Annotated in this window: 457 protein-coding genes, 13 pseudogenes, 10 riboswitches and 4 other annotated features (2 of these 484 cut by a window edge); of the genes and pseudogenes, 315 read left to right on the top strand and 155 right to left on the bottom strand. The window is 37.9% G+C overall.

Annotated elements, in window-relative coordinates; genetic code table 11:
- The 8 genes from NST76_RS09440 to topB all read left to right on the top strand — a co-directional run.
- Positions 1-133, top strand: the 3' end of a protein-coding gene (locus NST76_RS09440; protein WP_036127430.1) for a NupC/NupG family nucleoside CNT transporter. 1,049 nt of this gene lie to the left of the window's left edge; 133 of the gene's 1,182 nt are visible here — the last part of the coding sequence; the start codon falls outside the window, past its left edge; it ends in the stop codon at positions 131-133.
- A gap of 549 nt (positions 134-682) precedes the next feature.
- Positions 683-2,506, top strand: coding sequence for an IucA/IucC family protein (locus NST76_RS09445; RefSeq protein WP_342545076.1), 1,824 nt, complete (start codon positions 683-685; stop codon positions 2,504-2,506).
- Positions 2,478-4,229: an IucA/IucC family protein gene (locus NST76_RS09450; protein ID WP_342535585.1), complete on the top strand. Its 1,752-nt coding sequence runs from the start codon at positions 2,478-2,480 to the stop codon at positions 4,227-4,229. Before NST76_RS09445 ends, NST76_RS09450 begins: the two co-directional genes overlap by 29 nt.
- Positions 4,226-5,464: an AMP-binding protein gene (locus NST76_RS09455; RefSeq protein WP_249663923.1), complete on the top strand. Its 1,239-nt coding sequence runs from the start codon at positions 4,226-4,228 to the stop codon at positions 5,462-5,464. Before NST76_RS09450 ends, NST76_RS09455 begins: the two co-directional genes overlap by 4 nt.
- The gene (asbD, locus tag NST76_RS09460) at positions 5,461-5,718 is read left to right on the top strand and encodes a petrobactin biosynthesis protein AsbD (RefSeq protein WP_036127419.1); all 258 of its coding nucleotides are present in this window, start codon (positions 5,461-5,463) and stop codon (positions 5,716-5,718) included. Before NST76_RS09455 ends, asbD begins: the two co-directional genes overlap by 4 nt.
- A 13-nt stretch (positions 5,719-5,731) precedes the next feature.
- A complete protein-coding gene (locus tag NST76_RS09465; RefSeq protein WP_089932327.1) occupies positions 5,732-6,700 on the top strand; it encodes a DUF6005 family protein in 969 nt (322 codons plus the stop codon).
- Positions 6,697-7,521, top strand: coding sequence for a sugar phosphate isomerase/epimerase (locus NST76_RS09470; protein ID WP_058844991.1), 825 nt, complete (start codon positions 6,697-6,699; stop codon positions 7,519-7,521). Before NST76_RS09465 ends, NST76_RS09470 begins: the two co-directional genes overlap by 4 nt.
- Positions 7,522-7,767: 246 nt before the next feature.
- Positions 7,768-9,897, top strand: coding sequence for a DNA topoisomerase III (gene topB / locus NST76_RS09475; protein WP_342545078.1), 2,130 nt, complete (start codon positions 7,768-7,770; stop codon positions 9,895-9,897).
- A gap of 146 nt (positions 9,898-10,043) precedes the next feature.
- On the opposite strand, the gene NST76_RS09480 is transcribed toward topB, so the two are convergent.
- The gene (locus NST76_RS09480; RefSeq protein WP_089932321.1) at positions 10,044-10,991 is read right to left on the bottom strand and encodes a WYL domain-containing protein; all 948 of its coding nucleotides are present in this window, start codon (positions 10,989-10,991) and stop codon (positions 10,044-10,046) included.
- 111 nt (positions 10,992-11,102) lie between these two features.
- Between NST76_RS09480 and NST76_RS09485 the strand changes: the two genes are divergently transcribed.
- Positions 11,103-11,561 carry a VOC family protein gene (locus tag NST76_RS09485; RefSeq protein WP_089932319.1) on the top strand — a complete coding sequence of 153 codons (459 nt, stop codon included), beginning with the start codon at positions 11,103-11,105 and terminating at the stop codon, positions 11,559-11,561.
- Positions 11,562-11,604: 43 nt separating this feature from the next.
- Here the strand turns inward: NST76_RS09485 and NST76_RS09490 are convergent, their stop codons facing one another.
- Positions 11,605-12,216, bottom strand: coding sequence for a TetR/AcrR family transcriptional regulator (locus NST76_RS09490; protein WP_036117321.1), 612 nt, complete (start codon positions 12,214-12,216; stop codon positions 11,605-11,607).
- 203 nt (positions 12,217-12,419) lie between these two features.
- Here NST76_RS09490 and NST76_RS09495 point away from each other — a divergent pair, with 203 nt between their 5' ends.
- The 14 genes from NST76_RS09495 (at position 12,420) to NST76_RS09560 (ending at position 22,599) form a co-directional block, all read left to right on the top strand.
- On the top strand, positions 12,420-13,172 hold the full coding sequence (locus NST76_RS09495) for a glucose 1-dehydrogenase (RefSeq protein ID WP_036117323.1): 753 nt from the start codon (positions 12,420-12,422) through the stop codon (positions 13,170-13,172).
- Between the two features lie 115 nt (positions 13,173-13,287).
- The gene (locus NST76_RS09500; RefSeq protein ID WP_342545081.1) at positions 13,288-13,539 is read left to right on the top strand and encodes a hypothetical protein; all 252 of its coding nucleotides are present in this window, start codon (positions 13,288-13,290) and stop codon (positions 13,537-13,539) included.
- A 377-nt stretch (positions 13,540-13,916) separates the two neighbouring features.
- A complete protein-coding gene (locus tag NST76_RS09505; RefSeq protein ID WP_036117325.1) occupies positions 13,917-15,278 on the top strand; it encodes an aspartate kinase in 1,362 nt (453 codons plus the stop codon).
- Between the two features lie 102 nt (positions 15,279-15,380).
- Complete coding sequence (locus NST76_RS09510; RefSeq protein WP_036117327.1) at positions 15,381-15,566, top strand: hypothetical protein; 186 nt, start codon at positions 15,381-15,383, stop codon at positions 15,564-15,566.
- 203 nt (positions 15,567-15,769) lie between these two features.
- Entirely contained in the window at positions 15,770-16,450 is a 681-nt protein-coding gene (locus tag NST76_RS09515; RefSeq protein ID WP_058845014.1) for an adenosylcobinamide amidohydrolase, read from the top strand.
- Positions 16,450-17,406, top strand: coding sequence for an adenosylcobinamide-phosphate synthase CbiB (gene cbiB / locus NST76_RS09520; RefSeq protein ID WP_249645787.1), 957 nt, complete (start codon positions 16,450-16,452; stop codon positions 17,404-17,406). Before NST76_RS09515 ends, cbiB begins: the two co-directional genes overlap by 1 nt.
- Positions 17,393-18,487, top strand: a complete 1,095-nt coding sequence (locus tag NST76_RS09525) for a threonine-phosphate decarboxylase (RefSeq protein ID WP_342545085.1) — start codon at positions 17,393-17,395, stop codon at positions 18,485-18,487. Before cbiB ends, NST76_RS09525 begins: the two co-directional genes overlap by 14 nt.
- On the top strand, positions 18,484-19,092 hold the full coding sequence (locus NST76_RS09530; protein WP_249645785.1) for a histidine phosphatase family protein: 609 nt from the start codon (positions 18,484-18,486) through the stop codon (positions 19,090-19,092). Before NST76_RS09525 ends, NST76_RS09530 begins: the two co-directional genes overlap by 4 nt.
- A 13-nt stretch (positions 19,093-19,105) precedes the next feature.
- Positions 19,106-19,681 (top strand): bifunctional adenosylcobinamide kinase/adenosylcobinamide-phosphate guanylyltransferase, encoded by a 576-nt coding sequence (locus NST76_RS09535; protein ID WP_342545087.1) that lies wholly within the window; start codon positions 19,106-19,108, stop codon positions 19,679-19,681.
- Between the two features lie 21 nt (positions 19,682-19,702).
- Positions 19,703-20,479 (top strand): adenosylcobinamide-GDP ribazoletransferase, encoded by a 777-nt coding sequence (gene cobS, locus NST76_RS09540; protein ID WP_342545088.1) that lies wholly within the window; start codon positions 19,703-19,705, stop codon positions 20,477-20,479.
- Positions 20,452-21,048, top strand: a complete 597-nt coding sequence (locus NST76_RS09545; RefSeq protein WP_249645782.1) for a histidine phosphatase family protein — start codon at positions 20,452-20,454, stop codon at positions 21,046-21,048. Before cobS ends, NST76_RS09545 begins: the two co-directional genes overlap by 28 nt.
- The gene (locus tag NST76_RS09550; protein WP_342545089.1) at positions 21,000-21,392 is read left to right on the top strand and encodes a bifunctional adenosylcobinamide kinase/adenosylcobinamide-phosphate guanylyltransferase; all 393 of its coding nucleotides are present in this window, start codon (positions 21,000-21,002) and stop codon (positions 21,390-21,392) included. Before NST76_RS09545 ends, NST76_RS09550 begins: the two co-directional genes overlap by 49 nt.
- Before the next feature lie 32 nt (positions 21,393-21,424).
- On the top strand, positions 21,425-21,919 hold the full coding sequence (locus NST76_RS09555; RefSeq protein WP_271913125.1) for an ECF transporter S component: 495 nt from the start codon (positions 21,425-21,427) through the stop codon (positions 21,917-21,919).
- On the top strand, positions 21,916-22,599 hold the full coding sequence (locus NST76_RS09560; RefSeq protein ID WP_342545091.1) for a hypothetical protein: 684 nt from the start codon (positions 21,916-21,918) through the stop codon (positions 22,597-22,599). Before NST76_RS09555 ends, NST76_RS09560 begins: the two co-directional genes overlap by 4 nt.
- 198 nt (positions 22,600-22,797) lie before the next feature.
- Here NST76_RS09560 and NST76_RS09565 read toward each other — a convergent pair.
- Positions 22,798-22,926, bottom strand: a pseudogene (locus tag NST76_RS09565) (daunorubicin/doxorubicin resistance ABC transporter ATP-binding protein DrrA); the annotation flags it as partial.
- 206 nt (positions 22,927-23,132) lie between these two features.
- Between NST76_RS09565 and NST76_RS09570 the strand changes: the two are divergent.
- The 6 genes from NST76_RS09570 (at position 23,133) to NST76_RS09595 (ending at position 30,270) form a co-directional block, all read left to right on the top strand.
- The gene (locus NST76_RS09570) at positions 23,133-24,866 is read left to right on the top strand and encodes an ABC transporter ATP-binding protein (RefSeq protein WP_342545093.1); all 1,734 of its coding nucleotides are present in this window, start codon (positions 23,133-23,135) and stop codon (positions 24,864-24,866) included.
- Positions 24,863-26,674 (top strand): ABC transporter ATP-binding protein, encoded by a 1,812-nt coding sequence (locus tag NST76_RS09575; protein WP_342545094.1) that lies wholly within the window; start codon positions 24,863-24,865, stop codon positions 26,672-26,674. Before NST76_RS09570 ends, NST76_RS09575 begins: the two co-directional genes overlap by 4 nt.
- 41 nt (positions 26,675-26,715) lie before the next feature.
- Positions 26,716-27,135 (top strand): DUF1801 domain-containing protein, encoded by a 420-nt coding sequence (locus NST76_RS09580; RefSeq protein ID WP_036129019.1) that lies wholly within the window; start codon positions 26,716-26,718, stop codon positions 27,133-27,135.
- Positions 27,136-27,621: 486 nt separating this feature from the next.
- Positions 27,622-28,602 carry an alpha/beta hydrolase gene (locus NST76_RS09585; RefSeq protein ID WP_089932299.1) on the top strand — a complete coding sequence of 327 codons (981 nt, stop codon included), beginning with the start codon at positions 27,622-27,624 and terminating at the stop codon, positions 28,600-28,602.
- A 1-nt stretch (position 28,603) separates the two neighbouring features.
- Entirely contained in the window at positions 28,604-29,275 is a 672-nt protein-coding gene (locus NST76_RS09590) for a response regulator transcription factor (RefSeq protein ID WP_342535597.1), read from the top strand.
- Entirely contained in the window at positions 29,272-30,270 is a 999-nt protein-coding gene (locus tag NST76_RS09595; protein WP_342535598.1) for a HAMP domain-containing sensor histidine kinase, read from the top strand. The genes NST76_RS09590 and NST76_RS09595 overlap by 4 nt, the downstream gene beginning before the upstream one ends.
- Positions 30,271-30,303: 33 nt before the next feature.
- On the opposite strand, the gene NST76_RS09600 is transcribed toward NST76_RS09595, so the two are convergent.
- Positions 30,304-31,173, bottom strand: coding sequence for a DMT family transporter (locus NST76_RS09600; RefSeq protein ID WP_342545096.1), 870 nt, complete (start codon positions 31,171-31,173; stop codon positions 30,304-30,306).
- A gap of 151 nt (positions 31,174-31,324) precedes the next feature.
- On the opposite strand from NST76_RS09600, the gene NST76_RS09605 reads away from it, so the two are divergent.
- Positions 31,325-31,885 (top strand): XRE family transcriptional regulator, encoded by a 561-nt coding sequence (locus NST76_RS09605; RefSeq protein WP_036128998.1) that lies wholly within the window; start codon positions 31,325-31,327, stop codon positions 31,883-31,885.
- Positions 31,886-31,923: 38 nt separating this feature from the next.
- Here the strand turns inward: NST76_RS09605 and NST76_RS09610 are convergent, their stop codons facing one another.
- A complete protein-coding gene (locus tag NST76_RS09610; RefSeq protein ID WP_101966775.1) occupies positions 31,924-32,781 on the bottom strand; it encodes a LysR family transcriptional regulator in 858 nt (285 codons plus the stop codon).
- Between the two features lie 144 nt (positions 32,782-32,925).
- Between NST76_RS09610 and NST76_RS09615 the strand changes: the two genes are divergently transcribed.
- From NST76_RS09615 to NST76_RS09650, 8 genes are all read left to right on the top strand, one after another.
- Positions 32,926-34,134 carry an MFS transporter gene (locus NST76_RS09615; protein WP_271913135.1) on the top strand — a complete coding sequence of 403 codons (1,209 nt, stop codon included), beginning with the start codon at positions 32,926-32,928 and terminating at the stop codon, positions 34,132-34,134.
- A gap of 29 nt (positions 34,135-34,163) precedes the next feature.
- Complete coding sequence (locus tag NST76_RS09620) at positions 34,164-34,544, top strand: SRPBCC domain-containing protein (RefSeq protein ID WP_089932294.1); 381 nt, start codon at positions 34,164-34,166, stop codon at positions 34,542-34,544.
- Positions 34,545-34,653: 109 nt separating this feature from the next.
- Positions 34,654-35,376: a toast rack family protein gene (locus NST76_RS09625; RefSeq protein WP_230594005.1), complete on the top strand. Its 723-nt coding sequence runs from the start codon at positions 34,654-34,656 to the stop codon at positions 35,374-35,376.
- A 123-nt stretch (positions 35,377-35,499) separates the two neighbouring features.
- Complete coding sequence (locus NST76_RS09630) at positions 35,500-36,051, top strand: sigma-70 family RNA polymerase sigma factor (RefSeq protein ID WP_141903213.1); 552 nt, start codon at positions 35,500-35,502, stop codon at positions 36,049-36,051.
- The gene (locus tag NST76_RS09635) at positions 36,026-37,090 is read left to right on the top strand and encodes a DUF4179 domain-containing protein (RefSeq protein WP_342545098.1); all 1,065 of its coding nucleotides are present in this window, start codon (positions 36,026-36,028) and stop codon (positions 37,088-37,090) included. The genes NST76_RS09630 and NST76_RS09635 overlap by 26 nt, the downstream gene beginning before the upstream one ends.
- 84 nt (positions 37,091-37,174) lie before the next feature.
- On the top strand, positions 37,175-37,699 hold the full coding sequence (locus tag NST76_RS09640; RefSeq protein WP_036128993.1) for a hypothetical protein: 525 nt from the start codon (positions 37,175-37,177) through the stop codon (positions 37,697-37,699).
- A 26-nt stretch (positions 37,700-37,725) separates the two neighbouring features.
- The gene (locus NST76_RS09645) at positions 37,726-38,454 is read left to right on the top strand and encodes an alpha/beta fold hydrolase (RefSeq protein ID WP_244504814.1); all 729 of its coding nucleotides are present in this window, start codon (positions 37,726-37,728) and stop codon (positions 38,452-38,454) included.
- 420 nt (positions 38,455-38,874) lie between these two features.
- Complete coding sequence (locus NST76_RS09650) at positions 38,875-39,441, top strand: hypothetical protein (RefSeq protein WP_036128987.1); 567 nt, start codon at positions 38,875-38,877, stop codon at positions 39,439-39,441.
- A 588-nt stretch (positions 39,442-40,029) separates the two neighbouring features.
- Here NST76_RS09650 and NST76_RS09655 read toward each other — a convergent pair.
- From NST76_RS09655 to NST76_RS09665, 3 genes are read right to left on the bottom strand one after another with little or no spacing between them, the layout of a single operon-like run.
- Complete coding sequence (locus tag NST76_RS09655) at positions 40,030-42,501, bottom strand: ABC transporter permease (protein ID WP_342545099.1); 2,472 nt, start codon at positions 42,499-42,501, stop codon at positions 40,030-40,032.
- On the bottom strand, positions 42,501-43,316 hold the full coding sequence (locus NST76_RS09660) for an ABC transporter ATP-binding protein (protein WP_340834063.1): 816 nt from the start codon (positions 43,314-43,316) through the stop codon (positions 42,501-42,503). Before NST76_RS09660 ends, NST76_RS09655 begins: the two co-directional genes overlap by 1 nt.
- On the bottom strand, positions 43,282-43,896 hold the full coding sequence (locus NST76_RS09665; protein ID WP_283778132.1) for a sigma-70 family RNA polymerase sigma factor: 615 nt from the start codon (positions 43,894-43,896) through the stop codon (positions 43,282-43,284). The genes NST76_RS09660 and NST76_RS09665 overlap by 35 nt, the downstream gene beginning before the upstream one ends.
- Positions 43,897-44,002: 106 nt before the next feature.
- Between NST76_RS09665 and NST76_RS09670 the strand changes: the two genes are divergently transcribed.
- The 6 genes from NST76_RS09670 (at position 44,003) to NST76_RS09695 (ending at position 50,489) form a co-directional block, all read left to right on the top strand.
- Positions 44,003-44,299: a hypothetical protein gene (locus NST76_RS09670; RefSeq protein WP_340834065.1), complete on the top strand. Its 297-nt coding sequence runs from the start codon at positions 44,003-44,005 to the stop codon at positions 44,297-44,299.
- Positions 44,300-44,391: 92 nt separating this feature from the next.
- Entirely contained in the window at positions 44,392-44,829 is a 438-nt protein-coding gene (locus tag NST76_RS09675; RefSeq protein WP_340834066.1) for a hypothetical protein, read from the top strand.
- Positions 44,830-44,991: 162 nt separating this feature from the next.
- On the top strand, positions 44,992-46,674 hold the full coding sequence (locus tag NST76_RS09680; RefSeq protein ID WP_342545101.1) for a methyl-accepting chemotaxis protein: 1,683 nt from the start codon (positions 44,992-44,994) through the stop codon (positions 46,672-46,674).
- 71 nt (positions 46,675-46,745) lie between these two features.
- On the top strand, positions 46,746-47,702 hold the full coding sequence (locus NST76_RS09685) for a hypothetical protein (RefSeq protein ID WP_340810970.1): 957 nt from the start codon (positions 46,746-46,748) through the stop codon (positions 47,700-47,702).
- A 608-nt stretch (positions 47,703-48,310) separates the two neighbouring features.
- The gene (locus NST76_RS09690) at positions 48,311-49,840 is read left to right on the top strand and encodes a right-handed parallel beta-helix repeat-containing protein (RefSeq protein ID WP_342545102.1); all 1,530 of its coding nucleotides are present in this window, start codon (positions 48,311-48,313) and stop codon (positions 49,838-49,840) included.
- 457 nt (positions 49,841-50,297) lie between these two features.
- Positions 50,298-50,489, top strand: a complete 192-nt coding sequence (locus tag NST76_RS09695; RefSeq protein ID WP_036128950.1) for a hypothetical protein — start codon at positions 50,298-50,300, stop codon at positions 50,487-50,489.
- A 62-nt stretch (positions 50,490-50,551) separates the two neighbouring features.
- Here the strand turns inward: NST76_RS09695 and aac(6') are convergent, their stop codons facing one another.
- Positions 50,552-50,986, bottom strand: coding sequence for an aminoglycoside 6'-N-acetyltransferase (aac(6'), locus tag NST76_RS09700; protein ID WP_342545103.1), 435 nt, complete (start codon positions 50,984-50,986; stop codon positions 50,552-50,554).
- Positions 50,987-51,107: 121 nt separating this feature from the next.
- On the opposite strand from aac(6'), the gene NST76_RS09705 reads away from it, so the two are divergent.
- From NST76_RS09705 to NST76_RS09715, 3 genes are read left to right on the top strand one after another with little or no spacing between them, the layout of a single operon-like run.
- Positions 51,108-51,704 carry a class I SAM-dependent methyltransferase gene (locus NST76_RS09705; protein ID WP_340810973.1) on the top strand — a complete coding sequence of 199 codons (597 nt, stop codon included), beginning with the start codon at positions 51,108-51,110 and terminating at the stop codon, positions 51,702-51,704.
- Between the two features lie 26 nt (positions 51,705-51,730).
- Positions 51,731-52,306 carry a DNA-3-methyladenine glycosylase I gene (locus NST76_RS09710; RefSeq protein WP_036128944.1) on the top strand — a complete coding sequence of 192 codons (576 nt, stop codon included), beginning with the start codon at positions 51,731-51,733 and terminating at the stop codon, positions 52,304-52,306.
- The gene (locus tag NST76_RS09715; protein ID WP_036128942.1) at positions 52,296-52,982 is read left to right on the top strand and encodes a DUF1963 domain-containing protein; all 687 of its coding nucleotides are present in this window, start codon (positions 52,296-52,298) and stop codon (positions 52,980-52,982) included. The genes NST76_RS09710 and NST76_RS09715 overlap by 11 nt, the downstream gene beginning before the upstream one ends.
- Here NST76_RS09715 and NST76_RS09720 read toward each other — a convergent pair.
- Positions 52,976-53,284, bottom strand: a complete 309-nt coding sequence (locus tag NST76_RS09720; protein ID WP_036128940.1) for a hypothetical protein — start codon at positions 53,282-53,284, stop codon at positions 52,976-52,978. The genes NST76_RS09715 and NST76_RS09720 overlap by 7 nt on opposite strands.
- Before the next feature lie 72 nt (positions 53,285-53,356).
- Here NST76_RS09720 and NST76_RS09725 point away from each other — a divergent pair, with 72 nt between their 5' ends.
- Both NST76_RS09725 and NST76_RS09730 read left to right on the top strand, forming a co-directional pair.
- A complete protein-coding gene (locus NST76_RS09725) occupies positions 53,357-53,560 on the top strand; it encodes a hypothetical protein (protein ID WP_170829805.1) in 204 nt (67 codons plus the stop codon).
- Positions 53,561-53,721: 161 nt separating this feature from the next.
- Positions 53,722-54,021, top strand: a complete 300-nt coding sequence (locus NST76_RS09730) for a hypothetical protein (protein ID WP_036128937.1) — start codon at positions 53,722-53,724, stop codon at positions 54,019-54,021.
- Between the two features lie 116 nt (positions 54,022-54,137).
- Here the strand turns inward: NST76_RS09730 and NST76_RS09735 are convergent, their stop codons facing one another.
- Positions 54,138-54,662, bottom strand: coding sequence for a hypothetical protein (locus tag NST76_RS09735; protein ID WP_036128935.1), 525 nt, complete (start codon positions 54,660-54,662; stop codon positions 54,138-54,140).
- A 237-nt stretch (positions 54,663-54,899) separates the two neighbouring features.
- On the opposite strand from NST76_RS09735, the gene NST76_RS09740 reads away from it, so the two are divergent.
- The 4 genes from NST76_RS09740 to NST76_RS09755 all read left to right on the top strand — a co-directional run bounded on the left by NST76_RS09740 (position 54,900) and on the right by NST76_RS09755 (position 56,488).
- The gene (locus NST76_RS09740; protein WP_342545105.1) at positions 54,900-55,286 is read left to right on the top strand and encodes a hypothetical protein; all 387 of its coding nucleotides are present in this window, start codon (positions 54,900-54,902) and stop codon (positions 55,284-55,286) included.
- 66 nt (positions 55,287-55,352) lie between these two features.
- Positions 55,353-55,994 (top strand): SDR family oxidoreductase, encoded by a 642-nt coding sequence (locus tag NST76_RS09745; protein ID WP_342545258.1) that lies wholly within the window; start codon positions 55,353-55,355, stop codon positions 55,992-55,994.
- Positions 55,995-56,009: 15 nt separating this feature from the next.
- A complete protein-coding gene (locus NST76_RS09750; protein ID WP_271913163.1) occupies positions 56,010-56,192 on the top strand; it encodes a hypothetical protein in 183 nt (60 codons plus the stop codon).
- A gap of 140 nt (positions 56,193-56,332) precedes the next feature.
- Entirely contained in the window at positions 56,333-56,488 is a 156-nt protein-coding gene (locus NST76_RS09755) for a hypothetical protein (RefSeq protein ID WP_170829804.1), read from the top strand.
- 193 nt (positions 56,489-56,681) lie between these two features.
- On the opposite strand, the gene NST76_RS09760 is transcribed toward NST76_RS09755, so the two are convergent.
- Positions 56,682-56,882, bottom strand: a complete 201-nt coding sequence (locus tag NST76_RS09760) for a hypothetical protein (RefSeq protein ID WP_036128927.1) — start codon at positions 56,880-56,882, stop codon at positions 56,682-56,684.
- 144 nt (positions 56,883-57,026) lie between these two features.
- Between NST76_RS09760 and NST76_RS09765 the strand changes: the two genes are divergently transcribed.
- The 4 genes from NST76_RS09765 to NST76_RS09780 all read left to right on the top strand — a co-directional run bounded on the left by NST76_RS09765 (position 57,027) and on the right by NST76_RS09780 (position 59,993).
- On the top strand, positions 57,027-57,362 hold the full coding sequence (locus NST76_RS09765; RefSeq protein ID WP_271913164.1) for a hypothetical protein: 336 nt from the start codon (positions 57,027-57,029) through the stop codon (positions 57,360-57,362).
- A complete protein-coding gene (locus NST76_RS09770; protein WP_036128923.1) occupies positions 57,346-57,984 on the top strand; it encodes an O-methyltransferase in 639 nt (212 codons plus the stop codon). The genes NST76_RS09765 and NST76_RS09770 overlap by 17 nt, the downstream gene beginning before the upstream one ends.
- A gap of 60 nt (positions 57,985-58,044) precedes the next feature.
- A complete protein-coding gene (locus tag NST76_RS09775) occupies positions 58,045-58,602 on the top strand; it encodes an isochorismatase family protein (protein ID WP_342545106.1) in 558 nt (185 codons plus the stop codon).
- A 506-nt stretch (positions 58,603-59,108) separates the two neighbouring features.
- Positions 59,109-59,993 (top strand): AraC family transcriptional regulator, encoded by an 885-nt coding sequence (locus NST76_RS09780; RefSeq protein WP_342545108.1) that lies wholly within the window; start codon positions 59,109-59,111, stop codon positions 59,991-59,993.
- Between the two features lie 12 nt (positions 59,994-60,005).
- On the opposite strand, the gene csaA is transcribed toward NST76_RS09780, so the two are convergent.
- Positions 60,006-60,338: a chaperone CsaA gene (csaA, locus tag NST76_RS09785; protein WP_340808876.1), complete on the bottom strand. Its 333-nt coding sequence runs from the start codon at positions 60,336-60,338 to the stop codon at positions 60,006-60,008.
- Positions 60,339-60,427: 89 nt separating this feature from the next.
- On the bottom strand, positions 60,428-60,604 hold the full coding sequence (locus NST76_RS09790; protein ID WP_036128914.1) for a hypothetical protein: 177 nt from the start codon (positions 60,602-60,604) through the stop codon (positions 60,428-60,430).
- Between the two features lie 241 nt (positions 60,605-60,845).
- Between NST76_RS09790 and NST76_RS09795 the strand changes: the two genes are divergently transcribed.
- The 5 genes from NST76_RS09795 (at position 60,846) to NST76_RS09815 (ending at position 64,168) form a co-directional block, all read left to right on the top strand.
- On the top strand, positions 60,846-61,130 hold the full coding sequence (locus tag NST76_RS09795) for a DUF5316 domain-containing protein (protein ID WP_342503866.1): 285 nt from the start codon (positions 60,846-60,848) through the stop codon (positions 61,128-61,130).
- Positions 61,131-62,096: 966 nt separating this feature from the next.
- Positions 62,097-62,306, top strand: a complete 210-nt coding sequence (locus NST76_RS09800; protein WP_230593831.1) for a hypothetical protein — start codon at positions 62,097-62,099, stop codon at positions 62,304-62,306.
- Between the two features lie 105 nt (positions 62,307-62,411).
- Positions 62,412-62,720 carry a hypothetical protein gene (locus NST76_RS09805; protein ID WP_036122729.1) on the top strand — a complete coding sequence of 103 codons (309 nt, stop codon included), beginning with the start codon at positions 62,412-62,414 and terminating at the stop codon, positions 62,718-62,720.
- 103 nt (positions 62,721-62,823) lie between these two features.
- The gene (locus NST76_RS09810; RefSeq protein ID WP_051891658.1) at positions 62,824-63,243 is read left to right on the top strand and encodes a hypothetical protein; all 420 of its coding nucleotides are present in this window, start codon (positions 62,824-62,826) and stop codon (positions 63,241-63,243) included.
- A 103-nt stretch (positions 63,244-63,346) separates the two neighbouring features.
- Positions 63,347-64,168, top strand: a complete 822-nt coding sequence (locus tag NST76_RS09815; protein ID WP_342545109.1) for a DnaD domain protein — start codon at positions 63,347-63,349, stop codon at positions 64,166-64,168.
- Positions 64,169-64,490: 322 nt separating this feature from the next.
- Here NST76_RS09815 and NST76_RS09820 read toward each other — a convergent pair whose 3' ends face one another.
- Positions 64,491-64,979 carry an aminoglycoside phosphotransferase family protein gene (locus NST76_RS09820; RefSeq protein ID WP_257982890.1) on the bottom strand — a complete coding sequence of 163 codons (489 nt, stop codon included), beginning with the start codon at positions 64,977-64,979 and terminating at the stop codon, positions 64,491-64,493.
- A 362-nt stretch (positions 64,980-65,341) separates the two neighbouring features.
- Here NST76_RS09820 and NST76_RS09825 point away from each other — a divergent pair, with 362 nt between their 5' ends.
- Together NST76_RS09825 and NST76_RS09830 are read left to right on the top strand one after the other, a co-directional pair.
- On the top strand, positions 65,342-66,118 hold the full coding sequence (locus NST76_RS09825) for an N-acetylmuramoyl-L-alanine amidase (protein ID WP_036122718.1): 777 nt from the start codon (positions 65,342-65,344) through the stop codon (positions 66,116-66,118).
- A gap of 106 nt (positions 66,119-66,224) precedes the next feature.
- Entirely contained in the window at positions 66,225-66,509 is a 285-nt protein-coding gene (locus NST76_RS09830; RefSeq protein ID WP_036122715.1) for a hypothetical protein, read from the top strand.
- A 40-nt stretch (positions 66,510-66,549) separates the two neighbouring features.
- Here the strand turns inward: NST76_RS09830 and NST76_RS09835 are convergent, their stop codons facing one another.
- From NST76_RS09835 to NST76_RS09855, 5 genes are all read right to left on the bottom strand, one after another.
- On the bottom strand, positions 66,550-67,140 hold the full coding sequence (locus tag NST76_RS09835; protein ID WP_058843076.1) for a copper amine oxidase N-terminal domain-containing protein: 591 nt from the start codon (positions 67,138-67,140) through the stop codon (positions 66,550-66,552).
- Between the two features lie 224 nt (positions 67,141-67,364).
- Positions 67,365-67,706, bottom strand: a complete 342-nt coding sequence (locus NST76_RS09840; RefSeq protein ID WP_342545113.1) for a DUF2975 domain-containing protein — start codon at positions 67,704-67,706, stop codon at positions 67,365-67,367.
- Between the two features lie 5 nt (positions 67,707-67,711).
- Complete coding sequence (locus NST76_RS09845; RefSeq protein ID WP_342545115.1) at positions 67,712-67,870, bottom strand: hypothetical protein; 159 nt, start codon at positions 67,868-67,870, stop codon at positions 67,712-67,714.
- A gap of 96 nt (positions 67,871-67,966) precedes the next feature.
- Positions 67,967-68,674 carry a DNA alkylation repair protein gene (locus tag NST76_RS09850; protein ID WP_101966605.1) on the bottom strand — a complete coding sequence of 236 codons (708 nt, stop codon included), beginning with the start codon at positions 68,672-68,674 and terminating at the stop codon, positions 67,967-67,969.
- Positions 68,675-68,825: 151 nt separating this feature from the next.
- Positions 68,826-69,446 (bottom strand): hypothetical protein, encoded by a 621-nt coding sequence (locus NST76_RS09855; protein WP_342545259.1) that lies wholly within the window; start codon positions 69,444-69,446, stop codon positions 68,826-68,828.
- 430 nt (positions 69,447-69,876) lie between these two features.
- Here NST76_RS09855 and NST76_RS09860 point away from each other — a divergent pair, with 430 nt between their 5' ends.
- The 5 genes from NST76_RS09860 (at position 69,877) to NST76_RS09880 (ending at position 72,911) form a co-directional block, all read left to right on the top strand.
- On the top strand, positions 69,877-70,059 hold the full coding sequence (locus NST76_RS09860) for a hypothetical protein (protein ID WP_230593830.1): 183 nt from the start codon (positions 69,877-69,879) through the stop codon (positions 70,057-70,059).
- 185 nt (positions 70,060-70,244) lie between these two features.
- On the top strand, positions 70,245-70,463 hold the full coding sequence (locus NST76_RS09865; RefSeq protein ID WP_080717073.1) for a hypothetical protein: 219 nt from the start codon (positions 70,245-70,247) through the stop codon (positions 70,461-70,463).
- Positions 70,464-70,995: 532 nt separating this feature from the next.
- Positions 70,996-72,033: an aminotransferase class V-fold PLP-dependent enzyme gene (locus tag NST76_RS09870; RefSeq protein WP_342545116.1), complete on the top strand. Its 1,038-nt coding sequence runs from the start codon at positions 70,996-70,998 to the stop codon at positions 72,031-72,033.
- A 94-nt stretch (positions 72,034-72,127) separates the two neighbouring features.
- Positions 72,128-72,679: a DUF1697 domain-containing protein gene (locus tag NST76_RS09875; RefSeq protein ID WP_036122698.1), complete on the top strand. Its 552-nt coding sequence runs from the start codon at positions 72,128-72,130 to the stop codon at positions 72,677-72,679.
- Between the two features lie 22 nt (positions 72,680-72,701).
- Entirely contained in the window at positions 72,702-72,911 is a 210-nt protein-coding gene (locus NST76_RS09880) for a hypothetical protein (RefSeq protein WP_089932275.1), read from the top strand.
- Between the two features lie 312 nt (positions 72,912-73,223).
- On the opposite strand, the pseudogene NST76_RS09885 reads toward NST76_RS09880, so the two are convergent.
- The 3 genes and pseudogenes from NST76_RS09885 to NST76_RS09895 all read right to left on the bottom strand — a co-directional run.
- Positions 73,224-73,295, bottom strand: a pseudogene (locus tag NST76_RS09885) (hypothetical protein); the annotation flags it as partial.
- Positions 73,296-73,333: 38 nt separating this feature from the next.
- Entirely contained in the window at positions 73,334-73,558 is a 225-nt protein-coding gene (locus NST76_RS09890; RefSeq protein WP_058843081.1) for a hypothetical protein, read from the bottom strand.
- 97 nt (positions 73,559-73,655) lie between these two features.
- Positions 73,656-74,528: a DMT family transporter gene (locus NST76_RS09895; protein ID WP_342545117.1), complete on the bottom strand. Its 873-nt coding sequence runs from the start codon at positions 74,526-74,528 to the stop codon at positions 73,656-73,658.
- Between the two features lie 192 nt (positions 74,529-74,720).
- On the opposite strand from NST76_RS09895, the gene NST76_RS09900 reads away from it, so the two are divergent.
- Positions 74,721-74,933, top strand: coding sequence for a hypothetical protein (locus NST76_RS09900; protein ID WP_271913191.1), 213 nt, complete (start codon positions 74,721-74,723; stop codon positions 74,931-74,933).
- A 266-nt stretch (positions 74,934-75,199) separates the two neighbouring features.
- On the opposite strand, the gene NST76_RS09905 is transcribed toward NST76_RS09900, so the two are convergent.
- The 4 genes from NST76_RS09905 to NST76_RS09920 all read right to left on the bottom strand — a co-directional run bounded on the left by NST76_RS09905 (position 75,200) and on the right by NST76_RS09920 (position 77,315).
- Positions 75,200-75,655: a DinB family protein gene (locus tag NST76_RS09905; protein ID WP_342545118.1), complete on the bottom strand. Its 456-nt coding sequence runs from the start codon at positions 75,653-75,655 to the stop codon at positions 75,200-75,202.
- 141 nt (positions 75,656-75,796) lie between these two features.
- A complete protein-coding gene (locus NST76_RS09910; protein WP_342545119.1) occupies positions 75,797-76,342 on the bottom strand; it encodes a hypothetical protein in 546 nt (181 codons plus the stop codon).
- Positions 76,343-76,780: 438 nt separating this feature from the next.
- Positions 76,781-76,978, bottom strand: coding sequence for a hypothetical protein (locus NST76_RS09915; RefSeq protein ID WP_271913198.1), 198 nt, complete (start codon positions 76,976-76,978; stop codon positions 76,781-76,783).
- A 133-nt stretch (positions 76,979-77,111) separates the two neighbouring features.
- Positions 77,112-77,315: a hypothetical protein gene (locus NST76_RS09920; RefSeq protein WP_271913199.1), complete on the bottom strand. Its 204-nt coding sequence runs from the start codon at positions 77,313-77,315 to the stop codon at positions 77,112-77,114.
- A gap of 170 nt (positions 77,316-77,485) precedes the next feature.
- Here NST76_RS09920 and NST76_RS09925 point away from each other — a divergent pair, with 170 nt between their 5' ends.
- Positions 77,486-77,713: an NUDIX domain-containing protein gene (locus NST76_RS09925; protein ID WP_342545120.1), complete on the top strand. Its 228-nt coding sequence runs from the start codon at positions 77,486-77,488 to the stop codon at positions 77,711-77,713.
- A gap of 34 nt (positions 77,714-77,747) precedes the next feature.
- On the opposite strand, the gene NST76_RS09930 is transcribed toward NST76_RS09925, so the two are convergent.
- Positions 77,748-77,921, bottom strand: coding sequence for a hypothetical protein (locus tag NST76_RS09930; RefSeq protein ID WP_342545121.1), 174 nt, complete (start codon positions 77,919-77,921; stop codon positions 77,748-77,750).
- 108 nt (positions 77,922-78,029) lie between these two features.
- Between NST76_RS09930 and NST76_RS09935 the strand changes: the two genes are divergently transcribed.
- A complete protein-coding gene (locus tag NST76_RS09935; RefSeq protein ID WP_271913205.1) occupies positions 78,030-78,407 on the top strand; it encodes a cytidine deaminase in 378 nt (125 codons plus the stop codon).
- A 112-nt stretch (positions 78,408-78,519) separates the two neighbouring features.
- Here NST76_RS09935 and NST76_RS09940 read toward each other — a convergent pair.
- Positions 78,520-79,703: pseudogene (locus tag NST76_RS09940) on the bottom strand (MFS transporter).
- A gap of 21 nt (positions 79,704-79,724) precedes the next feature.
- Positions 79,725-80,543, bottom strand: a complete 819-nt coding sequence (locus NST76_RS09945; RefSeq protein WP_340834097.1) for a MerR family transcriptional regulator — start codon at positions 80,541-80,543, stop codon at positions 79,725-79,727.
- A gap of 446 nt (positions 80,544-80,989) precedes the next feature.
- On the opposite strand from NST76_RS09945, the gene NST76_RS09950 reads away from it, so the two are divergent.
- The 5 genes from NST76_RS09950 (at position 80,990) to NST76_RS09970 (ending at position 83,838) form a co-directional block, all read left to right on the top strand.
- Positions 80,990-81,445, top strand: coding sequence for a hypothetical protein (locus tag NST76_RS09950; RefSeq protein ID WP_271913207.1), 456 nt, complete (start codon positions 80,990-80,992; stop codon positions 81,443-81,445).
- A 118-nt stretch (positions 81,446-81,563) separates the two neighbouring features.
- Positions 81,564-81,827: a hypothetical protein gene (locus tag NST76_RS09955; RefSeq protein WP_271913208.1), complete on the top strand. Its 264-nt coding sequence runs from the start codon at positions 81,564-81,566 to the stop codon at positions 81,825-81,827.
- Positions 81,828-81,959: 132 nt separating this feature from the next.
- Positions 81,960-82,469: a MepB family protein gene (locus NST76_RS09960; RefSeq protein WP_340834098.1), complete on the top strand. Its 510-nt coding sequence runs from the start codon at positions 81,960-81,962 to the stop codon at positions 82,467-82,469.
- Between the two features lie 156 nt (positions 82,470-82,625).
- Positions 82,626-83,390 (top strand): class I SAM-dependent methyltransferase, encoded by a 765-nt coding sequence (locus NST76_RS09965; RefSeq protein ID WP_271913211.1) that lies wholly within the window; start codon positions 82,626-82,628, stop codon positions 83,388-83,390.
- A 325-nt stretch (positions 83,391-83,715) separates the two neighbouring features.
- A complete protein-coding gene (locus NST76_RS09970) occupies positions 83,716-83,838 on the top strand; it encodes a hypothetical protein (RefSeq protein ID WP_342545126.1) in 123 nt (40 codons plus the stop codon).
- A gap of 77 nt (positions 83,839-83,915) precedes the next feature.
- On the opposite strand, the gene NST76_RS09975 is transcribed toward NST76_RS09970, so the two are convergent.
- The gene (locus tag NST76_RS09975; protein ID WP_342545127.1) at positions 83,916-84,563 is read right to left on the bottom strand and encodes a pentapeptide repeat-containing protein; all 648 of its coding nucleotides are present in this window, start codon (positions 84,561-84,563) and stop codon (positions 83,916-83,918) included.
- 77 nt (positions 84,564-84,640) lie between these two features.
- On the bottom strand, positions 84,641-85,576 hold the full coding sequence (locus NST76_RS09980; protein WP_036122672.1) for a bile acid:sodium symporter family protein: 936 nt from the start codon (positions 85,574-85,576) through the stop codon (positions 84,641-84,643).
- A 1,117-nt stretch (positions 85,577-86,693) separates the two neighbouring features.
- Between NST76_RS09980 and NST76_RS09985 the strand changes: the two genes are divergently transcribed.
- The 8 genes and pseudogenes from NST76_RS09985 (at position 86,694) to NST76_RS10020 (ending at position 92,216) form a co-directional block, all read left to right on the top strand.
- Positions 86,694-86,846 (top strand): hypothetical protein, encoded by a 153-nt coding sequence (locus NST76_RS09985; RefSeq protein ID WP_244504817.1) that lies wholly within the window; start codon positions 86,694-86,696, stop codon positions 86,844-86,846.
- A gap of 12 nt (positions 86,847-86,858) precedes the next feature.
- Positions 86,859-87,575: pseudogene (locus tag NST76_RS09990) on the top strand (hypothetical protein); the annotation flags it as partial.
- A 37-nt stretch (positions 87,576-87,612) separates the two neighbouring features.
- Positions 87,613-88,062 (top strand): hypothetical protein, encoded by a 450-nt coding sequence (locus NST76_RS09995; RefSeq protein ID WP_342545128.1) that lies wholly within the window; start codon positions 87,613-87,615, stop codon positions 88,060-88,062.
- A gap of 19 nt (positions 88,063-88,081) precedes the next feature.
- Positions 88,082-88,993, top strand: a complete 912-nt coding sequence (locus NST76_RS10000) for a tetratricopeptide repeat protein (protein ID WP_342545129.1) — start codon at positions 88,082-88,084, stop codon at positions 88,991-88,993.
- Positions 88,986-90,260, top strand: coding sequence for an ATP-binding protein (locus NST76_RS10005; RefSeq protein WP_342545130.1), 1,275 nt, complete (start codon positions 88,986-88,988; stop codon positions 90,258-90,260). The genes NST76_RS10000 and NST76_RS10005 overlap by 8 nt, the downstream gene beginning before the upstream one ends.
- A gap of 476 nt (positions 90,261-90,736) precedes the next feature.
- Entirely contained in the window at positions 90,737-90,991 is a 255-nt protein-coding gene (locus tag NST76_RS10010) for a hypothetical protein (protein ID WP_340812693.1), read from the top strand.
- 190 nt (positions 90,992-91,181) lie between these two features.
- The gene (locus NST76_RS10015) at positions 91,182-91,577 is read left to right on the top strand and encodes a pyrimidine dimer DNA glycosylase/endonuclease V (RefSeq protein ID WP_036122666.1); all 396 of its coding nucleotides are present in this window, start codon (positions 91,182-91,184) and stop codon (positions 91,575-91,577) included.
- Positions 91,578-91,592: 15 nt separating this feature from the next.
- On the top strand, positions 91,593-92,216 hold the full coding sequence (locus NST76_RS10020; RefSeq protein ID WP_342545131.1) for an HAD family hydrolase: 624 nt from the start codon (positions 91,593-91,595) through the stop codon (positions 92,214-92,216).
- Between the two features lie 567 nt (positions 92,217-92,783).
- On the opposite strand, the gene NST76_RS10025 is transcribed toward NST76_RS10020, so the two are convergent.
- Positions 92,784-93,422: a hypothetical protein gene (locus tag NST76_RS10025; protein ID WP_058843088.1), complete on the bottom strand. Its 639-nt coding sequence runs from the start codon at positions 93,420-93,422 to the stop codon at positions 92,784-92,786.
- A gap of 231 nt (positions 93,423-93,653) precedes the next feature.
- On the opposite strand from NST76_RS10025, the gene NST76_RS10030 reads away from it, so the two are divergent.
- Positions 93,654-94,421, top strand: coding sequence for a hypothetical protein (locus NST76_RS10030; RefSeq protein WP_342545133.1), 768 nt, complete (start codon positions 93,654-93,656; stop codon positions 94,419-94,421).
- Between the two features lie 35 nt (positions 94,422-94,456).
- Here the strand turns inward: NST76_RS10030 and NST76_RS10035 are convergent, their stop codons facing one another.
- Positions 94,457-94,663, bottom strand: a complete 207-nt coding sequence (locus tag NST76_RS10035) for a hypothetical protein (protein WP_342545134.1) — start codon at positions 94,661-94,663, stop codon at positions 94,457-94,459.
- 195 nt (positions 94,664-94,858) lie between these two features.
- Complete coding sequence (locus NST76_RS10040; protein ID WP_139149510.1) at positions 94,859-94,981, bottom strand: YjcZ family sporulation protein; 123 nt, start codon at positions 94,979-94,981, stop codon at positions 94,859-94,861.
- 290 nt (positions 94,982-95,271) lie between these two features.
- Between NST76_RS10040 and NST76_RS10045 the strand changes: the two genes are divergently transcribed.
- The 9 genes from NST76_RS10045 to NST76_RS10085 all read left to right on the top strand — a co-directional run bounded on the left by NST76_RS10045 (position 95,272) and on the right by NST76_RS10085 (position 100,312).
- Positions 95,272-95,694, top strand: coding sequence for a hypothetical protein (locus NST76_RS10045; RefSeq protein WP_340808892.1), 423 nt, complete (start codon positions 95,272-95,274; stop codon positions 95,692-95,694).
- A 171-nt stretch (positions 95,695-95,865) separates the two neighbouring features.
- Complete coding sequence (locus NST76_RS10050; protein WP_330494037.1) at positions 95,866-96,003, top strand: hypothetical protein; 138 nt, start codon at positions 95,866-95,868, stop codon at positions 96,001-96,003.
- A 105-nt stretch (positions 96,004-96,108) separates the two neighbouring features.
- Positions 96,109-96,489: a hypothetical protein gene (locus NST76_RS10055; protein WP_342545135.1), complete on the top strand. Its 381-nt coding sequence runs from the start codon at positions 96,109-96,111 to the stop codon at positions 96,487-96,489.
- Between the two features lie 936 nt (positions 96,490-97,425).
- Positions 97,426-97,584 (top strand): hypothetical protein, encoded by a 159-nt coding sequence (locus NST76_RS10060; RefSeq protein ID WP_170829801.1) that lies wholly within the window; start codon positions 97,426-97,428, stop codon positions 97,582-97,584.
- 225 nt (positions 97,585-97,809) lie between these two features.
- Entirely contained in the window at positions 97,810-98,097 is a 288-nt protein-coding gene (locus tag NST76_RS10065; RefSeq protein ID WP_058843090.1) for an RNA polymerase alpha subunit C-terminal domain-containing protein, read from the top strand.
- 18 nt (positions 98,098-98,115) lie between these two features.
- A complete protein-coding gene (locus NST76_RS10070; RefSeq protein ID WP_058843091.1) occupies positions 98,116-98,676 on the top strand; it encodes a DUF4256 domain-containing protein in 561 nt (186 codons plus the stop codon).
- Between the two features lie 174 nt (positions 98,677-98,850).
- Positions 98,851-99,084, top strand: a complete 234-nt coding sequence (locus tag NST76_RS10075; RefSeq protein WP_036122630.1) for a DUF3953 domain-containing protein — start codon at positions 98,851-98,853, stop codon at positions 99,082-99,084.
- Positions 99,085-99,557: 473 nt separating this feature from the next.
- Positions 99,558-99,755 carry a hypothetical protein gene (locus NST76_RS10080; protein ID WP_036122627.1) on the top strand — a complete coding sequence of 66 codons (198 nt, stop codon included), beginning with the start codon at positions 99,558-99,560 and terminating at the stop codon, positions 99,753-99,755.
- Between the two features lie 125 nt (positions 99,756-99,880).
- The gene (locus NST76_RS10085) at positions 99,881-100,312 is read left to right on the top strand and encodes a hypothetical protein (RefSeq protein WP_271913226.1); all 432 of its coding nucleotides are present in this window, start codon (positions 99,881-99,883) and stop codon (positions 100,310-100,312) included.
- Between the two features lie 200 nt (positions 100,313-100,512).
- Here NST76_RS10085 and NST76_RS10090 read toward each other — a convergent pair whose 3' ends face one another.
- Positions 100,513-100,845, bottom strand: a complete 333-nt coding sequence (locus NST76_RS10090; RefSeq protein WP_342545136.1) for a hypothetical protein — start codon at positions 100,843-100,845, stop codon at positions 100,513-100,515.
- A 579-nt stretch (positions 100,846-101,424) separates the two neighbouring features.
- Between NST76_RS10090 and NST76_RS10095 the strand changes: the two genes are divergently transcribed.
- The 6 genes from NST76_RS10095 (at position 101,425) to NST76_RS10120 (ending at position 106,350) form a co-directional block, all read left to right on the top strand.
- Complete coding sequence (locus NST76_RS10095) at positions 101,425-101,556, top strand: hypothetical protein (protein WP_330494035.1); 132 nt, start codon at positions 101,425-101,427, stop codon at positions 101,554-101,556.
- 396 nt (positions 101,557-101,952) lie between these two features.
- Positions 101,953-102,996 carry an Ig-like domain-containing protein gene (locus NST76_RS10100; RefSeq protein WP_058843093.1) on the top strand — a complete coding sequence of 348 codons (1,044 nt, stop codon included), beginning with the start codon at positions 101,953-101,955 and terminating at the stop codon, positions 102,994-102,996.
- 359 nt (positions 102,997-103,355) lie between these two features.
- The gene (locus NST76_RS10105) at positions 103,356-103,832 is read left to right on the top strand and encodes a hypothetical protein (protein WP_330494034.1); all 477 of its coding nucleotides are present in this window, start codon (positions 103,356-103,358) and stop codon (positions 103,830-103,832) included.
- A gap of 237 nt (positions 103,833-104,069) precedes the next feature.
- Positions 104,070-104,501 carry a BrxA/BrxB family bacilliredoxin gene (locus NST76_RS10110; RefSeq protein WP_036122610.1) on the top strand — a complete coding sequence of 144 codons (432 nt, stop codon included), beginning with the start codon at positions 104,070-104,072 and terminating at the stop codon, positions 104,499-104,501.
- Positions 104,489-105,277 carry a class I SAM-dependent methyltransferase gene (locus NST76_RS10115; protein WP_036122608.1) on the top strand — a complete coding sequence of 263 codons (789 nt, stop codon included), beginning with the start codon at positions 104,489-104,491 and terminating at the stop codon, positions 105,275-105,277. The genes NST76_RS10110 and NST76_RS10115 overlap by 13 nt, the downstream gene beginning before the upstream one ends.
- Positions 105,278-106,023: 746 nt before the next feature.
- Positions 106,024-106,350, top strand: a complete 327-nt coding sequence (locus NST76_RS10120) for a hypothetical protein (protein ID WP_342545137.1) — start codon at positions 106,024-106,026, stop codon at positions 106,348-106,350.
- Between the two features lie 169 nt (positions 106,351-106,519).
- Here NST76_RS10120 and NST76_RS10125 read toward each other — a convergent pair whose 3' ends face one another.
- On the bottom strand, positions 106,520-108,316 hold the full coding sequence (locus NST76_RS10125) for a UvrD-helicase domain-containing protein (RefSeq protein ID WP_342535656.1): 1,797 nt from the start codon (positions 108,314-108,316) through the stop codon (positions 106,520-106,522).
- 714 nt (positions 108,317-109,030) lie between these two features.
- Between NST76_RS10125 and NST76_RS10130 the strand changes: the two genes are divergently transcribed.
- The 23 genes and pseudogenes from NST76_RS10130 to NST76_RS10240 all read left to right on the top strand — a co-directional run bounded on the left by NST76_RS10130 (position 109,031) and on the right by NST76_RS10240 (position 135,570).
- Entirely contained in the window at positions 109,031-109,834 is an 804-nt protein-coding gene (locus tag NST76_RS10130; protein ID WP_342545139.1) for a nucleotidyl transferase AbiEii/AbiGii toxin family protein, read from the top strand.
- Positions 109,835-110,303: 469 nt separating this feature from the next.
- A complete protein-coding gene (locus NST76_RS10135; RefSeq protein WP_342545141.1) occupies positions 110,304-110,903 on the top strand; it encodes a hypothetical protein in 600 nt (199 codons plus the stop codon).
- On the top strand, positions 110,831-112,258 hold the full coding sequence (locus NST76_RS10140; RefSeq protein WP_342545143.1) for an AraC family transcriptional regulator: 1,428 nt from the start codon (positions 110,831-110,833) through the stop codon (positions 112,256-112,258). Before NST76_RS10135 ends, NST76_RS10140 begins: the two co-directional genes overlap by 73 nt.
- Positions 112,259-112,834: 576 nt before the next feature.
- Complete coding sequence (locus NST76_RS10145; protein ID WP_342545144.1) at positions 112,835-113,422, top strand: hypothetical protein; 588 nt, start codon at positions 112,835-112,837, stop codon at positions 113,420-113,422.
- Between the two features lie 300 nt (positions 113,423-113,722).
- Entirely contained in the window at positions 113,723-114,283 is a 561-nt protein-coding gene (locus tag NST76_RS10150; RefSeq protein ID WP_342545146.1) for a hypothetical protein, read from the top strand.
- Positions 114,284-115,130: 847 nt separating this feature from the next.
- Positions 115,131-116,090 carry an ETX/MTX2 family pore-forming toxin gene (locus NST76_RS10155; RefSeq protein ID WP_082673669.1) on the top strand — a complete coding sequence of 320 codons (960 nt, stop codon included), beginning with the start codon at positions 115,131-115,133 and terminating at the stop codon, positions 116,088-116,090.
- A gap of 505 nt (positions 116,091-116,595) precedes the next feature.
- Positions 116,596-117,642 (top strand): Fic family protein, encoded by a 1,047-nt coding sequence (locus tag NST76_RS10160; protein ID WP_058843103.1) that lies wholly within the window; start codon positions 116,596-116,598, stop codon positions 117,640-117,642.
- 708 nt (positions 117,643-118,350) lie between these two features.
- Positions 118,351-119,013 (top strand): response regulator transcription factor, encoded by a 663-nt coding sequence (locus tag NST76_RS10165; RefSeq protein WP_342545147.1) that lies wholly within the window; start codon positions 118,351-118,353, stop codon positions 119,011-119,013.
- Entirely contained in the window at positions 119,006-120,451 is a 1,446-nt protein-coding gene (locus NST76_RS10170; protein ID WP_089932231.1) for a HAMP domain-containing sensor histidine kinase, read from the top strand. The genes NST76_RS10165 and NST76_RS10170 overlap by 8 nt, the downstream gene beginning before the upstream one ends.
- 85 nt (positions 120,452-120,536) lie before the next feature.
- Complete coding sequence (locus tag NST76_RS10175) at positions 120,537-122,273, top strand: methyl-accepting chemotaxis protein (protein ID WP_089932230.1); 1,737 nt, start codon at positions 120,537-120,539, stop codon at positions 122,271-122,273.
- 231 nt (positions 122,274-122,504) lie between these two features.
- Positions 122,505-123,581, top strand: a complete 1,077-nt coding sequence (locus NST76_RS10180) for an EAL domain-containing protein (protein WP_342545150.1) — start codon at positions 122,505-122,507, stop codon at positions 123,579-123,581.
- Positions 123,582-124,213: 632 nt separating this feature from the next.
- A pseudogene (gene rpmG, locus NST76_RS10185) lies at positions 124,214-124,336 on the top strand (50S ribosomal protein L33); the annotation flags it as partial.
- A 177-nt stretch (positions 124,337-124,513) separates the two neighbouring features.
- Positions 124,514-124,657 (top strand): annotated as a pseudogene (locus tag NST76_RS10190) (GTP-binding protein); the annotation flags it as partial.
- A 634-nt stretch (positions 124,658-125,291) separates the two neighbouring features.
- A complete protein-coding gene (nikA, locus tag NST76_RS10195; RefSeq protein WP_036122534.1) occupies positions 125,292-126,893 on the top strand; it encodes a nickel ABC transporter substrate-binding protein in 1,602 nt (533 codons plus the stop codon).
- Between the two features lie 5 nt (positions 126,894-126,898).
- Positions 126,899-127,837 carry a nickel ABC transporter permease gene (nikB, locus tag NST76_RS10200; RefSeq protein WP_089932227.1) on the top strand — a complete coding sequence of 313 codons (939 nt, stop codon included), beginning with the start codon at positions 126,899-126,901 and terminating at the stop codon, positions 127,835-127,837.
- Complete coding sequence (locus NST76_RS10205) at positions 127,837-128,643, top strand: ABC transporter permease subunit (protein WP_036122528.1); 807 nt, start codon at positions 127,837-127,839, stop codon at positions 128,641-128,643. The genes nikB (NST76_RS10200) and NST76_RS10205 overlap by 1 nt, the downstream gene beginning before the upstream one ends.
- Before the next feature lie 16 nt (positions 128,644-128,659).
- The gene (locus NST76_RS10210; RefSeq protein WP_089932225.1) at positions 128,660-129,520 is read left to right on the top strand and encodes an ABC transporter ATP-binding protein; all 861 of its coding nucleotides are present in this window, start codon (positions 128,660-128,662) and stop codon (positions 129,518-129,520) included.
- Positions 129,517-130,332 carry an ATP-binding cassette domain-containing protein gene (locus tag NST76_RS10215; protein ID WP_051891653.1) on the top strand — a complete coding sequence of 272 codons (816 nt, stop codon included), beginning with the start codon at positions 129,517-129,519 and terminating at the stop codon, positions 130,330-130,332. Before NST76_RS10210 ends, NST76_RS10215 begins: the two co-directional genes overlap by 4 nt.
- Complete coding sequence (locus NST76_RS10220) at positions 130,329-131,534, top strand: MFS transporter (protein WP_051891652.1); 1,206 nt, start codon at positions 130,329-130,331, stop codon at positions 131,532-131,534. Before NST76_RS10215 ends, NST76_RS10220 begins: the two co-directional genes overlap by 4 nt.
- 452 nt (positions 131,535-131,986) lie before the next feature.
- A complete protein-coding gene (locus NST76_RS10225; protein WP_036122522.1) occupies positions 131,987-132,595 on the top strand; it encodes a YpjP family protein in 609 nt (202 codons plus the stop codon).
- Positions 132,596-132,755: 160 nt separating this feature from the next.
- On the top strand, positions 132,756-133,715 hold the full coding sequence (locus tag NST76_RS10230; RefSeq protein ID WP_058843111.1) for a nuclease-related domain-containing protein: 960 nt from the start codon (positions 132,756-132,758) through the stop codon (positions 133,713-133,715).
- A gap of 755 nt (positions 133,716-134,470) precedes the next feature.
- Positions 134,471-134,878 (top strand): hypothetical protein, encoded by a 408-nt coding sequence (locus NST76_RS10235; protein WP_058843112.1) that lies wholly within the window; start codon positions 134,471-134,473, stop codon positions 134,876-134,878.
- A 20-nt stretch (positions 134,879-134,898) separates the two neighbouring features.
- Positions 134,899-135,570 (top strand): hypothetical protein, encoded by a 672-nt coding sequence (locus NST76_RS10240; RefSeq protein WP_058843113.1) that lies wholly within the window; start codon positions 134,899-134,901, stop codon positions 135,568-135,570.
- 900 nt (positions 135,571-136,470) lie between these two features.
- Here the strand turns inward: NST76_RS10240 and NST76_RS10245 are convergent.
- Together NST76_RS10245 and NST76_RS10250 are read right to left on the bottom strand one after the other, a co-directional pair.
- A pseudogene (locus NST76_RS10245) lies at positions 136,471-137,271 on the bottom strand (alpha/beta fold hydrolase); the annotation flags it as partial.
- Positions 137,272-137,815: 544 nt separating this feature from the next.
- Positions 137,816-138,214, bottom strand: coding sequence for a hypothetical protein (locus NST76_RS10250; RefSeq protein ID WP_036122512.1), 399 nt, complete (start codon positions 138,212-138,214; stop codon positions 137,816-137,818).
- A gap of 664 nt (positions 138,215-138,878) precedes the next feature.
- Here NST76_RS10250 and NST76_RS10255 point away from each other — a divergent pair.
- From NST76_RS10255 to NST76_RS10275, 5 genes are all read left to right on the top strand, one after another.
- Positions 138,879-139,772, top strand: a complete 894-nt coding sequence (locus NST76_RS10255) for a TetR/AcrR family transcriptional regulator (RefSeq protein ID WP_058843115.1) — start codon at positions 138,879-138,881, stop codon at positions 139,770-139,772.
- Positions 139,773-140,313: 541 nt separating this feature from the next.
- Complete coding sequence (locus tag NST76_RS10260) at positions 140,314-140,760, top strand: HTH domain-containing protein (protein ID WP_089932217.1); 447 nt, start codon at positions 140,314-140,316, stop codon at positions 140,758-140,760.
- A gap of 318 nt (positions 140,761-141,078) precedes the next feature.
- Complete coding sequence (locus NST76_RS10265; RefSeq protein WP_080717066.1) at positions 141,079-142,395, top strand: spore germination protein; 1,317 nt, start codon at positions 141,079-141,081, stop codon at positions 142,393-142,395.
- Complete coding sequence (locus NST76_RS10270; RefSeq protein ID WP_058843117.1) at positions 142,392-143,483, top strand: GerAB/ArcD/ProY family transporter; 1,092 nt, start codon at positions 142,392-142,394, stop codon at positions 143,481-143,483. Before NST76_RS10265 ends, NST76_RS10270 begins: the two co-directional genes overlap by 4 nt.
- The gene (locus NST76_RS10275; RefSeq protein ID WP_340811043.1) at positions 143,461-144,519 is read left to right on the top strand and encodes a Ger(x)C family spore germination protein; all 1,059 of its coding nucleotides are present in this window, start codon (positions 143,461-143,463) and stop codon (positions 144,517-144,519) included. The genes NST76_RS10270 and NST76_RS10275 overlap by 23 nt, the downstream gene beginning before the upstream one ends.
- A 65-nt stretch (positions 144,520-144,584) precedes the next feature.
- On the opposite strand, the gene NST76_RS10280 is transcribed toward NST76_RS10275, so the two are convergent.
- Complete coding sequence (locus tag NST76_RS10280; RefSeq protein ID WP_342545158.1) at positions 144,585-145,238, bottom strand: FusB/FusC family EF-G-binding protein; 654 nt, start codon at positions 145,236-145,238, stop codon at positions 144,585-144,587.
- A 359-nt stretch (positions 145,239-145,597) separates the two neighbouring features.
- On the opposite strand from NST76_RS10280, the gene NST76_RS10285 reads away from it, so the two are divergent.
- Positions 145,598-146,236: a class I SAM-dependent methyltransferase gene (locus NST76_RS10285; protein WP_342545159.1), complete on the top strand. Its 639-nt coding sequence runs from the start codon at positions 145,598-145,600 to the stop codon at positions 146,234-146,236.
- On the opposite strand, the gene NST76_RS10290 is transcribed toward NST76_RS10285, so the two are convergent.
- A complete protein-coding gene (locus NST76_RS10290) occupies positions 146,226-146,588 on the bottom strand; it encodes a hypothetical protein (protein WP_342545161.1) in 363 nt (120 codons plus the stop codon). The two genes, NST76_RS10285 and NST76_RS10290, sit on opposite strands and share 11 nt — an antisense overlap.
- A gap of 263 nt (positions 146,589-146,851) precedes the next feature.
- Between NST76_RS10290 and NST76_RS10295 the strand changes: the two genes are divergently transcribed.
- From NST76_RS10295 to thrS, 9 genes are all read left to right on the top strand, one after another.
- Positions 146,852-147,250, top strand: coding sequence for a MarR family transcriptional regulator (locus NST76_RS10295; RefSeq protein ID WP_089932212.1), 399 nt, complete (start codon positions 146,852-146,854; stop codon positions 147,248-147,250).
- On the top strand, positions 147,250-147,597 hold the full coding sequence (locus NST76_RS10300) for a DUF3147 family protein (protein WP_036122492.1): 348 nt from the start codon (positions 147,250-147,252) through the stop codon (positions 147,595-147,597). Before NST76_RS10295 ends, NST76_RS10300 begins: the two co-directional genes overlap by 1 nt.
- 15 nt (positions 147,598-147,612) lie before the next feature.
- Positions 147,613-148,098, top strand: coding sequence for a GNAT family N-acetyltransferase (locus tag NST76_RS10305; protein ID WP_342545163.1), 486 nt, complete (start codon positions 147,613-147,615; stop codon positions 148,096-148,098).
- Positions 148,099-148,146: 48 nt separating this feature from the next.
- Positions 148,147-148,611, top strand: a complete 465-nt coding sequence (locus NST76_RS10310) for a hypothetical protein (RefSeq protein ID WP_058843179.1) — start codon at positions 148,147-148,149, stop codon at positions 148,609-148,611.
- A gap of 134 nt (positions 148,612-148,745) precedes the next feature.
- Positions 148,746-149,252 carry a hypothetical protein gene (locus NST76_RS10315; RefSeq protein WP_342545164.1) on the top strand — a complete coding sequence of 169 codons (507 nt, stop codon included), beginning with the start codon at positions 148,746-148,748 and terminating at the stop codon, positions 149,250-149,252.
- Between the two features lie 121 nt (positions 149,253-149,373).
- The gene (locus NST76_RS10320; RefSeq protein ID WP_244504820.1) at positions 149,374-149,523 is read left to right on the top strand and encodes a hypothetical protein; all 150 of its coding nucleotides are present in this window, start codon (positions 149,374-149,376) and stop codon (positions 149,521-149,523) included.
- A gap of 39 nt (positions 149,524-149,562) precedes the next feature.
- Positions 149,563-149,940 (top strand): hypothetical protein, encoded by a 378-nt coding sequence (locus tag NST76_RS10325; RefSeq protein ID WP_342545165.1) that lies wholly within the window; start codon positions 149,563-149,565, stop codon positions 149,938-149,940.
- 12 nt (positions 149,941-149,952) lie between these two features.
- Positions 149,953-150,312 (top strand): hypothetical protein, encoded by a 360-nt coding sequence (locus NST76_RS10330; protein ID WP_058843181.1) that lies wholly within the window; start codon positions 149,953-149,955, stop codon positions 150,310-150,312.
- Between the two features lie 769 nt (positions 150,313-151,081).
- Complete coding sequence (gene thrS, locus NST76_RS10335; RefSeq protein ID WP_342545166.1) at positions 151,082-152,998, top strand: threonine--tRNA ligase; 1,917 nt, start codon at positions 151,082-151,084, stop codon at positions 152,996-152,998.
- A gap of 129 nt (positions 152,999-153,127) precedes the next feature.
- Here the strand turns inward: thrS and NST76_RS10340 are convergent, their stop codons facing one another.
- Positions 153,128-153,598, bottom strand: a complete 471-nt coding sequence (locus NST76_RS10340; protein WP_330493405.1) for a hypothetical protein — start codon at positions 153,596-153,598, stop codon at positions 153,128-153,130.
- Positions 153,599-153,772: 174 nt separating this feature from the next.
- Entirely contained in the window at positions 153,773-153,943 is a 171-nt protein-coding gene (locus NST76_RS10345; RefSeq protein ID WP_036122469.1) for an aspartyl-phosphate phosphatase Spo0E family protein, read from the bottom strand.
- Between the two features lie 902 nt (positions 153,944-154,845).
- On the opposite strand from NST76_RS10345, the gene NST76_RS10350 reads away from it, so the two are divergent.
- The 3 genes from NST76_RS10350 to NST76_RS10360 are packed head-to-tail and all read left to right on the top strand — an operon-like array spanning position 154,846 to position 156,346.
- A complete protein-coding gene (locus NST76_RS10350) occupies positions 154,846-155,433 on the top strand; it encodes an SMI1/KNR4 family protein (RefSeq protein WP_342545167.1) in 588 nt (195 codons plus the stop codon).
- Complete coding sequence (locus tag NST76_RS10355; RefSeq protein WP_342545168.1) at positions 155,430-155,918, top strand: GNAT family protein; 489 nt, start codon at positions 155,430-155,432, stop codon at positions 155,916-155,918. Before NST76_RS10350 ends, NST76_RS10355 begins: the two co-directional genes overlap by 4 nt.
- Positions 155,915-156,346, top strand: coding sequence for a GNAT family N-acetyltransferase (locus tag NST76_RS10360; RefSeq protein WP_271913291.1), 432 nt, complete (start codon positions 155,915-155,917; stop codon positions 156,344-156,346). The genes NST76_RS10355 and NST76_RS10360 overlap by 4 nt, the downstream gene beginning before the upstream one ends.
- A gap of 14 nt (positions 156,347-156,360) precedes the next feature.
- Here the strand turns inward: NST76_RS10360 and NST76_RS10365 are convergent, their stop codons facing one another.
- Positions 156,361-157,098, bottom strand: a complete 738-nt coding sequence (locus NST76_RS10365; RefSeq protein WP_342545169.1) for a class I SAM-dependent methyltransferase — start codon at positions 157,096-157,098, stop codon at positions 156,361-156,363.
- Positions 157,099-157,630: 532 nt separating this feature from the next.
- Between NST76_RS10365 and ccsB the strand changes: the two genes are divergently transcribed.
- Positions 157,631-158,800 (top strand): c-type cytochrome biogenesis protein CcsB, encoded by a 1,170-nt coding sequence (gene ccsB, locus NST76_RS10370; protein ID WP_058843189.1) that lies wholly within the window; start codon positions 157,631-157,633, stop codon positions 158,798-158,800.
- A gap of 382 nt (positions 158,801-159,182) precedes the next feature.
- Here ccsB and NST76_RS10375 read toward each other — a convergent pair whose 3' ends face one another.
- The 3 genes from NST76_RS10375 to NST76_RS10385 all read right to left on the bottom strand — a co-directional run bounded on the left by NST76_RS10375 (position 159,183) and on the right by NST76_RS10385 (position 162,411).
- Entirely contained in the window at positions 159,183-159,383 is a 201-nt protein-coding gene (locus NST76_RS10375; RefSeq protein WP_036122451.1) for a cold-shock protein, read from the bottom strand.
- 228 nt (positions 159,384-159,611) lie between these two features.
- Positions 159,612-160,238, bottom strand: a complete 627-nt coding sequence (locus tag NST76_RS10380) for a response regulator transcription factor (protein ID WP_036122449.1) — start codon at positions 160,236-160,238, stop codon at positions 159,612-159,614.
- The gene (locus NST76_RS10385; protein ID WP_342545171.1) at positions 160,213-162,411 is read right to left on the bottom strand and encodes an ATP-binding protein; all 2,199 of its coding nucleotides are present in this window, start codon (positions 162,409-162,411) and stop codon (positions 160,213-160,215) included. The genes NST76_RS10380 and NST76_RS10385 overlap by 26 nt, the downstream gene beginning before the upstream one ends.
- 189 nt (positions 162,412-162,600) lie before the next feature.
- On the opposite strand from NST76_RS10385, the gene NST76_RS10390 reads away from it, so the two are divergent.
- From NST76_RS10390 to NST76_RS10450, 13 genes are all read left to right on the top strand, one after another.
- Positions 162,601-163,518, top strand: coding sequence for a hypothetical protein (locus NST76_RS10390; RefSeq protein WP_036122444.1), 918 nt, complete (start codon positions 162,601-162,603; stop codon positions 163,516-163,518).
- An 89-nt stretch (positions 163,519-163,607) separates the two neighbouring features.
- Entirely contained in the window at positions 163,608-164,585 is a 978-nt protein-coding gene (locus NST76_RS10395; protein WP_036122437.1) for a thymidylate synthase, read from the top strand.
- A gap of 87 nt (positions 164,586-164,672) precedes the next feature.
- Positions 164,673-164,951 carry a hypothetical protein gene (locus NST76_RS10400; RefSeq protein WP_342545172.1) on the top strand — a complete coding sequence of 93 codons (279 nt, stop codon included), beginning with the start codon at positions 164,673-164,675 and terminating at the stop codon, positions 164,949-164,951.
- 45 nt (positions 164,952-164,996) lie between these two features.
- On the top strand, positions 164,997-165,203 hold the full coding sequence (locus tag NST76_RS10405; protein ID WP_036122432.1) for a hypothetical protein: 207 nt from the start codon (positions 164,997-164,999) through the stop codon (positions 165,201-165,203).
- Between the two features lie 107 nt (positions 165,204-165,310).
- Positions 165,311-165,724: an Rrf2 family transcriptional regulator gene (locus tag NST76_RS10410; protein ID WP_342503828.1), complete on the top strand. Its 414-nt coding sequence runs from the start codon at positions 165,311-165,313 to the stop codon at positions 165,722-165,724.
- A gap of 70 nt (positions 165,725-165,794) precedes the next feature.
- On the top strand, positions 165,795-166,424 hold the full coding sequence (locus NST76_RS10415) for an NAD(P)-dependent oxidoreductase (protein ID WP_036122408.1): 630 nt from the start codon (positions 165,795-165,797) through the stop codon (positions 166,422-166,424).
- A 154-nt stretch (positions 166,425-166,578) separates the two neighbouring features.
- Complete coding sequence (gene aspA / locus NST76_RS10420) at positions 166,579-167,997, top strand: aspartate ammonia-lyase (protein ID WP_036122404.1); 1,419 nt, start codon at positions 166,579-166,581, stop codon at positions 167,995-167,997.
- 174 nt (positions 167,998-168,171) lie between these two features.
- Positions 168,172-169,416 (top strand): methyl-accepting chemotaxis protein, encoded by a 1,245-nt coding sequence (locus NST76_RS10425; RefSeq protein WP_342545173.1) that lies wholly within the window; start codon positions 168,172-168,174, stop codon positions 169,414-169,416.
- A gap of 602 nt (positions 169,417-170,018) precedes the next feature.
- Positions 170,019-170,399 (top strand): PH domain-containing protein, encoded by a 381-nt coding sequence (locus NST76_RS10430; RefSeq protein WP_036122398.1) that lies wholly within the window; start codon positions 170,019-170,021, stop codon positions 170,397-170,399.
- 171 nt (positions 170,400-170,570) lie between these two features.
- Positions 170,571-171,044 carry an IS200/IS605 family transposase gene (tnpA, locus tag NST76_RS10435; protein WP_342545175.1) on the top strand — a complete coding sequence of 158 codons (474 nt, stop codon included), beginning with the start codon at positions 170,571-170,573 and terminating at the stop codon, positions 171,042-171,044.
- A gap of 307 nt (positions 171,045-171,351) precedes the next feature.
- Entirely contained in the window at positions 171,352-171,825 is a 474-nt protein-coding gene (locus NST76_RS10440; protein ID WP_051891649.1) for an 8-oxo-dGTP diphosphatase, read from the top strand.
- Between the two features lie 326 nt (positions 171,826-172,151).
- Positions 172,152-172,505: a GNAT family N-acetyltransferase gene (locus NST76_RS10445; RefSeq protein ID WP_230593807.1), complete on the top strand. Its 354-nt coding sequence runs from the start codon at positions 172,152-172,154 to the stop codon at positions 172,503-172,505.
- Between the two features lie 321 nt (positions 172,506-172,826).
- Positions 172,827-173,011: riboswitch (cobalamin riboswitch) on the top strand.
- A 227-nt stretch (positions 173,012-173,238) separates the two neighbouring features.
- A complete protein-coding gene (locus tag NST76_RS10450) occupies positions 173,239-173,961 on the top strand; it encodes a hypothetical protein (RefSeq protein ID WP_036122392.1) in 723 nt (240 codons plus the stop codon).
- 37 nt (positions 173,962-173,998) lie between these two features.
- Here NST76_RS10450 and NST76_RS10455 read toward each other — a convergent pair whose 3' ends face one another.
- Entirely contained in the window at positions 173,999-174,304 is a 306-nt protein-coding gene (locus NST76_RS10455) for a hypothetical protein (protein ID WP_342545178.1), read from the bottom strand.
- Positions 174,305-174,380: 76 nt separating this feature from the next.
- Positions 174,381-176,318 carry a translation factor GTPase family protein gene (locus tag NST76_RS10460; RefSeq protein ID WP_330493396.1) on the bottom strand — a complete coding sequence of 646 codons (1,938 nt, stop codon included), beginning with the start codon at positions 176,316-176,318 and terminating at the stop codon, positions 174,381-174,383.
- A 182-nt stretch (positions 176,319-176,500) separates the two neighbouring features.
- Positions 176,501-176,688: riboswitch (cobalamin riboswitch) on the top strand.
- 162 nt (positions 176,689-176,850) lie between these two features.
- Here NST76_RS10460 and NST76_RS10465 point away from each other — a divergent pair.
- The 3 genes from NST76_RS10465 to NST76_RS10475 all read left to right on the top strand — a co-directional run bounded on the left by NST76_RS10465 (position 176,851) and on the right by NST76_RS10475 (position 180,631).
- Positions 176,851-177,843, top strand: a complete 993-nt coding sequence (locus NST76_RS10465) for an ABC transporter substrate-binding protein (protein WP_342545180.1) — start codon at positions 176,851-176,853, stop codon at positions 177,841-177,843.
- A gap of 50 nt (positions 177,844-177,893) precedes the next feature.
- Positions 177,894-178,571 (top strand): precorrin-3B methylase, encoded by a 678-nt coding sequence (locus tag NST76_RS10470; RefSeq protein WP_271913317.1) that lies wholly within the window; start codon positions 177,894-177,896, stop codon positions 178,569-178,571.
- Positions 178,572-178,642: 71 nt separating this feature from the next.
- Positions 178,643-180,631, top strand: a complete 1,989-nt coding sequence (locus NST76_RS10475; protein WP_036122379.1) for a S9 family peptidase — start codon at positions 178,643-178,645, stop codon at positions 180,629-180,631.
- Between the two features lie 97 nt (positions 180,632-180,728).
- Here the strand turns inward: NST76_RS10475 and NST76_RS10480 are convergent, their stop codons facing one another.
- Positions 180,729-181,925 carry a class I SAM-dependent rRNA methyltransferase gene (locus NST76_RS10480; RefSeq protein WP_089932180.1) on the bottom strand — a complete coding sequence of 399 codons (1,197 nt, stop codon included), beginning with the start codon at positions 181,923-181,925 and terminating at the stop codon, positions 180,729-180,731.
- A gap of 62 nt (positions 181,926-181,987) precedes the next feature.
- The gene (locus tag NST76_RS10485) at positions 181,988-182,905 is read right to left on the bottom strand and encodes an alpha/beta hydrolase (RefSeq protein ID WP_089932178.1); all 918 of its coding nucleotides are present in this window, start codon (positions 182,903-182,905) and stop codon (positions 181,988-181,990) included.
- A gap of 161 nt (positions 182,906-183,066) precedes the next feature.
- Between NST76_RS10485 and NST76_RS10490 the strand changes: the two genes are divergently transcribed.
- Positions 183,067-183,543, top strand: coding sequence for a dihydrofolate reductase (locus NST76_RS10490; protein ID WP_089932176.1), 477 nt, complete (start codon positions 183,067-183,069; stop codon positions 183,541-183,543).
- Between the two features lie 58 nt (positions 183,544-183,601).
- Complete coding sequence (locus tag NST76_RS10495; protein WP_058843199.1) at positions 183,602-184,096, top strand: hypothetical protein; 495 nt, start codon at positions 183,602-183,604, stop codon at positions 184,094-184,096.
- Between the two features lie 13 nt (positions 184,097-184,109).
- On the opposite strand, the gene NST76_RS10500 is transcribed toward NST76_RS10495, so the two are convergent.
- Positions 184,110-184,745 (bottom strand): hemolysin III family protein, encoded by a 636-nt coding sequence (locus NST76_RS10500; protein ID WP_036126159.1) that lies wholly within the window; start codon positions 184,743-184,745, stop codon positions 184,110-184,112.
- A 275-nt stretch (positions 184,746-185,020) separates the two neighbouring features.
- Here NST76_RS10500 and NST76_RS10505 point away from each other — a divergent pair, with 275 nt between their 5' ends.
- From NST76_RS10505 to msrB, 5 genes are all read left to right on the top strand, one after another.
- Positions 185,021-185,863, top strand: coding sequence for a DegV family protein (locus tag NST76_RS10505; RefSeq protein WP_036126157.1), 843 nt, complete (start codon positions 185,021-185,023; stop codon positions 185,861-185,863).
- A gap of 434 nt (positions 185,864-186,297) precedes the next feature.
- Positions 186,298-187,227 carry a GDSL-type esterase/lipase family protein gene (locus tag NST76_RS10510; RefSeq protein ID WP_230593921.1) on the top strand — a complete coding sequence of 310 codons (930 nt, stop codon included), beginning with the start codon at positions 186,298-186,300 and terminating at the stop codon, positions 187,225-187,227.
- A gap of 4 nt (positions 187,228-187,231) precedes the next feature.
- Positions 187,232-187,813: a YpmS family protein gene (locus tag NST76_RS10515; protein ID WP_036126152.1), complete on the top strand. Its 582-nt coding sequence runs from the start codon at positions 187,232-187,234 to the stop codon at positions 187,811-187,813.
- A gap of 12 nt (positions 187,814-187,825) precedes the next feature.
- Entirely contained in the window at positions 187,826-188,359 is a 534-nt protein-coding gene (msrA, locus tag NST76_RS10520) for a peptide-methionine (S)-S-oxide reductase MsrA (RefSeq protein ID WP_036126149.1), read from the top strand.
- Positions 188,352-188,780 carry a peptide-methionine (R)-S-oxide reductase MsrB gene (msrB, locus tag NST76_RS10525; RefSeq protein WP_330493382.1) on the top strand — a complete coding sequence of 143 codons (429 nt, stop codon included), beginning with the start codon at positions 188,352-188,354 and terminating at the stop codon, positions 188,778-188,780. Before msrA (NST76_RS10520) ends, msrB begins: the two co-directional genes overlap by 8 nt.
- Positions 188,781-189,428: 648 nt before the next feature.
- On the opposite strand, the gene NST76_RS10530 is transcribed toward msrB, so the two are convergent.
- On the bottom strand, positions 189,429-191,270 hold the full coding sequence (locus tag NST76_RS10530; protein WP_342545182.1) for a methyl-accepting chemotaxis protein: 1,842 nt from the start codon (positions 191,268-191,270) through the stop codon (positions 189,429-189,431).
- 251 nt (positions 191,271-191,521) lie between these two features.
- On the opposite strand from NST76_RS10530, the gene NST76_RS10535 reads away from it, so the two are divergent.
- Positions 191,522-191,734, top strand: a complete 213-nt coding sequence (locus tag NST76_RS10535; protein WP_036126142.1) for a YozE family protein — start codon at positions 191,522-191,524, stop codon at positions 191,732-191,734.
- Between the two features lie 213 nt (positions 191,735-191,947).
- The gene (gene deoD, locus NST76_RS10540; protein WP_036126140.1) at positions 191,948-192,655 is read left to right on the top strand and encodes a purine-nucleoside phosphorylase; all 708 of its coding nucleotides are present in this window, start codon (positions 191,948-191,950) and stop codon (positions 192,653-192,655) included.
- Between the two features lie 421 nt (positions 192,656-193,076).
- Here deoD and NST76_RS10545 read toward each other — a convergent pair whose 3' ends face one another.
- The 3 genes and pseudogenes from NST76_RS10545 to NST76_RS10555 all read right to left on the bottom strand — a co-directional run.
- Entirely contained in the window at positions 193,077-193,316 is a 240-nt protein-coding gene (locus NST76_RS10545; protein ID WP_036126137.1) for a hypothetical protein, read from the bottom strand.
- Positions 193,317-193,627: 311 nt separating this feature from the next.
- Complete coding sequence (locus NST76_RS10550; protein WP_342545318.1) at positions 193,628-193,978, bottom strand: hypothetical protein; 351 nt, start codon at positions 193,976-193,978, stop codon at positions 193,628-193,630.
- A 306-nt stretch (positions 193,979-194,284) separates the two neighbouring features.
- Positions 194,285-195,199, bottom strand: a pseudogene (locus NST76_RS10555) (beta-propeller fold lactonase family protein); the annotation flags it as partial.
- 519 nt (positions 195,200-195,718) lie between these two features.
- Here NST76_RS10555 and NST76_RS10560 point away from each other — a divergent pair.
- The 5 genes from NST76_RS10560 to NST76_RS10580 all read left to right on the top strand — a co-directional run bounded on the left by NST76_RS10560 (position 195,719) and on the right by NST76_RS10580 (position 201,361).
- Positions 195,719-197,317: an AraC family transcriptional regulator gene (locus NST76_RS10560; RefSeq protein ID WP_342545183.1), complete on the top strand. Its 1,599-nt coding sequence runs from the start codon at positions 195,719-195,721 to the stop codon at positions 197,315-197,317.
- A 118-nt stretch (positions 197,318-197,435) separates the two neighbouring features.
- Positions 197,436-198,404, top strand: coding sequence for an ABC transporter substrate-binding protein (locus NST76_RS10565; protein WP_342545185.1), 969 nt, complete (start codon positions 197,436-197,438; stop codon positions 198,402-198,404).
- Positions 198,405-198,949: 545 nt separating this feature from the next.
- Positions 198,950-199,372 (top strand): GNAT family N-acetyltransferase, encoded by a 423-nt coding sequence (locus NST76_RS10570; RefSeq protein ID WP_342535678.1) that lies wholly within the window; start codon positions 198,950-198,952, stop codon positions 199,370-199,372.
- A 65-nt stretch (positions 199,373-199,437) separates the two neighbouring features.
- On the top strand, positions 199,438-200,091 hold the full coding sequence (locus NST76_RS10575) for a DUF2306 domain-containing protein (RefSeq protein ID WP_058844460.1): 654 nt from the start codon (positions 199,438-199,440) through the stop codon (positions 200,089-200,091).
- Positions 200,092-200,323: 232 nt separating this feature from the next.
- Entirely contained in the window at positions 200,324-201,361 is a 1,038-nt protein-coding gene (locus NST76_RS10580) for a serine hydrolase (RefSeq protein WP_342535679.1), read from the top strand.
- A gap of 436 nt (positions 201,362-201,797) precedes the next feature.
- Here NST76_RS10580 and NST76_RS10585 read toward each other — a convergent pair whose 3' ends face one another.
- Entirely contained in the window at positions 201,798-202,103 is a 306-nt protein-coding gene (locus tag NST76_RS10585) for a hypothetical protein (protein ID WP_342535680.1), read from the bottom strand.
- Positions 202,104-202,315: 212 nt separating this feature from the next.
- Between NST76_RS10585 and NST76_RS10590 the strand changes: the two genes are divergently transcribed.
- Positions 202,316-202,840, top strand: a complete 525-nt coding sequence (locus NST76_RS10590) for a GNAT family N-acetyltransferase (RefSeq protein ID WP_036126121.1) — start codon at positions 202,316-202,318, stop codon at positions 202,838-202,840.
- Positions 202,841-202,868: 28 nt separating this feature from the next.
- Here NST76_RS10590 and NST76_RS10595 read toward each other — a convergent pair whose 3' ends face one another.
- Complete coding sequence (locus NST76_RS10595) at positions 202,869-204,038, bottom strand: Ger(x)C family spore germination protein (RefSeq protein WP_342545187.1); 1,170 nt, start codon at positions 204,036-204,038, stop codon at positions 202,869-202,871.
- 145 nt (positions 204,039-204,183) lie between these two features.
- Between NST76_RS10595 and NST76_RS10600 the strand changes: the two genes are divergently transcribed.
- Complete coding sequence (locus tag NST76_RS10600; protein WP_342545188.1) at positions 204,184-204,978, top strand: PhzF family phenazine biosynthesis protein; 795 nt, start codon at positions 204,184-204,186, stop codon at positions 204,976-204,978.
- Positions 204,979-205,304: 326 nt separating this feature from the next.
- Here NST76_RS10600 and NST76_RS10605 read toward each other — a convergent pair whose 3' ends face one another.
- Both NST76_RS10605 and NST76_RS10610 read right to left on the bottom strand, forming a co-directional pair.
- A complete protein-coding gene (locus tag NST76_RS10605) occupies positions 205,305-206,681 on the bottom strand; it encodes an MATE family efflux transporter (protein ID WP_058844454.1) in 1,377 nt (458 codons plus the stop codon).
- 20 nt (positions 206,682-206,701) lie between these two features.
- Positions 206,702-207,181 (bottom strand): DUF6530 family protein, encoded by a 480-nt coding sequence (locus tag NST76_RS10610; RefSeq protein ID WP_036126112.1) that lies wholly within the window; start codon positions 207,179-207,181, stop codon positions 206,702-206,704.
- Between the two features lie 289 nt (positions 207,182-207,470).
- Between NST76_RS10610 and NST76_RS10615 the strand changes: the two genes are divergently transcribed.
- The 5 genes from NST76_RS10615 (at position 207,471) to NST76_RS10635 (ending at position 211,345) form a co-directional block, all read left to right on the top strand.
- Entirely contained in the window at positions 207,471-207,773 is a 303-nt protein-coding gene (locus NST76_RS10615; protein ID WP_139149525.1) for a hypothetical protein, read from the top strand.
- 454 nt (positions 207,774-208,227) lie between these two features.
- A complete protein-coding gene (locus tag NST76_RS10620) occupies positions 208,228-208,566 on the top strand; it encodes a hypothetical protein (protein WP_036126110.1) in 339 nt (112 codons plus the stop codon).
- 1,102 nt (positions 208,567-209,668) lie between these two features.
- The gene (locus NST76_RS10625; protein ID WP_036126107.1) at positions 209,669-210,106 is read left to right on the top strand and encodes a hypothetical protein; all 438 of its coding nucleotides are present in this window, start codon (positions 209,669-209,671) and stop codon (positions 210,104-210,106) included.
- 90 nt (positions 210,107-210,196) lie between these two features.
- On the top strand, positions 210,197-210,712 hold the full coding sequence (locus NST76_RS10630; RefSeq protein ID WP_271913334.1) for a matrixin family metalloprotease: 516 nt from the start codon (positions 210,197-210,199) through the stop codon (positions 210,710-210,712).
- A gap of 51 nt (positions 210,713-210,763) precedes the next feature.
- Entirely contained in the window at positions 210,764-211,345 is a 582-nt protein-coding gene (locus tag NST76_RS10635; protein WP_051891713.1) for a hypothetical protein, read from the top strand.
- A 100-nt stretch (positions 211,346-211,445) separates the two neighbouring features.
- On the opposite strand, the pseudogene NST76_RS10640 reads toward NST76_RS10635, so the two are convergent.
- Positions 211,446-212,793: pseudogene (locus NST76_RS10640) on the bottom strand (IS3 family transposase).
- Positions 212,794-213,138: 345 nt separating this feature from the next.
- Between NST76_RS10640 and NST76_RS10645 the strand changes: the two are divergent.
- Positions 213,139-216,222: an ATP-binding protein gene (locus NST76_RS10645; protein ID WP_342545189.1), complete on the top strand. Its 3,084-nt coding sequence runs from the start codon at positions 213,139-213,141 to the stop codon at positions 216,220-216,222.
- Between the two features lie 27 nt (positions 216,223-216,249).
- Here NST76_RS10645 and NST76_RS10650 read toward each other — a convergent pair whose 3' ends face one another.
- Positions 216,250-217,188, bottom strand: a complete 939-nt coding sequence (locus tag NST76_RS10650) for a DMT family transporter (RefSeq protein ID WP_342545191.1) — start codon at positions 217,186-217,188, stop codon at positions 216,250-216,252.
- 147 nt (positions 217,189-217,335) lie between these two features.
- Between NST76_RS10650 and NST76_RS10655 the strand changes: the two genes are divergently transcribed.
- A complete protein-coding gene (locus tag NST76_RS10655) occupies positions 217,336-217,830 on the top strand; it encodes an Lrp/AsnC family transcriptional regulator (RefSeq protein WP_036126093.1) in 495 nt (164 codons plus the stop codon).
- 134 nt (positions 217,831-217,964) lie between these two features.
- On the opposite strand, the gene NST76_RS10660 is transcribed toward NST76_RS10655, so the two are convergent.
- Together NST76_RS10660 and NST76_RS10665 are read right to left on the bottom strand one after the other, a co-directional pair.
- The gene (locus NST76_RS10660; RefSeq protein WP_342545192.1) at positions 217,965-218,138 is read right to left on the bottom strand and encodes a hypothetical protein; all 174 of its coding nucleotides are present in this window, start codon (positions 218,136-218,138) and stop codon (positions 217,965-217,967) included.
- Between the two features lie 84 nt (positions 218,139-218,222).
- Positions 218,223-219,065, bottom strand: a complete 843-nt coding sequence (locus tag NST76_RS10665) for a copper amine oxidase N-terminal domain-containing protein (protein ID WP_058844448.1) — start codon at positions 219,063-219,065, stop codon at positions 218,223-218,225.
- Positions 219,066-219,199: 134 nt separating this feature from the next.
- Between NST76_RS10665 and NST76_RS10670 the strand changes: the two genes are divergently transcribed.
- The 3 genes from NST76_RS10670 to NST76_RS10680 all read left to right on the top strand — a co-directional run bounded on the left by NST76_RS10670 (position 219,200) and on the right by NST76_RS10680 (position 220,722).
- Entirely contained in the window at positions 219,200-219,364 is a 165-nt protein-coding gene (locus NST76_RS10670) for a hypothetical protein (RefSeq protein WP_180957800.1), read from the top strand.
- Between the two features lie 207 nt (positions 219,365-219,571).
- Positions 219,572-219,778 (top strand): hypothetical protein, encoded by a 207-nt coding sequence (locus tag NST76_RS10675; RefSeq protein ID WP_342545262.1) that lies wholly within the window; start codon positions 219,572-219,574, stop codon positions 219,776-219,778.
- A 5-nt stretch (positions 219,779-219,783) separates the two neighbouring features.
- On the top strand, positions 219,784-220,722 hold the full coding sequence (locus tag NST76_RS10680) for a DUF2268 domain-containing putative Zn-dependent protease (protein ID WP_342535685.1): 939 nt from the start codon (positions 219,784-219,786) through the stop codon (positions 220,720-220,722).
- A 23-nt stretch (positions 220,723-220,745) separates the two neighbouring features.
- On the opposite strand, the gene NST76_RS10685 is transcribed toward NST76_RS10680, so the two are convergent.
- A complete protein-coding gene (locus NST76_RS10685; RefSeq protein WP_340811088.1) occupies positions 220,746-221,225 on the bottom strand; it encodes a DinB family protein in 480 nt (159 codons plus the stop codon).
- Positions 221,226-221,314: 89 nt separating this feature from the next.
- Positions 221,315-221,932, bottom strand: coding sequence for a LysE family translocator (locus tag NST76_RS10690; RefSeq protein ID WP_036126079.1), 618 nt, complete (start codon positions 221,930-221,932; stop codon positions 221,315-221,317).
- Positions 221,933-222,080: 148 nt separating this feature from the next.
- On the opposite strand from NST76_RS10690, the gene NST76_RS10695 reads away from it, so the two are divergent.
- From NST76_RS10695 to NST76_RS10705, 3 genes are all read left to right on the top strand, one after another.
- Complete coding sequence (locus tag NST76_RS10695) at positions 222,081-222,320, top strand: DUF3953 domain-containing protein (protein WP_036126077.1); 240 nt, start codon at positions 222,081-222,083, stop codon at positions 222,318-222,320.
- 72 nt (positions 222,321-222,392) lie between these two features.
- Positions 222,393-222,818, top strand: coding sequence for a 3-hydroxyacyl-ACP dehydratase FabZ (gene fabZ / locus NST76_RS10700; protein ID WP_036126075.1), 426 nt, complete (start codon positions 222,393-222,395; stop codon positions 222,816-222,818).
- Between the two features lie 388 nt (positions 222,819-223,206).
- Positions 223,207-223,950, top strand: coding sequence for a polysaccharide deacetylase family protein (locus tag NST76_RS10705; protein ID WP_036126074.1), 744 nt, complete (start codon positions 223,207-223,209; stop codon positions 223,948-223,950).
- Positions 223,951-223,992: 42 nt separating this feature from the next.
- On the opposite strand, the gene NST76_RS10710 is transcribed toward NST76_RS10705, so the two are convergent.
- Positions 223,993-224,259: a hypothetical protein gene (locus NST76_RS10710; RefSeq protein WP_036126072.1), complete on the bottom strand. Its 267-nt coding sequence runs from the start codon at positions 224,257-224,259 to the stop codon at positions 223,993-223,995.
- A 727-nt stretch (positions 224,260-224,986) separates the two neighbouring features.
- Between NST76_RS10710 and NST76_RS10715 the strand changes: the two genes are divergently transcribed.
- The 7 genes from NST76_RS10715 to NST76_RS10745 all read left to right on the top strand — a co-directional run bounded on the left by NST76_RS10715 (position 224,987) and on the right by NST76_RS10745 (position 235,452).
- Complete coding sequence (locus NST76_RS10715; RefSeq protein ID WP_249645691.1) at positions 224,987-226,501, top strand: S41 family peptidase; 1,515 nt, start codon at positions 224,987-224,989, stop codon at positions 226,499-226,501.
- 67 nt (positions 226,502-226,568) lie between these two features.
- Positions 226,569-227,471, top strand: a complete 903-nt coding sequence (locus NST76_RS10720) for a CobW family GTP-binding protein (RefSeq protein ID WP_058844442.1) — start codon at positions 226,569-226,571, stop codon at positions 227,469-227,471.
- Positions 227,472-227,915: 444 nt separating this feature from the next.
- Positions 227,916-228,602, top strand: coding sequence for a CAP domain-containing protein (locus NST76_RS10725; protein ID WP_036126066.1), 687 nt, complete (start codon positions 227,916-227,918; stop codon positions 228,600-228,602).
- Between the two features lie 251 nt (positions 228,603-228,853).
- Complete coding sequence (locus NST76_RS10730) at positions 228,854-231,808, top strand: EAL domain-containing protein (RefSeq protein ID WP_342545193.1); 2,955 nt, start codon at positions 228,854-228,856, stop codon at positions 231,806-231,808.
- A 119-nt stretch (positions 231,809-231,927) separates the two neighbouring features.
- Positions 231,928-233,361: a spore germination protein gene (locus NST76_RS10735; protein WP_249645688.1), complete on the top strand. Its 1,434-nt coding sequence runs from the start codon at positions 231,928-231,930 to the stop codon at positions 233,359-233,361.
- The gene (locus NST76_RS10740) at positions 233,358-234,386 is read left to right on the top strand and encodes a GerAB/ArcD/ProY family transporter (RefSeq protein WP_340834217.1); all 1,029 of its coding nucleotides are present in this window, start codon (positions 233,358-233,360) and stop codon (positions 234,384-234,386) included. The genes NST76_RS10735 and NST76_RS10740 overlap by 4 nt, the downstream gene beginning before the upstream one ends.
- Positions 234,376-235,452 carry a Ger(x)C family spore germination protein gene (locus NST76_RS10745; protein WP_036126053.1) on the top strand — a complete coding sequence of 359 codons (1,077 nt, stop codon included), beginning with the start codon at positions 234,376-234,378 and terminating at the stop codon, positions 235,450-235,452. The genes NST76_RS10740 and NST76_RS10745 overlap by 11 nt, the downstream gene beginning before the upstream one ends.
- Before the next feature lie 42 nt (positions 235,453-235,494).
- Here the strand turns inward: NST76_RS10745 and NST76_RS10750 are convergent, their stop codons facing one another.
- The gene (locus NST76_RS10750) at positions 235,495-236,841 is read right to left on the bottom strand and encodes an MATE family efflux transporter (RefSeq protein ID WP_036126051.1); all 1,347 of its coding nucleotides are present in this window, start codon (positions 236,839-236,841) and stop codon (positions 235,495-235,497) included.
- A 172-nt stretch (positions 236,842-237,013) separates the two neighbouring features.
- On the opposite strand from NST76_RS10750, the gene NST76_RS10755 reads away from it, so the two are divergent.
- Positions 237,014-238,090: an undecaprenyldiphospho-muramoylpentapeptide beta-N-acetylglucosaminyltransferase gene (locus NST76_RS10755; protein ID WP_036126049.1), complete on the top strand. Its 1,077-nt coding sequence runs from the start codon at positions 237,014-237,016 to the stop codon at positions 238,088-238,090.
- Positions 238,091-238,171: 81 nt separating this feature from the next.
- Here NST76_RS10755 and NST76_RS10760 read toward each other — a convergent pair whose 3' ends face one another.
- On the bottom strand, positions 238,172-238,720 hold the full coding sequence (locus tag NST76_RS10760) for a GNAT family protein (protein WP_089933612.1): 549 nt from the start codon (positions 238,718-238,720) through the stop codon (positions 238,172-238,174).
- A gap of 541 nt (positions 238,721-239,261) precedes the next feature.
- Here NST76_RS10760 and NST76_RS10765 point away from each other — a divergent pair.
- The 9 genes from NST76_RS10765 to NST76_RS10805 all read left to right on the top strand — a co-directional run bounded on the left by NST76_RS10765 (position 239,262) and on the right by NST76_RS10805 (position 251,478).
- Positions 239,262-241,289, top strand: a complete 2,028-nt coding sequence (locus NST76_RS10765) for a diguanylate cyclase (RefSeq protein WP_036126045.1) — start codon at positions 239,262-239,264, stop codon at positions 241,287-241,289.
- Positions 241,290-241,402: 113 nt separating this feature from the next.
- Complete coding sequence (locus tag NST76_RS10770) at positions 241,403-242,077, top strand: response regulator transcription factor (RefSeq protein WP_058844437.1); 675 nt, start codon at positions 241,403-241,405, stop codon at positions 242,075-242,077.
- Positions 242,074-243,459, top strand: a complete 1,386-nt coding sequence (locus NST76_RS10775) for a HAMP domain-containing histidine kinase (RefSeq protein ID WP_342535751.1) — start codon at positions 242,074-242,076, stop codon at positions 243,457-243,459. Before NST76_RS10770 ends, NST76_RS10775 begins: the two co-directional genes overlap by 4 nt.
- A 232-nt stretch (positions 243,460-243,691) precedes the next feature.
- Positions 243,692-246,517, top strand: coding sequence for a 2-oxoglutarate dehydrogenase E1 component (locus NST76_RS10780; protein WP_249645686.1), 2,826 nt, complete (start codon positions 243,692-243,694; stop codon positions 246,515-246,517).
- Between the two features lie 94 nt (positions 246,518-246,611).
- Positions 246,612-247,871, top strand: a complete 1,260-nt coding sequence (gene odhB / locus NST76_RS10785; protein ID WP_249645685.1) for a 2-oxoglutarate dehydrogenase complex dihydrolipoyllysine-residue succinyltransferase — start codon at positions 246,612-246,614, stop codon at positions 247,869-247,871.
- A 342-nt stretch (positions 247,872-248,213) separates the two neighbouring features.
- Positions 248,214-248,400, top strand: a riboswitch (Lysine riboswitch).
- Between the two features lie 118 nt (positions 248,401-248,518).
- The gene (locus tag NST76_RS10790; RefSeq protein WP_036126033.1) at positions 248,519-249,376 is read left to right on the top strand and encodes a transporter substrate-binding domain-containing protein; all 858 of its coding nucleotides are present in this window, start codon (positions 248,519-248,521) and stop codon (positions 249,374-249,376) included.
- 170 nt (positions 249,377-249,546) lie between these two features.
- Positions 249,547-250,272, top strand: coding sequence for an amino acid ABC transporter permease (locus NST76_RS10795; protein WP_036126030.1), 726 nt, complete (start codon positions 249,547-249,549; stop codon positions 250,270-250,272).
- A 12-nt stretch (positions 250,273-250,284) separates the two neighbouring features.
- Positions 250,285-251,016: an amino acid ABC transporter ATP-binding protein gene (locus tag NST76_RS10800; RefSeq protein ID WP_036126028.1), complete on the top strand. Its 732-nt coding sequence runs from the start codon at positions 250,285-250,287 to the stop codon at positions 251,014-251,016.
- Positions 251,017-251,280: 264 nt separating this feature from the next.
- Positions 251,281-251,478, top strand: a complete 198-nt coding sequence (locus tag NST76_RS10805; RefSeq protein ID WP_036126026.1) for a DUF6501 family protein — start codon at positions 251,281-251,283, stop codon at positions 251,476-251,478.
- A 47-nt stretch (positions 251,479-251,525) separates the two neighbouring features.
- On the opposite strand, the gene NST76_RS10810 is transcribed toward NST76_RS10805, so the two are convergent.
- Both NST76_RS10810 and NST76_RS10815 read right to left on the bottom strand, forming a co-directional pair.
- Positions 251,526-252,593, bottom strand: coding sequence for a toxic anion resistance protein (locus NST76_RS10810; RefSeq protein WP_058844434.1), 1,068 nt, complete (start codon positions 252,591-252,593; stop codon positions 251,526-251,528).
- Positions 252,590-253,240, bottom strand: a complete 651-nt coding sequence (locus NST76_RS10815; RefSeq protein WP_036126015.1) for a 5-bromo-4-chloroindolyl phosphate hydrolysis family protein — start codon at positions 253,238-253,240, stop codon at positions 252,590-252,592. The genes NST76_RS10810 and NST76_RS10815 overlap by 4 nt, the downstream gene beginning before the upstream one ends.
- Before the next feature lie 406 nt (positions 253,241-253,646).
- On the opposite strand from NST76_RS10815, the gene NST76_RS10820 reads away from it, so the two are divergent.
- Together NST76_RS10820 and NST76_RS10825 are read left to right on the top strand one after the other, a co-directional pair.
- Complete coding sequence (locus tag NST76_RS10820) at positions 253,647-253,856, top strand: hypothetical protein (protein WP_271913365.1); 210 nt, start codon at positions 253,647-253,649, stop codon at positions 253,854-253,856.
- Between the two features lie 107 nt (positions 253,857-253,963).
- On the top strand, positions 253,964-254,485 hold the full coding sequence (locus tag NST76_RS10825; RefSeq protein WP_342545198.1) for a hypothetical protein: 522 nt from the start codon (positions 253,964-253,966) through the stop codon (positions 254,483-254,485).
- A 153-nt stretch (positions 254,486-254,638) separates the two neighbouring features.
- Here the strand turns inward: NST76_RS10825 and NST76_RS10830 are convergent, their stop codons facing one another.
- Both NST76_RS10830 and NST76_RS10835 read right to left on the bottom strand, forming a co-directional pair.
- On the bottom strand, positions 254,639-254,920 hold the full coding sequence (locus tag NST76_RS10830; RefSeq protein ID WP_036126007.1) for an acylphosphatase: 282 nt from the start codon (positions 254,918-254,920) through the stop codon (positions 254,639-254,641).
- Between the two features lie 45 nt (positions 254,921-254,965).
- The gene (locus NST76_RS10835; protein ID WP_036126005.1) at positions 254,966-256,693 is read right to left on the bottom strand and encodes a methyl-accepting chemotaxis protein; all 1,728 of its coding nucleotides are present in this window, start codon (positions 256,691-256,693) and stop codon (positions 254,966-254,968) included.
- Between the two features lie 88 nt (positions 256,694-256,781).
- Between NST76_RS10835 and NST76_RS10840 the strand changes: the two genes are divergently transcribed.
- The 4 genes from NST76_RS10840 (at position 256,782) to NST76_RS10855 (ending at position 258,769) form a co-directional block, all read left to right on the top strand.
- Positions 256,782-257,102 (top strand): DUF1033 family protein, encoded by a 321-nt coding sequence (locus tag NST76_RS10840; protein WP_230593917.1) that lies wholly within the window; start codon positions 256,782-256,784, stop codon positions 257,100-257,102.
- Positions 257,103-257,323: 221 nt separating this feature from the next.
- Positions 257,324-257,524, top strand: coding sequence for a cold-shock protein (locus tag NST76_RS10845; protein WP_004230088.1), 201 nt, complete (start codon positions 257,324-257,326; stop codon positions 257,522-257,524).
- 183 nt (positions 257,525-257,707) lie between these two features.
- On the top strand, positions 257,708-257,962 hold the full coding sequence (locus tag NST76_RS10850) for a hypothetical protein (RefSeq protein ID WP_271913387.1): 255 nt from the start codon (positions 257,708-257,710) through the stop codon (positions 257,960-257,962).
- 315 nt (positions 257,963-258,277) lie between these two features.
- Positions 258,278-258,769, top strand: a complete 492-nt coding sequence (locus NST76_RS10855) for a DUF1232 domain-containing protein (RefSeq protein WP_271913390.1) — start codon at positions 258,278-258,280, stop codon at positions 258,767-258,769.
- Between the two features lie 52 nt (positions 258,770-258,821).
- Here the strand turns inward: NST76_RS10855 and NST76_RS10860 are convergent, their stop codons facing one another.
- The gene (locus NST76_RS10860) at positions 258,822-259,646 is read right to left on the bottom strand and encodes a serine protease (protein ID WP_089933597.1); all 825 of its coding nucleotides are present in this window, start codon (positions 259,644-259,646) and stop codon (positions 258,822-258,824) included.
- 58 nt (positions 259,647-259,704) lie between these two features.
- Positions 259,705-260,331, bottom strand: coding sequence for a hypothetical protein (locus tag NST76_RS10865; RefSeq protein WP_089933593.1), 627 nt, complete (start codon positions 260,329-260,331; stop codon positions 259,705-259,707).
- 169 nt (positions 260,332-260,500) lie between these two features.
- Between NST76_RS10865 and NST76_RS10870 the strand changes: the two genes are divergently transcribed.
- The 3 genes from NST76_RS10870 to fabF all read left to right on the top strand — a co-directional run bounded on the left by NST76_RS10870 (position 260,501) and on the right by fabF (position 262,873).
- Positions 260,501-260,971: a DinB family protein gene (locus NST76_RS10870; RefSeq protein ID WP_036125994.1), complete on the top strand. Its 471-nt coding sequence runs from the start codon at positions 260,501-260,503 to the stop codon at positions 260,969-260,971.
- Positions 260,972-261,052: 81 nt separating this feature from the next.
- Positions 261,053-261,610 carry a TetR/AcrR family transcriptional regulator gene (locus NST76_RS10875; RefSeq protein ID WP_036125992.1) on the top strand — a complete coding sequence of 186 codons (558 nt, stop codon included), beginning with the start codon at positions 261,053-261,055 and terminating at the stop codon, positions 261,608-261,610.
- A 27-nt stretch (positions 261,611-261,637) separates the two neighbouring features.
- Positions 261,638-262,873 carry a beta-ketoacyl-ACP synthase II gene (gene fabF, locus NST76_RS10880; RefSeq protein ID WP_342545202.1) on the top strand — a complete coding sequence of 412 codons (1,236 nt, stop codon included), beginning with the start codon at positions 261,638-261,640 and terminating at the stop codon, positions 262,871-262,873.
- Between the two features lie 454 nt (positions 262,874-263,327).
- On the opposite strand, the gene NST76_RS10885 is transcribed toward fabF, so the two are convergent.
- Positions 263,328-264,932: an ATP-binding cassette domain-containing protein gene (locus NST76_RS10885; protein ID WP_036125988.1), complete on the bottom strand. Its 1,605-nt coding sequence runs from the start codon at positions 264,930-264,932 to the stop codon at positions 263,328-263,330.
- A 630-nt stretch (positions 264,933-265,562) separates the two neighbouring features.
- Between NST76_RS10885 and NST76_RS10890 the strand changes: the two genes are divergently transcribed.
- Positions 265,563-267,449, top strand: coding sequence for an FAD-dependent oxidoreductase (locus NST76_RS10890; RefSeq protein WP_342545203.1), 1,887 nt, complete (start codon positions 265,563-265,565; stop codon positions 267,447-267,449).
- Positions 267,450-267,615: 166 nt separating this feature from the next.
- Here NST76_RS10890 and NST76_RS10895 read toward each other — a convergent pair whose 3' ends face one another.
- Positions 267,616-268,806 carry an MFS transporter gene (locus tag NST76_RS10895; protein ID WP_342545264.1) on the bottom strand — a complete coding sequence of 397 codons (1,191 nt, stop codon included), beginning with the start codon at positions 268,804-268,806 and terminating at the stop codon, positions 267,616-267,618.
- Positions 268,807-268,928: 122 nt separating this feature from the next.
- Complete coding sequence (locus NST76_RS10900; protein WP_036125983.1) at positions 268,929-269,228, bottom strand: metalloregulator ArsR/SmtB family transcription factor; 300 nt, start codon at positions 269,226-269,228, stop codon at positions 268,929-268,931.
- Positions 269,229-269,341: 113 nt separating this feature from the next.
- Positions 269,342-269,560, top strand: a binding site (T-box leader).
- A 38-nt stretch (positions 269,561-269,598) separates the two neighbouring features.
- On the opposite strand from NST76_RS10900, the gene argS reads away from it, so the two are divergent.
- From argS to recQ, 4 genes are all read left to right on the top strand, one after another.
- Positions 269,599-271,278 (top strand): arginine--tRNA ligase, encoded by a 1,680-nt coding sequence (argS, locus tag NST76_RS10905; RefSeq protein WP_342545265.1) that lies wholly within the window; start codon positions 269,599-269,601, stop codon positions 271,276-271,278.
- Positions 271,279-271,429: 151 nt separating this feature from the next.
- Positions 271,430-272,605, top strand: coding sequence for an MFS transporter (locus NST76_RS10910; RefSeq protein ID WP_342545204.1), 1,176 nt, complete (start codon positions 271,430-271,432; stop codon positions 272,603-272,605).
- Positions 272,606-272,859: 254 nt separating this feature from the next.
- A complete protein-coding gene (locus NST76_RS10915; protein WP_036125975.1) occupies positions 272,860-273,963 on the top strand; it encodes a hypothetical protein in 1,104 nt (367 codons plus the stop codon).
- 7 nt (positions 273,964-273,970) lie between these two features.
- Positions 273,971-275,743 (top strand): DNA helicase RecQ, encoded by a 1,773-nt coding sequence (recQ, locus tag NST76_RS10920; RefSeq protein ID WP_342545205.1) that lies wholly within the window; start codon positions 273,971-273,973, stop codon positions 275,741-275,743.
- 54 nt (positions 275,744-275,797) lie between these two features.
- Here the strand turns inward: recQ and msrA (NST76_RS10925) are convergent, their stop codons facing one another.
- Positions 275,798-276,319 (bottom strand): peptide-methionine (S)-S-oxide reductase MsrA, encoded by a 522-nt coding sequence (gene msrA, locus NST76_RS10925; RefSeq protein WP_082673741.1) that lies wholly within the window; start codon positions 276,317-276,319, stop codon positions 275,798-275,800.
- 174 nt (positions 276,320-276,493) lie between these two features.
- Between msrA (NST76_RS10925) and NST76_RS10930 the strand changes: the two genes are divergently transcribed.
- The 3 genes from NST76_RS10930 to NST76_RS10940 all read left to right on the top strand — a co-directional run bounded on the left by NST76_RS10930 (position 276,494) and on the right by NST76_RS10940 (position 279,165).
- A complete protein-coding gene (locus NST76_RS10930; protein WP_036126458.1) occupies positions 276,494-277,444 on the top strand; it encodes an LCP family protein in 951 nt (316 codons plus the stop codon).
- 64 nt (positions 277,445-277,508) lie between these two features.
- Positions 277,509-278,708, top strand: a complete 1,200-nt coding sequence (locus NST76_RS10935) for an AI-2E family transporter (RefSeq protein ID WP_058844423.1) — start codon at positions 277,509-277,511, stop codon at positions 278,706-278,708.
- 91 nt (positions 278,709-278,799) lie between these two features.
- Entirely contained in the window at positions 278,800-279,165 is a 366-nt protein-coding gene (locus tag NST76_RS10940) for a cupin domain-containing protein (protein WP_342545206.1), read from the top strand.
- 71 nt (positions 279,166-279,236) lie between these two features.
- Here the strand turns inward: NST76_RS10940 and NST76_RS10945 are convergent, their stop codons facing one another.
- Complete coding sequence (locus tag NST76_RS10945) at positions 279,237-280,412, bottom strand: aminotransferase class I/II-fold pyridoxal phosphate-dependent enzyme (protein ID WP_058844421.1); 1,176 nt, start codon at positions 280,410-280,412, stop codon at positions 279,237-279,239.
- A gap of 777 nt (positions 280,413-281,189) precedes the next feature.
- Between NST76_RS10945 and NST76_RS10950 the strand changes: the two genes are divergently transcribed.
- Positions 281,190-282,005, top strand: coding sequence for a hypothetical protein (locus NST76_RS10950; protein WP_342545208.1), 816 nt, complete (start codon positions 281,190-281,192; stop codon positions 282,003-282,005).
- 44 nt (positions 282,006-282,049) lie between these two features.
- Here the strand turns inward: NST76_RS10950 and NST76_RS10955 are convergent, their stop codons facing one another.
- Positions 282,050-282,844, bottom strand: a complete 795-nt coding sequence (locus NST76_RS10955) for an enoyl-CoA hydratase/isomerase family protein (protein ID WP_036126440.1) — start codon at positions 282,842-282,844, stop codon at positions 282,050-282,052.
- Positions 282,845-283,210: 366 nt separating this feature from the next.
- Between NST76_RS10955 and NST76_RS10960 the strand changes: the two genes are divergently transcribed.
- Positions 283,211-284,086 carry a site-specific integrase gene (locus NST76_RS10960; protein WP_342545209.1) on the top strand — a complete coding sequence of 292 codons (876 nt, stop codon included), beginning with the start codon at positions 283,211-283,213 and terminating at the stop codon, positions 284,084-284,086.
- Between the two features lie 43 nt (positions 284,087-284,129).
- Here NST76_RS10960 and NST76_RS10965 read toward each other — a convergent pair whose 3' ends face one another.
- The 3 genes from NST76_RS10965 to NST76_RS10975 form a co-directional block, all read right to left on the bottom strand.
- Entirely contained in the window at positions 284,130-284,984 is an 855-nt protein-coding gene (locus tag NST76_RS10965) for a transglutaminase family protein (RefSeq protein ID WP_036126429.1), read from the bottom strand.
- A 61-nt stretch (positions 284,985-285,045) separates the two neighbouring features.
- A complete protein-coding gene (locus NST76_RS10970) occupies positions 285,046-286,011 on the bottom strand; it encodes an alpha-E domain-containing protein (RefSeq protein WP_342545210.1) in 966 nt (321 codons plus the stop codon).
- Complete coding sequence (locus NST76_RS10975) at positions 285,965-287,455, bottom strand: circularly permuted type 2 ATP-grasp protein (protein ID WP_342545211.1); 1,491 nt, start codon at positions 287,453-287,455, stop codon at positions 285,965-285,967. The genes NST76_RS10970 and NST76_RS10975 overlap by 47 nt, the downstream gene beginning before the upstream one ends.
- A gap of 76 nt (positions 287,456-287,531) precedes the next feature.
- Between NST76_RS10975 and NST76_RS10980 the strand changes: the two genes are divergently transcribed.
- The 7 genes from NST76_RS10980 (at position 287,532) to proS (ending at position 294,606) form a co-directional block, all read left to right on the top strand.
- Positions 287,532-287,945, top strand: a complete 414-nt coding sequence (locus NST76_RS10980; RefSeq protein ID WP_036126425.1) for a hypothetical protein — start codon at positions 287,532-287,534, stop codon at positions 287,943-287,945.
- A 475-nt stretch (positions 287,946-288,420) separates the two neighbouring features.
- Complete coding sequence (locus NST76_RS10985; protein WP_036126422.1) at positions 288,421-289,383, top strand: tyrosine recombinase XerC; 963 nt, start codon at positions 288,421-288,423, stop codon at positions 289,381-289,383.
- A gap of 57 nt (positions 289,384-289,440) precedes the next feature.
- A complete protein-coding gene (locus NST76_RS10990; RefSeq protein ID WP_058844467.1) occupies positions 289,441-289,935 on the top strand; it encodes a DinB family protein in 495 nt (164 codons plus the stop codon).
- A gap of 175 nt (positions 289,936-290,110) precedes the next feature.
- On the top strand, positions 290,111-290,260 hold the full coding sequence (locus NST76_RS10995) for a hypothetical protein (protein ID WP_036126419.1): 150 nt from the start codon (positions 290,111-290,113) through the stop codon (positions 290,258-290,260).
- A 217-nt stretch (positions 290,261-290,477) separates the two neighbouring features.
- The gene (locus NST76_RS11000) at positions 290,478-290,648 is read left to right on the top strand and encodes a hypothetical protein (RefSeq protein WP_058844418.1); all 171 of its coding nucleotides are present in this window, start codon (positions 290,478-290,480) and stop codon (positions 290,646-290,648) included.
- Positions 290,649-291,039: 391 nt separating this feature from the next.
- Positions 291,040-292,746, top strand: a complete 1,707-nt coding sequence (locus NST76_RS11005) for a GGDEF domain-containing phosphodiesterase (protein WP_271913421.1) — start codon at positions 291,040-291,042, stop codon at positions 292,744-292,746.
- Positions 292,747-292,815: 69 nt separating this feature from the next.
- Positions 292,816-293,035 (top strand) — a binding site (T-box leader).
- A gap of 134 nt (positions 293,036-293,169) precedes the next feature.
- Positions 293,170-294,606: a proline--tRNA ligase gene (gene proS, locus NST76_RS11010; RefSeq protein ID WP_058844416.1), complete on the top strand. Its 1,437-nt coding sequence runs from the start codon at positions 293,170-293,172 to the stop codon at positions 294,604-294,606.
- Positions 294,607-294,633: 27 nt separating this feature from the next.
- Here the strand turns inward: proS and NST76_RS11015 are convergent.
- Positions 294,634-295,012 (bottom strand): annotated as a pseudogene (locus NST76_RS11015) (NUDIX domain-containing protein).
- A 180-nt stretch (positions 295,013-295,192) separates the two neighbouring features.
- Between NST76_RS11015 and NST76_RS11020 the strand changes: the two are divergent.
- The 5 genes from NST76_RS11020 to NST76_RS11040 all read left to right on the top strand — a co-directional run bounded on the left by NST76_RS11020 (position 295,193) and on the right by NST76_RS11040 (position 301,593).
- Positions 295,193-295,879: a diphthine--ammonia ligase gene (locus NST76_RS11020; RefSeq protein ID WP_036126409.1), complete on the top strand. Its 687-nt coding sequence runs from the start codon at positions 295,193-295,195 to the stop codon at positions 295,877-295,879.
- A gap of 591 nt (positions 295,880-296,470) precedes the next feature.
- A complete protein-coding gene (locus NST76_RS11025) occupies positions 296,471-296,797 on the top strand; it encodes a metalloregulator ArsR/SmtB family transcription factor (protein WP_080717129.1) in 327 nt (108 codons plus the stop codon).
- Entirely contained in the window at positions 296,794-297,204 is a 411-nt protein-coding gene (locus NST76_RS11030; protein WP_036126406.1) for an SRPBCC domain-containing protein, read from the top strand. Before NST76_RS11025 ends, NST76_RS11030 begins: the two co-directional genes overlap by 4 nt.
- A gap of 104 nt (positions 297,205-297,308) precedes the next feature.
- Positions 297,309-300,476 (top strand): ATP-binding cassette domain-containing protein, encoded by a 3,168-nt coding sequence (locus NST76_RS11035; RefSeq protein ID WP_342545212.1) that lies wholly within the window; start codon positions 297,309-297,311, stop codon positions 300,474-300,476.
- Positions 300,477-300,639: 163 nt separating this feature from the next.
- Entirely contained in the window at positions 300,640-301,593 is a 954-nt protein-coding gene (locus NST76_RS11040; protein ID WP_058844414.1) for a nucleoside hydrolase, read from the top strand.
- 1 nt (position 301,594) lies between these two features.
- Here NST76_RS11040 and NST76_RS11045 read toward each other — a convergent pair whose 3' ends face one another.
- Genes NST76_RS11045 through NST76_RS11055 form a run of 3 tightly spaced genes read right to left on the bottom strand, consistent with a single transcriptional unit; the run spans position 301,595 to position 305,364 of the window.
- Complete coding sequence (locus NST76_RS11045) at positions 301,595-302,719, bottom strand: Ger(x)C family spore germination protein (protein ID WP_271913426.1); 1,125 nt, start codon at positions 302,717-302,719, stop codon at positions 301,595-301,597.
- Positions 302,706-303,827 carry a GerAB/ArcD/ProY family transporter gene (locus NST76_RS11050; protein WP_036126393.1) on the bottom strand — a complete coding sequence of 374 codons (1,122 nt, stop codon included), beginning with the start codon at positions 303,825-303,827 and terminating at the stop codon, positions 302,706-302,708. Before NST76_RS11050 ends, NST76_RS11045 begins: the two co-directional genes overlap by 14 nt.
- A 16-nt stretch (positions 303,828-303,843) precedes the next feature.
- Entirely contained in the window at positions 303,844-305,364 is a 1,521-nt protein-coding gene (locus tag NST76_RS11055) for a spore germination protein (protein ID WP_036126391.1), read from the bottom strand.
- Between the two features lie 463 nt (positions 305,365-305,827).
- Here NST76_RS11055 and NST76_RS11060 point away from each other — a divergent pair, with 463 nt between their 5' ends.
- From NST76_RS11060 to NST76_RS11075, 4 genes are all read left to right on the top strand, one after another.
- The gene (locus tag NST76_RS11060; protein WP_342545215.1) at positions 305,828-306,712 is read left to right on the top strand and encodes a GNAT family N-acetyltransferase; all 885 of its coding nucleotides are present in this window, start codon (positions 305,828-305,830) and stop codon (positions 306,710-306,712) included.
- Between the two features lie 174 nt (positions 306,713-306,886).
- Positions 306,887-307,429: a glycoside hydrolase family 73 protein gene (locus NST76_RS11065; protein ID WP_101966653.1), complete on the top strand. Its 543-nt coding sequence runs from the start codon at positions 306,887-306,889 to the stop codon at positions 307,427-307,429.
- A 12-nt stretch (positions 307,430-307,441) separates the two neighbouring features.
- Positions 307,442-308,080, top strand: coding sequence for a response regulator transcription factor (locus NST76_RS11070; RefSeq protein WP_036126385.1), 639 nt, complete (start codon positions 307,442-307,444; stop codon positions 308,078-308,080).
- On the top strand, positions 308,077-309,417 hold the full coding sequence (locus tag NST76_RS11075; RefSeq protein WP_342545217.1) for a HAMP domain-containing sensor histidine kinase: 1,341 nt from the start codon (positions 308,077-308,079) through the stop codon (positions 309,415-309,417). Before NST76_RS11070 ends, NST76_RS11075 begins: the two co-directional genes overlap by 4 nt.
- A 418-nt stretch (positions 309,418-309,835) precedes the next feature.
- Here the strand turns inward: NST76_RS11075 and NST76_RS11080 are convergent, their stop codons facing one another.
- Complete coding sequence (locus NST76_RS11080; RefSeq protein ID WP_271913432.1) at positions 309,836-311,038, bottom strand: MFS transporter; 1,203 nt, start codon at positions 311,036-311,038, stop codon at positions 309,836-309,838.
- 142 nt (positions 311,039-311,180) lie between these two features.
- On the opposite strand from NST76_RS11080, the gene NST76_RS11085 reads away from it, so the two are divergent.
- Positions 311,181-311,735: an XRE family transcriptional regulator gene (locus tag NST76_RS11085; protein WP_036126370.1), complete on the top strand. Its 555-nt coding sequence runs from the start codon at positions 311,181-311,183 to the stop codon at positions 311,733-311,735.
- 558 nt (positions 311,736-312,293) lie between these two features.
- Positions 312,294-313,823: a DHA2 family efflux MFS transporter permease subunit gene (locus tag NST76_RS11090; protein ID WP_036126369.1), complete on the top strand. Its 1,530-nt coding sequence runs from the start codon at positions 312,294-312,296 to the stop codon at positions 313,821-313,823.
- Between the two features lie 518 nt (positions 313,824-314,341).
- Here NST76_RS11090 and NST76_RS11095 read toward each other — a convergent pair.
- Entirely contained in the window at positions 314,342-315,256 is a 915-nt protein-coding gene (locus tag NST76_RS11095) for a C40 family peptidase (protein WP_340834337.1), read from the bottom strand.
- A gap of 413 nt (positions 315,257-315,669) precedes the next feature.
- On the opposite strand from NST76_RS11095, the gene NST76_RS11100 reads away from it, so the two are divergent.
- On the top strand, positions 315,670-315,990 hold the full coding sequence (locus NST76_RS11100; RefSeq protein ID WP_342545220.1) for a DUF4304 domain-containing protein: 321 nt from the start codon (positions 315,670-315,672) through the stop codon (positions 315,988-315,990).
- A gap of 5 nt (positions 315,991-315,995) precedes the next feature.
- Positions 315,996-316,214 carry a hypothetical protein gene (locus tag NST76_RS11105; protein ID WP_342545222.1) on the top strand — a complete coding sequence of 73 codons (219 nt, stop codon included), beginning with the start codon at positions 315,996-315,998 and terminating at the stop codon, positions 316,212-316,214.
- A gap of 61 nt (positions 316,215-316,275) precedes the next feature.
- On the opposite strand, the gene NST76_RS11110 is transcribed toward NST76_RS11105, so the two are convergent.
- Positions 316,276-316,899, bottom strand: coding sequence for a YitT family protein (locus NST76_RS11110; RefSeq protein ID WP_342545223.1), 624 nt, complete (start codon positions 316,897-316,899; stop codon positions 316,276-316,278).
- A gap of 124 nt (positions 316,900-317,023) precedes the next feature.
- Between NST76_RS11110 and NST76_RS11115 the strand changes: the two genes are divergently transcribed.
- A complete protein-coding gene (locus NST76_RS11115; RefSeq protein ID WP_342545226.1) occupies positions 317,024-317,542 on the top strand; it encodes a GNAT family N-acetyltransferase in 519 nt (172 codons plus the stop codon).
- A gap of 48 nt (positions 317,543-317,590) precedes the next feature.
- Here the strand turns inward: NST76_RS11115 and NST76_RS11120 are convergent, their stop codons facing one another.
- Positions 317,591-318,208, bottom strand: a complete 618-nt coding sequence (locus NST76_RS11120; RefSeq protein WP_342545229.1) for an FMN-binding negative transcriptional regulator — start codon at positions 318,206-318,208, stop codon at positions 317,591-317,593.
- 168 nt (positions 318,209-318,376) lie between these two features.
- On the opposite strand from NST76_RS11120, the gene NST76_RS11125 reads away from it, so the two are divergent.
- A complete protein-coding gene (locus tag NST76_RS11125; protein WP_342545231.1) occupies positions 318,377-319,792 on the top strand; it encodes a PLP-dependent aminotransferase family protein in 1,416 nt (471 codons plus the stop codon).
- A 233-nt stretch (positions 319,793-320,025) separates the two neighbouring features.
- On the opposite strand, the gene NST76_RS11130 is transcribed toward NST76_RS11125, so the two are convergent.
- From NST76_RS11130 to NST76_RS11140, 3 genes are all read right to left on the bottom strand, one after another.
- A complete protein-coding gene (locus tag NST76_RS11130; RefSeq protein WP_036126354.1) occupies positions 320,026-320,391 on the bottom strand; it encodes a hypothetical protein in 366 nt (121 codons plus the stop codon).
- Between the two features lie 229 nt (positions 320,392-320,620).
- Positions 320,621-321,358 (bottom strand): DUF3888 domain-containing protein, encoded by a 738-nt coding sequence (locus NST76_RS11135; protein WP_036126352.1) that lies wholly within the window; start codon positions 321,356-321,358, stop codon positions 320,621-320,623.
- 168 nt (positions 321,359-321,526) lie between these two features.
- A complete protein-coding gene (locus NST76_RS11140; RefSeq protein ID WP_342543847.1) occupies positions 321,527-323,008 on the bottom strand; it encodes an Lsa family ABC-F type ribosomal protection protein in 1,482 nt (493 codons plus the stop codon).
- 555 nt (positions 323,009-323,563) lie between these two features.
- A riboswitch (cobalamin riboswitch) is annotated at positions 323,564-323,743 on the top strand.
- Between the two features lie 178 nt (positions 323,744-323,921).
- Here NST76_RS11140 and metE point away from each other — a divergent pair.
- The 9 genes from metE to NST76_RS11185 all read left to right on the top strand — a co-directional run bounded on the left by metE (position 323,922) and on the right by NST76_RS11185 (position 333,348).
- Complete coding sequence (gene metE, locus NST76_RS11145; protein ID WP_101966660.1) at positions 323,922-326,219, top strand: 5-methyltetrahydropteroyltriglutamate--homocysteine S-methyltransferase; 2,298 nt, start codon at positions 323,922-323,924, stop codon at positions 326,217-326,219.
- 171 nt (positions 326,220-326,390) lie between these two features.
- Positions 326,391-326,584, top strand: a riboswitch (cobalamin riboswitch).
- A gap of 387 nt (positions 326,585-326,971) precedes the next feature.
- Positions 326,972-328,585, top strand: coding sequence for a nickel ABC transporter substrate-binding protein (gene nikA / locus NST76_RS11150; RefSeq protein WP_342543849.1), 1,614 nt, complete (start codon positions 326,972-326,974; stop codon positions 328,583-328,585).
- A gap of 70 nt (positions 328,586-328,655) precedes the next feature.
- On the top strand, positions 328,656-329,609 hold the full coding sequence (nikB, locus tag NST76_RS11155; RefSeq protein ID WP_342534834.1) for a nickel ABC transporter permease: 954 nt from the start codon (positions 328,656-328,658) through the stop codon (positions 329,607-329,609).
- Position 329,610: 1 nt separating this feature from the next.
- Positions 329,611-330,423, top strand: coding sequence for an ABC transporter permease subunit (locus tag NST76_RS11160; protein WP_271913449.1), 813 nt, complete (start codon positions 329,611-329,613; stop codon positions 330,421-330,423).
- Positions 330,420-331,208 (top strand): ABC transporter ATP-binding protein, encoded by a 789-nt coding sequence (locus NST76_RS11165; protein ID WP_342543853.1) that lies wholly within the window; start codon positions 330,420-330,422, stop codon positions 331,206-331,208. Before NST76_RS11160 ends, NST76_RS11165 begins: the two co-directional genes overlap by 4 nt.
- Before the next feature lie 10 nt (positions 331,209-331,218).
- Positions 331,219-332,019 (top strand): dipeptide/oligopeptide/nickel ABC transporter ATP-binding protein, encoded by an 801-nt coding sequence (locus NST76_RS11170; protein ID WP_036126334.1) that lies wholly within the window; start codon positions 331,219-331,221, stop codon positions 332,017-332,019.
- Positions 332,020-332,291: 272 nt separating this feature from the next.
- On the top strand, positions 332,292-332,657 hold the full coding sequence (locus tag NST76_RS11175; RefSeq protein ID WP_141904351.1) for a DUF2089 domain-containing protein: 366 nt from the start codon (positions 332,292-332,294) through the stop codon (positions 332,655-332,657).
- Between the two features lie 13 nt (positions 332,658-332,670).
- Positions 332,671-333,057, top strand: a complete 387-nt coding sequence (locus NST76_RS11180) for a hypothetical protein (protein ID WP_036126329.1) — start codon at positions 332,671-332,673, stop codon at positions 333,055-333,057.
- Between the two features lie 9 nt (positions 333,058-333,066).
- Positions 333,067-333,348, top strand: coding sequence for a hypothetical protein (locus NST76_RS11185; RefSeq protein WP_036126328.1), 282 nt, complete (start codon positions 333,067-333,069; stop codon positions 333,346-333,348).
- Positions 333,349-333,403: 55 nt separating this feature from the next.
- Here NST76_RS11185 and NST76_RS11190 read toward each other — a convergent pair whose 3' ends face one another.
- Entirely contained in the window at positions 333,404-333,877 is a 474-nt protein-coding gene (locus NST76_RS11190; protein WP_340809009.1) for an NUDIX hydrolase, read from the bottom strand.
- Between the two features lie 248 nt (positions 333,878-334,125).
- Positions 334,126-334,321: riboswitch (cobalamin riboswitch) on the top strand.
- Positions 334,322-334,513: 192 nt separating this feature from the next.
- On the opposite strand from NST76_RS11190, the gene mmgD reads away from it, so the two are divergent.
- From mmgD to NST76_RS11320, 26 genes and pseudogenes are all read left to right on the top strand, one after another.
- Entirely contained in the window at positions 334,514-335,635 is a 1,122-nt protein-coding gene (gene mmgD / locus NST76_RS11195; RefSeq protein WP_340809010.1) for a citrate synthase, read from the top strand.
- A gap of 98 nt (positions 335,636-335,733) precedes the next feature.
- The gene (prpD, locus tag NST76_RS11200; RefSeq protein ID WP_338651170.1) at positions 335,734-337,167 is read left to right on the top strand and encodes a 2-methylcitrate dehydratase; all 1,434 of its coding nucleotides are present in this window, start codon (positions 335,734-335,736) and stop codon (positions 337,165-337,167) included.
- A gap of 174 nt (positions 337,168-337,341) precedes the next feature.
- Entirely contained in the window at positions 337,342-338,256 is a 915-nt protein-coding gene (gene prpB, locus NST76_RS11205; protein ID WP_036126321.1) for a methylisocitrate lyase, read from the top strand.
- Between the two features lie 44 nt (positions 338,257-338,300).
- Positions 338,301-339,968, top strand: coding sequence for an acyl-CoA dehydrogenase family protein (locus NST76_RS11210; protein ID WP_036126319.1), 1,668 nt, complete (start codon positions 338,301-338,303; stop codon positions 339,966-339,968).
- A gap of 15 nt (positions 339,969-339,983) precedes the next feature.
- Positions 339,984-340,769 carry an enoyl-CoA hydratase-related protein gene (locus tag NST76_RS11215; RefSeq protein WP_342543855.1) on the top strand — a complete coding sequence of 262 codons (786 nt, stop codon included), beginning with the start codon at positions 339,984-339,986 and terminating at the stop codon, positions 340,767-340,769.
- A gap of 14 nt (positions 340,770-340,783) precedes the next feature.
- The gene (locus NST76_RS11220) at positions 340,784-341,848 is read left to right on the top strand and encodes an enoyl-CoA hydratase/isomerase family protein (RefSeq protein WP_342543857.1); all 1,065 of its coding nucleotides are present in this window, start codon (positions 340,784-340,786) and stop codon (positions 341,846-341,848) included.
- A 135-nt stretch (positions 341,849-341,983) separates the two neighbouring features.
- Positions 341,984-342,172: riboswitch (cobalamin riboswitch) on the top strand.
- A gap of 198 nt (positions 342,173-342,370) precedes the next feature.
- Positions 342,371-342,571: a hypothetical protein gene (locus NST76_RS11225; RefSeq protein ID WP_342543859.1), complete on the top strand. Its 201-nt coding sequence runs from the start codon at positions 342,371-342,373 to the stop codon at positions 342,569-342,571.
- On the top strand, positions 342,558-343,223 hold the full coding sequence (locus NST76_RS11230) for a hypothetical protein (RefSeq protein ID WP_342503776.1): 666 nt from the start codon (positions 342,558-342,560) through the stop codon (positions 343,221-343,223). The genes NST76_RS11225 and NST76_RS11230 overlap by 14 nt, the downstream gene beginning before the upstream one ends.
- A gap of 283 nt (positions 343,224-343,506) precedes the next feature.
- Positions 343,507-343,685, top strand: a riboswitch (cobalamin riboswitch).
- A 113-nt stretch (positions 343,686-343,798) separates the two neighbouring features.
- Positions 343,799-344,023, top strand: coding sequence for a glutaredoxin (locus NST76_RS11235; RefSeq protein ID WP_036126306.1), 225 nt, complete (start codon positions 343,799-343,801; stop codon positions 344,021-344,023).
- Positions 344,020-344,379 carry a class Ib ribonucleoside-diphosphate reductase assembly flavoprotein NrdI gene (gene nrdI, locus NST76_RS11240; protein ID WP_141904342.1) on the top strand — a complete coding sequence of 120 codons (360 nt, stop codon included), beginning with the start codon at positions 344,020-344,022 and terminating at the stop codon, positions 344,377-344,379. Before NST76_RS11235 ends, nrdI begins: the two co-directional genes overlap by 4 nt.
- Positions 344,376-346,469 (top strand): class 1b ribonucleoside-diphosphate reductase subunit alpha, encoded by a 2,094-nt coding sequence (gene nrdE / locus NST76_RS11245; RefSeq protein ID WP_101966661.1) that lies wholly within the window; start codon positions 344,376-344,378, stop codon positions 346,467-346,469. Before nrdI ends, nrdE begins: the two co-directional genes overlap by 4 nt.
- Positions 346,457-347,425, top strand: coding sequence for a class 1b ribonucleoside-diphosphate reductase subunit beta (gene nrdF / locus NST76_RS11250; RefSeq protein ID WP_036126298.1), 969 nt, complete (start codon positions 346,457-346,459; stop codon positions 347,423-347,425). Before nrdE ends, nrdF begins: the two co-directional genes overlap by 13 nt.
- 11 nt (positions 347,426-347,436) lie before the next feature.
- On the top strand, positions 347,437-347,874 hold the full coding sequence (dut, locus tag NST76_RS11255; RefSeq protein WP_330493306.1) for a dUTP diphosphatase: 438 nt from the start codon (positions 347,437-347,439) through the stop codon (positions 347,872-347,874).
- Positions 347,875-348,254: 380 nt separating this feature from the next.
- Positions 348,255-349,712 carry a M1 family metallopeptidase gene (locus NST76_RS11260; RefSeq protein ID WP_051891722.1) on the top strand — a complete coding sequence of 486 codons (1,458 nt, stop codon included), beginning with the start codon at positions 348,255-348,257 and terminating at the stop codon, positions 349,710-349,712.
- A gap of 202 nt (positions 349,713-349,914) precedes the next feature.
- Positions 349,915-350,589 carry a copper amine oxidase N-terminal domain-containing protein gene (locus NST76_RS11265; protein WP_330493305.1) on the top strand — a complete coding sequence of 225 codons (675 nt, stop codon included), beginning with the start codon at positions 349,915-349,917 and terminating at the stop codon, positions 350,587-350,589.
- A 519-nt stretch (positions 350,590-351,108) separates the two neighbouring features.
- Positions 351,109-352,233, top strand: a complete 1,125-nt coding sequence (locus NST76_RS11270; protein WP_180957803.1) for an ABC transporter — start codon at positions 351,109-351,111, stop codon at positions 352,231-352,233.
- A gap of 16 nt (positions 352,234-352,249) precedes the next feature.
- Positions 352,250-353,461, top strand: coding sequence for an ABC transporter permease (locus NST76_RS11275; protein ID WP_342543863.1), 1,212 nt, complete (start codon positions 352,250-352,252; stop codon positions 353,459-353,461).
- A gap of 11 nt (positions 353,462-353,472) precedes the next feature.
- Positions 353,473-354,399, top strand: coding sequence for an ABC transporter ATP-binding protein (locus NST76_RS11280; RefSeq protein WP_271913476.1), 927 nt, complete (start codon positions 353,473-353,475; stop codon positions 354,397-354,399).
- Between the two features lie 258 nt (positions 354,400-354,657).
- A complete protein-coding gene (locus tag NST76_RS11285; protein WP_036126282.1) occupies positions 354,658-355,164 on the top strand; it encodes a MepB family protein in 507 nt (168 codons plus the stop codon).
- Between the two features lie 262 nt (positions 355,165-355,426).
- Positions 355,427-356,023 (top strand): hypothetical protein, encoded by a 597-nt coding sequence (locus NST76_RS11290; RefSeq protein WP_058844399.1) that lies wholly within the window; start codon positions 355,427-355,429, stop codon positions 356,021-356,023.
- A gap of 193 nt (positions 356,024-356,216) precedes the next feature.
- The gene (locus tag NST76_RS11295; protein ID WP_330493303.1) at positions 356,217-356,828 is read left to right on the top strand and encodes a hypothetical protein; all 612 of its coding nucleotides are present in this window, start codon (positions 356,217-356,219) and stop codon (positions 356,826-356,828) included.
- A 492-nt stretch (positions 356,829-357,320) separates the two neighbouring features.
- Positions 357,321-358,781, top strand: coding sequence for a serine hydrolase domain-containing protein (locus NST76_RS11300; RefSeq protein ID WP_058844397.1), 1,461 nt, complete (start codon positions 357,321-357,323; stop codon positions 358,779-358,781).
- Positions 358,782-359,106: 325 nt separating this feature from the next.
- Positions 359,107-360,456, top strand: coding sequence for an IS1182 family transposase (locus NST76_RS11305; RefSeq protein WP_342543866.1), 1,350 nt, complete (start codon positions 359,107-359,109; stop codon positions 360,454-360,456).
- 464 nt (positions 360,457-360,920) lie between these two features.
- Positions 360,921-361,459 (top strand): annotated as a pseudogene (locus NST76_RS11310) (GntR family transcriptional regulator).
- Positions 361,460-361,480: 21 nt separating this feature from the next.
- Positions 361,481-362,329, top strand: a complete 849-nt coding sequence (gene accD / locus NST76_RS11315; RefSeq protein WP_058843559.1) for an acetyl-CoA carboxylase, carboxyltransferase subunit beta — start codon at positions 361,481-361,483, stop codon at positions 362,327-362,329.
- On the top strand, positions 362,322-363,278 hold the full coding sequence (locus NST76_RS11320; protein ID WP_036126268.1) for an acetyl-CoA carboxylase carboxyltransferase subunit alpha: 957 nt from the start codon (positions 362,322-362,324) through the stop codon (positions 363,276-363,278). Before accD ends, NST76_RS11320 begins: the two co-directional genes overlap by 8 nt.
- A gap of 521 nt (positions 363,279-363,799) precedes the next feature.
- Here the strand turns inward: NST76_RS11320 and NST76_RS11325 are convergent.
- A pseudogene (locus NST76_RS11325) lies at positions 363,800-364,291 on the bottom strand (flavoprotein); the annotation flags it as partial.
- 317 nt (positions 364,292-364,608) lie between these two features.
- Here NST76_RS11325 and NST76_RS11330 point away from each other — a divergent pair.
- On the top strand, positions 364,609-364,755 hold the full coding sequence (locus NST76_RS11330) for a YrzI family small protein (protein WP_080717122.1): 147 nt from the start codon (positions 364,609-364,611) through the stop codon (positions 364,753-364,755).
- 603 nt (positions 364,756-365,358) lie between these two features.
- Entirely contained in the window at positions 365,359-365,787 is a 429-nt protein-coding gene (locus NST76_RS11335) for a HEAT repeat domain-containing protein (protein ID WP_036126241.1), read from the top strand.
- Between the two features lie 714 nt (positions 365,788-366,501).
- On the opposite strand, the gene NST76_RS11340 is transcribed toward NST76_RS11335, so the two are convergent.
- Positions 366,502-367,863 carry an amino acid permease gene (locus NST76_RS11340; protein ID WP_340811148.1) on the bottom strand — a complete coding sequence of 454 codons (1,362 nt, stop codon included), beginning with the start codon at positions 367,861-367,863 and terminating at the stop codon, positions 366,502-366,504.
- A gap of 78 nt (positions 367,864-367,941) precedes the next feature.
- Positions 367,942-368,193, bottom strand: a binding site (T-box leader).
- Between the two features lie 211 nt (positions 368,194-368,404).
- Here NST76_RS11340 and NST76_RS11345 point away from each other — a divergent pair.
- Positions 368,405-368,680 carry a YqhV family protein gene (locus NST76_RS11345; protein ID WP_058843557.1) on the top strand — a complete coding sequence of 92 codons (276 nt, stop codon included), beginning with the start codon at positions 368,405-368,407 and terminating at the stop codon, positions 368,678-368,680.
- A 1,246-nt stretch (positions 368,681-369,926) separates the two neighbouring features.
- Entirely contained in the window at positions 369,927-370,805 is an 879-nt protein-coding gene (locus tag NST76_RS11350) for an epsilon-toxin family protein (protein ID WP_036126233.1), read from the top strand.
- A gap of 100 nt (positions 370,806-370,905) precedes the next feature.
- Here NST76_RS11350 and NST76_RS11355 read toward each other — a convergent pair whose 3' ends face one another.
- The 3 genes from NST76_RS11355 to NST76_RS11365 form a co-directional block, all read right to left on the bottom strand.
- Entirely contained in the window at positions 370,906-371,904 is a 999-nt protein-coding gene (locus NST76_RS11355) for a hypothetical protein (protein ID WP_036126232.1), read from the bottom strand.
- Positions 371,891-372,241: a PadR family transcriptional regulator gene (locus NST76_RS11360; RefSeq protein ID WP_036126229.1), complete on the bottom strand. Its 351-nt coding sequence runs from the start codon at positions 372,239-372,241 to the stop codon at positions 371,891-371,893. Before NST76_RS11360 ends, NST76_RS11355 begins: the two co-directional genes overlap by 14 nt.
- 385 nt (positions 372,242-372,626) lie before the next feature.
- Positions 372,627-374,708, bottom strand: coding sequence for a serine hydrolase domain-containing protein (locus NST76_RS11365; RefSeq protein ID WP_036126227.1), 2,082 nt, complete (start codon positions 374,706-374,708; stop codon positions 372,627-372,629).
- A 574-nt stretch (positions 374,709-375,282) separates the two neighbouring features.
- Between NST76_RS11365 and NST76_RS11370 the strand changes: the two genes are divergently transcribed.
- The gene (locus NST76_RS11370; protein ID WP_330493301.1) at positions 375,283-375,804 is read left to right on the top strand and encodes a YwhD family protein; all 522 of its coding nucleotides are present in this window, start codon (positions 375,283-375,285) and stop codon (positions 375,802-375,804) included.
- Positions 375,804-376,040 carry a ferredoxin family protein gene (locus NST76_RS11375; RefSeq protein WP_036126223.1) on the top strand — a complete coding sequence of 79 codons (237 nt, stop codon included), beginning with the start codon at positions 375,804-375,806 and terminating at the stop codon, positions 376,038-376,040. The genes NST76_RS11370 and NST76_RS11375 overlap by 1 nt, the downstream gene beginning before the upstream one ends.
- 252 nt (positions 376,041-376,292) lie before the next feature.
- Here the strand turns inward: NST76_RS11375 and NST76_RS11380 are convergent, their stop codons facing one another.
- The 4 genes from NST76_RS11380 to NST76_RS11395 all read right to left on the bottom strand — a co-directional run bounded on the left by NST76_RS11380 (position 376,293) and on the right by NST76_RS11395 (position 379,098).
- Positions 376,293-377,111, bottom strand: coding sequence for a radical SAM protein (locus NST76_RS11380; RefSeq protein WP_342543868.1), 819 nt, complete (start codon positions 377,109-377,111; stop codon positions 376,293-376,295).
- 29 nt (positions 377,112-377,140) lie between these two features.
- Complete coding sequence (gene adaB / locus NST76_RS11385; RefSeq protein ID WP_342503746.1) at positions 377,141-377,674, bottom strand: methylated-DNA--[protein]-cysteine S-methyltransferase; 534 nt, start codon at positions 377,672-377,674, stop codon at positions 377,141-377,143.
- The gene (locus tag NST76_RS11390; RefSeq protein WP_271913498.1) at positions 377,658-378,296 is read right to left on the bottom strand and encodes a bifunctional transcriptional activator/DNA repair enzyme AdaA; all 639 of its coding nucleotides are present in this window, start codon (positions 378,294-378,296) and stop codon (positions 377,658-377,660) included. The genes adaB and NST76_RS11390 overlap by 17 nt, the downstream gene beginning before the upstream one ends.
- An 88-nt stretch (positions 378,297-378,384) precedes the next feature.
- Positions 378,385-379,098: a 2OG-Fe(II) oxygenase gene (locus NST76_RS11395; RefSeq protein ID WP_058843555.1), complete on the bottom strand. Its 714-nt coding sequence runs from the start codon at positions 379,096-379,098 to the stop codon at positions 378,385-378,387.
- Positions 379,099-379,526: 428 nt separating this feature from the next.
- Between NST76_RS11395 and NST76_RS11400 the strand changes: the two genes are divergently transcribed.
- The 3 genes from NST76_RS11400 (at position 379,527) to NST76_RS11410 (ending at position 382,212) form a co-directional block, all read left to right on the top strand.
- Positions 379,527-380,192 carry a hypothetical protein gene (locus NST76_RS11400; RefSeq protein ID WP_342543869.1) on the top strand — a complete coding sequence of 222 codons (666 nt, stop codon included), beginning with the start codon at positions 379,527-379,529 and terminating at the stop codon, positions 380,190-380,192.
- Positions 380,193-380,223: 31 nt separating this feature from the next.
- Positions 380,224-380,757 (top strand): hypothetical protein, encoded by a 534-nt coding sequence (locus tag NST76_RS11405; RefSeq protein WP_342543871.1) that lies wholly within the window; start codon positions 380,224-380,226, stop codon positions 380,755-380,757.
- A gap of 543 nt (positions 380,758-381,300) precedes the next feature.
- On the top strand, positions 381,301-382,212 hold the full coding sequence (locus NST76_RS11410) for a DNA-3-methyladenine glycosylase (RefSeq protein ID WP_342543873.1): 912 nt from the start codon (positions 381,301-381,303) through the stop codon (positions 382,210-382,212).
- 157 nt (positions 382,213-382,369) lie between these two features.
- On the opposite strand, the gene NST76_RS11415 is transcribed toward NST76_RS11410, so the two are convergent.
- From NST76_RS11415 to NST76_RS11430, 4 genes are read right to left on the bottom strand one after another with little or no spacing between them, the layout of a single operon-like run.
- A complete protein-coding gene (locus tag NST76_RS11415) occupies positions 382,370-383,857 on the bottom strand; it encodes a sodium:solute symporter (RefSeq protein WP_342543875.1) in 1,488 nt (495 codons plus the stop codon).
- Position 383,858: 1 nt separating this feature from the next.
- Complete coding sequence (locus NST76_RS11420) at positions 383,859-384,065, bottom strand: DUF3311 domain-containing protein (RefSeq protein ID WP_036126201.1); 207 nt, start codon at positions 384,063-384,065, stop codon at positions 383,859-383,861.
- Between the two features lie 30 nt (positions 384,066-384,095).
- Complete coding sequence (locus NST76_RS11425; RefSeq protein ID WP_051891715.1) at positions 384,096-385,385, bottom strand: amidohydrolase; 1,290 nt, start codon at positions 385,383-385,385, stop codon at positions 384,096-384,098.
- 29 nt (positions 385,386-385,414) lie between these two features.
- Positions 385,415-386,605 carry a MalY/PatB family protein gene (locus NST76_RS11430; RefSeq protein ID WP_036126200.1) on the bottom strand — a complete coding sequence of 397 codons (1,191 nt, stop codon included), beginning with the start codon at positions 386,603-386,605 and terminating at the stop codon, positions 385,415-385,417.
- A gap of 256 nt (positions 386,606-386,861) precedes the next feature.
- Between NST76_RS11430 and NST76_RS11435 the strand changes: the two genes are divergently transcribed.
- A complete protein-coding gene (locus NST76_RS11435; RefSeq protein ID WP_089932828.1) occupies positions 386,862-387,329 on the top strand; it encodes a MarR family transcriptional regulator in 468 nt (155 codons plus the stop codon).
- 103 nt (positions 387,330-387,432) lie between these two features.
- On the opposite strand, the pseudogene NST76_RS11440 reads toward NST76_RS11435, so the two are convergent.
- The 6 genes and pseudogenes from NST76_RS11440 to NST76_RS11465 all read right to left on the bottom strand — a co-directional run.
- Positions 387,433-387,897 (bottom strand): annotated as a pseudogene (locus NST76_RS11440) (Type 1 glutamine amidotransferase-like domain-containing protein); the annotation flags it as partial.
- A gap of 750 nt (positions 387,898-388,647) precedes the next feature.
- The gene (locus NST76_RS11445; protein WP_230593923.1) at positions 388,648-388,857 is read right to left on the bottom strand and encodes a hypothetical protein; all 210 of its coding nucleotides are present in this window, start codon (positions 388,855-388,857) and stop codon (positions 388,648-388,650) included.
- A 187-nt stretch (positions 388,858-389,044) separates the two neighbouring features.
- Complete coding sequence (locus NST76_RS11450; RefSeq protein WP_036126195.1) at positions 389,045-390,484, bottom strand: PLP-dependent aminotransferase family protein; 1,440 nt, start codon at positions 390,482-390,484, stop codon at positions 389,045-389,047.
- 129 nt (positions 390,485-390,613) lie between these two features.
- Positions 390,614-391,906 carry a glutamate-1-semialdehyde 2,1-aminomutase gene (hemL, locus tag NST76_RS11455; protein ID WP_342545267.1) on the bottom strand — a complete coding sequence of 431 codons (1,293 nt, stop codon included), beginning with the start codon at positions 391,904-391,906 and terminating at the stop codon, positions 390,614-390,616.
- Positions 391,907-392,088: 182 nt separating this feature from the next.
- Complete coding sequence (locus tag NST76_RS11460) at positions 392,089-392,631, bottom strand: pyridoxamine 5'-phosphate oxidase family protein (RefSeq protein WP_058843546.1); 543 nt, start codon at positions 392,629-392,631, stop codon at positions 392,089-392,091.
- Between the two features lie 420 nt (positions 392,632-393,051).
- Entirely contained in the window at positions 393,052-396,165 is a 3,114-nt protein-coding gene (locus NST76_RS11465; protein ID WP_342545269.1) for an MMPL family transporter, read from the bottom strand.
- A gap of 227 nt (positions 396,166-396,392) precedes the next feature.
- On the opposite strand from NST76_RS11465, the gene NST76_RS11470 reads away from it, so the two are divergent.
- The gene (locus NST76_RS11470) at positions 396,393-396,974 is read left to right on the top strand and encodes a TetR/AcrR family transcriptional regulator (RefSeq protein ID WP_036126188.1); all 582 of its coding nucleotides are present in this window, start codon (positions 396,393-396,395) and stop codon (positions 396,972-396,974) included.
- Positions 396,975-397,353: 379 nt separating this feature from the next.
- On the opposite strand, the gene NST76_RS11475 is transcribed toward NST76_RS11470, so the two are convergent.
- From NST76_RS11475 to NST76_RS11485, 3 genes are all read right to left on the bottom strand, one after another.
- A complete protein-coding gene (locus NST76_RS11475; protein ID WP_342543878.1) occupies positions 397,354-398,352 on the bottom strand; it encodes an NADP-dependent oxidoreductase in 999 nt (332 codons plus the stop codon).
- A 31-nt stretch (positions 398,353-398,383) separates the two neighbouring features.
- Entirely contained in the window at positions 398,384-398,728 is a 345-nt protein-coding gene (locus tag NST76_RS11480; protein ID WP_036126183.1) for a metalloregulator ArsR/SmtB family transcription factor, read from the bottom strand.
- A gap of 173 nt (positions 398,729-398,901) precedes the next feature.
- On the bottom strand, positions 398,902-399,498 hold the full coding sequence (locus tag NST76_RS11485; protein WP_036126181.1) for an SCO family protein: 597 nt from the start codon (positions 399,496-399,498) through the stop codon (positions 398,902-398,904).
- A 583-nt stretch (positions 399,499-400,081) separates the two neighbouring features.
- Here NST76_RS11485 and NST76_RS11490 point away from each other — a divergent pair.
- The 5 genes from NST76_RS11490 (at position 400,082) to NST76_RS11510 (ending at position 404,616) form a co-directional block, all read left to right on the top strand.
- Complete coding sequence (locus NST76_RS11490; RefSeq protein WP_058843543.1) at positions 400,082-400,417, top strand: DUF485 domain-containing protein; 336 nt, start codon at positions 400,082-400,084, stop codon at positions 400,415-400,417.
- The gene (locus tag NST76_RS11495; RefSeq protein WP_101966697.1) at positions 400,418-401,971 is read left to right on the top strand and encodes a cation acetate symporter; all 1,554 of its coding nucleotides are present in this window, start codon (positions 400,418-400,420) and stop codon (positions 401,969-401,971) included.
- Positions 401,972-402,451: 480 nt separating this feature from the next.
- Positions 402,452-402,790, top strand: coding sequence for a DUF485 domain-containing protein (locus tag NST76_RS11500; protein ID WP_342543880.1), 339 nt, complete (start codon positions 402,452-402,454; stop codon positions 402,788-402,790).
- Positions 402,791-402,798: 8 nt separating this feature from the next.
- Positions 402,799-404,343 carry a sodium/solute symporter gene (locus NST76_RS11505; protein WP_342504484.1) on the top strand — a complete coding sequence of 515 codons (1,545 nt, stop codon included), beginning with the start codon at positions 402,799-402,801 and terminating at the stop codon, positions 404,341-404,343.
- A 96-nt stretch (positions 404,344-404,439) separates the two neighbouring features.
- Positions 404,440-404,616 (top strand): hypothetical protein, encoded by a 177-nt coding sequence (locus tag NST76_RS11510; RefSeq protein WP_170829828.1) that lies wholly within the window; start codon positions 404,440-404,442, stop codon positions 404,614-404,616.
- A gap of 23 nt (positions 404,617-404,639) precedes the next feature.
- On the opposite strand, the gene NST76_RS11515 is transcribed toward NST76_RS11510, so the two are convergent.
- The 7 genes from NST76_RS11515 to parE all read right to left on the bottom strand — a co-directional run bounded on the left by NST76_RS11515 (position 404,640) and on the right by parE (position 412,958).
- Complete coding sequence (locus NST76_RS11515; RefSeq protein WP_141905741.1) at positions 404,640-405,389, bottom strand: TatD family hydrolase; 750 nt, start codon at positions 405,387-405,389, stop codon at positions 404,640-404,642.
- Positions 405,379-406,128, bottom strand: a complete 750-nt coding sequence (locus NST76_RS11520) for an ABC transporter ATP-binding protein (RefSeq protein WP_342503739.1) — start codon at positions 406,126-406,128, stop codon at positions 405,379-405,381. Before NST76_RS11520 ends, NST76_RS11515 begins: the two co-directional genes overlap by 11 nt.
- Complete coding sequence (locus tag NST76_RS11525) at positions 406,103-406,876, bottom strand: ABC transporter permease (RefSeq protein ID WP_271909947.1); 774 nt, start codon at positions 406,874-406,876, stop codon at positions 406,103-406,105. The genes NST76_RS11520 and NST76_RS11525 overlap by 26 nt, the downstream gene beginning before the upstream one ends.
- The gene (locus NST76_RS11530; RefSeq protein WP_036125941.1) at positions 406,876-407,166 is read right to left on the bottom strand and encodes a thiamine-binding protein; all 291 of its coding nucleotides are present in this window, start codon (positions 407,164-407,166) and stop codon (positions 406,876-406,878) included. The genes NST76_RS11525 and NST76_RS11530 overlap by 1 nt, the downstream gene beginning before the upstream one ends.
- A 1-nt stretch (position 407,167) precedes the next feature.
- Positions 407,168-408,163 (bottom strand): ABC transporter substrate-binding protein, encoded by a 996-nt coding sequence (locus tag NST76_RS11535; RefSeq protein WP_058843539.1) that lies wholly within the window; start codon positions 408,161-408,163, stop codon positions 407,168-407,170.
- Between the two features lie 153 nt (positions 408,164-408,316).
- A riboswitch (TPP riboswitch) is annotated at positions 408,317-408,427 on the bottom strand.
- 119 nt (positions 408,428-408,546) lie between these two features.
- Positions 408,547-410,985 carry a DNA topoisomerase IV subunit A gene (gene parC / locus NST76_RS11540; RefSeq protein ID WP_058843538.1) on the bottom strand — a complete coding sequence of 813 codons (2,439 nt, stop codon included), beginning with the start codon at positions 410,983-410,985 and terminating at the stop codon, positions 408,547-408,549.
- Complete coding sequence (gene parE, locus NST76_RS11545; protein WP_036117619.1) at positions 410,982-412,958, bottom strand: DNA topoisomerase IV subunit B; 1,977 nt, start codon at positions 412,956-412,958, stop codon at positions 410,982-410,984. The genes parC and parE overlap by 4 nt, the downstream gene beginning before the upstream one ends.
- A 559-nt stretch (positions 412,959-413,517) precedes the next feature.
- Here parE and plsY point away from each other — a divergent pair.
- From plsY to NST76_RS11575, 6 genes are all read left to right on the top strand, one after another.
- Positions 413,518-414,120 carry a glycerol-3-phosphate 1-O-acyltransferase PlsY gene (gene plsY / locus NST76_RS11550; protein ID WP_036117616.1) on the top strand — a complete coding sequence of 201 codons (603 nt, stop codon included), beginning with the start codon at positions 413,518-413,520 and terminating at the stop codon, positions 414,118-414,120.
- A gap of 19 nt (positions 414,121-414,139) precedes the next feature.
- Positions 414,140-414,430 carry a HesB/YadR/YfhF family protein gene (locus NST76_RS11555; RefSeq protein WP_036117611.1) on the top strand — a complete coding sequence of 97 codons (291 nt, stop codon included), beginning with the start codon at positions 414,140-414,142 and terminating at the stop codon, positions 414,428-414,430.
- A gap of 152 nt (positions 414,431-414,582) precedes the next feature.
- The gene (locus NST76_RS11560; protein WP_036117608.1) at positions 414,583-416,124 is read left to right on the top strand and encodes a spore germination protein; all 1,542 of its coding nucleotides are present in this window, start codon (positions 414,583-414,585) and stop codon (positions 416,122-416,124) included.
- Positions 416,125-416,149: 25 nt separating this feature from the next.
- Positions 416,150-417,349: a Ger(x)C family spore germination protein gene (locus NST76_RS11565; protein ID WP_036117605.1), complete on the top strand. Its 1,200-nt coding sequence runs from the start codon at positions 416,150-416,152 to the stop codon at positions 417,347-417,349.
- Positions 417,350-417,353: 4 nt separating this feature from the next.
- The gene (locus NST76_RS11570; protein WP_036117602.1) at positions 417,354-417,587 is read left to right on the top strand and encodes a hypothetical protein; all 234 of its coding nucleotides are present in this window, start codon (positions 417,354-417,356) and stop codon (positions 417,585-417,587) included.
- 30 nt (positions 417,588-417,617) lie between these two features.
- Positions 417,618-418,766, top strand: a complete 1,149-nt coding sequence (locus tag NST76_RS11575) for an endospore germination permease (RefSeq protein ID WP_089932808.1) — start codon at positions 417,618-417,620, stop codon at positions 418,764-418,766.
- A 40-nt stretch (positions 418,767-418,806) separates the two neighbouring features.
- Here NST76_RS11575 and metA read toward each other — a convergent pair whose 3' ends face one another.
- Positions 418,807-419,742, bottom strand: a complete 936-nt coding sequence (metA, locus tag NST76_RS11580; protein WP_036117598.1) for a homoserine O-succinyltransferase — start codon at positions 419,740-419,742, stop codon at positions 418,807-418,809.
- Positions 419,743-419,851: 109 nt separating this feature from the next.
- Positions 419,852-419,962: riboswitch (SAM riboswitch) on the bottom strand.
- Positions 419,963-420,111: 149 nt separating this feature from the next.
- On the opposite strand from metA, the gene NST76_RS11585 reads away from it, so the two are divergent.
- Positions 420,112-420,537: a nucleotide excision repair endonuclease gene (locus tag NST76_RS11585; protein WP_170829836.1), complete on the top strand. Its 426-nt coding sequence runs from the start codon at positions 420,112-420,114 to the stop codon at positions 420,535-420,537.
- A 52-nt stretch (positions 420,538-420,589) separates the two neighbouring features.
- Here NST76_RS11585 and NST76_RS11590 read toward each other — a convergent pair whose 3' ends face one another.
- Together NST76_RS11590 and NST76_RS11595 are read right to left on the bottom strand one after the other, a co-directional pair.
- Positions 420,590-420,976, bottom strand: a complete 387-nt coding sequence (locus tag NST76_RS11590; RefSeq protein WP_036117593.1) for a hypothetical protein — start codon at positions 420,974-420,976, stop codon at positions 420,590-420,592.
- 21 nt (positions 420,977-420,997) lie between these two features.
- Entirely contained in the window at positions 420,998-421,780 is a 783-nt protein-coding gene (locus NST76_RS11595; protein WP_089932801.1) for a TrmB family transcriptional regulator, read from the bottom strand.
- 126 nt (positions 421,781-421,906) lie between these two features.
- Between NST76_RS11595 and NST76_RS11600 the strand changes: the two genes are divergently transcribed.
- Positions 421,907-422,677, top strand: a complete 771-nt coding sequence (locus NST76_RS11600; protein ID WP_036117587.1) for a TSUP family transporter — start codon at positions 421,907-421,909, stop codon at positions 422,675-422,677.
- Between the two features lie 42 nt (positions 422,678-422,719).
- Here NST76_RS11600 and panF read toward each other — a convergent pair whose 3' ends face one another.
- From panF to NST76_RS11675, 15 genes are all read right to left on the bottom strand, one after another.
- A complete protein-coding gene (gene panF, locus NST76_RS11605) occupies positions 422,720-424,165 on the bottom strand; it encodes a sodium/pantothenate symporter (RefSeq protein WP_141905757.1) in 1,446 nt (481 codons plus the stop codon).
- Positions 424,165-424,428 (bottom strand): YhdT family protein, encoded by a 264-nt coding sequence (locus NST76_RS11610; RefSeq protein WP_036117582.1) that lies wholly within the window; start codon positions 424,426-424,428, stop codon positions 424,165-424,167. Before NST76_RS11610 ends, panF begins: the two co-directional genes overlap by 1 nt.
- Before the next feature lie 311 nt (positions 424,429-424,739).
- On the bottom strand, positions 424,740-425,282 hold the full coding sequence (locus NST76_RS11615) for a short-chain dehydrogenase (RefSeq protein WP_342543883.1): 543 nt from the start codon (positions 425,280-425,282) through the stop codon (positions 424,740-424,742).
- Positions 425,283-425,330: 48 nt separating this feature from the next.
- Positions 425,331-426,803: an AMP-binding protein gene (locus NST76_RS11620; RefSeq protein ID WP_036117579.1), complete on the bottom strand. Its 1,473-nt coding sequence runs from the start codon at positions 426,801-426,803 to the stop codon at positions 425,331-425,333.
- A gap of 13 nt (positions 426,804-426,816) precedes the next feature.
- Entirely contained in the window at positions 426,817-427,548 is a 732-nt protein-coding gene (gene fabG / locus NST76_RS11625) for a 3-oxoacyl-ACP reductase FabG (protein ID WP_101966704.1), read from the bottom strand.
- Positions 427,532-428,443 (bottom strand): alpha/beta hydrolase, encoded by a 912-nt coding sequence (locus NST76_RS11630; RefSeq protein ID WP_058843536.1) that lies wholly within the window; start codon positions 428,441-428,443, stop codon positions 427,532-427,534. Before NST76_RS11630 ends, fabG begins: the two co-directional genes overlap by 17 nt.
- A gap of 12 nt (positions 428,444-428,455) precedes the next feature.
- Positions 428,456-429,460, bottom strand: coding sequence for a 3-oxoacyl-ACP synthase (locus NST76_RS11635; protein WP_342543884.1), 1,005 nt, complete (start codon positions 429,458-429,460; stop codon positions 428,456-428,458).
- On the bottom strand, positions 429,457-430,473 hold the full coding sequence (locus NST76_RS11640; protein WP_340834371.1) for a branched-chain amino acid ABC transporter permease: 1,017 nt from the start codon (positions 430,471-430,473) through the stop codon (positions 429,457-429,459). The genes NST76_RS11635 and NST76_RS11640 overlap by 4 nt, the downstream gene beginning before the upstream one ends.
- Entirely contained in the window at positions 430,470-431,342 is an 873-nt protein-coding gene (locus NST76_RS11645) for a branched-chain amino acid ABC transporter permease (RefSeq protein WP_058843533.1), read from the bottom strand. The genes NST76_RS11640 and NST76_RS11645 overlap by 4 nt, the downstream gene beginning before the upstream one ends.
- A 15-nt stretch (positions 431,343-431,357) precedes the next feature.
- The gene (locus NST76_RS11650; RefSeq protein WP_058843532.1) at positions 431,358-432,065 is read right to left on the bottom strand and encodes an ABC transporter ATP-binding protein; all 708 of its coding nucleotides are present in this window, start codon (positions 432,063-432,065) and stop codon (positions 431,358-431,360) included.
- On the bottom strand, positions 432,040-432,816 hold the full coding sequence (locus NST76_RS11655; protein ID WP_058843531.1) for an ABC transporter ATP-binding protein: 777 nt from the start codon (positions 432,814-432,816) through the stop codon (positions 432,040-432,042). The genes NST76_RS11650 and NST76_RS11655 overlap by 26 nt, the downstream gene beginning before the upstream one ends.
- Positions 432,817-432,877: 61 nt before the next feature.
- Complete coding sequence (locus NST76_RS11660) at positions 432,878-434,116, bottom strand: substrate-binding domain-containing protein (RefSeq protein WP_036117673.1); 1,239 nt, start codon at positions 434,114-434,116, stop codon at positions 432,878-432,880.
- Positions 434,117-434,412: 296 nt separating this feature from the next.
- Positions 434,413-434,946 carry a GNAT family N-acetyltransferase gene (locus NST76_RS11665; protein ID WP_342543885.1) on the bottom strand — a complete coding sequence of 178 codons (534 nt, stop codon included), beginning with the start codon at positions 434,944-434,946 and terminating at the stop codon, positions 434,413-434,415.
- Positions 434,947-435,163: 217 nt separating this feature from the next.
- Entirely contained in the window at positions 435,164-438,349 is a 3,186-nt protein-coding gene (locus NST76_RS11670) for a BTAD domain-containing putative transcriptional regulator (protein WP_342543886.1), read from the bottom strand.
- A 162-nt stretch (positions 438,350-438,511) separates the two neighbouring features.
- Positions 438,512-439,492: a diaminopimelate dehydrogenase gene (locus tag NST76_RS11675; protein ID WP_342543888.1), complete on the bottom strand. Its 981-nt coding sequence runs from the start codon at positions 439,490-439,492 to the stop codon at positions 438,512-438,514.
- 283 nt (positions 439,493-439,775) lie between these two features.
- Between NST76_RS11675 and NST76_RS11680 the strand changes: the two genes are divergently transcribed.
- The gene (locus NST76_RS11680; RefSeq protein ID WP_058843528.1) at positions 439,776-440,093 is read left to right on the top strand and encodes a hypothetical protein; all 318 of its coding nucleotides are present in this window, start codon (positions 439,776-439,778) and stop codon (positions 440,091-440,093) included.
- 80 nt (positions 440,094-440,173) lie between these two features.
- Here the strand turns inward: NST76_RS11680 and yeiL are convergent, their stop codons facing one another.
- Positions 440,174-440,836 carry a transcriptional regulator YeiL gene (gene yeiL / locus NST76_RS11685; RefSeq protein WP_036117659.1) on the bottom strand — a complete coding sequence of 221 codons (663 nt, stop codon included), beginning with the start codon at positions 440,834-440,836 and terminating at the stop codon, positions 440,174-440,176.
- Between the two features lie 97 nt (positions 440,837-440,933).
- Here yeiL and NST76_RS11690 point away from each other — a divergent pair, with 97 nt between their 5' ends.
- The 4 genes from NST76_RS11690 to NST76_RS11705 all read left to right on the top strand — a co-directional run bounded on the left by NST76_RS11690 (position 440,934) and on the right by NST76_RS11705 (position 444,001).
- Entirely contained in the window at positions 440,934-442,085 is a 1,152-nt protein-coding gene (locus tag NST76_RS11690; protein WP_058843527.1) for an MFS transporter, read from the top strand.
- Positions 442,086-442,410: 325 nt separating this feature from the next.
- Positions 442,411-442,791, top strand: a complete 381-nt coding sequence (locus NST76_RS11695; RefSeq protein WP_036117654.1) for a hypothetical protein — start codon at positions 442,411-442,413, stop codon at positions 442,789-442,791.
- A gap of 24 nt (positions 442,792-442,815) precedes the next feature.
- A complete protein-coding gene (locus tag NST76_RS11700) occupies positions 442,816-443,124 on the top strand; it encodes a hypothetical protein (RefSeq protein WP_036117651.1) in 309 nt (102 codons plus the stop codon).
- A 367-nt stretch (positions 443,125-443,491) separates the two neighbouring features.
- Positions 443,492-444,001 (top strand): DinB family protein, encoded by a 510-nt coding sequence (locus NST76_RS11705; RefSeq protein ID WP_058843526.1) that lies wholly within the window; start codon positions 443,492-443,494, stop codon positions 443,999-444,001.
- Positions 444,002-444,209: 208 nt separating this feature from the next.
- On the opposite strand, the gene NST76_RS11710 is transcribed toward NST76_RS11705, so the two are convergent.
- Positions 444,210-444,497 (bottom strand): hypothetical protein, encoded by a 288-nt coding sequence (locus NST76_RS11710; RefSeq protein WP_058843525.1) that lies wholly within the window; start codon positions 444,495-444,497, stop codon positions 444,210-444,212.
- A 156-nt stretch (positions 444,498-444,653) separates the two neighbouring features.
- Positions 444,654-445,181, bottom strand: coding sequence for a GrpB family protein (locus NST76_RS11715; protein WP_058843524.1), 528 nt, complete (start codon positions 445,179-445,181; stop codon positions 444,654-444,656).
- Positions 445,182-445,556: 375 nt separating this feature from the next.
- On the opposite strand from NST76_RS11715, the gene NST76_RS11720 reads away from it, so the two are divergent.
- Positions 445,557-446,027, top strand: a complete 471-nt coding sequence (locus NST76_RS11720) for a DUF2975 domain-containing protein (protein WP_058843523.1) — start codon at positions 445,557-445,559, stop codon at positions 446,025-446,027.
- 202 nt (positions 446,028-446,229) lie between these two features.
- Here the strand turns inward: NST76_RS11720 and NST76_RS11725 are convergent, their stop codons facing one another.
- Entirely contained in the window at positions 446,230-447,414 is a 1,185-nt protein-coding gene (locus NST76_RS11725; protein WP_058843522.1) for an oxalate decarboxylase family bicupin, read from the bottom strand.
- Positions 447,415-447,639: 225 nt separating this feature from the next.
- Entirely contained in the window at positions 447,640-449,073 is a 1,434-nt protein-coding gene (locus NST76_RS11730) for a PLP-dependent aminotransferase family protein (protein ID WP_340811178.1), read from the bottom strand.
- A 111-nt stretch (positions 449,074-449,184) separates the two neighbouring features.
- On the opposite strand from NST76_RS11730, the gene NST76_RS11735 reads away from it, so the two are divergent.
- The 3 genes from NST76_RS11735 to NST76_RS11745 all read left to right on the top strand — a co-directional run bounded on the left by NST76_RS11735 (position 449,185) and on the right by NST76_RS11745 (position 451,377).
- Positions 449,185-449,787, top strand: coding sequence for a LysE/ArgO family amino acid transporter (locus tag NST76_RS11735; RefSeq protein WP_058843520.1), 603 nt, complete (start codon positions 449,185-449,187; stop codon positions 449,785-449,787).
- A 244-nt stretch (positions 449,788-450,031) separates the two neighbouring features.
- Complete coding sequence (locus NST76_RS11740) at positions 450,032-450,538, top strand: helix-turn-helix domain-containing protein (protein ID WP_180957841.1); 507 nt, start codon at positions 450,032-450,034, stop codon at positions 450,536-450,538.
- Entirely contained in the window at positions 450,523-451,377 is an 855-nt protein-coding gene (locus tag NST76_RS11745; protein WP_342545271.1) for an IS3 family transposase, read from the top strand. Before NST76_RS11740 ends, NST76_RS11745 begins: the two co-directional genes overlap by 16 nt.
- Positions 451,378-451,837: 460 nt before the next feature.
- Here the strand turns inward: NST76_RS11745 and ileS are convergent, their stop codons facing one another.
- From ileS to NST76_RS11770, 5 genes are all read right to left on the bottom strand, one after another.
- Entirely contained in the window at positions 451,838-454,933 is a 3,096-nt protein-coding gene (gene ileS / locus NST76_RS11750; protein WP_342543892.1) for an isoleucine--tRNA ligase, read from the bottom strand.
- Between the two features lie 60 nt (positions 454,934-454,993).
- Positions 454,994-455,232: a binding site (T-box leader), on the bottom strand.
- A gap of 371 nt (positions 455,233-455,603) precedes the next feature.
- Positions 455,604-455,666 (bottom strand): hypothetical protein, encoded by a 63-nt coding sequence (locus NST76_RS11755; RefSeq protein ID WP_342545272.1) that lies wholly within the window; start codon positions 455,664-455,666, stop codon positions 455,604-455,606.
- Between the two features lie 232 nt (positions 455,667-455,898).
- Positions 455,899-456,030, bottom strand: a complete 132-nt coding sequence (locus NST76_RS11760; RefSeq protein ID WP_256375531.1) for a hypothetical protein — start codon at positions 456,028-456,030, stop codon at positions 455,899-455,901.
- A 54-nt stretch (positions 456,031-456,084) separates the two neighbouring features.
- Complete coding sequence (locus NST76_RS11765) at positions 456,085-456,732, bottom strand: hypothetical protein (protein WP_342543893.1); 648 nt, start codon at positions 456,730-456,732, stop codon at positions 456,085-456,087.
- A gap of 699 nt (positions 456,733-457,431) precedes the next feature.
- Entirely contained in the window at positions 457,432-457,875 is a 444-nt protein-coding gene (locus tag NST76_RS11770; protein ID WP_036120896.1) for an Lrp/AsnC family transcriptional regulator, read from the bottom strand.
- Between the two features lie 141 nt (positions 457,876-458,016).
- On the opposite strand from NST76_RS11770, the gene NST76_RS11775 reads away from it, so the two are divergent.
- Complete coding sequence (locus NST76_RS11775) at positions 458,017-458,601, top strand: DJ-1/PfpI family protein (RefSeq protein ID WP_036120893.1); 585 nt, start codon at positions 458,017-458,019, stop codon at positions 458,599-458,601.
- Positions 458,602-458,881: 280 nt separating this feature from the next.
- Here the strand turns inward: NST76_RS11775 and NST76_RS11780 are convergent, their stop codons facing one another.
- On the bottom strand, positions 458,882-460,372 hold the full coding sequence (locus tag NST76_RS11780; protein ID WP_271909969.1) for an S-layer homology domain-containing protein: 1,491 nt from the start codon (positions 460,370-460,372) through the stop codon (positions 458,882-458,884).
- 191 nt (positions 460,373-460,563) lie between these two features.
- Positions 460,564-461,373 carry the 3' portion of an aconitate hydratase AcnA gene (acnA, locus tag NST76_RS11785; RefSeq protein WP_036120887.1) on the bottom strand. It continues 1,896 nt past the right edge of the window, so 810 of the gene's 2,706 nt are visible here — the last part of the coding sequence; its start codon lies off the right edge, out of view — the gene reads right to left on this strand; its stop codon occupies positions 460,564-460,566.

The following is a 461,373-nucleotide window of genomic DNA, read 5'->3' on the forward strand; positions in this document are numbered from 1 at the left end:
TACCATCGTGGGTGCGGTGAAAGGGTTAAATGAAAAGCAAGGGAATGTGGTTGCGCGCTTTGGATTAAAATTGCTATATGGTGCTTCACTTGTAAGTGTTCTATCAGCAATCATTATCGGCATTGTATTTTAAATAGGCTCATAAGATTTGAATGACTTAAGAGTATCTACACCATTTCCTATCACCTAAAATTGCTCAGTTACTTGGAAAAAGGGAGGGTAGATCTCTATAAATAGCTATAATTTTTAACCCTTTCGTTGATAAGAAAGGGTTTTTGCATATTATGTAAAAGGCTAGGAACATTCATAACATATAGACCTTTCACATATGGCAAAATTCTTTTTATCTCCTTGTAATATTTCTCCCTCTCAAAGTACCATATATTAATAACCTCTTAATATCCTCCAAGAAAAGGCAACAGCTTCTACACTTTTACCTATTTCGATGGTTTAAATTGCCATATAGGTCTTTAGACAGTTGAGTCATTTCTGTCTTTCTTATAATATGTAATTATTGTTGAAAATGATAATCATTATCAACGTTTGTCAACAATTCAATTGTTTCCATTTACTTCTTATCATCTCATCAGTCTTTTTAATTTGGAAGACTCATTTTTTTAACAGTGAATGATAATAATTATCATTTGATAGGGAGAAGGCTCTGTGAAAGGATGGTTAATGAATGCAACAGATGGCTAAACAGATTGCAGAAAATGCAACGTTTCAAGCGTTTATGAATTGTTATATACGAGAGGTGAGTAGCGGACACTGGGTCAGAAAGGAGGAATGGATAAAAGAACAGCGACTATCTATCCTGATGACAGAGGAATATATATTAGAAATCGAGTTGCCATTACAAAACACACGTTTTGCATTTGGCATGGAATACAAATCTCTTGTTGGAAGACATAAATTTGGTGACTCGTTGAAGTATTGTACGAAACAAAAACAATGGCTTGTCGAAGATAAATTAACAATACTCATCACATTTATTCAGGAACTCCATTTTATGGCAAAGAAGGATGGATGTCATGAACTTTCCTCCCATTTTGATGAACTCATTCTTCGCATAATTGAGAGCTATCAAACGATGACAAATTATATTGAAAAGCGTCTGGAAAATAAGAAACAAAATGGAGCTAACGGTACGTTTATTGAAGCTGAGCAATCACTCTTACTTGGACATTGGCTCCATCCGACACCTAAAAGCAGACAAGGGATGTCAGATTGGCAGCAAACGAGTTTTGCTCCAGAGTTACAAGGTTCTTTTCAGCTTCACTATTTTCGTGTTGACCGTAAAAATGTAAAAGAGTCCTCTGTATTAGAAAAAAGTGCAAGTGAACTCATTTCTCAGTCTTTAACAACATCACAACCTGATTTTGTGATGTCAGAGAAGGATTGTCTCATTCCGATGCATCCGCTTCAAGCACAATGGCTTTTGCAGCAACCGCATGTAAAAAAAGCGCTTGCTGAAGGATGGATAAAATACGAAGGTGCACTTGGGGCACTTTATACAGCAACCTCCTCGATAAGAACGGTATATAGCACAAATGAAGAAATGATGTATAAGTTTTCAATTCCAGTCAAAATAACGAATTCATTGCGGGTGACTAGAACGCATGAATTAAAAGCTGGGATTGTTATGGCTCGGTTAATGAATAAGATTGATTTCTTACAGAACCATCCATCTTTTCGGATGATTGATGATCCAGCCTATATGACTGTAGAGTTCCCAAATCAGGCGGAATCAGGGTTTGAGGTTATTTTTCGCTCAAATGTATTTCCTGAAGGACAGGATGAAGGAATCTGCATGATCGCTACGCTTTTGCAAGAGCCCCTACCAAAAGAAAAATCAAAATTATGTCAGCTCATCATGAAAATTGCTCAATCAGAATTCCGATCATTAGAGAGTGTAAGCTTAGATTGGTTTAAGGCTTATTGGAAATGTTCGATTGAATCGTTATTAAGATTATACGATGAGAATGGAATAGCTCTCGAAGCACACCAGCAAAATAGTTTGTTAAACATTTCTTCCAGTTATCCAACTACTTATTATTATCGTGATAACCAAGGTTATTACTTATCAAAAACATATAAAGAAGTACTTCTTTCAATAGAGCCTTCTTTACATGAAACAGAAGAGCTATTTTACGAAGATGCCCTTATTCATGATAGATTTACATATTATTTATTTATGAATCAATTGTTTCCCGTTATTTCTCGATTTGGAGCCGATCAGCTAATCGATGAAAAAATTCTTTTGAAGTGGTCTATCGATCAACTGCACTTATTAGAAAAAGAATTTACAGGTTTCGGGAAGGCATTTATTCGTAACATTCTAAAGCAAGAGGAGCTTGCGTTCAAAGCAAATTTATTAACAAGATTTCATGATGTAGATGAACTAGAAGCCGAGCTTGAACAAGCGGTATATACGAAAGTGCCAAATCCGTTCGTTGTTCAGTATGAGGAGGCAGAATATGAAGCAGCTACAGCCTTTAGTTACTAAACAAGAAGAGCTACGTGTAAGGCGGCAGCTTGTAGAAGCAATGATGTTTGAAGGACTAATCAAATATGAAGAAACGCCTCTAGATAAATGGTCTTCCATTTTTACTCTTGTTGGACAGAAATGTACCTATCGTTGTGAAGGGCGAAGAATGGCCTTTGATCGTATCCGAATAAAGGGCGATAGTATTTTTCTAGTAGGAAAAGATGAGACGTTACTAGAAGCTACGCTTGAGGATCTAGTAGATGAATTACTATCTACTCGTAAAGACAAAGTTCGTTTACTGGAAGAACTTCATTTAACGAGTAAGCTTTGTCAATGGAATGAGCGTCATCTCCAAATGCCCATGTCGAGAAGAAATTCGAGCTATGAAGAATTAGAATCAGAAATCATGGAAGGGCATCCCTATCATCCTTGTTTCAAATCTAGAACCGGTTTTACAATTGACGACCATAAAAACTATGGCCCTGAGGCAAAGCAATCATTTACCCTTCAATGGGTTGCGGTGAGAAGAAGCTACGTACGAATCACCGTTCTTGAGGAAGAGAGCTTTTGGAAAAGAGAGCTAGGACATTTTCTGTGGGAAGACCTTCTAGCAAAGCTTGCGATTTTCGGTGGAACATTTGACGACTATACGTTCCTCCCTGTTCATCCTTGGCAATGGCATAACCTGAAAATGGAACTAGCTGGATTAATTGAGCAAAAAGATTTAATCCCTCTAAATGTGAAAGGAGATTACTATAGGGCAACCCAATCAGTACGAACATTATGGAATGTTTCACATCCTGAAAAGGCGCAATTAAAATGTGCAATGAATATGGTGAATACTTCTTCCTTGCGAAAGTTACATTCTCATGCTGTTTGTGCCGCTCCTCCTATTTCATCATGGCTTAAACAGGTGATTCAATTAGATGCCTATTTACAAAAGGAAGCATCGCTTATTGTACTGGAGGAATATGCAGGTATTATTTTTGAACCGAATGCCAAAAAGCATAGTAGCAAACTAGAAGGTCAGCTTGGTACCATATGGCGAGAAAGTGTGCGCTTGTATATGAAGGATGAAGAGGAAGCGGTTCCTTTTACAGTACTAATGATGATGGAGAGAGATGGGCGTCCATTTATTGATGATTGGCTTTCCCGATATGGAGCAGAGGAGTGGGTAAAACGCTTGATCGAAGTGAGTGTTATTCCTGTGTGGCACTTGCTGGTCGCCCATGGTATTGCGCTGGAGGCACATGCACAAAACATGATTTTATTGCATCAAAATGGGTGGCCCACTCGGGTTGTACTGAGGGATTTCCATGACAGTATCGAATATATGGAAGAATTCATTGCAGACAGAAGCCTCGTTCCAGACTTTGCAACGATACACGAACGTTTTAAAGATGCACCTGTCGATCAGTATTATTGGATGTCTTCTCTAGAGGCTTTACGAGAATTAATTATGGATACACTATTCGTATTTCATTTAAGTGAACTATCGTATTTGCTAGAGGAGCAGTATGACTTTGCAGAAACACATTTTTGGTGTCAAGTTAAGGACAGCTTACAGAAGCACTTGGAACGCTTTCCATCGTTATGTGCAAGACATGAACAGCTTCAGCATACTAGCACACAAATTTATGTTGAATCTTTGCTAACTAAGAAAGTTCAAAATCAAGAGGAAGGTAATTTTCGACATATCGTCAACAATACGTTGGCGCAAGCGGATAAAAAGGAGAAATGATGATGTTTTATGTCAATGATCAATTTTATGCAGTAGAAGATATTGAGAAGCAATTTGAAATATATGAAAGCTTACCTCATTTAAGGGAGTGTAACAATCGCAGACTAGCTATTTGTACGGATGATACTTTCCAATATATAGCTCTTTGTTTATACATTCGCGAAAAAGGGGGATCAGTTGTCCCCATCCATTCAGCAACGCCGAAAGAGGGAGCTGTGCGGCTTGCTTCTTCAGCAGGTAGTCATCTGCTGTTGTTCCAATCGATTGATACTTTCATTGAACTATCAAATCATTGCAATAACCAAGAGGGCGTATTAGTTCAAATGAGCTCAGGCACAACAGGCGCTCCGAAATGTATTGAACGAACGTGGGGCTCTGTGGAAAAAGAGATTGAAAGTTATGTGACGATGTTACCTGTCGATTCCTTGACAAATTCGGTTGTTGCTTGTCCAGTAACTCATTCCTATGGCTTCATTTGTGGTGTTTTGGCTTGCCTAAGAAGGGGAGCAAAGCCAGTTATTATTACAAATAATAACCCTAAATATATTTTGAAAAAGCTAAAAGAATATCCTCAACACATACTCTATGGGGCCCCAGCGTTACTTTATACATTAAGTCGATTATTACCGATGGGTGAACAATTTGATCGTGTTATGACGTCAGGAACTTTGATGCCGCATAGCTGGCTGACAACATTAAGAGAGAAATCTCGCCAAGTACTCCAGCAGTATGGCTGCTCTGAAGCAGGCTGTGTTGCGATTCACCCTAATGTGGAAGATCCGAAAGAAATGGGCTACCCACTTCCTCATGTAAAGGTAACAGCCGGTGATAAACAAACACCGAGCGAAATTATTATTGAATTGTCGACACAAACGATTTATACGAAAGATCTTGGCTATATAGAAGATAATGTTCTGTCTTTTCTAGCAAGAATAGATGACACGATTAATGTAGCAGGCTTGAATGTGTATCCGCAAGAAGTGGAAACCGTGTTAATGGATGACCCAAGAATAGTCGAAGCAGTTGTATATAAGAAACAAGATAACCTGTCAGGAGAGCGGGTATGTGCACTATATGTGTCTACTGAACCAATCGATAATATGGAGCTTCGAGAATGGTGCCGAAAATTTCTAGCTCCACATCAAGTTCCAATAGAGTTTTTGCCTGTTCAAGAAATTGAAAAGCTGCCTAATGGAAAAATAAGTAGAAAAAAACTTGGAGGCATACCAGTATGACGCGACAACAATTGATTCAGAGCATCTATGATATTATGGAAAATTCATTAGAGTTGCCGACACTGTCTTCTTTCAATGAAGATGCCCGATTAAATGAGGATTTGTATATGGATTCCATTATGGTCCTTCAACTGATTCTTCATATAGAGCTGGATCTTGGCATTGCCATCCCCGATGAGGTTCTCGTTCCTAAAGATTTCAAAACAGTAGGAACATTAGCAAGCTTTTTAGAAAAACAGCAAAAGGTAGAATAATCGGAGGCCAAAAATGATAAAAGTTCATTGTTTTGTAAGCTGTGTTTGTGAGGTTATTAAGAAAACGAAAGGTGTCGATCATAGGCCCTACTATTTTGGGGTATGGGACGCTGATTTTGATGTGCTTGATAATGGTGTGCTAACATACCATTCTGATCAAATCGATCATGATTTCTTTCAAACATGGTATGAAATGCTCTATGGCATCAAGCTTTACAAATGGTATGACGAAAAGCAGTCTAAACAAGAAAATATAAACAAATTGCTAGGGCTAGTAGAGAATAAATCGCCACATCAGCATGTGATGGTGATGCTGGATTTATCGATGCTGCCAGAGCGAGAGAATAAATTTCATCAACGTCCATTCCCTCATTATGTGATGCTAGAATCGACCGAAAATGAAGAAGAGTGGTTTATGTATGACCCTGATTTTCGCTGGGAAGGAATTTTACCGAAGGAGCGAATTTTAGCTGCAATCCAAGAGCCAACTGTCAAAGGTGGCTATTACTTTGATTCTGAGACGATTATTGCTCCTACTACAGAGACGGTTGAAGCCTATTTTAATACATGCATCAAGCTTGATTGTAATCCGTTGACAGATGCCGTTACCGAAATTATGAAAAAGTCTATCGCAGGAAAAGAACGTCTGTCAAAACTACCGACGGCCTTAAAGCAATTGCCAGTTATCGCGATTAGAAAGTATGCATATGAGCATGCATTTGCATTTTTTTGGGAAGCACTTGGGCGAGAAGAGGAAGGCTTTGACACATGGTGTGATGAAATTGAGCGTCTAGTGACTGGCTATACAACGATTCAGTATCGAGCGATGAAGCTGGCGATGACGCAAGATTTGTTATTGGTGGAAAATATTTTTGTGAAGTTAGAAGAACAAAATCAGCTTGAGTTCAAAATCAAGCAAGGATTACAAGAATGTTTTCAAGCATGGTTAACATTACAGCACAAGAAAGAGGTCATGTTATGAAACTATCAATTTGTACAATCTCATTTCGGCACCATCTCCACTCGATGGAGCAATTAGCTCAATTTGCTAAAACACAAGGCTTTCAAGGAATCGAGCTCTGGGGCATTCATGCAAAGAACTTGGCAGATGAACCTCATTATGGAGCAGATTGGCTAAGCTCCTACGGTTTGGAAACGAGCATGCTTAGTGATTATTTGCCATTAGATGCACCCGTTTCGGAGATGATGGCTGAAACAGAAAGATTATCTGCACTTGCCAAGCGCTGGGGAACAAATAAAATTCGTACATTTGTAGGAAAGCAAGGCAGCTCAGACACGAGTAAGAAAGAAAGGGTAGAACTTATTGTCAGACTTACAATGCTCTGTGATTATCTTGAGTCACAAGGACAAAACTTGCTGGTAGAAACTCATCCAAATACATTAACAGATAATCTACCTTCAACCATGCAGTTACTTGAAGAAACGAATCACTCAAGCCTACGAGTGAACTTTGACGTTTTACATATATGGGAATCAGGAATGAACCCGATTGTCGCCATGAAGCAACTACGTCCTTATATCTCACATTTTCATTTTAAAAATATTGCCTCACGTGCTCAACTAGATGTTTTTTCACCAAACAATGTGTATGCGGCAGCAGGGTCTAGGGAAGGAATGGTTCCTTTGTTTGAAGGTGCTATTGATTATGGTGAATTCCTAGCAGAAGCAGTTTCAACGATGGAGGTAGATGCATCATTGGAATGGTTTGGATCGAATGTGATGAGCGTATTAGCAAAAGATAGTCAAGAGGTTAAGAAGGCGTTGCAGTTGGTGCAAATATAGTGTAAGGCTGTTTATACCCAGCAATGATGATGGGGTATATGGCTGCTGAGTTGGTTAAATCACAGCAGCCTGATTCCTCGATTTGAAGGGTCATTTTAGTTCATAGATTTTAATAAGTGATATTTTTAATTGTTTAAAGTAAAATAGTAGTAAGGTATTCACCATCAACTCAACTAATCTGATTAGTTGAGTTTTATGTTTTTATAGAAAAGCTACGAAACTATTTTAAAGAAGATGTGATGATCAATGGGGAAAATCGCCATTTTGGCAGAGAAGCCATCTCAAGCAAGGGCTTATGCAGATGCATTTAAAATAAAGAAAAAAGAGAAAACATTTATTGAACTGGAACCTTGTTCAACTTTTCCTAATGGTGCAGTCATTACCTGGGCAGTGGGTCATCTTGTTGAATTAAAGGAACCAAAAGAATATCAGAAGGAATGGGAGAAATGGTCACTGGGATCATTACCGATCATTCCACAAAAATTTGAAGATAAAGTTGTCTCTAAAATGTATACACAATTTCATGCAGTCAAAAAAATCTTTAATGATCCGCAAGTAACCATGATTTATAATGGCTGCGATAGTGAACGTGAGGGTTCAAATATCTTCTACTCCCTTTTAAAAATGACGAAAGTCAACAAGCCTGTTAAACGATTATGGATCAATTCATTAGAGGTTGAGGAAATTCGAAAAGGTTTTAATCATATGCAAAGTAATGAGCGTGATTTGCTCATGTACCAAGAAGCAAAAACACGTCAAATTAGCGATTGGTTAGTAGGGATGAACTGTAGTCGCCTCTATACGCTACTTTTACAAAAAAAGGGCTTTAGGGGCAGTATCTCCATCGGACGTGTGCAATCACCAACCGTCTATTTAATTTATAAAAGACAGCAGGAAATCGAACATTTCAAGCCTGAAAAATTTTATGAAATTGAAGGGGTTTTCAAAGCACAAAATGGTATATATAAAGGGAAGGCAAATTTAAAAACGAAAGAGCGTGCAGAGGCTGTGCAATTATTGCAACAGCATGGGATTGAACCGCTGGATACGGGTCTAATTACAAGTGTAACGAATAAAACGAAGCGGATCGCACCACCTAAACTACATGCGTTATCAACATTACAAGCTGCTGCCAATAAGCGTTGGAAATACAGTCCATCGCATGTGTTGAAACTTACGCAATCACTTTATGAGAAAAAGCTCGTTTCTTATCCACGTACTGATTCTCAGCTCATTACACATCATGAGTTTGCCTATTTAAATGACTCATTGGCCAACTATCAGCAGCTCGTGGGAAAGTCATTTCATGCAATCAACCGAGGGAATAACAAACGCTACGTCGATAGTGCCAACGTTGGGGAGCACTATGCTATTATCCCAACGAAAAAAGTGCCGACAGAAAAAGCGTTACAATCCATGAATGCGGATGAACGAAATATTTATTTTGAAATCGTCAATACGACACTCGCTATGTTTCACCAAGATTATCAATACGACGAAAAAACGATCATAACGAATGTCAAAAACGTTGCGTTTAAAACGGTAGGGAAAACAGAGCTTGTAAAAGGTTGGAAAGAATTGTTTTCAAATGAGAAAGAGTTGCAGGAGCGTGAAGAGTCGTTACCTGTTGTTTTCCAAGATGAGATGGTACAAAGTAAGGTTTCTATTTTAGAAGGCACGACAACGGCTCCTAAGCCTTATACAGAAGGTCAACTCATTACGATGATGAAAACATGTGGTAAATCGGTTGAGGATGAAGAGGAAATCGAGGTGCTGAAGTCGATTGAAGGTATTGGGACGGAAGCAACTCGTAGTGGCATTATCGAGACGATTAAAAAGCATGGATTTATTGAAGTACGAAAAAATATCGTGAGTATTACGCCTAAGGGTGCGCTTTTATGTCGAGCAATTGAAGGAACATTACTGTCAAGTCCATCGATGACGGCAAAATGGGAAATTTATTTACATAAAATTGGTCATGGAGAAGGGTCAGCCAAACATTTTATTGAAAGCATAGGCAAGTTTATTAATCAATTAATAGCGGAAGTGCCTAAACAGTTAGAGTCACTTACAATTGAAGCGGAGCAGTTTAAACCAGCTGTTGTGAAAGATATTGTGATGTGTCCGACATGTAAAGTAGGAAAAATAGGTTTGCGTAAAAGTTTTTACGGTTGTTCGAATTATAAAAATGGTTGTAAGCAAACGTTTCCAGGAAGGCTATTAGGAAAAAAACTAACGGAGAAGAATATTCATGATTTATGTAAGATTGGTAAAACAGCTGTGATGAAAGGGTTTAAATCAAAGAGTGGCAAACAATTTAATGCGTCACTCCGTTTGGTAGAAGGGAAAATTGAATTTGAGTTTAATGAAAAGTAAAGCGGGGGAGCTTTATGATCTATGGTGCAAAAAAACTGATCAATTGAATTCATTTTATAGCTTTTGCTAACAGTCTTATGTGGATCGAGCAATATAGACAGAAAACCCGAGCTAGTCAAATCATATAGTTCGGGATTTTTTATGGGCTAATGTGAGGTTAATTTTTGATAGTGATGAAGGAGATTCTCTACTTGGTCTTGGATTATTTGTTGTAATGCTTTGGGCTTCACGGAGATAATATGCTGACCATACCTCATAAAATAATTGCCGATAAATGTTTCTTCTCCTGGGTTGTAAAAGCCCTTAATTACAGTTTTATCATCCATTTCTAGTGTCATAGAAGGGTAATGTTCTTTATAAAAAATATCCTTTGCCTGTGCTGAAATTTCTACCTCAAATGCAATACGTTTCTTTGGTTGATCCATTTCTAATGACCGATTGATTAGTGCGTCTAGAGAAAAGTGCATGCTACTATCTATTACTTCAATGGACGTTATTTTATCACATCTGAAAACCTTCACTTTCTTCGTATCCACTTCTATGCCAGTTACATACCATTGCCCAAATTTAGCAGATATTTTGAAAAATTGAACATGGTAATCTTTTGGCTCATTATTTTTTTGATATTGAAATTGACAGCTATATTCATGAAGAATACTCATTAAAATCTTATCTAAAAAAAGACTAATATGATGATGCTGGTTAGCTTCAAATTGCAGGACTTTTTTCATTTGATGCATCTGTTCTACTTGATGTTTAGACAGACAGCTTTCAAATTTTTCATTTAATTGATTAACACTTAGATGAAAAGGTGTTGATTGGTAAGATTCTAATGTGAGCATAGCAAAGTACAAAGCATATACCTCATCCAATGTAAAAACAATAGGGGATAATAGCCTGTTTTTTAAGATGCCATACCGTCCATGTCTTCCATGTTCAGCAAAAATCGGCATGCCTAATTGCTCTAAAGAATGAACATCACGTAGCGCTGTACTTTTAGAAATGCTGTAGGTAGTCATTAAATCCGTTAAATTAAAAAATTCCCGACCATTTAAGTATCTAATCATATCATTAAGTCGTTCTGATTTTTTCATGGCTATCTCCTTAAAAGGTGTCATGTTTTGATACCTTTATATTCTAAAATAAGGGTTAGGTAATATCAATGGAGTTATTATCTAACTATTTTACTAAGGGAGATTGATACGATGAGTGCCACACTTGAAGTCGCTATTTTTTTATCCATGAACGGAAAGGCAAAAGAAGCTGTCCAATTTTACAAAGAACATTTGAATGCGGAGGAACTGTTGCTTGTGACATATGAGGATATGGCAAAACGTGACAAGACAATGCGTCTTACAGAAGAAAATAAACAGTATATAGCACATGCTGTTTTATTAATTGGCAAAACAAAGCTAATGCTAGCAGAAGCTACAATGGATGTTACGGAACACTATGTAGTAGGAAATCATTCCTCATTATGTATACAGAGCGCAGACCTAGAAGAAATGGAGCATTTTTATAAGAGCTTAACGTCAGATGAAAGAGTAAGAATCATTGTTCCGTTATCCAGTAATGTTTTTAGTAAAGCTTATGGCATTATCGAAGACCCGTTCGGCATTCAAATACAATTAATGTTTGATGAAAGATTACTAAATGGCGCATAGGTAAGTCCTTTGGGTATGGGCTTAACCTATACCCAAATCTTCTTTACTTTTCAAAGGGGTTGTCAATATAAGGCCCTTTAATGGTAATACGCATGAGCTGGGTCGCCATAAATTTTGGTGTATACGGCATATCATGTTCCAACCACCAAACAATCACTTCAAGAAAGGCAGCGGCATAAAACCGTACAGCCATCTCACGGGGCACTGTTAGCTTTTGATCGTTAGGCTCCATAATTTGAATGCCACTTGAGACGAAATTGATAATAATGTTTTTCAAACCATCAGAGAAATAAGGGATATTCTTTTCCGTGAGATAAACCTTATAAAGCTTACTATTCAGCGCTATTTGTTCAAATAAATGCATAAATGTCTCGTGAGGCTGGTCATAATTTGGTAATAAATCAAAATCCTTTTTCTCCTCAAAGTTTGGACGAATACTACTGACAAGCTCATGCAAAGTTTCTTCTGAGCTTTGATAGAGAAGGTCCAGCTTATCACGGTAGTGTAAATAAAAAGTGGCACGATTTAATGTGGCTCGTTGTGTAATATCTTGAACTGTAATCTTCTCATAGCCTTGTTCATCAATTAATTCCACCAGTGCATCTCTTAATAATTGGCGTGTTCGGATGACGCGGGGGTCCATTTTTTTCGACATTTTTATGCTCCTTGTATCAAATTTTCTATTTAAACAACAGATTTATTGTGAATGTTGTGTAAGCATCATAACAGGTTTTTGTGTTGTTTGCCCTTTTTAAATAGCGAGTTATAATTATATTAACGACACAGTGTCGATAATACAACTAGTTGTTAACGTGTTCACGAATTGTTCATTTATATAGAAGGAAGGAAGTTTTTATTATGGGTCGTTTAAATGGGAAAGTAGCAATTATTACAGGAGCAGCAATGGGGATGGGTGCATCCGAAGCAAAATTATTCGCACAAGAAGGCGCAAAGGTAATTGCAACAGATGTGCAAATCGAGCCATTGCATAACTTAGTTAAAGAAATTAAAGAAAATGGTGGAGAAATTATGGGGCTTTCACATAATGTCACTTCAGAAGACGAGTGGAAAGCAGTAATTGCGGAGGCTGTAAAGGCTTACGGCAAAGTCGATATTCTTGTCAACAATGCAGGCGTTTCATCACCAAAAACGATGGCTGACATGGAAATGGCTGAATGGAATAAAATTATGGATATCAACCTGAATGGCTGTGTTATTGGTATGAAATACGTGATTCCTGAAATGCAAAAAGCGGGCGGCGGTTCAATCATTAATATTTCTTCCATTGGTGGAATCGTTGGGATGGCTGGTACAAGCCCCTATACAGCAGCAAAAGGTGCGCTGCGTGTACTTTCTAAATCAGCTGCTATCGAATACGGCAAAGATAAAATTCGCGTGAATTCTGTGCACCCAGGCATTATCGTCACACCGATGACAGCACCGACAATGGTAGAGGGGGGCGCACTGCCATTCTATCAAACTTACACACAACTACCATACTTCGGTGAACCGGAAGATGTAGCCTATGGTGTAGTCTTCCTAGCATCTGACGAATCTCGTTTCATGACAGGCGCAGAGCTAGTGATCGATGGTGGCTGGACAGCCATGTAATCCAATAGCACAAGTAAAACTAGGCATCACATAACGTGAGCCTAGTTTTTTTATGTAGAGGAAGGCAGCTGCTCATGAAAGATTGTTGCATCCAAGCAATTGAGCGAGAACTTCAATGATTAATAGAATACTCGCGGAAGGAGGAGGAATACTCGCGGAAGGAGGAGGAATACTCGCGGAGGGAAGAGGAATACTCGCGGAGGGAAGAGGAATACTCGCGGAGGGAAGAGGAATACTCGCGGAGGGAAGAGGAATACTCGCGGAGGGAAGAGGAATACTCGCGGAGGGAAGAGGAATACTCGCGGAAGGAAGAGAAATACTCGCGGAGGGAAGAGGAATCCTCGTGGAAGGGCAAGAAACTCTGTGAATGAGATAACGCCCTTGAAATCAAGCGTTAGAACTCTGCTCAAGTCGTCTTTTTTACATATAAAATAGCACAAACATAGTGGCTGTTTGTGCATATCATAGTTGGAGTAAGCGTTTTCTTCATTATATAGAAGAAAGTCAAAATGGAAAATTTCACGAATATGTGAATGTCACGAAAAAAAATTCATAAAAACCTTAACTATTTCATGCGAAATCCGTATAATAAATCAAACAGTACGAAAATTGTCCATATTTCTCGATAAATTGCGTGAATTTTTTAAATTGTATTGACGTAGGAAACGATAATTTGTACACTGTGTACATTCAATTGTTTTTTGGAGGAATACAATTAATTTGAAAAGTTAGGATTTGATAGATATGATCGTGTGTAAATTTGGTGGAACATCTGTAGCAAGTGCAGAACAAATTCAAAAAGTGGCAAACATTGTGAAATCTAATCCGGCACGTAAGATTGTTGCCGTTTCAGCACCAGGGAAACGTTCTGATGACGATATAAAAGTAACAGACCTATTAATACAATTAGCAAATGCAGCGTTACAACATGAGAATACGGAAGAAAAATTGCAAACTGTTGTGAATCGTTTTCGAGCGATTGCAGATGGTTTGGGATTAGACCATGCCATTTGTGACGTAATTGCGGAAGATTTACGTGAACGTGTACAAGGTGACAAAACGAACGTGGAATTATTCATCGATAGTATTAAAGCAGCAGGTGAAGATAATAATGCCAAGCTGATAGCAGCTTACTTTAATGCCATTGGTATGCCCGCACGCTACATTAGTCCAAAAGAAGGTTTAGTGGTCAATGATTTGCCTGAACGCACATTTGCTTTACCCGAAGCGTATGCTAATTTAGCCCCTTTAAAAGATACAAAAGAAATTATTGTGTTCCCAGGGTTCTTCGGTTACACTAAAGCGGGCGTATTGCGAACATTTGACCGCGGTGGCTCTGATATTACAGGTTCCATTTTAGCAGCAGCCGTTGAAGCGGAGCTGTACGAAAACTTTACGGATGTGGATTGTGTGTTCTCTGCGAATCCGAAAGTTGTCAATGATCCAGTGGAAATTAAAGAAATTACGTATCGCGAAATGCGCGAATTATCATATGCAGGCTTTTCAGTGTTCCATGATGAAGCGTTAATGCCTGTCTACAAGATTGGGGTGCCCGTTAACATAAAAAATACAAATAATCCATTAGCCCCAGGTACTCGTATCGTACCAAGCCGTCCTGCAACAGGTCGTCCCGTTACAGGAATCTCGGCAGACAGTGGCTTTTCAACTTTATATGTTTCTAAATATTTGATGAATCGTGAAGTAGGCTTTGGACGAAAGCTGCTCCAAATTTTAGAAGATGAGAATATTTCTTATGAACACACACCGTCAGGCTTAGACGATATTTCTGTCATCATGCGTTCAAATCAACTAACTCCAGAAAATGAAGCACGTATTATTAGTCGTGTGAAAGAAGAGCTACATGCTGAGTATGTAGAAATGCGTCACGGTTTTTCGATGATCGTGATTGTTGGCGAAGGGATGCGTCATAATACAGGTTTAGCTGCCCGTGCTGCCACAGCGATTTCAGAAACTGGCGCAAATATTGAAATGATCAATCAAGGTTCTTCTGAAGTCAGCCTCGTATTTGGGGTCCTTCAGGAATATGAAAACCGTATTTTACAAGCGTTATATGAAGAGTTTTTTGCTCATGCGAAAGCAAAATGACACAATCATCACTAATCCAAGTGTTTCTTGCTTGGATTAGTGTTTTCTTTTTGCTTAGAATACGGTAAAATCGAGGGCGTACATAAGTTGGGAGGGTTTTTCGTGAAGAATTTAACAATTGGGATGCTTTTCTCCATCCTTGGGATACTTTTTGTCTGTTTAACGATTATGGATATTTTACCGTCATCGACCAAAACAATGAAAATTGTTTACATTGGCATTGGCTGGGTCTTTATTATTATAGGCTCTGTGATCCGCTTTAAAAATCTCAAACAAAAGCAACAATAACGCCTTGAAATTGGAATTGTGACAATAGCCAAAGTTATGATACAATTTCAAAGAAAATAAATAATTTGAGTATTATGAAGTTGTTATTCTGTACATACGTTCAGAAGGTTCAAATTTGAATAAAGAATCGACAGTACAAATTCTTCTTTGTAAGAATTTGTTTTTTTATGTTCCGTAACTATCTCGTGCGAGGAGGCGATGAAATGCCTATACTGACGAAAGACCATATTCAACTATTTGATCATTATGTTGCTCTTCAAACAGCTTCACCTATGAAGGTCGTATCCTCCGCCATGCATAATCCAGGCTTTGGACATTATACGCATCTCATGAATCGAACAGTACCCATTACTTATGATGAACGGCAACCCCATCAGGAATTACAGCAATTTTTGCAGGCACAGGGCTTTCCGCCCCACAACACTGTAGCCATGATGACGGCCGTTCAGGCCCAATTTGCGACCATTCGCGACTTTACATTTGAAGGCATCCAACTTGTCGTTATGATTACTGCGGGGCTAGGTAATGCGGTCGATATTACACGTGCTTTTCATCGGGAGGAGCAGTACCATGCAGGGACGATTAATACATGGGTGCTCATCAACGGAAAGCTATCGGATGAAGCACTATTTCAGGCAATGATTTCAACAACAGAAGCCAAGGTGAAGGCGTTAGTGGATGAAGCTATTACAGACCCAACAACAGGTACGCAAGCTACAGGTACTTCTACCGATAGCTTGCTAATTGCCTCCACAGAAGAGGGGGACTACCATCAGTATGCAGGCCCCATTACGATGCTCGGCAAGGTCATTGGCTATGGCGTCTATGAAACGATGCGTGAGGCTGTAAGGAAATACAAAAAAGATAAAGAGGAGAGAGCTTGATGATTGCTATCGTAATTGCCTGTATCATAGGGCTTGTTTTCGATTTATTAGTAGGAGACCCTCCAAAGCTTCCCCATCCTGTACGCTGGATTGGACATTTGATTCAATCGCAAACAGCTCTATGGAATAAGGGCAAATGGCGAAAGCTGCGTGGGATGGTGATGGCACTTGCTGTTGTTGGGACGACCATGTTTATAGTGACATTGATTCTGCTCCTTAGTTATCAGGTAAGTATCATTTTTGGCATTCTAGTAGAAGGGCTTCTCATTGGGATTGGACTGGCACAGCGTAGCTTGAAGGAGGCGGCAATGGCTGTCTATGAGCCGCTTGTCAAAGGTGATTTTGCGGAAGCGCGTGTCAAGCTGTCGTGGATTGTTGGACGTGATACCGAGAAGCTGGATGAAGATGAAATTGTGCGTGGTGTGGTAGAAACGGTTTCTGAGAATACAAGCGATGGCGTGACAGCACCGCTCTTTTATGCCTTTTTATTTGGGGCAATTGGGTTATGGGGCTATAAGGCTGTCAATACATTAGATTCGATGGTCGGCTATAAAAATGAAAAATACAAAGACTTTGGCATGTTCTCTGCCAAGCTTGATGATGTGCTAAATTTTATTCCAAGTCGTATTACAGGCTTGCTAATTGTGCTTGGCACAAAAAATGAAACAAATTATTCGCTTGGCAAGCGTTTAAAGCGATGGGCACAGGATGCGAAAAAGCATCCAAGCCCAAACAGTGGCTATTTAGAGGCAGCGACGGCTGTGCAGCTCGGTGTACAGCTCGGTGGAAAAAATACATATAAGGGAGTTGTCTCTCATCGAGCAATTATGGGAGAAAAATTAGTTCCTTTAACAAAGGAGCATATTGCTACATCTATTCTTCATATGCGTATTGCCACAGTTCTCTTTACGCTTGTCATGCTAGCAGTGGAGGTGTTCATTTATGCCATTACCTAATCACGGAGCAAATCCGCATAATGTGTATCAGCAATTAGGCTTAACTATGCCTGAAGTAGTGTATGATTTTAGTGAAAATGTGAATGCCGCGGGACCGCCATCCTTTGTGGAGGCACGGTGGCGTACATTTTATCCGCTAATTCAACGTTATCCAGATCCTGATGGAGAGCCCTTTTTAACGAAGGTTGCAGCTTTTCATCAAGTGGCAAAGGATACGATTCTATTAGGTAACGGGGCTTCAGAGCTTTTTAGTGTGCTAGCAAGACGCTATGCGAAAAAGCGTGTCATCATTGTGCATCCGACTTTTTCTGAATATGAGCGAACATTGCGTGCAGTGGGTGCTGATATTATGCCCGTTTTGGTGACAGACTTCATCGAGTACACATTACCTATGGAGCAGCTACAGCATGAAATGATGGAGGCAGACGCAGTTTATATTTGTACACCTAATAATCCGACGGGCGTCCTGCCGAAAAAAGAAGATTTACTTGCCTTAATAGAGCATGGAGCTGCCGTTAACTGTGAGCTTGTCATTGATGAAGCCTTTATGGATTGGGTAGATGAGGCGTATTCGCTAATTCATAATAGTACACAACAACCGCATGTCATTGTCGTACGTTCGATGACTAAAATGTATGCGATTCCAGGTTTACGTCTAGGTTATTTAGTTGCACATGCTTCCATTGTGAGCACTTTAAAGGACATGCTGCCTCATTGGAATTTAAATGCCTTTGCGCTTGTTATTGGTGCGAGCTGTTTAGATGAACAGCATTATTGTCAGCAAGCCATTAGCTATGCGACAGCGCAAAGAGAATGGCTGCATCGTTATTTACAAGAAAATGGCTGTCAAGTAACCAATAGCGTTACCAATTATGTGTGCTTCTCACTACCAAAAACACAGCAGGCAGATACCTTTTTCACCTATTGTCTAGCACAAGGTATTGTTCTGCGTCATACGAAAAATTTTCAAGGTTTACAGGGTGAATGGTTCCGTATTGGAATAAAAGATATTGCGGCCATGACTTCTTTACATAATTGTCTGCAAGCTTGGTTTAGCGCAAATAAGGGGAGAGAAAAGTGACAACTTTTTATCTAGTAAGACATGGGGAAACACAATGGAATCAAGAGCAACGACTACAGGGGTGGCTGGATTCATCATTAACAGAAAACGGTAGAGCAGCGGCTGAACGGCTACACAAGCAACTGCAACAAATCCCTTTTGCTGCTGCTTATTGTAGCTCAAGTGGTCGTGCGAGGGAGACGATGGCTATTCTCACAGCCAATCGCCAGCTGCCTATTGCCTATGAAGATGATTTACGAGAAATCTATTTAGGGGAATGGCAAGGTCATACCATTGAGGAAATAATGGCGACGAATAAGCTGGATTATGAGCTATATACAAACTATCCAGCACAGTTTATTGCTACTCATACCGAAAGCTTTGGCGCTGTGACAGAAAGAGCGATGTTTACACTCAAAAAAATAGCAGCCCAATATCGGGATGAATCAATCCTCATTGTCTCTCATGCCGTCACCATTAAATGTATTATCAACGCTATTTTACAGCGTAGCATTAGTGAGCTGTGGGCAGCGCCATATATTCATGGGACGAGTGTGACAGTGATTGAACGACAAGCTCAACAATGGCTTGTCCAAGATATCGGTAATTTGCATCATTTACAATAGGAGGTGCCTGAAAATGCCACTCATTTTTATTACAGGTGGTGTGCGTAGTGGTAAATCTCATTTTGCTGAGCAAGCAGCGATGCAGCAATATCAAACGCAGTTTAGTACTGCAAAACGTTTGATATATTTGGCTTCTGGTCTTGCTGTAGATCGTGAAATGGAGAAGCGGATTCATCGTCATCAGGCAGATCGACAGGCACAGCCTATCCAATGGCTGACGGTGGAGGCCCCATATGCGATAGCAGAGGTGTTTGAGACACTTCAAGATGGGGATGTGGTGCTGTGGGATTGCGTCACAACTTGGCTGACCAATGCTTTTTATGAAGGCTATGACAGTGGGACACCGTGTGTACAACGGCCTGGGTGTTTAGAAAATAAGCTACAGATTGTTAAACAGGCTATTCAGTCACTACTAAAGAAGAACATGACTTTTTTTGTTGTCTCCAATGAACTGTTTGATGAGCCACCTTATAATAGTGATGAAGTAGAATTATACCGACGAACACTCGGACAATTCCATCAATGGTTCGTTGCAATGGCACAGGAGGCCTATGAGATGAATGACGGTATTGTGAAGAGGTGGAAATAAATCGAGAAAGAGGGCAAGACGATGAAAAATTTTTGGCATAGCCTGCTATTGGCATTTCAATTTTTTACGGTTTTGCCAGTACATAAAGAGTTACCATTAACGAGGTTCACCATCACAGGCGTGTTCGCTTGCTTACCGTGGATAGGGGCTTTGATGGGGACGACGGTGGCAGCCGTGCTGTATAGTCTCACGCAGTGGACCGCAAGCAGTGAAGTGATGCTAGCTTTTATTGTCATAGGGCTATTTGCTTTATGGACAGGTGGTTTACATTTAGATGGCTTTATCGATATGGGCGATGCCTATTTTTCTTATCGAGATCGAGAGAAACGATTGGAGATTTTAGATGATCCTCGTGTAGGGGCATTCGGGGTATTGTCTGTCGTGTTTTTATTAATGGGTAAATTTGTCATTCTACATGAGCTATTTGTACAGCAGCAATTCGCTTTATGGATGGTGTTATTTGTGCCATTTCTAACGAGGGTGGGTATGAGCTTTTATTTTATGTCACTCCACTGCTCCAAGGAAAAAGGCCTTGCCTATTTTTTTAAGTCTCATATTAATGCCAAGCTATTGCAAATATGGTTGCTGTTATCGCTCCTCTTAGCTATAACGGCTGTATTTGTCTTTACTGAGTTCTCTCTGCTACCCATTATATTAGTGATCGTTTTAGCCATTGCACTTTTTATTTTTCGCCAATTTACGTTGCGTAATTTTGGTGGCGTATCAGGTGATTTACTAGGTGCATCGATTGAAGGGATGGAGGTTGTGCTATGGGTGACATTGTTACTGTGTGCTTAATGAGGCATGCACCAACGAAAGAAAATTTAGAAAAGCGCTATCTTGGTTGGACGGACGCACCATTAGCAGCGACAACCGAGCTTGCTGTTGTAGATGCGAATGTCGATAAGGTTTATGGCAGTGATTTACTACGCTGCCGAGAAACAGCGGCTCATTATTTTCCGAATGCAAGCTACCAGACAGAGCCACGCTTTCGTGAGACAAACTTTGGTGCGTTTGAAGGGCAAACTTATGAGGAATTAAAAATGAATGCCCATTATTGTGCATGGCTTGACGATCCGATTCACACGCCCCCACCACAAGGCGAAGCGTTTGATGATTTTGTAACGCGTGTTATAGACGGCTTCAACCATTTACCAAAGGATGAGGATCATTATTATTTAGTTGTTCATGGCGGGGTCATTCGTGCGTTACTCGTTGCTTTTGCCCCAACAGAGCAGCCTTTTTGGTCCTATCAAGTGCCACATGACAAACAATTTGTTTTAACGTTTTCAAGAAAGGCTTGGGAGGAGGGAGCAAGATGCATGTCTTTATCGGAGGCGCCTATAACGGCAAAACCGACTATGTGAAGGGTTTGTATGAACAGCATCAGATGGTAATGCTTGATGGCGAATTACCAGAGGTGGCACCAGCCTGTGATGTCCTCGTCATAAAAAATTTAGAAAAATGGCTCGTGACACAAAATTTGGAGGAAGATGAACAAGTGGTTCAAACGGTGCTAGCAACAGTACAGACATTAGAACAACAATGTAGATTAGTGCTCATTGTCACGGATATGGGGCGTGGTGTTGTGCCGATGGAAAAGCAAGCACGTCTACTAAGAGATACATGTGGTCGTTTATACCAAGCTTTGTTCAAGGAAGCAGAGCAAGTTGTACGAATTTGGTATGGATTGGCTGAACAGCTGAAATAAGGTAAACACTCAGATAGAAAAGAGGAGAAGGCATGGAACGACAAAGATTAAGGAAATGGATATTGACGGCAATGGTAGCGGCCATTTGTGCTGTAGGGGCAATGATTAAAGTGCCAACATTTATTTCAACGGCGGCTCTAGACTCGGCTCCAGCCTTTTTAGGGGTTGTCTTTTTATCACCGCTACTAGCAGGTGTCGCTGGGCTGATCGGTCATTTTATTACAGCGCTCACGGCTGGATTTCCACTAGGTCCTCTACATCTACTAATTGCCGTAGAAATGTTGATGGTTGTCTGGGTCTTTGGTGTGATGCATAAAAAAGGCATGCATTTTTGGAAATGGCCCGTTGCCCTAGTATTAAACGGCATTGTGGCGCCACTTCCGTTTTATTTTATTATTAGCCCAGCATTTTTCTGGGGAGCGTTAGGGAGTATTCTGATGGCAACGGTAATCAATTTAGTGATTGTCGCTGTAGTTATGCCCGTTTTGTCAAAGGTTTTTGTGCGTAAGGAAGGTCGTGTACAGTGAGAAATGCGATGAAAGTAGGCTCGTTGGTTGCGACAATGGATAATGCGGCAGCCATTGGGGAAAAACCTCAGGATATTGTGTCTGCATCCGATCAATTGACAGCCTATATGACGGCACGTGTATCGTTTTTAGAGCAGCTTGCCGCGCAGGCATTGCCCATCCAAATACTACTTGCTAATTTTTCTGGTGATGCCGCATGGTCACGCTATGAGAAAGGCATTCAGCAAGTGTTTGAAGAGGCGGATCTTACATGTCCAGCCATTGCAGGTAGTACAGAATCCAATATGCCCACATTGCAATCAGGTTTAGCTATTACGATGCTAGGGGAGAGCCAACAGCGCTGTGCATTTGACCATGAACAGCTTAGCTGGTACACCTATGGCTTGCCACTTGTGGGCGAGGAAGTGTTGGCTCAGCCTGAAGATGTTGCACAGTTGCAGCCAATTTTTCAGGCATGGCGAGCGGAAATGGTTCAGCAAGTATGGCCTGTTGGATCAAAGGGGCTGCAAGGAGAATTCGCCCGTCTATTTAGGGGGCAGCGTGTTGAAAGTTCTATTGATTGTACAAAATCCGCAGGGCCCTGCACGGTCATTTTGCTAGGCATTGATCCTAATAAAGAGCAACAGGCACAAAAGCTTTTCCTGCAAAACTTCGAAAAACTACACATCACTACACTGTAACAGGGCTTGCTTCGAGCAATGGTCATCCTAAGTAAATGCAAGGAGCATGGCCAGGAAAACGCAGCTTTATTGGCATAACAATGGGAACGTCCACATCCGGGCGTTCCCTTGTTTATTACAAAGCTTTTATTTTCAAGGTTTATGTCCTGCGCATATAAGCACGTATTGTGAGAGGGGCCAAGATTGCCACCATCACTACACACCGTAAATGCTTCCAGCACGAACGTTCAGATCGACACCATCAACAGCACGATTATTTCCAAAAAGCTTAACCAAACCAGTGGCTTCAATTGCCCACTCGACATTCGTTGCTAGTGATGCTCCCATGGAATTTCCCCTTATATCTACAAACAGATCATACATGACATCAATGAACTGAATATTAACTGGCTAAAAATATGCTAGATAGCACCTAACTTAAATGATTGATAGGGTTGTAAATATTACGAGACCCGAAAAATTATTGCCAAATGGGAATGATTTTCAGTTATAATGAGGAACGAATGGGATTTAAATAGAACGGAGACGAATGTATGCAGGTAGTTAAACAGTTAGGGCAGTATTTGGGGCCTTATAAATTTTTCACTTTGATTGCGCCGTTATTGATGGTGCTAGAGGTGACGATGGATTTAATTCAGCCAACCATCATGCAGCATATGATTGATACAGGGATTGCCAACGGGGATAATCGTTATGTATTGACTATGTTTGTCTGGATGCTTGGCAGCGCAGTGCTGGGGCTTATTGGTGGAGTCGGTTGCTCGTACTACAGCTCGAAGGCAGCGATTCATTTTGCATCGGATGTTCGACAGGCTCTTTATGAGAAGATGATGACGTATTCAGCCAAGGAGCGGGATGCGTTTACGACAGGGAAGCTGATTACGATTTTAACAAGTGATGTGGAAAGTATTCAGCGCGCGTTTATGATGACGCTACGTATTTTTGTGCGTGGGCCTTTGCTTTTTATCGGAGCAGTGATTATCGTGTTTGTGACAGCGCGTGAGCTTTTTTCCATCCTTCTCATTATCGTGCCGTTGTTGATGATCGCCATGTATTTTTTTACAAAGTATTCAGGTGTGCTGTATCGTCGTGTTCAGGAGGCGATTGATGGGGTCAATACGAAGTTACAGGAAAATTTGGCGGGTATTCGTGTGGTCAAAGCGTTTCGTCGTGAGACACAGCAGGTGGCACAATTTGGAGAATTAAATGAGGCGCTGACAAAGCGTTTCATCACTGCAGAGCAAATCGTAGGGGTACTTGTGCCCTTTACGATGTTTATTGTCAATCTGGGCATTGTAGCAGCACTTTGGCTTGGGGCTATTAAGGTAGAGGCGGGTACTTTGAAAGTTGGGGTCATTCTGGCGTTTATCAACTATTTAACGATTATTTTAAATGGCTTAATGTCTTCTAGTATGGTGCTAATGCAAATTGCACGAGCATTGCCTTCAGGCGAACGGATTGTGGATATTTTAAATAAAGACATTGCGGTGAAGGAATCGGAACAGGCGATTTCTGCATCCATACAAGGTGCGATTGACTTCGATCAGGTGAGCTATCGATACTATGATACAGCAGAGGATGTCCTCAAAAAAATTTCGTTTTCTGTAAAGCCTGGGCAAACGGTAGGCATCATTGGAAAAACAGGTAGTGGCAAATCAACGCTAGTAAAGCTGCTTCCTCGCTTATTTGATCCAACAGATGGTGAAATTCGCCTAGATGGCAGACCACTCAAATCGTATGCCCTCGCAACATTACGTACGCATATCGGCTTTACCTCCCAAAAAGCGTTATTGTTTTCTGGAACGATTGAAGAAAATATTCGACTCGGCAAGGATGAGGCGACAGCCGAGGAAATACAACAGGCAATAGAGGCAGCCTGTGCGAGTGAATTTGTGGAGCGACTTGATAAAGGCTTAGCCCATGAATTGTCACAGGGAGCTACAAATTTATCGGGCGGGCAAAAGCAGCGCCTTGCTTTAGGCCGTGCATTTATTCGTAAGCCTGCCATTCTAGTGCTAGATGATACTACCTCCGCGCTCGATAGTGCGTCGGAGCAGCATGTGCAGCAGGCTATTGCCACACAGTATCAAGACACAACGACATTGATCGTAGCGTCGAAAATTGCCTCGATACAGCAGGCTGATATGATTTTGGTCTTAGAGGATGGCGATATTGTTGGGCAAGGAACCCATCAGCAGTTACTACAAGCCAATACGCATTATCAAGCCATTTATGCGTCGCAGCAAAAGGCTGGTGAACAAAAATGAGTCAAAATCAACCAAAGCAAATGAATTTTGGACGTGGCCCACGTATCGGAGGGCCATCTAAGAAGGCGAAAAATCAAAGAGCAACACTGTTCCGAATATGGCATTATGTCAAACAGCAAAAAGTAGGGATGTTTTTAGCCATCTTTTTTGTCGTTGCTTCTACCTTTTTAAGTCTAGCAGGGCCCTATTTGATTGGGCATATTATTGATGATTATATTATGAAAAAGGATATCGACGGCACGATCCGTTTAGGTATCGTCTTAGCTGTTATTTTTACGGTAGCATCTATTCTGACATGGCTGCAAACCTATGTCATGATTCATGTGGCGATGAAAACAATTCGGACATTGCGGCTGGAACTGTTTCATAAGCTTCAAACGCTCACATTACGATTTTTTGATCAGCGTGCACTTGGTGATTTAATGAGCCGTGTCACAAATGATATTGATAATTTAAATACTGCTCTTGCACAAAGTGTGACGCAAATCGTGTCATCTATTTTAACTGTCATTGGTGTCAGTATTGCGATGTTCACATTGAGCTGGCAGTTAGCCATTGTGACATTGATTATTATTCCGCTTATTGTGTTCACGACCAAGCAAATTATTAAGCGCAGTAGTAAAAATTATGCAGCAAGGCAACGGGATCTTGGCAGGCTGAACGGCTATATTGAGGAAATGATTACGGGTGCGGAGGTCCTCACGCTTTTTGGGAAGGAGCAGCAAACGATTGATACGTTTCATCAGCAAAACGAAAATCTGCGAAACTCCGCCCAACGTGCAGAAATTACCTCTGGCTTATTAGGACCGATTAATAACTTTATGAATAACTTGGGCTTAGCCGTCGTTATCGGAACGGGTGCCTTTTTAGCCGTGAAGAGCATCATTACAGTTGGGATCATTGCCGCCTTCGTGACGTATACACGGCAATTTTTCCGTCCGCTTAATCAGTTATCGAATCTGTTAAATACCTTTCAGTCGGCCATTGCTGGTGCAGAGCGTGTGTTTGAGATTCTAGATGAACCATCCGAGGTAGTAGATCAGCCTCATGCCATCGAGGCAGCATCGCTCAAAGGGGATGTTATTTTCCAGCAAGTATCTTTTAGCTATGAGCCAAATAAGCCTGTGTTAAAAAATATTCACTTCCATGCCAAGGCAGGAGAGACCATCGCTCTTGTTGGTCCAACAGGCTCAGGGAAAACGACGATTATTAATTTACTGACGCGTTTCTATGACGTGGATCAAGGGGAAATTTTAATTGATGGGCACAATATCGAACACTATCAAATGGCGACCATTCGCCAAAGAGTAGGCGTAGTTTTACAGGACACGTATTTGTTCTCTGGCACCATTCGTGAAAACATTCGCTTTGGGAAGCTAGATGCCACAGATGAAGAGGTCGTGGAAGCGGCGAAAATTGCGAATGCCCATCACTTTATTAAATATTTACCAGCCCAATACGATACACCTGTGCAGGCAGGTGGCGCTAATTTAAGTCAGGGACAACGCCAGCTCATCGCCATTGCTCGTGCTATTTTAGAGAATGCTGATATTTTAATTTTGGACGAAGCGACATCGAGTGTGGATACGCAAACAGAGGTCGATATTCAAAAAGGCTTACAGCATTTAATGCAGGGACGCACAAGCTTTGTCATAGCCCATCGTTTAAAAACAATCGAGAATGCCGATCAAATTCTCGTCATTCAACAGGGGGAAATTGTCGAGCAAGGTAATCACCAAACGTTAATGCAGCAGCAGGGCATTTATCGTCATCTCCAGCAAAAATTATTGTTAGAGCAGGTAGAATAGGGAATAATAAAGGTACATCTTCCAGAAAGCGAGGGATAGACATGTATGAATTAAAAATGAAAGAAACAGATGCAAGTGTCATTGAATTTATTGAAAATGTGGACCATCCACAAAAACGAGAAGACGCCTTTCGGTTATTGGACATTTTTACAGAGGTCACAGGCTATGAAGCCAAAATGTGGGGACCGAGTATTATCGGCTTTGGTAGCTATCATTACAAATACAAAACAGGCCATGAAGGGGATGCACCCCGTGTTGGCTATTCCCCACGCAAAGCAAAAATTAGCCTGTATTTCGCCCCAGGTGATGAGCGAGAGCAGCTATTACAGCACTTTGGCAAGCACACAACGGGGAAAGCCTGCGTGTATATTAATAAGCTTGCGGATGTGGATGAAGACATCCTAAAAGCCCTTATACAACAAACCATCGACTTTGTACAAAAAAACTATCCAGATGCTTAGTACTAAGAAAGCTGCCTATCTCAATGTAGGCAGTTTTTTTGATGGAATCACGAAACGTATATTGCAAATGGTCTCAATTTAATGCCTTGGCTAAATCATTTGTAACGTATATATACAGGATACGTCTAAAAATACTAACAAAAAAGAGGGTGTAACATTATTGCGGCCTTCATTGTATTTAAATAAAAGGAAGTGGTAAGAGCAGTAATACTAGATATTACAGAGAAGTTAAAAAAAGTAAACAGATGATATTTAGAGATAGCTAGTCCAAATGCTTTAACAGTGTCCTATTATACTACTAATGATTTTACTATTGGAATAAAATGAATCGTTCAAAGCTATGCAGCCATCTGGTGCCGATATTCAATCGGGGTCAGATGGCTGAGTCATTTTAGGAAGTGTGCAACTATAATTTTTCTCCAAAAATTAATTAGAAATTTATTTTTAATGTGTATCCTTGCAAGTATGAACGGAGAGGAGCTACGTATGAAGAAATTAAAGAAATTATTGGTATACATAGGAGCATTAATCATGCTTGGAATGGTGGTTGTTTGGATCTACCATTATTATTTAGTACAGAAGGAATCTGCTATTTTACAAAATAATGGCACACTAGTAGACGTCGACGGTCATCAAATTAATGTCTATCAGGAGGGAGTTGGCGAGGACACGTATGTATTTATGGCAGGCTCAGGTATTGCAGCCCCAGTGTATGAGTTAAAGGGGCTGTACCGTAAGTTTTCACAGCACCATCAAATAGCCGTAGTGGATCGAGCTGGCTATGGTTATAGTGATGTAGCCCATGATGCAAGAGACATTGAGACAATCCTAGCGCAAACACGAGAGGCTCTGCTACAAAGTGGTCTTCAGCCTCCTTATATACTCGTACCACATTCCATTTCAGGGCTAGAAGCCATTTACTGGGCACAAAAATACCCCGAAGAAGTAAAGGGAATCATCGCGCTGGACATTGGTTTACCTAGTCAATATGTAAAGCATCCAATGGGAACCGTCGATAGATGGATGGTGAAGGGGATGAGTCTAGCAACTAGAATGGGTTTACACCGACTTCTGCCATCACAGGTCTATAATCCGCAAGTATTGAAAATGTCCTTTTTAACAGCAGAGGAAAAGAAAATGTATCAGGCATTGTCCTTTAGACAGTTTTTTAATGAGGATATGAAAAATGAGCTGTTACAGGTCTATGAAAATAGTTTACAATCAGAACAGCTTCCAAAGCCGCAAAACACGCCAATCTTGCTGATTGATGCCATTGCAGAGGACAATAAAGATTCGCAATATACGAAGCAGAAAAGGCAGGATTATGCAGACTTTGCACAGCAATTCACCTATGCACAGGTGGAAGAGGTCAGTGGCACACATAGTATTTATCTTTATCAACCCGATGAAATCTATCAACTAGCCATGATATTTATGAAAACGAATGCTGATAAGAAAGGTCGATAATATGAAAGGATTTACCATTTTAATTGTAGAAGACGATCAAATGATTGGGGATTTGCTACAAAAAATACTACAGCGAGAAGGCTATGAAGCGATTTGGAAAACAGATGGTCGAGACATTATGTCACTCATTCAGCAAGTGGATTTAGTCATTATGGATATTATGCTGCCAGGAGAGGATGGCTATCAATTAAGCAAAAATATTAAACGATTAGGCTTAAATATCCCCATTATTTTTCTATCGGCACGAAATGATATTGATAGTAAGCTAGAGGGCTTAACGGTCGGGGAGGATTATTTGACAAAGCCATTTGACCCGCGTGAGCTTTTGCTTAGGATGCAAAAAATGTTGAGCCAGCAATATGGTATATTGACGCAAATCCAGCATTTATTTATTGATGGGGAGCGGCGTAAAGTGTTTAATCAAAATCTTCATGATGAAATTGCATTGACAGCGATAGAGCGGAAAATGTTCTTTTATTTATTTGACAATCGAGACAGAGTGTTAACAAAGGATCATTTTTTCGACTATCTTTGGCCACTGGATGAACGCAATCATAATATTCTCAATGTCCATATTAAAAAGATTCGAGCAAAGCTACATGATCCAGCAGGCAGCATTGTGCAAAATATTTATGGAGAAGGGTATCGTTTGAATACCTACATCAAAAAATGACCTTAAAAACGAAATACCGTACTTTATTATTTTTGGCGATTGCTAGTGTACCAATTGTGTTATTAAGCATTAGTGTGGCTATAGCTGTTGTTTATGACAAGGTCTTTAAATTGAAAAATGAAGGCATTCCGTTTCATGAATCCTTTGCCTATCCTATTATGCTCGTAGCGTTTGTGCTGTCATTAGGACTGTTAGCATTATTATTCTCAACAACTATCCATTCTTTATTGTCAAAAATCACGATGCTCAATAAAACGATACGGGAATTAGCTAGTAATGAGCGGATACCAAATACGTTAACAGTTAGTAGTGAGGATGAAATAGGACAGCTTATGCAGTCTGTCAATCTCTTAATTGAGCGGACGACTTACCGAGAATTAGAGTTAGCGCAGCAGCAGGAGCTCCAAAAAGAGCTGCTGCAAAAGTTACGACATGACATCCATACGCCCTTGACGGCCATACGTTTACAGTTATTTTTTCTAGAAGATCAATTACAAGGGCAGCCGAAATTGGTGGAATCCTTAAATGCACAAATCCACTATATAACGAATTTAACAAATGCATTTCAGTTACAAGCCTTTGATACAAGTGAAAATTCCTTTGTTGTCCAGGAGGAAATCCAGCTTGTACAGCTACTAGAAACGATGATGAAGAAGTGGCGTTATTTATATCGCATGCAAAACATAGCCCTGCATTTTCACCATGATGACCCACATGCTATTTGGATTAGCAATGAATTATGGCTACAACGTTTATTTGATAATGTCTTCCAAAATACATTAAAGCATGCCCAAGCAACGCAGCTAGAGGTTTCAATAAACAATGGTCAAGTGTTCATGTGTGATGATGGAGTTGGCTTCAAGCCTGATGCCGATTATGCAGGACTTGGGCTCAAAATTATACAGGACATTGCCAAAACATTGAACATCGACGTTTCATTACAATCAAACGACACGGGGACTTCCTTTGGCTTTGCCCAAAAGTCCCTGCAATAACAAAACAACGGCAGCCTTTGCCGTTGTTTTGTCTTAATGAGATTTTCGTTGTTGCAGTAAAAAGAGCGCAAGTCCTAGTAAAATGACGATAATGCCGATCCCTTGTTGAATAGAAATCATCTCATCTAAAATAAAATAAGCTAATATACATGTACCGATCGTTTCGCCTAAAATGCTCATCGAGATAACGGTTGTACTTAACCATTTCAATAGCCAATTAAAAATGGTTTGCCCAAAAATCGTTGCAATAACGGCTAATCCTACAAGAGACCACCAAGTGGATGCTGAATAGTCGAAGAACGATTCCTGCATAAAGAGGGCGTATACAGCTAAGAAGATGGAGCTGCTTCCATAGCCAATGATCGAATAAGGAACAAGTGATAAATCCTTGCGAACAGATTGTCCGATAAAAAAGTAGGCCGTAATAATACCTGCCGCTATAAAGGCAAGGATATCGCCATAAAGAGCTTGTCCACTAATCTGGAAATCCTGCCAGCCGATGATGAAACAACCGATAATGGCTACGCAACAGCCAACAATTGCTCCTTTAGAAAAACGTTCTTTAAATAAAAAATAGCTTCCCACTAAAGAGAATAAAGGTTGTAGTGTTACAATGACTGTTGAACTAGCCACCGATGTGTAGTTTAATGATTCAAACCATAAGACATAGTGACAGGCTAAAAATAATCCTGATAAAATGCCCAGTCCCCACTGTTTTTTGGAGAGGCTCGTCATTTCCTGTCGCAATCCCTTTTGCGCTAATAAAAAGGGGAGTAGCACTAGTAGCGCAAAAAATAATCGATAAAAGGCCGTAATGGCTGGTGGCGCTTCGGCAAGCTTGACAAAAATAGCTGAAGTCGATAATGCAAAGACAGCAAAAAATAAAGAGATGTAATAAAACATGATGAACTCCTATGTATTTGTTTATAATAATAAACAAGATTAATAATATTGCCTAACCTATTATAGTGTAGTCTTCCTCAATAAAATAGGGTTTTTAGAATATCAGCACAAAACTAGAAAAATACACATTATGATAAAAAGGAGTCGTGCCATGCAGTATCATCAATTAGGACAAACCGTACTAAGTTATCGGAAGAAAAATGGTATGACCATTAGAGAGTTTGCAGATTACGCAGGAATTAGTACTTCTTTAATTAGTCAAATCGAACGTGGACAAGCGAATCCATCGTTAAGTGTGCTGGAGTTAATTGCAAAGGCTTTACATGTACCATTGTTTACACTTTTTATTCATGATATCGATACAAGTACACTTATTTCACGCAAGCACAACCGCAAAAAAATATATCGAGAAAACAAGGATCATATTGTCTATGATGTATTAACACCTGACTTTATGAAAGCTCGAATTGACATGCTCATGATGGAATTAAATCCACACGCAGTGACCACGGAAAGTCATTATTGTCACAATGATAAAGAAGAGATAGCAGTGATGATGAGGGGGCAAGGCTATGTAGAGCTAGAAGGAGAAGAGTATGAGCTATTGGAAGGGGATGTTGTGCGGATTCCGCCGAATGTTCGACATCGTTTCCTCAATAAAAGCAATGACAGCATCCACGTATTATTCGTTCTAACACCTTCATTAATATAGAATAAGCAAGGACTAGCGAAGCCTTGCTGTATTCGATACTATTCCGTTTCAAGCAAGGACTCTATTACCTGCTTTAATTGCATAATAGAGGAATGCTTGCTGTCGTTTTCATGATAAATAAAGACCGTTTCAATTACTTTATTGAGATCATCCATGTCATAAAAGTGCAGGTCAGGGCAATGATAAAGTGCCAATAATTTCGTATTTAAGACTGCAATCGTATGCTCAATTTCTAAAAAATCAAGAATACTACTAACGGATTTAATTTCTTTCATTGTGAAAGGAACTTGCTTCATTGTTAGCCATTGTGCCAATGCATGTGTATACATACAGCCTTTACTTAAGACGAGTAGTGTTACTGGCGTTCGTTGCTCAAAATCGATGACATGAGAAGGGCTTGAAATGACCTCAAATGTTTCTGACGCAATTAAATCATAGTTTAAATCGGCATACTGTTTAGTTGGATTACTAGTCAGTGCACAATCCAGCTCAGCATTATGTACTTTGTGATTTAAAGATGTACTTGATTCGACAGTGAAATCGACATCAATTGGACTATGACTCGTTTGGAGTTCGTTCATAATGGATGCACCATAAATTTTAATGGTTGTATGAGAAGTTCCAAAATGGAGGCTCGTTTGAGCAGGTCCGATCATTTGTAAAAATTCTTCATAGTTTTGGGCAACCTGTTTTAAAAATTGTAAATAATGGCTACCTACCTCCGTCAGCTTTAAACCTTGTGGTGTTCGTTTAAAGATCTCCTGTCCAATTTCACTTTCTATTTTTTTTACCTTCGAAGTTAAGGCAGATTGTGTATAATTAGTGATTTCAGCGGATTTACTTAAGTTTTGCCTTTCTAAAAGCTCTATTTTTAAGGCAATGTCTTCAATGTTCATATTGTTCGTCACACACCTATTAAATTTTTTGATAGCTGCTATCATTTTCCTCCATTTTACGTATGCTATCAGTCAACGTAAACTCTAGTTAGCGACAAGGTATACTGCATAAATAAAGCGGTATCAACCTGATGGAGGGTTAACATGCATACATATTATCAATGGGTTATTTTACTAGTGGCTACACTGTCACAGACAGCTTCAACCTTTGTCACCTATGGGATGGGGCCAGTTGCCTCTTTTTATCAAATGGAATGGCACTTAACGTCCTTTCAAACTGGACTGATTGTTTCAGCCGTCAATATAGGGCCGATTTTCTCCATGCTGTTATTTGGCTACCTTATGGATAAAAAAGGAGAAAAGCAGATTATTGGATGGGGCTCCATTATACTGGGCCTGTCAGCCTTCTTGTTAATACCTGTGAACCATTATACGACATTGCTACTCGTATTAATAGTTGTTGGTATCTGGTATGGCAGTGCACAAACTGGCGGCAGTACCGCTATTGTGAAGTGGTTTCCAGATAAGCATCGTGGGCTTGCTATTGGTATTCGCCAGACAGGTATCCCCATTGGTGGGGCACTTTCTTCTATTGTACTAACGTATTTATATCAACAGCACCATCTGTCCACTGTGCATTTGGTACAGGGTTTAGTGGCGATAGGTGGGGGACTTTTATTTTTACTGCTGTATCATGAACCAAAACAGCACGTAACCGTTGCCGCAAATCCTATTTCCTTTAAAGAAAAGATGATGGCTATTCAACATAATCGAGCGCTCTATCCTCTATTTTTTGTCGGCATTGTCATGATGTCCTTACAAATGGTCATCATTGCTCATTTTATGAGCTATTTACATCAAGAGGGCGGCTATACATTAACAGAGGCAGGGAGCTATTTAAGTTTGATTTTGCTGGGAGGCATGCTAGGGAGAATTGTGCTTGCTTGGCTGGGTGACCGATATTTCGCTCATAAACGTGCGTCATTGTTAGTGCTTGTCATGGTTGCCACATTTATGATGATTGGCTGTTTGCCCTTTGTCATACATGGGAAGAGCTTGATGATTATTTTTTGTGGTGTGTTTGGCTTTTTAGCACTCGGCTGGTATTCCTTATATATTACCTGTGTCACCGAGCATTCTGATCCTCAAGCTGTGGGACTTACCGTGAGTGCAGCTTTAACGATTAATCAATTTTTTATTGTCTTAGCACCAACGTTGTATGGTTTTTTAGTTGCTGTTTTCTCAAGTCATCAAATAGCCTTGGATTTCATGGCCATGTTCATCATCATTGGGGCATTTCATTTATACCGAACATCCCAAAGTAGTCTATCGTTTGAAAATTCGGTAAAATAATGGAAAACAGAAAAAGGTGGTAATGGTGAATGACCAGTTCGATTTGGATTGATGCGAAAATAGATAGCGTGTGGCAAGCGATTACAGAGGAACAACTCCTCTCGCAATGGTATGCACCAGGCTCCACCTGGGATATCCCTAAACTCGCAGATGGTGAAAAGATAACGTTTACGTTAATGCCTAATGCGCATAATCAGCTATCTGAAAAGCTACCTATGCAGCTCACGATTCAGCACGTAAAAAAACATGAGGAGTTTTCCTTTTACTTAGAGGTGCCGGAAACGTTGATTGCCATTACGCTAGTACAACAGCACGAGGGGACAACTGTAAGCTTTAACTCACCAGGCTATGAGGCTTCGCTGGCTAATTTAAAGGCATTGCTGGAAGGGGGAGATATCCCTTATCAGTAGCGAACCCTACGTCTTAGGTCTTAGATAAATTTCGAGCGCAGGGTCGTATTTTAAAAGGTTGACTCCTATATAATGAAATTATTGGTAGATTATATGGTGGGAGGAAATCATGTTGAAAAAATTAGTTGGTTTAGGTGTCATAATGGGTACATCTGTATTGGTCTTATCGGGGTGTTTCTCCTTTATTCCAAACAACAAGATGCGAGAGGAAGCCATCTTGGTAGAAAAGGATAAAGTGAAAGCATTAGAGGTAGACATTGATCTAGGTGTTGGTGAACTGACAGTATCGAGCGGTGCGAAGGAATGGGTAGAGGGCAAGGCCGACTATAATATTAAAAAGCTAGCCCCACAGGTAGACTATGATGTCCACGGCGATACGGGAGAAGTGGATATTCAGCATAAAGGCTCTACAAAGCTAGGAATCTCAAATATTAAAAACACTTGGGCAATCCAACTGAATGACAGTATCCCGATGGATTTGACAGTTGAAACAGGCGCATCCCTTGCAAACCTAGATTTACAGGGGCTCCAGCTGGAAAAGCTTGATATTGATGCAGGTGTCGGTGATGTAACGGTTAATTTAGGTGGCGATTGGAAAAAGAGCTTTAAGACATCGATTGAAACGGGCGTCGGTCAAACAACCGTTATTTTACCATCAAAGGTTGGTGTCAAATTAACGACAGAGAAGGGCATCGGATCTTCAAATATAGAGGGTCTTGTATCCAAAGGCCAGGGTGTCTATGTCAACGAAGCCTATGACAAGGCAGATGTTGTGCTAGAGGTTCATTCGGAATTGGGTGTCGGAGATATTACCTTTAAATTAGATCAATAAAGGAAAATGTAGTAGGCTACTTAAAATACAGTAGTCTACTTTTTGTATGGCCAAAAAAATAAATAAAAGTGAAACCTTTTGCTTGGATAAAAGACTCTAAGTATGGAAGGAGGGGAAACAAGTATGGAACATGATTTATCTATCGTTAAACAAGCGATTGCGGGGCAGAAGGAAGCCTTTGAACAGCTACTTGTGCTAGAGGAAGAAAAACTATATTACACGGCGCTATCGTATGTTGGTCAAAAAGAGGATGCGCTAGATGCTATTCAAGAAGCGGCATGTAAAGCCTATTTAACCGTTCATCAACTAAAAAATCCAGCATTTTTCTCGACATGGCTGTTCCGCATTTTAATTCATGAATGCTATCGTTTGCTGAAAAAGGGCAAGAAAATGATTCCCTATGAGGAGAGGGAATTATTAGATCGGTTACATGAACAGGAGCAAGTCATCGGGAATCCTATTGATTTAGCAGAAGCTATCCAACAATTAAACCATCCTCAGCAAATGGCGCTCATTTTATTTTATTATCGCGATTTGCCGATTAAAGAAATTTCAGACATGATGGAAAAGCCTGAGAACACCATCAAAACCTATTTGCATCGTGGTAAAAAACAGCTAAAGCGACAATTAGAAAGGAGTGCAATGTTCAATGAAAAAGTCAGTGACCCTACCTGAATTTCCACGTGATGAGGTACGAGCAGCGATTGCACAAGGTATTCAACAAGCACAAGGTAAACCAATTCAAATGAAAAGAAGAAGCAAGCGTAAACCATTCGTATTTATTGCCAGTACTGTTGCCATTTTTAGTTTAACCATTGGCACAGCCTATGTATCACCAACATTTGCGAGCACATTGTCCAAGCTACCAATTATCGGTTCCGTATTCAATGACTCAGGCTTGCCTGGGCTAAAACAAGCCAGTGAACAGGGGCTAACCAAAGCTGTTGGCGAAACACAAACCATCAATGGGATTTCGGTCACAGTAGATGAGGTGCTTTATGATGATTCTCGTATAACGGTTGGGGTAACGATGCAATCTGAGCAGGCATTGAGTGAACTATATTTTGGAGCAGGCTTGGAATTTACCATTAATGGCGCCCAACCAACTGTCAGCTCAGGTAGCTATTCTGAACATAGGTTAAGTCCTACGGTTCGGACAGGTATTGCGACGTTTGATGTCAAACAGGTTGAGGAAATGCCAGATTTCTTTCAATTGGGCTTAATATTAGCAGGGGAAAAGGGAGAAAAATGGATGTTTTCGACCCCGATTGAAAAGATTACAGAGATTGTCCATGTTCCTGTGAATCATCGACAGCAGGTTGAAGGCATTGAGCTTGATATATCCAACATCTCCTTCAGTCCATCAGGGATCTCCCTTGACTATGAAGCAACGATGAACGGAATCCTCGATAACTCACCAGCATCTATAGAATTTTTCATAACAGATGGGCAAGGCAGAGAGATTGCCTCTCATTCGGGCGGAGGAAAAGCACAATTTGATGATGGGTTGTGGAAATTAAGCAGCACGAAAGCCTTTGATCCAATAGCACAACATGTTGAAAAATTAATCATTACGCCTTATGTTTCCATTCCATCAGGAGGTGGGAGCGTTCAAATAGACGCTGATGGCAAAGAAACACATATCCCATTTAATCCATCAGCCTATAAAGAAGTGAAGTTCCAACCATTTACAGTAGAAGTACCCATACAATAATAGGAGCGTCAAATACATCCTTTGTATTTGGCGCTTATTTTATGGTAGCTTTAAGAAAGTTATTGTTTTGAAGGAGCGAAAGTCGTGAAAATTTATACATACAAGCAACCAGCAGCCATCGAGTCAACAGAGGCCATCCAAATTATCAATGAAGCGGGGGAGGTATCGTCCACTGTTCAACGTGTTTATTCCAATGCTCTAAAAAAAGCATTTGACCGCACAATGGACTATCGTTATTTTGTTCGCTTTGATGTCAATGATCGCAACGGTCGACCACTTTTTACGTGTAAAAAAGTATCCCGTCGTGGGCGCGTACATTTCAGAGGCAAGGATTTGGTGTCAGGCAAAGACTATATGATTGCCTATGATGGCTGGCAAATCATGATTCCTGATTTACTGATTACAAATGGTGAACAGCAAATCAAGCTCAACAAAGAAATGGAGGGCTGGTCTGTATTTACAGTGAATGAGCAGCCTATCGCACGTTGGCAAGCTACTTTCTGTGAGACGCATTTTGATATTACGCTAGAAATTGAAGACAGTAGTCCCATACAGGAGGAAGCCTTTTTTATTGCGATAGGACAGGCAGTATTGTTTGTGGGGGCATAAACTAATTCGAGAAAGGGCTTGATTATGTGCTAAAGATACTACCAGCGAAAGAAATTTATTTACAGGGAAACGAGCATGCCGTATTACTTTTACATTCTTTTACGAGTCATACAAGAGATATGAAGAAAGTAGCCACTTCATTACATGCACAAGGCTACACTTGCTATGCACCGTTATACCGAGGACACGGTCATACCCCAGAACAGCTATTACACTATCAGGTAGACGACTGGTGGCAGGATGTAGTCGATGCCCACCAATTTTTATTGAATGAAGGCTATCAGAAGATTTCGGTCATTGGCTTATCCATCGGTGGCATTTTTACTTTAAAGCTTGCCCAATTCGAAAAGCTATTACAAATCATTGTCTTATCAGTACCAATTGATAAGGAGCCAGCGCAATTAAAACAAAGAATAATTGATTATGCCTACAATTATAAAACGATAGAGGGCAAATCAGCGTCTCAAATTTCACAGGAAATGGAGCCATTTCAACACATGGCGTTAGATGCTATGAGCGCATTTCAACAGTTTATCCAAGCAACGATGCAGCAGCTTGATAGAATTACCGTTCCTATCGCTATCTACTACGGTGAACGCGACGATGCATCATATGCACAAAGCGCTGAAACGATTTATCAACATGTTCACTCTTCCACTAAGCAGAAGAGGGGCTTTGAAAACGCTAAACATTTGATGACATTAGGCCGGGATCAAGATGAAATCATACAGGAGATAATAGATTTTTTGGAATAAATGCTAATGGAGGAATGTTGCAGGACAAGCATTCTGGAGACCAAGAGGTGTTAGGATAAAACCAATAGATGCACCCAATCGTTAGGGAAAATCTAATGACTGAGGTGCATGTTTCTTTCTAAATTAAAGGATCTTTTGTTTTTGTTTCTCCAGTTGGATTCTTTCGTATTCCACCTCTAATTCTCTGTGTTTAATCAAATACTCTTTTTTTATTTGATACACCTTAATCACACTGAAAATCGCAATAATAAAGGCAAATACAAGCATTAATAATTGTATATTTGAGAAATACAAAAAAACACCTCACTTTCTTTATATATTATACATTTATCTGGATATTATGTATAATGAAGTTAATATTACATTATCCATTAATGTAATATTTTAACATAAATAAATAAAACAAGGAGGTTTGCTGTGATGAAGAAGCTTCAATTTTTTATTTGTGGTTTGATTGTTACGTTGATTGTTGCTACAATTTTTCCGAATTTTGCGAATGCTAATGAATTTGGACGTAAAGAAAGTGCTTTAGCCGAATCCATCTACTATAATTTGGCTACACAAACATTAGAGTTTGATGAAGAAGCTGCCCAGGAATTATATCATTTCTCAGATGAAGAATTAAATTATTACGAATCTCTCGAATCACTATCTCCTAATGAGGTTCACCATAAACTTTTAACCTTTGGGCTAGACATGGAAAATTACGATGGTACAATCCTTTATAAAGAGAATGAAGATGGAGAAGTAACACCATATGCTGTTATAGCATGGCTTGCCGGAATTGGTTTGGTTTCTTTCATAGGCTATTTCTTCTGGGACCGATACTTGACACATAAAGAAAAAATGAATTACATGAATAAATGCTTTGCACAGGGTGGCAACCCCATCATTGACTCAAGAGATGATGCTGGTTTAAATGGACAAACCAATGCGACGGAGGCTAGAAAAATAGGTGGTTATAATTTTGCTTGCCAAAAACCATAACCTTCGATGGAATGGGCAACTCGTCGAAAAAATGACGAAACGAATGTGAGAGCCCTTCAAAATCTGAATTTTGAACAGTAAAGACAACAGCCTTTCTGAATAGAAGGGCTGTTGTCATAGTGTTGAAAAACAAAACCATCAATAGCATTTTTGTGAAAGGTGAGAGGTGAAAAAGGATTTCCGTTGCAGGCTACTTGCTTTCTTGTGGGCGAGCGCCGAGCCGCTTCGTGCAGGGGATCGCCTGTCTCGCTATCCCACGGGAGTCAAGTAGCCTTCCACTTCAACCCACAAAAATGGTACCTTTTTAGCAAAGGTTTTCAACTAAAGTGAAAGTATTCATTACTCTTTATGGAAGGGTGTTGTCACTCATCACTTCTCCACATGAAAAATAAGAGCCTATCCTTTCTCTCATCATACAAATAATGGGCTATTTTGTTCACTACGGCTCATCGGACGCCCCCTGGAAAGGACGCTGGCGGAGCGGAAATCACCCGCTCGCCTTGCCAAAGGTTCTTTTTCTGCTATTGACATCACCTTTTTTCAACAACAATAACAACAGCCCTTCTGATATAGAAGGGCTGTTGTTATTTAGATTTCCACGATTTCATTCGCTAATTTTTGTCGGCTAATCCAATAGCCTTGGAGCGTAAAGACAATAAGTGTTGCTATTAAGAAGGCGCTGCTTGTGATGCCTAATGTTAAGTAGTCATAGGACATCGGAGAGCTTTCATCAATGAATCCCAGCATTCTTGTTAAAATAAGTCCAATAAACGTGCCGACAGTGAGGCCATATAGCACAAACGATAGGACTTGCGTCAAAATAAGTTTTATTAAACCATTTGGTGATAAGCCTATCAATCGCTGAATGACATAGTCACTACGTTTAGTATAAATGGTATGCAGTAATGTTTGCAGTACACCAAGGACAGTAGCGACAATTAATAGTACAAAGACGCCGACAAATAGGCTCCAACGTTGGAAGAACATTTCACGGGATTGCTCCATCATGGTCACTTTATCCGTAAATTTCAAGGCTGGCCAGCGCTCTTCTAAGAATGACAGGTCAGACAATGCTTGCTCAGGGTTAGTTGTTTCGACCATAATGTCTTCAATGATTGTGTGGTCCTGAGAAGTGAGGAAGGATGACCAATCCACGATTAATTCTGCGTAGTGAAGAGGTGCATCAATAATTCCTATAATTTGTAATTCACCTGTTGGCCGATCCTGCTGTGCAGCAACATCATAGGAGCCTATTGTAATACGATCACCAACCGATAAATGATGACGATTCGCCAAGCTTTTTGTCACTAACAGTCCATCCTGTAAAGGGCCCTCGATTTTTGGCAACTTCCCTAATTGTCCAAATTTCTCGATATCAATGGTTGTATAGTTCTCTGGTAGCCATTCATCGCCGAGTTGCAGGGCAATGTACGCATTATTACTTTGTGCATAAGCATACTGCACGCTTGGCAAGGCCTCCATTTCCTTAATAACTGCGGGTGTAAGGGTTGGATCATTTAATTCATTATTGATTTTTACAGCGGTTTCGTATTGTGATTCGGTGAAGGCTAGGTCATTATGCTGTAACGTTTTCATTAACGAGCTACCAAAGGTTAAAATGACCATTAACCCAATAATGCTGAGCACAATCGGCCTATTTTTGCGTACTTGTGGCATGACTTGCTGGCACGCTAAATAGGCTTCCTTGCCAAACACTGCACGAATCGGCTTTAATGCAACCTGAAGGAGGGCTGTAAACAGATAGGGGATGAATAACAGTAAAATCCCACAAATCAATAGTGTTCCGATTAAAATCAAGAGTGCTCCTTGATTGCTTCCTGTTCCTGTCAGTTGTGCTTGCAACAAGAATAAAACAGCGATAATTCCTCCAATGCTGACCATGATCGTTTTCCATTTGGTCCAACGAAGACGTAAATTTTCATTGTCTGTTGCGATTTGTAATGGCAATAATCTGGCACTTTTTGCTACTTGCCATTGTGTCATTACCTGAAGAATCAAGAAGCTCGAAAGCGCGATGACAATCACAAAAGGAAGAGGAAGCTCTGTTCTAGCATTTGGTAAATGTAAGAGGCTAATCAATTGTGGTAGCCAAATTTTTATTACCAGTAAGCTCATCGTTGTCCCGAGCATAACCCCAAAGCAAATAATAAGTGATAATTGTAGTTTGACAATGCGCCTAACTTGCTGCACTGATGCACCGAGAGCACGTAAAATCATCAGCTGTTCTTTAATTTTATAAAATAATAGCTGGAAAGTGGACAGTAATAAAACACTTGCAATGAGTAAAATAAAGACAGCTAGGACAATCATAAAAATCATTAAGCTTTGTAAATTTATTTTAAACAAATCATAATCACTCATGACATCTACACGAAAAGTTTCATCAAGCTGCTTGATCTCTGTGCCAACTGCCTTAGCAAGGCCATCCTCTGTTTTAATAAGTGCAAACATACCAGCAGTTTGTGGCTGACTATTATTCATCCATGTTTTCACAATGGTATTTGGCAACAATATGATATTAGGGCTATCCGTACCTTTCATCGTTGGTAAAATTTCTCGGACAATAAAATTCTTCGTTTGAATATGAATGGTGTCTCCGACGTTCTTCTTGAAAATACGTGCCACATTTTCTGAAATAATGGCATCGTTCGGACCAAGATTCATCTCGAAATGATAGCGGCTTTTCACAAGGTCATCATTTTCTACGCCAACGGTATAAAAGGTTGTGCTTTTTTCTTGCTCAACCTTTGTGTGAGCTAAAGATACATTAGACACTTGGGTGACACCTGCTAGGCTGGAAAGTAACTCTATTTGTTGTGTCGTTAACAGCTGATGTTGATCTGGATTATAGCCGACCATTATATCCATTTCTCCGTACAAGGCTTGGATGTCAGCCTTCATTTGATTATGGGCGTTTAAAGCGTAGACACTCATCGTCATCACAAGGCAAATGGAGATGGTTATAATGCTAATACTCGTTAGGACATTTGCCCAAGCGGCACGAAAAAGTTTTAGGGCAACGGCACGCATTGTAAACATTATCGCTCCCCCCTCGTAGCCTGCTTAAATTTCATTAAAATACAATCCAAATCCTCTTCATTTCGCTGATTCTGATAAGAGTCTACAATCGCACCATCATGGAAGAACAACACCCGATTGGCATAGGTAGCAACATAAGGGTCATGGGTGACAAGTAAAATCGTTTGTTGACTCTTTTTTTGAAGCTCAACAAGCAACTCCAATATCTCATCCGTCGTATTGACGTCCAGCGCTCCTGTTGGCTCATCAGCTAGCAAAATAGGCGGATTTGCGATAATGGCACGAGCAATAGCAACCCGTTGCTTTTGTCCTCCTGATAGCTCATGTGGTCGATGCTTTGCCCAAGCGCCGATTTTCAGTTTTTCCATCATGTGCTGCACGCGCACTTTAATGTCCTTACTAGAAACATCATTTAAAATAAGGGGGAGTGCAATATTATCTTCCACGGATAAATCTTTTAACAGATGAAAGGATTGGAAGATAAAGCCGATATTTTCTTTACGAAATTGCGATGCTTTGGGCTCTTGATATATATCCTGAGCCTCCTGACCAAATAAAAATAATGCCCCGTCTGTTGGTTCATCAATCGCACTAATCATATTCAGTAGGGTACTTTTACCAGAGCCGCTTGTCCCCATAATGGCCACCATCTCTCCTTGATAAATGGTGCAATGGATATTTTTTAAGGCGTTCACGGTGTGATGCTTTTGCTGATAAATTTTGGACATCCCTTCAACACGTAACACTTCCGTTAAACGTCCTTCAGGGATGGGTATTGCATTAATGACTTCTTTCAACGGATTGAACCCACTCATCAAGATATGCCCCCTTTAATTGTTGTCGTAATGCTTGCAAGCCACGGCGAATATGTGTTTTGACGGTGCCTTCAGGGCATTGTAAAATCGCTGCAATATCCTTGACGGAGTAGTCCTGATAAAATCGTAGCAATAACACCGTTTTATACTTTTCCTCAAGCTGGCAAAGAGCCTGCCATAAATCCAGTTCTTCCTCGATATATGTAGGAGATGTACTTTTTAAATCCTCTAAGGTTTGTGGTTCGACAAGCTGAACCTTCTTTTTCTTGGCTATATAGGTTTTACAGCAATTGATCATAATACGGGTTAGCCAAGTGGTAAAATAGTGCGGCTCCTTTAATTGTGCTAAGCCCTCAAAGGCTCGAATAATCGTTTGCTGAAAAACTTCTACGGCGTCGTTTTCATTTTGTACATAGACATAAGCCATACGATAAAGCTTATGCTGCTCCAGCTCAATTAGCTGATAAAACGCTTGCTCATCGCCATGTTGGGCTAAGGCTACAAGAGATTGTTGCGTGGTTGTAATGAAAATCGCCTCCTTTTCGACTATTAGACTCGGCAAGTCGTCATTTCGATTCAAGTTTTTTATTTTTAGGAAGAAACTTAATAAGCATACCCATTTAATAGAAGGTTATCAATTTACTGCTATAATGATAGTGGTTTAATCGAAAAAAAGGAGTGAGTTTATGAGCAAAAAACCTATTTATGTTGAGATAGACATCCAGGCTCCTATAGAAAAAGCATGGGATTATACACAAAAACCACAGCTGCATGAGCAATGGGATTTACGTTTTACATCCATTACATATATACCGAAAAGAGCACCTGAGGAGTCACAGCGTTTTACCTATGAAACGAAGGTCATACCTGGCTTACAGGTTAGTGGCTGGGGAGAAAGCAAGGGGGAGCATCATAAAGAAAATGGCATCATTGACCGCTTTGCATCGGATGACGATATGGGGGATTCCTTTTTTACAAATTGATTATCATATTGAAAGAAATAAGGGAGATTGGCAGGAAATGACTAGTTCAAACGAGAAGGTCCTTATAGAGTCAACTAAAAAGGAGTGATGGTTTGCGTTTAACAAGAGGAATTACTGGTTTTGATGCCGAGCATTTAATCGAGCAGGATATGCGTACGTTTCAGTCAATGGTGTACCATTTAGTGACAAGTGAACAGCGAGCAAAAGTAAGACAATTTATCGATGAACCTCCCTTTGTCTACATGCAGGCAATGGTGGACTTAGATGGGGAGAAGCTGACAATTCTTCATCATCGATATATGCCCTATATTGCGTTTGCGAAGCAGAATGAGGAGCTTCCCTTTACATTTTTATCAAAGCCTCGGCTACACAAATATTTCCCTATGCGTAAATGCTTAGAAGCGACTACTCTTATGACATTACTATCAAAGGATCAGGCTTTACATAGCTTATCAGTGACGGAATGGCAGTACATCGCTTATTTTAATAGCCAAACGATTGGCGACGTTATGTTTAATGCTTGGGATTGATTGTAGTCCAATATACTCAAGACGAAAGATGCTATAAAAAACACTATATTGACCAAGTTATTTCTGGAAATCTAGTAAAAATTCCTAAAGCCACCAATCCTTCTTGTTAAATGGTAGATTACTATTTATGGAATAGATATGGAAAATAAGGAGTTTTTGCAGATGAAGTTCAAAACAATCAGTCGACGCATTGTTTTTTCTTTTAGTATTGTCATCGCCATCATGATAGGCTACATTGCGTACAATTATTATGCCATCACACAAAGTAACAATGCGACAGAACAAATTGTTCAGCAAGAATTACAATTATTAATTGCAGATTTTGAGCAAGCACAAACAATCGATTTAAGAATAGCGGCAGTTAGAGGCTATGTACTGTCTGGTAATGAAAGATATAAAGAGATTTTCCAAGATAATGTGGCGAAGGCAGCCGACAACGAGGAAAAACGATCAGCACTCACAACCTCAGGTGAATTCGGGAAATATGCGCAAATGGCAAAGGAATGGAATCGTTATATTGAACAACAAGTATTTGCAGTATATGACAAGGGTCAAACCGAGCTTGCTATCCAAAATTTAACGAAAATGGATGACACGGCAACCGCGATTCGTGAGGGCTATGAAGGGTTAGCGGCGCAACGAAAGCAAGCCATTAATGAGGTAGGCACGGACATGATTGCTGCTGGTGAAAATAAACAGCTAATTGCGATTGTCGTAGGTATTTTCATTGTCCTGCTAGCCGTGATGATTGAACTACTAAGTGCCCGTGGTATTTCAAGACCCATTATTACATTAACAGAGCGTATGCAACGAATGACGAAGGGGGATTTAAGCGAGCCCCCTTTACCTATTCAATCAAAGGATGAAGTGGGCCAGTTGATGGAAGCGACCAACACAATGGCAGATATTTTAAATCAACTCTTGAAACATATTCAAACAGTGTCGGATGAGGTAGCGGCTCACAGTGAGGAGCTTTTGCAGTCAACCACGGAGGTAAAAGCAGGTACAGAACAAGTTGCCCATACTGTTACAGAAATCGCCAGCGGTACAGAACGACAGGCAAACCATGCAGCAGATGTCGCTTCCTCCATAAACGACTTTGCTGTCAAAGTAACGACTGTTCATGACGGCAGTAAAGACGTTCAACAATATTCGCAGGAAGTCAAAGCTTTAACAGAAGAAGGTAGAGATGCCATGACCTCTTCCACAAAGCAAATGGAAGCGATTCAGCAGATGGTAAAGAACGCGGTGGATCAGGTAACTGGTTTCAGTAAACAAACACAAGAAATTTCTAAGCTTGTAGCGGTCATTCAAAATATTGCGGCACAGACAAACTTATTAGCACTGAACGCAGCGATTGAAGCAGCCCGAGCTGGGGAACAAGGAAAGGGCTTTGCGGTGGTAGCCGACGAGGTTCGCGCATTAGCCGAGCAGGTGGCCTTCTCCGTTGATGATATTACAGCTATCGTAAGAGCTATTCAGGATGATTCAAGTACAGTGACCTCCTCATTAGAGCAGGGCTATGGAGAAGTAGAAAAAGGCACAGCGCAAATTGCCACGACCAATACAACATTCTATCGTATTGCAGATGCGATCGATGCCATTGCAGCAAGCATTAATGGGATGTCCTCCGATTTACACGGGGTTGTTCACAATACTGTCACGATTCACCAATCTGTCGATGATATTGCGGCTGTCTCAGAGCAGTCAGCGGCAGGTATTCAGGAAACATCGGCGACCATTGAGCAGGCTGCAAGCTCTATGGAGGAAATGAAACATAGTGCCGAGCATTTAGCAGAAATGGCCGAACAATTAAATGGCCTCATTCGTCGCTTCAAACTATAGAAAATTGCGCTTGATTTCAAACTTCCAACACATTTACGCTGTATACTATTGCATTGGAAGGTGGAATCATTTTGAGAAAATATTTACTTTTATTATTAATGAGTACTTTATTCATGGCACCAGTTGCCTATGCCCATACGATGGATAAAAGTACACTATTCACAGATGTCCCTGAAACAGCCTCCAATATTCAGGACATTATGGTATTACACAGTATTGGGCTTCTTGGGTACAATGGCAAAGATATGGCCTTAAACCCAACAGACAACTTATCACGCAAGGATTTTGCAGGCTGGGTAGGTGGCTTCTTTGGCCTAGCAGGATCGACTGTAGATGAGCTAGCACAAGCAGCACAAAAAGAGGATTACGTTTCTTCCTTAGAGGGGGACCTTACGTACAAAGAAATTAATACTGCCCTTTTTCATCATAAACTAGAACTAGCGAATCCAGATGCAACCATGACAAAAGAGGAGTACATTGCGTTCTTAACAGAGAACCTAACATTTGATATGGGTGGTCATACGCTTATTCAAATGGGCGGCTTTGCAGAAGGACCAACAGGCACTATTGAAGATGTCGTAACAGGTGACGAAACAGGGCTCATCATTGGTGGTAAAACATACATGCTGTCAGGACACCCGCGCATCTTTGCTGATTCAACAGATGCCAAAAGCTGGGTAGGTCAACAACTGGAACGCTCTATTTTCACAACAGCAGGAGATCATCATCATGGTCATGACGGTGGTCAAGAAGAAAGTCACGGGGATCATGCCGAAGGGCACGGCGACAGCCATGAACACGAAGCAGCAGCCTCGAATGAAGCTACTCTACAATATGTGCAAATTAGCTCCGCACAAGTAGCAAAAGAGGACGCCAAAGAAGTGCAGTCATCGAATGCCACGCCAAAAGAACAACAAACAACTGCAGCAGATGACACAACATCCAACTCAAATACAGTATGGATGATTGCCATCCTAGTAGTCCTAGCAGCCATTTTCGCCTTTGTTTTTGTGAAACGAAAAAAATAAAACAAATTTTAAGAACCAGCAATGATCGAGGAAATTCGGTTATTGTTGGTTTTTTTAACAGGAAATGATTGCTATAATAAAGTAAAGTGCGGATAGTAAGCTAACATGATTTCATAGCATGATTCGCACCAAAAATATTGATGGAAATGCCGCTTGGACAGAACTATATTGGTTATTAATACCTATTTTTTATTTATAAACATTAATATTAAGGATATTTTGTTGAGAATTTATTTATTTTCGCAGTCACTCTCTGTATAGAGAGTGTCGATTGAAATCTCCTGCCCCTCGTAACTGCCTAAGTGAGTCCGTCACTTACTGCATAAAAAGTGTGCTATTCTTTAAAACTAAATAACCATCACAGATAAATAAAAAAGGTGAACAGCAACAGGTGGGGTCAGTTGACCTACAATCGCTGTTCATTTTTTATTCCCCAAAACCGTACACATTCATTAAAATGTCAAACCTTTCATGTGAATGCATGCATATTGCAGCAATTTTGCACAAAATTGAATAACCCTAAGCATGTTCGGTATATAAATAGGGTACGATCATTTTTTAGGCTAAGGAGTGTGCAAATGGCTGTACTTGTGGTGAAGAGGAGTATTATGCATCGGTATCAAAGTATCGGGCAGGCAATTGAAGAGGCAATGCCTGGCGATATGATTGAGATTCGGGATGGGATTTATGAGGAGAGCTTGGATATTTCCAAGCGGCTGACGTTGTATGGGGTTGGGAATGTGACCATCAAGGGTGGCGTTTTTATTCGCTATCAAACCCATGTGGATATGCGGAATTTACGGTTTCGGCAAGGTCAAGGGCTATATATCAAAGGGGATTTACAGTTAGAAAACTGTATTATTGAGGAGCAATTGATTCGGACACAGATGATGGTGAGCTATGGTAGTTTGCTGATGAAAAATTGTGCTGTGCTGGCGACATCGCTAAATCATTTTGGGCTGCGGGTGGCAAATGGTTCAAGTGTGATCCTCGTTGACACGACATTTGAGCATCATGTGAAGGCCCAAATCATTGCCCAAAATTGTGAGCTGACGTTGACGAATTGTATGCTGTTGGAGGGGAAAAAGCATGGCATTTTTGCTATTCGTCATGTGAAGATGGTGCTGGAGGACTGTGAGATTCATGGGCATGCCAAGGCACAAATTATTGCAGCAGCGAGTGAAATGGCTATGACGAATTGTCTGGTTCATCAGGGGCAAGGGGTAGGAATTCAGCTATTTGATGGCACAACTTTGCGGATGGATGGCTGTGAAATAAAAGAGCATCTCGATACGAATATGGTTGTCCACCGCAGTGAGCTAATGATCGCTGATTCAATCTTTTCAGATGGGCAAGGTCACGGTCTTTACCTTGGTGAAAAAACGGAAGCGAAGTTATATGATTGCCAATTTTATCGACATGTGAAGGCACAGATTCTGATTGAAAATAGCCAGGTAGAATTTCGTAAATGCCACATTCGAAATGGCATGGCTGTGGGTGTAGCGATTGTCGACGAAGCAGATGTTTCGTTGACGGAATGTCAAATTCAAAATCATCAGCAATTCCATATCATTGTGGATGCCAGTGGACTTCAGCTTCGTCAATCTACCATTCAATTTGGACAATCGGGTGGTATTTATGGCAATGATCATGCCAAGATTATGATGCAACATACAATGATTCGAGAGCTGCAAAGCCATCACATCTATATAAACAATGCCCGTTTGTTTACACAGTATTGTACCTTTGAACAAATGCAAGGAAATGGCATTACTTGTATTGATGCCATTTTTGAAGTAGCCCATAGCTATTTTAAAGACGGTCAAGAAAGTCCTTATGCCATGATTTGGTCAGATCAATCAATGGGACGTATTGAACATTGTACGGTGGATGAGGCAGCTCGACCATTTTTAGCATTGTCCAATAAATCATTAATGGAGATGCGTCATACGGATATTCATGCAGTAAAGGCTCCGGCTGTGGTCCAGGAAAATAGTCAATTATTTGTGCAAGGGCAAGTTCATACAGGGACATGGCAAAAGGATGCAGCGTCCAAGGTTTCCTCAATTGAGGGTATGCAGGTGATGAAAGACCATAAGATAGAAATCACGAAACATGATATTAAAAAAATAATATAAAAGCCGATTATACAAATAAGATAAGTAGTTTCAATTTTGAAATTACTTTTTTTATGGAATGGAGAAAATAGGTTTTATTCATGTGAAAAGTGGGTAAAGGAATATGTTTGCACAGTTACAAAACCTTGAGTTTGTGCAAAAGAACACGATAATTCGACAAAATGCATGATTATTTTTATAATAGAATAGATGTCATCCTGCGATTTCTGTAATATTTTGAATATTTTAATGGAAAAGCTATACAATTCCTTGTAAAAGTTATGATAAAAATAATAAAGTATAAATAAAATGTAAAAAAATTATTAAGTAATAATCGATAAGAGATTGATTATTTACGATGTTTTATCCTATAATTAGTAAAAATGGTTCATGTGATAAGGTAATTATACGTTATTTGAGAAATGTGTGTAATGATTTTACAATAATAAAATGACAGAGATATTGGGGTGATATGTGTATGTTTGGGCTGACAAAAGAAGAAATTATGTTGCTGCTAGAGGGGATTGAGTTAGCAGAAAAGCAAAAGAATGTGATTGCTGATATCTTACATTTAAACAATATGCGAATCGAACAACAACTCGCATTAATGATCCATTTAATCATAGATGAGCGCGAACGAAATATTTCCAACAATACATATCTAAACTAAAAAGTATCGAAAAATCACAGGTGAGCTACACAAAGCACCTGTGATTTTTTTGTCAGCCATTTTTATAATTTTTTTGTGAAGCAGATAATGCGATTGGCTTCTGTAAAACCGAGTTGTAGATGGACGCGTAAACTTTCTTCATTGTGCCATTCACAGTCACTAGCAAACTCTTGACAGCCTTTGTTCTTTGCCCATTGCTCACAGTGCGCTACAAGCTGTCTTGCATAGCCTTGCTGTCGATAATCTGCCATGACGAAAAGACCTTCTAAATAGCCTACGGGGCTAGAGTTAGTACCTTCTACATAATCCGTTCGCAATTGGCATTGAGCAAATCCAATGGCTTTAGCCTGGTCATAGGCTAGAAAAATAGCGGCGTTGTCTTCCTTTAAGAGCTGAGCCATCTGTTCGGCAAATGCCTCTAGTGAATGATTGGGCCAAAGCAGTAAGGCTAATGTGGCTGTTGCTAGAGCATCCTGTTGTGTTGCTTGCTTGATCATACAATCCCCCCTGGAAAAAAATGAAACGAAACGATTTTTAGCACGTACAAACTAGTAAGAGCTTCCACTAATGTTACATTTTCTATTTTAACACCAGTACTGAAAAGGGGGAATCTACTGAATGTCACTCTTACAAACGTTAATTGAACAAGCGAAAAAACCTAATGGCTGGATTGGCTCATGGATGCTACGGATAATGAATATTGCCCATCGAGGTATGTATGCATGGCTCATTCGGCAAGGCGCTATCAATGATGGGGATCGTGTGTTAGACATTGGGTGTGGGGGCGGAAAAACGCTTCAAATTCTATCCAATTTGAATCCAAATGGTATAATCTATGGTATAGATATTTCTGAGCAGGCAGTGAAGGAATCCATCAAACTGAATGACGCACGTGTCGCCAGTGGCAAAGTGATGGTCAAAGAGGCGAGTGTGACAAGTATTCCATTCGAGGATCAATTTTTTGATGCTATTACAGCCTTTCAAACACATTATTTTTGGCCATCATTGGAACAGGATGTCAAGGAAGTATGGCGGGTGCTGGAAAACGGAGGGAAATTTATTATTATAGCAGAGCTATATAAAATGAATTACCATATGGAAGCTTATCAAACACCAACTGCTATGAAGCAATTATTAGAACGTACAGGTTTTCAAACAGTCTATGTTACGGAAAAGTCGAGTAAAGGGTGGCTCTGTATGACAGCCATTAAGTAAGAGATACATAAAATGGAGGGAATAAAATGAAAAGATGTGATTGGGTCAAGTTAGATGAGCCTTTGTATGTGGCATACCATGACAAGGAGTGGGGAGTGCCAGTCTATGATGATCAGCATTTATTTGAAATGCTTTGTCTAGAGGGAGCACAGGCAGGGCTAAGCTGGTGGACGATTTTACAAAAGCGTGAAGGCTACCGTGAGGCATTTGATCAATTCGATGTGGAAAAAATTATACATTATACAGAGGACAAGCTACAGGCATTACAGCAAGACACACGAATCGTGCGCAATAAATTAAAAATTGCTAGTGTGGTGACAAATGCTAAAGCCTATCTACAAATCAAGGAAAAATACGGTTCATTCTCTGACTATATTTGGGGATTTGTTGATCACCAGCCATTGATGAATGAATGGGCATCTATAAAAGATGTACCTGTGACGACAGAAATTAGTGATCGTATGAGCAAGCAATTAAAGAAGGACGGCTTTAAATTTATCGGTAGCACGATTTGCTATTCCTTTATGCAGGCAGTTGGCATGGTGAATGATCATACAACGGACTGCTGCTGTCGCCAGAAGGAGCTAGCGCATGACAATTGAATATATTCGTGCGCAACTAGCAAAGCAGGCCACGATTTTTCAAACAGGTGGTATTCGACCGACACATGATTTATTGGAAAGCTGGATTGGCTATGTCGGCTGGTCTTTACCAGAGGAGGAACAACCACCATCTGGCTATCAGCCGCTTGCTACCTTCTTTTTAAAAGATCTACCCTATGTACCAGCAGCGCTAAAGCCTTTTCAATTAGTCACATTGTTTGTCGATGAACGTCTTTTGGATCATCTAATGGAGGATGATCTTAGTCCTTATTTTCATATTAGAACATACACGACATTGGAAGGTTTAGTAAAGCGTGAATGGCAGCATGATGGCATTCGTGCATTTCCTCTCCAACCAAAGCTTATTACGAATGACTATCCAGTATGGGATGGGGGAGGTATACCGCTTCAAATAGAAGAAGATATTTTGACCTTGGAGCGTGAAGAGGAGCTAGAATATTTTGAGGATATCGTAGAAGACCTTTATCCGCTTCATAAAATCGGTGGCTACCCAAGCTTCTGTCAGAGTGGCTATGATTTTGGAGAGGATACACCATTTGTCCTCCAAATTGCCTCGGATGCGAAGGCACGATTGAACATTGTGGATCATGGCAATTTTTATTTTTTCTACAATCCAACAACGCAGACTTGGCGCGTCTATTGCGATTTCTACTGAAGGGAAGAGGGCTTGCCTTTTTCACGAACGGTCCAATCGATGATTCGGTTAATCAAGTATAAGCCGAGATACGCTCCTGTCAATAGAAAAAGAGGGTTTAAGAAAACCGCATGAATCGTTGTCATAAAAACCGCATCCTCAAGAATAATGTGCGTTATAGAAGTAGCAGCAATCGTGCTGAAAAGTATGGCAGCGATGATTCCTACTATGTTGAACAGCAGGCGAAAGATCGCCCATTTGAGCTGTAGATAAACCATAAGGCTCGGGATCACAATGGTGGTAGCCAGCATGAAAATGGTCATAACATCACATCCTTTCTTTCAGGATGCCCTTGTTCGCTTATGCATAAACATCATTGACGATAGGAGGAAAACATGTTGCGCTGGCAAGATGGAGAGGTGAAAAGAACAAAGAAGGTGAAAAGAGTGGAGCATAAAACGGTCGTAAAAAATGGCATTGGCTTTGGTTCAGTTTTAGCGATAACGATTTCATGGAGTGTCCATCATTCGATTATTTGGGCAATCATCCATGGCTGTTTTAGCTGGTTGTATGTTGTATACTATGCCATTACGCGCTAAGCTTGTCTGTCAAACTATCAACGAAGAGGTTGTTTGAATAAAAATAACTGAGGGTACATAAAAACAAATGTTCATAATTTTTGATTTGCCCGCATAAATAACAAAGTGCTCTTTTTCCAAGGCCAATTAAACTGTATGAACGTAGAAGAAAGGTTGATAGTATGACACATCAAGTAACGGCTTTAAGTAATGTTAATGGCAATGCTACGGGAGTGGAAGGTATTTTACAAAATGTAGCATTTATTTTATCAACGTTTACGATCCCCTGTCCGCTTCGAGAATATGCGATCAAGTGTGAAACTCGTAAACCCTTCCAACGTATAAAGAAGCTGAACACAACTCGCCTCATAGAATGTATTCAACGTTTTGAGCCACGAGCTGTTGTAGTAGATGTTGATTATCTTGGCGATGTCAATAGAGGAAAACTAGAGCCCATTGTCAAAGTGATTGTGAATGCATAATAGAAAAAAATGTATTCTGCCAGGTTTGAGTCAAATAACCTGGCAGAAGATCAAATTTGCTAGTAGTGGTAGGATTTATAGTATATGAATTGGTATCCAACAGGGCGTTCAAACATTTACGCTAGATTGGCACTTCTAATGGCGATAATTTGTTGGCAATCGATGATGAGTGGTGACGCGGCTGCACCGGCTACCTCAAAGAATGTTGCACAGCAAGTTTTAGGATCTAAGCTGATAAAATAAATACCCGCGAAGCTACCGCCACCTGCTAAAATAACATCTACGAAAGCCCCAGTAGACAGGCATTTTAATTGATGACAAATACAGCCTTTACAGTGGTGATCTTTAGCATGCTCCGCCTCGTAGTAATAATCTTCTTCATCACAGTATTTTTCCTCTTTTTTGCAATGGCAGTGCTTATGCTTTTGTTCCCGCTGACATGGCTCATTTTTTTGCCAACACTTGCATCCATCCTGTTTATGTTCCCATTTATATTGGTCATATTTATGCTTGCACTTGCATTCTTCTACTTTGTGCTCACATTTCTTCTGTAAATGACAATTACATTTTACATACTGTTCACAGCACTTTTCTTTTTTCTTATTCCAATTCATATAATGGCTAAATCTACTATCTTGCATCTTTTAATCTCCCTTTTTGTTAGTTTTTTAGTAATGGTAGCGCTAACCTTTACACTTATAATCTATGAAAGGATGAACGATACTTCTTGGTAATTGCCCCCTGCGACAGCTTAAAATTATTTTTTGAAAAATTAAGAGAGAGATAGCCATAGATAATTGTGATAACCCTAACAGTTTTCAGGAGAAAAGATTGCTAGACTTCCGCCTGTTAATTTCATGAAGAAATGGAGTGAATGTATGAAGAGAATACTGCAAATCTTCTTTCTTTTCATGTGCTTAATAGTAGTGATCTCATTGCTAATTGTACAAAGGCAGCCTTTAACCACAGCGACCAGTGCCAATAGCCCAACTCTTTATGCAGAGGAGCTTGGCCAAAAATTACAGACTACAGATTTTACGAAAAAGGTGTTGCAGGCGATACGAGAGGTAGGCTACGCCCCTGATAGTACTGTTGGCTATTTAATAGACTCGCCAGAACATCAGGTCATCACGATTCAATTACACAATGGCGAAGAAATTGATGTAAGTACAGAAAGTGAGATTCAATCCATCATCGACGAGCTAGCCAGAAAAAACAATATCCCTCTATTTATGGTTAATGTCCAGCTAATAGAGGCTAAATGAGCTGAGAGGGAGGCACATGGGATAGTGTCTCCTTTTACATATAAAGGGAAATTAAAGCATGCTATAATAAGAAAAGAGGTGAGATCAATGAAAATCTTAGTATTAGGGGCGAGTGGACGTGTAGGTAGCCATATGGTTGAGCTGGCATTAAAGGATCAGCACGAGGTCACTATATTGGTCCGTGATCCTGATAAAATACAGCAACATCATCAACAGCTGCGTGTTATTCAAGGAAATGTTTTAAATAGGCAGGATGTTGAGCAGGCAATGGTTAATGTGGACGTGGTGGTCAGTGCATTAAATACAGATGGTCGCGATACATTATCGGCAAGTTTACCGTTGATACTTGGGGAGATGACACAACAACAGGTGAAAAGAATCATTACAATCGGAACAGCAGGGATTTTACAAAGTCGTGTTACACCGACGATTCTCCGCTATCAATCGACTGAATCTAAACAAAAATCCACGTTTGCCGCACAGGAGCACCAACGTGTATTCGAACAATTACAGCAGTCTGATAGGGACTGGACGATTGTCTGTCCTACTTATCTACCTGATGGGGCTTTGACAGGGAGCTACCGAATCGAACGTGATTTCTTACCAGAGGGTGGCACTCAAATTTCAGTAGCAGATACTGCAGACTTTGCCTATCAACAAATCTTTAGCGAGGAATTTTTGAAGACACGGGTAGGTATTGCGTATTAAAAAGGGGAATGAGAGATGAAAATTATTCATGCCATCATTGGTATGGTTATCATTGTCGTGGGACTTACATTCCTCAGTACAACGATTGAAGAGGCGCCTGTTAGAAATGTGATGCTGAAAATCTATGGCAGTATTCTAGTTTTTATGGGTACATTCTATCTCAAAAAAATTGCTAAATTTGGTAAGCAAATAGTCTAAATGAACTTATTGCTTTAACTTATTTTCATACCAGCAGTCAATCCAATATTCAAAATGAGTGAAAAAATATACTGATATTTTCCTTTTTATAGAAGGTTTGCTATACTTTATGTCGAATATATCATTGAAGAGGTGATTGTATGGACAAAGAAATATCAAATAACTGTCAATATCCTCAACACCTAACAGGCCATGATGGAATCGAAACGACAGAATTATATGTCATCAAGATCACAAAGGAACAAGTGGATAGGTTGATTGAGGATATCGATCAAACATTAAAGGCGTCTACATGACGTCTTTTTTTAATGGCAAAAAGGCCACCTTCAGGGGAAAGTGACCTCAAAACAGGAGAGCTTTGGAAAGGCTAGATTTGCTTTACACTACTATACATATGAAAAAGTAATTTTGTTTGCTAGCCATTTGCCCGAGAAATAGATTAAAATTTCTTGAATTTCTAGCATACCACTGCCCGCATTATGTACAACCTCAGTCCTTTCGACATGAAAAGGAATAATTCAATGCCAAATAATCTCGTACGATTTTTGGCTGGCCTCCATTTTCAAGACATAGCTTACTAGCAATTTTAATTTCCTGCTGATTATAGTGAGATTGTGCCCCAATCAAAAATATGCCTGACAGTATCAATAAAGTACCGATTCCCAAAACATATTTTATAATCCTTTTCAATCAACTGACCTCCATTTCCACCTGCCTATTTTCTAGCATATGTTTGACTAGCAAAGCAATATGTTAATTGACATTTTGTATGCAAATGTATACAATCAGTTTAAATAAATGTATACATTTGTATACGAGAGGAGGATTTTTATAATGAGAGGTTCTGGATTTAGAGAACATATGCGAGAAGGACATCACCGTGGAGGACGTCATAGAGGCATGGATGGTGCAGCACAGCGAGGAGCGAAAACATTCCGACGAGGCAAGGCCATTTCATTTTTAGAAATGCTACATGTTAAGCGAGCAACGATTAAACAGCAATTAGAGCAGCCTGAGTTTCAATCGATTCAGCAAATTTTGATAGGGGAATTAAAAGCGATTGACATGGTCATCCAAGAATTTAGCCAGTTATTTGACATTCAGGAAGGTGAAACAACGGAAGCAGCTGACAGTCCACAGGAGGAAAATGTGCATGAAACAAATGAATAACTATATTGATACGGTATTTTATCAGCAGGATACGCTGTTAGAGAATGTTATTTCCTCGATTGCAGAAAAAGGCATGCCTGCCATTTCCGTGTCACCATCTTCAGGGAAACTGCTGACGATGCTTGTATCGATTACAGGGGCTAAGGCTTTATTAGAAATCGGTGCGCTCGGTGGGTATAGTGGCATCTGTTTGGCAAGAGGATTGGATGCAGAGGGTTCATTGACTTCATTAGAGTTAGATGAAAGCTATGCACAGCTTGCTGCTAAAAATCTTGCCAAGGCAGGCTTTGAGAAGCAGGTTACCTATTTGACGGGCCCTGCATTAAACAGTCTGGAAAAGCTAGTAGCAGATGGACGACGTTTTGATTTGTTCTTTATTGATGCCGATAAGGATAATTATGAAAATTATGTAACGGCGTGCATCAAGCTAGCAAACCCTGGCGCATTAATTGTGACAGACAATGTCCTGGCAGGGGGCAGTGTAGTAGACCCTGAGGCTACACCAAAGCGCTATACAGCCATCATGAAAAAATTCAATGTGACGATCGCTAATCATCCACAGCTTGAGTCCATCCTTCTCCCAATTGGGGATGGCATAACCGTTTCCAAGGTTAAAAAATAGTATAACTAATTGACTATTAATGGTAAAATATTGTTAACAAACAATAAGGGAGAGATGCTTTTGAAGCAAGCACTAGTGGTGATTGATGCACAGCAAGAACTAATCGAGGGTAATCAGGATGAACAAGCCGTCTATCAGAAAAACGAATTACTGGAGACAATCAATGCCGTCATCCAGAAGGCCGCGGAAGCCCAGGCACATATTATCTTTGTTCGTGACCAAGATGTGGCAGGTGGCGAAGGGGATGGCTTTCAAGTACATCCAGCGATCCAAGTTCCAACAACAGCTGTCTTCTTTGATAAACTGGCAACGAATGCTTTTTACAAAACAGGCTTACTGGACTATTTACAGACCCATGACATTAAACATTTAGTGATGATGGGCTGTAAAACCGAGCATTGTGTGGATACAGCAGTAAAAACAGCAACCGTTCATGGCTTTGATGTCACATTAGTGGCAGAAGGTCATTCCACTAACGGCTCCGACTGTTTATCACCAGAAGCTATTATTGCACATCATAACGACATTTTACATGGCCATTACAATGTGGATCATTTCTCACTTGTGCGCAACGCCGATGAAGCACTATTTAAACCAACACATAATAATTATCGCTAACAAAAAATGACCAAGAATCTAGGTTCTTGGTCATTTCATATTAGGATTGAAAATCGTCCTACCACAGTACATACGATGCTAAAACGTATCAAACATAGCCCCTGAATATTCAAAGACCCCCTTAAATAAAGCGCATAGTATGCTTGAAAAAGGATCGCTTGGCTATATTTAATAATAGTAGTAAATGGAATATACAGAAAATTTAAAAATTACATTGCATCATGAGTTCTTCTATTTATAAGGGTGTTTTACAAACATTGACATGTAAGCTATTGCTGGTCATAATGGATAGGGCCACCGTGCGAGCAGTGACCCTAAGTATCAAGTCAGGAGGTGTAAGGCTAAAAAATTAGCTTTACACTATTATATATATGAGAAAATAGCTTCGAAAGTTAGTTATTTGCCTGTTCGATAGATTATTTTTTGAAAGGCGACTAAATGGTGCATCAATTGTCGGATGTCGTATTGTTATGCCTGTTAAGGTAGTGATAAGGAAGGTGATGGATATGGATTCTTTAACAAGATTAAATGAGGCAGTAGCTTATATTGAAGCTCATCTAACAGAAGAAATAGACTTAAAAGAGGCTGCAAGAATAGCTTATTGCTCGGACTATCATTTTAAACGAATGTTTTCCTTTCTAGCAGGGGTATCGTTGTCCGAGTATATTCGTCGTAGGCGGTTGACACTTGCCGCTCTAGAACTGTCTCATTCCTCTAGGAGAATCCTTGATATTGCCATTTGTTATGGCTATCGCTCCGCAGATGCTTTTACAAGAGCCTTTCAGCAAATGCACGGCATCACACCATCCGAGGCGAGGCAAAGTGGTCAAATCTTAAAAGCCTTCCCCCGGATGACCTTCCAACTTACTATTAAAGGAGGTAGTGAAATGAATTACCGACTCGAGCAAAAAGAAGCATTTCACATTATCGGACTCATGAAAAGAGTACCAATTGTTTTTCAAGGAGAAAATCAAGCAATAACAGAGCTGGCTCGCTCTTTGACAATGGCGGACATTGAGCAACTGAAAAAGCTGTCCAATATCGAACCAAAGGGGATAATCCAAGCCTCCACCAACTTTTCAGAAGGGAGAATGGAAGAAAAGGGAGAACTCGACCATTATATTGGAGTAGCCACAACAGAAAAAGGTACCCACCACTTTACTGAGTTGGATGTACCTGCGTGTACGTGGGCCGTATTTGAAGCGGTCGGACCATTCCCGCAAACACTACAGGAAATGTGGGGCCGCATCTATGCCGAATGGTTCCCATCATCTGGCTATGAGCAAGTAGCTGGCCCTGAAATCGTACGCCATGCAAGCATCGATTTCTCCTCCCCAACATTTACAAGTGAAATATGGATCCCCATTTATAAAAAGGAGCCTTTTGCGTAATGCAAAGGCTCTTTACTGTATTTTTGTGCCATTTGGTACCTGCTGATCAGGTGTTAACAGGATCACATCGCCCTCTACAGGCACTCCACCAATAACTAATACCTCAGACTTAAAACCAGCCACACGGCGGGGAGGAAAATTAACAATTGCCACTACTTGCTTCCCAATCATTTGCGCCGGTGTATAACGCTTGGTAATTTGTGCAGAAGACTGTTTAATGCCAAGCTCTTCACCAAAATCAATGGTCATTTTAATCGCAGGAACACGCGCTTTTGGCAATTCCTCTGCCTCTAAAACCGTGCCAATTCGTATATCAAGTGCTATAAAATCTTCAATGGTAGCCATAATCATACTCCTTCTTCTTTTATGACAATGCTATCATTTAATAGAAAAATATTCAAAAAAAGAAGAGCACGTGCAGCGCTCTTCTCTCATTAACGACGATGCTCTACCAGGTCAATAGCTCCTAACACAATGTGTGCTAGCCCAAACCCAAAGAGGGTATTGGCCACCATTTTGTTAGAGCCATGCTTTTGCTTCATGGCATATCCAGCAGCAGTAACAGCCGACCCTAGGATAGTAGGGATTAAACCTTCACGAATTCCATTCATAAATTGATCCCTCCGTCGTATGATTCGGTGTGAATTTCACACCATACTTACTATGAACGTTTGGCGAGCATACTATACTAAGCATCAATCAAATAGCGTATCTTTGTACTAAAGGAAGAAAGCCTCCTGCAAAAAAACGTAATAGAATGGCCACTCTCATTTACATAATGTATGTAATTTTTGAAATTATTGAAACAAATAGAAGACGTTAGCCGTATAATAAAATAAAGGGGGGCTGAAAATGAAGTATATAGGCATTGGCACGATATTATCGATTCTAGGTGTTGTATGTTCCATCTTCATATGGGGTACCGAGCAAGCGCATTTACTCTCAGGGATACTAGGCGGAGTGTTCATCTTTGTCTCGATAGTAATGTCAGGAGCAATAGCGAGCGGAGATAGAATACGAGCCAATCTTGCTACAGAAACAAAAGAAGCTAGAAACGAACGCAATCGCATGATGACTAACGCGTCACTATTAGCCTTACCCAACATTATTGTAGCCATCTTCGCCTATTATCTCTGAAGCATCCATCAATCTGAACAAACACTCCATTCAAAGTAGTTCTATCGCTCAAAATAGTGGTTCGATTCACTTAGAGTAGTTCTATCAATCAAAAAAAGCGTTTTATCGATCAGTTTATGCATTTTATCCACTACATTTTAAGTTCTATCCACCACATTTTGAATTCTATCCATCAGTTTAGATGAACGCTCCACTGAGAGTAGTTCTATCAATCAAAAAAAGGTTTCTATCGCTCAATATATGCGTTTTATCCACTACATTTAGAGTTCTATCCATCAATTTTAGATGAACAATCCAACCAGAGCAGTTCTATCAATCGAAAAAAGAGTTTTATCAATCAAAATAAGTATTCTATCGCTCAATATATGCGTTTTATCCACCACATTTAGAGTTCTATCCATCAGTTTGGATGAACGCTCCACTTTAGAGTAGTTCTATCGTTCAAAAAAAGGTTTCTATCGATCAGTTTATGCGTTTTATCCACTACATTTAGAGTTCTATCCATCAATTTTAGATGAACAATCCAACCAGAGCAGTTCTATCAATCGAAAAAAGAGTTTTATCAATCAAAATAAGTATTCTATCGATTAATATATGCGTTTTATCCACCACATTTAGAATTCTATCCATCAATCTAGATGAACGCTCCAATCATAGAAGTTTTATCAATCAAAAAAAGGTTTCTATCGCTCGATATATGCGTTTTATCCACCACATGTTGAGTTCTATCCATCAATTTTAGATGAACAATCCAACCAGAGCAGTTCTATCGCTCGAAAAAAGCGTTTTATCAATCAAAACAAGTATTCTATCGCTCAATATATGCGTTTTATCCACCACATGTTAAATTCTATCCATCAATTTTAGATGAACGCTCCAACCAGAGTAGTTCTATCGCTCGAAAAAAGTGTTCTATCCATCAAAATAAGAATCTATTCACCTCTAATAGAAAGGATGTCGCGTGCTATGGATGAAGAAAAAGATTATTACCCAGAAGCTTCTAGATACACACTTGCTGTTGTTCTTTTGACACTAATTATTTGGGGTATTTATGATTGGCGTAATGCACATGCAAATGGTTTTCAATTCCTATTAATTAATGAAATTGTAATCACACTTGGGATCACGCGCTATATGTTGAAGAAGCGAGATCAAAGAAGGAAGCGCTCTCAATAATCGGTACATATAAAATTCATAAAACGTGTCACATCTACCCTAGGTGTGGCTTTTTTTATTGCATTTAATAGTGGATGAGTACATTTGTAATAGAGAGGTGGTACTATGCAATTAACAGATGGTACACGGACATTTGACACGGACATCATTGATGAGGCTGCCAGAAAGAAAGAGCGTGATGAGCAGGAGCGGGAGATGCTCAATGCCTTTGCACGTTATGCTTATCTTCGCTACAAGCAAATACGAGATAAAGTAAATCCACGTAAATGTAAATATATGTATATCCATCAAGTTCGCCAGCAAATAACATCACCTGCTAGGCTTCAACGTGTTTGTAAGCTGCTGACGATGACAGAGGAGGAAGTTCTGTACATTGTGGAATTTGTGCGAAAGTATTTGAAATATGTGAAGTAAACCTCATCGACTGATGGGGTTTTTTTACATAATTTCTAGGGAGAATTATTTTTCAACGACCTGCTCCATATAGTATGATGAACGTGAGTAAAGGAGTGAGAATTTGAGATTCATTAAATTTCTAGTAGTGATGATTATTTTCCTTGGCGTAGCTGGGTATGGTGTGTTACATTTCGGCACAAAATTTGCCTCTGAAAAAATCGTAGATACGTTGTCAACGGAATTAGAAAGCAGCGGACAAAAGGAAGAAATCAAAAATACCATTGAAAATGACCCTCAGTTGAAAGCCTATATGGAGGAGGCAAAAACGGTTGACAGCAGTACATTGCCGTTTACGACAAAAGAAGAGGCGACTAAAGTATTAATTCAAAAAGTGGGGATCACGGAGCTGAACGACATTCGTGTGAAATTGCAAGATGGCTCGATGACACAAGAGGAAGCACTGCAAATGGTTGAAGGAAAATTGTCGGATGAAGAGCTTGCTGCTTTAAAAGTAATCGTTTATCAAGAGCTTTATCAATAAAATTCGGACATGCTGTTGTGGCATGTTCTTTTTTTATGTCCCTTTTTCGAAAAATTCCCTTTATATAATAAGAAAGGGAATTTGACAGAAAGAGGGGATCATAATGATTTATAGAGTAGCCAAAAAGGAGAATTTCGTTGTCTTGGACAAGGGATTTTTAAATGATGATCAATTAAGCTGGAAGGCGAAGGGGCTGCTTGCTTATATGCTGTCCTTACCAGATGATTGGTCTTTTAGTCTTGCCGATTTAGCAACCCGCAGTAAATGTGGACGAGAAGCGACTGCACGAATTGTAGACGAACTGATACAGACGGGTTATCTTCAAAAAATTCAAGAGAGAACAAAAGATGGTAAGTTTCGTAAGGTGGAGTTTCTCGTATATGAAGCTCCAGCACTTGCTGCCATGCCGTCAACGGGAAATGCGTCAACGGTAGCACCACAAACGGAAAAGCCCACACTACTAAATAATGAATTACTAAATAATAAATTACTAAAAAATATAGATGATGATAAACAATCTGCACCCTCTGTCTATCACTTTTACGAGCAACAAGGCTTTGGTGCACAAACTGCCCATATTGGTGAGAGAATTCATCATTGGCTCACTATTTTTACGGAGGAAATGGTTATATATGCGATGAAGCTAGCAGTGGAACACAATGTATTACGTTGGCGGTATGTAGAAAAGATTTTGCAAAATTGGTATAGCAAAAAAATAAAAAGCATGGAAGATATAGCCATCGAGCAGCAGCGATTTCAAGCACGTAAGCAACAGATGACACAGCAGCAAGTTAATAGACGTCAAGAAATCATTCCGAAGTGGTTTCATCAGCGTCATGAAGAGGAAGTACTATGTGATCAACAGCCAACAATGGATTTTGCAGCGGAACGTCAAAAAATATTAGCATTAATAGAGAGCATATAATCGTCCGAATACCATAAAGGTTTGGTTGATGAAAAGTCATCATGATCCTGTAATATCAAATGAATCCTTGCCAACGCATCGTCAAAAGAACGTGGGTCGTATTGGCGTGTCCAAACAATGGTTGAAAAGACCGTCATTGCCGCATATAAGGCATAAAGCTGCCAAAATGTATCGTCTGGAGTAGCCGAAAAAAAGCCATTGATTTGCCCGATGCAGTAGGGGATGCTGTGACGTCTACTGAATAAGGCAAGATTATAAAAGTCATGAGAAGGGTCACAGGTCGATGTTTTAGCAGTGGCAGATGCGCCTCAATAAAGCTTCATCATTTTGCTTCCTGTGGTATGTGATAGGAACCTTGCTGGTATGCCTTCCAATAAGCAGAGAATTTCTTGCGCTGTGTCGCCTCCCAATTGAGCATTGGCGGAGCACTCACTTGATGGATTTTTCTCAATTGTTGCCCAGCAGCAAGACCGAGATGGAATTGCTCAAAGTCAGTGAATTGCTGGATGACATCATCCGCGGGTATTCCTTCTAAAAAACGAACGACCGTTGCGGTTAAATGGGCTTCTTGCAGCACCTTATAGTCAATCGCTTTATGTGTTTTTACACCCTGTTTTTCTAATTCCTGTAGCAACATAAATTCATTTTTGCGTTTTTCACGATGCGCTACATCTGCTAATCGTACAAAAAAGCGCGTTTCTCCCACAGTTACGAGATACTTAGTATCAGGAGAATAGCCTTTGAGGACTTTGGTTATTTGCGTAAAACCATCTAAGCTTGGCAATTGCTGAAATATATCTACTATACGCACATGTCATCCCCTCACTTTCAATATTTTAGAAGATACAAAATACTATAGGAAGCAATCTTTGTCAATGTCTTGGATAGTAGGAAGGGGTAAAAAAATCATATATAAAAAATAGTAAAAGAGCACAATTAACTAGAAATCACTGGTATGGGAGCATTTATTAACTATAAGTGAATGTCTTTGTATCATTCACACTCAGAAAGAGAGGTGAAATGATAGCAATAGTCGTATGCAAGAAAAGAACCTGTTAAGCCCCGTAAGGAATACCTCTGATTAATTATCGTTTTTCCCTGAACATCACAAATAGTAGAAATGGATAACATAGCTGTCATTCACGAAAAAATGATAGGAAAGGGTGGTGTAGTATGAGTTATGTTATTGAAAAACAGATCATGTCAGGGTTACCGAATCAAGCGCTCACGGCTATAAAATATGTGGTGGCGCATGAATCAGGTAATAGCAGCAATACTGGTCCAAACGCATTGGAAAACGAGATTGCCTATATGAATAGAAATAAAGCGAATGCTTTTGTATCCCACTGGGTAGGCGGTGGTGGACGAATCGTACAAGTAGCCCCCGTGAATCGTGTGCAATATGGCTGTGGTCCAAAAGGAAATCCATATAGCTATGCCCAGGTGGAGCTGGCACGGACAGCTAATAAGGAACAGTTTAAAAAGGATTATGCAGCGTATATTTGGCTGTTACGTAAGCTTGCCATAGAGGCAGGAGTCCCAACTGTTTTAGATGGCAATGGTAACGGCATTAAGTCACATCGATGGATTACGGAAAATCTAGGAGGTACCACACACAAAGATCCTTTTGCCTATTTAAAAAGTATGGGGATTTCAGAAGCACAGTTCCAGCTAGATATTAAAAATGGACTTGAGGAGGGATTAACAGTGTCACAATATAATGAGCTGAAACAAGAAATTGCGATGTTAAAAAGCTTATTAGCTGAAAAAGCTAGCCTACAAGCAAGCAGGGAAGTAGGAGCATCTCATAAAGAGGCATGGGAATGGGCCGTTAACGAAGGAATTATCCGAGGCGATGGCAGTCAGAACATGAATCCGGCAGGCGCTCTCACGCGGGAACAAATGGCGACAATGCTTAAACGTTATTACGATAAATTTATAGCGAATTAACTGGGGAGGATAGAGCTTGCATGCAAAAGCGAGCTTTATCCTTTTTCATTAAATAAAGGTTTTTTCAAAGTTTTGTCGAATGTAGTAGAAGAGAGGAGGGGTTTTGATGTTAACGAAAATAAAAAAAGTGAAATTCGAGCAAGAAAGAAAAAAACCATTGTACAAGGTGATAATGGAATGTCCAGAGGGGAAACAATTATATGTGAAGTTTGATTATACTTATAAAACGGAAAATTTCTGGCCTTTAGAAGTGAATTATAATAAAAAGAACTATGGTGCGAAACTAGCATGGTATACAAATGAAGTCGAGAATATGACAGTGGCATCATTTTTAGAAACCATTGCTGGGAAAATCAATAAGAAGTACGACTTTGACTTTAAGCAACAATAAAAAACAGCATCCTGAGGAATGCTGCTGTAAAGCCTATCCATTAATTGGTCGAGATATAAACAATCAATGCTGCCTCATCAAATGTTACATTTGCACCAAGTGCTTGACTGACAAATCTTAGAGGGACCATCGTTGTTCCTTGATAAATTTCAGCTGGATGGCTGAGGGCGATAGTGGATGTAGTACCATTTGCATCAACATAAGCCATTTTATTCCCCACACCAAGCACAATTTTTTTACTGCCCTTTGTTGCCGTTACTTTTTTCGTTGCACTTTCATAAGCAACAGTTGCTCCAAGTGATTCAAAAATGGCCTTCATCGGCACTAATGTTGTGCCATTTTTCATATAAGCGCCAGGCGTGTAATGTTGCTTTACATTATTTAAATAGACAGCAACTTTTGTCAACACTGGGGCTGTAGTTGCTTTTGGTGTCGGTGTAGATTGGCTTTGACCACCTGAGGAGGACCCTCCATTATGATAATGGTAGCCTGAACAAAGCCCTTTCGCTTTGGACTTGTCCGAGCAATTATGCCCACCATTGCCATCTAAACGCCCAGGATGCGCTTCCGCAATAGAGGCTGTAGCGAGAAATAATGTAAACATCGCCATTAATAAAACCAATTTCTTCATAAATATCCTCCTATTATTGAAATATGTAATTATTATACTGTTAAAAAGTAAATTTTGATATGTTTTTATAGTAAAATAGTTGTAAAAATTGGAGGAAACTAGAGCAATAGGCATGTGGCGTATAAAAAGAAGCCCTTTTACGAAGAACTTTCGAAACAGCGGAAGTAGTAGGACATGTATAGGCGATAAATTGGCACTAACAATTAAAAGTTGTTAGTGCCAATTTATTTTGCTTCAGCGGGTGTTGAAACCCAATAAAACCATTTCTTATGGCAAATCAATATCCTGTGCCTCTGACGGATGGCAATGGTTTTCGAGCAACTCGAAAAAATGTAGATGCAGCGTAAGCGATTATGCCGAATCGTAATGCCAGTTATGTCTTCCTTGTCAGTAAACATGATGATAGATGCTGCAATGCCCAGTGCAAGAAAGAGAACAATCGTGAATGTACAATATTTGATAGTTCTCAAAGCCTTTACAGACGATGCCGAGAACGCTTTATGCTGGTTGATGTTGATTAAGAGACGATATAACGTAATGTAGTAGGGAACACATAGAGCAGACACATAGATTAAAAAAGATAGGACAAATAAGCAGATTCGAGATGTGCTACTGCGTCTCGATTAGCCATGTCAAGTAACGAAAATAGCCCTAAAGCTAAAGCAGGAATACCTAGCAAAATAATGACAATTTTTAAGAAATGGTTGCCCTTTGTTTCTGTTTCATTCAAAGCACCTCATTGGTTACCTTGATTTTAAAATTCATTGTTTTCTATCTAAAAAAGACATCCATCCTTGTGGGAGGGATGTCTTATTAGACACGGTGTTTAACATCTTACATATTTTCGTTTAAAACCAAGTCTGCCTCGCTCTACTTCCTTTTGAATCGTTTCATAAGCATTTAGCGTAGTGTTTTTTTTGTTGTCTCTTTTCATTTCCACTGGACCAATTGCCTGTGCCGTTTCAATGGCTTGCTCATGAAGTGGTACATAGGAAATGGCCACTGTGTATAGAAAATTATTCATCGCAGATTTCGTGCGTGCTGGTGCATCATGAATTGTATTTTTTACCACTTCCAGCATGTTGGCTAATTTGCTTATAGAAAATTCGCTATCCTTGCGATTTCCTAAAAGCCAGCAATAGCAGCTCCAGCCCGCTGACATTCTTAGCTCCTCACCGCTGGCAATCCATGCATCCGCAACCTCCTGTGCAATAGGTGCTTCCGCTAACGTGACCGCTACAACATAATCAGACAGCATATAAAAATAAGCCGCATCCATCCAACGATCAAAATCTTCCACAGTCATTGCTTTGGGATCAGCAATAACGCCTGCAAAATACATCGCATCATAGTTACCTGTAGCATAAAGTTCTTCTGCTAGAGCCTGATTGATTTTGATTTTCTTCGCAATAGGCTTCATGGCTCCCGTTGCCACACCAAACAGTGGCTCCTGAGCACCATTTGACAGATACATTTTTTTTGTCCGTTCCTTGCCTAGAGCCTCTAGCTCCTGCATCACCATTTCTGCATTCATCCAGTAGCACTTCCTTTACCTTTAATAGACACAAGCCCATTATCCTATAACAAACACTCATTTGTCATGGAGGATACAGATAAAATCGCCTAATAATAATGATTTTATGTTAGATGAATGCCTTTTGGGAGATTTAGCTTGGTTGAAGAGGTTAGAGCCTATTCCATATAAACATAAATTGAGCTGCATCAGATTCCAGCGCAATTCGATGATCGTCCGTCGACTGATCTTCAGTCAGCAGGCGACCTTTTTGCACGTTTAAAATGGCATGTTTAATAGTGTCAGGGTGTTCTATTTCGTAGTGAGAGTTTTTCAGGAGGGTTAAGGCAGATTGGCATTTATATTTATCAATGCGCTCATTTTTACCTTTGAAATACAGCTTAATCAAGTAGGGGATATCGTCGATGATTAAACCAAGTTCAGGATTGGAACGCACCGTTAATGCATCACTATACCAATTAGCCTTACCTGGTTCAAACCATTGAACATTTTTATTTTTTAAAAATTTTAAATAGGCTTTTACGACATCCTGATAATTTTTTTGCCGTGCAGGGAGGGCATTATCAATCATATCGAGTAAATAATCGTCAGGCAAACCCTGTTCATGGTATTTTTTAAAACCATCGCGTAATGCCTTCCAATAATCTTTAATTGGATGATAATCTCCCTGATATTTAATATCTTTCACAAACTTCGTCTTGGCTGTACTTCCCTTCATCGTGAAGTCTGTAAATTGGGTTAAGCCAATGGATGGCTTTGTGATAATCGTCATCATTCCATCGCCCTTCTTTCCTTATCAATGACATGTTATAGATTATATTGGAAAGGGGGACTGTATATGATTTTCTGGCGTGTTAAAAGTTATCAATGAAAAGAATTCTACTAGGCATCGCTTTCTCGTACAATTGACATCTTTACAATGAAAAAACAACATTCTATAAAAGAAATGTACCGCCAAGAACACCTTCTATCGATGCTCATTGAAGAACATGAAAGGAATAGTCAATTTAAGCAAACCGCATGGATTCTTAATTGTGCTATACCAAGCAGCATAGCCTTGCGACCTACCATAAATTATATGAGCAACTGTATGACCATCTTTTGAACCAGCAGACAGTGAAATTAGTTTAGCTAGAAATAATCATTTCATACTGTACTGGGAATAGATCAAACCAAATAGGGCAATGTAAGACTACTTGGAGGTGATCATTTTGTCGAAGGGCAAGCAATATAAACGTCAGTCAGAGTTGGCAGAATTAGCGACAGATTTAAGTCCAGATGATTTAGATGTGCGTGAAGAAAATGCTTTAACACAAGAGCAAAAGAAAAATTCGAACGAAGGTACTCGGTCGAAAAAATCTGCAACACGTAAATCGCAATCATAATACTGACACCACAATCATCGTGATTGTGGTGTTATTTTATCTTTCATTTCACGTCCACTAGACCAATGCCACCTTTCTACAAAACACATTAGCAATAAAAGAAATCCAGAAACAATCCATAGTATACTGTAAACAATAACAATAAATGGTATAATATATAAAATGGTTGAGAGGAGTTGATATAAATGACTTTATTTATCTTGTTTATTGGGATCATCGTTGTCGTCGGTATAGTCAGTATGCTCAATCAACCGTACAATAAATCGAGCGAGCAATCACACCATAGTCACCCAACAAACGATTTTCTAACAAATGATGCACAGATTTCCTCACAGGAAAGCCATCATTGTGCTGATTATAGCGCATCCACTAGCGATTCCTCATGTGGCTCATCAGGAGAATGAACGAATGGTTTAGATAATTTGCTATATTTCCTTGTAATTCCGCTCAAAGGCAAAATCACAAGAAAACGCAGCCAAAAGCGTGTTATAAAATAACCGAATTGTCAGGAAGCATCTCAAAATCGGAGCATAAGCATCCACCACGAAAAAGCTGGAAACCGGTAGTAGACTGGTCTCCAGTTTTATTCATATGTAAGGTTATCTTAAATGTCTTGTTTCTGCATCAATCATCTAGTTAGCCAAATTGACACTCGGAGCGATAGTACTAAAGGAGTACTTGATGTTTACACAGGACGCGGTATGAATGATAGAGGAGCCAGTAAATAGTCAATATTCGGAGCATTTGTTTCTACAATCTCTATTAATTGTGCAGAATCATCGGTGAATGCTGATAAAATGACGATTCATTTGGGACGAACAAAGGGACATCACAATGAGAAGCATCACCCTATCATAAGAACAAACAAATGGCGAAGATGGGGCAATATGGCGTAAGATAGAGTAATAGATAGAGAGAATTTTGGAGGGACTCAATATGATACGATTCGAAAATGATTATGCAGAAGGCGCACATCCACAGATTTTGCAACGATTAGTGACGACAAATGAGGAGCAAACACCTGGCTATGGTATGGATAAGCATTCGGAAACAGCTAGAGCTTATATTAAAAAAGCGATTGCAGCAGAACAAGCAGATATTCACTTTTTAGTCGGCGGTACGCAAACGAATACAATTGTTATCTCGTCTATTTTGCGTCCTCATCAGGGAGTCATTGCCGCGCATACGGGACATATTGCGGTGCATGAAACAGGTGCAATTGAAGCCACTGGTCATAAAGTGCTGACATTGCCGAGCGAGGATGGCAAAATAACGGCGGCACAGGTGAAAGCATGCTATGATGCTCATTGGCAGGATAGCACGCATGAGCATATGGTGCAGCCGGGCTTAGTGTACATATCTCATCCTACAGAAAATGGCACGACGTATAGCAAGGCGGAATTAACGGCTTTAAGTGAGGTTTGTCGAGAATGTGGCTTACCGCTATTTTTAGATGGGGCGCGACTAGGATACGGGCTTGTAGCGCAAGAGAGCGATTTATCCTTAGCAGAGATTGCGAAGCTTTGTGATGTTTTTTATATTGGTGGCACGAAAATGGGCGCATTATTTGGCGAAGCGGTCGTAATAGTGAATCCTGCGTATCAAAGGGATTTTCGCTACATGATGAAGCAAAGAGGAGGGCTGCTTGCTAAGGGGCGTTTATTAGGCATTCAGTTTGAAACCCTATTTGAAGAAGACCTTTATATGGCTATTTCTCATCATGCTGTAGACATGGCGATGCTAATTCGACAGGCGTTTATCGACAAAGGCTTTGCATTGCGCTATGATTCGAAAACCAATCAGCAGTTTCCGATTTTACCAAACGACATGCTGACGGCTTTGGCTGAGAAATATTCCTTCTCTACTTGGGAAACCTTTGATGACAACCATACCGTTGTGCGCTTTTGCACAAGCTGGGCCACAAAAAAGGAACAAGTAGATCGCTTGATAGAGGACATTCACCAATTAGCCTAATCAGTGAACTGCACCTGGAATAAAAGGGTGCAGTTTTTTCCTATTATTCCTTAGAGGTTGCTATACTAGAGGATGAAAGGAAAGGTGGAATGGCATGACGAAATATATAGCATTTTTAAGAGGCATTAATGTAGGTGGACACAATAAATTGAAAATGGCTGAATTAAGAGAAGCGCTTATACCGCTGGGATTACAAAACATTCGGACATATATTCAAAGCGGCAATATCCTGTTTGAATCAAGTGAGTCTGAGGTATACCTACAACAGCAAATACAAGCAACCATTCAAACAGTTTTCCATATCACGAGTATCGTGATAATCAGAACAGCCGAAGAACTGCAATCAATCGTCCATAATTGTCCGTTTTCAGAGCAAGATATGGCTGAGGCAAGTACCACAGCTACAGGGGAAAGTCTCCATGTCGCCATGCTACCAGTTGCACCCACTGAAGTGAATGGTGCGAAGTTATTAGCCTACGAAAGTGAAAAAGAGCGTTGTCTCATCAAGGGCAGAGACGTTTATCTGTTATTTTACGAGAGCATCCGCAATGCCAAGCTGGGTCAACAGCTACACAAGCTGGAGATACCTGCAACGGTGCGCAATTGGAAAACGATGAACAAGCTTGTGACGATGATTGACCAGTAAGACGGATAATAGAGGTGTAAGATTGAGACGAGACCAAATAAGTTATTTTATCTATCCTTGTGCTTATTTCATTGTGAGAACGATCAATCAATGGAGAAAACAAGAATCGATTACATGGGGAGAAAATGTCATGATGATGATCGGCCTAATGTTCTTCATCTATCTGTTGATTCTCATGTGGAATTGGTCAAATAAGCCCTATCAATGGGGGAAAAAAGATAAAGAAACATAAAACAAGAGAGCCCTTTCATTTTCTTTTAAATGATTGCTCTCTTTTTTTCAACTCGTCAACATATAAAAAAACCTGCAGCGAAGTTAATCGCTACAGTTCAGAATTGGTTGATACCCTTTGAGTATTCTCATGTATTATAGCATAACTCTTTATTTCCTGTATAGAAATGTTTAAGTCTAAATCAATTTATGCAATTACTGCTTCATCATCACTTGAACGTTTTATAAAAATAGGACTCGATGTGCAGTAATCTCCTCCAAGCAATGCGACCAAAGATGTTATGGTTTGCTGAAGCGATTCAACCGTCAGCTAATCAAGCAATTTTTGTGTAGCAGCAGCTTCACATGTCCAAGAATGTAAAAAATGGTCCATTGTCTGAAACATAAAATCCTCCCCAAAATAGCATAGGATGTTTTATTTTGCTATGTGCCCAAAATAAAAGCAATATAAAGTACCGCATAAAGAGGCAAGGCAATCGAAAGCATGATATACATGGTCCATTCACCAATTGTTAGTGTTCTTTGCCATTTCGTTAATTTTAGCTGTCGACGATATACCATACTGGCAATTAATATGACTAACAAAGCGAGTTCCTTTAAGTTATCGAAAAAGGTAATCACAGTATCAGCTCCTTTAGGCTTTTGCAATATATGAGCCTACAATTGTCAACATGACTAGCTAAGGTAGCGTCCAGATGTCAACATAAAAAGTGCGTCTCTATATAAAATAGAAACGCACGTCCATTTATTCATCTCGAATGACGATAAAAACACCACTCAATATGAACAGGGAGCCTAGCCAAAAGGACAGTCCTATCGTCTCTCTTAATAAGAGCCAGCCTAAAAATGTGCCGACAATGGGCTGGAAGAAGAAAAATAAGCCGCCACTTGACGCATTCATTAATTGAAGCCCTTTATTCCACAATAAAAAGCCACCCGCTGTAGAAACAATGCCTAAGTAAAGCAAGCCGCCTGAAATCGTTGGCTGCAAAATAGTTGTTAGCGCCAAATCCTTTAATCTTGGCAGGATAAAAGGTGTCAACAAAATCACAGCTACTATAGATGAATAGGTTGTCACGACAATTTGTGAGTAGTGGCTAGGCACTTTTTTTACTAATGCCGACATGAAGGCCCATGTTAAAGCAGCGACTAGTAAGTAGAATCCACCTAATTGCTGTGTAATATCGATTTGGCCGTTGCCCACAATGATCCCAACGCCAATGTTCGCGAGGACGATGGACAAGCATTTTTTAATCGTAATGTTTTCCTGCAAAATAAAACGAGCGAAGACAACCATAAAAGCAGGGGTTGTAGCAGTAATCATCGCTCCCATTTGAGCAGTGGAGAGCATTGTCCCCATTTCTTGCGTGACAATCGAAATCGTATTTCCGATGAGACCAACAAGAAAAATAATCAACCAATCTTTTTTAGCGATTGTCCAAGATTGCTTCATCACGATGCCGATAATACCGAGTGCAATCACCGCAATCAAATAACGAATCCAAACAAGCTCCAATGGTGGCACAACCTCCACCACTACTTTAACTACTACATACATGGCGCCCCAAATACTTGCAGCAAGCGATAAAAAGATGGCGCCGATACTTTTATTTCTCATGTTTTTTCCTCCGTTTTCATAGATACCTATGCCCTTAACGGAGAAAAAGCACTTCTACCGTTAAGGAAGAAGGATTGCTGGTACGTCCTGTTCAAATAATGGAGCAAACATCATAATAATCCCACCATCCCCAAGTCATTTTTATTAAGTATAATAGACTATCCATCGTTTTCCTAGGGGAGGTGGATGATAATGGTATTACTTCAATACGCGATGGGAGAGAAGGATTTACCAATAATAAAGGAGGTTTACCAATCTGTTGGATGGAAGAAACATGATGAACAGATTATCAAACAAGTTTTCAATGTAAGTACATATCAAGTATTCACTATGGTGGATGGAAAAACAGTGGGCTTGGCCAGATGGAGTATTTTATGCCGCCATTTACAGTGTGGTTGTACATAAAGCTTATCAAGGCTCATTTACTCCTAGAGGATATGATCGTCCAATGAGGAGAGGTATCCTGTAATCAGTTAATCATTACAACAGAAAATGAACCGTATTTATGTAAAAATGGGCTTTGAAAAATATGAAGCTGGGTATGACCATCTATCTAAATCAGCAACTTGCTCAAGAATATCTGGAGTAAAAGGACGCTTTTTCCCACGAAATTTTTTCAAATTACTGTTCCTCCATTTAAAGAAGTTGTTCTTTTCCTTGCTTTCCCTTTATTAAAATAATGGCTTTGGCAATCCATTAAGGTGCGCGATAACGGAGATTTGCCCAATATGGTAAGCTTCATGCGAGTATACATGATGAAACAACCAGTTAAGTGTAGGTACGGAGGGTGGTGTCCAACCATCGGAAAATTTAGGAACTTTAACTAATTGATTGAGTTGCGAATTGTCCAATGTATGTAGAATATTATCCGTATAATTTCTAATTTCAATATAGCTATCTAGTATTTCCTTCGGCGAACAATCATCGTGAAGGTTTAACATACAAGGTTTTTTAAGTCCAATTTCATTCACCCAATAGTCTTCACTACTTGATAAATGCAAAATAACCCATGCTATATTATTTGGATAAAAATCTGACTTTTTAAACCAAAATGCCTCATCAAGTGTGTTTAGGTAAGGTATTAATGTTTTTCTAAGATCATTCCGATATGGAAACAGCAAATCCATCCATCCTTTCATTTATGAATACGTTTATTGTAAAGGGACAAACAAGGAGTAGAAAATGAATACTTTATTTCTCAGGTTGAAGGAGGTCTGGAATAATTAAACGATAGATAGTGTCCAAAAAAATCACCTAGAGAAAGGTGATTAAATCGGATTGACTTTAAGTTCTCTTAGAATCAAAAGAACGCCCATTCCATACACGATAGAGATTGCTAAAGGTACAAGTGTGTAAGCTTGATCGACAAAGAAGCCACCTAAAATCAGAGCAGAAAAACAAACGCCTAAAGTCACAAATAAATAAGCTTTACTTTTATAAATCCATATGTAAGGTAGAAAATGAGCGCCTGCAAGTAAACCAATTGTGAAGGGAAGGAATTCAGGTATGTTCATATACACAATGATAAATACAGGTATGTAAAAAGCTTGAGGAGCGGCAACGATTCCTCCTAACGTCCCTAAAGGGTTACCAGTAGCGTTTAAATTAACACCAAGAATTTTACTAATGAAGAAGCCGATGGGAAAAATAGCTCCTAAGCCAAATATCCAAATTAAACGTACAACTTCTATTGGCAAAACTAAGGGCATTAGGGTGAAAAGTAAAAAAACAACGGCACCAGAAAGTAAAATAGGGAATCCTTTTTTAACTTCAACGATCATTTCTCTTTGTAAATCTCCCAGCGTTTTATCCATCAACGCACCACCTTTCATGAAATAAATACAACCTATAATATACCAGTAATTATCTATTTTTACCATATATGATTTGACATGGAGTTTTTGAAAGGAGCTATGCTGAAAAAGATTGAACATAAAAAAGCCGATTAGCTCGCCTAATCAGCTTCTATTTTTTAGCTTTTTCTCCGTTTCCATACCGACACTGAAAGCCGCGAATACCATACCAAAGAAAAATATAATTTGAACGAATCTGTCTGCGGTCCAATGCCCTAAAAAATTCATGAAGACAAAGATCATAATGAAAATGGTTGAAACCACTTGTATATAGAAACGTAAATTAACAACCATTTGTACACCTCCAATTTATGTAAATCACATCACACTTTAAGGTTAACATGACTAAGGGTGTAAAACCATTATTATTGAATATTGGAAAGATAATGTTATGTAAAGTTATTTATCTTTTTGAGGTTTTACAAAGAATGAAATGAACATAACAGAAACCCCCATGGCAATGAATAGTACTGCAATAGATTTATTTGAAATAAATCTATTGTATTCTAGGGCACCAGTTAATCTCGCTGATCCGATTGAAAGCGATAAGATGCCTAAAACAAATATGATATGTCCAATTTTAGAATGTGTTTTCATTGCATAACAACTCCGGATATTTAGGTTAATAACTTACAAAATGATAACATTATTAGGGAATATTTAAAAATATGGTTCTGTTTGATTGCTGCACAATATAAGGAACATGCTTGAAAGATATTGATTGGTAAAACTATGAAACTTTTTCTTTTTTGGGTTTCACAAAGAAAGAAATGAACATGACAAAAAAGCCCATAGAAATGTATATTAGTGCAACAAATTTATTTGGAATAACTGAATCATATTCAAAGAAACCAGATAATCTTCCCACTCCGCTTATAAGCAAAGTAATGCCAAAAATAAATATGATCCATCCAAGTGTAGACATTGTTTTCATTGCATAACAACTCCTGATATATAGGTAATTACCTATATAAGGACAATATAATTGGGCAATATATGAAAATATGGAATGATGCATTTACTGCACAATCTGAGGATTACAGTAAATAAAAAGGAATTAATAGGACAATTAATTGTTAGGAAATTTGAAAGAAGGTTATAAGCATGAGAGATAGAAGTTCGGTTGTAATAATTGAAAGTAAAATGGTTGCACTTATTAGAAGGGAAAGAGATGGTACCGTTTATTATGTTTTTCCAGGCGGTGGAATGGAGAATAATGAAAAACCTGAAGATACTGCAAGGAGAGAAGCATTAGAAGAATTAGGCGTAATCGTTAGGGTCAAGAATTCTTTACTGAACACTTTAAGGAGATTATGCAAAAAAGAGATTTAAAATCAAAAAAAGAGCTGTCCAAAAGAACAGCTAATTATTTGGCAGCTTTAAAAAGAGTTTTTCCCTTATTGTAGAGAAATCTTTCCCACTTAGCTAACAACCCATTGCCATTCTCGCCATTTTCTATTGCTAACGAATGATTTTTATGGAAATCTTTTACTCGTTTATGATGTTCTTTTTGCCATGGGTGCAAAGGTTGATGTTTCATTTTTTAGCCTCCTTTTCGTTACTTAAGTATATGATGGAGTCAGATAAATTAACAGTAAGCTAGATCATCTAGTTAAACAGAAAAAATTAGTTTAATAAGGGGATGGAAATGATGGAATTTGAAGAATTATATACTATAGCAAAAGGTGCTTTAAATCCAAAACAAATTTCAAAAAATCTTATGCAGGTTCTGTTGCTGCTGCCATTTTATGCGAAAATGGTAAGGTATAAAGGGGTGTGTTTCGATATGCCTTGCTCTATGGGATTTTGTGCAGAACACGAAGCGATAGCAGCGATGATTACGGATGGTGAATGTAAAATAAAAGGAATCATTGCAGTTTACAAGGATGGAACAATCATACCATCGTGCGGAAGATGTAGAGAGTTTATTTGTCAAATTCATGATGATGACTATCAATGCGAAGTAATGATAGGAGAGAATAAGATCTTGACGATAGGTGATTTACTTCCTATTCGTTGGGCATGAGGATGTTGATACAAAGGAAGGCATTGCAAAGAGCTGAAAGTGTGAATGGATTAGAAAAACTACCTTTATATTGAATATGCCGATTTTCAATATAAAGGTAGGATAAAAACATTTAATATTTTACTTTAGTCATAAAAGGAGTTTCAGTCCTACTATTCATTTTTTTGAATAGCAAGATAGCAAGGAATAAAGCCATGCTTACAATGCCAAAACCTACCCAATTCAAGTTTAGGACAGAGGTATGGCCGATGACAAATCCACCTAATGCAGACCCTAGCGCAAAACCGAATTGGATAAAGGAGGTATTTATACTTAGGGCTATGTCTGGATTTCGAGGTACTAGCGTGACAAGAAGGAGCTGCTGGGCTGGGGAAATACTCCATGTTGCTACCATAAAAATCATTAAAACTAAGATCAATACAAAGAGATTGATACCAGCTAATGCAAATAAGAGGAGCGTTGTTGCTTGTAGCAGCAAGCCAAAATAAATGGTGAAATGCGAACCCTTTGCATCAGCCAATTGCCCACCCATTCTTGATCCAAGGAAGCTACAGATTCCAGCCAGAAATAGAATGCCGCTAATTTCGGTTATAGAAAGAGTGGATGTGGCTTGCAAGAAAGGCGTTATATAAGTAAATAGGGTAGCGTAGCCACCTACATAAAATAAAGTAATAGCCAGTGCAGTTAGAATTTTTGAATCTTTTAAAATGGAAAGCTGCGACCGGAGGGTAACGGCTTCTTCTTCCTTGATTACTGGAACTTTTTTATAGAGGATAAGCAATGGAAGAATGGTTAATAAACCGATCAACATAAATAAAACTCTCCATCCAAACATTTCGCTAAAAAATGTGCCAATTGGAACACCCAGCACAAGCGAACTGCTTAGGCCCATCAAAATTATGCCGATAGCACGGCCTCTTCGTTCTTTTTCAACTAGTCGAGTAGCTACTGCCATGGCTACCACTGTAGCGATTCCTCCGCTAACCCCTTGAATAATTCGTATCCATAGTGCGAATTCAAACGTAGAGATTATAAACATTAGCCCGTTGCTAACAATAACACACTAACGGTAGCCATAAGCAACTTTTTGCGATCCATATTTATGGTGAGCGCAATGAGAATTGGAGCGAAAATGGCTGCGGCTAGGGCAAATAATGTCACTAATAACCCAGCTTCTGAAATTGTTACTCCAAAGTCTACTGCAATCATTTCAATAACGCCTGTAATAATGTACTCAACGGTTCCGATTAGAAAAACAACAAGCGATAGAACATAGATAATTAGATTATTTTTCAACTCAATTCACTCTTCTTTCAGCTATCTATTTGTAATAGGTATTTGTATTTCCATTAATTGGACGTTTTGTGTTGTAGATAATGGTAAATATATTTCTCTACCTGGTTCGTTTTCCTTGATCTGATAGTTATTTTTCACAATCCAGTTAGCTAAATCAACACAGGCCGTACAGGCAAAGTTAGAATCCGAACGAAAGGTCATTGTGGCCATCATCGGCTCTGGAGGAAGCGTCCGTAGTTGAAATGTATCAGGGAATGATGGAAGCTCCTTGGTTAAAAAATAACCGACTTCAAATTCAAACTCATCTTCTTTTTCCTCTATTTCTTTCCATAAAACGACCTGGGGACTTTGAGCCAAATGGCGCATTTCCTTTTTTAATAATTGATTAAATGTACGAAACAGGTCTGGAATATCTTCTTCTCTCCCACGTGCTTTCAATGAAAGGAACTGCTGAACACCTTCTGCCTTGATTCGGATTTCTTGATCTGATTCCACTTGTCCCTCTCGTTCTAAAAGCTGCATACGCTCTTCAATCCGTGCGAGCTTGGCTTGTTCCGTATCGATAATCAGTTGGATTTCACTTTTTTTCAGCTTAAACATCCCTTGAATATCCTTCAACGAAATATCATCGTGGAGCAAACGTATAATCTGTGGCAAGGTGAACCCCAATTCCTTATAGAGAAAGATTCGATTGAGCTCAAGTAATTGGTCTGCTGAATAGTATCGGTAGCCAGTGTCATCGTCCACCTTTCTCGGCTTTAAAAGGCCAATCTGATCATAATAGCGCAATGTTTTTAAGGATACTTTGCTTAGTCTAGAAAATTCACTGATTTTAAACACAATATCATCTCCAATCTAATAACTTAATGTAAGTATACAGTTTCCTGTGCAGGGGAAAGTCAAGTGTGCAAAAGGAACTTTTTAAACAACTTTAAGGAGCCTTACTTCAATAAAATGTAGTAAGGCTCTGTCCCTGTAAGCCGATTTTGCGAAAAGTCCAGTTTTCCTAAAGAACCTTCAACCCTTAGTAGCACATTCGCATCATTTTGAATCAATGTAAATCAATCAAACTACATTTTAAAAATCTTAAGTAATAGTGATTTCACAAGGAGACCATAATTTTTAACATAGGCTATCAAACGATGGTTTGGGGGGCTATATTTCATTCAAATAACGAAGCAAACTACTTTAGCGAAGAAAAATATTTAATACAAATTGACTGAACATGATATGATAAAATGGTTATTAATTCCATTGAGTGATTTTAATTTATATGGAGGGTATTTATGCATGATTTTTATTTAATAAAAAAGACTGAAACACAAGATGAAGAGTTTTTTGAATATTTTTGGAGAGACATAGAGCAATACAAAGATTTAATTGTTGCATACATTGGACTTGAAGACAACATCGTTGATTATATTTTTGATTCGCTTACATGGATTCCATGCAGGAACCCAAGCTTGCCTGGAATGCCTCAACACATAGGCTTTAATAACATTGGTGTCACCCTATTTGATGAACATTCGGCAACTTCCCTTATTTCGATTTTCACTGCTTGGTGTGATTTATTAAAAAATGGTCCAGAAGAAATCCTCAAAATGATTTATTACCATGATTACTCTGAGGATGAATTACTGCGTTTCGATAGAGACTATGCGATAGCCAAATTTGAAAAAATGAGTTCTATATCTAAACAACTGTCTGAGGGCAATTATTATATCTATCACATGGGGATATGAAAATCAAAAACTAATTTTTCTTTGAGCAGAAAGCGATGAGCGTTTATCCTGATTAACAATCATAAAGCAATAATCGTACCACACACGGCTTTGGGGATTTCGGAAGGTGATGCTGTTAATGGAAAACAAAGAAATAATACTTAAAATCTTAAATGAACTCAAAAATGGCAATATACCTGTTCATACAGATTACAATTTTAATATAGACATGTGGGCAGATCTTATTGAGTATATGCATGATAGAGCATATATTGCTGATGTTACAATTTATTGGTTTGACGATGATGATACATATAACGATGAAAGAGTTTACTCTGTCGATCTATCTAAAGTCATAATGACAACTTTTGGAGAAAGATTTTTAACAGAAGAAATGAATTAATTATGTCATATCCTTTTATATACAGCTTTGGTTAGTAAATCAAAATGAAGAGACTAATGGTTTAAAGCCATTACAGTAACAAGTCCGCAGATGATATACTGGTATTCGTCGTATAAGATAGGGAGTAAAACTATGAATGAATTTAATAAAGCGTTAACATATGTAAATGAATTACTTTATGAACCTCATCATTTGACTATAAAAAACATCCAAGAGGAAACTCAAAATGCTGATTACGGGGCTGGGATTTTTCAGTTGGATTCGAAATCTGTTAGATTTAGAGTCGCAAAAATAACGCCTACCAAGGTAGGACAGTTTGTTTCCTTTTGGGAAAAGGATGCTGCTAATAAAAACCAAGCATTTTCATATGAGAACGCCACTGATTTACTGGTAATAAACACTTTTCATACTAATGGTGATTTTGGCCAATTTGTATTTCCAAAAGAAGTTCTTTTACAACAAAACATCCTTAAAACGGCTAATACAAAGGGGAAAATGGCTATTAGAGTTTACCCAAGTTGGGATACGCCCACCAGCAAACAGGCAATCGCAACTAAAAAGTGGCAATCACCGTATTTTGTTAAAGTGGACGCTACTACTCGTTTATCAATCCATGAGCTATTAAAATTATACGCCCTCTAAAATTAGATATTTTTAACTGTGTCATTCATTTCGAGGGGAAATGTTGTCGCTTCTTCTATAATCAGACGTCATCCTGTAGCATGGATAAATGTAGGTGTAGGATCATCGAATATTAAAAACTTATCAGCGCTCTACTTAGGAGGAATCTTACTGAAGATGAATGAACAAAGCATAAAAAATAAAAAGGCGTGGGAATATCGAGCATATGAATTTTGGCATAAAAGTAACGGCACTCCAAAGGATTTGGCTATTCATATATTAGAAAACCCTAGCGCATGTCTGAAAAAGCACAAACAATACTTTGAACATATTGAAGGAAAGAAGATTGCCAATATTTGCGGTTCAAATGGCAGAAAAGCAGTACCATTAGCATTATTAGGTGCTGAAGTAACCGTATTTGATATTTCAACAGAAAACCAAAAATATGCCTTGGAATTAGCAGAGCATGCAAATACCTCTATTCATTATATTGTCACTGATATTGATGAAATTGACTTAACAAAGTATCGATGTCATTTTGATATGATCTATTTGGAAGGTGGCATATTGCACTATTTTAATGATATTGATAAATTTATGTTGATTCTGTTTTCTTTACTAAAAGATGGTGGGGAAATGATTCTCAGTGATTTTCATCCTTTAAGAAGATGTATAGTTAAAGGGCCTAACGCTGAATGCCAATATCAAATCCAACAAGGTTATTTTGACCAAGAATTACAAAATGGAGACGTAGCGTATAAGCATTTCTTTGATGAGCATGAACAACAGGACTTTCCTGATGTATCTATACGATTTTATACACTTAGTGAGATAATAAATGCTGTCATCACATCGGGTTTCAAATTAAAGAAATTTGATGAGCATCGTGGTTGGAAAAATGAAAATATCCCATGGGAATTTACGATTTTAGCTTTTAAATAAAGACAATCGAAGGAGAAGTAACCACGACAGCAGAAGGCTTAGCAGTCGGTTTCTTTCCGATTGGTCGCCTAATTAATAAGGATAGCAGGTGAATTGAATGAATGAACACTTTAGAGGATGGCCCTCAAATAGCAGGAAAGAATTCTAAAAGTGCAGGATAGAACTAAAAAAATAGCGGATAAAACGTTCAAAGTGGAGGATAGCCCTAAATAGAAGGATAGAATTCCGAAAGTGCAGGATAGAATTAAAAAAGTAGCGGATAAAACTAAAAAAGTAACGGATAGAATACTCAAAGTGGAGGATAGCCCTCAAATAGAAGGAAAGAATGCTAAAAGTGCAGGATAAAACTAAAAAAGTAGCGGATAAAACTAAAAAAGTAACGGATAGAACGCTCAAAGTGGGGGATAGCCCTCAAATAGAAGGAAAGAATTCTAAAAGTGCAGGATAGAACTGAAAAAGTAGTGAGCGCTATCCATAAAAAAGGATAAGCGCTTTATTTTTTTCTTAAACTTTTAAGCCCTTAAACTAGTATTTAACCTTCAATCCTAGTAATGAAGCAAAGCCTATCGCTTGTTCAGAAGATACTTCACAGCCATTTAAACTTTCAGGAGTTACTTGCAGTCTTTTAAATTTACATGTACTGATGTCTATGCTTTTTAAGGAAGTTTGAGAAAAATCAACATCATTTAAATCACTTTCATGAAACGCTACTTTATTTAGTAAACAATCATAATAATTTGCACCCTGTAGGGAGGTGTTATCAAATAATACTTGTTTGAAACGCACTTCAGGGAAATTGCATAAGTTTGCAATACAATTTTCAAATGAAACATTCCCAAGATTAGCTTCAGTAAAATTCAGCCCTAATAATTTACAGTTTTTAAAAGCCACTCTATGAATGATGCCTTCACTTAAGTTTGAGTTAGACAAATCACAGTTTTCAAAAATGACATCCGTTAGATCAATTTTTTTAAAAGTACAATTGATGAATGTGACATTTTTAAACATAAATTTAGATACAATGAATCGTTCAACTTCTTCGTGATCAATGACCGTATCAGCAATCATGCCATTTGTTAAATACGGTTCTTCATCATAAAAAATATCCTGAAAATTTGCCTTTTTGAGATTAGTAGGTATTTTTGGTGATGTAATTTGGAAATGGAATGACATATCAGCACACCCTTCAAATGTAAAATAAAAAGATTTTCCTATTTAGTATAAATGTAAATCTAAAATAAAAACACCGTCTATACAACGGAGCTTTTTGTCACCAATTTACTAAAAACAGAAGCTAGCACCTGTTGAAAGAGCATACCGAACACAACAGGCATAGCGACTTTACCTGGAAAGTATGTTGTGGCAACAATGACCCCGACAGCTATATTTCTCATACCGCCTGTAAAGACAAAGGTCGCCATTTGAGGAGCGTCTTTTAAAAGCGTCCGACCAATTAGATAAGCAAAAGCATAGCCTGACACAGCAAGCAAGAACACTAAAAGTATGACGAAAAATAGTTGTAAGTTTATATTTTTTAAATAGGGTGAGATTGCACTACTGTTAATCATGATGACCGCAAATAAACATAGCTTTGAAAAAGGAGCCAGCTTCTTGCCATACTTTTTAGGTATTTCGCCCTTGGAAAGCTCATTCACCAATATGCCTAAAATCGTAGGTAACACAATCATCAGCAATAAATTCACAATCAGTGAGGCTACATCCAATTCAATTTTTTCACCCGACACGATATAGAGTATGAAGGGAAGAATGAATGGAGCGAGTAACGTATCAATTAAAATAATCGATAAGCCTAACGGTAAATTGCCTCTACAAATATTAATCCAAATCACACTGGTTACACCTGTTGGGAGGGCGACAGCTAAGACAAAGCCAACCGTCAACAAATGGTCATCGAAAATAACGGTGGATAAAAAATAAGCCCATAAAGGCATCAAGAGATGAAGAAAAATGATGGAGAATAAAATGAGTGCAGGATGTTTGGTAAAAATCTTTACATCTTTAAATTTCATGGATAAGCTTCCTGAGAATGTCATGAATGCAAATAGCCATGACACAAGGAATAATAAATGATGTCCAACACTTTCTAAGAACACACCTACAATTAAACTTAATGGTGTCAGGAGCGCTATGTATTTTTGGAGAAATCTATTTAATTTTTCTAACATACAAAGACCTTCTTTTTTTATCTGATTTTATCACATTATTATAATAGTAATCATGGAATAGTAGGAGTATTTGTAGCAAAAAAAGCAGAAGGAATACTGCCGATGACTAACGTTTATGGGGTAGGGGCGGCCCTGTCCATCAATTGGGGATTCACTGACAATAGAAAAGCCATTTCTTAAATAACAAATCTTTGCCTTTTTGACATCAAAATGTGGATGTGTTGATGAATTGGTTTGCCATGAAAAGTTGAAAAGCGAAGAGAAGAAGTATTGTGAACCGCATTTGGATAGCAAGGTAGGGGAAATATGAAGGGATTTCTTTTGCTATCTTTAGTAAATCTTCTAATTTGATAAAATCATTTGTTGCTTTTCTCTTTTGTTTTTTATCACACGCGTTCCCTAGCCCGATTTTATGATCCTCACGATGAAGCTCCAAGATATATAAACCACCATATGTTTTCCTTATTTCAATTCAATAAAGCAGGGATATCATTTTGCTCCATCTGATCTTATTGCCATTTAAGTATAGTAAAAAACACTGCAATCTTTTACACCTAAGTAGGAAATTATACATTTAAAGAAATAGTTTCCAATATTAATAAATAAATGTATAATACAAAATGTCGAAGGGATATGTAATAAACTAGAAGGAGGCTGATGTATGCTTGCATTCACTTTAAACATCAAGCTTAAATGGTAAGAAAGTTGGCAAGACAAAAAGCTTTATCATACATAATTTAGTCATCGTTGCCTTTATTGGAGGTCTACTTGCTGTTACGATCATTGGGTTTATAAATGCACACGCACTCAAACTAGATAAGCATTACATCAGACTACTGATAGTAATCAGTATAATCCTCAATACAGCTACTATCATCTGCTATGCTTGCCTTCCTTTGTCCGCAGAAATGGATGTACTTATCAATCGATTACTGGCTGGAGTAAGTTATTTTATCTTTTTCATTATTCTAAAGAGACCTTATAAAGAACATTTAGTATTTGTAGGGGACACACAATCCTTGTACTGGCGAGGGATTATCTATTGTTTACTTTCCATCTTTATAGATGGTTTTCTTAGAGAAGGTGTCCTAGCTTATTAAGGAAGGAATTCATGTGCATGAACAGTGAAAAGGAAAATACACCTATGGCTCTTATTGAACATTATTTTACGCTTGGAAAGTACACAAATGTTATTGCCTTAGTGGAACAGGGAATAGCTGATGATATGGAAAATAAGGAATTGTGGTATAAACTAGCTGTCAGTCATTAGGCCAAAGGTCAATATGAAGAAGCGTTAGAGCCATTTCATAAAGCATTTCAGTTAGGTTATGATAAGAGCGCAATTTACTATTTTTTAGGCGGCATCTATGTGGTAACAGAGCAGTGGCAAAAAGCAGAAGAAGCTTTTTGGGAAGCATTACATAATAATCCAAATGATGCGGATGTTTATTCAGCGTATGCTATTTTGATGAACATGACGGATCATAGAAAAAAAGGCAGTTTATTATTAGAAAAAGCTCTAGCATTAGATCCTAACAGTACAGTCGTTTTACACCACTATTTACTTACCGAAATGGCTGCAAAAAAGGAAAAGCACAATACTGCTTTAGCACTTTATATGAATTCAGCGGATAGTGAGTTCGCAAAGTTCATCCATCTAGGCTGGAGTGTTGCCTTTTATAATCGATTTAAGGAAGCTAAAGAATATTATCACCAAGCCTTTATAATGAAACCTGAGGATAAAGGAATTTTAGCAACTTTAGAGGAATTGGAAATTAAAACGCACCCACTTTTACTTCCCAATCGTATAGTAGAGCGATTAGGCGGGATTGGCTTTGTTTTAATGATGTGGATTATACTATGTATCCTTCTTGACACGTTTATTTTAAACGATAACTTTGTCAATCACCTTCTGGGCTTTTCTATTTTTTTAACACTTTATTATTTTATATCTATTCCCATTGTAAAAGGCTTAAGAAAATGGAAGAGTCCCAGATAGGGGAGACAAAAATTGTAAAGGATGAAGATGAGAGATAATGGAAAATATTTATCAACCTAGCTTAATAAGCGAAAATGAGGATCGAACACGAAGTTATAATGTAAACAATTTATTTTTCGTCGCTTTTTTAGGAGGAATTATTGCTATAACAGCATTAGGTGTCCAAAATGCTAAGTGGCTAAAACTTGAGAAAAAATATATACGTATACTAACAATTCTTAGCGGTTTACTAATTACAGGAAAACTAATAATGGTATATGCCATCGGACAGGGAATCCTAGCGATTGATGAAAACTACATAAAGGTTTTTGGACGAATTATTGCAGTGGCAGGATTTTTTATTTTTTTCGCCTTTTTAAATAGGCCCTATAAAGATCATCTAGCTGTTGGTGGACAAACTGAGTCCTTATGGAAGCCTGGCTTTCTAGCATGTATGATTTCTGGGTTTATCGAATACCTCGCTATGGCATTCCTATTAGCGCTTTAAAAAGGAGTTTTACTACAGAATGATTGAACATGAAGATATAGAAATGAATGAAAACTATGAAGAAGCAGTATTTGAATTAATAGAACACTATTTTGAAATAGGAAAATATGCACAAACGATTGAACTTATTCATGGAGTATTAGATGAACATCTTGAAAACAGCCGACTATGGTATATATTAGGCTATAGTCATTATGCGATGGGAGATTATAATCGAGCTGAATTGCAATTAAAGGAAGCTCTGAATTTAGGTTTTTGTGAAGAATCGATTTTCCATCATCTCGGCTATATTTATATGAAAAAGGAGCATTGGAAGGAGGCCGAGGAAGCTTTTCTAGAAGCATTACGAGCCAATCCAGATAGTGCTGTAAACCATGCTTCTTATGCAGTTCTAATGAAAAAAATGGGGCATCGAAAAAAAGCGAAACAATTAATTACTAAAGCACGTGAGATGGATCCTGAAAATAGTATTGTATTACGTAACTATTTTATATTAGAGGAGATTAATAGCCCTAAAAAACAACGAGTGCTTGCATTGGAGCAATATATGAATTCAAGTGATAGTGAATTATCTAAACTATTACACTTAGGAATCCATGCTGCCTTTCATAACAAAGAAAAAGAAGCACAAGAATATTTTAGACAGGCATTTCTGCTTAACCCTGAGGATAAAGAATTGTATGAATTATTAGAGGAGTCTGAACTGTCGGTACACCCGCTATTAGCACCTAGTCGCCTCATTGAACATGTAGGAGGCACTGCTGTCATTTGGCTGATGGGAGTGGTCATTTACTTTTCATTACTAGGTTTAGGTTTTAATACGGCAGCGGTTCTATTTATAAAATGTTATATTGCATTAGCATTATATACATGGATTTCATTTCCTCTTGTAAAGGGATTAAGAAAAATAAGGGGCTACAAGTATGGATAAAATAAAATGGTTACAACAAATGGTAGAGCAAAATCCTAATGATCCACAAGGGTATTTGTGGCTTGGCAAAGAACTTGCTGATCATCAGCGTTGGCTTGAAGCGGTTCAATCTTATTCTACTGGTCTCTCACATTGTACTGATGTGGCATTGCAGAAAGACATCATTCATGAGTTAACAAAGGCTAGTTCACAAATTCAACAGGGTGCTAGCCTTCCTAATGGCAATGAAGACCTAGCCGCATCACCTATTGAAGATGATTATGTGGCCACAATAGCTGAGGAGGAGCAAGATCATTTAGAGGGCTGTTCTGACATTCAGGTGGAAAATGGGAAATTAAAAAATCTTGAGCCGAAGTTTAAGGTGATTGATGGCGACGCCACAAAAAAAGCCATGAAAAAAGTCAACGAAACAGTGACCTTTGCGGATGTTGCTGGTCTTGAGGATTTAAAAAAAACGATTAACTTACGTATTATTAGTCCATTTTATAACAAGGGATTGTTTGCAAAGTTCCGTAAAAAAGTCGGGGGTGGCGTTCTTCTTTATGGACCACCTGGCTGTGGGAAAACCTATATCGCTAAAGCGACAGCGGGAGAATGTAAGGCTAATTTTTATCCCGTTCATATTACAGATATTTTAGATCCTTATATAGGTGTAAGTGAACAAAATTTAAAAGCTATATTTGATAAAGCTCGTTTCCAAAAGCCCAGCATTCTGTTTTTTGATGAAGTTGATACAATCGGGATGAGCCGATCTCAAACAACCTCACACGTTCGAGGTATCATTGATACATTTCTTACGGAGATGGAGGGTGTGGATACTAACAATGATGAGGTTTTAGTGATGGCTGCTACCAATACACCTTGGGATGTTGATAGTGCTTTAAAAAGACCTGGTAGATTTGATCGACTCATCTTTGTTGCGCCACCAGATGAAAAAGCCAGAGAGCAAATTTTTAATTTGAAATTAAAGGGAAGGTTCGTTGAAAATGTTGATACAACCGTATTAGCAGCCAAAACGCGATTTTTCTCAGGTGCAGATATAGCAAATGTAGTGGAATTAGCTACTGAAAACGTGCTAGAAGAAATATTACTATCAGGTAATGAAAGGCCGATTACTACCGATGATTTAGTAATGGCACTACAAGAACTTCAGCCTTCTACATTAGATTGGCTGCGTACAGCAAAAAATTATGTCAAATACGCAAATCAATCAGGGTTGTACAATGACGTGGAAAAATATCTCCGAGCCCATGCACGTTATATATAAATGGGCACTTGCTCATTTTTGAGAACATTTCAGTAAACATAAATCCTCTTAATATAAACCTTCTAAACATTCATTGTTTGACAAAATATATGTTTAGAGGGTTTATTTACATATGAAAATATAATTTTCGGTCATGGATCAACCATTAAAGCCTACGTTCCTCATAATAATTAATTTAATTATTATGAGGAACGTAGGCTTTATTAATATGTCTAAAGTGACGAAAGGCAACAAATATTCATAACTAGCTTTTAGTTTCCTTTAAATCTCGTAATTGTGTAATATATGTAAATAATAACATATTGGTAATGGGCATGGTGAAGAGTTTACTGGCAAAAACAAGCAGAGAGGAACTAATCTATCAATAAAGATTGCTCAGTTGCTGCTATTTGATAGTAAACCAAAAGGAGTTGTTTTAAAGGTTTAATTTAAATCAACGTAGAGTTTCGTTGAATGAAAGAAATCGGGGTGGAGTTGTGAGCGGGATAGATAAACGAAATAGGCTAAACGAAGAACCATTTACTTATCAAATCACAAAAAAAGGGACAATTGTTATTTATTATGAAGGTAAACAAATTAAAATCGTGAAGGAGAACGAGGCTGAGCATCTTCTAGCAAAAATTCATAAAGTGGAGGGTCAAACAAAGGAAATCCAGTTATTGTTAGCTAAAATTACGGGTAATTTTAAGCGTGGTAACGAAAAATCGGGGAAAAATAAAAGAACATTTTGAATGGGGGAATAACTTTTTAATATAAGAATTATGCAAATCTAGTATGAACATTTTTAAGGAAGAAGGTATGGGAGTTAATGAATGCATATAGTTCGACTCGCCATTTGAATCCAATTCCTTGACCTTGCTAATGTAATATTCATAATAAAAACATATTGATAGGATTGATTAATAGGAAGAGGAGAGGCAAATGAGGTTATGGCATGTAGATTTAATCGAGTATTTACCGAAAGGGCAGCTACTTTCACAGTGGAGAGAGCTAAATAGCATATTTGCTAAAGAAGACCAGCATATTTTGATTAATTATGTCTACGAATACCCTAAAGAGGACCTGTATGTGTATAGCGAAAAAGTCATGGAAGAAATGAAGAAGCGCGGTTATCAAATTAGAACATATGAAAAAATGAATCGTTACTTTGATGGCTTGGGACCAGTAAAGGATAGGAAACCGTTTCAACAGCATCATGATAAGGAATATCTTGAAATTTGTTTTTATAATTTAAAAGAGAAATATATTCGTGGTCAGAAGGATTATGCAGAGGAACTATATCAGCAATTATGCATGTATGTAAATAACGTGCTTTAACTAGGAGGAACACTCATGTTGAGAGCGATTATTTTTGATGTAGACGGGACGATTTTGGATACTGAGCAAGCGATTTTACAGTCATTGCAAAGAACGTTACGGGAAGAAACGCAAAAAGAGTATTCATTTGAGGCACTACGATTTGCTTTAGGCATCCCAGGGAAAGATGCCCTACAGAGGCTCAAGGTCGATAACATAGAGGCTGTTCATCAGAAATGGTCTGCGGCGGTTCTTGATTTTTCACACGAGGTGGCCGTCTTTGAAAATCTAGAGGAGGTCATCCAACAGTTAGCAAGAACATCGCTTCAGATGGGTATTGTGACTTCTAAAACAGCTCAAGAGATAGTGGATGAGTTTAATCCGTTTGGGCTAAGTGATTATTTCCAACATATTGTTAGTGCTAGTGATACGGAAAAGCACAAACCACATCCAGAGCCCCTTTTAAAATGTCTGGACACATTGCAGGTAGCTCCAGAAGAGGCTATCTATATTGGCGACTCTATCTATGATTTCCAATGTGCTAAGCAAGCAGGAGCCAAATTTGCCCTTGCCCTCTGGGGAGCCAAAACCACTACTGGATTTAAGAATGCAGATTACGTGCTACAGGAGCCAAAGGATATTTTGACACTCATTAGCTAAGAAAAAACACCCGAACTATGACAAAACACTTAAGGTATGGAGTGTTTTGTCATAATTCGGGATTTTCATTGCTTACAATTCTTTTGTTCCCGTCCCTTCGATTGCTTATGTAAAAATTGGAGAAACCTTTCTTGCGCTTGCTTATTCTTTATCATTCGCTTGACCCGAACATTACTTTGAAGGTATTTTCTGACATGGCGATTCGCAAAAAATAGGCTGCGGTATTGATCATGATGGTAAATGTCGTGAAACCAATCGCAGTGCTGTAGCCTTGCTATATTTTGATCAATTTTTCTTGTATGTAAAGTTGGTTGACCGACATAGGTATTTGATAAGAAATTAATAATAAATTCTAACATAAATCCACATCCCATAATGACGAATAAATTCTATCGTAATGGATGTCGTTGAAGTGTGCAATAGCAAAAAAGATAGAAGGGACACTCGATAGAAGTGCCCCTTAGTAACAAATCGGGAGGTGCCATGTTAAACGAATTCGCTTAACACTACTATTTATATGATAAGATTACTTGGTTTTATAGACCATCATCCTGAGTAAGCTAAAATTTACACTTCGTATCGAAGAATGGCTGTTATCCAGTCTTTTACTAAACGTTCCCGCTGTAGCAGTGAGCTATCTAAAGGAAGAGAAAGACTTTGCAACTCTTTGGGGAGCAAGTGTATTTTGTGACGAATCATTTCATTGTCAGGTGATTCTGTATCGATAAATAAAAGATAGCGTCCGATTAAATCTTCCTTGTACATAGATGGAAAATCAAGAGCTTTTAATACACGTGTAGAAAATTCTACACCATTTAGGTTCACTTCAAAATGTCCCCGCACATTAAATTCACAGCGAATATGTGTACCAGGCAATCGATGTAGCGCTTGGACAAAAGCAGCTAATGTGTTTTCACTGATGAAATAGGTTTCAAAATAGTATTGATTCTCTGTATGAAGATTTGAATTAGCATCATATGTATCATATCTTATTTCTAGTGTGTCTTCTGCTGCGTCAGGTTTTTCCGTAGTGAGGTAATGCCGAACAATTTTTTTAATGGTGTGATGATCTAAGTCACATCCATAGCTGAGAATAGTTACTTGTCTACGTTGTGCTTTGGCGAATAACCACATTTCCAAATGTGCATCATCATTTAAATCCCAGCCATAGCGTGGGTTGTAATGGATACATTTACTTTTGCTCATGGAGTCCTCCTTTTTGCCTTGTCTAATAATATCATAAATAATTTTGTCTAATTTTCCTTATTTTTCTTTTTAAAATGAAACTTTTGGATTTTAAGTCTCGTATAAACTGGAAAATACTTTTTAGGAGGTAAACATGGCACAATCCTTCTATGTACTTTGCTATTAACAGCCTGTACAGCGGAAACCGTTCAACCTAAAGAGCAAATACAAGAAAAAAACGATGAAAATATTGTGGTGACAAAGGATGGTAAAATAACTTTTGAGATTAAGAATGATATCAACGTTCCAAAAGAAAAAGTAGCTATCTTAAAAGATGAAATCCTTACGGCGTATGATAACATTCAGCAATCCATACATACTTCCTATGTGCCATCTGACAAGATAACTATTTATCTTAAAGAAGACGATCAATCATGGGGCTTAGCATCAAAAATCAAGTTAACTGGCGTTAAAGAAGATATATATCCACTTGTCCATGAAATGACACATTCTTTACTTGGTTATGGCAATAATTTTGGATCTGACCATGGCTATTTTACGCAAGAGGGTTTTGCGAGTTATATGGAGGATCAATATGGAAAAAATAAATTATATTTTGAAAAATACATGAAGCATTATATGGATTCAGACAAGTTAATTCCTATTAGTAAGTTAATTGATCCAAATCAAGATGATGCCTATTTTCGCCCAAAACTTTCAAATATAAAAGAGAATCAAATCCTTATGGAGCTGAGCTACACACATACGGCTTCATTTACAAAATATTTAATTGATACCTACGGACTAGAAAAGTTTGAACAGATCTACAATGAGAAAGATTTAGCAAAAAAAGTAGAGGAAGTTTACGGAAAGAATAGCGGTGAGTTAGAAAAGGAGTGGTTAGCATTTATTCAAAATCAAAAAGAATTTACTCATGAGGAAAAATTTAAGTCGGGAAATTTTTATGATATGAATACAACTCTTATTCAATTAGATCTAAAATATTTTGAGAAGGAATAATTTTTTCTAAATCATCAAGCATACCCAAGTGCTCTTTATTTTGAGTTCCTGGGTTTTCTTTTGTATGAATGTGGATGAAATTGTCTATGTACTAAATGAACGCCCTGTAAAATGGACAGGACACCAATGATTCTTAATAATATATTTTTGAGCCATACCGTATCGTCAACCGTAATGGCAATCAACATAGGACCAACCATAATCAATGCGATTCCTAGTAATGCTTTTATTACTCTCAACATGTAGGGTTCACCTCAATTTGCCATTTCAGTTAGGTGGGATATTGTTACAAAGCTAATTCTTCTTCATTATCGCACGTCTGTCTGAAATATAAAAGGGTCACTAGGCTGGTAAAGCGACCCTTATAAAATGGTTAAAATGACTTCACACGGCTTTAGCAGCGTGTAAAAGGGTGTTCTAGGTGCTAGTTGGGATGATTAATACATGAAAGAAGCGCCAACGATAACTAATAAAATGAATAACACGACGATTAATACGAATGTTGATCCGTAATAGCCGCCACCGCCAGAGTCGCCGCCATAATAGCAGCTGTTGTTGATATTACCTACGTTTCCACTGTATCCCACTGAAAATCCCCCCTTTCTACAACATATAATATGTATCGATGCAGAAAGGGGAAATGGTATTTACCCTATGATTGCTTTTTTTCTTTTGATTCGCCAGAGATTCATATGCCAATATAAAACATAAATGGAGGAAAAAACCTTTTTTGTCGAATGACTAATCATTGAAAGAGGGAGAATATGCAACGAAAAAAGTTAAAACAACGAATAATAAACGAATCCTCTGACTGTAAGGCTATCAGAATAGAAGGGAAGGTATAACAATAATGAAATGGTTCATGACAATAGCCGAATGGTTATTCTTTTTTTGTGTGCTGATTTGTCTATTGATTTTCAACATGATTCACTTTGGTAACCTTCTCTATGTGGATATGCCGTGGGAAGAGCCGATGACTGTGACACCCTCCTTTGCTCAGACAGCACTGTTGATCATAGGGATCGGTGTTGTTTGTTTCTTGTATATGAGATATTTAAGAGGCGACAACGTTCATAAAAGGACGAAAGCGGCAATCTGGGGAGGTTTATTTGCTTGTAATGCGTTGGGAGGTGGTTTTTTTATGTTTATACGACATGGACTGCCATTTAATCAGCTCGAAACTATGGAACTTTTATTATCGACTTTGATTAGTTTCATTCTAACCTTTCAGGCTGTTATGAAATATTACGCGTGTAATATGACCGAAAACTGATTGTGTAAAAAGTGAAAGAAAGTGATTAATGGTATTGAAATCGGCTACTGTTTAATTAACACCTCTGTTCTTCTTAAACTTATGGAGCAGAATACTTGAACTAGCAAGTAGCTTTGAAACGTATGTGGTAGTAAGAAACGATAAACCAAGATATAAATGGAGGGAATAGGAATGGATTTAATCATTGGAATAGCTATTGTACTAATTGTGTTTTTCTCTTCAAGCATAATTAAAAAAAGGTTAAAATCGATTGAAAAACAAAACAATCGTGTAATAGAAATACTAGAAGAAATAAGAGATAGAAAATAAATTGATATTCCACTAATGGGGTGTGTTAGTTAAAGTATCATGAGATTGCCATAGGTAATGCTAATTTCTTTTTCAAACAACGCAACCGTTTTAAGGAGGAAGTGAATGACAAAATCTATTCACGATGGTGTGATAGTTGGATACTCAGTAAATTTTCTAGAAAATGAATTGCTAGTACATATCGAAACAATGGCAGATGAAATTGTAACTGTTACATTCGAGAATTACTTAGCGCATGATTTCGACCATGTAATGGCAGGAAGTATTTTATTCGATATTGATGAAATGGATTTGAATACATTTTTCGTAGAGAACAGAGAGCAGTTTGAATCACATAAATTATACGCTTGGCCGATTGGTTACGAAGATACGAATGAACTTGAACAATACTTACAAAAAAATAATTATAAATGCTATGTTATTAGTGCGTCACTAGGATTATCAGGTTATGTATTCGCTAAAACGCAGAAAACCAAAAGAAATTAAGTTGCGTGAGAAAAGCTAGAGCTTGTGAACAATTCTACTTAAACGAACGGATGCTATTGTTAAAGAAAAAATTTTGATACAGTTTTACTATTAACCCCGTTCCTACTTTGAACGGGGGTATGCTTCTTTGAGGTTTTTACATATATACTTTTAGTAAGTCACATTCTACTGAGGATGTGGCCTTTTTTGAAGTCGACAAACTATGAAGTAATAAAATGCTAGATGTGTTTTCTTCCCTTTTTACTGTTGCAGTAAGGAGTTGAATCTTGTTGATAATAATAAGTGTGCTTATTATCATTGATAAGTGCACTTGCTAATTTGATGTATGGATTATGACTAAGGCAACACCAGAGTCAAATTGAGCGTTATATAGTAATGAAAAGGCGGGTTTGTACAGTTTTATAAGAAGGTATTTTTCCATTAAAAGGATATTAGTTAATAAATTATTGGCCAAAGACTAAGTTAAATGACCCAAAGGACAGTACGGATTTTTTATTATGGCAAGTGACACATTACAAAAGAACTCAACAAGGGCGGTTTGACATATGCACAGTTTATACTATTAGCTACATGTGATTACCTCCACACGCACGGAGAGCTCATAAATTAAAAAACTTGCTGAATTCACAAAGTTAAACATCATGATGATTTCAGATAGTGCTAGGACGCTTGAAACTAAAGGCTTTAAACGTAGAAATAAGAATCCTTTAGATAAAGCGTGAAATCTTACTTTCACCCACTGAGGAAGGAGCGAGTCTCATTAAACACCAAAGTTGATGACTAAAATTATTGGATGAAGCGTTGCTCACGGTGATGGCAAATGGTTGAGGCATTACATACAATTTTGACACCTTTCAGGAAGCATGTTATTTGGATATGTTATGATTAAATTTGTGAAGAGATGTAGCATAGTTAAGTGAAACAGGAGGACAGAAGATGGATAACCAATATTTCGCAGGTTGGGGCACATTGGCGTTGATAAATGCGGGGCTTGCACAAGGGAAGAATAGATCGGGGTTAAATTGGTTTTTACTTTCTCTTGTATTAGGTCCATTGGCAACACTCATTTTGTTGTTTGTTGAAAAGAGGCAGTGATACAGTAAAAGCACTATTCTTATGCGAAATAGTGCCTTTTTTGAATCCCTCTATTCTGTTTTCAGAGCCAATGCTATTCAATTTTACTAAAGATATTACATTTTTATTTAAAATGGTGTCGAAACTGAGTATGCAATTAGAAAATGTTAAACATAGTATTGACAATCGAGTTAGAGTTGTAAAGTATGTTAGAATTAGATGCGGGATTTGATGGGAGGACTTAATTTGGCTGCAGAAAAAAAGTTAAAAGTTTGTGAAAAAGGACATACCTTTTACAAAAGCACGGATTGTCCAAGTTGCCCTACATGTGATCAAGAAAATAAACCAACTAGTGGCTTCCTTTCAAAACTTAGTGCACCTGCAAGAAACGCTTTAGTACATGAAGGCATTGATACGTTGGAAAAGCTATCTACGTATACGGAAAAGGACATATTAAAAATACATGGTATTGGACCAGCCTCCTTACCCATTATGAAATCTTCATTGGAAGAAGAAGGCTTGTCATTTAAATAAGCGAGGGGGAAGACAAAGATGACAACGAAGGAATTATCACAAGAGCAACGCGAGGAACTAATCCATACTTTGCAAGTTCGTTTTGAGAAAAATACGTCTCGTCATGAAGGGCTTGACTGGGCTAATGTACAGGCTAAGCTAGAGACTAATATGGAAAAACTAGGGTCGCTCCATGAAATGGAAGCAACGGGCGGTGAACCAGATGTAGTTGGCTATGATGCAAATACAGACGAGTTCATTTTTTATGATTGTTCTGCGGAAAGTCCTAAAGGTCGCAGAAGTTTATGTTACGACCGTGAAGCATGGGAAGCCAGAAAAAATCACAAGCCAGAAAATACGGCGATGGATGTAGCCAAGGATATGGGCATTGAGCTTTTAACAGAAGAGCAATATCGACATCTACAAGAGCTTGGCAAATTCGATTTAAAAACATCGAGCTGGGTACAAACACCCGACAACATTCGAAAACTCGGCGGTGCTATCTTCTGCGACCGTCGCTATGACACGATCTTTATGTATCACAATGGAGCAGAATCCTACTACGCAGCAAGGGGCTTCCGTGGCTCATTACGAGTTTAAGAAATAAAGGCATGTGTTCGATATACGGTCGAGCACATGCCTTTTTCTATGGGAAAGAGGGTTCACCCTAGCCTCTAATGCTGAAAACATAAGGAAACAATATTACATAAGAAGCCTCTCGAACGTCTAGTTATCTTACATTGTATGATAAACTAAAAAAGGGGGTGGAAAGTAATGTTAAATTGTTTGAAAATTATTTTCTCAATCATTGGTATTTCTCTCGCTGCTTATGGACTAATCACCCGTGATTTCCAACTGAATTACCTCATGATATTGTTCTTAGGTTTATTCTTGTTCACTTTAGGCATTCAAGAATGTCAAAAACAGAGAACCGTTTATGGGTGGTTGCTAATCGGGCTATTTTTATTTTCAATTTATGTGTCCATTCAAAGCTTTGTCTTGATTTAACGGAAGAAGTAAGGTTGTTCCAAGAATCAATTAGTTCGATTAAAGTAGGAATCACTTCTTCATTCAAATAATACATATCGTATAAATAAAACCTTCCTTAATCAAATCCTTCCAGTTTATATAATGGTTCTTCATCTGTTTGAAGTTCTATTAAAATGTTGGCGTTTTGCAAGGCATTTTTAATTCGATGTTCACAGCATGTCGTATTTCTTGTCTATTCCCTTCACTATTTGCTCCTTTGTCCCGTCACCATTCATCAGGAAATGCAAACATTGTTACTCTGTTTTCATATTACACCCTACAAGTAATAACAAACTGAATAATAAGAACGTTTTGGTCCTTTTCCATTTGATTATATACATAATGTTGAAATTTTGAATGGACTGACACGATCCTCAGCGTTAGCTAGAGCGTGTAACGAGATGGAGTGATTTATGTTATAATTTACATTAATTACATAAAGAGGTGAGATAATGGGAAATGAAAAGTTAGTTTGCAAGGTTTGCGGTCGAGATACCTTTACAACTGGACAGGTTGGGGGTACGACGAGTCAAGGTAATATAAGACCTATAGGAGCAATAATGGCAGTAGGGTCACCACTTTTGATGACTTTCTGTAAAAACTGTGGGGAAGTAGCTTCCTTTAAAGTGGTAAAACCAGAAAAATTTTAAATAATTGGTGAAAGGACCACTGAATAGAAAGTGACTCTTTTAATATAGTGAAAGTTTCAGATTACCAGATATAATCAGAGAGTCTCAATAAATTTTACTTTCACTAATGGGAGGGAGCAGGCTTAATGATTGAAATAATTTATGATACGAATTTACTCGAAGGTTCATGTTATATCGAGATTTTGCCAGATCAATACAGGGGCGAATGCTGGAATAGTTCTTCTATTTACTTTACCGAAGACAACTTCGGATACATTTTGCCTGCAATCGACAAGCATTACAAGAAATTCGATTATTTTGCTTTCAATGAAATCGAGATGGGTATATGGGATTTAATCAATCAGGAATTGGAAAGAATGAAACAATTTTTAAATAGTAAGCCCAATCCTAATTCATTAAAAGAGGGTATAGGATTTCTATACGGCTATTCAGAGCAGGAGTTCATAGAAAACTATGATACTAATGTCCAACAGCTAATTACCATGATAACGGAATTTCAATCTTGGATCATGCAAAAAAGATCAACAACCCAGTTCATTTCTGTTTTGGGGATCTAATCTATAAGACAGGTGTGAAACGACACCAATTCAAGCATCTCGCCGTTCATTTCTCCTGAAACCCGCACACTTGAGATTGAGTAATTAATTAATCGAGTCATATGTAGGCTATTCAAAGAGGGTTTGAAAATTAGAAATTTCACTTTGTAAATTTAAAAACACCCTCTAATTATTTGGAGGGTGTTTGAACGCTAATAAAATTAGATTGAATGTCGATAAGCGTTTAATGTTGAATTGTGCTTAGTGTTTGATAAAATTTTTTGGAGATTGTATTTCCCCCATGGTCCTAATGTTTTAGCACTAGAGCCTAACAAACCATCCTTAGCAGCACTTTTAAGTGTTTCAATCTGTTTCGCAGAGAGTCTGGAGGTTTTGCCTTCTTCAATAATTTTACTCACACTGTTAATTCTCTCTTGACCCTTTGTAGAGGTGTTATTAGCTTCATTGCCAGTCTGTTTTGTTAACCCATAGTACTTAGATGAAGACCGACGTGCCATTAAATATTGCATGTTTGAAAATTGAGAAGAGATCATAATTGAATTTACTCCTTTCTATTAAATAATTTATGAATCCATTTTGTTATCGAACAAAATCTGGAATAATTTAGTGTCAGTACATATTTTATAGACAAATATGTACATTTATTGAATTGATTTGAGCCTGGGCGTTTTTGTTTTAATGAAAAAGCAATATCGATTGTATAAATTCCATTTTTAGGTGTATGACGACCTTAGATAAAATAACCATCTGTTACACAAAAAAATTTGCATTTCTCTCTAAAGCTCATGAAATTGAATAATAAGTATGTCTTGTGCATTCGTAAAACCTTGCTAAAATATGCTTTGCGAATACATATGAAAGAGGGTAAAAGCATGAATGCTTATGATGAATATAAGCGTTCATGCTTTTTTGTTCATTGGTATATCAACGTTTGTATGGGATAAATGCAGTTTGATTTTGAAAAAATTCACGTAAATACATAGAGACTACTATAAAGAATATACATAAGAAAAACAGTCGTAAATTAGGTTGAAAGATATGCTCCAGAATCTTTCGAGCAACGTGCTATTAAGCTTTATGTATTACATGAACATGTAGTAAGAGTGGAAAAAATGCTGAATGAACTGTGCTTTCGTATAGGTAAACGCAAAGGTACTGATGTGTCGAATATCTTTCGAGGAAAGCAAACAGATGAATTACATGTCATAGCAGTTGAATTGTTTAAAAACTTAAAAAAGGGTTAAGAAGCGAGTGTAAATGGAAATCATGAAGAACTATGCAGATCTAGTAAGTAATAGCAAAATGCAGATTTAATTAATTGAGGAAGACAAAAAGAGGGAAATAAATTGGCAAATACAAATTGGAATCCAGGTTCACCAGCTATGAAAACTGAAACCGAAAACTATATCTGACAGGCTATGAAGGAAGGTATGTTTTACAAAGTGGAATAATGACAATTGATTGTTTTATAGGGTTGGATTTAGCGAAAATAAAGTAAATAGACTAATTAAAATTAAGATGCATTAATAAATTAGATGAAAAAAATGTTGAATTTTGTAATAAAATACATGATAATTATACCTGTTATATTATTTTTTACCAGGATTATTAACCTATTAACATTGATTGGGAGGATTACTATGAAAAAGATTTTAATGATAATATCAGCAGCTATAGCTATATTATTCAGTTTCTCATTTCTAGATATCGAGGGAAACAAAGCTAAAGCTTCTACTGTTGGAGAACAATTAAAAGAACCTGAGTCAGGCTGGCAGAGATTTGATGACACACATTCCGCAATTAAATATACCAATTTTCCATATCTGGGTTTCAAAGTAACCCATGCGTACAAAGGGACTACAAGCTTTAACGCCAGCTACTCAACTCAAGGAGAGGTACGATTTAAATTTAAAGGTAAGAACCTTAGAATTATTACACCTACAGGGGCTCCAGATTATAGAGCAAGTAGTGTAGACATTACTATAGATGGGATTACAGAATCTTTCTCGATGGTATTAAATAATCAATATATGAACCTATCATACGAGAAATTAGGGTTAGATGACACAGTTCATGAAGTAGTTATTGATAATTTCAAAGGAGGAAGAAGTGGATGGTCCTTATTCGGCTTGGATGCTATAGACATTGATGCTGATGGTACACTTATTCATCCAGATACGGAATTAGCTGAATCTCTAAAACTAAACAAAGAAACACTTGAACTAACAATAGGTTCTAGTGAAACTTTAGTAGCAACAATTGAACCAGAAAACACAATAAATAAAAATGTTAAATGGACAAGCGGCGATTCAGAGATTGCTTCAGTTGATGATAACGGCAATGTAATAGGGAAAAAAGCTGGTAAAGTAACGATAACTGCCACGACTACAGATGGAAGTAACTTAACAGCAACAGCTGAGGTTACAGTAAAAGAAACGGAAACAGGGGAAATTGGAACGAGAGCAATTTTAAGACTTACTATGACTAATAAAGATATTCATGAGTATGATTTATCTTTAGCAGAAATTGATCAGTTTATGAATTGGTTAGATGGTCGTGAAGAAGGACAAGGGAAACCGTATTATAAATTTAAATTAAATGTAACGACTGGAAATATTGTTGCAAGAACTGAGTATATTATGTATGACAAAATTGTTAGTTTCACAGTTGATAATTATAAATAATATAGTATTTTACAGTTAGTCTTTCACAGAATTTAATTTGGATATAGTTTATTCAAGCAAATAACAGGTGCTCATTATTAATGGAGTACCTGGTTTTTTATTTACATAAATTAATACTTGTCAAAAGGGAGCGGATGAAGCTGTATGATGAATTATGAACAACAACGATTGCTTCAAATCAGTCCCTACAAAGAAACACCAGTTTAAGAAGTACTATTAGATCAGAAAAAACTATGCGCTCATTTAAAAGGGAGCACTTAGTTTTTATTTGAACTAATATTGGAATATTAAGTAATTAAAAGTATACTATTATAAAATGCTAGTGATGATCTGTTAATAATAAATTGGGAGCGATGAGCATGGTGAACGCTTTAAATTGTCCAAATTGTGCGGCCGTATTCAATCCAAAGGACAGCATTTGTGAATACTGTGGAAGTTACATCATCACATCTGAAGCAAAGCAAGTGACATACGATTTGAAGGAATTTAAAGCTACTTACAAAAAGATTTTCTTCCACGAAATTGAGATGGGTTTAAATGAATTACCAATGCGTTCTGGTCTGGCGAATATCTATTATAGTGCAACTAAATCTGATGGAGGCCGTTTGTTATTAACAAATCAACGTCTTATTTTTTGTGCTCATGTTTTAAACATTAATCCTAATTTATATTGGGAAATTAGTTTAAAGGATGTAGATCGAGTGGAGCTTGTTTTAAATCTTCTTATCTCTCAAAGAATTAAGGTTTTTGATGTGAAAGGTACTGAAACAACCTTTGTCGTTTATGGTGGGAAAAACTGGATAGCTGAAATTGAATGTGCTTTAAACCAAAATTAAATAGAAGTGACCAGGAACTTAATTAATTTTGAACTAGGTCATTTTTTTATTGCAATCACAAACTACACATGATTTAGTTTCATTTTTTAGGTGTGTAACGGCCATTAACCAATACATCATTCGTTACACAAAAAAGTCACACTTCCCCAAAAATCAAACAAAAAGCATGTCTTTGTACATTCACACAAAACCTTGCTATAATAAGCTTTGCGAATACATAGGAAAGAGGGGAAAAGCATGAACGCTTATGATGAATATATGAAGCAGGTTGTGAAGCCGATGCGTGAGGAGCTAGTGGAGGCTGGATTTACGGAGCTGACAACGGCTGATGCAGTGAATGAGTTTATGGCAGAGACGAAGGGGACTTCGTTAGTGGTTATTAACTCGGTATGTGGATGTGCGGCAGGACTTGCTCGTCCAGCAGCGCGCGAGGCAATTGCTGCGGTGAAGCCTGACCATCTTGTGACGGTGTTTGCAGGGCAGGATCCAGAGGCGACTGCAGCAATGCGCGGTTATTTTGAAGAGGTGCCACCGAGCTCACCGTCTATGGCGATTTTAAAGGACGGGGAACTGGCTTACTTTATTCCGCGTGAACAAATTGAGGGATTCCCTGTGGAGCAAATTGTCTCTCATTTAACTGGCGTGTTAGAGCAAACATGCGAGAACTAAAAACGATTGTGACGACAGCGGGCAGACCAGACGAAGTATCGATGGCGCTCGCTGCTTTTGCGTGTCAAACATTAGGTGCTACATTTGAGCCACGGAAAAAGCGCTCTGTTCGTAAGATTTCACAGGAGTTGCAGGCACATGTGATGGTGGCGGGGAAGAATCGCTATGAATATTATGCCTATGGGGCACAGGAGCCCTTTTTCTTTCATCCGAATTCTGCAGCGTTTCGACTAAAGCGTGTTGCTCGTGGTGAGGCAGAGCCCTTTTTGGAAGCGGCACAGCTTCAACAGGGTGATTCGGTGTTGGATTGTACATTAGGTCTTGCGGCAGATGCTATGCTAGCGGCTTATATCGTGGGGGAGATAGGCCATGTAGTAGGGCTGGAAGCAAATCCAAATGTAGCGTTTATTGTCAGTCGGGGGACGCAAACCTATGATACGTCCGAGTTACCATTAACCGCCTGTATGCGACGAATCGAGGTAGTTCAGGCTGAAGCGATTGCTTATTTAAAAACCTTGCCAGACAAGGCTTTTGATGTGGTCTATATGGACCCGATGTTTGAAGAGGTCATCGAAGAGGCGAATAATTTTCAGGCGTTACGGCTCGCGGGTGAGCATGTTACATTAACGGATGAATGGGTCTATGAGGCCAAGCGTGTAGCGAAAAAGCGGGTGGTATTAAAGGCACATTTTCGTTCAGAGTGGTTTGCACAGTACGGTTTCCAGCAATTGACGAGAGTAACCGCGAAGTTTCATTATGGTGTGCTAGAAGTCTGACCGAGCTCCAATAGATATAGAATATATGACAAAAGATGTCCAACCGTTCGAAATGTCTGACTTGGGCATCTTTTGTCATTTTAATTTTTGCGGAAGTGAAGTAGTAGAGGACATTATAATGCATCAGAATATCTGAAATGTGTGAGTGCTACTGAATATTGCTCTCCATGATCCTCGGATAGAGCAAGCCTTTCAACAATTTTAGCTTGCGCAAATTTTCCATTAAGTTTTTTTGTTGAGATGGTTATTTATGAAGGCTTAAAAAAGTTTATAATAGAATATATAAAAGCTTATGGAGGGATTGTGATGGAATTGAAGACATGTCCAAATTGTAATAGTCAGAACATTCTTAAGGGTATTATTCGAGCTGTTCATGCTCCGCTCCACATGTTTCCAGAAGAATCATTTAAAAAAAATGCACCGCTTAATTCTCATCTAGGAAATTCCTCTAAAATAACCTCATACTATTGTCAAGATTGCGGTTATATTTTAGGCGCATTTGTAGATGAACCGAACAAACTTGTTAAATAAGTTAAGGTTAAGAATGAAACTTTTTATGAAAATCTTAGCTATAAAGAAAACTTCACTATTCGGGGCTTTTTGTTCATTTCACAAAAAATCTCATTATACTAAAATATACGAAATGAAGAACGGGAGAAATTAGCATTTCGTAATACTAGTTCACTAACTGACATTAGGCTTGATAATATGGGCAGTTCATTTGGGGGTATTTTTGGAAACAAACAGTGATGGTATCGCCATTCGTGGATTTACAAAATCATTGGCTGTTGGCAATTCTCGTCTTTGCCCTCAATATTTTTGGCTATTATTTAGTCGGCTGGCTGATTGGTGCAGGGTTTTATCGCTATGGCGGCTTGTTTGGTCTAGCTTTTATAATCATGGCTTTAGTTATTGTTTTGGTACAGGCTGTTTTAGTAAGGGCTGTACTTGGTTTGCCATTAAACTCAGCGATTGTATCGTTTGATGTGCCTGCTGTGATTGCAGCCATAGGGATTTTAACAGTCATCAGCCTCGATCCGTCAACTAACAAAAGGGTTGTCATTAAAATGTAGAGTGGAAATGGAGTATGCAATAATAAAATCAGTATGCTAGGTGACATGTCCTACCATACTGATTTTTTGTCATATATCATGATGTGTATGTTGTATATAAATTTCCAATGTTTATCTACTTATAAACTGGCTTTTTTACAGAAATCACAGGTATTTGAGATTGTTCGATTTACTGAACAGGCACTGTTTGTTGAAGTAGAACTTTCATTTCCTGTGCATAGGATTCTTGATGGAAGTTTTCAGCGTGAATGTACAATTGTTCAGAGGCTCTTGTGATACCTACATACATAGTTTTTCGATATTTTAATGCTTCTTCTTTTACAGAAGTAGAGATAAATCGATCTGTATCCAATAAAAATACGATCGGAGCTTCTAATCCTTTTGCTGATTGATAAGTTGTCACAATAATTTTATGCTCAGTGGATGCTTTTTTATTTAATGATTCCGCTTTTGCTTGTAACACCTTTGGAAGTGTTTGGATGAAAGTGTTAGCTCTCTGCCAGTCTTTACAGAGTACCATTATTTCATTTGGATTATAGCCAGCTTTATAAATCAATTCCTCAATTTTTATGGCTACCTCTTCAAGTTCTCCTTCAATCATCTCGATGCCATTTTCAACCGAATTTTCATACTCAATTTCCTTCATAGGGCAATAAAATTTTTCTACCTCGGCTTTTAATTTTTCATCTACACTTAAAAATTGTAGAGCTAAATCAATATGCTCATTGGCTGAACGATAGGCTTTTTTTAGTAATTTACTTCTGCCGCGCATGTCTAAAATAGGGTCAATTTCTGTCCAAGGTGTATCTGTTGAACGGTAGAGACCTTGTAAGCGATCGCCAGCTAAAAATAAATTAATGCTGTTTTTTTCTTCTTTTTTACTATCAATAGTTTTAAAAGTCTTACAGCTTTGAATGGCTAAACGAATCCAATCGTCTAAAAAATCTTGGTATTCATCAATTAAAATTGCATCATACATCGGTTTAGCTTTTTGTAGAGACAAACTTGGCAAATCATAGTCCCACCATTTTTGCTGTTCATCACCAGATAGTTTTGGGATAGAGACATGTGCTATATCTAATGCAAACTTGTGGAAGGTACTGATTTCAATATTTTCAATATGTATATCTAAAAATGATAAATTTTCTGCTAAGCTTTTTACTTTTTGTTCTAGTTTTGTAGCTAAACTTCTATTGTATGTTAAAACGCGTATTTTCCAATCTGGGTTTTCTCTGATCAAATGAATTGCTCTTGCTAAAAGCATAACTGTTTTTCCACTGCCAGGTACTCCCGTCACCATATAATGACCGTATGAAATATTTTTAGCAAATCGTTCTTGCTCAGCATCTAATGCAGCAATTAGTTCCTGCGTGTGGTTTTCACTTGTAGAGAGAATTTGAATCTCTGGGAAGATAATTGCTCTGAGCATCTTTAAATACATAGGGCTCAAAGGCTTAATTTCTGAAAATAAGTCTGATATTTCTAAACCGTTAAAATCCTCCGATAATAGATAGTGTGCAGGTTTCTGATTAAAAACATCTGCTAAGCGATTTTCTTCAAAGGCAGCTCTTTTTAAATGAGGCAAAATAGCAAAGGAAGAGAGCTTCACATCTAGTTCACCTTGCGTGTTGTATAATCTATCATCCATTGAAAATAAGCCTTCCAGAGATTTATAATATTGACCAGCTTTAAATACTGGATTATCTAGTTTTTCGCCATTGATATTTTTAATTTCTAGACGAGTCCAAGAGGCAAGGTAGTCAATACTCCAGTCCTTCACTTCTAAAATACTTACTCCTCTTAAACAATCAATTAGAATAAAATCTGGAATAAGATTTTTAATCTTGGGTTGAATATAGAGGTAGGCATCACTTTGTTGTGCTTTATATAAATTTTTAATCTTATTGAGCACACTGCGCTCGCCCTTAGTTAATGTAGGAAGATCATTTGGTATGATATGTAGCAAAATATATTAACCTCCAAATATTAGTGTGTTATACAATATTTATAATACACTATATATTGTAAAAAACAACAACTTTAGTCTTGTGGTAAAAAAGTATTATTATAAGCTAAAACATTGGTTATTTAAAATATGATCCTTTCTAAAGAGGAATTTTTATGAGTCTTTAGGTATATGAATTAGAAAGAGTAAAGAGTGAAAAAAGAGTGTGAAATTGTATTTTGTATAAAATATTTTACTTATTTAATTCACTGTGCTATAATAAGAGACGTGCTATTTTAGGTAGCATATTTCTGTAATCTGGCATTCTGCTTTTTGTTTTTGTAGATACTTATTCACACTGGCGCATGCTTTGGGGCTGCAAGGACGCAAAAGATGGTAGGGTTTGCGTTGCTTAAGTTAGAAGGCACACAGTGGAATTTTACCGCGGTGATGAAACGAATCTGGTTTCAAGATAATATTCCCCAGACGATTGGGTTGAGACTTTTACAATTTACGAGAATGTTACCTATAAATACTAAAGGGGTAGTTTCGCAATAGCGAGGCTGCCCCTTGTCTAATTTTCCCAGCCTGTCGTCCCTAGCTACGACAGGCTTTTTTGGTATACATTACCGTTTACTCTATACCTTAAATAAGTGATAATAAAAGCATGAATTTTAGTAAGAATCTAAATTCCGACATGAAAAAACTGAAAAATCAAAAAGGTGAGGGATATTTATGGAAACAATGAGCACACAATCCACGAATGTGTTTACACAAATAACAGAAATGGCTGCAGCACGGCAAGAAAATAGGGAACAGCTAGTATTCCTTTATTGTCAAGAAAGGCTCCTTTATCGTTTATCTGTCTCATCATATAACGATCAATTTTACTTAGCAGGGGATTTATTATTATTTGCATTAACAGAGGGACTGGTGAAGCCCACAAAAGAAATCACACTGCTAGCGAAGCCGAGTGCTCATCAACAGGAAATAGTGAAAAAAGCATTGAAAGAAATTTGTTCGATTGCAGTACCAGAGGATGGCATTGAGTGGAACGCAGAAAAAATAGAGAGTGCTTTAACAGAAGACGGTATTCATTTCACAATACCAGCTACATTAGGCCAAACAACAACATACATAGAAGTAAGAATAACCTATAAAGAAAGTGTGCCAGTGACACCGAAAACCATTATGTTTCCAACCTTACTAGCCAGCAAGGTGGCTGTGCTTTATACATATCCAACGGAATTCGTGATAGCACAAAAATTTATAGAAATGTATCAATATCCAGCCTTAGAGAAAACATCAAAAGCAATGTTGGAAGTCAATCAACTGTTGCAAACCCAAAACATAGAAGGACGTATCTTACAGGCGTATATAGAAGCATTATTTGAGCGCCATCATTTTACAATTGAGCTAAACACTACACTTGAATTAACAGGCGTACTAAAACAATTTTTCAGCCCAATTCATGAAGTGCTATTGGCTGAGCATGAATTTTTCCAGCAGTGGCACTTTGACAATCAGGCTTGGCAATAACGATAGAAACCCGCGGACATTATGTTGTTCGCGGGTTTCTGCATAGTATGAGTAGTTATATGGGAATAGAATAAACATTTTTAGTTATCATCTAACGCATCAATGCATTAAGAAGTAGACATTATAAACTAAAAAGGAGAGCGGATTTATCTATTATGACTGATGAATTTTCTCTTCTAGAATCACAAAGGGATTAGGTGAAGAATAGGATAAAGCTGGCTAGCTTATGTGTTCAAGAGATTGTTCAAACAGGCGAATTGCTGTGCAGCCGACAAAAAATATGTCTGAGGCGGGGAAAATTTTGCAAGAGGTATAGTTAGATAAAGTATTTTTGCTTGCCTTGACATCCTCAAATAGTATTTGTTATGTTGTAAATCTGAATGAGAATGATAATCATTGAAGCTGTATGATCTATGGGAAGGAGCAATCTAATGGACAGGATCAATAATGTTCATTTCGTGGCAATATTATGAATATAAGCGAAGAAATTCAACTGTGGAATCAAGTCGTCATTCGTGTACTGGACATTCGGGTAAAACGACTTGGGCGTGGTGACGAAATTCGTAATTATGTAACACCAGCAAGCACGTTTATGTTTGTGGCAAATGGACGGGCTGAGCTGTGGGTAAACGATGAAGTATGGCTATCCGAACGGTTTCATTTAATACATATCGGCAAGGGGCAGCGGATAACGGTTCAATCTATTGACTTTCTTGACATCTACATGATTTTATACAATGCTTCTTTGCCAGCTTCAGCATTGCGGGAGTTTCATATGATGATGCAAACAGACAATCCATTTATGAAAAGTTGGGCAGTGTCGCCATCCGAACCGCTCGTTATGTTGGAGAGGCTAGAAACAATGTTGAGCGATTGGCAACAAATAGATAATGGGCAGATAGACAAAGAGAAAGACATGAAGGATATCCATGAATTAAGAAGATTGAAGGTAAGGGGGAGTTCATCCGTTTCGTCCATGCAGCGTTACAGGAGCGGATGGAGCTTGCACACGCCCCAACGTTGGCTGAACAAGTTGTCCGCTATATCGCAAGGAATTATCGTGGAATGATTTCCATGGAGCAGTTGGCCCATCAAATGAATTACACCCCACAGTATGTTTCAAGGAAATTTAAAGAGCAGATGGGATGCAGCCCACTTGATTATACGATTCGATTACGCATAGACTTGGCACGAAATTTGCTGTGTGATACCGAAGCGACGCTACAAGAAATTGCTGCTTATGTTGGTTATCCAGACACAGTCTATTTTAACCGTATGTTTAAGAAACAAACAGGTATAACTCCAGGGGAATATCGCAGGCAATACCAGTTTGTAGGTTCGAAAGATACTATGAATTGGACAGATTTGTCCATTGTTGCTCCACATCCAGCCATGTATCATTTAAACGGTAATGATATTCATTATCAATTAATGTTAGATGGAGGAAATGATATGGCAATGAGTAAAAAAAATATGTTAGCGATGACACTATTGTGTCTAACAATGGTTACATCGGCATGCGGGACATCATCAGAAGGGACAAAGGGAACTAGTGGCGCAGCCAAATCTGATCAATTGAATGCAGAAGCACCTGCCAATATCGAAATGCGAACAATTAAGACCGCTCTCGGAGATGTGGAAGTGCCTGCGCATCCACAACGTGTAGCAGCATCGGCATTTTTAGGTACCGTGTTGGCACTAGACGTCCAACCAGTGGCATCTGATTTTTTATTGATGGAAAGTCCGTATTTAGAAGGGATGCTTGACGGTGTCACTAATGTGGGAGATTCGCTTGAAGCACTGGTTGATTTGAAACCAGATTTAATCATTACAAATATTAATAAAGAAGAAACAGTGGACAAATATTCGCTCATCGCGCCAACAGTGGCTATGCCTTATAATAGCTTTGAAAGTATTCAGGAGGAAATGCGATATTTCGGTGATTTATTAGACAAAAAGGATGTCGCTGAACAATGGATTACCGATTTTGAGAGTCGCACAAGTAAGTTACATGATGAAGTTCAAGCTGTACTTGATGAGGGAGAGACCGTCTCCATCATGCAGGAGTATGATGGAAAGGTATTCTTATTCGGGCCGAAGTCTGGACGAGGTGGGCGAATCATGTATGAAATATTGGGCGCGAATCCACCTGCTACGATTCCCGAACATATGCTAGCTGAATCATTTTATGAATTTTCACTGGAATTGCTTCCTGAATATACTGGAGATTATTTGGTTTTAACAACAGAATCGACATTGGAGGAACTACAGGCTGATCCGATTTGGGGTAACCTGCCTGCGATTCGCGATGGAAAAGTATTCTTGTGGACTGAAAGCCAGTCATGGTTTCGAGACCCAATTGCTGTAGAAGGGCAAATAGACAATTTAGCTAATTGGATTTTGGAAGCTGCCAAAACAAAATAAATATTGTAGTGTAAGAACTGACTTACTTAGGCCAAGTAGCTGAAAAATATTGTCTTCTTCATCATCTCGTTTTTCCTCTATTATTTACAATGAATTTAATCCCTTTACAGATTCCTAACAAGGCTCTAGAAAGCAACCGATTAAAAGTTGCTTTCTAGAGCCTTCCCTTGTCACAATTTCCTATGTATAGATACCTCGTCTGCTTTTTGCAAATTTCTTACGAACGTATGATGATAGGTAAAAATTAATAAATTGTGACAATTGATACTACCATCAATCATTTTATTGCATCCTTCTGCCCTAAATACAAAATAAACAATATATTTAGGGAAAGCAACGATTAAAAAACGATGAAAAACAATCCATATGTCTTTATAAAAGATAGTTTAAACCCTTTTTTGTGAAAATTAGTGACATTTAATATGATATGTACATTAGATAATCTATGAACGCCCCTAGCCAAAAGATCAAAAGTGTACACACTCATGGGTGATGGCGCGTTGTATGGATACGGTTAACGTTCATAAATGGGATAGTATAATCAGAAGTTCTATAGTATAGGAGGTCAAATGAAAAATGAATATTAACAACGTAAAAGGAATGATGAATTACAATAATGTATTACATGGTACAAATAATAAGTCTAAGTTCAATAGTATCTCGAATCAATTTAATCATTTCAAAGATGCAGTAGAACTCTCTAGTACAGGGAAAACAGTGATGGAAACACTTGATAAGGGCACAGCAATCAAAACGACACTTTATGTAGATTCCTATACCTATAACCAAATTTTAAACTACACTACCAATAATCCTGAATGTCAATGGAGTGAAATGGGCTTTGATGGTGAAAAACGTTGGGTTGTTGTGAATGGACAACGTTTTGAGTGTCCATTAAGCGAAAAAGAAAAAGCAGCTAGAAAAAGGGCGCAACTTACACTTTTAGATTACATGGAGGAACATCGATTACAGAAGGAGAAGACTATGCTAAAACATAAAAAATATGAGCAAATAGACATTGATTTTACCGGTACATCTAATGCTAGTATTCTTGGAATTGATCCTAAAATCGATCATTTATTGAGCAATGAAAAAGCAATAAACATGCTTAAAGATATTTCTAAATATACAAATGGAAAGATCTCTTTATCGTCTAATATATAATTACTTTTTTAGACCGAATTGTAATTTAGGTAATCGTTGATAACTAAATACAGTTTTCTGTGGATGTCAATCAGAGCTAGTATACTTTAAAGCTTTTACAGTTTGGAACGCCTCTTTTAAAGGCGTGTCTATTCGTTTTTAACAATATAAAATGAACTAGTAACTATATGCATGAATCAATCAATGTAACAACTAGCTACTAATTTAGCTATAAGGTTCTTAAATACGCAGCATAAAATTTTCGATTCTATCCCATTCTTTGTGTATCAAAATAGTACTTAGAAAGGAAAGGAGATAAACGTGAATATAAATTCCCTTTCTATCGAAAATCTACTTCTCACACAAAAACTCCTTCAAGAATTGCCTGAAAATAAAACATTAAATTTATCAGAAAAACAAAAAGCTTCTTTCAAACAAATATTAACAGAAGCCCTTCTTAAGAGTTCAGATACAAAAAATTTATCTGATTTACAAAACCAACTGTTTTTAAAAAATCCTACATTATTTAATATGATCAATTTAAATAATCAGAGTGGTTTTCTAAATCTACTCGAAGCTCAATTAGATGAGGATCATTATCTATCCAAAGTGCAAAAACAACTATTAAAAAGTACTGATTTAACGAGCGAAGGATTTATCTCACCTTCTTCAAATATAGCTATTAACACGTTAGTAAATTCTAGATTAAAACCAAATAAAATGGCGGCTAAGTCTCATGTAGACAAGCATAATGCAGCTAAAGCAAAAGCATCATATCCACAACAAATCCCAATAATTTTAAGTACAAATATGGGTGAAATGTTCTCAAGAATTCAGCAAATTACATCTAGTTTTTGGTTTAGAAATCCATTTTCTCTTTGAAGCAACTGAGGTTTAAATATCTTCTGTCGGTTGAAGAGGCGGTACACCACCGCCTTTTTCGAAGGTATTGGTTTTAACCTTTCTTAGCTTAGTAAGAGACGTTTAAGTTGAACAAAATAGACTGTTTCTTTAAAATTTGAATAATTGTTGTATGATAATAATCTGCTGATTCCAAAATAGCAACAAGTATTCGTCCTATTATCGATTGAATCGCTATTATATACCTCGTAAACTTATTCGATTTTTCACAATTAAGCTTTATTAGAGAATTTCCCTATATGAATCTCTTTTTTGAGAATCCTGCATCTTACTTCCCACTTAGCTACATTACTTCCTGCTACTGCACTCATTTTTTACCTCCTCTAACCACTATACCTTCGTTTGTTATACAAGATATACGTCCCAACCAACCCGCAACATATTTTTACTTTTATTCTTGGAAAATAATAAATTAATCCTTATCGTTCAAGTTGAATTCATTTTTTTGACATTTTAATATTTAAACGAATGGACTGATAAGAATTATGTGTATTTAGCTTCTATTTGTGCTGCGTTTATACAGAATAATAAGCGATTTTTTTTAATTTCAGAGAAAAATCAAATCAATAAATTATGACAATTTATGCTAATTTTTATTGTTTTTTATATCCTTCTGCCATAAATACAAAATAAACAATATATTTAGGGATAGAAACTATTAAAAAAATAGTAAAATCAATCCATATGTCTTTATAAAAGATAGTTTTAACCCTTTTTTGAGAAAAATTGTGACATTCGATATTATATTTATATTAAATAATCTATTAATATTAGATATTTAATAAAAAAATATTAGGAGGGTTTCACAATGAAAAATAAAATAATACTGTATGGTGTAGTAACAAGTACTTTATTGGCAGGCGGTCCCTTTTCTAATAATGCAAGTGCTTCTGAAAATCAAGGACTGACGGGGAATAATATTGGAGTTGTTTCAAGCAACATAAAAGCGGCTGAACAAAGTCAAAATAAAAATAGTGCCTATCAAGATATTGATGAAAGAGTGAAAAAGATGCTGATCAGTGCTGCTTTTGATGGTACAGAATATAGATACCACCATATAAAAGATACCGAATTAAACGGTAATATTATAGAAGGGTCTATGATTGAAAACGCTCAAATTTTGACAATTGGAGAAAATATTTTAGAAAATAATCTAGGGCATGAGGTAACGTTATTTACTAGTGGATATGAGCATGAATTTAAGGAAATGACTAGTACAACCAATACTTCAGGTTGGACATTTGGATATAACTACAATGCAACCCTATCTGTAATGATGGTCTCAGCTTCGCAAAGTTTTAGTGTTGATTATAATATGTCCACTTCAAACACTACAGAGAAATCACAAGTTAGAAAGTTCACTGTGCCTCCACAAGGATTTCCTGTTCCAGCAGGGAAAAAATATAAAGTTGAGTATGTATTTGAAAAAATAACAATATCGGGCAGAAACAGACTGAATGCAGATTTATATGGGGACGCTACTTATTATTACAATAATTTACCGATGAGCCCTCAACTTTTATATTCTGCCATGAACTTTGCTTCAGATACTCAAGGATTTGAACGCGTAATTAGAGATAATGCAGAAGGAAATGATCGATTTGGAATTAGAGCGACGGGCGAAGGACGATTTAGCACAGAATTCGGTACACGTTTATATGCTAAAATAACAGATATTACAGATTCGAAAAAGCCCGTAACAATAGAAACAAAAAAAATTCCTGTTAATTTTGAAACCCTTTCTGTGGCTACTAAAATAATTGAATAAGAATAGAAGCATGCAATACCCTTAGCGTATTAAAAGTAAGGGTATTGCATTTTTATATTGCCTCTAAAAATTGGATAACATTTTACATTATCAAAATTTTTATAGCTTTAGGTAAGTTACAATGAATGGCAATCGAAACGATAGATTATCAATCAACTTTGTGAACAAAACATTCTTGGAAAACACTAAATCAATCCTTATCGTTCAGGTTGACTTCATTTTTTGTGAAATTTACCCTGGGAGAAATACTTCGATATTCTTGCCTAAAGCATATGAATTATTTTTTGTGACATTTTAATATTTAAACGAATGGACCGATAAGAATTATGCGTATTTATCTTCTAATTGCGCTACATTTATACAGTGAATGAACCAATATAGAATAATAAACGATGTTATTTTTAGTATTTTTGTTTAATTTAATGAAGATTCGCAATTGAAAATAATAATCTGTATGATTGTAACAAAGGAAAAGCAACAGGATTTCCAAGAAAGGAGGAACCACATGAGAAATTTTTTTGAAGATCAATATATAAATAGTGGTGAGCAACAAATAATAAACTTAGTTAGTGAAATTAGTGAATATAAAGGAAAGTTGACCGCTTATCAAGAGCAAAGACCTGATATGTTCACTAGGCTTGCAAAAGCGATGCCACTACAATATATAAAAAACTATGTTTCGGTATATGAGGATATAAAAGTTTCTAATAAGCGATTAAAAGAACTTATTTTAGAAGATATGATACCCCAATCGATCTCAGAAGATGCGATATTTTGTTATTATGAAACGCTGACACTTGTACATGAAAAATCTAGTGCTTTCTCTATTAGTCCAGATACTATACAAGAATTGCATTTTCAATTAGTTCATTTTATTACCTCTGACGGTGCAAAATGGCGTCAAAAGCCATTCTCTATCCCGGGAATTCCGGAGAAAGGGATGCACACGATTGTTTATCGTCCTCTTCCTCCTGAAAATATCCCAATGGCTGTAGAACAATTATGCAACCAGTACAATGTATTAAACCATAAAAAAGAGTTACCTACACTTATATTGATAGCTCGTTTTATATTCAATCTTTATTGTATAATCCCATTTAGTCAAGGTAATGGTAGATTAATGCTTATGTTAATGCAATTATTACTAGTAAAAAGCGGACATACATTTGTTAAATATGTTTGTTTAGATGAATATATCAAGAAAAGAGAGGCAGAATACTATGAAGCCGTCTATCAATCATCGGTAAATTGGTATTGTAATGGGCATAATATGAGCTTCTGGTTAAAAACATTCTTATCTATTATTTTAGAGGCTTATAAAAATCTACATAACAGAATACGGGATTCTATATGCAGACATACTAAGATAGAGCGAATTCAGAATTTTATTCTTAATCAAGAACAACCCTTTACAAAAGAATACATTCGAAGTATTTATCCTGATATAGCCGAAAGTACAATTAGTAAAGCTTTAACTGATTTACAAGTAGGTGGTGAAATTAAACTGATTTCAAAAGGGAGAAATGCGTGCTGGATGAAAGTCAAATCTTGAAGTCGGAGGGCTACTAAGTCAGAAAAAATAGTAGTAATGCGAAAAGGAATATTGGAATTACACTGGCCAAGTCACTTATCCATGCTTCACGTTCGACCACTGTGCAAATGGTAGGAATGAAAACGAAATGTGCTAAAAACTAACTGAGAAAAATAACAAATCGTATTGGTTGTAAAACGTTGGTCATTTTATGTTATACCACCTCCTAATGATACTCCTCTTGTTTGATGCCATCTAATCTAAGTGGACACGTTTTAGTTTCTATTGACTCACATAAACTCCCTTCTATCTCTAGATACAAATTCCACGTTCTCCATATTGACGCCAAATAGGTCGAATTTAGTTGGACGATCAAGGTGATATGAAAATAAATTTTTTCAAACGTGCATTCAGTATTAATAGAATCCACTCATATCTAGCAGGGGGCAACATCTCCTTTTCTTTAATGATTATACGAAGATGAAAGAGTTCCATTTTATAAAAATTCCATGTCATGATGAAGAATACATTCCTCCAAAAAAATCAGCAGATTCAAGATTAAGCCTGTGGATATTTGGGGGAATTTTATTCTATGATGGAACTTATTTTTATGAAATCTAAGTATGACTATAATCGTAGGGTTCATTTATATTTTTTTAGAAAAAACGAGGTATCTTCACATAAACTACAGATTGCGTGGTTATAATGGCTAACTAGGGGGAGATCTTAATGAACTACAAGATTCTTGTAATAGAAGATGATTTAGAAATTCAAGAATTAATTAAGCAGTTTTTGAAGACACAAAATTATACTTTAGCGGTAGCGTCAGATGGAGTAGAGGGAATAAAGAAATTAAATACTCAACCCTTTGATTTAATTCTTCTTGATGTGATGATGCCAAATCTAAATGGATTTGAAGTAGCCAAAATGATTCGTAGTCAATCTAATATACCGATTATTTTCCTAACGGCATTAGAAGAAGAACAAGATCAAATGAAGGGCTTTGATCTTGGTATTGACGATTATATAACGAAGCCATTCTCATTTCATGTGTTGATTAGACGTGTACAAGCCATTCTCAGAAGAAGCAATTATAAAAATCGGGGTAACGATTTACATTTTAATGAACTTAATGTTGATTGTGACGGATACAAAGCTTATGTAAATGAAGAGGAAATATCTTTAACGACAAAGGAATTCGAGATTTTACAACTATTACTTCATAACGAAAAAAAAGTACTTACTAGAGAAATCATTGTAGAAAAAGTTTGGGGATATGATTATTCAGGAGAAACACGGATGATTGATACACATATAAAAAATTTAAGAAAAAAATTAAATATACCCTATATTAAAACAGTCAAGGGTATTGGATATAAAATTGATGAGTAGGATTGTAGACATCATGAAGATGAAAAAAATAACCTATAAACTTTTTATGATTACTTCTCTTATATTGCTATCTTTTGCAGTATTAATTTATTTAACATTATACTTCTTCCTTCCGACATTTTACGAACAATATAAAACAAACCAACTCCAATCAGGTATGGTCGACATCATTAAAAAATCAGAAAAAATAAAATTAGAACATGCAAAAAATCTTTTGGACGAGTACTCCAAAGAAAATAATGCCATCATTTACCTACAAGAAAAGGACGGAAATATTATCTACTCACCTTCGTTCATGATTCAGGGAAATTCGCCGCCACCAATTATTACTGGAAAAACAACACCATTACAAAATGAAGAAACAGTAAATGCATTTCATAAATCTTTCCCCATTCAATTTCTAGATGAAGGTAATTTAATCGTGAATGTATTTGCTACATTTCAACCTATCGATGAAGCTTCACAGGTCTTAGTACGTTTTCTCCCTTATATTAGCATCATAGTAGTGGGTATTGGATTGGGCAGTGCCTATCTATATTCAAGATTTATTACAAAACCACTCCTTTATATAAATGAGCGTGCGCAAAAGATGGCAAACCTTGATTTTTCCGAAAATATAGTAGTTCGTTCCAATGATGAGTTAGAGGAATTATCTAATAGCTTAAATGAAATGTCGAATAACTTGCAAAAGACAATGAATGATTTACAAATAGCAAATGAGCAATTAAAAGATGATATTGAAAGAGAAAGAAAAATCGAAACAAAACGTAGGGAGTTTTTCACTACAGTTGCACATGAATTAAAAACGCCACTCACTGTCATGAAAGGTTATATAGAAGGGATGATTTATAATATCGGACCTTATCAAAATCGTGACTACTATTTAGAAAAAAACCGTAAAATTATTGAAAGAACAGAACAACTCGTCCGTGAAATTTTAAGTATGTCCAAACTAGAACAAGATACATTTAAAATCCAAGCAAGAGAAATAAATCTCCTAGATTTAATTGAGACTATTACGAAGGACCTCGCTTTTTTTGCATCTCAGAAAAATATTAGAATCATTAACAAAATCCCACCAGATAATTACGTATTTACAGACAGTGATTTATTAGAAAAAGCATTAAAAAATATTATCCATAATGCAATTATGTATTCACCACAGGGAGAAACTGTATATTTAGCATTGACGGAGGATTCAAAACAAAACCAGATTCAAATCCAAATCATTAATACAGGTATACAAATAAAAGCAGACGAACTACAACAATTGTTTCAGCCTTTTTATAGAATCGAAAAATCAAGAAATAGGAACACTGGTGGCAGTGGCTTAGGCTTATATATTGTCAAACAAATATTTCAATCACTCTCTATTAATTATTCAGTGGATAATATGGAGAATGGTATTCAATTTTTAGTGACATTTCCTGAAAGGTAAATAATTGTTACGAAGGGCAGCTCAAATTTTAGAACCGAATGAAACAGGAATCTTGATTCACTTGAAGATAGGAGATAGATAGATAATGAAGATCAGGGCAAAGTTAATTGTGATTACATTAAGCCTCTTATTCATTCCAAGCTTAATTATCGGCGTAAGCAGTTATTATTCTGCTAAAGAGCACTTGGATGATATGGGAGAAAAAATGCTAAAAAATAATGTTGAAATGGCACTTCAGTTAATTGATGCAATGAATTATGCCGTTCAAACGGGAGAAATATCGTTAGAGGATGCTCAAGAAAAAGTAAAACAACATTTAATTGGCGATTTACATAGTGATGGTACCCGTAAAATAACTACTCATGTTGATTTAGGTGAGGACGGCTATTTTGCTATTTACGGATTAGATGGTCAAAGAATAGCCCATCCTTTCTCAGAAGGGAAAAATGCTTGGGAGAGCGTTGATAGTAACGGAATTTATATGATACAAGATATGATAAAAGCAGCAGAAAAGGGTGGGGGTTTTACATATTACGCTAGAGCATTACCGAACCAACCTGATACAGAAGAAGACAAAATAGCCTATAGCGCTTTAGATCCGAACTGGGGTTGGGTGGTAAGTGCTAGTAGCTTCATGGCATCATTTAATCATGGCGTTCAGTTAATTCAACATACGATTATGATTACACTTGCTAGTAGTGTTGTTATAGGTTTAATCGTTATATTTTTATTTTCAAGACATTTAGCAATTCCAGTTCAGATGGTCACTGATAGTGTTCAAAAGATTGCTAATCAAGATTTAACCTTTAAGCATCTAAAAGTTCAAAATAAAGATGAGTTAGGTCATTTAGCGACAGGAATTAATACGATGACTACAAATTTAAGAGGTATGATTGAATCCGTTTCAAGTTCAGCCGAACATGTGGCAGCTACATCTGAACAACTCACTGCGAGTAGTGAACAAACAAGCATGGCCTCAGATGAAATTACTAAGGCTATTCAAGAAATTTCTACAGGGCAAGAAAAGCAACTGGCTGGTATGGAGGAAGCAAATCATTCAGTTTTACAGATATCATCAAGCATCACAGAAATTACGAAAAATATTAAAGAATTAAGCGATCTATCCATTGAAACTTCTAAGGTTTCTCTTTATGGTAATGAAGTCATTACACAGACAGTGGAACAAATGAATCAAATTAATAGCCAGAACATCGTGACGACTGAAGCAATGCAATTGCTTGAAAGTAAATCACAAGAGATTGGTGAGATTATTAATGTCATTACTAGCATTGCAGCTCAAACCAATTTACTAGCTTTAAACGCAGCAATTGAAGCAGCACGAGCAGGAGAACAAGGGAAAGGATTTGCTGTTGTTGCAGATGAAGTGAGGAAATTAGCAGAGGAATCAGGCAATGCAGCTAACAACATTTCTGCTTTAATAGGTGATATTCAAATGAATACACAAAATACAGTACAAACTGTCAATGAAGGAAAAATGGTAGTGGAAAAGGGGATAAATTATGTTGCGAATGCGGGGAAAACATTTGAAGAAATCGCATTTGATGTAGACCTGATTAACAATAAACTAGCATCTGTCTCTACAGAAATTCAAGATATTAGTGGGAATACAGACATTCTTGTAAATGAAATATGGAAAGTAAAAGATGTTAGCAATCAGTCATCAAGCTATACACAACAAGTCGTAGCGGCAGCGGAAGAACAATCTGCTACGATGATTGAGATGACATTTGCATCCCGTTCTTTAGCAGAGATGTCGCAAGAGCTTCAAAATTTAGTATCGAACTTTAAAACGGATGAATAAATAACAATGGTAAAGGCAGCCATTTAAACTAAATATAGTGAGCTAGCAAATTTCTTGAAGTGGTGATTTGTTAGCTCTTTTTTGTGCAAGTAAAAGAGCTGAATTATCCATTTTTAACCAATTATTAGTGCTCCACATAAACTTCACATTCAATACACGCTAACTACAGATTCACTTTATAAAATATATTATATGTATAGTAATTTTTTGATAATAATTGGAGGAATTAGGATGGAGACTGGGATAACAAAATTTGAATCAAATCGTAAGTTTGTATTGACGAGTATTGAAAATAAAAAATCTTTCGCATTAGTATATATTACAATCATAAGTTGGCATAATGTAGATACTTTTAATTGTATAGATGAGGTTAAGAGAGAATTAGCAATGTATCAAACAGAGGTTGAATGTTACAGAGTATTTGATAAGGAATATATAGTAGTCTGTAATGTTCAGTCGCAGGCTCTTTCCATTATTAATGATTTATCACATATTGATTATGTAAGGACACACTATCTATATGTACAAGATAGAAGGCTTCCAGCGTTAAATTACGTTAGACAAGTCTATTCGCAAAATAAGGATAGTTATGCTGTAAAAGCACCCATTTCACAGGAATGTTTACTATCGAAAGAGTTTGAAATCGTTTTCCAACCCATATTGCACAATGATGGGCAATTATCCTTTGAAGCACTAAGCAGGTGGAAATGCGAAGAACTGGGTTCCATATCACCAGGTGTTTTTATTCCGATGTTAGATAATGAGAGTTTGATAAAGTTAACTAAGAATATTATTAATAAAGCTGTTGATTTGTTGAAAAGATATAATGAGATAGTTTATGTCTCGATTAATTTAACCGCTTCATTAATCAATGATATCACTTGGCTAATGGAGCATTTGGATGACATTAATTTTACGAACAATAAACGAATTGCTTTTGAATTAACGGAGGAAACCCTAATGGGAATCGAGGCGAGAGAAAATTTAAAAATTATTCGTGAACGTGGTCATATTTTATTAATTGATGATTTTGGTTCTGGCTATTCCAATTTTCAATATATTTCGCTGTTTCCTCTAGATGGGGTGAAATTAGATAGATTGTTTATTGAGGGCAACTCAAATAAAAAGGTAGTTGCATTGCTTACAAAATTTATCAAAACACTAGATTTAAAAGTGATTATAGAAGGAGTAGAAAGCGTTGAGCAGCTTAATTCCATATCAGAGGCCGAATATGATTCAATACAGGGCTATTACGTATCTAAACCCCTCACTATAAATGAATTGATGCTATTTATGAATGCTTACTAGATAGACAATGAAGCAAAAAGGGAACTCCAGTGTAACTGCACATATAGGATTAACTTGTAAGACAAAATACACCTTAAAAGGAAATGAAATATTATAAAAAGAACATGAGATTGGTTGCTACTACTTTTGATACTATATTTTCTGCATTTGCAGCAAAGTCCCCAACTCAAATTATTGGAAGTAGTGAATTTGTGGTAGATCAAGTGAGTAACCAGCTAACGCTAATGAGATTTCAAAAGAGAAGGTACAAGTCATTTTTAACTAAGCAGAAGCAGAGACATTAACGAAAGAGGAGGCGATAAAACAACTAGGGCGCTTTTCTGAAATAAGAAAACTCCTTTCTCAAATAACGTAAACAATTCTAATATTTTTGTGTATTTATGATGAGAAAAGCGTAAGTTAATAAAATAACCTTTTTATTTATGAGGTTATTTTAAGGGATTTATCAAAATCTATATGGATTGTTAGCTTATCATTCAAATAAGTGACTGATCTAAAATTAATAAGAAACATCTATCAATTCCAATAAGAATTGATAAATTTTATGAAATATGAAATTAGATCCCTTGACGAAGTAATTATAATGAACTGCCATTCAAAGCGTAATCATTACTAATTATGAAGTGTTAGAAATGAGAGTCAATATTACTTTAGCATGTACAGAAACAGGAGATAAAAATTGTATTACGACTAAAAATAAACGAAATAACCCAGAACGATTAGAATTAAAAAAGTATTCTCCCCGATTAAAACGTGTACGTTTCGCCGAGAAACTAAATAATAAAGTAAAAACGCTTTTAGAAAGATTCGTCAGTAATTTTCGAGTCTTCTAAAAGTGTTTTTAATTTTAAAAAATACTTGCAATATGATTAGAAATATGATTAACTAAAATATGTTTCAAATCGTAATGATTACTATTTATTAGTTTTAACATGGATAAAATCACAGTTACATCATTAAGTGGTTATTTAGGGGCTGGTAAAACAACAATACTTAATAATTTGTTATCGAATACAAAAGATTTAAAAATGGCAGTCATTGTAAATGATATGAGTGAAATTAACATTGATGCCGATTACTTTTAGATAGCATTCATCTTACTTTTATATCCCTCATATCATTAAGCTTTGGAATCGTGTGAGATCCATGTAGAATCCTCTGTTATTAAGACTATGAACTGCTTCCCATTGTAAAATACCCATTTTAAAATAGAGTAATTTTTCTATATTTACATTTAGCTTAATAGTGAAATAACAGTCTAAGAGAGGTACATAAAAAGATTATGAAATAGAAATAAAATAAAGTTCCCAGTAGTATTGCGAGAAATGTTATGAAGGAATTTGGCCTAAAGGTAATACTTATTGAAAAGAGGCAGTCAAATCATGAATAGAAGATACTAATTGAAATGTCTAATGGGCCTATTTGTTTGTTTTTTGGAAGATTAATAAATGAAATACAGAAACATAAAGACTTTGGGTGTTTGGAGTAGAATGAAAATAAATAAAAAAATATTGATAATAGTAATCATTACTATTTATAATGGTGGAGCGACCTGTTCAAAGCGTAATCATTACTTTTTGTGAATTTGAAGGAGGGAGGAATAAATAACATTATTTATAAAAAGAAATCAGATTAGAAATTACTTCTTTTTGTGTGGATTGATTTTAGCATCAATTAAATGGAATAACTATGAATTTAAGGAGACTAAACATGTTAAAGAGAAAATATTTTTTATTTATCCCATTATTTGTTTTACTTTTTTTAGTAGCTTGTAGCGATGATACAGCACCCAATGCTGGTGAAGAAAGTAGTGTTAATAAAAATACATTGAAAATGTCTTGGCCGTCAGATATAGGAGAGGCGAACCCTCATTTATATTCACCAAACGAAATGTTTGCACAGGCGCTGCTATATGATCCATTAGTTGCTTATGGAAATGATGGGACAATATCTCCAGGATTAGCTGAGAATTGGGATATTTCTGAGGATGGTAAGGAATATACATTTCATTTGCGAGAAGGAGTAGTATATTCTGATGGTTCTATGTTAACAGCAGATAACGTTAAACGTAATTTTGAGACAGTTATCGGAAATAGTTTAGCGCATAGTTGGTTAGAGGTAGTAACAGTTATTGATGAAGTTGAAGTAATTGATGAGTTAACAATAAAGGTCTCATTAAAAGAATCATATTATCCGTTTTTACAGGAGTTGGCTTTAATTCGTCCATTACGTATGTTAGGTGACGCTGGATTTCCAGACAGTGGCAATACAGCAGATGGAATCAAGAAACCAATTGGTACAGGGCCATGGATTTTAAATGAAGCAGATGAAAATCATGCTGTATTTACGAGAAATGAAAATTATTGGGGAGAAAAACCCTCGATTGAAAAAGTAGAAGTGAAATATATTGCTGATTCACAGATGCGTATGATGGCTTTAGAAAATGGTGAAATTGATTTAATTTTCGGAAGTTCCCAACTTACTCCAATTGAGTTTACCACATTGAGACAGAATGACGAGTATTTGACTGAAGTTTCAGACCCTCTATCAACTCGTATATTATCTCTTAATACCACTTTTGGTGTAACTAAATATAAAGAGGTACGATTGGCGCTTCAACATGCACTAGATCGACAAACTATTATTGATCATATTTTAAGTGGTATGGAGCAAGAGGCACACTCTTTATTTTCACCAGGATTCCCATATAGTGATATTGAAATTGAAGAATATAATTTTGATGTAGAAAAATCTAAAAAAATTCTAGATAAAGCTGGCTGGATAGTTGATGGAAAAACTGGGATTCGTTCAAAGAATGGTGAAAAGCTTGAATTACTAATGGCTTACAATTCAAGCGACCAAATTCATAAAGCAATATACGAGTATTTACAAGGAGCTTGGAAAGAAGTTGGTGCGGATGTGAAATTGGTAGCCGAGGATAATCAAGTGTATTATGCGCGAACAAAAGCAGGTGAATACAACATAGTAATGAATGATACTTGGGGCGCACCTTATGATCCTCATATGTATATACGTACTATGACAGGAGAGCAACAAATTGGTAACTATTCCATTATGGGAACAGATTCGAGTGACAAACTTATAGAGGAAATTACACGTGTTATTAGATCTACAGATGTAACTGAGCGGGCTTCATTATATGAAAGTATAATTCAAACAATTCAGCAAGAGGCTATCTTTATGCCAATTTCATATAAGCAAAATTATCTTGTGGCAAATGATGTATTCAAAAAAATCAAATTCTCTCCTCAACAATTTGAGGTACCAATAAATTTATATGAGATGAAGTGATAATAATGGCAAAGTACTTTTTAAACCGCTTTTTTAGTATGACTATAGCAATGATTGGTTTAACGTTAATTGCATTTTCACTCATGCGTATTATGCCTGGTGATCCGATAGAGTCATATTATATGGCAAACCATATTCCAGTAACAGATGAAATACTAGAGCAAGCAAGAGAGGAGCAAGGGTTGGATAAGCCCTTGCTCACACAATATGTAACATGGCTTGGTGGAGTATTAAAATTAGACTTTGGAACTTCATATATGAATGGAAACGCAGTTAGTGAGGAATTATTGTCCTATTTTGGTGTTACAACTCAGTTGGCGCTCGTAGCTTTTCTATTAATATTAGTTATTTCTATTCCTCTTGGAATTTTTAGTGCAGTAAAAAAGGGCTCTGCTTTTGATAATCTAACAAGAATGACTATATTTTTCATTGCCTCGATGCCTAGTTTTTGGCTAGGTTTCGTTCTGATTTATGTTGTAGCTTTTAAGCTTAATCTTCTTCCACTTATGGGATGGGGAAATTTAGATGCAATCATTTTACCAGCATTAACTTTAGCTTTGGCCAATGTACCATTTTACATTCGTATGATTCGTACAAATATGATTGAGCAAATGGATAAGCCTTTTATAACGTTTGCACGTGCTAGAGGTATAAGTGAGTCAGTCATTATTCGTAAGCATATTTTTAAAGCTACATTGACACCATTTATAACTTCACTTGCGATGACATTAGGGGTACTTATTGGTGGGGCTGCAATAGTTGAAATTATTTTTTCTATACCCGGCATGGGCCGTTATATTGTTACTGCAATAACAGCGAGAGATTATAACGTAATGCAAGGTTTCATTATGATTATTGGTTTCTTCTACATTATCATTAATTTTTTAGCGGATATAATATGTGCGTTTATTGATCCGAGAATTCGATTAAAGGAGGAATTGTGATGAGAAAAAAATGGGCATTTTACTGTAGTACGTTTCTTGTAAGCATCCTATTTTTTGTTGCGATATTTGGACCATTGCTTATGCCAAATGATCCTCATTTACCGAATATGGCCATGAAGCTACAAGGTTTTTCAATACAATATCCTCTTGGGACAGATCATTTAGGACGTTGCGTTTTATCAAGGTTAATCGAAGGTGCGAGAGTGTCGTTATTTGTTGCACTCATTGTACTACTAGTCACGCTACTAATTAGTATGGTCGTTGGTATAACTGCAGGCTATGTTGGAGGTTGGATTGATTTAGTCTTAATGCGTCTATGCGATATTTTGCTCGCAATTCCAAATTTTATTTTTGCGCTTATTATTGTTGGTGCACTTGGAGCAGGGATGGGAAATCTAGTAATTGCAATTGTCATTGTAATTTGGGTCGGCTTTGCACGAGTTATACGGAATATGGTTGTGAGTTTAAAAGAAACGAATTATGTGGTTTATGCCAAAATTTGCGGTGTCCCGACTTTGAAAATTATGTGGCGTCATATCGTACCGTTTGTATTTCCGCAAATGCTTCTGCTAAAGCTAATCGGTTTAGGTTCAACGATATTAATGATTTCAGAGTTGTCTTTTTTAGGACTTGGGATAACGCCTCCAACAGCTGAATGGGGCATGATGATTAGTGAGAGTAAAACATACTTAATGATAAAACCTGAGTTAATGATCATTCCAGGTGTAATGCTTTCAATAACTGTATTAACTTTTAATGCATTTGGTGATTCGTTAAGAGATTTACTTAATCCAAAATCAGTGTGAGAAGAGGTGAAATAATATGTTAGAGATTAGAAATTTAACTGTATTTATCCATAATAAACAGGTGCTAAATCAAGTGAGCTTATCAGTTCCGAAAGGCAAGGTTGTTGGAATTATTGGGGAGAGTGGTAGCGGAAAATCTGTATTATGTTCGACGATTTTAAATCTTTACCGTAAAGAGCGATCTGCAAAGGGAAGTATTGAATTTGATGGAAAGAGTTTGCTTTCGATAGAGGAGAGAAAAATGCGTGAGGTGCGAGGAAAGGAAATTGGGCTCATTATGCAAAATCCAATGTCCATGTTTAATCCAATTGTGTCGATTGGTGGACATTTCATTGAAACGCTTCAAGCACATACAAAAATGTCTAAAAAGGAAGCAATTGAGAAAGCAAAGGAGCAGCTCGCACTTTTTCAATTAGGTAATGTAGAGATCTTAAACAAATATCCAAATGAACTAAGCGGAGGAATGCTTCAGCGTATCATGATTGCCATTGCAGCAAGCCTTGAGCCAAAGCTATTACTTGCTGATGAACCTACCACAGCACTAGATACTATGACACAACTTGAAATATTAAAAGAATTAAAAAAACTTCATGAGAAAACGGCAATGTCGATGTTGATTGTATCGCACGATTTAGGTGTTATTGCAAATTTAGCAGAAGAAATAGTTGTAATGAGAAGAGGGATTGTAGTTGAGCAAGGTCCCACTTCCCATATTTTATTGCACCCGATTCATCCTTACACTCAAACGCTTGTTGCAGCACGAGATGAGCATAGTAAGTTAGAAGAGCTTGCTGATAAGTATGAAGGTTCAGTATCAGGAGAGCTTGTCTTATATGATCAGAACCACTGGGTGAGAATGGAGGGGACAAACAGATGATCCAAGTACAGCAAGTATCTAAAAGCTATAGTCAATCACGATTTTTTAGGAAGAAAAATTCGATGGTAAAGGCAGTAGAAAATGTGTCGCTTAATATAAAAGAAGGCAGTTGCTTTACGTTGCTAGGACAAAGCGGTTCTGGAAAAAGTACGCTTGGTAAAATGATACTTGGAATTGAAAAGCCAGATGATGGTGTGATTTTATTTAATGGGATAAATGTACATAAAACAACTATAAATGAACGAAAACGATTGCAACAATCGTTACAAGTGGTATTTCAAGATTGTCATAGTGCAGTAAATCCTAAGCTTAAAATCAGAGACATTATTGTGGAACCAATACTAGTATATGAAAAGCTAGATATAAATCAAATAGAGGATCGTGTAGGAAAGTTACTAAAAATGGTTGGTCTGTCAGAAGAGGATATGATGAAATATCCTCAGCAATTCAGTGGCGGACAATTACAGCGAATTACAATTGCACGTGCGATTTCCACACAACCTCGATTGATTGTTTTAGATGAATCAGTAAATAGTTTGGATGTCTTGGTGCAAATTAGTATTTTAAAACTACTCAAACGATTACAGCACGAGTTAAAACTAACTTACTTTTTTATCACCCATGACATACATGTAGCTCGACTTTTGGCAGATGAAATCGCGATTATGCATAAAGGAAGAATTGTGGAACAACTACTGATAGATGAGTTAGAGAATGCAAAACATGTGGCCACAAAAGTATTATTGGATTCACAACTTAAAATCGATTCTATTCACCACCAATTGGACCTAAAAGAGGAGTTGGAATTATGAAAGTAAGTCCATTATCTTTTAGCATGCTACAAAACTACGGCTTGGCAATTTTTTATTTTACGGCTAATTCTGTATTAACTGTCATATTCCCTTTGCAGGCAGCTAATCACGGAATGAAAGAGGCAGAAATCGGTCTGATGATGGGAATCTATATGTTTGTTTGTATGGTGTTACGTCCATGGGCTGGTCAAATGGTATCAAAATACAGTGTCCATACAGTAATGAAATATTTATTACTAGGGCATGTAGCAGCACTCCTTTTGTATGTATCGCTTGGTGTTGAAAGTCTTTATGTTGTGCGCATTTTGCAAGGAATCGTGACGGCATTTTTCTCCATGTCGATGCAAATGGGTATCACGGAGACTTTACGAGATGAAGATAGAGGACAAGGTATGGCAATGTATTCTTTATCAAGTGTCATGCCAGGGTTATATGGACCAGCATTAGCAATGGTTATCTGGGTTCAAGGAGATGTATCTTGGCTATTAATTTTTATTACCTGCTTAGCTTTTGCACCTCTTATGTTTTTCATTAGATCACCATTACCGAAAGTAAAAAAAGAAAATGTATCGTTCACCTTGGAGGATATGAGAAAAGGAATGAAATTAGCTCGTGCGCATAAAGGGTTAATCGTTTCTTCGGGGGTAATGCTTATAGGTGCAAGTATATTTGGGGCAATCTCGACATTTTTACCTCTGTACTTTTTAACTACAAATACAGGGAATGTTGGGCTTTATTTATTTCTGCAGGCTCTAGTTGTTGTAGGGAGTAGATTTATTTTTAGAAAATATATTCCATCTGATGGAAAGTGGCATCCAGGTTTCATAACCCTTATATTGAGTAGCTCTATTATTGGGACAACGATGCTAGCGGCACTTCCTCTTATCGGATCGTTTGTCTATATTAGTGTTTTATTTAATGGAATAGCAGCAGCGATGTTATATCCTACATTAACCACATACATTTCTTTTGCAATTCCGGAGTCACATAAACATGTATTATTAGGGTTATTTTTAGCATCGTATGACTTAGGTTTTTCTTTAGGTGGGATGGTAATGGGTATTATCGTACAATTTGGTTCATATCCAATGATGTTTTCTGCATGTTCAGTAATTGGTTTATTGGCAATTATATATAATTTAACTGCTAGTGGAGAATATACTAACTTAGAACATTGTGATGCCCTTCAAAGGTCCAAGTAAAGAAGTCAATGAGAATGTCCAAAATACCTTCATTTTTAGCGTGACTTCGCTTCAACATCATTATATTTAATTTAAGATTGATTAGGAACTGATATTTTTTAGGATGGTTGAAAGAATGAATGATCAGATGGGTGCTATTTAAGGGCCATACCTAGTAAAGAAAAATGAAAAACCCCAAAAGCTGCATATAACAGGCTTTTGAGGGCTTTGTAGGGTACATATTACAAAATAAAAAAATTAGTCCGTGAAGCATAAAGATGATAAGTAACCTAACATTAATAAAAGACCAATACCCATTACGATGCTCATGATTTGTACCTCCTTTAAAAAACCGACACATTATTCATAAATATTGTACAATGAATTATAGAAATATGAAACCTTTTAATGGCGAGAACGTATATAATAATAGGAGAATTACCAATTTGTACATAAAGAGTAGGTGACAAAAAATGAAAACGTGGGTTAAAAAAAGTATAGTTATCATGGTTGCGTTTTTAACATTTGGTTTAATAACGCCTACACATGAAATTTGGGAAGCATTTGATCACAATCCTTCGAACCGTGCATCCATCGGCCCTGAACCGAGGACAAGCACTGCTGTTGCTGCTGAGCATGATGATTATCAAGACGAACAGATACAAATTCAAGAAGAAGAGATCGATTATAATGCCTTACTCCTAGATGCAGCAAGAGAGCAATCGTACATAAAATTTGGCACAAAAGTCGGTCCGAAAATTAGCAATGAATTCGACAGCATCATCTTCCCAAAAATGGAGGAAGCAATTGCGATGACAGTGGCTAATCTTGGCGATCAAAGCGCTGCATCATTAACAATCTCTGAAAAGCCAAGTGGTCATTATGGTGAAAAAATTTTCAATGTCATTAACAATGAAACCGGAGCAGATGTAATCCGTTTCCATGTGCGTACAGAAAAAAGACCACAGGAAGGCTACTACTATAACTTCCACTATCACAGTGCCGAGGACGAATTCATGGTACACCACAACCTTGGCGATATCTATTGGGAAAAAAACACACCACCGAAGTGGTTGTCATAAAAGATGTGAAACACTCGTTTACAATGCGAGTGTTTTTTTTATTATTTTAAAATTTAATAGTTATATATTTAAACAATAAAACTATTTATTTTTTGGAAAATGTTGAAAACAAATCCATATTATATTAATATAGCTTTAATAGTTATTTAGGAGGAGTAATATGGATAGTACAAATTTAATGGCCTTGTTTGTTTTTTGTATACTTATAATAATAATTTTTATACAGTATAAGAAAATTTCAAAAATAAATAAGATATATTCCCTTAGTAATCAAGAGACAACAGCAACTATGATTGATTTTAAAAATGAAATAGAAAAGAAAACCATTATTATTGATAAGAAAGAAGAATTTATTTCAAATCAAAGTAATCAAATGCAAATACTTAAACGAAAATATGAAGATGAAATTAGAGATTTAAAGAGTTATTACAAAGGCATCGAGGGACAGTTAAGAAATTTCGGTGAGATTAATACTCATAAAATTTTGGTTGATTTAAAAAGAGAATTGGTAAAAAATAGTGAAATAAAGCCTGATCAGATGCTTATATTGTCAAATGTTTTTGTGCCTTATAGAGACAAATATGGTAAATTAGTAAGCAGGCAAATTGACCATTTATTATTAATGAGTAGTGGAGTATTTATTATTGAATCAAAATATTGGCAAGGAAATATAATGTATGGCGTTTCGAAAAGTAAAGCAAAGGAGTTCAGTTTTATCCTTGATAAGTTGTATCCGAAAAATAAAATGAATGATGAAGCAACAATTATTTTTACGGAAAATTTTGAAACGAATTCAGAAAATGGTAATAAGTCTACTGAGAGTTTGAAAGTACTTTCTTATGGGGATCCATCAAATCAAGTTAAGGGTGCTGCAGCTGTTTTAAATCAACTATTTAGAGATCATGGAGAAAATATTTTTGTTACGCCAGTTTTATTTTTTAATAACTCGAAGAAGAAATTCATGAATTACTCGTCTAATAAAGAACCTTTTGTTTCTGAAGACGAAAAATCATTGCGCAAATTTTTAATAGATAAAATTAAGAATAAAAATGATTTCAGTGTAGAGCAATTAAGGAAAATGGAAAAGATTGTTAAAGACGTAAATTATCTAAACAATTGAATAACAGAAATAGAGACGCGTAATTTTACGTGTCTTTTTATTATTTATAGAAAGAAGGTGACCACATGTAAAATATTCCTTTAAGACTTTCCTTACAATCGCTTAGACCAAGCCCATATTTAGGCATCGAGAAATTGAGTTAGATGAAAACGGCAAGCATACGGAGAACTGAAGCATTAAAGCCTTGTCTCTAAAAACTTTCATGTCTCAGCGCTTTATTTATCCATTCTGTAGGAAGGAAGATTAAAATATATAATTTTACAATTAAAATATTTCGGGATATAACAAGAGAAAGAGTCGATGTTGTAAAAATTGTATCAGGTTTTATGGGCGGTGCAGTAAAGGTTTATGAACGGAAGGGGACAGTATTTATTCATAATGAAAATAAAAAGTCCAGCTCTGCTTATATAGCCAAGTTGATTTTTAACATAAAAATATAGAATAATCAATAATCTATTTTGTGAACATTTTGACGAAGGAAATGGACATTTTCTGAAAGGAATGTCAATGATTAAAGTCGTATTTGATGCTTTTTTACTGTACTGAAATAATTGTAAAGCCATAATGTGGCGGTATAATGGCGTGATTTGGCGTTGTTAAAGCTAGAGATCACAAAAAATGGCGGTCATCTTATAAAAAAGTGGCGTGAATTCATGATTGAAAATTAATTTTTAATAATGATAGGATAAATATACCTCGAGGTAATTAAATTCTATAGAAGTAGTGTAAATCTTGTATAAATTAGGAGTGTGGATATGATTGATTATTTTGAAAGAATACTAAGATTTAAAGACATGGAAGTATGGGATGTTAAGTTTGGTAAAGATGTTTATCGATTATTTATAATTGATGAAAATCGAGCTTCTGAAATAAAAGATCAAAACCTATCTCCTAATGATATTTTTTTTGAAGATGATTTAAGGAAAAATTTGATTACCGTTAATGTTTATTCTAAACATCCTGTAAAAAAAGAACATATTGAACCGATTGATCAATTTTCTAAACAACTTACAGACCATGTTGCATTAGCATATTGTCAAGTAGTAGTCACATTTTATACAGGTATTGTTGAAAATGTTTTTAAGACGGTTTTACAAGAGAAATACAACTTAGACTTTGACGAAATTCCTATACAAAAATTATTACATTTAAATCAAGACTAATACAAAAAGGAGCGTTTATTTTGAAAAAGATAATAGCCACATTGATGATATTGGTGCTTACAATATCTATGCTACCTTTATCACCAAATAAAGTAAAAGCAGCAGAAATCGAGACAGAGAAAATGGATATACCTCAAGAAGTATTGAATAGTTTACCAGAAGAGATTCAATCGATGTTGAGTGGTGAAAAGATAACAAAAGAACAATATGAGCTATATTTAGAGCTTGTTGAAAAAGAGAAAAATGAAGAAGATACTAGTTCTTCGGTAGGGATAACACCTTTGGCTTCAAATGTTAATCCTGCAAATTGTCAATATGATTTAGGAAGTAGTTACTGTTTCAGAATTGATCCACAAAATTCTTCAACAGGAGAACCATATCATATACATATTTATAAAAAGAAAGTACACATCTACTGTATGAGATTAGATAATTTTAAAGAATGTGATAAAAACAAAAACGAGGTTCATAAGTTTGATGACTTACCAACTGTAGTTAAAGAAGGTGTTATGGCAAATAAAAAAGTACAAGAACGAGTAAAGGTTTATAACCCTGATGCGCAAAAGTGGTCAGATAGTATACCATTTATAAAAACTTTAGCTATATCAGTAATTGTAGTAGCTTTAGTAGTTACACCTATACCAGGTGATGAGTATGTAGCTTGGGCATATTTTTTAAGAGCTATAGCATAGCAAAATTTTATATGTAAGGTTCAAGAATATTAGATAGCAATCAAAAAATTATAAGAATTGAGAAAAGTACTCCAAAGCGAGCAGATTATTGAAAGATAATCGTCGCATTTGGTGTGCTTTTTTTTGTTGCGAAAATTAAGGAAATGTAGAGAAAAGAAGCAGCTGTTTTGTGTGGCTACTTAAAAATAGAGAAGATTTAACTATATTGGGTATTGGTCTAGATTCGTCGTGATTGTATATGAAAAATGTAATATTGTGATTTTCTAATTTCATAAATTGTATATAGTTCTGAAAGGATATCGTAATCTAATCGCTCTTTTTCAAGCTCTGTTAATTGAGAGAAAATTGTTTGTTTTAACTCGTTGTTGAAAGAAAAATCAAGCCCTAGTTCTGCACTTGAAAGTGTAGTTGCTAACTCACCTTCATATAATCAAAGTTCTTTAAGACTACTGTAATAAATTCTGTAAATATTTTCTCATCAAAGGTGAAGAGATATTATTGGATAATAATTTTTTAATTAATATTTTAAGGTTGAAAAGAAGATTAAAAATTAAGGTTAGTAAAGAAATTCAGGGATTAGGTTACTTACAATTATCCAATAAGATGGAATAATTGGAAATGCTATCTCAATAGTGGAAAACCAACAACTCTCCTAATATGAATGATTCCAAAGATTAATGCTAATGAACACTCTGAGGAAATGGTTTCATCAAATCAAAAAAAACAGACCCTGTAGAAATGGTTACAGGGCCAAAAACGGCACAGTATGGAACTTACCTAAGGCAGCGGGTAGTGTAGGTGATTCGAATATACAGGAGGCTAATAGACCGTGTATAGATAACGTAATTGAGAGATCAGCTAGCTACAAATAAACTTTCATTTTTAAAATTATCTACTGCCTTACTTTACTTCTTCGATAAATGCTCTGAAGTTTTCAGCGATTTCTTTTGATTTGGTATGATGTAAATAATGTGTTCCTTGAAATGTCATCACTTTTCCATGTACAGAATCCTTTATTTGTTCTTCATGTAGTGTTGACCATCCTTCAATTGCAGTACTATTCGGTTGTAAAAAGAAAATAACAGGAAGGTTTTTTGGGAATGTTAAATTTTCAACTGCTTTAAAATTAGGAAACCTATTTTCTATTTCATTCACAATGGTAGGATTTCTAAAGTTTTTGTAAGAAAGAATTCTCATTTGTTCTTTTGTTTCATCATCAACTGGTAGTGTAGCATATGGGTCAGCACTTAGTTTCATTATCAATCTGCCTAAACCTGATTCTTTGAGTAGTGTAATTACTGAAGAAGGTATTGGAGATTCAACAACCTTATCACCATATTGCCTTGGAACACTGCTATCGATCCCGACAAATGCACTTACTTCTTGTTCATATTTATTCACATAATCTAGTCCGTAAATGCCCGCAATGGAGTGACCCATTAGAATATAGCGGTCAATTTTAAGAATCTGTAAAGCTTCGTGGATTTCACTTACAATATTTTCTGTACTCCGCTCTTTTTCGGTTATATCACTTAATCCATAACCAAAAGGCTCAATCACTACAACTTTGTAAAATGGCGATAACTCTTCTACTAGCGGCTTAAAATCAAGTGCTGGTGTTCCTGTCCCAAAACCTGGTAGTAGCACGACTGTTTCTGTGCCTTGTCCTTGAATCAAAACATTCATATTTTTTCCATCCACTAATTTTTCTATCTTTTGAAAATTAATTCTTGATAGTCCTCCAAATGTTCAGTAATGGATTAAACTACTATATGAATTTTGAGCGTCTAATTTGTAATAACAGTATACTTAGTCTTCATCTGGTTTGAGAATTAGTGTAAACGGAGGGGGAGGGAGGTTTACTTTAAATGCTGCATCATACCTAATGTTTAAATTCGGTTGAAGCTGCCTCTGTTGGAATTGCTAATGCTTAAGGTTTGCTAGCTGAATTTCAGGTTTGGCTACTTTAAATCAAGACACTTCACCACAATTTTTGCAAAACAACAAAATAAGTGGGGAGCCTGAAGCAATTAAAGATCTTACAGGTCTAACATTTCTATCGCAAGATAATTTTCATGACCAAGCTGACCAGTTGCAAAAGAGTTACTACTACAAGCTCTACAGACTAATTTATTATTTTCCATAATATCATCTCATTGTGTAGTAGATGTAAATAATAACGTGAAAAAAGCTATGGCTTTTGCAAAGGCTACAGCTTGAAGTCTTACAAACTCATCGCATTCTCCTAACTTTCAAAACTACCTAAAACCATAAAATCTACAATAACGCCACTTACTGGATTTTCTGAACCTAATACACTAATTCCTAATACTGTGACACCACTAATATTTGTAATATTAGCAGAGACATATTTTCCAGTACTATTCTTTTCTCTCATTTGTACTCTTGGTCTTGCATTGATCGATGAATTTGTAGAATATACGCTTGCCACGGCATAGTCAATCGTTGATAATAGTGGATTGCCATTAGCTAATGCATTGTCTGTAAAATAAAACGTAGCTATACCATTTGCGTCTGATGTAGCTTGCCCATAAACAATGCGCCTTTCTTTTTTGGGATTCGACTCTCCCGCTTTAAACACATGCAATAATGTTGGTGCTAGTGTGATGAATTCAATACTCATAGCCTTACCCCTTGTTATATTTTGGCATTATTACTATACTATGAATTTTTTATTCGTTTATTACTTCTTCACTGTCCTTGATGATTCTTGTTTAGAGAGGAAGTTGAAAGAAATGATTGAGTGAACTACTTTGAACAGAATGTGCATTTAAAAGTATTTAGTATTACAGGTGGTGAGCCAATGATGAGTAAAAAATCTGTCTAAAATTAAAAAGCTGTAGCGTTGTTACACGCTACAGCTCAAATCGGTTAATGCTCTTTGTTGGTTTAGTCATATAGCATTATAACATACTGGAGAGCAAAATGGTGTTAAAAGGATAACAGGTAGCTACTACAGATCATTTATGGGTGATAATAGTAGCTATATTCATGCAAAGATAGCCATGTACGAAATCAAGAGGGATGCAAGTAATCAAGTGTTAATTACAGCAGCTTATTTAGTGGTCAAAATTATAAAATGAAGGCATACGAGCAAGCGATTGCAGAGTACAAAAGATGCATCCATGATCCCACTTATGCAACTCATACTGTTAGTCAGTTCCTTGATTTCGCAGATTGTCTCCTAGTAGCATTCATGTTAGAGCTTATGCTAGATTTTGAGAAATTTTGTTTTACTAGTATAATTGGAATATATTCGTTATTGTGTTTTGAGATGGGAGAAATGTATGAAAGATCGTAAGCAAGTGGTCATCGAAGCAACATTGCAATTATTTACTGAAAAAGGGTATCAGCACACATCAGTTCAAGATATTTTAGATAAAGCCAATATTTCAAAGGGGACATTTTATAACTATTTTTCATCCAAAAATGAATGTCTTTCAGCTGTGCTCGAACAAAATCGTCTAGAAAGAAATGTTTTAAAAGAGGAAATTCTAGTCGGCAAGAAAATAGATGATATAGAAGTTTTAGTTGAACAATTAATCGCTTCCTTAAGGATTAAAGAAAAATATAACTTAATGCCTTTATTTCGAGAAATCTCTTTTTTGCATGATGAAGAGTTGCAAAAAATTCTTGCTGAACACCGTTTTTATGAAATCACATGGCTAAAAAATAGATTTTATGATATTTATGGGGAGGATGGAAAGCCTTATTATTATGAGTGTGCAATCATATTTTTTGGTACGTTCCAGTATATATCCTTTTATTGGAATTTAGCAACTAAGACAACAATTGATATAAAAAAGGTAGTCTACAGATCGATAAAGTATGTAGAAAGTTTTCTTCCAGAAATGATTGAGAGTGGAGAAATATTATTAGAGCCAAATGATATGTATTTGCTTGAAATGGATTCAGCGTACAAGCCGATCACAAACGATCAAATTCAAAAGAAACTAGAACTGTTTTATAAAAAAATATCGACGGTTGAGCTTCATCCAAAATCAACGGAACTAACGACGTTGCTTTTGGATGAAATGAGTAGAGAAAAGCCGCGCATAAGCGTTTTAGAACTCATTATCCAACCATTTCGTAGTTCTTTTTCTGACACAATTTATAAATATGAAGCGGAAGAAATCGCTAATCTTTGCTGGCTTTATATGAAAAGTCCAAACAAAGCATAATGACCAGACCAGCTTTTTCTCATAAAGTTGGTCTTTTTCGTCTATCCATGGCCAAATTAATAGGGCGTTGCAATTACTAATTCAGGAAATATTATTTGCATTTTACATTACAGCTTTATGTAGAAAGGTCGTGATGAAAGTAAGGGGATTATGGTTAACCACAATAAAAGTATTGTTAGAATTAATAAGAATTGTTTTGATTTTTCTCATTTTTGGATGCTTGCTGTGGGGAGGCGTAAGGCTTATTTATACTACTTTACGAATAAATGTCGATGGTACTTACGGAGGCTGGCTAGGAGGAATCGCCATATATTTTTTATTGTTTGTCCTCTATCGTAATAAACTACAATTTTCAGGTTTTTATGATGGCCCAAAGCAACAAAAACTACCTAGAAAAATAACTTACATTTTAGTTACTGGCTCTATTTTTCTATTAATACTTCCGCTGTTGCTCTCGATTAAATAGCGTCTTGATTTTATGCATTGCCCCACTTTTATGTGGTATATAATGGATATGACTAAAAGTAAAGGAGTTAGGACGATGCCAGAATTTAAGAAGAGGGCAGAAGTATCTTTTGTCACGAATATATCCCGATTTGATTACCTGAAAGAACAACTACAAGAAGTAGTTGAAAAATTTAATTTCAATCATCTTCAGCTTTCCAAAATAGTTGATTTACCGATAAATGAGCTGGAAAGTTTGCTAAATGGTAAGGGGAATATTACGACTGACCAGCAGGAAATAATAGAGCATAAATTAGCCAAGTTATGTTTTGGTTTTCAAGGTTTTGATGCAAAAGAAAGAGCAACATTGCTCTTGAATGATCTCGTTAAGGATTACATGTTTTCAACAGCAAGTATCGCAAAAATAATTCATGTAGAAGAAAAGGAACTCAACGATTTTAGACAAGCACAAGTAATGGATAGAGAGGCAGAATTGAAAATATGTGTGAATGTGATTCTGCTACATTTTGTTTTACATAACTAATAAGCCCACATCGCCTTTACACGGGAATTGCCAGAAGAGATATAGAAGGATATTATTATCCATTTCATTATGACGAAATGCAAAATGGTGTATTGACAGACAAACTTTGTATACAGATTAGCGGATGATATTTATAGATCGAAATCCTACCCGTTAGTCTCGCGATGACAACCACTCCTTGAAGAGTGGTTTTTTGTTGTTTCCGACATAATAGTTATAGGCGCTTTCTGTATATTGAATGTAGACATAAGTTTTTGTATAAAAATATCGTTTAACTCTCAAAATAAAAGAAAATTTGATTGATCGTGGGGTACTCTAATGGAGAATATGATGATGGAACTGAGCTCTAAGTTTGCAGATCATGATGATTTTTTCGTGGAGGAAGAGCTAATAGATCAAACAACCATCTATCTTATGGGATTTAAAACATTGATTGATTTTGCCAAGTCCAATCTATACATTCGGCAAATGGCTGCTTCATCTGCCTCAGTAGGGGAGCTTTTTACAAACCTTAGTGATCAACTTGATATGGATATTGAACAAATTGTCAATGCTGTTTTGGAGGGGAAATTGATCGTCTTATCTCAAGGAGGACGCCAAAATGCGATAGTTGATCCTATTTCCATCAATTTAACAAGAAGTATTGAAGAACCGAAAAATGAAAGCCCTATTCAAGCTTCTATGGATGCATTTGTTGAAGATATTCATGTAAATGTTGGACTTATTCGAAAAAGGCTGAAAACGGCAAGGCTCTCTCATTGTACCTTTCAAGTGGGCGAGCTAGAAAAACGTAATTTGTCCATGTTATATATCAATGGAAGAGCATCAAGTGATCTTATTGAAAAAGTCAATCAGCAGTTAAAAGAAATTGATACGGATATTGAATCCATTGATGATTTGAACAAGTATTTTGGTGTTCGGAGAGGGAGTCCTGTTAGTCATTTTTTCCCGACAGAAGTGCCGATACAAGCCATTCATGCATTAAAAAAGAATAGAATTGTCCTTTTCTTAGACAATTACCCTTTCGCCCTAGTTTTTCCACATCTATTGCCAGATATGTTTAGTATTGTGAATGATCGAAATTTCCCGTATGTGCTATCAGTTATGCTTCGCGTTCTTCGGGTCGTAGGCGCTATACTGACACTAATTCTGCCTGCATTGTATGTCGCGTTAGTATCTGTCAATCCTGAGATATTCAAATTTGATCTTGCATTATTTGTGGCAAAAAGCAGAGAAGGGATTCCTGTTCCTGCTTTGCTTGAAACGATCATCATGGTCGTATTAATTGATTTAATATTGGAAGCGATTGTAAGACTGCCGAAAAGTATTGGACCGACCATTTCAATGGTAGGAGGCGTTATATTAGGCCAAGCAATGGTTGAAGCGAAATTAGTCAGTACCTTATTAGTAATTGTCATTACAGCCATTGTTATTTCAAGCTCGGTCGTAGCAGGTATTCAAAATTCGTTATACATTCGTTTATTAAAATATCCTATTTTAATTTTAGCATCTATTTTCGGCATTCTTGGTATATTTACTGGTTTAGCACTTACTGGCATTTATTTGGCGAGTTTAACTTCATTTAATATTCCGTATACGACATTTCGCTTGAAAAGAGAAGGAGATACTAAGTGACCCATAGGTTTCAAATTGGTATAGTTTTTTTTATTATCCATTTAAGCTTTGGTTTTCTGCTTTACCCTGATCTCATCTATTCGTTGACAGATGCGGGGCATTGGTTAGTCATTTTGTGTCAGGGTGTATTGCAATTAATGTTAATTTCACTCTACATTAAAGGTTTGAATTTTTTTCCTAATCAAGATATTATTGATATTTATTTAAAAATGGGACGGTTGGTTGCATTCATCATCCTGCTACCATTTGTCCTGAATTTAACGGTACTTGTTGCGCTTAATATCCGTACCTATACAGAGGTAATTAATTCTTTATTTTTATTACGAACACCGCATTGGCCAATAGCCTTATTGCTTTATTTTATATCGGCTTATACGGCAACAAAAGGCTTAGGGACAATATTGCGATCTTCCGTATTTATTTTTTTTATGATTACTCCTTTCATACTGTTTATCATTGTCTCTTCCATAGTAAATTTTGATTTTCATAATGGATTCCCAATACGAAATTCATCGTTTGAGTTCTTACTAGATATCCATTTTTACTATCTCATTGGATTTTCAGCATTTTTATTTTTAGGATTTATGGTTTCTAAAAAACCATTGGTATTTCGAGATATTTTTATAGCCTGGTTTTCTGTCATCATGGTTTACTTAGCCTTTGTTTATATACCACTTTTTATTTTTGGACAAGAAACAGTTGTTACCATGTCCTTACCCTTTGTAGTAGCGGTGGACTCAGTTGATATTCGTTGGCTAGCTTTTAACCGCCAAACGATGTTCTTTGGTATTTCTTCAATTGGCTTTATGTTAATTTTTAATGCTGTGATGCTTTGGATGATTAGTCAAATTATGCAGAAATTATTCAGCAGGCTTCACGTAAAATCAGCATGGTGGATTATGATCTTTTCACTTATTGGATATACTGCAGGATTATTTATTCCGAATCAAGTTTGGACAAATACATTGATTTTGTTAAATAGAGGGGCTCAAGTTTATTTTATGCTTATGATCCCTGTAACGGTATATATCTATGGCATTGTGATAAAGAGAAAGGTGACGAACGATGAAAGAAAATCATCCTTGTAGCATGCTCATTATATGTATGTTTTTGCTATTACCTTTTCTTGGCGGATGCTGGGATGTAAAAGATATCGATAAAAGATTACTACCTTTGGTTATAGGTATTGCTAAGGAGAATGAGGACTATCATGTGACGCTGCAAATCCCCATTACCCAAAAGGAAAATGAAGTATCAAGAATTGTAACAGGCAAAGCTGATACGGTTTTAAAGGTGCTAGGGGAAGTTCGTACAAACTCTGAAGAAGCAGTGGATTACTCCCATATAGAATTAATTGTCATTCAAAGCAACTTGGCGGCCGATCAAGCGGAATTAAGGGAGCTCATAAAATTTTTAATGGATTCGGAAGAAATCCCTTCGAGAGCATTGTTAACCATAACTGATGATAAAATCGACAAAGTCCTTTCCAACATTAACGATAAATTAGGGGTGAATGCGACTTCCATTTACAATTACTTTAACAAAGGGGCAGGTTGGGCACCTGAGATAACAAGCATTCATATTTGGGAAGTATACCGAAGTCTATTTTCTTATACAAAAGATATTACAGTACCAGTTGTTCGTGCTGGAAATGATACAGTGTTAGTCTATGAAGGCTCTATGGTGTTGAAAAATGGTGAATTAATGGCAAGAATTAATTCAGATGAAAGCCAGCTAAGTAAGCTATTTCAAAACGCGAATGCAAAGGGGAAAATCGAAAGCCTTGATTTAGCGAGTATTATGGTGGTCAACAGTTCCCTTAAAAATAAAGCCTCTTTGAAGAACAATAAACCCGTTGTGGCAAGTCATTTAAAATTAAAAATCGATATTTTAGAGAGAAAAAAAGATGTGTCAAATGACCAAATTATGAAAGAGCTAACAAAGCTTATGGAAAAACGGTTTTATGATATGTTTGAACAAGCCCAAGCAAATGGGGTGGAGATTTTCGGATTTGGACAACTCTTTCGTGATCAGCTTTCCTATCAAGAACTAAGGAACTGGAGAGAAGGCTTCTATCCTCACTTGAAGGTGGATTTCCAGGTGAATGTGAGTGTAGACTCGTAGCTATCTTGTGGCATAAAGAAGGGCAGAAATGTTGCTTGCACAACACTTCTGCCCTTAATCAATCGCTATTTTTTCGTAATGCGCTCGAAAAATTCGACGGTTTTATTCATATCTGTAACATGTTCATTGCACGTCTTACTATCCGCACAAATGTAATTGCTATGGGAGGTAAATGTGCCAACGACCTGTCCTTTGATCGAGGTAGTAAACAAGCCAACATCTGCATGGCGATTACAGATGGCGCAAATGCCGCATACAGTGCTGTTGGCAAATGTGCCTTTAATACCTGCTAACTGTCCATTTTGATCAAGGACAACGTATTTTCGATGTGTGCCGGGGTCATCCCATGCAAGATAACAAATTCGCTGGAAATCGAGTGCTTCTAGATTTGGTAGCTTTAGCTTTTTCTCCTTTTTAAATAAGGTTTTAAGCGTACTGGCTGTCACTGGCTTGAACGGGATGACATATGGCTTTAATTGTTCTAAAAAGGCATCCCCTTGCGCCCGATCTGTTATAGCAAAAAGTTGTTCAATCAGCTTTGTTTCCGTTGCTGATAACTCTAATTTTGTCGTTACCTCTGTATCCACAAGGCCCCGAACTGCTAGGATGACGTTTTTATCGTTCGTTGTCGTAAGAGCATGTAAAATTTTATTTAATTGCTGTTCTAGTAAATGATAATTAGCGACCGTTAAAAACGGCTGAATTGTTTGTTGTTCCATTTGAAATCTCTCCTGTTTAGTAGGCTATTTTATAAACTTTTGGCCTAAAGAGATCATTCAATTTTAGGTTATTTGTATAACTTAATCTAGACCTCTTTGACCTAAAGAAGACGTTCTAGAGCAAGCATTACAAGTGAATGCGTTCATGTCGATTCCTCCTTGAAAGAAAACTACGATTATTATAACATCTTTTGACATTTTGATAAATGCTAAAGCTCTACTTATTTTCTGAATTGTTTGATAGGTAGAAAATTGGTATAATGGTCTAAATTGGTTGACAGAGGGGGACTTTTTATGAAACAGATGACTGCATGGAAAACAACGCTTACTTGGAGAATTTATCAATTGTAGGAGGCATTATGATACTCAATAAACAAGGCTTTGATTTATGGGCGGACGGGTATGATCAAACCGTGCAACTAAGTGAAGAAAATAATCAATATCCATTTGCAGGCTATAAAGCGATTTTAAATAAAATTTTTAATGAAGTAATGGAGGTTCCCGCTTCCACTGTTTTAGATATTGGCTTTGGGACAGGTGTATTAACAGCGAAGCTTTATGAACATGGGCACGCCATCAATGGCCTCGATTTCTCATCCAATATGATCGCCATTGCGAAGGAAAAAATGCCACAGGCCAACTTAATCGAGTGGGACTTAACGAAAGGCTTGCCACCAGCGCTATTACAGCAATCATACGATGCCATTGTTAGTACGTATGCGCTTCATCATTTTACAGATGAGCAGAAGATTACGTATATTACACAATTACTACGGCAGCTAACGCCAACTGGTAAAATATTAATTGGCGATGTTGCCTTTGAAACAAGAGCGCAGCTGGAACAATGCCGTCAAGACAGCAAAGGTTACTGGGATGATGATGAATTTTATTTTGTCCATGAGGAGCTAAAAGCCTCGTTACAGGATATTTGTCAGCTTAGATTTTATCCGCTATCGCATTGTGGTGGGGTTTTTGTGATAAAAGCTATTACGAGATAAAATGACAGTTCTTCTCCACATAAAAGGAGCTATCGAATGGATAGCTCCTTTTCCCTGTTAAGCAAACATCGACAAAATATATTTGCCAGATAGCATAGATAGCGAGTGCACTCATGACAGAGATGCCTGGTTTAAACCAGCTAAAGGCTAGCATAGTAAATAACAGCATGCCAACCGCTCCAAAAACGGTGTTTTGTAAGACGATATGAAAGGTATCTTCCTTCCTATTTTTCATTTGCATGCCCATATTAATAAGCATGAGACCTGGCAAAAATAAATACTTAGATTGGCTTAGTAACAGCGCTAACACCATAATGGTGACACCTACTAAAGAATAGAAAAAGTATAACATAGGATGCCCTCAATTAAATTCAGAATAGAATAATAATACTGTGGAAAATGTTTGTGTGTACAAGTACCTCTTCATCCTATTTAGCAAAATATGCAGAAAGATAGGTGGGGACAAAAAATAGAGAGACTATTTCTGAGAAGGCGTGTCTCACTCAATCTATTCAAAAGAAATATCTGAAAATATAAACTTTAATAAGCTATCTTTTAATATATCGCTCTATACGATATAATCGCATAAAGCGATATATTAAAGGAGTTAGCATGATGATTAAAGAGATAAATGACTATTTTACAACGATATTCTATCATCTACATACAACACATGAGGATGTTATTTCCCATCAAAACGTACGTATTTTACAGATGATTCAAAAGGAAGAGGAAGTCACGGTGCGTGATATTGCAGGATTATTAAATATTTCTCATAATACAGCATCAGAGCATGTGAAAAAGCTAGAGCGGCATGGCTGGGTGACGAAAGAACGAGGGCGTGACGACCAGCGTAAAGTGATACTTCATTTAACAGCACAAGGTCTACAGGTGCTGAAGAAAAACTCGGAGTTAGATGATGCTAAGCTACAGCAAGCCCTTCATCAGCTAACTGAACAAGAACAGCAAGCCATCCTCCAGGCATTTCGACGTCTAAGTGAGGTGGCAAAATAATGTATACATTTTTTAAAATCCTGAGCTCAGCAGCCATCATTGGTATTGTGACAGAGGTGGCACGAAGGTTTCCTACCTATGGCGGAATTATTGCCGCATTACCATTGGTCAGTATTTTAAGTATTATTTGGCTAACGGTGCAAAGTGAGCCAAGTGAGCATATTCAGCGCTTTACAGTGGGTGTCATCGTTGGTTTACCAGCAACGATGTGTATGCTTTTTGTTATTTATATGGCGATGAAATCCTCGATGCATATTGTACTCGCGATTGGTCTCGGTGTGCTGTCATGGGCTGTGTTCCTAAGCATACAAAAGGCCATTGCAGGTGTTTTTCATATTTCAATGTAAAAGGGGGAATTTTATATGACAATTATGGCTATTCATCAAGTGCCAAAACAAGAGGTAAACCAATTTTTTCAGGAGCATTGGGGTTCGAACGAGATGGTCATTTCCAGTGGTATCTATAACTGTAGTGAATTAGACGGCTTTGTTTTTGTAAATGAGCAACAAGCAATGATTGGTTTGATCACCTACATTATACGAGAAAGGGACTGTGAAATCATTTCATTAGATAGTACAGTCGAGGGCAAAGGCATTGGGACAGCTCTTGTGAAAGCCGTCGAACAGACAGCGGTGGAACAAAACTGTGCAAGCATTTCTTTAATTACCACAAATGATAATTTGCATGCCTTAAAGTTCTATCAAAAACGAGGGTATTGTTTAATAGAAATACTGCGTAATGCAGTTGAAAAAGCGAGGGTCTATAAGCCTTCTATCCCATTACTCGGCGATGACGGCATTCCGATACGAGATGAAATACGTTTACAAAAACAACTTGACTTCCAATAAGTCAGGTTGTTTTTTGTTATACTGTGGATGAGGAAAGAGAGGGAAAGCATGAAAAAAATACTATTTATTTTAGTACTGAGTGTGCTTGTGGTCGGAGCTGTTTTTATGATTTATCTCAAAAGTAATCCACCACTCGCCATCGAAAGCTATACAAGTAAGCAGGGGAATGAGGCAGTCAAAATCATTGCACTTGAGAATAAGGGCTTGCGTGATATCAAGCTAACACAGCTACTTGTCAATGACCGGCTTCCTGAGAGTACAGAGCTTGTCATTAGTAAGTCAGAACCATTCGAGGCGGAAACTAAGCTAGAGGGAAATGAGCATCTATCCTTTCATAAGTTATCACAGCGTACGATTTTACCTCGGCAATACATAGATCCACAAGCCATTGGCAAGGAGCCTCAGCATTATGCGGTTCAAGTCCAAGCTCCTGATATCAGGAAAATAACGATTCAATATGAATATTTAAAAATACCCTTTACGCTAACTGCCGAGCTACAAGCAAACAAATAACCAATTGCAGAGCAAATTTTGTCTTATCCTTTATGCCTGTGTCAATTCCTAAGATTGTTTGATGAAAAGCACCTATCCCTCCTAAATCATGGTAATCTTATAGTAACAGCAATTGTGATACTAGGAGGGACCTAATGGCATTTATCATTTGTAGTATAGTACTATTTATCTGTGTTATCACTGTGGCTTTAGTGTTTAGGAAAAAGTTTTCAAAAAATGATATTATGCTTGACGTGACAGCCACCTGTGAAGGGAGAAATGAAGACAATCAAGCAATTATGAAAATATATTTTACGTATTCCATTGGCCGTCTTGTCACAAGGAAACGAGATATCATAGGTAGTATTGAGTGGTCTGAAGGGTGGATGCCTGTCAGCTATAACTTAAAAGAGCATGGTGTTTATCGTGAGGAAAAACTTCTCTATGCAACGAACGAGCAGTCTTATTCTACCTTTGAAATCAATGCGACGAATGCTATTGATGAACAAGGTCGAGGAGAGGGCTATGTTGTCCTTGTACTGGAAAAGCCGAATCCTTCTCATATGTCCAGAGCAGGTGTTGTACTAGCTGTCACTGCCAATATGGTTACCTATCAATTAGCAGACTCGACCAGCTGGCACAATGATGTGGTAGTCCATTAGCTATCCAATTTATTGGATAGCTTTTTTGGTGCTTAAAAGTAAATTTAGGCCGTTTATGGAACCAAATGGTGGGAATATCGTATAGAAAGAGGAAGGACTTGTAGGGTGAAGGAGGATATGGATGTCCAAATGTTCAAGCAATAGCTATGACTTAAAGCTAGTCGCAATCGATGAGCAAATATGTGCACTTTTACAGCAACGTAAAGAGGTATGCAGTCATACCCCAGGTTTTCCCTCAGATGAAATCATTTCGGAATGGGCACAGCAATAGGGTTTCGATCACACTTTTTTAGCTATGTTCTTTCACTTAATGAGAAGAGAAAAATACTATAATCCAAAAGTAGAACCAGCAGGCTTCCGTCACTATATCCCTGTGTTACAAACGGTAGAAAAGGGAGGGCAATTGTATACGCTTTCTTCTATTCGTCAATATGAAAATGCCAGTATTGTGCAGTTATTAGTTGATTGGGATGAGCAGCAAGAACCAGAGCAAACGATTCAACTCATTGATGAGTCCTATGAATGCCAAATTAGAGGTACAAGAGGCTCGAATGGGCATGAAAGCAGTACATTTATTGTGACACCACCCTTGCCAGAAGATATCCAAGGATTTGATTTTGTTTTTACACAATACGAAGATGTTTTTGAGGAAAAACCTACAGGATGGGCTGTCACCATACATGGTTAGGAGGAATGTTCAATGAAAAAATGGCTTTTTCCATTGGTCATCGTAGTCATTCTAGTAGCGGCCTGTCAAAGCCCTGAGCAAGAGGTGCACTATATTGCCAAAAGTGAGCATTGGAAAGCGATCTATCACAGTAATGGTGATGAGGGTTTACGCTTATTTTATCTAGGGAATCATGATGATCTAGGACCCTTAGAAATCACGATTGAGGGGACAAAAGAATCCCAAAGTTTAAGCGATGTTCAGTTAAATAAAGATGGCTATTATTCCTTCACAAAGAAAGAAAGTGAGAAAATTTTTAAACGAGAGACAAAGCCAATGGTTCATGTGCAATGGCAATCTGATAGCGAGACTTTAGAAGTGAAAAATCATTAGGAGATAATAAAAATATGCGAATTGAACAACGCGAGGATGTAGTCATCATAAATGGATTGGAGATTAGTGGATCTATTCAAAAAAACAAAAAATGCACCACATGCCAAAGTCAGATTATTTATGATGACACGTTCGATAGTTATTTTTGTGCAAGCTGTAATGAGTGGCTTGAGGAGGCATGTGAAGATCCGCATTGCACCTACTGCGTCCAACGACCAGACTCCCCATTGTCAGACAATCGCTAAATTTTTTTATTTTCATGTTTGACAAAAAATCCATGATTCGTTATAGTAATTAACAATTTCATACAAAAATGAAATAAGCAATGATAAGGATAAGAGATTCGATTAACCATTTTCAGAGAGGGAAGTACTGGCTGCAAGCTTCCTAATGTTGTGATCCCATCTTACTACCTTTGAGCTGTGCTTGGAAACTTGCACCGTCTTTTGCTACGTTACAGCAAAGTCAATGAGCCACTAGCACATAAACTAGTGGGAATTTGGGTGGAACCACGGGTAATAAACACATACTCGTCCCTTCTTAGGGGCGGTTATGTGTTTTTTTTATTTTGATTCAGCAAATATTTTTTGTATCGAAAGCATAGCGGCAGATATAGAAGGCCCTTTCCGAAGGGGAACGGAATCAAGATAAAAAGCCTCTGGCGGATGTCCTAGATTTTGAAGAGTAGCTTTTCGAGCTTGCTTGAAAAAAATCAGGACACAATACCCTGAGGCGTAAATGATTTTATAACAAAAAAGGAGTAGAGAACATGTCAAATCAAGATATTCACATTCAATTTCCAGATGGTCAACAGCAAACTTTTACAAAAGGCGTGACACTAACCGATATTGCGCAAGCTATTCGTCCTGAGCTTCGCAAAAAGGCAGTAGCAGGAAGTGTTAATGGAACCATCGTTGATTTGACGCACCCGATTACAGCAGATGCTCAAATTTCATTGTACGATGCAAGCTCGAAGGAAGGGATCGAGGTTATTCGCCATTCAACAGCTCATCTATTAGCTCAGGCGATTAAACGACTTTACCCCCATGCCCAATTTGGGGTAGGACCAGTGATTGAAAATGGTTTTTATTATGATATAGAGATTGCAGATACGCTAACACCGAGTGATTTGCAGCGAATTGAGAAAAAGATGAAACAAATTGTGCAGGAAAATGTCCCGATTCACAGGCGCGAAGTGTCACGACAAGAAGCCAAACAATTATTTGTGCATGATGCGTTAAAGCTAGAACTGTTGGAGGCAATACCTGCGAATGAGAACGTAACGATTTATGAGCAAGGAGAGTTTTACGATTTATGTCGCGGCCCTCATGTTCCATCCACAGGTAAGTTGCAGCACTTTAAATTAATGCAAGTGTCAGGTGCGTATTGGCGTGGTGATAGCAACAATCAAATGCTCCAGCGTATTTATGGAGTAGCTTTTGCCACAAAAGAAGAATTGCACAATCATTTTGTATTTTTGGAGGAAGCGGAAAAACGGAATCATCGCAAGCTAGGCAAAGAACTATCGTTATTTATGTTTTCAGAGGAAGCACCTGGCATGCCTTTTTATTTAGCAAACGGTCAAATTTTACGCAATGAGCTGGAATCGTATTTGCGCAATTTACAAGCGAAGTATGACTATAGAGAAATACGGACTCCACTGATGATGAACCAACGTCTTTGGGAGCAGTCGGGACATTGGGACCACTATAAGGATAATATGTATTTTACACAGGTCGATGATCAGAGCTTTGCCTTAAAGCCTATGAACTGCCCTGGTCATATGCTGATCTTTAAAAATTCCTTACACTCTTATAGAGATTTACCCATTCGTATGGCGGAATTTGGGCAAGTGCACCGACATGAATTTAGTGGAGCCTTGAATGGTCTATTACGTGTACGTTCATTTTGTCAGGATGATGCCCATATTTTCGTAACACCACAGCAAATTGAAGATGAAATTGCCTTGGCATTAAACATTATTGATGAAGTGTACAACGTCTTTGGTTTCGAGTATACGATTGAATTATCGACACGACCAGATGATTATATGGGTGATTTGGTTTTGTGGGATCAAGCGGAGGGGGCACTGGAAAATGTCCTCAAGAATTTAGGTATTGCCTATACGATTAATGAGGGCGATGGGGCATTCTATGGACCGAAGATTGACATCCATATTAAGGATGCCATCCAGCGCAGTCATCAGTGTGCAACGGTTCAGCTCGATTTCCAGCTACCGGAGAAATTTGATTTAACGTATATTAATGAAAATAATGAAAAAGTAAGACCTGTTGTTATTCATCGGGCAGTGTTTGGCTCGATTGACCGCTTCTTAGGTATTTTAATTGAACATTTCAGCGGGGCATTTCCGACTTGGCTTGCACCACAGCAAGTACTAGTGATGGGTGTAGCAGACGTGCATCAAGCTTATGCTAAGCAAGTAGTAGAAGCTTTACAACAGGAACAAATTCGTGTGCAATTAGATGATCGTCAAGAAAAGCTCGGTAAAAAGATACGCGAAGCCCAATTGCAAAAAATACCGTATATTATTGTTATTGGTGATCGAGAGGTTGCCAATCAAAGTGTAGCTGTACGTAGACATGGTCAGCAAGATTCCACTGACAAAACACTACAGCAGTTACGAGATGAAATAAAGACAGCCATCCAACAAAAAAGTTTATCTTAATAGTCAGCTATAGAAAAGAAAGCTTGCTTTGAATGAAGAACATTCGAAGCAAGCTTTTCAATTATTAAAATTATTTATTTCTATTTTTTGAAATGACTACTAGAATCTACATGATGTGCATACAATGAATTAAAGGTGCTTGGTACTTTCTTGAAAATGCGAATGTCCCAGTAAAATTTCCTGGGTTTCAGCGTCGATGACAAGAAATTTGCGATAGGTCTCATCGGTATTGTGCTGAAAGGATGCTAAAAAATAAACTTGTCGATTGGGATGAATAAAAGTATGTTGAGAGAGGTCTATTGTTTCCTGTTTACCATCTGTTTGTAAATAAAAGCTCTGTGTCGCATTTGCTACATCTTTAAAAGTCATCTTTTGACGAATATTCAATGAAGCATTGGTATATTCCTCATAAATTGCACGATTAAGCTGCTGATAAAATTCGTCCTCATCACGAAACGATTGAAATTGGTTGTTTGGATATTGATATAGTGTGTTTATTTCAGTTGGTGTGCAAAGTGTGGGTGTTGTATGGTCTACTGAATGTTGAGGTGGCAATATTATTTTGGAAACAACCATAAAAGTTAAGAAAAATACGTGCATCGTTCAACCTCCAAATGTTTTCTTATCAAAAACATCGCCTAGTTTTTCTTACTCTATACATAAAAACGCTGGCTAGAGGGAATGCATGTATCATCCTGGATAAAACCAGCCAAAGAAAGTTGGTCTGGCTTTATCACTATCTATTCTTTCTTCTATATATATGCCTCGTTATGATTAGGAAGCTTGTGCTTGTTTTAAATATCTATTAAGTAGGACATCCAATTCTTGACTGTAATCTACTACGGTAGGGTGGGTGAAACCAAGATCCTTTGCTTTTTTATACATAATTCTACGTTTGATCTCAATTTCCGCCTTCAAGAATTGTTTAAGTAATAAGTTTACCAAGATATTTTCCTCCTAATTTTTTTATCCATATTCTTGAAATACATTTTTTATGACCTCGATTCAACTTTCTCATTGTATATCACTTATATTAAAAAAAATGTCATATTGTGTATCATTTCTCAAATTCGTAATTTAGTCATAGATAAGAACCTTCATCCTATTTGATTTTAAAGAAAAAATTTATCTATAATAGATAAAATATACTAATAATTCCTCCCTTTATTGAATTGAATATGAGACTTAAAACCCTATCGGCGGAAAATGGTGGGGTTTTTAGCTTGCTGTAATTTAGAAAGTATTAAGAGAAAAAATGAGAAACTTTAAACCTTTTATACTATGCAAAAAGTTGCTGTTAGAGATCGAATTTTCCGATAATTCAGCGTGTTATTCATATCTTGTCACATTTTAGCAAATTCCCTTTGATGTTGTTTAGAAATGTGGACATTTCATTTTGTATGGTGAAATGTTGAGAATTTTTGAAATTAATGGAATAATAAATGAGAGGCTTGAGGTGATGAGGAGTATGGTGAAAAACACGTTTATATCGTATTTTTTCAAGTTTACTAGCCGTATGTAAAAGAGAGGAGCCTTCACAGGAACCGATCATTGTGTATGACATGCAGACGATATAGCTGTGTAGCGGATGTATCCTTGGACAATAGGGAGCGCTATGATGGGTTTCTAAATGATGGGAGAGTAAACCTTTTCACCAGAGGAAATATTGCTAATAATGTTCGAGTTTGTGGAAGAACCTCGTGTTGGTAACTTCCCGTCTACTGCGTTTTTGCACTCATCGGCACAATGCCTTCTTCATGAATACTTACATAATAGCAGGTAGCGTTTAGAGAATGGTAAATGTTTATGCTAAAATATGTCATAGATTACGAGAGAGAGGGATTACCATGCGTACCACTTATTTTAAAAATTTATTACAGCACTTACCTGAAGAAGAACAACAACAATTGCAACAGGCAAATGGTGCAACTAATGCACATATTGAATCATTGCTAGAGATATTTCCGCTTTGCCCGCAATCATTGCTGGAGCTATTACGGGATGTCAATGGTACTTATTATTGTCGGCATGGTCAAGAAACAATCTGTGCCCTTGTGCTAGGCTCTGATTTAGGGGATTATCCGTATTATTTAAAGTCAGTGGAGCAAATCGTGGCAGACTATCATGACAAGCGTGAAACGATTTATGAACGTTATCAAGATTTTTTAGATTATGTCGAAGTGAATGACAAGATTAATATGCATGTGCCGATAAATGAACGTTTATGCTTTGCTGATTGCATGAATAATGGTGGAACCTCTAGCCTGTATATTGATTTTTCACCAAAGGAAGGCGGACAAGTTGGGCAAGTGGTCCGTTATGTGCATGATCCTGATAGTTTTGAGGTAATTGCCGCTTCCTTTGAAGATTATTTACAGCAACTTGTAGAGGGAGGTTATGAATTCACTGCTATTTACGAGGAGGAATTCGAATGACCATGCTGCTCATGTTCCATGAGGACAAAGCACAAACTTTAGTAGAACAATACACCCTAACAGAAGAACAGCTACGTTATACAAATTCCCCAAAAGATAGCATTGAACTTGCGAAGCAGGATAATAGTCGACATGCCATTTTAGCTCTGGTCAGTAACAAGCTAGTCACTTCTTTTGTCTTACATGAAAAAGAAGGAGTGAAGCCTTATTCCTCCAATGAACAGGCGTTGTTAATTCGCTCCTTTTCTACGGATTATTATGAGCAGGGCAAAGGCTATGCTAAGAGGGCACTCCAATTATTACCTGATTTTGTTCGCAAGCATTTTCCACATATCAATGAGCTAGTACTAGGTGTAAATGTGCCAAATATAGCAGCTCAGAAACTTTATAAGAGGTGCGGTTTTGTGGATGAAGGCAGACAGGCAAAGGGGATTCGAGAGGAGCTAAAAGTAATGAGCTATTATATGAAGGAGACTCAAAATTGAGCCATATAAAAGAGGCAAGAATGGAGCATTTACAAGCACTTTGCACAATCGATCAAAAAGTGATTGGAGATGCATCCAGAACGGAAGAAATTCAGCAAGCAATCGAAGAGAAACGCTGTCTGCTATACCAATCCACCGATAATATTGCGGGGTTTCTGCTATTTACCAATGACTTTTTTGGCTATAGCTTTATTTCCTTAGTCATTGTTAAGCCGTCAGAGCGCAGAAAAGGCGTCGCGTCTGCCTTAATGAAGGCTTATATGCAAATGGCTAAAACGTCAAAAGTTTTCTCCTCTACAAATCAGTCCAATAAGCGGATGCAACAACTTTTTCACAATTTAGGCTTTGTCAAAAGTGGTGTTATCGACAACTTGGATGAGGGAGACCCAGAAATTATTTATATGAAACAAGCCTCACCACAAGCATAGGGTGAGGCTTTTGTTTATTTTTTGACTTTAATAAATAAAAAGGATGGTCTGCGTAGCTCCTTTTCAATAGAAGGAAGCTGTTGAATGGCCTCTTTGCTTGGGATAGGTTCAACGATTTTGTCAATGGATAACCCGTGCGTAATTAAGGTATTCATCATCGTTGCTATCGTGCGATGATATTTGACAACGCCATCCACCAACCATGTTTGCTGACGTAAGCCCTCTTCATGGTAATGATCCACTGCGTAATGCAAACGGTTATGGCTTTCGTCATAAATCCAATTATCTTCCATAGTGTGACGAGCCGTAGCAATAGGATGCTCCACAGAGAAAATAAATACCCCATTTGGCCGAAGCATTTGCGCAATTTGACTAATTACCTTATCGAAATCTTGGACATAATGAAGAGAAAGAGAGCTGGTTATACAATCAAAGCTATTTGAAGGCGCTTCATAATCCTCTATGGCTTGCAGCTGATAGTCAATGTGTGGATGAGCATGCTTCTGTTTGGCAATAGCTAACATATTGCTCGAAACGTCTAAGGCGGTCACATGCTTAGCGTGATGGTCCAGACAATATTGTGCGAATTCACCCATACCACAGCCAATATCAAGTATTTGTAAATTCGTTAATGGTGGTAGTAAGGACTTCATAGTGGGTTGTTCCAAAAGACCATTATAGTTATACGTTTTTTCTCGTAAAGCCTTGTATTGGTTGAAAAAAATAGGATTATCATAGATATTTTGTTTCATTAATAACCTCCATTTTGTGAAACATAACGTTATGTCAAGTGTGCGCATTATAATTGTCTCATGTGGCAATAAAAAGATATAGACTTTTATTACAATTTTTTGTAAGATGTAGATAGAGGCATATCATTTTTTGATAACAGTTAATTCCCATCTATTTACAAATTAGATGGTTTATTTTTTTTAGAGAGCACTAATGAAAATTAATTGATGTCCAGTCTAACTAAGTCGAGCAGTTTCTCCAAGCTTCCTACATCATTTTTTTCTTCACTATCACTATTCTTTGCAGCAACTGAGTCACTACTTCTGTTTATAGTATCCACCAATGTCCATTTGCGAATGGGAGTGAAGTCCAGCATATGACAGGCTGATTTCATACCTTCTATGGATAGATTTGTTTTCCCTTAATGTCATAAAAATGTAACAATTCAAAAAAATAAATTGATTTAAAGGGAAAAGATGACACTTCTTGCAATCTATAACGTTCTTAATAGTTGGAAGCAAATTCCGAAATAGAGACGTTGGAGGGATTCGATTGAATCAAGAAAGCTTATTATCCATTAGTAGCAATGCTTTATTTATTGCCTTTATTCTCTTGCTTATAGCAATTGTGCCATTAGGGCTTGCTGTCAAATCAAAGAGGAAAATGTTCGGCAGGCTAGGTCTGCTTCTCACTTCTGTAGCCTTTGCCTTACAGCTTGTGTACTTTGTTGTGAGGTGGGTGGCGGTGGACCACGCACCCGTGAGTAATATGTATGAATTTATGACATTCTTTGGCATTATGCTCACAGGAAGTTATTTGATTATCCATTTTTTATATAAGCAGCTCGTCGTCGGCTTATTTACCATTCCTGTGTCATTAATCATCCTTGGTTATGGAAGCGTTTTCGCAAAGGAGGTATCACCGCTTGTGCCATCCCTACAAAGTCACTGGTTAACGATTCATGTGATGACGGTAGCTTTTTCCAGTGCCATTTTATCGGTCTCCTTTGCCACAGGTTTGATTTATTTACTAAGAACGTTGGATGTTTCTAAAAAATCCATCAGTACATATAGTTTAGAATTTGTCTTGTATTGTTTAGTTGTCGTAATTGGCTTTATTGGTGTATCAACGGTTTTCAGCGTTGCCGCAGAAGAGGTGCAAGTTCAATTTGACAATTCACAAGGACAGCAAGAAAAAGCCACCTACTCCATGATGCCCTTGATTGTTAACAAGGGTGCGGTCACAAAAAATGGTGAAGGAATAGGCATAGTAGAAATAACGAATAAAATAGATGCCAAGAAATTAAATTCAATTGTCTGGGCATTTATCGTCGGCACGATTTTATATGGTGTGATTCGATTGATTACAAGAAAATCGATCAGTGCCGTATTAAAACCATGGACAAGCCGTGTACAGCCACAATTAATGGACGAAATATCCTATCGCGCTGTCGTCATCGGCTTCCCATTATTTGCATTAGGTGGTCTTTTATTCGCCATGATCTGGGCCCAAATTGCCTGGAGTCGCTATTGGGGCTGGGACCCTAAAGAGGTTTGGGCATTGATTACATTTTTATTCTACGCAGCCTTTCTTCATTTCCGCCTATCCAAAGGCTGGGAAGGGGAGAAAACGGCTTGGTTAGCCATTATCGGCTTCGGCATTATTGTGTTCAACCAAGTGTTTGTCAATTTAGTGATTGCCGGCTTACATTCTTATGCGTAGGCAGGGGTGAGCTGAGCCTTTCATGTGATTTTATGGAGGGGTTTTGGGTGACATGATTCTCGTTGTGGGAATGAAATGATCCTAGTTATGAGGGAATTGCTCTAAAGAGTGTGTCAAGTACTCAAAGCCACTCCAAAGTGTATGAAAAGCGCTTAGAAAACCCGCTCCATGGAACAGTGCTTATTTTATAAACTGGTGGTTTCATCGTTGGGCATTGTCGTTTTGTTTAGGGCACTGCCGGAGATACGGTGCTGTTTGCTAGGCAGTTTCCAATTGCCCATCAGGGAGAAATGTCTGTACCTTTGCAATCATAAGACAAACAAAAAAGAGACATCCGAAAATGGATGTCTCTTTTTATACGCACGTCTATGTTAAGTGAAGATTATAGTTTCACTACATTCGTTGCTTGAGGTCCGCGGCTGCCTTCTTCTACTCCGAATTCAACTTTTTGGCCCTCTTCTAAAGTTTTGAAGCCATCTGTTTGAATCGCTGAGAAATGTACGAATACATCATTGCCACCTTCAACTGCGATGAAGCCAAAACCTTTTTCTGCGTTAAACCATTTTACTGTACCTTGTGTCATGTAAACACCCTCCCAAAAAAATTCAACAATCAATTGCTTCCATCACATATAAAAACGTTTTCAAAAGCTCTTATACCAGTTGAATCTGCGTTTTTAATCATCGCAATGAAGTAATGTAATTATTAACTATATTATAGTACAGAATTGTTTGTATATCCAGTAAATTCCGTTTTTAGTAAGAAAAAATTTACATTTGTCATCTATTAGTAATATAACGATAGCGTCTCACTAATCTATCCATGCTTTTTCTTTGGCAACAATCACAGCCTCTGCGCGTGATTCTACACTTAGTTTCACAAATAGCTTTGATAAATAATTTTCTACAGTGCGCTGGGTGACGCCGATAGCAGAGGCGATGGCTTTATTCGTACAGCCTTGGGCTACGAGCTGTAAAATTTCCTGTTCTTTGTCGCTCAGTAATACCTCCTGTTGAACATTAGGTAGGTTGGCTCGTTGCTGGACAAAGTCTAAGAAATCAGCTGCCAGTAATATTTCGCCTCTTAGCGCTGCCTGAATCGTTTGGATGACCTGCTCTTTTGTCGCCAATTTTGATAATAGACCATCAATCTTTTTTTCAATTAACAGCTCATAGTAATCAGAAAGCTCGTAGCCTGTATAAAGAATAATAAGTGCCTCAGGTTGCTTTTTCCTAATCATTTCTGATAGTTGAATGCCATTAATAGGCTTCATATTAATATCGATAAGAAATAATTGAAAACTTTCCGTCTCCATTCTTGGTAAAACGGCGGCACTATCCTGCTCCGTTTTGATTTGAACATTGGCTAAATCCTGTAGCAATGTTTTCGTACCATCTAAAACGACAGGATGGTCATCTATAATAAGTATGTTCATCATATGAATCACCGTCCTCTTGTATTTGTATAAAAATATGCATGCCTTCCTTGTGGCTCGATTGGATGGTGATGTCACCATTAAAAGCACGGACACGTTCACGAATGCCATTAATGCCCATTGAAGCAGAGGACTGAATTAAATCGTCAATGTCACAGCCAATTCCATTATCATCATATTGAAGGATAAAGCCCCGAGGCATCGCCTGTAATTTTAGTGAAACCTCGGTTGCTTCGGCATGCTTGATTGCATTATTGAAAAGCTCCTGAACGAGGCGATAAACCACAAGGTGGAGCGTGACATCCTGGAAGTGCACCCGGTCAATTTGAGCGTCTAATAAAAAGTCAGCACGTATTTTTACCTTTTGAATCAGTTTTTTTAAGGCCATTTGTAAGCCAAAGGTATCCAGGAGTGGGGGACTTAAGTTCTCGCAATATTCCCGTAAGTCCTTTGTTGCATTTAATAGCTGTTCCCGAATAGCTAGTACGGTCTCCTTTTGAATAGTAGGAGAGCTAGCAAGAACATCGAGTTCTCTAGCTAAATGCAGTTGCTCCTGCAAAATGGTATCGTGTAATTCTTGTGCTAAAATACTCTTTTCCTTCTCAATAATATTCCATAGCAATTTATCGAGCCAAGGAAGCGGCGTATCACTGGTGTTTTTCATATGCTGAATTTCGCGTACTAAATCTTCAATTTGCTGTAAATTATTAATAAACATCGATACATACAGTGCCAGCAATTCTAACCAAAGAAGCTCTTCCTTTTGAAGGGCATGCCGTATTTCTAGTAAAATTTTTTCATCCCCAGCATCGTGCAACAACAATTGGGTATAGTTGCTACCAAACTTTGGAGAAGGGGTTTCTTCTGTTATCGTACAGATATGGAAGGCAGTTGTGCCTAGCTTCTCGGTAATTTCATATTTAAAACGATCCAATAACTCTTGTTGGTTTTTGGCTTTGCCCATACGTTGCACTGCTGCATATAGATTATGTACATAATTTCCAGTAGAAGAAAAGATAATTTTTCTATACTTAAAATCGATGCGTTCTTTGATATAGAAGCTAGCAATGATCACCATGAAAATTAGTAAAAATATACTTGTGACATGGACGATGGATAATTGACCTAAGAATAAGAGGGCAATCCCCGCAGTCGATAACAAAGCGCTGAAAAAGGCCAGTGTGGAATAATAGCGCAAACGTGATAATTGGTATTCAATATCAAATAATCGTTCGTTTACCTGAATGAACAGAAACGAGAACGGTATAAATAATAGAAATAACGCAGCAATTTCGGCATGTAGTAATGGCCTATGCCCTAAAATTTCAGGTGTGACGAAAAATAATAAAAAGGGTAAAAATGGTACAATAAAAGCAATGGCAATCAAGCGAATTTTCGCCAATTTCGTGCGTAAATAACTCGTTAATAAAATATAAATAGCATAAAGCACAAGAACCGCAAATAAGCTTAAGTTCAAGATAGGCATTATTTCACGTAAAGCTGGCACGTAGCTTTCAATAAGAGAACAGCCAGGAATGATAAACGGTAGAACATAAAGCCATTTGCTGTGAGGATAGGTCCATCTGATTTGTAAGTAACGGAAAAAATGCTGTAAAAAATGGATGAAGAGCACTAAACATAGCACAATACTAATGCCAATGGTAATCATTCCAATCAGATTGCCTCTTGCCGAAGCGCCAGTGCTTATATAGCCCATGGAGCAGGTTAATAAAAATAAGACCAATAAAAATGTCGGGATGTTATCTTGATTGCGTCGCCAGACATAAAGTGCAACGCTGAAAGCTAAAAGAAAATAAAAGATCGGAAAGAGAATTTGCAAATATAATTCTTCTGGCATATCACTGTGCTTCACAGCAATGCTTTCAATGGTCCCATCAGACTTTTGAATCGTTAAGGTATTGGCACTTCGAATGATGGCATATAACTGAACAAAGCGATTCTCCATGGCTGGTTGTCCATCAATGGCCACAACGATATCGCCTTTTTCAATATTTTTTTGCGCAGCCCAGTGAGGATAGTAGCTATCTATAATGACTGGTTGACCGTTTGTCGTATCGAGAGTGAGGCTAATAAAGGGTGTTTTGATAGTAACGCCTAATACATAAATGCCAAGTATTAAATATGTAAGAAAAATAAAATATGTCCATTTTTTCATTGGGAAACCTCAAATTTGTGTATGATAATAATCTCCTATATATTATCGCTAATTATTGATAAATTTGGAATACCGAAATAACGTGTTTCGGAAAACCACTATTGCCTTTTCGGAATAACGAAATAGTGTTTTCGGACATGGCTATGATACGGTGAATTTAATTATTGTGACGAACAGGGGGTCTATTGCGTGAAAAAAGGCATTTGTACATTTATTCTTTTTTTCCTCATCGCTATGATTACCATTCCATTGACCACGAAGGCCAAAATGGTGAATCAAGATAAAGTCGAGGTAGAAATCGGTCTCATTGGTAGTGATCATCATTTTGTCTATAAGATTCCGAAGCATTTACATAAGGATATGCCCTATACAGACATGAAAAACGGTATTCAAGCTTCCTTAGCTAGTCATTGGGACATTGAAGAGGCCCGTTTCGAAGCCAATAAGTCGGATGTTGCCTATACCTTTTATATTCAGGATTTATTTCAAGAAAAGCGAGATGGCCAGCTAAAAGTAGCAATCCCATATCGTAATTTAGTAGGAATGTTTGGGGAGCAAGATCCCATTCAATTGCGTATTTTAGCGAGTAAATTATCGAGTTGGACTGTCAATACAAAGGACTGGACAGCGTTTGGCTTTATGGAGCCTTTTACTGTTTTAAGTGAGCGTGAATATGTTTATGAGGGAGCAGTTAATGATTTATTAAACCAGAGGGTTGGTCATTTTGATGGCACGATACAGAAAAGTCAATTGCTATTATACAGCATCATTTATTTTTGCTTTATGGCGGTCCAACTGCTTGCTTGCATGATTTTGTCTAGGCGTTTAAAAAGAAAAATCATCGAAAATCCAGACAATATGCACCAGTTCCGTAAACTTAATTATCTGTATCAATTGTTACCGATTTTGATTATAGTTGCCCAAATCGTATTCCTCGTGTTATCGGGCTTGATTACGGCATTCGGGCTTTACTTTAGCCCTGGCATTGATTTATTAGTCATCGTTGGACCGATTTTATTGAATATTATCTTACTGCCCACTTTTTTCGTCACAACCGAGAGTGAAATTTCACGGGAGCTCAATAACAATTCCTATCATTCGGGCTGATGACAGCTTTATTCAACATTTGACATACGAAAATCCGCCATGTAATGGTATAATGGTCAACAGCAAAAGTGAGGAGTTGTTGAACAAAAATGATGCATCCAGAAATGGCGTACTTAAATTTACTACAACATATATTAGAAAATGGCACGAAAAAAGAAGATCGGACAGGGACAGGTACATACAGTGTCTTTGGTTATCAAATGCGCTTTGATTTAAGCAAAGGTTTCCCACTTTTAACGACAAAGCGTGTCCCTTTTAAGCTGGTAGCGAGTGAATTATTGTGGTTCATTAAAGGGGATACGAATATCCGTTATTTATTGCAACATAATAATCATATATGGGATGAATGGGCATTTAAAAAATGGGTGGAATCAGATGCCTATACAGGACCTGATATGACCGATTTTGGCCGCCGCTGTTTAGTGGATGAGTCGTTTAATGCCTTGTATCAAAAAGAGCTGGCTTCATTTTGTGAGCGTGTCTTAACGGATGACGACTTTGCGCAGCAATACGGCGATCTCGGTAATGTCTATGGCAAGCAATGGCGTCATTGGACTACATCTGATGGCCAGAGCCTTGACCAGCTACAGGATGTTATTGATCAAATTAAGCATAATCCTGACTCACGACGTATGATTGTGAATGCGTGGAATCCTGAGGATGTTATCAATGCGGGGGCAAAGGGCAGTAAAGCGGCATTACCGCCATGTCATGTGATGTTCCAGTTCTATGTGGCGAATGGTAAATTAAGCTGTCAATTAATGCAACGAAGCTTAGATACATTATTAGGCTGTCCGTTCAATATTGCTTCTTACGCTTTATTAACGCATTTAATTGCACATGAGTGTGGACTAGAGGTTGGCGAATTTATTCACAGCATTGGGGATGCTCATATTTATGCGAACCATGTGGAGCAAGTGAAAGAACAGCTATCACGGGAGCCAAAGGACCTACCGACATTGCACATCAATCCAACTAAAACATCGATCTTTGATATAGAGCTTGAGGATTTATCCATTGAAGGATATGATCCGCATCCAGCTATTAAAGCACCGATTGCCGTATAATCCTAGCAGCAGCCGTCTTGGTTGCTGTTTTTTTCGAACGAAGCACTAGGTCTAACGATTTGTTTTACTAAATAGGTAAGCAGTTGGATGACTGGACGAATAGTAGTTGATTATAGTAATTATGGGATTACTAGCATTATTTGGAGCGAGTCAGTCCATTATCGTGTAGAGGTGAAAGTTGTGAAAAATACAATAGTACTTCAAGCAGATGAATGTGAGCGGCAGCCGAGTCATCAACGGCAAAAACAGGGTGCTACACAACAGGTGTGTTCTTGTAACACGACGAAATTATCACAGCAGCAAATTCACAAAATGATGCAAATCATCGAAGAAATTCGTTTGAAAGGCTATAAAGAAACACTATAAATGTAAGCGCCTTCTAAGCTATAATGGCTATGGAGGTGTTTTTTTATGAATGTAATTTTTGTCGATTCATTTTCTGGAGAAGAGTTATTACATACGGTGTCACATGATGTGGCTGGTATATTGGCTGCAACTCAGGGAGAAAGTGTGACATTTCCAGTCGGTCATTTCAAATATGAATTTCATAACTTAGATTTTTATGATGACAATGGACAAATACGTCAGGAATTAGTGATATATGTGAAGAAAATATAGACGGCGTATTTGATGTAACAAAACGGAGAAAATAAATACAGGTGACAAAAAGGGCTTGCTTTTTTTTGCACCTGTAACTATAATGGTTACAACAGGTGGTGATACATATGGTGAACAGTCGATTTTCGGTGGCGATCCATATTCTTTCTCTCATTGCTACAACATCTGATAAAAGCTTACTCACGTCCGACTATATGGCTGGGAGCGTGAATACTAATCCCGTTGTTGTAAGACGTATGATTGGCGTTCTAAAAAAGGCTGGCTTACTGTCATCACATTCGGGCATGGCTGGCTATGAGCTATTAGTCGAGCCAAAGGATTTAACACTTTTAGCTATTTATCAGGCGATGAATGGGCCAGAGCAGCTTTTTGCGATTCATGATGAGCCAAACCCAGAGTGTGCAGTAGGGCGGAAAATCCAACATACATTGGAAGGTGTCTATACATCTGTTTGGCAGGCAATGGAGGAGCAATTACAAGCACAGACGCTACAGGATGTGCTGGATCAACTTCGTACTTAGACGGAGATGGTCTTTTTGTATCCAACCTGTAACCAAAATAGTTACAACTAAAATCGAGGAGGAATAAATAATGAAAATTGCCGTAATTGGTGCAACAGGGAAAGCGGGACAAAAAATAGTAGAGGAAGCGTTACAACGAGGTCATGACGTAACAGCTATCGTTCGTTCAGCAGCTAAAGTGACAGCCGCTATTCCAGTGCTTGAAAAAGATGTCTTGGATATAACAGCAGAAGATGTGAAGGGCTTTGATGTCGTTGTGAATGCATTTGGTGCGCCAGCAGGACAAGAACAGTTACATGTAAAAGTGGGCCGTCATTTGATTTCGATTTTCAAAGGGATTGCTACAAAATTAGTTGTTGTAGGTGGTGCAGGTAGTTTATTTGTGGACCCAGAGAAAAAAGTGCGTGTGATGGAAACACCAGATTTCCCAGCAATGTACTTAGCGACAGCGCAAAATCAAGGACAAAATCTAGAGGATTTACAACAATCCTCTATTACGTGGACATTTATCAGTCCATCAGCATTTTTTGATCCAGAAGGACCACGTACAGGTCACTACACAGCAGGTGTTGACCATTTATTAGTCAATGACGCGGGTGAAAGCTATGTCAGCTATGCTGATTATGCGGTTGCTGTCGTAGATGAATTAGAAAATCCACAGCATGTAAATAGCCGTTTTACAGTGACATCGAATAAATAATAAAGGCAACCGAGCGTAGGAAATGCGCTCGGTTTTTAGCGATTTCTTTGCTTTTTTGAAGGATTTTTTTCGTTTACAGAAAAATGACTGTTTACAATACGACTTTTATTAGCTACTATCAAGTGTGAGTATTACATAAAAGGAGACGACAATGATGTCAACACAACGTATAGAAAAAGATTTTTTAGGTGAGCGCGTATTACCAGCAGAGGCTTATTACGGAATTCAAACATTACGTGCAACGGAAAACTTCCCAATTACAGGCTACACAATTCACTCTTCACTTATTAAAGCGATGGGGATTGTGAAGAAAGCAGCGGCTTTAAGTAATATGGAAGTACACCTATTATCAAAAGAAATTGGTGAGGCAATTGTCGAAGCAGCACAAGAAGTAATTGATGGCAAATGGGATGCAGAATTTCTTGTAGACCCAATCCAAGGTGGAGCAGGTACATCCATCAATATGAATGCTAATGAAGTCATCGCCAACCGTGCCCTAGAAATCTTAGGGAAAGAAAAAGGTGACTATCACACAGTAAGCCCAAACAGTCATGTTAATATGTCCCAATCAACAAATGATGCGTTCCCAACAGCTATTCATATCGCTGTTTTAAATTTAATAGATGAATTATTAGTAACGATGGATTATATGCAATCGGTTTTCCATCAAAAAGCAGAGCAATTTGCACATGTCATTAAAATGGGTCGTACGCATTTACAGGATGCCGTGCCAATTCGCTTAGGACAAGAGTTTGAAGCTTATTGCCGCGTGATTAACCGTGATATCGTACGCATTCGTCAAACACGTCCAAATTTATATGACGTGAACATGGGTGCAACGGCTGTTGGAACAGGTTTAAATGCCTTCCCAGATTACATTAAATCCGTTGATGAGCATCTTGCTGAAATTTCTGGTTTACCATTAAAAGGTGCGACACATTTAGTGGATGCAACACAAAATACAGATGCTTATACAGAAGTATCAGGCGCTTTAAAAATCTGTATGATTAATATGTCTAAAATCGCTAATGACTTACGTTTAATGGCTTCAGGTCCTCGTGCAGGCTTAGGAGAAATCCTTTTACCAGCTCGTCAACCAGGATCTTCGATTATGCCAGGTAAAGTCAACCCAGTTATGCCAGAGGTACTGAACCAAGTTGCCTTCCAAGTGATTGGTAATGACCATACGATTTCACTAGCATCTGAAGCTGGACAATTAGAATTAAACGTAATGGAGCCTGTTTTAGTGTTTAACTTAATTCAGTCCATTAGCATTATGAATAATGTTTTCCGTGCGTTTACGGAAAATTGCTTAAAAGACATCGAAGCAAATGAAGAACGCATGAAAGAATACGTAGAGAAAAGTGTAGGGGTACTAACGGCTGTCAACCCACATATTGGCTATGAAGTAGCAGCACGTCTTGCGCGTGAAGCAATTCTAACAGGTCGTTCTATTCGTGAGCTTTGCATTGAAGAAGGTGTCTTAACAAACGAACAATTAGACTTAATATTAGATCCATATGAAATGACACACCCAGGTATTGCTGGCTCTAGTATCATGAATTTAAAATAATTCCAACATCAAGACTGTAGACATGCTTTACGAGCTGTCTATAGTCTTTTTTTATGCAATCATCAATAGGCTTGTGTCTTTGTTCTTATAAAAGAGAGCGTATCCTTATGATTTTTAGGATTTTTCAACTATAATAATGGTATGGAAGACATATTTTAGTTGGGGGAATTTGGAATGAGTTTACGAAAAAAGAGTTTACTTGGCTTTGCAGTTTTAAATGTCTTAATGATTATTATTCTCTTTATTGATTTAGCCAATGTAACGACATTAGAATGGCTTTCGACTGTATTAACCATCGTAGGAATAGCCATTACATTAGCTTACACCGTATATGTTCATTACAAAGTGATACAGCCTATCAAACAATTAACAGAGGCTGCACAGGGTATTACGGCAGGCCAATTAGATACAGTTGTCATCGAGGTTCGTGACAAGAGTGAGATTTCTCAGCTAGCGCAATCCTTTTTAGAGATGCAGGAACAATTACGCACAATGACACAAAAAATTGCGCACAGCTCTACAGATTTATCAGCAAGCATCGAAGAATTATCCGCAAGTACGAATGAAATTACGGTAGCTGTGGAAGAAGTCGATCAACAAATGGAGAAAACGTCAGAGGGCTTGAAGCAAGCGGCACAATCTGCCAATGATAGTGCTAATGCTATGCAAGAAACTGTCGATGGAATCGGACGAATTACGGAAGCCACTCAGGATGTGTTTGATCATGCAAAAGATGCCAATGAGATTGCAGGAAATGGAGCGAATATTTTACATGTGGCGAAGGAACAAATGAAATTTATTTCTTCTTCAACCGAAAAAACGAGCGGACTCATGCAGCAATTATCCAATAAAATGACAGATATTAAATCGATGACTGAGATGATTACAGCTATTACGGACCAAACGAATTTATTGGCATTGAATGCCGCCATTGAAGCAGCTCGAGCTGGAGAACATGGGAAAGGCTTTGCAGTTGTGGCAGAGGAAGTGCGTCAATTAGCAGAGCAATCCAAGCATTCTGCTGCACAAATCGTGGACTTAGTAGTGGGCATTGAAACTGACACGAAACAGGTAGCATCCTCAGTGGAGGAGGATTTAAAAAATGTTCAGCAGGGTGTCTATGTCATTGATGAAGCAACAAAATCCTTTGGCACGATTTCACAGCATGTTAGTCAAATGACGAGCCAGCTTGAGGATATTTCAACAACAGCTGAACAGCTTTCTAGCAGTGCCAATGAAGTAGCTTCCACTGTGACAACGATTGCTAATGGTATGGGTAAGCTATCGCATTATACAGAGGCTGTTTTACATTCAATGGATGAACAAACAGCCTCAATGCAAGCTGTCAATCATGTGACACAGGATTTAAGCGTACAAGCTGATAATTTACAAAAGCTAACAAATCAATTTCAGGTTTAAGCAAGAAAAACATATTTTCAAGGTTTTTTAGCCCTGAATAGTTATCTAAGAACAAGATGATTTTGCCTCCACAGATAGCTATGCACAAAGGTGGTTTCAGGCGATAGATAAGTAATTTGAAATGCACTTCCTGTCATTAGAATGGGAAGTGTTTTTTATTGGCGGACCAACGTAATTAATTTCTTAGTGAAATCCTTAGAGATCACGTAGATTGTATGCGTAACCTTAACCTACATTCAGCTACTGATTTGTCCTTTTTCACCTTACCAAAGGTGATAGCCATATTTGTTTCTAGCCGTATCCTCTATTTACACCATATTGACAACACCTTCATTTTGGCAGCTGTTGCCATCGCTTCTTGGAATAATTTGAGTGATTCTTCATTCCCATCCTCTTTAAAAAAATCGCTATTTACCTTACCAAAAGAGATGCTAACCTTAATCAGCTTCCTCTCTTCATCACAGCCTAAACAAATGCTAGTAGAGAGCCTATGATTACGTGCAATGCTTCGCCTTTATAGACTCAATAAAACCATTATTTCCTGTCGTAGCGCTATCTTCTTTGTAATACATTAAATAAATGACAATGAAAGGGGCCAGGAGATGGGCTTATTTGATGGATTAATCGGCAATGCGAGCGAGGTGAATTTAGAAAAATTACAGGAGGAGGTCCGTGATTTATTGATTCCAAACGAAACAATCAAAAATGCCTATAAAATTATAAGAGACACGTTTATTTTTACGAATAAACGATTAATCCTTATCGATAAGCAAGGGGTGACTGGCAAGAAAACCGAATATCATTCCATCCCCTATAAAAATATCGTTCATTTTTCAGTAGAAACAGCCGGGACATTTGATTTAGATGCAGAGCTCAAAATATGGGTGTCAGGCAGTTCGTTACCGATTCAAAAAAACTTCAACAAGGCGACGAATATTTACAAAGTGCAAAGTGTTTTAGCGCAGTATGTTTTGGGGACGTAATGTATGGTACTAAAAGCCCGCATTTATGCGAGGCTTTTTTGTTGTGTGCTTTGAAAACCCCCTGCTATGCAGGGGGTTCCAAAGCTTTTAGCTATGGACAATAAAAAAACTCCAAACGTACAATAAAGTCAGGTCTAGTCAACCGACTTCGTACGAAAGGAGCCACCATAAATGGATAATAAAAGTTTAGCACATACAACGTGGAATTGTAAGTATCATATCGTTTTTGCGCCAAAGTATAGAAGGCAGATTATTTATGGTCAAATTAAAGCAGATGTTGGAAGAATATTGCGCCAATTATGTGAAAGAAAAGATGTAGAAATCATAGAGGCAACAGCCTGTCCTGACCACATTCATATGTTGGTAAGTATTCCACCGAAATTGAGTGTATCTGCGTTCATGGGTTATTTAAAAGGGAAGAGTAGTCTAATGATTTTCGACCGACATGCGAATTTAAAGTATAAATACGGTAATCGTCAATTCTGGTGTCGAGGATACTATGTGGACACAGTCGGCCGAAATAAGAAAAAGATACAAGGGTATATAAAAAATCAATTACAAGAAGATATCCTGCAAGATCAAATGACGATGAAAGAATTCATTGATCCATTCACAGGAGAAGAAATCAAGAGAAAGAAAAAATAAGTAAGCCGCTTTAGCGGTTTGTGTGAAAACGGAGTGCGGTTGGCAGACCATTCGAAATGTCTTTAGACATGGGCCAGTACCCCAGCGTTTCACGCGCAGAGCAAACCACCAGTTATACTGGTGGTTCTGATTGTGCAAAGAAAGGATGATATAGATGAGGAAATTACCTTGTGAAGGGTGTAAGGGATTCCAGTTCCGATTACGAAACAGGCACATAATGTAGAGAAGGTGTTAAGAGATAATGAAGTTGTTTAACTAAGAAGGACACATATATGGTAATATTTATTTAAAAAAGATGGAGTGAATTATGAGTAATTCTATTAATTATAAAATATGGACGGTGTGTATGATTCAAAGTGAAGAGAAGGTTTTACTTCTGGATAGACAGCACGACCATTTCAAAGGTTTTATTCCACCGGGTGGTAAAGTTGAATTTCCTGAAAGTATTGTAGAAAGTGCTATCAGAGAAGTAAAAGAAGAAACGGGGTTAGAAGTTAGAAACCTTATTTATAAAGGGCTTTATGAATATGTTAATCCAGTCGCAAAAGATAGATATATGATATTTAATTACATAACAAAGGATTTCGAGGGTGAACTCTTGAAAGATGCTCCAGAGGGGAAAGCGGTTTGGGTAGATATAGAGAACGCATATAAACTTCCTATGCAGCCATCGATACGGAGAAGATTTCCTTTATTTTTTCAAGATGGAACATTTGAGATTCAAGTTGAATGGAACCACGAAGAAAATAAAGAAGGGAAAGTTACTATACGTCACACCTAAAACTTGTTATTGGACTGACAGGGGGCAATCGTTCAATAGAGCAGTCGCTTTTCAATAACATCGAGGTCAGTTCAATACATATATATGTGAAGAATAAATAATGGGGCTTAAATTTACCCACTTTGTTAAATAGTTTAACTTTCAATATCTAAATGGTAGAGAGGGATTAAGAATAGCTAGAGAAAATTCTAAAATAAAAGGTGCTTGACCGTCCTTTTGTTTATTTAACGAACGGTGCATATTGTTGAAGAAGAAATTTTATAATAGTGATTTATTAAAGAATAGGGAAGTGGCAGTAACCATGAACTACATAATCAGATTAGCGAATGAAAACGACTTATCGGGTTTATGATAGTAGAAATAATAAAGATCTATTCACGAATTATTTAAAGCAATTTGCAAAAAAGGAATTATATTTGGTAATTGCTGAACAAGACGCACTTATATTAGGTTTTGGAGTTCTTAAATTAAAAGGTACTTTGCTTCCTAAATTAAGTGACCTATATGTAAAAGAGGATTATCGTGGTAATGGTATAGGTTCAGACTTAATGAGGTATAGAGAAAATATTGCAAAGAGTTTAGGACATTCTGAAATATTTGTGAGTGTTGACCCGATAGAAAATTCCAACATGATAAAGTTAATTAGCAAACACGGTTACGAACCTATCTCTTACCTATAATAAAACCTACACAAGAATTGATTTCAAGAAGTTGTTGAAATAACGGGGCTAGTTGAACAAGATTTAAACAACTTTAAAGAGCCTTCTTATAATATAATTTTTGTATTTTTTGATTAGAAATAACTTTATTATCATTTTACAGAAAGCAATTAAAGTGATGCTCAGTGTGACATGAGGAAAACCTAGTATTCTATGCATCCATTTTACATGGAATTATTTTGAAATAATTAGTATTTTTTAGCATAAATTGACTTTGGACATACAATACTTTACAATGATTAGCTAAGGAATAGAGAATTTTCGCAAATTTCCTTACCAACTGAATAGCGTGTAGTAATAGGTGTAAATTGCGTGCAATTTGCTTAAAAGGGAAGTCGGTGCGAATCCGACACTGTCCCGCAACTGTAAATGTGAGCGACTTTTCAGCAACCACTGTCAAATGATGGGAAGGAGAAAAGTGGCAATGACCATGAGTCAGGATACCTGCCTGTTACGAGTACACACCAGTAACCTACGAGGAATAGGAGGTGGCATGTTGACAAAACAGAATGCTCTGTTCGTCACGGTACGTCAAACGCCCAAAGTAAATGAAGGGGTTCGCAATCGGGCTCATTTACACATACTTAGGGTTTGTTTGGCATTAGGTGATGAACGAAGATAAGCGAAGGATTTCCTCAAAAATGGTAGGAAGTCCTTTTTGTTTTGACATTATGTACGCAAAGGGGATGCATGTATGACTTCTTTAGATATGAACATTTGTAAGCAGCCACGCACAGAAGTTGCCAAGAAAGCGAAAACAAGAATGGCGGTCGAATCATTGATTGACCAATTATTAGCAACGAAGCTGATCCGCAATGATCGCTTCTTTGACCAAATTTTATATAATAAAGAAATTATTTGGATACAAAATGGGGATGTGGACGGGCATCTTTTCGCGAAGGCAGCGGTAACCGATCAACTGAAAACGAAGACCAATAGCTTTATGATGTATATGCCGACTAACCCGATTGTCTATGAGGTTAACGGGGAGTCATACCATTTAATTACACGCATTGATTCCACACGTGCCAAGCCCAACCTTGACCGCCTGTCACTGGAGCCAAAGCCTGTTTTAAGTGCAGCGCGTGTCAATGATGTATTATGCTCGATTGTGATGCGTTTTTATGAAACATATATCCACGATTTAGCGCCTCAACATGATAAGTTAATAGCCTTTGTGCAGCAGGAATATGCCCAATTTATTGAAGCGGTTCAGGCATTAAATGATTACCATTTCAACTGGCATCCACGCGGCAACGGTCACGAGCTATTGCTGCAATTAATTGATCAACTGCAAATTTTAAAAAGTTATCCTGGTAAAGTGCTAGTTGATTTCACAAACACGCATGACTACGTGATTGTCGAGCCTGCATACCTTGTGCACAGTCCTACAAAGAAAGCAGTAGGTGCATTATAAACTCAAGCCCTCCATCAAACGGAGGGCTTGTTTTTATTTATTTGAAGGGAGGGGGTAAATACTCTCGTTCGAGCAGGGAATACTCGCGGAAGCAGATGAAATACTCTCGTTCGAGCAGCGAATACTCGCGGAAGCAGATGAAATACTCTCGCTCAAGCAGCGAATACTCGCGGAAGGAGATGAAATACTCTCGTTCGAGCAGGGAATACTCGCGAAAGGAGATGAAATACTCTCGTTCGAGCAGCGAATACTCGCGGAAGGAGATGAAATACTCTCGTTCGAGCGGGGAATACTCGCGGAAGGAGATGAAATACTCTCGCTCCAGCAAGGAATACTCGCGCAAACAGGGTAAATATTCTCGCTCAAAGCAAGTAAACACCCGCGCAAGCAAACGGCTTCGCGCGGGCAGGATCACCTACTTACAGACAATGCATGGCTGCTTGTGCTTCGTGCCAAGGAACAGAATATCCTTTGCCCTTCGCACAAAAGATGCTGGAGGAGCTGTATTCTGGGTCGGCATTTTTATCGTAGCCCATGTGCGAAATAATTTCCTCTGCATTATGGCATACATCATAGCCATCAAATTGGAGTGTGAGTGCGCCCTTACCATTGGTATAGGCCGCAAAGGTTGTGCTATAGCTCATTAGGGTGGCGACGGGCGCTCGTCCCGTTAGCACAACATCTGTTTCGGATAAGATGGGGTCATCGAATGTACCAGCAGCTTGCTGTATGTCGCTCATCATGCGGCCGATAAAGTCGTTCGAAGCCTTCATTTTAAAGCGATAATAAGGTTCAAGCAGGATGTTCTGTGCTTGCTCAAGTCCTTGACGTAGCGCACGGAAACTAGCTTCTCGGAAATCGCCGCCCGATGTATGTTCATTATGTCCGCGACCTGTTAGCAGTGTAAAATGAACATCTGTCAGAGGGAAGCCTGTGAGTAAGCCATGGTGATCACGCTCAAACAGGTGCTTTTCAACAAGGCGTTGGTTGCCTACCGATAAATGATCCGCATGGCAGGCATTGCTAAATGTATTACCTACTCCTCGCGGATTGGGCTCCATTAGTAAATGAACTTCTGCATAATGCTTGAGGGGCTCAAAATGACCATAGCCTGTCACCGTCGTCACAATGGTTTCCATATATAAAATTTGGGGCTCGCCAAAGGAGACCGTTAATGAAAAACGCTTCATTAACACTTCTATCAGTACCTCCAACTGAATAACGCCCATAATGTGCACATGGATTTCCTGGAACTTTTCCTGCCAAACCACACGTAAGGAAGGCTCTTCTGCTTCTAGTAAACGGAAAATTTGTAACACTTCCTTGATATGCTGATGGCCCTCATATTGAACCTTTGCCTGTAGCGTTGGGACAAGCTCATAGGGCTGTGACAGCATAGTAGTGCCGATGCGGTCTCCAATATTGGCCTGACTAAGTCCTTTAACAGCAAAAATCTCTCCCGCTTCAACCTTTTGGACGGTATCAAAGCGACTGCCATTATAGAGGCGAATTTCAGTCACTTTTTCTGTCACTTCTTCAAACGAAAATTCATCCCGAACATGTAAAACGCCCTTGATAGCCTTCATAAATGTTAAACGCTGGTGGCCGTCATGACGAATTTTAAAAACCTCCCCCTCAAACGGTGCATTCACTTCAAAATGGGTGTCTGTTAATAGAGGGAGCTGGGCAAGCAATTCCTTGATGCCCTCATCCTTTAGGGCAGACCCTGTAAAGCAGAGGAAGGCACATTCCTTTTGAATCATGGTCTGTAGCTGAGTAAGACATTGCTCATGCTCCAATGACTCATTCAAAAAGGCATCGAGCAGCTCTTCATTACGCTCAGCCAACCATTCCATGATGCTGCTTGAAACATAATCAGTACGAAGCGGTTCATCGACGAACAGCACCTGCTGGGAACAATCCTTGCGGAGCTGTGTCATAACGGCCTCCACATTGGCTCCTTCGCGATCAATTTTATTGATAAAGAAGAATGTTGGGACATGGTATTTGCGTAAAAGCTGCCACACGGTTTCCGTATGACCCTGTACGCCCTCGACCGCACTAATGATAATAATGGCATAATCCATCACACGAATGGCGCGCTCCATCTCAGGGGAGAAGTCGACATGCCCTGGTGTATCAATCAACGTGTATGTATCGTCGCCTATGTTCATGCGACCTTGCTCGGCAAAAATGGTAATACCACGCTTGCGCTCTAGCTCATGATGATCGAGAAAGGTATCCTGATGATCCACTCGACCACGAGCTTGAATGCTTTGTGTATGAAAAAGTACTTGCTCAGAGAAGGTTGTTTTACCTGCATCCACATGCGCAAGTACACCAATTGTTTTGTACATAACATATCCTCGTTTCTATCTATAGCTATCTTTTCATTGTAACAGAATACTAGCCTATATATTTCTTGTAAAATAGTTCGTATTTTTGTCGAAATAGTGCTAATATAATGATGATTATATATTTAGCAACATACTACTGATTGAGCTACAAATTTTCTTCTGCTAGTCTATCAATAGTATTAACCATTATAGAACGTATTGGTGCAAATGGCATTTGTCATTTGCTTAAAAGGGAAATCGGTGCAATTCCGATGCTGTCCCGCAACTGTAAATGGGGAGTCTGTACAGCATGCCACTGTAGTTTAACTATGGGAAGGCGTATAGATGATGAACCTAAGCCAGGATACCTGCCAGTATGTGTTTTTTGACTAAGAACCACGAGGATGGGGATAGTGATAAAGGTAATGTACCGTTTTTTCACTATGCTACTCTCTTGGCGACAAGAGGGTTTTTTTATGCCCTTCCCACGAATCCTGGTAGCAAAGAAGTCTTTGATTTCTTTCTATAGATGAACAACAAAGGAGAAAAGGACATGAAGAAATGGAAAAGTTTATGGCTGGTGATGGTCATTGCCTTGGTCGCTGTTTTAGGGGCTTGTAATGCAAAGGACAAACCTGAATCAGCAACGCAAGATGAGAAGGTTGAGCCATCTGAGGCAGCAACGGAAGTAACCATTGACAATAATGAAACAACTCAAACATATAAGGAAGCACCTACAAAAGCGATTAGTTTAAATCAGCATGTGACAGAGATTATGCTAGCGCTAGGCTTAGAGGATTCCATGGTAGGCACAGCTTACTTAGATGATAAAATCTACGAGCCCCTACAAGAAGCATACGATAAAGTGCCTGTGCTTTCTGATCAATACCCAACGAAGGAGCAAGTAATTGATGCCGAGGCTGATTTCTTATATGCAGGCTGGAAGAGTGGCTTTGGTGAAAAGGGTGTTGGAACACCGGAAGAGCTTGAGGAGTTAGGCATTCATACGTATTTACATACGGCTTCCAATATGACAAAGCCAACACTAGAGGATATTTTCACTGATATTCGTAATATCGCAAAAATTTTCCGTATTGAGGATCGTGGAGAAGCCTTAATTGAGCAAATGACGCAAGATGTGGAGGCAATTCAAGCTAAATTACCAAAAGATAGTGAGAAATTACGTGTTCTCGTATTTGATAGCGGTGAAAAGGATGTCTTTACAGCTGGTCAAAACTTTATGAATGAACTAGTGTCAATCGCTGGTGGTCAAAATATTTTTGGTGATGTGGAATCAGGCTGGACAACCGTGTCGAAGGAAGATGCGGTAGACCGTAATCCCGAGGTAGTTGTCGTGATCGATTATGGTGAAACAACGGCCGAACAAAAGATTCAATTCTTAAAAAATGATCCAGCATTAAAGGAGATGGAAGCTGTTAAAAATGATCGCTTTGTCATCCTGCCACTGTCAGCTGCGTCTGAAGGCGTTCGTGCGGCAGAGGCTATTGAAATTTTAGCGAAGGGCTTCTATCCTGATAACTTTTAAAATTCCGAGCTAGCATTGTGCTAGCTCCTTTTTCATAAGGAGCGATATCAATGAATGCATTTCAGAAAAACGTACCAGATCAAACATTTGAAACACTTAATCGTCATGGCGAATTTACACGCTTAGCTGTCAGCCCGGGTATTATTAATAAGCATTATACGCCTGCACAATTTCAAAAAATAGCAGAGATTGCTGGCGAAAAGGGGGCGATTAAGTATTCGGCCTCCTATAGTATTTTAGTGTCCATTCCAACGAGTGCCGTGACAGAGGCTATGCAAGCCTTACGAGAAGTGGGTCTTTATGTTGCACCATCAGGACCCATCATCGCGATGAAGGCCTGTGATTTTTGTGATGGTGAAAAGATGGAGGCTGCTCCGATAACCGAACAGCTTTATCATGCTTTAGAGGGGATCGAGGTACCTGCAAGAGTACGTGTTAACATCAATGGCTGTGCGTCAGCCTGCTACAATGCAGTCTATGATGATATTGGACTCGTTTATCAGCAGGAGAGCTTTGATGTTTATTTAGGCGCTGTACCGATGGGGGCAAAGGCGCAGGCGGGCATGTTATTTGCGAAAAAGGTAGGTGTCGAGCACATTGAAGATTTTTTGCTACAAATGATGAACCTTTATAAGGAACATGCTCGTCCGAATGAACCCTTTTTTAAATTTTATCGCAGAACAAAATCAACCGAATATTGGGAATTAGTAAAAAAATCAATTAACTAGCAGGAATATTACTTAGGGTGTCGAAGTATTGTAGTAGAGTACAGAAAATGACAATACAAAGGAGCAAGAACATGACATCGAAACAAGGGATTCAACCAGAAGATCTTTACCACTTGAAATCAGTAGCCGATCCACAGCTCTCACCTGACGGGACTGAGGTAGTTTATGTTGAGACACGTGTTGATGAGAAGAAAAAAGATTATGTCTCGAATTTGTTTTACATAAACCTGAAGAACAAAACACCACAGCAATGGACATTTGGGGAGGATAGAATAAGTTCTCCTATATGGTCACCTGATGGTAGTCAAGTTGCGTTTTTATCCACTAGAACAGGCAAGTCGCAAATTTATGTTCTTTCAAAAGCAGGCGGAGAGGCAAAGCAGGTGACATATTGTAAAAATGGTGTGACATCACCTGTGTGGTCACCATGCGGCAAGAAAATGGCCTTTTCTATCAAGCTAGGTAAAGATGAAACGATTTTGGATAAGGTAACGGATGAAAAGAAAGAAGAAAAAGAACTAAAGCCTCTAGAAATAGACAAGATGAAACATAAATCGGATGCTGCAGGTTTTTTGGATATGGAGCAGTTTAGTCAAATTGCGATCGTCCATTTAGAATCGGGCGAGTTAGAGCAAGTGACGAAAGGAAACAATCATGTCCATCTTGGTACATGGTCACCTGATGGTCAATATATGACGTACTTAGCTGATGTAGCAGAGGATACAGATTTTTCATTTAAGAGCGATATCTATTTATTAGATGTAGAAACAAAGCAAGCGCGTCCGTTAACAGAGGGAACAGGTATGTATTACCAAACGTCATGGTCTCCAAACAGTCGCTTCATCTCTTTCATAGGTAGTGAAAGAGAATTTGAAAATGCTACACAAGCAAAGCTATGGCTCTATGATTTGCAACAAAATCTGCTGACATGTGTAACAAGTGAATTTGACGCCCCTATTGGGGATTTTGCAATCGGCGATTTTCTTCAAGGTGTGGTGTCACCACGTGTTCAATGGTTGAATGATAATCATAGCTTCTACTTCCAAGTAACAGATCACGGTAATGCTGCGATTTATTTCGGAAATATAGATGGTGAAATCTATCCAGCTATTCACGATGATCAATATGTCTATGGTTTTTCACTTGATGCACAACATGATCAAGCAGTCGTAGCCATTAGTACAACGACGAATCCTGGCGATTTATTTTTCGTCAACCTAAAAACGGGTGAAAAAGAACAGCTGACGTCCATCAATGAAGAATTTTTAAAGACGAGAGCATTAGCTGTTCCAGAAGCCATTGAATTTGAGGGAGCAGAGGGCTGGAAGGTAAATGGTTGGATCATGAAGCCAGTTGGTTATGAGGAAGGGAAAAAATATCCTCTAGTGCTTGAAATTCATGGCGGGCCACATGCGATGTATGCCAATACTTATTTTAATGAGTTCCAAATTCTAGCTGCACAAGGATTTGCGGTGCTATATACGAACCCACGTGGCAGTCATGGCTATGGTCAAACGTTTGTTGATGCAGTGCGTGGTGATTATGGTGGCAATGATTATGAGGATCTAATGGCGGCTGTGGACTATGTGCTGGAGCACTATGATTTTATTGATGCAGACCGTCTTGGAGTGACAGGTGGGAGCTATGGCGGCTTTATGACCAACTGGATTGTTGGCCAGACGAATCGCTTTAAAGCAGCTGTGACGCAGCGCTCTATTTCGAACTGGATTAGCTTTTACGGTGTCAGTGATATTGGGTATTACTTTACAGATTGGCAAATTCTTGCGGGACTTGACGATATCGAAAAGCTTTGGCATCATTCACCGCTGAAATATGTCAATAATATCGAAACACCATTGCTCATTTTACACGCTGAAAAAGACTATCGCTGTCCAATTGAGCAGGCGGAGCAATTATTTATCGCCTTAAAGCATCGTAAAAAAGAAACAAAATTCGTGCGCTTCCCTGAGTCCAATCATGAACTGTCAAGGAGCGGAAAACCAACTTTAAGAATCAATCGACTTGAATATATTCGCGATTGGTTTGTGAACTATCTATAAGTAGTATTCAGAGGTGACTTAAGAAATGAATTTCTTAGGTCACTTTTTTATATAAAAAGACAGAATCATAAAGAAATGATTCTGTCTTGAATTCCTGTTAGTCCATTTTTTGAATAAAGACGACCTTCAAATAATTAAATTCAGGGTATTCACGTGAAACACGGAAATCCTTTGGTAAACCGTATTCCTCTACAATTTTATAGCGTGTACGGGTTTCTTTAAATGCTTGGTCAATAAAGCCTTTGAACTTTTTCATCCCAAAGCTAGCATTATTTGTGGAAGCGACAATGATGCCATTTTTAGCGGTAATAGCAATGGCATCCTTCAGTAATTTAGGGTAGTCCTTTGCTGTTGAAAATGTCATTTGCCTCGTACGGGCAAAGCTAGGTGGGTCTAATACAACAAGATCAAATTGTAAGGCGTGACGCTGCGCATATTTAAAATAATGGAAAACGTCCATTACTTTAATATCCTGTGCTTCATAATCAATTTGATTCACACTGAATTGCTCAATGGTTTTGGCAAGACTGCGTTTAGCTACATCCACACTTGTTGTTTTCATGGCGCCTCCTAGAGCAGCTGCCACTGAAAATGCTCCTGTATAGGAGAATGTATTAAGCATGTTTGTATGGTTTGCATAACGCTCACGAATAGCCAAACGTACCTCGCGTTGATCTAGGAAAATCCCCGTCATCGCTCCGTCGTTTAAATGAACTGCGTATGTCATACCATTTTCCTTCACCATGATTGGAAATTCACCAGGCGTGCCCGTCACAAAATCATCCTGTTCAATATACTGCCCTTTGCTATCAAAGCGTTTTTTCTCATAAATAGCTTGGTAGTTCACCGTCTCAGCAAGCGCCTCATATACGACATCTTTCAAGGAGTAAATGCCCTCACTATACCAGCTCACCATGTAGTAGCCATTAAAAAAGTCAATCGTGAGACCGCCGATGCCATCTCCTTCACCATTAAATACACGAAAGGCTGTTGTGTTTTCATTGTTGAAAAATGCTGCACGATTGTCGATGGCTTTTTTGAATTTTTTCATGAAAAAAGTCTTATCGATGGTTTCGTTCACATCAGTTGTTAGCACCCAGCCAATCCCTTTATTTTGAATACCGTAGTATCCTGTACCAATAAAACGATTATGGTGATCCATGAGCTTGAGAAGCGTACCTTGCTCAGAAGGTAGGCGTCTTGCATCGACCGCATCCTTTGAAATAAGTGGATAGCCTTTTTTTAATTGCTCAGAATAGGGCAGTTGTATTTGTAATGTCATTGTTTGTGTCATCATGTCATCCTTTAAAAAACGTTTTGCTCTATTATCGCACTGTTTGAGCTGGATAGCCAAACTTATTTCAAGAATTCCACAATTTTTGCCACCGTTTCGTTTGTGGCATCTTCAAAATAATTCATTTTACTGAAATAACTATGAATTAGACCTGGCATTGTGACATGTTCTACTGCAACGCCACCAGCTTTTAGTTTTTCTGCATAGCTTAGTCCTTCATCATAGAGAACATCAGCCTCAGCAGCTATGATGATTGTTTTAGGCATGTTACGAACATTCTCTAGCTGAAGAGGGGACACGAGCGGGTTTGTAAAGTTTGCTTCATCTGTATAATGCTGAGAGAACCACTGCATGCCCTGTGCATCTAAGCCGTAGTTTTCACCAAAAAGCTGATAGGATTCCGTTGTAAAGTCGACATTTGTCACGGGATAGATTAGTGCTTGAGCTTGTAACGCTGGACCACCCAATGTAGTAGTTAAGTAAGCAACAACGGTAGCTAAATTTCCACCTGCACTGTCCCCAGCAACAGTTAAGCGATTGACATCTCCACCAAAGGCTTTGATATGCTCAGACACCCATACTAAGCTATCGTAGGCATCATATAAGGGAGTTGGGAAGGGGTATTCTGGTGCTAAACGATAGTCTACTGATACGACAATCGCCTGTGCTTGGTCTGCTAATAGCTGACAGCCTGCATCGACAGACTCTAAATTGCCGTAAACCCAGCCACCACCATGGTAATAAACAATGACAGGTAATGTTTTGTCAAGGACAGGCGTATAGAGACGAAGTGTAATGGCAGCTCCATCTCGCACCGTAATATTGTAATCTTTGATGGATGCTAGCTTTGGTCTGTGTGGTGATTGCCAAAGCGTAGCTGTGCGCATTGCTCTTGCTTCCTGTGGGGTAACTTGGTAATAAGGTATGCCCGTATGCTGGGCTTCAATATAATGAACAGCTTCTTTTCTTAAAGTAGTCATCTTCATCATTCCTTTATCGTGACGTTGGATATCTCTATTATAAACTATTCATATAATTTTACTAGGATTTAATTTTATAAAAAGAAAATTCATTCATAAATGAGGTGAAATACGCTCATTATGTTTATAATAAAAAAGATGAAAGTATTTGGAGGGACAGTATGATTTCTTTAATTGTGGCACATGATGACAACCATGTCATTGGTTATAACAACGGGATGCCTTGGCATTTACCAGGAGATTTGCAGTATTTTAAAGAGAAAACAATGGGTAAGCCGATGATAATGGGACGTAAAACATTCGAATCCATTGGTCGTCCACTTCCAGGGCGTCGCAACATTGTCATTACGCGCGATGAGAACTACCAAGCGGATGGTATTGAAATCGTGACAAGCTTAGAGGAAGCATTAGCACAAGCTGGAGATGTATCTGAAATCATGATTATTGGTGGTGAGCAAATTTTCCGTTTAGTGATGGAGAAGGCAGATCGTTTATATATTACAAAAATTAATCATGCCTTCCAAGGAGATACCTATTTCCCAAGCTATGAGCAGGATTTTATTGAAATATCATCAGAAAAGCCTGAAACAGCACCAGAAGGCTATACATTCCAATATCAAATTTTTGAACGTAAATAGTGGTGAGACAAGCGCGGTTTTAGTAGACCGTGCTTATTCTGCGTTTAGGGGAGATTCGATGGGAAAAATAACATTATTGAGTGGAGAAATGGCTCATGTTGATTGTTTGAGCTGTGCAATCACAAGTGGACAAATCGAACCCAATGGAGGTGTTGTCGTTGAAACGGATTATTTTCACGCTCACCAGGATGTAGCGTACCCCATAAAGGGATTAGTCATTTTAGCTTCAAAACGTCATATTCATGGCTTTGATGAATTAAAAGAACATGAAAAAATGGACTATATTAACCTCTTAACAACAATCAGAAAGGCTCAAAGGGAAGTATTAGGTATAGAATATGTTTATTACTTTTACAATGAAGATACGACACACCACTTTCATACTTGGATGGTGCCTCGCTATGAGTGGATGAATGGATTTGGGCGTTCTGTTGAATCCCTGAGGCCAATTTTACTGCATGCTAGGCATAAATTGAATGATGAAGAGAATGACAAAGAGGTAAAGGAAGCCATTGCGCTTTTACGAGAATCCATAAAAAAACGCTCCTTATGAAGGGAGCCTTTTTTTATAAATAGAAATAGACACAAGCATACATAGAAGCACAGCCCGCCAGTACAAAAAGGTGCCAAATCGCATGGTTGTAGGGTAGGGAGCGCCATGCATAAAACATTGCTCCAATGGTATAGAATAGCCCACCTGCTAGCAGCAAAGCAAAGCCATAAAAACCTAAGTAGAGATAAACGGGCTTAATGGCGAAAATAATTAACCAGCCCATACCAATATAAAAAATCAAGGAAAGTACTTCGAAACGATTAATAAAGAAACATTTAAACAGTACACCGAGTACAGCGAGTGACCAAATAATACATAATAATGTCAAGCCTAGTGTGCCACCAACAGCAATTAATAAAAACGGCGTATAGGTGCCGGCAATTAAAATATAAATGGACGAGTGGTCCAAAATAGCAAAAAAGTGTTTATATTTTCCTGGCATACTGTGTAGCAATGTAGACATTAAAAACAAAATGATGACAGACGCACCAAAAATGCTAAAGGTTGTAATATGTAGTGCATTTCCTGTTTGGACGGCTGCTAACAATAAGACAACCAGTGCCGGAATACTAACAACGAAACCAATACCGTGTGTAATGGCATTCCATAGCTCTTCTTTCCATGATTTATAGTCAAATGAATCCACCATTTGAAACACTCCTTTCGTTCATGTATTTACTATACCCCAATAATTTATTCTTGAACATTTACATTTGTCATATATTTCATATCAAAAATGTCATAAGGCTGTCATATTCTTTGAGGGGCATTGATAGACAAGAGGTGGGCGAAAACGCTATAGTATCCAAGGTAGCGTTTACATGCAAGTTAGGACAGGGCATTACCTAATGACAAATGTCATGTTTACATAATGATTCATTAGTCTATATAATAAATTTTAATGAAGTAAAAGGATGTGTCGAAGTGGGACGAATTCATATAATAACGGACTCAACTTGTGATTTAACAAAAGAAGAAGTAGCACAACATGGCATACATATCGTGCCTTTAACGATTCAAATTGATGGTCAAACATATACAGATGGTGTGGATTTAGAGCCGCAGTCTTTTTTAGGCTTAATGAAAAATGCGAAAAATTTACCGAAAAGTTCACAGCCAGCTCCAGGGAAATTTAAAGAATTATATGATGAGCTTGGGAAAGATGGGGATCGAATTATCTCCATCCATATGACAGGTGGTATGAGCGGAACAGTGGAATCGGCACGCCAAGCGGCACAAATGACAGACGCTGATGTAACGGTCATCGACTCACGCTTTATAGCGATTGGTCTCGCTATTCAACTACGTGAAGCCATCCGCATGCGTGATGAGGGCGCAACCGTAGAGGAGATTGTGGCACGTTTGGACAAAGTACGTGACAATACCTACCTATATGTTATTGTAGATACGCTTGAAAACCTAATTAAAGGTGGTCGAATTGGTAAAGGAAAGGGCTTTATCGGTTCACTTCTAAACATCAAAGTCATTGCCAACCTTGAAGGCGGCGTTTACAACCCTGTATCAAAAGTACGTAGCCATAAGCAGGTAGTCAATTACTTATTTAAACAATTTCAAGAAGACACAGCTGGAAAAACAGTCAAGGCAGTGGGCATTTCCCATGCAGATGGCCTATTAACGATGGGCAATCCATTAAAAGCCTTAATCGAAGAGACGGGTTTTAACGATGTAGAAATTGCATTCACATCCCCAATCATCTCGACACACACAGGCCCAGGAGCCATCGGTTTTATTTATTTTGCAGAATAATAGTGAGGAGCTACTACATAAGTAATTGTAGTGGCTTTTTTTCATGCTTAGATCATATTGGACACATTCGAGAGATGGGCGTTTTGTACGACTGCATTCTAAATAAGAGCGCTTTACCGCTAAAGAAGAGTAGCTTCGCATTTGCCTCAAGGCTGAGCGGCTTCGAATGAGGCATGAGCGCATTTGCCTCAAGGCTGAACGACTTGGAATCAGATGAGAGTACTGCCATCAAAGGTGAGCGACTTTACTCGAAATAAAAACACTTCACCACCAATCATGAACAAACACTAGCTATTCCTATTATAAAGCCACATTACCCAGTGAAGAAACTTGGCAGGAGCACAAAATTATGGAGAACTAAGGGTTAGTCACTTTTCATTGCGGCATGAACTATTCTATAATAGAAGTAATAGAAAGGGATGGAAGGTGGTCAAATGGACATTTGGCGATTTATGTTGTCGTGTTTGACCGTCTTAGTACTAAGTGGTTGTGCAATATCAATCGATGAACCGAATCCGCAAGCAGAACCTGACGGTGAGCAAGCAGGGACGGAGCAAGATATGACGCAGGATGAGCAACAAACAGAGGATGAGGAAAAACCCTCTAAGAATATGTTGACACAAATATTTGAACATTTTTTTGAGCCATCAGCAGAGGATTTATCGCAAATTGATGAAGAACAAGCAAAGCAACTACATTACTTGGCACTTGGAGATTCGTTAACAGATGGTGTCGGTGATGAGTATAGTCAAGACGGTTATGTTGGAAGATTAGCAGATTCATTGCTCGCATGGCCCTCGATTTCAGATGTAGATGTAGATAATCGAGGCAAACGAGGTAGACGCAGTGATCAACTACTAAAATTAGTGAAAAAAGGGCATTATGATGAAGAGTTGCAAGAAGCACAGCTTATTTCCTTAACAATGGGTGGCAATGATGTCATGAAGGTCGTCAAGCAGGATTTATTTAACTTGAAGCGGGACGCTTTTGATAAGGAGCTGCGAGCATATAAAGAACGTTACAGCAAAATCGTAGAAGGCATTCGTGCAAAAAATCCGACAGTGCCCATACTACTCATTGGTTTTTATAATCCATTTTCAATTGTAACCAATGAGGCGAATGAATTTGATACAATTATCACAGAATGGAATAATGTGATTGAAGAAGTAGCAAGCAAGGATTCCAATGCTTGCTATGTATCAGTAGAAGATTTATTTGATTCAAATGAAGAGCTCGTCTATCATACAGATTTTTTCCACCCGAACGCAAAGGGATATGAAAAAATGACAGAGCGTATATTAGCAGCAATGGAGCAGTGTGGTATGGAAAAAAAGATTAACAAGGCAATAGGCTTCGAGGAGTGACAAAATGAATAAATGGAAAGTCGCGTTTTTCGCCTTAGCAGGCACAGTGCTTTTTGCAATCCTCCTCGTCGTTTTTTTAGCAACTAGACCAGTGGATGGCGTCAACGTTGCGAAGAGTTCAGCAGGTGAAAGTGAAAGCAAAGGGAATGTACTCGTTGTGCAAACAACAACAAAGGAATTAGAATCGATATCGAAAAAGTATTTAAAGGATGCAGCGAAGGGCTCACCTTTACCGCTTGATTTTACAATTGGTAATGATATTCAATTACGAAGCACCCTAACGGCATTTTATACGGAAGTTCCGATTTCCATGAATTTTGAACCGATTGTAGATGACAAAGGCAATATTATTTTAAAGCAGACGAGAATGAATGTTGGACTACTGAAAATTCCACCAGAAACGACTATGAAAATTATGCGCGATTCGGTGGAATTTCCTTCATGGATTACGGTGCATCCGAATGAAGCGGAAATTTATATCGATTTATCCCGCATCAACATCGCTTCAGGATCACGTGTCCGTGCCAAAGAATTAGACTTACCAAATGATAAAATTCTATTGGAAATTATTGTTCCTGGTGAATAAGGAGTGAAAACAATGGCAAAGCAATACGCAACCTTTGCAGGGGGCTGTTTTTGGTGCATGGTCAAGCCCTTTGACGAAACACCTGGCATTGTCTCAGTGCTATCAGGCTATACAGGTGGACATGTTGTCAATCCTACCTATGAACAGGTATGCTCTGAAACGACAGGTCATGTAGAAGCTGTACAAATCGTTTTTGATGATGAATTATATAGCTACGAGCAATTACTAGCGATTTTTTGGACATTGATTGATCCAACTGATGCAGGGGGTCAATTTTTTGACCGTGGAGAGTCTTACACAACGGCCATTTTCTATCATGATGAGGAACAACGTGAGTTAGCAGAACGCTCGAAGGCAGATTTAGCAGCGTCTGGGAAATTTGATAAACCAATCATGGTAAAAATCCTGCCAGCCAGCACCTTTTATACGGCGGAGGATTATCACCAGCATTATTATAAGAAAAATCCAATGCACTATGAGCGCTATTCGATTGGATCCGGTCGCAGAGCGTTCCAGGAGCATCACTGGGGGAATAAACATGAGTAAAGAACAACGTTTAAAAGAATTAACAGATATGCAATATTACGTCACACAGGAAAATGGCACTGAGCCCCCATTCCGCAATGAATACGATGATCATTTTGCAGAAGGCATCTATGTAGATATTGTTTCTGGGAAACCATTATTCAGCTCACTCGATAAATACAACTCAGGCTGTGGGTGGCCAGCTTTCACCAAGCCGATTGAAAAAGAGCAAGTAACCGAGTTTTTCGATACATCCCACGGCATGCGTCGTGTGGAGGTGCGCAGTAAAGAAGCGGATTCCCATCTAGGACATGTCTTCCCAGACGGTCCAAGTGAGCAAGGAGGCTTGCGCTACTGCATTAACTCAGCAGCGCTCCGATTCGTCCCCAAAGAAGATTTAGCAAAAGAAGGCTATGGCGAGTATCAATCGTTATTTAAATAATCCAATCCTAGCAAGGTAGCTCTTGCTAGGATTTTTTTGTTTTGTAACCTTAAGGTGATGAATTTACTGATGAGGAGGAACTTGCAAAGTGGAAGGGAGACTTTGCAGATTGAAGGATAGAACTCATAGATCGATGGATAGAAGCAGCAAAGTAGAGGATAGCTCAGCAAAATGAGAGGAGAATCAGTAGAGTGAAGGAGAAAACACTCAGATTGGTGGATAGGACCAGCAAAGTAGAGGATAGAACCCATAGATCGATGGATAGAGGCAATAAAGTGGAGGATAGCTCAGCAAAATGAGAGGAGAATCAGTAGAGTGAGGGATAAAATACTCAGATTGGTGGATAGAAGCAGCAAAGTGGAGGATAGAACTCATAGATCGATGGATAGAAGCAATAAAGTGGAGGATAGCTCAGCAAAATGAGGGGAGAGTCAGCAAAGTGAAGGATAAAACGCTCAGATCGGTGGATAGAACCAGCAAAGTGGAGGATAAAACTCATAGATCGATGGATAGAACCAGCAAAACGAAGGATAGCCCACCATTTCAACAGAGAATCCTTTATTTAGATGATAAAATCTTCAAATTGAAAGGACAGCCTCTCAAAATGCAGGAGGAACCAGCAAAATGCTGGATCCTCCTTCGAGTGACTTATACTTTAAATTCGCTCACTAGGTTACGTAAGCTATCTGCTTGTTGGGCGAGCTCGGTGGCTGCTGCGTTGATTTCCTGCATGGATGCGGAGCCCTGTGTTGCGGCTGCTGCTGAGGTTACCGTGTTGGCTGCTGATTGCTCGGCATAGGCATTGACATGCACGAAGTCACTTGCTACTGCATTGCTAGAGTCAAGTGTAGTCGTAATTTTATCTACCATAGCTGCGATAATCGTCGTTGTTTCCTCTGTATGCGTTAAAATATTGGCTAAGGATTGGTTCGTTTCATTTGTTACTTCCACGCCTCGGATAACAGTTGTCACTCCTTCATGATTTTGGGCAATGATTGACGTAACTTCCTGCTGGATGGACGTCACAATCGTTGTTACTTCTTTCGCTGCGCTTTGTGATTGCTCTGCAAGCTTGCGAACTTCATCTGCTACAACTGCGAAGCCTCGTCCATGTTCGCCAGCGCGTGCCGCTTCAATGGCCGCGTTTAATGCGAGAAGATTTGTTTGCTCAGAAATGGCTGTGATGGTGCCGATAATCGATGTGATGTCGGCAGATTTACGACCTAATGCTTCGACCGTGGACGTTGTGGAAGCCATCGTTTCTTCAATGGATTGCATAACAAGCGAGGATTGTTCCACAGAGCGGCTGCCTTCATCGGCTGCTTGCTGCATAGCGACAGAGGCACGATGGACGGCACTTGCTTGTTCATTTAATTGATGGACGGCATGCTCTAAGTCGCTCATCTTTTGCTGGGCACTATTCATACTTGAAATCGTATTGTCACTATCACTGGCAATATCAGCTGTGGCATCAGCAATATCCTGAATCGTTCGTGCATTTTCATCAGCTAACGACATCAGCTCCTGGCTACTGCTTGATACATGATCCGCTAATTCACTGACACGGCGAATTAAATTAGAAATTGACTCGATTAATGTATTCGTCGAGGCCGCAATGATTGAAAATTCATCACGATTACGTACTTTTACACGTCTTGTCAAATCGCCTCCTGCCTGTGCAATATCAAGGATGGAGTCATTAATAGCCTGTGTATTTCGTTTAAGTGATTTAAAGAGCATATAACCAAAAATGATGATTGCTAAAAAGCCAACAATTGACACGATAAAGAACGTAGTAATGGAAAGATTGACCTGTTGATTAAGCTTGTCTAATTTGGTTTTATTCGACTCGTCCATGACCACATTAATAGATTCAATATTGTTATCGATATGCGTTTTCATCGTTTCCCCAGTAGCACCCATCATGAGCTTACGGGCTTGTTCAAGTCCGAGTTCGTCGCGCATCGTCATGACTTTGTCTGAATAATCTAGGTAATTTTTATAATATTGCTCAATGGCCTGCATATGACTTAGCTCTACTTGTCGTTCTTGAAATTGTTCTTTTAAGGCAGACAGCTTTTTGTTAATAGTATCAATTTTCATATGATAAGAAGTAGAATAAATACCATTCCCTGTAATTAAATAGGATTGTTCTAAATTTGTTAGTCGAGCAATTTCATACGCAAGCTGATTGACAGTTAACTGCTCTTGGACGTTTTTCTTCGTAAAGTCTTCCATTTGCTGCTGCAAATTTTGTATATTGACATAAGACAATATACCCATGATACCGTTAATCACAATAAGCAGTGCAAACATAATAAGCACTTTGCCCCGAATTAAATGGTAAAAACGTTGTCGTTTTACTTTAATAGGAGGGGGATTGTTCCCGGGTTCTTCTTTTGTAGCAGCTTGCCTTTTCCTCAAAAAGCTAAGCATAAAGAGAGACGGGCGTTTTTTCGCTGTATTACGAGTTTTTTGAGTTTTTTTCATCGCCATCACCTTCCTATTTTTTTCAATAATCGATTTCAATTTTATCTTATTTTACTAGATATTTCTATTATTATTTCTAAAAATTTAAATTTTTCAGATAAAATACACCGTGACTAAAGTCAGTATTGTCCGAGAAAATAGTTCTAAAAGCATGAATAGGTAAAATATCTTAGTGGTGGGAATTATGACGAAAGCTATTTTTTTTGATACACTAGCGAAAAGCCAATGTTTTAAAAAGGGGAAATTGTTTCATGAAAAAAAGTTTTTATTTGTATGTATTAACATTCCGAGGAGGTGATTGGTCAGACCCTAAAGTCCGCTTTGCAGAGGAAATGTTTCAGGAGCATAATTTTCCAAAACAGAGCACAGACTTTCATGAGCTGTCCGACTATATTGAATCCTACGCTACGGAAAACTTAACAATCGAAACATTCGATACTTTATGGGCGCTTTATGAGGAATAAGCTTGCTTGTATGAAAAGATCGATGATGCTTCGGCGAATTGGCGTCCAGATTTTTCGGGCAAAAGAGTAGAAGTTAACCTAAGCGCTTTATGTTCTGAACTGCGTTGCTGAATCAAGATAAATATTTTTAGTTGCTAGACGTCTAGCATTGCGTAAATGACAGAAACACAGTATTATTTATAGTGATAACTGACAGAAAAGAGGGATTGTAGTATGAGTATTCATATTAATGCAAAAAAAGGTGAAATCGCTGACACAATTTTACTTCCAGGAGATCCATTGCGTGCAAAATACATTGCAGAAACATTTTTAGAAGATGTAATTTGCTACAATGAAGTACGTAATATGTTTGGTTATACAGGTACGTATAAAGGTAAACGTATTTCTGTACAAGGAACAGGTATGGGTGTGCCATCTATTTCTATCTATGCAACAGAATTAATGCAAGAATATGATGTGCAAAAATTAATTCGTGTAGGTACTTGTGGTGCAATTCAAAAGGATGTTAAAGTGCGTGACGTCATTTTAGCGCAAGGCGCAACATCAGACACACGTATGAACCAAATCATTTGGGGTGGTGCTATCGACTTCGCACCAATCGCTGACTTTGACTTATTATTAAAAGCTTACAACGCAGGTAAAGAGGCTGGTCTTAACTTACAAGTAGGGAATATCTTCACAGCAGATTTATTCTACTCAGACGAGCACCAAAACGAAAAACTAGCACAATATGGTGTGCTAGCTGTAGAAATGGAATCAGCAGCCCTTTACACATTAGCTGCCAAATTCGGCCGTAAAGCACTTGCAGTTCTAACAGTAAGTGATCATATTATCACAGGCGAAGTAACAACTTCTGAAGAACGTCAAACAACGTTCAATGACATGATCGTGGTAGCGTTAGACGCAGCGATTCAAGACTAAGCTTACCAAGGGTTTATTGAATTGGACTAAATTTCAAAGGACTAACCTTTAAAGACTTATATGAATGGCCTATTAGGTGACTGAGTAAATCAGAGCCTAATGGGCTTTTTAAATCGAAGTGATTTGAGGAAGCATTACATAAGGACTTGTCTGTAACGACTGCTATTTTAATTTTTGGATAGGTTGAAAGTCACTTCTGATTACACTTTCATTTTTATCGCTTTACTAATTAGTAAAATTCCTAAAATACATAAACTCCCAGATAAAGCATGAAGGATTATATTCCATCCTTCACTGACATTCTGGAAATATTTGATAGATAAAGCTACACCATATAAGCATAATAATATACCCCAAATTCCTCTAAATAATTTCATATAATTCCTTCATCCTTCTTTAATTTTTAATAATGGCTATTACTTTAATTACTCTTATTTTGATTCGTACTAAAAATACTGATAAACGATACTACGCACAGCAGGAACAGTAAAAATAATCTTAACCAATCCATGGAATGCCAAAATTCTCCACCACTAACAATAGAAGGACTTGTACCATACTCATCAACATAAATACCTAAATTCCAAAATAATTTAAGCGAAATAAGTAATGAGAAAAAACTTAGTAAAAATACAGCGATTGATAAAATCGGTTTCTTCATTTTAAATCCCCTTTTGAATAAAATTATTAACTAAATACCACCTAATTTTACCATAAATAACCGTTGTATCAATAAGCTGGTGTGCTTCTTCTTTTTCAAGTGCCACAGAACAGCATTGAGCGAATCGAGATACATTAAGATGGATAATTAGTTACGTAATTTGCTCTCTGCTGTTACATTAAAACCTTGCATTAATGGCTTTATTGGATTGACACAGCAAGCGGTTTATGGACTGATATGTGAGAGAGCCTGTGCGAGCATAACAAAAGGACTTGCCATTAGCAAGTCCTGTTTAAATAATAGAAAACTCATTATTGTAGACCAAATTCTTCTTTCATGCCTAATGTACCGTTATAAAAAATTAATTGAGCAGAACCGCCACTAACTCCTTCATACCAATAGGTCTCTGTTGTAGCATTGGGTGTAGTCATATCTCCTCCAAATTCACCTATACCTAAAATGGATTCTACTTCCTCGAGAGACATTCCCTTCATAGTTGCCTTAACTGCGTTCACGATAAGATTTTGTGCTATTTCCACCCAAAATTGATTGGCTTCATCCAGTGCAGACTCTAAATAAAACTCGGATTCAAGTTCAGCAACAGCAACTTCTTCTTTATTAACAGCCTCTATTTTTTTAAAAAACCTATCAAAGAACCCCATTAATTGCACACCCTCTAATTTTATTGATAAATGATTTTAGTCATTCTGCTTATTTGCTAAATAAACATTTTGTCTATTATAGATGGTAACATAGAGGAACGTAAAATAGTATATAAATGGTAAAAACGAATGAGACTTACTACTATTCCAAAACTAGATGAGCATTCAACGTTTTAGCATTCGCTCATTACATCATGATATAGGCAACCAACTCTAGACGACCATTTGATTAAGATGGTCGTCTAGAGTCGGTTGCTTTTTCTTTAATTTGACTTGCTACTTCTTGTTCGCCAAGGGTGTCAAAAGCTAGTTGCAGATGGTGCCCGTTTTTATACCAGTAGGACCGTTAAATCCAGGGATTGTAGCAATGACCATATTGGTCACTATATCGATAACAGATACCGTATTGTCCACTTGGTTCGTGACATAGGCAAATGTTCCATCAGGCAAAATCGTCACTTGGTCAGGAGATGGTCCTACAGGAATTGTAGCAATCACCGTATTAGTAGCTATATTGATAACCGAAACCGTATTGCTACCTTTATTGACAACGTAAATAAGTGTTCCATCTGGTGTAATGGCTGTTCCTACAGGTCCTGTGCCCACAGGGATTGTAGCAACTACTGTATTGGTTACAGCATTAATGACGGATACAGTGTTGCTATTTTCATTTGTCACGTAAGCAAATTGTCCACTCAATGTGAAAACAATGGATCTTGGGCGAATGCCGACAGGGATTGTAGCGACCACCGTATTCGTAGCTGTATTGATAACAGATACTGAATTTGAATTTTCGTTTGCAATATAAGCAAACGCGCCATTTGGAGTAAAAGCAATGCCTTGAGGCTGGAGCCCTACTGGGATAGTTGCGGTTACAGTATTAGTGGCTGTATTGATGACAGATACCGTGTTAGATCCATGATTGGATACATAAGCAAGTGTTCCATTCGGTGAAATGGCGACACCTAAAGGATTAACCCCTACTGGAATGGTAGCGATTGGTGTGTTTGTGGCAGTACTAAAAACCGTAACATTATCCGAGAAGAGCGCTGGAACATAACCAAATGCTCCGTTTGGTGTAATCGCTACTTCGAGAGGAGCAGATCCTACGGGTATGTTTGCGACTATCGTATTTGTCGCCGTATCAATCACAGATACTCTATTATCAGGCGATACTAGCTGACCAGCGTCTGTCACATATACGAGATAGTTACAACTTGGTGGTATCGGTAAAAATGGTGGTTTACATTTACAACGACAACAAGGACAGCAACAACGACAATGACAATTTGGATTTGATTTTAGCTTGAATTTTTTTAAAGATTGATGTTTTTTCTCCACACGAACACCCTTCCTAACATATAGTGATACTATATGCGTACAGAATTGGGCTTATTGTACGTTCACCTAATTCAAATACTTCTGAAAAATGTGGTGGTTGTATAGGATGGTTTGATGAAAGTGATAAAGATAAACTTCCAAAATCAGCATTTTGCCTATTAGGTGAAGGGATTTCTTTCAGTATAATGGTCTTGTATTTCCTTCTAGCAGTATGCCCATCCATGGTGTCACCTTATTATTAATAACTGGTTTGTTAAAAAATCAAAATATTGGAAAGAGCCCATATATAAGCAAAGCTGATTGATTTTAAAAGCCTTTTGGATTTTTTATGGTAGATTATAGTTTAGTTGTTTTAAAATAATATTCAACACTATATATGACAGGGGAGGGTCTAGGAAAATGCTAACATATGAGCTTCTGGATTTAAGACTTCTAGCGGACGAGGGAACACTGAGTCCCGCTACGCTGACAGGGTTATTTCCAATGATTATCATTCCTACACAACCGATAGTTATTCGAACAGAGCAACGTACTTGTCGTATAGGAAAAGGGCAATTCGTCTTGCTTTTGTACCCAGAGAAGGACAGCCATATCGTCCCGAGCACTAGCGAAGGATTTATGCCTGTTTACAGCATCTCATTTAATAGTTATCAATTGGCTAAACGTGAGAAAGAAGCGTTATTATATGTGATTGATACAGCCCATTTGCCTGCGCATGGGCAGGTCATGGAATTTCCTCGATATGCGGTAGGGCTGCTGAAAATTTTGATAGGGCAGTTTTCTCAAACGCAGAAACTAAATGCTGCCCCTAAGCTCCATTTGCTTCTGCACGAGTTCCTCGATACGATTTTTGAAAGAAAGAGTATTGATAACAGTTTTGTGACGAACGATCAAGCTATTCAGCAGGCTGTTACATATATCAAACAACATTTTGAAGCACCGCTAACACGTTCTTTTATGGCCAACATGACAGGCTTTAACGAAAGCTATTTCTCCTCGCTGTTTAAGAAGGAAACAGGGTGGAGCTTTGCTGAGTATGTGAATCAGATTCGGATTGACCAAGCGAAGCTTATGCTACTTGGAACAAATGACAAATTGCAGGATATTGCGTTGAAAACAGGATTTGCAGACGGCTCGTATTTGGGAAAAACTTTCACCAAGTATGTTCATCTTTCACCTAGTAGCTTTCGCAAGAGGAAGCAGAGCAACCGTATCGTTAGTATACAATTTCTTGGGGCATTACTCGCATTGGGAATTCAGCCTCTCGCTACAACAAGAGAGCTGCTTCAATCATCCCAGCTATTGCACAGACGATTGCCGAACATAGTAGAGATAGAATCTTTTGACCAAATAGAAGTGATACATCAACTAGCCCCGGAGTTAATCGTGGCACCAACTTATTTTTATAACTATCCTGAAGTAATGAAAGCACTCGAACAAATTGCTCCTGTTCTGACGATTCCATGGGGACAGTTAGATAAGCTTGAAGAGGTGCGACTGCTTGGGACACTCCTTGGGCGAACACAAGAGGCTGAAGATTGGATTGCGCAGCTACAGCAGTCCGCCATAGAGGCAAGAAAAGTCATCACACCATTTCTTCAGTCAGGCTCAACAGCAGGTATCTTTGAATTAAGTCACGATAACTTATGGCTGATCCCTTATCTATCGGTGCGCTCCGCCTACACTTTATACCAGCTATTAGGACTACGAGCTCCTCAGGCCATTCAACAGGAGGTACTTCAACCTGGTAAACATCTGAAAGTTAAAGAGCAGGATTTGCCCCTGTATGCGGCCAATCATATGTTTTTGATCGTACCAACTGATGATACAGAATCTTTCCGCACCAAACTGATGCAGCGTTCCGTGTGGCAACAGTTAGTGTATGAACAAGGCTGCCAATTACACTTACTTAAGCTTAATGAATTTTGGTTTGATGATGGTCTGTCTTTGGAGATTCAACTTGATGTAATGGTAAAATTGTTCACTAATCAAAGTTAAATCCAACAATTTTCCCTATGCAACATCCAATTTATAGGCGTTGTCCTTGTACAAGACTGCCTCTATAATGAATATATCATCGCGAATGATAATCATTATCAAACAAGGAGGTACAATCTTGTACTTACATAAGGTGTTAAAATCAATAGTATTTCTTGCTTTACTCGCTATACTGACGGCTTGTGGCAATGCCAATGACAGCGCCGATTCCAATACTAATAAGGACACTTCCAAAACAGCTGAAACAACAGAATCAGCTACAAAAATAATCAAAACACAACGTGGTGATATTGAAATACCACGTCAAGCAAAGCGGATTGTAACAGACGGCTATTTACCAGAATTACTTGTGTTAGGTATCAAGCCAATCGGCTCTACCCAATGGGATTTGGAGAACAAAGCAATTCAAGATCAGATTGATGGCATTGAAACAACTGGGGAAAGATCATTGGAGACAATCGTTCAGCTGAAACCGGATTTAATCATCACTTGGGTGGGTGATGAAAAGATTCTTCAGCAGTATGAGAAAATCGCACCTACGCTTGCGCTCCCTTATAGCTCTTCAGGTGATATTTATGAAATAATGCGTCTTTTGGGCGATGCTTTGGACAAAAAAGATGAAGCCGAGCAATGGATTAAGCATTTAGATAAGACCGCAGAGGAAGCACGAGCACAGCTTGCGAACATTATTAAACCCGACGATACTTTTGCACTTATGGGCGTTTTTGTAGTAGATAAAGGATTTTATATTTATGGTGACGGAGGCTATAGGGGTGGTGAAGCCATCTACAAACATCTTCAATTAAAGCCACCAGCGAAACAACAGAAGGAAATGATTGGGAAAGAGGCCTATCGACAAGTTTCGTACGAAGTCATTCCTGAATATGCTGGCGATTATATTTTCATCGATCAGGGAGATTTAATCTCAGAAGTATGGGGTGAGAGTGAGGGACTTTGGAAGTCACTAGACGCCGTGAAGAATGACCGAGTGTTCAAGCTGGACCCAGATTTATTCTGGGGCAATGATCCAATATCATTAGAGCTGCAAATCAAAGAAGTAGTAAAAATGTTAACTAATAAACAATGAGAATGACATAAATCATTAAAGGCCGCTCGTGATGAGTGGTCTTTATTGTTGTTAGATAAAAAATAAATATACATTTATTTGTAAAAAAAATGAAGCTTTACGGTACAATGAAAAGAGGCTTACTAATAGCAACTCTTTTGGCAGTAAGTGCAATCTTTATTTATTGTAATAAATTATTTTATCCTCCTTTGCCAATCGACTCCCTCACATCAAAGGAAGCCATACAAAAATTAAATACATTTCCCTTTGATTTAGTGGCGCTCTTCGATGATAAGAATGTAACTTGGTACATCCCAGCAAAAATAAGAATGACAAACAATAGGTCCATCATACACCTTCTTTCTATTTTTACGATCATTGTAACAGGAATTTAGTAGTTAGATGGAGGTGCTTTTAATGGAGAGAGACGGTTGGTCAGGAGCTGAATTCATTAGATAAACAACGGTTTCGTATAGATAAAATAGATGACTATTAAAATGGTAGAACATGATAGTAATTGACACATTATTCAATGACTACTGATAGGAATAGAGAGGTAGCGTTTTATGAAACAAATTCAATCAAGCAATATCCAACCCGAAGTGAAAGTACTATTATCCTACGCCACTTCAGACAAGAAAGTAGCTAGAGAGTACCAATTATATATGGAAAGTCCAGAAAGAGAGTTATATGGCTATAGCATCGAGCAAGACATGGTGGGGTGTATCGGAATCGCAAAGAGGGATGGAAATCACTGTGAAATTAAACATCTTGCCGTATCACCAACGAATCGTGGAGAAGGGATTGGACGTGAGATGATTCGATATTTGAAAGAACACTATTCATTTTCTACGATTTATGCAGAAACGGACGAAGAAGCTGTTCATTTTTATAAAAATATTGGGTTTCGCATTACAAGCTTAGGTGAAAAATACCCAGGTGTGGAGCGTTTTTCCTGCCTTTACAACTGCACTACTAATAGTCTGTAACGGCTATTTTTATGTCAGAGCGTAGTCAATTGCAATGTTAGGTTTCAAAAGAAAGGAGCTACAGAATGAGAAAAAAATGGTGGTTTATTGTAAGTGGCTTGGCGATAATGATAGCGGGCTATTCGGTCGTTCAATATATCGTATTCCATGCACAACAGGCTGGGTTTGTTCAATTAAAGCTCATGCTTAGCGCTACATTGAATTCCTTTTGGTATAGTATGCTTTACATTCATATCATTTTTGGTGTGTTAGCCCTCGTAATCGGCCCTTTTACATTGTCCTCCACCTTAAGAGAGAAAAATGTGAAACGTCATAAACGATTAGGTAGCATCTACATGGTTAGTATTTTGTTCGGTGGTGTGGCAGGACTTTATTTAGCATTTCACGCAACTGGGGGATGGGTAGCACAGCTAGGCTTCGCTTTATTATCTATAGGCTGGCTCATCACGATGTTTCAAGCACTGGCTAACATTAAACAAAGAAACATCCAAGGACATCAAAAATGGATGCTAAGAAATTATGCTTTAACCTTTGCGGCAGTGACATTGCGAATCTACCTCCCCTTATTTACTGTATTATTTGGCTTTGAAAATTTCCAGTATAGTTATGCCGTCATCGCGTGGTTATGTTGGGTGCCAAATTTATTCGTGATGGAATGGTATATTCAGCGCAAGCTTCATGTCTTTATAGACAATCGACATGTAACAAAGACGACTTGATTTGCAATAGATTAAAGAGAATGTAAAGCATAATGAATTCAATAATCACTAGTAATAATTTCTGTGCTTGTAAAGATAGGATACCAGCAATTGACCCTTTAACCATTCCTCAGTATGCACAGCCTTCTCCTCATAATTATGCGAATATTCTCGACAAGGTAACAGTAGTAGAGTATTGTTTTAGTAAGAGAAGTTATTATTTAGTTACTTTGGATAAATAAGGGGAATGACTATGCATACAAAATTGCAAAATGTTATAGTGGACATACAACAGAATCTTGATTTTTCGGGAACAATTCTAGTGGAAAATCAAGAGAAGGCTGCCTTAGTCAATCAAAGCTTTGGCTATGCAAATCGCTCAGAGCAAATTGAAAATAACACAAAAACGCGTTTTGGTATTGCATCTGGCTGTAAACTTTTTACTGCAATTGCTATTTGTCAGCTTATCGAAAAAGGAAAGCTTTCTTTGGATAGTAAACTAAGTGACTGTTTAAACCATCATTTTAAGCATTTGGATGAGCAGATTACTATTGAACATCTGCTAACGCATACTTCAGGAATTGCAGATTATTTTGATGAGGAAGAAATGGAGAATTTTGAAGAATTATGGGTTGAAAATCCAATGTATCAACTTCGAACATTGCGTGATTTCTTACCTTTATTTCAGGATCGGCCGATGAAATATAGGGTAGGGGAGAGATTTCATTACAACAATGCCGGGTATATTTTATTAGGCTTAGTTATTGAGCATATTTCTGGTATGAACTTTTCTGACTACATTCAAAAAAATGTATTTGATCCAGCGAATATGAAGGAATCGGGCTATTTCTCGTTAGATTCTCTACCATCTAATACCGCAATAGGATACATAGATAACCCGGATGGTACATGGAAAACAAATATCTACTCCCTACCTGTAAAAGGAGGTTCGGATGGAGGAGCATTTGTAACGGCGAAGGATATGTCAAGGCTGTGGCACGCGCTGATGAACTTTGACCTTTTAAGTGAAGCTGTCACAACACAACTGCTAACACCTCATGTTGAGATGAATGAAAGTGATAGTTACGGGTATGGTGTATGGATTAAGAAAAACAGTGACCAATCTATTTTAAAATATCATGTGATGGGATATGATCCAGGTGTGTGCTTCCATTCAGCTTATTATCCTGACTGCTCAACCAAAGTAGTTGTTTGTTCAAATAAATCGAGTGGAGCTATGAACATCATGAAGGGCATAGAAGCAGCATTATTATCAGCTCAACCCTTATAAAATAAATAGAGCCTATGTGGAAACGGCTCTAATGTTTAATAGCATTGGTCGAATATCGCCCTTGTGTGTATGTGCCTTTTTTTCTCATTACCTATGAAGCTATTGACTGCTTGCGAGTGTATAACTAATACTCCAAACAATTAATATAAAGGTTATTATGACAATCCTCGATTCAGTCGTTGTCGTGTATTGTCCCTTACTGAATTTTTTGAGTAGCTTAATAAGGTAATAGCTAAACAAAAAAGCGTAGAGGGGCATTAAATAAAAATTACTAAAGAAAAAGAACATTTCCATAGCTGAACAACCTTTCTTATCTTTATTAAAAATTACAGGATTATTGTGCAAACTGATTAAAAAGGAGCTACTTTAATAAGTAGCCCCAAATTTGTTAATATTAGTATATTATTTTGTCTCTATTCCTGCAATCGCTACATTCTTATGGATCGCTATGTTTCTGTTTTTGGAATTTCTTTTGTTTGTAGGTAATATAAGATGTTTTCAATGAAGCGTAACTACCAATGGCTGCGTAGCCATAAAACCAGCCCATGAAAAGCCCAGCAAGAAGGTTGTGGCGATGGCTGATGAAAATGGAAATGAATAAGCCGACGATTAATGCAATGCTCGGAACCCAAAAAGGTTTGATATGACCCAATTTCTTAATTAGTTGCGTAACAATCATCACGACAGGGACTGCAATGACGGCATCCCAAAAATTTGTATGTATTAGCGGAAAATGCTCCATACCTCTCACCTCAAGTAGACTGACTTAGAACTTATTGTGGACATGAAGTAAGATTTTATGCAAAAGGAGATGAGGAGCGCTTGTAGGAATAGGCAAGCAAAAGAACATGATAATTAGCTTTGTCCTTTTAAGTGTCATCAAATGGAAATAGAGATTGAAATAGTTCGTCGAAAAAAATTTGTTTAACAAATCCATGATTAAAGAGGTATGCTATGTTTCCTATATTACAAACTGAACGATTAGTATTAAGAGAATTAGGGAGTCCTGATGCACAAGCTCTTCTTGATTGCTTTTCGAATCCTGAAGTTTTGCGCCATTATGGGCAACAACCCTTAACGAGCTTAGTACAAGTGCAACAAATCATTAAAAATTTTGCAAACAATTTTACCGAAAAACGTGGTATTAAATGGGGTATTGCATTAAAAGAACAAGAAGGGATTATTGGTACACTTGGCTTTCAAGAGTGGTCAATGGAGCATCGAAGAGCAGAAATCAGCTACGCACTATTTCCTGACTATTGGGGAAAGGGCTATGCTCAGGAAGCTGTGAAAAGAGCCATTTCCTATGGTTTTGAAGAGATGGATTTAGTACGTATTGGTGCTATTGTTTTTACAGAAAATGAAGCTTCTCAGCTACTATTGCAAAAAATAGGTTTCGAACAAGAAGGATTATTAAAAAAATATATGCATCAAAACAATATGCCACATGATACATATATGTATTCACTCATAAAATAAAAAATTTTTTAAGACCAGATTCCCTAAGTTAGGGCTTCCGGTCTTTTTTTATAGTTTCTGTGAATGTTTTACGACCTGGATTGATTTTAGCTACTTCCACATGAATTTTACTGATAGAATCCTCTGTTAATGGAATTTTTCCATCCTTTTCTAACCTTTTCCATGCTTTGACGTTGTCCCGATAAAGAGACTCTGATAATCGATAGATATCAACATCTAATTTTAAGCCTTCATTGAAGGTTTCATGGATTTCCTTTTTCACCTGTGTGATTATATGTTTTTCCAGCTCTTTTTCCGTTGTTTTTCCTTTAAAGCCATTAATGGTCGCATTGATTTTTAATTCGACTTCAAATGAAACATCTTCCTTTTTGATATGTGGTTTCACATCGACATGAATTTTTTCAATACTCACGGTTAATTCTTCCTGACCATTTGTTTTTAATTGGAAGGTAATCTCACCGCGATTTGTATAGTTATGCATCCATTGATTGCCTCTTGCTGCATTGTCTTGCAAAAATCCTTTAAAGCCATCTTTTGATAGGACACCAACCCCTGAAAAATAAGTTTCTTCTGTTCGATCCTCATCTGTTTGCCAATCTTCTTTAATGGACACATATGGGATGGTCACTTCATGGCTTGGTTCATTTAAACCAATGACGATATCTCTTATATTTTTGGGTTCAACAAAGGTTTCTTGTTCAGTTGGGTTAATCGGGTTACTTAATTTTGATGAGGACAAAGAATTTCTTAGGATGGGTGTGACAAGCAGCACTTCATCTACCGGATTTTTTGTACAGTACACCCAAATCTGGTACCTTGTATCGCGAAAACGTATCAATGTATCAATGACTGGAATAAAATGTTCATTTTCCATGGCCCGCTCTGAAAAGAGAAGAAACCTCATATGACCCCAAAATATTTCCTGATCGGAGGAGCGATACAATTTGTAAATCGCTTCTTCTACTGTTTTGCCAGTGGCACGACCCACCTCCGCAGGAGCCACATCTGCACTGGGCTGAATCGATTTCGCAACATCGGCAAAATTAATCACCTGTAAATAGACAACATATTCATCGTTTTCATAGTCTACACCTACTGCATTAATATAGTACATTCTCTGTGGTTCAGTAATATCCCAGCATCCAGCGAGTAAGGTCGTCAATCCAATAATCATTAAAATTTTGAAATATGGTTTCATCGTTTCTCCACTCAAAAGCTCTACCATTGTATTTTATAATGTTAGCTTAGACAAAAGGTGGTTATTTTATAAAATGATTATTTGTTTGAGTGTGTATATTCAGCACTTGCTTGTTTGCGTTATGATGAGAGAAGAGGTGAATAAGATGACGATTATTTCCTATTCTATAATAAATACCTTTACAACAGAGCTATATAAAGGGAATCCAGCAGCAATATGTCTTGTAGATGCAGATGTTTCTGGGGAGACGATGCAAAAAATTGCACAGGAGGTACCTGTCCCGACAACAGTCTTTATTGAAAACAAACAGCTTGATTTTTCGATAAGATGGTTTACCCCAGAGACAGAAATCCCGATTTGTGGTCATGGCACCCTTGCTAGTGCTTTTTTGCTTTGGCAGCAGGGGATCGTGCCTAAGCATCAGACCATCACATTTCAATCAACAAATGGCCCTTTGCAGGCAAGATGGCAACAGGAGCGAGTGGAAATTGCCATCAAAACGTATCCAATTGATGAAATAGTGTGTCCTCCAGCATTGGAAGACTGGTTAGGAAGTAAACCGATCTATGTAGGGAGTACCGAATTGGATTATATCGTGGAACTAAGCAATGAAGACCTTATTGCACATTTCGAGCCAGATTTTTCTGCGATGGAACAATTTCCTGTTAGGGGGATATGTGTGACCAGTAAGTCGAGGGAAGAGGGCATTGATATAGTATCCCGCTTTTTTTCTCCAGCACAAGGAATTGACGAAGATCATGTTAATGGGTCTAGTCATGGCGCACTTGGGCCATACTGGTGTGAAAAACTATTGAAAAACCAGCTAGTAAGCAAGCAACTTTCCAAACGGGGCGGTATTTTATACGTAACACCCCAACGCGAAACAGTAGCGATAGCGGGTTCAGCCGTTCTCGTGTTGAATGGAAGATTAAGCATTTAAAAGCCGCTTAGATAAGAGAGATGAATGAAAGTTTACAAAAGGATTGTTATTTGCATCCTATTCATAAATACCAACGCCTTTTTGATGTTTGTCAATTTTTATCAACGGACGATGGTTTGCACTATTTGCAGGAAAGAACTAAAAAAATTTTAAATTGGTTGTAACTTTTCGCAATGCTATACGACTACTCTATTAGTAGAATACAAAAAACTAAAGCAAAATAGTAACATTCACTTTTCACAAAATGACCAGGGCTCAATTTCTGAGTGCCTGGTTATTTTGTTGGATACAAAAAGGACATGCATTTTTTGCATGTCCCGTGTCATTTATTCGCTAAGCATCGCTTTTAATGTTCGCTTTTGCCAGCCTAGCTTGAAGTAGGCATATTGCATAATGAAATGGACGCAGAAGGTAATTGGATAGGCTAACCAAACACCGTTTAATGCGAGTGACGTATGGTGGGACAAGAAGTACGCTAATGGCACTTGCACGACCCAAATCGTTATGACTAAGAAGATGGTCGGCCATAGTACGACACCAGTGGCACGCATCGTAGCGGAAACGGTTTGCGTATGTCCAAATATTAAATAGCTCCAAAAGGCGATATATAAATAATTTTTGGCAATGAGCACAGTATCATGTGAATCGATAAAGAAAGCCAAAATTGGCTCTGCAAATAGATACATGATGAGAATGATTGCGCCACCTAAAAGATAGTTAATACGCACACCCATTTGACGAATTTTTTTAATCATTTCTGTAGAATTCGCTCCTAAAGCCTGTGCTACGAAAACGGATGTAGCAATAGCAATACTCATCGCAGGCACTTGTGCATAGCTAGCTACCTGATTGACAACGCCATAAGCAGCAGTGGCATCAGATCCATAGGCATTGACAAAACCAATAACGGCAATTTCTGCAACTGAGATGGCAACCATACTAATACTTGATGGAATCGCTAGTTTTAATAATGATGTTAAAATATCCTTCTTTAATTTAAAATGCTGTAAGATGGATTTATCAAAACGTAGTAAATGCTTTGTTTTATGCAAATAAGCTAATAATAAAATCATGGTCACTAAGTTTGATAACACAGAAGCATAGGCAGCACCATTTAAACCAAACGCGGGTAATCCGAACCAGCCGAATACCAGCGGTGGGAGGAAGGCAATATTTAACACCACACTAATCACTAAAAAGAGAAAGGGTGTTTTCGAATCACCGACGCCGCGCATAAAGGTTGTATACACTAAATACCAAAACATAATGGGTAATGTGAAAAATAAAATTTGTGCATAGCTAATACTCATGTCTAAAATATTTGCTGGTGTTTGCATAAAGCGTAAAATCCATTCAATGAAAAAGCCGCCAAAGAGCGCCACGATAATCGATAAAATCGTAGTAAAGGCAAGGGTTACCCCAACTACCTCTTTCATCTTTTCATGATGACCAGCCCCAAACGTTTGCCCAACTAAAATAGAGCTTCCCGAACCTATGCCAATCGCGAAGGCCATTAAAAAGAAGAAAAACGGGAAAAATGCGGAAATGGCAGCGAGTGCATCGACACCTAAATTGCGCCCGACGATAAACATCGCAAATACTTGGCCAACAGATTGCAGTACATTCGCTAGCATCACCGGGATTAAGAAATTAAAAAAGGCCTTTCGTAGTTTTTTATCATCCTGTAACATTTGTTCATTCATCGTTAAAATCCTCTTGAGTTTTAATAACCCATTTCTTTTAAGATTCGTGATAGTGAGCGAAGGCGTTCACCGATTAGCTCACCATCATTATTTAATGCTTGCTGAAAAAGCTGAATATCCTCTTTAATTTGTTCATTTTCTGTGCATACTTCCACAGTCATAGCATCACCTTGTAAGCCTACTCGATTAATAACAGGGTTTGCTTCATCATATAAGTGCTCGTAGCGGTATGCATCCTTAAAATAAAGTTGTGTCTCACATACTAGAATAGCGAGGTCAAGCACACGATGGAGGGGTAGTTCTTCCGACTGACGTGACCATTTGCCACCTGTATGTCGCCAAACCTTCGCAGAAATATCAACCTTTCCTCGATCATTCCATTGTGCCAACCCAAGTGAAAGTCCTTGTGTATCAGTTTGATAAGCTGTACGCCCATCGATATTGGCATAGTTTTCAGCAACGATTACAGGTTTATGTTTTAAATGTGTTGGAATTTTCATTGTTAAGCACTCCTTGTTATTTGAATTTAGTAATTTAGTAAATTACTGCTTTAGTAAATTTAGCATTCACCTAAACAGAAGTCAATCGAAATGGCAGTGTAACTTTTTCTGCTAGGCTAAGTCTAATATGTAAGATGATGGAAAGGGTGATGTGATGAAGGGCTATCTGCGGAAGTTTTTGTTTTGTATAGTATGTCTCGTAATAATACCTGTGAACACTGTCGCAACAACTTGGGTCTATCCTTTCGTAGTTTGGGATGGTTATATATATGAGGTAACGGAGGAGAAAGTGCATGCAGTTGAGAATGAAATAGGGAAGGTAACGAAGTATTCAGATATGGAGCAACATGGAGGCAATTTTTCAAATGCATATCCAAAAGGAACCAAGTACTTTGCGATAAAGGGAACCGATACAAAGGTCGCCATCGCGGTACAAGTTGACAAAGGAGCATACCTTAAAGCGGTGAATGATGGAGAATATACGTATCAACGTAAAGCAAACATTGCCTTATATCTTTATAAAGCATTAGGAATCCTCGCCCTGTTCATCGTTATTTATCTATTGTTCACGAGTTTACGCAAGAAGCGTTAAGCTAGCAAATTCGTACTTTATGTAGGGATGTTGCTTCTCTATACAAGAAAACGATTATTGCTACTTTGCTTGTTTTTTGCGGTATCGTATTTTTGAAGGAGTTTAACTTTAAACGGTTCAAAGAATAACAGAAGTATGATAAACGTGAAGGGTTAATTTTTTTCAAAATTCCTTCAAAAACCTGTAACCTTTGCAAAGCTGACACGACTACTGTAATAGTAGAATACAAAAACTAAAGCAAACTAGTAAGTTTCACTTTTCACAAAAAGACCAGGACTCTGTTTTTCGAGAGTTTCTGGTCTTTTTGTGTGCTGGAAATAACACCGTTTTATAGTTTATGTTCTTAAAAAAGGGATTTCTTAATCTCTTATTGACAATATATTTATAAAAACGAAACTTTTCCCAGTAAACATGCGTAAAACTAGTAAAAGAACAAGGAAGGGAGCTCTTAAAAATGCGTTGGAAACACTTTATTATGATGGTTATTGCCTGGATTGTGGAGATAGCGTTAACCTATTGGATTGCCACAATGTTCTCTGTTCGATTTATAGAAGTGATGTTTTTCACTGGTGTTGCCTTTACGTTAGGCACATTCTATTTTTCCAGCAGTGGTGGAGCCATGTCTAGGCTTTATGCATCTCAGGTCAGTGCACAAACAGGAATCATTCATGAGCGAGAACGATTCCAGGTAAAACTTGGTCCCATGTTTAAAGCCTCGTTCATATTTTTCCTCATTGGTTTGGTGTTCTTTATTTTACTTGTAACAGGCATCATTCCACCTCAAAGCATGTAATATCTTGTGTAGGTTTGATTTAACTGCTCTTATACCTTTAAAGCTTCAAATAAAAAGTCGGCTATTCCTTATCGGAGTAGCTGCTTTTTATTATGCACAATTTTTCTTAAAAACTTATTCTATTCCATTTTTACTATAGTTTTATGTGAGGTGTTAAAAGGGGAGTTCAAAATTACAAATTCCTGACTGAGGTAATACTTGGTTAGATTAGAATATGTAGTTCAACATTTAGTGTAATTATCAATTGAATGTAAAAAAATCCTTACATTCTACCTCAACAATTATAAAATATTATTTGGAACTTGATTTGCTTGAGTTAATAACAATTATGATGCTTTTGTTATGATATTATTTTTAATGAAGAGCATCATTTCTTTAGCCATATCAGTATCACGTATTTGTGATTCAGCAGCTTGAAAATTTTCAGATGTGTTGAAGTTAGTATTAAAAGCCGCTTCTAAGCGATTTACTAGTTTTGAATGTTCGTTCGATAAAATTTCTGTGGAATTATCGAGGGAATTTAGGGAGGTGGTTATTGCATTTAAACGAAATTAAACAACTTTATTATGCATTTTCAGTATCACCTAAGTGATACACCTGTAAGATAAATTTAATCCCAAATCCGTATTCTTGAAAATCTTGTCATTCTTAAGTAATCCAGCTTTGGACCGTATGTACTGATCACGATATACGACACTTAGAAAAATTCCCCTTAATCTTCTTCTATACCGAGAATGTGGCGTCTAAAATCTTTTTTTCTAATTTTCGTTTACAATTCTAGTTCTAACATTATTCAGAATTGCTACCCCAACAGCTAAAACTGTAGCAGCAGTACTTAATCTACCAATAATCTTTTCATCATTTTCCTTTAGGTCATTAAAAGAATCAATAAGCCCGTTCATATCAACATTTTTCCATAGTATGAATATCCATGAAGCAGAAATAACTAAATTACCAAATCACAAACCTTATCTCGTTCAGTCGGCTCCTTGCTTCTTCATATGCATTTAAATTACAAAAAAATAATTATATGGTAAAATAAGTTGATAAACGGAATATAAGACTTTTTCTTAATTTCAGAATACTAGTTTGGAGGGTTTATATGAAAGGCATAAAGATAAGTATAATTACTTTATTTATTATCGTATTTGTGTTGATTATCATGTTACTTAATGCTGGTCCCCCTAAGCCAATTGTATTGTCAGGAAATAATAAGATAACAATAGTACAAGGTTCTTATTGTTGGAAAAAAATAACTGGCACTGAATGTGTTGATAAAATTTCACCACCAGAAATTCTTGATAATAATAAAATTGTCCCTTTTTCAGTATCCCCTCAAAGTAAAATAAAAATCAATTTTAAGAAACAACCTGAAAAAGTAGAAGTTGAGAAATGGATGAATAACGATGAAAGCGAAAAAGTAATAGTGGAAGATAATAGTATTTCTGTACCGAACGAAAAAGGCAAGTATATATATATTATCTCTGGAAGATGGGACAAAGGGAGTTCTTCTTATATCTTTAGTATAAAAGTAAAATGATACCAAATTACCCTTTATATTGTATTTTATTATGTTTATAATTTATGTGTGTTAGTTCCATAAATGTAAAAATAAAGGTGAGTTGGTAAAATGAAGTGGAAATTTAAAGGCTTTTTAATTATGCTATTACTTTGTGTTGTATCTCTACCAATTACAGCTGATGCTTATCAATTACTAGGATTTAAAAAGAAGGATAATTTAGATTTGTATTACAATATTAGTCAAGAGCTAATTGATATGGGTTATAAGCAAGATATTCTAAGAGGATTTACTGCGTGGCATTCAACTAATAAAGTTAAGTTTACTAAAGAGGTCTCGGTTAGTGGAAATGTTAATGTTGATTATGTAAATAGTAATTATGGTGATGCATATGCTACTCATCGTAATGGTTCCTCTACTTTATCAAACATAACAATGTATAAATCATGGAAGGGATTAGATCAAACTCGTAGAAGGGAAACTGCAGTTCATGAAGTAGGGCATGCTTTAGGTCTTGATCACACTCAAACAAAGAATAATTCCATATCTGTTATGAGGACAAAGGGTTTTAATGATAAAGACTGGCCGTTACAAGACGACATTGATGGTATAAAAGCTTTGTATTAATTACATACGGCTATTACTCACACAAAAATTGTCGACAAAGGGGCAGGTAGTATGAAAAATAGAAAGTTTCAAGTGTTTAGCTTTTTTTTAGTGTGTTTTTGTTTAATATTCTTTATAAGCATTAAAGATAATAAAAAAATAGAGACTATTAATTTTGAAGGTAAAACTCTAGGTTTTGATAATTTAGAAGAGATGGAAGAAGCATCACCTGTAATTGTTCTTGGTACAAAAACAAAAGAAAATGATACTGAAGTTTTTAGATCAGACATTAATAACGATGTAATTGGTGGATATACTAAATCAAGTTTTTTAATTTCAGAAGTTTATAAAAATAACGATAATAAAGAAGATATAAAAACAAATTCTCAAATTACTGTGTCAGAAATGGCTTTTTATGATAAAGAAACAAATGCTATGTATACTGTGAATGATTATGAGAACATGGAGTTTGATAAAGAATATTTACTATTTTTGGTTCCAGTAGATGATGGTATGTATGCCCCTAGAGGTGTAACTACTGGTAAAGTGCCAATGTTTGGATCTAACTCTACTCTTAACTCTTTAAATACTGTAGATAGTGATAATTCTGATCTAGCCATTATGAGAGATGCACAGCTTAAGTATAAAAAATAATAAAATTTCGTGGTCTACTAAAATGTAGCGTATTTATATCATTTAAAAATAAGCAGCCTATGAGTGAAGTGACCCCTAAAAGTTAGACACGGTTATTTCATTAGGCAGCGGTTAGGGCATGGGTTCGATATTGTATCGGACTCATGCCTTTTAATTTTGCCTTAATCCTTTTTGTATTGTAATACGTTATATACTTTTCTAATTCAGTTTTAAAATGGTCTACACTTTCAAATTTTTTGAAGTATAAAAACTCAGACTTCATAATCCCGAAGAAATTCTCCATTACAGAGTTGTCGTAACAGTTTTCTTTACGAGACATACTTTGGAGAATACCCCTTGATTGAAACGCATGACAATATTGCTTCATTTGATAGTGCCAGCCTTGATCTGAATACATGAGAAGCTGATGGCCTTCTGGTAGACGCTCTAAAGCTTTATCTAACATCTCTGAAACAAGTGAATAAGTTGGTCTAGAGCCAATTGTGTACGTAATAATTTCACCATTAAATAAATCTAAAACAGGTGATAAATATAATTTTTCGCCGAATAATTTAAACTCCGTAATATCGGTTACCCATTTTTCATTCGGTGGGTCCGCTGTAAATTGGCGGTCTAAATGATTAGGCGCAATTTTACCGACTGTTCCTTTATAGGATTTATATTTTTTCATACGCACAAGGCACTTTAATCCAAGTTCTTTCATGATGCGTTGGATCTTCTTGTGATTCACGTTCTTACCACGATTAGCTAGCTCATCACGAATACGACGATAGCCATAACGTCCTTCATGTTCATCGTAAATTGAATTGATTTCTACTTTTAAATCGGCATCTGGATCTATTCGGTTCATTTTCTTTACTAAATCATAATACGTGCTACGTGGAATACCAGCGAGTTTCACAAGCGCCTTCATCGAATATTTATGCCTTAACTCAAAGACTACTTTTGCTTTGTCTTGTTTCATGATTTTTCCTTGTTTTGAACTAAGGCATTCAACTTTTTTAAATACTCGTTTTCCATTTCAAGTTGTTTAATACGTGCTTCTAGTGCCTCGACAGATCCTTCAGCCAGGATTGTTTCGTCGATTGTTTTTTCATCGATGGACGCCCCTTTTGTCTTGATTCAAGGGCATCTAAACCGCCAACCTCCATTTGTTTTTGCCAAGTATACACTATTGTATAACTTGAGATTTTAAAAAGAGCTGCGGTATCCATTAATGACGCACCAGATTGAACCATGTAATTTAATACGTCTAGTTTAAATGGTACAGAATAATTTGTATAGGTATTCCTAAACCCTTCATCTCCATGTAATTCATATAACTTTAACCAATATTGAAATTGTGCTCTTGTTACTCCCATCTGTTTTGCATACTCTTGTTGAGAAAAAATCTTTGAATTAAAGCCTTGAATAATCTTTAACTTTATCTCGCTCGTAAATTTAGTCATAAAAAAACTACACCTCCAATTGTTAAATGCTGTGTCTAACAATTGGGGTGCAGTTCATTCCTTATCGGAGGGGCTGCTTTTTTTATGGCAAAAAGTTCTAAAAACCCGACTTTACTTACAGGCATTGGATAGAAAGGGTTGTGGAAGTATATGAAATGTTTTAGCGAAATGGTTCAACCAAATCAGAGCCCGTTGTTCGATTAGGACTATATTAAGAATTTGTTCAGAATTTGTAGAGATGTGCTTGGTAGAATTGGAAGGTTGTAAGATCATTACTCGATCAAGACCTAGGAGGTGGCGTTCGCAAAGGAGAAATACTATGTTGCCCTTTGACGAGATTCACTTATGAAAAAGAAAAAAATAGCGATCATTATTCTCTTATTTTTTATTTTGTTAACGAGCACACGCATATTGTGGTTGCATTTATTTACTCAGCCAGACCAACCCTACGCAGAAAAAGGGCAAATCGATGTACGGGATTTTGATTTTCAACAGAATGCTTTGACACTGGATGGTGAATGGACATTTTATTCCTCTCACTGGTTGATGGATAGTAATCAACCACCTTTCCCCCCCACGTACATACAGGTTCCAGATGGTTGGGATCAAATTTTTCAAGAAGGTAAGCTGACGCCATATGGCTATGGCTCCTATCATTTGAAAATACAGGTTAATCCAGAAGAAACAAAAACATTTAGCATAAGGGTGCCTAGCATTCGTAGTGCAGCAGAAATATATGTAAATGATCGTTTAGTTGCGAAGGCTGGTGAGCTAGGTGAAAATCGAGCGCAAACGATGGCCAAAAATGTTCCATTTACAGCTTCTTTTGACACAAAGGGCCAAAGTGAAATCGACATTGTTGTGCAAGTGGCTAACTTTCAAGATCCTCGTAATGGGGGAATTGTGCGGTCTATAAAATTTGGATATGAAGATGTTATCTATCGCGAAACACAATTGTCTATTACCATGCAGCTATTAGTGGCAGTCGTTTTACTTTTACATGCCCTTTACTCGATCATCCTATATTTGGTTGGGAATAAGGAAAGACCTTTACTGTTCTTTTCACTCTTAACCGTCAGTATCATGTTTTATTATCTATTAGGGAGTGACGATAAGCTTCTTTCATTTTGGTTTCCAATCAATTATGATTGGGGGTTTATATTGGTTCACCTTTCGATGATTGGCATTGGCTATTCCCTGCTACAATGTATCGATCCATGGCTACCGCGCCATTTTCACCGTTATCAGCAGGGATTTGCCCTTGTATGTGCCTGTGCAGCTGTGTTGGCTATTGTACTACCAACACGATATGTAGTGTCGATACAAAGTGTTTATATTGTCATTTTAGGCGTTCCCATTGTGATCACCATGATGATGATGCTAGGAAAGGCGCTCAAAGATATCCGTCAGCATGTTTTTCTGCTTTTAGCAATCCTTGCATTTATTAATAGTATTCTTTGGGATATTTTGCTACTGATTTCAGGAATCAAGGTGATTTCATATCCCTTTGATTTGTTAATGACCATTGCTTGTTTAGCGACATTGTGGTTTAAAGATTACGCAAAAGTGCATGCGGATACAAAAGACCTTGCCCAAAAATTGCAAGAGACAGATAAACTAAAGGATGAATTTCTGGCAAGCACCTCCCATGAATTACGCAATCCGCTTCATAGTATTATCAATATGTCCAAGGCTGTTTTAGAGCGTGAGTCTCATGCACTTAGTCATAAAAGCGTCCATGATTTAGAAACGGTGCTGTCTGTTGGGCAACGAATGTCGCATTTATTGAACGATTTACTTGATGTGATGAGCCTAAAGGATAATACTCAAAAATTGCATCTGACCACGGTTTCCATTCATACCATCGTGGCTGGCGTCTTCGATATGCTACGTTTTATGATTGAAGGAAAGCCAGTTCAGTTTGTTCAGCAAATTCCAGCAGACTTTCAAAAAGTATTGGCAGATGAAAATCGGGTAATCCAAATTATTTTTAATTTGGTACATAATGCCGTGAAATTTACTAATGAAGGTACTATTACGATTTCGGGCTATACCGAGGCTAGCATGGCGAAGATTGTGGTGGCAGATACGGGCATTGGCATAGATGAGGAAACCATGCAGCGATTATTTGAGCCATATGAGCAAGGTACTGTCAGTAAGACGATAGTAGAGGGCGGATTTGGGCTAGGGCTTAGTATTTGTAAGCGACTGGTTGAACTACAAAGGGGAACATTGGACGTACAATCAGTGGTGGGACAAGGCACCACCTTTACCTTCACATTACCACTATCTGACGAAGCGGAAGCTCAAAAGGTAACGCTTGCACAGCAGACTCATCAAAAACAGGAAAGCCCTGAGGTACAGCAAGATGGAATGAACGATGTAGGAGATGCGTGGAATCAACCACGAATTTTAGTAGTGGATGATGAGCCCATCAATTTAAGAGTGGTGGAAACCCTCTTGGCGAATGAGCAGTATGATGTCGTCACGGTGACAAGTGGTTTGCAGGCACTTGAATATATACGGTCCCAGGAATGGGATTTAGTGATTTCAGACGTAATGATGCCGAAAATGAATGGCTATGAATTAGTACGAATCATCCGTAAGCAATTCTTCATGACGGATTTACCCGTACTATTACTAACTGCACGTAGTCAGCCACATGATATTGAAAATGGCTTTTCAGCAGGGGCCAATGATTATGTCGTCAAGCCTGTTGATGCCTTAGAGCTTCGATCTCGCGTTGAGGCATTAACAAAGGTGAAGCGATCTATTCAAGAACGACATCGTATGGAGGCAGCGTGGCTTCAGGCACAAATCGAGCCCCATTTTCTCTTTAATACATTAAATGCTATCTTAACGTTAAGTGAATTGGACAGTGAGCGGACAGCTAAATTAGTAGAGGCATTAAGTGATTTTTTAAGAGAATCCTATAATTTTCAAAACGTAGAAGCGCTTGTTCCATTAGAAAATGAACTTCGGTTAATTCAAGCCTACCTCTATATTCAGCAGGAACGTTTTGGTGAACGTATTCGCGTCGTATGGGACTTAGATACAGCGACGAATGTATGGATTCCATCGCTAACCATTCAACCGCTAGTTGAAAATGCATTAAAGCATGGTATTTTAAAGCGTGTTGAAGGGGGAACCGTTCACATTCGTATCATTAATTGTGGTACTCATATCGAAATTAGTGTCTCAGATGATGGCGTTGGTATGGACGAAGAGCAATTGGCGAAGCTACTACAGCCGAACAAACGTCCATCCAGAAGTATTGGCTTATCGAATACCCATAGACGTCTGCAACAGCATTACGGTCAAGGCTTACACATAACAAGCAAGCTGCATGAAGGAACTGCTGTTTCATTTGTTGTATTACCAAAGAAAACAACTAATCAATTAGATGCCTTCTCCCTCAGCGAATACTGAGAGGGGGAAGGCATCTTGCATCTTATGTTAATGACAAACTTGATTCTGTGGCATTTTGGTTTTAAAGTGCGTAAATAAATAACAGCCCATAATAACGATCAGTCCTCCAATGCCTTGAAGCCAACTCAGCTTTTCTCCGATAAAGAAGAACGCGAGCAGGGCAGTGAAAATCGGATTGAAGTTTAGGAAAATGCCAGAGGTTGTGGCTCCTAATTGCTGTACGCCTATATTCCAAAAGACCATACAAACGACAGTAGAGATAATCCCTGTATACAGAAGAGAAAGGATGAAAGACGGATTGATATTAGAGAAGGTGAATTCCGTACTGGTGAACGGGACAAGAGTAAGAATACCAAACACTCCCGCATACAATGTAGCCATTAATGGAGAGGTTGTTTTCATAGCCCACTTACTACAAACCGAGTAAAGTCCCCAGACACAAACCGCAGCTACCATCCATAAATCCCCTGTATTCAATTGAAAATCCAGTAACTGCTGCAAATCTCCTTTCGAAAGGACGAGAACCACCCCCATGAAAGAAAGAGTCATAGCCAAAAGCTGCAAACCATTTATTTTTTCTTTGAGAAAAGCAAATGAAAAAAGGGCTATGGACATCGTATTCATCGTTGAAATAAGCCCTGCATTCGTGGATGTTGTTCGCTCCAACGCTAAAAATTGAAAAATATTAAACAAGGCGACACCTGTAATACCCATTAACAGTAACGGCACAAGAGCTGCTTTTGCAGGGACTAGCTTCTTTTCTTTCCACCAGACTAATGGGATAAGGACAATCACCGCAATGAACCATCTTGCCATCGTTAAAGTCATCGGAGAGGCATGCGCCACAAGCGTCTTGGCCACAACAAAATTGCCTCCCCAAAGTAAGCTTGTGACGAGCATTAAGCCCATATAAAATTTGACCAAGGTATGTAACCCTCCTATGATTTTATGTATATTAAGAATCATAGCATTATTGAGGTTTTGGCTGTATAATATTTTGTATAATTGTACTAATTTGAAATAATTAAAATAAATTTAATAAATTTCAGAAGAATATTCTGAAATAGAGTCTAATATGTACTTGTTGAATAATAATCAAAAGGGGAGAAGACAATGGAGGAGATTAAAAATAAAGCATTAGACAGTGTGGATCTTCAAATTTTAGCGATTTTGCAGAGAGAGGTGCAACTCAGTAATGCAGAATTGGCTAGACGAGTAAACTTGTCTCCACCAGCAACTCATACAAGGGTCAAACGCCTTGAAACAGAAGGATATATCGATCAGCAAGTGGCTATTTTAAACCAAGAAAAGCTAGGATTTGATTTACTGTGCTATGTCTTTATGAGCACTAATATTCACCAAGCGAAGGAAATCGAGGAATTGGAGGACAGCTTAAAAACGATGACCGAAATCATGGAATGTCATTGTTTAACAGGTGCATATGATTATTTGTTAAAGGTTGTCATTCGAGATCGCAAAGAATTAGATCAATTCATCCGCAAATTAAATAAGCTAGGGGTTTCTAGAATTCAAACGAACTTATCCTTGAGGGAAATTAAATATTCTACTGTGTTACCTATAGAAGAAAACAGCAAGTGTGAGTTTTAGGCTCAAACTTGCTGTTTTTTTAGTTTTCAGGATGACCTATTAAAGGTTTTCTACGATACTTGTGGCATACTTTTTCAGGTTAGACAACGATAGAATTTTATAGAAGCGTGTTTGGATGCTCTCTACTTTTCTTGTTATTCATCCTTTGCTGGGAGTTGGTCATATCCCAAAGTATTCAGTTTTTCTTGTGGCTGCGCATTGACGGTTTGTTCTTTAGCTTCCGCTTCTTCGCTAGGCGGAGCTTCTTCCGCAGAACAGGCAGCTAAGAGGGAAAATAGCACGCAACTTAATAACAGTAGCTTCTGCATGAGGCAAACCTCCATATATTCGATGTTGATATGAATATTTTGTCCATTTTCATGCAGAATATGTTGAACATCGCTTACAAAAAATTATGCTACTGTATTACTAATAATGGTACTAAAGCCATTAGTGGCAGCATTGTTTATAAGCTGTTTTATAGATTGAACTGCTTGATCTGTGAAAATATACCAGCTATCTTCAAACACATCATGCAGTAGATGATGGGGATGACCTTGTAATAGTTCATCAGGGAATGCAGTATTTAATGAATAAATATCAAATTGTTTGACTGTGTTCGTATCATCGCTCATAAAACGATATTGCCCACGTTTAGAATAGGAACCAGGTATGTCTAAATTAATTTGCCATGAATATTCTTTAGGTGCCTCTACTTTGTTTCCTTTTTGCTGGAAAACTTGATAAAGCGCTTTATGATAAGCATTGCCTTTAATGTCTTGAATAACACCACCCATTGTCATTTGATATTCATAGCGGAGGGCTTTTATTTTTTTATTGTCAAGTAGTAGTGGTTCAGAAGTGATACTGACTGTACCTTGATTGTATTGGACCTGACTGCCAAATGTTTCCGCAATAAAGCGAATCGGTACATAGGTACGATTATTTTTCATGTATGGCTGTACATCCAATTGCTCTGTTTTGTCATTTTTCATGACAGTCTTGTTGTTGAGATTTAATACAATCAATGTTTTATTCATGGCAAGGGTAATTTGTGAATCCTTCCAATGCACTTGCGCACCTAGATTTTCACTGATCACACGCAATGGCACCATGATTCGATTGCTTCTTTGCTCGGGTGCTGTATCAGATTTTACTATTACGTCATCTATTTTAATTTGTGTAGTGGCAGCATCAGCCGGAAAAGCCACAAAAAACATAGATGTTAACAATAGTCCAGTGAAGACTTTTTTCATGGTAGTCAACCTCCTATATTCGAGTTTTTAGCATCTTCAATATTTTACCATAGTTATTGGCTATTGGTCGCTAATTTTTTACAGCTATATTCCGTAATTGTTCTCGAATACTAACGGTGAAGGGAGGTTTTTAAATGAAATTATTGACCTGGGGTATTGTTGGTGCAGCACTGTTTGCTGCCATGAAAGGCTATGGGAAATCAAATCAAGGACAGAAGGATAGCTTTCAACAAACGACGACGCCTGTACAACTAGTTGCCAATGCGAATCCACTGACAGCCAATACACCGAAACAGTAAAACGAAGAGAAGCTTATAGATTATTTTGATCTACAAGCTTTCTATAATTTTACATAAATATCATATCATTGGTATAATAGATTGGGAGAAAAGGGGTGCATAGATGCTTGATTTTACAAACTATCATGACGATTTAGAAGAAATTCTGCAATTATTTAACGAAACCGTACATACTTTTATGTCCATAAGGATTTTCAAAGACAGGGGATTGCAGCAGCCTTAGTAGATTTACTAGAAGCGGACGCAAAAAAGCTTGGTCTTACCCATATCTACATAGATACTAGACTTACAGCGAGACCCTTCTTTGAACGAAAAGGAGACCAAATCATTCAAAGACAAACCGTCGAGCGTCAAGGCATATTGTTCATGAATGTTAGCATGGGTAAATTATTTATTGATGAAAAGGACGGATGAAAAGGATGCATTATGTAAAGGGTTTTGCCGTATTAATGATGCTATGCTTCATGCTGAGTGCCTGTGCACAAACAGAAAAGCCTTCCCATGAAAAACCAGATGTAGAAAGTATCACGGTTTCATTCGAACATCCAGAAACGAAGCAACCATTTAAAATAGTTCATGCTTTTGAGCTTTTTCAAAACTATACGGAAAAGGTAGAAAGTAATCCAGATCGTTCACCATTGGACATCTATCGAGAAGAGGTCATTGATCCCGTTTATAGTGCATGTTTTGAGAATGGTGAATATATAAACATGGCTGAGACGGTGTTAAATAGCACGACCAAACAATTGAAAGAAAATCAATTATTAAGCGAAAAAATTGATAGGGAAGCAACAGAAAAGAGTATTAAGGAAGGTCTATTCAAATCTTCTGAACTCCTTCCCACTAAAAATGAAACGACGGTATGTGTTTTTCCAGCCACAGATGTAAACGCGAATATGGTAACGATTGGTGCAGGTAAAATAACAGCCCTCTATAATAAATATTATACAAATGAATTTATTAGGGCTGTAATTGCCCATGAATATCATCATAGTGTTGCAACTGAAAAACGCCCGCGTAGTGAGGGGACAGTGCTAGATCATCTCATATTTGAAGGAAGGGCAGTGATGTTTGAAAAATTAGTTTATCCTGATTTGAATTTTACGCGAATAGATTTGGATTACAACAAAGTTTATTGGTCTGATGTTGCAGCGGATTTGGAAAAGCATAACTTGATTCGTGCCCTAGAAATAATTAGAGGTGGAAATGGTCTACCCTTTAGTTATGGCTACAGCGAAGGCTATAAAATGATTAAATCTTATCTCGATTTGCATCCCAATGTATCGATAGAGGAGTGGACTGCCTTAAGTCCGAAAGAAATTTTTGAAAAAGGAAAGTATCTCGAAAATTATCAATAAACAAATAAGCAACAGACCCTGTATTAAACTCGGTCTGTTACTTCGTTTAGGCATCGATGAATGGTGACAATTGCTTGTAAATGCATACCTTCATGAAAGATGGTACGTAGGAGTACTTGTTCAATGGTCTGCATACCCATGTCGATAGGTGGGAATTCCTCAGCCAATCGATGACCGTATCGTTCCTTTATCTGTGAAGGCTGCTGAGCCAAGTACTTTTTTAACTCCTCGAATGTAGGCGTTTTTTCGTCAAAATGCTTAGGCGACGTACCAAAGCTAAACCATTTCATGAGAGCTACTAAAGCTGTATCCTTTTCTTTTGTTAACGCCTCTAGCCATAAATATTGATCGAGATAAAGATGGCCCATATTCCAGCGAATATTATTATGAAAACCAGCTGGAATGATATTTGCCTTTTCTTCTGACACATGCTCTAGCAAATGGAGTAACTCGCTACGGTAATGTGCTAACTGCTGAAATAAATTTTCTTGACGTTCATTCAAGTTCACCCCTCCTTTTTAGTATGTATTGGCTAAAATTCTCCATTTTCCTGCAAAAAAAAGAAGAACACTCTTTTGTGTTCCTCTCCAGATTATCTACTTTGTGTCTGTAGTGCTAAACGGACACCGAGACCGATATAGACAAAGCCGACAGTTTTTTCAAGCCAACGTGAGCTACCACTTGTTTTCGTAAAGATTTTTTCACCAATGAAGCTTGTAATAATTGCTAGTAGTATTGTATACAAAGCACTCATCACAACAAAGGTGATGCCTAGTGTTAGCAATTGGCTTGTGACAGATTGCTCGTTGTGCTGTACAAATTGTGGTAAGAAGGCAAGGAAAAATAAAGCTGTCTTCGGATTTAAAATTTCTGCTAAAAAGCCTTGGCGGAATGATGTACTAGCAGGGCTTTGTTCCACAGTTGGTTGTTCAATTTTTTTTGGTTTTGTGAGGAGCATCTGAATACCTAAATAAACAAGGTAGGCCACCCCAATATATTTCACTACCTCAAAGGCTGTGGCTGATTTCATCAAAATAGCAGAAAGACCTAAAACAGCCGCTAACGTATGAACTAAATCTCCAAGACCGATGCCTAAAGCGGTATAAATACCATTCTTTTTGCCACTTTTTAATGTTTGTGTAATCGTGATAATAACAGCAGGACCTGGGATTAAAAATAATAAAAGTACTATTGCGATAAAAGATAACATGCGAAACCTTCCTATTCTAATAAACTAATCAATCTAAGGTGAATGCATGGAATATTATATTCCAGCGACTATAGGGCTGTCGATAAAGAAATATTGAAAAAGGAATGAAAAAAAATTCAGAAAATAATTTAGTGAGGAGATGATCGGCATGAAATGGTCCTATTGTCTACAACTATTCATATTTATCCCAATTGTGGTGACGAGTATGTATGGTCTTATTACAAAAGATTTTTCGTTCTTACCAGTTACTTTCATGTTATTAGGTTGTACATTTTTACTCATTGGTATGAGAGCGTGGCAAAGAGCCAAACGATCTGCCATTAGTATTCTTTCTTTTGGTACGGCCATTTTTCTATTTGTCATTGTCAGACAGTCATTTTTTGACTAACTTCATTTTTATTACTAAGTACTAATATTTAGTGTTAGAATAAGGTTATAAAAATGCTGTGGAGGAATCAATATGTTAACAAGTCAACAATTGCAAGAAATATTACCACATCGCTATCCGTTTCTTTTAGTAGATCGTATTTTGGAATTAGAGGAGGGGAAGCGTGCAGTCGGATTGAAAAATGTGACAATCCATGAGGAGTTCTTTCAGGGACATTTTCCACATTATCCTGTCATGCCAGGTGTGCTCATTGTGGAAGCGTTAGCGCAAGTCAGTGCAGTCATTATGCTGACAAAGGCAGGGAATGAGGGGCGGTTAGGCTTGCTTGCGGGCATTGATCATTGTCGCTTTAAAAAACAAGTTAAGCCTGGTGATCAGCTACGGCTTGAGGTAGTAATCAACCGTGTGAAAGGGACAGTCGGTAAAGGAAGTGGGGTTGCCACAGTGAATGGAGAAATCGTTTGTGAAACAGACCTTGTTTTTGCTTTTGGCCAGTAAAAGGAGGTCCTTTTATAAATGATAGTTTCATGCATAGTGTTTTTGTCTTGACTTTGCTTGATGACGTACTACATACCCATCTTATCCTCATGATTCAACTGAAGACTCCCTTCTCTATAGGGGCAATGAATACTTTTTGGCGGGTGAGCGCCACGTGGTAATAATGGTGAAAGCATGTCACAGGATGTAACGATCGGCAAAAGTGAAGCGTCTGCGACAAATACACCATGGTGTGATTGAATGTTGTGGACAAGCTTCAACAAAAAAATTATAGGAGCCTGGAAAACATACGTCATGATAAATTTTAATGAAATAAAGCTAAACATAAGCATTTTTTTATGAAATCCACAAATAATAAAGTACGAAAATTATTTGGGGACGTGAAAATGTGAAAAAATTTTTACTGTTTTTACTACCACTTTGTTTGATCACGGTGTCGTTTTTTTATGTCAAAGTAAGTTCTTCTGAAAATAAAGGGAGAAAGTATTATGAAGAAGCAGGACAAATTCTTTGGGAAATCCAAACAGAGGAAAAAATCATTGCCTTAACGTTTGATGATGGTCCACATCGTACCTATACAGCGGATGTTCTTGATGTATTAGAGAAATACAATGCGAAAGCTACTTTTTTTATTGTTGGTCAAAATGCAGAAAAAAATCCTGAATTGATAGCAAGAATGTATGAAGAAGGGCATGAATTGGCCAATCATACCTTTACACACCCTTTAAAAACAAATGTACCTAATTTAATGAAGGAAATTCAACAAACAGATGAGGTAATTGCAGGAATTACGGGCTATCAGCCAACCTTATTTCGCCCCGTTGAAGGGCAATATACCGATGCCATGATAGAGGCGATTGCCAAAAAAGGCTATAAAGTCGTTATGTGGTCTTGGCATTTGGATACGCTCGATTGGAAGAATCCTGGGGTCAATCGCATCGTTAATACGGTTTTAAAAGGCGTAAAGGCTGGCAATATCGTGCTGTTTCATGATGGTGGCGGAAACCGAGCCCAAACCGTCAAAGCATTGGAGCAAATCTTGCCAGAGCTTGAAAAGCAGGGCTACCAGTTTGTGACGGTTTCTGAATTGATGGAACTACAAAGGACTCATCAGAAGATAAAAAAACAGTAGTGTGGTAGGTATTTGGCTTCCACACTACTCTTTATGTAAAGGTTATTTTAACATTTTTTTGATTTGCTTTAGTTCAGCAATTAAATAATCGATTTGTTTCTGCATGTTATCGACTTTGGCTGTTTGATCACCATTATTTGTTGGAGAAGAATCGTTCTTCGCATTTTGTAGTGCCTCTAGGGCTAGACCAGCTGCGATGGTCTGAATGCCATCCCCTAAAGTTGAAATGGCTGTGCCGATATAGGCTAACTTTGCAATATAAATATCCATTGAATCATTGTTCTGGTTCTGTTTATTATTTCTTCCCATTTTCCTGCCTCCTTACAATTGTCATTACTTGCATCATATGCGACAACAATGGAAAAGGCGATTCACGAGGCATTTGAATGATTCGCTAAAATGGTAATGTTAGCTCAGCAAAATTATTGGAGGAAAATAGCATGGCAAATGTAGAGCTTGTTGAAATGGATAGTGCGTTGCTAGAGGGAATGGGCAGGAGCGATTAGCAAACTTTCAATCTTCCTATGTAGACGTTGCGACGGAAACATTCAAATGGCTGCACGAAAGTTAGGATTGTAGCCTAAGTTGATTGAGCTTCAAGAGATGAGCTAATGGAAAAAGCGCCTACACTGTATGGTAATTTTTCAGTCGTATATAAAGGGCAACTGCTTTCCTTCCGTCGATTAACTGTTCATACGGTCTATAAAAAAGGTGAAAAAGAATGAATAGTTGCTAAGGAGCTGCAACTTTTTTCGTCACTTGTACGTTATATTCTTATAGCATTTCTATGATTCTTTGAGTTTTTGGTTGACTGCAACTAGGAAATGAGTAAAATTAAAAGGCAGTACCATTATATACCTAAACTTAACAGTATGATGAGTAAATAGGTGCTAGGATGCTAGATAGGATGAAGCATGATAGGTTAAGGTTTGTCATGAAGTTTTGGCAGTCTTTTTCTTTTCGTCTTCTGGATAACCTGTTAAGATGGTAGTAGTGTGACAACAAGTTAGTGTATATGAGAGTGGTGACAATCAAGATGGATGAACAGAAAAATGAAAGTACAGAACAGCAGCAGGAGCCGACTCCAGCAGAAGTAAAGCCGGCAGGACAATTTATACAACTGAAACCGTTTAAATTTATCATGCTAATGTTCTTTACAATCCTTATTACGGCAGGGTTAACGATTTTTGCGTTAACGTTTGGTGATAAGAAAGTAGTAGAAGTGAAAGTTCCGACTGAACGTGAGGAATTTACAAAATTATATGAAGCATTTGATTTACTGAAAAATAACTATTACCAAGATATTGATGATGGAAAAGTAGTCGATGGTGCTATTAATGGTATGTTCGATGCATTAGGCGATCCTTATTCTGACTTCATGGTAAAGGAAGAAGCAGATCAATTTAATTCTGGTTTATCTTCTAGCTTCCAAGGAATTGGAGCGGAAATCCAAGAGCGTAATGGTTATATTACAGTTGTGTCACCTATCAAAAATTCTCCTGCAGAAAAGGCAGGCTTATTACCAAAAGATATCATCTTAACGGTTGATGGGAAAAGCATTCAAGGCTTGAGTGCAACAGAAGCGGTTGCTTTAATTCGCGGTGAGAAAGGAACACCAGTGAAATTAACGGTGAAACGCGGCGAAAACACAGAGGCTATTCACATGACCATTGTTCGTGATGAAATCCCAGTAGAAACAGTTTATGGGGAAATGCTTGATGGCAATATTGCCCATATTCAAATTACATCATTTAGTGAACAAACAACGAAAGAGCTTGAAAAAATCCTTGCTGAGTATGAAGGCAAAGGAATGAAAGGCATTGTTTTAGATTTACGTCAAAATCCTGGTGGCTATTTAACGGCTGCTGTCGATATTTCTAATTTCTTTGTACCAGAAGGAAAAGCGATTGTTCAGGTACAAGAAAAAGATGCAGAGCCTCAGATTACTAATGCCATTGCAGGTAAAAAATATAACCTACCAATTACAGTACTTGTCGATAGTGGTAGTGCCTCTGCCTCTGAGATTTTAGCAGGTGCATTAAAAGAATCTGTAGGTGCCAAAGTTGTAGGTGAAACATCCTTCGGTAAAGGGACTGTCCAAAATGTAACACCATTAAAAGACGGCTCTAATCTGAAATTTACAACAGGTAAATGGTTAACACCGAATGGGAACTGGATTAACGAAAAAGGCATTGAACCTGATGTCAAAGTTGGTTATCCATCGTATGCTACTTTACCTTACTTGAATGCCTCTTTAGAAATGAAGACAGGCTTACAGTCGGACTCTGTAAAAGCAGCGGAGGAGATGCTTCAAGTGCTAGGGTATGAGCCTGGTGAAATAGATGGTATTTTCGATGACAATACTGCACGTGCTGTAGAAAAACTACAAGCAGCGAATAACCTTGAAGAAACAGGTATTTTAACAGGCAATACAACGTATGCGTTAATGGATGCTTTACGTGCAAAAATGAAAGCCGATGATCCTCAGTTATTAAAAGCGAAAGAGCTTCTTTCAGGAACAGCCGAAAAAACAGAGGACACAACAAACTAACAATGTAGCTGTCGCAACGGTCGTCTTTCACGGCATTTGCGACAGCTTTTTTATAGGAGGAAAAATGATGAAAGATGTATACCTATTTAGTGGCTTTTTAGGGAGTGGCAAAACATCCATGCTTACGGATGTCATTCGCCAATTAAAAGAAAAGAATCTAAAGCCTGCAGTTATTATGAATGAGCTAGGAAAGCTGCCATTTGATTCACAGGCAGTGGAGAAAGATATCCCGCTCAAGGAGATGCTAGAGGGCTGTATTTGCTGTTCAGGTGCTGAAAAAACGGAGGCACAAATTCAATCTCTTCTATTAGATAGTGATTTTGATGTATTAATTATTGAAACAACGGGAGCTGCTCATCCTGTGGAAGCATTAGATGCTGTGTATTCACCACTTTTTGCAGATCAGTTAAATGTCAAAGGCATTATCACAGTGGCTGATTCCAAGCTCTGGCTGCACCGTGATACGTTAACACCGCAAGTACGCTCTTTATTTATGGAGCAAATTCGACATGCGCACTTATTATTAGCAAATAAAACAGATTTATTAACAGAGGCAGAGCAAGGACAAGTGGTCTACGAACTCCAAGGCTTAAATCCACATGCCTTTATTTTGCAAACAACGAATGGGCGAGTCCCACTTCACTTACTTGAAGGCTTAAAGGCAACGGCACAGGTTGATAAAGCTGACATTGTCAAAGCGCCAATAGCCTCCATGCAGCTTGGCTCACGCTTAGTGGAATTCACAGATAGCGAATTTACACAGGAGCAATTTGAAGATTGGATTCGTACATTACCAGAAACGATTTATCGTATGAAGGGCTATGTGCCGATTGAGGGCATTAAAAATCCGATGCTGTTTCAATATGCTTATGGAATGGTCCAATGGCTCCCTGAGTATATCAAAATGCCAGCAAAACTTGTCATTATTGGAGAAAATGTCAGTTCTTTACCTATCATTGGGGGACAATGAATAAATTTGATAATCTGCGAAATGTTGCATATGTACGTCATATGTAGCTTTACGCAGGTTATTTTATTTTTATGTAAATGAATTGTAATGCCTTTGTAACACAACTGTAATATTGAATAGCAATAAACACGCGACACTAGCTATCTCTAGGTCTATTCCATAATTGAAGGTAAGAAAATAGGCTGAGAATCTAGTGCATAAAACCATCATTTTTTATTCATTTTAGATGCGTATTTTCGAAAATAGTAACGAGTTTAAGAGGGGTGTCAACCCTCCTTCAAACGTAAGTATTTCATAGATTGGCGAAAACTAGTAAAAAATAGTGCAAAAAAAACGCGATTTTTCGCGCATTTCTTTCTTCGTTGGAGACGTTAGCAAATGTTGGTAAGATTTTTATGAAAATCATCCTTTACGATTAGTTGCAGAGAAGGAGGAATTGCAAACATGAAAAAAACACTCACTGCAATTTGTGCAACAATTCTTTTAGCAGCTCCAATTCAAATAGCTTCAGCTGCTGCTAATACAACAGAAGGGGATTCTGTACAGCAATCAACGAACTGTAAAGTTTATTATTATAAATGGTCAAACAATCATAAGTGGAATATCAAATTACCACAGGCATCTACACCATCTAAAGAGGTGCCAACAACAAATAATAATACACAACCAACGCCAAATAATAATCAATCATCACAAAACGAAAAACCAGCAACACCACCAGCTACTTCAACACCATCAACAACAACTTCAGATGTGAACGCATTTGAACAGGAAGTAGTAAAATTAACAAACGCTGAGCGTACAAAAGCTGGTTTATCACCACTTCAAACAGATGCGAAATTAATGGCTGCAGCTCGTGAAAAATCACAAGATATGCAAACAAACAAGTATTTCTCACATACAAGTCCAACATTCGGTTCACCATTTGATCGTATGAAAGCTTTAGGCATCACTTATAAAGGTGCTGGAGAAAACATTGCTCAAGGTCAACGTTCACCACAAGAAGTAGTACAAGCGTGGATGGACTCACCAGGTCACCGTGCGAACATTTTAAATGGTAAATTTACGCACATCGGTGTAGGTTACGTGAAATCAGGTAACTACTGGACACAACAATTTATTCAAAAATAATCACTGCTTACACAAAAGATACCTGATAAGTCTCTAATGGCTTATCGGGTATCTTTTTTTATTTGCAAAAGTTAAATGCTAATGGACTGTTTAATTATTGAGCAAATCACAGGCTTCATCACTCATACATCAACCTTTATCGTCCAACTTTTAAATTTTATCGTCTAACCATCAAAATGATAGTTTTTAAACTATGTTTTTGGGGAATTACTAAGTTAGTAGTAGGTAAAAAGTAGGGAAGGGTGAGGTTGATGAAAAAGCCGAATTTATTAAAGCAATTTTTTGCAAGAGAAGAAAGTACACAGGCGATAGCGCTGGCTACAGTTCAAGATCATCGTTTATTCTCATATGCCATGTCCTTTGCGAAGTATCACCCTGATATGATGATTGTCTTTGCAGCGGATGGAGAAATTATTTATGTAAATCAAGAGGCACTCTATCAACTATTACACTATCGACCAAGCCATGCAGAGGATTTTAAGCGAATTTTGACGGTCCCTGATTATAAGCGGCTAAAAAGAGCATTCAACCAAACATTGCGGGGGAAATCGGTCAAAATTGATATAGAAAGGCTACAGCATCAAGGTCAACAGCTAAGCCTTGTACTAACATTTATACCGATTAAAAATGGTGAGGATCAGGCAGAGGGGCTTTATTTAATTATTGAAGATATGTCTACCTATTCTGCGATGAAGCATCAATTATTGCTTCATGAAAAGCATTTAAATTATGCTCAGCATATTGCCGCAGTAGGGAGCTGGGAATACTTTATTCAGCACGACAAGCTGTATTGCTCCGATAATTTTTATCAAATTTTTGGCTTTAGCCGTTCAGAAAACGACGGTATTGATCGAGCTTTCCAATTCATCCATCCAGATGACCATGAAAAGACCTACGATGCATTTAACAATGCCCGAAAAGGCATCAACTTGAATAGTGAATTTCGAATATATCATGGTGAAACTCATGATTTGCGTTATGTACAAGCAGCGGCAGAAGTAACTTGGAAGGATAATAAGCCCTTTAAGATGGTTGGGGTTGTAAAGGATCAGACAGCTTTTAAACTGCTTGAGCAGGCATTAAATGATACACTCGCCAACTATCATTATATTTTTAATCATTTAGATGCGGGGATTTGGATGCGAGATTCCATTCGAGGAACAATGCTTTTTGCCTCAAAAGGGCTAGAGGGAATTTTAGGCATTCCACTAGCGAAGCTTTACGAAGACGCCGAAGTATGGATTAACATGATTCACCCTGCACATCGCGAGGAGGTACTAGCGTACACCGATTATCTTGCTATCGGCAAGAGCTACCAAGTGATTTATCGTATTTTTACAGGTGAAAACCAAACAAAATGGTTGCTTGAGCAAATTGTACCGAGACTCGATGAGAAGGGAAAAGTAAATCAAATTTTTGGCTTAGTAACGGATATTACAAAGGAGGTTGAACGAGAAAAGAAGCTCAATTATTTAGTGTACTATGATGAATTGACAGGCTTACCAAATCAATTGAGCTTGCATGATAAAGTGGACACGCTCTGTTCGGCAGGCGAGCCATTTGCCCTTCTCTATATTTCCATTAATTGTTTTCATGTGCTAAATAATGCATTAGGTTCACAAATCGGTGATGAGCTTCTTCGAGTGGTGACCCAGCATTTTGCCAAGCTTCTCGATGATACTAGTTACTTGGCACGCCTAGACCATCAGCATTTTATTTTGGTAATGAAAAAATATGTGAGTAAACAGCATATTTACGCATTGGCTAATCGTTTACTGAAAATCTTTGATACCGCTCTGACGATTAAAGACTATCAATTGCATCTCTCTGCTAGCATTGGCATTGTTTTTTATCCTGAGGAAGGTAGAAAGAGAAATATCTTATTAGAAAATGCTTACTCTGCTTTGTGCTATGCGAAGCAACAAGGGCGCAATCGCTTTCATATTTATGCCTTTACAGAAGATATTACTTCCTATAAGCAATATGTGCTAGATCGTGATATGCGTCAAGCGATGTTAAATGAAGAATTTGAGCTATATTTTCAGCCATTGGTAGAGCCACAAAAAGGCAATATTTATGGGGCAGAGGCGTTAATTCGTTGGCATCATAAAGAATGGGGGCTTGTGTCACCTGGTGAATTTATCCCTTTAGCGGAAGAAAATCATATGATCCATATTATTACAGATTGGGTCATTAAAAAAGCATGTGCTTTCTTGCGGAAATGGAAGCAAGATGGGCATGTACTGCGTACGATTAACATCAAAATTTCACCTATTCGTTTGATGAAAAGGGGCTTTGTCCCATTTCTTCAAGAGCAATTGCAGCTCAATGAAATCCCTGCTCACTATTTACAATTAGAAATTACAGAAAGGACCATTTTAAAAAATAGCGCAAGTGTTATGACGGTATTAAAGGAATTGCAAGAACTTGGTGTCAAAATTGCTATTGGTGATTTTGGAACAGGCTATTCATCGTTAGAATCATTGCGCACGTTTCAGCCAACAACGCTTCATATCTATGAGGCGTTTATTCGGCAAATTCGCCATGATCATCCTATTGAAAATGGGCTTATCTCAACAACGATCTATTTAGCAAAAATGCTAGGTATTCAAGTAGTGGCAAAAGGGGTCGAAAGCTATGATCAATATATTTTTTTAAAGCAGCATGAATGTCATTATCTACAAGGAAGCATCTATTCAAAAGCAGTTCCTGCGAAGGCTTTTGAAAAAATGCTAGCTAAAGGCTTCTTAGAACCGCCGAAAGCAATTGTCCATCACAAGCCAGCTGTGGAGCGTCGCAAGTATTTTCGCTTTCATTTCCCAGCCTATGTGAAGGGCTCTATGACTATTATCGAAATGAACCAGCAAAAGCTTGCTATCGGTCATACGCCAATCGTCATTGAAAATATTAGCTTAGGGGGAATGAAGATTCGCTCTACACTGAAGCTACCAATCAATCAAACGATGAAGTTTCAATTTAACTTTGTGTTGATGAACCAGTCATTTACTATAGAAGGTACATTTAGATGGACATTAGAGGAAAAGTATCAAATTTATTCATACGGAGTAGCCTTCAATCTAACGCAGGAAAATGAGGGGAAATTAGCGCCTATCATCAATCGTATGACAGCTTTGCATAATCAGCATGAAAAAATAGAGGGGACGCCCTTTATCTATGAAGATATTGAAGCTTATTTTAAAAAATAATCCATTTAAAGATGCCCCTCTGTTTTAACGGGCATCTTTTTTATGGCTATGAATCCCACTATGCAAGCGTTTGAAAATGGAGAAAAATGTTTATACTCTCCAATAGAGGGGGGCGTTTTATGGATAAAGTGGAGTATATGATGAAAAGCCTACAAAAAGCATTCTACCATTCCTCGGATTTGACAGTCAGACAAGTAGATTGGCATGAAGGGGATACGGCTATTTTATGCTTTTACGCTTCTCTAGTTGATGCGAAGGAAGTACAAAAAGTACTGGATACCATTTATGCCCGTTTAGATACAGATAAACCTTTTTGGAGTGAAACGTTAATTACGACATTGCAAGATTTTTCCTTACCGCAAGCGATTGAAAGAGTCTGTCAAGGGGAAACGATCGTGATATTGCCTGAAAGGGGAGAGATGCTGACACTTAGCATCATAAATGAGGTGCGTCGAAATCTCGAAGAGCCGATCAACGAACATATTCTTCGAGGCTCGCATGAGGGCTTGATTGAGCGTGCAGACACCAATTTAGCTTTGATACGAAAGCGAGTGAATAATCCCGCACTTGTCGTAAAATCTTTTTCGATTGGCCATCAAACGAAAACAAAGGCCTATTATCTGTATATGGATGGGGTCATACAGCCTGAGACCTTACAGGAGGTTGAAAAGCGGATTGCAGCGATTCAGATCGACTATTTTTATAGTATTGGTCAATTAAGCGATGCGTTAGAGGATTCGGTGTTATCGCCCTTTCCACAATTGTTAAATACAGAGCATCCAGATCGTGTAGTAGCCAATTTAGTGGAGGGCAAGGTCGTGGTCATGACAAATATTTCACCATCTGCCTTAATTGGTCCCGTGACCTTTTTCTCTTTCTATCAAACACCCGATGATTATAATGGTCGGGTTGTTGTTGGCTCCTTTTATAAAATCGTCCGCTTACTGTCGTTTATAACCGCGGTTTTTTTACCAGCTTTTTATATTGCAGTAGTTAGCTTTCATTTTGAGGTACTGCCACTAGAACTAAGTAATCAAGTGAAAAACGATGTGAATGAAATCCCTTATCGACCACTAATCGAAGCGCTCATTCTTGAAATTATTATGGAGCTTATTCGAGAATCGAGTATACGTTTGCCGCAATCTGTAGGGCAAACAATTGGAATCGTTGGGGGGCTAGTAATAGGAGATGCCATCGTTAATGCAGGGTTAGTGTCTAATTTAATGGTCATTGTCGTTGCCTTAACGGCTATTTCAAGCTATGTCGTTCCATCCGTTGAATTGAATAGTACCATACGTATGTTACGCTTTCCGTTTATGGTCCTAGCCTCATTGTTTGGGTTTTTAGGGATTGTCATAGGGGTTGTTATTTTACTCATTCATCTAATCAGTTTAACTTCTATTAAACAGCCGTATTTTTCACCCATCGTACCTTTTCAGCCAAAAGCGGTGTATAAAATTTTTTTACGCTGGCCATTCATTAAACCGACTGTGCAAGTTACTTCCTTTGACCCACCAGAGGATGAACAGCTAAAAAATGAGGATACGCCATGAAGTTTTCGCTATCTAAGGCTCAATTTTTTTTAGTACTATTTATTATTCAAACAGGTGTCGTCTATATTGCCTTCCAAACCCCTTTAATCATTTACAGTCAACATAATGCTTGGCTCGTTTTTATTTTAGCAAGTGTCATTCATTATGGTCTGTTGCTCCTGTTTGAACGCTATTATGCCTACTTTTATTTAAATCGATTTTTTCGCTGGGTCTATCAGCTTTATTGGATTTTATTAGCGGCTGTATTGATTGCCTATATGGGATATGTTTTGGCCACATGGGTATTACCACAAACCCCTGAATGGCTCGTTGTTGTACTGATTGTCGCACTATCCTTGTATGCCAACCTAGTAAGACCAGAAACGGTCATTAACATCGGTGTCATGCTCATACCAATCATTTTCCTTTTTGTGCTTTTTTTAATGCTGGCGATTCCCGATTTAACATGGAGTAATCTATTTCCTATTGAATGGAATCATATGAGACAAATCATGGGGGGCTTGATTCATAGTACCTATGCTTTTTTTGGCATTGAAATGTACCTTCTTTATCGACCATTTCTAAAACAAGATACACAGGTGAAAGGGCGGCCTTTATTCATCTACCAACTGGTCATTTTTGTATTTTATTTGATTTCCGTGCTTTTTACGCAAATGTTCTTTGCCTTAGATGAAATCAAGTTGATCCCAGAGCCGATTATGTATATTTTAAAATCACAGGAAGTGACATTTGTTAAACGACTTGATATTTTCTTCGTCTATATTTGGCTATCATGGTCTATTGTCACGGTCATGATTTTTGGTCTGTCCTTTCGAGTGCTGTATCTTTCAAAAAAAAGGAAGCATCCGAAATGGAGTATTATTATCTACCATCTTTTACTGGCAATACTACCGCTCTTTATGATGCAATTTCAGCGCATTGAGTTTATTAAAAATTCTTTGCACTATGTATTATTCTTTTTTACTTTTCTACTACCGCTCATCATTATCTGTTGGAATAAATGGAGGGGAAAACGTGTATCGTAAAGGGAGTATAATCATCTTATCTATAGTGCTTTTAGCGGGATGTTGGGATGAACGCCTTTATAAAAATGCGTCTGTCGTAACACTCGTTGGTGTGGAAGGCTATGTTGGGGAGTACAAAGGCTATTATGCTTATCCGAATACAACAGCACAGCAAAATGAAGTGATTGAAGCGGAAGGGATTTCACCGAAAGATGTACGCAATAACGCCAATTTGAAAGTCGAGCAAACGCTTGATCTATCGGAGCTATCAACGCTCCTAATAGCGGATCAAACAGTGAGAGAGCCCATTTATGATATTTTGGATATTTATTTTCGCGATCCTCAAAATCCGATATCCATCAAAGTGGCGATAACAGAAGGGGATGTCAAACCATACGTCGACTTAACGAAGGATTTAGCTGGAAGCGCAGGCGTTTATTATGAACGCTTTATCGAAAGTACAGAGGAAAATACCTTTTTTCCGAAATTAGATTTACAAACGATTGGCTCGATGTTATTTGAACAAACAATCGATATCACGCTACCGTATATTCGGCTAGGTGAGGATAAAAAGCACGTTGTTGCGGCTGGTTTAGCTTTATTTTCAGGTCAAACCTTTACGGGCACAGTATTAACGCCAAAACAATCCCTCATCATGCTCATTTTAATGAATCAAACTAATAAGCAAGCACGTATGAGTTATATGTGGAAGCATGACGGGAAAGAAATGCCGATTACGGCAGATGTTATCCATGTGAAGCGTAAATGGATAGTGGATGAGGAACTGAGACGAATAACGATGGATTACCAACTCGAGGTCGGAATTGAAGAATTCGCCCAAGATCATTTGTATAAAGAAACCATTTTTAAGGATGTTCAACAATTGATTCAAAAGCATTTGCAGGCGGAGTTTGAGGAGGTCTTACGTATACTTCAAAATCAAAAGTCTGATACATTAGGAATTGGTCGCTATATTCGTGCCTATCACCCGAAGATGTTTAAGGACGACTGGCATACGGAATATACATCCTTACAGCTCGTGCCGTCTGTTCAAGTGAAAATCATTCGTACAGGTGTATTACGCTAAAAAATCGCCTTTCTCAAGAGGGAGAAAAGCGATTTTTTGTCGTTAGACGGTAACTCTTTTTTGAACAATTAGCAGACGGATAAGCAGGGTGATTGCGCCCATTGTTAAACCAGCAACAAGTCCAATCCAATATCCAAATGGACCAAAATCAGTATGCGTAGCAAGGATATAGCCCACGGGCAAGCCAATGATCCAATACGAGATAATTGCCATCATAAATGTGATCATAACATCCTTATAGCCACGTAATGCCCCTTGTACGGGTGCTTGAATCGCATCCGAGAGCTGAAAAATGGCTGCATAAACTAAAAATTGTACAGCATACTCAAGTACTATAGGATCTGTTGAATACATATGAGCTACAGGCTCACGTAAAATAAATAAGATACAAGCAGAAATAAAACTAAATAAAATGGCTGTGCCGACACATAGATAACTATAAATACGAGCATCCCGCATGCGACCAGCACCAATTTCAAAGCCTACTAATATGGTAACACCCATGGAAATACTAAGCGGCACCATATAGAGCAGGGAGGTGAAATTTAAGGCAATTTGATGAGCAGCAATAATTTCTGTACTAAAATTACTCATCATCATGGTAACGGCAGAAAAAATGCTTGTTTCTGCAAATAAGGAGATGCCAATTGGCACACCAATCAGTAAAATTTCCTTCCATCGAAGCCATTCCAGCTTCGGCCAATGGTGGAACAAACGGAAACGTTCGAACGGTACTCGTTTGGCGATAATCCATACAGTAATCAAGAAAATGAGCCAGTACGTAATTGCTGTTGCGACACCTGCACCAATCCCGCCAAGCTCTGGTGCGCCGAATTTACCGAAAATAAAAATGTAGTTAAGGACGATATTAATCGGCGTTGTCAATAATGTAATAATCATTGTGACACGTGTCTGCCCAAGGGCATCAATGAAACAACGCATGACAAAAAATAAGAATAAAGGTAAAAGACCAGCACACATCGCATAGATGTAGCCTTTTGCAATGCTATGTACAGCAGATTCTAAATTCATCTTGCTAAGTATCCAATCGATGCCAAAAAAGAGCCCTGTGAAGATGATGATTGCCAGCAAAATGGCTACATAAATACCTTGCTGAACGGCCTTTTTGGCATCCATCTCTTGTTTCGCTCCGACTAGCTGTGAGACAATCGGTGTAATGGCAAGGAGAATACCCGACAGTCCTGTATAAATCGGCATCCAAATGGAGGAGCCGATTGAGACACCTGCTAAATCGGCCGTCCCATAGCGACTGGACATTAAAATATCAAAAAATGAAATAAGATAAATGGCTACTTGTGTTACTAAGATGGGAACAATCATTTTTAAAAGTAGTGCATATTTTTCCTTAATTGTGGATGTTTGGTACATATTTGATACTTCCTTCGTGAACATAATGAACAAGTATAGCATATGTAAAGAGAGAAAAGCTTGAAATTTTCGTGCTTCATCTATATCTTTTCTTCAGCATATAGTAAAATAGAACACTGTAAACAAAAAGTAGTGCGGACTACAATGGTTTTTAAGGAATAGGAGAATTAATGTGAAACAACAAACTATCATTTTAACCGGTGGTGGGACAGCTGGCCATGTATCGTTAAATCAAGCGATACTCCCGTCTTTACTTGAACTTGGTTATGATGTCCACTATATTGGTTCAGAACAAGGTATTGAAAAAGAATTAATAGGCGAGGCCTTCCCCGATGTTCCGTTTTATGGCATTGCGAGTGGTAAATTGCGTCGTTATTTCTCAATGAAAAATTTTACAGACCCATTTAAAGTGCTTGCTGGAATGATGCAGGCTTTTCGTATTATTAAAAAAGTAAAGCCACAGGTTGTCTTTTCAAAGGGTGGCTTTGTTTCAGTACCTGTTGTTATGGCAGCAAAACTGGCAGGTGTGCCTGTTGTTATACATGAATCTGATGTGACACCTGGTCTTGCCAATAAAATTGCCCTGCCTTTTGCCTCTCATGTGTTCACGATTTTTGAAGAAACACTAAAGCATTTACCACAAGAAAAGGCAACTTGCACAGGCTCCATTATTCGTCCGGAGTTGTTTGAGGGCGAACGGGCAAAAGGGTTATCATTCTGTGGCTTTTCAACATTAAAGCCTGTTTTACTAGTGATGGGCGGAAGTTTAGGCTCTGTTGTTCTAAATGAGGCATTGCGTCAAAACTTACCAGAGCTTTTAAAGCAATTTCATATTATTCATTTGTGTGGGAAAGGGAACTATGACCAAGCACTAGAGACAATGCCTGGCTACAAGCAATTTGAGTATGTGACAACAGAGTTACCTGATCTATTGCATGCAGCAGATTTTATCGTGTCACGAGCAGGCTCTAACTCCATTTTCGAATTTTTGGCACTCCACAAGCCGATGCTATTAGTGCCGCTATCCGCACAAAAAAGTCGTGGGGATCAAATTTTAAATGCCAACTTGTTTAAAAAACAGGGCTATGCGGAAGTGCTGCAGGAAGAAGAATTAACAAAGGAATCTTTTATGAAGTCGGTTCATACATTAACAGAGTGTAAGGCAGAAATGGTCGAGAAGATGTCCAAAACGCAAAAACCAAAAACACCAGACGAAATGGCAACATTAATTTTGCACTACAAAAAATAAAGGCTCTTTGAAAAAAGAAAAGAAGCTATGAGGCAGGTCAAAGATGACAAAACCTTATAGCTTCTTATTATATATGACACATTACATGGCTTGCTCTTCGCCTTCTTGCATTTGATGTGCTGTTATTAAGTAGAATAAATCTTTTTGAATTTTGAATAAATTAAATTGAGCTTCACCGCTATTGACCTGTTCTAATAAAGTCGGATGACTTTCATTAGCACTCACCACATAAGGTAGCTTTAATGCGGCACGCTGTGATTTTAAATTTTCAACTCGTATACGGAGAAATACCGTATGGAAATTATAATCAAAAAATAACTCATTCAAAAATAGCATTTTTGCCTTTTGATTATAGCCTTTACCCTGGTAAGGGAGTCCAATCCACGTTCCTAAAAAGCCTGCACCGTCCTCCACATCGTGAATACTAATGGTGCCGATTGGTTGACCCCAATCATCAGTAATGGTCCTCGAGATAGCGAGTCCTCTCGCTTCCTCTTCAATCAGTTGTTTTGTCATAAACCAATACTCATCAGCGGATGTGGCTTTCTGACGGACAAAAGGGAATACAGAAGGGTGTGATAATAGCTCATAAAGCTCTGTACATTCATGCAGGTCTCGATGTTTAAGCATACGAAACGCCTCCTTTACTAGGGTAGTTAAAACAATTCCGTTGAAGCATAAAGAAGAAAACTAAAATTCGTACTGGAATTAAAACCCAAAGAACTAGACGTTATAACTATGATATTCCATAATCTCCCGCTGTCTTACTGATTTCGACCATACCGAAAAAAGGCTAGTTTTTTAAATATAATATAACACGAAAGCTGTTTGATGCAATCATTTTGCTCGAAAAAAACAAAATTTGAGTTTAGTAGTCAGTAAATTCTGACAAAAGAAGAGGTGTTGGCGAAAATATTGTTGTTTTTTAGCATTAAGTCTATCCTATCAATTTTATCTAATATTAATCATTTATACACTTCTTTAGTAGGATTTAAATGTTTCTACAATAGGTAATATATCAAAAAATATCCTAAAAAGGATATAATTTATCTTATTCTGTAAGGGTAATTTTTGATTTTTATGTTATAATAGTAGTATTATATAAAATCGAACAAAACATACATACTAGCATTTTTATCATGATTGCAATGGCTTTTCTGGAGGTGACAGCATGGAGTATCTTTTAAGCGAAGATTTTTTTAATTCATTATTTATTGGCAAAGATTTTGCTTTTCTCATGAAAAAAGTAGAGGATGATTATCAATATATTCGCTTAAACCAAGCAGCTCGTGACCTGTTATCAAATGAGGCGATTGGAAAAATGATTTCAAGCGTTACCTCAGAGCGCATTTTTTCGATCATTCAGAAAAACTACGATCAAGCGATTAGGGAGCATAATCAGGTTGACTATGTAGATTATGCGTATTTTCAGTCGGAGGTTCATAAATACGAAACGTCTGTCAGACCGTTGAAATATAATAATGAAGACTATATATTAGCCATCACAAAGGAAATCCTCTATGACCGCAATATTGAGGATAAATTTTTATTTATGCGGTCCATGTTTGACCATGCCTTTTTCTCCACGGTCATTTTATCGGCCGAAGGTATGGTATACGAAGTGAATTCTTGCTTTATGGAAGATTTCCAATTAGATAATGAAACTGTCAAGCAAAAATTGTTTGTTGATTTACCGATCATCCCGAAAGAAGAGGTTGAACACATTGAAGCTTGTTTACAAAAAGCAGCGAGAGGGGAAAACCTTGATAAAAAGCTGATCAAGCTGTTTACGTCAGAAGGTCAGGAGCGCATGTATTTAATGTCCCTATCGCCTGTAATGCAGGATGATAATTCGTTTGCTATCTTTCTAATCATGCAGGATTTTACTCAATTTACTTTACAAAAAGCAGAATTACGTTCGAAGTCTCATGGTTTAGAAGTTTTTAAGTCTGCCTTAAATTCAGCTACAGCCATTGCTGTATTGGACCATAAAGGCTATATTACGGAAGCAAGCGATATGTTTTTACAGGCTTCTGGCTACACTGCGGAGGAATTAATAGGTCAGCCCTATTCATTAATGGAGCCAAGGTTCAATGCGCAAAACTTTTTACAATTAATCGAAGGCAAGCTGGATACAATGGAGATTTGGCGAGGAGAACTGTGCTATCGCACAAAATATCATGCCGATTATTGGGTGGAGGCAACCATTGTGCCGTTAAAAAATGAGTTCGGTAAAATCGAACAAATTTTAACCATTAACTATAATATTACAGATAAGAAAAAAATGTTCACAGAATTAAAAAATATTGAACGTACTTTCCGACTCATTACGGAAAATACAAATGATTTAATCGTGATTACGAATGAAGATGGCATTATTCTTTATGCGTCTCCATCCTATGGGATTTATTTAGGGTATGAAAATGAAGAGCTACTTGGGCAGTTTTACAGTGATATTTTAGATCAAGAAAGTAAAAACGAATGGCAAACATTTTTAAACAATTTTACAGGTCAGCCAGAAACACAGTTTGAGCTTTTACTAAAGGCGAAGGACGGTACACCGATTTGGACAGAGGGCAATGTCACGGTTGTACATGACCCTGAACGTGAAAAGGTTTCACAAATTATGATGGTGTCTCGAGAAATTACTCATCGCAAAGAAAGAGAAAATGATTTGCTCTATTTAGCCTATCATGATGCGTTAACACAGCTACCTAATCGACGTTATTTACAAAAAGAGTTTCCGAAAATACTGGCAAAAGCAGCTGAAAATCAAACCTGTGTCGCCATGCTCTATCTAGATGGCGATGATTTTAAAGAAGTCAACGATCGTTTTGGTCATGACACAGGGGATGCGTTTATTCAGCGCTTTGGTAATGCCTTAAATCAAACGGTTCGCAGTCATGACATGGTCATTCGAATTGGTGGCGATGAATTTATCGTCATCCTAACAGGTTTAACAAGAGAAGCTGATAAAAGGCATGACCAAATTATGCATATTATTCGTCGAATCCGCGATGAACTAGCAGAAGGCTGGATGATTGAAGACCATCATTTTACTCCTACAGCCTCAATCGGTATTGCCTATTATCCAGATCATGCACAAACTTTGGATGAGTTAATGGATTTAGCCGACCGAGCTTTATATCGATCAAAAGAGTTGGGAAAAAATAATCTTTCCATTTCGGGAATACAATAAAAAAGTCTGTCCACAGGGTTTCCCTTGTGAGACAGACTTTTTGTTTGATGTTATGCTAGAACGTGAGAGGGATAAATATCCTATATCGTTATTTTAGAATAGAAGGTGATACAATGCCTAAGAAGATATTGTTGGTAGAAGATGAGAAGCATATTGCGCGTTTTGTTGAACTAGAATTACAGCATGAGGGCTATGAGGTGAAAACAGCCTTTGATGGACGGGATGGACTGGCTTTGGCCACTACGGAAAATTTTGATGTTCTCTTATTGGATGTGATGCTGCCAGGCATTAATGGCATTGAAATTTGCCGCCGTATCCGAACGCAGTCACAGGTGCCAATTATTTTATTAACGGCGAGAGATGCTGTAATGGACCGTGTAGCGGGCTTAGATGCAGGAGCCGATGACTATATCGTCAAGCCTTTTGCTATTGAAGAGCTGCTTGCTAGAATACGGACGATTTTACGTCGTGTCACACCAGAGCCTACTAGCAGTGAATCTTTATGTTTACGAGATATTGAAATAGATGTGGCAGCCTATGAAGTTTTTGTTCAAGGGAATAAACTTGACCTAACAAAGACAGAATATGATTTACTAAAACTATTAATCGAGCACAAAAATAGAGTGTGTACGAGGGAGCATATTTTAACGTCAGTTTGGGGCTATGATACGGATATCGAGACCAATGTAGTAGACGTTTATATCAGACATTTACGCACAAAGCTCCCTGGTGATATGAACGCTTATATAGAAACTGTTCGTGGTGTTGGGTATGTGATGCGTGAATGAATAAATTAAAAAATTATGTACGTCACCAATCTTTACAGAAAAAATGGATGCTGACATCAAGTAGTGTCATCTTTATTAGCTTTACAATTATTTGTATAGTCGTTTATCTTTCGCTTCATACATGGCTCTTAAACGATGAGGAAGGTAAGGTCAAACGTACAAGTGACGATATTATCTCCTTTTTAGAATCACAAGGTCCTAATGTTACCATTCAGCAAATACAACAAAATACAGGTTTGCTCAAATCCATTGCCGATCGCGATGAAACGGTCAGAATATTTAATAGAGATGGAGTGGATATTTTACGTATCAATGATACTTCAGCTGCTGCACCGCTACAATCGATGCAAGAAGTTCTGGAAATGACCATCGATAAGAAGGATGTACTCGTCATCAATGAACCGATACGGATCGGCTTTTTTCAAGGCTATATCCAAGTTATTCATCCTTTGACTAGCTTTCAATCCCTTATGCATTACCTTCTGACAGCGATGCTAATAGCGGGGATAGGGGCATTGATACTATCAGGCTCCATTGGCTATTATTTGGCCAATTATTTAATGAAGCCATTACATGAATTGCGTGCATCCATGAAGACGGTGGTAGACCAAGGATTTAATCAGCCTATCCAGCTAACCTATACATCACAGGATGAGATTGGTGATCTGTTAAAAATGTACAATGCGATGATGAATGAGCTGCAAATTTCCTTTACCCAGCAGCAACAATTTGTCGCAGATGCTTCCCATGAACTGCGAACACCGATTCAAGCCATTGAAGGGCATCTCTCCTTGTTAAAAAGATGGGGCAAAGATGATCCAGCCATTTTAGAAGAATCCATTGATACTTCACTAACGGAAATTGCTCGGATGCGTAAAATGATTGAGGAATTATTAGAGCTTGCACGACGCGAGGAAAAAGATGAGACAAGTGAGGCAAATGCACTAGTAGTAATAGAAGCCGTCATGGAGGAGCTACAGCTTGTCCATCCACAAGCACGAATATCGCTGTCGAAAAATGGCGAAATCGGTCCGTTATTTATTACCGAAAATGCACTAAGTCAAATCGTTCGTAATATAATAGAGAATGCAATTCGTTATTGTGAAAAAATTCCTGAGATTGAAATTTCTCTTACAACTGCTGGAAAAATTGCATGTTTAGAAATTGCTGATAATGGTATAGGAATAGCAGAAGAGAATATGCCGTTTATCTTTGATCGATTTTATCGAGTGGATGAAGCAAGAAATCGTCAAATTGGTGGAACTGGCTTAGGACTTAGCATTTCGAAGATGTTACTTGAAAAATACAATGCGACAGTAGAAGTCAAGAGTGAGGTTAATATTGGAACCGTTTTCTCGCTAAGAATACCGCTAAAATATTAAGAAAAATTCACGCTTTATTTCATTATTCTATCCTTTGCGAAAAAAATTGCTTAATTTGCTAAAAAGAGTTGTATTTTTTGTGAAGAGTAGTAAGATTGAGATGGAAAAAACGTTCTTTAAAATATGGAAAAGTAGTGTGAAACTTTCTTTTAAAGAACGGCTAAATATTATATAATTAATTGTAATTTAATTAATGGAACTGCCGAAAGGCAAAATTTGGAGGTCATTTTTCATGTCGAACAACGTTACAACTGTAAGTTCTCCATGGTCAGCTTTCTCTGGTCCTAACCTAGGATATGTGATGGAGCAATACGACTTATTCTTACAGTCTCCTGAAGAAGTAGAACCGGAGTTAGTTTCTTTATTCCAACAATTTGGTGCACCAGTAGTAGTAGAAGGTGAAGTAGCTGTAGTTAGTCATACAGCAGCGGCTCCTGCTGGCGATTACAAAAAAGTGTTAGCCGCTGTGAAATTAGCAGACGCAATCCGTTCACACGGTCATTTAGCGGCAGATATTTATCCTCTGAAAAACCGTGAACTACAAACAGCTCAAATTGAAGAAAGCGCGTTCAACTTAAGCGCTGCGGATTTAGCTGAAATTCCTGCAGCAATCTTCTTCAAAGATGTGCCAGCAAACGTGAAAAATGGTAAGGATGCAATCGACTATCTAAAAGCTGTTTATACAGATAAAGTGGCATTTGAATACGGTCACGTAGTAGCTACAGAAGAACGTGATTGGATTCAAGCGCAAATTGAATCAGGCTTATTTAAACAAGCATTATCTTCTGAAGAGAAGAAAGCCTTATTAGATCGTTTAACTCGCGTTGAAAATTTCGAAAAATTTATTCATAAAACTTTTGTAGGGCAAAAGCGTTTCTCTGGTGAGGGCTTAGATACGCAAATCGTTCTATTTGATGAAATCGTTAAAACAGCAGAAACCAAAAATGTAGAAAATGTACGTATTGGTATGGCACACCGTGGTCGTTTAAATGTTTTAACACACATCTTAAACAAACCTTATGACATGATGTTCTCTGACTTTGCACATGTTTCAAATGAGTTATTTATGCCTGAGCATGGCCGCCTTGAAATTACAAAAGGTTGGACAGGTGATGTGAAATACCATATGGGTGCTTCTTACAACCGTGAATCGGGTATGAATGTTAAATTGGCTTACAACCCATCTCACTTAGAAGTTGGCAATCCAGTTGTACTTGGAGCTACTCGTGCAACACAAGATGATACGTCTAAACCAGGCCAAGCGGTACACGACCGTACTAAAGGCTTAGGTATTTTAGTGCACGGTGATGCTGCATTCCCAGGCCAAGGGATTGTGACTGAGGTTTTAAACTTTGCTAAAACAGAAGGCTTTACAACAGGTGGTACAATCCACATTATCGCGAACAATATGATCGGTTTCACAACTGAGCATTATGATTCTCGTTCTTCTGTGTACTCTTCTGACCCAGCAAAAGGTTACGAGGTACCAGTAATCCATGTCAACGCAGATAGCCCAGAGGCAGTAGCGCAAGTGGGTCGTTTTGCTGCTAACTACCGTCAAAAATTCGGCAAAGATATTATTGTAGACTTAGTTGGTTACCGTCGCCATGGTCATAATGAAACAGATGACCCAACTGTGACAAACCCAGAAACATACAAATTGGTTTCTAAACATGAAACAGTGCGTGCTTTATATGGAGCACAATTAGTGGCTGAAGGTCTTCTATCTGCTGAAGATGTAGCTGCCTTAGATACAGCAATCTATGCAGAAATGCAAGCAGCCTATGACCATGTAAGAGAAATGGCAGATAAAGATGATCATCAGCATTTAGAAATGCCAGCAGAATTAAAAGTAGAGTTCCCACAAATTGATACAGCAGTTGGTGCGGAACGTTTAGAAAAAATCAATGAAGAGCTTTTAGTGTTTGAAGAAAACTTCGAGCCACAGAAAAAGCTTGGCAAAATTTTAGAAAAACGTCGTGATGCCTATGCATCAGCAAAAATTGACTGGGGCCATGCAGAAACGTTAGCATATGCGACAATTATCCAAGACGGCACACCAGTACGTTTTACAGGTCAAGATGCTCAACGTGGTACATTCTCTCAACGTCACTTAGTACTTCACGATAAAAACAATGGGAATGTCTTCACACCGCTTCATCATATTTCTGGTGCGAGTGCATCCTTCTCAGTACACAACTCTCCACTGACAGAAGCGGGAGTAGTAGGCTTTGAGTATGGTTACAACCTAGAAAATAGTCATGTTTTAACAGTGTGGGAAGCACAATTCGGTGACTTTGCGAACATGGCACAAGTGATGTTTGATAACTTTATTTCAGGGGCACGCTCTAAATGGGGCCAAAAATCTGGATTAGTGATCCTTTTACCACATGGTTATGAAGGTCAAGGTCCAGAGCACTCTTCAAGCCGTATGGAACGCTATTTACAAATGTCAGCTGAAAACAACTGGTTTGTAGCGAACTGTTCAAACGCAGGTAACTACTATCATTTATTACGCCGTCAAGCAGCGTTATTAGGTACAGAAGGGGTACGTCCACTTGTAGTCGTATCACCAAAATCACTATTACGTCACCCATTAGCTGCGGCGAATGCTGAACAATTAGCAAATGGTTCATTCCAAGAAGTGATTGAACAACCAGGTTTAGGCGCTAAACCAGAAGCTGTAGAGCGTATCGTTTTAGGAACTGGTAAAGTGATGATCGACTTAGCGGATCGCGTAAAAGACGGAGAAGGCTTCGATCATTTACACATTATTCGTGTAGAACAACTTTACCCATTCCCAAAAGAGCAAGTTGCTGGTATTATTGCTAAGTATCCAAATGTGAAAGAAATTGTTTGGGTACAAGAAGAACCTAAAAACCAAGGCTCATGGAATTATGCATTAGAAACATTATATGAACTTTCAGAAGGTAAAAAACTTCGCTATGTAGGTCGTCCTGCAATGAGCTCAACTTCTGAAGGGGATGCAGATTCTCATAAAGCAGCACAAGCAGCATTAATTGAAGCGGCAGTTGCTGAGCCAGTGAAGGTTAAATAATCACATATAAATTTTTGAAAAAACCGGGCTACTTGCCCTCAAGCAGTAGCCCTTTTATGTGCGTCATGCACGTTAATCAAAGGAGGAAATGAAAGTGGCTGAAATTAAAGTCCCTGAATTAGCAGAATCGATTACAGAAGGTAGTATCGCACAGTGGGTAAAAAAAGTGGGCGATCGCGTTGAAAAAGGTGAATTCATCGTTGAACTTGAAACAGATAAAGTAAACGCTGAAATCATTTCTGAAGAAGCAGGTGTATTAACACAAATTTTAGCTGAAGAAGGCGATACTGTACTAGTTGGTCAAGTTATCGCAGTAGTAGAAGCAGGCGAAGGCGCAGCACCTGCACCTGCAGCGGCTCCAGCTGAAGCAGCTCCGGCTCCAGCAGCGCCACAAGCAGCATCTGCACCAGTAGCAGCGGCTCCAGTTGTAGAAGAAACTTCTGGTGAGCGAGTAATCGCCTCTCCAGCAGCACGTCGTCTTGCTCGTGAAAAAGGTATCAACCTTGCAGCAGTATCTCCAGTAGATCCACAAGGACGTGTACGTGTACAAGATGTAGCAGCTCATGGTACAGCTCCAGCTGTAGCACCAGTAGCCGCACCTACATCAGTAGCAACTTCAGGTGGCCCAGTAGTATTTACACCAGCAGCTAATTCTGACCGTGTAACAGTTGAAAAAATGAGCCGTCGTCGCCAAACAATTGCTAAACGTTTATTAGAAGTGAAACAATCAACAGCAATGTTAACAACATTTAACGAAATTGACATGACAAATATCATGGCACTTCGTAAACGTAAACAAGAAGAGTTTGTAAAAGCAAACGACATCAAACTTGGTTTCATGTCATTCTTCACAAAAGCTGTTGTTGCGGCACTAAAAAAATACCCATACGTAAACGCTCAAATCTCTGGCGATGAAATTCATTTAAATAACTTCTTTGATATCGGTATTGCTGTATCAACTGAAGAAGGTTTAGTTGTACCAGTTGTACGCGATGCAAACAGCAAAAACTTTGCAGAAATCGAAAAAGATATCGCTAACTTAGCGACAAAAGCTCGTGATAAAAAATTAGGCTTAAATGACATGGCTGGTGGATCATTCACAATTACAAATGGTGGTGTATTCGGTTCATTAATGTCAACTCCTATTATGAACGGTACGCAAGCTGGTATTTTAGGTATGCACTCAATTGTTAACCGTCCAGTTGCAGTAAATGGTGAAGTTCAAATCCGTCCAATGATGTATGTAGCACTTTCTTACGATCACCGTATCATCGATGGAAAAGATTCTGTAGGATTCTTAAAAACAGTTAAAGAATTAATCGAAAATCCTGAAGATTTACTATTAAATTCATAATGCCATTCAACCCTGCGAACAATGTTCAGCAGGGTTTTTTTATGCATGACGAAAGATTTTGACCGATTCTATGTTTGAAAGAGTACTAATGTTATATCGTTTAGAGGAGCAAAAAAGACATAAACACAACTTTTCTCACATAGAGCACATACTCTATAATAAAAATTTGTTTTAATTTTCAGAAATATCGATAGAAGCTTAACGATTTAAAATGAATAGAGAACGAACAATATCCTAATATTGTCATTAGTCAGAAAAATGTTAAAACTGTCTTGACGAGTGTACTAGTTTTATAGTAGTATCTAAATATCAATTAAATAAACAAACCTCACTAACGTTTACCAGTGAGGTAGAGGCGCGGTATTTATTAGTTCATTGTTGAGTTCAAGCAAGCGAAGACGCAATGAAGAAGGAAATATCGCCGAAGTATAAAAGGAGCTCGTACTTTTATGCTGGGTCTGCAGTGAATAAGTGCAGGACTGTCCTAGTAAATGGATTTCCAGATTTACTAGGTTGTGCTATCTCGGAAAATGGAAATTATAGTGAGGATTTGGGCAACTGTCATACAAGGTAAGACCTAAGTTCAATATACTTAGGTCTTTTTTATTACAGTTGTCTTATTTTTTTACAGAAAAGGGGAGTTTTTTATGAAAAGAAAATGGTTGTTAGTAATGATCTCTATCATGACAGCAATTGTGCTAGCTGCATGTGGCACTAGCGACAAAAAGGATGGCGGTTCAGGTGATGCTGGTGCTGACAAGGAAGCAAGTGGCGGTGAATTCCGAATCGGAATGGAGGCTGGCTATCCACCATTTAACTGGACACAGCAAGGTGATGCTAATGGTGCAGTGAAAATTGCTGATAATGCAGAGTATGCAGGCGGCTACGATGTCCAAATGGCAAAAAAAATTGCTGAAGGCTTAGGCAAAGAGCTAGTCATTGTCAAAATGGAATGGGACGGATTAGTACCAGCGCTACAATCTAACAAAATTGATGCGATTATCGCGGGTATGTCACCAACTGAAGAGCGTAAGAAAACGATTGATTTTACAGAAAACTACTATACTTCTGATTTCGTTATGGTTATTAAGAAAGGTAGCAAGTATGAAAATGCAAAATCGATTCAAGATTTCTCTGGTGCTAAAATTACTTCACAATTAAATACATCGAACTACAACGTTATTGATCAAATTAACGGTGTAGAAAAACAAACAGCAATGGAAAGCTTCCCCGCAATGCGTGTTGCTTTAGAGGCTGGCAAAATTGATGGCTATGTAGCAGAACGTCCAGAAGGTATTTCCGCTGCTGCTGCCAACGATAAGTTCACATATGTCGCATTTGAAGAAGGCTTTGATACGGATCTTTCCAATACTTCGATTGCTGTAGGCTTACGTAAAGACGATGCAAACCGTGAAAAAATCAACGAAATCCTAAAAGGTATTTCGGAAGACGATCGTCAAGCGATTATGGAAGAAGCGATTTCTCAACAACCAGCAGCACAATAATGACAAGGCACGGGCTAGTTGCTGGTCCGTGCATGATCATTTCATCATTATCAAAATGAGAACCTCTCTACATAATGATAATGTCCTAGCGTAACAAATCATAGAATAGTAGAAATAGCTAGGACACGAAGGAAATAAGCAAGCAACATGACATTGTTAGGAGGAACATCATGAGTCTTGAATGGATACTTTCAATTATTGAAAACAACTGGCAAATGTTTTTACGAGGTGCGTATTATACGTTACTGATTTCGATTATTAGTACAATTATTGGTGCATTCATCGGATTTTTCATTGGAATTATGCATACGATTCCAGTTCGTAAAAAAGGTTTAAAATTTTATAGCTTAAAGCTTATTAATTTTATCCTGACATGCTATGTTGAATTTTTCCGTGGTACACCAATGATTGTACAGGCTATGGTAGTCTACTACGGACTAGATATCGCATTTGGTATCGATATGCATTTTATTACAGCAGGTATTTTAGTCGTTTCCCTTAACACAGGGGCCTATATGGCAGAAATTGTTCGAGGTGGTATTGTCTCGATTGATAATGGTCAATACGAGGCAGCGTCGGCAATTGGTATGAATCACTTCCAAATCATGCTGCATGTTGTTTTACCACAAGTAGCACGCAATGTCTTGCCGGCGACAGGTAACCAATTAATTATGAATATTAAGGATACAGCCGTATTAAATGTCATTGGGGTAACGGAATTATTCTTCCAAACAAAATCAATTTCAGGTAACAACTTCCGTTATTTTGAATCATTCTTTGTTGCATGTATTCTTTATTTTATCATGACATTTACCGCATCTCGCATCCTTCTCTATGTTGAAAAACGTCTAGATGGACCTGATGCCTATCAAAAAGAACAAAAAGAAGCTGTATAGGGGGACGCACAAATGGCAGTGATTAAGATTGAACATTTAAGTAAATCATTTGGACGTAACCAAGTGTTAAAAGATGTAAATTTCCAAGTAGAAAAAGGCGAAGTCGTTTGTTTAATTGGCTCTTCTGGTTCTGGTAAATCGACATTACTTCGTTGCATCAATTTATTAGAAACGCCAAGTGGTGGTCAAATTATTTATAAAGGGGAAGACATTTTAGATGATAAGCACAATATTCAAGAATATCGTACACATCTAGGAATGGTATTCCAGCAATTCAATTTATTTAACAATCACAATGTGTTAAACAATTGCACAGTGGGCCAAATCAAAGTATTGAAGCGATCAAAGAAAGAAGCAGAAGAAACGGCGCTTAAATATTTGAATATCGTTGGTATGGATCAATATGTGAACGCCAAGCCTCGTCAGCTTTCAGGGGGGCAAAAGCAGCGTGTGGCTATCGCTCGAGCATTGTCAATGAATCCAGATGTCATGCTATTTGATGAACCGACTTCGGCATTAGACCCAGAAATGGTCGGTGAGGTATTAAAGGTGATGCGACAGTTAGCCACTGAGGGGAATACAATGTTAATCGTGACACATGAGATGGAGTTTGCCAAAGAGGTGGCAGATCGTGTCGTCTTTATGGATAAAGGCATCATTGTCGAGGAAGGCCCGCCATCACAAGTATTAGTAAACCCTCAGCATGAACGGACAAAAGAATTTTTAAAGCGGACATTAAAATAAGCATAGAAAAAGTGAGTCCGATTTATTGGACTCACTTATTTTCTAGAATTCCATTCTGCATAAAGAACAAAGCAGATTGCAAATGCTACAGCAATAATAAAAAACCATTGCGGTACACCACCAAAACTCATCATAACACCTCAAATAGTCATTTTTTTTGGATAGAATAGCTATAGTCTTTCTTTTTTCTCCACAAAAGCCCAAAAATATTATAAAATAAGCAATAGACATTAGCTTCGGCTAGTAAAGAGAGGTAGAGAGAATATGTTACATTTAAAATGGAAAGATGCGCCAACACTACGAACGATAACTTGCAAACATACAAATGCATCAAAATACTTAGTGTCCAATGTATTAACAGTAGGGAAAGAATATGAAGTAAAAAATGAAACAGAAGAGTTCATTTTTATCATCGATAATACAGGTAATGTCGGTGGCTACTATAAAGATTATTTTGAATAACATAAAACAGGGTGGTTCAGATTATATGCTGAGCCACCCCTTTTTTGTTAATCGCGCTGATAGCCTCTGGCACCTGCCACATCTTGTAGCTGTTGTTTTTCTTGTTCAGTTGCTGTATGCAGGGCAAACACATCTTTAATCGCGGTTTGCAGTTCTCGCTGCGTTTCTTTAAATTTCGAAACCTGTTGTTCAAACGATGGACTAGAGAAGCGATCATGTGCCTGAGCTAATCGTTCTTCTAGCTGTGCATAGTGATGATCCATATGCATAGAAAGCATCATCGCCAGCTGATTTTTCCAAAGAGGAATCAAAGTGACAATCGAAAATTCAATTTTTTCCGCTAACGTTTGATTCGCCTGTTGAATCATGCGTATTTGAGGAGCCGTTTGCAGCGCTACTTGCTGTGATACTTGTAAATCATAAATACGTTGATCCAACCTTTCAATTTGTGCGGCAAAGTCATTGAGCTGCTGAATAGCAAGCGGTTGTTTCGTTGCTTGAACACTCGTTATTTGTGTGGGTAACTCAACCTCAATGGCTTGCTGTTTTTTCATTTGACCTGCTGCAATGGCAGTAGCCAGCTCCTCAAAAAATCCACGATTATGAGCATAAAGCGCTTCTAAGTTTTCGACATCCTTGATCAACTGAAGCTGTGCACGCTCTAGCTGAACGCCAATACGTTCCACCTGAATACTAATACGCTCAAATTCTGTTAATGTTTGCTTCACAGTCGGCTCTGTTTTTCCAAAGATTTTTTTGAAAAAGGTTTGTTTCTTTGGTTCTAAAGCCGTCGGGTCTATTCGATCTAACGTGTGCATTAAGGAATCAAGCATTTGACCGATTTTTGAGACGTCCTTTTGCTTCACTTGCGCAAGCATGCGATCAGCAAATTGAGACAGGGCTCGCTGTGAATCTTGCCCAAGGGACAGCAATGATTCAAAATCTGTCAAATCAATTTGACTAGCATAAAGTAAGGCACGACTTTGTGCAAGAGGCGATAGCGTTTCATAAGTCGCCATCGCCTCATTTTGTGGAGTTGTTTCTAAATAGGATTGGACTAGTGGAGAAAGCCCTGGTATGGTATTCAGTTGAAATGCGTGTTCATTTGCTGTCATTTATCGTCCCCTCGCCAATCCAATTGTTCTCTACGTCTAAGATTAGAACGATTTGCGAATTCAATCTCCATTTGTAGGGTATCAATATCATTAGCAAGCGCGTCCTTTAAATCAATTTGAATCGTATCATTTAAATCAGTTAGCGTTTCACGTGTTTTTGATAATGTTAATTGAATTTCTTTATCCTTCACAGGCTGCTTCGAAAGCATTGTATACTTATCCGTTAATTCCACAGCAGAAGGTAAGTGTGCATAGAAAAAGGGCTCTACATTATAAAATTTTCGTGGGTCTGTCTTCACAATTTTGACGATATTTTTAGAAATACGCGTCATTTCAAGTAATTGTTTAAAAGCAGATACAGAACGTACGCGTAAATAGTTTTGACTTAATGTTTGAATATGCTTATTAGCTGCTGATAATTGTGTTTCAATATGCTTGAATTCTTCTTTTGTAATACCTGCTATTTGCATGACTTTCTTTTTTTGTCTATGTTTCAGCAACGCTGTACTCGTCGCGTAGGAACCCGCAAACAGTAAACCACCAAGGAAGAATCCAGGATTTGCCGCAATTGCTGCGATAGAAACGGTCGTAAGCGAAATAAGAAAGCTGGCAGAATGTCTAGAAAAAAACTGTCCGACACTAAGCATTGTTTCATCCTCCTTGCTTTTCAATATGTCTATCTTCTTATACGAAATAATCGACATAAAGTTTCATTGAAAATGATCCCTTACATAAATTTTACTGCTATTTGTTAACTTTCTCAATGATAATACATAGAATAAGTGAATTGTTTCTCCAAATGCGTCGATTTTGTCCTCCTAATGAACGATTGTGGCATTGGCATGAGCGATTCAACGGTCATTTCCCCATATCAGTACTAATAACCATTCAAGCGTTAACTAAAACAGTAGCATCCATTCATAAATAGGATGACCCAACCCCAAAAACATTATGAATGGGAACAAAATGATAGGTCTTAGCTCAAGGGCACGTCTTTTTTAAATTGAAACTTTACCCAAATAAATTCGTAAAATAGTTAAAGGGGGAAAGAGCATGACAAAAATTTATATGATGTCGATTACTAAAAATATAGATGAACAAGTATGGGAGCAAAAGGTGATAGAAAAGATCTTTGAGAAAAAATCAAAGCTAAAAGCGTATTTATGCAAAGAGGGATATTTGAAGGAATCCAAAAATCAATATGTGAAAATCAATGAAGCATCTATCTATGTTGCGACGATTCAAAAAATAAAAATTAAATAATCGTCAGAAGTCTGAACGTGGCTTTTTGTTGCCTTTTATAGTTCTTACAATAATGCGGTGTAGTATTAATTTAATAGAAGTAGGAAGAAAGGTTTGGAGATTATTTGATGAAGAAAGATATTCAAGAGTTGCTTGATGATCACAATTTATTTGCGAGACAAATTGCTAATGTAAGGTTATCGAATTTATCATTTGATGTATATGAATTTAGAGATAACTATGTTATGCAAGTCGATTTAATATTTGCAGAAAAAAGTCAATTTGATACTATTCAAGAGGCATTTTCAGCGATCTTTAAAAAGGAATTGTTTGATGGAGAGGAGTGGGAAGTTAATGATGACCCAGACCCTTCAGGTGAACAATGGATAACGGCGTTAGAAATGGGCTGGATTAATGAGTATTACCCCCCAAAATACAGTTATATGGAGTTAGTGAACAAAGATGATTTTATCAGTAGATTTAAAAATGAGTTAGCATACCTTAATGCTCAAGAGTCCATTGTAAAAGAACTTTTAACTAGATTGAATAATGTCGAAATTATTCAAATAAAAAAGGGACATACATATGATTATATATTTGGAAAATCTGATAGTCATTATTTTTTATTTGAATGGGGAATATATGATTAGTATGTTGTTGACTATTACGAACATTAAATAACGCTCAAATGAAAAGATGTTCCTAGTTTTGGGGAATGTTTCATATCAATGTAGGGTGAAAATGGAATGCTTTCTTTACTCTTTTTGACGTCCCGTATAACAGTACAAAAAAAAAGAGCCAGACTAAACAATGTCTGACTCCATACGTACGTATCCTTTTAACTCATCGTACAATTCTAATGAAAATGAATTGGAATCAGCTTGAGGGCTGACGCCTTTTTGGACAAAAAGGAGGAATTCATTAAGCGCTTTTTCAGAGCCTTCTACTTCCACTTCAATTTGCTCTGCGTCATTCAATCGGCAGTAGCCTTTTAACCCTAATTCAATAGCTTTTTGTTTGATGAAAAAACGGTAGCCTGTGCCGTAAACATCACCAAAAAATTTGATACTTGCTCGTTTGTTCAAGGGAATACCTCCTAGCTAATGGGGGAGAGGGATGAGCCTCTCCGTTTATTGCATGACACGTTCTTTTTCTAAATAGGCAATTAAGTTATTAATATAATAAAGAACATGCTTAGATGCCTCATCTACTTCCTTTAAATGGACATCGGCTTGCTCGATATGGCCAGCTTTATGGGCTTCTGCAGCAAGCTTCGCTGATTCATGGACACGTAAATGATAGCCATCCAACTCATGATAGTCCTGTAAATGGCCGAAACGTTCTACTGTTCGTGGCGCTGTGTACCATTTGCCAAGTCGGCAGTCTCTATGAGAAGAAACATCGCTTGGTTCCACTTTTTCTAGGCCAAGGAACATATTATAAATGCGCCATTTCCATAAAATATGATCAGCCTTCGATAATTGTAAAAGAGCAATAGATGAAAGCTGCACATTATTGTTGGCAATAATATCATTACGGAAACGGTTAATTTCTTTCCCTAATAAATGAATGTCACTGGATGTATTATGGCTATAATCACGAATATCTTCCTGCAAACTTGAAATTTCAATCATTCTCGCAGAGACTTCATCAATTGCAGCTGCTTGTTGTTGTGAAATGGCTGCTGTATTTGTAACATCTAAATTAATGCCTTCAATCGCATGCACAATGGCATTTAATAATGGTAATGAATCTTTTGCCTCGACAGTAGCTTCTTTAATGATGGCTGTCGTTTCTGTAATGGAATGAGACACATCATTGGAATAACTCTTTAAATGATGAACATTCGCAGATACTTCGCTTAGAGCAGAGACCGTGTTTTCAGCTAGCTTTCGTACTTCTTGTGCTACGACCGCAAAGCCTTTTCCATGTTCACCTGCACGTGCGGCTTCGATGGAGGCATTGAGAGCAAGTAAATTCGTCTGATCTGCAATTTGGTTGATTAACGTGACAACCTGCTCAATATCATTTACCCGCTTTTGCAATTCTGAAAATGATTCTACGATAGAAGTAAACGTTTCTTCCGTTTTAAAAATTTCTGATAAGGCATGCTCAATCGCATTTTTCCCTTGCGTTGCATGGTCAACAGATTCAGTCGTTTTCTCAGATATATGAGAAGACATACGCGCTACCTCATTAATAGAAGCGGCAATCTGTTCTGTTGCAGCAGTGGAGGATTGAATTTCCTCATTTTGTTTATCTAAGCTAAAGACCAAATCTTTCATGTACATAATTTTGGCATTAACATCCATTAAAGAGGATACTTCGCCCACTACATTTTCAATAATGCGTTCCGTCAAGACTTCCACTAATAATTCTTGATCGACATTGACAGCGGATTGGAATGATTTCATAAATTGAAATGCCTTATTCGGCTTGATACCAAAATTGTGTAAAATATATGTCGTAATATAGAATGCGAATTGATTAAATACGACAATTAGTTTACCAGGCTCATATTGATGCTTGCGAAATAGATTGAAAAATTTGACAGTTTCGTCTACATAATTATCATCACGTGTTGCTAAGAAAAATTGTGTTAAGTATTGATTGATATTTTCTTCACTAATGGTTAATTGAGAGGTAGGGGATATCTCGCTTAAATAATGATGAAAAATGGCATTCATGGAGGGGGTAATATCTTTTAGCTTTTGATAGAGTGTCCTCAAATGCTCCTCATCCTGTGAATGAAAATGGTTGAATGCCAGTGTTTGATGGAATCGGCCTGTTGCATGCAAATCCGTACCACGTTTTAGAAGTTCTTCTAACTCTGCTTTAGGTCGAATACTTGAAAACATAAAAATTCCTCCCAAAAAGTATGTATAATAAGGTAATAATAGCATAATTCAGGTGGTTTTAATAGACATTTCAGATGTGTTTGCTAAAATGAAATTATCTAATGACAGCAAGGAATGGGCAAATATGTATACAATTATTTACATGAAAGCGGACTACGAGCCTTGGTGGAAATTTGAAGGCTGGGAAGCTTTTATTCAAACACAAGATACATTTGAAACGAAGGAGCTTTTTGAAAGTGCATTACAGCAAAAATTAGCACACTTTCGTTCCTCTTATGACAATGAAATGACGAAAGAAGGGCAGTATTGGGCTTTTTGGTCTGATGACGAAAGCTTCTATTGTGAGGCTTGTGATGACGATGCACAAGTTTATCATGGCATTATTGCTTGTAAAATCGGAGAGTTGTAAAAAGATTTTGAAATAAAGTAAAAAAACAATTTCTTTATTTGACAAAATTATGAATGGCGGTTATACTTAGGTTAACAATTTAATTGCTTCACCGGAAACATGAATTCACATATTACAAAAAGTGATCGCGTTAGTTCGGTACTCTTTGTAATATGTGAATTTTTTTCATTCCTTGAAGAAATTACATATTGTTCACTTTTATTTTTTGGAGGTTTTCTTAAATGAAACAAGGTACAGTAAAATGGTTTAACTCAGAAAAAGGTTTTGGATTCATCGAAGTTGAAGGTGAAAACGACGTATTCGTACACTTCTCAGCTATCCAAGGCGAAGGTTTCAAAACACTTGACGAAGGTCAAAAAGTGGAATTCGAAGTTGTAGATGGCAACCGCGGACCACAAGCTGCTAACGTAACTAAACTTTAATTCTCAGTAATTAAAAAATACTTTCGTTAAACCCAGACATCCTATGCAAATAGGATGTCTTTTTTTGTAGCATTTAAAAGTTTAAGGGATTACAAATCATTATTTAGGTTATATATAGAGTAGTGGATAGAATGAGCAAAGTGAAGGATAGCCCGCAAAAATGGAGAGCATCTGAGCAAAGAGGTGGATAGGATAGCAAAAGTAGCGGATAGACTGCGTAAAGCGAAGGATAGCTTTATGAAAGTAGTGGATAGAATGAGCAAAGCGAAGGATAGCTGCAAAAATGGAGAGCATCCGAGCAAAGCGGTGGATAGAATAGCAAAAGTAGCGGATAGACTGCGTAAAGCGAAGGATAGCTTTATGAAAGTAGTGGATAGAATCTGTAAAATGAAGGATAGCCCGCAAAATTGGAGTGCAACTGAGCAAAGCGGTGGATAGGATAGCAAAAGTAGCGGATAGACTGCGTAAAGCGAAGGATAGCTTTATGAAAGTAGTGGATAGAATCTTCAAAGTAAAGGATAGCTCGCAAAATTGGAGGGCAACTGAGCAAAGCGGTGGATAGAATAGCAAAAGTAGCGGATAGACTGCGTAAAGCGAAGGATAGCTTTATGAAAGTAGCGGATAGACCACACAAAGCGAAGGATAGCCTGCAAAATTGAAGGGCAACCGTGCTAAGTAGAGAAAAGACTGCACTTAATAGTAGCGAATACCATGGAAAAAATTCTAGATTGTTTGTAATAATGAAGGAGGTAGATGGATTTGCAGAATGTAGAAAAATTGCCTGAGGAACAGGAGCAGCAAGATTTTTATCAGAAGTTGCGTATGAAATTAGTAGCTTTTCTTGGATCGAAGAAGGGGAAAAAGAATAAATTTACGCCTTATTTAATGTTTGTGCCTGATTTATTTCATTTATTAATTAAAACAGTAACCGATGCGGGTGTAGATAAGAAAAGTCGAGCTTTAATAGGGGCTTCTATTGCGTATTTTGTGCTGCCGATTGATCTGATGCCAGAGGGATTATTAGGCTTTGGTGGCTACTTAGATGATGTGGTGCTGGCGACTTTTGTGATCAATACGATCATTAATAAATTGGGGCCGGAAGTAGTGGAAAAGCATTGGACAGGGGACGATAAGCTGTTACATGTGCTACAAAAAGTTGCAGAAGTGAGTGATGAGGTAGTCAGTAAGATCCCTGTGAAATCACCAATCGCTCAGTTTGTGAAGCAAGAAAGTAAGGATAAATAATAATATTATGTAAACTCTATTCCCCCAAAAAATGAACCTGCTTACCACAGGTTCATTTTTTATGTTGCGCTTCTAATAAATGATGGAGCTGTTGAACGGGTACGAACAGGCCGACACGACCAATCGGCTCATGTTTCATCGTCGCAAAGATAATGCCAATGACCTTCCCCTGTTGGTCGATTACAGGGCTACCACTATTCCCCCGATAAACCGGGGCTTTCAGCATCATAACGGGCTCCTGCCAATCCTCTAATTGAATGGATTCTAGTAGTGTCCCTTCATTCGCAATACCTGTAAAGGCGAGAGGGTTACCAATAAAATAAATATGTTCATCCGCAGAAAAAGGTGGATCTTCTGCTAGTGGGAGATAGGGGAGTTGCTCGGCCTCCACTTGTACTAGAGCTAAATCTACTGCTGGATAACTTTCGATTAACGTTGCCTCCATCAATCCCTCGTCTGGAAATACAACAGATAATGAAGTGGCATCTTCTACTACGTGGGCATTGGTGACAATAAGCCCGTCAGGAGAAATGGCAAAACCAGTGCCTTTGCTAGAGCCAGTCGAGATTTCAACGACTGCCTTTTTATAGGTTTGTATATCCTCTTGTGCCGAGAGTCGGGTTGAAACTTTGATGAATTCAATCGCTGGAATGGAATAAATTTGAAAAACTAAGGCGAATGTATTGAAAAATAGGACCATTGCCATGCCCCACACCATCCAACGCACAAGAGGTTTTTGTTTTTTGGGCTTTTTTCCATGAAGCCGTTCTTCTCGTTCTCGTGCTAATGCTTTTTGTTGTTCTTCGAGTACGAGCTCAATGAATTCTTCTTCCGTCAATTCTTCTTGCTTGGATGTTGCATTATGTATGTCACTCATATAAGACCCCCTAAGCTAAAATAACAGGTGCCCAAGCTGGACGCCTGTTATCATCAAACTATTCTATTTTTTGCAAGGTGGATGTTACAACAAATGGTTCATCTTGATCTGTCTCCATCGTATCCTCTATGCGAATTAGGCCTATATCTTTCACAAAATATTTGGTCGTCGTCATTTGATCTTTAGAGCGGGTTAGCTGGATCACATCTTGATAAATGTTTGTTCCTGTATCAACAGTGGCGGTCGTTGATTGAATGGTCCAGCCTTGAAAACTTGTCCCAACTTGTAATGGCTTTTGAAGAATTGTTTCCAGTACAGGATAAGAAGCTGCCTCTGCTGCACTTGGCAAACTTGGATTGCTGTCAACTGGTTCCCGATAGACAAGATCAATATTTGTATCCGTTATGCGATAGATTTTTAAGAGAGTCACACCACCATTATCCTCTATTTGTGCAATATGCTGTGGATCGAGATAGGTTGTACGCAGTGTGAAGCTAGCAAACTCATTTCCTTCTCCTTGAAAATAGGCCGTAGACCCATCAGCTGGAAAATAGGAGAGAAGCGATGTTTGTTTCTGCTCAACAGGCTGTTTGTCCTCCGCAGTTGGCGTGGGCTCTACTTTTCCTTCTTCATTACAACCAGTGAGTAAAAATGCAAGAGAAAATACTAGGACAAAGTGTCTCATAGGCATACTCCTTCGCTATTTTCTTTCATTATACGTGAATGCGAGACGTTATACGAGTGATATGAGGTTAATATAAATAATTATATTATGTAAACTATAATCAGAAACTTGTCTCCCATGGGAAAATTAACTATGATAGAAATGAAGTTGAAGAGTGGGGGGCAAAGATATGTATAGACAAATTGATGATTTTTTACAGGAATGGTCGAATGCATCTAAAGGAACACTGCAAGTATTACAGGCTCTAACAGATGATAAGCTAAATCAAAATATTGTGGAGGGCCACAGTACACTTGGCTGGCTAGGCTGGCATTTAGTTGGGGCTGCAGGCTATTTTAGTTATCTGGCAGGCTTAAAGGTGCCAATGATTCGACAAGAAGATCCCGTACCAACGACAGCTGCTGACATTGTGACAGCCTATGAAAATATTGCCAATGGTATTAAAGAGGAAGTGGCAAAGCTTTCTAACGAAGATTTACTAGAGGTAGTCAATGGCTTTACAGCGCCAATGCCAAAAGGGGCTTTATTACGTGTATTGATCGACCATCAAACACATCATCGTGGACAAATGACGGTTCTGCTACGTCAAGCTGGTTTACCAGTACCTGGTGTGATGGGACCAACAAAAGAAATGCAATAATTATTCAAGCGGCAGATAAATCATTTATCTGCTGTATTTCTAAAAATTGACACTTACCTACTAGTAAGTTAGTATAAAACCATGACAAATAGAAAAACGCAAATTATAGAATTATCATTGAAGCATATTCAGGAAAAAGGTTTCACATCATTTAGTTATGACCATTTAGCTAAAGAGCTTGGCGTTACGAAGGCAAGTATTCATTATCATTTTGAAAAGAAAGGAGACTTAGGGGTTGCGGTTTGCGAAAGGATTCAACAAGGGCTAAAAGGGACGTATAAAACGATTCAAGATTCCGCTATACCAGTGGAGGAAAAACCTTTTGCTTTTATTTTGCAACGAGTAAAATGCCTAGAAAAAGAGGGTGTTTGTCCTATTTCAGCTTTACAGGCAGATTATCAAGAATTACCACAACGGATGCAAGACAAGCTACAACAGCTTAGTCAAATGGAAATCGATGTTTTTATAGCCCTATTGAAGGAAGCCAAACAACAGGGTGCACTCCAAGCGACGGATGATTTAGAGTCTCTAGCCATATTGCTTATTTCTAGTACAAAGGGTGCGTTACAATATAAACGCGTTTTAGGAGAAGCGTTTTTTGTAAAAATGCTGGAGCAATTAAAGGCGTTATTAAAATAATTTTCTAAATAAGAAGGAGAGATGTGCATGGTACGAAGAGTCGTTGTGACTGGATATGGTGTTGTATCTCCATTAGGGAATACAGTTTCAGCCCTATGGGAGAATATAAAAACTGGGAAATCAGGAATTCAAAAAATTCAAGGAGAGCAATTCAGCGGTATTAATACGCAAATTGCAGGGACGATTACAGATTTTGACGCAACACAGTATATGGATAAAAAAGAAATCAGTAAATATGATTTATTTGTGCAATATGCAGTTGCCGCTTCTCAACAAGCTTTAGAGCAAGCCAATTTAAATATGGAGCAGATCGATAAGGAGCGTCTAGGTGTTTATGTTGGCTCAGGCATTGGTGGTATTGAGACGATTTTAGAGAATCATCAAGCAATGCTCGATAATGGGCCTAGAAGGGTGTCCCCATTCATGGTGCCAATGATGATTAGCAATATGGCCGCGGGAATATTAGCGATACAAACAGGCTTTAAAGGGCCAAGCTTTTCACCTGTCTCAGCCTGTGCAACAGGAAACCAAGCGATTGGAGAAGCCTTCTTAGCTATACGACATGGCTATGCGGACGGCATTTTAGCAGGTGGAGCAGAGGCGCCCATCAACCCACTTAGCTTTGCAGGTTTCTCACGAATGAAAGCAATGTCCACCAGAAATGATGAGCCAATAAAAGCAAGCCGTCCCTTCGACAGTGAGCGAGATGGCTTTGTCATGTCAGAAGGAGCTGGCATCGTGTTCTTAGAGGAATATGAACATGCCAAACAAAGGGGCGCAACGATTCTTGGTGAGATTGTAGGCTATGGTGTCACAACAGATGCTTACCACATTACAGCACCTGATTATACGGGCGCTGCCAATGCGATGAAATTAGCCTTAAAAATGGGCGATATAGATGTATCCACTGTCGATTACATTAATGCGCATGGTACTAGTACACCAGAGGGCGATAAATCCGAAACAAAGGCAATTAAAAGTGTCTTTGGTGAACATGCCTATCACTTAAAGGTGAGCTCTACAAAATCGATGACAGGGCATCTCTTTGGAGCGGCTGGGGGCATCGAAGCCATTATTACATTGAAAAGTATAATGGAAGGCATCATTCCGCCAACCATTAATTACGAAACACCAGATCCAGAGTGTGATTTAAACTATGTGCCGAACAAGGCACTGCAACAACCTGTCAATATTGCGTTATCCAATGGTTTTGGCTTTGGAGGTCATAATGCCGTACTAGCGTTTAAAAAGGTTGAGGAATAAAAATCGAGTAATCGTTGATGAAAAGAATGGTAGGAGCATCCAGCTTCTTACCATTCTTTTATTTTTGCCCCTCCTAAGAAATCGTTTCATTCAATAAGCCGTGATAATAATAAATCAATCAAAAGCTATATTATGGTAATTGGAAGAGGTAGAGAATTATCAGCAGGACAAGCAAATCTCTATGTCGTGGGGGAGTGGTTGTATCAGGGGCTTTTCAAGGTTTCGATCAAAACTAGTTATTATCACCTAAACAAAAAATTCTTTCAATCTTTCTTAATCAAATGTCCTTTACCACTGCCTCTAATGCTGTTTTATTTCCGTGTACATCCGAAATAATTGCAATTTTGCCCCTCCTAAATCATCTTTTGTATCTTAATAGCATTCTATAAATTATGACAGCATCCGCTACAAAAAAATCCTCTACCTAATGCTGGTAGAGGATTTTTGGTAGAAATTAGCTTAAGCCTTGGCTGTCTTTCCACTCTAAGAATTCATCATATGTTAATTGTTTATCTAAAATTGAGCCGTCTTCACGGATTTCGATGACACGGTTGGCGATTGTTTGGATAAACTGATGGTCATGTGATGTGAAAATCATGGCACCTTTGAAACGAATTAAGCCTTCGTTCAATGCTTGAATGGATTCAAGGTCAAGGTGGTTCGTTGGTTCATCAAGTAAAATCACGTTTGCTGTCGCAAGCATCATTTTTGATAACATACAACGAACTTTTTCGCCTCCTGATAGAACAGCAGGGGATTTTTTCACTTCTTCACCAGAGAATAGCATACGTCCTAAGAATCCACGTAGGAAGCTTTCTGTTTCATCGTCTGGAGAATATTGACGTAGCCATTCCACTAATGTTTTCTCAGAACCTTCAAAGTACTTGTCATGATCGTTTTCGAAGTAGCTTTGAGATGTTGTGACACCCCATTTAAATGATCCAGCATCTGCTTCTTTTTCTTCCATTAAGATATCAAGAAGGGCTGTTTTCGCCATTGGGCTACCAAGTAAAACGATTTTGTCTTCTTTGTTCATAGAGAAGCGAATGTCTTTGAATAATGTTGCGCCTTCATGACTTGCTGTCAAATCTTCTACTGTCAGTACATCATTACCGATTTCACGACCGATTTGGAAGTTGATAAATGGATATTTACGGCTTGATGGCTTAATATCATCGAGCTCAATTTTATCCAGCATTTTTTTACGAGATGTTGCTTGTTTTGATTTAGAAGCATTCGCAGAGAAGCGTGCGATAAACGCTTGTAATTCTTTAATTTTTTCTTCTTTTTTCGAATTTTGATCTTGCGCCATTTTTTGCGCTAATTGAGAAGATTCATACCAAAAATCATAGTTACCTACGTATAATTGGATTTTAGAGAAGTCCAAATCCGCAATATGTGTACATACTTTGTTTAAGAAGTGACGGTCATGGGATACTACGATGACTGTATTTTCAAAGTTAATCAGGAATTCCTCTAACCATTGAATCGCCTTTAAGTCAAGGTGGTTGGTAGGCTCATCGAGTAAAAGGACATCAGGCTGACCAAATAGTGCCTGTGCAAGTAAAACTTTGACTTTGTCAGAACCTTCAAGATCGCCCATTAGCATGTAATGAAGATCATCTGAGATACCTAAACCGTTTAATAATGTTGCAGCTTCTGATTCAGCTTCCCAACCGTTTAGCTCGGCAAATTCACCTTCTAGCTCAGCTGCACGCATGCCATCTTCATCTGAGAAGTCTTCCTTCGCATAGATAGCGTCTTTTTCTGTTTTTACGTCATAGAGGCGTTTATTCCCCATAATAACTGTGTCGAGCACTGTATGCTCATCGTATTCAAAGTGGTTTTGTTTTAGGACAGATAAACGTTCGTCCTTGCCCATGGATACGTTACCTTCTTGGGCTTCAATTTCACCAGAAAGGATTTTTAAAAATGTTGATTTACCAGCACCATTTGCCCCAATTAAACCGTAGCAATTTCCTGGTGTGAATTTTATATTTACGTCTTCAAATAGTTTACGATCGCCATAGCGAAGACCTACATTACTAACTTGAATCATGCAAGTTCCTCCTTTTTTCACAATGGCTCTAGTATAGCATGAAATATGTTCCATAGTCTATAAACATTATTAAATCAAGGTTTGGCGTTCTTTCAATAGTTTTTGTTAAACAAAAACTGAATAAAGATACATTTTTAAAATTTTTCTTGCTGTAACTTTCTTTTAGGATGAGACGTCTACATTGTAGTGTGATTAACTGTTTTTGCAAAAGAATAGAAAAATGACATCATTTACCACATGGATATTGTTTGCTTCTTCACAAAGCTATCAACTAAAATAATGCTGATTGTTTACATTCAAGGAAACAGCGTCCTGATCATCACTGGTGTGTAGGCACGTCATCCCCGATTTGATTGCTAGCCGATCGTTCCTTTCAATCATCCTAGTTTTCGCAACTAGCATTGTCTAACAGATGGACAAAAAACATCCAATCCTCAAAAAATGATTACATTCATGAGTTTAGGTGAATCCTTTCAAACCAAAGAATTCCGTAGATGAGGCGTTTTAGTTAGCTTTACAGACATGCTTTCATATGGATGCACAGAAAATAGGACATTCAGCTCTTCCAAGAGGCGGAAATGATGATAAAATAAACATGTTTGTGGAAATATTAGTTATCGGAGGTACTTTATGGGTAAGGGCTTATTATGGACAGCCACTTGTGTAATAGTAGTTTTACTTGGGTTTGGAAGCTACTATTTTATAAAAGAAATGACGAACTCTATGGCATACAATAAATTAGTGGATGAGTATAAAAAGCCAGAGCCAATCAAAAATATAGAGACAGAGTATGATGTCATTGTCATTGGTGGTGAACCTGAGGGAGTAGCTGCGGCAGTGGCTGCGGCACGAAATGGTGCTAAAACTTTATTGGTAGAAAAACGACAAGAGTTAGGTGGATTATTTACATACGGTATGTTGAATTTCCTTGATATTCCGCGTGATGGTCGTAACAACTCAATTAGTGAAGGTATTTTTAAGGAATGGCATGAGCTGGTGACAGGGAAAGATGCGTTTGGCATTGTTGGTGCTAAGGCTGCCTTTAAAAAACTGATCGATGAAGAACCTAATTTAACCTTGTCGGTGCAAACCGAGGTCGTGAAAGCGAATGTTCATCAACAACAATTAACGTCAGTGGAATTAAAAAATGAGTACGGTACATATGTAGTGACAGGGAAATCATTTATAGATGCCACGCAGGATGCTGATTTTGCGGCCATGTCCAACGTTCCTTTCTTTGTGGGAGGAGAAGATATTGGCATAAAAGATAAACGCATGGCTGTGACATTAATGTTGCATTTGAAAAATGTCGATTGGGATGAAGTAAAAAAAGCGGCTAAATCCGATGTGTTTGGCGGTGCTAATTTGAATCATACCGTGATGTGGGGCTTTACAAAGCTCCATGATGAATACAAGCCCTTGCAAGAGGGTACAAGATTAAGAGGGTTAAACTTAGCTCGTGTAGATGATGAATATTTTATTAATGCATTACAGATTTTTGGTATTGATGGCTTAAATGATAACTCGAAACAAGCTGCTATTGTCGCAGGAAAGAAAGAAACGTTACACATTCTAGAATATTTACAAGCGAATTTTCCAGGGTTTGAAAAGGCTGAAATTATTAGTTATCCAGAGGAACTTTATGTAAGAGAAACGAGACATATTTGGGCGGAATATCAATTAACGATGGCTGACCTGTGGAAAAATAGTGACCAATGGGATAGCATTGGGATTGCTTCTTATCCAGTCGATGTGCAAGCACAAACGGCGCATGATTATGGGTATGTCATTGCAGCGCCAAAGCAGTATGCTATTCCTTTCCGTTCATTAGTACCGAAGGACATTGATGGCTTATTGGTGGTTGGACGCTCTGCAGGGTATTCATCACTGGCGGCAGGTAGTGCGCGCATTGTTCCGACAGGGATGGTGACAGGTGAAGCGGCCGGGACTGCGGCTGCACTAGTCACGGAAGAGGATGTAACCTTTAGAGATATGAGCAAGGATAAACAGTTCATTGCTACGTTAAGAAAACAGCTCGATAAACAGGGAGCCTATGTCGATGCCTTTTCAGTAGAGTACCCATATCAAGGGAAATGGTATGATGAAGCTATTCAAACACTTATTAACTATGGCCTAGTGGTGGGTGGTTATGATAATGATTTAAAAGTGGACAGCCAGGCGACAAAAATAAAGTTTGCTAAAATGTTAAAAGAGAGTATGCTACGAGCTGGTGGAGAAAGTGCAGCAGGTATGAGTGATCAGCTCGAAACTGTCATCAATAAAGTTTATAATAATGGCGAAGAAGCCATTGAACGTGATGAGATGGCTCAATATTTGGCTGACGTCCTCATTGGTGAATCCAATGCGACTAGCTGGGATACATTAATGGAAAAAGGAATTGTCACTGAAAAAGTAGCAAAGAAAATTTCAGACAATAAGAAATTAAAATTAAAAGAGATGTACGCCATCATGGCTGATGTCATTCATTATGTAGAAAAGAAGCATTCCTCTTCTTGAGGAATGTTTCAGACTGTAGACAAGTTCGAAAAATTTGAGCGTTTGCCTACAGTTTTTTTATTTTACAATAATATAAAGCCGTTGATTTCCACTATGGGCAGCCTCACTCAGTCAGAGATCTCCTTTTGTTTCAAGCAACCTTTACATATAGTGTTAAACGGAAGTATTAAATTTGATCCTTTTGATTTAATCTATAGCTCATAAATGTTAACACTGAGGCTATGAGCGCTAAGATGCCACCAGCCCACGAAAGTTTGTCTAGACTGCCAGAAGCTACGACAAATCCTCCTATTGCAGAACCTAATGCAATCCCCACATTAACAGCTACAGGGGTTAATGAGGATGCAAAGTCTTTTGCAGAGGGAGAATATCTTTCAGCTAAATCCATGAAGTAGAGTTGGACAGTTGCATTAACAGCATATAGCATGACAGCCATTAACATAATAGTCAGTAGCCCTAACCACATAGAGGACATCGTAAAATACAGAGTAAATAAGATAATGGCCTGAATAATGAACGTATAGCGCAATTTACCTAAACCGTTATGCTGAGCAATCTTGCCAGCTAAAAGATTACTAAAGATTGAAAAGAAGCCATAGATTAAGAGAACAATACCTATGTATTTCGTTTCAATACCAAGTTTTTGTTGTAAAATGGGCGTAATAAAAGTATAGATTGTGTATGTTCCAGCAATCGTAAAAACAGGAATGAAGAATGCTAGAATGATTTTAGGTTGCTTAAATAAACTTAATTGCTCTGATAGTGAACTTTTTGTTGCTTTGATATTTCGAGGTAGCACAAACATGCTGATGATAAAGGCAATCCCGCCTAAAGCTGCCGTTAACCAAAATGTCATGTGCCAATTACTCCATTGTCCAACCATTGTTCCTAGAGGTACACCCATGACGTTGGCAATGGTAAAGCCCGCAAATATGAAAGCAATGATAGAGGATCTTTTTTCTTTTGGCATACTATCATTCGCTATGGACATGGCTAATGCTGTAAGCACGCCGCTGACAACAGCCGTAACAACTCTGGAAGTTATTAAAATACCATAGGAACTAGAGAGGGCACTTACAATATTTCCGAGTATAAAGAGGGAAATCAATACTAACATGAGTGGATATTTTGCAAATCTACTAACAAAACCGGTTAGGATGGGTGTACCAATCGCATAGGCGATAGCAAATCCAGAAATCAAGGAACCAGCTGTGGCAATTGGTATACTTAAATCTGTAGAGACCTCCGTTAATAATCCTACAATAACAAATTCACTTGTTCCCATGACAAACGTTAATAAGGTTAATGTGAAGGCTAAAATTTTATGTTTATTGCTAAATGCATTTTCTTTATTCATAATCAAAAAACATCACTCCTTTATATCAATATATCGAGAAATTTCGATATATTGTGCAAATGTCTATAGCGTATCTATTTATCGTGAATAATCGATATGGCATTTTAAACAGAAACCCAATTTTAATCATTTTGGGTATCTGATACAAGAAACGAGGCAATTTGATGAATCGTTTCTTCTTTTAATTTATAATATGTCCATTGACCATGACGAAAAGATTCGAGAAGTCCAGCCTTTTGCATCATATTTAAGTAGTGAGAAACGGTTGATTGAGAAGTTTTAGCTTTCTCCTGAATATCACCAACACATACGCCTCCTTCGATACTCACTTTTGGGAAATGTTCCTCAGGTTCCTTCAGCCACTGTAAGATGTTTAGCCTAGTCTCGTTTGATAACGCTTTGAAAATTTCAATTGGTTCCATATCGCAATGATATATCGAATTATCTCGATATGTCAATTGCTAAGTATCGACATTATATTTTAAAAATGGTTGACGCCAATAAGGAAATCCTGTAATATATGTCAAAATCATAGAAAAATTCGATGAAGAAGAGAGTAATTGATGGACAACTGGCAAGCGAGTTAGGGGTGGTGTGAGCCTAATGCAGAAACCATGAATGAAGCGCACTTTGGAGAAGATTCTCGAACAAGTAGTAGAGAATAGCGGGGCGTCACCTCGTTAACAATGGAAAGTGGTCATATTAAATGGCAACTAGAGTGGTACCACGGGATTATAATGCTCTCGTCTCTAATTTTAGAGACGGGGGCTTTTTTATTTGGACAGGAGGAGGATCAAGATGAATAAACAAATCGCTGAAAGTATGGCAGAAGTAGTAAATCATCAATTAACAGCAGATGATATTGCGTCATTATTAGAAAAACCAAAAAGCTCGGAGCTAGGGGACGTGGCATTTCCTTGTTTTACCTTAGCAAAAAGATGGAAAAAGTCACCACAAACTATTGCAGCGGATATAGCAAGTCAATTAAACAATGACAATATCCAGCGTGTGCAAGCTGTTGGAGGCTATGTCAATATTTTTCTAGATCAACAAAAAGCGACGCAACAAGTGCTAAGCAACATCATGCAAGCAAAACAATCATATGGAACTAATCAAACGGGGATGGGAGCTGTCGTCCTAGATTTTTCATCTCCTAATATTGCGAAGCCATTCTCGATGGGGCATTTACGTTCAACAGTCATTGGGAATGCTTTAGCCAATATGGCAGAAAAAAATGGTTATCAAGCGATTCGCATCAATCATTTAGGGGACTGGGGTACACAGTTCGGTAAGCTTATTGTGGCTTATCAACATTGGGGTGATAAGCAAGCCATTACCGCGTCACCAATTGTGGAGCTATTAAAGATTTATGTGCAGTTTCATGAAGAGGCAGAGCAAGACCCAGCACTGATTGAACAGGCACGTGCCGCCTTTAAAGCATTGGAGGATGGCGATGCAGAGGCACTGGCATTATGGCAATGGTTCCGAGATGTATCATTAGTAGAATTTCAATCAATATACGAGTTGCTAGGAATTCACTTTGATGCTTTTACAGGAGAAGCCTTTTACAATGACAAAATGATGCCTGTTGTGACAGAACTACAAGAAAAAGGGCTCCTAGTGGAATCAGATGGGGCGTATGTTGTGGAGATGGAGGAAATGCCCCCATGCTTAATGACGAAAACAGATGGAGCCACGCTTTATGCGACACGCGATTTAGCTGCTGCCCTGTATCGCCAACAGCATTACCAGCCAGAAAAGATTTTCTACGTTGTTGGCAATGAGCAATCCCTCCATTTTAAACAACTTTTTCAAGTCATCGAAAAAATGGGCTATGCTTGGGCCAAAAATCTACAGCACGTCCCATTTGGGATGATGCTCAAGGATGGCAAAAAAATGTCGACCCGTAAAGGCAAAGTGGTGTTATTAGCAGATGTGCTAGCAGAGGCCATTGCGACGGCGAAGCGTAATATCGAAGAGAAAAATCCCCATCTTCCTAACAAGGAGCGAGTAGCCCAGCAAGTTGGGGTTGGCGCAGTTATATTTAATGATTTGAAATACCATCGCCTCAATGATATTGAATTTTCGATCGAGCAAATGATGAATTTTGAAGGTGAAACAGGTCCTTATGTACAGTATACGTATGCCCGTCTTTGCTCCATTTTAGAAAAAGCAAACGCCCCAGCTGAAGTGATGACCTTCCAGCCATTAGGAGAGCAGGCTTGGCCGATTGTTTTATTACTGGAGCAGTTTCCGAAAGTGGTAGCTACGTCTTTTGATCAGGCTGACCCGTCCCTAATAGCGAAATATGCCTTACAATTGGCCCGTTTATTGAATAAATATTATGCCCAACAGAAAATATTAGCGGATGATGAATATCAAGCGTCACGTCTAGCACTTTGTTCATGTGTTGCGATTGTCTTAAAAGAATCATTCGCCTTATTGGGCATTGAATTACCTGAAAATATGTGACATCTACTGAATCAAGATAAAAAACAGCCATTTTCAAGAAACTGTCCCAAGATTGACCGTCTATCGAAAACATGGTAAAAGGAGAGAGGAATAAATAAACAAACTCTTTCAGCAATGAATGTTGAGTGGCAGTAGAGAGGATATTGAACAAATGGCAAAAAAACAATGGACCCTTTCACTTATACTAGTGGTCATCAGTATATTTTTTGTTGCACTCAATATGAGACCTGCAGTAACAGGGATTGGCCCACTTTATAATGTACTGATGACATCCTTACATGTCTCCAATACAAGTATGAGTTTTCTGACATCCATCCCCGTTTTTTGTATGGGTTTATTTGCACCTTTGGCTGTACCGCTTCAGCGAAAGGTTGGCACGAAATCCGCCATAACATTTTTAGTGGCTATTCTCGTCCTTGCCAATGGACTACGCCTTTTACAAGAAAGCTACGCTTTGCTCATTGTGACAAGCTTTGCAGCAGGCTTAGCTATTGCGATGATTGGTCCTATTTTAAATGCCTTTATTAAGAAAAAGTTTCCACAGCGTTTTACGACTGTGATTGGCATTTATTCCTTCGGCATTGGCGTAGGTGCTACATTAAGTGCGGCCTTAACGGTGACATTTTATCAAATTTTCGGCAATAGCTGGACCGTCGCTCTGGGGATATGGGCTCTACTTGCATTAGGGGCGCTAGTTATTTGGTTATGGGCCATACCATCACAGCAAAATGAACAAGTTCTAAAGATAACGACGACTGAACATGCTCGTAATCCTTGGACATCTGGACGTGCTTGGGCGATCTTACTGTACTTTGGCTTACAAACCTCGCTGTTTTTTTCGATGATGGCGTGGCTTACACCGCTGTTGCAGGATAAAGGCTTATCACTAGAGACAGCAAGTGCTATGCTGACGTTTATGTCTATTGTGCAAATGATCGGCAATATTGCAGTGCCGATGCTCATGGAAAAATGGTCAAGTCGAATGGTATGGATACTGGCACTAGGCTTTGTAGGATTAATTGGTTTCACGCTATTATGGCTTACGTCAGGCGTCTATTTATGGCTTGCTGTTTTATTAATCGGCATTGTTCTAAGTGGTCTATTTCCGATTGGCTTATTGTTACCGCTGGATGAAGCCAAAAATGATCTGGAGGCTAATAGCTGGTCATCCATGGTGCTATCAGGTGGCTTTATGCTGAGTGCAATTATTCCCATTATGATCGGGGTTTGCTATGATATCACAGGCAATCATACATGGACTTATATCATCTTTTTACTGTTGATGGTGGGCATTATCGTATCGACAAGACTGTTAAGAAAAAAATAATCGAAGAAGACATGTGAAGCAATGCGCATGTCTTTTTTAATGAAAATTATTTTTAGGTCCAGTTATCCTCCAATCCTCATAGCAAATTTCGTATTTCATAAATAATAATAGGTAGAATGAAATACATTTAGCGGTGTTGTCGCATTTCCCTAACATTATTATAGAAATAATAATATTATGTAAACTTGAAACATCACAAATCCTTGATTATGATAGATAATAGAGAATGATGAATAGAAAGTTTTGGTGAAGGTATGTATAAAAAAATGCTCGTGTTAGGAGCGACGGCTTTCCTCGTTACAGGCTGTGACAGTCAAATAGGCACAGGCTGGTTTCAAAGTAAAAATGCGGAGGTTCAAACAGAGGGGGCAGTGACCAAGCAAGAGGAAAAAATTGTCCCAGAGGTCAAAGTCATCGGAGAGTATGGTGTTGGAGCAGGTATTATTATCAAGCAGCAGGAGGATCAGCTGTATATTTTAACAAATGGTGCATTAGTTGCTTCCAAACCGACGGCCCTTGTTCAATTTGGTCAGGACAAGCTAATGGCAGCAAACGTACATGTCATGTCAACAGCTCATAATCTAGCACTTCTACAAGTAACGTATAAAGCGAATGTGCATGTGCCAAAAACGTATGAAGGTGAGCTGAATCAGCTAGCCGTTTATGTGAATGGCTTGCCCTACACGATTCAGAAATATCAAGATAAGGTAGCGGCCTATTATATAGATGTGAAACAAGCTATGCCTTTAGGAAGTCCTGTAATGGAGGCTGAAAACGGAGCCATTGTTGGACTATATTTTAATCGTCAACAGCAAGGAGAGTCCCAGCCATACATATTGCCGATGAAGGAAATCCAATCATTCGTGGATAAATGGATTGAGGATGGCATGAAAGCCAGTGTACGATTGTCCCAATCCAAAAATTTATATCCCTATATAGAACAAGGTGACAAAGAAGCTGTACAGCAAGCAATCGAGCAATATGGTGAGAATGTGTTTGCGTATAATACAGATGAAATCAAGCTGTTTTTAGATACGTTCCATAAGCATTTAAAGGCGGCTGTGGCCATTCAGGATGCGAGTGTCATGAAACCAATTGTCGGAACAGAGGATTTACAAGAGACCTTGAATAGCATGGTTGCTTATTATGCTTCCAAACAAGCTAAGATCCATTTCTCTAATACCGATATTCAAGCTATTCGTATAGAAGGCCAGCATCTTATTCTACGTGCTAAAACGGAATATGTTTTGACGAATGCTGCAGGGCAGGAGGCACTTGCCCATTCCATCATACTGTATGAAATCGAAAAAAATGAACAGGGCGAGTACATGCTACTTCGTCTAACAAACGAGGAGTGAACTTTGCATGGAGCAAGCAAGACAAATGCTACAGCATCATTTTGGCTATGAAGCCTTTCGCCAAGGACAAGCCCAAATTATAGAACAAACATTACGAGGGCAGTCGAGCCTGTGTGTCATGCCAACTGGTGGAGGGAAATCCATTTGCTATCAAATTCCTGCATTAATGCTAGATGGGTTAACTATTGTCATTTCCCCCCTTATATCTCTGATGCAAGATCAGGTGGAGGCTTTACGTGCGGCGAACATTCCTGCCGCCTATATTAACAGTACGTTGTCGGCACAGGAAGTAGGTGAAACGATGCAACTAGCGAGCGCAGGTTATTTAAAACTTCTCTATATTGCGCCTGAGCGATTGGAAAGTGTATCCTTTCTGCAAGCACTATCCTATTTACCTGTGCCGTTAATAGCGGTAGATGAGGCACACTGTATCTCGCAATGGGGGCATGACTTTAGACCAAGCTATCGCTCCATTCAAAAGCTGTTTACACTATGGTCACAAAAGCCCGCGGTTTTAGCGCTGACAGCCACTGCGACACCAGCTGTCTGTGATGACATTCGCCAATTACTAACGATTGATGAGCAAGCGACAGTCATGACAGGCTTTTCACGTGAAAATTTGGCGCTGTCCGTACTAATTGGTGAAAATAAAGAACGTTATGTAAAAAATTATGTACAACAAAATAAACAGGAAGTCGGCATTATTTACGCAGCCACTCGAAAAGCAGTAGACGCGATTTATGACATGCTGAGTCGCTCTGGTGAAGCGGTTGCGAAATATCATGCGGGTCTGTCAGAGGACTTGCGAATAGCTGAGCAGGAGCGGTTTTTAAAAGATGAAGCACGTATTATGGTAGCAACGAATGCTTTTGGTATGGGGATTGATAAAAGTAATGTGCGCTTTGTGTTGCATTATCAAATGCCTCGTAATATGGAGAGTTATTACCAAGAAGCGGGTCGTGCAGGACGTGATGGTCTGCCGAGTGCCTGTATTTTATTATATGCTTCTGGGGACGTCCAAACACAGCGTTTTCTAATTGAACAAACACAGGATGAAGCACGTATAGCCCAAGAATTAGCCAAGCTCCAAACGATGGTCGATTATTGCCATACAGAGGGCTGCTTACAAAATGCGATTTTATCCTATTTTGCTGAAGAGCCAGAGGAGCCTTGTGGGCGCTGTAGTAATTGCAATGATGGGCGAGCAGTGACAGACGTGACTGAGGATGCACAAAAGGTGTTAGCCTGTGTGGTACGCATGGGACAAAAATTCGGCAAGACCATGGTGGCTCAAGTGTTGATTGGCTCCAAAAATCAAAAAATAACGGAATTTGGCTTTGCACGTTTATCGACCTATGGCATCTTAAAAGGAAAATATGCCTCAAAGGATGTTTCGAACTTTATTGAATTTTTAATTGCGGAAGGTTTACTTGCTGTGAAGCATGGGACATTCCCAACCATATATGTATCAGCGAATGGCAAGGAAGTACTGCTTGGCAATCGACAGGTTATGCGCAAGGAAGCTGTAGCAGTGAAGAAGCTGGTGGACAACGATCCTTTATTCGAACATTTACGCGTATTGCGCAAAGAGATTGCAGATGAAGAAAAGGTGCCACCATTTGTAGTGTTCTCTGACAAAACATTGCGTGATTTATGTGATAAGAAGCCAGCCGTACTGGAGGATTTACGACAGGTGAGCGGTATTGGTGAGGTGAAATTTGACAAGTACGGTAAGCGATTCTTTGACGCATTACAATCGTTTTTAGAAGCTTCCGTGTAATAGTGCTTATTACGTAGAAAGAGGTGTCTCTCCATTGTGAGACACCTCTTTTCATTATTGTTCCCAGTGCTTTGTTATGAATGTATCACGGCCAGAAATGGCACGATCTTGCTGATAGTGTTCCGTCTCTTTTTTATAATAATCTTGGTGATAGTCTTCTGCTGGATAGAAGCGTTCAGCATCGCGAATTTTGGTTACAATAGGTTTATCAAAGCGTCCACTATTGGCAAGCTTTTCTTTTGAGGCCTCTGCGATTTGCTTTTGCTCATCTGTGTAGGTAAAAATAGCTGTTGTATAGGATTCTCCACGATCATGGAACTGTCCATAAGCATCCGTTGGGTCAATTTGCATCCAGTAAATATCCAGGAGCTGCTCATAACTAAAAATAGCAGGATCGAATTCAATTTCGACCACTTCTAAATGGCCCGAAGACCCTTCCTTAACATCTTCATAGGTTGGGTTTTCTAAATGGCCGCCCATATAGCCAGAAGTCACTTTATGTATACCGTCCCACTCGACGAATGGCTTCACCATGCACCAAAAACATCCGCCAGCAAATGTAGCTTTTTCGATCATTTACATCATCCTTTCTTTTGTGAAAATATTATAGCATTGTTTTGCTCGAAACTGAGTAATTAGGTGTAAAATAATGATGAGATAGAAAAACATGGAATAGCTGATTGCCAAAATGAAACTTTCTAGCTAATCAATCGTTACATTAACTATATCAAAATAGAGGAGTTAGTTGTTATGGAAGAGCAAGATTATACGAGACGCTCCCAACGTCCTAAAAAACGTAAATTACGTAAAGGGAGAGCAATTTTTACACTATTATTACTGTGTATCATTGTCATCGTCGGATATGCTGTCATGCAATATCGCAGCGGGCTTGAGCTGGCGAATGATACGAAAGTAGCGCAGGAGGATTTTTCTGGAGATACAATCAAAGGGGATATTGAGAACTATTTAATTTTAGGAGTCGATACACGCGGCGAGGAAAAATCTCGTACAGATACGATGATGGTATTATCCTGGAATAAAGCAAACAATGATATTAAGCTTGTGTCCTTTATGCGTGATATTTACGCAGATATTCCAGGCTATCAATCCTATAAACTTAATACCGCTTACTACCTAGATGGTGTACAGCTATTAAAGGATACATTGACAAATATGTTTGGCTTACCGATTCATCATTATGCCCTAATTGATTTTAAAAACTTTGAATCATTAGTGGACATTTTAGCGCCAAATGGTGTGGAAATGGATGTAGAAAAGGATATGTCTGAAAATATTGGGGTAGAGTTAAAGCAAGGTGTTCATCATTTAAATGGACAGGAGCTATTAGGCTATGCACGTTTCCGTCACGATGCTGAAGGAGATTTCGGTCGTGTTGCCCGTCAGCAAAAAGTCATTGAGGCTTTAAAAACAGAGCTATTAACGCCTACGAACATGTTAAATTTACCAAAATTTGTTGGAGCTGCACAGGGCTATATAACAACCGATTATTCATCTGCTGAGGAAATGCAGCAAGTGCTTAAATTGCTATCTAAAGGTAAGGTCAACATTGAAAAAGCAACGATTCCCATCGAAGGTAGCTATCAATTCCAAAACTTTAGTCATGCAGGCGATTCCATCGTCATTGATGTGGAGCAAAACAAAGCCTTTTTAAGTGAATTTTTAGGTATTTCACTGGAGTGATGTTTCGCAAAAACCAACATTATCCTGTAATATAAAGGTAGAGCATTTGGATTGGGGTGGATATATGGAAAAAGAAAGACCAAAAGAGCGTTCAAGCCTACTAGCAACCAAGTTTATTCGTTTTTTAGGTGGTAGAAACCTATTATTTATGCTGGTGATTTTATTACTAGTTGCATGTGTTATTTTTATGTTTAATCAGGTTTCCTTTATCTTTACCCCGTTACAAGTATTATTTGAAGTAGTGATTTTACCAGGGGTACTAGCCGTCATAGGCTACTATTTATTGCGTCCATTGTTGGCGATCTTGGTCAGATGGCGAATCCCAAGAATTTGGGGGATTTTAATACTCTACGTTGCGGTTATTGGTGTCATTACACTACTCGTTGTGTTAGTTTATCCATTTTTACGCGACCAGTTCACGAACTTAGCACAGGAATTCCCAGAGTATTTCATGAAGTTTACACAAAATATCGTTGCATTCTTGAACAATTCACGTTTTAACGATTATTTAGATAAAATTAATTTTGATTACAATGAAGTGGTTAAAAACTTCACTACAGATATGGTGAAAACTGTAAGGGAAACAGCTGCAAATGTAGCACAAGGTGTGGCCACAGGTATTACGGGCTTCCTTTCAACCTTAACGGGTATTGTGCTATCACTTGTAACGGTGCCATTCATTTTATTTTACTTATTAAAAGAGGGCGAAAAATTACCGAAATTTATGCTGAAAGTGTGCCCACCACGTATGCGTAAAGAAGTCACTGAAATTTTCCATGACATGGACAAGCAAATTAGTTCATACATACAGGGGCAAATTTTAGTATCTATGTGTATTGGAGCAATGGTGACCATTGGCTTTTTAATCATTGGCATGAAATATGCTTTATTGCTTGGATTCCTAGCGATGATTACAAGTGTAGTTCCTTATTTGGGGCCAGTCATTGCCATTACACCAGCCGTTATTATTGCCCTTGTCACATCTCCATTGATGTTGATTAAGCTGGCGATTGTATGGACGATTGTTCAATTAATCGAAGGAAAATTCATTTCTCCTCAAATCATGGGGAAATCACTCAGTATTCACCCGATCACGATCATTTTCGTCTTATTAACGGCAGGCTCATTATTCGGTGTTCCTGGTGTTATTTTAGGGATTCCAGGCTATGCGATCTTTAAGGTGCTGGTGACCCATTTATTCAAGCTCTTTAAACAGCGTTACAACCGTTACGAAGATGATGTTCATCAAAAATATGATGTGTGATAAAAACAGCTACTGCCGTTTGACAGTAGCTGTTTTTTTAATGTGTGTTATCCTTATTAGTAGATTCATCAAAAGGATGGGGGAAAAGGGCATGACATACATACCGATTAATTTTCAAGAAAAATTAACTAAGTTTCAAGAGCATTGGTCTCCGAAAGTGATTGCTGAAATGAATGATTATCAATTTAAATTAGTTAAAGTACAAGGGGATTTTGTTTGGCATAAACATGATGATACGGATGAAGTGTTTATCGTCATTGAAGGGCAGCTAATCATCGAATTCAGAGATGGAGAAGTGCGTTTAAATGAAGGAGAGATGTTTGTCGTACCACGCCATGTTGAACATAAACCTTATGCGGCTTCTGAGTGTAAAATTCTACTTGTAGAGCCGATGGGGGTTATCAATACAGGCGAAGCACAATCAGAGCTAACTGGTGAAAATGATGTGTGGATTTAACATTCCTGAATAGTCATAGTAAAACCCTTCTAACAGACAAGGTTAGAAGGGTTTATTATTTTTCAAAAGCACTAGCTTTGTGCCAGTAATTGCACTTGTGCTAAGCGATCAACAGCTTCTTGAAGAAGTTCCTTTGGTTGCACCAATGCTAAACGTAAATAGCCTTGTCCAGCCGTACCAAATACGGTACCAGGAACGGTTACAACGCCAACTTGTTCAATTAATTGAAAGGCTAGTTCTGTACAGTCCATATCGAACGGATATTTTGCCCATACGAACATTCCACCATCAGATGGTGCGGCTTCCCAGCCTAATGCTTGTAAGCCGTTCATCAGGGTTTTATGACGTTCTGAGAATGTGGCACGTAAGCTTTCCGTAATTTCTTCTGCGTTATCAAGTGCGACGACTGCTGCATCTTGAATAGGCTCAAAAATACCGAAGTCTAAATTTGATTTTAATTGCTTAATAACGGCGATCATTTCAGCATTTCCTGCGATATAGGCAATACGCGTTCCTGCAAGACTAAAGCTTTTGGAGAGGGAGTTAATCTCCATACCGACTTCTTTTGCACCTGGTGCTGCAAGGAAACTAATCGGACCGTCACCTGTAAAATAAAACTCGGAGTATGCCGCATCATGAAGGACGATAATATTATATTTTTTGGCAAAGGCAATGACTTTTTCAAAATACGCTAAGGACGGCATCGCTGGTACAGGATTCCCTGGTAAGTTTAAAATCAATAGCTTTGCTCTCTCAGCAATTTCTTCTGGGACAGCGTCTAAGTCAGGTAAATAACCATTATCGGCCGTTTGAGGCATGTAATAAGGTGTTGCCCCTGCTAAGTGAATTCCTGCATCATAGGCAACATAGGCTGGGTTTGTGGATAACACGATGTCTCCTGGGTCACAAAAGGCTATCGGTAAATGGACAAGGCCTTCTTGAGAGCCAATAGTTTGAATAATTTCCGTAGCGGGATCTAAATCGACATGGCTACGACGCTTATAGTAGCGACTAACGGCTTCATAAAAACGCTGTGTGCCTGTCAGTGTGTAGCCGTAAGATTCAGCTAACCCTGCGCGATAAGAAAGATGCTCACGTATTTTGGCATGTGGAGGAAGATCAGGGCTTCCTAAGCTTAAGTCAATCAAGGTCATGCCCTTTGCTTGCTGCTCACGGGCAAAATTTTTCAAATCTCCGAAAATTGCTGGTGTAAATAATGACATTTTTTTAGATGGTACGATTTTCAAAACTAGTACACTCCTTATCGTTGTATAAAGTGCAACGTCAATCCGTAGATGATTCTCTTGTCTACGCTAATTGTTTGTTTGCACAAATCGGGCTTTAACAGACCATTGTTTGCTTACGGGCCTGTTTATGCGAGATAACAGAATAGTAGTACACATTTTATCATACTAAAGCACAGAAATGGGCAGATATTCTGAAAAAAGAAAATATTTATATAATGTAGAGGATGTGTGCATAGGCTAGCGAAAATAGATTGTCTGATGTTGGGATAAGCGACTATAAATACCTTCAAAGAGAAAATTGTATTATACTGAGTATAAAGTTTTTCAGGTGGGGAGAGCATGCATCTTAACGATTGAATAGCTGACTCAGTAGTGAACGATATGTTGCAAGATTTCACTATTGTCTGCGCCGTAACAGAAACAACCTCCTTTTACAAGATTGGACATAGACTTTGCTTACAGCTATACATACTGAATAGTATTAAAGGATAGCCATCGTATTGATGTTCCCCTATTATTGACAGTGGCAATGCTGGATGAGTATGGGCAAAACAAGCTGAATCGTTCAGCATTACGATTTTCAATTGTCTACAGCCAAGATAGGGAGGTATTAAAAAAGCTATATGCCAGCGGACTAGCGGGCATTGTATGTAAAAACCTACGCAGCTGCTGACTATGATACTATGCGGAATACCATAGTTGCGGCATGCACACTATTTCGAAGCATGTATGATACTACCTGATACGCAAACCATTTAGTAAGGGAGGGAGAGGGCAGTGAAGGTATATTCGTTAAGTGGACCAAGCGGCACAGGCAAAAGTACGAGTGCCCTTGCCTTTGCTCATAAATTAGGAGTGGAGGCTATCATTGATGATGGTCTTCTCATTGTCAATGGAATAAGAGTTGCTGGCATTTCTGCCAAATTCGAAAAAAATACAATTACCGCTGTACGACGTGCCATTTTTACGGAACAGGAACATCGTGAGGCTGTCAAAAAAGCGTTAGCAAGTCATAAGGTGCAGTCCATTTTACTGATTGGGACATCCACTAAAATGACGAATAGTATTGCTAAGCAGCTAGATCTTGGACCCATTGAACATTATTACGATGTGGAGGATGTTCGTTCCTTTAAGGAAATTCAAAAAGCTCGTTTTATTCGTCAAACGCAGGGCAAGCATGTGATGCCAATTCCTTATCGACAAGTGGAGCAAAACTTTTTTAAACGATTGGTACAAAAGGGCATGGAGATTTTTTCATCAAAACGCGAAAAAATCGGGGAAACAACGATAGTGCGACCTGATTTTCAACGGGAGTACATTGAAATTAGCAAGCATGTTTATGTTCAGCTACTGACGTATTGCTGTAGTCAACAAGCAATTGTACAAAAGGTGGAACAGGCCCAATTTTTGTTAGGAGATCAGGCTCAAGCTATTCTGACCATACAAGTAAAGCTACCGATAGATTATCCATTAGCAGCGCGTTTACTAGAGCTACAGCAGGCGGTGCAGAAGGCGTTTTATTTACAATTTGGCTATGAATTAGATGCGATTCATGTTCATGTCAAGACGGCTATACAAAAGAAAAAGGCGTGAAAAACAGGTACTCCCAACGCACTTTGCGACGAGAGTACCTGTTTTTATTTTGGTTGACGGCTGAACTGTGGCTGACGTTTTTCCACAAAGGCACGACAGCCTTCGGCGAAATCGCTGCCTACAAACGGTGAAGAGCCTTGCCATAATGTCGGCACACTATCGAGACATTCTTGAACGGATTGCTTCACAGCAAGCAAGGACTCTGGTGACATGCCTGCCACAAGCTTGCCCATGCGAATCATATATTTATTTAAATCCTTTTCGGCTACTAAGTAGTTAAGCATCCCAAGCTTAAAGGCTTCCTCCGCTTTAAACATGCGTCCTGTAAAGACTAAGTCCTTTGTGGTCGCAGGGCCAACGAGCTGTACTAAACGTTGCGCAAATTTATTGTTTATGGTGATGCCTAATTTTCCGACAGGAATGCCGAGCTTGGCTTTGTCTGAGCCAATGCGGATATCACAAGCTAATGCCAATTCTAAACCAGCGCCCATCGCAGGCCCGTTGATGACGCCGATTGTTGGAATCGGAAGGCGCTCAATTGTGGAAATGGTTTTTTCCATATGTACAAACGCCTCCTCGGCTTGTTCAAGTGAGATGGCATTGAATTCTTTAATATCAGAGCCTGCGGTAAAGCTTTGACCAGAGCCTCGTAAAATGAGTACTTTATTTTTCGGATTGTCTAATACTTGTAGGGCAATCTTTGCTAATTGATCCCACATGTTTGCGGTTAACGCATTTTTTGCCTGTGGTCGGTGAATCGTAATTATCGCTAGTCCAGCTGTTTCTTGATAAATGATTTTTGCATCTTCTGCTTCCAATCGTGTCGTCTTTACTTGCATAGTGGAAAGCCTCCTACGTATTAATGTCTATCTTTATTATATAACACAATCAACTATAAACACGAAATGATATGAATTTTCACATAAAATTGCGTTGTTATACAAGAATGTAGGGAATAGTTAGCATTTATTGTTCTATAACAGGGGAGCGGAATTTACTATTGTAAGAAAGCAAAAGATATGAGAAACTACTGTAGGAACATACGTTTCTTATGCACGTAAGGGGCATTTGAAGACTAGAAGCGGCTTGTGTATTGATATTACAGATTATCCGACACTAAATTATTATAAAATGAATTGAAACACACGCACCCAAAATATAGTAAAATAAAATGACATGACGCACAGCAAACAAGGAGGGGCAATATGGTCACACTCAAGGAAGCATGGAATAGTTACATCTTACTGCTGCAATCATTGAAAAAAAGTGCTGCCACAAAAAAGCAGTACAACATAGATGGACAGCAATTTTTAACGTTCGCCCATGAACACCAATACTTGTATGTGGATCATCAATTAAAAAATCTATTACAGCTTTATTGTGACTATCTCAAGGAAACCTACTGCAATATCAATACATTTAACCATAAAATAACGACATTGAGAGGCTTTGTAGACTTTATTTTTTTACGAGAATGGGTGACACCTTTTGATTATCAGCCCATTTTACAGCCGAAAAAAAGGCAAAAAGAGGTGCTGCAAGTACTGACCAATACGCAGATTATGCAAATTGCCAACGTTTGGCCAACCTATTTTCAATATGCAAAAACAGAGGAGCATGCTTGGCTGGCTAGACGCAATGGCTGTATAGTCCAAATGTTGATGGAAACAGGTTGTAAGCCTGCAGAGCTTGTGCGAATGAAATGGACTCATTTTAACGAAGAAAAGGCAACCCTTTTTATTGCGAATCGAAATGGCCGTCGAGAAATAAAATGTTCTCCTGTACTAATGGACATGCTAGCTCAGTATAAACTAGCGACAACAGTTTTACATGGGCAAGAGGTAGGGGAATGGGTTTGGGTAAGTGAGGCAAGTATTGTGAAGCCAATTTCAACGAAGACGGTGGAGCGTATTTTTCAAACGATGTCACAAGATATAGGAAAAAACATAAGAGCAACCGATTTGCGATATACCGTTATGCAACGGGCTTTTCAGCAGGAAAAAACGCTGGAGCATATCCAACAAGAAATGGGCTATGTGAGGAAATGGGTGCTGACAGAAAGACAGCAACGCTTCGAATAAAAGCGTGCAGTAATCGCGATTTATCACCATTACTGCACGCCTATTATAAATGATTCAATGCTTTGACACTCACTTTGACCGTTAAATCATGCTTGCCTCCACTATAAACACCTTCAACAGGGCTAATATCACTATAATCGCGACCTATACATAAAATAATATGATTTTCTAAAACTTCTACATTATTTGTTGGATCAAGACCAATCCAGCCAATACCTGGTATCATGACTTCCACCCAGGCATGTGTAGCACTATCACCAATGAGCGCTGAATTTTCATCCACATATAAGTAACCACTGACATACCGAGCGGGAATGCCTTTAGCTCGCAAAACAGCTAGCATGACATGGGTGAAATCCTGACAAACACCCCGTTTTAATGCAAATGCCTCACTTGCTGTTGTCGTTACAACTGTCGCTGTAGGATCATACTCAAAGCTAGCATATAAATATTGCATTAAATTAAGTGAAAAGAGCACTGGATTTTCAGCATGACCAATCGCATGATAAACTTCCTCTAATTGCTGATCGGTCATAAAAGTAAAATGAGTTGCTTTTAAATACGGTAAATAATGCTCATAAAATAGCTGTGAATGGAAAATGGTCTGCATTTCGGGCGAATATTGAATACGATGAATAAATGGTGCACGCTGAATACTAACAATCGAAGATGTATGAATTTCGAGTATTTGATGCTGCTCCGGTATATAAAAAGAACCAACTGTATTACCCCAAATATCCGTATGCTCACGGGTCAATGAGGAGGGCGTAATGGCAATTCGATACGATAATAATCGCTGCCGCTCATCACTGCGAGGCTTTAAACGAATCGTATTCAAGCTTTGATCGACTTCAGACTCATATTGAAAAATATTGGTATGCTGAATTTCAAATTTCATCGTGTCCGCTTCCTTCTGCTTACTGACTTGCCTGTTGAAAGGGAGCTGTGGTGGGTTCCTTTCAAGGTTGTATGCTGGGTTCATATAAATGATAAACTGTCGAAAAGGTATCACTAAAAGCTATACATTGCGACAGTCTTTCCTCCATTATAGTCATCGTTTCTTCAAGAGTCATTTGCCAAAAATCAAGATGATTGATTGCTAGGATGAGGCTACGAATGCTTGTATGCAGTGTTAAAAATCTTGAGGATAAAGAATCATGTTCAATCGCCGTAATAGCTTCCTCTATTTTCTTTAGACAAAACATCACAGAACATGGGAAATGCTCATCCTGTACTAAATAGCGAATAACCGCAAGTAAATTCGTCTGGCAATGTTTCCGCATATAAGACTCTCTTGCTGCTGTAAGCGCCAATAAAAAGCTACCATCATCCTCTAACAGGGATAGGCCCGACAGCTTCTGTTGTTCCACTATACTTAACGTCATCCGCAACGTTTTTTCTGCTCGTTCAAGCCATTTGCCAACCTGCATGAAATAAAAGGGAAGATCACGATCCATCGTGCTCTCGATTAACCCGTTCTCCATCCATAGAGTTTTTCTTACTTCCTGTAAAAATGCTTGAAGTTCAATAAGTGGGATTGGGCGTTCTCTTGTCAGTATGGCCTGTTGCTTCGTTAAATAAAAGGCATTTTGTATTTCCCATAGCTCAGTTGGTATACTATCACGCGTAACCCGTGCATTTTCTCGTATGGCACGTAATGTAACGTGGAGGGCATTGCCATTTTTCTCGGAAAAAAGTAGATAGTCAATCAATGGGTTGACACGTATGGCTGAGTAATTCGCTAAATATCCCTCCTTAGAGGCACAAATAGCTAAGACAGCCTCCCAATGATCAAGATAAGCATGTTCTTGCCCCGATTGCTCCAACATATTCAACAGCTGTACCTGTAATATATGTGCATTTGATTGTGTGCGTTCACTATACCGTGCCATCCAGTACAGCGCGTCGGCTACTCGACTTAGCATGCTGCCACTCCTCCTTTAGTATCCACGTATCCTTAGCACCACCGCCTTGTGAGGAATTTACGACAAGTGATCCTTCTTGTAGTGCCACTCGAGATAAACCGCCAGGCAACACATAACAATCCTCACCCTTCGTGACATAAACTCGTAAATCGACATGACAAGGATAGAATCGTCCATTTTGAAAGGCAGGGGCTCTAGACAATTTAATCGTTGGTTGTGCAATATATTGAAATGGCTGCTTGCTAATTTTTTGCTTAAACAAAGCAATCTCTTCCTCACTAGCATGCGGGCCAATCAACATATCATAGCCGCCAGAGGCACTCACATTCTTAATGACTAGCTCTTGAATATGTTCTAGCACCCATGCTCGTTGCTTATCATCTCCTAAATGATAGGTTTTCACATTCGGTAAAATAGGCTCCTCCTGCAAGTAATACCGAATCATCTCTGGTACATAGGCATACATTGCTTTATCATCAGCAACCCCGTTGCCAACAGCATTTAAGATGGCGACATGCCCCGCTTGATAGGCAGCCATTAAATGAGGAACACCCAATAAAGAATCCTCACGAAAGACAACAGGATCTAAAAAATCATCATCAATACGACGATAAATAATATCTATTTGCTGTAGACCATAAATAGTTTTCATATATACTTTCAAATCCTGTACCACTAAATCACGACCCTCTACGAGCTGTATATTTAAATGCTGGGCTAAAAAGACATGATCGTAATAAGCTGAATTGTACATGCCAGCTGTTAGTAGCACGGCTTTAGGCTCTCTCTCTGCTTGCATGGAAGGTGGGCGGTGCACAAGAAGTGCTTTTTTCATATAAGCGATGTGTTTATCAAGTGGTTGGATGGTATGCTTAGAGAAAAATTCAGGATACACTTCCTTCATGACATCACGATTTTCAAAGACATAGGAAATGCCAGAAGGGTTGCGTAAATTATCTTCCAATACATGATAATCACCCTTTTCATCCCGTATTAAATCAATGCCTGCTAAAAATATATGATTCGCAATCGGTACTTGGAAACCCATCATTGTTGCCGTAAAATACGGATTATTTTCAACAAGCTGTCTTGGAATAAAACCGTCTCGAATAATCCTTTGTTGCCCATAAACATCCTGCAAAAATAAATTGAGGGCTTGCACACGCTGTTTGACGCCTGCCTCAATCATGGCCCACTTCGTTTGAGGAATAATAATGGGGACACAATCAAAGGGCATTGTACGCTCAGTTCCATCTTGCGCTCCATAGACCGTAAAGGTAATTCCTTGTCTGAGAAAGCTTGCTTGTGCTTGTCGATACTTTTCTTCAAGTTGCTCCTGAGAAAAAAAGGATAGCTTATGATGAAAAGATTGATAATGAGGCTTCGGCTGATTGCCATCAAACATTTCATCGAAAAACAGACTAGAATCATATAAATTCATCATATGGATCGCCTCCGAATTCAAGTAGTAGTGAAAACATGTTACACTGTGAATAAATACATATAAGGAGCTAACAATCATGACCATCATTAATTTAATGCAAGCTTATGAATTAGATAAACTATCTAAATTAAATTTTTCAGAAGAAGAGATCTTACGCGCTTTACGTACGGGGGATGTATCAGCTTGGCAAGAACAAGTACCAAACTATGAATTTAATGAGACAATGGCTCTTTATAAAGAAGGGGAACAACAATTCTTAGAAGCGTACCATGGCCATTATCGAATCAAGTATGTAACATTGCCAGGCATCCAACGTTTATTGCAACTTCGCTTTCAATTAGAAGAAGGGAAGGATTACCAACTGTTAGAAACAGGTATCCAGCATTTAACGTGTAATGAGGAGACAGTCGCAAGACTTCAGCAAATGTTATCGACAAACTGGTCACTAACAAAACAGGCAGACGGTGCTTATTCAGTTTTTGTAAAATAATACCATTCGCGTTGTGAGACGAATCGACATGGGTAGTGACCCATCTTCTATTTTTTCAAAGCGTCTCACAGGGCAAGCGAATTGCGACTCCTCGTAACTTTGTTTTCAAGTAAATAAACAATACTCAAGCTACCAAGTAGAAGTTACTTGATATTAATCACACCGATATTGCCATAAGACATAGCCCTTTTTGACGGTTTAGTAGAAGGTGGGCAAGACAAGCATTTAAGCTGAATCAAGATGAAGTATACTAGATTTTAATATTCATTTAACGTGAACTTTATGACTATTTTCCTGCAACTGTCACAAAAGATTTAAAAGGAAATCCTCTTTTTTTAAAAAGGGGATTTTTTTATTGCTTAAAAAGAACGTTTGTTCTATATCATGAAAAAGGGCATTTTTTTCAATAAAGTTCCCAAATTTATATTTGGGAACGTTTTTTCGTGGTAAAATAGAGCAAATAGAGGTGATTAGCATGCAAAATACCAAGCAACCGAAATTCATGAAGGATTTTCTAGTTTATTTAACGACCATCAAAGGAAAATCACAGCGCACAAGAAAAGAATATGAATATGACCTAACCTTATTTTTCCGTTTCCATAAAGCAATCCAGGAGGATCTGGATATAGAAAATTTAGTAGCCATTGATATTGCCACTATTACAATAGAAGAAATTCGTGATATTACATTAGAGGATCTTTATTACTTTATGGAGTACTGTGAGGTACAGCGAGGAAATTCTGCTGCTTCGAGGGCACGAAAAGTGGCGACATTAAAATCCTTTTTCAAGTACTTGAAAGGAAAACGTCGACTTATTGAGGAAAATCCAGCAGAAGAATTAGAAACACCAAAAATTGGCCGAAAAAGACCAATTTATATGAATCTTCAAGAGGCTACTCAATTTATCGATGGAATACCAACAAATCAGGCATCACCAAGAAATTACTGTATGATGATGTTTTTCTTAAATTTAGGAATACGTGTGACGGAGCTTTGCCAGCTCAATAAAACATCTATTCAAGGACGTTATTTAACGGTTGTCGGGAAGGGCAATAAGGAGCGTACTGTCTACTTAAACGATAGCTGTTTGCAGGCACTCGCAGATTATGAAAATAGTGGGAAAACGCCTTATAAGGGGGACGGGGATGAGCCTCTTTTCGTCTCACAAAAAGGAACACGCTTTACGCGCCAAACTGTTGCCAAAATCGTGAAACGTATTAATCAACAATCAGGTCTTCAAAAGGAACGACTTACACCACATAAGTTGCGTCATACATCTGCGACTATGATGTATAAAGCAGGTGCAGATATTCGGAGCTTACAGCATATCTTAGGACATTCAAGTGTAGCGACGACTCAAATTTATACGCATATAGAGGACGAGCAGCTACAACATGTTTTAGAAAATAATCCCTTTAATATTGTGCGCGAGAGATGATTTTTACCCCTCTCTGTCGAATATAGTAGTATGCCAAATGAAGGGGGTTAACTTATGATGTTAGTAGCAAAAGAACAATTCGACGCAACAAGGGCGCAATTACTTCAAACGATTCAAAACTTAGACAATACAAGCTTTAATGACAAACCAGATGCACAAAGCTGGAGTGTAGCACAAATCTGTCATCATCTTGTGTTAGTAGAGGAAGCAGCCAAAAAAGCCATTACATGGGGATTACAAGCCCAAGAACAATCATCACCTGCAAGAAAAAATGTTCAGCTTGTTGTTTTGGATAGAACAAAAAAATTTCAAGCACCAACTATTGTGGAGCCAATAGATCAGCCTTTTACCGTTCAGGAGATGCTAGATTTACTAGCCACATCAAGAATGAATTTTCTCGCTTTTTTACAAACAATCGAAGAACCTGAAATTTTAACAAAATATGCTGTGAAGCACCCAGCCTTAGGTACATTGCCACTCGATCAATGGATTGAAATGGTTTATTTACACGAGCAGCGTCATATCGAGCAAATACAAGAAATAATGAAATAAACATATGGTAAGTAAGTATAGAGGGATTTGAGCACACAAGTGTGAGCCAAATTCCTTTTATTGTTATATGTTTTTTCTATCATAACCTCTTGACGTGCTACATAATCTGTTATATATTAAATAAAAATAACAACAACTGTTATAAAACAGTTTTCAAATCAAGGAGGAATTTTTAATGACAAAGTATCGAGACGGCTATGAATTTTATTGTGAAATGTGTGAGCGTTATGGATTAGAGCCAATTTCTTTCCGCTATTATGTATTACAGTTATCACAGCAACAACTGTCTGCTTATAACATGCAAGCAAAACAATTAGGCATTTAAAGGACGTGGTTATGACGGAAGCCGACGTGAATATTTTATGAAAAGCCCAGCCATACTAAATACAATGGTTTGGGCTTTTGTGATTTATAAAAGAAATTTCAGATAATTTATTGACAAGCATTACACTCTGTTATATATGTTTAGAAAATAATAATGCTGTTATATAACAAAAATAAAAAACCACATTTAGTAGCAATCATGAAAGGAAGTTAGAAGGGTGACAGATTATCGAGAGGGTTATGAATTTTACCGCCAAGTATGTGAGGAGCACGGACTCGAGCCTATTAATTTTCACTATTATATTTTAAATTTATCGCAAGAGCAGTTACATGCATATAACCAATATGCAAAATCATCAGAAGAGTCAATCGAATATGAGGTTTCTTAACTTGTAAAATACCTTATTACCTCTGTGGGTTCGTAAGGTATTTTTGCTTTCACAAAAAATTTACATAGCTGCATTCTCTTTATCTAGCATAATTGAAATTTGTATTTAATAGATAAATAGCCTAAAGAAAGCACTTTCAATAGTACAAAAGTATCAAAAAACTTTACGATTAGGTAAATTCAGGGTGTTTATAACCGCTATTTTTTGGCTATTTTCTCATAAATCCTCAAATAGGGCTTTAGATGTTTTTGATATTTGGGTTGAATTAACTGCTTTTCTAAGACTATAATATAATTACATAAAAAAGGGCGATATACCACAACTTTATACCTCGCTGTAAGATAAAGCAAAAGTACCAAACCCTTCATATTTTAATGAACGGAGAATGAAAATGATGAATATCACGCCTAATAGCATTAATCAAATGAACTATAGTCTAAAAGAATTACAAGATATCTTTTCCGCCATGAATAGTTCCATCATTGTAGCGATTACCGATCGTACCGGGAAAATTACGTTTGTTAATGATCATTTTTGCAAAATTTCGAAGTATACGCGTGAAGAATTATTAGGTCAAGATCACCGTTTACTTAACTCAGGCTTCCATCCTAAATCTTTCTTTAGAGAGATGTGGAGAACAATAGGTAATGGTGATATGTGGAATGGCGAGGTGTGCAATCGTGCGAAAGATGGCAGTTTATATTGGGTAAAGACAACGATTTTCCCATTCCTTGATGAAAAGGGAAAGCCTTATCAATATATCGCCATTCGCGTCGATATTACAGCGCAAAAGGACATAAAAAAAATTACCCATATTGCCTATCACGATGAATTAACAGGACTGCCAAATCGTCGTAAACTAGAACAGCGTTTAGAAAATGAATTCCATCAATCTCGACGTACAGGAGATAAATTTGCGTTATTTTTCATTGATGTGAATCGATTCAAACACATTAACGACGGGCTTGGTCATATTATCGGCGATATGTTTTTAGTGGAAATGTCGAATCGTCTACGAAATGTTGATTATACATCTAATTCATTCTATCGCCACAATAGTGATGAATTTGTCATGATTTTAAATGACGTCAGTCGCATTGACGAAATGGCCAAAGAAATCATTAATGTCTTCAATGAAAGTTTCATCGTCGATACCTATGAATTTTATGCAAGCATCAGTATCGGCATTAGTATATTCCCAGATCATGCAAACTCTGTAGAAGAATTATTGAAAAATGCGGATATTGCCATGTATGCAGCAAAATCTACGCGTGGAAATCAGTACCGTTTATACCGTGACAATATGGATGAAGCCAACGATAAATGGCTTCTATTAGAAACAAAATTACACCAAGCATTAAAACAGGACCGCTTAGAATTACATTACCAGCCTAAAATTGATTTAAAAACAGATACGGTCATTGGCATGGAAGCCTTGCTACGCTGGTATGATCCTGAATTAGGTCATATTCCACCAGATCGTTTTATTCCATTTGCAGAAGAATGTGGGCTTATTAATGATATCGGTGTTTGGGTATTACATAAAGCCTGTGCTCAAGCTCGTTTTTGGAATGAAGCACATAATTTAACATTGCGCGTAGCCGTCAATATTTCTCCGATTCATATTAGTACAAGTAGCTTTGTGGACATGGTGTGTGAAGTCATTGCAGAAACAGGCATTGACCCACACTTATTAGAAATTGAAATTACGGAAATGAGTATGCTTGATTATACGGAAGATTTAATTGATACGATCAAGCAATTACGGGCATTGGGCATTACGATTTCATTAGACGATTTCGGGACAGGCTATTCATCGTTAAACTACTTAAAAAAATTCCCTGTGGATGTCCTTAAAATTGACCGTGCCTTTGTCCGTGACATTGTGCCTGAAAAATCAGGGATTGCGATGATTTCAGCTATGATTTCCTTAGCACATGCTTTAAATCTTCAAGTAGTTGCTGAAGGTGTCGAGGAAGAAGCTGAATTGAACGTACTTCGTGAGCATGGCTGTGAGTATGTGCAGGGTTATTATTTCAGTAAGCCATTGTCTGTAGATGATTTTACAGATTTAATCGTTAATTCTGTGACAAAATAGACCAGTTATGAATTGCTATTCCTGAATGATTTTGCTAAAGTGGGATAAAGCCAAACAGTTCAGACAATATTCAATTTGATGATGTGGCCAAGTAAGTAAGAATTGTGAGACAGAAAATATAGCAATTGCTGAGAGCTATATCACCGCTTCTTTACTGAACACCTACCACGGAGATGTTATGCAAACATAACCGAGTCGTTTTCGTTACCAAACGTGAGAGGGTTTTAAGTTCTACTTAAAGCTAAATCAAGGTGGTACCACGTCTATCCAGCACAAAGACGTCCTTATTCAGAGGACAGCTTTGTGCTTTTTCATTCAGCTTGATAGTAACAGCTCGCTGAAACAAGCTAAACGCCCTGGTAGATGGCACTGTTTTTCTTACACCAAGGCAACAATGATTTAACAAAAATTGGAGGAGATCACATGTCAAAACAATTAGAAGATTTTTCGAAATGGTATATTGAGACTATCCAAAAAGCTGATTTAATGGATTATACACCTGTTCGTGGCTGTATTGCCTTTAAACCTGATGGCTATGAGATTTGGGAGCATATTCAAGAGGAAATGGATCGTCGCTTTAAAGAGACAGGGCATCGTAATGCCTATTTCCCAATGCTTATTCCTGAATCTTTCTTCCAAAAAGAAAAGGATCATATCGAAGGATTCTCACCTGAGCTACCTTGGGTAACAGAGGCAGCAGGGGAACAATTAGAAGAACGTCTGGCACTACGTCCAACGTCTGAAACGATGATTGGCCATCTTTACTCCAATTGGATTAAAAGCTACCGTGACCTACCCGTTTTGATTAATCAATGGGCAAACGTCTTCCGTTGGGAAAAGAAAACTCTTCCTTTTATTCGCACATCTGAATTTTTATGGCAAGAAGGACATACAGCGCACGTCGATGAAGAGGATGCTCGTCAAGAAACGATGCAAATGCTTGAAATCTATAAAGAAGTTGTAGAACAAGTACTAGCAATTCCAGTTTATGACGGACAAAAAACCCCTTCTGAACGTTTTGCAGGTGCTGTCGATACGTATTCGATTGAGGCGATGATGAAAAATGGCAAGGCTGTGCAAGCTGGTACATCTCATTATTTAGGTACGAAATTTGCAGAAGCCTTTAACATTAAGTATTTAAATAAAGCGAACCAGCATGAGTATGTACACACAACATCTTGGGGTACATCTACGCGCTTAATCGGCTCGGTAATTATGGTACATGGTGATGAGCAGGGGCTTGTTTTACCTCCACGTATCGCGCCAACTCAAGTTGTTTTAATTCCAGTGGGACCATGGAAAAAGAACCCTCAAATTATGGAGCATTTAGATGAAATTTTTGTCGCTTTAAAAGCGAAGGGCATTCGCGTACGCCTTGACGATTCGGACCAATCACCAGGCTTTAAGTTTAATGAATGGGAGCTAAAAGGGGTGCCAGTTCGCATTGAATTAGGACCGCGTGATCTTGACAACAATCAAGCTCTACTTAAAGCCCGTGATGAAGAGGAAAAACGAACAATTGATTTAGCTACGATTATCACAGCCATTGAAGAAGAATTAACAACCATGCAAGCGCGCTTACTCGAAAAAGCACGTCAGTTCCGTGAAGCAAACACACATACAATGATTGATTCATTACCACAATTACAACAGCATATTGAAGCAGCCAAAGCAAACGGTACAATTCCTGGCTGGGTACTAGCTGGTTGGTGTGGAGAAGATGCATGCGAGGAAAAAGTGAAGGAAGAAACAAAATATACATCTCGTAATATGCCGTTTAATCCACCAACAACAAAAACAACATGTATTGGCTGTGGAAATGAAGCTAAACATACGGTTTGGTTTGCACAAGCCTATTAATAACGACTACAACAGCCTCCTATTTAATTAGGAGGCTGTTGTTATGAGGTGGCGATCAATTAAATCCTTTGCTTTCGGGAAGTAGTCCAATTTTAAGCTTGCGCCATCCATCATAGTGAGCCTTCCATCTGTCTGATCAGTTAAAAAGACTGCCGTTACGCCGAATACCTCATCCCCATTAGGATATTTAAAATAGTCCTGTCTCTTCATACAGCTCTCGTTTCGCTGTTTCTTCAAGGGTTTCCCCTGGCTCCATTGCTCCTCCAGGTAATCCCCACATTTCGATATCAGCACGAAATTGAAGTAGAACTTTTCTCGTCTGATTTAAGACAATTACTGTAGAACCTACTAAAATAACAGGCATTGTCCCAACTAGTTGTCTTAATTTGATAACATAATCACTCATAGCGCCCCTCCAACATAGTTAGCCAAATTTTTATTCTACTTATGATAAAATGAAGGGGTGTTATATCTTGAAAATTTCCTGAAGAAATGGGGATATAGCGATTAAAAATGATGCTACTATCTATGACTCAATTTTTTGATAAGGATGCTAACAGACTATTTTTGACAAGGAGATAAGGGAATGACAGATACAACAGGCTGGAAACAGAATGCACAAGATCGTCCATTTATTGCCTCATTTAGTGGTGGAAAGGACAGTACTTTAGCTTTATATAAAGCATCCCAGGTAGGTCAGGCTGTAGGACTGCTTGTGATGCTAGAGGAGGAAGGGAAACGTTCGAGGTCACACGGCATGCCACCTGAGCTTATCCAGGCGCAGGCTGACTCGATCGGATTGCCTGTCTTTACGGCTGCAGCTAGTTGGGCAGACTACGAAAGTGTCTTTATGCACCTTTTAGAAAAGGCAAAACAGCAGGGGGCAGAAGTGTTAGTGACAGGTGACTTAGATATGCCTGCACATGGCTGCTGGCATGATAAGGTCACAAAAAATGCTGGGTTACAGCTAGGCATGCCATTATGGGAAATGGACCATCGCGAAGCAGTCGATGAATTTATTAACTTAGGATTTATCACGATGATTGTCACGGTCAACTTATCCTTAGGCATGACTGAGGATGATTTAGGGCGAATACTTACCCCTGAATATGTATTAGAACTAGAAGCTCGTAAGATTGACCCGTGCGGGGAGGGAGGAGAATTCCATACAACCGTCATTGATGGCCCTCTTTTTCAGCAGCCAATAGCTGTGCGCAAATGTCCAATTATAAGAGATGGAGACTATGCATTTTTACCTTTAGAACTAGCGTAAATCCACAGCCTTTCTTGTGATGATCATGGTTTTTCCTTTTAATGTATATGGTCGTGTGTAATAAAATGATTACAGAGGAAAAATACATTAAATGGGGATGAATTACTATTAGTATTAAGTGCTTTGTCAAATCCTTATCGTTGAAAAATGATTGCCACTCTTCATCAAGAAAAGCAATATGTTAGCTGGCTAGCGCGAGAGTTAGGGAAGCTAAATTGATTAATGGTTATCACGAAATTTCTGAAAGTGGCAAAGCATTGAAAAAATACTGAAACAAGTTGATTAGGCAAATGAGCGTTTCTTAAATAAACGATTTCGAGTAATAGAGAAAACAATGAGTCAACATATAGGCTTACTACATACTCTGGTTTTTATGGCTCGCATAAAAAATTTAAAGAAATAGATACTAATAAATAATAATGAACGAAAAGTACAAAGGCTCTCACCTCTGTACTTTTTTTGCATTTGGCTGTTTCTTCTTTATAGGTATAGAATCCATCTCATTTTGTCCAAAATAATCATTGACTGGACACTAAATGGTGTCATATAATTAAGACACCATTTAGTGTCCTATTAGAAAGGGTGGTGGTTTTGAATAATAATCATCAAGAGCGTGACGTTTATGTAGCCATTGCTGACCCTACAAGACGAAAGTTGATTCGTTTACTGGCAGAGACAGATGAGTTACCGCTTCACGAATTAACCGCTCAATTTGACATGGGGCGTACCGCTGTTTCGAAACATTTAGCCATCCTGAAAGATGCAGGTCTTGTCGTTGCTCGCAAGGAAGGTAGAGAGACAAGGTATCGGCTGAATGCGGCCCCGTTGAAAGAAATACAGGATTGGGTATCGTTTTATGAAGGATTTTGGAAAGAAAGAATCGCTAAATTACATCTATTATTGGAGGAAAAAAAATGAAACCAGATGTATCATTAGATTTTACATTTACAAGTTCAATCGAGCAGGTTTGGCATGCTTTAACCGATTCAGATACGCTAGCAAAATGGATTTGGAATAATGACTTCCAACCAATCGTTGGGCATAAATTTCAATTTCGTGCTGAACCAAATGAATGGTGGGACGGCATTGTAGACTGTGAGGTACTTGTAGTAGAAGAGCCTCATACATTATCTTACACTTGGACAAGTGCTGGTGAAACAACGACTGTTACATGGACATTAACACAAGATTCAGATGGCACGACTCAGCTTCATCTTGATCAAAGTGGCTTTAGCGAAGAAACAAAAGCTCGTCAAGGGGCAATCGAAGGGGCAACATATGCTTGGACGAATATGAGCACACAGCTTGAAAAAGTACTAGCCTAATACAAATCAAACGATAACAAGGAGAGCGCAATTCCGTAGCAAGAATTGTGTTCTTTCATTTTCACTCAAATTTTTTAATTTTCTAGACATGGAAGGATAACTAAATGAAGATCAATCAACTAATTGCCAACAATATCAACCGTTTAGATGTCGTCTTACCAGAACATCAATCATTGGGTATAGCCGGTTTGTCTGGCTCAGGGAAAACGACATTTTGTCAAACGATTGGGGAAGAATCCAAAAAACGTCTCGTTTCTTTATTACCTAAGGCGGAGTATCAATATTTATTTCCAAACATTATGGAAACGAACTTCAGTGCCATCAAAATGGAGGATATGCCCCTCGTACTTTTTTTAGGAAAATCCTCTATCTCCAGTAACCCACGTTCAACGATTGGTACTCATACGGGTGTTTTTAAAGAAATTCGTAATCGACTGGCGGATGAATTTCAACTTTCTCCAGAGATGTTTTCCTTTAACAATGCATTAGGCTGGTGTCCTGCATGTAAAGGACGTGGCACGACGAAAAATGTAGAATGTAAAAAATGCTCAGGTAAACGCTATAGTTCTGAAGTGGAGCAACATAAAATAGCTTTATGGAATGAATCATACAGTATTTCTGATATTCACAATTTCAGTATCGAAACGATCTATTCCTTATCAAAAGAATTAAATATAAGTGAAGAGAAGCAACATATTCTTCAAAATATTATCCAGATGAATATTGGCTATTTAACATTAAATCGTATTATGGGGACATTGTCGGGCGGAGAATTAACAAGACTTTACTTAGCAGAATTCATGGCTACTAGCGAAAACACGGTCATTATTGTCGACGAAATTTCTGTTGGTCTTGACCATGACACATTACTAAAAATCTTAGAGCAAATCCAACAGTTGGGCACTAAAAACCAAATTTGGCTTATTGATCATTCAGATACGGTGCTAGATACGGCAAATAAGCACCTATTCTTTGGACCAGGGAGTGGGAAATACGGCGGTAAAATCGTGGAAGAATCTCCTCGACCACAGCCTATCTATTCAGAACGAAACCCATCAAAGCCAACATCCTTTTATCAATTCCGAGACTTATATTGCCGCAATATACAAATGGACGAAATAACCATTCCGCAAAACCGACTTATTACTTTTACTGGGGAGTCTGGCTGTGGGAAATCAACGCTTGTGAATGAGTGTATCGCTAAAGATTTTGTCAAACGCTATCCAAAGGACAAACTAGTGATGGTCGGGCAGGATCGGAATCAGTCCATTACTAGTCGATCAACTGTCGCAACTTTCCTCGATATTAAAAAGAAACTAACCAAATATAGCGAGGACATTGATGCTATTTTCCAACGCTCGATTGAAGACATTATTGATGAACTTCCTCATGAAGATATCGCCCATAAACGTTTAAGCTTACTAATTAAACTAGGGCTAGGCTATTTGACACTGGAAAGAAAAACACAATCGCTGTCGACTGGTGAATTCCAATGTGTGCATTTAGTATCGGAGTTATTTGCGAACTCCCGAAATCCACATACACTGTTTATTTTTGATGAGCCTTCTAAAGGATTATCTCAAAACATTTTAAACCAGTTTATTGATAGTGTAAGGGACATCCTTGAGGATGAAGCTATCTCTATCATCATGATTGAGCATAATACCTATATGTTAGAGAGCTCTGATTTCATTGTAGACTTTGGTAAAAGACAGCAGGAGCCTGTGACACATCTTGAGGTAGTTTGTCATGAGGACTATTATAATCAGGTTAACTATACAAAAACGGCTCCATTACAAATCGCGTCTACGCTCGCATCAAGAAATGGTATTCAATACTTAGAAGACCAACCTATAAGCTATTTTAAAAAGGCTGAAAATATTTATAAAGGTGGCATTTTAAAAAGCCTATCTTCAATGGCACGTCTCATTTACGGTGACTACGAATCCAATAAAATAGCGCCTGTTATTGCGATCGACTTGGAAAGACATTTATATAGTCAGTATAGTTTTCTGTATGAAATGGGTGGTCTGATTAATCATATTGTCGCTGCACACCCAACGAATAAGGATACAAGAAGCTTCGATTTCTATAGCCAAGACAATCATTGTCCAAGCTGTTCAGGGAGATTGGAAATTTCCAAATTCGATTTTGATCTAGTCGTACAAGATAAAAACGTGCCATTTTGGGATGGCTTATTACACCCAGATATTATGGAAGTCTTAAAATACTATCAACATGCGAAGCTGGAATTTCTTTTTGAAGAAATTAAAAATGAACTTGGTCAAGACATTAGTAAAAGTTACAATGCTATGACTGAGGAAGAAAAGCATACATTTTTATATGGGTATTGGGATAAGTCCTTTTATGATAAGGCAACAAAATCTTCGAAGAAATGGGAAGGTTTTAACTTTATCATTGGTCGCTATATCGTCATTTCAAAATCCATTATTAAGGAGCAAATGAAGGAAACAAGAGAGATGATGCCTTGCCCAATTTGTCATGGCACTGTGCTTAACCACCAGAAAAAATTACAATTTGGGGACACAGATATTCGTGACTTGATTCGTCAACCTCTTGATGTGGTAATAAAAACTGTAGGGAACTTACCACAACTTGAAAAATTGAAAGCCATTGTAGGGGGTGACATGTCACTTCTACAAGATGTCTCCTTATTGCCAAGAGAAATACAAGTAGCGTTGAAAATGCTGGAATTAGAGCTAGCAAGCTTTGTTGGCTATGAAATGGTCCTACAAAATGCACTTCCATTCTGGGACAAAATCCAAGATTATATAAAGAACATCAGCCTAAAAAACCAAGTAACCATCTGTGATTTTGCCAATATTTACGAGACAAGAGAAAATATCATCGACCAGTATTTTACGAATGGAAAATACAAAAAATTAACGTATGTTTATGAAGCATTTGGCTATAAAAAAATTGTCACTCAAATCAATAAAGTAAAAGCTAGTCATAGTTGTCCATTCTGCAAAGGGAAAAAGGTGCTTTCAGAGGATGGATTGCATGATGGGGTCCATAAATTAACCGTTCCATGTGTCAACTGTGGTGCAAGTGGTATAAACGATGAAGGTCGCCAGCAAATTGTTGATGGCATTGATGTGGAAACGTGGCTAACTGGTACTGTCAGTGATGTAGTAATAGAAGGCTCTCATCTTGAGGCAGTTGCCAATATTCCTATTTTCAATCGCATTCGTGAGCTGAATAAACAGGAAATGATGGCGGTTTATCAGTTCTTACAGCATAATAATTAAAGCTAATATGTTAGAAAGCCCATTTGCACTGAGCAGATGGGCTACTTTCATTTGACTAGAATCATACACTAATTTTTCCAAAAACATTTAAATCTGTATCGTCTTTGAGCTTTTCATCGTACTATAGGAATAGCCAGATTGGCAGGAAAAGGGAGGATATTCTTTGGTAAAAAAAGTGCTGTTATTTGGGGATATTGGCATTGATGATACCGTAGCATTAATTTATGCCAGGCTCAATCAGGAAATAGAAATTGTTGGGTTAGTGGCAGACTACGGCAATGTATCGCGAGAAGATGCGGTATCCAATATTTATTATGTCATGAGATTGTTTAACTTCCCTCAAGGGATTCCCGTTATTTTAGGGGCAGAAGTACCTTTAACTGGTGAACAGCCGACTTACTATCCAGAAATACACGGCGAACGGGGATTAGGACCCATTATTCCAAATGATGATCATGAATTAAAAATTGAAAACTTTTTTGAAATCGTCAATATTATAGAAAGATATAAAAATGATGAACTAACAATTGTTAATATTGGGCGATTGACCTCGCTCGCAACGATGTTTATCCTCTACAAAGAGCTTATGAAACATGTCAAGGAATTTTATATTATGGGTGGAGCGTTTTGGGTTCCTGGCAATGTCACAACAGTGGCAGAGGCAAATTTTCATGGTGATCCGTTTGCAGTTAATATCGTGCTTACCTATGCAAAGAATGTCACAATCATTCCCTTGAATGCTACACAAAAGGCGATTGTCACGCCAGGTATGGTAGACTATATTGATTCATTTGGACAAACAAAAATCCTCAAGCCATTAATGGAATACTATACTCGCTTTTATCAAGAACGGGACCCCTCACTTTTAGGGAGCCCTGTGCATGATGCGTTAACGCTGATGGCTATAATGGAGCCTGACATGTTTATATATGAGTCCTATCCCGTAACTGTTGTCGATAAATTAGAAGGCCCTGCAAGAGGGCAAAGCATTGCTGAAACACGGCCTTATGAAAGTATAAACAATGGCGAGAAAAAACATCGTATTGCCTTTGATATCCAATACGAGAAATTTTTCCACCACTTTTTGACGATCATGACAGGGCAACCATTGCAGTAGCTTATTCAAAAACACCGTTCCGTAAAATCACAAAATCAACATGGACATTTACTTTCATATCTTTATACATCTTATGCCATTTTTCTTTAGTGAGTTCAGAATGTCTCACAGAGCTTCGGTATTTTTCACCGAAACCAAAAATATCGGATTCGACTTCCTGACTATGGGCAATCACTCTTGATACTTCCTTCGACAATTTTTTCTCAATCGCTTTTTCTAGTGCCGATACACTTTTTGGGTCACCTTGGTTAATATCTGGGTACACTTCTAATACTCTTGACTTGATTTTGATGTTTAGGTCAAATGTTGGTTTATCCGCATCGATTAATTGTATTTCTCTTTTCGAATGAATCGCATCAAAGGCTACTGTGATTTTGTTGGCTTTTTTTTGAAGGATCTTGGATGGAACATCTTCGTTGTCCAGTATAGTTTCATATAGTCCCACTTTGAATGTGTCTCGAACGATTTTTACGTAAAAGCTATCTTTAACTGGTAGGGTGCTGACCATTTTACTTCCTTTAAAAAGAGCGACACCACTTAACTCCACTAGCTCATCATCTCTTTTTAATATGGGCATAGCTAAATCTTTGCCAATTGAGTAATAATCGTGGGCAATTTGATGAAGCGTGGACGAAATCATATATTCCTGCTTGACGTTTTGTTCGATGAGCCTAAAAATATGCTGCCCAATGTCCTCGATATTTTTGTATTCGTATTTCAGTAATGGTGCTGCTTCGCCTTCCACAACTGCCATAAAGATTCCATTGCTGACACTTGCATTTTCTAGATTTGTATCAAGATAATAACGAAGATCCTCTTTCGCAAGTTCTTCACCGAACAAAATTACCCTCATTTGACCAACCATGATTTTTTTCGAAAGCTTGCGATTGGCTTCCATTCGATTCCCTTTACTTGTATCGTTTTCCGTTGTTAGAACTTCCACATTGCTTTGGAATTCAGGATTTACTTCACGTATGACGGCTGTCGTTGCAATTTTTTCTTCTTTTCCTATATCGTAGCCGACTAAAGTGGTTAATCCTACTTTATCCAAAATATTCGTTTGGGCACATCCATATAAAAAAACAATCGATAGAAGAACCAACCATTTTCCTTTAAGCTTGTTCATTCTTTTTCACCTTCTTTGATGTGAGGTTCTTCTTCAGTAGGGCGATTGGCCATAGCACAAGAGGGTAGACAAAGATCACAAAAAATGCCACTTGTCCAAACACCGTGTTGATTGTATTGATCTGTGTGCGTGTTTGAATAAGTAATGTTCCAATGAAAACAAAGAACGAAAGTATCCAGACAAAAGTCGTTCCACTTATATTGACTAATCGAATTGCTCCCCGATAGGCCGCCCATAAATACAGACAAAGATTAGGTAAAATAATCAACATCCAAAAACAAACGGCTACAAATTCAAAGCGTTCCATGAAAGGGAAGCTAATAAAGCTAAACAATGTCAAAGTTGCCCAAATTGTTTTCAGTAGTTTGCCTTCACTGTAGTAGGTGATAGACACCAGCATGACGGCTAAATAGATGACCGTTGAAGCCAATAACCCTAAATGGACAGGTTTTCTAACATTTTCCTTGTCTTTCACAAAGGGATAAATCACGTTCAAAATTTCAAAGCCAATGATGGTAAAAGTCATCGAATGGGCACCCTTTAAAATCGAGCGAAAGTCGTTTTCTAAAATAGGAAAGAGACTTTCTGCTGAGGAATACTTCAAAGGGAAGGCTAACATCGGCATAATCCATAACGATAGGATGATACTAAAAAAAGACACCCCAACAATTACTCGAAGCCCACCCGTAAAGGCATAAATAATAATGATTAATAACGTAGCAGATAGAAACCATGTCCCAATACTTGGGAAAATCCATGCTTGTATAACTTCTATATAGTTTCGCAAAACGGAAAAGAATGCTACAGAACAATAGATGACATACATAACATTTAAAAAATTGCCAATCCATTTGCCAAAAATATCGATTTGAATTCCATATAAATCATTGGAGCCATAGATCTCTAAAGTTTTAATCATACAAAATGTGACGATATGTGTAGCAATACCAGCCAGTAGAACTGAAATCCATGCATCTTGTCTTGCATCCTGATAGATAATGCGTTGAAATCCCTGTATACCAACCCCAATTTGTGCACCGTGTACCACAAAAAAAAGCAAATAAGCATTGATCATATCTTTAGGGCTAAGTTGTATAGGTTTTGCCATTTATCTCACCTTCAGTTCAACTTTTTTCCGGTTTTACAGGCTCAGGCTCGAATTTATAATCATCCTTCGGTCTTGTTAAAGCAGGTCTTTTTGCTGTTAAGGGAATGGGCATTCTGATAATACTATCCCGCATTTCCTTCAATCTTGGTGGGTAGAAAGGAGACATATATGGTGCCCCCAAGCTTGTCTGGCGTAACAGATGAATAAGAATAAAGCAAAAAGCCAGCATGATGCCATAAAAACCCCAAAATCCTGCAAGTATAATAATAGGGAAGCGAATAAGACGAACCACATTGCCCATCATATAACTCGGTGAGGTAAATGATGCTAAAGCACTTAGTGCAATAATAATCAGTAAAATATTACTTGTTATACCTGCCTGTACAGCTGCTGTCCCGATAACGATACCGCCAACGATACCAATCGTTTGTCCAATTTTAGTTGGCAATCTGGCTCCAGCTTCTCTCAATAATTCAATGATAATTTCCAGCAGTAAAGCTTCAAATATCGGTGGGAACGGAACCAAAGCCCTCGATTCACTTAATGGTACGAGGAAGGCTTGCGGAATTACCTCGTAATGAAAGGTCAAAGCTGCCACGTAAAAAGGTGTTAAATAAACGGACAAAAAAAAGGCAGTAAGTCGCAATAAACGGAGAAAAGTAGCAATTTGCCATCTTAAATTTTGATCTTCCTGACTTTGGAAAAACTCAGTAAAGGCTTGGGGGCCAATGATGGCCATTGAGCTACCATCTACAAGAACGCCCACCTTGCCATCTAAAACCGCATCACAAAATCTGTCAGGTCTTTCTGTCAGCAGCATCTGTGGGAAGACTGATAATGAATTATCATCAATCATTTCTGCTAGAACCGCACTATCGAGCAATTCATCGATCGTAAGGTCTGTAATTCGCTGGCGTAACGTCTGGACCATTTGATCATTAGCAATCCCATGCATATATAGGAGTGAAACAGACGTATTGGTGCGCGTGCCAACTTTTATTTTTTCATTGCAAAGATTCGGACTCACTATGTAGCGACGAATTAAGGAAATATTCGTTGAAAGACTCTCATTGAAACCAACCTGTGTACCAATTACTTGTGATTCATTTTCAGGAGCTGACAAAGCTCTAGATTCTCGGCTAGCGATATTGGCTAAAATCACTTGTGAGCTACCGTCTACATGAATCACAACAGATCCATTGACCATTGACGCTACGGTTTCCTTTAATAAACTGGCTTGACTAACTTCAGCAATAGAAAGGGCCATCACAATGTCCTCTGGTGTTTCATGTGGCTTGTTCTGTAAACAGGCGATAATATCATTATTCAAAGATTGATCATCAATTAAGTTATCGATATAAATAAGGGTCAAGTTTGGAGGAAGTGATTTAATAATTAAATCAGCTGGATCATTTGTTGCATTTTTGATTGATTGAATAAAATGTTCTGTTGTATGTGCAACCCTCACAAGATTTTCTTTAGGTGCCTCTTTGATGGAAGGTGGCTGTTGTTTATTGAAAGGTAGTTTAAATTTCATGATGAATTGTAGGCTCCCTTCATTGCTAACTTCTTTTATAGAATTGTCTTGAAAGGGGTATTCTATACTTATTTCCTTCATTTTCATCATCAAGTAGACAGTACTTAACAAAAAGTGGTAGTATAATAGTATTCTTAAAAACAGAAGGGAGATCAGCCGTTTATGCTAAAACTAATTATCGCAAATTAAATTCCAATGAATTTAATAAAGGGGCTATTCTATAATTTTTTGTGAATTATAGGGTTTATTTAGTATGGCCCTCTTGCGATAACGAAGAGCAGCATAATCCTGTCTGATCCATGTAAACAGAGATCATTGGTAGTTACTTAAGTGGCTAGCATTATTTTCTGTATATAACAAAGGACTTTATGAGTTTGTTCTCATAAGGTCTTTTTTCTGTTTTTAGGAGGTGAGTATTCCCACAATAATGAGCTAATAAAACATAAAATCGGAGGGAATAGACGTGATAAAATATGAGTTAGTGAGTAATTATCGTCATGATGAAAAATTGAAGGCAAGCTTTAATGATTTAGCCATCGAAACATTCGGCTTAGATTTTAGAGGCTGGTACAACAAAGGCTATTGGAATGATCGATATATTCCGTATTCTTTTGTTCAGGGAGGAAAAGTGATTGCCAATGCCTCTATTCATAAAATGTCTGTACTAATAAATGGTCAACAATTAAAAGGGATTCAAATTGGTACGGTGATGACCGATGAAAAGTATCGCCATCAAGGTTTGGCTAAGCAGTTAATGCAGCATATTCTCAAGGAATACGAAGATGCCTGTGATTTTATGTATCTTTTTGCCAATGATACGGTACTAGATTTTTATCCAAAGTTTGGCTTTACACGAATTCATGAAAGCGAATTTAGCTTAGACCTCACGGAAAAGCCTATTCCACTGAGGGAGGATGCCATCGTCCGACAGCTGACAATTGAACAGGATCTAACACTCCTTGAAAACTATGCGAAAAATCGTCATATCCTTTCAAATATTGTAGATGTTGAACAAAACGAGAGTTTATTAATGTTTTATTTCACCCTAGTATTCCAACATGCCATTTACTATTTAGAAAATTTAGCAACCATTGTGTTAATGGAGGAAGAGGACGGGATATTAAATATTTACGATATCATCTCCCAGCAGGCAATCAATGTGGAGGCTGTGTTAGCAAGCATTGTAAAACAAACAACGAAAAAGGTGGTATTTTATTTCACCCCTAACTTTGCGATGGACGACATGACGGCAACCATCACACCAAATGATGACGACGCCCTATTCATCCTATCGAAAAACCCACTCCTACAAGGTAACTTTATGTTCCCTTTAACATCCCATTGTTAGTCTGGACATGAGTGCTTTTAACAAAAATTCATCAAAGCAAAAATAACATGAATACTAGCTCGTACCTTCAAAGGTGCGGGCTTTTTTTAGCCATTTATGATATTTTGTCAAATGGCTGTAACATTGTTGTTTTACGATACAAGCATCACATGAATGGAATTGAGGTTAAACACTATGAAAAAAATAATCATCATCTTATTTGCAGTAATGATAAGCTTGTACGTAGCCAAACTATGTGGGCAGGACAATAACGATGAAATGAAATTTGTCGACGACATTGCGCCAATCGCTGTTGCATTACATCAACAAAACGGAGAGATATTGCCTAGTATAACAATCGCGCAGGCTATTTTAGAATCCAATTTTGGACGGAGTGAATTGGCTGTCAATGCCAATAATTTGTTTGGGATAAAGGGACGGTATCAAGGGAAGTCCATCAAAATGCCGACAATGGAATATCAAAACAATAAAAGCTATACAACCGAAGCTGAATTTCGAGCCTATCCTGATTGGAAAAGTGCATTAAAGGACCATCGTCAGCTATTATTAAATGGAACGAGCTGGAATGCCCATCAATATGATGAGGTGCTGAAGGCAACCAATTATCAAGAGGCAGCCTATGCCTTAAAAAAAAGCAATTACTCGACAGACCCTTTATATCCTGAAAAATTAATTGCGATTATCGAACAATATCATTTAGGAAAATATGATCAATAGGAGTTCTATAAAATGAATATACTCATTGCTGATGATGAATTAGATATGTTAAAGATTTTACAAAGCTATTTTCAAAGGGAGGGATTCACTGTCTTTACTGCTACAAACGGGGAGGAAGCACTTGCGATATTTTATCAACAAAAAATTGATTTAGCGATTTTAGATTGGATGATGCCTAAAATAGATGGCATTACAGTTTGTCGTGAGATGAAAAAAACACAAAAAATCAAGGTTTTAATGCTTACAGCAAGGGACACTGGTGAGGATGAATTTCAAGCGCTAGCAGATGGAGCTGATGATTATGTCCATAAACCATTTTATCCAAAGGTACTCATTATGAGGGTGAAAAAATTGCTGCACATAGAGTCTGTCCAGCAACTAAAGGAAGTATCCTTCGATATCGCTAGCAAGCGCGTTTGGCGAGCAGGGACAGAAATTGAGTTAACCAAAACAGAATTCGAGCTGTTACGCGTTTTTAGCCAGAATCGCAGACAAATCTTAACGAGAGATCAGCTCTTAGATTTAGTGTGGGGACTGGAATATGTCGGAGATCCTCGTACCGTCGATACACATATTCGACGATTACGAGAAAAAATAGGAGAGGACATTATCCAAACACATAGAGGTGTTGGCTATAGTACAAGCGAATGAAGCAAAAAATTGGCACTAAATTAACCATTTATATCACATTCGTTGTGATTGTTACGTTTACGATTTCGCTTGTCGTCAGCCAATTTTTTCTGCCTAAATATTATCTCTATCAGTTAAATAAAAAAGTAGCAGACGCTTATGAAACGTATCAGACCAAGGATGAACCTAGCCTAGTGGAACGACAATTTGATGTCACAATCATCACTGTGCCTCTTGAAGGCTCCATCGATAATCTGAACGAAAATTTAAGACTACAGCTGGCGAGAGAACAGATCGCTCTTAATAAATTTTGGGTTTCAGAAGAAGTGCTACAAGACATAGCTGGAGAAAAAATAGTAGGCAAACTGTATGATCAAGGAAAACAAAAATCGAGCTTTCTTGTACATTATGCCAAAGAGGGAAATCAGCTTATAATGATTGGGGCCTCTATGGCTCATTTTACGGATATTGCTTCTTTTATCAATCGCTTTAATTTAGTCTTTTTAATTGCCAGTATTTTAGTAATTATCATGGTGACAGCCCTCTTATCTCGCAAGCTGACCAACCCATTAAATGAGCTACAACAAGTGGCGCAGGAAATTGGCGCACTAAATTTTCAGCAGGCAAACATTCAAACAGGTGATGAAATCGAAGAATTAGCCAAAAGCATTAATAAAATGAGTCAAACACTGGAATCAGCCCAACAGCAATTAACGCAACGCAATCTGGATTTGAAGCAATTTATGGTAGGCTTAACACATGAGCTAAAGACGCCTCTTGCCTTAATCAACGTATATGCAAGTGGAATGGAAGATGGGATGGATGATGGAACCTATTTAACCGTTATTCATCAGCAAATAGATCGAATGGAAAAAATCATCACAGATATGCTTTATTTCGCTAGAACTGAAGAAAACGATTCGAAAGTATCCAGCTTTGATGTTATTCAGCTACTGCAACAAATCATTCATAGCTATCAGCCGCTGCAGGGAGATAAACAAATTTTTCTTCAATCAGAACTAACCGAATTCATGCTAAACACCGAGCAAGAGAAAGTCCATTTTATTGTAGAGAATTTGATCAGTAATGCTGTCAAATATACCTCTGGTCGTGACATATTCATCTGCTTCGATTCACATGGTAGGCTAGAAATTACGAATGATACTACACTGCCAGATATCTCTAAAATATGGCAGCCATTTTATGTAGGGGAAAGCTCTCGAAACAAGCATATTTCAGGAACTGGTCTCGGTCTCGCCACAGTGAAAAGTCTTGCTGAACAATTAGGCTACACGACTAAATCCACATTAGCCGATGGGAAAATCACCTTTACAATTAATTTTTGGCAGAGGGGATAGTGCCTTACTCTTTACAATGATGTAGATGGGGACTATTTCCTCCAATAGAGGAGCTAGACAATGTTTTCCACGAGGATTTTCTTTACATGTAGAGGTATTTGCAACAGAGTAAAGTGGGGCAGCCATTATCTATGCTGATTGAAACTCAACAAATCAATAAAAGTGATATCTTTTAGCAAAAATGAAGGTGTTCATCCCTCATTTTATCGATGGCTGTTGTGACTAATACTTCTTCACATTGAAAATAAGAACGTATTCTTCTCCTAATGATGTGCTATTTTATTCATTACTACTTACTAGTAAGAAAGACAAAAAGCCACTTAAGATTGGAGTAAAGCCAGCGTCACTCTTAGGGGATTAGCATCATCTTTCAACATGAAAAAGGGGAGGTCACATGAAGTGACCCCCCTTTTGTCTATTAGGAAAGTATACGCATAGTTGAATCGGTTTTTGTTCTCACTTTTAACGTTAGCAGCATGAGAACAAACATTACCACTAATAGGGCGAAAAGGGCAACGTCAAATGTATTAGTGACATCTTTTATGACCCCAACAAGCATCGGAATAATTCCACTAATAATATAGCCACCAAATTGAATCATGGCTGTCCATTCGCTTGCAGCTTTTGGTGTAGTCGTTGCATCTAAAGGCAGAATCATTGCTAATGGGAATAAACCACCAGCACCTATCCCCGTTAATGCGGCACAGAGAATTGGAGAAGTCCCGCCAATTATTAATAATAGGATGCCGATAAAGGAGCTGAAAGCACATAGTAGCATCCAAGGTTTTCTCTTCACACTATTATTAATGATAATTGGAATAATAAAGCTACAAATCATTTGCATAACAGAAAAAATAGTAACCGTTGTTGCGGCATATGCATCACTATAACCCATGTCCTGTACTTTTGGCGCAAGCCATGTTGCCAAGGAATAATAAACACCTGATTGTAAACCAAACATCACCATCAAAAGCCAAACATAACGATTTCCCCAAGGTAGTCGGCTTTTTTGACTGACAGCTTGCTCTGCTATGTTTTGTGATTGATGTGATTTTTTTATAATAGGAATCCAAACGATGATTCCTACTAGTGCAAACAAAGACCAGATCGCTAAAGCGATGTTCCAAGATTGGTGAAAAGCATGCATAACAGGCACAACTAAGCCAGCACTTAAAGATGCACCAATCCCCATGCCAGCTGAATAAACACCAATCATCGAGGATGAGGATTTAGGAAAATGCTTTTTAATATAACCAGAAATTAGTGGACCTGTAATGGCAATGCCTATTCCGCTAAAGACAGCTGTCAATAATAAAAGAAAAGGGAAAGTCGCTACTAAACGTAATGCAGTTGATACGCCAATTAATAAAATCGATAACGCAATCGTCAGCTCAATGCCCCACCGTGCACTTAACTTTCCAGCCAGTGGTGCAAAAAGCCCCATACAAAAAACGGGTAAAGCCGTTAGTAAACTGACGACAACACTCGACATCTGTAAATCGGCCTGGATATTTTTCAGCACGGGTGAGATGGATGTAATGGAAGCTCGTAGATTCATAGAGAGTATGAATAAAGAAAAAACGCTCCAAATAATATATAGATTTTTTGATTTTGCTATCATTGAAAGCACACCTCTTTTTGTCAATATAGATGATTATTTGATATACTATAATTAACTTTTTATTTTAAAAATAAACTATAATTTATCGACTTGTATACTATAATATACTTAATATACAAAGTCAATGAAAGGGGTGCGCATAATGAATGAGGAAAATATTGACTTATCTGGTCAAGTCGGGGTTAATCTAAGAGAAATTCGAAAAAACAAAAGGATGAGTTTAGAGGAGCTAGCGAATGTCAGCAATGTTAGTAAATTGACATTAGGGAAAATTGAAAGAGGGGAAACAAATCCAACCGTCAATATCCTGTGGAAAATATGTAGAGGACTCAATATTCCACTCGTTTCTTTATTAACATTTGAAGAACATACAGAAGTCCATCGATTCGGCTCGGAGTATCAATTTGCAGGGCATAATAACGACTGGTTTGTCGAACCATTATTTAAAACACATGGATCAGAGTGGTATAGAGGCTGTATCGAGCCAAATAGTAAGTACAGTGAATGTCACTTAGCAGGGTCTGAAGAAATTGTACTTGTGTTAAATGGACAATTAGAGCTGAAGGTCGGAGAAAAATGCCATCAGTTAAACCAATGGGATGTCATTAAATTTAAAGGTGAAGAACTTCACACTTACATCAATCGCTCAAATGAAAAAGTACATTTAATGCTGTCGTTAACGTATACAACGCCCTAATTATCCCACAAAAGCTAGGCAGAAACCTGACTCTAAAAAGGTTGATGTAAAAAATAGAAAGAACCCACTTTTAATAAAGAGGTTATACAAATACACAATAAGTATCATTAATTTTCTCAGTTATACCTGTTCTAAAGCAACCCCTTATCAGTATCGCCACAACCATTTACGAATGAACGGGGAAGGCTTAATAAAAATATAATGAAAAAAGTCGCATTCCTATAGTTTAGGAATCGACTTTTTTGTGAAAATAATTTATGTAAACACATTGAAATAAAGCATGTCTTATGATAAATTTATATAGATAGACGTTGTATATTTATTATACAGCGCATTATCCCTATTTTAATTATATAATACATTCTATTCTTCGTCAACACTTTTAATAGTCTTTTTTTTTGAGGGGTGGTTTTGATGAAATCAACAGGGGCAAAACAGCAGATTGGGGGAAAAATGAACGAAGCAGTTCAAATCTTTTAAGGACTTAAAGGTAATCGAAAGGCTTCCTAAACATGTGAATGAAATTGAAAAAGATAAAGAAAGTAGGACTGATACTATATGTCAGAGAAAACCATTTCAGTTGAGACAAAAACGCCATACGGCATGATTGCCATTTTATTTATTGGGGCTTTTGTTGCTATATTAAATGAAACTTTACTAAACATTGCGCTTCCAGCCATTATGATTGAATTCGATGTGAATGCAACGGCAGTACAGTGGCTTTCAACAGGTTATATGTTAATTAACGGTATTTTAATTCCCGCCAGCGCGTTCTTCATTCAACGCTTTACGGATAAAAAATTATTTATTACCGCGATGGCCTTGTTCACATTGGGTACATTTTTAGCTAGTATTGCACCTGCATTTGGTGTGTTACTAGGGGCGCGAATGATTCAAGCTGCAGGATCAGCGATTATGATGCCTCTATTAATGAATGTTATGCTGACTGCATTTCCGGTCGAAAAACGAGGCGCTGCAATGGGGATGTTCGGTCTCGTAATGATTACAGCTCCAGCTATTGGACCGACTCTTTCGGGGTGGCTAATTGAGCATTACAGTTGGAGAATGTTATTTGATCTTGTACTACCAATTGCCATTCTAACATTAATTTTCGCAGCCTTTAAATTAAAGAATGTGACGCCACAACGTCCTATTAAGCTCGATGTAATTTCACTTATTTTATCAAGTATTGGATTTGGTGGCTTGCTTTATGGCTTTAGTTCTGCTGGAGAAAAAGGATGGGATAATGCCCTTGTATACGGAACGATCATTATTGGAACGCTCGCTTTAATTACCTTTATCCTTCGTCAGCTACGACTGGAGGAACCAATGCTTGAGTTTCGTATTTTCAAATATCCAATGTTTGCCTTATCATCAGCCATCTCCATTGTCATTTCGGTGGCAATGTTTTCAGCTATGATTTTAATGCCGATTTACGTTCAAACAATCCGTGGTATTTCACCAATGGATTCAGGTCTACTCATGCTACCGGGTGCGATTGTGATGGGGATCATGTCACCTATTACAGGGAAGCTTTTTGATAAATATGGGGCAAGAAGCTTGGCCGTATTTGGCTTGATTATCACCATTGTGACGACGTATTACTTTAGCAAAATTAGTATGGATACGGCTTATTCTACACTAGTGGTGCTGTATACATTACGTATGTTTGGGATGTCCATGGTAATGATGCCAGTAATGACAAATGGTTTGAATCAGCTACCAGCGCATAATAATCCACATGGAACAGCGATGAATAACACATTACAACAAGTTTCAGGCGCAATAGGTTCAGCAGTATTGATTACGATTATGAACAATAAAACAACTGTCAAAGCAGAGGAGTTAGCTGCAAGTGCGATGAACAATATGAGTGCTAATGCAACTCAAACAACGTCACAGTCTGCTGCGGAATTAAAGCAACAATTGATGAACGAAGCCATGCTACATGGTATAACTTATACATTCTTCCTGTCAACATTGATTGCAGCGATTGCACTCGTCCTTGCCTTCTTTATTAAGCGAGTTAAACCTAGTCATGAAAATCATGCTAGTGGGGAAGTTAATGAAAAAATAGTGGAAGAATAAATAAACGGGCGTTGCTAAGCTTAAGCAACGCCCATTTTTATTTGGATAAAGGGGATTTATAAAAAATTATCGATACAACTCAATAATTTGGCCGGCTATCTATTCAGAGCTAAAATGACTCCCATCTTTGAGCAACTCCTAGTACAGAAGAAGCAAGAATATCCATTGATAATGTTATTTCTTTAGGATTCGCAAACTCTCTCTATCACGATCAAGTCCGTTAACATCATATAAACTTTTCTTTTGAAGCAAGGGTGTCAATCTGCAAAGTCAGCGTTATTTTTACCAACAAATCGTTAGAAATATCGTACACTACTTGTTTTAATAGATCATTCATATCTATAAAATGCAAATAAAAAGTGGCTCGATTTAGCTCGGTACGTTCGGCTAATATAGCGTTTATCTTAATCTATTTATATAATTTTGAAGTGAGTATAATTAGTGCGGGCTTTGGAGGTGGGGGAGCTACAGAACAAAAAGGCGTCTCATCCATAGATGAAACACCTCTTTGAAGTTAGTTATTGAGCTAATCGTTGGATAAAAGCATCTAATTGTACGAGTGTAACATTGTCATTCACCCCAAATACATTGTCACCTTTACCAACTGTAACTTTATTGGAAGCGAGGATGGATACATAATTGTTTGCCCAATGCGCACTTGGAACATCGACAAATTGTTCTGCCGCTCCTTGTTGTTTTAAATGAAATGCTTCCACTAAAACTTTCGATAATTGACCGCGTGTCATAGGAGAACCTGGATTGAATTTGCCATTTTCATCCCCCGTAAAAACGCCGATTTTTTTAAGTGCCTCAGCAGCACCCGCATATTTAGACGATGGTTTTACATCAGGAAAACTTGAATTGGTGCTACTAGTATCTAATTGTAATTGCTTAGCCAGTTTAAGAGCTACTTCTCCACGTGAAGCATAAACGCTAAAGTCGATTTCAGCATCTTTTACTTCTCCAAACTCATTTTCAGTGAAGTTCGCCACGCGTTTTGCCCCTACGTAACGAGATCCCCAGTAATAAGGGTCATTGATGTTATCAATTTTAACACCAGAACTTGTAGTAGCTGAAATAAAACTGCTGTCACCTATGTATATGCCGACATGGGAGATACCACTTCCCGAAGTATTAAAAAATACTAGGTCACCAGTCTTCAATTGATCTTTAGCAATCGAAGTACCTTGCTGATATTGAGCTTTGGATGTACGTTCTAGTGAAATCCCTAGCTTTGAAAAAACAATTTGTGTAAATGCAGAGCAATCCACACCTGTCTTAATATTTGTGCCCCCGTATTGATAAGGAACACCTATATATGCTTTTGCTGTATTTGTTATATCTGCTATTGTTGCCGCTTTCGCTTCATGAACACCTATGCCTGTGAAGAACATAAATGAGGCGAAAATGGGTAGTAACCATTTTTTCTTCAATTAAATCTTACTCCTTTCAAAAAACTTTCGCTTTTGAACTAAAGTAAGAATAGCATGAAAGAGACAAGCGTTATTTTTCAATAATATTACCGATTACCCCTAAACAGCTAAATTGAAACCTTAATTTTAACTGTGTAAAACTTCTGCAATAATAACGGGTAATTTTACCAAAAATATATGAAATTATTGGATGTGTAGGGATATAAGTGCTATTTTATATATTTCATCTATATTAAAAAACCAAAAACCATTGAACAAAATATAAAAACATAGAATTATGACAAATGATTTGGGAAGAATTAGTCGATAATCAAGAGGTGAAAATTCCATTCAAAGAGAGGGACATCATTTTAACAGGAAATGAAATTAATCTGTGAACCTCATTACTTAATAACCTGATAGGAGGGATTCTATTGCAGCAGATTTTTAATAAGTTAATAAAACAGAACATCAAGCCATTCCTTTCGATGCTTGGCTACAACAAGAAAAGTTTGAATTTCTATAAAACAACCGACAATCTTAACTATATGTTCAATTTCCAAAAGTCTGCTAATAACATGTTTTATATGAATTGCTATATTTACGCAACCGAGTTGGCACACGTTCAATCGAAAGAGATTCTGACAGCATCAAAAGAAGCAGAATGTCACTTCCGAGCAAGAATTGAATCAATTGTCCAAGGTATACCTGATCTCGATGTCCCATCAGTCCTACTACGAATATGGATGGTCTAAGAAAAATGCTACTTCGTGGGATGAAAGAGGCTCATCATTTCTTTGAATCGATGATTAATGCCAGATCCATTATAAACTATTACACGTCTAGCCCATTTCTACATTTAAATGATGTAACAGCAGCTAAGCGTTATTATCATGAATGGCAGAAAAAGCATGGAACTGAACAGCGATGGGCCATTTTCGAAAAAAATATAAGGCTATCTTCAATCAATTTGGTGTGAAACTTGATGAAGAGTAGCTATCATAAAACTAGAATTCCTTCTTCATCGAATAGCCGGTTTTTTATTTCAGTTTCCCATTTTGATCATTTACAGTCGTATTCAGTAGAGTATCTAGTATTCTTCCAGTAATGGGCATAAAGAAATGCAGGATAAAGCCACCTAAGCAAACCGTTAATAATGTACCGACACCGATTGGTCCTTTACACAACATCGCCAACACTAAGAAAAAGAGGTAAATAACCGTTCTTGAGAAAAAAATCGATTTGTTTGTTAGCTCTTTTATAATTAAGGTTAGTCGGTCTACAGGAATTGGCGCAAAATTTGTATGTAAATAGGTTGCCGTTCCTAATCCTGTCACAACTAGCCCTATGCCAAAATAAACCACCTGATTATACAATAGTATTGCTAAATCATTTAATAGCAGTAACCACATATCAATTCCTATACCTGTGATAAATGCTGTGATCAGCCCTACTATTTCAGGCTTTTGTCTAGCTAATATGGAATTACTACCGACTAATAGGATAGCCAAAATGATTTCCCAGCTTCCTACAGTTAGACCTACATGATTAGACAATCCGACTAAAACCGCATCAAAAGGGGAAGTCCCAAGGTTGGAATGAATTGTTAGAGAAATACCTAGCGTTAAAATGAAAATGCCTACTACATAAAAGATATATTTCAAACGAAAGCCCTCTTTTCATTTTTATTGCAAATACAATAAAATTACGTTAAATTGACTATATACTCTTTTTGTTGCATTTGCAATATAAAATCTAGAAAGAGTTCACGATAAGGGAGTGGAAGCAATGACCGTTAAATTAGAGGAATGTAGTCTAGCAAACTTAAAAAAGCTTCAAGAAATAAGCATCGAAACATTCAATGACACGTTTAAAGACCAAAACTCGCCTGATAATATGAAAGCTTATTTAGAGCGTGCATTTCATGATCATCAGCTAGAGCAGGAATTGACCAATGTCGATTCAGCCTTCTATTTTATCTATGATGATGAAGAAGTAGCTGGCTATTTAAAAGTAAATGTCAATGAGGCACAATCCGAACAAATGGGGGATGAGTCACTCGAGGTGGAGAGAATTTATATTCGACATAAATTTCAAGGCAAAGGGCTCGGTAAATACCTCATCAATAAAGCAATGGAAGTAGCTATTGCACACAACAAGATAAGCATTTGGCTAGGCGTTTGGGAGAAAAATGACCATGCTATCGGTTTTTATAAGAAACTTGGCTTTGTTCAAACAGGTGCTCATTCTTTTTATATGGGGGATGAAAAACAAATGGATCTCATCATGACCAAAACGCTCGAATAAAGTGATAATGGCAGAAACGTTGATAAAACAACATTTCTGCCATTTTTATTAGTCATTTCTATTTTTCTTCATGGCATCTGCCAATGCATCAGTTTGAGGTTGTTGTTCTTTATAAAGCTCGCTAATAATATTGGCATAATCATTAGCATTACGATTTTGGCTTAATTTATAGGCAGCCTGCACTTCGTCTACCTTTATTTTAAATCCTTTAATCCCTTTTATTTCTTGCTGTAAAAGTTCAGGCGATAGTTTATCCCACAAAACAGGCTTTTCACGGAATTTCTCATATTTTTCTAGTAAGCTAGTCAAATCTTGCTCTAACTCTTTTCCGTTCATAAGGCTTGCTTTTCCGTATATATGGACAGCTTGATAATTCCAAGTTGGCACATTTTCATGCTCATACCAAGAGGAAGAAATATAGGCATGAGGCCCATTAAATATGACGAGAAGGTCATTCACGTCCTCAAAGGTCTTCCATAAAGGATTTCCATAAGCTAAATGACCTGTCAGGTAATAGTCATCTTGAATTTTATTCAGCAGTACAGGGATATGGGCTGCTATTGGTTTACCTTTTCTAATTGAAACAATTGTCGCAAAGGCATTGTTTTGAATAAAATCTTTGATTTCTTCAAAATCTGTTATTTTGTAGTACTTTGGAACATACATGCAAACCTCTCCTTATCTCATCAAATCATTGTGAGCTTTTTGAATAAACAAACTATTGTGATTACACGTCTTTACATTTTCCCCTCTACAATGTAGATTTTATTATAATCAATCACTGGTACCTCTTAAAAGTGCCAGTAAAGCTATTTTCAAAGGAGCCAATAAGCCATGCTCGAAATGACACCTAACTTGCATAATGAAGAACCACTTTATCTTCAGTTATATAGCTATATAAAAGCTGAAATTCAAAATGGAAATATTTTAGCTCAAACCAAATTGCCGTCTCAGCGCAGCTTAGCTAAACATTTACAGATTAGTCGCAACACGGTTGATGCAGCTTACCAGCAGCTCCTTGCAGAGGGCTATGTAATTAGTAAAGAACGAGAGGGGCTTTATGTTGTAGAACTCGAAAGGGGCTATTTTCAAACAAGTTCTAATCATTTTGAGCCGCAGTTAGCAACTCCGCAAGAACAACAACTACCTTCAATTAAGTACAACTTTAATTATGGAGATATCAATTTAAAAGATTTCCCCTATAAAATATGGCGTACATTAACACTGCAAAGCCTGAATGAAGAGCAGGCTCATCTGCTTTTATATGGAGATCCGCAAGGGGAGCTTGAATTAAGGAATTACATTGCAAGCTATCTTTATGAAGCAAGAGGGGTACAATGCCAAGGAGACCAAATTGTCATTGGTGCAGGTTTGCAATTTCTAATGGGCATCGTATGTAATTTAATTGGAAGAAATGAGCTTTTTGCTATGGAAGATCCAGGGTATTATCGCGTTCGTTACTTGTTTAAGGATCATGGTATAAAGGTGAAACCTATCCCTCTCGACGAACATGGCATTCATATCAGCCAGTTAAGAAATAGTAGGGTCAAGGCTGTTTATGTCACCCCTTCCCATCAATTCCCCATCGGAACGGTCATGCCGATTTCAAGAAGACTAGCATTATTAGAATGGGCCAAGGATGAAAATGCTTATATTATTGAGGATGATTATGATGGGGAGTTTCGATATGCAGGTAAACCTATACCTGCTCTACAAGGATTAGATTCGAATGACCGCGTCATCTATATGGGCACTTTTTCAAAATCATTGATTCCTTCCATCAAGCTAAGCTATATGGTTTTACCAAGGGAATTAACCCTTTTATTTAATAACAACAACTACTATGTTCAAACTGTATCGAGACTTCATCAGCATACCTTACAGTTATTTATGGAAAGTGGGCATTGGGAGAGACATTTGAATAAAACACGGAATGGTTATAAAAGAAGATATGAGGCTTTATTAAAGTCCATTCATCAAATATTAGGGGATAACGTGAAAATACATGGGGCTAGTAGTGGCTTACATATTCTACTCGAAGCAAATAATAAAATGTCTGAAGAAGAACTAATTGAAACAGCAAAACTGGCAGGTGTAAAAGTATACCCAACCTCTATTTTTTACGCCAATCCTTCCGTCATACAGCACGCAAAAGTTTTGCTTGGATTTGCAAATTTAGGGGTAGAAGAGATTGACAAGGGGATTAAGCTATTAAAACATGCTTGGTTTGATAGCCCCAGCATGTCGTGACTGTCTTTGAAAGCTCTATTTCTATAGATTAGTGGAAGTGGAGAGGGACTTATGCATGTAACAGCAAAAGTTATGTTAAATCATATTATTGCGGAATCAGCATATTTTATTGGCATTGCACAAACCATCTTTTTTCAACATAAATGGTAATACTTGGCGAGTTAAAAAATGGAGTTTGGTAGAAGAAACTCTTACCAAATTCCATTTTTTATAACGCTATCTCTGTCACAATATTAACTATTCGGAATTTTCTCTTTATACTTTAAGGAAAGAAGGCTTAAAGAATAATTCTTAAGTGTATCTGTGTTAATAAAATCATTTAGAATACCTTCAATGGAACTACAATGCTGATTAATTAAATTGATTTCTTCTATATAATTTGAATCAATCGAAGCTTCTCTTAACGTTTTAAACACTACTTTCTGTTCATTAAACAAATAGACCAATTCAAACCTAGCATTCAGTATCAAAATAGTAATCTCTGGAAAAACAATTCGATCTTTTAAAACTTCAAGAATGCAATCGACAGACTTTACGCCTTCTATCGCATGCAAAGATGAAAAAACACCATGTAATAATTCTTCAAAATCAACCTTCATTTAAATCCTCCATCAATCATAAATCCTTTCTGATCATAACACTTTCTCAGAAAAATTTTAATGCTTAATATTTTCCTTCAATAATGTGGAATGGACTCATGCAAACGATAAAGATAATAAAGATTTAGCATTAAGGAGTTCCCACAAATGGGATGATAGAAAAAATGTTAATTATAAAATTATTTAACAAAAGAAGAAGAATCGGAAAAATTAAATTTCCCATTCTTCTTTATATATACCAGGGTAATTGATGCTGCATTTTCTTACCTGGCTTACTTGCTTTATTTATTACGGTCCATGTGCCGTCTTTCTTTTGCAGCTGATAGCTTACATTGGTCCCATCTGCCCTTTTAAAGAGCATATAGCCTGTATTGTCTTTGATAAAGGTGACAGGGTCAACTACATTTTTATAGGGTATCTTTCGCTCAGGAAATAAAATATTGTTTGCTATTTCATCTGCAATCGTAGCAAGAGGCTTCATTTCATTATTTATTTCAGCCTTGTATTGCAATTGATTGTATCGATAGGAAATGAACGAGGCTAAATTCAAATTAAAGCTCTGCTGTATGTCTAAAAGTGTTGTGCGATAGAATGCATCTATTGCTTTTTCTACATTATCTGCCTCATGTTTATAGTGAAGGGTGTTCACATCAGTTGGACTGATTTCAAACGTAATGATTTCCTTGCTATATGGTGGGGAATGGGCATGTTCAAAAGTAGTAACTTGAACGTTAACCCTAAAGCTAAACTGACTTTCCCTAATAACGTTCAAAATGTTCGCATCATACAAGCCATACTGCTTAGGATAGCCGTAGTAATGGTCAATTTCCTTTTCTATAAATGGATTAAGGATTGTTATCAATGTATCAGTGATGAGTTTCTCATCAGCTTGTTCGCTTTGTGCATAAATCTTACTGGGCATAATCAAAATAGTGACTATAGTCATTAAAGTAGCGATTTTTTTCATGGGATTGCTAGCCTTTCTATAAAATATTTCTTTATAGTGTGCGTCGATCACAGAAAATTATTAAACGTTTTATAGTTAAAGATAAAAATAATAAAGGTGTCACTTGGTTTCAATATCATTAAAAAGAAGAATCCATTTTGAAAATGGACTCTTCTCTAAATGTTTCCTTTATGACAAAGATATTGTTTTCGTTGCCACGGTTTGTTGAAAGGCTTGATCATGCTCCACAAAAATCATTGTAGGATTAAAACTTTGAATAAGCTCTTCAATCTGCATGCGCGAATAAATATCAATAAAATTTAAGGGTTCATCCCAAATATAGAGATGTGCTTTTTCACACAAACTTTTGGCAATCAACAGCTTTTTCTTTTGCCCACCTGAATAATGTGAGATGTCTTTATCAAATTGAATCCGCTCAAAGTCCATCTTTCGCAGAATAGATTTAAATAACGTCTCATCTATAGCATGCTCTTCAATAAAATCCGATAACGCTCCCTTCAAATGAGCAGTATCCTGTTGAACATAGGAGATAATAAGGCCAGCAGCTAAATGTATAGAGCCTGTATGCTGTATAGGCTTGCCAAGAAGCAGCTGTAGGATACTACTTTTTCCGCTTCCATTTTTGCCATCGAGAACAATGCGATCACCTTGCGCCACTTTGAAGCTAATAGGCTGATTCACAAAGTTGTCGTCATACTGAATTGATACATCCGTTACAACAACCATGTCTTTTGATGGAAATGCTAATGGTTGTACTTTTAAAGATTCCGTTTTTTCAACATTTTTTAGTAGTTTTGATTTTTCATGAATCGCTTTTTGCTGCCTAGATTCCAAGTTCTTTGCTCGCTTCATCATCTTGGCTGCTTTATGTCCAACAAAGCCTTTATCCAGCTTAGAACCCGAATTCGTAGTTCCATTTTTGGAAGCCTCCACTTGATTAGACCAACCTACCGAACGCTTGGAAGACTGCGTTAAACGGTCGATATCTTTTTGCAGACGTTGATTAGTTGCTTCTTCATGTTCCTGCTGTCGATCAAAATTTAACTTCCAAGTTGAGTAGTTACCACTTTGAACATCAATATTGGCTCTATTGATCGATAAAATATGATCAACACAGCCATCTAAAAAGGCTCTGTCATGCGAAATTAAAATAAATCCTTTTTTCTTGCGTAGATAATCAGAGACCGTCTTTCGTGCATCTGTATCGAGATGATTGGTTGGCTCATCAATTAATAGAAACTGTCCCTCTGTTAAAAAGAGCGCTGCAAGCAACACCTTTGTTTGCTCTCCATTAGATAATGTTTGAAAAGGGCGATACATGACCTCAGCATCGACATCTAGATAGGCTATTTCACGAATATATTCCCAATCTTCTGCCAGAGGGCAAATTTCTTCAAAAATTTCGTACGTATATTTATTTGGGTCTGAAACAGGATAGGGGAAATAAGTAAATTCTACTGAAGAAATGATGTTCCCACTATACTCATAATTCCCTAATAGCAAATTAAAAAATGTTGTCTTCCCACGACCATTCCTACCGATAAATCCAAGTTTCCAATCTGTATCAATCTGAAAGTTGACACCCTCAAAAATATAATCAAAGCTGCTTGGGTAAGAAAACGTTAAGTCTTGTACTTGTATCATTGACATGATAATTCCTCCTTTGTATAGCAAATCATTTTTCTTTTATACAAAGTCGGTACATCCATCTATGCTAAATTTCTCCGTATAAGTTGATGGATGCTAACGACTTATACGGAGCATCACATGCGTCACAATAGGTTCAGAATCGCTCATTTTTTGCTCTCCTTTATTAGGTAGATGAAAGATACAGAATAAACTATGAGAGCAAGAAAAAATCCCCCCAATTGGATATTGGAAGGATTAGTCTCTCACTGAATAAACTTTATTTGCCAATGACATCATGACAAATAAACGCAAACTGATTGTTAAAAATGGATAGACTAATCCTATATTTTGTCGTTTGAAGTGATTCATTTCAAATAAAAATATAGATTAGTTCATCATTGTCCATTCATCAGTCCTCTCATAATTGTATTTTTATAGTAACAAATTTTTTTATGGAATACAATGTAGCCTTATCTTCTTAAACCAATCCCTACAATAATTATAGAAATAATTTAGATAATCGTATAAAAATTATTTCTACTATTCTGAAAGATATGTTATAGTAGGAGCATAATTGAATAATGTGTAAGAATTGGTGCCAAATGAAAGTTTGGCTTAAAAGGGAAGTCGGTGCAAATCCGACGCTGTCCCGCAACTGTTATTCGGAGCAAATCACAAAGGCCACTGGGAAACCGGGAAGGCTGTGAGGCGTGTTGATGAGAAGCCAGGAGACCTGCCAATTTCTAGTACACACCAAATACCTACGTGGAAATAGGTGGTGAAAAGTGACCAAATCGGCACTGTGCGATAACAAATGATTTATGCGAAAGTAGATACTTTTTTCGTATTGTTTTAGCATTAAAAATTTCAACTAGCAGCCATTCTCCTCCTTGGAAAATGGCTTTTTATTTTTTTCTGAAAAGGAGATATAAAAATGACCTATACAAGCACACTCATTGGTTACCCGTATATCGGGGAAGATCGCGAATGGAAAAAAGCATTAGAAGCATTTTGGCGCAACGAGCTTTCTGAAGAGGATTTTGAGGATAGTTTAAAGAAAATCCGTTTAGCTAGAATTGACAAGCAGCTACAGCTTGGCATCGACATGGTGACAGTTGGCGATTTTACGTATTACGATAGAATGTTAGATACAGCATTAATGTTTGGTCTCATCCCAAAACGCTTTAACTGGCAGGGAGGGAAAGTAGATTTATCTACCTACTACAGCGTAGCAAGAGGGAATAAAACAGCTGTAGCTAGTGAGATGACAAAATGGTTTAATACAAACTATCACTATATTGTTCCTGAATACGAGGGACAGGCCTTGAAACTAACAGAAAATAAAGTGTTGGCCGATTTCTTAGAGGCGAAAGAAACGTACGGTATTATTGCAAAGCCAACATTGATTGGTCCCTATACATTCTGCAAGTTAACAAAAGGCTATAGCAAATTCACACAGGTTGAATACTTATTAGCTCTAATACCGCTCTATACGCAAGTATTAAAAGAATTAGTGGAGGCAGGTGCAAATTGGATTCAACTAGAAGAGCCATCACTTGTCACAACCCTTGATCCAGCAGACATCAAGCTTGTGCAAGAGATTTACGACCAGTTAGCCGTTGCGGTTCCAGAAGCGAAAATCATGCTGCAAACTTATTTTGAAGCATTATGCAGCTATGAAACATTGATTACATTGCCTGTAGAAGGATTTGGCCTAGACTTTGTTCATGGCTATAAAGGAAATATGGCGTCACTTCGTCAATATGGTTTCCCTCAGGACAAAGTATTGGCAGTCGGGGTTGTTAATGGACGTGATATTTGGCGTTCCAACTTAGCGGAGGTCAATGCTACAATTCAGGCAATTGAGCATTTAAGTAATGCAGCAGAGCTATGGATTCAACCATCCAGCAATCTACAACATGTACCGATCACAACTGCTCTTGAAAATGAGATTGACCCTGTTCTGAAGCATGCCTTAGCCTTCGCAGATGAAAAGATTGTAGAAATCACGGAGCTAACTAAATGTAGACGAGATACAGAGGGTATCTTACAGCATAATTTTTCTGAAAGTATGAAGGCAATTGAGGCTCTAAAAAACCATCCAATCCGTCAAAACAAGTTGATCCATCAAGCAGTTCAAACTGTGACAACGCAAGATTTTGAACGACATAGTGAATTTGCTCAGCGTCAAAAGATGCAGCAGCAAGCGTTAGCGTTACCGCTATTCCCAACAACAACAATCGGAAGCTTCCCACAATCCGATGAGGTGAAAAGGAATCGTAATGCTTGGCGTAAAAAACAATTATCGAATGAAGCCTACGAGGCATTTATAGAGCAGGAAACAAAACGCTGGATTACGATACAAGAGGAACTAGATATCGATGTACTCGTTCACGGTGAATTTGAGCGTACAGACATGGTCGAATACTTTGGTGAAAAGCTGACTGGCTTTGCCTTTACAAAAAAAGCATGGGTCGTTTCCTATGGCTCACGCTGTGTTAAGCCACCGATCATTTATGGAGATGTAGCGTGGTCTTCAGCAATAACTGTAAAAGAGTCAGCCTATGCTCAAAGCTTAACAAAGCGCTTTGTAAAAGGTATGCTGACAGGACCAGTGACGATATTAAATTGGTCCTTTGTACGAGACGATCTGTCACGTAAAGATGTCGCTTATCAAATTGCATTAGCACTTCGCAAAGAGGTTGAGGCACTCGAAAACGCAGGTATTTCAATTATTCAAGTGGATGAGCCAGCTCTAAGAGAAGGTTTACCGCTACGAAAAGAAGAATGGGGAGCTTACTTAGAATGGGCTGTTAATTCCTTTAAGCTAGCTACAGCTAGTGTCAAAGATGAAACACAAATCCATACACATATGTGCTACTGCGAATTTAACGATTTCATCGAACCGATTAGTGCACTTGATGCAGACGTGATTTCCATTGAAACATCAAGAAGTCACGGGGAGCTCATTACATCACTGCAAGGGCAACCTTATCAAAAGGGCATTGGCTTAGGCGTTTATGATATTCATAGTCCTCGTGTGCCAAGCAATGAAGAAATGCTAACTATTATGAGAGATAGTTTACAGGTGTTAGATCCCCATCAATTTTGGGTGAACCCAGATTGTGGTTTAAAAACAAGAAAAGAAACTGAAACTGTTGCAGCTTTGGCTAATATGGTTGCTGCAACGAAAACATTACGCCAGGAAGTACAACAATCTATCTCGAGATAACGACATCATTTTATAAATCTACTACAACTACTACATCTTCTCTCCGAAATACAACAAAGACCAGGAAAAAAATGGACCTGGTCTTTTGTTGTTTTATTCTTTTAAGATTTTTATTATATTCAGAAAATAAAATTGACGTGAACAATCGAGCATGTTATGTTTATAACGAATTTCATAGCGATCATTACAAGTTTGAGTGAAAAAGACTTTCATTCAATTAAAAGGAAAATGGGTGTAAATCCCATGCTGTCCCGCAGCTGTAAATGAGGAGTTTTGTTTCAAATACCACTAAGTGATTACTTGGGAAGGTGAAGCAAAATCATGATTCATGAGCCAGAATGCCTGCTTGTAAGGAGATTCATTGATGATCTACGAAAGATAGGGAGATGGATGGAGGCTTACTCATTGTAAGTTTTTCTGTCCTTATTCTTTTTTAGAATAAGGTTTTTTTAGTTTGATTCAGCAAATGTTTTTGTAGTAGCACATACAGAAGACTTCTTTTTCTATAGAAGAAGATAAATAGTCAATGGCTGTTTAAATGCCCTCTGAACGTCAAAAAGCACCACGTCCTGTGGCAATGTCGGTGTGCCTAAAGCCTCTAGCGGATATCACAAACTTTGAAAAGGTGTCAGCACAATGCAAATCAACTTCTACTCGTTAGCTCGAAAAATTTGAACGCATTGTTGATACCTTCTTTCCATCTATCTATAACTAGATTCATTTGTACCACGAATAGAGATAGGAGACAGAAAATGAGATTGACTAAGTATGTACTTCCCTTCATCCTTGTGTTAACTTTCAGCGTACTTGCTGGTTGTACAAGCACAGATCAAGAAAAGGGAGAGACAGGAACACAGCAAACAAATGAAAAAATGATAACAATTGGGTGGCCATTAGATGTCGGCCCATTGAACCCCCATACATATTTACCCAATCAAATGACCGCACAAGCGATGGTCTATGAATCCTTGGTGGAATACAACGACGATGGAACTGTTAGTCCAAAGCTAGCAGTAAGCTGGGACATATCAGAAGATAAAACGACTTATACTTTTCATTTAAGAAAAGGTGTTAAGTATTCAGACGGAACTGCGTTTAATGCAGATAATGTGATTCGTAATTTCAATGCAGTATTAGCGGATCGGGAAATGCATTCTTGGATGGGTATGGTCAACCATATGAAAGAGGTTGTGAAAGTGGATGATTTTACAATTCGCTTGCAATTAGATGAACCTTATTATCCTGTCTTAAACGAGCTTGCCTTTGTAAGACCATTCCGTTTTTTAGGGGATAATGGATTTCCAGCCGGAGATGCGACACAAGATTCGATCAAGGCACCTATTGGAACAGGTCCATGGGTATTAACCGAGTACAAAAAAGATGAATATGCTTTATTTAGTCGCAACGAAAACTATTGGGGAGAAAAGCCTCTCGTAAAACAAATTAAAGTTAAAATTATCCCAGATTCAGAATCGATTTCATTAGCATTTGAAAACGAGGAATTAGATTTAATTTATGGTCGTGGCATCATTAGTTTAGATAACTATACGTATTTAAAAGATAGCAGTAAATACAAAACCGCTACCTCTGAGCCTTTGTCTACGAAAGCGTTACTCTTCAATACTCAGTCGGGTCCGTTAGCCGAATTAAAGGTTCGTCAGGCCATTCAATATGCTATCAATAAGGAACAAATGGTTGACAGTATTACACATGGTACAGAAAAAGTGGCTAACACATTATTTTGGGATGCCATTCCTTATGCCAATATAGAGTTAGCGCCAATCTTATATAATCCTGAAAAAGCGCAGCAACTACTAGATGAGGCAGGATGGACGTTACAGAAGGGCGAAAAAATTCGTTCGAAAAACGGGCAACCATTATCATTAGATTTAATCTACATCGCAACAGATGCAATCCAAAAGCCAATGGCGGAATTAATGCAAGGTGAACTAGCAAAAATAGGGGTACAGTTGAATTTAGAAGGTGCGGATGTGATGGTCGGTCTTCAAAAATTAATGGATGATCAGGTGGATATTAATTTCTGGCGTACAAACGGACCACCAACCGACCCACATAGCTTTGCAAATGAGTCAGCTACGCCAAATGCTAGTGGTGTTTATGAGGCAAAATTAGGCTTACCTAACGCCACAGACATCGATACGAAAATCCATCAATTATTAGTGGGAACAGATGAAGAGGAACGAGTGCAGCTTTACACGGATATTTTATCCATATTCCATGATCAAGCACTTTTCTATCCTATCTCTTACGAAACAAATAATGTAATTTATCAACCATATATGAAGGATTTTGCTCCACGTGCATCTGAATATGATATTCCCTATGCACAAATGGATAAAGAGTAATAAAAAAGAGAGAGTATGTCTTGCAAAGACAGCTCTCTCTTTATCATAGGAGTGAGTAGGAAGTGACAGCATGTATGAATCGACATGGATGTTTTGTTTAAAAAGAATTTTGACTTTGCCGTTTGTCTTACTAGGAGTTTCCATCCTAACCTTTGTATTTATTCGTTTTGTACCGATAGAGCCTGCTGAGGTCATCCTACGATTGGCAAGAGTTGCTCCAACCGAGGAAGCTGTTCAGGCATTACGCGAAGAACTAGGGACGGACAAACCTTTCGTTCTTCAATATTTGCTATGGGGAAAAGGCGTTTTACAGCTAGATTTTGGTACATCCTTTGTGAGTAAATTACCAGTAGCACATGAGCTATTCGCGAAATTACCTGCAACCATTGAATTAGCTCTTGCCGCATTTGTCCTCATTTTAGTATTCAGTATACCATTAGGGACTATGAGTGCATTGTCTAAGTATGCCATCATCGATAAAATCATTAGATTCTTTAGCATATTGAGCGTATCCATTCCAACATTTTGGTTAGGTTTCCTACTGCTCTATCTATTTAGCTTAAAATTAGGGCTCTTTCCGACAAACGGAAAGGGTACACTCGCTCATTTAGTTTTACCAGCCTTCGCACTAGCATTGCCAACCATTGGTCTGTTCATCCAGTTTATTCGTTCCACTATCCAGGAAGAATTACAGCAACAATATGTTCAATATGCGCAGCTAAGAGGATTAAAAAATTCTGTAATCCTCATACGTCATGTGTTACGAAATGCTGCCATACCTTTGACTTCCTTATTAGGTATGACGCTCGGTAGTTTACTAGGTGGAGCTGTAATTGTGGAGCAAGTTTTTAGTTGGCCAGGACTCGGTAGGTATTTAATCGAATCCATTACGAACAGAGATTACCCCGTTGTACAATGCTATGTATTGATTATTGCTGTGATCTATGTGTTGACCAATCTATGCACAGATGTATTGCATCGTCTATTGGACCCTCATCTGATGATGAAGGACAGGAGAGATTGACATGAAGCGATTACGAAAAAGAAGAGATCCTATTCTAGGGTTATTTAGCTTATCCCTCCTTGTAATCATTGTCTTACTGGGATTGTTTGCACCCATTTTAATGCCACATGATCCGTTAGCTGTCGATATAACTAAGAAATTTTTAGCCCCTTCCTGGGATTACCCATTTGGTACAGATCACTTAGGAAGATGCGTCTTTTCTCGCATGCTTTTAGGTATTCGCTATTCATTAGGATCCGCACTCTTCATTCAAGTCGTTGCTATTGTTTTAGCTGTCCTACTTGGTGCCTTTGTAGCGTTGAAAAGAGGTATAATCGATGTGGTATTTATTCGAATATGTGATGTTTTATTAGCTTTTCCGACACTGGTACTTGCATTTGGACTTTTAGGTGTATTAGGCCCTAGCTTAAAAAATGTTTTAATAGCCCTTATTTTTACACAGCTTATTTATTACTCCAGAATGGTTCGAAGTTTATGTATTGGGATGAATGAAAAAGACTTTATTCAAGCTGCTAAGATTACTGGCACTACAGGCATTAAATTAATCATTCGCCATTATATCCCTAACATACTGCCAGCTATTGTCACGATTGTGGCGTTAGATATCGGGAAAGTCATTTTAGAAATCGCTGGCTTTTCCTTTATAGGTCTGGGCGTGCAGGCGCCGATTCCAGAATGGGGCATGATGGTAAATGAAGGGAAACAATATATCCGTCAGCATCCCGATTTAATGCTTTATCCTGGGCTTGCCATTGTCCTAGTGGTGTTATTGTTTAATCATTTAGCCAATTGTTTAAAGAAGTTTGATTCGTGAAAGGTGAAGTTATGGAGAAGGTTTTAGAAGTGAAAGATTTAAACGTCAAAATTGGGGAGAAAAATGTATTAACCACTATCAATCTGACAGCCTATAAAGGGCGTGTCTTAGGAATCATAGGAGAAAGTGGTAGTGGCAAGACCATGCTTTGCCATGCCATCATGCAAACATTACCATCTATCGCACAGGTGACACAAGGGGAAGTTCTTTATCAGCAGGAAAATTTAATGAATGTTTCGGCTACTCAATTAAGAGCATATCGTGGGCGGCATCTTTCGATGATTTTGCAAAATCCATCCGCTGCCTTCGATCGTATCCAAACGATTGAAAGCCATTTCAGAGAAACATTAAAGGCACACTTTAAGCTGACCAAAAAAGAAATGAGACAAATAGCTCTTGATGCCTTACATAAAGTGCATTTACCAAATCCAGAGCAGATTTTACATTATTATCCTTTTCAGTTGAGTGGTGGCATGCTACAGCGAGTGATGATTGCCTTATCATTGGCGCTACAAGCCTCCCTCTATATTGCTGATGAACCAACGACAGCTCTTGATACGATCAATCAAAAACAAGTATTAACACTATTTGATCGTATTCGCGTAGAAACAGAAGCTGCCATACTTCTTGTTACACATGATTTAGGTGTTATTGCTGAACTAGCTGACGATGTGGCTGTTATGTATCAAGGAAAAATCATTGAGCAAACGAATGTCTATGATTTCTTTGATGCACCTCAGCATGCCTATACAAAGAAACTATTACAAGCAAGAATGCTATTTTAGAGGTGAAAAAATGACGCTGCTAGACGTGAAAAATATTGATATGCATTACGCTCAAAGACCATTTCTATTCCAGCGTAAGCAGGAAGTTCCCGTATTACAGAAGGTGTCATTCTCACTTCAGGAGGGGGAATGTCTAGGAATAGTCGGTCAAAGTGGTTCAGGAAAAAGCACATTAGGTCGTATTATTTTAGGAATCGAACGACCAACAAACGGGGAGTTGCTCTTTCAAGGTGTCAATTTATACGAAGCACCAAGCAAGCATAAAAAAAGAATACGTAGAGATTTACAGGCAGTTTTTCAAAATAGCTATCATTCATTTAATCCGAAGCAGACGATTTTTGAAATACTCGAAGAACCGTTTCTGAATTTCGAGCATTTTAGCAAAACAGAGCGACAACATAAAGTAAGGGAATTACTAGACTGTGTAGAGTTAGAGAGGGCAATGGCTCAAAACTATCCTTCGCAGCTTAGTGGGGGGCAACAGCAACGAGTCAACATCGCTAGAGCTCTTGCGCTAAAGCCAAAATTAATTGTCTTAGATGAAGCGATTAGCAGTCTTGATATGATTTTACAAAAAAAGATTATACAATTACTACAAACACTTCAAAAAGAGCGACAGCTTGCTTACATTTTCATTTCGCATGATTTACAGGCAACACGTTTTATGTCAGACCGTATCCTTGTCATGCAGCATGGTCGGCTAGTGGAGGAGATTGGCAAGGATGGAGCATATGAGCATCCTGCTTCACAACAATTATATCATGCTATTTTGCCTTCACACCCGCGAGAAAGAAAACATAAAACGAAATGATCATAATATAGAAAACACGTATACAATGGGCATGGAGGTATGGGCTGGTAATGATAGAGGCCAGTTGGATTACCTCATTTGCTCCAAACATTAGTAAGAGTCATCTATTAAAGAAACGCCATTTTGCATTAGAATGGTGTTTTTCTTTTTATTAATAATATTAATCAGGTAATTAACTTTATTGATATTTTCATTTAATAAATTAATTTTATTATTTACTTTTTTAAATTATTTGGTATATAATCAATTTAACTTAAAGGAAGGAGTTCACTATGGCTTATCAAGTAATCACAAATTGTCCTGTCTGCAGTAAAACATTGAAAATTACGAAGTTACAGTGTTCTCATTGTCAAACGACGATTGAAAATGAGTTTGAATTGTCGAAGCTAGCATCCTTATCACAGGATCAGCTTCATTTTGTGGAAGTATTTTTAACATGTCGAGGGAATATTAAGGAAGTAGAAAAGGAACTGGGCATTTCGTACCCAACTGTGCGAGGCAAGCTAAATGACATTATCTCATCCCTTGGCTATGTCCAAAAGAAGAAAAATGAAGTAGACGAGAAAAAAATTGTAAGCATGTTGGAAAATGGCGAAATCACAACTGATGAGGCCATAAAACTCTTAAAAGACGAATAGGGAGGAATGCTACATGAAAGAGGAAATTACTAAAGTGTTAACCATGATTCAAGAGGGAAAAATTGATGCTGATAAAGGGTCAGAGCTGATTCAAGTGTTACAAGAGAAAGAGGAGTCAGGTAATAAATTTCTGGAAAAAACGAAGTATTTAGATAAAACGTTAAAGGTTCGTGTGGTGTCCACTGAAAATGATAATGTCACTGTGAATTTGCCTATAAAACTTGTCAAGGCTGTGTTAATGGCTGGACACAGTATCGCTGCGAGTATTCCGCAATCGGAAAAATACGTGAAAGATATCGATATCAATCTTCTTCTTGAAGCCATCGAAAATGAATTAGATGGACAAATTGTGGACATAAAATCGGCAAACGGAGATACCGTTTCAGTTTTCATTGAGTAGAGGCGACTTATGATGCATGTAAAAGTGAAAGCAAAAGACGTTCGTTTTACCGTTCCTGTTCCATATGCTGTGCTAACCATTGTTCTTTCCATTTTGACTTCAAAATGGATTCAGCAAAGTGTCAACAAATGGACAAAGGCATACTTCGACAGAAAAAAAATCGACTTTTCCTTTCCATTCATTGACAAAGAAATGCTCAAGCCTATTATCAAGGAACTACAAAATTATAAAGGGCTCGTGCTAGTAGATGTCAAGGCACAAGACGGTACAGAGGTTAAGGTTAGACTGTAATAACCTAATAGTTAAGATGGGAGCATGTTTTCATAAAAAGCATGCTCTTTGTTATTTAAAGAGAATTCTTTGCAAAAGAACTATCTAAATTCCACAATTTGTCCTCTAGATTGTCTAAGAGTGTTTTTGTTCTTTTCTCAAGATGATCTGGTAGCTCATTTTTACTGAAATAGGTAAGATTCAAACTCTCACCATCCCTCATCTCTAATACACCACTGACATTTTTCGCACTATAAAGATGAATAACTGTATAGATTTCATCCCCATTTGGATATTGAAAATAATAATTTGGCCCTGAAAAAACACCAATCAAGTCCAATTCATTCGCTACCAGTCCTGTTTCTTCATGAAGTTCACGGGTAGCAGTTTCATTCAGTTCCATTGAGCCACCAGGTAATCCCCAATCCAACGTATCTGAACGATGTTGAAAGAGAATTTTCTTGTCATCGTTGACTACAAGAATTGTCGCCCCGATACTGATAATCGGTCTACTACCGATGTGTTTCCTTAATTCTGAAATATAGCCCATATGTGCTCCTCCTCTATATTATAAAAAAACTATTCGCCTTTCTTATTATAAAGACCTCTATTTTACTTATAACCCTTGAAAATGGAGTTATGGGTATAGATGAACAATCTTTTTTTGTACAAAATAATGCTCAAAAATGCAGAATAGTCAATCAAAAATGAAAAATAGCTTTTTATAATCAGTCTTTTCTGAATTTTACCTATATTGATTGTTTTGAAAACTCTATGTTAAGGTAAATAGACAAATTGAATATGCTAAATTTTGGTGGTTCAAATGGGGTTCATTCCATTTGATTAAAAGGGAAGTTGGTGAGAGTCCAACACTGTCCCGCAACTGTATTTAGGAGCTCGATAACAAGGCCACTGTTTTGTTTGTCAAAATGGGAAGGTGTTATTGAAGTGTTGATTATAAGTCAGGAGACCTGCCACAAAATAAGCATCAATTGACCTACGAGGATAGGGAGGTGTTAGCTACTGCATGATTTTTGTGAATTCCTGTAAATTCACTGTTATTTGGTCTGTCATGCTTTTGTAGATTAACAACTTCTAAAAAGGGGTAGAAGTTGTTTTTTTGTTGTTCTTTCGTGTTGGAATGGTAACGCTTACAAGAATAATTAAACAAAGGGGCTGTCATTGAATGGAGTTAACTTATTCACCAGGTCTTGATGGGGTCATTGCTGCTGAAACAAAATTATCTTTTTTAGACACTGTAGGAAGTCAAATTGTTATTCGAGGCTACGACTTGATTGAATTATCACAAAGATATTCGTATTTAGACATTGTCTACCTACTACTGCATGGCGAAATTTCTACTGCCGAGCAACAGGCTGACTTACAGGACAAATTAAAAGCACATTATCAGGTTCCACAAGAGATATTCCAAATCTTCAAGCTCTTGCCTAATGAAACACATGCGATGGATGGACTGAGAACTGGAATTTCTGTTTTAGCAGGCTTTGATCAGCACATCAATGATCGTTCTACTGAAATGAACTTGACGCGAGCTTATAGACTTTTAGGCGGTATGCCTAACATCGTAGCCAATAGCTATCGTGTCTTAAACGGACAAGATGTTGTGGAGCCAGATAGTCAGCTTTCCTATAGCGCCAATTTTTATTACATGATTACTGGTAGAAAACCAACGGCGTTAGAAGAAGAAATTTTTGATCAGTCTCTCGTTTTATATAGTGAGCATGAGATGCCAAATTCGACGTTTACAGCTCGTGTTATTGCCTCTACACAATCTGATTTGTACGGTGCTTTAACTGGAGCTGTCGCATCATTGAAAGGAAATTTACATGGAGGGGCCAACGAGGCAGTCATGTACATGCTTCTAGAAGCCAAAACAGTAGCAGGCTTTGAAGCCTTGCTGAAAAATAAACTGCAAAATAAAGAAAAAATTATGGGCTTTGGTCACCGTGTTTATATGAAAAAGATGGACCCAAGAGCACAGATTATGAAAGAGGCTTTGCATAAATTATGTTTGGCACAAGGGGATGATCGCTTATATCACATGTGTGAAGCTGGTGAGAAGGTGATGGCACAAGAAAAGAGCTTGTACCCAAATTTAGATTATTATGCAGCACCAGTATACTACATGCTTGGCTTGCCAATTGAAATCTATACACCTATCTTTTTTGGCTCACGAACGATTGGCTTATGTGCTCACGTCATTGAGCAGCATGACAATAACCGATTATTTAGACCTCGTGTCCATTATATTGGCGAGCGTCATAACCTTGAAGAATTGTCGGTATAATCAAGTTTTAACAACTCGCCATAGAGCTGATGGGCATTCTGACCAATGCCTATCAGCATACTAGTATATCAAATTCATGCCTTGAAAGGAAGATATAGATGATTAAAACAAATGACATATCTAAGACAGATCAATTACTTACAGATATTGCGGATTACGTAGTCAATACAACTATTACAAGTGAAGAAGCATACGAAACGGCACGCTATGTATTATTAGATACATTAGGGTGTGGCATTTTGGCCTTACAATATCCTGAATGCACGAAACTTCTTGGCCCAGTAGTACCAGGCACAGTCGTTCCCAATGGTACACGAGTTCCAGGCACTTCCTATGTTCTTGATCCTGTAAAAGGTGCCTTTAATATCGGTTGTATGATTCGTTGGCTGGATTACAACGACACTTGGCTTGCGGCTGAATGGGGACACCCTTCTGATAATTTAGGGGGCATATTAGCTGTGGCTGATTATTTGAGTCGCGTGCGTGTTGCTGAAGGGAAAGAGCCACTTAAAATGAAAGACGTATTAGAAATGATGATACAGGCCCATGAAATACAAGGTATTCTCGCATTAGAAAATAGCTTAAATCGTGTTGGGTTAGACCATGTACTGTTTGTCAAAATTGCGACAACAGCTGTTGTGACAAAGGCATTAGGTGGCACTCATCAGGAAATTGTCAACGCCTTATCAAATGCTTGGATTGATAATTCGAGCCTACGAACATATCGCCATGCACCGAATACGGGTTCTAGAAAATCATGGGCTGCTGGTGATGCAACAAGCAGGGCAGTACACTTAGCCATGATGGCTGTGAAAGGCGAAATGGGCTATGCAACGGCCTTATCTGCACCTGGCTGGGGCTTCCAAGATGTTCTCTTTAATAAGCAAGAATTAAAGCTTGCTAGACCACTAGCATCTTATGTGATGGAAAATGTTCTATTTAAAGTTTCTTATCCAGCTGAATTCCATGCACAAACAGCTGCCGAATGTGCCGTTCATTTACACAATGAAGTGAAAAATCGTTTACAGGACATTGAACGCATTCAAATTACGACCCATGAATCCGCTATACGAATTATCGATAAGGAAGGACCTCTTAATAACCCAGCTGATCGTGATCACTGTCTTCAATACATTACAGCAATAGGGCTTATCTATGGTGATATTACAGCAGACCACTATGAAGATGAAGTGGCTGCAGATCCACGTATCGATAATTTAAGAAATAAAATGGTGGTTGTGGAAAAACCCCAATATACAATTGATTACCTAGATCCTGAGAAACGTTCGATTGCCAATGCTGTTCAAGTTTATTACAAAGATGGCACATCATCTGAGCTTATTGAATGTGAATATCCTTTAGGACACCGTTTCCGTCGTGAGGAAGCATTCCCTCAAATCATCGATAAGTTCCAGCAAAACATTAGCACCCATTATTCTCAAAAACAACACAGCAAGATTAATGAAGTTTGTGCTGATCAAGCACTTCTTGAAAATAGTGCTGTTCATGAATTCGTTAATTTATTTGTTTAACTTCTTTCAGGAAATTAAAGCCTCTGGCGAATGTCACGAATCGGGAAGGAGTTAATAAAGGATGTTAGCCTAAAATCCTCCCATCCTTGAGATAACGGCTAACTGACCTGCATCACAGCCGCTTTCGGACGTAAATATGCCGAGGCATCATTGATTATTAGGAGGTTTTTATAGATGGCGTGGATTGTAAATGAAGCAATAGCACAAAAACAATTGGCTGAACAATTTCGAACACTCATTACTCGTTCAACGATTTTACAAATCCCAGGAGCTCATGATGCAATGGCTGGCTTAATGGCTAAAAAAGTTGGCTTTGAGGCATTATATCTTTCTGGCGCTGCCTACACTGCCAGTAGAGGCTTACCTGATTTAGGCATGATTTATTCAAATGAAGTTGCACAGCGTGCGAGCGAAATTATTCGTGCGACTAATTTACCGTTGCTAGTGGATATCGATACTGGCTTTGGTGGTGTCTTAAATGTTGCCCGCACAGCTCGTGAAATGGTAGAGGCTGGAGTAGCTGCTGTACAGCTAGAGGATCAAAATCTTCCCAAAAAATGTGGTCATTTGAATGGGAAAACACTCGTTGCTCAAGAGGAAATGATACAAAAAATAAAAATGATTAAACAAATAGCTCCTACGTTAGTAATTGTTGCCCGCACGGATGCAAGGTCTGTAGAAGGTTTAGAGCAGGCTATTTTAAGAGCTAAAGCTTATGTAGCAGCTGGGGCAGATGCCATTTTTCCAGAGGCTCTCCAAACAGAAAAAGAATTTAAACATTTTGCCAGTGAGCTAGATGCTCCGTTATTAGCCAATATGACTGAATTTGGACAAACACCGTATTATACAGCTAAGGAATTTGAAAAGATGGGCTATTCGATGGTTATATATCCCGTTACATCGATGAGAGTAGCAGCCAAAGCCTATGAGCAAGTGTTTGGCTTAATAAAAAAGACAGGGACTCAAAAAGAAGCTATTGAGGATATGCAAACAAGAAGTGAATTATATGAAACCATTTCCTATTACAAATTTGAAGATTTAGATAGTGAACTGGCGAAAACCATCTTACCTAAAGAGGAAATAAAGTAGGAGAAAAGTTTACTTTTCTCCTCTTTCTTTCAAGGAGGACTAGCATGGATACATTAGAAAACAAAATGACCATTTTTACACCTGAGGACTTTCAGGAGGAGGAAGGGCTCATAGCAAAAACCGCAGAGCTGTTCATCAAACAAGATGTCGCTACTAATATGGCAGCTATTGAGCAGCATCAATATGACATCACTCGTCGGTTATTTCAAAAAGCTGGTGATCTTGGTTTACTAGCCATCGAAATACCCGAGGCCTATGGAGGGCTAGAACTTAATAAAAAAATTTCCGGGTTAGTTGCAGAAAGGATGGGCTATGGCAGCTCATTCAGTGTATCTTACAATATTCACGCAGGAGTCGGCACATTGCCCTATGTCTATTTTGGCGATGCGTCCCAAAAGCTGAAATACCTACCAAAGCTAGCTTCAGGTGAATGGATTGGCGCTTACGCTCTGACGGAGCCAGACGCAGGCTCAGATGCACTACATCCCAAAACAAATGCCATTTTAAACGAGGACGGCTCTGCATGGGTAATAAATGGTGAAAAGCAATGGATTACCAATGCACAGCTAGCAAATCTCTTTGTTGTTTTTGCGAAAACGAGTGAAGGCATGACTGCATTCATTGTAGAACGTACATTTAGCGGTGTATCTATTGGACAAGAAGAGGAGAAAATGGGCATTAAAGGCTCCTCGACTGCTACGCTTATTTTACAGGATGTTGTCGTGCCGAGGGAAAATGTTCTTGGCGAGGTTGGAAAAGGCCATAAAGTAGCGATGAATATATTGAACATGGCACGCTTAAAGCTAGCTTTCTCCAACATCGGCACTTCCAAACAGGCACTTCAGTTAGCTGTAACGTATGGTAGGGAACGGAAGCAATTTCACCAGCCAATCGTTCATTTTACCATGATACAGGAAAAACTTGCGGATATGGCAACCTCCATCTATGGGGCGGAAAGTGCTGCATACAGGACAGCAGGAGAAATAGATGATGCGATGGAAGTTACGGATAAAGAGTCAATGGTTCAAAAAATAGCTGATTTCGCTCTGGAATGCGCACTCAATAAAGTCAATTGCTCAGAAGTGCTTGGGAAAATTGTAGATGAAGCTGTACAAATCCATGGTGGCTATGGCTATATGCAAGACTACGAGGTTGAACGCTTATATCGTGACGCTAGAATTAGCCGTATTTTTGAAGGAACAAATGAAATCAACCGTTTAACAATGGCGAAGCTACTATATAAGAAGTATTCACAAGCAACATCTACCGAAAATGCTCCAGTAGCATATCAACCAGCAGAAAAGAATCAGCAATACATCCGTCTTGCCAAGTACTTAATGCAAATAGCCATCGCTGTCATTGCTGACGCACAGATTCAATTGGAGCAAGAGCAGGAATATATGCGTCTGCTAGCTGATATAGCAAAAGATATTTATGTTATGGAAGCTTCTTTACTGCGGACGGAAAAGAACGCATGTGACAATATGAAGCATTTGATGACAGATATTCTTTGTCAGGAAGGCTATCGTAAAATAGAAAAAAGGACAATCGACATTATTTGTGCTGCTGAAACAAATGAACAAAAGCGAAAAACAAGGTTAGATCATATTCAGCGCTTAAACATCCCGCTCCATCAGAATCTCTTTATGAAAAAGCGAGAGATTGCAAGAGGGATCATCAACAATCCAAAATCGATCAGTTCATTATCATAAACAGGAGGGAAAATCATGGTTGATACATTTGCCAATGTTAGTAAAGAAGGTGCCATCACGCTTATTCATTTAAATCATCCACCAGCAAATACGTTGTCATCAGCTTCTATTGAACATCTTCGTGTCATTTTTAAAGAATTAGCTGAGGATGAAGAGACGAGAGCTATCATTGTGACGGGCTCTGGACGATTTTTTGCTGCGGGAGCAGATATAAAGGAATTTGTTGCTGCCTTTGGGCAACAGGATAAAGCATTACAAATGGCTGAGGCAGGCCAAGCGCTATGTGATGAAATTGAAGCCATGAAAAAGCCTGTTATTGCTGCTATTAATGGGCCAGCCCTTGGAGGAGGACTGGAGCTAGCGTTAGGCTGTCATTTCAGGATTGCTTCAAGTAATGCCATTGTTGGTTTACCAGAATTAAAGCTTGGCTTACTGCCGACATTCGGAGGCACTCAACGACTGAGCAGAATAACAACGCAAGCAAAGGCTCTACAATTAATTTTAACAAGCCAGCAATTAAGTGCTGACGAAGCACTACAACTAGGTATTATTCAAGTGGTGACGGAGCCAGATGAGCTTCTGCCAACTGCCAAAGCCCTTGCTCAGTCTTTTGTTGAGGGCAAAAGTATGACAAGTGTATCCCGTACAATTGAATGTATAATTCAAGGTGGGAAGGATCATCTCCAAAAAGGGCTGGAATTAGAACGAACACGCTTTGCTGAGTTATTTTTAACAGCGGATGCTAGAGAAGGCGTTCAAGCGTTTATAGACAAAAGACAGCCCAACTTTAAACATTTGTAAGGGAGGAAACTACTATGACAAATGAAGTAATATTTTCCGTCAGTGATGGTGGCGCAGCAAGCATTACGCTGAATCGTCCTCAAGCTTTAAACTCACTTTCTATAGAAATGCTAAAGCCCATTGGTGAGAAACTAAAGGAATGGCAGGCGAATGATCAAATACACTTGATAATTCTAAGAGGTGCTGGCGAAAAGGGCTTTTGTGCTGGGGGTGATATTAAAACACTCTATAAAGCTCGCTCCAGTCAGGAAGCTTTCCAAAATGCCGAAATCTTTTTTGAGGAAGAATATCAAATAGATAAGGCAATCTATCACTACCCAAAGCCTATCATTGCTTGCCTTGATGGCATTGTCATGGGAGGTGGGGTTGGTTTAACGTATGGGGCTAGCCACCGAATTGTGACAGAGCGAACAAAATGGGCTATGCCAGAAATGAATATTGGCTTCTTTCCTGATGTTGGAGCTGCCTATTTTCTAAATAAAGCGCCTGGCTATGTAGGATATTACTTAGCTTTAACAGCTTCGATCATCCAAGCTGCAGATGTTCTCTTTGCTAATGGTGCAGATAGCTATATGACGAGCGATCATTTACAAGCATTCCTCACACGCATTGAACAAACGAACTGGCATACAGTGGAAACTAGCACAGCTCTAAAGCAATTAATAGAGGACTATTCAAGTACACCAACAGCAAACAGTGAGCTTGCCAGCCTTCAAAATAAAATCGATCAACATTTCTCAAAACATACAGTGGAGAAGATAGTCGAATCCTTAGACAATGACCCAAGCAAATTTGCACAAGAAACAAAGCAGTTGCTTCTATCTAAATCTCCATCATCCTTAAAAATTACATTAAAGCAGCTGATAGATGCTCAACATAAAACGGTAGAAGAATGCTTTGCGACTGATTTAATTTTGGCAAAAAACTTTTTAAATCATGAGGATTTCTATGAAGGGGTTAGGTCTGTCGTCATTGATAAGGATCGAAATCCTCAGTATATCTATCAAACATTCGCTGATTTTACAGATGATATACTTGAAAAATTCTTTCAAGACAGTAGTGAAACCGTAAAGAAGTAAGAACAATGATATCTTCGCTCAATAAATGCTGAAACCATCTACTTGTTAAGAGGTAGGTGGTTTCTTAAGTGTTGTTCTGTAGATTTTCATAGGGTTTTGTCAGAGAACGTAGAATGATATGTTATACTATAAAAAACGGAATAAAAGGATAAAGGTACAAATTCAATAGAATTTGTTTAAAAGGGAAGAACGGTGAAAAGCCGTCGCTGTCCCGCAACTGTAATTAGGAGCACATTTTAAAAACCACTGTTATGTATGTAATGGGAAGGGAAAAATGTGTGATGATCATAAGCCAGGAGACCTGCCTTTATCTAGTACAGCCAAAACCTACGCGGATAGGGGGTGTTGAGTGTGACGAATTACCTTCATCATACTCATAGTGCGACAACCAAAAAAAGAGTCTCTATTCAATATAGACGACTTATTTTATATTGGTTGAAGAACTATGAAGTATGTCAGTCATAGCTAGCATCTTCCCATTAGGGCAAGATGTTTTTTTATGAATAAATAGGGGTGAACAAGATGACATCACATTCAATTTCATTTTATATAAATCAGTTAAAGCAGCAAATTATGAACAACCTTTCTGGTGAGCATATTAGGCCTTTACAGCTTTATATTAGGAAGTTAATAGAAGAAAACCCAAATGATTATACATCTATTAATGATACCTATTTAACGATCAAGCTTGAATTAGTCGAGACATGTCATGATAGTAGATAAAAAATCTGAAGACATAATGGACAACATAGATATGAATCAAAAAGTTTTATATAGAAAATTGGATCATTTTGAAATGGAAAGAGGCTTGGTATTAGAAAGTTTAGACATTTTTCTAAGATGGAATCAACAAACACAATACCTTTCTGAAGACAAGCTTCAAAAGCTTTGGATGAAACTGGTAAGGAAGTATAAATTCTCTCTCGATGAATGGGAAAGAACTGCTGGTCATACAAATATCCATGCTTATCTAGTGAAGGAGCAAGGACATGGGTTACAAAAGTTGATGCGCTTTTACAAAGATCGCCACGGCATAAAATGGTTGGAAAATGCATTTCATTATGGAATGTCATTACTCATTGAAGTTGGAAAAATGCCTGGATTAGAAATGTTTTTCCTAACAAATTTAATATGTTACAGATGGGAAAAGGATTATTTAGAGGATGCAGATGTTCAACAGTTTTTTTGTCATTCAATAAATGGTAAAGTGAAGGAGGTCTATGAAAGTTTCAGGGCTTTCGATCAAGAACAGAATCTGTTAACCGCAACTACTCTCTATAAACTTTTATCAAAATATAATCCTCATTTTCAAGTGAATTCGGCAGCAACGCCTGAATTTTATAAGGAATTGTCCTTATTTGTCGAAATCGAGTAATCCATACGTTCGACATGTCAAACAGTCTATTATTCTTTAGAATATAGGCTGTTTCTATGTGAAATACGCTAGTATATTTAATGCTCATAGATCCGTAGTAACAAAAAATCTCGTACATAGTTTAGATACATAATGAATTAAGATATAAGTAATAGATGGTGAAATTCCTTCGAAAGTTATAATTGAAAATAATGAATAATCAAAAAATAAAGAAGTTTAGAATCTAGATTTACTTTTTATATGAAGGATGGTACACTTAAAACTATTGAACAACAACTATATATTGTGTTCGTTTTATATAGGTGCTACTATATGTAGTTTAAAAGGGAAGTTCGGTACAATTCCGACGCTGTCCCCGCAACTGTGAAGCTGACAATGATTACAACCACTGTGCATTCGCATGGGAAGGGAATCAGAGGATGAAGCAAAGCCAGGAGACCTGCCTCTATAAAACAATTAATCATTTCTTCGGGGATTAAGAAATGGGAACGTCAGTATTTTTGGTATGGTAACGTTTCCATTTAGCTATCTCTCTAGAGGAGATAGCTTTTTATTATATGAAAAGAGGGATTTCTATGAAACTTTATACGAAAACAATCTGTCCAAAATGCCTTTGGGTAAAATCTGAATTACAACGTGCAGGACTTGAGGCAGAAATCGTCAACATTGATCACGATGAACAAGCTAAACAAACAATAATCGATGCAGGTTTTTTAAGTGTGCCTGTTTTAGAAATGAATAATACATTTATAGGAGATGTTAAGGACATAGTTTCTCATATTGAGATGATTGTTCTATGATCGTTTACGCAAGTCGTACAGGAAATGTCCGGAATATTGTTTCCAAATTAAGGGCAGAGTCTGTTGAGCTCTCTGAGGAATTACAATTGAATAAGCCTTATCTTTTAATTACTTATACTGATGGCTTAGGCGATATCCCTGCAAAAGTGGAACGTTTTTTAGAAAAAAACAGAGATTTTTGTAAAGGAGTAGTTGCCAGTGGCAATAGTAACTTTGGGCACAACGTATTTGGGGCTGCTGGTGAGAAAATCGCTGCTACCTATCATGTACCCTTAGTGAGAAAATTAGATTTACGAGGCAATCAAACAGATTATGAAGCCATACAAACGTTTTATGAAACGAGGGTAATAAGATGAAAACCTATTTAAAGCTAAATAATGACGTACTGAATCGTTATAGTTCAACTGGGCTACTTGAATTAGAAAAGGATCGTGAAGCTACACGCCGCTACTTTTTAGAGTATGTCAACGTGCGTTTACGTTACTTTATTGATATTGAAGAAAAAATCCGTTATTTAGTTGATGAGGGCTACTACGAGAAAGCATTTATCGACATGTATGAAATGGAATTTATTAAGAAGTTGTACAAAAAAGCATATGATTATAATTTCCGCTTCCCATCCTTTATGAGTGCAAGTAAATTTTACGATAGCTATGCTATGAAAAGTCGTGATGGAGAAGAGATTTTAGAAAAATATGAGGACCGTATTGTCATTATCGCCTTGTATTTAGCACAAGGGAATACGGTGCTAGCAGAACGTTCTGTCGAAGCAATGATGGAAGCTTATCAGCCTGCTACACCAACAGCATTAAATAGTGGTAAAAAAGCACGTGGTGAATTAGTGAGCTGCTTTAAATTATCGATGGATGATTCCATGAATAGTATTGCTGAAAATATTGGTTATTGCTTAGAGCTATCAAGACTTGGCGGTGGGGTTGGAGTTAACTTAACTGATTTACGCCCTTTAGGTGACCCTATTAAAGAGATTCTAAATCGTGCCAGTGGTGTCATCCCAGTTGCTAAACTGTTAGAAAATTCTTTCAGTTATTCCAATCAACTAGGGCAGCGAAATGGCTCTGGTGTTGTCTATTTAAATATTTTCCATGCAGACATTGAAAATTTCATTTCATCTAAAAAACCGAATGCCGATGATAAAATTCGCCTCGCAACATTATCAACAGGAATAATTATACCAAGTATTTTCTTCGAACTTATGAAACGTGATAAAGATATTGTCTTGTTCAGCCCATATGATATTTTCAAAGAATATGGCAAACGCATGTCTGAGATTTCCATTTCAGATATGTACTATGAGCTACTTGATAACCCTAAAATTCGTAAAATTAAACGTTTGAATGCACGTAGGCTGTATACAGAAGTGAAAAAAGCACAATTTGAATCGGGCTATCCGTTTGAAATTTTTGATGATAATGTCAATGAAGTGCATCCTTTAAAAAACATCGGTCGCGTAAAAATGTCCAATCTATGTACCGAAATCCTGCAAGTTCAAGAAACAAGCATTATTACAGATCAAGATCAACCGAATGACTATGGATTAGATGTATCCTGTAACTTAGGGTCGATTGATATTCATGCAGCAAGTAAAGTAAATGATTTCGAAGCCTTAATCGATACGGCTATGCACCTATTAACAAATGTGTCGCAAATGACGCACATTAAAAATGTACCGTCTGTTGCAAAAGCCAATCAATTAATGCATTCAGTAGGACTTGGTTGTATGAACCTCCACGGCCATCTTGTGACGGAGGGCATTTTATATGGCTCCAAAGAGTCGATTGATTTCATGGATCGTTTTATGGAAGCGATGAACTTTTATTCACTCAAATCATCGATGGAAATGGCTAAAGAAAAAGCTGCAACTTTTTATCGATTTGAGGACAGTGATTATGCATCAGGTAGCTACTTTGACCAATATGTCAATAAAATCGACGAAGAACTATCACCTGTTGTGTTAAAAGCACTTGGCAATATTCCAATCATTACGAAAAACATGTGGGAAACGCTTAAGCAAGATGTGATGCAATATGGTCTATTTCATTCCTATCGTTTGGCTATTGCACCAACTGGCAGTATTTCCTACATACGTAGCTGTACGGCTTCTATTGCGCCATGTACTGAGCGTGTAGAGGTTCGTGATTATGCAGATAGTAGAACGATTTATCCAATGCCTCATTTAACAAATGATAACAGTCATTTATATGTAGAGGCATATGATGTTAATCCGTATGATTTAATTGATTTGTACGCTGCTTCTCAAAAACACGTTGACCAAGGTATTTCCATGACGCTTTATGTAACAGATAATTGGACAACTGAACAATTAGCTAAAGTATACATTTATGCATGGGTAAAGGGCATTAAGTCCGTTTACTATGTTCGTCAACGATTACAAAGCTTAGAGGAGTGTGTAGCATGTCAAATATAATTTATGAGGCGGTCAATTGGAATAAGGCAACGAGTGAACTTGCCCAAATATTTTGGGACCAGCAATGGAAGCAAATTTGGTTTCCTGAGGAAATTGCGGTCAGTAAAGATATCAAACAGTGGAAAAGCTTTGAGCATCAAGACACGTATAAAAAAGTGTTCGCGGGATTAACGTTACTGGATACAGTTCAGACCAATATAGGGATGAATCGTGTGGCCGCTTATACAGACGATTTACAAGAGAAGGCTGTCCTAACCGTTTTTGATGCATTTGAGGCAATCCACGCCAAATCCTATTCTTATATTTTTACAACGCTTTGTACAAACGAAGAAATAGATGAGTTATTTGAATGGGTCAAAAAAAATGAATTTCTACAATATAAGGCCAATAAAATTGCGGATATTTATAATAGTATCGAAGAAAACGATCCAGAAAGCTTATGGAAAGCGATGTTCTCCTCCGTTATGCTCGAATCTTTCCTTTTCTATTCTGGCTTTTTCTACCCGCTGTACTTAGGAGGACAAGGCTTCCTACGAAACAGTGCTGAGATTATTTCACTTATTTTACGCGACGAATCCATCCATGGTGTCGCAGTTGGATTTTTTGCTCAAAATCTATTCAAGCAATTTTCAAAAGAAAAACAAGAAGAGCTCAATTTATGGGGCTATGAGCTATTATTAGATTTATATCAAAATGAAATGAAATATACGGATGATATTTATGCGGAAACAGGATTATCACCTGAAGTGAGAGCCTATGTACGATATAATGCTAATAAAGCCTTAATGAATGTTGGTTTTGAAGCAATGTTTCCAGAAGAAGAAGTCAATCCGATTGTGATGAACGGTATTCGTAATGAAGGCTCCACATATGATTTCTTTTCACAAAAGGGAGCTACCTATGCTAAAGCAAAAGTAGCGCCAATTACAGATGACACATTTAATTTTAATCGTTAGGATGGAGAACAATGAACGTAGAAGTAAAAATCAAAAGAGTACACGCGGATGCAATACTACCAATGCAAGCCAATCCTGGTGATGCGGGCATGGATCTCTACTCCATTGAAGCAGTAGAAATACCAGCAGGCGTAGCCAAACTTATTAAAACAGGTATACAGATTGAATTACCTAAAGGAACGGAAGCCCAAATTCGACCAAGAAGTGGACTAGCATTAAAGCATAGTGTAACCGTACTGAATAGCCCAGGCACAATTGATGAAGGCTACAGAGGGGAAATCGGCGTTATTTTAATCAACCACGGCCAAGAACCGTTTATCGTCGAAAAATCTATGCGTATCGCCCAAATGGTCATTCAATTTGTCCCATCCATTCAATTAGTAGAAGTAGATGAATTATCACAAACGATCCGAGGAACATCTGGATTTGGAGCAAGTGGTACTAAATAGAATTGATTAGTTTAAAAAGATGACAAAGAAATCCTGTGTGTATATACATGCAGGATTTTTTTGTTGTCAGTAAGGATAGTCTGTTTAAAGCTTAGCAGAACTACACATGAAAGCAATGGACATTAAAAAAGATGACGTCGGTTACTTACCAAAGTCATCCCATTACGGCATAATCAACAACTACATCTAAAAATATCAACAGCTTTTAATTTTCATCTGTCTACCTAATAGGCAGCATATCACCACGAATATGTGCTCTTCTTTCTTTGTTCATCTTAGTAATTAACTAGATTCCAGATGAAAGATCGAAAGTATATGGTTTAAATTGGGATAATAATATAAAATTTATATATATACCATTTTTATTGTAGCTAATAGTGTTGGGATTGGGGGCGGAAGTTATAAAGAAGAAATTATGGAGTACAGGTTTATTACTAGTATGTATTTTTCTCGTTGCTTGTGAGTTCAATCAACAGGAAGGGAAAGAAGCGTCTACTATTGCTCAAAAGGTGAATACAGAAGAATTTATACCAAAGGCGATAAGCCCTGGTAATTTTAGTGAATACGATATGGCACTTAAGATGGATAATGACGGGAAATTTCAGCTAGAATCAACCGTTGTCGTTAAAAACCTCTCTACCGATGATTGGGAACAATTGATATTTTATTTTATACCTAATATGTTTACAAAAGCTGTCTCACCCGAACTGGAGCATCCATCTACCATTGCGTTCCATAACATTACCATTGATGGAAAAACGGCAGCTTACACCCTTGAAAAAGATACACTCAACATTCAGCTTCAAGAAAAATTGAAACCTCATCAAGAAATGAAAGTTTATTTTTCCTATGAGTTCACTCTGCCTGAAGAGGGCTTAAGATTTACGAAGAGTAATGGTAATTATCATTTAGCTCAATTTTATCCGATGCTTGCCACATATAGAAACCATCAATGGAACAAAGAAGATTATCGTTTTAGAGGAGAGACGTATCATACTACATTCAGCAATTTCAAATTAACCTATGACATTCCTCAGAAGTACACGTTGGTGTCTTCATTTGATCAAGAGGCATTTCCAAGCCCAAACAAAGGGTTACTTGAAGTTGAGAACGTGAAGGAAATATTTGTTGCTCTAGTAAAAGATCCAATACTAGTGGAAAAAGACGAAGACATCGCCATTAGAGTATTTGGATTTGAGGAAAATAAAAAGGAACTATATCAAGAAATAGCAGACGAGGCTTCAGCTGTCATAAATTATTTTGAAGAAATAATGGGGCCGTATCCTCTCAAACAACTAGATATTATCATAGATGGAATGGGCATGGAGTACCCAGGAATTGTAACAGCCCATACGATTTACAACAGTGGTCCTAGTAGTTCTGAGCAGATTAAAAGTACAGTGGTTCATGAAATTGCTCATCAATGGTTTTACGGGGTCATTACCAATGATCCTTTTCATCATGCCTGGTTAGATGAAGGCTTCACGGTATTTGCTACAAATCTATTCAACTTTAAAAAATTGAATCTGAGCAAACCCTATACGATTTACAGCATTGATCCAGACCTAGTGCTTCCAGTCAATTTACCACTTGATCAATACCAATCTGATATGAGTGCATATGTCTATGGAAAATCGCCTGCAATGCTCTTGAATTTATTTGATGATAATGAAGAAATCAAAGACATTGAACAATTTTTAAAAAGTTATTATCAATTTTATAACTATAAAGAAATCGATTCCACAGAATTCGCGCGATTCACAAAATACTATTTTGATTTAAAGGACGATTCTATATTTGAGGGATGGTTAGATCTAGATAACACTAAAAATGAATGATTTAGCAATAGGTTCTCCACGAAAGAAAAGGGATATTGTGCAAGCAGTATCTCTTTTTTTATGTTCAAAATATATCAGCTTCACGATCAGGATTTAACCACCTTTTAGAGAAAAAAACATAAATTGAAAATTAAGTATTCTCTTAACGCTAATAATAAACTATACTTACAATTAATTATAGTTATAGAACAGGAGAATTGTCATGCTAAAACGGTTATTTTTTGTAAGTTTTGTATTTTATCTATGCTCTTTGATTTATGTAGAGGATAATAGCTATGTCCATGCAATTAACAAAGATGTAGTATTTTTTGATAGTGGTACTGCTATAAATGGTAGGACGATGTTACCGATGAGAAATATATTTGAATCATTAGATGCAACTGTTGCCTGGGATTCCTCAACCCAAACCATAACAGCAAGTAAAGGGAATACAACTATTCAATTAAAGGTTAATTCGTATAAAGCAATTGTTAATGGGAAGGAGACTTTTCTAGATAACCCACCTACCATTATGAACTCAACTACAATGGTACCCGTAAGGTTTGTTAGTGAGTCTTTAAAACTACCTGTTGAATGGGATTCAACACTAAGAGTAGTTAATATAATCACAGAAGGGAAAAATATTTTTATTTATGTTAATGATCCTACAATAAATACAGATAAGAATTCTAAAATTAATAACTATAATCAATTGGTTGATTTACATAATAACCTTTTATTTGTACTACAAAATTTGGAATATGAAAAATCGTTGTATCCTAATTATTCACAAGATTACCGTAATATACTAGAGAAACAGTTAACATTGTCTAAGCTAAAATTAAAGGTAATGCAAAGAATGGAAGTAATATTAACGGAAATTATAAGACAAGGATAGACAGACAATTATTCAATCAAACGGATCCTCAACTGACATAAAAGAAGGGTTGAGCATTTGGCTTTGTTGTTAGGTATGTAATGAAACGTTAGAAGTTTATAAGGGGAAACTAACTCTCCATTCGCTGGCTATGAATTTTAACGCTGGTTTGTTAGATTGAAGTGTGATAAGAATTCATTTTTGATTAACCATTTCTTCAAAATGGACTCAATAAGAGCATAGACTTATCAATGATTTGAGTGAAGAATGCAGCTCTTTCTTAGTCATTGATTCAACTTAAAGTAAGAACTAATTATTAGCGAATATTACATTGGAAAGGCTACTTTAATATAAAATCCATGAAATTTTTTGACCATTTGAGGACTGTAAATAACAGTCCTCTTCTTTTTGTCGCTTACACGCGTACCAGACTTGAATAATGGTAAGAAGTATTAAAAGTTAAAAAAATTTAAAAATTGAAAAAATATCCACAATATCTTATCATAGTAATGTAAAAGCTTACATTGAGAAGGGAGGCGGATGCCGGTGTTACGTGCATTAAAAGTAGGACTAGCAATTGAGCGAGCCAATCGGAAAAATTTAGTTGCGTTAGTCGCTGTTGTCATTATCGTTTTCGGCTTTATGTTTTATTTAAAGGCACAGGCCGTTGGTAATCAAATCGTTGAAAAAAAGGGTGACTATTATTCCATCCAGGCTGTACTATCAAAATTTCAAGTGAAAGATGCTTCAGAATCAGGGGATGGCAGCGATTTATATAAAAATTTAACTAAACAAAAAAGCAAAATTGCTTTACAAATAGCAACATTAACAATGGATAGACAATCTATGTATTATGAGGCTTCACTTCAACTCGCTAAATTAAGGCAAGAGGCATTCGAATTAGAAGGATACGAAAATATTGCCGAGTTGTTACCCTCTAAATTACAAAATTCGATGGACTACCTTTATTTTAAATGGATGATAGATGAGGGAAAGGATACACGATCTGATCTATTTCAATACATACCGTTTTTATTATTTTTATTTAGTCACGTAGGTGCAGGCTGGTACATATTTATTAGCTTCCATACGAGTTCTATTTTACTGGATGACTTTGAGCATTCTAGTTTAATTCAAGGCTTTCCTGTGCGGTTTGATACCTATATTTTATCTAAATGTCTTATTTCTTTGTTATCCATAGTGACTAGTATTTTACTCATTTTTATTTGCGCAAGTCCGTTATGGATACTAAATGGACTTGGTAACCCACTAGAGCCTGTCGGGATTTATCTAGGAAATGCCACATTAATATCTACGCTTCAATATATCGCAATAAGTGTTGGCTATATGTTCGTCATTTCAATTTTTGTCATGTTGTTGTCGATTATTTTAAATGTGCTACTGAAAAATATGTATTTAACACTATTTGTACACTTTATCGTATTCTTTTTACCGATGATTTTTCCATCTCTTATTAGTTTATTCCCCTATAATCCTTTTAATTTCATGAACTTTAATGATATTTTACGAGGGGTACCGGTAGATTTAGCAGAGCCTGTTGCTATTACGATGAATCTAGGCTTAATCATCCTATGTTTAAGTATTATTTTAATGTTGTTTGTGATTAAAACATTCTTCTCAACAGGAAAAATCAATAGGGCATAGGGGAGGGAAAATAAGCATGTGGAGTTATTTTAAATTTGAATTCAAGCAATTTTTTTTGAATAAGAAAAACTTAGCAATATACTTTTTACTTGCTTTTGCAACCTTTTTTTATGTATTTAAAATAGCACCAGCTTACGATCCGATTGAAAGTGTAGACTCTGAGGAGATTGAGGCGCGCTATTTAACACGTCAGGAATTTTTAGATCATATGGAAGGAAGAAAATTACATGGTCTGCATCCTGCCGTTATTTTTGCTATTGAAATATTTAGCGAGATTAACCCTATAGATAAAGCGAGATTAGATGCATTAGAAAAGGACAATTTTAAAAAATATGCAGATTTAACGCGTGATTGGTACTACTTTACCAATGCGATTACCTATAAAAGTGATTCATTTTCATATAACTCAAAATATTTTATAAAAAATAATGAGTATGCAGAAGATGATGCCTTTTATGCTTATTTAGAGCATGCAGTCCGTTATGATGCATATTCGAAAGCAGATTATGAATTATCAACGGAAATATTTGAACAACGCACGGCACTACAAACGCTCGAACGCTTATTAAAGGGTATACTGCCCATTATATTGATTGTCTGTGTGCTACTTTTAGCAATTGATATGGTTGCCAAAGATAGACGCCATCCATCCATTTTGAAGGGGTCTCCGATTAATGATTGGAAAAAGCTCCTGGTGAAAATGGTCGTTGTGCTACTAGGTAGTGCCGTATTATTTATACCGCTTATTGTTGGCTTCTTTATTGTAGGACTACAATCTGGCTTTGGGAATTTCCATTTGCCCTCTCCAGTATATGCGCCGCATCTCGACTGGCGTATGGAAGGTAAATTTGAAATGATGACTTTAGGTACGTTTTTAGGACAATCGCTGGCTTTGCTTTTTACCTGGTTCATCGTCATCATCAGTGTTGTACTATTATGCAGTATGCTATTCCGCAATGAGATGGTCAATTTCGCTGTTGGCATACTCCTTATTTTTGGTGAAAATTTTTATTTCAGCCGTTACGTTGGCTTTTTCTGGGACGTTCAAAATTATCCAACATCCTATATTCAAGTCGGACAAATTATTTCAAAACAGCGGAATTTTTATTATATGAATGATCATTTAGATTTTACTTTAGGATTACAGTTATTACTTGGACTAGCTGCCATTGTCATTTTTTTCATCATACTGACGGCATCGAACAGGCGATATAAGCTAATTAAATAGGGGTGGTAAAGATGATTGATATTCAAAATATTACCGTGCGATTTGGAGAAATGAACGTGTTAAATAATATTTCCATGACCTTTGAGCAAGGGCAAATGATTGGGCTTGTTGCACCAAATGGAACGGGAAAATCTACATTTATGAATGTGTTGATGAATTATGTGAAACCGTTGAATGGCAAGATCGTTTTTAAAGATGGCCTATGTTACTCAACTAAACAAAATGAAGTGAAAATCCATACATTCGTGTCAATGATGCCAGACCAAAGTGACTTGTATAATCATTTAAGTGGGCGAGAGCATTTAAAAATGTTTGCTACGATGTGGAAATCGGATTTAAAACTGATTGACGAAACAATCGAAGCATTAAATATGGGGCATTATGTGAATAAAAAGACAGGTACCTATTCTCTTGGGATGCGCCAACGTCTATGCTTTGCCATGCAAATTGTTACAAATACAGACATTATGATGATGGACGAAGTGATGAACGGGCTTGATCCAAATAATGTGGAAATTATTTCGAAAATATTATTAAAGAAAAAGGCGGAAGGGAAAATTATTATCATTGCCTCCCATTTACTTGATAATTTAGAGAAATATGCAGACCGAATTTTCTTATTTAACGAGGGAAAACTAATAGATACCAATCAAATAATCGAAGATTTTAGTCAAGCGCATATTAAAACGATTCGCATAAAAAATATGGAAAGTAATACGAAAAAACAGCTTCATGAGCTATATCCAAATATCAAACTTCAAACACTGACAAATGACATGACACTCATCCATTTACCAAGTTCTGAAGCCAGTTTATTAAGTTCACTTACATCTTTTTTAGTTGAGAGAAACGTAGTAGATTTTGCTTTTGGGAAAGTTACATTAAATGATTTGTATGCAATGTATTATCACGAAGAAAGCAATGTGACAGCTAGTTAAAGAGGAACAATCACTTTTATTGTTAAATTAGTTCTTGCCGTAAAATATAATGTTTATTTACGGAGCAGCTTTTGACTTACTCTAGTTTCCAAAAACATAGTATTTACTACCTTTTCAGTTAAGATTACATCCTCAGATAATTATTTATTGTTTGGTCATCATTGTTAAAATAATGTGAGTCATATGATTGAAAAATTACGGTGACAGGTCCACAGGTGATATACTGGTATATCTTAGTATAAGAAAAGGGGTAAAACTATGAATAAATTTAATAAGACATTAGCATATATAAATGAATTACTTTATGAACCTAATAATTTAACAATAAAAGATATCCATGAAGAAACTCAAAACTCAGATTATGGGGCTGGGCTATTTCAGTTAAATTCTAAATCGGTTAGATTTAGAGTCGCAAAAATAACACCTAATAAGATAGGACAGTTTGTTTCCTTTTGGGAAAAGGATGAAACTAATAAAAACCAAGCATTCTCATATGATAATGCCACTGATTTATTGGTAATAAACACTTTTAATGATAATGGTGATTTTGGCCAATTTGTTTTTCCAAAAGAAGTTCTTTTAAAACAAAACATCCTTAAAACCGTTAATACAAAGGGTAAAATGGCAATTAGAGTTTATCCTAGTTGGGATACTCCCACTAGTCAACAAGCGCTAGCAACACAAAAATGGCAATTACCTTATTTTATTAAAATTGACCATGCTAGTAGTTCAATACATGAGCTATTAAAACTATACTCCAACTAATTTTCTTAAACAAATGAATAAGCAACAGATTTATTACAGAAATTGCGCTATTCATATTTACTGAACAGTTGGAGGGAAGCAATAAATAAGGTATCAACTACTGATTACGATTATCAAGATTTTGAAAAGGATCTATTTAAAATAAGAGCCTTTCTACGATAAGCAAACACAGGGACGATTATTCAATTAACGCAGTCTCTTCTTATATTACCAGGGCAGTTTAGTTATTCTTTAATATTACGTGAAGCAAGGATGTGAGTGCATGTTTCAAGATGGATTTCCCAAACATTTAAATGAGGATGTGACGACAGTGGTTGGAATGATTCCTCATAAAACTTATAATCATGTCACGATTGCTGTGTCTGAGGATACTATCCACTATTTTCAAAATAATACCGTGATTAGATTTCCTTATCGTACCTACTACATTGATAGTTCAGATGAAGTTATAGAAAAACTAAGTCTACAACAAAAAATGATTTTGCATTGTATATATTCAAGAAGTTGTGATGGATTTGTACGTCAAAAGCATATTTATTCGTTGCTACAGATGGATTACGAAGACTGGGCTATTCCTTATATCGTCAAAATATGTGATGAATATGTCGTAGAGATAATAGAATTAGCCTATGATATTTTAAAAGAGCAGGATACAGAACGGATTAAGAGATTTTGTCTTGAAAATATTGTGCCATTTTGCAAAAGCTATAATCGAATGATTAGCTATTGGAACGAATTTTACCGATATAGATACAATCATTTTCAAACATACATTGGCAGGAAGTTATTTAGAGATTGTTTTGGTTACTCTAAATCAATGGAGCGCAGGGCAAAGAGAATTGTGGAGCACTTAACCTAAAGTAACTGGGGCTTTAATTGAATAAGACTCATTTCATTTTACGAACGGGCCAGATTGTTGAGGAACATTTTCAACAAAATTGATATTATTGTTGAACTATCGAGTAAGGTTGTGAAGATTATTACTTAAACTAACGGCTCAGGATAGTTAAAGTATATTTAGGGCACGTTACTTCAAAAAAGGAGTAATCTAAATGAAAAACCCATTCTTAATTAGTTCATTTGTGTTTATATTTTTGTTCAGCTTTTCTATGTATTTAGGAAGTCCAGTTTATTCACAAACTACACCTTCAGATAAAAATGAGTATTTACATCCTGCAAATAAGGAAAAAGTTATTGATGAAACTGTAGATGAATTTTATCTGGCATTAAGAGACCTAAAATATCCTATACATCAGGAGGTTTTTCAAAGATATAAGCAGAAGTCAAAGCAACAGCAAAGGCATTTGGATACTGCTCTTTTTAAAGAAATGCCTGATGCATCTGTAAATGTTAGAAAAAAAATATTGTTCAATGAGGTAGAAAAATTAAATTATATTACTTTTGATGGAAATATTCTTCGTACCTACCCTAATATAGATATTAACTACCATCAGACCGTTAGCCCCGATAGGCAAGTTTATTTCTTTTATTCCTTTAAAGACACTGAAAAAGAATTTAAAGGTAATTATGCAATTTATGATGTGGAAACAAAAGAAATGATGGCAGGTGGAAGTACTTATATGCCAAAGCTCAATCTTACAATGAACACTTATGATAAAGAAAGTTTAGAAAAAGTTGCAAAAGGGATGTATTCGTCTAGTTGAACTAACGGTAGCGATAGTTCAACTTCCTATAAGCAATTTTAGACATACTTTAGTTATTTCATTAAAGGCGCAATTCTGCAGCAAGAATTGTGCTTTGTGTAGAATTGAAATAAAGTTGCGATGTTTTAAAAAAAGATACGATGTTTATAAATTATCAAGACCTAATTTTAAAAAAGATAGAAAAATTAAAGGGGCTGGGACATAACTCATTTTATTGAGAAAAAGCAAAAAATGAATGTTATTTTTGTGATTTATTAAAGTATATGTGTTCTAATAACGCAAAAAAATGTTAGACCAAACTTGTACATGGCCTAACATTTTTTCTTTTGTCCCAGCCTCTTTCTTCTTTTACTAAAGCACCCGTTAGTTTAAGTGTAACTCTTCACAATTACTTGATATTATATAGTTAAGTAGAAATATAAATTAGAATTTAGTTTATAGTTATAAAAATAAGTTTTTTATACTCTTATAATTCTTCAAAAAGGAGAGTTTATGAAAAAGACTATTGTTTTTGTATTAACGATACTTATATTATTCTCGGGATTCGCAACACAAAGTTATGCGTTGTCAGATTCGAAATCTGTGGCAATACAAGCGTTGCTAGATGATGCCTCTCGTACATCAGGTGTGCCTGGAATGTCAATCTCAATACTTGCTAATGATGAAGTGTTCTACTTTTCTTCTGGGTATGCAGATCTTGAAAAGGGGTTGTCTGCAAGTGAAAATACACTCTATGAGTTGGCCTCGGTGAGTAAAGCTTTTACTGGTATGGGGATTCTGCTATTGGAAGAGCAAGGGCTGCTATCAATGACTGACCCTATCCAAAAATATTTACCTTGGTTTACGTTAAAGTATCAAGGTAAACCTGTTGATATGCAAAGCCTTACACTAAATAACTTCCTTCACCATACCAGCGGCTTAACAAATATTAGACATACTCAAAATATTCCACAAGGCAATACGCCTGATATGTTGCAAAAGACTGTGGAAACGCTGGTAGATGCTGAATTGGCGTTCTCTCCCGGTGAACAATATAACTATGGAACCGTTAATTATGACGTATTGGGTTTGGTTATTGAGATTGTATCACGACAAAGCTATGAAGACTTTATGAGGGAACAGGTATTTCTACCCTTAGGTCTTCACCAGACGTATGTTTATAAAGAAGATGCTCAAGCCACTGGACAGTTAGCACAGGGCTACCGTTCTTCCTTTTTCATAACAACTCCATTTAACGCTCCGGATTATGCTGGGAATAAACCTGCCGGCTATATCATTTCTAATACAAAAGATATGGCGCGTTGGATGGGCATACAGATGGGTATCGTGCAGGACATACCCGAAATATTTCACAGGGTTATCGAAAAATCACATAGGGGTGATATGTCTGTTTCGGCTGTCAACGATATGTATTATGCGGCAGGTTGGTCGGTAAACGCCGAACAAACGTTTATAGAACACACTGGGGGTAATCCGAATTTTAGAACCGAAGTAGCCATACTGCCAAATGAACGAACAGCCATCTGCTTACTGAGCAACGGCGCAAATACCAATATAAACCTGGTACTAAAAGTTAAAGATATATTAGACGGCAATCTAACTCAGTCATATGAGATAAGCGGCACACAGCTTTTGGACATCATTTTGTCGTCTACCACAATTATTCTTTGCCTATTGGCCGTTCTGTTATTTCTCTTAGGATTAAGAAAAAGGAAAACGAATGAGCAGCAGCCAATTACAAAAAAGAGAACAATCGTAACAATTATTTTCCTAATCGCTACGATTGCCCAGTGTATAATGTTTTTTGCCTTCGATTGGTCAACGATACTTATTTGGCAAACATATAGTGTTCTTACAGCTTTGATTTCGTCAACATTATTAACAGCAAGCATTACTTGGTATATACTCACCGATAAGATGCCTCGCTCCGAAAATAAGTATAATGTTAAGTAATTAAATTCCACTTTATCAATATTCTTAATTAAAAAAACATAAGACACCTCGGTGTCTTCTCAGACTGTAGACAAACTCGATGAATTTTGAGTTTGCCTACAGTCTTTTTTCTTTTACAATGAAATAAAGTAAAGCCGTTGATTTCCACTACGGGCGGACGCTTTCCGCGGGCGGGGTCGAGCTGCTTCCCTCGCTTCGCTCAGTCCAGGATCTCGACTTTCCCGCTTTTCCCGCAGGAGTCGCCGCCCTTCGTTCCAATCAACTTCTACATAAAGTACTCTATCTACATAGGGTGTTGAAAAGTAAACTTTTGAGGTGATGAAGCATGATGACGAAGAATCAAACCAATGAACGTGAACAATTAGAAATGTTAACGATTGATCAATTAGTTCCCCAAGATCATTTAGTACGAAAACTAGAGGCGGCTATTGATTTTTCATTTATCTATCCTTTAGTAGAAAACCTCTACTCTGCTAAAGGACGCCCTAGTATTGATCCTGTTGTTCTCTTTAAAATGACGTTTATTCAGTACGTTTTTGGTATACGGTCCATGCGTCAAACCATCAAAGAAATTGAAACCAATATGGCGTATCGTTGGTTTTTAGGATTTGGCTTCCATACAGAAGTTCCGCATTTCTCTACCTTTGGTAAAAATTATGTCCGTCGCTTTCAAGACACCGATATATTTGAGCAGATATTTTATCGTATATTAAAAGAGATTATGCATCAAGGACTCCTCCATGCAGACCATTTATTTATCGATTCTACGCATGTGAAAGCGAGTGCGAATAAACGAAAGTATGATAAAAAAGTTGTGCGAAAAGAAACACGGGCTTATGAAGAGAAGCTTCAATTAGAGTTAAATATTGATCGTGAGGAACACGGAAAAAAGCCCTTTTCCCCGGAGAAATTTGAAAAAGAAGAATGGAAAGAAATAAAGGAAAGCACGACAGATCCTGAAAGTGGATATTACGTGAAGGATGAACGTACAAAACAGTTTGCGTATTCTTTTCATGCAGCGACAGATGAAAAGGGCTTTGTCTTGGGTGCCATTGTGACTCCGGGAAATGTGCACGATAGTCATGTATTACAGCCACTTGTGGAAAGAGTCATTGAAAACGTTCAAAAACCATTAGCTGTTGCGGCAGATGCAGCCTATAAAACACCAGCGATTACGAACTTTTTGTTAGAGAATCAAATGTTGCCTGTTCTTCCGTATACACGTCCTAAAACGAAAGATGGATTCTTCCGAAAGCACGAGTATACATATGACGAGCACTATAATTGTTATCTTTGCCCACAAGGGCAGATATTGAAGTATGCGACAACGACGAAGGAAGGATATCGCCAATATAAATCGAATCCTTTGATTTGTGCGAAGTGTCCAAGCCTTTCCCAATGTACAGAAAGTAAGCATCATCAAAAACTCATTCAACGCCATATTTGGGAGTCGTATGTGGAGGAAGCTGAACATTTACGCCATGCCTATGACATCAAACAAATTTATGCAAAGCGCAAAGAAACGATTGAGCGTGTCTTTGCCGATGCAAAAGAAAAGCATGGTATGCGATGGACAACCTTAAGAGGTCTAAAAAAATTGTCCATGCAGGCGATGCATACTTTTGCTGCCATGAATTTAAAGAAACTGGCTACTTGGACGTGGCAAGTAGCTTAAGAGAGCAACTAAGCTCGAAGAGTATGTTGAATTTGGTAGTATATTACCAAATGTTAAAAATAAAATAGGAAGAAAAATGACAAAAACCATCGAGAGTGAACTTCTCGATGGGCTTTTGTCTACAGTCTGGAAACTGCATAAATTTTTATGCAGTTTTTTCTTTACTTTCAAATAATTATTTTGTAAGATAAAGCCAACTTCAAAAGTGGCCAGACCACTTTTGAATTCATTCAGTAAGAGACGCCATCATCTGAAGGTGGTGGATTTTGTTTCTTTTTAGTAGGTACCCAAACACCTACTGAATGAAGATAAAGCCTTTGGATGCATTGTTTATCTGCGCGAAAGGAAAGCGACAGCAATAATTATTCCAAGGCAAATAGATTGACCGAGGAGTTGATCGTATGGATAAAAAAACCGAACAAAAGAAAGTGTTTTTAGATATCGTCCAATAATTACGACAACTTATTAAAATAGAAAAAACACAGGCTGGTGAAAAGTCACCTTCCGAAAGAGTCTTTTCAGAACGTCTAGGTGTCAGGCGATCCTCTGAGAGAGAGGCATTGCGAAGTTTAGAGTTATTAGGTCTTATTGAAACGAGACATGGGGAAGGTATGTTTCTAGCTTCTACATAAAAGCATCAGCTCGTAGAAATATTGTCGATGTTTATATTAGAAGACATGAAAAGGAAGCCATTCGCATTATAAGTTGTACAGAAACTCTGCAAACACTACCAGTGTGGGGCAGTTTTTTTGTAAAGCTAGAGATAGAAAATACGATTAATTGTCGGGATGTTTTACGAGAAATAATCATCACGTCAGGAAATCGTCTTTCACTAAAAGTCTAGTTTCAGTTAGCAGTTTATGCTGATGACCGTTTAAATCGAAACTCAACAGAAGAAGAAAAATTAATCATTCAAACTATGTTGAAATCGATGCAGCTTGGCTATGAAAAAGAAGCATTAAAAGCTTACCAACAGTGGATGAATGCTGAACAAGGCATTTAGACAACAAAGGGGGAGTAAAACATGGTAATACGTAGCTTATTTAGTAAAAAGAAAGAGGACGGACAGGAAAAGGGATTTCCAGAAGGACTTATGACAAAATGTCCAGAATGCCGTCACATTCAGTTAACAAAGGAATTAGAAAAAAATCATAAAGTGTGTACAAAATGCGACCATCATTTCAAAATGACTGCACAGGAGCGCGTAGCATATTTCTTAGATGAAGGTTCATTTGTTTCAATGGATGATCATTTACAAACAAGTAATCCACTTAATTTCCCTGATTATGTAGAAAAAATTTCAGTGGCTAAACAACAAACGGGATTAAGCGAAGCTGTACTGACTGGGTTAGGAACTCTTGATGGAGAAGAAATTGTTGTAGCCATTATGGATTCTCATTTCCGTATGGGCTCAATGGGCTCCGTTGTAGGAGAAAAAATCACACGTGCCGTTGAAAAAGCTATTGAATTACGTGTACCGGTTATTATCTTTACTGCTAGTGGTGGAGCGCGCATGCAAGAAGGTATTCTATCATTAATGCAAATGGTAAAAACGAGTGTGGCATTAAAACGTCATAGTGAAGAAGGACTATTATTTATTTCGATCATGACGCACCCTACATACGGTGGCGTTTCAGCAAGCTTTGCTTCTGTTGGAGATATTAATATTGCTGAACCACAAGCATTGATTGGCTTTGCTGGTCGCCGTGTCATTGAAGAAACATTAAGAGAAAAATTACCAAATGATTTCCAAAAATCAAAGTTTTTACTAGCACATGGTCAGCTTGATGCAATTTTCCATAGGAAGGATTTACGAAACCAAGTAGCAATACTTGTAAAAATGCATACAAAAGGCGGTGTGCAACATGTCTAAAAATTTAGCTTTTGAAGAACCAGTAGTACAATTACGAGAAAAAATTGATGAATTAAAAACGATTGCTACAGAGGCAAATGTAGACATGACAGGCGAAATCGAAAAGCTTGAAACACGTCTAACACAGCTAGAACAATCTATTTATGCCAATATGAAGCCATGGGATCGTGTACAGGTTGCTAGACATCCAGAACGACCAACAACTTTACAATATATAGAAGCTATGTGTGAAAACTTTATTGAGTTACATGGAGATCGTACATTTGGTGATGATGCAGCTATTCTTGGAGGAATTGCTCTCTTTGAAGGACAGCCCGTAACAATTGTTGGACATCAGCGCGGAAAATCAACTAAAGAAAATATTAGACGAAATTTTGGTATGCCACACCCTGAAGGATATCGTAAGGCATTACGCTTAATGAAGCAAGCTGAGAAATTTAAGCGCCCAATTATTTGTTTTATTGATACAAAAGGAGCCTATCCGGGTAAGGCAGCCGAGGAACGCGGCCCAAGTGAAGCCATTGCTAGAACTCTCTCTGAAATGGCCATTCTAACAGTACCAGTTATTAGTATTGTTATTGGGGAAGGCGGAAGTGGAGGTGCCATTGCATTAGGGGTAGCTAATCGCGTCTTTATGTTAGAGAACTCAACGTATTCGGTTATCTCGCCTGAAGGGGCTGCATCGATCTTATGGCGAGATGGTAGCCTAGGGAAGCAAGCTGCAGAAGCAATGCGGATAACAGCACCTGACTTAAAAGAGCTTGACGTTATTGATGGAATAATCCCTGAAATAACGGGTGGAGCACACCGCAATGTTGTGAAGCAAGCATTTTATATAAAAGAATGTATAAGCGTCACACTAAAAGCATTGAATTCCCTAAATGGCGAACAATTAATTGAAGATCGCTATGAGAAATTCAGAAAGATTGGACAATATACAGAAGCTTAAATTCATTTTTAGGTTTTTGGACATGTGAATTTGTTCGTAAAGAGAGAAAAATTGTTTCTTAGATAAATTAATATCCCAATGATGGAAGAAAAAAGAGTTGTATTTTGTAATATAGTTTGAGAAAAATAATTTCGCATTTAAATAAAACCCACGCATTTTGATAAAAGTTTGATCAAAATGCGTGGGTTTCTTCTATAAAATCAACGTTTGCAACAAACTTTTAATCAAACTTTATTCCAAACCAACATGAGCTAATATCGATTCTATTTAGAAAATCGTGAATTATTTTCAAAAGTTTAGACTTTGATGTCTATGTACAAGTCATTTCGTCTCACTATTATTAGTATACTTTTCAATGAAATATAACTTCCTATAATTTATATTATGTAAACTAAAATTATTTGGCGTGGATGAGGGCTTAGACACGTCAACTACCCATAAGCTGTTGTATATATGGACAAAACGGTGTCTCCCCTTTAGTGAATTTGTTTAATTGGCAAGATTTATACTGCATATACTGTTTAAGGTAACTCCAACTCCACACGTTTTGACGCTTATTCATCATCTGATAAATAAGCTGTTATTGAACGAACTTGTTCGTAGCCAGTTGCCATTAAAAATGTTGGAGCGCGTCCATAACTTTTAGCTCCGACTATATAGAAGTCCTTTTCTGGTTGGCGCAGAATTTTTTCTCCATGCGCTCTTACTGTGCCACAACTATGCTTCACCACCATAGGCTTCTGCTACAAATTTTTTACGCATAATCCACACTAGCTTTGTTGCAGTATTCTCTGCTTGTAATTCAGCGAGTACCAATAATGTATTACTAGCCGAATGACCACCACTAATAACTGCAATTTTCTTATTGACATATCTCTTAGTATTAATGTATAGGATACCATATTCAATGTGATCTACTAATGCTTTTTCATTTTATAGCCATCCCCCTGTAGAATTTGCTGGGTTTGGATTTCCCCATGCACCCGTTGCATAACAGCTCTCGCTTCAATAATCAGGAAATCTTAGTAAAAGATGTTTACAAACAACTTAAAGAAAGATATACTTACAAAGTAAACAAAAATTCTTAAGGAGGTCGAATGAAATGATCGTTATCGTTAAATTAATGTCATTGGTAGCTACAACTTCAGTAAAAATGAAAATCACACATTCGACCAGATCGGAATGGATCGCTTAAGTTTTTTGTAATTAAGCATACCCATACCGCAGGGAGAAGTGTGCCCCTGCGGTATTTTTGTGCCTTTTTTTACCGTAGAGGAGTCTCTCTACGGTTTTTTTCATTTTTTATGGTAATTTAAGGAGGTGATAATAAATGATATTAAACATTTTTGCTCTCACGATAACTATTACAAAACGTAAGATCTCTCGTGAGCAAGCACTTCATAATGAAAATGTGAAAAAAATCTTTGAAGAGAACCAAAGAAAAATTGAAAGTTATATTCGTATTCGTCAATATTAATTTTGTTAATTAAAAAACATGGAAGGTGGGAATTGAAATGATTTATATGATCAAAAGACGTCATGCAGTTTTATGGCTGGAGAAAGACACAACCACCAGATGAAGGAATATAAAGTGACAATACAATATAGCTATTTAATTTTATAGTCTCAGTAAAGCTAACCCGTTCTAATCTAGAACGGGTTGCTTTAGGAGGCACTTTTTAAGCGATGTTTTATACATACAACTTGATGTAATTTAAGAAAATGCTGAATTACAATGTTAGGGAAATTCTAATTCTAAAAAGCGTAATTCCTCGATACTAAAATTGAACTTGGCATTTTTTATCTTAATTCCATTATTCCGTTAGCCATCCATGTAGCGCAAAAACAGCGCCCCATTGTGGAAGATCCTAAGCATATGTCTTCTTAAATTAAAGCCCTCGTTAGTTTAAGATAGTACATAATTATAATAAGGTTCACCTTCTTTTCTTAATGTAATTAGTTTCTATATATATATCCTTACCAGCGATTTATCGCTATTTTCATTAAGACAACGTATAATAAGAGAAGCAGAAGAAAAAGAATTCATTTTTCCTCTAGTTAAAAAAAGAGGTGCAATTATTTGAAACAGTTTGAAACAGCATTACCTGAGCAGTATGAAACATTAAAAAAACAGGCAAATTATACATCTAGCTGGCGAGAGCGTTTAGACGCAGTCGAAAAGTTATCGGCTTATCAACATGACAAAATCATAGATTTATTAATAAATCGTATGCAACATGATACTGTCTACAAGGTGCAAGTAGCAGCCTATGAAGCACTTGCGGCGCTTGGCGAAGACGTAGAGAAGCCATCACCTGCACGTTTTGATATTATCAAAGGAACAGACAAAATTTTCCTGCGAGTTAAAAAGAGCTTGCCGAAGGATCATACCGTGGCAGACTTTGCGGATAAACTAAAACGTATGCGTTTAGATGTCTTTGATGCGTATGAAGGCGATAAAGGTGTACAATTTATGAACTGGTTAGAGGAACGTTGGGCAAAATTGTAATCAGTAGTTTTGCGATTTATGAAGGAAAGTCATTCTCTCCACTTGTGGAGGGAATGGCTTTTTCTTATCTTACGCTGCGGTTCATCGAAACTAATATTAACTTGTATTTCTTCTTTTCTTTGATCATCTATCTTCTTTATTGTTTAATGATAAAACAAACACCTTAACAATTTTCTTTAAACATGTTACTCAAGAAAATTGTTATGGAGTAACATGTTAAACAACACCCTTCAACTAAACTGCCCCGTTAGTTCAATAATCAATAATAAAGAAAAAGATGGTTGCCTCCCCTACCCTACTTGAAGTCGTTGCTAGTTCAAAAAATGTTGGCAGATGACATTTAAAATTGTCTTAGAAATTAATCAATTAGCCTCCATTTTTAGAGAGCTATTATTTATCAATATATTAAAAAAGGGTAACCTATCATCCATAGAACCCTTCCAATTTCTTTTTACAACCATTTTATTCAGATAACATACTCTGCATAATTACTATCGTAGCCCTTTGCATAAAAAGCTGTAGAAACAATATTCAAAGGAAAATCCAAGAAATGTTGGTTTAATAGCATTTCTTGGATTTCGGTTTCTTTCCAAACTTTCATTTGATATTGTTATTAAACGTTTACTAGTGGATAAAAATTATTAATCTTACCAATCAAGCAAACTAAAAGGACTGTCTCCGTTGAAGAAGTATCATTTAAATGCAATGATTCAACTACTTTTTAATATTTATTACTTTGTATCCAATAAATAAAATTAAAAACCAAACTGGGGCGACATATAGAGCAACACGCATATCTGGAATAAACGCCATTAACACAATAACCATTAATAAGAACGTAATGGCAATGTACGTAGAAAGTGGATAAAGCGGAATTTTGAATTTCAGTTCAGCTACTTCCTCTTTCGTTTTTGACTTTCTAAATTTCAATTGTGCTAATAAAATAATCATCCAGCTTGTAATGACTGCAACCGTCGCAACAGCAGAAATATAGATAAACACTTTTTCAGGTACTATATAGTTTAAGACAACCGCCATTAATAATACCGCTGAAGAAAATAAAACTCCTCTATGCGGACTACCGTTTTTGCTTACTGTTTTAAAATATTTCGGACCATTTTTTTGTACCGATAAGTTGTGTAGCATACGCCCTGAACCGTATAAACCACTATTAAATGCAGACATTGCTGCTGTAATAACAACAAAGTTAATAATGTGAGCCGCAGCAGGGATGCCGACATAATCGAAAATTTGAACGAACGGGCTACCTTCTGAACCAACTTCGTTCCAAGGATAAATAACCATCATAACGCCTAATGCACCAATATAGAAAATTAAAATACGCCAAACGATATTGTTAATAGCTGAAGGAATGGATTTGCTAGGATTTTTAGCTTCGCCTGCAGAAATACCAACTAATTCAACCCCACCAAATGAGAACATAACCAATACTAGTGACATTAAAATACCATGGAAACCGTTTGGCATGAAGCCACCGTGTGCCCATAAATTATCGAAGCCAATTGCTTCACCATGGTTGCCAACACCGAAGAAAATAATGGCTAATCCTAGAACGATCATACCGATAATCGCAACAACTTTAATCATCGCAAACCAGAATTCGAATTCTCCGTAAGCTTTTACATTTGCTAGGTTTACAAGCGTCATAATAACAAGGACTACAAGAGCAGTTACCCATTGTGGAATATCAGGGAACCAGTAGTTAATGTATACACCGACTACTGTTAATTCTGCCATGCCAACGACAATCCACATGAACCAATACGTCCAACCGGATAAGAACCCCGCAAAGCGTCCTAAATATTTATTCGCGTACGTGCTGAACGAGCCTGATACTGGTTCCTCTACTGCCATTTCTCCTAATGCACGCATAATTGTGAAAATAACTAATCCACCAATTAAATAAGCTAGTAGAATAGATGGTCCAGCCATTTGAATTGTTGAACTAGAGCCATAAAATAAACCGACCCCAATTGATCCACCAAGTGCAATTAATTGCATGTGACGAGTACTTAATCCGCGCTTTAGCTGTGAATCTTGATGATTATCTTTCATAATGTCTTACTCCTAATACGTTTAGATTTTCAAATACTTGCTCAAAAAAGGAATAAAAAAACGCCCTTTTGGATTAACCAAAAGGACGATTCAACTCGTGTTACCACCTTTAATTTATAAGCAATTCACATTACTTACCTTAAGAAGTACGGTCATTTGACGATACTCTCGCACATGATTACGGGTGCTTACCGACGTAGCCTACTTAGAATAATCTTTTCGGTACGCAGCTCCAAGATGAATTCCCAATCGTTTTACATGCACCTCTCATCAACCGGTAACTTTCTGTTCGTAAAAATAATTGATACTATTTCTTTTCATAGCCTTTGTTCTATACAAATATTTTTGAATTATTTTTCATTTTACACAAAAAAAATATTTTGTCAATAAAATTTTTCAATTAAAGCTATAAAGCATAATATAACAAGAATATTTGATATGAATCATACATATATTGATTTTAATATTTCATTAAAACAGAAGTCTATTATGATCCTAAGAAGGATTTATAATATATGCGAGAATTATCTATAAAGATAGGATGATGACAATTATTGAAAAATCGGTTCTTGCTATGGTTATTTTACGTGTATTGTCTGGAAGTATTGAAGTAAGTGCTGGCTTATTGATGCTAAAGTTGAATAATTTAGAAAAAGCATTCTATATTAATACAATGCTTGCATTGGTTGGTCCAACAGCTTTAATCGTAACGACAGCAATTGCACTATTTGGACTAGCTGATAAAATTCCTGTGACGAGAATCATTTGCTTATTTACGGGAATAACACTTATTATTATTAGCTCACATATTAAGTAATATAGACATTCCGCGTTCTAATGCTAATTAAACTCTTTCTTACAAACATCACATTTATGAGGCATACCTTTTCGCCCTTTTTAAACAATATCTTTTAGATTATTTAGTTTGCTGTAGCGTGTGACGACGCTGCGTTTTTTTTTTATGTATAAGTAACCACTACCTGCACAAATTTATATTAAGTGTATCGCACGCACTTATTCGGTTGTGGCGTTGGTTGACCGCCACAACCTCCCTCATTCAGGGTCACCGTAACTCAGTGACCCTTTTCTAATTTCTATTGTCAGATTGTTTAGTAACATTACACTGCATCAGGCAGTTTTCTACTTGAATAAAGAATGCATCTATAAAGCAATTTCTTTCGGCTTAACATCGATCAACAATATTTCTTGACCTCTACCCATGTTGATAAATTCTTTGTTTTTGTCAGTTGTACTCTGCATCTTTCCTAGTCCCAAAATCCACTTAAATTATTGATTGCCAGTAAATTAAACTTCTGCGATACAATCCCTGACCTCTACCTCTTATATACACAAAACTCTTCTAGTACTTCTTTTCTTGTTTTGGCTTAGGTTAGATTTTGTCTGACAATTGAAAGTGCTATTAATTGTTACGTTGAATATTTAATTCATCTTAAGGAGAATCTAGATTAAATGATAATTATTATGTAAACTAAAGTTATTTTGCAGTGAGAAGAGTCTTGCTTACAATCAAATTCTCTTATGTACATGACATCTGTATATTGTAAATGGACAAGAACTTTCGGACAAATTTATAAGCAATGCTCATCTAGTATTTTGAGTGTCAGACAATTAAAATTCAACATATTTTGTCATTACCCATGAGTATGTCCTATAAAGGTTCATCCCCTGATAATGCCACTATTTCATTTGTAATTTCTTATATGTTTTATACATTTTTTGTGACAAAAAATGAGTCTCGTGGTTTCTTAAAAGTATAAACATAGTACCAAACTCCCGTTTTACATATTTTTTTATAATTTCTATATAAATATATAAGTGTAAATATGCTTGATTTAGATGTATTTAGCTACATTAATAGCATATTTGCTTAGTTATGTGATTGATATTATTATCTTCGTGAAAGGAAAAAACTTCAAAGGAGAAGATATGGTGAGAGGAAAAAACAGCACTTACTGTAGCATCATCTAGCGTAGGGCAAATTAATCATTATAAAATTGGACGCTTCAAGAATTAAAAAATGAGATATTGGAGAGTGAAGAAAAATGAAAAGTAACAAGATAATTTTGTGTGCTATGATGACAAGCTTTTTGTTTGTAACCGGTAATATATATACAGCAAAGGCTACTGAAATTCCTGAAAATACCCATAATATTATTAAACAACAAGGTGTATCAATCGAAGATATTGATAAAAAAATTGATAATATGATAGCTAGTATCCCACCACTTTTTGGCTTTTTACCATATAATCGTTTTCCTTATATGTTTGGAGAAAGTGTTGATGTTTCGGGGATAAATATAGAGAACACTAATGTTACTAGTGTCGTTCCGCTGTTTATTGGTTCAAATACATTTGAAAATAGAACTGATCGACTAATAACCTATAATACTAGCTCTTTTAGTAAATCAATTACAGATTCAACAACTACTCAAACCCTACACGGTTTTAAGACAGCCTTTGAAGCATCAGGTAAAGTTGGAATTCCCTTAGTAACTGAAGGGCAAATTAAAACGACGCTTGAGTATAATTTTTCTAATACTGATTCTACCACAAAAAGTGTGACTACAACTTACACAGCAACTCCACAACCTATTCCAGTACCACCATATACAAAAACTAGAACAGATGTATACTTAAATCAGGTATCTATCTCTGGAAATGTTGAAATTTATGCAGATGCTATTACAGGTATAAAAGCTGAATCTTCTGGGACAGTAATTTCAATTGGTGCTGGTCTTGATTTAGCTAGTAACACTTATGGGCTAATTAGATCTCCAAAAGACCCAGATCGAGTACGGGCAATAGGGAGTGGGAAATTTAACTTAATTCATGGGGCAGATTTTTTTGCCATAACATATGACATAACATATGGGGAAGCATCTGCAAGAATAATAGACGTCAGAGAATTTTCTTTAAAATAATATTAAACTTTACTTAAAGATGGGATTCCTATGGCATCCCACCTTTTTTAAGTAGTTCTATTTTGGAATAACTAACTACTCTTTTATAAACAAAAATGAATTAACGGATTCGAGCCTTACGGAATCCATCGAAGATACTGAGTGTTGCAGATAAAATGAATACGATGATGACGCCGACGACTATCCATATTTCCAATTGCTTAGTTGTTATGGTAAATAATTTACTCATGTACGTTATAAATTCTTGGTTCATTAAATTTGGATTGCTTAAGATAACAATGAATACAACGGTTGCGAAAAGCTCAACAATAGTATTAAAGATTGCCATTTTTTTCGTCCATTGTCCTTTCAATAATTTGTAGAGAGCTAACCCAATTTCGAGAGCGATGACAGCGATAACAATTGGCCAATAACGAAGTAAAACATCCTGATTGAAAGCTGGCATTACGAAGTTGAGGCCATCACCACCGCCTTCATATATACCTACAAGGTGATTTGCATAAAAATAAAGAGTTGCCCAAATCGCCGTCCACATTAAATAGCCAAATACTTCAAGCTTCGTAATCGCTTTTTTCTTTGGAATATAAATAATGTTTTTCAAATCTTCAGGGGTCCATTTTGTTAGGCTTGCTGACAACGGATGCTGATCTTTTCCTTTATCTGTTCGTTCAATAATGACGAATACGAGTGTTAGCCAGAAAAAGACATGTATTCCTACTTCGATGATTCTCCATATTCCTTCACCCATAATCGTGAGGACGGCATTAATAATCACTTCTTCCCCACCAAAACCAATAAAGTATTCGGCAATAATCGAAATTAACGCAATGACAGCGGCAATTGGGACAATCATTTTTAATAACGATAAATATACATCAAAATAGCGTGGACCAATTAAATGCATTGGTTGATCTCGATAACCACTCGCTAATGCTGCTGGGTTCCCTAATTTTTCAAGTACATCCTTTACATCATCCTCACTGTAATCGTCAGGTAGCATATCCTCAATGGTTGATCGTAACTCAAGTGCGATATCCTCACGATTTTTTTCAGGCAGCCTCCGAGTGACCTCTTGAATATAAATCTCAGTCAGATTCATCTTGATCATCATCTCCTTGTAATAACTCATAAAGTTCTTTTGAATTGTTAATCCATTCTCTTTTTAATTGCAAAAATACCTCTAATCCATAGTCACTTAATACATAATACTTACGCGGTCTACTCTCTGATGTATCCCAGCTGCTCGTCACTAACTCTTGTTTTTCTAAACGGCGAAGCAATGGATATAAGGTACTTTGATCGATGTTAATGCCCGCTTCCTCTAATAATTGAACAAGTGAATACCCATACTGGGGTGTTCGTAATTGACTTAAAACGGCTAATGTCAGCGTTCCTCTCCTAAGTTCTGTCGTTAATGAATTCAGTAACGTACTCATTTACTCACCTCAATTCCACTTACTATATGACATACACTGTATAACTTATACTATGTATCGTACACTATTATTGTTACAACAACAAGCAAATTCAAATACCCTTGTAAGAAATAACATGAAAATGATTTAAAAGAGTGCATAAAAACAATGTTTATATTCTTTGTTAAGAAAACTAAAAAAGCCCAATTTCTCTGAATTGTAGGAGAGAAATTGGGCTTTGACTGCTACACAAAACTTGCCGAACTGTTGCATAAGATAGTCGAGCTTAGTTTAAAATGATCAGTCTTTATATAAAATTATAGATATGATAGATAAATAGCATACGTGATTCTGATCGTCCTGGCTTCATCTAGTCAATATTAAACATTTTTGTGGAAGTCCATAGTTAGTTCAGTGTGATAGCAAACTCCGAGTTCGGCGCACCAGCAAATACAACCGTTCCATTCTTCGGTAGCTTTACTTTGTTATTGCCGCTTACAACGGTAAAATTCACGCATACGCCCTTCTCATCATAAACCGCAAACGAACTGTTCGATGACAATTCCACGTTCATTGTTTTCCCAGCTATCGCTTGTGGGATCGTAAACCATTTCGCATGTCCTTTTGCTTGCAAAGTTACTTTGGATGACTGCCCTGTATAAAGCGGTTTTACGTTAGTTCCACTTACGTATAAAAATCCGGACATTTCCATATATTCATTCCCGCCTTCCGTATAGAAACGAGTCTCTGTCATATCACGGCCATTCATCACTGGGATTTGAAGCTGATGCGCCGACATGTTTGGACCTATAATTTTTCTGCCCTCCCAATAGCCCGCTAGGTCTTCCTGACGATTAATTTGTTTGGTAAGCAGCATTGGTACGAGATATTGAGCAGAACTATATTTTTCGTTCACAAGATAGAACTTCACGCCCTCCCGTTTCTTCCATGCAGCAGCAGTCTCCTTCGATAGTACATTGTCTTCAAGCTTCTCAGCTAAATATTGAGTCATCGCAACTTGCCCAAAACCTGGTGCTGTTTGATAGGTGCTCTCTTTTAAATAAGTACGTCCGTTCTTCTCAGTGACAAAGTTGAGCTTGGATGTACCCTCCTCATTAATAAAGCTTCCGTCCGCAGTATATACATACTTTTCTTCGGGATTAAGGGATAAGAACAGTTTTCCGTTCTTCATAATTTCAAGTTTGAAATGACTGAAACTATTCCCGTAAAAGCCTGCTTTCTCTACTAGATCTTGAGGCATCTGAGTCGTTACTGGCTTGCCAAAGGATTTGTTTGGCTTAATATCCTTAATTGTGCCCTTCTCTTTAAGTGCAGCAAGCAGTAAGTCAGTCGCCATCAGTTGATTTGTAACACTACTACCGCTGGATGACACCACAGCAGCGGCCATCTTCTGTTCTGGTAGAACGACCAGTGTCGCATGTTGTAATATTGTGTCACCGCCCTTAGCCAAACCCTTTATCCCATATTCACTAAATGGATATAGTTTCACACTATCCCATCCAAGACCATAGTTGAAAATATTATCTCCATCCTCTGGCCACATTCCTTTTTTATATTCCTCTTGCTCCATAGCCTTGACTGCCTTCTCAGAGAGAATCTCTTTTCCCAGTCCCATAAACAATTGTGAGAACCTTACCATATCTTCTGCTGTCGAAGAAATCCCTCCCGAACCAATCAAATTCACTGATTCAATAGGAAGTTGCCCTTGATAGGATGGAAAATAAAGTTCAGCCCGTTTATCGTCTGCCCATTTATCCTGCGATGTTTTCGTATTATTGAGCTCTAGGGGCTCTGTAAAACGTTGATGTAGAAATTCGGTGAAGCTCATACCGCTAACTCTTTCCACCAAAATCTCGGCCAGCGTATAGCCGTCATTACAGTATACTGAGAACGCGCCAGGGTCTGCCTTTAAGCTCTGGTTTGACAACTGCTGTAACAAGGTATCATGGACATAGGTATCATTATCTTTAAATAAAATTGCATTACTATACACAGTTCCTTGTAAGCCGGAGGAATGGTTCAACAGCATACGCGGTGTAATGCGTTTGTATCGTTCATCCTTCATCTTAAAATCAGGAAGATAGTTAACAACAGGAGTATCTAAATCGACTTTTCCTTCATCGACCAATTTCATCATAGCCGCTGCTGTATACACTTTACTGACCGATCCAATTCCATATTGGGTATCTTTGGTTAGAGACTGTTCCCCTTTTAAATTGTCCTTGCCTTTCTGTCCCGACAAAATTAGCTTGCCATTATCAATTAACGCATATTGCACGCTAGCCGTCCCATAGGATTCCGTGAGTAGCGTAGCCTTCTCTGCTGCAATCTTCTCCAGTTTTTGATTAGCTACAACTTGATTAGCTACAACTGTAGTCTTATTGTTAGAAAACGCCATTGCCCCTGTTGGCAGGAACATCGTTAGCGCTAATGTAGCAGCTAATACCCCAGATAGTTTACTTTTCATAACAGAATTTCCTCCTTAGATAAGCAATTGATTTCATCGCTTACGGTTATTTGGACCAAAGAGTTCTCTTTGTTGTCCTTATTAGCAGTATACTTCAATAAAACCAAATTTAGGAAAAATAAAGTAAACAAAAGGTAAAATTTATAGCAACTGCCTTTCATTTATTAAAGGATGAATAACTGTATTATAGTTAATTTACCAGTACATAACATTTCAGACGTTAGTCTGAAGACAAGTAATGAGATAAATTGTATATTTTATTTATACTTTTTAACTATAAAAGTATTAGGAAAAATCCTAGACAACCATTACGTATAGATAAAAAATACTACTAAAACGTTCAAGTACATTTATTTGTACAAAACTATACGTAATGCGTTTGTTCTATTGGCATCAGAAAAATTATCAATCTGTATAAATTAAAGTCCAATGATTTTCTCATGTCGTTTTAGCTTTATGCAAATATTCAGACCGTTGACTAAATTTATCTGTCAATCATTGATGTTTCTAAATTGGGGCATTGTATTAAACATTTATTAATGAAGGGATATAAAAGTGTGTCGAGGTGATTTCTATGAAAAAGAAAATGCATTTTACAATTTTAAGTAACGATTCAACAGACGGAGATGGCGGTTACGGAGTAGGAACCCTTGATTTAAATAATGTAACGTCGATTATTATAGATTGTGAAAAAGAACAGGTGTTTATAGATTTAGAAGCCTTACATGGACGAAGTATAATCGAGAAAAAAGTTCGTTTTTCCTCTGATTTAGCTCATGCTAGTGACGATTATTATCGTTATTGGATAGTTTGGGTAGCTATTCAAATTTCTCAAAATGGTCCTTATTATGCGGGATGTACTGCAAGTGAAGTACGGGTATCAAAAGAAGTACGACGTATTAAACTTGGCTATAAATCTTTGCCAGAACAAGTAAATTATTTAGATAAGGCACTTAAAGGGAAAGTTCTCTTGAAACATGTAGATAGTAATTCAAAAAAACTACTTTATCAGTTTTTATCTGCATTTAATGAAGACTATTGGAAATACTCACCTGAAGAATTAAAACAACAATTGTCTGGATGGGAGGATTTATAATGGCATTTGTAATTACAGAATTATGTAGGGATGAAAAAGCGGCTGTCTGTTTGGATGTCTGTCCAGTAAATTGCATTGTTATGACAGATACCCAATATGTAATTAATCCTGATATTTGTATTGATTGTGGAGCTTGTGAATTAGTTTGTCCAGTAGAAGCTATTTTTTTTGAAGATGAATTGCCTGCTGAATATGATTCAGCAACCCTGCTAGCTCTCAATCATTTTCGAAACTAAAATGGATTAGGATTTTATACTTCATATCATAATAGTGCCGTTTGCCCAAAACACCCTCCAGACTTTTTTCACCTTTATAATATTATGCTAAGCAATTTCCTATCTAAAAAAAGTCGGATTCCTAGACAATAAGAAATCGACTTTTTTATATGGCTATTTACAATACCTGCAAACTAATTGTGGTTCGCTTATTAGGTACAACAATAAGGAAAAATATTAAAAAATGCTGGTTTCCTTTTACCCATCTTAACGCTAGGGTTCAAAACCCTTCTGGCTAATGAAAAGTTCTTCTTCCGAAAAATACTGCCTCATTCGTTTATAAACCATTTGATAGACGGATGGATGATACCATTCTTCCATTTCCAGTTTTCTATATAGCGCCTGTAAGCCCATCTTGTGTGTGCGTTTACCACCGTGTCCGTCCCCCATAAAATAATCGTCAATACATACTCGGTTAACCAAGGGACGCAATATTTCTGCAAATCGCTCAGTACTTGGTAGTAAGGGGGCGATGGCAACCTGTGCAGGAATACCAAATTCAGCAAGCTGTTGGAGTGTTTTAAGCCTTGCTGAAATAGGTGGAGCATAGGGCGTAAAATGCTTGCGAATATCTTCCCTATCCGTCTCTATGGTCATACTTACCCGCACTTTATCATTTAAAAGTTGCAGTAAATCGATATCTCGACTTACAAGTGGGCTTCTAGTCTGTACTAATAGGAAGTCAGGAGGATTCTCTACCATAACTTCAAGTAAAGATCGCGTCACTTTTTCCTTATGTTCTATTGGTTGATACGGATCTGTACTTGATGACATAAAAATGGTTACATTCCCTTTTGCTTTGGCCCGATGGAGTTCCTTTTGTAATACATGCGCAGCTCCGTTTTTAACATCGACCCAATGCCCCCACTCACCTTCCCTGAAAAGAGATACAGGCATTTCGCGAACATAACAATAGGAACAGCCAAATGAACAGCCTGTATAGGGATTTAGTGAATGCGTATAGCCAGACAGAAAGCCAGTTCCTTTATTTAGAATGGTTTTCGGATTTTTATAGAATATTTCATGTTTCATAATGGCCCCCATTCATTGTACGGCAATAATTATTCATTATTTGATGAAGCTCGCTTTTCAAGATCCAGGAGCAATGTCTTCATTTCTAATCCACCCCGATAGCCAGTTAAAGAGCCATTCTTCCCTGTTACGCGATGGCACGGTACCGTAAGTAATACTGGATTAGCCCCAATAGCCGCTCCTACAGCACGAACAGCAGCTGGTTTATTTATAGCATTGGCAATATCGGAATAGGATTTCGTCTGCCCATAAGGAATTTCACAAAGTGCATCCCAGACGGCTTGCTGAAATGGCGTACCTACGTACTCAAATGGAACAGTAAAGGTTTTCCGTTTTCCTTCTAGATACTGAGTAATTTCAACAACATAAGGTGCAAGCATTTCATCATTTTCCACAAGAGTACTTCCTGGAAAGCGTTTTTTTGCCCATTCGACTAATTCCTCGAATGGTTTGTTCTGTGAACCTACAAAGACAAGCCCCTTTGAAGTTGACGCAATATATAATTGCCAATCCTTAAACTTTAGTAAAGACCAATATAGACTTGAATTATTCTTTGTTTCCATTGTACTTCTCCTCCACTTTACTCATTTGACGAAATTGTGCTGGCGTCTGTCCCGTTTTCTTTTTAAATAAAGTAATAAAATAAGGCGTATTAGCCATCCCCACACATAAAGCAATATCTCCAATCGCTTTATTTGACTGAATCAAATACTTTTTAGCTACGTGTACTCTAACTTCCTGTATATATTCAACTGGCGTCATGCCTTTAATCTTTTTAAATGTTCGATGCATATGATACGGACTTCCATGACAAATATTTGCTAACGATTCTAGCGTTAATTTTTCTGTGAAATTTTTATCAATGTATTCCGTAATTACATCCACCCACTCGCTATCAGGCAGATTTTCATTAGTGGGCTTGCAACGTTTACAAGGGCGAAAATTTGCTTGGAGGGCTTGTTCTGCGTTTGAAAAAATGCATACATTTTCTTTTTTCGGAACGCGAGATTTACAGGATGGTTTACAAAATATCCCTGTCGACCTTACAGCGTAGAAAAATTGGTTATTGTACGCTGCATCATTATTTATAATGGCTTGCCACTTTTCCTCTGTTATCATTTCTACTTCATTTATCATTCTAGGATGATGGCTCTCTCGATGTCCGTTATCGATACTATCCGACATTTATCTCACCTCTCCTTACAATATACTCTCTATAAATTCAGAATGGACAATTCTAGGAATAGAATAGCAAGATATTGAAGTTTAATTTTTACTTAGAATCGTGAAAAATGATTCCAAGTCCGTAGCGTTCTCCAGCAGTAACTGTGCTTACTCCGTGACGAACCGTATTTTTGTAATATCCTTTTTTACCTAAAACAGGTCGATGGTGAGTAGGAAAGATTAGCGCACTGCCTTGTTCTAAAGTAATGACATGCCCTCTACTCTGAGCACGCGGAATTTGTTCCACTAATAGAGATTCACCACCACAAAAGTCTTGATCTCGTTGATTTAATAAAAATACTACTTGAAACGGGAAAAATATATCACCATATAAATCTTGATGTAAACAATTAAATCCGCCTGTTTCATACTTTAATAGTAAAGGTGTTGGTCTCGTTTGATTATACTCTTCACAGGTGTTCAAAAAATCTTGAAGTTGTTCTGGATACTGTTCTGTCTTCTTTAAATAGCTCAGCCACCGATTAGCTGTTTTTGCTAATGCCAAATAAAAAGCCTCTCTTAAATGTTGGATGATGTCAGGTAATGGATAAGAAAAATATTTGTACTCCCCATTCCCAAAGCGATATCTCGTCATATTGATTGTCGTTCTGTATGACTCTTCCTCACCATACATGTCTATGAAGAATTCACACTCCTCCTTTGTTAAAATCACAGGAAGCTTTGCAAATCCTTGCTCATCTAATTCATGTTGAATGGTCTCCCAATCTAAGCTCTCAACACGTGTTTTTATATGTTGGACCATTTTTATACCCTCCTTTACATTCCTGATAACTAACACTATAACCTCATAAATAGAAAAAAATAAGAAGTTGAGAATATAAGAGCAAGATAACAAAATTAGTAAGGGCTATGGTGTGATTGTTATTACATTACCTACAATTTTCGATATGATTGCAAACCTAGGCGATCTAACAAGGGGGAAATTGAATGCATATATGAAATAGAGAAAGATATCATGACAAAAGCTATAGCCAATGGGGAAATTTGGACCTTAGTATAGGTAAGCGTAATAAATAATAAAACATCACTGAATCTCTTCTTTAAAAAATCCGGAAAAGCATAGATATCTTTATGCACTTTTCTTCAATAAGCAAGAGATGTATTGACAGTATTTTCCATTATATATATTTAGGTTGAATAGATTAATCATCAAAAAATGGAGGGATTTTTTTGAGAAAAACATTGATTTATTTTCTAGGATTCGTTTTGTTTTTATCTTTCTTTGGTTCTGAAGTAAAAGCTATGGAAAGGGTTGATAGTAAAACATTAGAGATAATAGATGGAACAACACTTAACTCAAGGGAATTGGAAGACCTACTTAACTCAAATAAAGAGTTTACTGTTGAATTATCAGACCAACAGGTAGCTGAGCAATATGCAAAAATAAAAAGCGTTACAATTCAAGAAGCTTACTCTAAATTAGCTGAATATAACAAACTTGATACCTTTTCTCCAAAGGCAGAGTCCTGTTCATGGTTTGGAACAAATACGGAAATCCCGATTTTCGGAAAAACTTACAGACCCCTCTTACAAGTATATGTACAGATATGTAGCTCAGGCGGCACACCAAAATATATTAATACAAACCAAGCACCGCTTTTACAAGAATTTGTAGCTAATCCAATCTCTTTTTCAGGCACAATCAAAGTGGAACTTCATAATGGACATTTCTTATTCCTAATCAATGGAAATTTTTATAATTCAACTTCAACCACTCATACTGGTACAATAGGAGTTGGAAACATTTTCACTGCATCCTACTCTGTTGCTTCTTCAAGTAGTTTTTATGCATCATTAACAACAGGTCTAACAAAACGTGATGTTTTAGGTTATTAACCCATTTTTCACCATTATCGGAGGCTGGTCCATGAAAAAAATACTTTCTATTATTACGCTAGCTACTCTTTTGATAATAGTCGGCTGTGATACTAACATATCAAATAACCAAATGTATAATGGGAATGATTTAAAAGTCGGGATTATCGGTCCATTTCCTGATTTTAGTGAGGAAAAAGTTGTCTTTGAAAAAATAACTTTTGATGATTTGAAAGGAAACACACAAAGAGTTTCAGACGACTTAGACGCTGTAATTATAACTAAAGAATTTCTTTCAGAAGCAGATGATGACCAATACGTTGCTGTTTATAATGAATTAGAGATTCCGACGTTCTTTATGCAATCAACTAAGGCTCACATTCCTTTTGTCAATGAGGGAGTGGATTATGATACATTTATTGACATCCAACCCTTGAGTTATGCAACTGGTTATTTAAATACCTCAACTGATAAAGAAATCAAGTATGAAACTTGGAGGTATGAGCTTATCGATCATAAAGAGAACAATTCAAACATACAAGAGTTGTATTCAAGAATTTTTAAAACGATTGATTCACTTAAATAGAAAATGTATTCAAAATCATGGTGACATCCAATATCTGCATTCTATATAAATATACGATGCATATAAAGAATTGGTCTTATAATATCCATGTCTAGGATACAATAAAAAGAGATTAAGGAACCTGAAGCTGGTTGGTGCTGCGCCCCGATTGTTAGACACATACTAACAATTGGAGGTGCTGTTTTTCTATGGGAAAATTTAAGCAGCAAAGAAAGAGAAATCGAGAAGTCAACAAATGTAGATCATAAACCCCTTTATTCATAATTTTTTACTTTCAACATGAATATCCACGCTAGGGTTCGTAACTTTTTTGGCTATTGAAAAGTTCATCTTCCGAAAAATACTGTCACATTCGTTTATAAACCATTTGATAGATGGTTGGTACCTTTCCCCATATCGATATCTCGTCATATTAACACTATAACCTGATAAATAAATAGAAAAAAATAAGGAGTTGAGAATGTAAGAGCAAGATAACAAAATTAGTAAGGGCTATGATGTGATAAAGTAAAATTACTCTTAATAGGACGAGGAGAATGAAAAGTGACATGGTATGAAGTCAATGATGATATTGTTATTACATTACCTACAATTTTCGACATGAATGCTAACCTAGGTTATTTAACAAGGGAAAAAAATGAATGCATGTACGAAACAGAGAACAATATTATGACAAAAGTTATAACAATTGGGAAAATTCAATCCTTAGTACAAATAAGCATAATCAATAATAAACAAATGGTGATTCAATTCCTAAATGATTCTAAACCTATTGAAAAGTGGAAGCGGCAAGAAATTGTAACATATATTCATGAATGGTTTGATCTCGATAATGATTTAACGTCATTTTATGAAATGGCAAAAGCAGACCCATTACTTAAAATACCTGTCCAAAAATTTTATGGATTACGAGTAATCGGCATTCCCGACTTATTTGAAGCTTTATGCTGGGGAGTTTTAGGCCAACAAATTAACTTAGCCTTCGCGTACACCTTAAAGAGGCAATTTGTAGAAAAATTTGGCGATTTCATTGAATGGAATGGTAAAAAATATTGGGTGTTCCCTTCATACGAACGAATTGCACAATTAACCCCTGCTGACCTATCAAATATTAAAATGACGGTGAAAAAAAGTGAATATATCATTGGCATTGCGAAATTAATGGCAAGTGGAGAATTATCGAGGGAAAAATTAATGGAAATGGACTTTAAAGGTGCTGAAAAAAGCTTAATGAAAATACGAGGAGTCGGCCCTTGGACAGCCAATTATGTTTTAATGCGCTGCCTTAGGTTCCAAACAGCCTTTCCAATCGATGATGTAGGACTTATTAATTCGATAAAACTATTACAAAATATGAATCGAAAGCCGACAAAAGATGAAATCATGGAATTATCGATACCGTGGAAAAACTGGGAATCCTACGCTACCTTTTATTTATGGCGTGTCCTTTACTAAATAAGTTTAAGATGAGAACAATTATAAAGAGCATGCTTTGAAACAAATGAATCAAAACATGCTCTTTTCAACTATTCTTTGCGAGCTTTCATATAATTACAGGCTCTATTATAAATGTAAATCTATCCTACAATTCATCAATAATATCAATGTGTTACTATGGTAAACTCTCCACGATTTCCTCGTTGGAAGCCCCATCATGCTTTATGAAAAGTTTTCTTGTAAATGCACTAACTGCTAAACTCACTACAATATTAACGCCTAATGCAAGGAATCCAATGTTGATATCTTGTATAAATGTTGGCCAATTCGGGAAAAGGGTACTTAGATTTGCGCCTGTAGCGGCTTGCCAACCTACAATCATAACGCCAACAATTATCCCAGCGAACACACCTTGTAACGACAGTGGATTTTTTTTCATGAAACTACAAACAACTGCAGGTGCAAATTGTGTAACTAATCCATATCCCATTAAGAATAATAGAGTTATAGCACCACCACCACTAAAAGTAAAATAAAGGGCAATTAGGGCAACCAATGGAACCGTATAACGAGCAATAATACCAATTTGTCGATCCGTAATTTGAGGACGAAACGGCTTTATTATATTTTTTGCAAAAAGTGTAGCTGCAGACATCAAAATTAATGAGCCTGGAACAATTGCCGTTAACAGCCCTGCTGCTCCAATAAAGCCTACTATTACTGGGTTAAACGTTTGTGTGGAAATTTTGAATAATGCTAAATCAACATCGCCTCCCGATAAATTCGGGACTTGTAGAATAGCTGCTGCTCCGGTAAATAGGACAAATAATATAAATAATGCATAGATAGGTAGAATAATCGCATTTCTTCTTAGGGCATTTCCACTTTTAGCTGAAAAAGTAGCAACAAAGGTGTGGGGCCACATGTAAAATCCTAATGATGTCAGCATCATTGTTGAAACATACCAAGACGCACTTAAACCTGAGTCTGGAAGCGTTAAGAACCCTGGATTTGTGGCTTCAATAGCTTCCCACATTGGTTGAATACCACCATAATAATGAAATGGTAAATAGATTCCTAGAAATAAAACAACACCAAGTATAAGGAAGTCTTTAATGACTGCTGTCCAAGCTGAGCCATGAATACCTGAAACCATAACATAGACAATCATCGCAATGGTTCCAATCCAAATCGTGATTTTGGAGTCAATGGCTCCATAAGAAGCTTCAGAAACAATAATGCCAAGACCTTTCAATTGAATGATTAAATAAGGAATTAAAGCCGCCAAACCGACTATTGCTACAACCATTCCAAGCGCTTTACTTTTATATGCCTTCTCAAAAAAATCAGATTGAGAAAGTAAATTATGTTTCTTTCCATAGCTCCATATTTTTGGCGTTAACCAGTAAGCAATGACATAGTTCAGCATCATGATGTTGTAGAATGCTGCTCCACCTTTTCCATACATCCAACCACTTATCCCTAAAAATGCACTTGTAGTATAAATTTCTCCGGCCATTAGCAAGAAAATGAAAATAGAGCCAAAACCCCGACCGCCAACACTCCATTGCTCTAGGCTCATATCCTTCCCTCTACTCGCCATAATGCCTAAAATTAATGCAATTCCTAAAAACACAGCAATAATACCAATAGATATTGTCATGTTACTCCACCTCTGCTTTTACGTCTGGATTTAAGCGATGTACTAAAAGCATGATACCTGTCCCTAATAAAATCCAAAGAACCATCCAAAATAACAAAAGCGGAAGTCCCAAGATATAAGGTTCGGTACTTTTAATAAAGGGAACTCCCAAAGGCATTCCAAAGTATGCAATGAATGATAGTAAATAACAAAGTCTTTTTCGAGTCATTTTATCTATCTCCTTCTTTTATAAGATGGCCTATTGTTTTATTAATTGGGCAAATCCATTATCAATAAACAAGCTTTTGACATCCCTTTTGTCAGCCGCAAATACGATTTGATGTTCATTATTTAGAAAATCAATGGTGTATTGTACAGTGGAAGCTACACCTAGCTTGAGAGCATCTTCATCTAGATCGAAGAAATCATTATGATGCTCTGCCCCAACCCCTTTTTCAAGATTTTTTATTCCAACGAAGGCAAATACACCTGGAAAGTATTTTTCATAAAACGCAAAGGATTCTGAGCCCATCCATGCTGGTGAAGAATATAACGTATTTACACCTAATGCCTTTTCTACAGCAAGTGATGCTATGTGTGCGCAATCGTTTTGGTTGTAAACAAATAAATCCGATTCAATGGGCTCTGTAATAAATTCATATGTGCAACGATGTAGGTCGCAAACTTTTTCTAGGATTCGTTTAAATTCGCTTGCAGCATGTGAACCTTGATCATCATCTAAATATCTGGCAGTTCCTGAGAATTGTAAGCTTTCTGGAATGATATTTACGGCAGAACCGGAATGAATCATGCCAATAGAATAGGTAATGGTTTTAAAAGGATCTAAAGTATTTATTCTCATAGCTTTTAAATTGCTGTAAAAATCTGTAAAGCAATCTAATGGAGCCACCGATAAATCTGGTCTGGAGCCATGTCCACTTTTTCCTTTCAATAGCACATTAAAACTAAAGGAAGCAGCCATTCTTGGTCCTGGTTCAACAGATATTTTCCCTGTTGGAATATCAGATTTTAAATGGATGCCCCAAATGCCGTCAGCCCCTAATTCATATAAGCGTGTTAAAAGATTGTAAATGCCTCCGCCCATTTCTTCTCCTTGCTCAAAAGCAAGAAGTACTTTTCCTTTTACCTTATCTTTATGTTGAACCAAAATCTTCGCTGCCCCTAGAAGCATTGCTGTATGTCCATCATGACCACAAGTATGAGCAGCTTGACTAGTACTAGAAACGACTATTTTTTTCATTTTTAAATTATTTTCGTTTTCTTTCATCGGAAGTGCGTCTAAATCAGCTCTAAGTATCAATGTTTTCCCTGGTTGTTCCCCATGAATAAATCCAATAATTCCACCATTCGGGACGATCTCGTAATCAATGCCCATTTTAGTTAATTCCTCTGTAACTACTTTAATAGTCCGTATTTCCTGTAACCCAATCTCCGGATGCTTGTGAAGATCTCTTCTTATATTAATGACATAGCCTTCGATTTCTTCTGCAGCCTTTAAAGCATTAAGTTCAAACTCGATTGTTGTCATTTTATACACCCCTATTTTAATGGATTATTCTATTCCAAATCCTGAAATTCAACAGCAATCCGTTCAAGTGCTTGCTTTATAAGTGGTCTTGGCGAAGGGACACAAATTCTTTGAAAACCTTCCCCTTCTTTTCCGAACATCCATCCATCTTCTAGTAGAACATTCGCTTTATTATAGATACGATGATGAATCTCTTGATCGGAAAGACCATATCCATTAAAGTCCATCCACATCACATATGTGCCGTCTGGAATTCTTACTTTAACTGTAGGCATGTTTTCAGCTAAAAAGCTTTTTACAAACTCCATTGTGCCGTCAATATATTGCGTAACTTGTTCCAACCATTCATCTCCCTCGTTATAGACGGCTATAAGAGCTGCAATGGTAAACGGTGACGGTAACTGCATCCCCATTATGTCATTAAAGGTTTTTCTGCGTTCGGGGTTGGAAATGATGACATTTGTACAATGAAGACCCGCAACATTAAATGTTTTGTTAATGGCTGTACAAGTGACAATATGATCAGTATTTTCTACAACCTTACAGATTGGTGTAAATCTTTTATTTTTCCTAATTAAGTCACCGTGGATTTCATCTGCCACAATGATTACATTATGTTCCTCGCAAATTTTTGAAAGCCTTTTCAATTCTTTATTGGTGAATATATTTCCAGTTGGATTATGTGGATTACAAAGAATAAACATGGTTGTGTTTTTATCCTTTGCTTTCTCTTCAAAATCTACGAAATCAATTGAAAAAGATCCATCTGATTCACATTTCATTGCGTTATTTTGAACAATTCTACCATTACGCTCTATCGCAGTAGTGAACGGTGGATAAACTGGCCGTTGTATAATGATTCCTTCCCCAGGCTTAGTAAATGCTTGTACAGCTATATTCAAAGCATGAACCGTTCCAGGACTATATACGATTTCCTCTCTTTTGATCACCCAATCATGCCTTTTTTTAAACCAATGCTGAATGGATTCAAAGTACTCATTCGGAAAAATAGAATACCCAAAGATTCGATGATCAACCGTTTGATGAAGTGCATCTATCAAAGGCTGCATGACGGGTAAATCCATATCAGCTGTAAATAATGGAATCGTTTCATAATCATATCTTTCTGTATAACCGATGTCTTTAATTAATTCTTCCCCGTCCCACTTTAACGAATAAGTACGACGTCGACTAATTATTTCATCAAAATCATATATCATTCTTTCTCTCATCCCCCTTCCTCGTCATTGCTCGAAAATACGTTTTTTCCGTACCTGAGCAATTATTTTCATCAGTTTAGCACCTTAACTGTAAAATCGTCAATAAAAAAATAGAATTTTCCGAAAATTACAATTTGGATGTTTGATCCCCTTCACAAAAATTGATTGGTTGTTGAAGCTTCATGATTAATTGAAGGAAATTATTTATGAATATGTTAAAATAAAGGGATGTTTGTTTACTAAGGGGGAATGATCTGTGGAGAAAGAAGAAATCTTTTATGAGCTAATGGAGACACTTTTTGAAACATCTCGATCCATTAGTACCTATGAAAGTATCCCGAGAAAGTACGGTACGGAAGATGAACTATATATGATAGAGGCTCACACACTCAATTTAATAGGTGATAAAATCAAAACAAATACTACTGAAATTGCAGAAATCACACACCGTACAAAAAGTGCAGTTTCTCAAATGATGGATAAATTAATAAAAAAAGAATTAGCATTTAAATATAGAAATCCTGAAAATTATCGAGAATTAACGATTGAATTGACACCAAAAGGTCAACTGGTATATGAATATCATAAAAAACTCGATAAAGAAGAGTTTGGCAATTACTTAAAGGATTTAGAAAGATTCACCATTGAAGATTTTCAGAAAATCATTACACTTCTTAACCTAATTAATGAGCGAACAAAAAGTACACTTCATGAAAAAGCCTAAACCTTCTGTTGCCAAGGTTTGATCAAATTGATACTTTAAAAAAAGAAAAGAGCGTGTTTTGGAAAAAAGATTGATCCAAACACGCTCTAGCTATTCACCACAGCTAGAGCGTCTCATCCAATTTCTGAATTTTGGGAGTGGGAAATTAAATAGACATAGCCTAAAATGTCGATGTTGCCTCTCTTTACACGTACAGCGCAATCTTTGTTCGACGTATAAATTTCTATTTCTTTCGATAAAGTTTATTTTCAAGATCAAAATGCGACAGGACGGAAAAATTGTCAAGACCGATCCCTTCGTATAAAAAGCTTTTTTCAACTGGATAACCAAAGTTTTTCGAGCATAACCATTTAGCGGACATATTGATTGTTCCTGCGCTTGCCCCCATTACAACAGCTGTGCTTTTTTTAATCAAATCCGTCAATTCATAGTCTATCAAAAACTCATTCTGTTTAAGAGTATCTCCACCTAACAAGAAAATAGCTGACGCATTTTGAAGTATGGTTTGGGCATCTTCCTTCTGTACATGATAATTAATTAAATGATAGTCATCGAACATAATACCTGATAGATGTCTATGATTTCATTTTTAAATATAAAATTCAGTTTTTCAGCCTCTTCCAGAAACAGTTGAATCTATTGCTCATCGTACAAACTGACTACTAGTTTTCGTAAAGTATTTCCTCCTAATCATTTCATTAACAAAGCTTTATCTATAATGTTCGTTTTTTACGCAAAAGTAAAAGTGTCTAGCCAGTGGATGATTCGCATTTCACCGTTAAAAACACGAACGATTAATTAATTCTCGAATATTAACATACGTTTTTATTCTCTTTACGGATTTTCACCAATAATTACTCCCAACTATATATCTCACTCTACATACCTTATTGATTAAATAGAGTCAACCAAAACAGCATTGTACGTGTTCACGATTTTAAAGGTTAGCTTAAGAATGAGTTTTTAAAAAGTGTATAAATGGTTGTTCGATTAGATCGGATTTCCGCGAGCAAATATATAAACTTTGCTGAATATCTGCTTGCTGAACAGACACTTTCTCTTTTATTATTTTACTGGCATTGTTAATTGGGGAATTGCTATTCCTGTTTCAATTGGCTCTATTGTTGGCTCTTTCTTAGGCTTAAAGATTATTCCGTACATCCAAACAAGATGGGTTCAAATTATATTACCAATCATTTTTTGTTCTTAATTGGTCAGGTCGTTTCGGATTTAATAAAATAAATCACCCTTATTACTAAGATACCAAGTGATAACAACATACAGTTTAATAATTTAATATGATTTTAAAAAGGGTATGTTAAGAAGCGATTGCTCTTATTGAACAATCGCCTCTTCCCCTTACCTGTATGTATTGGAAAAATGAAACACTATAATGAATCATCCATTTATCTTGTTTTATTGCCTCAGCAATTTTTTTGATTAATTCTTCAAGTTCTGCTGATTGATATTCGACATTGGCTTCACTCACCATATTTAAAAATTGTCTATGAAAGCTCGGTGGTGTCAAGGTTATTCCCCAATAGACGAGACTTTTAAACGGTCTATTTGTGTTGTGGGCGAATGTTTCAACGTGATGTATTTTTTACTAAAAACCTTAGAAAGTTATACAAGAAATGATTCCAAACTCGTGAATGTATGGCATAGTATCACTCCACCCCATTTCTATAATAATTTCCTTTATGACCCGCTAATGATTACGTTTCTTGCAAGAGGATTTTTGCGAGACGAAAAATACCTTCCTCAATTGCTAACTCATCCATTTTAGCAAATCCAAGTACCCATCCTTTTCGATTATTTTCTAAGCAATACTTACTAAGTGGATAAACACGTATCCCCTTTTCGAGTGCGAGGCTCGTCATTGCTTCTTCATCAAACGATTCTTCCGCTTCAAGAAGCATATGCAAGCCCGTTTCAATGCCACTTAGCTTGAAACGTTCCGCTAGTCCTGACGCTATGATTGCCTTCGTCATAGCTTCATGTCTACGTCGATAGACATTTCTTGCTCTCCTCATGTGACGCATAAAATGACCGTGCTCAATAAAATGAGCAAGTGTTAATTGCTCCATAATTGGGAGATGTCGATAAGTTAATTGTTGTACTTGCGCAAGTTGGCGAATGGCATCTTTTGGACCAATGACAGCCGAAATTCGTATGCCAGGAGCAACCATTTTAGAAAAACTCATCATATATAATGTGTTTTGGGGTTGTTGGCTAAACAAGGTAGGAAGCGGGCCACCCCGATACCTAAATTCACCATCATAATCATCTTCTACAATCCAAAATTGATCTTTCACAGATTTTTGCAGCAATTGTTGTCGGCGTGGCTCAGACATAATGACACCAACTGCACATTGGTGAGAAGGTGTAACAAAAACGAGCTTGGTTTGTGGATGAATAGAATCCACTTGTATTCCGTACTCGTCAACAGGCACAGCAATAACATTCATGCGCCGATATTTCATGGTCATCCAGGCAGCAGGAAATCCAGGATCTTCAACAGAAACCGTTTCTCCTTCCTTTAAAAGAGCTTGGGCAATCAGATCGATGCTATGCTGTGCGCCAGAGGTTAAGATGATTTGGTCAATATCTACATGTACACCTCTTTCAAATGTCAGGTAACGTTGAATCTGTTCACGTAGCGGTGTAAAACCGTAGGCATCGCCATAACCCCAATGGGTCAGATCTGTTTCTGCTGAAGCCTGTAAAAAAGATTGTCGCCAATTTTTTCGGAAATGCTCGTCCAAATACGGCTCATGGGGGCAAAAATCGATTGCAACGTTTTGATTTGCTTTACCTCTAAACCAACTGTTTAACTCATCAACTGCCGCGTTTAATAAAGGTAATACTGGCGTAGATGGTCCCTGAAGAATGACCTCTTCTGACGAGTTCTTTTTATATCCCCATTCACTTACCCTTGTTCCACCACGCCAATTTGTCACGGTATATCCACGACTAAATAATTCCTCATAAACAATTTGTATAGTTGAGCGTGAAACACCTACTAATAAGGCGAGTTCTCGGGATGGAGGAAGCAACTCCCCTGGTGGCCATTTTCCTGTTGTAATATGATGAATAGCTTGGTCAAGTAACTGCTGCCATATAGGATTTTTATCGTCTCGGTTAACTTTTAACATTCAATTCACTTCCAATTAGAATAAAGATTGTTAAATTAAGTGAAAATTAATAGTAACAGTAAATCATTATTATACTATCAAATCGATAATTTTATAGGAATAGGATGGTTTTAGTACACTTTGCTTCATCTAAACAAATGCTATTATTCTTTTAAATGCTACTTCTGCAGCATGAATCGTTCTATCAATATCATGTATGGAATGGGCAGTCGATATAAATATGCTTTCATATTGAGATGGAGGTAAAAGTATACCCTGTTTAAGCATTTCCCTATAAAAACGACAAAACATCTCGGAATCTATTTTTTGAGCATCATCAAAATCTTGTAAAGGATGATCGATGAATGCGTATCCAATCATTGTCCCAGCTTTTGTTGTTTTAAGGGGAATATTATAGTTATGAGCTACTTTGGATAAGCCTTGAATAAGCCTATTAGATAACTTTTCTATATACTCGTAACTGTCAAGATTTAATTTATTTATTGTCGTATACCCCGCTACCATCGCTATTGGATTACCTGATAAGGTTCCAGCCTGATAAATATTCCCTTCAGGAGCGATTTGATTCATAATCTCTTTTCTTCCACCATATGCGCCAACAGGCATCCCCCCACCAATGATCTTACCTAAACAAGTTAAGTCTGGTTTTATGTTATAAAGCCCCTGAGCAGAATGATAATCTATCCGAAAGCCAGTCATGACCTCATCAAGTATAAATAGCCCACCATATTTTGTAGTGAAAGAGCGTATCGCTTGAAGAAATTCAGGATTAGCTGGTATTCCTCCCATATTGCCTGCAAATGGTTCTACTATAACGGCTGCAATTTGTGAGCCATATTTATCAAATATTTTCTTCAAGACTTCGATATTGTTATAGGGAATGGAGATTGTATTTTTAGTTATCTCTAAAGGTACACCTAGACTATCAGGAAGGCCTAATGTAGCAATTCCTGAACCTGCCTTTACTAATAGATGATCACTGTGTCCATGATAGTTTCCATCAAATTTCACAATCATGTTTTTGCCAGTAAAGCCTCTAGCTAGTCTAATGGCGCTCATTGTCGCTTCTGTACCTGAGTTAACCATTCGAATCTTCTCTATGGAAGGAATACGAGTAGTTATTAATTCAGCTAGCTTATTTTCTTGTAAAGTTGGCAATCCAAAACTTGTCCCACTATGAATGGCTTCAAGAAGTGCACCTAAAACCTCCTTATCTGCATGTCCATGAATTAATGGTCCCCAGGAAAGAACATAATCTATATAACTATTGCAATCAATATCATAGATTTTCGAGCCTTTCCCATGGCTAATAAAAATGGGCTCCATCCCAACCGATTGAAATGCTCTTACTGGGCTGTTTACGCCACCAGGCATAAGCTTTTTTGCTATTTCAAAGGCTTCTATTGATTTCATCGTATTTATTTTAAAAACCGCCTTTCTTATTGAACGATCTTAGCATAACGTATTACGGATTGATAAAAAACATCCAAAAATGCGAATTTTAACAGTCCATAAAGTAGGTACACTAAAAAACCACTAACCCTAGATGACTAGGGTTAGTGGTGCTTACAGTGATTTGATTTAACAAGTTCTGAAAACCAGTACTATGTATGTGGGATTTTTTCAATATTGAACATTTCCCCTAGTGCAATTGGATTTTCTTTCGCGGTAATATGTTGCGGAACAATTCGGTAAACTTGAACCGGCCCTCCGAAAACAGCTGATCGATATTTGTCCACATGTTGCTGGGATAAGGGACGGTTATAGTAACCAGGTACATATTTATTTATCATTTCTTGCAACATATGTGTCGCTTCATTTAGATCGACAATAGGTTGAGCCTTACCAAAAACCATGACACTCATATAAGCGGTGTCCGTTTTAGCGGGTACTGGATTAGTAATCGTTCCATATTCTTCGCAAACTGTAAAGCAGACCTCTGGATTCTCTTCCATCACTTGATTTCGTCTCCCGCCAGTGGCTCCATGGAAATAAAGCACCCCATTTGTCCACACAAAATTAAGTGGGATAACATATGGCAAATGACCGTCAACCATACCTAGATGCCCAATGCGAGCTTGCTGCAAAAATGTATCTATTTTGTTCTTGTCCAACACTTCTCTTACTTTGTAACGTACCTTAACCATGGTTATCACTCCTACTTGTAGTATGATGTGATTTTATCAGCCTTTGGATTGAATAAAAACGTCCATAATTATAGCAATCAAGCAATCCATTTTCAGAGGAGCGTTAAATTTTAAAAATTATGATTAACTATTAGCTGGTATAGTTCAAAGTTTTATTATGTGTAAAAGAAATGAGAGTGAAATAATGCTCAGTCCTTTTGCCATTATACAATTGAAATTCACAGAAAATTCTAGAACTACAATCGCATGCTAAGAAAAATTATTTATTCAAAAAAGTGAAATGGAGTTTGCTCTCTATTTCACTTTTGTATCATTTAATTAGCTAAATAGGTCTCCACTTGCCTTCCCCGTCAGCACCAGAAAAAAGCTGTCTGAAATGGCAGCTTTTTTCTGGTGTAACTATGTTTTTTTATAAGTTATCTATTGCTTCCTTTCCTTTCTTCCAATATTGCGAATTCGCCCCACCCCGCTTAACAAAGCAGGAATTAGAATTGGCAACATGACAAAAGTAAGTAGAACAAGCCCTAGAATAACCGTTATGGCTATTTCAATAAGCGTTATGACACCTGAAGGCATTAATGCCGCAAATGTACCTCCAAGAATGATCGCTGCTGATATCACCACACCTCCAATGTGACGTGTGGCATCGATAATAGCTTTTGTTGAATTCCCCTCCAGCTCTCTATAACGCATCATCAAGAAGATACTGTAGTCTACTCCTAGTGCAACAATCATGATGAAACTAAAGAATGGTACATTCCACGCTAGTTCACTCATATTGAGAAATTTAGTGCTTATAATACTACTCATACCTATGGCAGTATAGTACGTTATGATTAAAGAGGCTAAAATAAAAATTGGTTTTAGGAAAGAACGAGTAATAATGATCAGAATGATACCAATGCCTATTAGCATGATGGCTGCTGTTCGAGTGAAATCCCCACTCGCAATTTCTTCAAGATCCACATTTTGCGATGTTCTTCCACCGATTGCTATCTTCGCATCACGAAACTCACTACTTTTAATGATCGCTTGTAGCTCTTGCTCAATTTGGTCAACAATTATCATGGCTTCCTTTGAATAAGGATTCACATCTAAAATGATGCCCATCTGAGTTATTTTCCGATTATCGGACATATACATGTTCAATGATTTTTGGAACTCATCACTCACTAAAACATCCTTTGGCATATATAACTTTTCAGAAGCCTCTGATTCACTAAGACCTGTTAAATAGTCTTGCACATTTGTTAAACCTGTGCTGACGTCTTGTAAACCTTTTGTGCTTGCTGATAATCCTGATTGTAAGGTTGCCATTTTATCAGCTAAATCCGTTAGTGCTGTTTGCAGTTGCTTTTGTCCCTCGTTAATCGTCATTAATCCTGATTCAAGAGAGGGTACTTGGCTTGCGATTTGGTTAGACCCCTTTGCTGCAGATTGCAAACCATGCGTTAAGCTAGAAGATGCTTCATATAGTTGATTCACACCTGTTTGTAATTGGGAGAAGCTACTGTTCACTTTGGCAAGTGAAGCATTTACTTCCCTAAATGATGTCATGGCCCCTTCGAATTGAGCTGTCACTGTGTGTAATTTCTCTGATAATTGCTCTAATTGCTGCCTTTCAGTTGATGCAATGCTAAGCGTTGTTTGTACATTCATATCATTAGCTAACTCTGGTTTTGACTGTACGAGTGCATGCATTGCACTTTCAATTTGTCTATATCCTTTTTCTGCACTTTCAATCCCTTGCCCAATGCTGGTAAAATTCGTACTAAATGAGGACAAACCTTTTTCAAGTTCCGTATAACCATTTAATAATTGTGACATCGAAATGGATAAAGTGTTCGTATTTTCTTTTACAGAAGCTAAACCATTTTCTAGTTCTTGGACGCCATTTGCTCCTGCACTTACGCCGTTTGTTAATTGATCAATAGCAGTCCCTAAACTCGAAACACCTTTTTTCATTTCATCTGTTCCTTGAATTAATGCCTGAACATTTTGAGCAGCATTTGTATCTGTTTGTTGGAATTGTTGCTCAGCTGAAGACAAACCATTACTAATCTTACCTACACCTTCATTTGCATCACCTAAGCCACTCTTTATTTGTTTAGATTGCTCCGTGATGTATAGGTCATCCATTTTTTCTCCAACTGGTCGTGTAGCTGTTAATACTTTAGATATACCGTCAATCTGCGAAATCTTTTCAGCTATTTCATCTAATGCTTGTAATGATTTTGCATTATCCAGTGCTTCATTTGACTGTAAGGCAAGTGTAGTAGGTGATGAAAAACCTGCTGGGAAATGCGCTTCAATCACATTAATCCCTTGCTTTGAAGCATAACGATCATCGATTTCCAACAAGTCATTATAGCTTAGAGAATGACTAGAATTCATGATAAATGGAACGCACAAAATCGCTGTAAAGACTAATGCAACGAAAGGTCTTAAAACAGATAGCCTTGCTAAAAATCCCCAGATTTTACTGTCATTATGACCAGTAAAAGTTTTCGCTGGCCAGAACATCTTTTTCCCCAGTAAAGCCATAAAAAAAGGATTTAAGGTCAATAAGACCAATAAGAGTACAGCTACGCCAATTGCTACAGCTGAACTTGCTCGGTATAACCCGAATTCCGCCAAATAAAGAGCCATAAATCCAATAAACACCGCAAGCGCACTATACAGAACCGTTTTTCCAGCTGTTTTATACGTGCTGCGCACTGCTTTCCAACGATCTTCCTGCTTCACCAGTTCTTCCTTAAATCGAGTGAAGAGTAAGATATTATAATCTGTGCCGATACCGAATAAAATAACAACTAAAAATACTTGAGTAAAATTCGAAAATGGGTAATTAAACTGATCTACTAAGTGTGCAATGATTCCTAGTGACACTAAGTAAGCTACTCCAACCGATAAAAGAGAGACGAATGGCACTATTGGTGATCGGAAAACAAGAATGAGCACAGCGATAATAAAGATAATCGCTATTATTTCTGTTTTCTTAATCCCCTCTTGTGTGGATTGAACGAAATCTTCCATTACCAGACTGTTTCCTGTTAGATAGGTATCTACATTTTTACTATCTATAATTTTAGTAAGCTCCTTCGTTATCTCAGAAATTTCTCTATTATTCTGCTCAATAGAAAGCTGGGCTAGAATGGTAGTTCCATCTTCAGAAATGAGCTGTTTTTTCGTTTGCTCATTATCTAAATGAGTCATAATCTCCTTCATACCAAGCTGAGTTTGTTCTTTTTTTAATTCTTTAATGATTTTTCCTACTTCTTCTTTTTGTTCCTTTGTTAATGCTTGATCATTACCACTATTGAAGACAGCAATAATTTGATACCTTTCCCCACTGTCATTATCCATTTGATTAAGCAGATCTTCTGCAATATTGCTTTGAGCACTTTCGGGAATAGTAATTTGCCCTTTTTCTCTAACCAATTGATCTAAATTAGGCATCGTCACGACCATAAGGACTGCCATGACTATCCATAAAACGAACGATGCTACTCGCCAATTCATGATTTTTTTCATCATCATTTCTCTCACTTTCACTTTACTAAATTAATAATTATCTAGAGAATGCTAGCCTCTAGATAAACGATTATAAAATCATACAGGTGTATACTTTTATTCGTAAATCAAGTATACTTAGCCTCAGAAAACGGGACAATGTTCAATTTTCGTCTATATGTACAACTTTGAACATTGACATATCAATGTGTTCAACTTTAGAAAAATATTTTAGGAGTGCAAAAAAAATGAGTGGGAAAGCAGAATACAAAAGCGCAATTCGCTCAAGAAAAATGATTAGGCACGCATTTGTAGAATTAGTGCTGGAGAAGGATTTAGAAAAGATCACCGTAAAAAATATTGTTGAACGAGCTGAAGTAAGTAGAGGAACATTCTATGCTCATTACTCGGATATTTTGGCGGTTATTGAGGAAATTGAAAATGAACTAATGGGCAAAATGGTAGAGTTTCTGAATGATTTTAAAGCGGTCGAAATCATTCAAAATCCGATGCCTTTCTTTTTAAAAATGGTGGACTTTTTACAACAAGATATTGAATTTTACCGAAAGTTAATCTTTGTACAGGGGGCCTCTTGCTTTGTCGTGAAATTAAAAGACATTCTGATTGAGAAAATCATTAGTTTTCAAGAAACTATTCATCCCAGTCAAGAACGTCAAGAATTTGTATTACGTGTCCATTTCTTAGTAGGTGGGCTAATGTCGATGTATCAAGATTGGTTAGCAGGAAAATTCGATTGTTCATTAGAAGAGCTCACAAAGTCCATCAGTCGAATGATGATACAAGGGCTACAATCTTATACGTTCAAATAAAGTGCTATTTACTGCAAAAAAGAAGCTGCAATCACAGCTTCTTTCATATTTACCTCTATACATCAGCTAGCTTTTGGCCATAAGCACTTGCATAAATTGCTTAATGAATTTTAGCTTGTAAGAGGAAAATCTATTTATGCCAAAATATTCAATGTAAATTCAGCGAAAAAACAACGAAGGAATCATCAAGATCGAAATATCATTTTCTAGCATAGGCATTTTTGGAAGCATGTGCCAACACCATTATATTTTCCTTCACCATGTTCATATTAAGCGTGGTCACTCCGAAAACTAGTTAAATTGGCCATTAAATAAGAAGGAAACACCCCTCTATACATTTAATAATTCAGATCAATAGCAACCAAGATAGCTTAGATGACTACTTGATTTTCACAATTATCTTCCCCTTTGCCCTTCCAGACTCAGCATATTCCATCGCTTTTTGAGCTTCTTCAAATGTAAAAGTTCGATCAATGATGGGTTTGATTTTACCAGATTCAATATAGTCCGCAATTATACGTAATTGATCACCGCTTGGCTTCATAAATAAAAAGGAATATTGCGCATGATGCTTCTTTTCAAGTGCAGTCAGTTTATAACTTGCTGCTGAAAATAATAAGGTTTTGAAAAATCCTGAACCATTTTCTTTAGCAAAACGGGCATTTGGCATGCCAGAAACAGAAACAATTTTCCCTCCATTTTTGATGATCCCGAAAGATTTTTCAAGCGTCTCACCCCCAAGTGTATCAAAGACGGCATCATAATTTCCCAATATCTCTTCAAACTTCTCTGTCTTGTAATTGATCACTTCGTCTGCACCAAGAGATGTGACTAAGTTTGCACCAGCTTCACTAGCAGTTGTTGCTACTGTGGCACCCATTACTTTAGCCAGTTGAATAGCAAAAGTACCTACACCACCAGACCCTGCATGAATTAAAATCTTTTGTCCTTTTTGTAAGTGCATGATGTCATGTAATGCTTGATATGAAGTCAACCCAACGAGAGGGATGGATGCAGCTTCCTCAAAGCTCAAGTTTTTAGGTTTTAGGGCTATATCATCTTCATGTATTGCGATAAATTCGGCAAAAGTACCGATTTTACTTTTACGTGGACGTGCATATATTTCATCGCCCACTTTAAAACGAGTTACTTTTGTGCCAACCTTTACCACAACTCCCGAAAAATCATTTCCAAGGATTAGAGGCATTTTATATTGTATTAACAACTTCACTTTCCCATCGCGTATTTTAAAATCAATAGGATTAATACTAGCGGCATGAATTTCTGCAAGTATCTCATATTCACCAATTTCAGGTGTAGGTATTTCTGCTAACTGCATCGGGGCTTTGCCATATTGATTGATAACCATTGCTTTCATCGTTTATTCCTCCAAATAACTTATCGTATTCTCAATAAAATTCCTTTAATAGCGTCTCAATATCCGTAACAAGTGTTTTTAGTAAACCTAATTTTGTGCGTATATCTATATAATAAAAGTTTTTTGTCCCTTCTTTACGCATTAAAATAACACCAGCATCACGTAAAATTTTAAGGTGATGTGACACAGCAGGTCTAGACAGATGGGTTTGTTCTGTGATTTCGCCTACACGTAATCCTGTTTGACAATCCGTAGCCATTAACACAAGTAAAATAGATTGACGTGTTTCATCACCAATGGCCAATAGTACCTTTTGACAGTTGATAAAATTTTCTTTAATGGTGTGTAGTTGGTCCTGTTTAGTCATGTAAATAATCCCTCCTTTAATTAGTTGAATAGTTTAAGTTATTGAACCATCCTATGGATACAACCATAAAGTACAATGCTATTCTGTGCAATATTGAGAAAGAAAATCGAGACGAATCCAATCTTTGGAGGTGAATTCTTTCTCGACAACAAAAAAACACAGAAGTCACATGGACCTCTGTGTTATTTGCTTTCCTTAATGAGTGCCTTCATATCTCCAACAATAGTTTCAACTGGTACGTTTGTCGCGCCATCATAGTCTTTTACAACTGTGCCGTCTGCGTTCACTAAATAATAGCTCGACATATGTATGACTTGGTCTGAGTTTGGATCATTTTTGACTAATGAATTGAATGATTTACGTGCAAATTGTTCGATAAATTTTTGTTGATAGCCCGTTAATAGCTGCCATTTGCTTTCATCGACAACATTATACGTATTTAAATAGTTCGTTAATACCTCAGGCTTATCCACCTCTGGATCTACACTAAATGCGACAATTTGATAATCCTCAAGGCCTTCATCCTGTAGTGCTTGCTGGACCTCTGTCATATTAAATGTCATTGGCGGACAGATCGTCGTACAGTTTGTAAAAATAAACATTGCTAGCCAAGGCTTACCTTTTAAATCATCTAGGCTCACTTGTTCATTTTTTTGATTCATTACATTGAAATCTTGGACCTCAATGTTTACAGATGGCTCAAATTTGTAGCTTCCGCAAGCAGCTAAAATGCTGCTGAATGCTAGAACTAAAACGAGCAGTATACTTTTCTTTTTCATTTGCGGTACCACTTCCCTTCATTTCATCATCTTATTTTATTCATTCTAGAAGCCAAATACAAGATAATGGACTTACACCCAGATTGCTATTTGTATAACATGTGAACATTAACTGATTCTGGTATTTCATTACACTACATCTTCCAAATGACACATCCTTTTCAAAATTTTTTTGAAAGCTTTTTTTATTATTTTCGTTATTTCCCAAGAGAAAGAACGGTTGTTATATAACAAACTATTTCTACCTTTTACACTTCTCTGGGTTTTAATAGAAGAATAATAAAATACAGAAAATTCTCTTTTGTGAATATATTTTCTCCTGCATTCAACTTTATCAGCAACAAACTATTTCAATAATATTATTTCACTCGAAATTCTCGTTCTCTTTAATACCATTTTATTCTATTAAACACTTAATATTTCTATGTTATTTCTACGTAACTAAACTGACTAAAAATTATAAAAACTCAAAATTTAGTATTGCATTATAAGAATATCCCCCATAAAATAAGTGAATATAACGACGAAAGAAAAAGAAATATGTCGTTTAAAACAGAAATATATAACTTTAGGGGGAATAATAATGGCGAATGTTTCTAGTGAAAAACAGGCTCAATCAATTGATTATCATGCAATTGAGGCAATGGAATCGTTTAATACCTTTGTGAAAAAGAAAAATACCTTTCTTTTCTCGATTACAGCAGTGTTTCTAATTCTTTATATTTTGCTTCCGATCCTTGCCTTCCAACCTGTACTACAACAAAAATTATTCGGAAATATTACGGGTGTATGGGTATATTCTGCAGGGTTATTTATCATGACCATTGTGCTCTGTACAGTATATGTAAAAAAAGCTGCTTCATTCGATAAAGCTGCGGCGGCTGTGCTAGCCGAGTATCATGCGAAAGGTGGTAACTAAATGAATATTGTATCTGTAGGTTTCTTTTTAGCCATTGTTGGATTAACACTTGTCGTTACCTATATTGCAGCAAAACGCACTTCCTCGGCTGCTGATTTTTACACAGCCGGTGGTGGATTAAAGGGGTGGCAAAACGGCTTTGCGATTGCTGGTGACTATTTATCAGCAGCTGCCTTTCTTGGGGTGTCTGGTGCGATTGCCTTAACTGGTTTTGATGGTTTCTTCTTCTCTGTTGGCTATGTTGTAGCAAATTTAGTGCTTCTTTATGTCATTGCTGAGCCTATGCGTAATTTGGGGCGTTACACATTAGCAGATATGTTAACGGCTCGTTTTAATGAAAAACGAATTCGTGGCGTGGCTGCATCAGGCACGATTATTATTGTGATTCTTTACATGATTGCACAGCTTGTAGGTGCTGGTGCATTAATTAAACTACTATTTGGAATTGAATATTGGATTGCTGTGTTAATTGTCGGCGTTATGATGACAACATATGTATTGTTCGGCGGCATGACAGCAACTTCATGGGTACAAATTATTAAAGCAAGCTTGTTATTATTTGGGACAGGTCTATTAGCGGTATTAGTGTTAATGAAATTTGATTTCTCTCTTATGAAAATGTTTGACACAATTGCAATGGATCATGGGGAAGAATTCCTTGTGCCTGGGATTAAATACACAAGTACAATCGACTCCGTTTCGATGATGATGGCGTTAGTTTTAGGAACATCAGGTTTACCACATATTTTAATGCGTTTCTTTACCGTAAAAGATGCCAAGACAGCACGTTCTTCTATTTCTTGGACAACTTGGATTACAGCTATTTTCTTCTCACTAACGATCTTCTTAGGGTTCGGTGCGCTAAACTTTGTTGGATTAGATCAAATTCTTGCTGAAAGTAAGGCTGGTAATACGGCTGCCCCACTTCTAGCGCATTATTTAGGCGGAGATGTCTTGATGGCATTTATTGGCGCCGTAGCCTTTGCGACGATTTTAGCTGTTGTGTCAGGCTTAGTGTTAACGGGGGCTTCTGCTATTTCTCATGATATTTATGGAGAAATCATAAAAGGAGGGAAATTAACTGAAAAGCAACAGGTTGTAGCTGCACGTACAGGCTCTATTTCGATTGCGATTGTGTCTATTATTCTTGCATTGTTTGCCCAAAGCTTAAATGTTTCGTTCCTAGTATCCTTTGCCTTTTGTATCGGTGCCTCAGCCAACCTACCTGTGATCCTTTATACAATCTATTGGAAGAAATTTAATTCCACAGGAGCTGTAACAGCTATGGTAACGGGTTTAGTGTCCTGTTTAATTTTAGGCGCAATGGGACCGAATGTCTGGAGCCCCGTTGAAGGTGCAGCCATCTTTGTTGGTCAACCGCTTGTACCACTTGCTGTTCCTGCGATTATTACGATTCCATTAGGCTTTATTGCTGGGTACCTTGGTACAGTTTTGACAGCTAGCAAAGTACCACAGGAAGAAGCTGAACGTATTTATCAAGAAATTCGTGTGAAAGCGAATACAGGCGTATCTGTTTCTGATATTTCTCATTAATATTTATTCACCTCTTGCATAATGAATTCCAATTCAAAAAATGCAAAAAATAGGCAAAAAATTCGATTTTTCATCGAGTTTTTCGCCTTTTTTGTTATTCAATATCTACTAATTTATTTATTGAACAATACTATTTCTCTTCCAAAAAACAGAAAAAATCCAATTCCCACTAGGTAAATGGTGTTTAATTTTAATTGAAAAAACAAGATTTTCTTGTAAATTTACCCTTCTATTTTTGTCAAGAATCTAGATTTCCCTTTGCTTTATTTATTTATCTGAATTTTCTAAAACCCCCTATATTCTTGAGTTTGTGCCATTTTTTCTCTCTCAGGACTATTTTCTGAAAAATTTTTTTTGCATAATTTTTCTGAAATGTATTGCAATTTTGTGAACTGTTTCATAAAATGAAAATGTGAATTCACTAAACTAGCAAAATCAAGTCTTGAGGTAGAAAAAATATACACAAAATGGGGAATGTTAATGGCGAACAATCAGGTAAAAAAAGGTATCGTGATTGACTATGATGCAATTGCAAACCAAGAATCATTTAAATCTCTTGTACGCAGAAAAAATTCTTTTCTTTGGTCTATAACTGTCATATTTTTATTGGCATACATGTTGTTACCAATTCTGACATCGTACACGACAATTCTACATCAAAAGGCATTTGGGGAAATTACTTGGGTGTGGATCTATGCAGCGGGGCTATTCATCATGACATGGGGGTTATGTCATTTATATGTAGCTAAGGCAAACAACTTTGATAGAGAAGCAAAAGCGATTATCGCTGAATACGAAAACGGAGGTGGCCGCCGATGAGTAACGGAATGAGTTTTACAGCCATATTCTTCTTCGTAGCCATAGTTGGTTTAACATTAGTTATTACATGGTGGGCATCTAAACGTACATCTTCCGCAAGTGATTTCTACACGGCAGGTGGTGGCTTAACAGGCTGGCAAAATGGACTAGCTATCGCTGGAGACTATTTATCAGCAGCCTCTTTCCTAGGTATCGCTGGTGCAGTCGCATTATTTGGATTTGATGGATTCTTCTTCTCTATTGGTTATTTAGTAGCTTACTTAGTGGTGTTATACATCGTTGCTGAGCCATTACGTAACCTTGGGAAATTTACATTAGCTGACATGATTACAGCGCGCTTCAATAATGCAAAAGTTCGTGGAACAGCTGCTTTAAGCACGATTACAATTGTTTTATTCTACATGATTGCACAACTAGTTGGTGCAGGAGCACTTATTCAATTACTTTTAGGAATCGATTACTGGGTCGCCGTGTTAATCGTAGGTTTTATGATGACAACTTACGTATTATTCGGTGGTATGACAGCGACATCTTGGGTACAAATCATTAAAGCTTGTCTGTTAATGCTTGGTACAGTGATTATTTCGTTCTTAGTATTAAAAGAGTTCGGCTTCAGTATCTCAACAATGTTTGCAGAAATGACAACAGCTACTGATAGTGGTGCTGCGTATTTAAATCCAGGTTTAAAATACACAAATGGACTTGATACAATCTCTATGTTAATTGCCTTAGTATTGGGTACTGCGGGTCTTCCACATATTTTAATGCGTTTCTTCACAGTAAAAGACGCAAAAACAGCTCGTTCATCTGTTATTTGGGCAACTTGGATCGTAGGTATCTTCTACGTTCTAACAATTTTCTTAGGTTTCGGTGCAGCAGCATTCGTTGGAAAGGAAGATATTATCGCTGCAAACGCTGCTGGTAACATGGCTGCCCCACTGCTTGCAGAAGTACTTGGTGGCGACATCCTATTCTCATTCGTTTGTGCGGTAGCATTTGCAACAATCCTAGCGGTAGTAGCAGGTCTTGTACTTTCAGGTGCATCTGCCCTATCTCATGATATTTATGGACAAATTATTAAAAAGGGTAAAATTACAGAAAAAGAGCAAGTTCTTGCAGCTCGTATTGGTTCCATTACAATCGCTGTTATCTCTATCCTATTAGCACTTGGCGCACAAACATTAAACGTTGCATTCTTAGTATCTCTAGCATTCTGTATTGCGGGATCTGCTAACCTTCCAGTTATTATCTATACAATTTATTGGAAACGCTTTAATACAGCTGGTGCTGTAACGGCGATGTTAACAGGTTTAATTTCTGCATTAGTGTTAGTTGCTATTTCACCAAACGTATGGAATCCAGTTGAAGGTAAGGCGATTTTCGTTGGTGAACCACTAATCATGTTAACGAACCCAGCCTTAATCTCTGTACCACTTGGTTTCCTTGGTGGTTTCATCGGCACATTACTTTCTAAAGAAACGGATGACGCGAAGTATCGTGAAGTTGACGTTAAAGCAAACACAGGTATTTCTGTACAGGACGTATCTCACTAATCACTCAACACCCTCGTAAGCATCTCGCTTACGAGGTTTTACTTTTTCTTCCCTATTCGCTACTATAGAATGAGAAAAAGATTGGAGGTTATGCTCATGTCACAATCAAGGGCTAAAAAGAAACGGATGCATGTTAAACGAACTGTCGGCAAGGATGTTGAAAAAAACCGTCAATCTATATCCTTCAGTACACACGAGCGCATAACAAAAACAAAGAATGAGAAACTCGATCATGATTTCACAAAACATAAAAAGCAGTATAAGGACGACTAACGTTCCCTATACTGCTTTTTCTTTTAAAGCCGATAGAAGGCATTGGTGTTTTGCGTGATAATTTGAGCCACTTCCTGTGTCGACAACCCCTTGATGGACGCTATGACCTCAATGGTCGAATGCATCATCCACGGAGATGTACGCTTATTTGTAAACGGTCCTTCAAAAGGCCAAGGACCATCCGTTTCTACCATCATTAGTTCAATGGGATAAGCTTGTATCAACTGTTGAATTTCTTGTTCATACAAACAATCAGGGGTGATCGAAATAAAATAGCCATGCTGAATCATGCGTTTCACCACAGCCTCATCCCCTTTAAACCAATGAAAATGTGCTTGGCGAAGCTGATGTTTGTCAAGTAAATCACAAACGATGCTAGCATCCTCATAGACAGCGTGTAACACTATTGGCTTATCCAATTCCTTTGCCAAGACTATAAAACGCTCTAATAGAGCCACATAGAGTCGGTCATCTATCGTTTGCTGTTGTCTTAAATAATAAGGTAAACCGACCTCACCAACAGCTACCATATGTTCTTTATGTGAACGGATCCAATCAAATAATGCCTCCTCATCGCTTGGATTTGGTAAAGGCTGTTCTGGATGAAAGCCAAAAGCGGCTTTCACTGGCTGATAGTTATTCGATAAATGCAATGTTCTTTTACAGGACGACAACTGCATGCTAACCGCAATCACCGTCTCTACCTCTTCAAGTAAGGCTGGAATTTCCTCATCTCGATACTGATCCAAATGAATATGAGCATCAATCAACAAACATATCACCCTTTTCTTCTTGTAAGTACATAAATAATTGTTGCTTTAACTCGGTGAACGTTGCTGAATGACGAATTTCCTCTTTTCGGGGTCTTTCAAAAGGCACAATGATTTCCTTTTTAACCGTCGCAGGACGTTTGCTTAAAACAAGGATCCGATCCGCTAAAAAGAGTGCTTCCTCAATACTATGCGTGACAAATAGTATTGATTTACGATAGGCTTCCCAGATGGATAATAGCCACGCTTGCATTTCCAGTCTGGTGAATTCATCCAGCGCAGAAAATGGTTCATCTAAGCATAAAATCGGCTTATCACTGACCATCGCACGTATAAAAGATACACGCTGTTGCATGCCGCCTGACAATTCGTTTGGATAAGCATGGATAAATGAACCAAGCCCCACCTTTTCAAGCCACTCTATAGCACGTTCAGCATTTGGTTGATGCTGTAATTCCTCTACGAGTGTGACATTCTCTAAAATCGTGCGCCAAGGTAGTAGACAAGGCTGCTGAGGCATATAACCAATCGTTCCTCTTTTTCGCTGAATGTCCTCTTCATTTAATAAAATGGACCCTTGATCAATCGTAGAAACGCCACCAATTAATTGAAAAAGGGTACTCTTACCACTGCCAGAGGGACCAACAATGGCCACAAACTCTCCAGCTTTAACGTCAAAGGATACATCTTCAAGCACTTGCAGGGTATCAAAGGATTTAGCGATGTTTTGAATGCTGAGCATGATAGCCTCTCCCCTTCACCATGAATTTTTCAAGTAAGCGAATACTGCTAAACAACAGTAAGCTTAATAAAACAATCGCAAAAATGGCTACGAATACACGATCAGTGCGGAACGAGGACTGTGCTAAGGTCATATAAACGCCTATTCCTTTTTTTGCACCAAGCCACTCCGCAATAACAGCGCCCATCACACTATACGTCGCAGCAATTTTTACACCTGAAAAAATCGTTGGGTATGCATGAGGCCATTCGAGCTTCCAAAAAGTTTGCGCCTTTGTAGCACCAACCATGGCAAAATAATGCTTTAACTCAGGTGCTGTTTGCCGAAATCCGTCCATTGCCGCAATAACAATGGGGAAAAAGCACACGAGGCAAATAATGATGAGCTTTGGTAATAAACCAAAGCCAAACCAAATAATGAGCAATGGCGCTAAGACAAGAATAGGGATATTTTGCGACATAATTAAAATCGGATAAAACAACTCCCGAATAAATGTAAATCGATGCAAGACAATCGCCACCATTAATCCACAGGCAATGCCAATGGCAAGTCCTAATAAGGCTAATTGCATCGTAGCCCAAGCATGTGGTAAAAAGGTTTGATAGGCTTTAAAAGCTTCCAACAAAATACTACTTGGTGCAGGTAATAACCAATGAGGAACTTCAGCCACATGCACAATGAGCTCCCACACGAATAAGAGGAAGGCGATAAAAATAATCGTCCTTCCCTTTTGCAAAGCTTGTTTCATTACTGGTATTTCTCCGTTAATGTATCCATAGTTATACCAGTTGGCTGATATAATATTTTCACTTGTGTAATGACATTGATAGCACCAAGCTCAATCATCTTGTCATTCATTTTTTCAATGATTTGCAGCAACATTGACAGCTCACCTTCCATCGTCGTTTCCAACGGATGTACCTCATATTTCACACCAGCAGCATCTATCACAGCAATCGCCGCATCGACATACGGTATAACATCCTCAAATTTCTCTGTTTTTGGAATGATTTGAACACTGATTAATGAATTCGCCATCTTATTTGGCCTCCTTTTTAGGTAAGAAATCATTTGTAAAGGCTTGTTTCGCATTAAATTCGCCCTCTAACACGTTGTTGCTAGACATCCATTTTGCATAGTTTTCCCATACAGAAAGCTTTTGCTCTCCCCATTGCTTGGCATCATCCTGATATTTATCGGCTAGCCATTCCTGACTTTTATGCACTAACGCTTGATCTAAATCGGGAGCCGCTTCTATTAAAATATCAGCCGCCTCACTTGGATGTGCTATGGCGTATTCATAGCCCTTCGATGCAGCCGCCACAAACGCTTGAACTAGGTCAGGATTGTCCTGGATCATTTTTTCATTTGTAGCTAGAACAGGTGTATAATAGTCCAGCTGATCACTATAATCTGTTAAGTACAGCATATTAATCTTTTCACCCCGTAGCTCAGCTTCAATACCTGTCCACGCGTAATAAATCCAAGCAAAATCAATATCCTTTTGCATCATCGTGAAAAAATCTAAATCTCCTGCATTGACGATATCTAGTTTATGAATGTCTGCCTTTTCTGTTTGCATCAATGATTGTAGGACAGCTTGCTCTAGTGGAGCCCCCCAACCGCCATAGGTTTTACCTTCGAAATCCTTTGGTGATGTAATACCTTTTGATGCAATAGAAGCAAAGCCAGATGTATTATGTTGAATAATAGCAGCAATGGAGACAAGAGGCACATCTTGCACACGAGCCTGTGTAATCCCTTCCTGATAGCTCACACCAAACTCTGCCTTTCCAGAAGCAACAAGCTGATCGGCTCCTGCCTCCCCAGGCATAATAATGTCAACATCTAAGCCCTGCTCCTCAAAATAACCGAGTTTTTTTGCGACATACAGCCCTGTATGATTCGTATTTGGTGTCCAATCTAAGACCACTGATACTTTTTTCAGCTGATCAGTAGCCTGCTTGTCCTCCTTGTCACTACAGCCCACTAACGTTAAAAGTGCAGCCACTAGAATAAATAACCATTTTTTCATGCGAAGTCCTCCCAGTTGATAATGTGAAAGTGTTCATGGTTGAATGTTGTCACCAGAAAGAAAGCGTATGCGTTTGGCAAGATATTGCTTGAAAACATAAAAAAACGCCTAGGATTCCTCCCAGACGTATTGCAATCAATCTTCAAAACTTTGCTTTTTTGAATAGATGTTCCCTACGCTGGTACGAGCCAAATCAGGTTCAAAGGGTCAGCGTCTATCGGACACAATCTCAGCTAGCAACTACTAGCCCCCCTACATTCTTGTGCTATGAACTTTTCGTTGATTATTATACCCATAGTTACGCTAAAATGACAAGATGCTATTTTTGACTAACGACTGCTCTCGTAAAAAAACCCAGCACTCCTAAGAGACTGGGCTTATCATTAGCTTAGTTTCTGTTCTTTTTTAGCCGTTAAAACATGGGAAATAGCCCCATCTGTTGCAATATCCACTTTAAACGAACCGTTGGAATGGCGATCAGCACGCGTCAATGTTTGGACATCAATGAGCTCTTGTACACCTTTTTCCGTTTCAATCACTATTTGCTCCTCATTCGTTGCTTGAATAACTGCCACAATACGGTGAGGATTTGCTTTTAATTCTGTTAATACTTTTAGACCACGTTTTGCACGACTTGCCACTTCAACTTCTGCAACATTCATTTTCTTCACGGCTCCACGCTGTGTGACGATTACCACATATTGTGTAGCATCAGGCTGTAGCACATTGACACCGACTAAGGCTTCTCCATCCTTTAGCGTGATGCCTTTGACACCGCCTGTTTTCACCCCTGTAACTGGTAATTCTTCCAGTGGGAAACGAATCGCATAGGCTGTATCCGTTGTTAACATCAGTTCCACATCATCTGTCACAAACGATGCAAAGATCATCGCATCGCCCGCTTTAACATTCATTGTTTTTATTGGCTTCGAATAACGCGTCACCGCATAATCTGCCAGTGGGGAGCGTTTAATTTGACCATCTTTTGTAGCTGTTAAAATATACGTATTTGGCTGTTCGAATGTTTCAAAGCCATACACTGCAATAATAGACTCATCTTCCCCTGTTGGCACAATACTTGAAATATGCTGTCCAAGATCCTTCCAGCGAATATCAGGTAGCTCATGAACAGGCTGGTAAATATAATTGCCTCGATTTGTGAACAGTAACAGATGATGCTGTGTATTTAAGGTTGCTTCATACAATAAGTAATCCGAATCCTTCATCGCAAAATCCTGACCATTGGAAGCGGCATGTGAACGTGTGGATGTACGTTTAATATAGCCATCCTTTGTCACCGTCACCACAACCTCTTCACTTGGCACAAGGACATCTAGCGTAATTTTAATTTCTTCTATTTCCTGCTCAATTTTCGAGCGACGTGGCTCTGTGAAGCGTTTCTTAATCTCTAGTAACTCTTGTTTAATGACACGTACAAGCTTGGCTTCACTTTGTAAAATTCCTTCTAGCTTCGCAATCAACTTATTTAACTCGTCTTGTTCTTGACGAAGCTCTGTAATGTCTGTATTCGTTAAACGATATAATTGTAAGCTAACGATCGCCTCGGCTTGTACCTCTGTAAAATCAAACTTCGCTTGTAAATTAAGCTTCGCATCCTTCTTATCGTTAGAAGAACGGATTGTCGCAATCACTTCATCTAAAATGGAGAGTGCTTTAATTAACCCTTCTACAATATGAGAACGATCCTTTGCCTTTTGTAAATCATAAATCGAACGGTTCGTCACCACTTCTTTTTGATGCGCAATATAGGCATCTAGCAATAATGGCAATGTCATCATCGTTGGACGACGATTATGAATAGCAATCATATTAAAATTATAAGCTACCTGTAAATCTGTTGTTTTAAATAGGTATTGTAAGATTCCTTTTCCCGGAACATCTTTTTTCAGCTCAATTACAACACGTAAGCCTGTACGGTCTGATTCATCTCGGATTTCCGCAATACCCTCTAAACGTTTATCTACACGTTGCTCATCAATTTTTTTCACAAGATTCGCTTTATTCACATCATATGGTAATTCCGTGATGACAATTTGCTCTTTGCCACCCTTGATCGGTTCTACTACGGCTTGCGCACGGACAATGATTTTACCTCGACCTGTTTCATAAGCCTTTTTGATGCCATCTACCCCTTGGATAATCCCACCTGTCGGGAAATCCGGCCCTTTAATCACAGTCATCAACTCATCTACTGTCACGTTCGGCTTGTCTAAGCGCATTAACACAGCATCTAGCACTTCATCTAGCGCATGCGGGGGAATATCTGTTGCATAGCCAGCCGAAATCCCTGTAGAGCCATTGACTAGTAAGTTTGGAAAACGTGCAGGTAAAACAGTCGGCTCCATATCTTGATCATCAAAGTTTGGTACAAACTCGACCGTTTTCTTGCCAATATCTCGTAGCATTTCACCAGCAATAGCAGACAGTCTCGCCTCTGTATAACGCATCGCAGCTGGAGGATCACCATCAACCGAACCATTGTTACCATGCATCTCAATAAGCATATGACGTGCCTTCCAGTCCTGACTCATACGTACCATTGCTTCATAAACAGAGCTATCACCGTGCGGATGGTAATTACCGATTACGTTCCCGACAGTTTTTGCGGATTTTCGAAACGGTTTATCCTGTGTATTGCCTTCTGTAAACATTGCATATAAAATACGACGCTGTACTGGTTTAAGACCGTCACGTGCATCAGGCAACGCGCGGTCTTGAATAATATATTTACTATAGCGACCAAAACGATCACCCATCACTTCTTCTAGCGGTAAATCTTGAAACTTTTCTGTACTACTCATGCTTGGTCCTCCTCTTGTTGGATGAATTCATTTTCTAAAATATTTGAATCATCCTCCATACCGAAGTCAACATTGGCTTCGATCCATTTACGACGCGGTTCTACTTTATCACCCATTAACGTCGTGACACGTCTCTCTGCACGTGCACCATCCTCGATTGTGACACGAATTAATGTCCGTGTCTCAGGGTTCATTGTCGTATCCCATAGCTGGTCAGCATTCATCTCACCAAGACCTTTATAGCGCTGCAATATGTAACCCTTTCCAACTTTCTGGATGGCCTTTTGTAAATCGTTTTCTGTCCAAGCATATTCAATCACTTCTTTTTTACCAGTACCTTTTGATACCTTATAAAGTGGTGGTAAAGCGATATAGACTTTGCCTCCTTCAATGAGTGGACGCATATAACGATAGAAGAACGTTAAGAGCAAGACTTGAATATGTGCCCCGTCCGTATCCGCATCCGTCATAATCACTACTTTATCGTAGGCTGAATCCTCCACAGCAAAATCCGTGCCAACACCTGCTCCAATCGCATGGATAATCGTTGATATTTCTTCGTTTTTCATAATGTCCTGTAGCTTGGCTTTTTCTGTGTTGATGACCTTACCGCGCAAAGGCAAAATCGCTTGGAATGTACGATCACGACCTTGTTTGGCAGAACCACCTGCAGAATCACCCTCAACTAAATACAACTCATTCTTGGCCGCATTGCGAGACTGAGCTGGTGTTAATTTGCCTGATAGAATCGTACTACCTTTTTTGCTTTTCTTGCCATTCCGAGCGTCCTCACGCGCTTTACGAGCCGCTTCTCTTACTTGCTGCGCACGGATTGCTTTACGTACAAGAGAAGCCGATAACTCTGCATTTTCCTCTAGCACATACAAAATTTGCTCAGACACTACGCTATCTACGGCAGAGCGAGCCTCACTTGTACCAAGCTTGCCCTTGGTTTGTCCTTCAAATTGTAATAAATGCTCTGGAATACGAACAGACACGATTGCTGCTAAACCCTCACGAATATCTGTCCCTTCAAGGTTTTTATCCTTGTCCTTTAGCAAGCCGATTTTTCTTGCATATTCATTAAATACACGCGTCAATGCCGCTTTTGCACCCGTTTCATGTGTGCCGCCATCACGAGTACGTACATTATTAACGAACGACAAAATCGTTTCTGAATAACCATCGTTATATTGGAAAGCGAATTCTACTTCAATATCATCTTGTATGCCTTCTACATATTTCACAGGATGAAGAACATCCTTTTCTTCATTCAAATACGCAACGAAAGCTTCAATGCCATTCTCATAAAAGAATACATCTTGTTTGCCTTCCTCGCGCTCATCGATTAATTCAATTTTTAAGCCCTTTAATAAAAAGGCTGATTCACGTAAACGTTCTGCTAACGTATCATAATTGAATTTTGTGACAGAAAAAATCGTTTCGTCTGGTAGGAAATGAACAAGTGTACCTGTTTGCTTCGTTTGCCCAATTTCTTCAAGTGTTGTGACAGGATGTCCACCATGCTCAAAGCGCTGACGATACTTTTTACCATCACGATGGATCGTCACCTCTAAAAATGTTGATAGTGCATTAACTACAGAGGAACCTACACCATGCAAGCCACCACTTGTTTTATAACCACCTTGTCCAAATTTACCACCTGCGTGTAGCACCGTAAAAATAATTTCAGGGGTAGGTTTACCCATTTTATGCATACCTGTTGGCATCCCACGGCCAAAGTCGCGCACACTCATACTTTGATCCTTATGAATTGTGACAATAATATGAGATCCAAAGCCGGCCAGTGCTTCATCCACCGCATTATCTACGATTTCATACACAAGGTGATGAAGTCCACGGCCATCCGTTGAACCGATATACATGCCAGGTCGTTTGCGTACCGCTTCTAATCCTTCTAATACTTGTATAGCGTCATCATTATAAACGCTAGTTGACTGTTTATTCGTCAAAAAATTCCCCTCCAAAAAACAAACACATGTTCTATTTATGTTCTCATCCTAATAATAATAGCATTTCCTGTCAATAGCTAGCGACAGGTCCATTAAATTTTTAAAATTTGCTCACAGTTTTGATCATCTTTATCAATAGTAAACATCTGCAACAGTTGCTTAAAATTGGTATTTAAGCAGGGCAGACTGCTACTAGTATCCATAAACGTTTGACGCATAGTAGCCGATTTAGTTTCAACATACATAGAATCTAGTTCAGTGTAAACGCTACAATGTTTATTACGGTTAAACTGGATAAAGTTAGACTTCTATTCTACCAAAGGAATGAAGGATTGACAAAATTGCCTTTTTGCCTATATTTTTATAAAGGCTTTTTTTCACTTTCTAGAATCTCATGTCTGAAAGCCTACCCCTTATTAATAGGTTTTCTTTTGTATTGAATTCAAGGCTCCTAATGAAATCTCCTTCATAACATTGTAGATTAGCAAGAAAAAGTGTAAAATACTTGTTACAAACTATTAGTACCAAGTGATGGACTATGAATGAAAGGAGTCCAGCTATGATCAATGGACTTATTATTTTATGTGCTTATCTAATCGGCTCTATACCTTCTGGATTATGGATAGGTAAAATTTTTTATAATACCGATATTCGTGAACACGGGAGCGGTAATCTTGGTGCAACCAACACATTCCGAACATTAGGGAAAAAAGCAGGTATTGTTGTAACCGTAATGGATGTGCTCAAAGGAACAGCTGCGGTTTTATTAGTAGCACTTCCCGTTTTCTCTGACAGCACACTGCATCCCTTATTACTTGGTCTTGTTGCCGTAATCGGTCATATGTTTCCGATCTTCGCCAATTTCCGTGGTGGAAAAGCAGTGGCAACATCCGCAGGTGTTTTATTAGGCTATTCGTGGCCACTCTTTGTCCTATTATTTATTACCTTTATTGTGACATTAAAAATCACAAAGATCGTCAGCCTAACATCGATGATAGCCGCTTTAGTAGCACTTATCTATGCAATCGTTTATTATTTTGTTACGGGTGACTTTGCATTAGGCATCTTGGTAGCCTTTTTATTTACCTTTATTATTTATCGTCACCGTGCCAATATTACACGTATTAAAAACGGCACTGAGCCAAAGGTAAAATGGCTTTAGGAAGAGAGGAGCATTCGAAATGAACATTGCATTGACAGATGAAGCACTCCAGTGGTTCAAACACGAAATGGAAGTAGAACCAGGTGATACGATTCGTTTTTATGCACGCTATGGTGGCTCTAGTCCTTTTCATGAAGGTTTTTCACTTGGCATGACTCGTGAAGAACCTATTGCTATAGGCGTACAGACAGTGGTTGATGATGTAACCTATTACATTGATGAGAAAGATCTCTGGTTCTTTAACGATCACAACTTACATGTTGACGTTGATGCTAGTAATGATGAATTGCAATATGACTATCGTACATAAAACAGTCTATCCTTTCAGTCCATGAAAGGATAGACTGTTTTTTTATTTGGCTCCATCATGCCAATAGTTAGATTTTCACCCTCACCTCGTTTATCTCTCAAAAAAATTGTCCACTCTATAAATAATGAGCGTATATTTGAGGAGGAAAACACATGTCTATGTCTAACAATATCGATACCTCCCCATCCCATACAAACGATTTGTTGTATACATCCCTAGCTAAAAATAAAAAAATCATTGAACAGGCGCTTGGTCACAGTAATGACATCATCATACGTGAAATCACAATTGGTGAATCTACCCCTCATAACATCGCTATCATTTCGATTGATGGCTTGTCAGATAAAACGACAATCTCCGATTCTGTTATTGATAAGCTTATGGCAAATATCGAGGAAGAACAAGACATTGAAATAACGACCATTAATCAATATGTACGAAACTCCTATTTAACAGTTGGGGATGTGTCGAATATCGAGCATTTCACAACACTCTACAATGCCATTCTCAATGGGGAAACGGTTATTTTATTAGATGGGTTTGCAGAAGGGATTGTGACAAGTACCAGAAGTGCAAAGGATCGAGCCGTTACAGAGCCATCGACTGAATCTGTTATTCGAGGTCCTCGGGAATCCTTTACAGAAACCATACGTACCAATACAGCGCTCATCCGTCGCAAAATAAAAAGCCCGAATCTCTGGATAAAGTCACGAGTTATCGGTGATGTGACACAAACAGATGTAGCGGTTATGTATATAAATGGCATTGCCAGTGACAAAATCGTCGCAGAGGTATTAGCCCGATTAGACCGCATTAATATCGATGGCATACTGGAAAGTGGCTATATAGAGGATTTTATTCAAGACTCTAAAAACTCTATGTTTCCAACAGTTTACAATTCAGAACGTCCAGATGTTATCGCTGGTGAATTATTAGATGGCAAAGTGGCGATTCTAGTTGATGGTACTCCCTTTGTCTTAGTAGTACCAGCGTTATTTACATCCTTTTTGCAATCAGCGGAGGATTATTATCAGCATTGGATGATTAGCTCACTTGTACGCATACTTCGCTTTTTTGGCATCGGTCTGGCATTAGTCGCGCCATCCTTATATGTGGCTATAACTACCTTTCACCAGGAAATGCTGCCAACACCAATGTTGATTAGTATTGCTTCACAAAGAGAAGGCGTTCCCTTCCCCGCAGTTGTGGAGGCACTCATTATGGAGATTGCCTTTGAGGTATTAAGGGAGGCTGGGCTTCGTATGCCTAGAACAATCGGCCCAGCGGTGTCTATAGTCGGTACTTTAGTTATTGGTCAGGCGGCAGTTGATGCGGGTGTGGTATCTGCTGTAATGGTCATTATTGTAGCTTTAACAGCAATTTGTAGTTTTCTTTTCCCTGCCTACGGTTTGTCGAATACGATTCGTGTGTTACGTTTCCCATTAATGATTTTAGCTGCTATGTTTGGTTTATTTGGTGTTATGTTCGGTATTATGGTCATTATTCTCCATTTATGCAGCATTCGTTCATTTGGTGTACCTTATTTAAGTCCATTTGCACCGTTAGTTTTAAAGGATCAAAAGGATGCCTTTCTTTTGTTCCCTCGCAGAAAGTTACTAACACGACCTCGTTTAGTTAATCAAAAAAATATTGTTAGAGGACATAAATATGTCAATGTAAAGGGCAGGAAATAACTACTGGATAAATGAGGAATGGAATATGGCAAAAATAAAAGTGATTTGCTTACTATGTATCCTCACTTTACTGTTAAGTGGCTGCTGGAGTAAGCGTGAATTAAATGAATTAGCCATTGTCGTAGCACTGGGTATTGACAAAATAGACGAAGAATATGAGATTACCGTTCAAATTGTTGATCCAAGTGAAATTTCGATGCGACAGGCTTCCACGCAACGCTCTCCTGTCGTTAGCTATCATTCGAGAGGCGAGACCATCTTTGAGGCAATTCGAAAAATGACAACCAACGCTGCCCGAAAACCGTATTTTGCCCATCTTCAAGTGGTTGTTTTAGGGGAAGATCTAGCAAAAGAAGGAATTAGTGATTCACTTGATTTAATTGTAAGGGACCATGAATTTCGTAAGGATTTCGATGTCATTATGTCTCATGAAGCGACAGCGAAGGAAGTGTTAAATGTACTAACGCCCATTGAAAAGATACCCGCTAATAAAATGTTAAATTCCCTTGATGTCTCTGAAAAAGCTTGGGGCGCCACAATAGCTGTCAATATAGATGAGTTAGTCAATACATTAACGAATAAACATAAAGGGGCATTAATTACTGCTATTGAAGTACATGGTGATAAGAAATTAGGTGTAGATCAAACAAATGTGCAACGAGTTAAAACGCCTGTGCTGTTGCAGTATGCAGGATTAGCGGTCTTTAAAGGGGATAAATATATTGGGCTATTGACTGAGGGAGAAAGTAAAAGCGTTAGTTTCCTGAATGATAAAATACAGAGTACGATCGAAATCATAGCCTGCCCAAAGAAAGGAACTCTATCATCTGAAATCACTCAATCCACAACAAAAGTGAAAGGGTCTTTTGATAACGGAATGCCGAAAATTGATGTCCGTATTAATGTTGAGCAGAACATAGGAGAGGTCGAATGTGATATCGATCTTACAAAAAATAAATCCATTGATTATGTCAATAAAAAAACAGCTAAGGGCATTGATGAACGAATTCAAAAAACATTGGAGAAAATACAACAGCAATATGAGGTTGATGTGTTTGGTTTCGGTGATGCCTTACATCGTGCAGATCCAAAACAGTGGAAAAAAATTAAGGATGAGTGGGCTTCCATCTTTCCAGATTTGGCGGTAGATGTGCAAGTGAAAGTAACGACACAAGGTTTAGGTACGATGCAAAATTCATTATTAAACAAGCCAAAGGAGGAGTAACGAAATGGTGCTAGCTGTAGCCATCTTTATCATTTCAATGATCCTAGCACTTATTTTTATACCAAAGCTAAAAAAGCAGCATGATTCAAAAACCATTGTCGTATTTTCTATTTTGCTTCTCATCGGAACGGCTTTGAATATGGGAAATGCGCTAAAAATCCATATTCCAAGCCCATTGGATTTGATTACCTTTATCTTTACACCAATTAAAGATTATATTGTGTCATTAACAAAATAGATAGAAGGATAAAAAATGGAGGGTTGCTCGATGGAAAAAGAGATTATTAGTTCAAGACAATTTACAATCATTACATTCCTCTATTCTATCGGAACGGCAATTTTAATTATCCCTTCTAGTATTACGGGTGCCGCTAAGCAAGATGCATGGATTGCCGCCTGCATTGGAGTTGTCCTTAGCCTGCTGGCCGTTAAATTATTTTTAACACTTGCCAACCAAACACCGTCACTTAATTTTGTAGAGGCAAATGAAAAAATTCTTGGTCGTTTTTTTGGAAAAATCACAGCCAGTTGTTTCCTAATCTTAACCTTTCTATCCGCTGGAGAATTACTCTATTTTATCGGTATTTTTATGAAAACCGAAGTCATGCCGGAGACTCCGACATTAGCATTTGCCTTAATGTTTAGTATTATCATTATGTACGCTGCCTATTTAGGCATTGAGACCTTTGCTCGTTCAGCAGAAATCATCTTTCCAGCATTTGTCTTTATTTTTATTTTTTTTATGGTTTGTATTACGCCTCAAATTCATTTTGAGAACATTCAACCCTTATTAGAAGCAACCAAAACATCTATGCTTTATAGTATTGCACGCTTTATGAGTATCTTTTCCTTTCCATTACTGGTGTTATTAATACTGTATCCTGCTGGTGTCAATGTACAGCCATCTGCACAGAAAGGGTTATATTTTGGGACAATCCTCGGTGGCATCGTCTTAATTACGTTGATTGTGCTATCGATTCTTGTTTTAGGACCTGAGAATACGTCATCTAGAACATTTCCTAGCTATGCCTTAGCGCAAAGAATATCGATAGGGAATTTTTTGCAGCGCATTGAAATCATCATGGCCTTTATGTGGATTTCATCTATTTATATTCGCACATTTATGTATTTCTATACGACTGTTGTCGGTCTTGCGCAAATTTTAAAAATCAAGGATCATCGCCCTCTCATATTACCGATGGGTCTAATTGTCATTGGGCTTTCTCAAATTATTCATCCAGACATTGTACATTCAACCAATTACAATAATGAAATTTGGCCAATCTTTTCTTTTATAATCACCATTTTATTACCGATACTTTTATTGATTGTCGCAGTTATACGAAATCGCAAAACCAAAGCTCAAAGTACCGAAACGCCTAATACAGAAACAACGAATGACAATCAAAAAGTCTAATTTCTTTTATGGTGAGAAAAGAAATTAGACTTTTTATTAATTAAATATGATATTCAATTTCATCTACAAAATCCCATTCGTATGGTGTTTCTTGGTAAACATAGTAGTTCAACCAGTTAGAGAATAATAAATGCGTATGGGCACGCCATGTATTCATTGGCTCCTGTGATGGATCATCATTCGGGAAGTAATTCACAGGAACAGCGATATCTATGCCCTTTGCGACATCACGGCTATATTCATCGGCTAATGTTGTCGCATCATACTCCAGATGCCCTGTAATCATAATGTTTTTATTATCTTTTGATTGGACGATGAACACACCTGCATCCTCTGAATAGGATAATAATCGTAAGTCTGGATGATTGCGAACCTCGTCGATCGAAACAGAAGTATAGCGTGAATGTGGAGCGGTAAATAAATCACTGAAGCCACGTACTAAATCCACTGTTAAATCGGTGATTACATGGGAATAGACACCTGAGCATTTAGCTGAAAGTTCTACCTTTCCTATCCCATAATGATGATACAGTGCCGCCTGTGCCCCCCAACAGATATGTAAAACGGATGTCACATTCTTTTTGGACCAGTCCATAATTTCTGAAATTTCCCGCCAATAGTTAACTTCTTCAAAGGCCATTTTTTCTACAGGTGCTCCCGTAATAATCATCCCGTCATAGCGACGGTGACGAATTTGGTTGAACGTTGTGTAAAATAGCTGTAAATGTGATTTACTGACGTTTTTCGACTCATGTGTGGCCGTATTTAAAAAGGTGATATTTACCTGTAGCGGTGTATTCCCTAATAAACGTAGTAATTGAAGCTCCGTTTTTTCTTTTTCAGGCATTAAATTCAATATTAATATGTTTAACGGACGAATTTGCTGTGTTTTCGCACGGTCCTCTTCCATGACGAAGATTTTTTCCTCACGTAAATGTTCTCCAGCTGGTAAATTTTTCGGAATATTAATTGGCATCTTGCGTTCCCCTCTCTTTGATCACTCTCTTTTAGCAAACCTTGCTGACAAATTAAAAAATCCTCCTCATTCCATACGAGATAGAATGAGAAGGATTTTTTCACGTCCACTCTTATCTCTCAAAGGAAAAATCCTTCGCTGGAATTAGCACCTTTCTAACAATTGTTAGAGGTTGCTGAAGCGTCATCGGGCCAAATCCCTCAGCTTCTCTTGATAAGATTATTTAATTACATCGAATTGTAGCATGAATTAGTTAGAATATCAATAATTCATAGAATATTTTGTGATTCAAATGCATGTTCCTCGTTTATTTGATGTACACTAAGCTTGCTATAAGTAGTGTTTCTACATTTAAAATTTATGGTAAACATGCCGTATTTATGTTACCATATAACTTTAGTAACAGAGAGGAACGTGAATACTTTGATTAAAATTGAATTTCCAAAACCTGATGTAGTCATCCGTCAACGTGAACAAGAAGTAAAACCTGGTGATGTGCCTATCACACCATACTTTGGTTTTATTGACTTCCATAAAATCACACGTGATAAAGGCGGCATTTTTTTATTCTATAATGACAAGAATGAGCTATTATTTGTCGGCAAAGCACGTAAAATTCGTCAACGTATTAAAAAGCATTTCGAGGACAATGTATCTCCGATGAAAAATCATCGTGATGAAGTGTTCAAAATTGAGGTCTATGAAGTAGAAGATCCAATGGAACGTGAAATTTACGAAACATATGCGATTAACACTTTCCGCTCCAAATACAATGTAGAGAAAGTCTTTTATTAAGATATCTTGTAAAGAAACCGAAATCTCATCTAATGGGATTTCGGTTTTTGTCTTATATAGAGGTTACGCGATCTATTGGCGTACTCTCGCCGTTTATTCGCAAATCAATCGTGTCTAGCTCAGGATCTTTGGTAATGATTTTATATACATAGGGTTGAGCCTCTTTTCGTTGCTCGCTACCTTCTTTCAGTTGGATGACTTGACTGTTTTCTTCAGCCGCAATACTTGCCAGCACATTCCCTTTCGAATAATAAACAAGATAATACGTAGAGTCATCTTCATACAATAATTGAATCTTATCATTAGCCTCAATTTTTTGTTGAATATTGTCTGGAACGACAGTTAGCTCATGAATCATTAGTGATTTGGTAGGCGTTTTAGCGTTACATGCTCCTAACATTAATAAGCTCATTAAACCTAGCAACACGAATTTTTTCACGTTACTCCCCTTCCCTTATGACTATTCTAAGAAAAAAGCTTTACGCTCCTTAGCAATCCAGTCTTCTAATTCCTGATCATCACGTTTTACCAATCGATTGATAAGGACGTCATGCCAAACATAATCCTCTAACAAATAAATATGGACAGGGTCATTGGTGATAAAGGCCATTTCTTGCGTAGATGGAGAGTGACCATAAATCATTTCCTGACCATCTACCGATAAAATAAACCAATGTGGTGTAGACGTTTTTTTCGTGTAGTGTGTAGCTCTATGCTGGTCAATCGACTCTAGCTGTTCCCCTACATATAGGGTAATACCATGAATAGGAACATGCTGTGCCACTTCTTGAATATCTCCCCTTAAAGTATCATACATATCTTCCCACATCGATAGAATCACTTTTTTCTTGGCTTTTTTTAAAAGTGACTGGCAATAGTTGATGATCGCCTCCTTGCCCTTTAGCATGACTACTTTTGGCTCCACTTCCTGCACTTTTTCCTCTAATTTTTCTAATTTCGTACTCATGGATGTAAAATTCGATTGCCAGCGCTGCTGCATTTGCTGTAAAAACACAGACACAGGCATAGCCGCATAGGTCGTTTGTTCAGCCGTTTCTTCTTTTAGCACAATTCCCTTTTCTACAAGGACGTTTAAAATATCATAAATTCTTGCGCGTGGTATACCAGAATTTTTACTGACCTGATAGGCACTAACATGACTTTGCTGCACAAGTGCCGTATAGGCCTTTGCTTCATATTCTGTAAAGCCCATGTCTTTCAACTGGGCGATTAATTCCTCCATGTAATCCCTCCATTATCTTTATTATAGGCTACTGTTGTGAAGATTTGCCAATGAAAAAATGAGGGTTTACAGCGTAATTAAAATTAGTTACTATTTCAGTAGTAACTAATTTTAAAGAGGTGTATTATGTTTTTTGAAGTCGATGTACATATTCTTATCCTGTTAATTTCATTTGGATTTCTGGCGGCTTTTGTCGACTCTGTAGTGGGAGGGGGCGGTTTAATTTCATTGCCAGCTTTATTGTTTGCTGGCCTCAATCCAGCCGCTGCTGTTGCAACCAATAAACTTGCCGGGACAATGGGCTCACTGACATCTTCCATTTCCTTTTATCGTTCTGGTCAGCTTGAAATACGATCCGTTCTCAAATATTTCCCGCTTGCCTTTGTCGGCTCCTTATTTGGTGCATGGACCGTGCATTTAATCAATCCAGCATTACTAAAGCCATTAATGCTCGTGATGCTGGCAGCCGTTGCGGTTTATACAATTTTCAAAAAGGATTGGGGTGCTGTCTCTAGCGTAAAAACTCTCTCGAGAACCCACTTACTATTATTTATGGGATTATTATTTGGCATTGGTTTTTATGATGGGTTTCTTGGACCTGGTACAGGCTCTTTTTTAATCTTTAGCTTCTTGTTGATAGGCTTTGATTTTTTAAAGGCGGCAGGAAATGCAAAGTTTTTAAATTTGGCAAGTAACGTGGCAGGCCTTTGTATGTTCGCCTACTTAGGTCAAATCCATTTTGTTTATGGCTTCGTGATGGGCATTGCTCAAATTGGTGGCGCTATGCTCGGCTCCCGAATGGCGATCAAAAAAGGAAGCGGTTTTGTTCGTATGCTTTTTATCGTAGTGACAGTGACATTGCTTGCGAAAAATGCCTATGATTTTATGATTCATTAAACACAAAAACGCCACAGACTTGTATCTGCGGCGTTCTTTGATTTAAATCATGAGTTGCTCATTTTTGAATTTATGACTTGTGGCTAAGCTAACGAGAATAAAAATAATGAAGGATGCAACAATGGGAATCGTAACCGTGTGCATACCAAAGACGGAAGGATAAAAGCGATCAATCATAATATACAAGGACATGCCTGTAATCATGGACGCCATCGCACCATATTTATTGGCTTTTTTCCAATACAATCCTAAAACTACTGTCCAGATAAAGACAGCCTCTAGCCCACCAAAAGCAAATAAATTCAACCACACTAATAAATCGGGTGGGTTGAGCGCAAAGATAATAACAGCTAAGCCAATAACCGTTGTCACAACAAAGCTTGCACGTTTAATCTCTGCATCACTAGCTTGTGGCTTCATGTAATTTAAATAAATGTCTTTGACAACCGTGGAGCTGACCAGCATAAGCAGAGCATTGACAGTTGACATGGTAGCAGCCATTGGCGCAGCTAAGACGATCCCCGCTAAAAATGGTGGCAATACCTTTAATGTCAGAAGCGGCATTACTTTATCACCAATCTCAATGCCAGGTAAGACAGGTCGTGCTAATACGCCAATTAAATGCATGCCAAACATGATTGTCCCGATGGCAATCGTGCCAATAATGATGGCTAAGTGCATACTTTTAGAATCCTTATAGCTCATGGCACGGACAGCAATTTGCGGAAGCCCTACAACCCCTACGCCAATTAAAATCCAAAATGTCGAAACATACAATGGTGTTAAATCTCCTTGCGCTCCAAATGGTGACACAAAATTAGGATTTTCAGCGACAAGTGAGGCCATAATATTATCGATGCCACCCCCTGCAATAATAGTACCGATTAATAGAATAATTGTGCCAACAACCATAATCGAACCTTGCACAGTATCCGTTAAAGCAACAGCTCGGAAACCACCAATAATGACATACACTAGCACCGAAATCGCAAAAATAAATAGTGCCGTTGTGTATTTTAGGCCTGTTAATGACTCAATTAAGCGAGCACCACCTACCCATTGCGCCATCATAGCCGAAAATAGAAAAACAATGATACTAATGGCTGATAAAATGACAATGACATGGCTTTTGTAGCGCTCTCGTAAAAAATCGATTAACGTAATAGCTTGGTAACGACGAGCGATAATAGCAAATTTCTTGCCTAAAATCATCAGTACAAAATAACCTGCAGGCAGCTGTGCCATTGCCAATAACACCCAGCCAAGCCCTTTCGTATAGGCCACACCAGGTCCTCCGATAAAGCTGCTCGCACTGCCGTATGTAGCAATCATTGTCATCGCCAGGATAAAACCACCCATTTCACGACCACCAAGGAAATACTCCTGTAAGAATGAATTAGAGGACCGAATATGCTTATTGGACCAAACACCAATTCCGAAAATAATAATTAAAAATAATAGCAATGGAAATACAACTTGCCAATGCATTAGCGATCCCCCTCCTCATCATCAAATGGCACCTCTTTGAAGAAGAGCTTCATTACAATCCAGATGAGTAGGATCATAAAGCCTGTCCCTGCAATACAGCTATAGAAAAACCAAGCAGGGAAACCAAAGACATATGAATAATTTTTGGGGTCTCCCGAACCTAATCCATAGGCAAAGCCAAACCAAATCGTAAAGTTGACAAGGACTAGTCCTATCCCAATAAGCGCCTCTCGATGCGCTATTTTAAAGCGTTGATCTTTCACATGCAATCCCCCTAACCTTCTCTATTTTACTGATATGTTGGTCTGATGGGAAGAGATGCGAAAAAATTAGGGTAAGCTTACAAGAAAAATCTGTCTAAGGAAATCAAAAGTAAGAGCCTGTGGATGAACATGCATTCTTCTAAAAGCTTAGTACGCCACCATTTGAATCAAAAACAATGCATTTTTTATGTAAAAATATGGGATATTATTTTACATCCCATATGACATCTAAATGCTTTTCAACACAATCGTTTATGATGATAAAAAATAATAACCTTCGTCACACTAGTTGGACGAAGGTTATTTCCTATTTATAACGGGCGTTGTTCCCAAGGCTGTAGCGTGCCAACGATATTGATAGATCGATCATGCTGAATAGCATCGATGACTCCTTGTGAAATTTCCTTATGTGTAAGCCATCTTGACTGACCGTTTTCCATTATGAAACCTGGCTGGACTTGACGATAGTGAGTGATATCAAGTAGATGGATTTTATCTTTGATTTCATTTAGATTAGCGCTACTGCCTAATACATGAAACAGCTTCCATATTCCTGAAATTTCACTAGCTATGCTCTCTAATACAGTTTCAGCATAGGAGTGAATCCAAGCAATGACCAATTCAATGGGTCCATTATGCGCTATCGTTTCTTCTAGCTTCTCTTTTAATAAGGCTATATCAAGATAATCAACTAAAATTGGTGTGCCACGTGATGGATTTGATGATTTACTTATGAAACATCCCATTCGATTGGCATTACGTCCAATTACCGAAACGTCATATCCGTTCTTCACTAACCAAAGGGTTGTGTCAGCTAACATTCCTGTCCCACCAATAACTAATGCGTGTGCCATTCATTTGTTCCTCACTTTTAATTCTTATTTAAGAGAGACTCATCATACTTAGCAGGTGGAATCGACTAGCCTATGCAATGCCTTTTTATCAATTTTACCAACACTTGTTTTCGGTAGTTGGTCTAAAAAAATGATTTGTTTCGGAATCTTATAACATCCTAATTGTTGATGACACAGTTCGTTGAGCTCATCTAAGATAGTCGCTACTTGATGACAACAAACAATAAATGCGGTTACAATCTCACCCCAATAATTGTCTGCTACACCAATCACGGCAACCTCCTGTACGTCCGGATGCTGCAGCATACATTGCTCCACTTCCTGAGGGTAGACATTTTCACCACCGGAGATAATCATCTCTTTTCTACGACCGACGATATAAAAATCACCATCCTCATCCATCATCGCCAAATCACCTGTTTTTAACCAGCCATCTTGTAGGATATTGGCGGTTTCTTGCTTGTTATTCCAATAAAAACGGAACATATGCTTACCTCTTACTAGCAGCTCGCCCACTTCACGAGGTGCACAACTTTGCCCAGCTTGATTAATGATTTTCGCCTCATTAAACTGCATGCTTTTCCCAACAGCCCCTTTTTTCGCGTAAGCATCTTCTCTTGCAATATAAAAATTATTAGGTCCCGCCTCTGTTAAGCCATAGCCCTCCTTAAAGAATAACCCCTTTTTATGAAAGACATCATAAATGGGATGTGGGCATGGGGCACCACCAGATAAAAATACGTTCATCGAGGGGAAATGATTTTCTCGAAAGTATTCCGTAGCAATCATCGCTTGATACATCGTTGGGACAAAAAGGGAAATCGTCGTTTGATATTGATTCGTTGCCCGCAGTGCGGCTTCCGCTTCAAACTTATCGCCAATGATGACGGTTCCTCCCACCATAAGAAGAGGTATGCATAAAGCATTTAAGCCACCTGTATGAAACATCGGCATATAATTTAATGTCCGATCTTTCTCCTGTAAACCCCAGCTAATAATTGTATTGATTGCGTTCCAATTGACCGACTGAAAGGATAGCACAACACCCTTTGGACGACCTGTTGTGCCTCCGGTATAAATCATTAGCCATGGATCATTCAAGTCCACGTCTTGCCTACTTGGTAGCGTTGCCTTCTCGTGCTTGATGAGATGAAGTGGAAACATTTTTTCTACCACCAAAGAACAATGACTCTCTTCTTCATACAAGAGAATGGAAGGGGTCGCATCCTCCAAAATTTGTGTTAATTCCTCTCTACTTAATCGCCAGTTTAATGGCACATAAATAAGCCCTCGTAGCCCACAGGCAAATAGAATAGCAAAAAGTTGGATATGATTTCTCGCAAAAACTGCGACTCTACTGCCTTTTTTTAGCTGCTGACGCTCGAAAAATTGACTCCATTTGCCGATTTCCTCTGATAATTGCTGATAGGTCCATTGCTCCTCTGACGCTAGATTAATCAAGGCGATGTGATGAGGCGTTAAGGCGGCACGTTTTAAAATCCATTCTTGCTCAACAAACATCTTGACACCCCCATCACATCATAATGGCGCCATCTACATGAAGCGTATGGCCATGAACATACGATGCCTCATCAGATGCTAAAAACAAATAGGCATTGGCTATATCCCGTGGGGTTCCTAAACGTTGTAACGGCACGATTGCCCGCATTTGAGCCAAAATATTTTCAGGCATCTTTTTGACCATAGCTGTTTCTGTAAAGCCAGGTGCCACTGCATTGACATTGATGCCTTTACGCCCTAATTCCTTTGCCCATGTTTTGGTCATCCCTACAATGGCAGCTTTCGTCGCTGCATAATTCGTTTGACCAACATTGCCATAGACCCCACTAACCGATGATGTATTAATGATTTTGCCACCTCCAGCTGCCACCATATGGGGAATGACCTCCTGTGTGCAATGAAAAACGCCTGTCAAATTGACATCTAACACCTGCTGAAATTGGTCATCTGTCATCTTTGTTAGCATTGCATCTCTTGTAATACCTGCATTATTTACTAAAATATCAATGCGTCCAGCCTGTTCGATCACTGCTGTCACCAGCTGGTTAACGCTCTCTCTACTTGCCACATCCACCTGTATAAATATAGCGTTTCCGCCTAGTTGTTGAGCTGCGAGATTCCCTGCCTTCTCATCGAAATCAGCGATAAATACCCATGCCCCTTCTTCGATGAAACGCTCGGCAGCCGCATAGCCGATGCCATTGGCTGCACCTGTAATAATGGCTACTTTATTGTTTAAACGCATACTGTCTTCCTCCAATTTCTAAAAAAGCCTCGATTTCAGCTGTTAATTGTGCTAAATCATCCATCAATGGTGAATGTCCACAATCTTTTAAGCTAACAAACTGTGCCGTTTTGCCTAAGTCTTGCAGTAATTCCGCATTCATTTCCTCTGTAATAACTAAGTCACGATCCCCTCTCAGTACTAAAATCGGTATCTGGAGTAGGAGAGCTTCGTGTGACCCTTTTGTCACATCATTGTCAACAGCACTTATATTAAATGTATTGAGTGCATGATACACCTCTGCTAAGTTGCGCTGTGTTAGCATATCCTCTATATATTCTTGGTATTTTTCCTCGTTTGGTTGCTGATGGGTATAAATTAAAGCATTCCATATCGACCGTAAACCTTCGCCGTTTTTTGTGTCATAAAAGCCTTGGATAAGCTTTGTTTTCGATGTATCCACAAGTACATCTTCATAGTTATAGGCTCGCTTAAAGCAGGCTGGATCGCCTGTTCCTAAATCCGTATAAAATGGATAGCCACGTGTAGAAGCGGAGGCCAGTAAGATTAATTGCTGGCAATAACCTGGATAATTAGCTGCAAACTGCATACAAACAGCTCCGCCAGTTGACCAGCCAATCATGTCAAAGCTTTGCAATTGCATCGCATCCACAAATAGCTTAACATCATCACTAAAATCTTTAATGGTATAGATTGGCTGATGATAGGATGAACCTCCAAAGCCTCGTAAATCGATTGCATAGATGGTGTATTTATCATCTAAAGCATCTATCAGCACATCCCAATGCTTAGAGGAAGTCATATTGCCATGAACCAACACTAAAGGATGACTTCCTCCAGCTCTTTTGCGATATGCCATCGTCTCACCATTTGCTAGTTGAATTGTTTGTAACATACCATTTCCCCCTTATCCCCAACGTATTGTGATAGCCCCCCAAACATAGCCAATGCCTGCACTCACTAGTGTCACAAGAGCACCTGCTTGAAGACGATTTTGCTCCTGAGCTAGCTGTAAGGACAATATTTGATCGATTTGCCCAATATGTCCATAGTCTTGTAAATAAATAGACTGTTCCTGCTGTAAGCCAAGCTCTGCTAAAATATAATCATGTGCAGACCTTTTCATATGCAGCATCGCTAAGTAGTCGAGCTGTTCTTCACTGTATCCACTTTTCGCTAGAGAACGGCGAATAACCTTCAAAAAATGGCTTAATGATTTTTGTTCTAACCTCTCCTTCATCCCAATCGGGTCCAAAACGTCAAGCTGATATAAATTTTCTGTTAAATGGAATGGTGTTAACGGTGTTTTCGTACCTCCAACTGGTACAACTACATCCTCTGAGAAAGAACCATCTGTTATAATTTCCGCCTCTAAAAGCTGATTTTTTTCATAGTTTTTTTGTAGCAATATGGCACCTCCACCAGCCGCCAAATTGTACATAAAGCGCGTTCGTGGATTGCTGTAATCGATAAAATCCACATTGCGATAGCCACCTGCTAAAAGAATGGTATGAATTGTGTCATCTGATGCCATTAAACTTTTCGCTACTTTCAATGCCATGATCGTCGTGCCACAGCGCAATTGCACATCAAATGCCCATGCATTAACCGCACCAAGCTCCTCTTGCATTTTGATGGAGGCTGTCCATAGTGGGTATTCCTTATGCTCTTCACCCATATAGATGATCACATCAATATCTTTCGGGTCCAGATTTGCTTTTTTTATCGCATCCTGTGCTGCCCATATGCCCATTTGCACGGTATGATCATGCTCACCAGGGATTGGCTTTTCATGAATACCCATTTTTTGACGGATAATGTCCTCTGGAATATTTGAAAGAGCCGCAATGTCCTGCGAAGTCATTTTATTTTGAGGTAGATAGATACCTGTACTGACAATACCAACAGTCATTCAAATCGCTCCTTTTCCTGGGGCAGAGCTACGGGCTTTTTTCTTTGCTTTAGCTTTGCTCGCCATTTCCAAAACAGCAGTCTTAGTGAGCCAATAATACCTTTCGGGAAAAAGATAACGGCTAAAATATAGAGAATCCCAAAGAAGATAATCCAACGTTCAAAAATAGGGTAATCTCGTGCTAGCCCTGATAATGCATGCTGTGCATATTCAATCACTGCTGCTCCTAGTAATGGCCCTACCAAAGTGCCGACCCCACCAATAATCGTCATTAATAGCGCATCGAGTGTAATATCCATCGCCATCACACTCGTGTTAACGAAGCGTAAAGAAATCGCATATAAGGAGCCTGCAAAGCTCGCAACAATGCCTGCAACAACGGAGGCAATCACTTTATAGTGCAAGGTATTAAAGCCTAATGATTTCGTCCGTTGTTCATTTTCCCGAACAGCAATTAGTAGTCGACCTGTCGGCGAGTTAACAAAACGGTGGAGCGCTAAAAAGATGACAACTAAGCTTGCTAACACAAAGAAATAGAAGGTCATCCGATCTCTAAAAATATCTGGTGCTCGAAAAGTAAAGCCATCATTGCCATACGTGACAGAGCGCCACTTTTCAGCTACTACTAAAAATAACCCCGAGAAGGCTAGTGTGAGCATCGCAAAAAAATGACTTTTCAAGCGCAAGGTTAATAAACCTACTAAAAAACTAACAAAGCCTGCTATTACCATGCCTATCACGATGGACACCAGAAAGATGAATAGTGTGTTATCCATTTGCTTGAGCATGACCGCTGTCGTGTAAGCGCCAATACCAAAAAACATAGCGTGCCCAAAGGAAACGATTCCTGTATAACCGAGCAAAATATCATAGCTCATCGCCAGTATGCCAAAAATGAAAATTTGTGTCAGTAAAATAAGCAGCGTCCTTGAATCATTGACAAAAGGGAGTACGATAAAAATCGCCAATAACAGGAAAAAAGCGATAGAGCGTAAGGACATTTTCTTGTTCATGATGTTCGCTCCTTTCGCATCGTAAACAGCCCCTGTGGACGGAAAATTAAAACGCTGGCCATTAAAATCATATTGACTGCTAGTGATAGCACAGGCACATAATAAGCCATAAAGCTACCTGCTAGCCCTACTAAAATAGCAGCCAACAATGAGCCTGAAAAACTACCCATTCCGCCAATGACGACGACAATAAATCCTAAAATGGCGTACTCCATGCCCATCTCCGCATAGATGACGCCCGAATACGGAGCCATCAACATTCCACTAAGTGCCGCAAGAGCCGCACCCACCATAAAGACATATAGAAATACACGCTTAATATGAATACCAAGAGCCTGTGCCATTTCCTTATCCTGCACACCAGCTCGAACGATCAACCCAATCTTCGTGCGTTTCAGCATATATTGAAAAACACCAAAAATCACAAACCCTATAACAATAATAAATAGGCGATATTTGATGATAATCACGTCACCAAATTCCCAGCTTCCCGCTAAATAGCTCGGCGTTTTTACGGCCACACCATTTGGACCAAAAACCACCTTGATGAATTCCTGCAAAACGAGCATAAGCCCTAACGTAATTAAAATTTGCTGAATATGATTGCCGTAAACAGGCGTAATAATCAATTTCTCTGTAAGCAGTCCAAGTAACGCACCTGTCACAAGCGCACCTATAATTCCTACGATAAAGCTTTCTGTCCACATATAGGTAAAGATTCCCGCATAGGCTCCCCAAACAAATAATCCACCATGCGCAAAATTCAACACATCCATTAAGCCAAAAATTAACGTCAAACCTGCCGCCAGCAGAAATATCAACATCCCTGTTGCCAAGCCATTAATGAGTAAATTGATGAAAAGCTCCAATGATGGTCACCCCCTTTATCCAATTCCTAAATACTTGCGTTTTAGTTCTTCATTGACAATCAAATCCTCCATCATGCCCGAATTTACTGTTCTGCCATCATCGATCAAAGTATAGGTATCACCAATCCGGCTAGCCATCATAAAGTTTTGTTCAACAAGAACAATGGACGTTTTCTTTTTCATTTCCATAATCGCTTCCATCACCTTCTCCACCACTATGGGCGCAAGCCCCTTGGAAGGCTCGTCAATTAATATTAATTGGCTATCATTGATAAAGGCTCTTGCCATGGACAGCATTTGCTTTTGCCCTCCTGATAAATGCCCGCCAGCCTTTTTCCAAAACTTCTTCAAATCGGGAAACAGCTCCAGCACATATTGCTGTCGTTCTAACGTGGCAGTATCTTCCTTATACATGGCTACCTTCATATTTTCCTCTACCGTTAAATCTGCAAAAATCCCTTGATTTTCAGGCACATAACCTATCCCTAATTTAGCCACCTTGTATGTTGGGCTTTTTTTAATGGAGTGGGAGCGAAAGGCGATTTCGCCATTTGTCGCAGGTGTTAATCCCATAATTGTTTTCAAGGTCGTTGTTTTACCTGCACCATTTCGTCCAAGCAGTACGCTAACCTGTCCCTCCCTCGCTTCAAAATTAACTCCCTGCAAAATGTGATATTGGCCGATATGCGTGTGAACCTCATTTAATGTCAGTAAGGTGGTCATCGTACAGCCCTCCTAAATATGCTTGTTGTACGGTATCATTATTCATAATTTCCACGGGTGAACCATCTGCTAGTAGCTGACCATTAAATAACACCATAATGGAATCCGATAAATCTAAAATCATATCCATTTTATGTTCAATGAGCAGAATGGTTTTATTCCCTTGATTTTTAATGGTCCGAATGACCTCTAAAATCGTAGGTACTTCCTCTAAAGACATACCAGCTGTTGGTTCATCGAGTAGCAGAATTTCCGTATCCAACGCAAGTAGCATGGCAATCTCAAGCTTTCTTTTCTCTCCATGGGATAGCATCGTTGTCAGGGCGTCCCGTTTATTGTCGAGTAAAACGAGTGATAATAGCTCCTCCGCTTTGTCGGTAATCGCCTTATAGCTTTTGTAGTGTCGAAATAGCTGATAACGAATCTTTTCCTTTGACTGCACGGCTAAACGAACATTTTCGAGAACCGTTAAATTTGGAAAGACATTCGTGATTTGAAAGGATCGACCCAACCCCATACGTGTTCTTTCGATGGCCGACTTTTGGGCAAGTGATTGCCCTTTAAAATAAACATCACCCGCAGTTGGTTTTAGCTCTCCACTAATCAAATTAAAGAATGTTGTTTTCCCAGCACCGTTCGGCCCTATAATGGACTTTAAATGCTTTTCAGGCATTTGAAAATTAACGCAATCCACCGCCGTATGTCCCCCAAACTGAATCGTTAAATTGTCTGTGTGTAGTATTGGCTCCATCCTCTACTCCCTTCTCCTCTAATAGTTATGTAGAAAGACAGCCATGCTGCCTCTCATTTGTTTAATTCATAACAGGTGGTGCTGTTTCCTCAGGACTTAACTCCCGAATAAGTACGGGTACTGGATAATCCACGCCATCCTGTTGCTCTAAGCGAATCGAATACATCGATTGAAGGGCTTGATGGTCCTCTTCACGGAACGTCATCGTACCTTTTGGTGTCTCAAATGACATCCCCTCCATTATGCCGATCAGCTTGTTGGCATCTGCATCTCCCTCCGATTTTTTCAATGCCTCCATAATGGCAATCGCCGCAGACATGCCGCCAGGTGTAAATAAGTCAGGTACTTCATTGAAACGTTTTTGATGTTCCTCAACTAACCATTTATTGACATCATTTTGCGGTAGCGTGTGGTAATACACCGAAAAACCTTCCATACCAACCAATGGATTCATAAATTGAAGCGCTATAATATCAGGTGCTCCCGTTGAAATTTTAATGCCCTTTTCTTGAATTTTAAGATCTGCGATTTGATTCCATGGTGAATTTGCTCCTGCCCAGACAACGAATAAATAATCAGGCTTAGCATCTAGCACCTTTTGTAAATTAGACGTAAAGTCTGTTGCTGCTGGGTCTGCATACTCCTCTAACACAATGTCAGCACCTAATTTCTCCGCTGCCGTTTTAAACGCATTCACCCCATCCCAGCCAAACGAATAATCTGGGGCAAATGTAGCAATCTTCACACCTTTACCAGCAATAGCCGCCGCGGCTGCATAGGCATCCTGTGATGAATTACGACCTGTACGGAAAATATACTCATTAAACTCAGAACCTGTAATACTGTCAGCCACCGCAGGCTCCACCACCATAATTTTTTCATACTCCTCTGCCAGCGGTAGAACAGCAAGGGTATCACCAGAACTTGAAGAACCTACTAAAAAATCAACCTGGTCATCTTCTAATAGCTTTGTTGCTTTCTGCACGGCCACCTCCGGCTTTGTCTCCGTATCCTCATACACAACCTCGATTTTCTTACCATTGACCTCCATCGTCCCACCAGTCGCATACTCAATCCCTAAATCAAATCCCCGCTGCGTCTGCTTCCCATATGATTCAAGCGCCCCCGTTAACGAAGCAAGCACCCCAATCTTAATCGTGCCTCCTTCCGCCGTCACCGCTTTTGTCTCACCATCGGAGGAATCTGCATCTGTTGCATCATCCTTCGTATCCTCCCCACTACAAGCTACCAACACCACAGCCAACATTACTAAAAGAAACCAATACCACCGCTTCTTCATCCTATACCCCCCTTTAAAATAAGCTCCATAGAAAGCGCTTTCTTGCTATGACAACACTATACAAAAGTCCAGTTACAAATTAGTTACAAAAAATGCTTTGCACAAAAGTACAAAGCATTTTTCTGTATCGATGTTATGGAATTATTTATTAAAAATTTAAAAGTGTTAAAAGATTTATCGCTACGCTACTAATTACATCAGGTAAAAAGAAAGACAAAAACGTTGAATATACAACATTTTTGTCTTTTGTATTAGGAACTTTTTTTAGTGTTTCAAACTGCATTCTGTAGTACGCTTCATGATGACCATTCCTGTTTCAATACACTATACAAGAAGGAATCTCGCCAAACACCGTCTTTCATTAACATATTTTCACGTAATATTCCTTCTTTGGCCATTCCAACCTTTTCTAAAACCTTTGATGATCCAATGTTTCTTGGGTCACATGTTGCATAAATACGATGGAGCTTTAATGTGTCAAAACCGAAAGTAATCACTAATTGAGCACTCTGCGTTGCTACTCCCTTCCCCCAATAGTCAGGGTTAACAATATAGCCAATTTCCCCCACCTTATTCGTGAAATCCCTAATCATTATCTCAACCGAACCTATTAAAGTTTCTTGATAAATAATAGCAAAAACATATCTTTCCCTTGGTGTTTGTCTTGCTTCATCGAGTGCATCCTGAATGAATTCTTTTGAATCCTCCTCTGTATTCGGTCCCCATGTTTGATACCTACAAACAATCTCCTGTGAGGCATATTTATGAACATCAATCCAGTCATGTGGCGTGAATTCCCTTAAAAATAATTTTTCATTTGCAAGTATCACTTTAATTCATCTCTCCTTCTACACGATTCAACCATTCACTCATCTTGTTCAATCTGCAAATTGTGGCCAGCCTTTTATTTGTCTGACAAAATGGCATTTAAATATGTTGCTTTTTTTAACTTGTTCATATAGTTCATTTCTACTTATGAGTGGCTCTCCCTACACTACAAATTTGTACCACCCGAATAAGATTCCCTCATTTAAACGACGGAACTAGCTATCCCATAATTAAATCATAGACAGCCATGGTCGACTCCATAGGGGTTGTATTTAATTCGCTCTGTAACTGCTGGACACATTTTTCGTACCATTTGCATGCTAGAGAACGGTTTTGGAGTTGGTAGTAGCTGTACATAAGCAGGCGATAGCCCTCCTCCCATAGTGCATCCTCTCCAATTATTTTCTCTGCATAGTGGATGGCTTTTTTATATTGCTGCTGCCTTGTGGCATTTTGTGCCAAACGTTCTAGAACTTCTATATATAAAAATTGTAGCTTTTCGCGATCTTGAGTAAGCCAGTCGATTTGCTTTTTTTCTGCATATAAGGCGTCTGGATAACTCGCTTCCGCTAACAGTAGCCATTCATCGGACAACTGTGGATCAAATTCCTCCATTCCTAGGTTGTAATAATAGTGAAATCGTTCCACGTCAATTTGGAGAAAGGAAATATTTTGCAACTGATACATATTATTCTTACGTTGAATAAAAAAGCTCTCCTGCCTTGCATGTCGTTGTGGCTCCAACACTTTTAATAATGTATTTAAGACCACTTTAAAATCCCGATCTAAGGACTCGACAGTGCGGTCTGGCCATAATGCCTGCGCTATTTCTTCCTTTGGTGTAAAACGATTGCGATGACAATATAGATACACGAACAATTCCTTCGATTTATCACGTTGCCATTCTTTATCTTCGAGCTTTCTTTGTGCTCGAATTAAACTTAAACTCCCAAAAAGATTGATTTGTATTGCATCATGCGGATAATTGATACTGTCCTCCACTTGAAAATAGCTTCGTAATGCAAGAATGGCTGCATGTTCCACACCTCCTGTTTGGCTAAAATGCAATAGCTCATAGAAAATCATTCGATCACTTGGACCAAGTATCATTTTCCTTTGTAAAAAATAGTCATAGCCATTTGCCAAACATAATTGCGCAAACTGTTGAAAATACGGATGAAATTGGTCTCTATTATTTTGTTGAAACGCGATAACGGATTGATAGAATAGAACATGCATCAAGCCATTGCGATCTCCGCATTCCTGAAATAGTTGTTGTGCCTTCCTTACTAATTGCTTCGCTCGTTCTGTTTCTTGCTGGGAGAGAATGATTTTCACTTCCGCTAAAAGAATGAGGCCTGTCATCCAAGCATCTTGTACTTGCTCGGTTTCTCGTAAGCCCAATGCCAAGTATTTCTTAGCCGCTACTATATCTCCTAAATAATGTTTAGCAATCGCTAGCCCCATATAAGGTTCGGCCTTGACTCGAGAAATATTAATGGCATTCAATAAAGTCAACGCTTTTTCATAGGCTTGACATGCCCCTTGATAATCTGGGAAATCCATTAATAGTAGCGCATGTGCTTTTCTGATATAACCAACCGCCTCTATAAAAATAGACTTCTCTCTTAACCCCCTGCGTATCCCATGCTGGGCTGCATACCAAGCTTCCTTTCCTTGTCCTAACAATGCATAGACAAATGCTGCTAGTAGTTCACTTTCACGATGGGTTGCCACAAGCTGAGGTGGCAATTCAAGGCGCTGTGCTAATAATTCCTTCGCCTCTCGTAATTGCCCAGTCCGTAGTAAAACTCGGACATCCACATTCGCTCGTTGCATGACATCCGCTGGCAATGCCACGTCCTCCATAAATAACTGTGCACCCTTGGCCTTCCCTAAGTTCACTAAGTTTTCAGCATATTGCCGTTGAAGTTCTAATAATTCCTCTTTTAGTAAGGGGGTATATTTGGCAAGCTCTAATGCTTTTTCTAAATAAGGCTCTGCTAATGCAGGCTGTATAGTGTCTAAGTAAATATGTGCCAAACCTGCTTGAGATTTTGTCATAAATAGGTGATCCTGCTGCTGCTGTGCGATCATTGCACACTTGTCGTAGGATTGTTTCGCCTTTTCATAATAAGCACGGTAGCGATGGCATTCGCCATCAAAATAATATAATCTATAAAATGTATCTTTTTCTTGTACAGTAAATCGATTGATTTTTTCTAATAACCATTCAAATTGTCCAGCACGTACTAATGGCTCTGCATGACGCTGTAATAGCTCTCCACAAAAATCATGGTCATTCGTTTTAAAGGCATGATAAAGCACAGCTTGAATATTATGCCGTTCCATATAATAGAATGCCGCTTGTTTATGAAGGTCCGTATAGCAACTTGTATGCTGACGCCATTTCATTTCTAAAAACCGACTAAACAAAGCATGGAAGCGGTATAAACCATCTGTTGTCACTGGTTGAATAAATAAATGACGCTGTGATAAAGTATTCAACATTTGTGCCATCTCAAAGCCATAAAAATCTTCCAATAGCTCCGCTGAAAATGTAGGAAAAATAGCTAGTTTTAAAATGGTCTCTTGCTCCGTTGCAGTCATCCTACTATAAACCTCTTCTGACAAATAGGTGAAAAGATCATTCGGAGAAATCATTAGCCAATAATCTAAAGAAACATGATGCCATTGCTCTGCTAACAAGGAAAGACTGATGGCCCAGCCTTCTGTGATCTCCAATATCTTGGCCATTTCAGCATCGGATAAATGCACGTCTACATATTCTTCAAAAAAAACAGCAATTTCCTCAGTTGAAAAGGCCAGCTCGTCCTCGTTGATCACTAGCCACTTCTTTTGCAGCTTTAATTTTCTCATAATATCCCAATTCGGTAATGTTCTAGATGCGATAATAAAATGAATCGCTGGTGGAGCAAATTCAATAACTTTCTCCATAAAATAATTAATTGAAAAGACGTGATCCACTAAATGAAAATCATCAATGACAATTAGAAATGGCTCCTCTATGCTACATAGGCAATTGACAAAAAGCTTATACCAGCGATTCAGCTCCTCCATTTTAGGGAAGCGTGACAATTGATTCCACTCATCGAATGTAGGACCAAAATTCGGCACAGCTCGCTGTATGCTAAAAAAAAGATGTCTTAAAAAGGGTAATAAATTATCATCTTCTTCGGAAATACTATACCAAGAAAATTTATTCGCTTCGTTCGAGAGAAATTGTGTGAGGATGGTCGTTTTACCATACCCTGCACCACTATGAATAAATGTACAAGTATGGTGATGGCTCTTCTTTAATGTCTTCATAAGTGCGGCTCTATTGATACAATGAGTGGATGGACTTGGTGCCATACATTTTGATTGAATAATAATATCTGTCATGTTAACGATAACCTCCAAATTTGTGTAAGGTTACAATAGCTCCATTTTTTCACAAAAATTCAGATTATTAAATTATTGACAGTTTACCATATTTTATCGAATGAATGGCAAAAATAAAAAACCCGATAATCAAATGAATGATAATCGGGTGATTTTCTATGATTATAGTAATTCTTTACGTAATTCAGCAGCTGATTTTGGTGAAAGCAGACTGAATGGAATATCAAATACTGTTTTCGCTCCTTTATCACCAGCTTGACTTAGACGATGCGCAGCACGTGCATAAGCCACTAATATACTAGATGTGAAGTTTGGATTACTTTCAAGTTTTAATGAGAATTCGAGAATTTGTTTATCGTTTGCTCCACTGTCACCACTGCGAATGACAAAACCACCATGTGGCATACCTGTGTGGTTTGCTGTAAATTCATCTTCAGAGATGAAGTTAACTGTTGTGTTATATTCATCGAAATAGTTAGGCATTGTGACAATTTCTTGTTCCACTTTTGCAGCATCTGCACCGTCTTCTAACACAACCCAACATTCACGTGCATGTTTTTCACGTGTTGTTAATTCAGGGTTTTCACCATTACGTACACGTTCTACAGCTTCTTTAATTGGCAATGTGTATTGAACAGCATTTTTAACACCTTCGATACGACGTACTGCATCTGAGTGACCTTGACTTAAACCATCGCCCCAGAATGTATATGTTGTACCAACTGGTAATACGGATTCTCCTAGTAGACGATTTAAGGAGAATAAACCTGGATCCCATCCAACTGAGATAACAGACACTTTACCAGATTTTTGTGCCGCTGCGTCTACAGTATCGAAAAATTCAGGAATTTTCGCATGTGTATCGAAGCTATCAATTGTATTAAACCATTGTGCAAAATGTGGTCCTTGTTCTGGTAAATCTGTTGCAGAGCCACCACATAAAATCATGACATCAATGTCGTTTTGGAATTTTTCGGCGTCATCTACTAAATATACGCTCGCATTGCTTGCTACGTTTACTGTTGAAGGATCACGACGTGTGAACACCGCTACTACTTCCATATCTGGATTTTGTGAAATAGCATACTCCACACCACGTCCTAAATTTCCATATCCTACAATACCTACTCGAATTGCACTCATTAAAATTCCTCCTAACGATTTCGTGACTTTGTGAAAACTTTCACGTTAAATCTAATTACAATAATACTTTGTGTTAGAAAAATTCACAATAGTTTGAGTATGAGTTTTTCAAAAAGAATTTATATCAGTTTTCTATGGTTTTTATCCAAAAACGGTATGAATGCGGTTACAAATTACTAAATATTCCATGAATCTTAAAGTTATTGTAAAAGCCTTGTAAATAACGGCTATTTTTCCAACCAGTCTTGTACAATAAATGTAACGACAAAAGGGGGCATGTTGAATGAAAAGTACTGGTTACTCATCAAGCACGGCATTGGCACAAGGAGAACTACTTGCATTCCATATGACAGAAAATAATACGGCGAACAAGCACCTTGAAGCGAAACAAACTGTTCGTAAACCACATGAAAGTCTTTTACCAAACAATCCTTTATGTATCGGTGTTTTACCTTTTGACGTTATGGAAAACACGCTAGACATCACCATCCAAAAAAATAAGGTGCATGAGGTAGACTTCTACCATAGTGGTAAGGACATCGCTCGCTGGTTCATTAAAAAAAGTGAATACAACAAGCCAAACCCAGACTTCTTTATATGAAGTCTGACATGGTACTTCGTAAGCGTTCTGCTAACTTAATCGGGCGCTTCCTTCTAGCACGATCTCCTGCAAGTCCATCGCTATTGTATCTCCTGAGCCAACTGTGCAAGACGCTTTTCATCAATAATATGGTAGCCTGTCTTACGTTTTTCTAATATCTTCTCTTCACAAAACTGTGCCAATACATATAATAAATGGCGATAAGAAACCCCTAAATACTCACAGATTTCCGTATGCTTTTCCTTATAGACACCTTGATCAGCAGATAATTGAATAAAGGCTGCTAAGCGATTCTCAAACGGATATGCTTGATTTTGTGTATATTTAGATGTCATGTTCGTGGCTTTTTCCCCTAGAAACACACAAAGTCTACGTAAAAACAAGGCATCCACAAGTAACTTTTCCTTACATGCCTGTGTAATGGAGTAACAAATTGTCTTGGTAACAGTTTGTATCCCCTTTGTATACCTCGCCTCATTAAGCAATTCAATTTCCCCCATAAAACGAGGAGCTTCCAAATATTCAATTAGTGAAACCTTGCCATTTTTATGCGTCATATAGAGCTTCGCCTTGCCTTCTATCATGTAATACAATGTATCTGGAAAGGAGCCTTCCTGAAAAATCCACTCTCCTTTGTCAAATTGACACACTTCCAGATAAGGATCGATAGCAAATGAGAAAAAATCATCTATCGGATATTTTTCAAGATATTGGGTACGTGCTTCAGCTGTTAGAATATGCATTTTTTACTCTCCCCTCTAAAAAATATGAGATATCTCACATTATTGTAGCGATGAACATGCTATTATTCAACTTAGTTAATGGAGGTACGGTAATTATATGAACAATCAACGATGGCTTTCTCAGAATTTCTTTACATTTTTCATCACCTGGGGCATTTTCTTACCCTACTGGACAGGTTGGCTTGTGGATGCAAAACATCTGACAGTATCGCAGGCAAGTGTTGTAATGGGCTGTGGGCTACTAGCTCGTGCCACGTCCAATCTTTTCTTCTTTCCAACCCTTGCAAAATATGTACACAATAAACGTCTTATTACGATTTTAGCAGTAGGTGCTCTACTAACTGCATTACTTTATATTCCAAGCACTGGCTTTATCGCATTATTAATCGTGACCATTTTATTTAGTGTCTTTTATCCAGCACTATTACCTGCTGTGGAAAGTAGTGCAGCAACGCTTGTCCAGCATGGCAATATTCACTACGGCAAAAGCCGTTCCTATGGTTCCTTCGGGTTTGTGATTGCTGTATTAATTATTAGTATGTTGACGGGCGTTTTCGGCAAAAACATTATCTTTTGGAGCATGATTATTGGGTTGATTGGCATGTTACTTATGCAGCAATTAGCCACTCCAAAGGAATTACTTGTTGTGCCAACAAAAGAACAACGTGCGAAATCATTATCGATGAAGACTTTATGGACTATCAAGGGCTTCCCGATTGTCTTATTTATCGTAATTTTATTACAGGGTGCACATGCCTCTTATTATAGCTATGGTTATATTTATTTAGAAGACTTACAGGTTGACCCATTCTATATGGGCATGATTATTAACATCGCAGTAATTTGCGAAATCCTATACTTTATGAAGGCCGATACATTATTGATGAAGTGGCGTTCATCGTCATTATTGCTCTTAGCAGCAAGCGGCTCTTCCCTGCGCTGGTTACTTATCTTTATGTTCCCGAATGTCTGGGTATTTATTGCTTCACAAACCTTGCATGCATTATCCTTTGCACTAGCACATTTCGCTTTTATCCGCTACTTAACGAAAGCTCTACCAAAGGAACAAATTCCAAATGCACAAGGTCTCTATTCCGCATTAGCCATGGGCTTAAGTACAGCAATCCTTACGTTTTTAGGGGGATATTTATACGAAATATCTCCTGGCCTGTCCTTTGCAGCCATGCTTATTTGTACAGTGCCTGCCATCGCTATTTTGCTGCTGACGCGCAAAAAATATCAATATTAACAAAAAGCAGGTGAGAATAAATATAGAACTTAATTATCATGTATTTTATTAAAATATCACACATTATAGTGGGTAAAAAAAGGATAGATGAACAGGAATTATACCTGTTTACATCTATCCTTTTTGGACAACATAGAACCCATTTACTACTACAACATCTACCACAATACTACAATAAATAATCATTGGCTTCTTCCATGATCGCGCCAGATTGTGGAAGATCGTTATTGAACTAAAGCACTCCGTTAGTTTAAGTGAATTTTCTCACAAATTTATGATATTATACAGTTGAATAGAAAGACAAATTAGAATTTGGAGGTTCACTATGAAAAATGAAGATAAACAATATGCTTTAACTGTTATTACTAATATATTAAAAGTAATGCACAATAAAGAATATGAAAACATTTTAAATTATGTGGATGAATGTGAAGTGGATGATATTGGTGAGTTATTCTATTATGTTCAAGAAACATTAAACTTAAATGGATTTGATTCATTTGATGAATATGGCGCTCCATGTAATTTCCACCCAAAATACGAATATTCACAAATCAACTTCTATGAATTCAATGATAATAGTGGATTTGCTGTTGATTATGCTTTAACTTCAAATTCAAAATTGGCAGATATGTGTTTACAAATGGAGTTTTTATATACGGATGACGGATTAAAAAGTGTTTTTATCACAGTTGACCCACAGTAAAACAATATATTAAAAGGAGAACATATGGAAATATACAATATTAATTTGAATATTCATTATTCTGCTCCACAAGAAGTTTGGGATAAGTTGGAGCGTTTATATAGAGAAATGCCTAACTGGAACAACTTTGTAAACGGCTGTCCACAGTGGTATGGTTCAGATGATAAATTAATAGAAGTAAGTATTGAATCAAGTGGATTACAATTCTATGCTAAGTTACCATCAGAAGAATGGGATGAATGGATTACAATATTTAAGAATAGAGCTACAAAATTATTGGGATATGAAGTTGGCGAACCAGAAGACGGTTTTGAATTTCACTATTATGATTAACCCCACAAATTCCAAGTTGTACATAAGCTTAATTTGAAAATACATATGACACTTCGGTGTTTTTTTATATCATCTCCAATTCTTCCAGTCACACCTAATTGCTATTCAACTAAATGCATCGTTAGCTTAAGTACATTGTTTCACAAACTCAAATCAAGATTAACATAAAGCCCCATTTTTAATTCAATTAAATGGCCCTATTAATGAAAAAGGCACAATTCCTTTTCAAGAATTGCGCCCGATTATTTAATATGTCTTCGAAATAGCGGTAATGAAAATAAATAAATATTATATAAAGGAAATATCCGCTTGAAAGTAGAATATTACCCTACAACCATAATTAACTATTCCGATGAGGAGGATTCATGTGCGTCCACGACCATTATTTATTGAAAATCCAGAGCATGATAGGTATGTTAGTCTTGTGCCAGATGGAGATATTGAAGAAATACTTAATAAGCAACAAGCTAAGACCCTTACCCTCTTAGGCAGCGTATCAGAGGAGTTAGCAAGTAAGACGTACGCACCAGGGAAATGGACTTTAAAAGAAGTGATTGGGCATATGACCGACTCGGAACGTGTGATGTCGTATCGAATACTTGCCATTGCACGAAATGAAATTGCACCACTCCCAGCAATGGATCAGGATCAATACGTTTCTGCGGCAAACTTCAACAAATTATCTTGGGAACAGTTACTAGCTGGTTTAGACACCGTACGCTCCAACACATTAAGCCTGATTTCAACTATTGATGAAGCTGCGTGGGTTCGTAAAGGAACTGTAATGAACAGTCCAGTTTCAGTAGGAACCATTGTATATGGCATTGTCGGGCACGAGTTACACCATATGAAAGTGATTAGCGATAAATACTTATAAATCTCTTTCTATTATTGAAAAAAACTAATTTTTCACTTCATACTGAGAAATTAGGTTTTCTCATAGTGAACCTTACTTAGCGTTATAAATCCGCATTTTCCTGACGTTATCCCTATTTATACATTATAATTTCTTATTCAATTATATGTCCCTATAATGATCGAGCACTGATCCTTATTACAGAACCACGCCCGATGGTGGAAGAACTTTATCTACTATATGAAGTCCAAATTCTATACATTTTTTTACCGTCTACCTCCATCTTATCTCTATGCATTGTAACATATACATTCATGTATTCCGCCCATTGTGGTATTAGTTCCGTTAAACAATCAATGACCTTTATATCAGGAGTTGCATAACCGATATTTTCTTTTCTCAAAAAGCCATTGGAGAAATCTTGATATAATGAGTCCGTCCATTCATAAACTTCAAACTGAGAATCAAAAATCCGCTCATCTTCTTGATATTGTCCGTTTACCCAGTATATTTCCATAACAATGCCCCCCTAATTAAATGCAGCGTTCCATAACACTTTGTCCTATAAAGACACTTTCCTAGTTTTCCATGAAAGCGCCCGATTGCTGAATAGCAAGACGGTGATTTGTCTTTTGCCTGTTAAAGTAAAGCATACTGTTAGCTTAACAAGAAATTATTTCCTTTTCTCATAGATTCCTTTTACGAATTGTTCCTTATAATCTGTGTATTCATTGATCCCACCATTTTTCTCTTCTACAAATTTCATTTTCAGTTCTCTGTACTCTTCCCTTGCTGTTTCGTTTGAATTTAAGTAGTTCCTAAAAAAGATTAAATTTTTCCAGAGTTCTTTGTTGTATTCTACTAAGTGAATAAAGTGTGTCTTTTCCTCATAATGATCATCATTAAACTTCGCAAGCACAATTTCATTAGGGCGTTCCACTTTGAGCTTTAAAAAACCAACTTCCCTCAGCCCTTGAAATATCGATTTATCAACATTTTCAATATTATCAACACCAACGACTAAATCCAATATTGGTTTGGCAACGATATTCTTTATGGCTGTGCTACCAATGTGTTCAATTCTATTCTCTTGAATTGGCGTTGCATTTAAAATATCCTGTTTCACCCTAAAAAACTCTTTTTTCCACTCATCACAATGTGCTTCTAACCTTACCTCATCTCGTTTTAACCCTAATCTCATTTAGTCACCTCATTTTCAATATAGTTAACTAATTCGTTCGATGATTTCTTTATCCTTCTTAAACTCAACTGCAGTGTTAGTTTAAATACACTACTTCACAAGCTAAACTGAATTCTAATGTAATTTTGCCGAATTTCTTTACTATTTTAATCGCCCTTTAGATGATGAAAGACGCATTCCCAACTTTAACAATTGCGCCCTATTGTTCAGTACCTCATCATAAAACTTACCATAACGGAAGTACGATTCCCACATGATTTTTAAATAATCATTTGAATAACAACAATAATATAATAAAAAACGAAATAAATATATTGATAAACGATAATAAATAGACTAATATCATATTATCATTAAATCGGTGAGGTGCTTCAAATGAATGTTAAACTAAGTTCAACTTTTTTCTTAAAGATCATTGCTTTTCTTATTGGAATTGCGGTACTTGTTGTGTGTATCTATTGGTTACCTCAAGCAGCTTTACGAGATGCCAAAGTGCGTCCAGGAGATTACTCGATATATCCATTGTTAATATGTGCCTATGGAGTATGCATTACGTTTTCTGTTGCATTGTATCAAGCCTATAAACTATTGAGTTATATCAATATAAACAATGCTTTTTCTGAGCTATCCCTTAATTCCTTACAGATTATAAAAAAATGCGCTTTGACAATTATTTTCTTCATTTTGTTTTTAATAGTTTACTTAAGGGTTTCTGCTCTGTTCACGGGTGAAGACGCAGCAGGTCCGATAGCACTTGGTCTAATAGGGATTTTAGTAACAGCTATCATCGCTGCCATTATAGACGTACTTCAAAAACCCATAAAAAATATCCTAGAAAATATGTAGGTGTTTCATAATAACCATTTTTATAAAACTCCCTTCGTTGTTGTAGTAATAAATGAGGTCTACTAAATAAAAAAGTACACCACTACTATATAAGTGATGTACCAACTATCCTATAATGTGTGACATTAAAGATAAGTTACTGTTTTAAAATAAAAACATGCGTTCACTTATCTTTAATTTTACAAAGTATTCACCTGCATTCTTATTTTGGATAATACGAAAAACCAGGGTACTTCACCACTGGCCATTTTTCCTTTCTAAGAGCCTGTAGCAACTCAGGGCCAACCTGCAAATTACTTTGCACCAATTCTGTTGGCGTTAAGGCCATCCATTGATTTAAAGATACATCCTGGAATCGGTCACTTTTAAACATTTCTAAAAACCATAATGGCTCTGTGCCAGTATTTTCAACGTAATGCCCCGTCGCAAACGGCACATAGCCAACATCACCTGCACGATAATCAAATGTTCGTGCTGTTCCATTCCCTGTGAAAACAGTCATTCGCCCTTTTCCTTGTAGATAATATTGCCATTCATCGTTGTTCGGATGCCAATGTAATTCGCGCATCGCCCCAGGCTCAATTTCTACCAGTGCCGCTGCGATATTTTGGGAAATCGGAAAATTAGTTGAATCCACAATACGCACACTGCCACCTGGTGTTTTCAGTGGTGGCTGTGCTAATAAGCGATGCTTAAAAGTTTGTGGAACCTGCCCATAAGGAGACTCCACTTTTTGTGAATTGATGGGACCAGGAACCTGATCCTGATAAATATACACTTGCTCATTCGGAATATGATCAAAAGCACTAATTGGAACCCCAAAATTGGCAGATAGCACATCCTTCGGGGTGTGCGCAAACCAATCTGAAATCGACAATGTATTCAGATCTGAGAAATTGCCATCATCAAACACTAATAAAAATTCACAGCCATCCTCTAACCCCTGAATTGAATGAGGAATGCCAGGTGGAAAATACCATAAATCACCTGGTCCTACATCGGCAATAAAATTACAGCCATTTTGATCAACTGCCGTAATCCGAGCATGGCCGAGTAGCATATAAGACCACTCCGCCTGCTGATGCCAATGCAGTTCACGCACGCCTCCCGGTGTCAAGCTCATATTTACACCCGCCAATGTCGTAGCAATCGGTAATTCACGAACCGTAATTTCCCGTGACCACCCACCTTGATTTAATGTCATATGCGTGTCTGAAAACGAGAATCGTAGGTTAGGGATCAAACCCGCATCTGTCGTTGGTGGCACCAGCATATCCGGATTTTCTAAATCCCTCATAATATCGCGTGGCCCCTTATCCACCCCTCCAGCTCCATCATTCCGAATAGGCTGAGGCACTTGAAAATAACCCGGCGGCAAATTGTCCAATCGTTCACCTCTTTATCGTAGAAATTTAAAAAATACTTTCATCCTTCTAAATGTATGGGCACACAGCTTGTACTATTCACTTGCTTTTCTGTTGGGCGAGTGCATGAGAATGGCTATTTGGTTACGAGGAATGATTACTTTTTTGACCGCTTTCCTCACATTATGGAGCGGAGGCATCACTCCTCTAAACGTAGAGCAAATTCATTCCCATGAAAACATAATCAGTCACTGTAGCAAAGCCTCCACTACACATTTATGCAAGATTTGGAGGCCTTCCTGCAATTCGTCATATGTTGCATAGGCATAAGATAGACGAATATGATGATGATCTTGTGGGTCATAAATATAGCCAGGATTGATTAATACTTGTTGCTGCAATAGCTTCATAAAGAATTCTTTGTCTATAAGTGGCTCATGAAACTTGAGCCAAATATAAAAGCCTCCCTTTGGTTTGCTCCAAGTAGCAATGTCTTTAAATTTTCCCTGTAAAATTTGCTCAGTGAAATGGGCTCGATCCTGCAAGTGCTGACGTAAAGATGCAAGATGCGATTCATATTTTCCTGATTGTAGCCAATGTAGGACAATTTCTTGTGAGATAGCACTTGAGCCATAGTCCGTTTGCATTTTTATATCGGCTAATCGTTCGATGACGGTGGTTGGACCAATAAGCCAGCCAATGCGTAGCCCAGGGCTTAAGGTTTTGGAGACACTCCCAATATAAAGGACTTGTCCGCTGCTATCCATTGCTTTAATAGGAGGAGAGGTCGCTTCAAAAAGTAATTCATGATAGACATCATCCTCAATAATTGGAATACGTGATGCCTGACAGCCTTCATAGAGCTGCTTTTTTTCCAGAGATGTCCATACTTGGCCCGTTGGATTATGTAAAGTTGGGATAGCGTAAAATACGGCTTGTTTTTTCCGTTTCCTTTGAGACAATGTTTGGGCAAGCTGTTCATCGCGGTGAATGCTCACCATTTGCATCCCTACTGATTGAAATGGATGGACAGAATTTAAATAGGAGGTTGGCTCCTGAAATACAATAGACCCTTGTTCTAGTAAACCAACGGCAATTAACTGCAATGCCTGAAGTGCACCTGAGACAATGCAGACCTGTTGAGGCTCAGCAACGATGCCTCTTTTTCGTACATAGTCACAGATAGCTGCACGAAGGTGATCATTACCCTGTGGTGAGGAATAGCCCAATGCTTTGGGCTGAAAAGATAGCTCCCTTAGTGAAGCTTCTATGGCCTCTGTGGGCAATAAGCTTGGTGCTAGCTCACCCGTTCCTAAACGAATGACATCCTCACGCTGCTCGTATTCATTAATTAATTGGATAGTGTGATAGTTTGGCTTATGGATACTTGTTTCGATATAGGTTTGCCAATTCGGCTGTGTTTGTTGAATTAATGCATGCCATGAATTATGCGTAACGTAAACCCCAGAGCCTACCTTTGATTCAAGGAGACCTATTGCTTTTAATTCCTCTAAAGCCTGTTGAACCGTGCTACGATTGACGCCAAACTGCATGGCTAACTGTCTTTGGGTGGGCAGTTTTGTTCCTGCTACCCAGTCTCCTCGTTCCACCAGTGCTGTTATCCATTGCACAATTTGCTGTTGTAATGAGGTATCTCTTTGTCTATTTGGCTGCCAGTTCATTTATCCATCACCTTTCCTGCTAGAAAATTGGGTGGATAAAAAACCATCCAATTGGTCGTTTTCTTTTAGTTATACCATATCTAAAATGAGTAGTGAAAGGAGGGATGATTGTTGGAAGCTTTTCTTCATGGCATCATTTTAGCATTTGGACTCATTTTACCTTTAGGTGTACAAAATGTTTTTGTTTTTTCTCAAGGTGCTACACAACCCAATTTATTACGCGCCCTGCCAGCAAGTGTAACAGCTGCCCTCTGTGATACAATGCTAATTGTGCTTGCGGTATTCGGACTATCCTTAATTGTTTTACAATTTGAGTGGCTACGTATCGCTTTAATGACTGTTGGTATTGTTTTTTTACTTTATATGGGCTATACCATCTGGCGCTCAAATCCGAGCACTACAAAAAAAAGTGAACCACTGCCCATAAAAAAACAAATTCTCTTTGCCCTCTCTGTGTCGTTACTTAATCCACATGCTATATTAGATACAATCGGCGTCATTGGTACGAGCGCATTAAAATATAGTGGTACAGAGCAAATGATTTTCACGGTAGCCTGCGTGCTAATTTCTTGGCTATGGTTTTTCGGTCTCACGTTGACTGGTGCCTCGTTCAAAAAACTTGATAGCTCTGGTAAGTTGATGGGCATCTTGAATAAATGCTCAGCCATCTTTATTTGGGCAACAGCGTGTTATCTCGCAAGTGGCTTACTGTAGCCTACATAGAAAATGCTCAGGATTCCTCCTGAAGCATTTCATGTTGTTGAAAAAAGATGATGTCAACGGCAGAAAAAGCAAATTTGCAAGGTGAGAGGTTGATTTCCGTTCCGCCAGCGCCCTTTCCAGGGGGCGTCCGATGAGCCGCTTCACTCACTTACGCTCGCTCCAGGGTCTCATCTGTGACGCTATGAGCTGCACCCAAAATATTGGACTTAAAAATCTACTATAGGGGGTGCAGGTAGTGATTTCTGATGAACAAAAATTAGCCGCAGTTCTAGCTTACTTTGAAGAAAAAGAAAGTACGTATCAGATTGCCAATCGATTACAGAGGGATCGACAGTACATTCGATTATGGATTGAATTATATCGCTATCATGGCATCGAAGGAATTATTCGTCCTCAAGGGTTCACGAATTACGAAGATTCTTTTAAAATAAAAGTAATTCAACACCTGATAGAGACGGGCGATTCGCTCCTTCAGACCGCTGCGAAGTTTAATATTCCTTCCCGTGAAACCATTCGGAGATGGAAAAAACAATGGATGTCAACGGCTGGTGAGGTGCTCTATCAAGTAGAAAAGGAGCGCCAATCAATGCCAAAAAAACAACCACCTTCGTCCGATTTAAATGGAAAAACAACGGATGAGTTAAAAGCGGAAATTGAGTATTTACGGATGGAAAATGCCTATTTAAAAAAGTTGAAAGCCTTAGTTCAAGAAAAGGATGCCTTCAAATCCAAGAAAAAGTAAGAGCTGTCTATGAGCTAAGGTTGGATTTTCCTCTTCAAGCTCTATTAAAAGTCGCGAAACTTAAGAAAAGTACGTATTATTATCATCTCCAAAAATGGGTAAAACCAGATAAATATCAGGCGATCAAAGAACGAATTCAGACGCTTTTTCATTACCATAAGGGGCGTTATGGCTATCGTCGTATTTGTTTAGCCCTCCGAAATGAAGGGTTTTTCATCAACCATAAAACAGTCCAACGATTGATGCAAGAATTGGGCTTAAAAGGGACGGTACGCCCTAAAAAATACCGTTCGTATAAAGGGACAGTCGGCTATGTCGCAGAGAATGTCATCCAACGTGATTTTGAAGCCACTGCACCCAATCAGAAATGGGTAACCGATGTAACGGAGTTTAAAATAAACGGTCAAAAAATCTATATATCCGCTGTATTAGATTTATTCAATCGAGAAATCGTTGGGTATGAGGTATCAAAATCACCTAATTTTGAGTTAGTTCAACAGTCTTTTAAGAAGGCGTTTACGTATACAAAGTTATCGAAAAAGAATGGCTTAATCGTCCATTCTGATCAAGGATGGTTATATCAAATACCACGTTTTAAAGCGTTATTGGCAACACATGAAATCAAGCAAAGTATGTCACGGAAAGGAAATTGTTTAGATAATGCCGTGATAGAAAGCTTTTTTGGCATTATGAAATCAGAATTTCTATACGCAACAACGTTTAAGAACTACGAAGCATTCAAAAAAGCGTTAGTAGACTATATCCACTACTACAATCATGAACGGATAAAAATAAAACTCAACGGAAAAAGTCCAGTTGAGTTTCGAAGAGTTTCTTAAAAGTTCAAATTTTTGGGGTCAGTTCACTAAATCCCCTAGGAGTGACGCTGGCTCCACTCCAATCAACCATTCTGCAAAGTGTCTTTACTTTTTTTTCATAGTAGTATAGCGATCAAATAGCCCATTATCTGTATTCTTAGAAGGGATAAACTTTTATTTTCAATATGGAGAAGTGATGCGTGACAACACCTCTTCATAAAAAGTAGTGAACACCTTCACTTTATTTGAAAACTTTGCTAAAAAGGTAACACTTTTGTGGGGTGGAGTGGAAGGCTACTTGACTCCCGTGGGATAACGAGACAGGCGAGCCTCTAAACGGAGCGATAGCGGAGGAAGCGGCTCGGGGCGCTCGCCCACAGGAAAGCAAGTAGCCTGCAACGGAAATCCATTTCTACCTTCCAATTGACTGTTTTGTTTTTCAACACTAAGAAATGCTCAGGATTCCTCCTGAGCATTTCTTTTAGAGTGAGACAAATACCGTGAGCTGTTCATTAAACAATGTTGTTTCAACGGATTTCGCTTTAGACCACGCTTCACCATAATGAATAGCCTTAACTAATACATTCGCTTGTAATAATGCTTCATGCTGTCGGATGATAGAAAGTACCTTTGTACTACCGTTAAAGGCAATCGACACATATTGGGCCACTGGTAGCTGCCATTTTTTCCTTGCGTCTTGAATTGTGCGAATTAATTCTCGCATTTGCCCTTCTTGTAGCAAGCTTTCTGTTAGTTGAACATTCAGCAATACACGACATGTGCTATCCTCAGCTAACCTATAATACTCCTTCACAACCGCTTCAGCAACAACATGGGCTGCTAATAATGTTAGCTGTTGTCCTTCCATCTCAAAATTAATCGAACCATTATGCTGAAGCTTTTGCTTTTCTTCATTCGTTAATGCCATCACATATTCTTTTACTTGATTAACCTTTGCACCAAATGCTGCTCCAGCAGTTTTAAAATTCAGCTTATATTGGATGCTTTCATAGGCTGAAAAATCATGCGCCCACCTACAGGCTTTGATGTTTAACTCATCTTGAATGAGCTCACTATAGACTTGAAAATCCATCAGGTCTCTTTCTTTTACGGCAACAATGAGTTCACTTAAAGGTTGCTTAACCTTCATTCCCTGACTATTGCGAATGCTGCGTCCAAGTTCCACTACTGTTAAAACCATTGCCATTTCTTGTTCAAGCTTGACATCCACCAATTGTTCGTCACATGCTGGGTAGTTCTCCAGATGAACACTTTTCCCACATAATTGACGGTAGATGTCTTCAGCAATAAATGGCGTAAACGGTGCTACCAATTGACAAATAGATGTAAGCACTTCATAAAGCGTACTAAATGCACCTCGTTTATCTGCTGTCAGTCCATTTGCCCAAAATCTAGCTCGTGAACGGCGAATATACCAATTGCTTAACTCCTCTACCAACTGAGCAATTTCTCGTGTAGCCTGTGTAAATTGATAATCATCCATGAACGTTGTGACAAGTTGGATAGTGTGATGGAGACGAGACAAAATCCAATGATCTAGAGGTGATCGACTCCCTTTATTTGTAGCATCATACGTAAAGCCATCGATATGGGCATACATTGCATAAAATTTAAACGTATTGTCAAGTGTATCCACTAGTTTCGATTTCGCATCTAAGATAATTTTCTTAGAAAAACGCTTCGGATTCCAAGGGGAGCTGTCGACTAAAAATGCCCACCGTAAAGCATCCGCTCCATATTGCTCTATTAATTCAACAGGCTCTAAAGCATTACCTTTACTTTTTGACATCTTCTGCCCATGCTCATCTAAGACATGCCCTAACGATAGAACATTTTTATAAGGTGGCTTGCCTGTAAATAACGTCGATACCGCTAATAAGCTATAGAAAAAGCCTCTTGTTTGGTCGATTCCCTCAATGACGACATCTGCAGGGAACTGCTGACGAAAAGTCGTGACATCTTCAAAAGGATAATGCTGCTGGGCAAATGGCATCGAGCCACTGTCAAACCAAACATCAATAACTTCTGGCGTCCGCTTCATGTCTCCTTGACAGACAGGACATGTACAGACAATGTCATCAATAAATGGTTTATGAAGCTCTAAATTTTCATCGAAAGCCCCTTTAGCTAATTTTCTTAATGCTGCAACACTACTTGGAGCCACCTCATGAGCACACTCCCGACAAACCCAGACATTCAATGGTGTACCCCAGTAACGATTACGGCTAATATTCCAATCCACTAAATTTTCTAGGAAGTTGCCAAATCGACCGTCCTTAATATGACCTGGATACCATGTCACTTGCTGATTATTTTGTAAAAGCTGCTCCTTTAATGCTGACATCTTGATAAACCAGCTATCTGTTGCGTAGTACAGCAAAGGTGAATCACAGCGCCAGCAATGTGGGTAGCTATGCTCATATTTCTCTTTAGCAAATAGAAGTTTTTTTGCCGCTAGCATTTTAATGATATCAACATCACAATCTTTTACAAAGCGTCCGACAAGCTCAGACACAGCTTCTGTATAACAGCCTTTTAAATCAACTACATTGACAAAGGACAAACCATTGTGCTGTACTGTTTTATAATCGTCCTCTCCATAGGCTGGAGCAATGTGCACAATTCCTGTTCCACTATGCTCCGTCACGTAATCCGCCATAACGACAACTTGCCCTTTTTCGACCGTTACATAAGAAAATGGTGGTTGATAGGAAACACCCGCAAACTCTTGCCCATCATGCTCACTTAGTACTTCGATAGGCTCTGTAAAAACCTTTTCTACCAGTGATTTAGCAAGGATGTATATGTTATCTTCGTGCTTTACACGTACATATTGAAGAGATGGATTCATAGCCAAGGCTACATTAGCAGGTAATGTCCAAGGCGTCGTTGTCCAGCCTAAGAAATATTCGTCGCGATCCCGAAGCTTAAACATCGCTGTAACGGATAAGTCTTTGACATCCTTATACCCCTGTGCTACCTCATGTGAACTTAAGGATGTTTGGCAGCTAGGGCAATAAGGTGAAACACGATGCCCTTTATATAAAAGTTGTTCCTTGTGTACATGGCTTAAAATATGCCACACAGATTCGATATAATCATTGCTTAGTGTCAGATAAGGATTATCCATATCAAGCCAGTAGCCAAGCTGCTCGGTAAAGGTACGCCATTTTTGCTCATAGGTAAAAACGCTCTTTTTACATGCCTGAATAAATCGCTCTACCCCGTAATTCTCAATTTCCTGCTTCCCAGAGATGCCTAATGCCTTTTCTACTCCTAATTCCACAGGCAATCCATGTGTATCCCAGCCTGCTTTTCGTTCAACGAGATAGCCTTGCATCGTTTTATAGCGTGCCACAACATCTTTAATTATTCTGCCAAAAGCATGACCAACATGTGGTAAACCATTCGCTGTTGGCGGTCCCTCGTAAAATACAAAGGGCTGCTGTCCAGCACGATTGTTGATGGACTTTGCAAAGGTTCCTTCTTGCGCCCACAACGCACGAATCCTTGTTTCTCGTTCAACCACTGTTTCCTTCTTTTGTTCTTCCTGCATATGAGTTCCTCCTATACAATCCATTTTGTATAAAAGGCATACAAAAAACCCCGTCCCAAGGAAAGGGACGGGGTTAACCGCGAATACCACCCTAATTCTATTGACACAATGGTCAATAGCGCTCAGCAACGTACAATCATACGTGTTCTTTTTAACGGTAGACACCCGGATTGGCTTACTCTATTCAGCCAATCTTCTCAGAGAGGATTTTCATGTAACACCTGCACACCGACTTCCACCAAATGTCGGCTCTCTGTAGAACAAAATGAAACACTACTCTTTCTCATCAACGAATTTGTATGCTTTTATTGTCACTCATCGTAACAAATTACCAATTGTCTGTCAACAGTGGACAACCTTAAAAAATTTCGTTGAGACAAGTGACAATACTTTGATGGAGAGTCATATATTGAGATTGCGGATTGGTTTGAATAAAGCTCTTCAGCAATATTTTGACATTAAATAGCCCGATATAAAAGTTTACTTCATCCAATTGCCCCTTTAATGTGGCTACTGTTGACAGTGTTTGCTGCAATATTTGGATGATTTCATTTTTCCAACATAGCGAAAATCGGGACTAACAACCTTTCCTCCTCATCATGAATAAATACATAAGCAGGTTGTAAATAGAAAAACCAAAGTGCATGTAACATAAGCTGTTCTATACATTTTAGGGTTTTTCAATGGCATCTGATACATGTGCCACACTATGCGCCCATCCCTTGCCAGTCACATAGCCTCTTACATCCTTTTCAGATGATATGTAAGTTCGTAACTTCGTTTGACAAGCCTCATGCTATCCTTAGATAAACAAATATCTGTGTAGATCCCTAGCTAAAATAAGTGCGAGCAATAAGATTGTAAACGAGTGAGTAAAAAACCCAATCAGATTCCTTTGAATAATAAATGGTTTAAGCTGTAATCCCAAAGTTCAATGAAGCAACGATGATTCAGCAAGTTTTTTTCTAAAATCCATTCATAAAAGCTGACCTAAATCCATGTATCTCGTAGCTCACTTCAGTAGAACCGATATGTGCTAGTAAAAGCTGCTGTTGATGCTCTTGCTGCCAAGTAGCCTGACCCTTTTTCAATGCCATTAATCTAGCCTTTAATTCATCTTCCTTCAATACAACTGGCTAATTCCACTTTGCTTATTCATTGTGATACTCCGTACTACTTTCTCGGTATAGCCCATCCAGCTTCCATCCATTATAAAAACGGACATAGGTCAATTCCTTTTGCCAATTATCTAGGTGCACAATCACCTTGCTGCTCCAGGGTAAAGTAGCTGCATAAACCCGACCTCTGCGTACCTCAGCTATGTCATCCGCTACACCAAGAAGTGTAGAAGGTGCATTCGCATTATACATTAAATAATGCTGTCGATCTGAACTGATCTCGAGTTCTTCCATGACCTCCTGATGAAAAACAATCACTTGCTTATTTGCCTGATAAAGTGAATAGACGAGAGCTCCCCCAAATAGCACCATCAATGAAGCCACAATGAGTACATGCTTTTTCTTCAATCCTATGTAAAACGCCCACTGCTTTTCCTTGTTGTATAAATGAATATATATTGCTAGACTTATTGGCCACAAAAATAATAACTGCCAACAAAGAACAACCCAAAAAATCTCGCCATCCGAGACAAAATATCGAATGACATTCCAATTCAACAACCATAAAGGCATCGACCACCGCCATAGGGATTCTTCCTGCGGTATACTTTTTAAATAAATCAGTAGAAGAGGTAAGCTTAGGAAAAAGGCTGTCGCATTATCTAATAGAGCAAATACCAATTCAACACCTCCTGCATAGAAAAATGTTACAACTATTGTATTTTAATCCAATTGTACAGAAAAGGCTAGACATTCTAAAACGTTGAATATCTAGCTTCCTTTTATTGAAGTTCCTCCACTATTTTCATCTCTACGAAAATCGATGAGAGGTTGAGAGGCATTGTTCCCAATCACCTGGCTATATTGTACTTCGATAGCGTTTTCGGGACATCCACTAGAGGAAACCATGTACCATTGCTATGTTTTTGCACCAATTCATCTACAGATAATTATATCCACCACAGACATTGTTTTAAAAATGACCTCACGCTGCTTGAATAGGAGTGCTAGAATCATATTTTCAATCAAAATGAGTTCGTCTTGCTGTACAAGTATATCCTTCTAGTGGTAGTTTGCTTTGCAAAAAGCTTCTGTTGTACTTGAATTTTGCAATAGGCCCAACTGCGTAAATCTTTGCCTCGATGCTTCGATAAATAAGCCTTTAGCTCGCCACGTTCCTCATAGTTTTGTTGGTTATCATAAAATTTAATTAAGACATCCTGCACGATATCTTCTGCACTTTGTCAATCTCTTCCATAGTAAAAGGCAAGACGAATAAGCCTCTCTGTATGCTGTTCCATTATTCTTTCTAGTTCGTAAATGAGCCCTCTCTTTCCTATAAACGGTGCTCATAGCTTCGAGGTTTGCTTTTTTTGTCATTTATTCTAAATCATTGTCAGCAAACGGGCTAATAACCTTTTTTTCCGTTGAAGATAACACGATATTGGTAGAAGGTGTACCATAGGGCATAGCTGCATCAATAAACTGCTCTAATGTTTCTACTGAATAAGTCGCTAGTTTGACAATATAGCTAATTTCCCCCGCCACTCGATAGCACGCCAAGACATCAGGATGAGCCTTACAAAATGCAGAGAGGCTTTTACAATCAATGGATTTAAATAAAATAATGGCCTCAATAGTGCGCTCCATCTTTTTCAAATTCACCCTTGCATGATACCCTTCAATCACACCTTGTTCCTCCAGCTTTTTGACCCGTTCAATAACAGCGGGAGAAGATAAATGAACAATTGCTGCTAATTCCTTCATCGAGATTTTTGCATTGTGCTGTAATTGCTGTAATATTTGTATATCAATTTGATCCATGGTCCTTCACCTTTCTAAATCAATTATTTTTTCTATAATACCTTTTCAAATAAAGTTTTTTATCCAAAATACATTATACAGCTTCTGTTAACATTCAGCTCTTTTGATTACAATAAAAGCAATAAAGGAGGCAGAATCAATATGAAAAAAATATTATTACTTTTAGCAAATGGCTTCGAGGCCGTGGAAGCCAGTGTTTTTACAGATGTGCTTGGCTGGAATAAATGGGAAGGCGATGAATCAACAGAAGTCATTACAGTCGGGTTACATAAACAATTGCAATGTACATGGAATTTTAGCGTCATTCCTGAAAAATTGCTGCATGAAATTGATTTAAAGGATTTTGATGCTTTAGCAATCCCAGGGGGCTTTGAGGAAGCAGGCTTTTACGAAGATGCCTTTAGCGAGGAATTTCAAACAGTTGTGCGTCATTTTGATGAACAGAAAAAGCCTATTGCAACAATCTGTGTAGCCTCCCTAATATTAGGGCATAGCGGTATTCTACAAAATAAGAAGGCGACAACTTATAATCATCCAACAAGTAAACGATTAGAGCAGCTTCAATCCTATGGTGCAAATGTTGCTAATGAACGAATTGTCTACACAGAGCACATTATTACATCTTCGAACCCAGGCACTGCATTCGATGTCGCATTTGGCTTACTTGAAATGCTAACATCACCTGATAATACATTGAAAGTAAAGGATTTAATGGGCTTTAAATAATTTTATAAAGCTGTCCAAAAGAGTTCATTTTGGACAGCTTCATTATGTTCATTTGTTTTCTGATATTGATTGTAATAACTTCACTCCTAACTCTTTACTTCTTGAAACTAATGATATAGTTCTGATTAAGGATCAATATATAGGTGTCAATCACGAACCGCTAAGGCACTGACTACCAGTTTTGAGTTAGTAAACATCGTTTAAACATGATTTACAGCAGGTTAAAAAGCAGGCTTACACCAAATATTATGGTGTAAGCCTGCTTTTTACTTTATTGCTATTATTTTTCTAATGGTGCTGTTTCTGATGTGTTAAAATCCATTTCCTTCGCGTTGTCTAGCACATCTTTTGGAATCGTAATCGTTGTTACCGCATTGAAATCATGATATTTAATTGTAGTTTGCTGTCTTGTTTTGATCGAATTGCCTTCCACTTTCATCTTTAAGGTCATATCCATAGCAATTTCTTCTACATCAAATGTTTCTTTATTAATCAATAATTTATATGTGAGACTATCAAAGGACATGTTACCTAATTGTGCCTCTAGATCAGCATCCGTTCCTAAATTCATTGCGCCAAGCTGCTGCTTCACTAGCTCTGTGAATTTATCCCCAGCACCCTTTAGTGTTAATTCATAACGGTTTGCTGTTTCAACTAATGTGAAATCTTCAGCAAATGCTTGTAGCATCTCCAATTGTTCCGTTGCATCTGGCTGTATCCCTGTTTGGCTAAGTACATCCTCAAATAATTGTTTCGGGAACTTTATCCAAGCCTTTTGCTCTGCCTCATACATATACATACCATCTTTAGCCGTCATATACATTTTAATCGGCAAATTAATCGCTTCACCACTTGTTGGATCTGTTAGCGACATTGTACCATCAGCAAAGAATTGCATCGGCTCTGTAACAATTTCCATCTTCATGTTGCCTTTAGAATCCATTTTCATGGTTTCCTTGCCATCGTTTGCCTCCACTGACTGAGAGATGGTCATGGTAGCCTTCATGCTTTTTACCTCTTTTTGCTTGGCTACTGTTTTAGTAAATACTTCCTCTAACAAAGCACTATTTTTTGTTGTAGTAGACTGTTCTTCCTTTACCTGCTCCTCTTTAGGGTCTTCCCCTTTTTCTTCCGGTATAGGCTGTGTATCCACAGGTAAGTCTAATGCGTTGACGATAAATGTTGCTAACTGACCACGCGTAACATTTTTATCTACACCAAATTCTGTGGCAGAAACCCCCTTCGCAACGCCTGCCTCATACAGTGCTGTTACTGCATCTGCAAATGGACTATTTTGCTGTACATCAGTAAATGGGCTTTTGCCTTTCGCTGTTAAACCTGCTGCCTCTGCTACCATTATCGCCATTTGACCACGTGTAATCGTGTCATCTGGACGGAATGTATCATCCTCATAGCCTTGTACAACCCCAAGATTTACTAGTGTAACTATCGCCTTATAGTATGGGCTAGATGAGTCAACATCCTTGAAATTCGGATTTTCTACAGTCAAATCCGTTGTTGTTAATTGAAAAGCACTTGCTATCATCTTTGCCGCCTGTCCACGTGTTACGTCCTGTGAGGGCTTAAATGTACCATCTGGAAAACCATGAATAATATCTGCTGCATGTAATGTGGAAATACCGTTAAAATATGCATGATCTTCGCTCACATCTGAAAATGGACTAGCAGCCGAAACAGGTACTACTGCAACAGCTGTAACCGCCATTGCAGCTGTTGCCGCCGTATAAAGCTTATGTTTTTTCTTTGTCATAATTAATCGTCCCCCCATTTATGTAAAATGTAATGCTTACATATTAATTTTATCTAAAGATTTGGGAAAATGCTAGGTTAGTTGGAAATTAAAATATAATTATCCAATATATCCGTCATTTGGTTCGATCTAATTTTTATCCTCCATATAAAAAAACCGACCTCCTAAGAGATCGGTTTTTATGATGATGATTACTCAGCAGCTTTTGCGCGTAGAACCATTTGTAGGATACCACCGTGACGGTAGTAGTCTACTTCTACTTCTGAGTCGAAACGAGCTAAAGCTTGGAAAGTTTTAACTGTGCCGTCTTCAGATTTAGCAGTTACTGTTAAGATTTCACGTGGTTTTACGTTGTCAGTAATGTTAACAGAGATTTCTTCTTTACCAGTTAAGCCTAGTGTCTCAGCAGATTCACCTGGCATAAATTGAAGTGGAAGAACACCCATCATTACTAAGTTAGAACGGTGGATACGCTCGTAAGATTGTGCGATAACAGTTTTCACGCCAAGTAGGAATGTACCTTTCGCAGCCCAGTCACGAGAAGAACCCATACCGTAGTCATTACCAGCAAGTACGACTAAGCCAGTACCTTGCTCTTGGTATTTCATACATGCGTCATAGATATACTCTACTTCGCCTGTTGGCCAGTAAGTAGTGAATCCACCTTCTGTACCAGGAGCCACTTGGTTACGGATACGGATGTTTGCAAATGTACCACGCATCATTACTTCGTGGTTACCACGACGAGAACCGTAAGAGTTGAAGTCACGGATTGCAACACCGTTTTCAATTAAATATTTACCTGCAGGTGTATCTTTACCGATTGCACCAGCTGGAGAAATATGGTCAGTTGTGATTGAGTCACCGAACTTCGCCATAATGCGTAAGCCGTCTAAGCCTTGGATTGCTTCTGGCTCTTTTGCAAGACCTTGGAAGAATGGTGGGTTTTGGATGTAAGTTGATTTATCATCAAATGTGTATAGAGACTCAGTTGATGTTTC

The organism is Lysinibacillus sp. FSL W7-1291 (genome assembly GCF_038593415.1).
GTDB classification, from domain to species: Bacteria; Bacillota; Bacilli; order Bacillales_A; family Planococcaceae; genus Lysinibacillus; species Lysinibacillus fusiformis_D.

What these genes read in the sequence shown, in the direction of transcription:
- NST76_RS09445 (WP_342545076.1), top strand. Translation starts at nt 683, where the DNA reads ATGCAACAGATGGCTAAACAGATTGCAGAAAATGCAACGTTTCAAGCG.
- NST76_RS09450 (WP_342535585.1), top strand. Translation starts at nt 2,478, where the DNA reads ATGAAGCAGCTACAGCCTTTAGTTACTAAACAAGAAGAGCTACGTGTA.
- NST76_RS09455 (WP_249663923.1), top strand. Translation starts at nt 4,226, where the DNA reads ATGATGATGTTTTATGTCAATGATCAATTTTATGCAGTAGAAGATATT.
- asbD (WP_036127419.1), top strand. Translation starts at nt 5,461, where the DNA reads ATGACGCGACAACAATTGATTCAGAGCATCTATGATATTATGGAAAAT.
- NST76_RS09465 (WP_089932327.1), top strand. Translation starts at nt 5,732, where the DNA reads ATGATAAAAGTTCATTGTTTTGTAAGCTGTGTTTGTGAGGTTATTAAG.
- NST76_RS09470 (WP_058844991.1), top strand. Translation starts at nt 6,697, where the DNA reads ATGAAACTATCAATTTGTACAATCTCATTTCGGCACCATCTCCACTCG.
- topB (WP_342545078.1), top strand. Translation starts at nt 7,768, where the DNA reads ATGGGGAAAATCGCCATTTTGGCAGAGAAGCCATCTCAAGCAAGGGCT.
- NST76_RS09480 (WP_089932321.1), bottom strand. Translation starts at nt 10,991, where the DNA reads ATGAAAAAATCAGAACGACTTAATGATATGATTAGATACTTAAATGGT.
- NST76_RS09485 (WP_089932319.1), top strand. Translation starts at nt 11,103, where the DNA reads ATGAGTGCCACACTTGAAGTCGCTATTTTTTTATCCATGAACGGAAAG.
- NST76_RS09490 (WP_036117321.1), bottom strand. Translation starts at nt 12,216, where the DNA reads ATGTCGAAAAAAATGGACCCCCGCGTCATCCGAACACGCCAATTATTA.
- NST76_RS09495 (WP_036117323.1), top strand. Translation starts at nt 12,420, where the DNA reads ATGGGTCGTTTAAATGGGAAAGTAGCAATTATTACAGGAGCAGCAATG.
- NST76_RS09500 (WP_342545081.1), top strand. Translation starts at nt 13,288, where the DNA reads ATGATTAATAGAATACTCGCGGAAGGAGGAGGAATACTCGCGGAAGGA.
- NST76_RS09505 (WP_036117325.1), top strand. Translation starts at nt 13,917, where the DNA reads ATGATCGTGTGTAAATTTGGTGGAACATCTGTAGCAAGTGCAGAACAA.
- NST76_RS09515 (WP_058845014.1), top strand. Translation starts at nt 15,770, where the DNA reads ATGCCTATACTGACGAAAGACCATATTCAACTATTTGATCATTATGTT.
- cbiB (WP_249645787.1), top strand. Translation starts at nt 16,450, where the DNA reads ATGATTGCTATCGTAATTGCCTGTATCATAGGGCTTGTTTTCGATTTA.
- NST76_RS09525 (WP_342545085.1), top strand. Translation starts at nt 17,393, where the DNA reads ATGCCATTACCTAATCACGGAGCAAATCCGCATAATGTGTATCAGCAA.
- NST76_RS09535 (WP_342545087.1), top strand. Translation starts at nt 19,106, where the DNA reads ATGCCACTCATTTTTATTACAGGTGGTGTGCGTAGTGGTAAATCTCAT.
- cobS (WP_342545088.1), top strand. Translation starts at nt 19,703, where the DNA reads ATGAAAAATTTTTGGCATAGCCTGCTATTGGCATTTCAATTTTTTACG.
- NST76_RS09545 (WP_249645782.1), top strand. Translation starts at nt 20,452, where the DNA reads ATGGGTGACATTGTTACTGTGTGCTTAATGAGGCATGCACCAACGAAA.
- NST76_RS09550 (WP_342545089.1), top strand. Translation starts at nt 21,000, where the DNA reads ATGCATGTCTTTATCGGAGGCGCCTATAACGGCAAAACCGACTATGTG.
- NST76_RS09555 (WP_271913125.1), top strand. Translation starts at nt 21,425, where the DNA reads ATGGAACGACAAAGATTAAGGAAATGGATATTGACGGCAATGGTAGCG.
- NST76_RS09570 (WP_342545093.1), top strand. Translation starts at nt 23,133, where the DNA reads ATGCAGGTAGTTAAACAGTTAGGGCAGTATTTGGGGCCTTATAAATTT.
- NST76_RS09575 (WP_342545094.1), top strand. Translation starts at nt 24,863, where the DNA reads ATGAGTCAAAATCAACCAAAGCAAATGAATTTTGGACGTGGCCCACGT.
- NST76_RS09580 (WP_036129019.1), top strand. Translation starts at nt 26,716, where the DNA reads ATGTATGAATTAAAAATGAAAGAAACAGATGCAAGTGTCATTGAATTT.
- NST76_RS09585 (WP_089932299.1), top strand. Translation starts at nt 27,622, where the DNA reads ATGAAGAAATTAAAGAAATTATTGGTATACATAGGAGCATTAATCATG.
- NST76_RS09590 (WP_342535597.1), top strand. Translation starts at nt 28,604, where the DNA reads ATGAAAGGATTTACCATTTTAATTGTAGAAGACGATCAAATGATTGGG.
- NST76_RS09595 (WP_342535598.1), top strand. Translation starts at nt 29,272, where the DNA reads ATGACCTTAAAAACGAAATACCGTACTTTATTATTTTTGGCGATTGCT.
- NST76_RS09600 (WP_342545096.1), bottom strand. Translation starts at nt 31,173, where the DNA reads ATGTTTTATTACATCTCTTTATTTTTTGCTGTCTTTGCATTATCGACT.
- NST76_RS09605 (WP_036128998.1), top strand. Translation starts at nt 31,325, where the DNA reads ATGCAGTATCATCAATTAGGACAAACCGTACTAAGTTATCGGAAGAAA.
- NST76_RS09610 (WP_101966775.1), bottom strand. Translation starts at nt 32,781, where the DNA reads ATGAACATTGAAGACATTGCCTTAAAAATAGAGCTTTTAGAAAGGCAA.
- NST76_RS09615 (WP_271913135.1), top strand. Translation starts at nt 32,926, where the DNA reads ATGCATACATATTATCAATGGGTTATTTTACTAGTGGCTACACTGTCA.
- NST76_RS09620 (WP_089932294.1), top strand. Translation starts at nt 34,164, where the DNA reads ATGACCAGTTCGATTTGGATTGATGCGAAAATAGATAGCGTGTGGCAA.
- NST76_RS09625 (WP_230594005.1), top strand. Translation starts at nt 34,654, where the DNA reads ATGTTGAAAAAATTAGTTGGTTTAGGTGTCATAATGGGTACATCTGTA.
- NST76_RS09630 (WP_141903213.1), top strand. Translation starts at nt 35,500, where the DNA reads ATGGAACATGATTTATCTATCGTTAAACAAGCGATTGCGGGGCAGAAG.
- NST76_RS09635 (WP_342545098.1), top strand. Translation starts at nt 36,026, where the DNA reads ATGAAAAAGTCAGTGACCCTACCTGAATTTCCACGTGATGAGGTACGA.
- NST76_RS09650 (WP_036128987.1), top strand. Translation starts at nt 38,875, where the DNA reads ATGAAGAAGCTTCAATTTTTTATTTGTGGTTTGATTGTTACGTTGATT.
- NST76_RS09655 (WP_342545099.1), bottom strand. Translation starts at nt 42,501, where the DNA reads ATGTTTACAATGCGTGCCGTTGCCCTAAAACTTTTTCGTGCCGCTTGG.
- NST76_RS09660 (WP_340834063.1), bottom strand. Translation starts at nt 43,316, where the DNA reads ATGAGTGGGTTCAATCCGTTGAAAGAAGTCATTAATGCAATACCCATC.
- NST76_RS09670 (WP_340834065.1), top strand. Translation starts at nt 44,003, where the DNA reads ATGAGCAAAAAACCTATTTATGTTGAGATAGACATCCAGGCTCCTATA.
- NST76_RS09680 (WP_342545101.1), top strand. Translation starts at nt 44,992, where the DNA reads ATGAAGTTCAAAACAATCAGTCGACGCATTGTTTTTTCTTTTAGTATT.
- NST76_RS09690 (WP_342545102.1), top strand. Translation starts at nt 48,311, where the DNA reads ATGCATCGGTATCAAAGTATCGGGCAGGCAATTGAAGAGGCAATGCCT.
- NST76_RS09695 (WP_036128950.1), top strand. Translation starts at nt 50,298, where the DNA reads ATGTTTGGGCTGACAAAAGAAGAAATTATGTTGCTGCTAGAGGGGATT.
- NST76_RS09705 (WP_340810973.1), top strand. Translation starts at nt 51,108, where the DNA reads ATGTCACTCTTACAAACGTTAATTGAACAAGCGAAAAAACCTAATGGC.
- NST76_RS09710 (WP_036128944.1), top strand. Translation starts at nt 51,731, where the DNA reads ATGAAAAGATGTGATTGGGTCAAGTTAGATGAGCCTTTGTATGTGGCA.
- NST76_RS09715 (WP_036128942.1), top strand. Translation starts at nt 52,296, where the DNA reads ATGACAATTGAATATATTCGTGCGCAACTAGCAAAGCAGGCCACGATT.
- NST76_RS09720 (WP_036128940.1), bottom strand. Translation starts at nt 53,284, where the DNA reads ATGACCATTTTCATGCTGGCTACCACCATTGTGATCCCGAGCCTTATG.
- NST76_RS09725 (WP_170829805.1), top strand. Translation starts at nt 53,357, where the DNA reads ATGTTGCGCTGGCAAGATGGAGAGGTGAAAAGAACAAAGAAGGTGAAA.
- NST76_RS09730 (WP_036128937.1), top strand. Translation starts at nt 53,722, where the DNA reads ATGACACATCAAGTAACGGCTTTAAGTAATGTTAATGGCAATGCTACG.
- NST76_RS09735 (WP_036128935.1), bottom strand. Translation starts at nt 54,662, where the DNA reads ATGCAAGATAGTAGATTTAGCCATTATATGAATTGGAATAAGAAAAAA.
- NST76_RS09740 (WP_342545105.1), top strand. Translation starts at nt 54,900, where the DNA reads ATGAAGAGAATACTGCAAATCTTCTTTCTTTTCATGTGCTTAATAGTA.
- NST76_RS09750 (WP_271913163.1), top strand. Translation starts at nt 56,010, where the DNA reads ATGAAAATTATTCATGCCATCATTGGTATGGTTATCATTGTCGTGGGA.
- NST76_RS09755 (WP_170829804.1), top strand. Translation starts at nt 56,333, where the DNA reads ATGGACAAAGAAATATCAAATAACTGTCAATATCCTCAACACCTAACA.
- NST76_RS09765 (WP_271913164.1), top strand. Translation starts at nt 57,027, where the DNA reads ATGAGAGGTTCTGGATTTAGAGAACATATGCGAGAAGGACATCACCGT.
- NST76_RS09770 (WP_036128923.1), top strand. Translation starts at nt 57,346, where the DNA reads ATGAAACAAATGAATAACTATATTGATACGGTATTTTATCAGCAGGAT.
- NST76_RS09780 (WP_342545108.1), top strand. Translation starts at nt 59,109, where the DNA reads ATGGATTCTTTAACAAGATTAAATGAGGCAGTAGCTTATATTGAAGCT.
- csaA (WP_340808876.1), bottom strand. Translation starts at nt 60,338, where the DNA reads ATGGCTACCATTGAAGATTTTATAGCACTTGATATACGAATTGGCACG.
- NST76_RS09790 (WP_036128914.1), bottom strand. Translation starts at nt 60,604, where the DNA reads ATGAATGGAATTCGTGAAGGTTTAATCCCTACTATCCTAGGGTCGGCT.
- NST76_RS09795 (WP_342503866.1), top strand. Translation starts at nt 60,846, where the DNA reads ATGAAGTATATAGGCATTGGCACGATATTATCGATTCTAGGTGTTGTA.
- NST76_RS09800 (WP_230593831.1), top strand. Translation starts at nt 62,097, where the DNA reads ATGGATGAAGAAAAAGATTATTACCCAGAAGCTTCTAGATACACACTT.
- NST76_RS09805 (WP_036122729.1), top strand. Translation starts at nt 62,412, where the DNA reads ATGCAATTAACAGATGGTACACGGACATTTGACACGGACATCATTGAT.
- NST76_RS09815 (WP_342545109.1), top strand. Translation starts at nt 63,347, where the DNA reads ATGATTTATAGAGTAGCCAAAAAGGAGAATTTCGTTGTCTTGGACAAG.
- NST76_RS09825 (WP_036122718.1), top strand. Translation starts at nt 65,342, where the DNA reads ATGAGTTATGTTATTGAAAAACAGATCATGTCAGGGTTACCGAATCAA.
- NST76_RS09830 (WP_036122715.1), top strand. Translation starts at nt 66,225, where the DNA reads ATGTTAACGAAAATAAAAAAAGTGAAATTCGAGCAAGAAAGAAAAAAA.
- NST76_RS09835 (WP_058843076.1), bottom strand. Translation starts at nt 67,140, where the DNA reads ATGAAGAAATTGGTTTTATTAATGGCGATGTTTACATTATTTCTCGCT.
- NST76_RS09850 (WP_101966605.1), bottom strand. Translation starts at nt 68,674, where the DNA reads ATGAATGCAGAAATGGTGATGCAGGAGCTAGAGGCTCTAGGCAAGGAA.
- NST76_RS09855 (WP_342545259.1), bottom strand. Translation starts at nt 69,446, where the DNA reads ATGACGATTATCACAAAGCCATCCATTGGCTTAACCCAATTTACAGAC.
- NST76_RS09865 (WP_080717073.1), top strand. Translation starts at nt 70,245, where the DNA reads ATGACTTTATTTATCTTGTTTATTGGGATCATCGTTGTCGTCGGTATA.
- NST76_RS09870 (WP_342545116.1), top strand. Translation starts at nt 70,996, where the DNA reads ATGATACGATTCGAAAATGATTATGCAGAAGGCGCACATCCACAGATT.
- NST76_RS09875 (WP_036122698.1), top strand. Translation starts at nt 72,128, where the DNA reads ATGACGAAATATATAGCATTTTTAAGAGGCATTAATGTAGGTGGACAC.
- NST76_RS09895 (WP_342545117.1), bottom strand. Translation starts at nt 74,528, where the DNA reads ATGAGAAATAAAAGTATCGGCGCCATCTTTTTATCGCTTGCTGCAAGT.
- NST76_RS09900 (WP_271913191.1), top strand. Translation starts at nt 74,721, where the DNA reads ATGGTATTACTTCAATACGCGATGGGAGAGAAGGATTTACCAATAATA.
- NST76_RS09905 (WP_342545118.1), bottom strand. Translation starts at nt 75,655, where the DNA reads ATGGATTTGCTGTTTCCATATCGGAATGATCTTAGAAAAACATTAATA.
- NST76_RS09910 (WP_342545119.1), bottom strand. Translation starts at nt 76,342, where the DNA reads ATGGATAAAACGCTGGGAGATTTACAAAGAGAAATGATCGTTGAAGTT.
- NST76_RS09915 (WP_271913198.1), bottom strand. Translation starts at nt 76,978, where the DNA reads ATGAAAACACATTCTAAAATTGGACATATCATATTTGTTTTAGGCATC.
- NST76_RS09920 (WP_271913199.1), bottom strand. Translation starts at nt 77,315, where the DNA reads ATGAAAACAATGTCTACACTTGGATGGATCATATTTATTTTTGGCATT.
- NST76_RS09925 (WP_342545120.1), top strand. Translation starts at nt 77,486, where the DNA reads ATGAGAGATAGAAGTTCGGTTGTAATAATTGAAAGTAAAATGGTTGCA.
- NST76_RS09930 (WP_342545121.1), bottom strand. Translation starts at nt 77,921, where the DNA reads ATGAAACATCAACCTTTGCACCCATGGCAAAAAGAACATCATAAACGA.
- NST76_RS09935 (WP_271913205.1), top strand. Translation starts at nt 78,030, where the DNA reads ATGATGGAATTTGAAGAATTATATACTATAGCAAAAGGTGCTTTAAAT.
- NST76_RS09950 (WP_271913207.1), top strand. Translation starts at nt 80,990, where the DNA reads ATGCATGATTTTTATTTAATAAAAAAGACTGAAACACAAGATGAAGAG.
- NST76_RS09955 (WP_271913208.1), top strand. Translation starts at nt 81,564, where the DNA reads ATGGAAAACAAAGAAATAATACTTAAAATCTTAAATGAACTCAAAAAT.
- NST76_RS09960 (WP_340834098.1), top strand. Translation starts at nt 81,960, where the DNA reads ATGAATGAATTTAATAAAGCGTTAACATATGTAAATGAATTACTTTAT.
- NST76_RS09965 (WP_271913211.1), top strand. Translation starts at nt 82,626, where the DNA reads ATGAATGAACAAAGCATAAAAAATAAAAAGGCGTGGGAATATCGAGCA.
- NST76_RS09970 (WP_342545126.1), top strand. Translation starts at nt 83,716, where the DNA reads ATGCTAAAAGTGCAGGATAAAACTAAAAAAGTAGCGGATAAAACTAAA.
- NST76_RS09975 (WP_342545127.1), bottom strand. Translation starts at nt 84,563, where the DNA reads ATGTCATTCCATTTCCAAATTACATCACCAAAAATACCTACTAATCTC.
- NST76_RS09980 (WP_036122672.1), bottom strand. Translation starts at nt 85,576, where the DNA reads ATGTTAGAAAAATTAAATAGATTTCTCCAAAAATACATAGCGCTCCTG.
- NST76_RS09985 (WP_244504817.1), top strand. Translation starts at nt 86,694, where the DNA reads ATGAACAGTGAAAAGGAAAATACACCTATGGCTCTTATTGAACATTAT.
- NST76_RS09995 (WP_342545128.1), top strand. Translation starts at nt 87,613, where the DNA reads ATGGAAAATATTTATCAACCTAGCTTAATAAGCGAAAATGAGGATCGA.
- NST76_RS10000 (WP_342545129.1), top strand. Translation starts at nt 88,082, where the DNA reads ATGATTGAACATGAAGATATAGAAATGAATGAAAACTATGAAGAAGCA.
- NST76_RS10005 (WP_342545130.1), top strand. Translation starts at nt 88,986, where the DNA reads ATGGATAAAATAAAATGGTTACAACAAATGGTAGAGCAAAATCCTAAT.
- NST76_RS10015 (WP_036122666.1), top strand. Translation starts at nt 91,182, where the DNA reads ATGAGGTTATGGCATGTAGATTTAATCGAGTATTTACCGAAAGGGCAG.
- NST76_RS10020 (WP_342545131.1), top strand. Translation starts at nt 91,593, where the DNA reads ATGTTGAGAGCGATTATTTTTGATGTAGACGGGACGATTTTGGATACT.
- NST76_RS10025 (WP_058843088.1), bottom strand. Translation starts at nt 93,422, where the DNA reads ATGAGCAAAAGTAAATGTATCCATTACAACCCACGCTATGGCTGGGAT.
- NST76_RS10035 (WP_342545134.1), bottom strand. Translation starts at nt 94,663, where the DNA reads ATGTTGAGAGTAATAAAAGCATTACTAGGAATCGCATTGATTATGGTT.
- NST76_RS10045 (WP_340808892.1), top strand. Translation starts at nt 95,272, where the DNA reads ATGAAATGGTTCATGACAATAGCCGAATGGTTATTCTTTTTTTGTGTG.
- NST76_RS10050 (WP_330494037.1), top strand. Translation starts at nt 95,866, where the DNA reads ATGGATTTAATCATTGGAATAGCTATTGTACTAATTGTGTTTTTCTCT.
- NST76_RS10055 (WP_342545135.1), top strand. Translation starts at nt 96,109, where the DNA reads ATGACAAAATCTATTCACGATGGTGTGATAGTTGGATACTCAGTAAAT.
- NST76_RS10060 (WP_170829801.1), top strand. Translation starts at nt 97,426, where the DNA reads ATGGATAACCAATATTTCGCAGGTTGGGGCACATTGGCGTTGATAAAT.
- NST76_RS10070 (WP_058843091.1), top strand. Translation starts at nt 98,116, where the DNA reads ATGACAACGAAGGAATTATCACAAGAGCAACGCGAGGAACTAATCCAT.
- NST76_RS10075 (WP_036122630.1), top strand. Translation starts at nt 98,851, where the DNA reads ATGTTAAATTGTTTGAAAATTATTTTCTCAATCATTGGTATTTCTCTC.
- NST76_RS10080 (WP_036122627.1), top strand. Translation starts at nt 99,558, where the DNA reads ATGGGAAATGAAAAGTTAGTTTGCAAGGTTTGCGGTCGAGATACCTTT.
- NST76_RS10085 (WP_271913226.1), top strand. Translation starts at nt 99,881, where the DNA reads ATGATTGAAATAATTTATGATACGAATTTACTCGAAGGTTCATGTTAT.
- NST76_RS10090 (WP_342545136.1), bottom strand. Translation starts at nt 100,845, where the DNA reads ATGATCTCTTCTCAATTTTCAAACATGCAATATTTAATGGCACGTCGG.
- NST76_RS10095 (WP_330494035.1), top strand. Translation starts at nt 101,425, where the DNA reads ATGCTGAATGAACTGTGCTTTCGTATAGGTAAACGCAAAGGTACTGAT.
- NST76_RS10100 (WP_058843093.1), top strand. Translation starts at nt 101,953, where the DNA reads ATGAAAAAGATTTTAATGATAATATCAGCAGCTATAGCTATATTATTC.
- NST76_RS10105 (WP_330494034.1), top strand. Translation starts at nt 103,356, where the DNA reads ATGGTGAACGCTTTAAATTGTCCAAATTGTGCGGCCGTATTCAATCCA.
- NST76_RS10110 (WP_036122610.1), top strand. Translation starts at nt 104,070, where the DNA reads ATGAACGCTTATGATGAATATATGAAGCAGGTTGTGAAGCCGATGCGT.
- NST76_RS10115 (WP_036122608.1), top strand. Translation starts at nt 104,489, where the DNA reads ATGCGAGAACTAAAAACGATTGTGACGACAGCGGGCAGACCAGACGAA.
- NST76_RS10130 (WP_342545139.1), top strand. Translation starts at nt 109,031, where the DNA reads ATGGAAACAATGAGCACACAATCCACGAATGTGTTTACACAAATAACA.
- NST76_RS10135 (WP_342545141.1), top strand. Translation starts at nt 110,304, where the DNA reads ATGAATATAAGCGAAGAAATTCAACTGTGGAATCAAGTCGTCATTCGT.
- NST76_RS10140 (WP_342545143.1), top strand. Translation starts at nt 110,831, where the DNA reads ATGGAGCTTGCACACGCCCCAACGTTGGCTGAACAAGTTGTCCGCTAT.
- NST76_RS10145 (WP_342545144.1), top strand. Translation starts at nt 112,835, where the DNA reads ATGAATATTAACAACGTAAAAGGAATGATGAATTACAATAATGTATTA.
- NST76_RS10155 (WP_082673669.1), top strand. Translation starts at nt 115,131, where the DNA reads ATGAAAAATAAAATAATACTGTATGGTGTAGTAACAAGTACTTTATTG.
- NST76_RS10160 (WP_058843103.1), top strand. Translation starts at nt 116,596, where the DNA reads ATGAGAAATTTTTTTGAAGATCAATATATAAATAGTGGTGAGCAACAA.
- NST76_RS10165 (WP_342545147.1), top strand. Translation starts at nt 118,351, where the DNA reads ATGAACTACAAGATTCTTGTAATAGAAGATGATTTAGAAATTCAAGAA.
- NST76_RS10170 (WP_089932231.1), top strand. Translation starts at nt 119,006, where the DNA reads ATGAGTAGGATTGTAGACATCATGAAGATGAAAAAAATAACCTATAAA.
- NST76_RS10175 (WP_089932230.1), top strand. Translation starts at nt 120,537, where the DNA reads ATGAAGATCAGGGCAAAGTTAATTGTGATTACATTAAGCCTCTTATTC.
- NST76_RS10180 (WP_342545150.1), top strand. Translation starts at nt 122,505, where the DNA reads ATGGAGACTGGGATAACAAAATTTGAATCAAATCGTAAGTTTGTATTG.
- nikA (WP_036122534.1), top strand. Translation starts at nt 125,292, where the DNA reads ATGTTAAAGAGAAAATATTTTTTATTTATCCCATTATTTGTTTTACTT.
- nikB (WP_089932227.1), top strand. Translation starts at nt 126,899, where the DNA reads ATGGCAAAGTACTTTTTAAACCGCTTTTTTAGTATGACTATAGCAATG.
- NST76_RS10205 (WP_036122528.1), top strand. Translation starts at nt 127,837, where the DNA reads ATGAGAAAAAAATGGGCATTTTACTGTAGTACGTTTCTTGTAAGCATC.
- NST76_RS10210 (WP_089932225.1), top strand. Translation starts at nt 128,660, where the DNA reads ATGTTAGAGATTAGAAATTTAACTGTATTTATCCATAATAAACAGGTG.
- NST76_RS10215 (WP_051891653.1), top strand. Translation starts at nt 129,517, where the DNA reads ATGATCCAAGTACAGCAAGTATCTAAAAGCTATAGTCAATCACGATTT.
- NST76_RS10220 (WP_051891652.1), top strand. Translation starts at nt 130,329, where the DNA reads ATGAAAGTAAGTCCATTATCTTTTAGCATGCTACAAAACTACGGCTTG.
- NST76_RS10225 (WP_036122522.1), top strand. Translation starts at nt 131,987, where the DNA reads ATGAAAACGTGGGTTAAAAAAAGTATAGTTATCATGGTTGCGTTTTTA.
- NST76_RS10230 (WP_058843111.1), top strand. Translation starts at nt 132,756, where the DNA reads ATGGATAGTACAAATTTAATGGCCTTGTTTGTTTTTTGTATACTTATA.
- NST76_RS10235 (WP_058843112.1), top strand. Translation starts at nt 134,471, where the DNA reads ATGATTGATTATTTTGAAAGAATACTAAGATTTAAAGACATGGAAGTA.
- NST76_RS10250 (WP_036122512.1), bottom strand. Translation starts at nt 138,214, where the DNA reads ATGAGTATTGAATTCATCACACTAGCACCAACATTATTGCATGTGTTT.
- NST76_RS10255 (WP_058843115.1), top strand. Translation starts at nt 138,879, where the DNA reads ATGAAAGATCGTAAGCAAGTGGTCATCGAAGCAACATTGCAATTATTT.
- NST76_RS10260 (WP_089932217.1), top strand. Translation starts at nt 140,314, where the DNA reads ATGCCAGAATTTAAGAAGAGGGCAGAAGTATCTTTTGTCACGAATATA.
- NST76_RS10265 (WP_080717066.1), top strand. Translation starts at nt 141,079, where the DNA reads ATGGAGAATATGATGATGGAACTGAGCTCTAAGTTTGCAGATCATGAT.
- NST76_RS10275 (WP_340811043.1), top strand. Translation starts at nt 143,461, where the DNA reads ATGAAAGAAAATCATCCTTGTAGCATGCTCATTATATGTATGTTTTTG.
- NST76_RS10280 (WP_342545158.1), bottom strand. Translation starts at nt 145,238, where the DNA reads ATGGAACAACAAACAATTCAGCCGTTTTTAACGGTCGCTAATTATCAT.
- NST76_RS10285 (WP_342545159.1), top strand. Translation starts at nt 145,598, where the DNA reads ATGATACTCAATAAACAAGGCTTTGATTTATGGGCGGACGGGTATGAT.
- NST76_RS10290 (WP_342545161.1), bottom strand. Translation starts at nt 146,588, where the DNA reads ATGTTATACTTTTTCTATTCTTTAGTAGGTGTCACCATTATGGTGTTA.
- NST76_RS10295 (WP_089932212.1), top strand. Translation starts at nt 146,852, where the DNA reads ATGATTAAAGAGATAAATGACTATTTTACAACGATATTCTATCATCTA.
- NST76_RS10300 (WP_036122492.1), top strand. Translation starts at nt 147,250, where the DNA reads ATGTATACATTTTTTAAAATCCTGAGCTCAGCAGCCATCATTGGTATT.
- NST76_RS10305 (WP_342545163.1), top strand. Translation starts at nt 147,613, where the DNA reads ATGACAATTATGGCTATTCATCAAGTGCCAAAACAAGAGGTAAACCAA.
- NST76_RS10310 (WP_058843179.1), top strand. Translation starts at nt 148,147, where the DNA reads ATGAAAAAAATACTATTTATTTTAGTACTGAGTGTGCTTGTGGTCGGA.
- NST76_RS10315 (WP_342545164.1), top strand. Translation starts at nt 148,746, where the DNA reads ATGGCATTTATCATTTGTAGTATAGTACTATTTATCTGTGTTATCACT.
- NST76_RS10320 (WP_244504820.1), top strand. Translation starts at nt 149,374, where the DNA reads ATGTCCAAATGTTCAAGCAATAGCTATGACTTAAAGCTAGTCGCAATC.
- NST76_RS10325 (WP_342545165.1), top strand. Translation starts at nt 149,563, where the DNA reads ATGAGAAGAGAAAAATACTATAATCCAAAAGTAGAACCAGCAGGCTTC.
- NST76_RS10330 (WP_058843181.1), top strand. Translation starts at nt 149,953, where the DNA reads ATGAAAAAATGGCTTTTTCCATTGGTCATCGTAGTCATTCTAGTAGCG.
- thrS (WP_342545166.1), top strand. Translation starts at nt 151,082, where the DNA reads ATGTCAAATCAAGATATTCACATTCAATTTCCAGATGGTCAACAGCAA.
- NST76_RS10340 (WP_330493405.1), bottom strand. Translation starts at nt 153,598, where the DNA reads ATGCACGTATTTTTCTTAACTTTTATGGTTGTTTCCAAAATAATATTG.
- NST76_RS10350 (WP_342545167.1), top strand. Translation starts at nt 154,846, where the DNA reads ATGCGTACCACTTATTTTAAAAATTTATTACAGCACTTACCTGAAGAA.
- NST76_RS10355 (WP_342545168.1), top strand. Translation starts at nt 155,430, where the DNA reads ATGACCATGCTGCTCATGTTCCATGAGGACAAAGCACAAACTTTAGTA.
- NST76_RS10365 (WP_342545169.1), bottom strand. Translation starts at nt 157,098, where the DNA reads ATGAAACAAAATATCTATGATAATCCTATTTTTTTCAACCAATACAAG.
- NST76_RS10375 (WP_036122451.1), bottom strand. Translation starts at nt 159,383, where the DNA reads ATGACACAAGGTACAGTAAAATGGTTTAACGCAGAAAAAGGTTTTGGC.
- NST76_RS10380 (WP_036122449.1), bottom strand. Translation starts at nt 160,238, where the DNA reads ATGATGAACATACTTATTATAGATGACCATCCTGTCGTTTTAGATGGT.
- NST76_RS10385 (WP_342545171.1), bottom strand. Translation starts at nt 162,411, where the DNA reads ATGAAAAAATGGACATATTTTATTTTTCTTACATATTTAATACTTGGC.
- NST76_RS10395 (WP_036122437.1), top strand. Translation starts at nt 163,608, where the DNA reads ATGATGCATCCAGAAATGGCGTACTTAAATTTACTACAACATATATTA.
- NST76_RS10400 (WP_342545172.1), top strand. Translation starts at nt 164,673, where the DNA reads ATGACTGGACGAATAGTAGTTGATTATAGTAATTATGGGATTACTAGC.
- NST76_RS10405 (WP_036122432.1), top strand. Translation starts at nt 164,997, where the DNA reads ATGAATGTAATTTTTGTCGATTCATTTTCTGGAGAAGAGTTATTACAT.
- NST76_RS10410 (WP_342503828.1), top strand. Translation starts at nt 165,311, where the DNA reads ATGGTGAACAGTCGATTTTCGGTGGCGATCCATATTCTTTCTCTCATT.
- NST76_RS10415 (WP_036122408.1), top strand. Translation starts at nt 165,795, where the DNA reads ATGAAAATTGCCGTAATTGGTGCAACAGGGAAAGCGGGACAAAAAATA.
- aspA (WP_036122404.1), top strand. Translation starts at nt 166,579, where the DNA reads ATGTCAACACAACGTATAGAAAAAGATTTTTTAGGTGAGCGCGTATTA.
- NST76_RS10425 (WP_342545173.1), top strand. Translation starts at nt 168,172, where the DNA reads ATGAGTTTACGAAAAAAGAGTTTACTTGGCTTTGCAGTTTTAAATGTC.
- NST76_RS10430 (WP_036122398.1), top strand. Translation starts at nt 170,019, where the DNA reads ATGGGCTTATTTGATGGATTAATCGGCAATGCGAGCGAGGTGAATTTA.
- tnpA (WP_342545175.1), top strand. Translation starts at nt 170,571, where the DNA reads ATGGATAATAAAAGTTTAGCACATACAACGTGGAATTGTAAGTATCAT.
- NST76_RS10440 (WP_051891649.1), top strand. Translation starts at nt 171,352, where the DNA reads ATGAGTAATTCTATTAATTATAAAATATGGACGGTGTGTATGATTCAA.
- NST76_RS10445 (WP_230593807.1), top strand. Translation starts at nt 172,152, where the DNA reads ATGAAAACGACTTATCGGGTTTATGATAGTAGAAATAATAAAGATCTA.
- NST76_RS10450 (WP_036122392.1), top strand. Translation starts at nt 173,239, where the DNA reads ATGACTTCTTTAGATATGAACATTTGTAAGCAGCCACGCACAGAAGTT.
- NST76_RS10460 (WP_330493396.1), bottom strand. Translation starts at nt 176,318, where the DNA reads ATGTACAAAACAATTGGTGTACTTGCGCATGTGGATGCAGGTAAAACA.
- NST76_RS10465 (WP_342545180.1), top strand. Translation starts at nt 176,851, where the DNA reads ATGAAGAAATGGAAAAGTTTATGGCTGGTGATGGTCATTGCCTTGGTC.
- NST76_RS10470 (WP_271913317.1), top strand. Translation starts at nt 177,894, where the DNA reads ATGAATGCATTTCAGAAAAACGTACCAGATCAAACATTTGAAACACTT.
- NST76_RS10475 (WP_036122379.1), top strand. Translation starts at nt 178,643, where the DNA reads ATGACATCGAAACAAGGGATTCAACCAGAAGATCTTTACCACTTGAAA.
- NST76_RS10480 (WP_089932180.1), bottom strand. Translation starts at nt 181,925, where the DNA reads ATGACACAAACAATGACATTACAAATACAACTGCCCTATTCTGAGCAA.
- NST76_RS10485 (WP_089932178.1), bottom strand. Translation starts at nt 182,905, where the DNA reads ATGACTACTTTAAGAAAAGAAGCTGTTCATTATATTGAAGCCCAGCAT.
- NST76_RS10490 (WP_089932176.1), top strand. Translation starts at nt 183,067, where the DNA reads ATGATTTCTTTAATTGTGGCACATGATGACAACCATGTCATTGGTTAT.
- NST76_RS10495 (WP_058843199.1), top strand. Translation starts at nt 183,602, where the DNA reads ATGGGAAAAATAACATTATTGAGTGGAGAAATGGCTCATGTTGATTGT.
- NST76_RS10500 (WP_036126159.1), bottom strand. Translation starts at nt 184,745, where the DNA reads ATGGTGGATTCATTTGACTATAAATCATGGAAAGAAGAGCTATGGAAT.
- NST76_RS10510 (WP_230593921.1), top strand. Translation starts at nt 186,298, where the DNA reads ATGGACATTTGGCGATTTATGTTGTCGTGTTTGACCGTCTTAGTACTA.
- NST76_RS10515 (WP_036126152.1), top strand. Translation starts at nt 187,232, where the DNA reads ATGAATAAATGGAAAGTCGCGTTTTTCGCCTTAGCAGGCACAGTGCTT.
- msrA (WP_036126149.1), top strand. Translation starts at nt 187,826, where the DNA reads ATGGCAAAGCAATACGCAACCTTTGCAGGGGGCTGTTTTTGGTGCATG.
- msrB (WP_330493382.1), top strand. Translation starts at nt 188,352, where the DNA reads ATGAGTAAAGAACAACGTTTAAAAGAATTAACAGATATGCAATATTAC.
- NST76_RS10530 (WP_342545182.1), bottom strand. Translation starts at nt 191,270, where the DNA reads ATGAAAAAAACTCAAAAAACTCGTAATACAGCGAAAAAACGCCCGTCT.
- NST76_RS10535 (WP_036126142.1), top strand. Translation starts at nt 191,522, where the DNA reads ATGAAAAAAAGTTTTTATTTGTATGTATTAACATTCCGAGGAGGTGAT.
- deoD (WP_036126140.1), top strand. Translation starts at nt 191,948, where the DNA reads ATGAGTATTCATATTAATGCAAAAAAAGGTGAAATCGCTGACACAATT.
- NST76_RS10545 (WP_036126137.1), bottom strand. Translation starts at nt 193,316, where the DNA reads ATGAAGAAACCGATTTTATCAATCGCTGTATTTTTACTAAGTTTTTTC.
- NST76_RS10550 (WP_342545318.1), bottom strand. Translation starts at nt 193,978, where the DNA reads ATGGGGTTCTTTGATAGGTTTTTTAAAAAAATAGAGGCTGTTAATAAA.
- NST76_RS10560 (WP_342545183.1), top strand. Translation starts at nt 195,719, where the DNA reads ATGCTAACATATGAGCTTCTGGATTTAAGACTTCTAGCGGACGAGGGA.
- NST76_RS10570 (WP_342535678.1), top strand. Translation starts at nt 198,950, where the DNA reads ATGAAACAAATTCAATCAAGCAATATCCAACCCGAAGTGAAAGTACTA.
- NST76_RS10575 (WP_058844460.1), top strand. Translation starts at nt 199,438, where the DNA reads ATGAGAAAAAAATGGTGGTTTATTGTAAGTGGCTTGGCGATAATGATA.
- NST76_RS10580 (WP_342535679.1), top strand. Translation starts at nt 200,324, where the DNA reads ATGCATACAAAATTGCAAAATGTTATAGTGGACATACAACAGAATCTT.
- NST76_RS10585 (WP_342535680.1), bottom strand. Translation starts at nt 202,103, where the DNA reads ATGGAGCATTTTCCGCTAATACATACAAATTTTTGGGATGCCGTCATT.
- NST76_RS10590 (WP_036126121.1), top strand. Translation starts at nt 202,316, where the DNA reads ATGTTTCCTATATTACAAACTGAACGATTAGTATTAAGAGAATTAGGG.
- NST76_RS10595 (WP_342545187.1), bottom strand. Translation starts at nt 204,038, where the DNA reads ATGAAACCATATTTCAAAATTTTAATGATTATTGGATTGACGACCTTA.
- NST76_RS10600 (WP_342545188.1), top strand. Translation starts at nt 204,184, where the DNA reads ATGACGATTATTTCCTATTCTATAATAAATACCTTTACAACAGAGCTA.
- NST76_RS10605 (WP_058844454.1), bottom strand. Translation starts at nt 206,681, where the DNA reads ATGAATGAACAAATGTTACAGGATGATAAAAAACTACGAAAGGCCTTT.
- NST76_RS10610 (WP_036126112.1), bottom strand. Translation starts at nt 207,181, where the DNA reads ATGAAAATTCCAACACATTTAAAACATAAACCTGTAATCGTTGCTGAA.
- NST76_RS10620 (WP_036126110.1), top strand. Translation starts at nt 208,228, where the DNA reads ATGCGTTGGAAACACTTTATTATGATGGTTATTGCCTGGATTGTGGAG.
- NST76_RS10625 (WP_036126107.1), top strand. Translation starts at nt 209,669, where the DNA reads ATGAAAGGCATAAAGATAAGTATAATTACTTTATTTATTATCGTATTT.
- NST76_RS10630 (WP_271913334.1), top strand. Translation starts at nt 210,197, where the DNA reads ATGAAGTGGAAATTTAAAGGCTTTTTAATTATGCTATTACTTTGTGTT.
- NST76_RS10635 (WP_051891713.1), top strand. Translation starts at nt 210,764, where the DNA reads ATGAAAAATAGAAAGTTTCAAGTGTTTAGCTTTTTTTTAGTGTGTTTT.
- NST76_RS10645 (WP_342545189.1), top strand. Translation starts at nt 213,139, where the DNA reads ATGAAAAAGAAAAAAATAGCGATCATTATTCTCTTATTTTTTATTTTG.
- NST76_RS10650 (WP_342545191.1), bottom strand. Translation starts at nt 217,188, where the DNA reads ATGATTCTTAATATACATAAAATCATAGGAGGGTTACATACCTTGGTC.
- NST76_RS10655 (WP_036126093.1), top strand. Translation starts at nt 217,336, where the DNA reads ATGGAGGAGATTAAAAATAAAGCATTAGACAGTGTGGATCTTCAAATT.
- NST76_RS10660 (WP_342545192.1), bottom strand. Translation starts at nt 218,138, where the DNA reads ATGCAGAAGCTACTGTTATTAAGTTGCGTGCTATTTTCCCTCTTAGCT.
- NST76_RS10665 (WP_058844448.1), bottom strand. Translation starts at nt 219,065, where the DNA reads ATGAAAAAAGTCTTCACTGGACTATTGTTAACATCTATGTTTTTTGTG.
- NST76_RS10670 (WP_180957800.1), top strand. Translation starts at nt 219,200, where the DNA reads ATGAAATTATTGACCTGGGGTATTGTTGGTGCAGCACTGTTTGCTGCC.
- NST76_RS10680 (WP_342535685.1), top strand. Translation starts at nt 219,784, where the DNA reads ATGCATTATGTAAAGGGTTTTGCCGTATTAATGATGCTATGCTTCATG.
- NST76_RS10690 (WP_036126079.1), bottom strand. Translation starts at nt 221,932, where the DNA reads ATGTTATCTTTTATCGCAATAGTACTTTTATTATTTTTAATCCCAGGT.
- NST76_RS10695 (WP_036126077.1), top strand. Translation starts at nt 222,081, where the DNA reads ATGAAATGGTCCTATTGTCTACAACTATTCATATTTATCCCAATTGTG.
- fabZ (WP_036126075.1), top strand. Translation starts at nt 222,393, where the DNA reads ATGTTAACAAGTCAACAATTGCAAGAAATATTACCACATCGCTATCCG.
- NST76_RS10710 (WP_036126072.1), bottom strand. Translation starts at nt 224,259, where the DNA reads ATGGGAAGAAATAATAAACAGAACCAGAACAATGATTCAATGGATATT.
- NST76_RS10715 (WP_249645691.1), top strand. Translation starts at nt 224,987, where the DNA reads ATGGATGAACAGAAAAATGAAAGTACAGAACAGCAGCAGGAGCCGACT.
- NST76_RS10720 (WP_058844442.1), top strand. Translation starts at nt 226,569, where the DNA reads ATGAAAGATGTATACCTATTTAGTGGCTTTTTAGGGAGTGGCAAAACA.
- NST76_RS10725 (WP_036126066.1), top strand. Translation starts at nt 227,916, where the DNA reads ATGAAAAAAACACTCACTGCAATTTGTGCAACAATTCTTTTAGCAGCT.
- NST76_RS10730 (WP_342545193.1), top strand. Translation starts at nt 228,854, where the DNA reads ATGAAAAAGCCGAATTTATTAAAGCAATTTTTTGCAAGAGAAGAAAGT.
- NST76_RS10735 (WP_249645688.1), top strand. Translation starts at nt 231,928, where the DNA reads ATGGATAAAGTGGAGTATATGATGAAAAGCCTACAAAAAGCATTCTAC.
- NST76_RS10740 (WP_340834217.1), top strand. Translation starts at nt 233,358, where the DNA reads ATGAAGTTTTCGCTATCTAAGGCTCAATTTTTTTTAGTACTATTTATT.
- NST76_RS10750 (WP_036126051.1), bottom strand. Translation starts at nt 236,841, where the DNA reads ATGTACCAAACATCCACAATTAAGGAAAAATATGCACTACTTTTAAAA.
- NST76_RS10760 (WP_089933612.1), bottom strand. Translation starts at nt 238,720, where the DNA reads ATGCTTAAACATCGAGACCTGCATGAATGTACAGAGCTTTATGAGCTA.
- NST76_RS10765 (WP_036126045.1), top strand. Translation starts at nt 239,262, where the DNA reads ATGGAGTATCTTTTAAGCGAAGATTTTTTTAATTCATTATTTATTGGC.
- NST76_RS10770 (WP_058844437.1), top strand. Translation starts at nt 241,403, where the DNA reads ATGCCTAAGAAGATATTGTTGGTAGAAGATGAGAAGCATATTGCGCGT.
- NST76_RS10775 (WP_342535751.1), top strand. Translation starts at nt 242,074, where the DNA reads ATGAATAAATTAAAAAATTATGTACGTCACCAATCTTTACAGAAAAAA.
- NST76_RS10780 (WP_249645686.1), top strand. Translation starts at nt 243,692, where the DNA reads ATGTCGAACAACGTTACAACTGTAAGTTCTCCATGGTCAGCTTTCTCT.
- NST76_RS10790 (WP_036126033.1), top strand. Translation starts at nt 248,519, where the DNA reads ATGAAAAGAAAATGGTTGTTAGTAATGATCTCTATCATGACAGCAATT.
- NST76_RS10795 (WP_036126030.1), top strand. Translation starts at nt 249,547, where the DNA reads ATGAGTCTTGAATGGATACTTTCAATTATTGAAAACAACTGGCAAATG.
- NST76_RS10800 (WP_036126028.1), top strand. Translation starts at nt 250,285, where the DNA reads ATGGCAGTGATTAAGATTGAACATTTAAGTAAATCATTTGGACGTAAC.
- NST76_RS10805 (WP_036126026.1), top strand. Translation starts at nt 251,281, where the DNA reads ATGTTACATTTAAAATGGAAAGATGCGCCAACACTACGAACGATAACT.
- NST76_RS10810 (WP_058844434.1), bottom strand. Translation starts at nt 252,593, where the DNA reads ATGACAGCAAATGAACACGCATTTCAACTGAATACCATACCAGGGCTT.
- NST76_RS10815 (WP_036126015.1), bottom strand. Translation starts at nt 253,240, where the DNA reads ATGCTTAGTGTCGGACAGTTTTTTTCTAGACATTCTGCCAGCTTTCTT.
- NST76_RS10820 (WP_271913365.1), top strand. Translation starts at nt 253,647, where the DNA reads ATGACAAAAATTTATATGATGTCGATTACTAAAAATATAGATGAACAA.
- NST76_RS10825 (WP_342545198.1), top strand. Translation starts at nt 253,964, where the DNA reads ATGAAGAAAGATATTCAAGAGTTGCTTGATGATCACAATTTATTTGCG.
- NST76_RS10835 (WP_036126005.1), bottom strand. Translation starts at nt 256,693, where the DNA reads ATGTTTTCAAGTATTCGACCTAAAGCAGAGTTAGAAGAACTTCTAAAA.
- NST76_RS10840 (WP_230593917.1), top strand. Translation starts at nt 256,782, where the DNA reads ATGAAATTATCTAATGACAGCAAGGAATGGGCAAATATGTATACAATT.
- NST76_RS10845 (WP_004230088.1), top strand. Translation starts at nt 257,324, where the DNA reads ATGAAACAAGGTACAGTAAAATGGTTTAACTCAGAAAAAGGTTTTGGA.
- NST76_RS10855 (WP_271913390.1), top strand. Translation starts at nt 258,278, where the DNA reads ATGGATTTGCAGAATGTAGAAAAATTGCCTGAGGAACAGGAGCAGCAA.
- NST76_RS10860 (WP_089933597.1), bottom strand. Translation starts at nt 259,646, where the DNA reads ATGAGTGACATACATAATGCAACATCCAAGCAAGAAGAATTGACGGAA.
- NST76_RS10865 (WP_089933593.1), bottom strand. Translation starts at nt 260,331, where the DNA reads ATGAGACACTTTGTCCTAGTATTTTCTCTTGCATTTTTACTCACTGGT.
- NST76_RS10870 (WP_036125994.1), top strand. Translation starts at nt 260,501, where the DNA reads ATGTATAGACAAATTGATGATTTTTTACAGGAATGGTCGAATGCATCT.
- NST76_RS10875 (WP_036125992.1), top strand. Translation starts at nt 261,053, where the DNA reads ATGACAAATAGAAAAACGCAAATTATAGAATTATCATTGAAGCATATT.
- fabF (WP_342545202.1), top strand. Translation starts at nt 261,638, where the DNA reads ATGGTACGAAGAGTCGTTGTGACTGGATATGGTGTTGTATCTCCATTA.
- NST76_RS10885 (WP_036125988.1), bottom strand. Translation starts at nt 264,932, where the DNA reads ATGATTCAAGTTAGTAATGTAGGTCTTCGCTATGGCGATCGTAAACTA.
- NST76_RS10890 (WP_342545203.1), top strand. Translation starts at nt 265,563, where the DNA reads ATGGGTAAGGGCTTATTATGGACAGCCACTTGTGTAATAGTAGTTTTA.
- NST76_RS10895 (WP_342545264.1), bottom strand. Translation starts at nt 268,806, where the DNA reads ATGAATAAAGAAAATGCATTTAGCAATAAACATAAAATTTTAGCCTTC.
- NST76_RS10900 (WP_036125983.1), bottom strand. Translation starts at nt 269,228, where the DNA reads ATGGAACCAATTGAAATTTTCAAAGCGTTATCAAACGAGACTAGGCTA.
- NST76_RS10910 (WP_342545204.1), top strand. Translation starts at nt 271,430, where the DNA reads ATGGCAAAAAAACAATGGACCCTTTCACTTATACTAGTGGTCATCAGT.
- NST76_RS10915 (WP_036125975.1), top strand. Translation starts at nt 272,860, where the DNA reads ATGTATAAAAAAATGCTCGTGTTAGGAGCGACGGCTTTCCTCGTTACA.
- recQ (WP_342545205.1), top strand. Translation starts at nt 273,971, where the DNA reads ATGGAGCAAGCAAGACAAATGCTACAGCATCATTTTGGCTATGAAGCC.
- msrA (WP_082673741.1), bottom strand. Translation starts at nt 276,319, where the DNA reads ATGATCGAAAAAGCTACATTTGCTGGCGGATGTTTTTGGTGCATGGTG.
- NST76_RS10930 (WP_036126458.1), top strand. Translation starts at nt 276,494, where the DNA reads ATGGAAGAGCAAGATTATACGAGACGCTCCCAACGTCCTAAAAAACGT.
- NST76_RS10935 (WP_058844423.1), top strand. Translation starts at nt 277,509, where the DNA reads ATGGAAAAAGAAAGACCAAAAGAGCGTTCAAGCCTACTAGCAACCAAG.
- NST76_RS10940 (WP_342545206.1), top strand. Translation starts at nt 278,800, where the DNA reads ATGACATACATACCGATTAATTTTCAAGAAAAATTAACTAAGTTTCAA.
- NST76_RS10955 (WP_036126440.1), bottom strand. Translation starts at nt 282,844, where the DNA reads ATGCAAGTAAAGACGACACGATTGGAAGCAGAAGATGCAAAAATCATT.
- NST76_RS10960 (WP_342545209.1), top strand. Translation starts at nt 283,211, where the DNA reads ATGGTCACACTCAAGGAAGCATGGAATAGTTACATCTTACTGCTGCAA.
- NST76_RS10965 (WP_036126429.1), bottom strand. Translation starts at nt 284,984, where the DNA reads ATGAAATTTGAAATTCAGCATACCAATATTTTTCAATATGAGTCTGAA.
- NST76_RS10970 (WP_342545210.1), bottom strand. Translation starts at nt 286,011, where the DNA reads ATGCTAAGTCGAGTAGCCGACGCGCTGTACTGGATGGCACGGTATAGT.
- NST76_RS10975 (WP_342545211.1), bottom strand. Translation starts at nt 287,455, where the DNA reads ATGATGAATTTATATGATTCTAGTCTGTTTTTCGATGAAATGTTTGAT.
- NST76_RS10980 (WP_036126425.1), top strand. Translation starts at nt 287,532, where the DNA reads ATGACCATCATTAATTTAATGCAAGCTTATGAATTAGATAAACTATCT.
- NST76_RS10985 (WP_036126422.1), top strand. Translation starts at nt 288,421, where the DNA reads ATGCAAAATACCAAGCAACCGAAATTCATGAAGGATTTTCTAGTTTAT.
- NST76_RS10990 (WP_058844467.1), top strand. Translation starts at nt 289,441, where the DNA reads ATGTTAGTAGCAAAAGAACAATTCGACGCAACAAGGGCGCAATTACTT.
- NST76_RS10995 (WP_036126419.1), top strand. Translation starts at nt 290,111, where the DNA reads ATGACAAAGTATCGAGACGGCTATGAATTTTATTGTGAAATGTGTGAG.
- NST76_RS11005 (WP_271913421.1), top strand. Translation starts at nt 291,040, where the DNA reads ATGATGAATATCACGCCTAATAGCATTAATCAAATGAACTATAGTCTA.
- proS (WP_058844416.1), top strand. Translation starts at nt 293,170, where the DNA reads ATGTCAAAACAATTAGAAGATTTTTCGAAATGGTATATTGAGACTATC.
- NST76_RS11020 (WP_036126409.1), top strand. Translation starts at nt 295,193, where the DNA reads ATGACAGATACAACAGGCTGGAAACAGAATGCACAAGATCGTCCATTT.
- NST76_RS11030 (WP_036126406.1), top strand. Translation starts at nt 296,794, where the DNA reads ATGAAACCAGATGTATCATTAGATTTTACATTTACAAGTTCAATCGAG.
- NST76_RS11035 (WP_342545212.1), top strand. Translation starts at nt 297,309, where the DNA reads ATGAAGATCAATCAACTAATTGCCAACAATATCAACCGTTTAGATGTC.
- NST76_RS11045 (WP_271913426.1), bottom strand. Translation starts at nt 302,719, where the DNA reads ATGAACAAGCTTAAAGGAAAATGGTTGGTTCTTCTATCGATTGTTTTT.
- NST76_RS11050 (WP_036126393.1), bottom strand. Translation starts at nt 303,827, where the DNA reads ATGGCAAAACCTATACAACTTAGCCCTAAAGATATGATCAATGCTTAT.
- NST76_RS11055 (WP_036126391.1), bottom strand. Translation starts at nt 305,364, where the DNA reads ATGAAATTTAAACTACCTTTCAATAAACAACAGCCACCTTCCATCAAA.
- NST76_RS11065 (WP_101966653.1), top strand. Translation starts at nt 306,887, where the DNA reads ATGAAAAAAATAATCATCATCTTATTTGCAGTAATGATAAGCTTGTAC.
- NST76_RS11070 (WP_036126385.1), top strand. Translation starts at nt 307,442, where the DNA reads ATGAATATACTCATTGCTGATGATGAATTAGATATGTTAAAGATTTTA.
- NST76_RS11075 (WP_342545217.1), top strand. Translation starts at nt 308,077, where the DNA reads ATGAAGCAAAAAATTGGCACTAAATTAACCATTTATATCACATTCGTT.
- NST76_RS11080 (WP_271913432.1), bottom strand. Translation starts at nt 311,038, where the DNA reads ATGATAGCAAAATCAAAAAATCTATATATTATTTGGAGCGTTTTTTCT.
- NST76_RS11085 (WP_036126370.1), top strand. Translation starts at nt 311,181, where the DNA reads ATGAATGAGGAAAATATTGACTTATCTGGTCAAGTCGGGGTTAATCTA.
- NST76_RS11090 (WP_036126369.1), top strand. Translation starts at nt 312,294, where the DNA reads ATGTCAGAGAAAACCATTTCAGTTGAGACAAAAACGCCATACGGCATG.
- NST76_RS11105 (WP_342545222.1), top strand. Translation starts at nt 315,996, where the DNA reads ATGCTACTTCGTGGGATGAAAGAGGCTCATCATTTCTTTGAATCGATG.
- NST76_RS11115 (WP_342545226.1), top strand. Translation starts at nt 317,024, where the DNA reads ATGACCGTTAAATTAGAGGAATGTAGTCTAGCAAACTTAAAAAAGCTT.
- NST76_RS11120 (WP_342545229.1), bottom strand. Translation starts at nt 318,208, where the DNA reads ATGTATGTTCCAAAGTACTACAAAATAACAGATTTTGAAGAAATCAAA.
- NST76_RS11125 (WP_342545231.1), top strand. Translation starts at nt 318,377, where the DNA reads ATGCTCGAAATGACACCTAACTTGCATAATGAAGAACCACTTTATCTT.
- NST76_RS11130 (WP_036126354.1), bottom strand. Translation starts at nt 320,391, where the DNA reads ATGAAGGTTGATTTTGAAGAATTATTACATGGTGTTTTTTCATCTTTG.
- NST76_RS11135 (WP_036126352.1), bottom strand. Translation starts at nt 321,358, where the DNA reads ATGAAAAAAATCGCTACTTTAATGACTATAGTCACTATTTTGATTATG.
- NST76_RS11140 (WP_342543847.1), bottom strand. Translation starts at nt 323,008, where the DNA reads ATGTCAATGATACAAGTACAAGACTTAACGTTTTCTTACCCAAGCAGC.
- metE (WP_101966660.1), top strand. Translation starts at nt 323,922, where the DNA reads ATGACCTATACAAGCACACTCATTGGTTACCCGTATATCGGGGAAGAT.
- nikA (WP_342543849.1), top strand. Translation starts at nt 326,972, where the DNA reads ATGAGATTGACTAAGTATGTACTTCCCTTCATCCTTGTGTTAACTTTC.
- nikB (WP_342534834.1), top strand. Translation starts at nt 328,656, where the DNA reads ATGTATGAATCGACATGGATGTTTTGTTTAAAAAGAATTTTGACTTTG.
- NST76_RS11160 (WP_271913449.1), top strand. Translation starts at nt 329,611, where the DNA reads ATGAAGCGATTACGAAAAAGAAGAGATCCTATTCTAGGGTTATTTAGC.
- NST76_RS11170 (WP_036126334.1), top strand. Translation starts at nt 331,219, where the DNA reads ATGACGCTGCTAGACGTGAAAAATATTGATATGCATTACGCTCAAAGA.
- NST76_RS11175 (WP_141904351.1), top strand. Translation starts at nt 332,292, where the DNA reads ATGGCTTATCAAGTAATCACAAATTGTCCTGTCTGCAGTAAAACATTG.
- NST76_RS11180 (WP_036126329.1), top strand. Translation starts at nt 332,671, where the DNA reads ATGAAAGAGGAAATTACTAAAGTGTTAACCATGATTCAAGAGGGAAAA.
- NST76_RS11185 (WP_036126328.1), top strand. Translation starts at nt 333,067, where the DNA reads ATGATGCATGTAAAAGTGAAAGCAAAAGACGTTCGTTTTACCGTTCCT.
- NST76_RS11190 (WP_340809009.1), bottom strand. Translation starts at nt 333,877, where the DNA reads ATGGGCTATATTTCAGAATTAAGGAAACACATCGGTAGTAGACCGATT.
- mmgD (WP_340809010.1), top strand. Translation starts at nt 334,514, where the DNA reads ATGGAGTTAACTTATTCACCAGGTCTTGATGGGGTCATTGCTGCTGAA.
- prpD (WP_338651170.1), top strand. Translation starts at nt 335,734, where the DNA reads ATGATTAAAACAAATGACATATCTAAGACAGATCAATTACTTACAGAT.
- prpB (WP_036126321.1), top strand. Translation starts at nt 337,342, where the DNA reads ATGGCGTGGATTGTAAATGAAGCAATAGCACAAAAACAATTGGCTGAA.
- NST76_RS11210 (WP_036126319.1), top strand. Translation starts at nt 338,301, where the DNA reads ATGGATACATTAGAAAACAAAATGACCATTTTTACACCTGAGGACTTT.
- NST76_RS11215 (WP_342543855.1), top strand. Translation starts at nt 339,984, where the DNA reads ATGGTTGATACATTTGCCAATGTTAGTAAAGAAGGTGCCATCACGCTT.
- NST76_RS11220 (WP_342543857.1), top strand. Translation starts at nt 340,784, where the DNA reads ATGACAAATGAAGTAATATTTTCCGTCAGTGATGGTGGCGCAGCAAGC.
- NST76_RS11225 (WP_342543859.1), top strand. Translation starts at nt 342,371, where the DNA reads ATGACATCACATTCAATTTCATTTTATATAAATCAGTTAAAGCAGCAA.
- NST76_RS11230 (WP_342503776.1), top strand. Translation starts at nt 342,558, where the DNA reads ATGATAGTAGATAAAAAATCTGAAGACATAATGGACAACATAGATATG.
- NST76_RS11235 (WP_036126306.1), top strand. Translation starts at nt 343,799, where the DNA reads ATGAAACTTTATACGAAAACAATCTGTCCAAAATGCCTTTGGGTAAAA.
- nrdI (WP_141904342.1), top strand. Translation starts at nt 344,020, where the DNA reads ATGATCGTTTACGCAAGTCGTACAGGAAATGTCCGGAATATTGTTTCC.
- nrdE (WP_101966661.1), top strand. Translation starts at nt 344,376, where the DNA reads ATGAAAACCTATTTAAAGCTAAATAATGACGTACTGAATCGTTATAGT.
- nrdF (WP_036126298.1), top strand. Translation starts at nt 346,457, where the DNA reads ATGTCAAATATAATTTATGAGGCGGTCAATTGGAATAAGGCAACGAGT.
- dut (WP_330493306.1), top strand. Translation starts at nt 347,437, where the DNA reads ATGAACGTAGAAGTAAAAATCAAAAGAGTACACGCGGATGCAATACTA.
- NST76_RS11265 (WP_330493305.1), top strand. Translation starts at nt 349,915, where the DNA reads ATGCTAAAACGGTTATTTTTTGTAAGTTTTGTATTTTATCTATGCTCT.
- NST76_RS11270 (WP_180957803.1), top strand. Translation starts at nt 351,109, where the DNA reads ATGCCGGTGTTACGTGCATTAAAAGTAGGACTAGCAATTGAGCGAGCC.
- NST76_RS11275 (WP_342543863.1), top strand. Translation starts at nt 352,250, where the DNA reads ATGTGGAGTTATTTTAAATTTGAATTCAAGCAATTTTTTTTGAATAAG.
- NST76_RS11280 (WP_271913476.1), top strand. Translation starts at nt 353,473, where the DNA reads ATGATTGATATTCAAAATATTACCGTGCGATTTGGAGAAATGAACGTG.
- NST76_RS11285 (WP_036126282.1), top strand. Translation starts at nt 354,658, where the DNA reads ATGAATAAATTTAATAAGACATTAGCATATATAAATGAATTACTTTAT.
- NST76_RS11290 (WP_058844399.1), top strand. Translation starts at nt 355,427, where the DNA reads ATGTTTCAAGATGGATTTCCCAAACATTTAAATGAGGATGTGACGACA.
- NST76_RS11295 (WP_330493303.1), top strand. Translation starts at nt 356,217, where the DNA reads ATGAAAAACCCATTCTTAATTAGTTCATTTGTGTTTATATTTTTGTTC.
- NST76_RS11300 (WP_058844397.1), top strand. Translation starts at nt 357,321, where the DNA reads ATGAAAAAGACTATTGTTTTTGTATTAACGATACTTATATTATTCTCG.
- NST76_RS11305 (WP_342543866.1), top strand. Translation starts at nt 359,107, where the DNA reads ATGATGACGAAGAATCAAACCAATGAACGTGAACAATTAGAAATGTTA.
- accD (WP_058843559.1), top strand. Translation starts at nt 361,481, where the DNA reads ATGGTAATACGTAGCTTATTTAGTAAAAAGAAAGAGGACGGACAGGAA.
- NST76_RS11320 (WP_036126268.1), top strand. Translation starts at nt 362,322, where the DNA reads ATGTCTAAAAATTTAGCTTTTGAAGAACCAGTAGTACAATTACGAGAA.
- NST76_RS11330 (WP_080717122.1), top strand. Translation starts at nt 364,609, where the DNA reads ATGATATTAAACATTTTTGCTCTCACGATAACTATTACAAAACGTAAG.
- NST76_RS11340 (WP_340811148.1), bottom strand. Translation starts at nt 367,863, where the DNA reads ATGAAAGATAATCATCAAGATTCACAGCTAAAGCGCGGATTAAGTACT.
- NST76_RS11345 (WP_058843557.1), top strand. Translation starts at nt 368,405, where the DNA reads ATGATGACAATTATTGAAAAATCGGTTCTTGCTATGGTTATTTTACGT.
- NST76_RS11350 (WP_036126233.1), top strand. Translation starts at nt 369,927, where the DNA reads ATGAAAAGTAACAAGATAATTTTGTGTGCTATGATGACAAGCTTTTTG.
- NST76_RS11355 (WP_036126232.1), bottom strand. Translation starts at nt 371,904, where the DNA reads ATGAATCTGACTGAGATTTATATTCAAGAGGTCACTCGGAGGCTGCCT.
- NST76_RS11360 (WP_036126229.1), bottom strand. Translation starts at nt 372,241, where the DNA reads ATGAGTACGTTACTGAATTCATTAACGACAGAACTTAGGAGAGGAACG.
- NST76_RS11365 (WP_036126227.1), bottom strand. Translation starts at nt 374,708, where the DNA reads ATGAAAAGTAAACTATCTGGGGTATTAGCTGCTACATTAGCGCTAACG.
- NST76_RS11370 (WP_330493301.1), top strand. Translation starts at nt 375,283, where the DNA reads ATGAAAAAGAAAATGCATTTTACAATTTTAAGTAACGATTCAACAGAC.
- NST76_RS11375 (WP_036126223.1), top strand. Translation starts at nt 375,804, where the DNA reads ATGGCATTTGTAATTACAGAATTATGTAGGGATGAAAAAGCGGCTGTC.
- NST76_RS11380 (WP_342543868.1), bottom strand. Translation starts at nt 377,111, where the DNA reads ATGAAACATGAAATATTCTATAAAAATCCGAAAACCATTCTAAATAAA.
- adaB (WP_342503746.1), bottom strand. Translation starts at nt 377,674, where the DNA reads ATGGAAACAAAGAATAATTCAAGTCTATATTGGTCTTTACTAAAGTTT.
- NST76_RS11390 (WP_271913498.1), bottom strand. Translation starts at nt 378,296, where the DNA reads ATGTCGGATAGTATCGATAACGGACATCGAGAGAGCCATCATCCTAGA.
- NST76_RS11395 (WP_058843555.1), bottom strand. Translation starts at nt 379,098, where the DNA reads ATGGTCCAACATATAAAAACACGTGTTGAGAGCTTAGATTGGGAGACC.
- NST76_RS11405 (WP_342543871.1), top strand. Translation starts at nt 380,224, where the DNA reads ATGAAAAAAATACTTTCTATTATTACGCTAGCTACTCTTTTGATAATA.
- NST76_RS11415 (WP_342543875.1), bottom strand. Translation starts at nt 383,857, where the DNA reads ATGACAATATCTATTGGTATTATTGCTGTGTTTTTAGGAATTGCATTA.
- NST76_RS11420 (WP_036126201.1), bottom strand. Translation starts at nt 384,065, where the DNA reads ATGACTCGAAAAAGACTTTGTTATTTACTATCATTCATTGCATACTTT.
- NST76_RS11425 (WP_051891715.1), bottom strand. Translation starts at nt 385,385, where the DNA reads ATGACAACAATCGAGTTTGAACTTAATGCTTTAAAGGCTGCAGAAGAA.
- NST76_RS11430 (WP_036126200.1), bottom strand. Translation starts at nt 386,605, where the DNA reads ATGATATATGATTTTGATGAAATAATTAGTCGACGTCGTACTTATTCG.
- NST76_RS11450 (WP_036126195.1), bottom strand. Translation starts at nt 390,484, where the DNA reads ATGTTAAAAGTTAACCGAGACGATAAAAATCCTATATGGCAGCAGTTA.
- NST76_RS11460 (WP_058843546.1), bottom strand. Translation starts at nt 392,631, where the DNA reads ATGGTTAAGGTACGTTACAAAGTAAGAGAAGTGTTGGACAAGAACAAA.
- NST76_RS11465 (WP_342545269.1), bottom strand. Translation starts at nt 396,165, where the DNA reads ATGAAAAAAATCATGAATTGGCGAGTAGCATCGTTCGTTTTATGGATA.
- NST76_RS11470 (WP_036126188.1), top strand. Translation starts at nt 396,393, where the DNA reads ATGAGTGGGAAAGCAGAATACAAAAGCGCAATTCGCTCAAGAAAAATG.
- NST76_RS11475 (WP_342543878.1), bottom strand. Translation starts at nt 398,352, where the DNA reads ATGAAAGCAATGGTTATCAATCAATATGGCAAAGCCCCGATGCAGTTA.
- NST76_RS11485 (WP_036126181.1), bottom strand. Translation starts at nt 399,498, where the DNA reads ATGAAAAAGAAAAGTATACTGCTCGTTTTAGTTCTAGCATTCAGCAGC.
- NST76_RS11490 (WP_058843543.1), top strand. Translation starts at nt 400,082, where the DNA reads ATGGCGAATGTTTCTAGTGAAAAACAGGCTCAATCAATTGATTATCAT.
- NST76_RS11495 (WP_101966697.1), top strand. Translation starts at nt 400,418, where the DNA reads ATGAATATTGTATCTGTAGGTTTCTTTTTAGCCATTGTTGGATTAACA.
- NST76_RS11500 (WP_342543880.1), top strand. Translation starts at nt 402,452, where the DNA reads ATGGCGAACAATCAGGTAAAAAAAGGTATCGTGATTGACTATGATGCA.
- NST76_RS11505 (WP_342504484.1), top strand. Translation starts at nt 402,799, where the DNA reads ATGAGTTTTACAGCCATATTCTTCTTCGTAGCCATAGTTGGTTTAACA.
- NST76_RS11510 (WP_170829828.1), top strand. Translation starts at nt 404,440, where the DNA reads ATGTCACAATCAAGGGCTAAAAAGAAACGGATGCATGTTAAACGAACT.
- NST76_RS11520 (WP_342503739.1), bottom strand. Translation starts at nt 406,128, where the DNA reads ATGCTCAGCATTCAAAACATCGCTAAATCCTTTGATACCCTGCAAGTG.
- NST76_RS11525 (WP_271909947.1), bottom strand. Translation starts at nt 406,876, where the DNA reads ATGAAACAAGCTTTGCAAAAGGGAAGGACGATTATTTTTATCGCCTTC.
- NST76_RS11530 (WP_036125941.1), bottom strand. Translation starts at nt 407,166, where the DNA reads ATGGCGAATTCATTAATCAGTGTTCAAATCATTCCAAAAACAGAGAAA.
- NST76_RS11535 (WP_058843539.1), bottom strand. Translation starts at nt 408,163, where the DNA reads ATGAAAAAATGGTTATTTATTCTAGTGGCTGCACTTTTAACGTTAGTG.
- parC (WP_058843538.1), bottom strand. Translation starts at nt 410,985, where the DNA reads ATGAGTAGTACAGAAAAGTTTCAAGATTTACCGCTAGAAGAAGTGATG.
- plsY (WP_036117616.1), top strand. Translation starts at nt 413,518, where the DNA reads ATGATCAATGGACTTATTATTTTATGTGCTTATCTAATCGGCTCTATA.
- NST76_RS11555 (WP_036117611.1), top strand. Translation starts at nt 414,140, where the DNA reads ATGAACATTGCATTGACAGATGAAGCACTCCAGTGGTTCAAACACGAA.
- NST76_RS11560 (WP_036117608.1), top strand. Translation starts at nt 414,583, where the DNA reads ATGTCTATGTCTAACAATATCGATACCTCCCCATCCCATACAAACGAT.
- NST76_RS11565 (WP_036117605.1), top strand. Translation starts at nt 416,150, where the DNA reads ATGGCAAAAATAAAAGTGATTTGCTTACTATGTATCCTCACTTTACTG.
- NST76_RS11570 (WP_036117602.1), top strand. Translation starts at nt 417,354, where the DNA reads ATGGTGCTAGCTGTAGCCATCTTTATCATTTCAATGATCCTAGCACTT.
- NST76_RS11575 (WP_089932808.1), top strand. Translation starts at nt 417,618, where the DNA reads ATGGAAAAAGAGATTATTAGTTCAAGACAATTTACAATCATTACATTC.
- metA (WP_036117598.1), bottom strand. Translation starts at nt 419,742, where the DNA reads ATGCCAATTAATATTCCGAAAAATTTACCAGCTGGAGAACATTTACGT.
- NST76_RS11585 (WP_170829836.1), top strand. Translation starts at nt 420,112, where the DNA reads ATGCCGTATTTATGTTACCATATAACTTTAGTAACAGAGAGGAACGTG.
- NST76_RS11595 (WP_089932801.1), bottom strand. Translation starts at nt 421,780, where the DNA reads ATGGAGGAATTAATCGCCCAGTTGAAAGACATGGGCTTTACAGAATAT.
- NST76_RS11600 (WP_036117587.1), top strand. Translation starts at nt 421,907, where the DNA reads ATGTTTTTTGAAGTCGATGTACATATTCTTATCCTGTTAATTTCATTT.
- panF (WP_141905757.1), bottom strand. Translation starts at nt 424,165, where the DNA reads ATGCATTGGCAAGTTGTATTTCCATTGCTATTATTTTTAATTATTATT.
- NST76_RS11615 (WP_342543883.1), bottom strand. Translation starts at nt 425,282, where the DNA reads ATGGCACACGCATTAGTTATTGGTGGGACAGGAATGTTAGCTGACACA.
- NST76_RS11620 (WP_036117579.1), bottom strand. Translation starts at nt 426,803, where the DNA reads ATGTTTGTTGAGCAAGAATGGATTTTAAAACGTGCCGCCTTAACGCCT.
- fabG (WP_101966704.1), bottom strand. Translation starts at nt 427,548, where the DNA reads ATGCGTTTAAACAATAAAGTAGCCATTATTACAGGTGCAGCCAATGGC.
- NST76_RS11630 (WP_058843536.1), bottom strand. Translation starts at nt 428,443, where the DNA reads ATGTTACAAACAATTCAACTAGCAAATGGTGAGACGATGGCATATCGC.
- NST76_RS11635 (WP_342543884.1), bottom strand. Translation starts at nt 429,460, where the DNA reads ATGACTGTTGGTATTGTCAGTACAGGTATCTATCTACCTCAAAATAAA.
- NST76_RS11640 (WP_340834371.1), bottom strand. Translation starts at nt 430,473, where the DNA reads ATGAACAAGAAAATGTCCTTACGCTCTATCGCTTTTTTCCTGTTATTG.
- NST76_RS11650 (WP_058843532.1), bottom strand. Translation starts at nt 432,065, where the DNA reads ATGACCACCTTACTGACATTAAATGAGGTTCACACGCATATCGGCCAA.
- NST76_RS11655 (WP_058843531.1), bottom strand. Translation starts at nt 432,816, where the DNA reads ATGGAGCCAATACTACACACAGACAATTTAACGATTCAGTTTGGGGGA.
- NST76_RS11660 (WP_036117673.1), bottom strand. Translation starts at nt 434,116, where the DNA reads ATGAAGAAGCGGTGGTATTGGTTTCTTTTAGTAATGTTGGCTGTGGTG.
- NST76_RS11670 (WP_342543886.1), bottom strand. Translation starts at nt 438,349, where the DNA reads ATGACAGATATTATTATTCAATCAAAATGTATGGCACCAAGTCCATCC.
- NST76_RS11675 (WP_342543888.1), bottom strand. Translation starts at nt 439,492, where the DNA reads ATGAGTGCAATTCGAGTAGGTATTGTAGGATATGGAAATTTAGGACGT.
- NST76_RS11680 (WP_058843528.1), top strand. Translation starts at nt 439,776, where the DNA reads ATGAAAAGTACTGGTTACTCATCAAGCACGGCATTGGCACAAGGAGAA.
- yeiL (WP_036117659.1), bottom strand. Translation starts at nt 440,836, where the DNA reads ATGCATATTCTAACAGCTGAAGCACGTACCCAATATCTTGAAAAATAT.
- NST76_RS11690 (WP_058843527.1), top strand. Translation starts at nt 440,934, where the DNA reads ATGAACAATCAACGATGGCTTTCTCAGAATTTCTTTACATTTTTCATC.
- NST76_RS11695 (WP_036117654.1), top strand. Translation starts at nt 442,411, where the DNA reads ATGAAAAATGAAGATAAACAATATGCTTTAACTGTTATTACTAATATA.
- NST76_RS11700 (WP_036117651.1), top strand. Translation starts at nt 442,816, where the DNA reads ATGGAAATATACAATATTAATTTGAATATTCATTATTCTGCTCCACAA.
- NST76_RS11710 (WP_058843525.1), bottom strand. Translation starts at nt 444,497, where the DNA reads ATGGAAATATACTGGGTAAACGGACAATATCAAGAAGATGAGCGGATT.
- NST76_RS11715 (WP_058843524.1), bottom strand. Translation starts at nt 445,181, where the DNA reads ATGAGATTAGGGTTAAAACGAGATGAGGTAAGGTTAGAAGCACATTGT.
- NST76_RS11720 (WP_058843523.1), top strand. Translation starts at nt 445,557, where the DNA reads ATGAATGTTAAACTAAGTTCAACTTTTTTCTTAAAGATCATTGCTTTT.
- NST76_RS11730 (WP_340811178.1), bottom strand. Translation starts at nt 449,073, where the DNA reads ATGAACTGGCAGCCAAATAGACAAAGAGATACCTCATTACAACAGCAA.
- ileS (WP_342543892.1), bottom strand. Translation starts at nt 454,933, where the DNA reads ATGCAGGAAGAACAAAAGAAGGAAACAGTGGTTGAACGAGAAACAAGG.
- NST76_RS11760 (WP_256375531.1), bottom strand. Translation starts at nt 456,030, where the DNA reads ATGGCATTGAAAAAGGGTCAGGCTACTTGGCAGCAAGAGCATCAACAG.
- NST76_RS11770 (WP_036120896.1), bottom strand. Translation starts at nt 457,875, where the DNA reads ATGGATCAAATTGATATACAAATATTACAGCAATTACAGCACAATGCA.
- NST76_RS11775 (WP_036120893.1), top strand. Translation starts at nt 458,017, where the DNA reads ATGAAAAAAATATTATTACTTTTAGCAAATGGCTTCGAGGCCGTGGAA.
- NST76_RS11780 (WP_271909969.1), bottom strand. Translation starts at nt 460,372, where the DNA reads ATGACAAAGAAAAAACATAAGCTTTATACGGCGGCAACAGCTGCAATG.